Below are 461373 nucleotides of genomic sequence, written 5' to 3'. Positions count from 1 at the left end.
ATTCCTATTGATAAAACAGCGCTAAATGATAATTGAAAGCCGGGAGAAAATAATTCATTCGGATTAATCAATATAATTATAAGTGCTGCAATTGCCAGTGAGTTAAAAAGATTTGTACTTCTTCCGGTTAATTTTGCAATAATAATAACAATAGCCATAATTGAAGCGCGAACTACCGATGGCGGTGCGCCGCATATTAACGTGAATACCACCAAACCGAAAATTGTCAAAATCATCTTCGCCTTAAATCCAAATCGTGAAAAAAGGAAGACAAAAATCATTGCAATAAATCCAACATGAAGTCCAGATACTGCCAGTACATGAATTACACCTGCAGATATAAATTCATTGCGCGATTCATAACTAATTAAACTTCGGTCGGCAAGTAATAACCCACGCAATAGTGAATGGGTAGTTTTATTGTGAGAACTCTCTAATAATTGGTCAACACTTTTCCTCACTTGAAAAATAAAATGTTTGAAATTTGGAGAAGCTTTATCTAATAGTAAAATCTCCTTTGAAGAGAATGTATTGATAATCCCGGCAACATCAATTTGGTTGAGGTAAAGTTCATAATCAAACTCGCCCGGATTTCTAATATTCCTCGGACGGATTATTGTCCCGGTAATTTTTAGTTTATCCCCAATCCCCAGTTTTGAGTATAAACTTCGCAATGCTTCAGTTGAATCATATATAGCGCATCTTAACTTTGTATTGATGTTAACTGAATTATTATTATGCTTTACAGAATCAGTATCGACGAAGATTATTATTTTATTTTCCTTTTCCAGTTCAATATCGCTGATTGTACCAAAAACATTACTTTTTGCAAGTTTTTCTTTTTGGAAGGGATAGGAAACCGGATTAAACATATATGAAAAGTAAAATGCCCCCGAAATAATTAGTGTTAAGATTACAAAACAAATCTGTAATGATTCTTTTTTATAAAAAAGTAAAAATATAATTGAGAGAACAAAAAATAAAATCCAAGGGTAAAGTAATAATCCTGTTTGGAGATTAAATACCTTTTGTAAAATGATACCCAAAATAAAAAGCATAGCTACTTTTATAACTGGATAATTTTTCAAAGTATTAAGTCCATTAATGCTTCCTTAATATGTGTGAGATTCGATATTCTCTTGCTCAAATAGTCAGCTCCTGGGCCATACGCTATAGCCAACGAAGGATTTAAAGTGTGGCTCTTGATTGATAAATCTTCATAATTACCATGATCAGAACAAAGTAAAAAGGTAGTGTCATCGGGTAGGTTTTGTATAATAGATTGAAGAAATGAGTCGAGTAAAGTATGAAACTGAATAAGCATTTCACTGTTTCGGCCATGACCAATATGATCGGTATGAAAAATTTCAAATAGTGTAAAATCGTGCTCCCGGGTTAATCGAACCAATCTCCTTGCCGCTAGCTCATGCTTGATAATTGGCAGCTTATAATTTAAGCGCTCAACAAATCTTCTATTATCAATTTCAGCACTAAGGGCTTTACCTTGATATAAATCTTTTATTTTCCTTAGGTAAACGTCGGAAAGTATGCAGCTTAAAGTAGTTACACTTAGTCTTCTCCTTCCCGAATTTATATAATCGAAAAATATTTTTGGATAAGCATTGGCAAAGGCAACTGACTTACCTTTTTTTATCAGCTCGGCAAATATATTTTGCTCTCTAATTATTGGTATTAATGTAGAATATGGATAAGGTCCGAAATGTTGATTTATAAATCGGGGAGCATTAATCCCGCAAAAAATGGATGTTTGCCCTGTTCCGCTTAGTGGAATTCCTGGGATATCAAGTAGCGGATCAACCGGGAAAACTGCTCCATTAGTGATCGAAATTCTTTGATCACTAAGATGGGGTATTCTACCAAATATTTTCGTAAATGTATTAAAGCCAAATTTGAAGAATGGATTTTTTAATGGGTCATTTTCGCCGATACCAACACCATCAATAAATATCATCAGCACTCTGCTCATGATATCGTTATCCCTTCGATTCAACAATTAAAGTAACCGGGCCGGTATTGATAATTTTGACTTCCATCATGGCTCCAAATATTCCTTTTTTAACTTTTTCGTTACTTAGGTTCTTTTTCATCTGCTCAATAAATTTTTCGTAAAGCTGATTTGCGGATTCTGGTTCAGCCGCCTCCGAAAAACTGGGTCTGTTCCCCTTTCTGGTATCACCAAACAAAGTAAACTGTGAAATCACTAGCGCCTCTCCGTTTATATCTTTTAGCGATATATTCATCTTATCATTTGAATCTTCAAATATGCGGAGATTACAGCATTTGTCGGCAAGATAAATTGCGTCACCATCTGTATCCCCGATTTTTACACCGAGAAGTATTACCATCCCCTTCCCAATCTCTTCATAATGCTCTGGAGCTTCAATTTTCACTGAACCAGCTGAAACTCTTTGAATTACAGCCCTCATTCTCTGACTCCGAAAATTACTCGATCTATGTTTTGATAATCTTTAATTATCTCAATGTGGGAATATTTATTATTAGTTAAGATTTTTTTAACCGCAGCAGACTGCCCAAAACCAATCTCAAAAAATATTTTGCCACCACTTGTGAGATAATCATACATTTTATGTGCGATAGATTCGAAATAAAATAGTCCATCATGAAAATCCGTTAATGCATTTTTTGGTTCATAATACTTCACCTCATTTTGCAATGATTCATATTCTGTCAAAGATATGTATGGAGGATTTGAAACGACAATATCATATTCATGTTGAAATGAATGAGTTAGTATATCCCCGTGAACAAAATCTACTTCACCATTAAGATTATTTAGAGTGCAATTATTTTTAGCAACAATGATTGCTTCTTGCGAAGTGTCGATTGTTGTGATTGATGGTGATATAAGATTTTTGGCCAGCGCGATTGAAATATTGCCGCTCCCGGTGCCAATATCAATAATTTTTAAGTTTGGAACAGAACGGAATTGATCAACAATAGATTCAACGAGAATTTCCGTTTCTGGTCGAGGAATTAAAACATCTTTAGTCACATTTATTCTTTGGCCATAAAATTCTGTATAACCCACAATATATTGAAGAGGTTCGTACTTTCCTCTTCGAGAAATAAATTCACGATATTTCACTAATTCATCTTCAGCTAAAGGTTTATCAAAGCGCAGATAAATATCTAAACGCTTACAATTTAGTACTTCCGCAAGTAACAACTCGGCATTGAGACGTGCAGAGTCAATCCCCTTTTTTTCAAGATATTCGGTTGATTTGGTTAATACTTCTATGAGTGTGAGCATAATAATTTTTCTGTTTGTTTAAAATAAGAAAGGGGATTCATCTTCACAAAGATTAATCCCCTTAAATAAAAGTAGAGGTAATATTATTTCTTGTATGTGGTCAAAAGATATTCCGCCACTGCTTCAGCTTCATTAGGCTTTAACCCTTGACTAGGCATAGCAGGATATTCAGGATTTACTTTAACCGGATTTAAAATGTATTTAACAAGATCATCTTTTTTATCAACATATTTCGGAAGCACATCATTATACGGCGGCCCAACAATTTTTTGATCAAAGTTATGGCAGGCAATACATCTGCCATTATAAATATCTTGTCCACTAATCTGTTCAGTAAACATTCCCATTTCTTTTTTTAGATTAGTAGTAAATTCATTGTAGTTTGCCGAGAGCATCTCAAAATGCTGTTTAGTGGCAGAATCAAATGCGTATTGTTCCTTTAGAACAATAAAAAATAACAGAAATATTACCATGAAAAAAGCATTACTACTATTCCTTATTAAATTGTTCTTCAACATTTTATATGTTGAAATCACCAACAACAGGATTAAAGCAAACACAGTTATACTCGTAGCAAAAAATTCATAACTCAACGTGTTAGCAGGTTTTACGATTATCAGTAAAAGTATTAGAGCTGGAATTATTATTAATGATATTAACAGAACTATGAGCAATTTATTCTTTAATTCCCCGAATTCCCCGTCATCAATTTTCTTATCAACACTAAATATTTTATATAATAATAAGGTGGAGCTTGCAATAAATGATATTAAAAGAAATTGTAAAAATGATATCACTGAATCCAAGGAAAATATAATTCCAAGGAAATTATTCCTCTCCGACCAAGAACCAGAATCCGATGCAAATTGCGAAGCGCTGAAATAAATTAATATTGATAATGTTAATGTAACCATTCCCCATAAACCTGAAGAACTATTAAGCTTTTTTGCACCTTCCAAATAATTATTTTTTTCACCAGATATTTCATTTACAGAGGCACCTAAAATATCGGAAAGATGAAAAGTATGCTTATATGTGTAAACAAAAATTATTGAAACAAATAAAAATCCGCTCGCAATAATTATAAATCCAGCAGTTTGAACACCGCTTAGATGCAAGAGCTGAGCATAACAAAAAGCCGAACTTAACATTGGAATTATTCCCAGCCCAAAGGAGACACTTTTATTAAAAGTTACCAGATCAATAATGTACTTCGCAATTTCATTATACTTTTGAGAGTTATGTTTTTTGGCCAGTCTTTTATAATATAAAGATAAAACAAAACTACCCCACAAAGTTCCTATGTATGAATATAAAATAAGATTTGTTAGCACAAGCAAATATTTCAATAAATGCATGTGGTGAGTAGATTGTGGTAAAACCGAGTTATCTAAAAATTCCATTTGAATACCATTAAAGTTCAGTTAAAAATAACTTTTCGATTGATATAATAAATACAACGGCGAGAACAAAAAGATTAATATTCATAAACGCATTTCGTATGGCAATCCTTTCAAAATACTCGCTCAGAATTGATTTTGATTTCCAAAGAAGCCAAATCCCGGATATAAACAAACCGAGTATAGCTATATCGTTGTTAACTACCCCAAATAAGGGCAGTAATAAACAACTCGCAACTAATCCGCTGATCCAAACATAGGTTATTCTGCTTAGCTGCACATTGTTGAATATCTTTGTCAAAGTTGGGAATCCCGCTTTCTCATAATCTTTATTGTACATTAAAAGTAGTAGCCAGAAATGTGGTATTTGCCAAATAAAAAAGAATAATGCAAATGAAAGTATTTTTGGATCAGTAACTTCTCCCCCGGCTGAGGTCCACCCGATTACTGGAGGGAGAGCACCAATTACAGAGCCGGGAACAACTGCTAATGCACTTTTCATTTTTAAGGGGGTATAAACTAAATTATACCATATTAAAGCGGTTAAACCCAATATCGCGCTAATTAAATTCCCATAAAAATATAAAAGGGACATCCCAATCAATGAGAATAGTATTGCAAAGGAATATGCGTAAGTCTCAGTAATTTCTCCCGATGGTATAGGTCTTCCTTTAGTCCGGTCCATCAATAGGTCATACTTTCTCTCTTGTAGATGATTAAATCCCGATGAACCGCTGGCTAACAAAAAAATTCCTAGTACCGGCAGAATCATCAATATATCAATCGATTCCTTATATAGAATATACCCTACAGAGGAGGATATAGCTACAAAGAAAGTGATTTTGAACTTCCCTAGCTGCGAAATAATATTTATATGTTTGTTAATATTTACCACAAATTTTTTATTTAGTTTTGGTTGAATCGGTGATAGAATCCACAGTTGAATACCATGTTTTGAAACTATCAGCAGATACTACTTTAACCTGTGAATACATCATTGAATGATCTAATCCGCAATATTCAGCGCAGGCGATATCATATGTCCCCTCAACTTCAGCAGTGAAATAGAGATTAGTTGTTTTTCCTTTTATCACATCTTCTTTAATTCTGAATGCCGGAATATATAATGAATGATTTACGTCAACCGATTCCATTTGAAGATCTATACCTTTATTAATTGGTACATATAGAGTATCTGATTTTTTTCCATTCTCATACTCGAAAGAAAACTGCCACATCCTTGCTGTAACTTTCACAGCCATAGCGTCCTTTGGCTTAATTCTAATATCGCGGAAACTCGTATAACCGAAATAAAACATAGATAAGACAAGTATGGTTGGTATTGCAATCCAAATAATTTCTAATAAAACATTACCATGAATATCAACCGGTTTATGCCCTTTTTTTCTATGATACTTAAAAACAAAATATATCATGACCGCAGTAATTCCCAATAACAGAATTACTGAAATGCCCACAATATAAAGCATTACAAAATCAACAGACTCTACATGACTTGTTGGAGCTGGACTCATTTAGATCCTCATCTATAGATAAAATCGAAAAATGTTAATATAAAAATGATTAACAATGTTAAACCGCTTAGAGCAAGAAACACTTTAAAAATGGCATCTTCATACTTTATGTGCATAAAAATATTTATAACCAGCATCGATTTTATAGCGGCTATCAGCATCGCAATTATTAAGGTATAGTTGCCCAAATTAATTCCGGCAATAGTTACAGTAATTGAAGTTAACGCAAGAAGCGCGACCCACACAATAATATATGAAACATAGCCAGGATGACTTTTATGATTACTTTCCATAATAAACCTTATTGAATTAAATAGAATAATGGGAAAAGGAAAATCCAGATCAAATCAACTAAGTGCCAGTAAAGACCCGCATTTTCAAGTTTAACATAACTTTCGCTAGTGATTTTATCATTTTTAATAAAAACCATAACTACGCCAATTATTATCATCCCAATAATCACGTGTAATCCGTGTAAACCAGTCATTATATAATACAATCCATAAAACAATATTTCGCCATTATGTTTATTAAGCATCTCTTCTGAACCGGGGAAAATTCCATGAGAAATTTTTGCAGACCATTCAAAATATTTATTTATCATGAACAGAACAGCGAATACTTGCGTTGCATAAAGAAAAACTAAACTTAAAAATTTATTCCCTTTTTGCAGAGCAGTGATAGAAAGAGCAACAGTTAAACTACTCGATAAAAGAATGATAGTATTCAGAGCGCCTATTCCGGTGTTTAATTCTAATCCGGCAATTCTAAATTGGTCTGCGTATTGAAATCGATACACCGCATATATTAGGAATAATCCGCCAAAGAGAAGTACTTCCGTAAAAAGAAAAAGCCACATTCCCATTCTTGCGCCAACATCATCACGATGCACATGATGAACCGCGGCAGTATCGTGATTATGAGTCATGCTTTAACTCCTTCAATTGACTGAAATCGTACGGTTCGTGAGTAACAGTTGGAATTACATCAAAATTTTCTACTGTTGGAGGGGATTGAATATGCCATTCAAGCGTAACTCCTCCCCAAGGATTTGGTCCCGCTTTTTTCCCTTTAATTAACGCATGAACCAAATAGCCAACAATGAAAAATAATGTAGGGACTAAAATCCATGAACCGAAAGTTGATATTTTTTGCAAAGCTTCAAACTCAGGTAAATAGTCATAATATCTTCTTGGCATTCCCAAATAACCTAAAATAAATTTAGGGAAATAGAGCATGTTAAAACCGATGAAAAAAAGCGCAACAGCTATTTGAGCTAATCTTTCATTATACATTTTTCCAAACATTTTGGGGAACCAGTAATGCAGCGCCGCAAAAAATATAGTTCCTGTTCCCCCGAACATTACATAATGAAAATGAGCCACCACAAAATATGTATCATGTAGATGGATATCTGTCGAGAGAGAGCCCAGTACCAATCCAGTTAATCCTCCAATAGAAAATAGAAATATAAAATTCATCACCCACAAAAAAGGAGTTTTGGGATCAATCGACCCTTTATACATTGTAGCGACCCAATTAAATACTTTAACTCCACTAGGAAGAGCAACTATAAAAGTGAGTAGTGAAAATATCCATCTTGCAGTATCGCTCATTCCGGATGTAAACATATGATGCGCCCAAACCAGATATCCAACAAAAGCGATAGCAAGACTCGACATGGCAATAGCTTTATAGCCAAAAATCGTTCTTCGGGAAAAAGTTGGAATTATCTCCGAAACGACTCCCATTGCAGGTAAAATCATTATATACACTGCAGGATGAGAGTATATCCAAAATAAGTGTTGAAATAAAATGGGATCACCGCCTAGTGCCGGATCAAAAATACCAACTCCGAATGCTCTTTCAAGAATCACAAGTACAATTGTTATTCCAATAACTGGTGTAGCAATTATTTGGATCCAGGCTGTTGCATAAGTTGACCAAACAAAAAGTGGCATTTTAAAGAATGTCATTCCCGGAGCCCGTAAACGATGAACAGTAGTAACAAAATTAATTCCGGTCAATATTGACGAGAACCCAAGAATAAAAGCCGCAAAAATTGCTAACGATACATTTGTGCTTGTTCGAACACTATAAGGAATATAAAATGTCCATCCGGTATCAATCGCTCCGCCGGGGAGTGAAATTGCGAGAAGAGCTAAAACCGCACCCACTATATAAATGTAGTATGAGAGTAAATTTAAACGTGGAAAGGCTACATCTCTTGCACCAATTTGAATTGGCAGAAAAAAATTTCCAAATATTGCTGGAAGACCAGGTATAATGAAGAGAAAAATCATTATTACACCATGAAGTGTAAATAATTGATTATAAGTTTGGGCTTCAAATAATTGCTTACCTGGCGCAATCAATTCGAATCGCATTAGCAAACCAATTACAGCGGCGACAAGGAAGAAAAACAGAATAGTCCAGAAATACATCAAACCTATTCTTTTATGGTCTACCGTTAATAACCATGAACCAACACCATTGTACTTATTAGTACTTTGATCAAAAAAACTTTTTTCGGCAATAGCAGAATTACCATTAGCCATTTATATCAGCTCCTTCATTCATTGAATTTTTCTTTTTCTTAAATAATAACACTCCAAAAAATATACCTACGCCTAAAAGCATTACAGTTCCAATTATTCTTGTAACATTTAGGGTATACTGTCTTCCTTCAGGATCATAACTAAAACAAAATTCTAAAACTTTATTTATAGTTGGTTTAGTTTTTCCGCTGCCGGCATCAAGCAACGCCATTTTTACATCAAAAGGATTGTACTGAGTACCAAAAATATATCGTGATATTTTCCCCTCCGGAGAAATAGCAATAATTGCTCCGGCATGCGTAAACTCTTTATCATCAGGTTTGAAATAGAAACCGGCTGCTTGAGTAATCTTATTTATATTAATGCTATCAGCCGTTAAAAAAAGCCAATCGTTTGGATCAATTTTTCTTTTGATAGTAGGTATGTAGTTGTTTTTCCACCTTGCAGCTATTTCACTTTTTTCGTGGTGATCAAAGCTGAGTGATATTACTTTATAATCAACACCCGGTACCAAATCCATCTTTCCAATAATCCATGCTATTTCGGATTGAAGTGGATTGCATAAACCGGGACATTCATAATAAACAAACGCTAAAATCAATGGCTTATTTATTAATGATCCCAGTTTTACAGTATCATTATCTGATGTGACAACTATTGCATCCTTTGGTAGATAATCCCCTAATTTTTCATCAATGCCAACATTTATCTGTTGAGAAAATGTTACTGCAGTAATGAGTTTCAATAGCAAAAAGGTATTTAAGGTTTTTTTTAACATATCTATTTATAATTATGAAAGAGCTTTTTTTAAGAAATCAAAAGCTATACGTAAATCATCTTTACTCAGATGTAATACTTTAACTGTAAAACCATAACTGATGGGATTTTTTCCAATAGTTTCAACGAATGCATCCGGCGAAGCGAAATCACTATTTAATATGGTAGTGATTACTTTTTGCTCATCACTAATTAATGATTGAACTAAAACCGCAATCTGTTCTTCTGATTGATAAACTTTTTCTCTAAAACTATTAAAAGTCTCTTCTTTTATTTTAAATTCAGAAGTGAGTTTCTCCATTGCAATAGAAACTGGAATAGTGTTTGGAACAAGAGTGCCTGCCGATAATTTATATTCTGCGTCGAGAGAAGTAATTTCAGATTCTTTTATTTCAGGATATTCAGCAAATGTCCTCAAATATAAAATGATTGCAAAACGGTCTGCCGGTGAGAGATATTCGTAAGCGGCCATTCCATTTTTGATTATTCCCTCCTGCAATGTTTTGTAAAGCATATCAAAAGATCTTCCGTTAGTCCATCCCTCTTTATCATGAAAATTTCTTGGCTTTGGGTTTAGCATTGCGCCCGCTGTACCATCACCCAATCCATTTGCACCATGGCATGATTGACAATTAGCGTCATATAATTCTTTACCTTTTGAAATAAATGCTTCATCAGGTTTCATTACAAGAGCTAAATCTACAGCTGGCATTAATCCCCCCTTTTTTAGGGGAACATCAGTTTTCAAAAGTGTTGAATCAATCAAGCCTACGGGTTGATCATTTAGTGAAACGGCAGGTAATTTCTTTACGAAGTAGATCCCTAATACTAACATCAGAATAAAAAAGTAGGGGAAAAACCAGCCGAATAATCTTATTGGATTTTTTATTAATCCTTTAAAGTCTATCTCTTCTTCAATTTTTTGATTTTTGTTCATAGTAATTAATCTTATAATCTGAAATCAAGACCACGTTTAATTTTAGGATCACCAATTGGTACTAAATTATTATTCTTTGCTTTTGTTGTAAATACAAGTATAACTAAACCTACGGCTAATATTGGAAAACCAAGTTCATTCCACCCTAATGTTAAATTTCCTTTATTATAATTAGGCATCGCTAACCAATACAAATCATAATAATGAGCGAATAAAATCCATGCGCTCATAACCACTAATCTCTTTGGATTCATTTTTGAAGGTTGGCTCAGCAATCCTATATAAGGAACTGCAAATTTTACAATTATTAATCCAATTGTAATGTACTGCCATCCCCCTTCCCATCTTGCTAAAAACCAGAATGTTTCTTCGGGTAAATTAGCGTACCAAATAAGTAAATATTGGCTAAACGCGATGTAAGCCCAAAAATTTGTAAAGGCAAACATTAGCGCGCCGAGACTATAATAATGATCGTTGGTTAATCCTTTTATAAGAAGTCCCCTCTCATTTAGATAGACCACAATTATAGTAACAGAAGCTAATCCGGCAAGCATGGTACCAGAAAAATAATAGACTCCAAAAATTGTAGAGAACCAATGAGGTTCTAAACTCATTAAATAATCTATAGCGGTAAATGAAATCGTAATTGCGAAGAATGGCATAAAGACTGCCGAAAGTCTGATATTCTTTGTTGTCAAATTTTGATCTAAAGAAGTGTCCTGCTTTTTAGAATTTTTTGTAACTAAGTATTGAAACAAAATCCATATAAGAATGAACGCGACTGTACGAATTACAAAGAACTCAATATTAAGATAAGGAGCTTTAGCAGCTAATATTTTGTCATCCGGCTCAGGATGAAGCCAGTGAAAAATATGCCCAATATTAAAAAATACCGGTATCAGTAAAAGAGGAAGAATATAAATTGAATATGATAAAAATTCACTAATTCTTCTGAAAGCTGTACTCCAAACCGCACCAGAAAGATATTCAGTATAAACCAGAAATAATGAGCCAACCCCAATACTAGCGATAAAAGTGTAAAGTATTACATTATTGAACGCGGCTCTATCGGCATCTACTAAATATGAAAGAACTACTAAAACTAACCCAACTATGGATAGTATATAACCTAACCGCTGAATAGAGGCGGGCAATTCTTTTTTCACATACTCAACTTTTGAATTTGAACTCATTTTAAGTCAGACTCCTTAGCATTTAGAGCTCTTTGTAGTGCTCTTAAATAATGAATTGTAGCCCATCTTTCTTCATCGTCCAACTGAGAAGTATATGAAGGCATAATATTCTGGCCATCCATTAAAACAGCATAGATTCTTCCATCGCTCCAATTTCTTACCTTTTCAGAATGGAGACTAGGAGGATTAGGAAACTGCCCTCTCAACCGGCTATCCCCTTCACCATTATAACCATGACATGGGCTACAGAATGTATCATATTTTCTTTGTCCGAGTGTAAGTACTTTTTCAGAAAATGGAAGAGGATTAATGAGTTTTTCCCCCGCTAGATCTGGCTGACCGGCAAACTGATATGGTAAATATCCTCTCGCAATAGTTCCCTCTACAGGTTTTCTCATTCCAAATCCATCTGAAAATATTTCGGAAGAATGCTGTGGATTTAGTTTTTCCTGTTCCATCATCCAATTAAATGGAAGCATAAACATTAGTTTATTAAGTGTGAAGTATGTTATGCCTGATGTGAATAGAGCGGCAATTAATAGAAAGCCGATAAACTTTGGTTCAAAGATATTATGTTTATGATTTATCTCTTCATTATCATAATATATTGCTGTGATATGTTTAGCATGTAATTCGGTTAATAAATTTTTGATAGACGATTCATCAAATTTTGGATCATCAGCCGCAATACTAATACCGTATTTATCCGAGGAAACCATCTTCATATAATCGGTTCCTTGAAGCGGATGACTGTTATTCGGCAATTTAAAAAAGATGAATAACATTCCCAGTACCGTAGCTATTGAAGCAGATAATACAGTTACCTCGAACATTACCGGTACATAAGCCGGGAACGAGAATAAGGGCTTTCCTCCTACTATGATTGGGTAATCTACAGCTGACATCCAATACATTGTAAGTAAAGCGGCTAAGGCTCCCGATAATCCTACAGCTAAAGACAAATACCCCAACTTTGAGGGTGGAAGGTTCATTGCCTTATTCATTCCATGCAATGGATAAGGAGTGTTCACGTCGTACTTCGTGAATCCTTCTTTACTTATCTTTTCAGCCGCATGAATAATCTCATCCGGAGTATCAAATATGCCAGTGTAACTATATAATATCTTTTCACTCATTCTTAATGATCCTTATGCGTAGGTTGAGCGCCATCAACAACTGCCTTAACCTCAGCAATAGAAACTACCGGTAAGGCTTTTGTAAACAGTAAAATAAATGTGAAGAAAAATCCAAAACTTCCAATTAATATCATTCCATCGACTAGTGTTGGTGTGTAGTATGCCCAACTTGAAGGGAGATAATCACGTGACAAGGAAGTAACAATAATTACAAATCTTTCGAACCACATGCCTACATTTGTAAGAACTGCAATTACAAACATAATTGGGATATTTCTGCGTATCCGTTTTGACCAGAAGAGCTGTGGAAATACTACGTTACATGTAACCATTATCCAATAAGCCCATGCGTAAGGACCCAGCGCTCTGTTGAGAAATGCAAATTGTTCTGCTTGCACGCCACTATACCATGCTATAAAAAATTCCATTGCATAGGCGTATCCAACTAAAGAACCGGTCAATAATATTATTTTGTTCATCTTCTCTAAAGTATCTAGAGTTATAATATGTTCGTAATTGAAAATTTTTCGAACAAATATTAGTACATTTTGAACCATTGCAAATCCGGAGAAAACCGCTCCGGCTACAAAATATGGAGGAAATATTGTAGTGTGCCATCCGGGGATAATTGATACAGCGAAATCAAAACTTACTATTGTGTGTACCGAAAGAACTAACGGAGTCGCAAATCCGGCTAATATTAAATATACCATTTCGTAATGCTGCCAATGACGGTTGGAAAATCGCCAACCTAGAGAAAATACCGAATAAATTACTTTTTTGATTTTCCCATCGGTCTTTTCGCGAAGGGTGGCAAAATCGGGTATCAACCCTACATACCAAAATATTAATGAAACAGTTAAATATGTTGATACCGCAAAAACATCCCACAATAATGGTGATGTAAAATTAACCCATACCGAATGTTGATTAGGATAAGGGAATAAATAACCGGCTAACCAAGGACGCCCGACATGTATCAATGGAAATAAGCCTGCAGTCATCACGGCAAAGATTGTCATTCCTTCGGCAAATCGTGCAATACCTGTACGCCATTTTTGTCTAAATAAAAATAGAATAGCTGAAATAAGAGTTCCGGCGTGTCCAATTCCTACCCAGAAAACAAAATTAACGATGTCGAATGCCCACCCAACAGGATTATTATTTCCCCAAACACCAATACCATAATAGAAAGTTAAACCCAATCCAATTAGGAAAAGTCCAGTTAGTGAAAGTGTAATCAGTAATGCTATAAAAAACTTTTTATCAGGCTTATTCTCTAAAGGTCTTGCGATAAGCTCATCAAGTTCCCTTAACTGAACTTTGCGTTCTATTACCGATTTTTCGATAGAATAATCAATATTACTCAATTTACATCCTCCGAATGAATATTTCGAAGTTTTGCTATATAAGTTACATTCGGCTTAACGTTTAATTCTTCCAAAACGTGATAAGCTAGTTTATGATCTCTTAGTTTTGCTACAGCTGAGTTTTTATCGTTGGCGTCACCAAAAACAATTGCGTTTGTTGGGCATGCCGATTGACAAGCTGTAACTACATCTTCCCCTTTTAATGCTCTTCCCTCTTTAATTGCTATTGACCTTGCATCCATAATTCTTTGAACACAGAATGTACATTTTTCCATTACACCACGAGACCGAACGGTAACTTCCGGGTTATGAACAAGCGAGGTCAATTTATTTTCATAATATGCATCCGCAAAATTATCCCGGAAATTATAGAAATTATATCTTCTAACTTTATAAGGACAGTTATTAGAACAATATCTTGTTCCGACACAGCGGTTATATACCATTTGGTTTAATCCATCGGGGCTATGATTAGTAGCATTAACTGGACAAACATTTTCGCAAGGTGCATTATCACAATGCTGACATAACATTGGTTGATTACTAACTATCGGCTCATCAGGTGTTCCGGAATAATATCTATCAAGTCTCATCCACTGCATTTCTCTACCACGAGAAACTTGATCTTTACCTACTATGGGAATATTATTTTCAACATTACATGAAGCAATGCATGCACTGCAGTTAGTGCATTTATTTAAGTCGATCGCCATTGCCCATTTATTACCGGTATATGCATGATCCTCAGTTATACTGAAAATTTTATGTTTCTTGTGATGAAGAAATTCCGGATCGTTCTTGTATTCCTCCACTGTACCATCTTGAATAATTTTTCTTATTCTATGAAAATCCTTTACAAAAGTATCATCGAGAGAATGATGTTCTTGGGTTGAAGCAAGTTTATAAACCGAGCCAGTTTTCTTAACAGAAACATTTTCATAAATATATTTTTGATCTTTTGTTAAAAGATTGTTTGTGTTAAATCCAACTCCCTTGCCAACTTCACCAACCACGGTTCTGCCATATCCAAGTTCAACATGAATCACATCTTTAGCAACTCCCGGTTGAACAACTACTGGCAAGGATAAATTTTTACCATTCACCGAGATTTCAATTACATCGCTAAGATCAACTTCTAATTTATTAGCTAATTGTGGTGAGATAGAAGCATAATTATCCCATGCTACTTTTGAGATAGGATGAGGGATTTCTTGTAGCCATCCATTATTAGCGAATCTTCCATCTTTAATGTAATAACCAGAAGTAAGGTGAAGTGAGTAATTGTCATTTGATTTTGCAGCTTCTGAAAGAGTTATTTTTGAATTGAAATTCTTAGGAGAATCGTCTGGAATTGTTGATAGTACACCTTCATGTAAAACTGAATACCAAAATGTTTTTTCATCTGTGGCACTATTTGCTTTAGGAAATATTTCCTTCACAAATCGATCATAAATATATTTACGATATAAATCGGGGTTGTATTTCGAGCTGTTTCCTGCAATCCAATTTAGTAATATAGATTCCTTTTCCCTGGTATTAAACAAGGGCTCAATAACCGGCTGTTGTGTAGAATAAATTCCGTTTCTTGAATTAAAATCTCCCCAACTCTCAAAAGGATTATTAATTGGCAATTTATATTTGCATAAAGCAGAAGTTTCGTTATCTGCTTCTGTCAGCGAAATGGTACAATCCACTTTTTTCAGCGCTGATGAATATTCAAAGTCAGGAGATAAACTATATACCGGGTTTGTATCAAAATGAAGTACAGCGCCAACTTTCCCATTTTTCATGGAAGAGACTAATGAACTAATTTCTTCTGTCGCAGAATATTTATACGCTATTTTAAAGGTGCTTGAATAATCATACAACCTATTTGCGCCAACAATTTCATTCAATAAGTTTACAGCTATGTGAACATCTTTGTTGAGAGTATCTCCGGCATAAAATAAAGTTTTACCGAAATTCTTTTTAATATCAATCAATAGATGATTCACTTTTTCCTTCGAACTAGCATCCAAATCAATCGAAGAGTATTTTGCTAAAATTGAAGAAGCGGAAGAGTCAATTAAAACTGTCGGGAAAGTTTTCACAAGTTCATTCATTAAATAATAAACAAATGATAGTTGGTCAGCCGGTGAAACTTGAATTCTATAATCAGCTAATGAGCCGGTTAAACTCATTCTTCCTTCTGCAACATATAACCGATTAAAATCAGTCTTGGAAACAACTTCTCTTTTCTTAGAAAATAATCTGAGGTTTTCAATAAAATTTCCCTCGCTTCCTAAGAAATCGGAATCGAGAGATACAACTATCTCTGCTTCATCCAACTTTACCGCGGGATAATTGTAACTATTGTGAGTAACCAGCCAGGCTTCTCTTCTATTTTTATCATTTATTAATGAATACGTATATAATTTTGCTGAGGAATACTTTTGAATAAAATCGTCAATTACATTTTTTGTAGATGGGGACACAATAGCTTCAGAAATAATGGCAATCTCTTTTCCCAACTTAACCGCATTATTCAATTCGTCAACAATACTCGAATCAATCCTTTCCCAAGTAACTTTGCGTGAATTAATCATTGGATCAGTTAATCTATCTGGATCGTATAGATTTAGAATACTAGCTTGCGCAGTTGTACAAATTTTTCCTTGACTAATAGGATGTTCAGGATTACCGTCAATTTTAATTGGCCTTCCTTCACGAGTTTTTATCAATATACCGCATGACTGAGAGCAACCATTACATGTGGATGCATAATAATTTGCCTCCCCAGGCACAATTTCTTCGGGACGCTTATTAAAAGGGACTATCTCCCCTTTATCACGATAGTCGGAACAAGCGGTTGCTGTAAATGCGGCCGAAGCTGTTAATAGCGCCAAAAATTTTCTTCGCGATACTCCGGATAATTCAGATGGATCGAAATCATCAGTTACACCATCTTTGAACTCATTAACTTTATTTTTGAAGATTTCCGGATCGTCGTAGTATTCTCTTAAACTTTTCCAGAATGTTTTATTATTTGTAGTATCGGAAGATTGTTTCATCGTAAAACCTTATTTATTCCTTTTTATTGCAGAGTGATGAGTCTCCACTCTAATATTTTGTTTAGTATCTTTATTGATAGAGCTAAAAATGTTAGCCGGTAAATGTGCGGCAATAAAACCAAAAAGAGTTGTTTTACCTATCATACTAAAAAAATTTCTTCTACTATTTTCTGATTTCATCATTGACTCCCAAATTACCGATGACACGCCGCACAATTATCGGGCCCGATATTTACTTTTTCGAGATAAGATAATTGTTCGTGTGGATTTCTATGACAATCTAAGCATGCAGTCATTGTAAATGGTTTCACCTGTCCAACCACTTCCATTTGAGCAACATCACCATGACAGCTTGCACAATCGATACCTTTATTCACATGTACACTATGATTGAAGTAAGCATAGTCGGGTACTTTATGAATTCGTTTCCAAGGCAGAGGTTTATTTTCTTCATAATACTGAGTTAACTTAATTATCTCCGGTTTGTCTTTTCTTGCAACTGTGTGGCAATTCATACAAATATTAACCGAAGGTACTGAAGCATGTCTTCCTTTTTCAACATCTATATGGCAGTATTGGCAATCTATTGCCATCTGTCCCGCGTGAAGTTTATGCGAAAATTTAATCGGCTGTTCCGGAGAATAACCAACTCCATCCCGCTCTGGTCGTGAGACATAAAATGTTAAAATGAAAGCTAAAGCAATTACAAATAAAGTTAGTGGCAGGCGTATTTTAAGAGCATAATCCAAAACCGTTTTCTTCATTTAGAACCTGCAAAAGAATAATGATGATATTAATTAATTTGGAATTTTTTGCCTCTCAGCGTGTGCTGGAAATAAAATAGGATATCAGATACATTTTCATAATTTTCAATGGTCAAAAATAAGAAATGCAATTGAAATACCAAAAGAAGTTATTTAATTAAAATTATTTTTTTCTCTCTATTATGTAATCGGAGAGTAGTAATAGAGATCTTTTTGCCTCGGAATCTGGAAGTATAGACAAATTATTTTTGGCTCTTTTGATTATTTCGATTGCCTTTTTCTCAGCGTAATCAACTCCATGGTTATTTAAGATAAAATCGACTATCATCGAAACATTAATTTTCTTCTCTGAGCGTTTTAGTTCACTTATAATTTTTTTTGAATCCGCCTTCGGTGCAGTCCTAAGTGCATAAATTAGAGGAAGTGTGAGTTTTTTTTCTTTTATATCGCTACCCAGAGGTTTTCCGATTAGTGACTTTGACCCAACTATATCAAGTAAATCGTCACGTATCTGAAATGCCAGTCCAATATTCTCACCATACTCATGAAGAGCTTTTATTATCTCATCATTTTTGGTAGCAGCCATTGCACCTATTGAACAGCAGGTGGAAAGCAGTGATGCGGTTTTATCTGAAATGATCCTAAAATATGTTTCCTCATCATTATCAAGTTTTCGAGTTTTACTGATTTGGAGAAGTTCTCCCTCCGACATTCTCTTAACTGTATTTGTAATTACCTGAAGAAAATCATAGTCTTTGGAGTCAACAGCAAGCATCAAACCTTTAGCCAGAAGATAATCCCCCATTAATACGGCAATTTTATTTTTCCATATCGCATTGATTGAAGGGAATCCTCTTCTCGATTCAGCACCGTCAACTACATCATCATGTACTAAAGTAGCAGTGTGTAATAACTCAACTAAAATTGCACCGCGGTAAGTTCTTTCAGTAACACTCCCACAAGCCTGACTCGAAAGGAGAACAAGCAAGGGACGAATTTTTTTTCCTTTTTGCTTGAGGATGAATCTTGTAACTATATCTAGAAGGCCAACTTTGGATTTTAGTGAATTTCTGAAGAGAACTACAAATTCATCTAGTTCTTTTTCTATTGGAACCGAAATTTCTGAGAGGGATATATTTGTCAAGTCTTCTTTTGAAATATTTTTGAAACGAATATACTTACTTCATATAATAAAACCAACGGTATTGCTAAAATGACTTGAGATACTGGATCGGTTCCTGGGGTTAAAATTGCTGAAAGAATCATTATTGCAACAATTGAATGACGTCTGTACTTCCTCATAATTTTAGGAGTTAAAATACCAATCTTTGACAGAAAAAAAGAGAGCATTGGTAACTCGAATATCAGTCCTGCCCCTAATATTACACTAAGGATAATTGAGAAGTATTCATCAATTGAAAAATTATTTTCTATCGAGGCCGAGCCAAAACTTGCTGCGAATTTTAGAGTCATGGGCAGCATCAAAAAATATGCGAAAATAACTCCACTAATAAAACAGATTGAGGTAAATAGAACAATCCATTTTATATATTTTTTTTCATTGCTTTTAAGCGCGGGTGAAATAAATTTCCAAAACTGTAAAGCAACGTTTGGGAAACTGAGAATTAATCCAATAATTATTGCAACTTGGAAATAGATAAAAAGTTGTCCGAATGGTCTTAAATTTTGAAGTTTTAGATTAGCTTGTCGAGCGGGTAATAGTAAAATTTGATCAATAAAAAAATCAATAAATATCCAGGCTAAAATGGTACCAATAACAATTCCAATTAGCGAGTAAATTATTCTCCACCTTAATTCCTCAAGATGTTCGAGAAATGTCATCTCGATTTCACCGGAGGAATCAGTAGATTTATTCGCTTCCTCTTTCACCTTTAATTTAATTTTAATTCGGGGTAAAGTGGAAATTGTGAGCACAAATCGGCTACTTCAATTTTAATAGATTTTAGTTCCGATTCATTATCAACATTTTTAATTGCCCTATCAATAAATGAGGCTATTTTTTGCATTTCATTTTCTTTCATACCCCGGGTAGTAACTGCCGGAGTTCCAACTCTTATACCGCTTGTAACGAACGGGCTTTTGCTGTCAAAAGGTATCATATTTTTATTTACGGTTATACCTGCTGTGCCAATTGCGTTTTCAACTTTTTTACCACTCAACTCTTTATTTGTTAGATCAATCAGCATTAGATGATTATCAGTTCCTCCGGAAACAATCTCATAACCAAGATTAGTTAATTCGTTTGCTAGTTTTTTTGAGTTTATAATAATCTGTTTTGTGTACGCAGCAAATGAATCTGTGAGAGCTTCACCGAATGCAACGGCTTTTGCCATTATGATATGCATAAGAGGACCGCCTTGAATACCCGGCATAACCATGCTATCAAGAACCTCAGACATTAGTTTCAGTCTATCCCCTTTTAATGTTTTGATACCCAATGGATTCTCTTTATCCTTACCAACTAAAATAATACCACCTCTTGGACCTCTCAGAGTTTTATGCGTAGTAGAGGTTACAACATCACAAAAAGGTAATGGATTATCTAATAAACCTTTTGCTATTAGGCCTGCTGGGTGAGCCATATCCATCATTAACAGAGCTCCAACTTTATCAGCAATTTCTCTAAATTTTCCGTAATCCCATTCTCTCGAATATGCACTTCCTCCCATAACTATAAGTTTGGGCTTTTCTTTTTTTGCTAAATCTTCTATTAAATTATAGTCTAATAATTTTGTTTCTTTATTCAATGTATAGCCGACTGATCGGTAAATCTGCCCGGAGAAATTTACAAGTGAGCCGTGAGTTAAGTGACCACCATGATCCAGACTCAAACCAAGAATTGTGTCTCCAGGTTTTAGAAGTGCCATATAGACGGCCATATTAGCTTGAGAACCACTATGAGGTTGTACATTCACATATTCGGCGCCATAAAGAAGTTTAAGCCTATCTTTAGCGATCTCCTCGGCCATATCAACAAACTCACAGCCACCATAATACCTTTTACCTGGATAACCCTCGGCATATTTATTTGTTAATATAGAACCGGCAGCTTCCAAAACAGCAAGACTTACAAAGTTTTCGGATGCAATAAGTTCAAGATGAGATTCCTGGCGTCCTAGTTCTAGTTGAGCAACTTTGAATATTTCTGAATCATTCAATAAATGATTATACATTTTTTTCTCTTATTTAAGGCACAATAACAGATTTACCGATCCATCCATAGCAAGGACCTTCAATTTTAACTGTATCACCGCTTTTTAATTTTCTAAAGAAATAGTCTTCTTTCGTAGGAACAGAATTGGATAACGCTTTCACTCTTTCTGCGGCTGTAGATGCAAATTGACCTCCCATACTAGCTGCCTTTCTATATGAATTAACGGCAAGCAGATAAACACATTTAGTCATAAAATCGAAATCACAATTACGGGCTGATTGCTCATATAGTTGTCCCTCAATCATGTAAGGATAATCCCAATCGGGAGATGCATTCATAGCTTTTAACAGATAAGAACGAGAAACGGAAAGTTGCTCAATATTCTTATAGATAATAGCAATATTTAAATAACTATCTCTGCTCTCAGGTTGTAGCGAAATTAATTTTTGATAAGCTTTGATAGCTTTATCATTCATATTAAGTTTATCATACGCTGATGCAAGCTGCTTCCAGTAATTAATTACTTCGGGTGATTTTGCCGTTAAGAATTCGAGTGGTTCAACAGCCTTTTCATAATTTTGAGCTCTGATACACATTGAAGCATATTTCCATGCTTTCTCTAAATTATCTTTATCTAAATCCCAACTCTTTTTAGTGTACTCAATTAGTTGATCAAGATTATCGGCAAGCGCTTCAATTTTTTGAATCCAAATACTATTATTAGGTTCTGCCTCTGAAAGTTTAGAATATAAATCCAATGCCTTCATCTTATAGTCATTTTCATCAGATGCGTTTGTTGCTAAAACAAGACCTAATCTATCTTTGTAAAAATTATCAATCTGAGGATCAAGTTCTATCGCCTTTTCATATGTCGAAATAATTTCGGGCACAGGTGCTTTAAGCCATACCTCCTTGATGTATCCATTTTTTGCAGTGTATATTCCTCCTTTAGCAGGCTCATATTGAATTGCTTTAGAATAGAAGAAATCCATGGTATCTGCAATTGCTTTTTTCTGATCATCTGATATTTTGCTGCTATCATACATGTACCATAATGCTTCTTCCATCTTAGAGAATATTTTATACTTGAGGAAAGGGGTAGGATCTGACTTAATAACTTCCCATCCGTATGGAATGGCGGTTGCAAAATCTTTGTTCTTCTGATACTCATTAAACAAACTGAAATTAACCATCTGTTCTCCTTGAGCAATTGATTTAGAAGAAGAGATTAGAATTACTGCAACCAATAAATTTTTGAATAAATTTTTCAATTTATTTTCCTCTTAATTATTTATTTATCTTTCAGGCCTTAAAAACCAAATTTCTCCAATACTTAGCGACACTATAAACTTAAAAATATTTTCTTTAAGTAAAAAATTATCATTCGTTCCTCTGATACCATACTGAAGACCCAAATCTATTGAATTCTCGTATCCAATTGGTAAAGAGCAACCTGCATAAAAAGAAAATTGATTTATGTTTGTGCCTCCAAATGTTAATTGCGATTGTTCCAAACTTAAACCGCCTCTCAAAGTTAGGTGTTCCCATAAGCTTGTTGATCTGACATCCCCTTTGTGATACTCAACACCAACACCATACTTGCTATATTTTTTGAGGTTTACTGATTTTCGATTACTGAATTCGTAATTATCGAATGATTGAGTGATGTAATCGGCAACAATTGTAGTAGTTTTATTTAATGTGAGAGCAGCACCAATTCCTATTCTTGATGGGATATTTGTTTTAACAGTTCCCAATTCGCTTTCAATTAATCCAACCGATGTAGAAAGCGTATACATTGTATCGGTATTAATTTTTGCACCAGAAGAATACGTTATTCCGAAACGAAGACTTGTGATTGTGCTATTCTGTAAACTTTCAACTAAGTTATCAGACAACAAGCCTGCTGAGAATCCAACACCATTAAAACTTCTAGAATTAGTAAAAGAAGGATTATTAAAATCACTTTGGTTCGTAACTTTCAAGTTTAGAGCGTTAGATATTTTTCCATTATAATAATCTAAATTAAGTCCTAACGCAAAACCCAAAGGTAATTTATAACTTCCCCCAAAAAATATTTTTGAAATTCCCCCTTCGCCAATATATTCTACGCTGTAATCACCAACTAAATCATCATTTAAAACATTAAGTGTTTTATAATCAACATTAGAATATGGAACAAAACCAACAGCGGCAGCAATTCCATAATCCCTCTCTATTGGAATTCCAAAAATCATTCCATTGAGATTTGTGTTTGAATGAAATACTGAGTTATTATTATCGCTTAAAGAAGTACCGCTGTATGTAATACCAGTTTCAAATCGGGTAAAATTCAATCCGCTCCATGATGCTGGATTAAGATTACTGATATATTTATTCTCGGTTATAGCAATACCCAATTCACCAAATCCTAATCTTCTTGCAGAATTAGTAATTACTAAGTCACCAATTCCAAACCTCGAATAACGTGAACCTGAACCAGCAAATAATTCTATAGTTACGACAAACAAAATTAAACTTAATTTTATAAATCTCATTTTTATCTCTTTTGAGTATAAATAATTTTGAGTCTTGGTCTCAACAATTTATTCGATTCTTTACTTCCATAAAAAGATAATCGCGCGGCTGAAGTATATTCATCATATAAAGATAATCTTACCCCATGATTTGCTGATTCGCTTATCCATTTTTGTACCATCCAAGTAATATCACCACTGTAGATATTTTTATTTTTGACCAAAATTGCTGAATACAAACTATCGCTAGTTAAAGCATTAGAAATGCTATCGGCAATCATTTGAACATTAATTGAATCTGAACTAGGAATTCCATCAATTGATTTCAGAGTATCGGATGTTAATTCTAGTGTTGCCTTATTTATAATAACATCTTTTGGAAAACTAGTAAGATTAAAGTACAGATTACTATTAATTGCAAGTCCACCTTGATTATAAATATAATTTGGTTCTTGATTTAATTCACCAACGAATGTGTGTATGTCTGAATATGGAGTTGCGATTATTGTGTCAAGTAGATTTCCAGGTCTTTGAAGTTCAACATAAAGTTTAGGCTGATCGGTTTCATATGAAATAATATATGCAGGAAATCCTACAAACCTTTTCGCATTAACAGCCGGTTTAAAGAGTAAACCATAATTACTTTCACCTGAATTAGAGTATCTGGTTCTCAACCAATCATTTATTACAGAAGGATTCAAGTCGGCAGTAAAAACACTATCCTTCTCTTTCAAGTTTGATATTAAATTTTGATTATCATATTGAAGTACTTTTAGGCTATCGTTATCAAACCCAACTGGTGACCAGCCGCTTTTTATTTTATGTACCGAAAAATTTAGAGGTGATTTTTCATCACCAAGGAAATAGTAAGATCTCATTACGAACCAAGCTGACTTGAGTATCAACCGATTATCGGTAAAATATTTTTTTAACGAATCATTTAAAAAGATTTCAAAGGTAAGGAGGATATTAGATTCTATGTTATCATTTTTCCCCAGCAGAATCATATCAGCGCTGCCTAATCTTAATGGCTTCTTAAAATTATTACTGCGCTGAAAAACATTCTCTGAATTACTGTCGAATTCTTTAAATAATATTTTATCTGTACCACCAATAATATCCGCACCAATAGATGAAGGTTCTTGATTACACCCGGCAAAAATAAAAATTAAAGGAAACGTGGTCAGAAAAAACCGGAATAATTTGGACAATTAAATACCTCCGAAGGAATTTTTAATTATATAATCGCAAGCCTCATTAAAATTAGCGGCTACAAAATTGGGCTTTTTCCCTTGATTATGCAAGTTATTAATTGAGCTCTCAAATAGTTCGGATTTGAGCAAAATTGTTTTAACGTTAGCATTAATTCCAGCCTCAATATCGCTGGCCCTATCTCCAATCATATAAGAGGCTGAGAGATCAACATCATGTAATTTTGCAGCTTCGATAATCATCATTGGAGAAGGCTTACGGCAAATAGTTTTTTCCGGTGGGTCAAAATCGGGATGATAAGGGCAATAGAGATAATCGTCGATGTAAGCGCCTTCAGTATTAAGTAATTCATTAATTCTTGCATTCACCAACTCTACATCCTCTCTTGTCATCAATCCTTTAGAAATTCCGGCTTGGTTACTAATTACGATCATCTTAAAGCCGAATTGTTCTTTTAGTTTCCTAATCCCTTCTGGAACTCCAGGTAAAATTGTAATTTCATCCGGATTCTTTACGTAACCGGTATCTTCATTTATAGTACCGTCTCTATCTAAAAATAAGGCTGGTGAAGACATTAGTTCTTTTCAGTAAGCTTTTTATATAAATCAATGTAATGTTTTGTGGAACTGGTCCAACTAAAATTAGATTTCATTCCATTCTTCATTATAGTTTCCCAGGTAGATTTATCCTCAGAATAAATAGCAACCGCTTGCTTAATTGCAGACATCATTTCCTTTGCATTATATTTTTCGAAAACAAACCCATTACCAGTTTTGGTTTTGGGATTGAACTGTTGAACTGTATCTGCTAACCCACCAGTTTTACGAACTATTGGGACAGTTCCATAAACCAAGCTATACATTTGATTAAGTCCGCACGGTTCAAATTTTGAAGGCATTAAAAACATATCGGAACCCGCTTCAATTAGATGTGCTAAATCTTCATCGAAACCAATATAGCAGAAAAATTTTCCATCATATTTTGAGGCCATTGTAGAAAGTAGCCGATGATATTTCTTCTCACCGGTTCCTAGGATTATTAAACGAATATTAAGCTTCATTAAATCTTCAAAAGATTTTTCAATTAAATCAAATCCTTTATTTTCATATAAACGAGAGATCATGCTAATAGTTGGAATACTGTCATCATATTCATAATTAAAATTTTCAGCAACAGCTTTTTTGTTTTCCTTCTTATCAGCTATGTTCTTGATAGAAAACTTTTTAGCAATTTTTTTGTCAGTCTCGGGATTCCATATAGAGTCATCAATTCCATTAATTATTCCGAATAGATTGTTTTTTCTCTTCTTCAGAATATCGGTTAAACCAAAACCAAGATCTTTTTCGGTATAGAGTTCTTTAGCGTAAGTTTCGCTAACAGTATTTATCATATCGGAATAAACTAAACCTGCTTTCAAATAATTAACTTTGCCTTTGTGCAGAATTCCTTTATCTGTTAAAGCTTCTTTTGGTAATCCAGTTTTTTCGGCTGTCGATTTTGGAAATTGTCCCTGAAATGCTAGATTGTGAACTGTGTAGAGAGACTTCATATTCGTGAATGCAGGATTATCTTTATACATTGTTTTGAGGTAAGCGGGAATAAGTCCACACTGCCAATCATTGCAATGAATTAGATCCGGAGTCCAACCCAAAAGAGTGATAAGCTCAAACACCGCGCGTGAAAGAATTATGAATCTTTCATCATTATCGGGGTAATCCTCATTCGTAAGAGGATCGGTATATAAACTATGCCGGCTACCAAAATATTCGGGATTATCCAGAAAATAAATTTGCACTCGAGTTTTTGGCCCCACCAAAAAGGAAGAGCGTAATGAAAATACAACTTCTTTATCACCAATTTTTACCGGAATGTCTTTAAGTCGAACAACCTCATGAATTTTAAATTTTCTTTCATCAATTGCTCCATACTTAGGAACGATGATGCGGACTTGATGCCCCATCTCTTGTAATCTTTGGGGTAATGCGGATGATACATCTGCTAATCCACCAGTTTTAATGAAGGGTACTACCTCTGATGTCGCGAAAAGGATTTTTAATTGTTTTCCTGAAGCCATTAAGGTAAGTTCCTCGATTTTTGAATTGTAAATTTAAGAAAATGTTGAGTTTTAGACAAAAATCTTTGCAAATTAGAGCTATTCTTTTTCAACAATGCTTATTTGGCCATAAATGAAAATATTATATGATTCCCCTTCCCAGATAATTACAGTAAATGCGGGTGGTAAAAAGTATAAAAGAGGGAAAGAACTCTCAAAAGTAGATTTACTTGAAAATCATTCGATTTTTGTTGAAAATGGCAAAATCAAAGATTTGGTGCCTTCTAGTTCAACTCATAAAATTAAATATGATAAAAAAATTGATCTCTCCGGTTCTATAGTTTTACCAGGATTGGTTGAATGCCACACTCACTCTGCATTTTATGGTTCCCGCTCCAATGAATTTTTAATGAGATTAAATGGCGCTACTTATGAAGAGATTGCGGCATCTGGGGGCGGTATCATTTCTACAATGAAAAATGTACGCAATGCTTCATTCGAGGAACTTGTTAAATTTCTGGAACCCAAAATTAAATCTTTCATTTCTCAAGGGGTAACATCACTTGAAATAAAAAGCGGGTATGGATTAAGTTTTTATGATGAAATAAAACTATTGCAGGTTATAAATTATTTTAAGAATACTGCACTAATAAATATCATTCCTACTTTTTTAGGGGCACACACTTATCCCCCCGAATATAAAAATGAAAAAAATAAATATCTTGATTTGCTGACCGAAGAGCTGTTCCCTTATATTTCACAAAATAAACTTGCCAATTTTGTGGATGCATTTATTGAGAAAGGGGCTTTTTCTGTTGAGGATGTAAATTTAATTTTTGAAAGAGCGAAAAAGTATAAATTTAATTTGAGGCTTCATACAGATCAATTTTCAAGTATAGGGGGTATTCCACTTGCAATCAAACACAATTGTCTTTCGGCAGATCATCTTGAAGTAATTAACGATGATGACATTAAACTGATCTCAAAATCAAAAACAGCCGCGGTATTGCTACCTGGTGTTTCATTTTTTCTAGATCATAAATATGCACCAGCCAGAGAATTAATTGATAATAACGCGATTGTTGCTCTTTCCACTGATTACAATCCCGGATCTTCTCATATTAACAATCTACAATTAATAATGCAGCTAGCAGCTCTAAAACTAAGAATGAGCGCAGAGGAAATTATTTCTGCTGTTACAATTAATTCTGCTTATGCTTTGGGCATCAGTGAAAATACCGGAACAATTGAGCTGGGAAAAGATGCGGATTTCGCTATTTTTGAATTAAATGAATATTCAGAATTAATTTATAATATTGGAGTCAATCTTTTGAAGTATACCGTAAAAAGTGGAAATATCATTTACCAAAAAGCGGATTGAAAATGAAAATTATTGAATGTGTTCCAAACTTTAGCGAAGGAAGAAAACAACTTACATTTATTGCGATAAGAGAAGTGATTGAAAATACCCCGGGAGTAAAACTATTAGGTTTAGAACCTGACGCCGATTATAACAGAGTTGTTGTAACATTTGCAGGGGATGAAAAATCAATTCTTCAAGCTGCGATAAATGTATGCAATACAGCAGCAGCTCAAATTGATATGACAACTCATAAGGGGGAACATCCCAGACTTGGAGCAATTGATGTAGTTCCATTCATTCCGGTTTCGAATGTAACGATGGAAGAATGCATAAAAATTTCTGAACAATTCGCAGAAATTATTTCTAGTGAACTTAATGTACCCGTTTATCTTTATGAAAATTCTGCCCGCAAACCAGACCGGAGAAGCCTATCATCAATTAGACAAGGTGAATATGAGGGACTACAATCAAAATTAGAAAACCCCGATTGGTACCCCGATTTTGGCACAAATCAATTTAATCCTCAACTTGGAGCTATAGTAACCGGCGCACGTTTTTTTTTAGTGGCTTATAATGTTAATATTAAATCGAACGATGTTAAATATGCGAAAGAAATTGGAGAAGTTTTGAGAGAAAGCGGCTATTCTAAGCGAGATGAAAAAGGCGCAATAATTAAAATTGATGGAAAAACAGTAAAGGTTCCCGGCAAATTGAAAGAAGTTAAAGGTATGGGAGTTTTTCTTGAGAAATATGGAATTACACAAGTATCCATGAACCTAACAAACTATAATATTACTCCAATCCATGTTGCCTTTGAAGCAGTAAAAGTGGAAGCTGAAAGACTTGGCGTTGAAGTCACTGGAAGTGAAATAGTTGGTCTTCTTCCCCTTGAATCATTGCTTCAAGCTGGTAAATTTTATACCAGCAATAAAGAAAATAATGAACAAAAATTAATTGATGCGGCAATAGAAAATCTTGGCTTGAATGACTTGCATCAATTTAATCCCGATCAGAAAATAATTGAATTTATGATTTAATTAATGGAGAAATAATTCACCATGGAATTAACAAAGACTGTTCAAGAATATTTTGATGAGCTTTCATCCGAATCTCCAACTCCTGGCGGAGGAAATGTAGCAGCCGTATGCGGAGCTTTAGCTACAAGTTTAGGCACGATGGTTTGCAATTTAACAATCGGCAAAAAAAAATATGCTGATGTTGAAACAGAACTCATAAGAGTTAAAGAAAAACTTTTAGCCTATAGGGATTTATTCTTTAGATTATCAAAGTTAGATAATGAGGCATTTGAAGAAGTAATGAGTGCATTTAAAATGCAAAAAGAGAATGAGACGCAACAAAATATTCGCGCCGCTCAAATTGAACACGCCACACTAAACGCTGCCGAAATTCCATCGGAGGTTCTAAAAAATTGTCAGGAGATACTACCCTACCTCAGTACAATTTCGCTGAAAGGTAACAAAAATTCATTATCTGATGCAGGAGTGGCAATAGCACTTACAGAAGCATCGGCAAAGTCGGCTTATCTTAATATTTTGATTAATTGCAAATCACTAGCAAACCAAACAATTGCTGCCGAGATTCTCAAAAAAAATGAAATTTTATTAGAAGAAGTGATTTCGGAATGTAAAAAAATCAATGACAGCCTAATCAAAGAGATAAATTCTAAATGATAAAAACATTTTTCCTTTTACTGATATCCATTATTTTAACCGCCCAACCAAAAGTTAAGCTTGGTATCGATATACTCACTGAAAATAATTTTGAGATTCTTCTTGGAAAAAGAGTTGGATTAATAACTAATCATACCGGGGTAAATTCTAAACTCGTTTCTACCCTAAAAATATTCAAAGAAAATAAAGCTATAAATTTAGTTGCCGTATTTTCACCAGAACATGGTGTTAAAGGTACTATAGGCGCCGGGCAAAAATTCAGCGATTCTATCGATGCGGCAAATAATATTAAATTTTATTCTTTATATGGTAATACTCAAAAACCTACAAAAGAAATGATGGATGAAATCGATATTCTTGTTTATGATATTCAGGATATAGGTTGCCGGTCATATACCTACATTAGCACTTTAGGAAATTGTATGGAAGCCGCAGCGGAGTTTTCTAAAAAATTGATTGTACTGGATAGACCTAATCCATTAGGCGGTCTAAAAATTGAAGGGAACCTACCTGATGAGGAAATGCTAAGCTTTGTTTGCAAGTTTAAGATTCCTTATGTGTACGGATTGACTTGTGGTGAATTAGCTTTGATGTTAAATGAAGAAAGAATGTTGACAAATAGAATGAAATGTGATTTGCACGTTGTAAAAATGGATGGATGGAAAAGAAATATGATTTTTGGCGATACCGGATTACTCTGGGTACCTACTTCCCCAAATGTTCCGCATCATGAAACTCCATTTTATCTTGTAGCGTCTGGAATTCTTGGTGAACTTGTAACTGTTGGAATAGGAATCACATTTACTCTTTCATTTCAAACTTTTGCTGCCGAGTGGATTAACGAAGAATTATTAGCTGAACAGATGAATGCCTTAAATTTACCGGGAGTAATTTTTAGACCAATCTCATACAAGCCATATTACGGCGTTTGGAAGGATGTTGTTTTAAATGGGGTTCAGATTCACATTACTGATTTCGAAAAAGTTAATCTGACGGAGATGCAATTTTATTTTATGCAGGTAAACAAAAAATTGTATCCCGATAAAGACATTTTTAAACTCGCCACGAATGCTCGACTAAAAATGTTTGATATGGTATTAGGTTCAAAAAATATTAGACAAGCTTTTACCAAAAGATGGCGTGTAGCCGACATAAAAAGATACTTTGCACGAGATATAGAATCATTCAGAAATATTTCAAAGAAGTATTACTTATATAACTAAACAATTCTATTTTTTTTTCTTTAAGAGAATATCCCCTACCGGCCATCGCGCTAGCGCTTTAATTGTGTCTGGGTAGAACGTGAACTCTTCGGAGTATTTAAATGGCGTAATTGTCCCGAAATCATATTTACCATTATTATTTTTATCTTTGAAAACCCACAATATATATTTGCCCGGTAATATTTTTCCAAAATTAAATTTTTTCTGTGAAGTTACTTTTTGAGTATATAATATTTCCTTTGTATTTACATTATTGAGTATAACCATTTCATCCTCATCACCAGAATCAATTGCACCCGAAACACCGCTGTACTCCAATTCATTGCTGGTTGATATTTTATTTGTATAAACTGTATCAACCATATTACCCGCGGCATCCATGAGTAATGATGCATCCACTTTAACTGTATATTCTGAATTTTGCTTTAATCTATTTTTAATTTTAAAAAGATAATTCGTGTCATCTTTCTTGAAAGATTCAAATTCCAGTCGTGTATTCTTTTCATCAAATATATTTATCGCTTCTCTAACTGAATCGGTATTCACTCCATCATTAAATTTAATTAGGAACTGAGCGTCAATGTAATCAATCTTTTTATCAGGTAAAGTTCCGGCAATAGATTCAATTTTAATACCTAAGGTATCTGGATCGAGTTTTGGGAGGAAATCGATACTCTCCTTCTTATTAATATTGTTATTTATATCGGGGATATTCTCCGCGTGACAATAATAAGTCCTACCCCCTTCGAATGAATCAGATATCGCTAAAATATATTGGTTCTGCTTCTGATCTGACTTATAAAAGTATTTAGGAGAAATCCTTTTGTTCGATGTTGAATCATACAGATAAAAATTTTCAATATTTATTTTAGAACTATCAACAGGTTCATTAAACTCAATAAAGAGATGGTTCCTATCTTTCATAAATGCTTGAGTAATTTTTGGAGCGATTGTATCTAATTTTGTTATAAAAAAATCTACATTTTCTATTATGTTAAAAACCGTATCGAGTACTACATTCTTGAATTGAATCCCAAATTCATCAGTATCTAAATCAATCATCAGGTCCTGAAGTTTGTCCCGCACAGCCAACACTCTATAAGTATCAGCTCTTAGCCCCAGCAACTTGTAGCTACCGTCTAATCCTACCTGGGAAATATAATCCGGTTTATCATTTGAGAAATCAAATTTATTTTGAGAACCGTAAGCGTAAATCATGATATCATCCGATTTATCAGAATAGACTTTTCCACTCAATTCACCGTTATCAATTTTATCACCTGTAGAAAATGCAAATAATAGGGGCTGTATCATTTTATTCTGATTATTAACATCCGCAACACCGGTTCCAATAGTAATAGTGTAAGTTGTATTCTCTTTTAATTTTTCTTTGAAGTAAACACGCAATGTTCTTCCAGACCAATCATATTCAAATCCACGAGCGACATTGGGAGAAACAAAAATTGCTTCCTGTGCTGATCGTTTATCAACGTACTCACTGAATGAAATTTCAAAATAATCCTCAGTATAATTGACTGTTCCATTTCCTGGAGTAAATTCAATTATTCCGGGGGGAATTTTATCAATTTCACCGCCGCCGGGGGACTGCTGATTAGCGCAACTGAGTAAAAGTGCGCAGATAATTAAAATTGAGAATTTCTGATTCTTCGCCATGCTCTATATTTCTTTACATTATTTTCATGTTCTCTAATTGTCTTCGCGAATAAATGACCGCCGGTTCCATCCGCCACAAAATATAATAAGTTATGTTTTTCAGGAAATAATGCCGCGACAATCGCATCCTTCCCCGGGTTATTTATTGGTGATGGAGGCAACCCCGCGTACTTATAAGTATTGTACTTTGAATTAATTTCTAAATCTTTATATAAAATACGATTTTTTCTCTTATCTCTAATTAAATATTGAATGGTTGGATCGGCCTGTAACGGCATTTTTATTCTGAGACGATTATGATAAACTCCGGAGATAGTTTTGAATTCCTTTAAAATATTAGATTCTCCATCAATAATTGAAGCGAGTGTTAAAGTTTCATTCAACGACAACTTTAATTCTTCCATACGGTTATTTAGTTTGCCTGCTATAAATCTCTTTTGTTCAAAAACTAGTTTTTTTATTATTTCTTCAGCAGTAGAATTTGTATAAAAATAGTAGGTCTCAGGCAAAAGATAACCTTCTAGGTTTTTTATACCAGAAGGAAGTTTTAAAGAACTAATAAAATTAATATCCTTACTTAATTTCATGAAATGGGTAGAATCAATCCCCAATTTTGAACTTAACAATGAAGCTAAATCATGCTGCCAAATTCCTTCGGGAATTGTCACAAGTATCTCTGTTTGCGGGGAACCATTTATAAATAGTTCAACAAGTTGGAAATAATTCAATCCATCTGGGATAGTGTATCTGCCGGCTTTAATCTTTCTTTCAGCATTGTAAAAAAAAGCGGCCATTTTAATCCCAAACTTATTTGAAATTATTTTTTTCTGAAATAAGGAATCCACTACATGGTTAAATGTAGAACCTCTAGAAATTTCAACAACTGGGATGGTCTCTTCTTTGAATTTATTAGGTGAAAATAGGGTATAGAGAAGGACAAATAATACAATTATAAATGTAGCCCCAACTACAAGATATTCTTTTGTGCTCAAAGCAATTAGTTTTTTAAGTTCTTTCTTCAATTAGGTCTTATTAAAATGATGAAATAAAAGTATGATCTTTAAGTTTTGGGAAAGCATTAAAAGAATAATCATAACGTTTACCCGATTGATTTATCTTTCTGCCCCGGTAAGCAATCATAGCGGCATTATCTCCACAGTATTCCAGAGAAGGTACAACAAAACTTACTTTAAATCGTTTGGCGAGTATTTCCATCTCATCTTTTAGTAATTTATTTGCGGCAACTCCTCCAACAATCGAAATTGATTTAACCGGGTATTTGTTTAAGGCTCTTTTGCAATTGAGAACCAGCGCTTTAATTGCAGCATATTGAAACGATGCCGCAATTTTTTTTTGATCTTCAATAGGAATATTTTCTGAAGAATTGTACTCCTTTTGTACGAATCTCAGCACAGAGGTTTTTAGTCCGCTAAATGAAAAATCAAATTCATTTTTAGTTTGTGCAATCGGGAATTCTGTTAAGTTATGCTCTTGCCCCTCAGCGGCTTTTTGTATTAATGGTCCACCAGGATAACCAAGCCCCAGCAATTTTGAAACTTTATCGAATGCCTCTCCAGCCGCGTCATCTATTGTTGTACCAATCTTTTTTATTGCAATATCACTTTCAACCAGTAATAATAATGTGTGTCCGCCCGAGACAACTAAACATAAATATGGGAATTCCGGTTTTGGATTCACCAAAAAACCGGAGAAAATATGCCCTTCAATATGGTTAACCGGAACAAGTGGTTTATCAGTCGAATAGGCAAGTCCTTTTGCAAAAGTCAAACCAACTAGTAAAGCTCCAATTAATCCTGGACCGGCGGTGGCTGTAATTAAATCAATCTCTTTTAAATTAATATTTGTATCGGAGAGGGCCTTATTCAGTAGCGGCATTATTATTTGAAGGTGGGCTCTACTCGATAATTCCGGTACTACCCCGCCATACAAATTATGAATATCTTGCGATGAAATTAAATTTATTAATACTTCATCTTCCTTTAAAAGAGCAACCGATGTCTCATCGCAAGATGTTTCTATTCCAAGTGTAATCATTAATTATTTGTGAAAAGGCTTTTTGTAATATACCAGGCCATATTCGGATTTTCCTGTAATCTACGAATAGAGTACTTGTACCAATGCTCACCGAATGGGACATAAATTCTGATCTTGTGCCCCATCTCATTAATCCGGTCTCTCAAATTCTCCTTTACGCCGTAAAGCATCTGAAATTCATAACTATCTTTTTTGAGTCCATATTTTTCTATCAATTTTAATGAGCCTTCAATCAGATAATCATCATGCGTAGCAATACCAACATAATTTTTATCGGAGAACATCAATTCAAGAATCTCTAAAAAGTTGTCCCTTATTTTTTGTTTTTCTTTATAAGCAATATCCGGACTTTCAATATAAATACCTTTGCAAAGTCTATAATTAGTGCCCATTTTGTTTTGAGTTTGAACATCAGTTATAGTTCGTTTCATATAAGCTTGAACAACTACGCCAACTTTAGGGTACTTCTCTTTCAATTTGTTATGAAGATTAAATGTGGCACTTGTAACTGAAGAATCTTCCATGTCAATTCTTACAAAAGTATCGTAGCTTTTTGCTTTTTCGAGTATCTCGGTCAATTGCTCAAAACAAAATTGCTCATCAATACTTAAACCTAACTGCGTTGGTTTTAATGATAAATTGGCATCGAGGTTATTATTTTTAATTGCGTCCAATACTTCCAAACATTCATTCTTGGCTTCAATGGATTCTTCTTTAGAATTAACAGCTTCCCCCAATACATCAATTGTTGCGACAATTCCTTTTGAATTAAGTTTTTTAACTACATCAACAGCATCAGAAAGTTTTTTGCCGGCAATATATTTTTTGGCAAACAGATAAACCACCGGGATAGGAAGAACTTTCACAAACTCTACCAGTACTTTGTTGATTAGACTCACAGTATCACCATATTTTTTTTAGTAGTTAAAATTATCGGTAGTGGGCAACTTAGTCAAGGATTTTAATGCAGGAAGTTTATTGGCTTAATGATTTAATTATACTTAAAACAAATTTTGTTCTTTCTTCTAAGTCTGGAATTGTTGAATTATTCTCGATTACAAAATCGGCAAGTTCACTTTTTTCGTCATCAGGGAGCTGGAATTCCATTCTCCTTTTTATATCGGCAACTTTGGCTTTATCGCGCTCTTTTATTCTTTCTAGTCGAACTTTTTCATTCGATTTTACAAGAATAATAAAATCAAAATTTTCTTCGATCCCCGCTTCATAAATTAAGGCTGATTCAACAAAAACATAATTGTGATTTTTAAACAATTCCTTAGCCAAATCTTTTACTTTTTTTGTAGTCGGAGGATGGACAATAGAATTCATTAACTCTATTTTCTCAATTGAAGAAAAGATTTCCTTTCCTAAGTATTCTTTATTTAGCTTGCCATCCACGTAGGAATTATTTCCAAACGCGGCAATAATTTTATCTTTTAACTTGGAATCGGAATTCATTAACTCTTTTGCTACTAGATCTGATTTAATCACCGGATGCCCTGCACCCTCAATAGTTTGAGCAACAATAGATTTACCCGATCCAATTCCCCCTGTGATGCCAATCAGACTTTTTTTCATAAGATTACGGAGGCTGTTTCATATTTACATTTAGAAGTAAATTAATGAAGCAGCCTCTCCCCAAAATTTATTTAGCGTACGCTATTTTTCTAACTTCGCGAATTACTGTAACTTTTATTTGACCCGGATATTCCATCTCTTCCTGTATTTTTTGAGCAATCTCATAAGCGAGTCGATCAGAAAATGCGTCGTCAACTCTATCCGGTTCAACTACAACTCTCACTTCTCTTCCTGCCTGAATAGCATAAGTTTTGGCTACTCCTTCAAACGATTTTGCGAGAGTCTCCAGATTTTCTAAACGTTTAACATAACTTTCAAGGGGCTCTCTTCTAGCACCCGGGCGAGCTCCACTTATTGCATCGGCAGATTGCACTAAAGCTGAAATGGGATGTTCCATTTCAATATCTTCATGGTGACTACCAACTGCATTTACCACGATAGGATGCTCGTTATATTTTTTTGTAAGATCATATCCTAATAAAGCATGTGGTCCTTCTACATCCCGGTCGATAGTTTTACCAACGTCATGCAGCAACCCCGCGCGTTTTGCCAAATTGGTATCAAATCCAAGCTCTGCCGCCATAATTCCGGTTAGGTAAGCAACTTCAATACTATGCTGAAGTAAATTTTGACCATAGCTGGAACGGTATTTCATTCTTCCAATATGTTTCACTAACTCAGGATGAACACCATGTAAACCAAGCAGAATTAGTGTATTCTCCCCTTCTTTCTGAATTTCTTCATCAAGTTCAGTTTGAACCTTTGCGACCACTTCTTCTATTCTTGCCGGGTGAATTCTTCCGTCGGAAATCAATCTTTCTAAAGAAATTCTTGCAACCTCTCTTCTAAATTGATCGAAGGCAGATAAGATCACTGCTTCAGGGGTATCATCAACAATTACATCAACGCCTGTTGCCGCTTCGAATGCGCGAATATTTCTTCCCTCTCTTCCAATAATTCTTCCTTTCATCTCATCATTTTGAATCTGAACAACTGAGACGGTAGATTCAACACTGTGGTCAACGGCGGTTCTTTGAATTGCCTGGATAACAATTTTTTGAGATTCCTTTTTTGCTTCAAGTTTGGCTTGATCCCGAATCTCTTTTATCATTTGAGTTGCATCCGATTTAGCCTTGCTCGTCATATTTTCCATAAGCATTTTTTTAGCTTCATCGGCAGTGAGTGCCGCGGTTTTCTCTAATCTGTTATTCTGCTCAACAATTAATTTATCAAGTTCGGTATGCTTTTTTTCCAGATCTTCTTTTAGCTGGTTAATTTGTCTTTCAGAATCTTTGAGAGCTTTTTCTCTCTGATTAACCATCTCGTATTTTTTTTCTAAACTGTCTTCTCTATTCTCGAGCTGTTTTTCATGATTTTGAAGTTTCTGTTTTTTAGAGTTTACCTCATTATCATATTCTTGCTTCTTTTTCAGCCACTCATCTTTAACTTCAAGAAGCTTTTCTTTTTTAATATGCTTAGCTTCTTTTTCCGCGTCTTCAATTATCTTCTTAGCTTGTTCTTTAGCAGATGCAATGCTATTCTTTCCAATTTTTGAATTTATAAACCATCCAAATACAAACGAAAGAGCAATTAAGACAACAGACACACCAATAATTATATACACATAAAGTTCCATTTTATAACCTCCATACCAGAATAAAAATTTCCGCACATACCGGCGCCTTTAACATAAGAACTATTATACCTACCAATGCGGGAAATTGCCAGACGCTTTTTAACGTCCACTGCTCCAATAAATTGGAGTCCCGAATAAATTCGGGATGAGGCCTGTAATACACATCCTGAGTCAATAACCCTATTAGGATTTACTTTGTTAGTTCTATATAAATTAACCGGTAGTGCGGTAAAATTAAGATGGGTCGGACATAAATTTTGATTCGTTCAAAAGAAGCTTAATCTTTTTGATTTTATCTGTCGCTTGAATACTGAATTCTCTATACTTGTTTTTTTCTACAAACAAATCATATGCAATATTTAGGGCTGCAATAATTGCAATTGTATCTTTTGGCTGATCGGGCAATTCGTCTCTTGTTTCCTCAATCATTGTATTAACATATTCAGCCAGTTCTGCGGCAATTTCCTGATTATCTACAAGTAAGGAATATTCTTTATCAAATATTTTTACTTTCAGCTTCTTTTTTTCGTTCATTTTATATCTTTTTCCATCACAACATTTTTAAGAACGCAAATGATAGTCAATTTTGGCTATCAGTTCATTTATTTTATTTTTTAATGCTTCTTTCTCCTCTGAATTAAAATTTGCTCCAAACAAACTTTCAGCACCCAGTAAGTTTTTACTAAGCTTGGACTCAATCTCATTAATCTTCTTTTTTAAGTTATCATTTTCTTTTTCTAAAATCACTATTCTATTTTCTAACGCTTGATTAGCGTCAGAGAGTTCATCCCCTTTTTGAAGGAAGAAATATATTTGTTTTTCGAGAGCATTAAGTTCATCAATAAATATATCGTATTTTGATGATTCAGGCACTTAAATTCCTCTTAATTGAGCGTTTAATTGTTTTTCGACCGCTTTAATAGCGCTTCTAAAATCTTTATCTACTTCTTCTTCGGTCAAAGTTTTTGAAGAATCAAAGTACTCTAATTGAAAAGCAAGACTCTTCTTACCTATACCTAAGCTTTCGCTTTGAAAAATATCAAATAACTTTATATTATGCAACAAGTTAGAACTCGCCTTCCAAATAATTGCTTCAACCGAGCCGGCATCCAAATTGGAGTCGACCACAAAAGCTAAGTCCCTAACAACCTTCGGAAATTTCAAAAGTTCATCAAAACCATGTTTCGCCACTATATTTTCGCGAATATTCGATGTATGGGCTATAAAAACAAAAACCGGTTGGTTGATATCAAACTTCTTGAGTAACGCAGTAGAGATTACTCCACCAAATCCAATCTGTTTATCATCTGCCATTATTTCGAATTGTGATTCGAGGAACTTATAATTATCAGCGATTGAAAAGCGCAAACTCTTATTCTTTATTAACTTCGAAAGAGAACTCTCTATGTATCCTTTAAGATCATAAATATTGAATTGTATATCGGGTGAAGCCCAGCTAGTTCTTACGACGTTTCCGGTTATTGCTAGTAAAATCTGCTCTTCCTCATTAAAATCATCAAACGACTCAATTCTTTCACCGGATTTACTGAAGAATACTTTACCAATCTCAAATAATCTTAAATCTTTTTCATTTACTTTGAGATTATTTTGAATTGTACGGAGCATACCGGGGATTAACGAAGTACGAAGATGGGACATCTCACTATTCTGTGGATTCATTAACGCTATTGGTTTAGCAAATACAGAACATATTTCCTGTTCCAGTAATGAGTTAGTGACAATCTCATAAAATCCCAATGAAGTAAAAATATTTCTTAGGTTATCGCCGAAACTGGATTGATCAACTTTTTCTTCGAGTGTTATTGGTATTTTATTTATCTCGGGAATATTATTGTAACCATAGATCCTGGCTATCTCTTCAATTACATCAATCTCTCTTTCAATATCATGCCGATATGAAGGAATCTCTAGTGTGTATGATTTCTCATCACTGCCAACAAATTTAAATCCCAGCCTCAATAAAATATTTTTAATTTCTTCTTGAGGAACAGAATACCCGAGAATTTTTTCTACCCGGCTAAATCGAAATGAAGTCATTCTCACTTTTATTGGACTTGGGTAGATATCAATTTCTCCGGAGAGGATTTCACCGCCTCCCGTTTCCTGAATAAGCTGAGCAGTACGCTGAGCGGCCCAGACGCAAATATTATAATCGGCTCCTCTCTCAAAACGGTAGGACGCATCGGTAGAGAGCGCGAGATGTTTTGCGGTCTTACGTACTGAAGATGGATTGAAAAAAGCGCTTTCAATTAAAATATTTGTCGTATCAACAGTAACCTCTGAGTTTTCCCCTCCCATTACCCCCGCAATAGCCACGGCTTTTTCACCGTCACAAATCATCAAATCACTATTTTTTAATACTCTTTCTTTCGAGTCGAGAGTAATAAATTTTTCACCGTTTGCCGCACATTTAACAACAATTTTTTTTGAATTCAATTTATCAAGATCGAAGGCGTGGAGAGGCTGGCCGACTTCATGTAAAACGAAATTTGTTACATCAACAATATTGTTGATAGGACGAAGCCCAATATTCTTCAATCTAATCTTCAACCACTCTGGTGATTCTTTCACTGAAACATTCTTTACAACTTTCCCAACGTATCTCGGACATCTGTCTAAGTCGATAATCTCAATAACAGCAGCTGAATCCGATTTCTCCTTCGATTCCTCTAATTTAATTTGAGGAAGAATTAATTCTCTTTTGAAGAGAGCTGTTAAATCGCGTGCGATGCCAATATGACTTAAAGCATCGGCACGGTTGGGAGTTATCGCAACCTCAATTAATACATCATTGAATCCAAGCGCATCGGAAAGCAAAGTTCCAACTTTGAGTGATTCATCAAGTACTAATATCCCTTCATGATTATCACTAATCCCTAATTCCCTTTCAGAGCAGATCATACCAAAGGATACTTCACCACGGATTTTTGCTTTTTCAATTTTAAATTGTCCATTTGGAATTATTGCCCCAACTTTTGCGAAGGCAATTTTCTGATTGGCGGCAACATTAGGAGCACCGCACACAACATTAAAATCACTTTCACCGTCGGTTACAATGCAAACAGAAAGTTTGTCCGCATTCGGATGCTTTGTTCTTTCCTTAACAAAACCCACAATAATATTTTCGAACTGCTTGGACTGATCGATTACTTCTTCAACTTCTAAACCAGCGTAACTTAGTTTATCAACAATTTCATCGACTGATATATCATTTAAGTCGATATAATTTTTTAACCAGTTAAGAGAGAGTTTCAATTTTTCACCTTTAGAATTGAGTCAAAAATCTTTTATCGTTATCAAATAAAATTCTGATGTCATCGATACCATATTTACGCATTGCTGTTCTTTCTATTCCCATTCCAAACGCATATCCAACATATTTTTCAGGATCGATCCCAACATTTTTTAAAACATTAGGATCAACCATTCCACAACCTAAAATTTCCATCCACCGCCCGGACTTACCTTTCGGTTCCCACCAGATATCCATTTCCGCGCTTGGTTCTGTGAAAGGGAAAAAACTTGCTCTGAAACGATACTTTACATCCTGACCAAAAAATTGTTTTACAAATGCAACGAGAGTACCTTTTAATTCTGCGAATGTTACATCGCTATCAACATACAATCCTTCTACCTGATGAAACAAACAATAACTTTTAGCACTGATTGCCTCATTTCTAAAAACCTTACCCGGCATAATTGCTCTGAGAGGTGGTTTCTTTTCACTCATCAATCTAATTTGAACAGGTGAAGTATGGGTACGCAACAAAAACTTTTCGGTAACGAAGAATGTATCCTGCATATCGCGTGCTGGATGATCATCCGGAAAATTAAGCGCTTCAAAATTATAATAATCGCTTTCAAGTTCGGGTCCTTCATATACTGAAAAACCCAATCCCTTAAATATCTGTTTTATCTCATCCAGTGTTTGGGTAATTAAGTGATTACTTCCAATTTCAAAACTTTTACCGGGTAGAGTGATATCAATGTATTCTTTTGCTTTCAGCAATGATGATTCAATTTCTTCCTTTTTACTGTCAAAATTAGTCTGGGCGAAATTCTTGAGTTCATTTAGAGATTTGCCCATCAAAGGTTTTTCTTCTTTTGGAACATTTTTCAGTTCTTCAACTAAATTTTGAATTAAACCTTTTTTGCTGAGAAATTTAATACGAAGCAGTTCGAGCGATTTGATATCGTTAGTGTTGGAGAAGTCTTCTTCGAAAAGTTTTCGGGTTTCTAGTATCTTATCAATCATTGAATAATTCCCGAGAATTTAAAGAAATCCCTTCAGAATATATTAGATCTATTCTGAAGGGATAAAATTAGTTTACTGCAAATTTTACTACATCCGCAAAAGCTTGAGGATTTTCGGTAGCTAAACTAGCAAGCAATTTACGATTAATGTTAATTCCTTTTTTATTAAGAGTATCAATCAATCTTGAATAGGAAATTCCATTCTCTCTTGCAGCAGCGTTTATTCTAACGATCCATAAACTGCGGTATTCTCTCTTTTTGAGTTTTCTATCACGATAAGCGTGTTGAAGACCTTTTTCAACATGATGCTTAGCAACGGTTAATACTTTACTTCTTGCACCCCAATAGCCTTTAGCCATCGAAAGCAGTTTTTTACGGCGTCTCTTAGATGCAACTTTGTTTTGTGATCTTGGCATGACTTACTTACTCCATTATTGAATCATGATTTTCACACGTTTCGAATCGGCAGCCGAGACAAGAGTAGATTTACGCAAATTTCTTTTTCTCTTCTGTGATTTCGAAGTTAATATGTGTGCTTTGTATGCTTTGTTTCTTTTTACTTTACCGGAACCAGTTTTCCTAAAAGATTTTGAGGCTCCACGGTTACTTTTCATTTTTGGCATCAGTTCACCTATTTATTTTTTCTTTTTGCCTTTTTGCGGGGCTAAGATTGCATGAATAGCTCTTCCTTCAAATTTTGGCTCCTGTTCTACCTTTGCTACATCAGCCAGTTTTTCAAGAAATTTAACTAATAACGCTTCACCCACCTGGGTGTATGCTAATTCTCTACCCTTAAATATTACAGAAACTTTTACTTTATCGCCTTCATCTATAAAATTTGCAGCATGCCTTGCCTTAAAATCGAAATCATGAGTATCTGTATTAGGATGTAACCTAATTTCTTTTAATACGCTAACCTGTTGGTTTTTCTTTTGTAACTTTTCTCTTTTTTGCTGCTCGTATGCGAATTTTCCATAGTCAATTATTTTACACACCGGAGGAGTTGCTTGAGGGGCAATTTCAACTAAATCTAAATTAGCTTCTTCTGCTTTTTTTAACGCTTCTTTAATTGAAACGATCCCGATCTGTTCCCCTTCCGGGCCAAGTAATCGTACTTCAGGAGATTTTATTTCCTGATTTACACGGTTTTTTGCTTGAATAATGGGCTACCTCTCTAATTGTTATTTATTTTGTTTCTTATTTCTTGATTTATCGACTCGATGAAACTGTCAATTTCTACACTGCCTAAATCACCCGATTTGTGCTTACGCACAGAAACTGAATTGCTCTCTTTTTCTTTTTCTCCAACTATCAGCATATAAGGTATTTTTTGAGTTTCCCAATCGCGGATTTTATAACCAATCTTTTCATTGCGTTCATCAAGATGAGCAATTATACCATTACTACTTAATTTTTCATAGACTTGTTTTGCATAATCAATAAAGTTTTGAGATACAGGAAGAACAGCGGCCTGGACTGGAGCTAACCATGTTGGGAATGCGCCACCATAATGTTCAATTAAAATTCCCATAAATCTTTCAATAGATCCTAATAATGCTCTATGAACCATGAATGGTCTATGTTCTTTTCCATCTTCGCCGATATATTTCATATCGAAACGTTCGGGCAAATTAAAATCAAATTGAATTGTACTTAACTGCCATTCACGTTTTAATGCATCTTTAATTTTGATATCTATTTTAGGTCCGTAGAATGCGCCTCCCCCTTCATCCATTTCATAACCAACGCCCTCTTTTTCTATAGCGCGAATTAATGAAGAAGTAGCTTTTTCCCATAAACTATCATCACCAACAGCTTTTTCCGGTTTTGTTGCTATATAAAATTTTAGATCCTCAAAACCAAAAGAATTAAGCATGAATCTAGAGAATCGGAGAACCTCAATAATTTCATCCTCAATTTGTTCTTGTGCGCAAAAGATATGTGCATCATCTTGAGTAAAGCCACGTACTCTTAATAATCCGTGAAGCACACCGCTTTTTTCATATCTATAAACAGTACCAAGCTCTGCCCATCTTAATGGTAGTTCTCTGTAAGATCTCAACTTGGTTTTGTAGATTAAAATATGGAATGGGCAATTCATAGGTTTTATGAAATAGTCTTGATCATCAATGCTCATTGGAGCGTACATGTTCTCTTTATAATTAGATAAATGTCCGCTCGTTTCCCATAACCAGCTTTTTCCCATGTGAGGAGAATATAATAAATCGTAACCATGTTTGAGATGAGCATCGCGCCAGAAAGATTCAATTGTATTTCGTACTCTTGAACCTTTAGGATGCCAATATATCAAACCGGCGCCGGCTTCTTCGTGAACACTAAATAGGTCAAGCGCTTTGCCTAATTTTCTATGATCTCTCTTCTTAGCTTCTTCTAAGAATAAGAGATAATCTTCAAGCATTTTCTTTTTTGGAAAAGATATTCCATAAATTCTCTGCATCTGCTTATTTTTTTCATCTCCCCGCCAATAAGAACCGGAGACCGTAAGCAGTTTCACATATTTAATTTTTCCAACATCAGGTAAATGTGGACCGGTACATAAATCTGTGAATTCTCCTTCATCATAAATACTTATGATTTCAGAGGAATCATCCAGCTCACTCAATATTTCTAATTTATAGTTATCCCCTTTTTTCGAGAATAAATCTATTGCTGCCGATTTACTCAATTCAGTTCTCTGAAATGGATTTTTCTGAGAAGCTATTTCGAGCATTTTCTTCTCAATTTTTGCGAGATCATCTTCTGTTAAATTAGTATTGATGTCAATATCATAATAGAAGCCATTATCTATTGCGGGACCAACGCCAAATTTAGCTTCAGGAAATATTGATTGTACAGCGTGTGCCATCAAATGAGATGTTGAATGCCAATATGTATGTTTACCTTGTGGATCATCAAAAGTAAAAAACTGTATTTCAGAATCATTCATCAATTTCATGGACAGATCCGATTCCTTGCCATTTATTTTAGCAACAATAGCGTCATCGGCCAATCTATTGGAAATTGATTTTGCGATTTCAAAAGCAGTTATACCCGAATTAAATTCTCTAACAGAGTTATCGGGGAATTTTATGTTAATTGTACTCATAATCTCTTCAAAAAAAATGGGAATAATTCATTAAGGTCGATCGTGGGTTCTATAGGATTCGAACCTATGACCTTCTGCACGTCAAGCAGACGCTCTAACCAACTGAGCTAAGAACCCGGTTGAACTACCCCGTACTTCTTTATTACCATAATTTAAAAAACTCTCTTTCGAGAGTTAGAATTTGTACCGAGAGCCGGACTCGAACCGGCACGGGTGTCAACACCCACAGGATTTTAAGTCCTGTGCGTCTACCAATTCCGCCATCCCGGCAAGCAAATGGATTGCAAATATAAATCATTTCCAGTAAATATTGCAAGATTTGTTACCAACAAACTTCAAATTATTTAAATAATTTAGTGCCAAATAATGATTTAGAATAAACTTTTGCCAGATATGAGTGAAAATTTAAAAATATGCTATTTGCATTCATTTTGGTAAATGTATATTTTTGGCTTCCATTTTTGGGCCCATAGCTCAGTTGGTTAGAGCAGCTGACTCATAATCAGCGGGTCGGAGGTTCAAGTCCTTCTGGGCCCACTACTAAAAAGCTCGATTTTATAATGAAAGTCGGGCTTTTTTGTTTTCCCGGTTAAGAAAGACAAATAAGCCTATATCAAAGCGGCTATTCCACATCAATCATTTAAATAAAAACTGAAGATTATATCTAAATATGTAATTTTTATGAATTAAAGGGGGGACTCTTAAGATCGGATGATAAAAGATAAGCAGGAGTTATCGAAGTTATTAAAGATTGTTTTCTAAGAATAATAAAGTAACTAATTCTTGCGGCAATAATATGCCCAATTAGAATAAATAGATCACCTCGTTTTACCTGAAGTTCTCTCTCTCCTTTGGACTGGTTATTATCCCTTACATTAATTACATCTGATAATGTTGCAGAAGTAATTACAGTATTAGTGGATTGCTCATTGGAAATTTCATAATCACTCACAATAATTGAAGCCGTTACACAAAAGTGAAACGAAAGCAACAACATAAGAGAATTAAGTATTATAGATTTCCAGATGGAATTCGTCATTGCTTACCTACATTATTGTACTGACCACGGCAATAATAACCGCTAATCCGATAAGCAATAAAATTAATTGGATTACATCTTTGCCAAGAGAACTGTTCTTTGGCTCTGGGTTGTTTTGTGACATATTACCTCTTTTTTTGGTTAAAAAATAAAAGCCAATAAAGGCGGCACAAATTTATTAAGTTATTTTGTATTAACTAATAAGAAATTTGTCAAAAAAATAAATGACGGGTATATTATTGATTTGTTTGAGGAATTAATGACTTACATAATTAATTATTGTGAAAATCTATTTGGCTAGATTTAAAAGCCAGATATGAAAGGCTTTTTATAAAGATTAGCTAAGTTCTTACTGCCATTGCAGATTCTGATTTAGAACTTACGATTGCGGGCGCTTCATTAATAAGATTATCATTCTCAATTGCATGAACCATGAAAAGCGCAAAATCAATTCGGCGCGTAATATTGCTCTTGAGTTTAGGGTCATCAACATATTTACTCCAAACCGGTAATCCTTCACTCTCCCCCTCTTCAAGATCACTACCACGCACTACAGTCCAACGAGTTTGGCTTGAAAATATTCTGCGACAAGCTTCAACCTGGTCATTAATTTCAGCAATTCGAAAAACTCGCACCACCCAAGTGACTAATTTTAAAAATACTTTGAATGACAAGGAGTACTTATCTTTGCCATCCTTTGTAATGTGCCATCCGCATGAAAAAATAAGACGAGCATCCTTGGGAGAAAAATCCAAAACCGCTTGAGCTGTTCCCGAAGAATAATTTTGTATACCCCATGGGACCAACACAGTAAGAATTGCAGAACAACCTTCAACGGCTTTTTTAATTACTTCACGATCGTTTGTAGCCCCGGGGATTATTTTTATGTGATCTTTAAATTTTTCTAATTTACCGACACTTTGTTGCCTGCAGACCGCAACTACTTCATATCCTTTATTTAGTGCATGTTGCACCATATAACGCCCCAATTTTCCGGATGCACCGACTATACATACTTTCATCACAACTTCTCACAATAGTTAATATACTTTAGTGCAATTCATCTTTCGTACTATTGAATAATTATTTAATACAACCAACAAATAATCTGTTATTTATTCAACATAGCTTTTTCAATTCCAAATAAATCGTAAGGTTTTACCTTGAAGCTATCATTAAATACTAAACCCAAAACAATTACAAATACAACTGCTGCTAACAGGATGAATACCTGAGCGGTGGAAGTTTTTTGAATTTCTTGTTTTGATTTTACATCACATACCTCACCGGGGCAATATTGCGCTTTATCTTTATAAACCATTGAATAAAACTTACACCCTAAACAAATTCCAAATGCTGATTCGAAGAAGAGAAATACAAGACAAATTAAACAAATGATACCTGTAATAGGGCTAAAGGAATTTATCAGAACCATAAAAATGAACATTAACGCAGACAACACAATTCCAATTATCCATGAAAATCTTTTTTGGGCGGCTCCAACATATTCTGGGACTTGATTACTGACAATTAAACGTCCCATAATTAATGTGGGTGAATACTTTGGATTAATCAACACTCGTATTAGGAAGTCAACCAGAAAGATTGTTATCACGTATTTTATCAATATAAAATTTCCTTGAAACATTATTAGCATTAAAGAAATAAATACCGCCAAAAATAGAATTCCAGCAGCTGCTCTAATTTCTCTTTCATTTAAGACTGGAATATTGAACCCTTCTACGGTTTCCCCAAACTTTATAATTTGGCTCACTGTAACTCCACATAAATTATTATCTATTGTTTACTTTGTTAGTCCAAATATTATATATATACTATTCGAACTCATCGGATCTTTTGACGATTCAAATCATAGAATGACACATTAAATTAGAGGTGGATACTATTTTATTTTGTGGTCGCCCCACCCATTTTTGTTAAAACGCTATCCACAGGTTGCCACAATTCAATTTTATTCCCTTCCAAATCTAGGATATGAACAAATTTACCATATTCATATTCTTCAATTTTATCGAGTATTGTTACTCCATTTTCTTTCAATTTCTTTACCAGCCCTTCAATATTTTGCACTCTGTAATTAATCATAAATTCTTTTTTAGATGGTTCAAAGTAATCTGTGTTTTCATTGAACGCACTCCATCTTAAATAATTTATTTCATCCGGATTGTTCGCATTTCTAAATTCAAAAGGAGAACCATAATCATCAATAGCTAATCCTAAATTTTCACCATACCATTCCCTCACAGCTTTTGGATTTTTAGCTCGAAAGAATATTCCTCCGATACCGGTAACTTTTGGAATGGTATCACCGATTATATAGCCCATTTGTTCATAATTATTACCCTGGTTTGGATTTATTTTAGTTGCTCGAATTAGTGAAATAGGTAAGTAAATTATAATTATTAATAATATTACTCCTGTTATATTTCTCATTTTTTTAATCTCCTCTCAATATGATTTTTCTAAATAATAACAAACCGATATATTTTTTTAAGCGAAAAACGAATTAGGTTTTCTTAGTCAATTGATATATAATATTAAATACCAAACAGTCGCATAACTAGAAATACAATCAATCCAAGTGTGGAACCCAGGTATAGTTGCCGAATATATTTGCGTCCATCTTCGAGTTGTGACCAGAGCAATTTAATTGCTGAATAAATTATAAAACTATCCATTATCAAAATGGGGATAAGATATATTAGTGAAAACCAGCCTAGTATAAATGGTAGAGATGTGATAACGACAACGAAAGTGAAAATGAAACCGCTGATTTTGAGCGCGGTTGACTTTCCAAATTTAATAGCCAAAGATTTAGAATTTATCAAACGATCCCCTTCAATATCCATAGCATCGGCCGCAATTTCCTCGCCTAAATCTATTAAAGCGGAGATCAAACCAAAAAATAAAACCATTTTATTAAATGGCGAGTTAACTGTTAATCCCCCAAAAATAAATGTCATCCCCACAGAAAAACTCACAAGTAAATTCCCAATTAATCCATGCTTCTTAAAAATTCTATTATAGAGAAATCCAATTATCGCCAAACAAATAGAAAATATTAGCGCCTCAATTCCAATCAGATAGCTGAGTGCGAAACCAAGTATTAATAAAAATAATGAAAAGAATAACGCCTCTAAAGATGAGACCATATTTGCCGGAATTGGGCGATGAGGGGCATTAATCCGATCAGTTTCAACATCAAAATAATCATTGGATACAAGTATAGATGCTGAGATAAAGAAAACTGAGAAAAATCCGGCAAATGTAATTATCGATGATGCAAATTCCCCTATTGCTAATAATTGCCCCATCACAACACATACTCCGGCTGAAAAAGGAAGTTCAAAACGCAACAGAAGAAATAGTCCTTTAATTTTTTTCATAAAATTATTATTTCCGAATGTTATTGTTAATACTTAATAATAATTACATCTCGAATAAATTTTAAAAAGAATATAGTTAACCCATTAAAATATTCAACTCATTGTTTAGTAAATAATTTTAGAAATATTTCGTTTTCCTTTTCCAGTATTTTTACTTGTTGTGACTCTTCACTTTTATGATTTGATTTAATTATCTCTCTATAGAATTCTTCAGATTTGATGGTCTTGCATGAACACACTCTCCCATAATTCAGCAAACTGTTATCCGAAGTTACCAGCACAATTAATTTAGGATTTTTTGATCGGTCAATTTCTGAGCGGATTTGTTCATCCGCGGTTTTATTTTCTGAATAAACTACCCTCCCTTTTACTAAATTAATTGCATTATTCGGGAATCCATCAAAGTGGAGAGTAACTTTCAACTTTTTACCGGCGAAGAACTGATTTAGCATAGATACAATTTTTTCTCTGCTTGTTTGTCTATCATTCGATTGCAGTTCCATAAGTGGTTTTATCTTACCAATCAGATTATTACCGTCAATTATATAATGATTCATTTTCTCAATCTCTCATTTGAAATTCAAAAGCCGACTTTTATCTTGCTATAAAAATAATAAATATTTACCCGATGACTCGACTCATAGGTCGAGTACTTCGACAAATGAGGCGGAATAGAGATAGAATCGTTGAATATCCCTCGAATTGTTTCAGAAATATGTGGCACGATTATTTACAATGATGAGTGTATTTAATTTTAATCAATAGGTGAGAAAATGAAAAAATTTACAATTCTAATGATGCTTCTTCTTGTAACAGCTACATTCAGTACAATCTATTCTCAGAATGAAACCCCTACTCCGAAACCTGAACATGGTAAAAAATTCATCGATAAAAATGGGGATGGTTACAATGATAATGCGCCAGACCATGATGGCGACGGGATTCCAAATGGATTAGATCCTGATTTCAAAGGTGCGAAAATGCAGAAAAATAAGTTTGTCGACTTGGATGGAGATGGGATTAATGACAATGCAGGTAAAGGTAGAAAGAGTAAAAAAGGATTTGGAAATAACTCTGGTAAAGGTAAGGGATTGAAAATGCAAGATGAGACTACTGAACAAGGTACCGGTAAAAGTGGACAAAAATCAAATCGTGGTTATAGAGGTGGAAATAAATAATTTCTGATTTTAGCAGATAATTAGTTAAAGATATGCCGGGTGAGCTTATTTATATAACTACAAACCCGGCATTTTATTTTGCTCAATTAATAATTTGATTCCCTTATCCACCCAAATTAGTATTTAGTAATTATAGCTTTCTTAATCTAGTTCTTAAATGGTACATATATGAAAATCATTAAATCAATCGCGCTGCTTTTCCTCTTCACAATCACGCATAATATTGCTCAATGGAATTTTAGTATAGCTACAGATAATGAGTATAATGATAATCCATTCCATTCAATCAACGCCGAGAAAACATTTATAAATTCGTTTCAATTTGGCATTGAAAATAACCTAGATGCAATTTCTTTGGGTTATAATTTGGGTTATTATAACTTTGCTTCAATACCAGACCGGAATTTTTTAGGACATCAATTATATCTACTTGGAGATTTGGATATATTAACTTTTGGCGCTGCCTATGAAAAAAGGATTGGTAAAAGTCTTTATAGTTATTATGATTATTCCAACTTGTTTCTTTACATGAATACCGCATCTGAGTTCAATGGATTTTACTTATCACTCACACCAAATTTTTCATTTACAAATTATGACCAGATTGAGATATTGAATAATTATAAGTTGTCATTATCCTACTCATTAAATCGTGGTTTTGAAACAAACACAACGGCGATTATTGGAGGGAGTTTTAATTATAAAAAGTACACTAGCCCTTCGCAAAGCGGAACTTACATTTATCTAGATGAACAGAATAATTTAATTGAAGAAGCGTTTCAAGATCAGAATATTAGTTCAATAGCTCAAATACTCTCCTACTTCCGGCTAGCTCAGTCAATTACAGAAACCACCGGAACGGCTCTTCAATTTACCAATCGAAGTATTCTTAACGGTGTTGCAAATAATGTAAAAGAGCTAAATCTTTATTATGGTGATGAATCGGAAATTTTCGATGATCCGGTAAATTATGAAGGGAATGGTATCTCGCTAGAAGTAACAAAAGTATTCGATGAAGCTCAATTAAAAGCCTCTTTTTTTATGAATAAAAAGAACTACTTATCACAGGGTATTTACGACGAGAACTTTATATATAATACAGATATTAACAGAGCTGATACACAAAATATTTTATCGCTATCAGTTTCAAAGAGCTTTTATCTCAATGAAAATGAAAACTCGAGCATTTCACTTAAATTGGGTTTCGATAGAATTATGAATACCTCTAATAGCTATATATTCAACTATAATAACAATTCAATAAATTTGAACATCGGATTAGAGTTTTAGCCGCAGCTTTGATCTTCCTTTAACACATGTAATATTTTTTAATTATTTTATAAAGAAGATTAAGGTTATTTATAAATGAAGTACTTTAAAGAATTAATTGTCTCCCCTAAAAGTTTAGTTCTAATCTTCGTTGTCTCCGCAATAATTGTAATTTCCTCCTTCTTAATAGAATTTCATCAAAGTAAAAAAGAGATGCTCGAGCTTATGACCAAACAAAGCCATACACTGCTCGAGACTATCTTGGCTTCTTCAAATAATGTTCTTTTGTCCTTCGAAAGAAGTAACAATAGTTTAAAAGAAAGATTGCTAAACAATGCGTCAATGATCAGAATTCTCCTAGAACAGGATGACATTTCCAATAATTTATTGAATCAAATAGCAACAAATAATTCGATTTACAGGATTAGCATTTTCAATAATAAAGGGAATAAATTATACTCAAGTCATGATCAAATTAAAGATTCAGTAACATTAAATGAAATGGAAGAGTACCTTAAACCAATTTTTGACGGGATTGAGGATACATTAATTATTGGGATGAGACCCGCCAATCAAGATCTTGGAGATAGATTTGTTGTAGCTATATCGACCAAGAATAATGGCGCTATCGTTTTAAGCGTTATCGCGTCTGATATAAATAATTATCGGCGCGATACCGGTTTTGGTTTCTTATTAAAAAGTGTCACTGAAAATCAGAATTTAATTTACGCCGTTTTACAAGATGAGGATGAAATTCTAGCCGGCTCAGGGAATTTTGCATTTTTAGAATCATTACCAAACTCAGATTTTTTAAGGAATTCACTCGAAGCAAATGACTTTAGCTGGAGAGTTGCTGACTATGATTCGGTACAGGTTTTCGAAGCTGTACATCCATTTATTTATCAGGATAATCTAATCGGTTTGTTTCGTCTCGGAATTTCACTCGAACCAATAAATATTATTAACGAAAGAGTTCAGAGAAGAGTAATTTTTATTGGAGGACTTCTTCTAGTTTTCGGTTTTATAACTATCTCATTGGTGTTCGCAAAACAAAATTTTAGAGTACTGGCAGATCGTTTCAGAGTGATTGAGAAGTACTCAAATTCAATTATTGAAAATGTTAGCGAAGCAATAATAGTTATTGATTCTCACCACCAGATTGTCAAAGCTAATAACGCGGCTAAAATAATTTTTAATCTGCCTGATAAGTTAGAGCCGAAGCTTAAATTTTCATCAATCTTCTTTGATAAAACATGTTCCGATTTATTATCAATTAAAGAAAAATTATTTGAGATAAAGTGCATCATTAATGGAGAGGAGAAAACATTGCTCGTTTCAAAGAGTGAGTTTATTACTGAACAAAATGAGCTGAATTCAATTTATTTATTTAAAGATTTGACCGAGCTAGTAGCGTTACAGAAACAAATTGAGCGCAATGAAAGAATTATAGCAACAGGAGAACTTGCATCCTCTGTAGCTCACGAAATTCGCAATCCATTAAATTCAATTGGCACAATAATCCAGCAGTTGAAATTAGATTTTACTCCTACCACGGATGTAGATAATTATCATAATCTTACTTCAATAGTTTATAAAGAAGTGAAAAGAATTAATGAAACGATTGAGAATTTTTTGATATATGCTAGACCACTTCCAATCAAAAAGGAATCTTTTTTATTAGCGGATTTTCTAAAACAATTAGATAATCAGTACAAAATATTATTCGCAAAAAAGAGAATCACTTTTGAAATGGATAATAATTTTGATGGTTTCGTTATGTGGGATAAGATGCAAATGAAACAAGTGTTTATAAATCTGATTGAGAACGCTTATTATGCACTGGAACCAAATGGAAAGATTACCCTAAGCACAAAATTGACTGAAGCCAAATATGTTAAATTGGTTTTCAGTGATAATGGAGAAGGAATTGCTGAGGAGAATATTGGTAAAATATTTAATCTATATTTTACGACAAAATCAAAAGGAAATGGAATTGGCTTGAGTATTGTTCACAAAATAATCTCAGAGCATGGCGGTACCATTAACGTAACGAGCAGTTTAGGAAAAGGAACAACTTTTATCCTTACATTACCAATAAGTTAAGTGGCGGAGATATGAATAAGTTTTCTATTTTGTTGATTGACGATGAAGTATCTCAACTTCAATCTCTTAAAAGTTTTTTATCAAAGCGGAATTATGATGTATTCACTGCAGAATCCGGCGAAGAGGGTTATCAAATAGCCTCGGATAATCTCATTGATATTGTATTAACTGATTTTAATATGCCCGGTTGGGATGGTGCAAAAGTTTTATCATCAATGAAGAATCTCAATCCTCAAATTGATGTAGTGATAATGACCGCATATGGAACAATTGAGAGTGCCGTTGCCCTATTAAAATCCGGCGCATATCACTTTTTAACTAAACCAATTGATTTAGGGGAACTTGAAAATATTCTTTCGAAGATTAAAGAGAGAAAATTTTTATTGAGTGAAAACAAGAAACTAAAAGAACAGCTCGTTGATAAATTCAGATTTGAGCAGATAGTTTCTCAAAGCAGGTTAATGGAAAATGTTCTCAATACCGTGGGACGGGTAGCCGATACAAAGACAACCGTTTTAATTAGAGGAGAAAGCGGTACCGGTAAAGAATTGATTGCTAAGGCGATTCACTTTGCAAGCGGAAGAAGAGAAAAACCTTTTGTAACTGTAAATGTTGCTTCTCTTTCGGAGAATTTAATGGAAAGTGAATTATTTGGTCATGAGAAAGGATCATTCACCGGAGCTATAAATAGGAGAATTGGAAGATTCGAGGAAGCAAATGGAGGAACAATTTTTATCGATGAAGTTGGCGACATTCCCCTCCCCGTTCAAGTTAAAATATTGAGAACAATTCAATTTGGTGAATATCAAAGAATTGGAAGTAACGTAAGTGAAAAAACCGATGTAAGAATTATCGCGGCCACACACAGAAATCTTGAAGAGATGATTAAGAGTGGCGATTTCAGAGAAGATTTATATTATAGGCTAAATGTAGTTGATGTACAGCTTCCCCCACTAAGACATAGGAAGGAAGATATTCCGCTCTTATGTGATTATTTTATTCATAAACCGGCGGTAAATTCGAATAAAGAAATAAAGGGAATCACACGTCAAGCTATGGATTACTTAATGAAATATAATTTCCCCGGGAATATCAGAGAACTTGAGAATATTATAGAACGAGCGTGTGTATTAACAAGAAATGAATATATAGATATTGAGGATTTACCGGTCTATGATAATATAGGAATCGAAAAATCAAAACTTCTTGACCCTCTTAATTTTGATAATTCATATGAAGAGAAGATGAAAGCATTCGAATACACATTGATTCAAGAAGCGCTACAACTTAACAATGGGAATAAAAGTGCCGCCGCTCGCTTCCTTGGAATCGGCGAACGGCATTTGAGATCTCGTCTTGAAAGACTCAAATAATTTTTTAATTCAGAATAATATTGTTGAAGTGATCTGATTCAAGGATTTCAGGATTATATGTAACCCCTCTATTTTTAAGATTTCTTACGAATGCCCGCAAGTGGTTTTCTGAACCCTTGATTAGGTGCTCATAAACTATTTTGATGTCACTATTTTCATCAGTTAGTTTTTCTATACTTCTCACTAAATCAGCAATATCTACTTCCTCAATTAACGCTCCTACTTTCAGAGCTTCAATCTCGGATGATTTTCCTCTTTCAATTAGCTCATTAAACAATTTTTGTAATTCTGCATTTTCAAATTTACCCGGTTCATCGGATTTAACCGGATCCTCGATCATATATCTATCAAGTAGTATCTTCAATGCATTCATATGATTTTGTTCACTTTTTTGAATATTGAAGAAGACTTTTTTATTCCACACTTCGCCTAGCATTCCATAAACATCACGGGCTAATTTTTCTTCTTCCCTCATAAATATCAAATCTGCTTTTATTTCTTCAGAAGGTTCCACTAATGGAAGACTATCAATGTTAATCTGCAACTCAGCAGTTGAATTATCTTCATTTATATTTTTATTGATAGGATTTTCTGTTGCAAACTCGCCACAAGCTGTAGAAAATGTGAGAGTGAGTAAAAGAAATAATCGATATATAATTTTTGTTATTTTCATATTGACCTCATAAAAAAGAAGGCATCGGATGGATGCCTTCTCAATTTTTTAATTCGTTAATTACTATTTATTTCCTCTTCTTCCATTGGCACCTTTTGGACCTGTACCATCATGAGCACCGCTAGCAGTTGAATTTCCACCTTTTTTGCCAAAGCCGGTTCCATCTTGAGGTTTAGCCGGTTCACCGGTTCCATCCTTTTTGCCATAACCTTTACCGCTTCTATTCACGCCTTGCTTTGCTGTCCCAACGTTATCACAAATTCCATCGCCATTGAGATCGACCCAATTTACCTTTGTTCCTTTTGTAGTTGGGTTATCTGTTGTTTGAGCTACTGATGTTGAGGAAAAGAATATTACTGTAATAATTACAGTTGCGAGTATTAATGCTGCACGTTTCATTTTACATCTCCTTTTGTTTGTTGTATGATTGACAGTTGATGTCTTTATATTAATAATCATGCCAGCATGGATTTGCTATTTATAAAGTGAAAATGCTGCTTCATTAATATTTTAGGATAGAGAACAATTTTAATTGTCGAATCAATCGACGATTAGGACGAATCAGGTAATTCGCTATGATAGTATTCACAGAAACTTTAGAGGTACCGGCTAATAGAAAAAATCTTCATTGATAAAATCAAAATAAAACTTATTTTGACACTCAATTTCAGAACACAAAAGGGTACGCAATGAACATTTCTGATTCTCTAAAAAAACTGAAAACCGGTTTTACCAATACTTTCTGGGTTGCAAATGGAATGGAGCTTTTTGAAAGATTAGCTTACTATGGGCAGGCAACAATCCTAAGTGTATTTCTCAGAGACCATCTTAAATTTGATGAAGTTGAAGCTGGACAGTTATCATCAATATTTGGCGGATTAATTTATTTCTTACCAATATTTGCCGGCGCATTAGCCGATAAATTTGGTTTTAAGAAGGCATTTTCATTTGCATTTTTTGTTTTGGCAATCGGGTATTTTTTAATTGGCTCTACCGGAATGGCGATGTTTTCAGGATGGTATTCTGAGTCAAATCTATTTTTACTTCTTTCCATTATATTAATTTTTACGGCTATCGGCGGTTCCTTTATAAAACCAAGTGTTCTAGGAACAGTAGCTTTAACGACCACTTCCGAAACCAAATCATTGGGTTACGCAATATATTATTGGCTGGTAAATATTGGCGCGGCAATCGGTCCCCTTCTAGCATATTTTGTAAGAGATTCTTTCGGGATTGAATTTGTTTACATGGTTTCCGCTATAAGCTGTGCCCTAATGTTTTTAACTACACTTGTATTCTTTAAAGAACCAGAAGCTAAATTAAATGAGAAAAGAGATGATATAATTACGGTAGCTAAGAATTTAATTACGGTCGTTAAAAATGTAAAATTTATGTTTTTCTTGATGCTATTTGCACTTTACTGGATCGTATTCTGGGAATTTTTTATTGTGATCCCATTTTACGTATCAGATTATATTTCCCCGGAAGCACCCATTGAGCTTATTTTATCGGTAGGCGCATGGACAATAATACTATTCCAAATTCCGATCAACAGATTTACTAAAGATATTCCAACACCCAAAGCAATAATGATTGGATTTGTCTTTGCGGCATTGAGCTGGTTCCTTTTATACTTTGCCGCAATACTTGGTTTTACAGTTGGTATTGGATTAATAATAGCTACCATTTTTGTTTTTTCGGTGGGAGAACAAACACAGGCGCCAAGATTTTATGAATATCTTGCCGATCTTGCCCCTAAAGGACAAGCGGCACTGTTTCAAGGATTTGCGTTTTTACCGATTGCAATTGCTTGGTTAGTCGGAGGTACATTCGGCGGTTGGATTTATAAAACTTTCGCGACCGAGGCCAAACAACCAGAAATGGTATTTTTAATTATTGGATTAATTGGAGTTGTTGCCGCGATATTAATGTGGGTTTATAACAAATTTGCGCCAGTCAAAAAATAGATTCAAAAAGGTCATACTGAATTAATTAGGTATGACCTTTATTTCACAAATCACATTTCAAATACTTCTTTCAAAGTACCGGCTAAATCATTCTTAATTTTAATCACCAACACATGTCTTTTATTATTTAATAATGCTAATCTATCACCAAGAGCTTGAGATTTAATGAGAACACCAAAACTCATTGATGATTTTGAATCGCCAGGTTCATCAGGAATAGGAACATTTGTATTTGACTCATCAAGAATTTGAATGAATAATCCGTTCCCCGCATCACCTTTATGTAGTTGACCGGTAGAATGAAGAAAACGTGGACCAAACCCAATTGTGGTTGCAACTCTATATTTTTTTTGAACAACGGTTCTGATTTCTTGAAGAACCTTTTCAATTTTCTCATCCGGTTTCAGATATGCCTGAAAAGAAATGTATGCATTTAATCCAGTCTCTTTTTCTACTTGTGATATTAACGCGAAAAAATTATCCAAAATTTCATGCGAAGAATATCCCTTTAATTCGGTAACGATAGAGTAGTTTTTAGCTTCTAATTTTGATTGAAGCTCCGGCAGTTTCCCCGATTCCTTATATTCGGCAACCATTTGTCGAGCTAGAATTTTAGCTGATTCAACATTAGGCTGATCAAATGGCTGAATTTTAATCAACCAACTCATTACGGAAGTAGCGAATTCCCATCTAAAAAATTCAGCACCAAGATCATAAATATCATTCAGCTCCAAATCAATTACGGGATGACCAGCATCAATAAGCTTGTCAATATTAGTTTTTTTGTTTTTTGTAAATAATCTTACAAATACTCTATCATTAGAATAGAATTCAGGTAACTCAACTGATTCTGATTCAACCGGTAGTATTCCCTTTCCGGCTTTACCTGTACTTTCGGCAATTAACTGTTCAACCCAAACTCCAAACGATGAAAACTCTTCGGAAGTAACAAATGTAACTTTATCTCTCTTCTGTTTGGCTAATTCACCAATTGCGGTTCCAACTAAGGCGGCGCTACCAACACTTTTACATTCATCAGCCATTTTTTGAGCACGGGTGAGAAGTAGTTGAATATCAACTCCAATCAACGCTGCCGGAACTATACCGAATAATGAGAGAGCGGAAAACCTTCCGCCAATATTTGGATCATTCAAAAATATTTTTCTAAAATTTAATTGTTCTGCAACAGTCTGAAGTCCACTTCCCGGATCGGTGATTGCTAAAAAATGACTTCCAACTTTTTCTTTCCCAAGTTTATCTAACGCGAAGTTGTAGAAAAATTTCATAAATGAGAAAGTCTCTACTGTTCCTCCCGATTTTGTAGAAACGATAAATAATGTTTTTGATGGATCAATTTTTTCAGCGTATTCTTTTATTGTATCAGGATGAGTGCTGTCAATTACTGATAAATCGAGGAATCCTATTGTTGTTCCAAATGTTTTCCGGAATACTTCAGGTGCAAGACTCGAGCCCCCCATTCCCAATAATAATGCTTGGTTAATTCCATCACTTCTAACGGATGATACAAATTCTTCAATTTCAGATACTGATTTTAGAGATGACTCAGCGCTATCGAGCCAGCCTAGTCGGTTAGTAATTTCATCCGGTTTATCGCTCCAAAGCGTATAATCTTTTTGCCAAATTCTCTCAACCACATTATCTGATTTTAATTGTTCAACCGCTTTTTCAAATAAGGGCTGATATTTACCCAGAAACATATCTATTCCTTTTATTTATTTATAAACTCTGAGATGCAATCAACAACATATTTTATTTGTTCATTTGAAAGCTCGGGATAAATTGGCAGAGCCAGTGAATGTTCAGCGGCAAAATTTGATACGGGATAATCTTTATCATTATTTTCCAGATAGGAGAAGCACTCTTGACGATGGAATGGCACAGGATAATAAACCTCACAGCCAATTTCTTTTTTCTTCAAAAATTCCCAGAGTTGATCTCTTGCTTCTACTCTAATAATATACTGGTTATAGATATGATAATTTTTAACTTCGCCGCTTCTATAAACCGCGTCCGGAAGCAACACTTTATTCTTGCCATTAAAATTTGTGATTCCTTCCCTTTCAGCGAGTCCGGCTTCAATAAATAATTGTGTATAAAGCTGCGCATTATCTCTTCTCTTCTGCGACCAAGAATCAAGATGAGGTAGTTTAACTCTTAAAACCGCGGCTTGCAGAGAATCCAATCTAAAATTGCCCCCAATAATTTTATGATAATATTTCGGTTCCATTCCATGCATACGAAGCATTTTTAATTTATTGGCTAATTTATCATCGTTAGTAGTTACAATTCCGGCATCACCAAATCCGCCAAGATTTTTACTCGGGAAAAATGAGAAACATCCAATATGACCAATAGTACCGGCAAATCTTCCATCTTTATATTGAGTACCGATTGCTTGAGCCGCGTCTTCAATAACATATAATTTATGTTTCTCCGCAATCTCCATAATTTTAACCATCTCTGCACTTTGACCATAAAGATGAACCGGAATTATTGCCTTAGTTTTTGAAGTAATTTTCTTTTCAATGTCATTTGTATCCATATTAAAAGTAATAGGATCAACATCTGTAAATACCGGCTTGGCAAACATTCTAGCAACAACTCCCGCTGTAGCAAAAAATGAGTAAGTTGGCATAATTACTTCATCTTCAGGTTTCAAATCAATTGCCATTAAAGCAATTAGCAACGCATCTGTTCCGGAAGTTACTCCAATTGCTCTTTTGCAATTCAGATATGTGCAGATTTCCTTTTCTAATTCCGCAATATCGGGACCCATAATAAAATATTGAGATTCGACTACTCGCTGAACTGCTTCATCAATTTCTTTTTTTAAAATTTGATATTGAGGTTTTAAATCCAACAATGGCACTTTCATAAATTCTCCAACAATTTTTTAGATTATTTCAGTCACTTTATTATTACTTAGTAAATAGTTCTTATTCGATTTTTTACAAGAAGCAATTCCCTTTTCATCGAAATTTAATTTTACACCGGCTTCACTTACCCAGCCAATAACCCTACCGGGATTGCCGACAATTAATTCATAATCATTAACATCTTTTATTACAACTGATCCAGCACCTACGAGCGCATGTTTGCCTATGGTTACTCCGCACACAATTGTGCAATTTGCCCCTAAGGAAGCTCCCACTTTCACTAATGTCTTTGAATAAAATTCACTCCCGCGTTGAGGATATTTACATCGCGGGACAAGAATATTAGTAAAGACCATTGAAGGTCCACAAAACACATAATCTTCTAATTCAACTCCTTCATACACAGATACATTATTTTGGATTTTTACAAAATTACCGATTATGACATTATTGCCTACATTCACATTTTGCCCGAGTACACAATTTTTACCGATCGATGCACCTTTTTGAATATGTGAGAAATGCCAAATTTTTGTACCCTCGCCGATCGATACTTCATCATCAATAATTGCTGTTTCATGCTTATAAAAGTTTTGCATCAGTACCTCTTATTTATTAGCGGCTTGTCTTATCGCGTAAGTCAGCTCAATTGATGGTCGTGCGTCATCAATTCTTAATCCCTTGCCCGATAAAATATCTTTATAAACTTCTGTATGCAGATCAGTGAATCCATCAGAAAACTCTATTTCCTCCCCCTCAATAATAAGTGAGCGGTAAGTATTTTTAATAATTTTTCGAGGCAGATCATTTTTATCAATTGATAAAAGAAATGTTACATCAGCATTATCTAATTCTAATGTACCGGTGATTTTCTGTTGAGAAAATGATTTAACCGCAAACGATTTTACCGATCCGAAAATCCAGATCAATAAATCAAAAAGATGAACACCAATATTTGTCGCCAGTCCGCCCGATTTCGACTCATCCCCTTTCCACGAAAAGTGATACCATTTTCCTCTTGCGGTAATATACTTCAGATCTACGTTAACTCTCTTTTTTAAATTTTTATAATTTTCCTTCAATTCCTTTAATAAAGGATGATTCCTTAATTGCATTATTGTATAAATTTTCCGAGTCGATTTCTCTTCTAATAATTTCAGCGAATCTAAATTGTAGGGATTTATAACAAGGGGTTTTTCACAAATTACATCCATATCGAGATTAAGCGCGAGTCTGATTTGAGAATCGTGCAAATAATTGGGGGAACAAATTGACATATAATTTATTTTCTCAGAATGCGAGTTCTGAACTTTTGCCAGGTGGCGTTCAAATCTTTCGGGAGAAGTGAAAAATTCTGAATCGGGGAAATAAGTATCTATTATTCCAACAGAATCATGAAGATCGAGCGAAGCCAGCAGATTGTTTTCTGTATCCCGAATTGTTTTCAAGTGTCGGGGTGCTACAAATCCACCAACTCCGGTCATTGCAAAATTATTCATCATTGCCCAATTATACTTTTTCGTTGCACTAAATTACCATTTTTATATGAATAATTAAGAGTACGAAATTTGGATAACTAATTTCGCCGAAAAGGAATTGCTATTTTTCCGATTGAATAAAATAAGTAACAGCGTTCACCAATTTCCTTGGGAAAAAGCGGTGTGAGTTTGCAGATAACTTATTTAATAGTCCAGGAAGAATTATTGTCTTACCCCTCATCATTTCATTATAACCTACTATGGCTACCTCTTCTGCGCTCATTGGTTTTAATAATGAAAATAATTTAGATCGATCTAATTTTGCCGTTGATTGAAATTCGGTTAAAGTGGGACCCGGACAAAGGGATGAAACAGTCACACCGCTTTCTTTTAATTCATAAGCTATAGCTTCACTGAAATGCAAAACAAAAGATTTAGTCGCGTAATAAATTGACATCAATGGTCCAGGTTGAAATGACGCAACTGATGCTACATTCAATATTCTTCCCGACCTTCTATGAATCATTGAGGGCAAAAATAATTTTGTGAGTTTAACCAGTGAAGTAATATTGAGATTAATCATCTCAATTTCCCTATTCAAATCTGTAGCTTTGAACTCCCCAAACAACCCAAATCCGGCATTGTTCACTAATATGTCAATTTGAAGATTTCTACTTTTAATATTTTCAAATAGTTCGTCCGCCGCTTCAATTTTGCTCAAATCCTTTGCAACAAATTCTGCATTAATTTTAAATGAAGATGAGAGATTTGATGCGATTTCTTTTAATTTTTCTTCATTTCTGGCAACTAAAAATAAGTTATAACCATTTTTTGCAAATACTTTGGCTAGTTCCAACCCAATTCCGGTGGAAGCACCCGTTATTAAAACATTTTTCATTTTTATCCTATGGAATAGTTACCATATAAAACTGAGCATCGTCGCCGGTAAGTTCCAAATGGTCAATTATCGTCGGAAGAAATATTGAATCCCCTTTTTGAGCGTGTATCTGGTGTGTCGGTTTTTTATTTGCGATAATATTTAACTCACCTTCGGTAATTAGAATTATCACCGGTCTATTTTTAGAATTTAGTGAGGTGTAGAAATAACTATTTTTCGTGAAAAGTGTTACTTCAAATTCTTCGGCGTTAGTTGTAAATTTAATTTCATCGGTAACTTGTTCCCTATTCAATATCTCGAACTCACCAAAATCGTAATCAATAATATCAATTAGTGTTTTAACATCTTTAAATTTATTAGTCAATCCCGCTCTAACTACATTGTCTGAATTTGCCATACATTCAATAATATTTCCCTTTATATAGGCATGAGGAATTCCCGCCCCCGTATAAATAGCTTGATGTTCCTTGAGCTCGAGGTAATTGAAAAAATAAAATGACAAGAGTCCAATATCAGTTCCATATAAATTAAATTGTTCAATAAATAATTTATCCTGATTCGAAATGCGATTCTTATTCTCAATCTTATTCTTTATTGACGTGACCACCTTTTCAATTTTGGTAGATTGGGTTGAGGCGATCATCATTTCAGAATATACTTTTTTTATTAATTCCTCTTTTTCGAAAATACTTTTAGCGTTGGTAATATCCATCGAGTTGATGGTGGTAAGAGAAAGTATCTCCTCATATTCTATCAAATTATTGATTATCTCATTAACGTCAGCAAAACCCGCAATAGCTTTGAGCGAATCGATAGCGATTGCGATTTCAGGTTTATGATTGCAATCGGGATAATTAGTAGGATCTTTTTTATTCAAAAGTTCAGCTTGTGTTTTGTTTGGGTGTGCTTGAATTGACAGTGAACGAGATGATGATAAAACTTTTAGGAGGAAAGGAAATTCATTTCCAAATTTATTTATTACATAATCGCCAAGAAGCTCTTTTGGATATTGTTTTATCAAACTATTCAGTGAATACAATTTAGAATTGATCTCAATTTCGGAGGATGCTTTAGGGTGAGCGCCTATCCATAGCTCACCGTACGGTAAATCATTCTCCGGCTCAAGACCTAAAAGGTTTGGAATGAAAGCTTCCCTATTCCTAGTTCCCCACTCGTAATTCTGAATCTTGTTTATCAATTTGTAAGGGATTGGCTTCAACATTGTAGTCTTATAAATTTAAGTGTATGAAGTAATAATGATGAAATTCAAAAAAACCATTCGGTAAATAAAAAAAATTGATCGCGTTACAAAATTAATTGTCGGGATCAAATTTTAGGATAACATTTTCACGATCGCGTAATGAGACCGACTTTGATTTTTGGGTTGATTTAAATAAATCAAATAAATTTATATCCTCGCTTACTTTATCCTCAACTTTCTCTGCTGGACTAGTTTGAGGATTCTTAACCATTGACGATGATTGTTCAGGGATTCCTAAAGCCTGCTTTAACAAATCAATTATTTCTTCACGCAAATCGGTGACCTTTCTATCATCTAACTGTTTTGGAGTAGATAATTTCGGGACATGCTTTGAATTGTCTTCCGCCACATTTTTAATATTCGGCGCATCTTTTACTTTTGCTTTAAGGAACATCTTCGGTTCTTGCTGTTCATGATTCGATTCTCCTGCCATATCATCTTCATCTCTAAAATCGGGATCAAATACAAAAATTGCATCAGCAAATATTTTATCATTTTGATTTTGCGCTTCTGAAGCTTTTAAGTCAAAGTTATATACTTCAGCAAAATTAGGTTCATTCTCTCTTTTGGTAAGTGAGGTTAATCCAAGTTGTTGGATCTTGAAACGGAATCTTTCTGGCTCAAAATCAAATTGAAGATGGCGTAAATCCTTTATAGCAAATACCGGATCAAAATAGATGAGTTCCATTCTTCCATTAATCTTTACGAAATAGCCATACTTTGTTGAGTAAGCGTCGAGATTGTTTACGTTGGTCATCATCCTATAAACAATCAAGTTTTTTGGGGAAGGATCCTTAACATAATTACATACATCAAAATATGTAATCTTTTCGGGTCTTCTAATTTTTCGATTCTTAAAAACAATTTTAAAATTGTCATTAAAATTGAACATGTTCTGAGAATAAATCAGCAAATCGTTATTCCGCAAATCAAGAGTTTCTAGTAACATAGTTTCCAATAATTACAGTCATGATGAAGTATATTATTTAATTATAACAGTAAAATAAAAAATACTGATACTACATTATTAAGCCCAGCGTATTAGTCCTAGCTCAAATTGATTAATTAATAAAGTATGCTTTGGCAATATCCTCAGTGTAAAACCAAATTGACCGGTATCAGAGCAACTTATTTCACCTTTATAAATATAGTAAGTGCCAGTCTTCTTTTTAGGTTGATTTGCCATTTGCACATAATTATGCGGCTGTCCACTTCCATTATCTACCTTTCCAAAATAGATTTGTACATCAACATCATCAGGTGTTAGTTCCCCTAATTCTATCTCGGCATGAATTGAATACTTTTCGCCGACTTTTAATTCTTTACTTTTATCGTCTTCAGTAATTGAAATAAATTTAACATTAGTCCAGTTATTTTGCACCTTTGATTTCCATGAAGAAAATTCACGCACTTTGGCACATTCATTTTTCATTAAATCGGCTCTTTTCTCAAATGAATTGAAATAGAATTTTTGAGCATATTCCGAAACCATTCTATGCGAGGTAAATTTAGGGCCTAAAGTTCTCATTGAATTCTTCATCATTTGGATCCATCCACGAGGAAGTTTATCAACTCCCCTATTGTAGTATAAGGGAACTAATTCTTTTTCGATAGCCTCGTAAATCAGACGTGATTCAATTTCATCTTGAAGGTCTAAATTTTCATATTCTTCCCTATTGCCAATTCTCCATCCAACTTCAGGAGTGTATGCTTCATCCCACCATCCATCCATTACACTTAAATTAAGACCACCATTCGCAATTACTTTCATCCCAGAAGTTCCGCTCGCTTCTAATGGCCTTCTGGGGTTATTTAACCAAACATCGCAACCCTCAACCATATAGCGGGCAATATTCATATCATAATTCTCAATGAATACAATCTTTTTTCGAAGGTGAGGCTCTTTTGACAGTGCGATTATATCTTGAATTAGTTTTTTCCCCTCATCATCTTTTGGATGAGCTTTACCGGCAATTATAAATTGAACCGGGTAATCGGGATTGGAGATAATCGCCTCGAGTCTCTCAATATCTCTAAATATAAGAGTTGCTCTTTTATAAGTTGCAAATCTTCTGGCAAATCCTATCGTTAAAGCTTGAGCATCCAGAACCTCTTTTGCAAAGTTTAATTCTGTAACCGAGCCGCCGCGTGATTTAATTTGCCTAACCAAACGGTTTCGAGCAAATGCTACCAACCGTTCCCTTCTTCTTTCATGAGTACGCCATAATTCTTCGTCTGGAATTTCATCGATACCCTCCCAAATTTCAGTCTCCGCCGGGTTCTGCATAAACTTATCACCCAAATAACGGTAAAGCAATTCCTCCATATCATTTGATAGATGTGTTCTTGTGTGAACACCATTGGTTATAGCGTTAATTGGAATTTCATCAAATGGTATATCTTTGAAACCAGTTTGCCACATTTTCTTTGAAACCAAACCGTGAAGTTGACTTACTCCATTAACATAACCAGCGGTGTTCATTGCAAGATGTGCCATATTAAAATTTAGAGTTGGTTTATCTTTATGAATAGTGCCTAATCTGTAAAAATCTTTATCATTAAGCTGAAGTTCATGTCTGTAATAATATCCAAAATACTTTTCAACAAGCTCATTTGGGAAAATATCTATGCCGGCTGGTACTGGTGTATGAGTAGTAAAAACATTAGAATAAAAATTTAGATCTTTCGCCTCAGCAAATGAAAGCGAATACAATTTCATCAGAGTTCTTATTCTTTCAAGAGCGAGGAACGCAGAATGTCCTTCATTCATATGACAAACTGAGAATTTAATGCCCATAGCATGAAGGGCTCTAACCCCTCCGATTCCTAAAACGATTTCCTGCTCAATTCTTGTTTGATTATCTCCTCCATATAGGGAACGGGTAATTTTCCTATCTTCAGGATTATTTTCCAAAACATTTGTATCAAGCAAAAACAGTGGAATTCGTCCAACGGCAATTTTCCATATTTGAAATGATACTTTTCTTCCCGGAAAATCTAATTCGATTATTAAAGGAGCTTTATCCTTATTTGTAACAAGTGTCATTGGCTGATTATAAAAATCTGTAATTTCATATCGTTCTTGCTGCCAGCCATCGTTAGCCAAATACTGCTGAAAATATCCTTCTTTGTAACAAAGTCCTACACCTACTAGTGGCAATCCTAAATCTGAAGAAGATTTTAAATGATCACCTGCTAAGACACCAAGTCCACCCGAATAAATTTGCAAACATTCCGTCAACCCAAACTCTGCTGAAAAATAGGCGATCACGCTCTCTTTGCTGTATTTATAATTTCTCTGGTACCAGCTTTTTTCTTCAACATAAACATTCAATTGAACATAAACACGATTCATGTGAGATACGAAACTATCATCACCGGTTAATTCATTAAGTCTGCTTTGGCTTATTTTCCCAAGCATTAACACGGGATTATGATGCGATTCTTCCCAAAGTTTTCGATCCATTCTTCTAAAAAGTTCAATTGCGTCATGATTCCATGACCAATACAAATTCATAGCAATTTCGCGAAGTGCTTCTAATTTAGTTGGCAGGGAAGGTTCTACATTAAATCTCCCAACATAATTTATCATAAATGCTCCAATTTCTTGTTTTATTATTCCGAGAAGCAAGTTAATAATTTTTTTGGGTTCAAGAAAAAATAAATTAAGGTTAATATTTTGAAAATACGCTGAAGATGAGTTTTCAAGAATTATTCTAACCTCATCTTTTTGGGATGATGCAGTTACAGTTCTAAACTACCCCTCTCTAAAATTAGTTTTGAACTGACTTCATGATATACTTAGAAGACTAATTCCATCCGGGCAGGAACTTTTTTCTTTGAAGAATTATAAGAGAATGAGTTTTTTAATACCAGTTTAAGAATTAAATTTGGCGAAAAAGAAAAGGACAAAATGGAATTTCTCGGAAGCACACTTATCGGCTATATAATTGGCTCCTTTCCAACTGCATATATATTATTGAAAAAATTCAAGTCAATTGATATAACTCAGAATGGGTCAGGTAATGTTGGGGCATTAAATTCTCTTAAGGTATCAAAATCAAAATCAATTGGTGCCTTTGTTCTTATTATTGATTTATTGAAAGGATTATTAGCGGTTTACTTAGTTAAATTATTATTTGGAGACAATTTTATATTATCCGCATTAGCTTTAATTGCGGCAGTTTTTTCACATTGCTTTAATCCTTGGCTAAAATTTAAAGGAGGAAGAGGATTAGCAACTGCAGCCGGCGGCGCTATACTATTAAGTCCTCCTGTTCTCGGATTGTGGCTACTACTTTGGGGCATTGCTTTTATATTTAAACGTCATGTTCATTTTGCCAATTTTTCGGCCACAGTGCTCACCGCGGCATTAGCATTCTCTTCGGTAAAAGTTCTTAATTATTACTCAACACCACCAGCAAGTGAAAATTTGGAATTCAGCATTTCTATAGCTGTATTGTTATCCATAATTTTGATGAGGCATATTGAGCCAATTAAAGAGTATATAAAGAATTGGAAAAAATCTAGAGGTAACGAAAATGAAAAATCTTAAAACAATACTAATTTCATCTTTAGTAACATTAATAATTTCTGCGGCACTATTTAGTATGGTCATTCAACCTAAACTAGATGAAACAATTAACTATCATTTAATTAATAAAAGAGCCGCGTCAATTTATGAGAAAAATTTAGCAAATGATGATATTACAGCCGGCAGAAGTAATGTAATTACTAATACCGTTTCAAGAATTAAGCCGGCGGTGGTTGGAATTAATGTAACAGAGATAAGACAAGTAAGAGATATTTACAGCCAAGATCCATTTTGGCGTTATTTTTTTGGTGATAGAGTTTATAACCAACAAATAAGAGGTTTAGGATCAGGAGTGATTATCTCTAGTGATGGATATATCATAACAAATGATCACGTAGCTGGTAATGCTGTTGAAGCTAATGTAACCTTGACCGATGGAAGAATTTTCAAAGCAAAAATACTTGGAAGTGACCAAGCTTCTGACTTATGCTTATTAAAAATAGACGCTAAAAATTTGCCCTTTGTTCCTCTTGGCAACTCCGATGATATAATTATTGGAGAATGGACTATCGCTCTTGGAAATCCATTTGGACTTTTTTCTGTAAATGATCAACCAACGGTAACTGTTGGAGTTATAAGTGCCACAGGCATGAACCTTCCCCCAACAAATAATAGATATTATATTAATATGATTCAAACTGATGCTGCAATCAATAGCGGCAATAGTGGTGGACCCCTTGTAAACGCGATTGGCGAATTAGTCGGATTAAATACTTTAATTTATACTGCTCAAGGTTCTTCGGGTAATGTTGGGGTTGGGTTTGCTATTCCTGTAAATAAAATAAAAAGAGTCATTGACGAGCTCAAACAGGATGGGAAAGTAAATAGAAATTTCTGGACAGGTCTAAATATTCTAACCATTGATGAAAACCTTGCCAAAACTTATGGATTAAAATCAAATAGAGGCGTAATTATTACCCAGGTTTCACAAAACTCTCCTGCCCAAAAAGCTGGCATTCAAGTCGAAGATATTATATTAGGAATTGATAATTATAAAATTACAGATGAAAACACATTGATAAGTGTTATTAACGAATACCGTACAGATGATACCATCGAGCTGAAAATACTAAGAGGTGATTCTAACATTGTCAAAAAAATGAAATTGGAGAGGAAATAATGATTAGTCGCTATACCCGAAAAGAAATGGGTGATGTTTGGTCGGAGCAATTTAAATTTGACTCATGGTTAAAAGTTGAAATTATTGCATGTGAAGCAAGAGCTGTGATGGGGGAAATTAACTCACAGGACATGAATGAAATTAAATCTAAAGCAGCTTTTAATGTTGATCGTATTCTTGAAATTGAGGAAACCACTAAGCATGATGTGATTGCATTTTTAACTAACGTTGCAGAATATGTTGGTCCCGCTTCCCGCCATATTCATTATGGCATGACCTCTTCAGACGTTTTGGATACAGCGCTCGCCTATCAAATTAAATGTGCAGGTGAAATCTTATTAAAGGATTTGAAAGAATTGAAAGCCATTCTAAAAAGGCAAGCACTTAAAAATAAGAATGTTTACTGCATTGGTAGAAGTCATGGTATACACGCCGAACCTTACTCAATGGGATTAAAATTCGCTTTATGGTACGAAGAATGCAAAAGAAATATTGTAAGATTAGAAAGTTCTATCAATTCAGCTGCCGTTGGAAAAATTTCTGGTGCAGTTGGTACTTTCGATCACATCTCTCCTAAAGTTGAAGAATACGTTTGTGATAAATTAGGATTAAAACCTGAGCCGGTTGCCACACAAGTTGTTCAGCGTGATCGACACGCAGAATTTTTAACCACTTTAGCAATTATTGGCGCATCACTCGAGAAAATAGCAATTGAAATACGACACCTTCAAAGAACCGAAGTATTAGAAGCTGAAGAATATTTCTCAAAAGGACAAAAAGGTTCTTCAGCTATGCCACATAAACGAAATCCCATCGTCAGCGAAAGGATTACGGGACTCGCAAGGATATTACGCGGAAATGCTATGGCTGCCATAGAAAATGTAGCCCTTTGGCATGAAAGGGATATTTCTCACTCATCTGTTGAGAGAGTTATTTTACCCGACAGTTGTATTACTTTGGATTATATGCTTGGGCTCGCAATTAAATTAATGGATAATTTGATTATTTACCCAGAGAACATGTTGAAAAATTTGGAAAAAACAAGGGGATTAATTCACTCCCAAAAAGTTTTATTAAAATTAACAGAAAAAGGAATGACCCGGGAAGATGCATACGCATTCGTTCAAAAATCTGCTATGGAAGTATGGGCTGATGAAAGTAAATCATTGAAGAATGAGTTATCAAATTCCCAAGATGTTAATAAATATCTCTCAATAAGTGAGATTGAAGACTTATTTGATACCTCTAAAATGCTGGTTAATTTAGATTATATTTTTTCTCGTTCGGTTGAGTTGGATTGACTTTTTGTAATATTAACGCAGACTCATTAATAACGGAATAATTCGCAATTGTTATAATCCAAGGGTGACCTCAATATTAAATCATTGGGGTCAAGAAACACATATTCGCCTACTTTCTAAAATTATTTACACAATTATGCCATATTGCCTATGTATTTTTTGTGATGTGGTATTTTTGTCGCACTTTCATCATTTCTAAACCTAGATAAAGCATCTTTTCTTGACAAAAACCGGTTAGAATATTATATTAGCACTCGTTGTTTTAGAGTGCTAATTTATAAAAAACTTAATTATATTAAATGGAGGTTACACATGGCAGACTTCAAAATTAAACCTTTAGCTGATAGAGTTATTGTAAAAGCTAAAGAAGCTGAAGAAGTTACAAAGGGTGGGATTATTCTCCCTGATACAGTTAAAGAAAAACCCATTGAAGGGGTTGTAGTTGCCGTTGGAAGCGGAAGAGTTGACGATAATGGTAAAGCAGTACCAATGACAGTTAAAGTTGGTGATGCAGTACTTTACGGTAAATATTCGGGAACCGAAGTTAAAATTGATGGTGAAGAATATTTAATTATGCGTGAAAATGATATTTACGGTATTGTTAACTAATATAAGTTTGATAAAAAAGGAGAATAAATATGGCTTCAAAAATAGTTGAATTTGGTAGCGAAGCACGTGGCTCGCTAAAGGTAGGTGTTGATAAACTTGCTAACGCTGTTAAAGTAACTTTAGGACCAAAAGGTCGTAATGTTATTCTTGATAAAAAGTTTGGCGCTCCAACAGTTACAAAAGATGGTGTTTCTGTAGCAAAAGAAATTGAATTAGAAAATCCAATTGAAAATATGGGCGCTCAAATGGTTCGTGAAGTTGCATCTAAAACTAGTGATGTAGCTGGTGACGGAACAACAACCGCCACTGTTTTAGCTCAAGCAATTTTCCGTGAAGGTTTAAAAAATGTGACAGCAGGCGCTAACCCAATGGACCTCAAAAGAGGTATTGATTTAGCAGTAATAAAAGTTGTTGAAAGCTTAAAATCAATGAGTAAAGAAGTTGGCGGTCGTGAAGAGATTGCTCAAGTAGGTTCTATTTCAGCAAATAACGACAAAACAATTGGTAACTTAATAGCAGACGCAATGGAAAAAGTTGGTAAAGATGGCGTCATCACTGTTGAAGAAAGCAAATCAGCTGAAACAAATCTTGATGTTGTTGAAGGTATGCAATTTGACCGCGGTTACCTCTCCCCTTACTTCGTAACTAATTCTGAGTCAATGGAAGCAATTTTGGATGATCCTTATATCTTAATCCATGATAAAAAAATCTCAGCTATGAAAGATCTTTTACCCGTTCTTGAAAAAATCGCCCAAGCTGGCAAAGCATTATTGATTATCGCTGAAGATTTAGAAGGCGAAGCTTTAGCAACATTAGTAGTTAATAAATTACGCGGTACATTAAAAGTGTGCGCAGTAAAAGCACCAGGTTTTGGTGATAGAAGAAAAGCAATGTTGGAAGATATTGCAGTTTTAACTAGCGGTACAGTTGTATCTGAAGAACGCGGTTACAAATTGGAAAACGCTACAATTGAATATTTAGGTCGTGCTAAAAAAGTAGTAATTGATAAAGATAATACTACTATTGTTGAAGGCGCTGGCAAGACAGATGATATTAAAAAGAGAATTAATGAAATCAAATCTCAGATTGAAAAAACAACTTCAGATTATGACAAAGAAAAGTTGCAAGAAAGACTCGCAAAACTTTCAGGCGGTGTTGCAGTTCTAAAAATTGGAGCAGCTACGGAAATTGAAATGAAAGAAAAGAAAGCAAGAGTTGAAGATGCTCTACACGCAACCAGAGCAGCTGTTGAAGAAGGAATTATTCCTGGCGGCGGTGTTTCTTTAGTTAGAGCAATCTCTTCATTAGATAAATTATCCGGCGAAAATCTTGATCAAACAACCGGCATAAAAATAATTAAAAAAGCTCTTGAAGAACCATTAAAACAAATTGTTGCTAATGCCGGTCTTGAAGGCGCTGTAGTATTAAATAAAGTACTCGAAGGAAAAGGTGATTTTGGTTTTAATGCTGCTACTGAGACATACGAAAACTTAGTAAAATCTGGCGTTATTGATCCAACTAAGGTTACAAGAACAGCATTAGAAAACGCTGCATCAGTTTCTTCATTATTGTTAACTACAGAAGCTGTTGTTTACGAGAAAAAAGAAGAAGAAAAACCAATGCCACCAATGCCTCACGGCGGTATGGACGGAATGTACTAAGATTAATTTAACGTTTATGCTTGATAAAATGAAAGTCCCGCTTCGGCGGGACTTTTTTTGGGGATTAATGACCTTTATAAAAAAGAATTACTATTCTCCGAGTACTTCTTTTTTAAAGTATTCCATAGTAATTCTGAGTCCTTCTTCGCGTTTAATTTTCGGTTCCCAACCTAAAATTTCTTTTGCCCTTGTTATATCAGGCTGTCTAACTTTGGGATCATCTTCCGGTAATGATTGAAATACAATTTTACTTTTTGAGTTGCATAATTCTATCACTTCCTTCGCAATATCTATGAGAGCTATTTCGGCTGGATTTCCAATATTAACCGGATTTATTTCATTGGAAAAAAGCAGGCTAATTATTCCGTTTACCAAATCATCAACATAGCAGAAACTTCTGGTCTGAGATCCGTCCCCAAAAACAGTAACATCTTCCCCTTTTAATGCTTGGGAGAAGAACGCCGGCAATGCTCGCCCATCATCAACCCGCATTCTTGAGCCGTAGGTATTAAAAATTCTCACAATTCTAGTATTGACACCATGATATCTATGATAAGCCATAGTTAATGCTTCAGCGAAACGCTTGGCTTCATCATAAACACCACGAGGACCAATAGGATTTACATTACCCCAGTAATCTTCTTTTTGTGGATGAACTAATGGATCACCATATACTTCTGAAGTTGATGCCAAAAGGAAAACCGCATTTTTATCTTTGGCCAGTCCTAAAGCTTTGTGAGTACCCAATGATCCAACTTTTAATGTCTGTATAGGTAGTTTTAGATAATCGATTGGACTCGCGGGTGAAGCGAAATGTAAAATATAATCAACATTACCCGGCACATGAATAAAGTTTGTTATATCATGCTTTATGAATGTAAAATCTTCATTTATAAAAAGATGTTCAATATTACTTACTCTTCCGGTGAGGAGATTATCGATGCAAATAACTTTAAGATTTTTTTGAAGGAGATTTTCGCAGAGATGGGAGCCGAGAAATCCGGCCCCACCAGTAACAACCGCAACTTTTTTACTCATCAAGCTTTTACTTTTTTAGTTTTTGAACTGTTTGTCGGACGAGAATAGTAATAATAATATTTATAGTATGAACCATACCCGCTACGGTACGCAAAATTATTTAATACTGTTCCAATAAATGAACTGTGTTCATGCTTAAGAATTTGAACTGATTTCTCCATCAATTCCATTTCAGTATTATTTGCCGATACCACTAAGATTGTACCATCAACAATACTGGATAGTATTTCCGAATCAGTAACAGCAATAATTGGAGGAGAATCCACAATCACATAATCGTAAATCCCTTTTAATTTTTCGAGGAAGATCTGCATCTGCTCCGAACTTAAAATTTCAGATGGGTTTGGAGGGATAGTTCCAGCGGTAATAAAATCTAAATTATTTACTTCCGAGTTTCTAACTATTTCCTCAAATGTAGCCTGCCCAAAAAAGTAATCCGTAAATCCGGGATACCGTTTTGAATTAAAGACTGTATGAACCCTTGGTTTTCTTAAATCTGCATCAATTATAATTGTTTTGAAATTGGCTTGAGCAAAACTTCCGGCAAGATTTACGGATGTAGTAGTTTTACCTTCTTGAGATGCGGAAGAAGTGATTAGGATAGTCTTTAAAGATTCCTTATCAATTTTCGAAAACTTGATTCTGGTTCTTAATGCGCGATAAGCTTCACTGGCACTAGCATCCGGCTTTTTGGCAACAATAAATTCTAAATCTTTATTACCGCTCTCCATTCCTTCGATCTGGGGGATCCACGCTAGAATATTAATATTCTTGTTTTGAATATCTTCAGGAGTTTTTACCGTATTATCGAGGTAGTTGCGTACAAATGCAAATCCAACTCCCATTCCCACACCCAATACTAATCCAATAATTACAATTAATAGTCGATTAGGTTTTGCAGGTTTTGGAGGGATTCTTCCATCATCAATAATCACAACATTTCCTGGGACTGATTGTTCGCTGATAATTGCCTGCTGATACCTCTCCTCTACCTGTAGATACAATTTTTCATAAGCAGATTGCTCTCTTGTTAACCGAGCTAAATCGATAGTGCTTGTGGGAAGAGCGTTCATTTTTCTATCGTAATCGCCAACAATTTCATTTAATTTTTTGTACGAAGCTAGAATAGACTGATATTTAATTTCTTCTTCTAAAACTTTTCTAGTAATTTCTTTAATTTCATCTGGAGTTGAAGCAAGAATACCTGCCTTATAAACAGATAACTGATTATTGAGCTTTGTTCTTAAGTCCTCAATTTTTGAATCAAACTCTTTAATAATCTTGCTTGAAGCTCCGCCAGAAGAAAGTGCTCGATCTTTTTGAGTTCTCAGATCAGCAATTTGCTGCTGCAATTTTTCGATATAAGGCTGGGTCGCTAAATTTTCAATATAGTTAGAAATATCAGGATCTCTCTTTTTCAACTCACCTTTATATTCTGCTAGAATTTTTTCCGACATAGTAAGATCGATACGGGCAACATTCATCTTAGCTTGAAGATCGGACGATTGCTCAATAAGTGCTTTAGCTTGCTCGGGAAGTTGAACAATACCCTTTTGTTCTTGATAATTTTTTACAGTTTCTTCAACAAGTTGTAATTCTGAAAGTTTTTCGTCACGTTGTTTGGCAAGAAAATTTTTAATGAGTGTAAGTTGTTCTCTATTGTATGATAAGTTTAAATCTCTGTATGCTTTAGCGTAATTATTTGCTATCAGAGCGGCTTCTGTCGGTGATTCGGACTCTACCGAGATCTCCACAATATCTAATCCTCTTCTCTGATCTATTGAAACTTTAGCACCTAAGGATTTAACTATATCATCAATACTTCTTAATTTTTTATCAGTATTATATTCAAGCGATTCAAGAATTAATGAAAAGTCCTCCTTTTTATTCGAGATTCTGAAACTATCAACAAGAGCGTTAGAAACTCTTTCTCTCAATCTATAGCTTTTTAATATCTCAATTTCATTAGCTATAAATCGGTCGCTTCCAAAATCTTGAAATTCCGGAATGAGCGAGCCCTCTAAAACACTTCCACTAGGTTTTGATATTTTTAGCACAGTAGTAGATTTAAATATGTCGGGTGCATTTACAGCATAGATAATTGCCACTAATAAACCTGTTAACGCAATTAAAAATATTGGGATGAAATTCAGCTTAATTAACTGAATATAATCGCGCAGGGTATGCGCTTCCTGGTTCTGTTGAAATTGTTGCTGGTTATTCACAATTTTATCCTACTTAGCTATGTTGATTACTAAAATTGATAAAGATATAAGTACACTTATGATTGAGAGCCAAATTGACATATGATCACGAAAATAGAGACGTGGTTCCCCCGGGACAACTAATATATCCCCAGCTAATAGCGAAGGTAATTTTCTGTATTGTGTCTTTAAATTACTCTCCCATAAAAGGTCATTATAATTAAACTTCACTAAAGTCTGAGTGGAATCTTCATCAACCCGGTATATTCGCAAATCAGTTAAGTCCGATGCATCCATAGGTCCCCCCGCGTAAGAAAGCAGATCTGTAACCGTTGTGTAAATTGGAACTGTGTATCTTCCGGGATATTTAACAAATCCCCACACTGAAACTTTAATATTGACAGCTTCAGGATCTGAAAAATTGAAATATCCGCTTTGATTGGCATTGTATCGGCCAATTTCTGCGCCTAATTCAAAATCCTTGATTTGTGAATATGATGTGTTTAAAATTAGATAAAAGAATGAGAAAACAAAGAAAAGTCTCTTCATCATTAGCCCTCGATAATTTTTAGGAGATTTTGGATAACACCCTGGAAATTGTACGTGAAGATAATATACTGCCCGTTAAACCCAGCGTGATACCAATCACGAAAATAAACAGATTAAATAGATAATTCTGTTGCGCCAATTTAAGGTTAATCACCATACCAGTCAATATTATGTATATTAAATTAAAAATAATTGCAACCAGAATTGATGCAATAAATCCTACCATAAATCCATTTAGTACAATTGGAATTTTCATTGCTGATTCTTTTGTCCCAACGTATTTCATTGTTTTGTAGATATTAGATGAGTTAATAATCTGCATTTTATAATTGGCATATACTAAATAAATAGATGACGAGATTAGAAGTATTGAAATAATTATTAAAATTGGGAGATACTTGTTAAGGATGTTTAAAATTTTTAGAGCCGTAGAGTAATCGTAAAATACTTCACTTACCCCATCAATCTTCTTAATTTCACTTACATAATTGCTAATCGGTTTTTTGTTCAACTCCTCTGCTTTAAATGTTAAAACAAATGTATGAGGGAATGGATTATATTCTAAAACGTCTCTAAAATCCTCACCGGTTTCTTTGATGAACTGTTGGGCAGCTTGTTCTTTATTTAAATATTTCACAGAATTAAATGAAGTATTTGATAATAATTTATTATGCACACTTTCAATTTGGTTTGCAGTTACACTATCGTCCAAATAGACATTTACTTCAATAGAACTTTTAATCTTTTCCGATATTTTTTGCGAATAAAAAATTGATAGGAGAGAAAAAAAAGTAATAATTACAGCTAGCGCTGTAATGCTAATTAATACAAAAGTAGCCCAGAAGGAGCGGCTGAAAAGTCTAAATGTTTCTTTTAAGTAAAATAGTATCATAATCAAAAATTAGATTCATCAATCCAGTGAGTTATAGTCCATTTTTGTTTATCATCTTTCTCTAACCTCAAATTTACTCTGCCATCTAGAAAAATTATATCAGTTGGATTAAAAGTTACAGATAAATTAAAACTTCTAATAATGCTGGTTGAGTCTCCCGAAATCATAACAATATTATTCCAAATAAGATCAAGTCGTTGAGCATTTTGAAAAAGTCCATCAGTAACTTTCATTTCCTGGTCTCTCCCCCAGCTAACATCTGCACCCAAATCATAATCACGATAGCTAAAAGTAAATTTATTATTCAATAATTGACTGTAAATAAGCGTGTCTTTAAAGGTATATGCGTACTGTAAATTTTTGAATACTCCGCCAATCGATAGCTGATCACTAATAATTCCCTCTTCAGTGCCCAAATTTTGATCGAGTGAAGGAGCAAATGGATTTACACAACTGTTCATCAAAATTATGGTAAATAATATAATGAAATAGTGTTTAATAAAGCCTTCCTTTTAATTCACTCCAGTTTCGGTTATTGCCGGTTTGAATATCTTCCCAGTTTACTATTACCCACTGCCCTCTTGTATCTAAAAATATTTTGAATTGTGCTGAACCTTTATACTCACCATTTATGGTATTATCCTGAGCTGATACTGAGACCAGATAATCGAATTGGTAGAGCGCACTATCTCCCAATTGATTGTTACTTTGATTAGAAAATAAAAGTGACACAGAAGCACCCGGATTAGCCCTACCTTTCAAACTCTTGAAAAATTGGTTTTCCTCCTCAATCCCCCAATTATTTAATACAGGAAATTGTGTTGAAGTACTTGTTACCGGGATAAATCTATATTTTTTATCAAGAAAAGATGAATTAACAAATACACTGGAATAATTTTCGGGGAATTTATCCTCGAACGATTTCTTAAAATTATCAAATAGAATATCTGGAGTAGTTGCGGGGATTAAGGAATTACCCGTCGTTTTTGGTTCTTCCGGTGGCCTTGTAGTGAATAAATCACACCCAAAGACTAAGAATAATATTGCTACTATGATATAGTATTTCATTTTTGTGCAATAATTATTATTCGTGAAGATTCCACATCAGAAAATCGATTTCCATCATAATCACCAAACTCAGCATAAATTCTAAATCCGATCTCCACTAGCTTCTCTCTTAAAAATTGTACTTCATATAATTTTACTTTCTCGTTAAAATTCGAAATAGCTTCATCATCTTCTATGGTAATATTTTTGACCACAAAATTACCGACTAATTTTCTTTCTTCTAATATTTTCTTTGTTCCAATTTGTTTTTCAGAATATGGTATTAAACTCTTTTTTAGTTGAGCTATATTAAAATAATCGAGTACATAATAACCGGAAGGGACCAGATTATTAAAGGCATTTTTAACAAACTTAAAATTATCCTCATCGTCATCAAAGTAACCGAAGCTGGTAAAAAGATTCACAATGAGATCATATTTTTTTTTCAGTTCAACTGTTCTAATATCTGACCGGAAAAAATTAATTATAAGTTGTTTTTCCTCGGCGCTCTTGCTGGCATATTTGAGCAAATTTTCGCTGAGATCAAATGCTGAGACATTATAGCCCAAAGAGGCAAAATGAATAGAATGCCTTCCTGCTCCGCAAGCCGCATCAAGAACCGAAGAACCTTTTTTGAGATTTGTTGAGGCAATTATTAAATCAACTATTTTTTTTGCGTCACTTTCGTCACGGTGGGAATATACATCTAAGTATTGTTCAGAATTAAACCAATTTATAAACCAGTCTTTCATTCTAGTGATATTCTTCCTATGAATGCTCTTCCTATTGTAGCAGAGTCAGAAAAATCAAGATTTCCGCCAATTGGCAACCCGCGTGCGATTCTGGAAATTTTAATATGATATTCTTTTAATATTTTGGTGAGATAAAGAGAAGTTGCATCCCCCTCTGAATTTGGGTTCAACGCTAGAATAATTTCCTTAATCCCTGCCCCCTTCACCCTATTAATTAACTCTTTTATCTTTAATGATTCAGGTGAAATTCCGGAAAGTGGATTTAATACTCCTCCAAGCACATGATAGAGTCCGCTGTATTCATTAGTTTTTTCGATGGCAATAATATCGCTGGCTTCTTCAACAACACATATAATTGAATTATCTCTTTTAGGACTTGAGCATATATTACAGGTATCTTCCACCGAAATATTAAAACAATTCGAGCAAAACTTAATTTTATCTTTTAGGTCAAGAATAGCGTTTACAAAATTTTCAACGCTAACTTTATCTTTTTTAAGCAAATAAAGAGCTATTCGTTGAGCACTTTTATTTCCGATGGCTGGAAGTTTACTCAATTCTTCAATTGCTTTTTGGAGCGGTTCTGCGATGAGCACAATTACATTCCAGGAATATTGAAACCGGGGGGAAGCATTCCCTTAGTTAAACTTTGCATCTCATCTTCGGCCATTTTACCGGCGGTAGCAAGTGCTTTATTTACAGCGGCAACAACAAGATCTTCGAGCATCTCTTTATCTCCGCTTTTCATAATTTCTTCATCAATTACTATCGAAATAATTTCCTTTTTCCCATTTGCTGTGGCTTTTACCATTCCGCCGCCACTCTCTTCAGTTACTGTTTTACCGCCAAGTTCATTCTGAACTTTTGCCATATCAGCTTGCATTTTCTGTATTTGTTTCATCATACCGCCCATATCAAACTTCATTTATCCTCCCGGAAGATTTAGTTTTCTTAAAAAGTGAATCAAAATTAGGAAAAAAAAGAATCACAAGAAATTAAGGTCAGAAAATATTACATTTGTAAATAATTTTAGCACTAAATAAGAATAATTAATGATAACAAAATATGGCTTAAATACATTCCTTATTTGCTCTGCGTTATCCGCTCTCGCAATAATAATTTCACTTTTCATTAACAATCCTTGGGTAAAATACCCTTTGCTTATAGTGGGGGTTATATTTTTCCTCTTTGTGTTAAATTTTTTCAGAGATCCTGAACGAATTTCTCCAAAAAAGGATAATGTAATTGTTTCGCCGGCTGATGGAGAAATTGTTATAATAAAAGAAAAATTCGAAGATAGATTTTTAAATGAAGAGGCAACTCAAGTTTCAGTATTTATGTCGCCGCTGAATGTTCATGTAAACAGAATACCGATTGATGGAACCGTTGATTATCTCAAATACATCAATGGTGAATATATAATGGCGTTTTATGAAAAAGCTGATGAAAGAAATGAAAGATCTGAAATAGGAATATCTAGCAAATTTGGCAAAATGCTTTATACTCAAGTTGCGGGATTTATAGCAAGAAGAATTGTTTACGATTTATCAATCGGAGATACCGTTAATATGGGAAATAGATTTGGAATGATCAAATTTGGAAGCAGATGCGATGTCGTTGTACCAAAAAATTGGAAGTTAAAAGTTAAAATAGGTGATATAGTTAAAGCTGGCGAAACCGTTTTATTTGAGATGGAAGATAAATGAAAAACTTTATTCCAAAATCAGCAGTTGCAAATTTTGTTACATCGTTAAATATCTTTTGCGGATTCCTATCAATTGTGTTCACCTCTAATGGTGATTTTAGAATGGCATCAATTTTTATTGTTGCCGCCGCCACCTTTGATTTACTGGACGGAATTGTCGCACGATTACTTGGCACATCTAGTAAATTTGGAGTTGAACTGGATTCTCTCTCTGATGTGGTTAGTTTTGGAGCGGCTCCCTCTTTCCTTATTTATAAAGCCTATGCTTATCAATTTGGATATCTGGGAATTTTATTGAGTTCATTAATTTTAGTTTTTGGCGCATTGAGGTTGGCAAGATTCAATATTCAGGTGGAAGATTTGAACAGTAAAGGTGACTTTAAAGGCCTACCAATTCCAATGGCCGCAATGACAATTGCCATGCTTTTCTTATCCACATCATCAAATCAAAAATTATTGCCTCCATTTGATATAATAATTTTTCCTCTTATAATATTGTTGTCATTATTGATGGTCAGCAAAATTAGATACAATGCATTTCCGAATTTTAAGGAACGTAAACTGAAACAGAAACTGCTCGCGCTTGTAATCCTATTGATTGTTCTGGTTTATGCTATTTTAACACAAGGTTTAGTTTTATTTTATTTATCAATAGGAATAGTATTTTTTGGATTATTCAGACACATCTACTATTTAATCGCAACTAACGATAAAAGAAAAATTGAAAAAAATATAAAGATTGAGGAGAGTAAAATTGTTTAAGGCAACAGTAATTGTAAAAAGAAGACCTAAAATTCTTGATCCGCAAGGTAAGGCGGTTGAGCAAGGCGCAAAACATTTGGGATTTACTAATGTTAAAAAAACCAGAATAGGTAAATACATCGAATTTTTTGTTGAGACGAATGATAAAGATATCGCTGAAAAAGAAGTAAAAGAATACTCTGAGAAGTTACTTTCCAATCCTATTATGGAAGATTTTGAATATCATTTGGAAGAATTAAAATGAATCCAAAATTCGGAGTTGTTGTTTTCCCCGGTTCAAATTGTGACCACGACGCTTATTATGCGGTGAAAAAAGTCCTTGGCTATGAAGCTGAATTTCTATGGCATAAGGAAAAAGATTTGAAGAATTGTGATATAGTTATTCTTCCCGGTGGTTTTTCTTACGGCGATTATTTAAGAACCGGCGCTATCGCTCGATTTTCACCAATAATGGAATCTGTTTACAACTTTGCTGAAAATGGCGGGTATGTCTTTGGGATTTGTAATGGTTTCCAAATTTTACTCGAGATTGGTCTTCTTCCCGGTGTGATGCTTCAAAATCAATCATTGAAATTTATTTGTAAAGATATTTATTTAAAGATTGAGGATAAGAATTCACCATTCACTAACCGGATCGATAAATCAGTTATTAAGATTCCAATAAAACATGGGGAGGGAAATTATTTTGCCGATGAATCTACCGTAGCTGATCTTGAAAAGAATAATCAAGTTGTGTTCAGGTATTCAGATATTGATGGAAATATTTCTGATGATATGAATCCAAATGGTTCCATTAATAATATTGCCGGAATAACTAATACTCGAAGGAATGTCATTGGTATGATGCCGCATCCGGAAAACGCCGTTGATCCAGTTTTAAGAAAAACTGACGGCTCTCTGATATTCCAATCGATCGCGGCAAATTTTATTAAATAAATTTTTAAATGAGGTAACTATGTTTGGTAATTTAGGTGCAATGGAAATAGTTTTAATAGTTCTAGCCATTTTAATTCTTTTTGGCGCAAAAAAAATACCTGAACTTGCTCAGGGCATTGGTAAAGGTATGAGAGAATTCAAAAAGGCAGTAAACGATGTTCAAGAGGATATCAAGATTACTGATAAATCCGATACTAAAAAAGATTAACTGTTCTGAACTATCACTAACTTCAAATTATGTACAAAACCCATTCAGAAAAACTTGAACAAATTAAAAACGGTAAGTTGTCTCTTAGAGATAATGTTCAGTCGTTTTTAAAAAGAATTGATCAGCGTAAACAATTAAATGCATTTAATTTTGTATTCGACGAGTCTTTAGATTACGCAGAAATAATTGAACACAAAATTAAAACTGGTTGTCATGGTAAACTTGCCGGCATGGTAGTGGCGATAAAAGATGTTCTTGCTCTAAAAAATAAACCACTCTCCTGCTCTTCTAATATTTTAAGGGATTTTCAATCTATTTACACGGCTACTGCTGTTCAAAAATTAATTGATGAAGATGCAATAATTATCGGCAAAACCAATTGTGACGAATTCGCTATGGGTTCCTCGAATGAGAATTCGGCTTTCGGCAAAGTATTAAATCCAATTGATGAGACTAGAGTACCCGGAGGAAGCAGCGGCGGGTCTGCTGTAGCAGTTGCGGCTAATTTGTGCGACGTCTCCCTAGGTACCGATACAGGAGGCTCTATAAGGCAGCCAGCGGCTTTCTGCGGCATCTACGGGCTCAAGCCAACATACGGCCTAGTTTCAAGGTTTGGATTAACAGCATTCGCCTCTTCGTTTGATTCAATAGGTCCATTCGCAAAAAATATTGATGATTTGGCACTTGTTTTATCGGTTATTGCCGGCTATGATTCCAATGATTCAACATCTGCAAATGTATCAGTTTCAAGTTTTAATAAAGAACTTGATTCTTCAAGAAAATTTAAGATTGGTCTACCTAAAGAGTACTTCGGGAAAGGATTAAATGAGGAGATTCGTTCTGCAATTGAGAAGCAAATTGAACTGTTAAAGAGTGCTGGGCATTCAATTATTGAAATTGAACTGCCCCACACTGATTATTCTATAGCTACATACTACATTTTAACTACAGCTGAAGCCTCCTCTAATCTCGCAAGATATGATGGCGCTCGCTACGGCTTAAGATCGAATGATTCTTCTTCATTAAAAGAAATGTATTCGAATTCAAGAACAGATGGATTCGGCGCGGAAGTTAAAAGAAGAATAATGTTAGGTACCTATGTCTTATCCGCCGGATATTATGATGCCTATTGCCGCAAAGCCCAGAAAGTCCGCAGATTATTAAAAAATGATTTTGATCGAGCATTTGAAAAAGTGGATGTTTTACTGACTCCAACAACGCCAAGTACAGCTTTTAGAATTGGTGAAAAATCTAATGATCCTCTGGAAATGTACCTCGAAGATATTTACACTACTTCTGCAAACCTCGCCGGTATTCCTGGAATTAGTATCCCGATCGGAAAAGATTCATCTGGACTTCCCATAGGGATGCAGGTAATGGCGAAACATTTTGATGAAAGATCATTAATAGAGTTTGGATTTCAGATAAGTGGCCATTGAAAAATTATTAAAGCTAGGTGATCCTGTTCTTCATAAGGTTTCCGAACCATTCACCGAAAATGAAATAGATTTTGCTATCAGTACTGCTCAAGATTTAAAAGCGGTTTTGAAGGAATGCAACATTGCTTTTGGATTTGGAAGAGCTATAGCCGCTCCCCAAATTGGAGTGTTAAAGAGATTAATTTTCGCGAATATTTTTGGTAAAGAACTAATTATAATAAATCCAACTCTATCCAATTTCAGCGAAGAAACATTTGAAGTTTGGGATGACTGCCTATCTTTTCCAAATCTGCTTGTAAAAGTAATGCGATATAAAAAATGCACGCTATCTTACTATAATGAAAAATGGCAACACTGTTCAATAGATTTGCAGGATAGTGAATCTGAGCTACTTCAACATGAATATGATCATCTTGATGGAATTTTAGCTACCCAAAGGGCCATAGATTCTTTCTCTTTCAAGATAAAATGAGTCGTCAATATCCTCATTCCAACTATTTCATTTTTCTAAAGTAAGTTTGTTAATCCTTTCTTAATTTTGCCTAAACGAAATTTGAAATTAAACCGGGAAATAAAATGAGTATTCTGCTAGATAAGAAAACTAGAGTTGTTGTACAGGGTATAACCGGAAGCGAAGGCTCCTTTCATACAAAACAAATGATTGAGTATGGCACTAATGTAATTGGTGGAATTACACCTGGCAAAGGAGGTCAAAAATTCGAAGGAACTAACATACCAATATTTAATACCGTTGCAGACGCGGTTAAATCCGCGAAGGCCGAAGCATCGGCTATATTTGTTCCCCCTTCATTTGCCGCCGACGCAATTTTAGAAGCCGCTAATGCCGGTATCAAGTTAATTGTATGTATCACTGAAGGTATTCCATCTAAAGATATGATTGCCGTTTATAATGTAGTAAAATCAAAAAATGTAGTATTGATTGGACCCAACTGCCCCGGATTAATTTCTCCCGGTAAGGCAAAAATTGGTATTATGCCCGGATTTATACACAAGCAAGGGAAAGTCGGTGTTGTTAGCCGGAGCGGAACATTAACCTATGAAGCAGTTAAGCAGTTAACCGATCTTGGAATTGGACAATCAACATGTGTGGGAATTGGCGGTGATCCGGTAATAGGCTCACGATTCATTGATATTATTAAGTTTTTTAATGATGACCCGGGCACAGATGGAATTGTGATGATTGGAGAAATTGGAGGAAGCGCGGAAGAAGAAGCCGCTCTATTTATTAAAAAGAATGTTAAAAAACCGGTTGTTGGATTTATTGCGGGCAGAACAGCACCTCCAGGAAGAAGAATGGGACACGCAGGCGCTATCATTTCAGGAGGAAAAGGAACCGCATCCGAGAAAATGGCCGCTATGAAAAAAGCAGGCATAAGTGTAGTTGAAAGTCCGGCCGAAATTGGTATCACTATGAAAAAAGCTTTTGATAAAATTAAATCTGTAAAAGTAAAACCGGCAATAAAAACTAAGGCAAAAAAAATTGTTAAAGCTCCCGCTAAAAAGGCAGTTAAAAAAATTGTCAAAAAAGCAGTTATCAAGAAAAAGAAAAAGTAGACTAATAAATAATTTATAAGGAGACAAATGTTGAATAACAGAACACTTGCAATTCTAAAACCGGATTGTGTTCGTAAGAATCTTATTGGTAAAGTAATTTCTCAGATGCAAGATGCCGGATTTAAAATTATTGGATTGAAGATGGTACATCTAACAGTTGATTCGGCAAAAGGATTTTATGAAATTCATAAAGAGAGACCATTTTTTAATGAATTGATTGATTATATGACGTCGGGTCCATGCGTGCCAATCGTACTTGAAAAGGATAACGCCGTTGAAGATTTCAGAACTTTGATTGGAGCTACAGATCCCCAAAAAGCAGCAGAAGGTACAATTAGAAAACTTTACGCCGAGAGCATTCAAGAAAATATCGTTCATGGTTCCGATAGCAATGAAAACGCAGCTAAAGAAATATCTCATTTCTTTTCAAGAAAAGAATTGCTTGAAATTAACGGCTGGAAATAAATCCGGTATTTCCGGAAATCATAAATTAAAAAAGAGACTAAAATGAATTATAGTATAAGGTATTTTCTTTACGTAATCGTAGCTGTACTTATTATTTCGTGCGGTGGTGGAGAAAAGAATAATGAAAAAATTAACACCATGTTATCATCGGAAGAATCGGTTGCTAAATTAGAATCGGCTGATCTTAAAGATCAAAAAGTAAATTTGAATTATAGCTTTAACAAAGGGGATAAATTCAGTTATCGACTCACAACCACTACTTCTTCTCTTCAAGAAATTTTGGCTGATACTTCCGCCAAGTCGGAAGCCGAACAAAAAGTGGCATACATATTCGATTTTGAAGTAATTGATGTTGACCAGGATAAAATTGCAGAGATTAATACTACAATTAGTTCAATTGTTCTTAACGCAACTATTGATAATCAAAAAATTAATTATAATTCAAAGAAAGAGAACAGCACCGAGGAAAAGCAAAAATTTATTGAGTATGAATCAATAACTAATCAGCCGTTCCGAATCAGAATAAATCCTAGAGGTGAAATTATTGAAGTAAGCCGGTTAGATAAAATTGTTGAGAAATTGAATAATCTCAGTCCACAGAAACAAGAACTCACACCCGATCAAATTATTGCGTTGGCAAAAAATTTCGGTGAGTCGGCAATTCGTCCTGTAACCCAATTAATCTTTAGAGAGTTTGGTACCGAACCAATTCTTAAAAACTCAACATGGGAGAAATCGTACCCATCCCGTATAGCCGTATTCGAAACAACAAATACCGCTAAATTTTTGGTTGAAGATTTCGTAGTGGTAAATGATGAGCCAACGGCAAAAATAAAAGCTGTATTATCAACAATTTCGAAAGGTGAGAAAGAGGGTAAAGAAAATGGGATGACGTATAAATTTGATGACCCTAAAGTAACTGGCGGCGGCAATATTTTCTTTGGTATTGAGAGTGGTAGATTATTTAGAAGCGAAACTACCACTAAATTAGAACTTAATCTTGAACTGAATGCTCCAAACGCGCTTCAGAAAATGGAAAAATCTAAACGTAAAGAAGTTACAATAAATAAAAATCTTGTAGAGCTTATTTAATTAGCGGGCGGGGATTTACTCCCCGCTTTTTTTATTTCTTCACATCAACAACTACTTTTGAACCCTCAATAGCTTTCACATAAATAGAAGAATCCCGATTTATAAAATTACCTTCAGAAACAACATCGATTCGTTGACCATTTAACATCGCCGTGCCGGAAGGTCTCAAATCGGTGAATGCCGTACCTTCAACCCCAATTAAATGACTTAGATCTGGGACAGAGGCATAACCAGATTTGGCTACAATATTATCATTGAGAATCATTTTATTCCACATTTCTGTTTTAGGCAATATTTTTGAAAGAAGATAAGCGGTAATAACTGTTGCCACAAATGTTGAACCGAGTTGAATAATCGCAAAATAAATTGATTCCATCTCAAGCATTTTGAAATCCCCTAATAATCCGAGAAATAAACTGCCTATCATTAATACAATTCCCGCAATACCAAAAATCCCAAATCCGGGAATAAAGAAAAGTTCAACAAGAAGTAATGCAACGCCCACGACAAATAATATAATTTCGAGTACCGAAGCAATTTCTAAAATATATCCTGTTCCAAAAAACAGAGCTAATGCAATAACTCCGGCAGTTCCAGGCAATCCCCATCCAGGCGTTTTAATTTCGGTATATAAACCAATCAAACCAATCATAATTAATAAGGATGAAATTATTGGATTATTAATAAATCTTACTAAATCCTCTGACCAATTGGATTCGAGCGTAATCATATCAGCTTCTTCCAAATTTAAGTATTCCTGTACAGCGCTCATGGAAGTTAAAACCGTATCTGCCATACCATATTTTAATGCTTCTTCCGAAGTGAGAGTAATTAATTTAGTACTGTCGTCTTGCAAATCGGGCACAATTATTTTTTCATCAACCATACCCTGAGCAATATCAGTTCTTCTTTTATTCTTTTCAGCGGTAGCTCTCATCTCTGAGCGCATGTATGATTGGTACTTTTCAGATTGTTTCTGCCCTGCTTGATCCACCACTGTGCTGGCTCCCATAGATGCGCCGGGAACCATAACAATTTTTTCACATGAGAGAGTAATTAATGCTCCGGCTGATATTGCTCTCTTATCCACAAATGCAACAGTTGTTATTTTTGAATTTAGAATAGCGTCTTTTATTTGAGTTGCGGCATCAACTCTTCCGCCAAATGTATTAATCCGGAATATAATTGCTTGAGCAAAATTTTTCTCAGCTTCCTTAATCACTCTCCTAACATAGGGCGCTAGACCTAAATCAATATCCCCTTCAATATTTGCATAATAAATAGAATTTTGAGCATCAACTTTACAAAATGCTAGTAGAATTAATAATAAAAATATTCGTTTCAATTTACCCTCCGAAAGTTGTAACAATTACGACGATTCAAATTTAGCTTAAGTTTTAGCGAAATGCAGCGTATTTCTACAAATATGAGATGATTTTATAAATCAATTTTGAGATTAGATATGCGGAAATTTGATCAATACCACCTGAAGAATACCCTGTGAGTACAATACCGGAAATACTTTTATCCTGAATTATTATCTTTAATAAATTGAGAGTTTCATCCCAGAATAATCCTCCAGGTTCTTTTGATGAGGCAAGAACTGAAGGATCAAAAACCGATACATCAAGATAGATAAACACTTTACCTGTCAAATTATTTGCAATGAGCTGTGCCCAATTGTTTTGATACATCCCCAGCCTGATTTCTCTCGATAAAAAGAAAGTTACTTCTTCCCCACGAAGCTGCTCAAGTTCTAACTTTGAAAAATTCCTTCCTCCCACATGTAATAATTTTGCCCGGGTTTTACCTTTATTAAGTTTATCAGATAATAAAAGCGGGTTGAATTTCGAGCTTAGTACTATGCAAGAATTAGAATATTCTTTTAAAATATTTTTAGTTAACGGTAGAGATAATTCATCTGATGGTGCAATAATGATTGGAAGTTTTTTATCAACAAGTTGAGAGGAGATATTATCAATTATCTTTGTAGAATTTTTACTGGCTATTGTTTGATGTAATGTAGCAATACCAAAATCATAACAAGCTTCTCTATTCATCTCCTCATCAAATTTGGAAAGTTTATAAGATGATTTGATAATCTTTGATTCCGGTGAGCTACTTTTGGTTTTGCCCGATTCACTCAAAAAATTTAATACTACCAATGAAGTCTTGTACTCCGAATATTTCTTCTCAAGATTCAAGAAATTATGTTTTGTAAAATTTTTCATTGGTAGCTAGATTTGTTGAGATTAAATTGAAAATGAGTCTGCACTAAAACAGACTCATTTTCTCATATAAAACCGAGATATAACAGTATTAGTTTGTAGTTATTTATTCTTTTATAACAGAAGCTACAGCGGAACGGTCAAATTTTATTTTGACATTATTACCGACATCTAAAAGGACAGTTTTTTCTTCAAGACCGGCAACTGTGGCATAAATTCCACTACTGGTAATAATTTTATCCCCTTTTTGTATAGCTGATAAAAGAGCTTCTCTTTCTTTTGCTCTTTTCTTCTGGGGTCTAATAATCATAAAATAAAAAATAGCAAAGATTGAAGCGAACATTATTAATGTGCTAATCATACTTCCGCCGCCGCCGTCTCCGCCAGGTGGTGGTGCCATTGCTAACAAAATATCCATTTTACTCCTCTTTTGTTTGTACGTTTACTGATATTGTTTTAATTATTTCATTTTTCCATTCGGTAAAAGTGCCATCTAAGATTCTTTCTCTGGATTGGCGCACCAAATTTAAGTAAAAAGTTAGATTATGTATTGAAGAAAGTTCAAGGGCTAAAATTTCTTTAGAATTGAAAAGATGCCTCAAATATGCCCGGCTAAAATTCTTACACAAATAACAATCACAATTTTTGTCAACAGGGTTAAAATCGGTTTTATAAGCTGAATTTCTCATTGAAACAATGCCTTCGGAAGTAAATAAATAGGCGTTTCTAGCGTTTCTTGTAGGCATAACGCAATCGAACATATCAATTCCTCTTGAAATCGCTTCCAGTATATTTTCCGGACGACCAACTCCCATTAAATACCTTGGTTTATTTTCCGGTATAAAATCGGTAGTAAAATCAACAAGATCGTACATCAGATCGGCTGGCTCGCCAACTGCCAATCCACCGATAGAATAACCGTCGAATCCAATCTCAACTAACTCTGTTGCGGATTGCTCCCGTAAATCTTTATAAACGCTTCCTTGAATAATGCCGAATAAATGTTGATCGAACCCATATAAAGGTACGCTATTCTCAAACGCTTCTTTATTTAGTAATGCCCAATTTGTGGTTAATTCTTTTGATTTCTTCGCGTAATCATATTCACATGGGTATGGAGTGCATTCATCGAGCGGCATTAAGATATCGGAACCGATACTCCTCTGAATTTCAATAACTTTTTTTGGAGAGAAGAAATGTTTTGAACCATCGAGATGCGAGCGAAATTCAACACCATCTTTTTTGAGTTTCCTTAACTCTGAAAGACTGTAAACCTGGAAACCGCCGCTATCGGTCAAAATAGGTTTTGACCAATTCATGAAGTTATGTAGTCCCCCCGCCTTTTCTAATATATTTGTGCCGGGACGAAGATACAGATGATAAGTATTTCCTAAAATAATCTCGGCATTAATCTCATCAGATAGTTCGCGCTGCTGAACCGCTTTAACTGTACCTTGTGTTCCTACAGGCATAAATATTGGCGTTTGAACTATCCCATGAGCCGTCTCAAATTCTCCAGTTCTAGCTTTTGAAACGTTTTCGGTATGTTTTACTTTAAAATTGAGCAAAATGAATTAGCATCCTATAATTAAATTCTAATTAATAAATCTTAGTTTATCCTCATCATTAGGGAATTTACAAACAATATTTTTAGTGAAAATATATCTGTGCTTAGCGACAAAATTATAACCCGCATCGCGGATAAATTTTGGTATAAGTTTCAGAATACCGACGGTAAATTTATTGAATCCGATGACTCTTAATATTTTTATAATTGCATCGGATCGGTAATATAAAAAAGACTTGTTAATGAAGATTATTGAATTATCTTTATTTGGATTAACAGAATACCTCCTCTCAATTGATTTAACAAAGTTGGATTTAGAGGAAGTAAATCTTAGCTTTTTATTTTTATCCAGCCTCAATAAAAGGTTAACACATGAATTGCAAAATGCGCAGTCACCATCAAAGATAAGAACTGAATCTATATTGTTTAGATTGTCATCCTCGCTCAACTTCACCGTGCCAGTCAATTATTCCATTCGCTAAATTATAAAGATTCTTAAACTCCATTTTACTCATTTGTACACATGCTGTTTTACTTCTGCTGCCGCTACGACAATAAACGAAATAATTTTTATTTCTATCCAGCTCATCAATTAGCTGAAGAAAATTTGGTTTATATATATCTATCAATTTTGATTTATTTAAACGTACTTCAGAATATTCTTCTAAAGTACGAACATCCAAAAGGACAGCATCTTTTGTTTCATTTATCATTTTTTCAAAATCCTCAGATTCTAGATTTTGAAAAGGGAGATTACTCTTTTGGAAAAAGGATTTAAGTATACTCATTCTTTAATTATTCCATTTCTTGTTCTCTAATAACTTTACATAAATTAATTTTAGTTTTATCCGATTTTAATATTAGAACTGTGAGATTGTCAATCTTAAGAGTTTCCCCTTTAATTGGGATTCTTCCAATTTTGTAAGTTATATAACCGGCTATCGTCGAATAATCCCCCTCTGGGATTGAAAATTCATGTTCATCGTTCAGATAATCAATTTCAATTTTACCGCTAATAACAAATGTTTTCTTATCGATTTGCTTAACAAAAGATTCATCGGCTACATCATATTCATCTCGAATCTCGCCAAATAATTCCTCAATCAAATCTTCCATAGTTATAATTCCAGCGGTACCGCCAAATTCGTCCACCACAATTGCTAAAAAGAATTGTTTTTCTAAAAACTCATTAAGCATTTCCAAACTTTTTTTGGTTTCGGGTACAAATGATGCTTCACGAATAATTGAGGCTAAATCTTTCGGATTTTTAAATATATCTTTTGAGTAAATCCATCCTTTAATATTATCAAGATTCTCCTCATAAACCGGTAGTTTAGAATAACCCGATTCAATTAATACTTTAGTCACTTCATCCATCGTATTTGATATTTCTATGCCCACTACATCCGTCCTTGGAGTCATTGCCTCATACACGCGCTGTTCCTTAATTTCAATCACTCTAGAAATAATCTCTGATTGATCTTCATCCATCGTACCCGCTTCGGAGCTTTCATCAATTAAATTCTGCAAATCTTCCTTATCAATTAAATTCAATATCTCGCTCTGTTCTTTCTGACTAGTCCGGCTTATAATAATTGAGAGCCCTGAAGCAATTTTAACAAATGGGAAAAGCATAATTGAAACAAATCTTAATGGAATTGATGATGCTAGTAATAATCTATCAGCCAATTCTGACGCAAAATACTTTGGAATAAGTTCTCCAAATAATAGTAAAAGGACCGTTGAGATAATTAGTATTGAGATTTCTTCAAAGCCAAAATTTTTAATAAGTATAATTGAGCATAAGGATGCGAATGATATATTAACAAGATTATTTGAAATAAGAATAGTTGAAAAGAATATATCCGGATTCTTAAGAAAATATTTTGCATTCAGAGCCAAAAGATTATTATTCCTCGCCCAAAGTTCTATTTTAATTTTGTTTCCACGCAAAAAGGCAATTTCTGATGCGGAGAAAAAACCACTTAGTGCAAGTAATACTATTAATAAAATCCATTCAAAGCTCATAATCTCTGTTCCTCGTGCATTTAGAGATAAATTATATAAAATGTAACCAAAATATACGCAATAGAATTTATTAACATCTGCTTGTCGTTATAGAGCACTTCAACTACATTTTCTCCTTTATTTTCATGATAAACAACATACATATATCTGAAAATTCCAAAAACCACAAAAATTGTAGTATAAACTAGTGATTCAGAATTAAAATAGATTACAGTCTTCTCCGAAACACTGTAGAGAGAATAACATATTATTATCCCCGCCGCTGCAATCGAAGTTATCTGATCAATAAATCCTAAACTATAATACTGCAACACAGATCTTTGGTTAACAGCATTTGGAAAACTGGCTATTTCTACACGCCGTTTCATTGCCGCTAAAAATAGAGAAAGAAAAATGGTTGTTAGTATTAACCAGTTAGAGAGATACACCGAAATAATCACAGCACCCCCGAGCACTCTTAATATAAATCCAATTGAAATACACATTAAATCAATAATTACAATATTCTTTAAATAAAGTGAATAAAATAAATTAAGAACAATGTAGCCCCAAACTATCACTGAAAAGTTTATTTTTAATTGTGACGTAACTAGCATGGTAATTAGGAAGAGAGAAGTAAGAAGAATAATCGATTCACCGGATTTAATTCTCCCACTCGCCAAAGGTCTATTTTTTTTGAGCGGGTGAACCGCATCTTTTGAAGCATCAACTATATCATTAAATACGTATACAGTACTGGAGGCGAGCGAAAAAGCTATGAATCCGGCTAACACCGATGCAAAGTATTCGGGTTCAAGTATATGTTTTGAAAATACCGACGGAATGAACACAAAAATATTTTTAAGCCAGCTGTTAAATCGAAGAAGAAGCAGATAATCTTTAATTTTAGAAAACAACTGTTTCTTCATAAACTCCATAATGTACTTTTAGCTGATTAATAATTTCACCGAGTGTTACATATTTTTTTGCAGCGAGCAGAAGCGCCGGCATTATATTTTTTTCATCTCTTACGCAATTTGAGATTTCCTTTAAAGCAGTCTCAACATCAGCATTATTTCTACTTTGACGCAATTCAGCTAATCTTTTTTTCTGGATTTTTTCAACTTCAGAGGAAATAGCAAGAATCGGGATATCGATTTTTTCTCCCTCTTCAATAAATTCATTTACACCAACAATATATTTTTCCTTTTTCTCCAATTCTTTCTGGTAACGATATGCCGCATCTGAAATTGATTTCTGAAAATAACCAGCTTCAATAGCATTTATTACTCCACCAAGCGAATCTATTTCCATAAAAATCTTTTCAGCTTTTTCTTCCATTGTATTTGTGAGCGCCTCAACAAAATAACTTCCACCAAGTGGATCAACTGTATTAATTACACCAGTTTCATAAGCCAACAATTGTTGTGTCCTCAGCGCAATTTTAACAGCTTTTTCACCCGGCAATGCGAGTGTTTCATCCATCGAGTTTGTATGAAGTGACTGAGTACCACCCATTACTGCCGCCAATGCCTGAAATGCAGTTCTAATAATATTATTCTCCGGCTGAACTGCTGTAAGAGTGCATCCCGCAGTTTGAGTATGAAAACGGAGCCACCATGAACGTGGATTTTTGGCACCATATTTTTCTTTCATTCTTTTTGCATAAATTCTTCGGGCGGCTCTAAACTTTGCAACCTCCTCAAAAAAATCGAGATGAGAATTAAAAAAGAATGAAATTCTCGGAGCAAAAACATCAATGTCCATTCCCCTCTCTAAACATGATTCGATATATGCAAAACCATCTACAAGAGTAAAAGCCAATTCCTGGACTGCTGTAGAACCAGCTTCACGAATATGATATCCGCTCACAGAAACCGGATTCCACTGAGGAACTTCAGAAGCGCAAAACTCAATCATATCAGTTATAATTTTCATTGAAGGTTTGGGAGGGAATATATACTCCTTCTGAGCGATATACTCCTTTAAAATATCATTTTGTAATGTACCCCGTAATTTGCTGAATGGTATTCCCTGCTTTTCAGCAATTGCTAAATAGTAAGCAAATACAATGGCTGCAGGTGAATTTATAGTCATTGAAGTTGATACTTTATCGAGAGGAATTTGATCGAAAAGAATTTCCATATCCTGTAACGATGAAATTGATACACCGCAAATTCCAACTTCACCATCGCTCTCCGAGCTATCGGCGTCATATCCCATTAAAGTTGGTAAATCAAACGCAACTGATAATCCAGTTTGACCATGCTGTAGAAGATATTTAAATCTAGAATTAGTGTCTTCTGGCGTACCGAAACCTGCAAATTGACGCATCGTCCATACTTTGCCTCTGTAGCCGTCAGCGTGAATTCCACGGGTAAATGGATAGACGCCTGGAAATCCAATTTCATCCTCAAACTTTTTATCAAATGTATCTTCGGGAGAGTAGAGGGGTTTGATCTCTTCACCCGAAACCGTTGTATATTTGTGTCCCCCTTCATTTATTTTATATAGTTTAGATAAGTATTCCGACTTCTGTTTTGTGTACTCTTCTGAATACATTTTTTTTGCCTTTCTATTATGCTCCATAAGGTTAGATCTATTTATATTCTTCCAAATCTTTTATCAAATTCTTCCAATGGTATTTTGATCACAATTGGTCTTCCATGCGGACAAACATATGGCATTGAAGTAGCAAATAATTTATCAACCAAAATCCTCATTTCTTTTTCAGTCAAACTATCCCCCGCTTTAATAGCTGCTTTGCAAGAATATGATTTGGCCAAATTGTCCCTCGTTTCCAACTGTTTTTCAACTTCATTTTTTCTGTATTCGTGCAAGATATCTAGAAGAGTCTCAACTTCATGCTCAATCTTTACATCGGAGGGAATACCGGTAATTAAAATTGTGTTCTTTTGTTGAAACTTAATTTCAAAACCAAGATTTGTAAGGTATGGTTCAAGTTCTTTAACTAGAAGATAATCTGCCGGATCAAGTTTGACCGGCTGTGGAAAAAGAAGTTGCTGGGCAAATGGGATATTCGCATTGAATGCGTTAAGTGCTTGTTCATATAAAATTCTTTCATGAGCAACGTGTGCGTCAATAATCATCAATCCGCTTCTAATCTGCGAAAGTATATATTTATTATGAAGTAGTATTATAAAGGGTGTTTCCGGTTTTCCAGTTGATGAAACATTATTCGAATGCTCTACTTGAGTAGTAGTTTCTTCGAATGGAGATTGTACTTCCGAAGCTGCTGAGTCATTCTTTAAATCTCTGTTAATTTTTGAAAATAAAAGCTCAACATCACCATCAGAAAACGATGTTGGTTTTCTTAACTCTGACTTTAATGGACGATCAGAGAAGTCAGCTCTCAACAACTGTTTACCCTTTGAATAATTTAGGGAGGAATTTTCATATGATGATTGACTGATTGAAAATGTCGGTACAATATCATAACTGGCAATAGTTTTTTTAACTACAGCTTTTACGAAAGCGTAAACTTCTTTCTCATCTTCAAACTTAACCTCAAGTTTTGAGGGGTGAACGTTCACATCAATTTTTTTCGGATCAACGACAAGAAAGAGTACGAAAAAAGGGTAATCCCCTTTATCTAGAATATTTTCATAGGCGGTAAATACAGCGTGGTTTATTATCCGGCTTGAAACAGACCTATTATTTAAGAAAAAATATTGCTCCCCTTTATTTCTTCTCAGATAAACTGGTTTTGATACAAATCCGGTAAGACTCATATAATCTGTTAATTCTTTTACCTCAAGAACTGATTGGAGAATATTATCTCCAAATACCTCTATAAGTCTTTTAGTAATCTCACCTTTTTTAAAATCGAGAATAATTTCATCATCATTATAGAGTTGGAATGAAACTTCGGGGTTGCTCAATGCAATTTTTTTAAATGTTTCAATTATATGTTTCAGTTCTGTTTGGTTTGATTTTAGAAAATTTCTCCGCGCCGGTACATTATAAAAAAGATTTTTAACGGCAATGTTTGTTCCTTTGGGTGTTGCTCCTTTTTCTAGTATAACGCTGGAATTTTCATCAATCTTTAGAATATTACCAACTTCATCTTCTTCTCTTCTGGTACGAAGTTCAAAAATGCTCACGGCCGCAATTGATGCAAGCGCCTCACCTCTAAAACCGAATGTTGTTATATATTCCAAATCTTCAATTGAAGTAATCTTACTTGTAGCATGACGTTGAATACTCAAAACCGCATCCTCTTCATTCATTCCAGAGCCATCATCAATGACCTGAATTAAATTTTTACCGGCATTTTTAATAAACACTTCAATCTGTGAAGCTCCAGAATCCAATGAATTTTCCATTAACTCTTTCACAACAGATTCGGGGCGATTTACTACCTCACCGGCAGCAATTTTATTGGCAATATTTTCGGGCAATATTTTAATTTTTTGATTCAAACAATTTCCAATTTATTTCAATTTACTCTTCTAATATAATGATGAACTTCGAATTCGGGGAAACTTTTCACATTTTCTAATTCCCACTTACTTTTATCGAAGTTTGGGAAAAAGGTATCACCTTCATAATCCCCGTTAATTATTGATAAAATCATCTCATCGGCAATGTTTATGGTTTGAGAATACAATTCCGCCCCGCCAATGATAAATAACTTTTCAGATGTAACACTTTTTAAAGCATCTTCAAAAGAATTAAAAAATCTGACGTTTTGATTGTGTTTAAGATAACACTTATTGCGTGTTAATACGATATTTATTCTTCCAGGTAGTGGATTTTTTAGAGAGGACCAAGTCTTTCTCCCCATTATAACAGGATAACCAAGAGTTATTTCTTTAAAGTTTTGTAATTCTTGAGGTATATGCCAGGGTAATTTTCCATAATTACCAATTACATTATTTTTTGAAACAGCCGCTACTAAAATAATTTTCACAATTAAAAGTAGGTTACTTTTTAATTCCAAGGAATCTTTAAGCCAAGCCGATCAAGCTTGCCTTCAAATTCATTTCTCTCTCTATGAGCACTTAACTTTCCATCTTTTAAATTGAGCCATCCATATTCTTGGGCAAGACTTTTAGCTGAGTCTAATTTCCCAGTGACAATTTCTTTTAATAATGCTATTTCGAGAGATGATAAATTTATAGAATTAACAACATAATCTTGAAACGCTGACCAGGCCAACGGGCACCATTTGCTAACAATTTCATTTCCAATAGCATTTGCGTAAGCTCTAATTTCATACTGAGCGTGCATATCCATCCGAAGTCCTAAAAAGTGCAGCAAATTATGAAGATCAATTTTCCAATAACCTTCTGTGTATGTCGAAAGTGGCAAATCTTTTCTTGCCTGCTCTCTCGCAACTCCTAAATTTAAACGCCCTTGGTAAATTTCACGTGCAAAATTTTGGAGTTCTGTTTCTTGCTCACTTAATTTTTTCCCAATTTCTTCGGGCATAAAACCTTCGCTGCCCTGCTTATTATCTTTCGACTGAATTCTCCATTCACCAATACTTGTTTTCTGTGACGCGTCAATCGCAATTGAATATCGTGTAGAATATTCATTTACATTTGCGGTTCTGTGTCTAATCCATTGCCGCCACGCATCCATTGGAACACGCAAATGAAGCTTTAATTCGCACATTTCAAAAGGAGTAGTATGCCGGTTGCGTAAAAGATACCGGATTAATCCTCTATCCTCATTTACTTTTTTTGTCCCTTTACCATAAGATACTCGTGCGGCTTGAACAATAGCTTCATCCGAGCCCATATAATCAATAACGCGGATAAATCCATCATCCAATACTGGAATTTTCTTCCCGAGTATGGCTTCAATTTCCGGGACAATTATTTTATCTATTTTTTCAATCTCTTCCATAATCTCGCTTTTAATTATTTTCTTGTTGTTTTGCTAATGTTTTTAAAATTGCTCGAGCTATAGGTTTACAAGCTAGTTCTATTCCTTTATTAATTTTTTCAATCGACTCTTCCACAGTATCGAAATATTCGGCGAGCTCAATCACTTTGAGGAATTCATTTTTAGGCAATTCTCCCTCCGAAGTACCGCATATAAAGTAAGTTGGTATCTTATGTTCAGTGGCTTCATTTAATAAAATTACCGCTCCTTTATTTAAGAATGATTGAGCGTCAAGTTGACCCTCACCTGTAATAACAAGATCGTAAGCAGTTTCTTTAAAATTAATTCCAACAAAATCCTTTAAAAAATCTACGGCAGTAATCTCTTCAGCTTTGAAGAATAATTTTAGCGCGGCAGATAAACCACCACCTGCACCAGAAAGGTGCTTTATTTCCGACTGACTCAATTCCAATTGAGTTAATATATTCTTGAAACTTTCATCCAATTCAAAAACTTCATCAGGTGAAGCGCCCTTTTGCTGACCAAAGATAATACTGGCACCAAGCGAGCCAACCAAAGGATTTCTTACATCAATCACTGTTGTAATTTTAAATGGGCAATCAATTTCTGGAACAACAATTTTTTGTACTGACTTAAAATTTTTAGGAATTACCGGCAGCAGATTATCTTTTTCATCATAAATTTCGAGACCGAATACTTCGAGAGCTCCCAATCCTAAATCATTTGTACCGGTTCCTCCAATACCAATAAATACATGCTCGATCTCCATAATTCCATTTACTGAGGCATCATAAATTTGCAGAAGTAAATCCCCCATTCCTTTCGAGGAATTCAACATTGGCTTTCTTTTATCTTCGGCGAGTAATTTTAACCCTAGCACTTCTGCCGATTCAATAAACATGAACTTTTTTTCGGGGGAATAAGCTACCGGACAGAAGAAAAGATCATCGCTATAAGGAAATCTAATTTCGAAATGAAGAATTTCAAGATTAAAAATTCTTTCGCATACGGGTAGAAATCCATCTCCACCATCCGAAATCGGTTTTATGTCCATTTCGATGATGGGCTTAATTGTTTCGGGGATATACATTTTAAGCGATTGGTCGATCAGTTTGGCTATTTCAACTGAACTTGCACACTCTTTAAAACTGTTAGGTGCTACCAAAATATTAAATTTTTTCTTGTTCATATTATCTTCAAATTTTATTGAATTCATTAATTAATAGATTTTTTGTATAAAGTAAATCTTGCGATATAACCTTCACATTTCCAATAGTAGGCATAAAATTAGTATCTCCGTTCCATCTAGGTAATACGTGAAAGTGAATGTGCTCATCAATTCCGGCTCCTGCCGCTTTTCCTAAATTAGCACCAAAATTAAATCCTTGTGGTTTAATTACTCGCTCTAATATTTCGATTATCTTGCCGGTTAATTCCATTACTTCCATTTTCTCTTCTTGATGCAGCTCATTATATTTTGAAAGATGTCGATAAGGAATTATCAATAAATGACCACTATTGTAGGGAAATAAATTCAGCATGGTAAAACAATATTTACCTTTATGAACAATAAGGCATTCATCCGAATACATATCAGAATTTTCAGAACTGCAGAATACGCAATGTTCTCCCTCTTTTTTTTGCTTGAACGATTCAATATAAGCGGAACGCCAGGGTGACCAAAGTTTTTCCATATCAATTTCTTTTTGATGTGTATTTAAAAATAAAAAAGGCGGAAGTTAATTTCTTCCGCCTCAAGGAAATAAATATTATTCGTCATCCCCTTCTTTAGATTTCTGATATGCTTCAATAATTTTTGATTCAACTTCTTTAGGGACTTCCTCATAATGAGAAAAGGACATACTAAAATGACCGCGACCTTGAGTTAAAGATCGAAGTTGTGTTGAATACTTATGAAGTTCAGAGAGAGGAACTTTAGCTTTTATAATTTGGTATGGACTCTCAGAATCCATTCCTTGAATTTTACCTCTTCTTGACGAAATATCCCCCATTACATCGCCCATATATTCTTCAGGAATCTTGATAGTAATATCATTAATAGGTTCAAGAATAATTGGTTTTGCTTCGGTGAATCCTTTTCTAAATGCTTGTGATGCAGCTATTTTAAAAGAGACTTCATCAGAATCAACGTCGTGATAGGTACCATCAAACAGAGTAACTTTAACATCTATAACCGTGCTGCCGGTTAAAATACCTTTTGCCATTATTTCTTTTAATCCTTTTTCAACGGCTGGAACAAATCTTCCAGGTACTACACCGCCAACAATAGCGTTCACAAATTCATAACCAGAACCTCGGGGCATCGGCTCTAACTTTAAATGTACGTGTCCATATTGACCACGTCCACCAGATTGTTTTTTATGTTTATATTCTGCGTCTTCACATTTACCACGAATTGTTTCACGGTATGGAATTCTTGGTTCAACCAAATCCACTTCAACTCCATAACGATCTTTTAATAATTTTATTGCTAAATTTAATTGAAGCTCACCTTGTCCTGATATAATGGTTTGAGCTAGTTCAGGTTCAAATCTAGATTGTAATGTTGGTTCTTCTTCGTGAGCCGTATGGAGAGCAGCTGAAATTTTATCCTCATCTCCCTTAGCTTTTGGCTTTACCGCAAATCGAATCACCGGTTCAGGATAATCTATTTTGGGGAATACGATTGAGAAATTTTTTGAGCAGAGTGTATCACCGGTGTGGCTGTCTTTTAACTTAACAACTGCTCCAATATCACCGGCGTTCAATTTTGGTATCTCTGTTCTATTTCTTCCGTTCAATACAAATATTTGTCCCAATCTTTCAATTTTATCTCGAGTTGTATTCTGTAAATCTAAACCAGGAGTTAATGAGCCCGAGCAAACTTTATAAATTGAAAGTTCCCCAACATGTTTTTCTGAAAGTGATTTGAATATGAAGAGAGAAGGTTCAGCATTAACATCGCATGCAATATTAACACTATTATTGTTATCTTTCATTGAAGCTGTTAAAGCCGGTCTTTCAGCAGGAGATGGTAAATACCTTGAGATAAATTCGAGAAAACTATTAACGCCAACTGCTTTTGATGCTGAAAAAGCAAATGCAGGAATTAAACCACAATTCAATATTGCAATTTTAAGTCCGGCTGTTAATTCGGCGTCCGTTAATGAACCCTCCTCGAAAAACTTATTCATTAATTCTTCAGAAGATTCAGCAACTTTTTCGATCAATTCCTCCCTAAGTTTTTGAGCTTTTTCAAGAAGATCTGCAGGAATTTCCTCTTCTGAAATTTTCTTTGATCCAGCATCCCCATAAGATATCACTTTCATTTTTAATAGATCAACAACCGATGTGAAATTAATACCTTCCTTTGCCGGGAAATTAATCACGGTGATATCAGTGCTCAATCTTTCTTTTGCTTTAGCAATGGTTTCAAAGAATTTGGAATGTTCATTATCACATTTGTTAATGATTACAGCAGCAGGAAGTTTATATTTTTTAATGAAATCCCAGGTCGATTCTGTACCAACTTCAATACCCTCAGCACTTTTGATAACGGAAACTGCTGTATCAACAATGTGTAATGATGAAATTACCTGACCAATAAAATCGGGGAAACCTGGTGTATCGAGGATATTGATTTTCGTGTTTTGCCACTCAACATGTAACGGGGATGCGGCTATAGAAATTTTTCTTTCAATTTCATTTGAATTAAAATCGGAAATAGTATTACCTTCATCTACCTTACCTATACGATTAATCTGTCCCCCTGTAAAAAGCATTACTTCCGATATTGAGGTTTTACCGCTTCCTCCATGACCGATAAATGCTATATTTCTAATAGCATCTGCATTGTACTCTTTCAAGATTAGTTCTCCTTGTATGAAACTAGAAATTTACCTGTTTTTAAGTGCGTCCCAAAAGGAAACCAATCCTCGGGAAATAGCTCTTAAATTTCTAATAAAATCAGAAACCGAATTTTCGGATGTAGTTGTTTTATTGAAGGATGTTAAATTAGAAACTTTATGCTTTAGATTATTAATACTATTCTCTAAATCTTCCCAATAACCTTCAACTTCTGATACAATTTTATTTGCTTTATCAGCTGCCACGTCAAGTTTTTCAAAGATAGGTACAGTCTTTTCAACAAGTTGATGTATATCTTTTCTCATTTCATCAACTTGAATGAGTAATCTTTTTAAGTAAAATATTAGGTAAACACATAACGCAGTAGCTGAAAGAATTAATAATACCAATACAATCTGGATTAAAATGCTCATAATATTTTAAGATTCCTTTTCAGTTTTATATGCATCCATTCCAGCTTTAAAAGCAGTCTTTAATCTGTCACCTTCTCTTTCCAACTTTTCTTTACTACCACTTACTGCCGCACCTGCCTTTTCTTTTGCATCTACCAAAATTTTTTCAGCCTCATTTAATAATTGGTCCACCTTAACTTTTGCGTCGGAGACCAATTTTTCAGATTTTTTTTTCCCATCATTAATCAATTGTGAGGCTTTATCCTTTGCATTTTCAAGGTAATTTTCGGCGTCTTCCATAAAATCTTGAGATTTTTCTTTTATATCCTGCCTTAATTCTTTACCCGATTTTGGGGCATAAAGAAGAGCAATTACAGCACCAACCGCAGCACCAGTTAAGAAACCGACTAATAATCCTTTTCCAATTCCATTATCTTCTGCCATCTTGTCCTCCATTTATTGTTAGTATTAGAAAAATAACAACAGCGTGCCCTAAAATCAAGAATAACTGACACAAAGAGCCTATTTAATTAAATAAAAAGGCTTCCATAAGAAGCCTTTTCTTCAAATCTCATAAAATACAGCGTCATAAATTAATAATTCATTTTTCAATTACAGAAAAATTACATCCCATCAATAATTTTATTAAAAATGCTACTTGGTCGCATAACAGCAAACGCTTTTTTATCTACAGGGAAGAAGTAACCACCTAGATCAACAGGCTGACCCTGAACTGATAAAAGTTCTTTCTCAATTTTACTATCATTAGCTTCAATTTCTTTGGCAATTTTAGTAAACCGATCTCTTAAATCTGTATCAGCATTTTGATTGGCTAGAGCCTGAGCCCAATAATAAGCTAGGTAAAATGAGCTTCCTCTATTATCAATTTCATTTACTTTTCGTGATGGGGATTTCGAATTCTCTAGATAATTTCCAATTGCTACATCAAGTGTTTCTGCCAATACCTTTGCTTTCTTATTACCTGTTTTATCGAAAATCATTTCAAAACAGGGAACCAATGCAGAGTACTCACCTAGTGAATCCCATCTCAGGTGATTTTCTTTCAATAACTGCTGAACATGCTTTGGAGCAGACCCACCAGCACCAGTTTCGAATAATCCGCCACCATTTAATAATGGAATTATTGAGAGCATTTTTGCACTAGTGCCAAGCTCAAGTATTGGGAATAAGTCGGTTAAATAATCGCGGAGAACATTACCTGTGACCGAAATTGTATCTAATCCTTTGCGGGATCTTTCAAGAGTATATTTCATTGCGTCAACCGGTTTTAGAATTTTTATTTCAAGTCCGGCTATATCAAACTCAGTTAAATACTTTTTAACTTTAGCAATGATTTCATTATCATGACCTCTATTTTCATCAAGCCAAAAAATTGCAGGAGAGCCAGTTGCCTTAGCTCTATTAACAGCTAATTTAACCCAGTCTTTAATAGCTTCATTCTTGGTTTGGCACATCCTAAAAATATCACCCTTCTCAACTTGCTGTTCAAGTAAAATTTCATTTTTTGAATTAATAACCCTTACAATACCATTATTTTTGACTTCAAAAGTTTTGTCATGCGAACCATATTCTTCGGCTTTCTGTGCCATTAATCCAACGTTTGAGACTGCGCCCATTGTTGCTGGATCGAATTGTCCTTTAGTTTTAGCATCTTCGATTATTTCTTGATACATAGTTGCATAACATCGATCAGGGATCATTGCAATACAATCTTGCAACTCATCATTACGGTTCCACATCTTTCCCCCGTCACGAACAACATTTGGCATGGATGCATCAACTATAACATCATTAGGAACATGTAAATTTGTTTTTCCACTCCTTGTATCAACTATGGCAAGAGGAGCACTCGTTTCTAGAATTTTATTAATATCATTTTCAATAACAGTTCTTTTTTCATCCGGTAATTTTTTGATTTTTTCGAGGATATCCATCAAACCATTATTAACATTAGCCCCAACCTCTTTCAAGCTATCTGCGTGTTTATCAAGCGCATCTTTAAAATAGACATATACCGCATGTCCAAACATTATCGGGTCAGAAATTTTCATCATAGTAGCTTTGAGATGGAGTGAAAGCAGTAAATTATCTTTCTTTGCCGCTTCGATCTGTTCGGCATAGAATTTTCTCAACTCATTTACATTCATAACAGAGGCGTCAATCACCTCACCAGTAATTAATTTCATTTTTTCTTTAAGAATTGAAACATTACCAGTTAAATCAACAAATTCTATAGAAGCAATATCATCATTTTTCATTGTCAAAGATTTTTCAGTTCCATAAAAATCCTTGTCCACCATGTGAGCGACTTTTGATTTAGAACCTGATTGAGGCCAAGGTTTCATCATTTTATGAGGATATTTCTGAGCAAATTTCTTAACCGATACAGAAGCTCTCCGATCAGAATTACCTTCTCTTAAAACTGGATTTACAGCCGAACCTAAAACCTTAGCATATCTATTCTTAATTTTTTTCTCTTCTTCCGTTTTAGGCTCTTCGGGATAATCGGGTATATTATAACCTTTGGCCTGTAATTCTTTAATCGCTTCCTGAAGCTGTGGAATTGAAGCACTAATATTAGGGAGCTTAATAATAATTGTTTCAGGCAACTTTACACTTTCTCCCAGTTCGGATAAATAATCCGGGATTTTTTGTTCTTCATTTAAATGATCAGGAAAGTTCGCAAGAATTCTTCCTGCTAAAGAAATATCTTTCTCTTCAACCTCTATTCCAGTTTCTTTAACAAATGATTTTAGTATAGGAAGAAAACAGAAAGAAGCTAGTGCGGGAGCTTCATCAATTTTGGTCCAAATTATTTTTATTGACATTTAATATTTCCGTTTATGTTGTATTATTAATTGATTTATAGAATTTCGATTAGTGATTTGTAAAGTTTAGCGAGCGGTAAACCAACCACGTTGTAGTAACACCCATTAATCTTTTCAACGAACACCGCTCCAAAGTCATCCTGGATTCCATAAGCCCCGGCTTTATCCATCGGACTTCCCCCTTTTACATACTCATCTATTTCTGTATTAGTTATTTTCCTAAATTTTACATTTGTTCTTACATACTGAGTAATTGTATGTTCTTTATATGAACTAAATATCGTAAATCCAGTAAACACGGTATGAGTTTTCCCACTAAGTTTCTTTAAAAATAAAACTGCTTCTTTTGAGTCTCTGGGTTTTCCAATTATCTCTTTATCTAAAACAACAATTGTATCTGCGGTAATTATTACTCCCGACTTAATGCGTTTCTTTGCTTCTTCCATTTTTTGAAGGGATAATCTTTTAACGGTTTTAATTGGATGTTCTCCATCCAATATCTCTTCATCAAGATCTACGGAAAAAGATTTGAATTTTATACCTAACTGTTTTAATAGTTTTCTTCTTCTTGGTGATTTTGAGGCAAGATAAATTTTATTTGTGGTGGAAATCATTTATGGCAGTACGATGGTATTGCTACCTGAAGAGGGCTTTAATACTTCCCCAGGTACGTTTTACACTTGATACATTATGAGGAACAGCAACATCCCATGAATAGGATGATGTGCCATCATTATCAACAATCTTAAGTCTATAAATATAAAGTTGATCTGAAGATTTAAAAGCAGATTTGTCAACAAATTCGTAATTCTTGTCTGTTCTTGTTTCTATTGAACCAATTGCGATATAGGAACCATTCACAGTTTTTCTTTCAACCACATATTCTTTAACGTTTGTTTCTGTGGAAGTTTGCCAGTTCACAACAACGTTTCCGCCGCTACTTCTAGCACCGAACTTTAATAGATCTGCACCAGCAAAAATAGTGAGTGCTGATAGAAGGAAAATCGATATAAGTAGTTTGTTTTTCATTTTTCTGAGGTAAATATATTTCTAGCCATCAAGAATGTCAAGTATTAATTTTTTATACATTTTTATATTTAGTCCAGTCCCCTCTCATGAATTTTGCATATATAAGCAGAGCAAAAATAATCACATAAAATGGTAAAGCCCACCAGGCGCCAATTAATCCGAATTCTAAATAAACCCCCATGAAATATGCTAAAGGAACAAAGATGAACCAATTAACCAATACCTCCGCAAGCATTACATACATGGTTTTTCCAACGGCTTGTAAACCATTAGCTAAAACAACACCGATCGCGTAAAATATTTGTCCCACTGCAGCAACTCTTAATGCAGGTATTGCAGTATCAATAACATTCCTATCGGTAGTTGTGAGAAGCAGCACCAATTGAGGTAAAATTAAGAAGAATGCTCCAATAAAGACTGTATATACTAATGCTATGATCATCGTATGAAAGCCATACTGTTTTGCCTTTTTAATATCACCGCTCCCGAGGCTATTCCCCACTAAAGTTTGTACAGCAATTCCAAATCCGAAGCAGGGCATCAATGAAATTAATAGGGCTGAAAAAATAGCGGTACTCGCCGCCTGCTCAACAGTACCAATTAAACCGCTTATCGAGATAAAACTTAAAAAACCAATTAAAATAAATATATTTTGTAAGGATACAGGGAGGGAGATTTTTATAATAGAATTAGATATACTTTTTATAAATGAAAACTTTTTAAAATAATTAAATTTATTTCTATAACCGGGAGTGCTCGATACAATGATGTAGAACAATGCGTCACATATTGTTGCGAGTGTTGATCCTAACCCGGCACCGGCTAATTTCATTCCTTCAATCCCAAAACCGCCATAAATAAAAATGTAGTTGAATATTATATTTAAGAAGTTGACGAGAATTCCTGAAAACATGAAAATCTTAGTTTTGCCAATTCCAAAATAAAATCCTCTGTATGAAACTGTAATTAGAAAAAAAGGAAGTCCCATAAATCGGTAATACAGGTAATCTCCCGCATAGAGGGACACTCTATCGTCAACTGCAAAAAAACCGGCAATATCTTGTGAAAAACCAACAACAATTAAGCTTATCACCACCCCAGTCCCAGCTGATAAGATAAGAGAAGTATTTAAAACTCTGCCACAATCATCAAAATTTTTCTCCCCAAATCTTCTGGCAATTAAAACATGGGTTCCGGTTGCGAGACTAGAAAATAAGCTTACAACAGCCCAAGTAGCAAAAACGCCAATTCCCATTGCCGCTAAATAGTAATGGGCATCTTCCAATCTGCCCACCATTGCTGTATCTACCAATGATACGATCATTTGTGTGGATAAACCGGCAATTGCTGGGAGTGCAATTCGGAGGATATAGCGATAATTCTTTGCCAATTCTGTTAAATTCATACATGGTAAAGATATTGATTTGAATTTTGTTACAAAAATTTTTTTAGATTTAGTCATGCCCAATTTTGATTGAGATAAATTAGATGTTAAATGTATTTATTTAGTATTTTTTAATATATTAACTATATATCAAGAAAAGCGGTTGAGATTTTATGACGAAGCAAGACGAAATTAAGTATCTTCTGCACACTCTCGGAATCAAATTAAGCATGATTGCTGAAAGACTTGATATGAAAATTCAAACTCTCTCCTATCTTTTATACGATAGTCATCAATTTGATGATGAACTATATAGTCAGATAAAACAAATAATAGATGATTACCAATTTGAATTGAATCTTTTTGAAGATGAACGCAACGAAAACCTTGATCTATTTAATGATGATCATATTAATTTCGGTATTGGTGAGAGAATTCGCTTATTCGCTAAAAGAAAATATGGCACACTAAAAAAACTTGCAGAAGCTATGACTATCTCCCCTCAACAACTCCAGCAATATATTAGTGGGAAAAGAGAACCGGGTGCTCGTATACTCGTTAAACTTGTACGTTTAGGTTGTGATATCAATTGGCTTTTAGGAGGACGTGAATCTATTGAGTCCTATAAAATTTATAAATTGGAAAGTGAGTTGAGGAGATTACAACATAACTTCTCACAGATTGCTTCTCTTGTTCAAAAAACTGAAGTTGGACACTGAAAAAATGCTGGATGAAATTGAGATCCTTTTTCTGGGACATTTTGTGGGTCAATAAAAGACTTAAAGAATGATTTAAAGTAAAAAAACCTTATTTCGAATTGAAATAAGGCTTTTTTTTGTGGAGCTAAGCGGGATCGAACCGCTGACCTCCCCGATTTCATCGGGGCGCTCTCCCAGAAATTATCCCACATAAATAATCTTTACTCTTCATTTTTTTCAATTTCATTTCTAATTGGACTGCTTCGCTTCTAGTATTAAATTCTTGATGATAAACTAACTCCCATGGGACTCCATGTTTTGTCGATTTTGAATATCCGGAATTATGTTAATGAATTCTTCGTTCCAAAGAATCGGTATGGCCGATGTAATATTTTTTGGTCTTAAGACTTTGAAGGATATAAACCGAGTACATTTTTTGGATGGGTTGTTTTAAGTGGAGCTAAGCGGGATCGAACCGCTGACCTCTTGAATGCCATTCAAGCGCTCTCCCAGCTGAGCTATAGCCCCGTAATAGTTAAGAACGAAGAGTGATGAGTATTGAGTTAATACATTCTAATTTAACTGCGCCAAATCTAAAAAACTTATTATGAAGTGACAATCCCTAAATTCTATTTTAAAGTTACTTTTTAATTTTTAATTCATTTTCATTAATGGAATAACTCCACATTTTCTCCCCTTTCCAATTATAACAATTCCAAGTAATTACTCTATTTTTTCTTTCCCCGGATACCAATACTTGTGCAAAATTTCTATCCAGTACCATAGTTGATTCCAAACGCCAATCATTAGGATATTCACGGGAAGGACCCGCAGTTAATGGGGAGATTGTAAAATCATAAAGTGGATAATTATTTTCTCGGTTAAATTTTGTGATTTCTGAACGATGAACATCGCCTGTTAAAAATATTACTCCATCAATTTTTTCATCTTCAATTAATTTTAATATTTTTTGCCTCTCTTCTGGATAGGTTGAATAGTTTTCACCACCGGCATTTGGATTTAGAAATTGCCCACCTAAAGCAATAATCTTAAATGCTGCTCGACTCGACACAAGATTATCAATTAACCATTCAATCTGAGCATCACCCAACAATGTACGTTTTCCAGTTTTCCGAAAATTTGGAGTTTTAAATGTTCTATCATCTAATAGGAAAAAATCAACATCACCCCATTGAAAAAAAGTAGTAACCGATTTATTTCCATCAAAGCCAAAGGAAGGATTTGGCCAAAATAATTTAAATGCTTCATAAGTTTTATCTTTATTCCAGAATCCTCTGTCACTGTCGTTAGGACCAAAGTCATGATCATCCCAGGTAGCGTAATGATGCATAGAACCCCAAATAGGCTGTAGTTCCCTAAGAGATCGGGTATGTGTAATCCTTTTAATTATTCCGCTCCATGAATCCCAATCGGCTTCCCGTAAATAATAATTATCCCCCAGCCAAAGCATAAAATCTGCTTTCTTACTTTGTATATGGTTAAAAATTTCATAGTTAGCGCCATAAGGAGTTCCAGGTCTATCATACTCCGTTTCATTAATATAGGCACAGCTTCCAGTTATAAAGGAGAAATCAGGTGCGTTTTTTCTCCATTGCCATAATTCCTGTGTTTGGAAATTCAATTCATAATTTAGTTTTTGTTTTTTTCCATTTATATAAAGGGCATATTTATATTTCTGCCCCGGCTCCAGCTTATCGCAAATCAGTTTGGCGGTAAAGCCCTCCTTCTTTTCCGTAAGTAATTCGTCAGTAAATTCAATCTTCTTTGGTGATTCAATATTCCAGTAAGAAAATTTTACTTTAGCCTCAGATTTAGTTTGAACCCACAACATTACCTCTCTCATCGCTGAATAACCAACAAGTGGGCCGGATTGAAGCAAATCCTGAGCTACATTCAAATTGTGGCCAAGGAAGAATACAATTAACAGTAATAATAATTTCATTTTCTTCATATTTCCCTCAGTGAATGTAAAAATTGTTCCATGGTTAAAATTAAATTGAATAAATTAGTGAGTACGAATATCTTTACGAAAAAAATATAAGACTAAGATGAATAAAAACATAATTAATATTCTTTTAAGTTTCTCATTTATTTTTATAGTGCTCCTATCAGCATGTGATGATACACTAACTGGTATCGATAGTATACTAATTCCAACCACTGATATTAGTTATAATAAACATTTGCAACCAGTGTTTAATGCAAAGTGCACCAACTCCGGATGCCATGATGATGCATCTCGCTCCGGTGGATTAAGTTTGACAAGTCACACTAACACCACTTTAGATTTTTTAGTAGTTGCTCCCGGTTTGCCGCAAAACAGTAAATTAATTTGGGCAATTGAAGGAACCGGCGTTAATATAATGCCCCCATTCGGTTATCCCGCATTAACCAAAAATCAAATTGAGGGTATTAAAACTTGGGTGAAAGAGGGTGCAAAAAATAATTGATATAAAAAGTGGTATTTACCTTCTTGAGATAAATGCATTATCCAATTTTAATGTTGATATTAAAAAATTTGACGGGATCATTTTTGAGAAAGGTTATTATTATTACTCCGGAAGCGCTCAAAAAAATTTTAATTCACGTATAACCAGACATTTACGAAACGAGAAGAATATTTATTGGCACATTGATTATCTCACAACTTCAAAATATTGCGAAGTAAAAACATTATTCTTGTTTGAGAATGGAGAAAAATCTTTAGAGTGTGAATTAGTGAGGACAATGCAAGCCAATTTTCCTGAAATAATGCTGATAAAAGGTTTTGGTAATGGTGATTGCGATAAATGTGAATCCCATCTACTATATTCAAAACGAAAAATTAATCACAACCATTTTTCTGCTTTATACCAATCTGCAGTTCTAATCATCGCTTCTTCAATCGAAATCGACTGAGAATATCCCAGCTCTTTTTTGGCTTTTGAAACATCGCAAGTCCACGCACTTTGCACAAAATCTCTTGCTTTTTCAATATTAAAAGTGGCGGCCTTTGAACTAAATATTGCAAAAAATTGAGCAATTGCCGCAACAGTATAAACTATAAAATGAGGCAAGTGAAGATTAATTGCTTTCTTTCCAAGTGCCTTCTCCAGAAATCCGCTAACCTGAATCCAGTTATTAATTTCTTCAGCGGCGACAAAATATGTCTGCCCAGCTGATTGATTACTAATCGAAGCTAAATAAATTCCATTTACTAAATCATCAACATAAACCAAACTTAGTTCCTTTTTATCGAATCCTATTAAAGTCATCAACCCAGCTTTATATGTTTTAAACACTAAAAATATTTCTGTATCGCGAGGACCGAATACTGCCGGAGGGCGGACGATAGATATCGGAAGTTTACCCATAAATGATTTAGCTAATTTTTCTTGTTCCAACTTACTTCTTCCGTACCTTGTAAGTGGATGTTCAATGGTTTCCTCTGTCGAAGTAACTCCATTAGTTGATGGACCACATGCAGTAAGACTGCTCACAATAACTACCTTTTTAATTTTCGGATTAACCTCCACTAAAGTTTCAAGAAGTGCGCGTGTTGTCTCTACGTTACCATTTAAATAATCTTGATAATGTTTTGCTTTTACAACTCCGGCTACATGAAATAAGTAATCGGCATCACATAAAATTGTTTTTAATTTTTCTTTATCGAATAATCCCGAGTCGATGATTTCTACAGGTTTTCCATCAAGCCATTTACGTGAACTCGATTTACGCAATATACATTTTACATGATGTCCTTCACTGATTAATTTATCTACTAAATGACTGCCAACAAAGCCGGAAGCTCCTGTTACCACTGAAATTATTTTCTGACTCATAATATTAATTTTCTGTTAAATTTATTTATATTCACAAACGAAAAATCTTTAAACCATTTAATTGGCTTCAAAAATATAAAATTCAAGAACGAAATAATAATCCGGAGGTATTTTGGATTTATTCAAAAAATGTTACGACTTCACACGAGCTGATGATATTAAAGCTCTGGGTGTATATCCTTATTTCCGAGCTATTGAGGAAAATGAGGGACCTGTAGTACAAATTGAGGGGCGAAAAATTGTGATGGCCGGTTCTAATAACTATTTAGGGCTTACGGCACATCCTAAAGTTAAAGAAGCAGCACTTAAAGCTGTTGAAAAGTATGGCACAGGTTGTTCTGGATCGCGCTACTTAACCGGGACACTTGATCTTCATATGGAATTAGAAGAAAGGCTTGCTAAATTCTTCGGCACAGAATCAGTATTACTTTTTTCAACCGGTTACCAAACAGCTCAAGGAATTATTCCAACTTTAGTGCAAGGTAGAAACGAATATGTAGTTTCCGACAAAGATAACCATGCTTGTATTGTAGCTGGACAAATGATGGCAAGAGGGATTACGGCAAATCTCGAACGCTACAAACATAATGATATGGATGATTTGGAAAGAGTTCTTTCTAAAATACCAATCGACTCACCGAAACTATTAGTGAGTGACGGTGTATTCAGTACAGGCGGTGAAATTGTTGACCTACCAAAATTAATTGAGCTTGCTAAAAAATACAACGCTAGAACCTTAATTGACGATGCTCATTCAGTAGGGGTAATTGGTAAAGGTGGACGAGGTACCGCGAGCGAATTTAATCTCGAAGAAGAAGTTGATTTAACAATGGGTACGTTCAGTAAAACTTTTGCTTCTTTAGGCGGATTTGTTGCAGGTAAAGAGAGAGTATTAAATTATCTCAAACATCATTCCTCCGCTCTAATATTTAGTGCTTCCCCCACTCCTGCATCTGTTGCTGCAGCTTTAGCGGCTCTCGATATTTTAGAAGCTGAACCGGAAAGAGTTACAAAATTAATAGCAAACGCCGATAAGATGAGAAAGGGATTAATTGAAGCTGGTTTTACTGTAATTGAGGGAAGAACCGCAATTGTTCCGGTTATAGTTGGTGATGATCCTTTAGCATTTGCAATGTGGCGCAAACTTTATGATTCGGGTGTTTTTGTTAATGTGTTCATTTCACCCGGCGTACCTCAAGGAAGACAGATGATGCGAACAAGCTATATGTCTTCTCATGAAGATGAACATTTAGATTTTATATTAGAGACTTTTAAAAAAGTTGGTAAAGAAATTGGCTTAATCTAAAATTTCTAAATTTTTAAAAGCATACTTAATTAAGTATGCTTTTTTTTTATCAAATGTGGAGAGAGAATGAACGAGATTTTGGTAAAAGAAATAAATTCTAAAAGTGATATCAAAAGATTTCTCAAATTTGCTTGGGAAGTTTATAAGGATTACCCTTATTGGGTTCCCCCACTCCTTTTTGATAAAATGAAAATTCTTGATAAAAAGAAAAATCCGTTTTATAAACATGCAGATTCTCAACTATTTATTGCGGAAGTAGATGGAAAAATAGTTGGAAGAATTGCCGCCATTAAAAATGATCTTCATAATCAAGTTCACAATGATAAAGTTGGCTTCTTCGGTTTTTTTGAATCTATTAATGATCAAAACGTTGCAAACAAACTTTTTGATGCGGCAAAGAAATGGCTGCAAAATAAAGGGTGCGATACTATGCGCGGGCCGGCAAATCCATCTTCAAACGACGAATACGCCATGCTAATTGAAGGATTTGATGATGAGCCAAGAATTCTTATGCCCTATAATCCAAAATATTATCTTGAATTGTGTGATAATTATGGATTTAAAAAGGCCAAGGATTTGTATGCCTATTCTATAGATAATCCAGATATGGTAAAATCTGATAAAGTCAGAAGAGTTGCAGAACTGGCACAGAAAAGATCACGACTTGTAATTAAACAGCTTGATATAAAAAACTTTGCTTCGGAATTGGAAAAAGTTAAATACGTTTATAATAAGGCGTGGGCGCCAAATTGGGGTTTTGTACCGATGACAGATGAAGAAATTGATGCGATGGCAAAAGATTTAAAACCATTAGTAGAGCCTTCATTAGTTTTATTTGGGGAGATCGATGATCAGTTGGTAGGTTTTGCCCTTGTAATGCTGGATTATAATCAAATCTTCAAATCAATGAATGGAAGATTGCTCCCATTTAATTTCATTAAACTTTTCACACAAAAGAAAAAGATCACATGGAGCCGGGTTATAACTCTGGGCATCATCCCCGAATTTCAAAAACGTGGTTTGGATGCGGTGCTATATTGGGATATAATGCAGCGAGCTGAAAAAATTGGAATTTTAAGAGGTGAAGCAAGTTGGATATTAGAAGATAATGATATGATGAATCGTGGTGCGGAGGTTATGAAAGGGAAAATTTACAAGAAATACCGAATCTACGATATATCGATTTGATAGGAAAAGCCCTCTATCTGAGGGCTTCATCATATTTAGCGGCGTGTGCCGGGTCAATTCTTTTTAAAGATGTAAATATTGATTGATCCTCATAATTTTTAAGATATGTTGCGAACTCTCCAGCTTTTGCATCAAAGAATACTTTCATCAAAACGCTTCGCCAGTCAATTTGACCTTTTTTGCTTTCTAAATTTTTAACCAGTTTTACAATATTTCTTACGCCTATTTCTCTATCTTTAGAGTAAAACAAATCTATTCCATTATAGTGGTAATCAAAATAATCCTGGCGAAATTGCTGATATTTGGCATTAAGTAAGTTTTCAACTAAAGCCTGCCGATTAAATACTGTACTTTCAAACTGCCAGCCTTTTGGAAACCTACTTCCTCCCCCTTTCATTGCAATATCCATTGCTTTACGAAAATAATCTGTACCACCCAGAGAATAGAAGGAATCAAAATCAAAACCAAGAATTATATAAGCATAGTAATCAAGCATACTTGTTAAAGGATCGAAATCACTCTGATTAAAATATAATCCCTGCCCTTTTTCATATTTAAAACTCCAAGCATTATCCATAATACTCAACATTAACGAGCTTATTTGTGATCCTTCAACCGGGCGCTGACTAGAGACGACCAACTGAGCGCTATAGCTTGTTTCGTCCGGTGCGCCCAAAAAGAATATCGTAAACGAACATTTTATTCTTTCCCCTTCCCATGTACCACTTGTATATTTATTATTATTCAGGTAATCTTGTACCACGGTTTCAAAATTTATTAGTCTATCTCTAGCTGGGTTTGGCAACTGCTCAACATTCATAGTGACTGTTGCATCTAGTTCTTGCGATTGAATTATAATGGGGTAAAGCTGTAAAAGTAACATTAACAAAACTATTTTTTTCATCACACTTCCCAATCATTGATATAATATTTATTTCAAAATAGATATTTATAGATTATTAAACAATGACATAACTTAAACTTTTAGAACATGAAACCATCAGTGTTAATTTTGGCGATTGTACTATTAGCCTGGAATCATAGTTTCCCACAATCTAAGCCCGGGGCGCGACAAGTTGCGCTGGCTCACTCAAATATATCTTTCGATAATGATGCCTTTTCTCTCTTCAATAATTCTTCCGGATTATCTCTGGTCGGTAGCCGAGAAATCGGGTTTTATTTTTCACCATCTCCATTCGGAATAAAAGAATTATCGAATGCATATGGAGTTTATTGCGAGCCAACTAAGTTCGGTTCATTGGGTGCCGGTTTTTCGACTTATGGATTTGAACTATACAGAGAAACTAGTATTATAATTGGATACGCAAAAAAAATCAGCAACATTTTTTCGGCTGGCGGTTCTCTTTTATATAAGAATATCTCTATTAAGAATTATGGAAATAGTTCTGCGTTTATTTTAAATGCTGGTGCGATTCTAAGTATTAGTAATGAGATTGGATTTGGTGCTTCGTTACAAAATTTGGCTCAGTCTTCGATCGGAAATGAATCCGACATGCTACCTACAATAATTAGTGCGGGTTTTCACTTACAACTAGTAGAAGAACTGCTATTTACCCTAGGTATAGAAAAAGAAACTAGATTTAAACCTTCACTGCGCTTTGGAACAGAATACACCCCAATTGAATATTTTTCTCTTCGTATTGGTACTTCTAATGAACCAAATACATTCTCATTGGGTATTGGTATACACTATAATTATTTTCATTTTGATTACGCACGCACGAACAATGCCGATCTTGGAAATAGTCACCAATTTGCCATCTTAATTCGCTTTCAAAATGATTAGCAAATTTTTAACCGCAGTCATCTTAATAATATTTCTGCAGATCGATTTGATCGGTCAGAGCGACACTACCAATATTTATAATCTCTTCGACAATTTTTTAGAAGAATTGATTATGGATAATGAGATAAATGATTATTATGATCAACTTGAATACTTGATTCAGAACCCGATAAGATTAAATGAGGCATCTATAAATGAACTTCTCGCAATTCCTTTTTTAACACGACAAGAAGCAACAGCTATCATCCGCCACAGAAACTTGCTTGGCGGAATATATGAATCATCACAATTAGTAAATATTGCTGGGGTGAGTAACGAATTAATTATTAAGATATTACCCTTTTTTCAACTCGGTAAATATAATGAGTCATCCCCTTTTAGTTCTATTGGGAAATATTTCTCTAACATTAAATTATCCCTCAGAACAAGAATACAACAAGATATGCAAACAGAAAGAGGATTCCGAAATGGCGCCTACTCAGGAAGTAAATTAAAAGTTATTAACCGTTTGATCATTAATAAGGGAAATAATTTGAGATTAGGGCTACTAACTGAGAAAGATGCCGGAGAAAGTTCTCTCACTGATCTAGCTTTATTTAACCTATCGATGAAGGGTACAGATAATACTTATACTTTTGTGATTGGGGATTATATAACTGAATTTGGTCAAGGGCTGGCGATATGGAATAGATATGGAGTTTCAAAAGGAAGCGAAGCCGTAAATGTTTTGCCTAGAAAAGCTCAAAGAGTAAAAACATTTTTAAGTGCTGAAGAAAATTTATTTATGAGAGGAATCGCGGGTACAATAAAATTATGCAATTTCTCATTCACATCTTTCTTTTCATTTAAATATCTTGACGCAAATATTGATACCTTTTCAAATCAGATAACCTCCTTTCCATTAGATGGCATGCATCGCACTAATTCAGAATTAAGTAAAAAAGATATGGTTAAAGAAACAATATTTGGAATAGCAACAGAGTATGAATTTGATGATTGGGGCTCAATTGGTTTTTTATTTTACAAAACCAATTTCAACCTTCCATATCAAAATCCTAAGACACAATCGCACCCACAAAAAAGTTTTCCAATTTTCTCATGGTGCTATAATACGAATTATGGAACTTTTAGTTTTACAGGCGAAACCAGTCTTGCCAATTCATCCGTTGCATCAATAAATAATTTTGAGTTTGCAGCTTCAAAAAATTTTAAGCTAATGTTTTCCATTAGAAATTATGCAACCGAGTATAAAAGTTTTCGATCCTCTGGTTTTGGTGAAGCCGACAATACTAGTAATGAAATTGGATTCTATTCCGGTTTCCGTTATCATTCATCAGTTGGGACATTTGATTTTTATTATGATCAATATAAATTTCCTGTAGCTGATAGCAAATACAATTTCAGCACAAAGGGAAATGATTTCCTATTGCACTATACATATAAACCCTCCCGTTCAATTGAACTTAGGCTAAGGTATAAAAATGAGATTAAAGAGGATATTAAACCAATAGTGTATATCTATACTGTTAGTACAAAGAAATATGAGAGTCTGCGAGGTGAAATATTATTCAAGTCAGAAAAATCATTTCAACTAAGAACTCGAGGTGAATTTGTAACAACAATTGAAACGAATAAGAGAGAAACCGGATTTTTAATCTATCAGGATATTAAGCTGATCCCCGTTAAAAACTTAGATTTAAATGCGCGAATAATTTTTTTTAAAACCGATTCCTATAATACAAGAGTATATCAATTTGAAAATGATTTAGCGGGCGTTCTTTCCAATCCACCATTATACGGAGAAGGAATAAGATGGTACATTTATTTTGGTTACAAAACAGTCTTTGGAATTTCCTTTTCAGTAAAGTACTCTGAATTAAAAAAACCAAATAACAAAGAATTTGGGAGTGGCAATTCTCAGTTCCCCGGTGATTTGGATAACCGATTAAGTTTTCAAATCGATTATAATTTCTGATTTGATTTGTTGCCAATTTAAGTTTGAACCTCTAAGTTTCACATACAACTTTCTAATAATAAGGATGACAAATGAGAACTATAGTTGCATTACCGGGTGACGGTATTGGAAAAGTAGTATTGCCGGAATCAATAAGATTACTTGATGCCGCTGGCTTTAAGGCTAATTACATTTATGGCGATATTGGCTGGGACTTTTGGTGCAAAGAAGGTAACGCGCTGCCGCAAAGAACTGTCGATTTAATTTCGGAGCATAAGATTGCATTATTTGGAGCAATTACATCAAAACCTAAAGATGCCGCTGATCAAGAACTTGAGCCCGAATTAAGAGGAAAAGGATTTGTTTATTTTTCACCTATTGTTAGTTTACGACAAATATTTAATCTCGACATATGTATTCGTCCTTGCATTTCATTTAAAGGCAATCCACTCAATTTTATTAGAAAAGGAGGCGGTAATTTAATTGAGGAACCGGAAGTAAATGCTGTAATTTTTAGGCAGAATACTGAAGGATTGTATGCGGGTGTAGAATGGACGAATCCTCCTAAAAATGTTCGTGATGCTTTTGAAACACATTCAAAAATGAAATCATTCGCTAATGTTCCAAGTGAAGAGATGGCAATTTCTACTAGAATCGTCACTAAAAAAGCAAGTGAGAGAATAATTCGTGCCGCTTTTGAGTATGCAAATAAATTTGGCTATAAAAATCTAACTTTATGCGAGAAACCAAATGTGTTGAGAGAAACTTCCGGTATGATGTTTAAAATTGCAAAACAAATCGCTAAAGAATATCCACATATTTCATTGTGGGATACGAATATTGATGCACAAATGATGTGGCTTACTAAAAATCCAGAAGATTATGGAGTGATTGTTGCCGAGAATATGTTCGGAGATATTATTAGTGATGGATTTGCCGGATTGATTGGAGGATTGGGATTTGCGTGCAGTGCAAATCTTGGAGATGAATATGCTGTATTTGAACCGACACATGGCAGCGCTCCAAAATATGAAAAATTAAATCCTTCAATTGTTAACCCAATCGCAATGTTTATGAGTGCAGTAATGATGCTTGAGCATATTGGAGAATACGAAATTGCGCTTAAAATTAGAAAAGCAATTACCTCGGTAATTGAGGAGGGAAAAATTAGAAGTTACGATATGATGAAATTGCGAGGAGGCGCTGATGTTTTCGAGAAAGGTGCATGCACTACTCAGCAAATGACCGATGCAATAATTGCTAGATTGAATTAGTCGTTTATATTTTTCCTAATTAACTCGATAGGTATAGAATGAGTGGAGTTGCTTTAGCTGTTTTTGCGCTAATGCTTTTTATTACTGCATACAAGTATTATGGGATGTTCATCTCAACCAAATTGAAAATTGATGATGAGAATGAAACACCGTCACATAAAATGAATGATGGAGTTGATTATGTTCCGGCAAAATCCCCAGTTTTGTTAGGGCACCATTTTGCTTCTATAGCAGGAGCTGGTCCTATTGTTGGACCCATTATCGCTGCAAGTTTCGGGTGGATTCCTGTTTATTTGTGGGTTTTAGTAGGATCAATATTTATTGGCGGGGTTCACGATTACTTATCAATTGTTGCATCAATACGTCACCGTGGGAAATCTATAGGTCAGATTATAGAAAACTATATTGGACTTAGTGGGAAAAAATTATTTTTAATTTTTACCTGGGCAACTCTCATTTTAGTAATTGCTGTCTTCACGGTTATAGTTTCAGATACATTTTACGCTATACCTAGCGCGGGGACTTCATCATTATTATTTATCATTCTGGCGGTTGGATTCGGATTGACAGTCTACCGCTTAAAAATTTCATTATGGATTTCTTCAATTATCGGCGTTGCGCTTCTCTTTTTAGCTATTTACGCCGGGCATTTATTTCCATTTTCATTAAGTAAGGAATTATGGATCTGGATTTTGCTCGCATATATTTTTGTCGCGTCGGTCACTCCGGTGTGGATTCTGCTTCAACCCCGTGATTATTTGAATTCCTATTTTTTATACGCAATAATGCTTGGCGGTATTGTAGGGCTATTCTTTACAATGCCTGAAGTACATCTTGCATCTTTTACAAATTTTCACATTGAAAAATTAGGGTATTTATTCCCTGTATTATTTGTAACTGTAGCTTGCGGAGCTATAAGCGGCTTTCACTCAATTGTTGGAAGTGGTACAACGGCAAAACAACTTAATAAAGAGAGTGACGCAAGGATTATTGGCTATGGAGGTATGCTTATAGAAGGATTACTCGCTGTGCTTTCCCTGCTTTCAGTTGCTTCTTTAGATCAAGAGCATTTCCTCGAACTACTCACAACAAAAGGTCCGGTTACTGCATTTGCTACCGGTGTTGCTAATTTTATGCACAATATTCCTTATTTAAACATTTCGGTAGAAGTTGGGACAAGTTTTGCGGCATTGGCTGTCTCAGCTTTTGCACTTACTTCACTTGATACTGCCACACGGCTAGCAAGATATTCCTTCCAGGAATTTTTTGAGAGTGAGGATAAAGCAAATAAAAATATTTTATCATCAAATCGATATGTTGCAACAGCAATAACTGTTCTATTTGGAGCGGTATTAACACTTAGCGGTCAATCTATGGCAATTTGGCCGGTATTCGGAAGCGCAAATCAACTACTCGCGGCAATTGCATTATTGGCATTAACTGTATGGGTGGCTAAACTTGGCTTAAATTATTTATTCACTCTCATACCGATGATATTTATGTTTTTAGTTACATTAACCGCATTAGCAACTTTAACTTATGGTAATATCTTGAAGCAGAATTTTGTGTTAGTTGTAATTTCAATTTTACTTTTCATTCTTGCTATAGTACTAATTTATCAAGCTTATCAAGTATTAAGCTCAAGTAATAAAAATGAACTGAAATAAAATAATTAAAGGTATAGTATGATTTCAGAGCAAGTGAAGAATATTTGGCCAGAAATAGAATTGATTTCTGATCCGATAATTCGTGAAAAAGTTTTAAACTGCTGGATATACGCAATTGAGAATTCAGTTCTTTCGGTTGATGATTTAGACACAATCCCCTTCTCTCTTCTCATTAAAAATTGTAAAGTTTCATTTATGAATCATAAAAGAACTTGCGTTCAATTAGCTGTTGAGATGGCGAATATCATGAAAAATAATTTTGGCGATGAGATTAAAATAAATATGGATTACTTAATTGCCGGCGCTATTTTAATAGATGTGGGTAAATTAATTGAATATGATAAAGTGGATGGAAAAATTGTAACAAGTAAAGCCGGTGAATTGGTAAGGCACCCTTTCAGCGGTCAGGCTATTGCGGCAAGATTCGATTTACCATATGAAATCCAACATATAATAGCTACACATTCTAAAGAAGGGGATCTAGGTAAAAGAACTGTCGAATCTATAATTGTTCATCATGCCGATTTTGTTTCGTTTGAGCCATTCAAAGCGTGAAAGGTTAAAGGCAAGAGGCAAGAGGGGATGCTTAATCTGAGTCATAAAAAATTAGATGTATGGAAATTCAGTTTAGAGATGGTTGTTAAAATATATTCTTTAACTAAAATGTTCCCAAAAGAAGAACTGTTTGGTTTAAGTAGTCAATTGAAACGAGCATCAGTTTCTGTAACTTCAAATATAGCAGAAGGTTTGTCCAGAATATCTACGAATGAAAAATTTAGATTTTTAGAAATTGCAAGGTCATCACTTGTAGAAATTGATACTCAAATTGAGATTTCAATAAAATTAAATTATTGTGATAAAGAGGATATTAAGGAAATCGATCAACTCATGAATAGCGTATTTGCAATGATTACATCATTAATGAAGAAAATTGATAACAAAATTTGAAAACTTCTAGCTTCTTACCTCTTACTTCTCGCTAGAAATTCCCGGAGATAAAAATGCCCCAAACATTTATTGAAAAAATTGCCCAAAAATTTGCCGTCGGATTACCCAACGATTATATCGTCAAATCCGGTGATTACATTTCTATTCGTCCAGCTTATATTATGACTCATGACAATACAGGTGCAGTAATTCCAAAATTTACAAGTATAGGCGCTATTAAACTTGCCGACCCACGACAGGTAGTAAACACTCTGGATCATGATATACAGAATAAAGATGTAAAAAATTTAGCGAAATACAAGAAGATTGAAGATTTCGCAAAAACAATGGGTGCCGATTTCTATCCCGCCGGGAGAGGAATTGGTCATCAAATTATGATTGAGGAAGGTTACGCATGGCCGGCAACTATGGTAGTGGCTTCAGATAGTCATTCAAATATGTATGGTGGAATTGGATGTTTGGGAACTCCGATCGTCCGTACCGACGCAGCCGCAATATGGGCCACAGGTAGAACATGGTGGCAGGTACCTCCAATTGCTTCGGTTGAGCTGACCGGTGAATTAAATTTAGGAGTTACAGGAAAAGATGTAATTATTGTGCTTTGCGGATTATTTAATAAAGATGAAGTATTGAATCACGCAATTGAATTTACCGGTGATGGGATCAAATATTTAAGTATTGATGAGAGATTATCCATAGCCAACATGACTACAGAATGGGGAGCGCTTGCCGGTGTATTCCCTATCGATGAAGTTACAATTAATTGGCTTAACGCTAGATCAAAATTTGTAGCAGAAAGGGGTTTAGAAGGAGTAGCTTCAGATATTGATGGAAACGGTATTCATCCCCGAATGAATAAAAATAGAATTGAGCATTTAATAAAACATAAAAATTCTTTTACTGCAGACCCTGATGCATTTTATACTAAAAAGATTGTATTGGATTTAGCGACTATTGAGCCGCATATCTCTGGACCGAATACAGTAAAAGTGATGTCCCCGGTTACGGAAGCCGCGAAGAAGAAAATAAAAATTAATAAAGCATATCTCGTTTCATGTGTTAATTCTCGAGTGGATGACATTTCCGAAGCCGCAAAAATTTTACGAGGCAACAAAATTGCTGAGGGAGTTAGTTTCTATATTGCCGCGGCTTCGAGCGAAATTCAAGCTGAAGCTGAAAAGAGAGGTGATTGGAAAGCTATAATCGATGCGGGCGGAATTCCTCTTCCCCCCGGATGTGGACCCTGTATTGGTCTGGGAACCGGATTATTGGAAGATGGCGAAGTGGGAATTTCAGCCACGAATAGAAATTTTAAAGGGAGAATGGGTTCCCCAAATGCACAAGCTTATCTTGCTTCTCCGGCTGTAGTAGCATCATCTGCTTTAGCAGGTTTTATTACTTATGATTCTCTAAATCATAATTTAAAAATTAAATGGGATTTAATAACAAATCAAAAACCGGTAAACAACCAGGTAGCGGTAAAAATTATCGATGGATTCCACTCAATAATTTCGGGGGAGCTGATTTTTTGCAATCAAGATAATCTTAATACAGATGGAATCTATCCCGGTAAATACACATACAACGATGATATGACTCCCGAGCAGCAAGCAGAAGTAGTGATGGAGAATTATGATCCGGAATTTTCGAATATCGTAAATAAAGGTGATATTCTTGTTGGTGGTTATAATTTTGGAACCGGAAGTTCACGCGAACAGGCGGCTACCGCTTTAAAGTATAAAGGTATTTCTTTGGTAATTGCCGGCTCGTTTAATGAAACTTATAAGCGTAACGCGCTCAACAATGGATTTCTAATAATAGAATGTCCGGGTTTAGTTAATGATCTTAAAAATGAGTTTGGTTCGAAAAAGTTAACAGTAAAAACTTCTTACATCGCCGAAATCAATTTTCAAAACTCTAAAATTTTGGTAAATGATAAAATATATACTTTTGATCCCGTTGGAGTGGCCGCTCAAGAATTAATCGTGAATGGTGGGTTGGAAGAATGGGTGAAGAAGAACCTAGAGTGAAGAACTAAGAATAAGTTTTTAGTATAGTTATGATTATAATAGATTCTTTTTCTTGCTTTCTTAATTTTTATCAAATATTTTTCATTTGATACTAATCTAATAAATTTATAATGCCAATAAATAAAACATACATATCAAAAAACTACTTCCCATTTCTCAACTTCCCCAAAATTTTCGAAACCAACTGGCAAAATATTTAGAATTAATTCTATTCAATCTTATTTTACTAACAATAATAAGGAATAGAATTATGGAGAAATCCATTTCAAGGATTATTTCAGAATTTGCAATTAATTTGAAATATGAAGATCTGCCTGAAAATGTAATCAATGCAGCAAAAAGATTTTTATATGATTCGATAGGCTGCGCGTTTGGTGCTTATAAAACAAAGGATGTAAATATTATTCGTGATATTTATAATGATTTAGGGGGTAAAGAAGAGGCAACAGTAATAGCATTCGGTGATAGAATTCCGGCTGTGAATGCGGCATTCGTTAATTCACAAATGATTCGTTCACTCGATTTCAATGATATATATTGGAAAGATGATCCTTCGCATCCATCAGATATTATACCTGCCCCGCTTGCCATAGGAGAATTAAAAAATTTATCGATGAAAGAAGTAATTACATCAATAGTTCTTGCATATGAATTCGAACAAAGGTTATGCGAATTTGCCAAACCTGGAATTAGAGAACGTAAATGGCATCATGCAACTTTAACACAATTTGTATCACCAATTGTGGCTGGCAAGTTATTAGGATTAAATGTTGACCAGATGGTTAATGCAATTGGAATCAGCGGTTCGCATAATCATACAATCGGCTGCCCTACCGCCGGGAAATTAACAATGATGAAAAATACAGTTGACCCTATGGCTGTTCAAAGCGGAGTAATGGCCGCTTTAATGGCACTAAAAGGATTTACTGGTACAGAAAAAGTTTTTGAAGGTAAAGAAGGTTTTATGGATTGCTTCGGAGGGTGGGATTCTAAAAAAGAAGAAATTTCTCCTATTGTTTTTAAAGGGCGTGAATCAGAAACCGAGTGGAGCTGGGATTTAGAAGCGTTAATTGGAAACTTGGGGAAAGATTGGAAAATTCTTGATTGTAGCATGAAAGCATTTCCGACTGAAGCCCTCACTCACACCCATATTTCAGCTACATTAAAAACGATAATAAATAATGATATAAAATATGATCAGATAGATTCTGTAACAGTTACAACAATTGCCCGTGCATGCGACATACTTTTTGACTCACAAAAATATAAGCCGGAATCGCGAGAAACTGCCGATCATTCTCTTCCCTACTGTATTGCCGCCGCTATAGTAGATCGAAAGGTCACAACCAATTCATTTGATCAAGAAAAAATTAATGACCCAAAAATACGCGAGGTAATTCAAAAGATTAAAGGGGAAGCTTCTATCGAATTTGAAAAGATGTTTCCTCAGAAACAACCCTCGAAAGTTGTAATTAAAACAGTTGACGGAAAGGAATTCACAGAGTATTTGGAATACCCCAAAGGAAATCCCCGCGAACCAATGAGTATGATTGATCTCGAAGATAAATTTAATTCTCTTTCTGGCGATTTATTGCATCCGGAAAAACAAAGAGAAGTTAAAGAAATGGTATTTAATTGTGAGAAGTTTGACACAAAAAGTTTTATGAGCAAGCTGGTTTTATAAAGTCATGAAGATCATAATTCTATTCTTTATTGTTCAAGTTATATTAGACACAATTGAATAATAGTACCAGATAATATTAAGTTGCATTAATAGTAATGAGAAAAAAAATGAATAGTATTTCTAAAATTGCCAGCGCAGGTAAACGGGGTGATAAAGTCCGTTCAGATTGTTTTATTCAGATGGAATTAAAAAAAAGAGGCGGACTAAAATCATCGATAATTAGCAAAGTAAATGTTATGTATGGCGAAACGATAAATGATCTTTTACTGGAGATGTGTGATCATTTTGGAATTGAGAATGCTGAAATATTTATTGAAGATTATGGAGCGCTTCCCTTCACTATTGCGGCCAGATTTGAATCCGCGTATAAAAAATTGATGAGTCAAGATACGCGAGAATTTCTGCTTCCTTTTAGCAAATCAAATAAACAATCTACCACTAAGGATAGATTAAGGAGAAGCCGTTTATATTTACCGGGAAACGAGCCAAAGTTTTATCCGAATGCCGGACTTCATAAACCCGATGGGATGATACTCGATTTGGAAGATAGTGTTCACCCTTCCGAAAAAGAAAACGCAAGGTATTTAGTGCGTAACGCTCTTCGGTCAGTAAACTTCTATAAAGCGGAACGAATGGTACGTATTAATCAATTGCCAATGGGTTTGATTGATTTGCGATTTGTGGTGCCGCACCATGTTAATGTTATACTAATTCCAAAAGTTGAATCAGCCGAAACAGTAAAAATTGTTGATGAAGAAATTCAGAAAATTAGAGATGCTTATAAAATTAAATACCCTATCTATTTAATGCCGATTATTGAAAGCGCGCTTGGAATTATAAATGCTTATGAGATTGCATCCGCGTCACATAATATTTGCGCTCTAACAATCGGTCTCGAAGATTACACAGCCGATATCGGTGTTGAAAGAACGAATGAGGGAATCGAAAGTTTGTTCGCAAGATGCCAGGTCATAAACGCGGCCAAAGCCGCTGGTGTGCAGGCAATCGATTCTGTTTTTTCAGATTTTGAAAATCTTGACGCCTTGCGCTTAAATACATTGCAGGCAAAATCAATTGGTTTTGAGGGTAAGGGATGTATTCATCCCCGGCAAATCAATGTTGTGCATGAAGTTTTTGCATCCACCCAAAGTGAAATTGAAAAAGCACTAAAAATAGTAGATGCTTTTGAGACAGCGAATAAACAAGGACTTGGTGTTGTAGCGCTTGGAAATAAAATGATTGACGCACCCGTTGTAAAAAGAGCATTGCGCATCCTGGAATTGAGTAATAAGAAGTAATTTAAGATTCACGAAATTCTTTAGTGACGACTATCAGTATTGTATTCGTCAAGAAAAATAAAATGGTAGAGTTATATGAAATTTATTAAAAATACCGCGAACAGGTTAGTACCGTTACAAGTAAATGGACAAAAGCTTACACCATTTAAAGGAGTTGGTAATTATATTCCTAAAGGGAAAACAGCTTCTGCCAAAATCAGTTCATGCACAAATTTCGATCCCGGTGGTAATAAATTAGTTAAATCGCTAAAGGATGCTTTAATTAAAGCTGGCATAAAGGATGGGATGACAATCTCTACACATCATCATTTACGGAACGGAGATATAGTTACCAACTTGTTGTTTGATATTATAAAAGGAATGGGGATTAAAAATATCAGGTGGTTCCCGAGTGCCTCTTTCCCCTGCCATTCCCATTTAATAAAATATTTAGAGGATGGTACAATTCATCACATCGAAGGAAGTATGAATGGACCTCTCGGGAAATTTACGAGCTTGGGTAAAATGAAAGGTGTGGGTGTGCTTCGTTCTCATGGCGGTAGATATCAAGCAATACAGGATGGCGATGTTCATATTGATATAGCTGTGATTGCCGCGCCGAGTTCCGACCATTTTGGAAATGCAAATGGTGTGAATGGTAAATCGGCTTGTGGTGGCTTAGGATTCGCGTTAGCCGATTCAGAATATGCAGATAAAGTAATTGTTGTTACCGATAATCTTGTTCCCTTTCCTTGTGTACCGTGGCAAATACAGGGGAATAATGTTGATTATGTTGTTCAAGTTGATTCACTCGGAGATTCCTCAAAAATTGTGAGTGGAACTACCGAGATTACTAAAAGTCCCGACAGAATTTTAATTGCCGAATATATTGCCGAGTTTATGGAAGCGGTCGGGATAATAAAAGATGGCTTTTCTTTTCAAGCCGGAGCCGGCGGTACTTCGTTGGCTTTCATTCCCTTCATTAAAGAAAAAATGAAGGCGAAAAATGTAAAAGCAAGTTTTGTTCGTGGAGGATCAAGTAAATATTTAGTGGAATTGTTAGAAGAAGGATTAACAAATTATATTCTTGATGGACAGACATTTGATCTCGATGGAGTTCGATCAATGAGGGATAATCCCAATCATGTAATGACTTCACCATTTACGAGTTATAATTATCATGGTAAAGGTAATTTCGCTTCAATAATTGATGCGGCAATATTGGGAGCCACCGAGGTTGATCTAAATTTTAACGCTAATGTGGTAACTCATTCAGATGGTTATTTGCTGCATGGAATTGGCGGCTGGCAAAATTGTTTATTCTCAAAATGTACAATTCTTGCTATTCCCTCTTTTCGTGACCGCATACCTGTTATTGTAGATAATGTTACAACTTTATGCGGACCGGGAGAACTGATCGATGTAGTGATTACAGAAAGAGGAATCGCTATTAATCCAAGAAGAAAAGATTTAATCTCTGCCGTTAATAATTCCTCGCTTCCTATTAGAACTTTAAAGGAGATACAACAAGAAGTTTATGAAATTTGTGGCGGGGTACCAATGAAACCAATTCTTGATAAGAAAAGTGTTGTTGCAATTGTCAAATGGGTCGATGGTACCGTCCTGGATTCAATTTATAAAGTACTGGGCTAATCTACTCAGGATGAGAGGAATTAGAAATTAATTGCGAGGATTGGTATGCATCAAAATAATATTGATGGATTCACAAAAAGAATAAAAAATAATATTACCATCTCGGCGATATTAGCTCTGATTGTATTTTGCTGGCTTATTGTAGATTATTATATAGTTAGAACATTGATTCTTCAATATAATATCACATTGGGATTTGAGATTATTCTATTAAGTATTAGTCTAATTATAGTTTTTGCTTTTACTATTACAGTTGGTTACACACTATTTAAGTTTTGGCGGTATGTATCCAAAGTTGAAAAATTCAAAAATGAGGAGAAGATACAATAATCAAGGATGTAAAATATCTGTACCAGTTTCTTCGTTCTGAACTCTTAGTTCTAACTTCATCAAAAGTTTCCCTTTTTAAATTTCGCAATTCCATTATCAAAAGTGCCGACCCAAATATTTCCTTCAGTATCAAAGGTGGTGGAGAGAGATTTGATTAAATTCACTTTAGTATTTCCAAATTGATATTTATAGTAGTAATCATTTTTATAAATAAATAACCCGCCTTGAGTAGCAAAAATAATTTCATTCCCGTTACTCGATATCTCATACACTCTACTTTGCACGTATGGTCTTAAATCGATCCACTTCCCCTCATCATATCTCAAAAGATATCCTGTATTACGCTCCGCATCGGTAAGAGCAACAAGCATCTTCCCACCAAAAGTTTTAAATATTGTTTGAACATAATTAGGCAAATATCTAACTGTAATGTTGGAACTGTTAAAATATTCCCAGTTCGTTCCATCATAAATTGAGATGCCATTAAATAAACCTCCAATCCAAATTTTTCCCAAATCATCCACTTCAATGGCGGTTATATAATCATCTTTGAGACCGGAATTATTAGTAGTAAATATTTGATTCCCAGAACTAGATATTTTAAGCAATCCTTTTCTGGTTCCTATCCATATAACATCTTTATTTATTTTTATTGCTGTAACACCTTCAGCCGGTAATAAATTAGAATAATCTATAAAACTATTATCTTTATAAGTATATAAACCAAGTTCGGTACCTATCCATAATCTATCTTGCTCATCCATTTTCAAAACATTTATAACACCACTTTTGAGTATTGAATTTGAGGGAGTATAGGTATTCCATTTTTTACCATCAAACATCTGAAGTGAAATGCTGGAACCAATCCATATTTCTCCCTTTTTACCAGCGGTAATATTTTTCAAATAATTACTGCTAATATCAGAATTAGTAGTCAAATAACTCACCCATTTAGTGGTATCTTCTAAAGTTAGATTTACGTTAGAAATTTGACTGCTCTGGACTAATACATTTGTACTATCATCTCTGTGTCCAGCATATTTCAATTTAACTTTATGAATTCCTGGGGTAAGTTGAGATAAAAGTGCAGGAGTTTTTTTATTTGTTAATGAATCATCCAGAATTACTTCTGCACTTATTGGAGGAGAGGTGCAATAAATTTTACCATAATTTTTTGAATTCAATAAAAAATCGATATAAATCTTAGGGGGATAAATTTCACTAAAGTAAACAGTGAAAGTAGTATCTATATATTTTTCTTTCTTCAAGGTTATACTCTGAGCACCCTCCTTAACCCAATACAAAGTTGAGGGTGTTAAATATCCTGTATTTTTCCCACCAAGAAAAATAGAGGCACCTTGAGGATTGCTGTCAATAAATCCTCTCCCTCTATCAATAACAACTTCTTCCTCATATTCAATAAAGACGTCCTTCTCACAAGAATAGAGGGAAATTATTAATAACGAACCCAAAAATATTTTTATGAAGTTCTTCATATATGTGAATGGATCGAATGCAAAAGTAAGAATTCGAGTAGTACATTATTTCCAATTCATAATATTATTGGATTATAAAAGCCAGTATTAGAAGTTTCTAAAAACCCCGAAATTACAACGTGTCAAATTTCACTCTGACTGAAATTAAAGCATTCTAGATCATCATTGTAAATTTTCAATTTAATCCGTAATTCCCTTTTTTTACTTTAACGAACCCGCCACCGAAAGTAGTAATCCATAAATTATCGCTAAGGTCTATTGTTACAGATGTAACATAATTCACAGGTAATCGAGTATAGATATTATTCATTACGACAATATTGTTAAGTTGATCAAACAGAGCAATCCCATTTTTACCGCAAATCCATTTGATGTTATTTTTATCAACTTTCATTGAGTTTATTTGATTAGTGAGATATCCTCTAAGGTTAACCACGGACCATTTATTTCCATCAAATTGAGTCAACCCACCCACATCACCATTTTTCAAATCCTCAACATGCCCGGCCCAAACTTTTCCATCTTTATCCACCATCAGACTTTTAATTCCATTCCCGACATTAATATTCAAGCCCATGTTATTCATGTTATAAGCTTTCCACTGAGTTCCATCAAAACTTGAAATCCCGGCGAATGAAGATCCAATCCAAATTTTTCCATTTTGATCAGACTCTAAACAAGTTACAATATTTGAAGCAAGACCGGAATTGGATGTTGTAAAAGTTTTCCATGACGTGCCATCAAATTTTACAAGTCCGCCCAAAGTACCAATCCACATATTGTTCTTAATATCTTTATGGATGGCTGTTACTCCTGTACTCGGAATATCAGAGTTGTAATTAATCCAAATAGAACCGTCATATACCATTAAACCGTTTGATGTACCAATCCATAATTTATTCTGAGAATCCACCGCTAACGCATTAATCACATTATTTATCAATCCGCTATTATTTGTATTTATCAATTCAAAACTTTTACCGTCTGAACGGACTATCCCATTTTCCGTTGTCCCAATCCATTTAATCCCATTATTATCAACAGCAATTGTGGAAAAGAAATCAGTAACAAGTTTTGAATTTTTGGCATTATAAATAACCCATTTTGAAGTATCATCAAGAGCAATAAATGCACTAGCGAGTTCACCACCCCTTACTGGAACAAATATACTATCATCACGATGTTGGGGATATCTCATCATAATTTTATAAGTTCCGGGAAACATACCGGTTAACAATAAAGGAGTTTTCTGCTGCTGTTTCACATTGTCTAGAAATAGTTCAGCGTTTGAAGGACTTGAGTAGCAATTAATCTTGCCATAATTTCCGGGATTCTTGAAATAGTCGATACTCAATTTTATTCTTTCATCGTCAGCAATTGTAATCGTAAAAACTGAATCCTTTAGTAGATTTCTTTTCAAAGTTATTTTATGAGTTCCGGCAGCCAGGTTGGTTAAACTATCCGGAGTTTTGACCCCCATATTCCTTCCATTTAAATATATTTGGAAATCGGGCGGTTGGCTCTCTATTACTATTACCGATTTATCAATTTTAACTTCCGGTTCAACACCGGTATAAACTTCTTTCTCACAAGAAATTGTGAAGGTAAAAAGTATTGCAATAATTGGATATAAAATTTTTCTTTTCATAATTCTCTTAAATTGGATCAGATAATCCCGGTGTATAACCGAATGAACGAATATATGCGTGTTTAAACCTCGCAACCCATTTGGCACTTGTATATACTCCAAAGACACCGTATCCGCCCTTAATATTAGTGAAATCGGTTTCATCTAATTTTACAGAATATACATCACGTTCACGAGATGAGGCATTGTAAAATGAACTTAAATCGGGATCTAGTGAAATAACCTCAAGGATACAGCTCAATATTATATAACGTGCTTTATTATTATCATTCCCGGAAATTAATTCCATCGCTTTATTTAAAGTTTCCGCGTCAACCGAGTAGGCATAATCATTGGATGGTTTAGGATAATTTGGTATATACTCATTTCCAAATTTTTGATAATTAAGAGGAACAATAGCAGTTCCCTTTTTCCTTCCATCGGGATCATCACGAAAGTAGTGAATAATTAATTTTGGAATGAATACAGGATCTCTCTGCCCCGACTGCCAAACAAATTTTAGAAAACTCTTTTTCCCATCAATTATATCGTCACTATTAAGTTTAGACATTGTAACCGAAGCGGGTACATTGGCGCTTGATGTAAGTTTTCTGCCATCGGGTAAAATTGCCTCAATTTCCAATAAAGATGCTGGCTCAGGTGAAAAATTGTTGCTGTAATAAACTCGATAGGGCTTGCTATACTGGTCACCATCTGGCCGGGTTACACTAGAATCTCTCAACAATGTAACTTTATCTTTATTCCAAATTCTTATTTTAGCGTTTGTAATCGCGTTATCATCATTATAATCATAAGGGTTAATCCCAATCGGCTGATAACTTTTTGACAGTGTAGCTGTTTGAAATGTGGTATCAGCCCTAATAATACAATTTAGGACAAATCTTTCTTTTAACTCACCGTATGGATTTAGTGAATCATCGCACGAAAGAGTAAATAATATTGTTAGGGTCAAAAATAATTGAATAAGTTTTTTCATAATTCAACCTTTAAAGTAGCGGTTGGAAGAATAGGCAGCATGTTTACCCGCTCACCAGTATCTCTTCTGAAATAAAAAATATTTTTTCGGTCATAAATATTAATAATGCTAAAATCGAAGTTGAGAGCTAATGGATCAATAACAAATCGTTTTGAGATAGTGAAATCAAGTCTGTGGTAATCGGGCAATCTTCCCAAATTTTGTGTACCTAGAATTGAGAAAGGTCTCCGAGGATCATATTCATCCCATGGAGCAAAAATATTATCGAAATAATGTTTATCATAAAAACCAAGAAGTTTTGTGTAAGGCAATCCGCTGTTATATACCCAAACTACATTTGTAGTCCATCCGGCGCCTAAATTAAACTCAAGAGCAAGATTTAGAGTATGCCTAACATCATATCTTGGATAGTATCTTTTTTCATCAATAACTTTATAAGCCAGCGCATAAGTATAAGAAGCAGTAAAATTGATTGGATTTGGATTTATTTGAGTAAATAATTCTAAGCCATAAGATTCACCTGTTCCCGAAATAAAATCAAAATCGGAATAGCTTATTTTTTTTTCATTCAAGAAGGGAAGATTTTTCAAATCTTTGTAATATCCCTCAACTGTAAACTGAAAATTACTTACAGGTGTAAATTCTAAACCACCTATATAATGAATTGCCTTTGCCGGGGTCAAATAATCGGGGGAAATAATCCAAGGTTCAAAAATATTTATTACTTCATTTTCGTCTGTTAGAGTAGTTAATTCTTGTTGATAAACCCCAACGGCTCCTTTCAAAGCGAGCCAATCGAATAATCTAATATTTAGATTCATTCTAGGTTCAACAAAAGAAGTATTAGCGTTTTTGGAAAGATTAGTAAGATTGAGGCGTGTTCCAATATCCAGTCCTACAAAATCGAACTGCATTAATTTATATTTAGCATATAAAGTAATATTAGCACCGGATGCACCAAGGTTGCTTTTAATACTTCTCGCGTTCTCAATAAATAAATCGGTTTGAATTTGTCTAACGTGAAAACCAATTCCTATTTCATCTTTATTTTCAAACATATAAGTGAAATCCATCTGCAAACCAACATCATTAACCTTATTCTCAGTCTCTCTGGCATTACTTAACTTTGGGTCAATCTTTCCCTCAAAACGGCTAACTGAAACTCCCAATTCATAAAATAAAGGACTATCACCAACCTGGAACCATTTAAAACCGAGGACATTATTCGACCAATTGTAATCTTCGATTCGGGGATCGGAGTGAAGAATATTATCATTACTCGAAAATCCATTTAAAGTAAACTTACTGCCTTCAATAAAATCGGGGTTTGCATAATTAACTTTGAATGAGAAATCACTAAAATCAATTGGCACACTTTGTTCATTCAAGAATTTTTTTAGGATTTGATTAGAATAACTTTTTCTTCCGGTTAGTATGAATGAGCCGCTGGGAATTGGACCTTCTAACAATAATTTACCGGTCAAAAAACTTGCAGTTGCCTTTCCGCTGAATCTATTCTTGTTTCCATCTTTTGAAATAATTTTCATTACCGACGATAATCTTCCGCCAAATTCCGATGAAAAACCACCTTTGTAAAATTCAATATTATTGACCATGTCGGGATCGATAACGCCAAACATTCCTAATGCGTGAAAGGGATTGTAAATTGGGATTCCATCAATCAAAATTAAATTTTGATTACTTGCTCCCCCTCTAACATAATACCTCGCTGAAACATCACCGGTTGACTGCACACCAGGTAAATATTTAATTGTTCTAAACACGTCTGTTTCAACACCTTTTGGAGCTTGCTCAAGTTGTTTTGCAGAAAGCCGTTCTATACTTATTTTAGTTTCGTTCGGCTCTATTACTTTTTCACCAATCATTTCAATGGTTTGAAGCTGAACAGATGACTGAACAAGCTTAATATCATACTGAGTAACTTTTCCAGGCTGTAATCTTATTGAAATCTGTTTTGTATTGTATCCAATATAAGATACAATTAATGTAAGATTTCGATTTGCCGGAACTGCAGGAATTAAAAAATATCCGCGTGTATCGGTCGATGCGCCAATATTCAATTCTTTTATAAAAGCATTACCAAAGGCTAGTGCTTCTGAGGAAGTGGAATCTGTTACTAATCCTCTCAACGTTCCATTTTGCTGGGCTAAAACAGTTGAGCATAAAAAGAATATCAGGAAAATTCGTGTTAGGGAATTTTGCATTTGCAGTAAAAATGAAGTGGTCAAAATATCACCGATAAGTTATCTTTAATTTTGACCACTAAAATAAGTTATTACACAAAAAAAACTATGATATTTTTTTACTCCTCTAGTGTAGAAAGATTTCCGGGATCAACTCCCATAGCGCGCGCTTTTAAAACACGCCTCATAATTTTACCTGATCTTGTTTTGGGAAGCTGTTCAACAATTTCAATATGCTCAGGTTTTGCAATTGGTCCAACTTCATGAGAAACATGCTGCCGCAGTTCTTCAATCAAAGTTGTGCTCATTTCAAATCCCTTTTTCAAAATCACATAAGCATGAATAGCATTACCTTTAACCTCATGCGGCAAACCAATCGCAGCAGCTTCGGCGACTGCGGCATGACTTACAAGTGCACTCTCAATCTCAGCGGTACCCAATCTATAACCCGATACTTTAATAACATCATCGACTCTCCCTATTACCCAGATATAGCCATCATCATCTCTACGTGCGCTATCTCCTGTTAAATATACACCCGGGTATTTACTCCAATATTGATTCACAAACCGCTCATCATCATTCCAAATTGTTCTTATCATTGCTGGCCAGGGAGTTTTAATGACTAAAAATCCCTCATCATTATTTTTTACCGATTTCCCCTCTTCATTTAAAATATCCATTTCTATTCCCGGGAATGGACGCGTGCCGCTTCCCGGTTTTAATGGAACGCAGGGCATTGGTGTTATCATAAACATTCCTGTCTCAGTTTGCCACCAGGTATCCATAATTGGGCATCTATCTCTTCCCACAACACGATGGTACCATTTCCAGGCTTCAGGATTAATAGGTTCCCCTACAGAGCCGAGTAATCTTAAAGAAGATAAATCATGTCTATTCACCCATGATTCTCCAAAACGCATCAGTCCCCGAATAGCTGTAGGAGCTGTGTAGATGATTGTGATTCCATACTTCTCAATCATTTGCCACCAACGATTGGGATATGGGAAATTAGGCGCGCCTTCATACATAAATGAAGTAGCTCCATTTAGCAGCGGTGCATAAACAATATAACTATGACCTGTTATCCAACCTGGATCGGCCGCACACCAATATCTATCCTCCTCCTTAATATCAAAAACATATTTTAAAGTTGTGTATGTACCAACCATATAACCGCCATGAGTATGAAGAATCGCTTTTGGTTTTCCGGTTGTTCCGGAAGTGTAGAGAATGAAAAGCGGGTCTTCCGAATCCATTTGTTCTAAAGCGCACTCTTTAGTAGCAATTGGTAGGTTCATCAATTCGTGATACCACATATCACGACCGAATTCCATAGTTATTTCCTGCCCTGTTCTTTTAATTACAAGAACATGTTCAACTGTACCGCATCTTTGCAAAGCCTCATCTGCAATTTGTTTTAAGGGTACAATTTTTCCTCTTTGATATGCTCCATCAGAAACAATCAATACTTTTGAATTACTATCTTCTATTCTTTCACTTAATGATTCAACAGAAAATCCGCCGTAAACAACCGAATGAATTGCACCAATTCTAGCGCATGCTAACATGGCAATCATTATTTCGGGGGTTCTTCCCATATATATTGTAACCCGATCCCCTTTTTTAACGCCAAGACTTTTAAGAATATTCGCGAACTTGCAAGTCTCTCTATGTAATGCATAATAAGAAAATGTTCTGCTCTCCCCATTTTCTCCCTCCCAAATTAAAGCTAACTTATTTTTTCTATGGGTTTTAACGTGAACATCTAAACAGTTATACGCTATATTAGTTTTTGCGCCGGTAAACCATTTATAAAATGGTTTATTGCTATCATCCAAAATTTTTTCCCAGGGAGTAAACCAATGCAGTTCCTTAGCCTGTTCTTCCCAAAATTCTAGATTATTTGCTGACGCTCTATTATTTAATTCATCCCAATTTTTTATGTGAGAATTATCTACAATTTCTTTTGAAGGAAAATAAACTTCTCCTGAAGGTTTGTTGTTACTCATTAGTGCTCCCTAATTGATTTTGCCCTTTTGCAGATTCAAATTAAGGGATGATTACTCCAAAATCAATCTAAGATTTGATATCCACTTAAAATTTGGTTTTATTTGTAACGTAAGTTTTAGAGACAAATGAGCATTTTTAGAAAAACATATAGCCCACTTCTTCTGCTCGGTTTATATTTATTTATAAACTTTGGAACCGTATTACATACTCATGAGACAGCCACTTTTAGTAAAAATTTAGAATCTATCGGTTCCAGATCTGAAAACCATGACCCCTTCGTAGATGGTAATGTATGCCGATTGTACAGTTTTTCCAGCACTAATTATATTAATACTAGTAATGATTTAATTGTACTGGAATCAGACTACTTTATTAAAAAGTATCAGGAAAAAGAATCCGAAATTACACTTCAATATATTGGTTTTTCAAAATCATTAAGAGCTCCCCCCTCAGCATAACAAATTCCATCTTTCATTACTCTATTTTCCTCAACCATTACTCAATCTTTTTATTAAAGGAGCTAGTTATGTTTAAACGTAGAAATAAATTTTTAGCAGTATTTATTATATCATTAGTAGTATTGCAGTTTAATGGATGTCAAAAAGATGATAATCCCCTTGCTCCAGAAGAAGATCATTTTGAAGCAATTGGAATGTTAATTTATGATGCCTCAGGTAAACAAGTAGTTAAGATTTTACGAGGAGTAACTACCGATACACTTCATGCCGAATCGGGTAAAATCAGCGATCATTTTACTGTCAAGTTCTATAATGATGAAGAAAAAATAGTCAGTCCCCCGGAAAGTGAGCATTTAAAATTCAACGGCAAAATTGATAATGAAACTATTGCAAAGTTTTGGCAGCATCCCGGGGAAGAAGGAGAATTTGAATTTCATATTGATGGAAAGATTAAAGGGAAAACACTAATTGAATTTTTTATTGAGCATGAGGGGCACGCAGATTATAGAACCGGTAAGATTCCCCTTCAAATAAATTGATACGGGAAAAATGGAATTAACTGTTTTATGTAAAAAAGTGAACTTTTTCTTTGTGGCGGCTTTTCTTTTCCTTGCTGCCACAAATTTATATTCATTTAACAATAGATCAATCGCTGGGTTTTTAATAGATATAGAGAACAATAAGCCAGTTCAGCTTGCCAGCATTGAAATTATCGGTACAAATTATAAAACTATTTCAAACAATGAAGGTAAGTTTCAGTTTACAGATGTTGGGTTGAATAAAATTATTATAAAAATATTGCACATCGCTTATCAAGAAAAACTAATTGAGTTAGATTTTCAAAAAGTAGAAAAGCAGAATTTCATCATATATCTTGTTCCTAAGACTATAGAGATCTCAGCAATCACTATTTCAGATCAATATTCTATTTCTAGTTTTGAAGATTTGCAAGAATTGAGCAGTGTTCTAAAGGGAAGAGAACTTCAAAAAGATTTGGGTTTAACACTTGCGGCAACGTTAAAAAATGAAACCGGTTTGGCATTGAGATCTATGGGTCCTGCCCCAGCCCGTCCTGTAATTCGTGGGCTCGGCGGCGACAGAGTACTATTAACGGAAGATGGGTTGAAATCAACAGATTTATCCTCTACATCACCAGACCATGCTGTAACTATCGAACCATTCTCAAGTAATAGAATTGAAGTTTTGCGAGGACCTAAAGTATTAACAAAATCATCTGTTACAATTGGCGGTATCGTTAATGTAATTAAGGAGGAAATACCATCTCAAATTCATGATGAAATTTATGGAACCGCTGGTATTTATTCAGAGACAGCAAACAAGGGACTTCTTGGAGCATTATCGGCAGAAATTCCAATTAATCCATTCACAACAAAATTTGAAATCTCACACCGTAAATCAAGTGATCTTCACTCCCCTGAAGGAATACTTAAAAACTCCAGCTCAAATAATTTTAATTATAGCGTCGGATCATCATTCTTCACTTCATTTGGGCACATAGGTGGTTCATTTAGAAATTTCGAATTGGATTATGGAGTACCGGGAGGGTTTGTTGGGGCCCATCCTTTTGGAGTGGATATAAATTTGTACCGCCAACAGTTTAATCTGAAGTCGGTGATTAACATTGATTCTCCAATATTTAATAAAATCAATATAAATTTTGCAAGCTCATATTACCGTCATAAAGAATTTGAAAAGAGTGGAAGAATTGGTTCGGAATTTAGAATTAAAACAATGCTGGGATCTGTTGAATTGAATCAAGAAAATTTATGGATTTTTGATAATGGCATATTAGGAGTAAATTTTGAAAATCGTGATTTTGATATCGGAGGATTTGTATTTACTGTCCCGTCAATCTCAAATAATATTTCTGCATTTCTCTTCGAATCTTTTAAATCAGGCAAACTAACTTTTGAAGGTGCCGCCCGCATTAACTTTGATAAAATTACTCCATCAACTGAAAAACCAAACTCAAAAATTGGACATATCAGAGTAAGAAATTTCAACACTTATTCTCTGTCCCTCTCTTTGCTATATCCTCTAACAAAAATTGTTCATATTGGAGGTAATATTAGTAAATCATCACGTATTCCAACTATTGAAGAGTTGTATTCTGAAGGTCCACATTTAGCCGCATATTCGTATGAGGTAGGAAATCCAGATTTAAATGCCGAAGAAGGATTAGGAACAGAAATTTTTGTTTATCACAAGTTTAATCGGCTTTACTATAATATTAATATTTTTTGGAACCGGCTGAATAATTATATCATTCCAAGAAATAGCGGATTGATTAATTACGCCACATTTCTTCCCATTTATGCAACGTCGAGCGCAATGGTTGATTTATATGGTTTTGAATTCCAGTCCGATTGGAATTTTTATAATAATCTATATTTAAATACATCTTTAAGCTATACTCGTGGCATATTTCGTGAGGATGCTTCTTCTCTTCCTCAAATTCCTCCATTGAAAGGAATTACTGAGATAATAGTAAAAGAAAATGAGTGGAGTGCTGGAATTTCGACCGAGTTTACATTTGCTCAAAAACAAGTTGATAAATTTGAATTACCGACCGCGGGTTATATTATATTTAATTTGTTTGGACAATATAGTTTTAATACTTGGGGACAGATACATACAATAAGCGCAAATGCGGAAAATATATTCAATAAAGTATATAGGAATCATCTTTCGAGAGTTAAGTCAATATTACCTGAAACGGGCATCAATTTACGTTTAACGTACAAACTCTATTTTCATATTTAAATTTTGAGGATACTTTTATATTCCTTCAAAACTGATTATATTCACGGGCAATTTTTTAATGACTTAGTCAGCACGGAGAGATGGGTGAGTGGCTGCCATCGCCTCCGGCGAGGTCCCGCCAAAGGCGGGAAAACCATAAAATAAGATGTTAGAAGATTCAGCATGGAGAGATGGGTGAGTGGCTGAAACCAACGGTTTGCTAAACCGTCGTAGGGATTATACTCTACCGCGAGTTCGAATCTCGCTCTCTCCGCAAAAGCTCAATCAAAAAAGGTTGAGCTTTTTTTATGATGTCGGAAGTGAAAATATAAATTTACTTCCTTTTCCCTCTTCACTTTCAACCCAAATCTTACCCCCATGCTTCTCAACAAATTCTTTGCAGAGCATTAATCCTAACCCGGTACTTTGCTCACCATCAGTTCCCTTTCTGCCAACTTTTTCTTCAATTTTAAAAAGTTTTTCCCGCATCTCGGATGACATACCAATACCGGTATCAGAGACAAATATCTCTATCATATTATTTTCGTGCTTAATTATACCCACAAATACCTTTCCTTTTCTTGCGGTAAACTTAATTGCGTTTGTGAGTAAGTTTCTGAGAATTGAATTTAACATATTCTCATCGGCAAATACAGAAATAGCTGGGTTAACGTTAGATTCGAGAAGTATCTCTTTCTGCTTAATATTATACTCAAGAAGGTTTGAATTGAGCTTTACTACTTCAGCCAAATTGAGTTTTTGAGGATTGAAATCCACAATGCCCTTTTGCATTTGAGACCACTCGAGTAGATTTTGCAAGAGTTTAAATAAATTTTTAGCAGAGGAATGAATTTCGCCATTCATTCTATACAGTTCCTCCTTTGTAAAACTTTCTGGATCGCTCGCTACTATTTCGGTTAAACCGATCAGTCCTACAAATGGGGATTTCAAATCGTGTGCAATAATTGAGAAGAATTTATCCTTTTCAGAATTTATCATGCTCAGTTTTTCGTTTGCTGATGTTATTTCTTCTATAAATGAATTCCTTTCTTGCAAATTATCTTCAATTACACTTTTGGTGAGCATTAATTCTTCATTTAATTTTTGCATTTCCTCTTCATACAAATATCTTCGAGTTATATATATAATAAACTTCTTTTTGACCATCGAAATCCCAATGAATCCAATAAACCACAAAATCCCATAACCTATAAAAACTTTTGTTGATTGAGATATAATAGATTTATTATAATTCTCCCAGGGTACTGTAGAACTAATCCCACCTCTGATATCCCCGATTTTGTAACCCTGGTCAGCGTGGCATTTTAAACAGCCTTTTGTAGTAAAAAGAGGTGCCATAAAACGAAAATGTTTTTCACCATTGATGTAATCAAATCCGGAATACTCCTCGGCACCTTTCTCAAATTCATTTAGTGCTTTAGTTTCCCACTGATCTGCTTTGTTCTCTTTTCGAATTGGCTGCAAACTTGTAATGTGCCCCTTAATCCCAATTTTCTCAAATGATAATTCGTGAACCTGACGTGTAATATATGCAGGATTCATAAGTGTAAGCTTTTTATTTGTGGTGGTTGTGATATCTCTCTCAGAAATATTAGAAAGATAAGGATTGGGCTGTGTTTCTTCAGTAATTGGAACATACACACCGCCATGCTTTGTTGCCCATTCTCGAAACATTACATCCTTTTCGTATCCCTTATATGCCTCCCGGTGTGCTAATACAAGTGTCTCAGAATAAATGCTTTTATGAGTCCAAATCGAAATTCCAAGGATGATGATCGTCCAACCTACTAAAAGTAAATTTAGAGAAACACTCATCGGATAATTTGGGACTTTTCTTAAAAAATTCTTGATTTTCATAAAGTCTTGCCAACTTTTTTAGTCTATATACCATAATCGAGGAAATACGAAATAATTTAATAGTCACAAGCCAGCAGTAATAACACTTTTTTTGTTCTTGAACGGACAAGTATTTATTTAGATTCACAAAAAAAACTTCGTAATTTTTAATTACATAATTCAAACATTGGAGAAGCAATCAATTGAAACCAAGAACCATACCTGTACTATTTGAGGAAAGCGTTTCAAAATTTCAAAATAACCCCATGATGTGGGAGAAGAAAACAGATAAGTATGAAGCATCCACTTACGGCCAAATTCATAAATTAGTGCAAAAATTTGCCGCGGGATTGTTGCAATACGGAATTAAATTTGGCGACAGGTTAGGATTGATATCGGAGGGAAGAAATTACTGGGTAATTAGCGAATTGGGGATCCTTTATTGCGGCGCAATCAACGTTCCAATTTCTACCAAAATAGATGAGTTGACCGATCTCAAATTCCGGTTGGCACATTCTGGATGCAGAATGGTGGTTGTTTCGAAAAATCAGTTGGAAAAAATAAGAATAGTGAAAAATGATCTCCCCGATCTTGAAAAAATTATTGTATTAGATGAATTAGATAAATATGATGATGATGAAATCTTCGTGGAAAAAATTATTGAAGATGGAAAAAATTTTTTAATTAATTCCCCTTCAGAGTTCGCCAACAGATGGCAATCTATAAAAGAAAATGACTATGCCAATATTTGCTATACATCGGGAACAACAGCCGATCCAAAAGGAATTGTACTAACTCATCGAAATTATACCTCAAATGTCGAACAGGCTTCAAGCTTGCTTCAGGTACCGGAAAGTTATGTCTCGCTATTGCTTCTTCCATGGGATCATGCATTTGCACATACTGCAGGTGTATATACTTTAATGAGTAATGGCGCTAGTATGGCTTCTGTTCAACAGGGTAAATCAATAATGGAAACTCTGAAAAATGTACCTATAAATATTAAGGAAACACGCCCCACATTTCTTTTGAGTGTTCCAGCTCTTGCTAAAAATTTCAGAAAGAATATTGAAAATGGAATTCGCACAAAAGGGAAATTGGTTGAAAAAATGTTTAATAAGGCTTTAAAAATTGCTTATGAGTATAATGGCATTGGCTGGGATAAAGGTAAAGGAAGGAAAAAACTATTAAAACCATTATATGCTTTTTATGACAAAATATTATTTTCGAAAATAAGAGAAAACTTTGGAGGTAGGTTAGAATTTTTTATTGGAGGTGGCGCTCTATTAGATATTGAATTACAACATTTCTTCTATGCAATTGGAATTCCAATGTTTCAAGGATACGGACTTACTGAAGCTGCACCGATTATTTCCGCTAATGTGCCATTAAAACACAAATTAGGTTCATCCGGTTTTATTGTTGAAAATCTTCAAATTAAAATTTGTGATGCCGATGGAAAAGAATTGACCTTACTTCAAAAGGGAGAAATTGTAGTTAAGGGTGAAAATGTGATGGCTGGCTATTGGAAAAATGAGAGTGCTACAAAGGAATCGATAAAAGATGGTTGGCTTTATACCGGAGATATGGGCTACCTTGATAATGATGGATTTCTTTATGTATTAGGAAGATTTAAAAGTTTATTGATTGGCAGCGACGGTGAAAAGTATAGCCCAGAAGGTATTGAAGAAGCAATTACAGAACACTCCCCTTACATCGATCAGATGATGCTATTTAATAATCAATCATTGTACACTGTAGCGTTGATAGTGCCAAATAAAGAAAGAATAATAAATTGGGTTAAAGAAAATAGATTAGATATACATAAGCAGGATAGTCAAAAATCAATTTTGAAATTGATCGAAAGTGAACTCGATAAGTTTAGGGGAAATGGTATTTTTTCCGGACAATTTCCTGAACGATGGCTGCCGACAACTTTTGCAGTTCTCGGCGAATCATTCACAGAACAGAATAAATTTTTGAATAGTACATTGAAAATGGTTCGTGGAAAAATCACCGAATTCTATCAAAACAGAATCGATTATATGTTTACCGCAGAGGGGAAAGATGTCTGCAATCATCAAAATATAACAATCATCAACAGGATGAGAGAGAATTAAGAATTGAGAATTATGAACTAAGAACTAAGAACTAAGAATTGAGAATTATGCATTATCAATTAAATGTTTTTTAACTCATTACTCTTTGCTCGAAACTCTTCACTACTTGCTAAAATTTCCGCTAAAATTAGCTCCGATCAGAATGGTTCTTCCAGGCATTGGGTAACCTGATAATATCTCATATTTTTTATTTAATAGATTATCACCCTTTATGAATATTCTCAAATCTTTAAAGATACTATAGGTTATATCAAAATTTAAAAGCGCGTAGTTCTCTTTTAATTCGGGCAGAGAATTGGTTGCGATTCGCTTATAAAGATTTCCAACTGACTTAATATTAATTGTGGTTTGAAATTTATTATAGTTAAATATTGATTCAGCATATAGTTGTGATTCGGGCACTCCGATAATCTTAGTTTTCATGTCAATGCGGCTAAACCCGAAATTAAAAAACAAATTATTTGCCGGCTGATAGTTAGCTGATAACTCAATACCTACATTTTTAATTGATCCAATATTTTGGTTTTTCCTATTTGGAGGAATTCCCACTCCTGCTATTAAATCTTTGCCCTCTATTAAATATGCAGATGCGTTTAACAATAAATTCTTTAAAATCGGATTACCCTTAAATCCTATTTCATAATTCCATGAGTATTCAGGTTTAAGATTTATATTTGCTGCAAACATAAATAATTCGGCAATTGTAGGACTTCGAAACCCTTCCGAGATTCCTGCGAAAAAAGTTATTGTATTCAATGAGTAATTAACACTAGCCTGCGGAAGTAACTTAGAACCATAAACAGAATGATTCGCCAACCTCAATGCTCCGCTAAATGTTAGTTGGTTAATTATCTTTTGAGATACCATTAAATAAGTACCCGCTTCGCTGATAGTTGTATCAACTATCGGGTTTCTATTTCGGGCAGTTCCCCCATAATTTTTAAAATCACCACCAAATGAAATAACTGTATTATTGTTAAGAATATATCCTTGATTTAGAACTACTCCAATCATTTGATCAGTGGAATGAAATCCATCAAATACATCATGAACACCACTGTTGAAGTAGATTAAACTGTTTCCTTCTACTTTTTCAAATTTATTTTTGAGATTAAATGAAAGTCCTGCACGACTCACATCATACCAAACAGAATTATTTAAGAATGGATTTGTAACTGTTCCCGGATCGTGTGATTTCATTCTAGCTAATGAAGAATTGAATGACAAATCCCAATTATCACTAAACTTGTAGTTCGCGTTTATGCTTGCTGATCGGGAATTATAACTTGCGAATTGGCGCTCATTGTCGGAGTTATCATTATTAAGGAACAGTCGAGCTGAAAATCTTTCCTTTTTATATGTTATAGACCCATGAATGTTAAAAGTATTAAATGAGCCATATTTTGTACCAATATTAAAACTGGTCCCATCAAGTTCAGGATATTTAGTTTTAATATTAATTACTCCACCCATCGCATTACCACCATAAATAACAGATGCTGATCCGGGGATAATTTCAACAGATGAAACTGAACTATTTGTGTATAAATCGGAAATCGGATGCCCAAACAATCCGGCATATTCCGGTCTGCCATCAATTATAACTAATACCTGCTGTATTCCATTCAATCCGCGGATAGATATTCTTCCGGCGGGATTACTGATTCCAAAACCAGCGAATCCCTTTTCAGTTATAAATATACCCGGTATTTTGCTACTCAGCGTGCTCATTAAGGAATTATTTGAAGATGCCCCACTGTTTTGCATCACTATATTTTTAGAGGCGGGGGATAAATTTTTCAATGCCGTTTCAATCCTTGAAGAAGTTACAGTTACTGGATTTAATTCATAAGACTTGATTGAATCCACTTGTGCATTAACTTTTGTAGAACTGAAGATAAGTAACAATAACAGAATATATTTTTTCATTTAATCATCCTAATTAAAAAAATGCCGGTAAAGCATTTTGCCTTACCGGCTAAAAGTTGAGAAAATTACATTTGTTTATGATATGTTTTTCACCGAAACATACCAATCGCTTGATTTTTCAAGTAATTCATTCATACGTTTAATTAATTGATGTGGATCTTCAAGAGAACCTTCCTGAAGTAGAGCAGAGTCAAATAATTGTGCGGTAATAGATTCAATATACTCATCATTGGAATCTTTTTGAAATACCTTAACCATATTTCGAACTAATTTATGATCGGGATTTACTTCCATCAATTTTTTCTGCTCACCGCCAAATCCTTGATTAGCCAGTTTCATCATCTTAAGCATAGAAGCTGATAGCCCCTCATCTTTAGAAACCAAACAAACTGGACTTCCAACTAAACGTTTTGATTCAGCTACATCTTCTACTTTATCACCTAAAATACTTTTCATCTTGGAAAGGAGGCTGAAAAAGTGTTTTTTCTCATCACCGCTAAGTTCACCGAGATCATTTTTCTTTTCCTCAACATCTTGAATATCATTTAGAGTTTTTAGGTCAGCAGTATCAACCGACTTGAATTCAAACTCTTTATATTTTCTCAATGAATTTATAACAAATTCATCAACAGGATCGGTAAGATAAAGAACTTCAATTCCTTTTCGTTTAAAGATTTCAATATGCGGATCGAGCTCAAATGCTTCACGACTCTGCCCCGTAATATAGAATATCTCTTTTTGCTTTTCCTTGAAACGGGCAGCGTAATCACCCAGCGAAACAAGTTCATTTTTGTCTTTGCATGAAGAAGAATTGAATCTCAGCAAATCCAATATTTTATCATGATTAACGAAATCACTGTAGCCGAGTTTAAATATTCTCCCATGCTGTTTCCAAAACTCATTGTAAGCTTCGGCATCATTTTTAGCTTTATCCAGCAAATAATTCAAAATTGTTGCGGTTACGCTCGACGCTATTTTTGAGAATACAACATTCTCTTGCAGAGTTTCGCGAGAAATGTTTAGTGGTAAATCCTCACTATCAACAACACCTTTCACAAAACTTAAATATTCAGGGAGTAGATCTTTGTTTTTATGCTGGATTAATACTCGCCGAACATAAAGGTCTAACCCGTAATTATCTCGATCCATCCAGAAAAATTCGTTGCTTTTCTTTGGAATAAATACCAGTACGTTGAATTGAATTGGTGCATCAACAGTTTTATGTATTGTTTCCATTGGTGCTTCTGAATCATAACTTAAAAATTTATAAAACTCTTCGTATTGTTCTTTACTAATATTTGATTTTGGCTCACGCCAAATAGCCGCTACAGTATTAATTTTTTCAGATTCAACAAAAATTGGGTATGAAATAAAATTGGAATGTTTTTTAATCGCGCTTTCAACTTTATATTTCTGGGAGAATTCTTTTGCGTCTTCTTTTAGATGAATCTCGATTTGTGTCCCGCGTTTAATATTTTCATCCGGTGTACTAATTTCATAATCGCCTAGTCCATCAGAAGTCCACTCAACAGCAGGTTCTTCTTTTTTAAATGATTTAGTTTTAATAATAACTTTCTGGGCAGCCATAAAAACTGAATAAAAGCCCACTCCAAATTTTCCAATGAGATTATTCGCGTCAGCTTTCGCATCGGCAATCATTTTCACAAATTCTTCGGTGCCCGATTTAGCTATTGTACCAATATTTGCAATGAGATCATCGTGAGTCATTCCAACCCCGGTATCGATGATTCTTATTATATTATTTTTTTCATCTAATTCAATTTTAATTTCGAGAGCTAAATCTTTGTCCTGAATATCGGTACCTTTATTCGACTCGAATCTAAGTTTATCTAATGCATCTGAGGCATTCGAAATCAATTCACGGAGAAATATTTCACGGCTTGTGTATAGTGAGTGTACTAAAATATCAAGTAGTTTTTTGACTTCAGCTTTAAATTCATATTTTTTGGAATGAGCAGAACTCATAATTCCCTCCCTAATATATTATTGGAATTATTAATTAAATTTGCGACGCAAAAATAGTAATTAGAGAAATATTCTTCAATTTAAGAATTGTTATTCGGAAGGAGCATTTATTTCTTGTTTTCTTCCTCTTCTTTTTCTCCCTTTAACCCTTTTTTGAACTGCTTTACTCCATCCCCTATTCCTCTCATCAATTCCGGAATTTTTTTACCACCAAAAAGTAGAATTAATATAAAAACAATAATTATTATTTCTGTTGCCCCAATATTTCCCATCGCATAACCCTTAAAATTTATGTGCTAATATAATCACAAACCACTTAAAAAATAACATTTATAAGGAGGATAAAAACTTACCTATTATTTTATTTAATTGATCAAACTCAATTAAAAAAGCATCATGCCCATGTTTCGATTTAATTTCTGCGTACTTTGCATTGGGAATAGATTCAGCAATTTCACTCTGTTCTTTTGCCGGATATAGTAAATCAGTATCGATTCCAATGCAGAGAGTTTTTGCTTTAATTTGAGAAAGTGCTTTTTTCAACCCGCCTCTTTCGAAACCGACATCATGCGAATCCATTGCCCAGGTTATATATAAATATGAATTTGCGTCGAATCGCTCTACAAGTTTTTTCCCTTGATATGTTAAATAACTTTGAACTTGATAGTGATTATCGAGATCAAAGGGGGCATTTCCATTAATCTGATCCCTTCCAAATTTTTCTTGAAATGAGGGCATCGATCTGAAGCTTATCATAGTTGCTTCACGAGCTAAAGCCAATCCGTTTATCGGTTGTTCAGAATAATTCCCATTGTTCCAAATTGGATCATTCATAATAGCTTTACGAGCAATTTCATTCCACGAAATACCCCATGCTGAATGAGCGGACGACGTTGCAATTGGTATTATTGATTCCACCATCTCTGGATACATATATGCCCATTCAAGTGCCTGCATTCCACCAAGTGAACCGCCGCTGATTGTTTTAATTTTTCTTATACCGAGATAATCTGCCAACTTTTTCTGAACGCGAATCATATCACGTACATGAACAAATGGAAATGAGAGATTATATTTTTGGTTAGTTAGAGGATTTATTTCTGCCGGCCCACTTGTTCCATAACAGCTTCCTAAAAAATTACTGCAGAGAATAAAATACCGGTCGGTATCAAATAATTTTCCAGGGCCAATTAATGAATCCCACCATCCGGGTTTGCCAAAATTCATTTTATTATACTTTTCAAGAAATTCATTGCCAATGCAATTTTGGACTTCTTCTTCATCAACAATGCCCGCGGCATGTGCCAATCCGGTTAAGGCATGGCAGATAATAATTGCATTATCACCATTCGGATTTAATTCACCATAAGTCTGATACGCAACTTTAACTCTTGAAAGAGTTCTACCACATTCCAAAGTTAACGGAGAAGCTTCGCTGAAGAATTCAACGAAGCTCGTCCTTGCTTTTACGCAACAATCAGTTTCCATAATTTATTTACGCTGCTTTTTGTTTATTCACAATTTTTAATTGACCGGACACTTCCGTTTTATTAGCAATAATATCCAATACCGGGCAATGATTTTCTACGATAGCCGCCAATTCAAATAATTTATTTTCATCGGTAGAACTGGTGATTATAGTTTCATACTCCACTTTTTGAAAACCGGGGCGTATCGTTTTATCTAAACCAAATAATCCTTTTAAATCTAGTGTTCCCTTTACTTTCACTTGAACATTTTCGAGTTCAATACCTAAAAAAGAGGCATAGGCAGAATACAAAATTTCTTGACATGCACCAAGTGACGCCAAAACATATTCAACAGGATTTGGGGCGGAATCAGAACCTCCTAATTCATGCGGCTCATCAATATTAAATGAGAAATTTCTGATTCTTGCATTTGTAAGAACACCTTTTACCAAATGAGTGTCAGCTGAAAAAGTAGCTACACTATTTTTTGAACCGCTCTGAATTGCTTCAACGGCGGAACCTAATTTATTTTTTAATTCAACTTGTGACATATATTTCCTTTCAACTATTGGTTTCGTTTTTGGTTTATATGTCCTTGCAAGAACTTTAAATCAAGAGTGGCCAGCTCCCAATTCTTATAACTTATTTCAATCTCTTTTCAATTTATCTAAACTTTGTAGTACTGTTATTATAAAGAAACAATTTAGACAGATAATTTTAATGCTTGATCAAAATCCTCAATTATATCATCAATATGTTCTAATCCTACTGATACACGAATTAGATCTGGTGTGACTCCACTTTCCAATTGTTCTTTCTCGTCCAACTGTTGATGAGTAGTTGAATTTGGATGAATAACCAAAGTTTTCGCGTCACCCACATTTGCCAATAAGCTGGCAAGTTTTACATTACTAATAAATTTCTTTCCAGCTTCCGCTCCGCCTTTAATTCCGAAGGTTATTATAGATCCAAATAAACCATTGCGGAAATATTTTTTCGCGTTGGCGTTTGAGGGACTTGTTTCTAAGCCGGGATAATTAACCCATGTAACTTGAGGTTGATTTGACAACCATTTTGCAAGGGCCAAACTATTCTGTCCATGTCTCTCAATTCGTAATGATAAAGTTTCCAAACCTTGCAATAATAAAAATGAATTAAATGGGCTTAAGCATGGGCCCAGATCACGCAGTCCTTCAACTCTTGCACGAATGATAAATGCAATATTTCCGAAAGGTCCACCCGATCCAAAAATATCCCAGAATTTAATTCCATGATAACCCGGGCTCGGTTCTGTGAAAATTGGGAATTTACCATTGCCCCAATTAAATTTTCCCGAATCTACTATTACACCACCTATTGATGTACCATGCCCACCAATCCATTTTGTTGCCGAGGCAACAACTATATCCGCACCATGATCTATTGGTCTTGCTAAATATCCAGCCGCGCCAAAAGTATTATCAACAATAAGTGGGATGTTATGCTTATGGGCTACTTCTGCGAGCTTATCTATTTGAGGAACATTTAACTTTGGATTACCGATTGTTTCGATATACAACGCTTTGGTTTTATCATCAATTAATTTTTCGAAATCGGTTGGATCATCACCATCAACAAATTTAACATTAATGCCTAATCTTGGGAATGTTACTTTGAATTGATTGTAAGTTCCGCCGTATAGCAAACTTGTCGAAACAATATTTTCGCCCGCTTGAGCAATAGTTGTAATTGCTAATAATTGAGCCGCTTGTCCCGATGAAGTAGCAAGTGCCGCAACGCCCCCTTCAAGTGCCGCGATCCTCTGTTCGAATACATCAGTAGTCGGGTTCATTATTCTGGTATAAATATTTCCAAATTTTTGAAGGGCAAATAAATCTGCGGCATGCTGAGCGTCATCAAACACGTAAGATGTTGTTTGATAAATTGGGACCGCTCGTGAGTTAGTTGATTTATCCGGCGATTGGCCAGCGTGAAGCTGTAATGTTTCGAAACGATATTTATTGCTCATTTTGCATCCTTTCTTACTTTGTTTTGAAATAAAAAAACCTCTTCGCGGAAAAGTGATTTACGAAGAGGTTTTTTTCAAAACATCTTCTCTCATCTTTCCCTTTTTTTAAAAACTTTACTCGGGCAGGAAGTAGCACCATGACTCCCGAAAAACGGGACGGTTGCTAAGGTTTCATTGGGCCTGTTCCCTCAACCTTTCTCGATAAGAGCCATAATAAAAAAAGAACAAAAACTAAAAAGCCCTTCGAGCTTGTGAGCGGAAGGGCTTTTTGAAACTTCATTTATAAAGTTACAATGCTTCCTTCCTGTAATAACAGGGCATCATACACATACACATAATTAGAATTCTGCTTTCGATATTTATTTTTTTGTTATTCATAATCTGGGCGCAAAGATAATTGCATAAATATGCTTTGTCAAGCAAAAAATTACATTATGTCTTATCTGCATAAATTTTTGCCGCCTTCTCCGCAGAAGTAACTATTCCTTTAATCATTGCGGAACTAAAGCCATGATGTTCCATTTGATTTAATCCACTTATAGTAATACCTCTTGGTGTTGTTACTTTATCAACTTCATTTTCAGGATGATTTTTATTTTCAAGAAGTAGAGAAGCTGCTCCTTTCGCGGTTTGAGCAGCCATTAATATTGCCTCTTCAGCATGAAAGCCAATTTCAATTCCACCTTGAGACGCAGCTCGTATAGCTCGAAGGAAAAATGCTATCCCGCAAGCGCACAACGCAGTTGCGGGACCCATTAATTCTTCCTTTATCACTAATGATATACCAAGTGTATTAAAAATCTTTTCCGCACTTTCGAGAGCATCCTTATCATCAGAACTTAGACATGTCATCGATTCTTGTATCGCGATTGCTGTATTTGGCATAGCACGAACAATGCTCACTTTTTTGTTAATCACATTTTGAATAGCAGAAATTGTTGCGCCCGATACAACAGACATGATTATATGTTTTTTTTCAACCAGTACATCTTTTATTTCTTCAAGAAGATCATTCATTTGTTGTGGCTGTACAGCAATAATAATTATTTCAGAATTAGATACTGCTTTGATATTATCACTTAGTACTATATAGCCATTTTGTTCATATTCACTTAATGGAGCAATATTTCTTCTTGTGAGTATTATTTCATTCCTCTTATAAAGTTTAGAGTGAACTAAACCATTTGCGATCGAAAGCCCGATGTTGCCCCCACCAATTATTGCAACTCTTTTCTCACTCATATTTATCCTAATAATCCTTTTGATTTCATTAACTCGGCAATTAAAATTGTACCGCCAGCAGCCCCGCGCACTGTATTGTGAGAAAGAACAACAAATTTGAAATCGAATAATGAATCTTCACGCAATCTACCAACAGCAACTCCCATTCCTTTTTCTAAATTGCGATGAAGCTTAGGCTGTGGATATTTGCTCTCATAATAATATTGAACTGGAAATTTTGGCGCGCTGGGCAAATTTAACTCTTGAGGTACTGATTTAAAATTATTCCATGCTGAGATAATATCTTCAATACTGGCTTTCTTTTTCAACTTAATTTGTACACACTCGGTATGTCCATCAATTACAGGAACACGATTGCATTGGGCACTAATTTTAATATCAGAAAAGTCAATTTTTGAATTGCTGAGTTTACCAAGAATTTTTTTCGGTTCACTCTCCATCTTTCCCTCTTCGCCATCAATAAAAGGAATGACGTTATCATAAATATCAAGACTTGGCACTCCTGGATATCCGGCGCCGGAAACTGCCTGCATAGTAACAACATTCACCGATTCAATTTCAAATTGATCATGAATTGGTTTTAATGCTGTAACTAATCCTATTGTAGAGCAATTTGGGTTTGTAACAATACATCCTTTCCAATCAGATTGCGTTTTTACAAGTTCGAGATGATCCGGATTAACTTCGGGAATCATTAATGGAACATTTTCAAAAAAGCGGTGATTCTTGGCGTTTGAAATTACAACGTACCCGGCGTTGGCGAATTCACTTTCAATTTGGCCGGCTACATTAGAATCAAGTCCAGAAAAAACTACTTTAGCATTTAGATTAGGGAGGCATTCTTTCACAATCATATTTTTAAATTTTTCCGTTAGAGGCGTTTGCATAAACCAATTAACTGCTTCACCATAAGTTTTGCCAGCAGATTTTGATGATGCCGCTAATTCAGTTACTTCAAACCATGGATGATCTGCCAGCAATTCAACGAATTTTTGGCCAACACTTCCTGTTGCGCCAAGAATTGCTACATTAATCTTACTCATACTTGCCTCTTCTATTTTTTGGGTGAATTAAAAATTGAATCGTGTAAAACATTAAGCGCCTTTTTTAACTGTGCTTTTTTAATAACCATTGTAATATTTAATTGTGAAGAACCCTGTGCTATTGCAACAATATTAATTTCATTATTACCAAGCGCAGAAAATACTTTACCTGATATTCCGGGTGTATCAATCATATCCTCACCAACAACAGCAATCATAGATAAATCATGAATGACTTCAACCTTTTTTAATTGTCCTTCAAATATCTCGAGTTTTAATTCACTCTCGATTGCTTTCTTTGCGATAACGCTGCTTGAAGGAACAACAGCCAAACAAATTGTTGCGCCGGATGATCCTTGCGTAATCATTAACACATTAACTTTTGCTTTTGCAAGAGCACCAAATATTCTTGAGGTAATTCCCTCAATGCCGAGCATTCCGCTTCCTTCTATCTGAAGGAAGTGAATCTCATCAATTGAAGAAATTCCTTTTACGCTAAATTGTATCTGCGGCTCTCTCTCAAGAATTACAGTTCCCTTGAAGGAAGGATTAAAAGTATTCTTAATTCTAATTTTTATTTTATTCTGTAGCGCGGGGAGCATTGTTGGAGGATAAATAACTTTTGCGCCAAAATGTGAAAGCTCAATTGCCTCTTGATAAGTGACTGCTTTTAAGGTAAAAGCATTTTCCACTTTTCTCGGATCTGCTGTCATAATCCCATCAACATCAGTCCATATTTCAATTTCATTTACATCGAGAGCCGCACCAATAACTGAAGCGGTATAATCGCTACCTCCTCTTCCGAGTGTGGTAGTTTCATTATTTTCAGTTGAAGAAATAAAACCGGTTACAATTTGAAGATTTTTATTTTTCGAGAAATATTCTTTAATCAGCTGATTTGTAATTTCAAAATTAACTTTAGCGTAGCCAAATGAATCATCTGTTTTAATTACTGATCTTGTGTCTAAGAATCCGCAGTCAATTCCGCGTGATTGAATTGTTCGACTAATAATCCAGCAAGAAAGATACTCACCAAAACTTTGAACATAATCTAATGAACGAGGGGTAAGTTCCCTAATCTTATTAATGCTGTGTAAAAATTCATCTAGATCTGATAATATTGAGGATACTTCCTTCTTTATATCTTTTTTATACTTAGTACTAACCAGTTGATTAACCGTATCGATATGACGTTTTTTAATTTCATCGAATGACTCCTTATAAGATCCGTCCCCTTCTGAAGCTTGCTTTGCACTATATATTAACTTATCGGTAATTTTAGTCATTGCAGAGCAAACTACTGCTATGCGTTCACTCCGCTTTAAATAATCTTCGATTATATTAATTACACCATTTATTTTGCCGGCATCACCAACCGATGTGCCGCCAAATTTGAGTACTTTCATAAATTTTATATAGAATGTTAAAAAGTTGCGCAAGGATAAGATTGTGAAAGCAAAAAAACAAGTGGTACGATATAATTATATCATTTTTATTTAAATGTATAATTATGCAAAACAATTTTTTTGAGGATATAGCAATCGCAGTGACCATCTGTGAAACTATATTCAATTAATTTTAAGTGTAGGTATAATATCGGGAGAATATTTCTTGGCTTCCATCAACATTTGGATGGCTCTTCTAGTATCTCCATTTTTCTGATAAATATTTTTTAAATATATCCTTGATATTGAATTCGTAGAATCCGTAGTCGATGCTTCTTCCAAGAAAGATTGAGCATTTTTGTAATCTCTTAAATGATAATAGGCCATTCCTTTTAGTGTTAAAGCTTCATTAGTTCTATCGGGACAAAAATAAATCACAGAATCAATTTTAGAGAATAATTCAGGTAATGAACTCGAATTCGGATTACTTGTTAAATTTAGGAAATCATTCGTAGCTTCAATATAATATTTCAAGTAGTCAACTTTGCATTCACTTTTTGATAATTGCCGAACATTTTCCATCTTTGTAAATATTGGGAGAAGCTGCTTTAGTTCATCTGAATAAAATAATTGAGTATAATAATTTTCATAAAATTCTGGCTGAATATAAACCGCGCATTCGGCAAAGGCACTTGGTTTTGCACCAGCGGGAAATATAATGTAATCGGGCCTTCTCAACATAACATATTTTGCGTTGTATCTTCTTTCTTTCCATAGTACCGGAAGATGATTGTCAATCCCCTCCTCTTCAAGTGGATTGTGAGCCGTATATTTATCGGTTAGTCCAACTAAGTCAATAATTTCAGAATTAGAGTAGAATGAAAAAGCACCAATTGTTGACATCGCAATCACCGGTTTAACATCATCTACTCTGGGACGGTCATTAATCCATCTTGCATAAATTTTCATCTTTTTAACCAGACCGGTTTCATAACTTCTCACTTCATGCATCTTCATTTTTTCGCTGTCCTGTATATAAATAAAGACCGGTATAAGTATCACAACAATTAGAATTAGTGTGAACCAAGAATTTAATTTACTCAAGACTGCAATTAATTCTGTAATCTTTATCAAGACTACCACAAACAACAAATATATTAGGGGTAGCACCGGAAGAAAGAAACGGTTAATGGGAAGAACATCCCCGCCAATAAGTATAATTGAAATAATCCAAATAAAAATGAAACTATATAAGAGTGATAGTAACAATCTCATATACTTATATCTGAAAAGGTAAACCGGCAATATCAAAATAATTCCGTATCCTAAGTAGTGTCTAGCAAAATTGATGAAATATTCAATTCCTCTATTCAAATATTCCGCATTAAAACTCGTCTTTGCATAAAATGTGTTGGGCAAAGGATAGCCATAATAGAGAGTCTTGGCTAAGTAATATATCCCAACAATCATTATGTAGAATAAAATTTCACGCAACAATCTGCTTCTCAGAAAAAAAAGCAAGCGATGTTTTATATTTTTTCTTTTTTCAATTATTAGAGATATGGATGTATAGAAAAAAAATATTGCCGCTACAAGTAAACCTTCTGGACGGGTGAGCGAGACAAGTATCGAGAATATTACAAAAATATTACCTGCGCTATTATTATTTTTTCTTTTAATGATGAGTAAAATCATCATCATAATTAAAAAGAGAAATAGGGATGTTTCCATTCCGCTGATTCCCCAATAAATAAATGCAGGAGAAACGCTAAATAGTATTAGAGGTAATGCTGATATAATAATATTCTGCGCTTCTGATTTATTTATTACAATTTTCATTACTATTTTATTAAGGTTGTATACAGCAATTATAGTAAGAATTGAAAATAATATTGAGAGCATTTGGAGAGCCGTTTCAATATCACTCGCGAAAGCAAGAATTGGTACATTTAATAAAACCCAGGTAAAGTTAGTGTAGCCTTCCACTTTTTCATTTATATTAAAGACGAGTCCATTCCCTTCAATTAGATTCTTGGCATAAGTAAGTGAAGTAAAAGCATCATCCTGAATAAATCTTACTGAGTAAGCATTCCACACAAAAACAGTAATTATTATCGATAATATCGATACTTCGAGAACTCTATTTAATAACTTTGTTTCCATTTATTCCTTCTAAAAGAGATTGGAAATTTAATAAATGTTACCGGCAATCCTTATCTTTGCGCAATTAAATTTCAAAATATGAATTTAAAAGAACACATATCGGATACACTAAAACTTGCGATTCCAATATCAACGGGTCAATTAGGCCATGTTATGCTTGGTGTGGTTGATAGTTTAATGGTTGGTAAATTGGGGGCAGTTCCACTTGCAGCAGCTAGTTTGGTTAATGGATTATTTTTTTTGATAATAGTAATTGGTATTGGAATGACAATGGCAGCTTCTCCATTAATTGCGATGGCAAAAGGGAGAGGCAGAAATAAGGAATGCGGGCAAATATTAAATCACTCTCTACTCATTAATATTATTTTTGCGTTCGTATTAATTTTTCTGATGTATGGTTTATCATTTCTATTACCTTATATGAATCAGCCTGATGAAGTGGTAAATGAAGCAATTCCATATCTGCGAACACTTATCGCATCAATAATTCCATTCATAATTTTTCAATGCTACAGACAATTTTTGGAAGGATTAAGTGAACCGATTCCTCCGATGATAATATCACTATCAGCCAACATACTGAATGCGTTCCTAAATTGGATTTTCATATTCGGGAACTTGGGATCACCGAAATTAGGATTATTGGGTGCGGGAATTGCAACTACCGGAACAAGATGGACAATGGCGATTGCATTAATGGTTGTCACACTCAATTATAAAAAAGTAATAAATTTTAATCCTTCATTCACTTTAAAGATTATTGACCGCGCATTACTGAAAAAATTATTTTCGATAGGATTGCCGAGCGGACTCCAATATTTCTTGGAGGTTGGATGTTTTGTTTGCGCCGCGGTTATGATTGGTTGGATTGGTGCTGTCCCCCTTGCCGCTCATCAAATCGCAATTAATCTAGCTTCAATTACTTATATGATTATACTTGGAATTTCTTCTGCCGGCATGATTCGAGTGGGTTTATCTGTTGGAAGAGGAAATAAAGATGATTTACGAAAATCGGGATTTACATCAATTGGTTTATCTGCGGCATTAATGCTAACTTTTGGAGTGATTTTTATCATAATGAAAGATCTACTTCCTCAATTTTATATTGATGATGTTAAAGTGATTGAGTTAGCCTCACAGTTGATAATTGTAGCTGCGTTGTTTCAATTGTTTGACGGGCTTCAGGCATCGGGCATTTCAGTCTTAAGAGGACTAACCGATGTAAAAGTTCCTCTATTCATTTCTTTTGGTTCCTACTGGCTAATTGGAATTCCTGTTGCTTATTTATTAGGATTTACTTTTCAATTAGGCACTGTAGGAATTTGGATCGGGCTATTAATTGGGTTAATTGTTTTAGGCAGTTTGTGTGTGTTACGTTTTAACAAAAAATCAAAAGAAGAAATAATACTAACCGAAGAAGATCAAAAGACTTTAATAGGATGATTCATGAATAAATTTGCTCCTATATTTATTATTGTTGCGGCCTCACTCTGGGGATTTGATGGGGTAGTTCTTCGGCCCTCTCTTTATAATTTGCCAGTATCATTGGTTGTTTTTATTGAAAGTTTGATTGTTGTTGCTTTATTATCCCCTATTTTGTTTAAAAAATTTGATGTAATAAAAAATTTGAATCGAAATGACTGGATAGCATTTTTAGGTGTTGGAGTTTTTGGAGGCGCACTTGGAACTATGGCAATAACTCAAGCACTTTTCTTTGTAAATTATGTTAATCTTTCTGCAGTAATATTAATTCAAAAATTGCAGCCGGTATTTGCTTTAGCATTCGCCGCAATCTTGTTAAAAGAAAAACTTGAAAATAATTTTTTTATCTGGTCTGGGCTCGCGATTCTAGGCACCTATTTGATGACATTCGGTGTAACTCTTCCAAATTTTAATACGGGTGAAAAAACAATTATAGCTGCATCGCTTTCATTAATTGCGGCAATTAGTTTTGCTTCTTCAACAGTACTAAGTAAAAGAGCATTAAAAAATGTGAGCTTTGAAGTCGGTACATACTTAAGATTTTTGATAGCAGCAATCGCAATGTCTATTATAGTCCTATTTTCATCAAGTTATGAATCAGCTGTAACAATCTCATCAGCTCAATGGTTAATATTTCTTTTGATAGCTTTTACAACCGGTGGCGCGGCAATTTTTTTATACTATTTTGGTTTAAAAAGAATTTCTGCATCGGTGGCTACAATTTGCGAATTGGCATTTCCGTTAACTGCGTTAATTCTAGAATATTTATTACGCGATAACTACTTAGATATTTATCAGTGGGTTGGAGTACTAATTTTAATTGTTAGCATATTAAAAGTGAGTGGGAACACCTTGTTCGCAAATAAAAACAAAAAGCTAATTTGATTTTATAGGAGTTGTTAAATCCAAAAGAAGTTTCCACACTTCGTTTTGTTTTATCCATACATGAAAGAAAGTGTATTTGTTCCTTTCAGAATTTTCATGAACTTCCGCCAAGCCAAAAGTAAAGCCAAAATCATTTGCCTTTGATATTTTACCAGCTACCGGATTGAGTTCATAATTTAGGTTCTCATTTTTATAATAAGTTGAAGTTTCTTTTACCCCAACGATTGGTAAACTATTTTCTCTAAGGATTCTGGAACCATTAAATAAGTAAGGCTCAATTAAAGCAGAATATGATTTTTCTTTAATTGAATTAGTTATTCGTTTCTCTATCTCGATTAATTCATTGTCTTGCGAAAATTCTATGAAATCACTTAAAGGAACAATTTCAGATATATTTTTATGATCTATAATTTTGAACTCAAGAGGCGGTTCAGAATGACTTACTCCTTTATCAATTGCGAACTTCCAGCGCCCATCTTTCTGTTTTTGCCAGACTGTAGCAAAAGTACCATTTGCTAATGCGGTAGTATCACTCTCCTTTGATCTAATATTCCAGTACCCTGTTGAAAAAGCTAGATCACCAGAGTGTGAACAAATTACATAAATTGGAGCCCAATTAAGCAATGCATGACTTTCTTTTCTTTCAGAGTAATATTTTTTTGCGTTTGAAGGATATGGAGTGAAAAGTATTCCATCTTCAGCGGCATATTTAATAAAAGATTTGTTTATTCCAATTACCTTGGCCGCATTAATGAACTCATATTCTGAAGCTACAACATCATTGTAATCTTTCATAGATTGACAAAACACAAAATTTGTTGTCAATAGCAACATTATAAAAAGTTTACTGGCAGCCATAGAGTTCGACCAATAGAAATGAAAAATTTTATTACCATAATATTATTTTTCAACCGATTTTTTTTCAAATTCAATAGATACGGAGTTTATGCAATACCGTAAGCCGGTTGGATTTGGTCCATCATTAAATACATGCCCAAGATGACCGCCGCACTTTGAACACAATACTTCAATTCTAACCATAAAATGACTTGTATCAACATTTTCATCGATAACTTTATTATCTACCGGCTTATAGAAACTTGGCCATCCGCATCCTGCGTCAAATTTTGTTTGGGATTCGAATAAAATTTCACCACATCCAGCACATTTATATTTTCCTTCTTCAGTATGATCCCAATACTTGCCAGTAAACGCACGTTCCGTACCTTTTTCTCTCAATACTCTATATTGTTCTTCAGTTAATACTTTTTTCCATTCTTCTTCCGATTTAATAATTTTTTCTGGCATATCACTACCTTCATATTTTTTATTTGTGTGAATACATCCGGATAATACTTGAATTGAGAATATCGCGAGGAGTAGAATTTTCATTTGGCTTTCCTTTATAAGTAAAAGCTAAACAAATATATTATTTGATTTGTTTCATATAAGATTCAGTTGCTTCAATAGATGTAAAAAAACCGATTCTTACTCTGTACCAAGTACCGCCTCTATTTGGGAGGTCTGCTTGAACTAAAAAAGCATTATGTCCACGTCGTTTTAACTTCTGAACTTCCGATTCAGCTTTACGCTTATTTCTCCAAGCTGAAATTTGAAATGAATATTCCTTTCCATTGTAAAAAATCATGTCCTTAACATTAACATCTGTCTGAGAACTTGGTTGAGGAACTATCCCGGTATTTTTATTCTGATTTGATGAAGAAGTTTTCAACTCCTCACTTTTATCAACTTTTGATTCGGAGATATTACTAATTACAAGTTTCTCCGGGGCTTTAACAATTTCTGATTCTTTTTTATCACTATTAACTGGGGTAACAATTTTTATTTCGCTCTTTCCTTTTCCGTTAATCGTATCGGGTAAAGTTCTTGACTTAGGTTGTTGATCAATCTTTGCTACGGGTTGCGTTGTATTAATTTTTTCTTGTTCAGGAGTTATTCCCAAATAAGATGTTGCCCAATTAAAAATTTCAGTAACAGTTTTATTGCTTTCAATACTTTCAGCAAATTGAGTAGTGCTCGTGCTTAATCCTGGTCGTGATGCTTCTCCAAGTATTTTAAATTTATTGTCGTAAAAAAGTGTCCCAACCATTGTAAACTTCTTTGTTGTAACATTACATAATATTTGAGTTTTGATCTGAGAAATATTTTCGATATTTCTAAGCGTGATTGGGATTTTATAATTGGTAATACTTAGAAGCGAGATCTGGTTCTCAAATTGCTTCAAAGAACTTGTATCAACTAAAATTGATTGAGTAGAGTCTTCAAATATTTTTATCCATTTCTGATTTGAACTTTGGCTAAATAAAATTGCTGGAGCTAAAATCAATATTATTATTAGTGAACGCACTTTAGATTTATTTTTTTAATTTGAGGTTAAAGTTAGTTAAAAAATCATTTATGAAAAATATCAGAACTTTTAATCAGATTTCTTGACAATAAATCGATGATATGCTAATTTTTGCAAAACTAATTTTGAGTATGATGCTTACTGAATTCGGAAAAATTCTTATCTTTTTGATTTTGTCTATCGTATTTGTAATAATCACCTTATTTATATCCAAAATTATTAGACCGAATAGACCCACCCGTGAGAAATATCTTACCTATGAATGCGGTGAAAATCCCGAAGGTTCTCCCTGGGTCAAATTTAATATACGGTTTTATGTTGTGGCTTTAATCTTCCTAATCTTTGATGTAGAAGTTGTTCTTCTATTTCCATGGGCATTAGTATATAAAGAATATGGAATATTTGGTTTCTTAGCCGGCATCATCTTTTTAGTGGTATTAGGTGTGGGAATGGCTTACGAATGGAGGAAAGGAGATTTAGATTGGGCACGCCCAAATCCAAAAGCTCCAAAATTAGATGATATGCTTAAAAAAGTTGAAGTTAAAAAGGATTAGTAATGGGTTATCTGGATCAAGAATTTTCTGATGGAAATATAGTTGTTGCTAAAGTTGATGACCTAATGAACTGGGCTAGACTTTCTTCAATTTGGCAGCTTGGTTTTGGATTAGCCTGCTGCGCAATAGAGATGATGGCTACTTCTGCCTCACATTACGATTTTGATCGTTTCGGTGTAATTCCTAGAAATACTCCCCGGCAAGCTGATGCGATAATTATTTCTGGTACAGTAACTTTAAAAATGGCCATTAGAATAAAAAGATTATATGAGCAGATGCCAGATCCAAAATATATTATATCAATGGGTAGTTGTTCAAATTGCGGGGGACCATATTGGGAGCACGGATATCATGTATTAAAAGGTGTTGATCGGGTAATTCCAGTAGATGTTTATGTACCCGGGTGCCCCCCAAGACCGGAAGCTCTTCTTGAAGGATTGCTTAAACTTCAGGAAAAAATTAGAAATGAATCAACCAGAAAAAAATCTGCTTAATTATAAATGAAAGAACCCAAAGAAATATTTGAAAAACTAAAATCTGAATTTGGCGATTCCATTATATCTATCGATGAATCAACCCCGACTGAACCAATCATATTGATTGCTCCCGATAAAGTAACCACAGTTTGCCATTTTTTACGAACAAATGAAGATTTTCAATTTGATAGTTTAATGAACCTTTCGGGAGTAGATGAGGTGAATGGAACTAAGTTAAAAAATGAAGATGGGTCAGAGACGATAAGTGGTGGTAATTTAAGCATTTACTATCATCTATATTCCACCTCTCTTAAACATAAAATTACAATTAAAGCGTTAGTCGATCGAGATGATCCCAAGGTTGAATCAGTTTATTATGTTTGGCGATGCGCAGATTGGCATGAGCGTGAAGCATTTGATATGTATGGAATTGTATTTTTAAACCATCCTGATCTTAGAAGAATATTAATGCCTTACGACTGGGAAGCCGGTTATCCACTAAGAAAAGATTATAAAAATCCCGAATTTTATCAAGGAATGAAGGTCCCATACTAATATGAGTTTGAAAACCGAATCTATGATATTGAATATGGGACCCCAGCACCCATCTACTCACGGGGTTTTAAGACTTGAATTAGAACTCGAAGGCGAATTGATTTTAAATGTACGCCCACATATAGGATATCTGCACCGTTGTTTTGAGAAACACGCTGAAGCTTTAACTTATCCGCAAATTATTCCCTATACTGATAGAATGGATTACCTTGCTTCCATGTATAATAATTTCGGGTATGTCATTGCCGTTGAGAAACTACTGGGAATTCAGGTACCGGAGCGTGTTGAATATATTCGCGTCATAATGGGAGAATTGCAGCGTATTGCTTCTCACTTAGTGGCGGTTGGAACTTTCGGATTGGATATTGGCGCATTCACCCCCTTCCTCTATTTATTTAGAGATCGTGAAAAGATACTTAGCTTATTTGAAATGACTTGCGGTGCTCGACTTCTGTATAATTATATGTGGGTTGGCGGTTTATCGCATGATATTCACCCCGATTTTGTAAGACATACTAAAGAGTTTCTCAATTACTTCAAAGGCACAATTGTAGAATTAAACAACCTCCTTTCTTATAATAAAATATTTATTGAAAGAACAGCTAATATTGGTGTGCTCCCAGTTGATACTGCAATTAATTTTGGAGCAAGCGGACCAGTTCTTCGTGGTAGCGGTTTAGCATTTGACTTGCGACGAGAAGACCCCTACTCAATTTATGATAGATTCGATTTCGATATTCCGGTTGGTAAAGGATTGATGGGAACCGTAGGTGATTGCTGGGATCGATATTGGGTAAGAGTGCTTGAAATGGAACAAAGCATTCGCATCATTGAACAGGCAATAGATAGTATCCCGGAAGGCGATGTTCAATCTGCGATTCCTAAAAGAATAAAACCACCAAAAGGAACAGTCTATACACGAGTTGAAAATCCCCGTGGAGAATTAGGCTACTTTATAATAAGTGATGGGAATTTAACTCCTTTCAGAGTAAAAGTTAGAGCTCCCTCTTTTGTTAATCTTGAAGTCCTTGGCGAATTATGCAAAGGACATTTAGTTGCTGATGTTATTGCAATTCTTGGTAGTATAGATATTGTATTAGGAGAAGTTGACAGATAATGTACCAATTTATTTATGACATATCGGAAAGCTTAATTATTGCCACATTGTTCACAGCGGCAGTACCTTTAGTGTGGGTTCTCTTACATGCATTAATAGGTGTTTGGTTGGAAAGAAAAGTTTCGGCACATATGCAAGATAGAGTCGGACCAATGCGCACCGGCTGGCATGGTACATTTCAGACAATTGCTGACTTTATAAAGATGATACAAAAAGAAGATATTATTGCTTCAGATGCGGATAAAAAGCTTTATAACATTGCGCCAGTTCTAGTTTTTACAGGTAGTTTTGCGGCTTACGCGGCAATCCCTTTTTCAAGCGGACTGATCGGAAGTGAGATTGAAGTTGGTTTATTTTATATTCTAGCCATATCAAGTTTAGTAGTTGCTGGAATTTTAATGGCCGGATGGTCCTCCAATAATAAATATTCACTGCTTGGCGCAATGCGTTCAGCAGCCCAAATTGTTAGCTATGAAATCCCGACTGTATTAGTGGTTTTATCAATGGTTATGCTCACCGGAACACTCAGCCTGGAAAAAATTAGCGATCAACAAACTGCTTATTTTTGGAATTGGAATATTTTTGGCGGTGCAGAGTTTGGACTCACAAAATTTTTGCTCATTCCATTTATGTTTATTGGATTTACAATTTTATATATAAGTACACTAGCCGAAGTAAATAGAACTCCATTTGATATTCCCGAAGCCGAATCTGAATTAGTTGCCGGATATTTTACTGAGTATTGCGGTATGAAATGGGGCATCTTTATGCTTTCGGAATATGCCAATATGTTTGCAGTTTCAGCAATTATTTCTATTTTATTTTTTGGCGGATATCAATCACCCTTCGGATATCTTGGAAATAGTTTGGGAATTGAATGGTTGGTTCCTTTTGAACAAGGATTTTGGTTTTTGGCAAAAGGACTCTTTTTTGTGTTTGTTCAAATGTGGTTGAGATGGACTCTTCCCCGTTTACGTGTAGATCAACTAATGACTGTGTGCTGGAAATATTTAATTCCTTACGCATTTGTTAATCTAATTATCATTGGAATAATTTCTTTATTATAAAGTTTTTATGAGAGAATACTTTAGAAATACCTGGGATGGAATTTGGACTGTACTTGTTGGTATGAAAATTACCTTCAAGCATTTGTTTACACCTTCTGTCACAATTCAATATCCTGATGTGAAAGTAAAACTTCCGGAACGGGTTAGAAATAGATTATATGTAAATATGGATGATTGCATTGGCTGCGATCAATGTTCTCGAGCATGCCCAGTTAGTTGTATCGAAATTGAAACTGTTAAAAGTACACCAGGTGAAGATTTGGGTGTAACTTCAAATGGGAAAAAGAAAGCTCTCTGGGTTACTAAATTTAATATTGATATTGCCAAGTGTTGTTATTGTCAATTGTGTGTTTTTCCCTGCCCGACTGAATGCATTTATATGACTGATGTTTATGAGTTTGCTGAGTTTGAGAGGGAAAACTTAATTTATAAATTCGCAACATTGACCGATGCCGAAGCATTAGTTAAAAAAGAGAATTACGAAAAATTCCAGGCAGAAAAGGAAGCTCAAAAAGCCGCCGCCGCTGCCAAACCAAAAGAAACTCCAAAAGATTCACCGGCAGAAAATAAAACTGAATAGAGATTATTATAATGAGTTTTTACGATATCATATTTTATTTGTTCGCACTTATTACTCTTGTTTCGGCAGGATTTGTAGTCACAACTCGTAATATTGTTTATGCAGCTTTCAATCTACTACTCACTTTTTTTGGAGTTGCCGGCATTTATGTTTTACTCGCCGCGGATTTCCTTGCCATAGTTCAAATTATGGTTTATGTAGGTGGTATTCTTATTTTATTACTGTTCGGTGTGATGCTTACAAACAAAATTACTACTGTAGATATTCGTTCCGGTACCCTTCATCTTCTACCAGCATCTATTGGCATCGGACTTTTTATGGGAGCTGTAATTTCAGTAATGGTTTGGACAGATTGGAAATCTTTTCCCTCAGAAATTCCGATTACTACTACCAAAGACCTTGGAAGACTATTAATCACTGAATATATATTGATTTTTGAATTACTCGGCATCCTGCTGTTAATTGCTTTAATTGGCGCCGCATCAATTGCAAGAAGAGATAAGGAGTAAAATTTGTTAGAAGTAGGATTAACACATTTTTTAGTTGTAAGCGCAATACTTTTCTCCTTCGGGATTTATGGTGTTGTTACCAGAAAAAATGCTGTGATGGTTTTAATGGGAATAGAGTTAATTCTCAATTCAGCCAACATTAATTTTATTGCGTTTGCGAGGTATGGTAACTTCGGATATAGCGGTCAAGCCATCGCCCTTTTTGTAATAATACTTGCCGCGGCTGAAGCTGCAATTGCTCTGGCGATAGTTCTAAATTTATATAAGACATTTGCAAATGTTAACGTTGATGAAATCGATAATCTAAAAGAATAGCTTATGAATGAAAGTTTACTGATAAATATTTCGCTGGTAATTTTATTTCTTCCACTACTGGGATTTGCGACTGTTATAATCTTCGGGAAGAGAATCCCCAAATTATACCTTTTTGAAGTTTTCATAATTTCAATTGCATTATTGTTATCTATCCTTATGGTATATGTTAAGTTTGCTTACTATCTCAACAAAGATATTATCGCCGAATTCACATGGATTACAATGGGAGGCGCCCCCTCTTCTGATTTAGTTAAAATTGATTTGGGAATAAAGATAGATAACCTCACCGTTTTGATGCTATTTGTGGTTAATTTGATTAGCGCACTCGTTCATTATTTCTCTATCGAATATATGCACGGTGATAAAAAATATACCAGATATTTCGCCTATTTAGGAGTTTTTACTTTTTCCATGTTGGGCATTGTACTCACTCATAATTTATTAATGATGTACATCTTCTGGGAATTGGTTGGTCTATCTTCATTTTTACTAATTGGTTTTTGGTTCGAGAAAAAATCAGCATCCGATGCCGCAAAAAAAGCATTCATTGTAAATAGAATTGGTGATATCGGAATGTTTCTTGGAATACTGATAATCTTTTTAACCTATGGGACATTTACTTTCGATACAATTTTTGAGCAAATTAAAAATGGTGTAATCCCATTTAATAGCGGTTTCTGGCTAACCGTAACCGGCATTTTAGTTTTTATGGGAGCTGTTGGAAAATCAGCTCAATTTCCCCTTCATGTTTGGTTACCCGATGCAATGGAAGGTCCTACTCCGGTTTCTGCATTAATTCATGCCGCTACAATGGTTGCAGCAGGTGTATTTCTAGTAACGAGAATTTTTGTTATGCTGACTGCAGACGCAATGTTATTTATTGCTGTCGTTGGCGCATTCACTTCCCTTTTAGCCGCTACTATCGCAATAACTCAAAATGATATTAAAAAAGTTTTAGCATACTCCACAGTTTCTCAGCTTGGCTATATGGTTATGTCACTTGGTGTTGGCGCATACGCATTCGCGTTTTTCCATCTGGTTACTCACGCATTCTTCAAAGCTTGTTTGTTTCTCGGCTCCGGTTCAGTAATTCATGCTATGCATCATGAGCAGGATATTCAGAACATGGGTGGATTGAGAAAGAAAATGCCAATCACTTATCTAACATTTTTAATTTCAACACTAGCTATTTCCGGTGTGCCGCTCACTTCAGGTTTTTTAAGTAAAGATGGAATTCTTGCCGGTACACTTGCATTCGGACAATTAACAGGTCATTGGTTAATTCCAACAATCGGATTTACAGTTGCCGCTCTAACTGCATTCTATATGTTCAGATTAGTTATTCTAACTTTTCATGGTGAGCCAAGAGATCATCATAAATATGATCATGCGCATGAATCCCCTAGATTGATGGCAATTCCCCTGATTGTATTGGCGACTTTATCAATTTTTATTTGGTACACTCCAAATCCAATTTCATCCGATGCCGGATGGTTTTTAAGCAGCTGGGTTAAAACACCCGAAACTGTTACTCCGGAATTTACACGGTTTAATTTTATGAAAGAGGGTGTAGCAAATGAGCAATCTCGTACTCATGGCGAAATTACTCACTCACCTCTTTATACAGAAAGTATGCATTGGGCTCATTACCCAGCAATGTTCGCTTCCCTTTTAGTTGCCGGATTAGGAATATTATTTGCGTTCCTCTTCTATCAATGGAAAAAATTGGATGCAGAGAAATTATCTCAAAAAATTAGACCTCTTTATAAATTTTCTTTGAATAAGTGGTTCATTGATGAATTGTATGATGTGACAGCGGTATTAGGAACTCTAAAATTAGGGAATATTCTTTCCTGGTTTGATCAAAAAATAGTTGATGGAATTGTGAATGGCTCAGCAACAGTTACCCGCTTTACTTCCAGAATTTCAGGATGGTTCGATACTTTCATCGTTGATGGGTTAGTAAACTTTACGGCATTGTTCAGTGGATTTGTTGGTTTTTCATTTAAGAAATTGCAGACCGGTAAAGTACAAACATACATTGTGTTCGTAGTTTTTTCCGTGATCATTCTTCTGTTGTTATTTAAGCCGTTTTAATAATTGAAAAATAAGTGACCAGTTTTTGGTTAACATAAAATTAAAAATAGGTATGTAATTATGATTGGATTTCCAATTTTATCATTAATAACATTTCTCCCGGTTATAGGCATGCTCATCATTCTCTTTATGCCTAAGGAGCAATCATCAAAAATAAAATATCTCACTCTAATCATAACTTCTCTACAGGTTGTTCTCGCTGTTATTTTGTTGGCAAATTATAATTACAATGCCGCCGGAATTTATGAGGAGAAATCTTTTCAATTCGTTGAAAAATTCAGATGGATCGATATAACCGGCATTTCCTGGCTTGGTAATTTGAAAGTTGATTATTTCCTTGGTGTTGATGGTTTAAGCATGCCTATGATTTTACTTACAGCTATTGTTTCCTTGATTGCTACTATCTCCTCTTTCACTATCGAAAAATCGGTTAAAGGTTACTTCGCTCTATTCTTATTATTGGATACCGGAATGATGGGCGTGTTTGTTGCGTTAGATTTTTTCCTTTTCTACATCTTCTGGGAATTAATGCTGCTGCCTATGTATTTCCTCATAGGAATTTGGGGAGGACCAAGAAAAGAATATGCAGCAATTAAGTTTTTTATCTACACATTATTAGGCAGTGTATTTATTCTCCTTGTAATGATTGGCCTATACTTCAGCGCGACTGAAACATTAGCCGATGGGTCCAAAGTATTTACTTTTAATATGCTCGCTATGATGGATCAGAACAATTACACGGCTGATGGAATTTTATCTGCGTTAAATCCGCACAACTTGAGATTTATAGCCTATCTTGCTCTGTTTGCCGGGTTTGCTATCAAAATACCAATGTTCCCTTTCCATACATGGTTGCCCGACGCACACGTTGAAGCGCCAACTCCAATATCTGTTATTCTTGCCGGCGTACTTTTGAAAATGGGCACTTATGGAATTTTAAGAATCAGCTATCCAATCTTCCCCGATATAACAAAAGATTTAATGTGGTGGATTGCTCTATTTGGAATGATAAATATTATTTATGGCGCTCTAGTTGCTTTAGCTCAAAAGGATTTCAAGAAATTAATTGCCTACTCCTCTGTTTCGCATATGGGTTATGTTTTATTAGGAATGGCTTCACTATCAACCACAGGAATAAACGGTGCCATTTTCCAAATGTTTAATCATGGTACAATTACAGCAATGCTCTTCTTAATTGTTGGTGTGTTGTACGATAGAGCTCACACAAGAGGATTATATGACTTTGGCGGAATGGCAACACAAATGCCGGTTTATACAGGATTTGTAACTGTTGCATTTTTTGCGGCAATTGGTCTCCCAAGTATGAGCGGATTTGTTTCGGAAGCGCTGGTTTTTGTCGGTGCGTTTGGAGTTGCTTCAATTCGAGTAATTACCGCAATTTCAACTTTGGGTATTTTACTTGGAGCTGGCTATATGTTATGGACCCTTCAAAGAGTTTTCTTCGGTCCTCTCAATGAAAAATGGTCATCGTTACAAGATATTGACAAAAGAGAAATGGCAATGTTCATTCCATTAACTATTATTATCATCTTCTTGGGTGTCTATCCTTCTGCAATGCTGGATATGATGAATACTTCGGTTAACACGCTTGTTAATCTTATGCATGGAAATATTCCAACAATTTTAAGCGGGATAAAATAAACGCAATGACAGGAAACGGTATATATAATTCATTATCATTAATCAGCCCCGAAATTGTTTTATCGGCAGCAATGCTCGTGCTTGTTATTGCCGATCTTATTTTCCATAAAGATAAAAAGATTATCCCCTACATTGCATTAGCTGGATTAGCATTAACCGGCGCATTTTTGATAGCGAATATTGGAGTCAGCGGATTTGCCTTCACCTCAAATGATGACTTATCTAGTATTTATGGTTTGTTAGCAGTCGATTCCTTTGGCAATTTTTTCAAGTTTATTATTTTGATTTCATCTGTAATTGTACTCGGATTTTCACTTTTCTCCGATGAGATAAAAAAAGTTACCGATCGTATCGGTGAATATTATGCGCTTATTTATGGAATGATTTTAGGCATGTTCTTTATGGTTTCCGCTACCGATTTTATTTTGATTTACGTATCAATGGAACTGTTATCTTTATCATCTTATGTATTAGCCGGATTTACAAAATTACAATCTAGAAATAGTGAAGCCTCTCTCAAGTATCTCCTTTATGGCGCGCTTTCCTCCGGTTTAATGCTTTTCGGAATCTCAATAATTTATGGTTTAACAGGAAGCACCAACCTTTATACTATTAACTCATTAATTCAGAATCCGGAATTAAATCTTTTCACATTTTCATTCGCTGTTATCCTGGTATTTACCGGAATCGGTTATAAAATATCCGCCGCTCCATTTCATTTTTGGACTCCTGATGTATACGAAGGATCCCCTTTAACTATTACCGCGTTTCTTTCTGTTGCTAGTAAAGCTGCCGGATTTGCCCTCTTAATTCGTTTCTTGAAAACTACATTTGTCACTTTTGTTGATGCTGATGGAACCTGGCAATTAATAAATGTTTTCGATTGGCAGTCAATGTTAATCGTAATTTCAATTTTAACAATGACTCTCGGAAACTTTAGCGCTCTTTGGCAAAATAATTTAAAGAGAATGTTAGCCTATTCCTCAATTGCGCATGCGGGATACTTATTACTCGGTATAGCAGTTTTTTCAAATTTAGGTCTGCTTGCAATTTTGGTTTATTTTGCAATTTACATGCTCATGAATTTAGGAGCATTTCTTGTTGTTATGATTATTGCAAATAAAATTGGTTCCGAAGATATTCATGAATATGATGGTATTGGTTTTACATCCCCATTTTTAGCGATATCGTTAGCGATTTTTTTAGTATCTCTTACTGGGCTCCCACCAACGGCGGGATTCATTGCGAAGTTGTATCTTTTTATTGCTCTTGTTGATGCTAATATGATTACTGTTGCCATAATTGCACTTCTTAATTCTGTGGTATCTCTTTATTATTATGTACGTGTATTAAAGCACATGTTCTTATCTAAACCTGAGAAAGAACCATATTCAATCCCCTCTTCTTTAGCTATAAAACTTTTTGTATTAATTTTGGTTATTCCCGTGTTGGTATTTGGAGTTTATTTTGGACCATTGTTGGATATTGCCAAATCATGCCTAATTCTTTTGGGAATTTAACTTCAAATTCGCTAACCTTGAAGTTATTGCAGTATCTTCTTAGTTTTTTGCCCATAATTCGATAATTTATTTTATAATATTAATATTGAGGTTTGCATGAATCATCTATCAGATCTGCTTCAAAACAAGAATATGTTTTTCCATTTTATGAGAGAAAAATACCCGGTTTTTTATAATTCAAATATTTTCTTCCGTGATGTTCAGTTTGCAATTCAAAGATATTATGAACAAAAGGGAGAAAAAATGCGCTATTCTGATTGGGAAAAATTGGCATCTTCATTCTTGAACGAGCTTACCAATCAGAATGAAATTGTCTCCAATGGAAAAAATTGTTGGAAAGTGAATTTTTTGCTCGAGAATCCTGTTACAAATATTGTAAGTACAACAAGTGAAGTTTGAAAGGAAAATAATGAGTCAGAATGAAGTAATCCAAAATGAAATTGACATTACAGAAAAAGCCATTAAACAGGTTCAAAGGATTAAAGAGGAGAATTCTATCCCCGTTGAGCATGGTTTGCGGATAGGCGTTAAAGGAGGCGGTTGTTCGGGTTTAACCTATAATATGGGTTTCGACGGTACAATTAATGAAAATGATACTGTTATCGAAAAAGATGGAATAAAACTCATTATAGATGGGAAAAGTCTCTTTTATTTATCTGGTACAATACTCGATTTCAGCGACGGACTAAATGGGAAAGGTTTTATTTTTCAAAATCCTAACGCAACCAAAACATGCGGCTGCGGTGAATCATTCGGGGTGTAGATGGAAAGACGATCATTTCTCTCGGCAATTGGATTATTAGCAGCTTCTGGCATAGTTTCGAAACTTGAAGCTTCTACAAATATTTTTAACACGAAATCAAATTGGAGCAATAAAATGAGTAAATTTGAATTATCCGCACTTCCCTATGCATTTAATGCATTGGAGCCTCACATAGATGCTAAAACAATGGAGATACATCATGGTAAACATCACGCAGCTTATGTAAATAATTTAAATAACGCGGTTGCTGGTACAGAACTCGAAGGGAAAAGTTTGGAAGACCTATTCAATAATATTTCTAAATTGCCGGCAGCAGTAAGGAATAATGGTGGCGGGCACTATAATCACACGCTATTCTGGAACATAATGGGTCCAAATAAAGGTGGAGAACCAACCGGTGCATTAGCAGATGCAATAAATGGTACATTCGGTTCAATTGCAAAATTGAAAGAATTGGTAAATGCAGCTGGAGCAACTCGCTTCGGATCTGGGTGGGCTTGGCTCTCAGTGAGCGAAGGAAAATTGGTTGTTTCTTCTACTCCAAATCAAGATAATCCATTGATGGATGTTGCCGAAGTAAAAGGTTTCCCCATTCTTGGTGTTGATGTTTGGGAACATGCATATTACCTTCATTATCAGAACAGACGACCAGACTACCTTAACGCATGGTGGAATGTTGTAAACTGGGATGAAGTAGCAAAGAGATTTTCAGAAGCAAAATAAATTCATATTTAATATTAAAGCTGTACCGAGTAAATATGATTAATTCATATTGGTTGGTGCAGCTTTTTTAATTATCCCCCCAAGTCTCCACTCTAAAAAAAATTTAAAATTACTCGATAATATCTAAAGATTAAATTATCTAGAATCGCCATACATTAAATTGAGAGTACAGAGATGTCAAAAATTAATAACTTCTTTAGAAATCATGTACCATTCATGTTGTTTTTATTATTATGTGTCAGTTTAACACTTATATATTTTGGATATACGGAGATCAATGAAAAGCTAGCGTCATCGAATGAAAATTTTAATTTAATTTCACCTTATCTATCGTGGGGAATCGGTATTGGAATTCTTTTTGCCTTGCTGATAATCATCTACTTGAATTTTTATTTAGTATCCCCTATTTCGAGGTTATCGGATAATGTGAAAAATCTGGCTGAGAAGGATGTAAAATCTGTGTCTAGAGCTATATCGGAACTGGCACAAGGTAATTTAACCGCAAATATTAGATTAATAGAAAATGATATTAAACCAAGTCTTGATGGCAACGTTAATTCTTTGGTTGATGGCTTAAATTCTATCATCGAAAGTTTGCGTAGTACGGCAAAGGAATTTAATAGTACTACGAGTGTACCATGTAAAAGATTATTTTATGTAGGTGCTGATTCTTATCTTGAAGGAAGAAAGGCCGCCGAAACATTAGCTAAAATTCTAAAAGGAGAAGGAAAAGTTGTAATAGCCATTAGAGCTTATAATAATCTTAGTCAAGATTTAAGAAGAAAAGGCTTTTTAAACTTCCTTGAAGAGAATTATAAAAAAGTAATAATTAAAGAAATTTATGAAACTACTTTCGACGAAAGTAAATCCTACACTTTAGCTAAGGGTATTATAAAAAAGCATAATGATATAGATGCAATTTATGTAACACACTCGGGTGGTGCTTCAATAGCAAAAGCAGTTAATGAACTTGGATTATCAAGTAAAATAAAAATTGTGACTCATGATTTGACAAGTGAAACTATGAAGCATGTTAAATCGGGCACAATAACAGCAACAATTTCTCAGGACGGCTATGGTCAAGGTTATGAGACAGTGATTCACCTATTCAATCATATTGTTGCACGGTGGAAGCCTGTATCTCCCCGAATTCTTACCCGGCTGGATTTAGTTGATAAAAACAACTTTGATCAATATTGGAAACCTGGAGTTGGAGTATTTGAATCCGAGGAATCAAAAGCTAGAAGATCAAAACCAATTAAAGAATCATCTAAACCAATTAAAATTATTTTTATTGGTAGAGATGGAAACGAATTTTTTGATTCTGTAAAACTTGGTGTTGACGCTGCAGCAAATCTACTAAGAAAATTTAATGCAACGGTCGAATGGCATGTTCCGAAGGGATACAGAACAGCAAAGGGATTTGATGCATCAGCTAATGTATTTGGACCGGCAATCGATGATTATGTAAAGAAAAACTATGATGGAATTTGTACCGGTATTTTTGATGACGCTCTGATAAATTATATTAATAAAGCCATTGATAAGAGAATTCCGGTTGCTACATACAACAGTGAACCGATTAGTCTACGTGGATTGTTTAAAACATTTTTTGAGAAAACTAAAGAATTATCTGAATTGAGCCATATCTTGAATCAAGCTGCTGAAAAAACAGTTGAGCAAGCCGATTATAACGCTAACTCAATAAATTATATGGTTAAGTGTCTAAATGATGAAACTGAGTCTGTAAACTCAGCAAACACTCATATTGAACAAATTTCATCTGCTATCGAAAGCATAGCAAAAGATGCTCATATTCAAAAAACGGCCGCTGATCAAGTAGCATCATCGGCTAATGATATATCAAAAGCGATAGAGAGCGCGAATACTCATGCAAACGAAGCAGTGCAAGCATCCGAAGAGGCGATTAAAATAGCAGTTCAAGGTTCGGAAAGTGTTATGCTAAATTTGGAGCACATGAAGGATATTGAAAATATTATAAATGAATTTGCAAACCGAATTGAAGCTACCGCGCTTCAATCTGAAAAAATTGAGGAGATAATTAATACAATACAGGATATTGCTGAACAAACTAATTTGTTAGCGCTTAATGCGGCTATTGAAGCGGCAAGAGCCGGCGAATTAGGTAGAGGTTTTGCTGTAGTTGCTGATGAAGTTAGAAACCTTGCCGAGCGATCTGCAAATGCAACCAAACAAACTTCCACACTTATCAGCCGTGTACAAAGAGACATTTCAGAATCTGGTAATGCTGTAAAATTGATTGTTGAGAAAGTGAAAGAAGGAACCAGCATCGCAAATTTGTCGGGTGATTCTATCCAAAAACTACTTACCTCATCTCAAAATGTGAATAACCAAATTCACTTCATGGCAAACTCAAATAACAAAGTGGCAAAATCCATGAGTGAACTTCTAGAAGCGATAGAAAAAATTTCCTTCGTAATTGATCAAAATATGAGTTCAACGGAAGAATTGAGTTCCAGTGTGAAAAATACTGTCGAAATGATAAGTAATATCGCTACAATCAGCGATTTTAATTCAAATACAATTAGTGAAATAAATGATAAAACACAATCGGCGAAAGTACAGGCGTTAAATCTCGAAAAGGTAGCTAAAGATCTTAATGATATGGCCGATGAACTTACCGGCGCAACTATTCAGTTTACGATTGATTAATGAATATATTTGGACATGATAAAAATTTACGGTTGAAGTTGTGATTCCGAATTTATTTCGGAATCACATAATTAATTTTACCGATTTATGAAATTGTGTTAGGTTGGATGAAGAATTAATTTTCTACAAATTTTATTCTGTTAAGAGCTCTCTGCAAAGCTAATTCTGCACGACTTAAATCAACATCGCTTTTATGTGAAGAGATTCTTTCCTTCGCTCTGTTAAAAGCTTCTCTTGCTCTCTCAATATCAATATCATCTTTGTTTTCGGCACTATCAACAACTATCAAAACATGATTATTATTTACTTCAACAGTGCCGCCGCTAGTAGCAAATTCAATAGACTTATCATTCATATCAACAATTTTAATTTTACCTATATCAAGCGAGCTTAAAATTGGAGCGTGATTAAAAAGTATTTGAAAATTACCTAAACTTCCCGGCACAGAAACCGATTTAGCCGTTCCTTTAAAAACTGTACTTGAAGGAGTAATTATTTCAACAGATAATTCTTTCATAAAATTTTACGATTCCAGGTTATTGCATTGTCTTAGCTTTTTCTACAGCTTCTTCTATCGTACCTACATACATAAATGCTTGCTCAGGTAACTCATCATGCTTACCGTCAAGAATTTCTTTGAAACTTCTTATTGTATCAGCCAATTTTACATATTTTCCAGGGAATCCAGTAAACTGTTCAGCAACATGGAAGGGCTGACTTAAAAATCTCTCAATTCTTCTTGCTCTACGGACCGTAATTTTATCTTCTTCAGATAATTCTTCCATACCCAAAATATTGATAATATCCTGTAAATCTTTGTACGCTTGTAAAATTTCTTTTACCTGTTTAGCTACATTATAATGGTCTTGTCCAACTATATCCGGCTGAAGTATTCTTGAAGTTGAATCAAGCGGGTCAACGGCAGGATAAATACCAAGTTCAGAAATTCTTCGGCTCAATACTGTGGTAGCATCAAGGTGAGAGAATGCAGTAGCTGGAGCTGGATCTGTTAAGTCATCAGCAGGTACATAAATAGCTTGAACTGATGTAATTGATCCTTTAGCGGTTGAAGTGATTCTTTCCTGCAATTCACCCATTTCAGTAGCTAAGTTAGGTTGATAGCCTACTGCAGATGGCATACGTCCAAGTAAGGCAGATACTTCAGAACCAGCTTGTGTAAATCGGAAAATATTGTCGATAAATAATAGTACGTCTCTTCCCTCTTCATCTCTGAAATATTCAGCAATAGTTAATCCGGTTAATCCAACTCTCAAACGCGCTCCTGGTGGTTCATTCATTTGACCAAACACCAATGCGGTTTTAGGAAGAACTCCCGACTCCTTCATTTCAAGCCACAAGTCATTTCCTTCTCTAGTTCTTTCCCCTACTCCTGTAAATACAGAGTAACCACCATGCTGTTTAGCGATATTGTGAATCAATTCTTGAATAATAACAGTTTTACCGACACCGGCACCGCCAAACAATCCTGTTTTTCCACCGCGTGTATATGGTTCAAGAAGGTCAATAACTTTAATTCCGGTTTCAAACATTTCTTGTTTAGTTGTAAGATTTTCAAACTTTGGAGCATGTCTATGAATAGCATATTTCTTTTCCGATTTAATTTCGCCTAAACCATCAATTCCTTCACCAATCACATTTATTAATCTGCCCAATGTCTCAGGACCAACAGGTACCGAGATTGGAGCTCCGGTATCAATTGCTTTCATTCCACGGACTAATCCATCAGTAGAATCCATAGCAACCGTTCTAACACGGTTTTCACCAAGGTGCTGTTGAACCTCTACTGTAAGCTCCTCTTCAACCCCTTCAACGCTTGTTCTGGGGATTTTAATCGAATTATAAATTGTTGGGAGATAACCATCTTGGAAATCAATGTCCACTACCGGACCAATAACTTGAACAATTAATCCTTCATTTGATGCCATTTTTTAACCTTCTTTTTCAAAAATAAGTGCGTAAAATTAGGAAAATAGGGGTAGAATTCAAAATAACATTTGATGTTTGAGACAAATTATTATGCAGTAGAGACGGGATATATCCCGTCTCTACGACGATATTTCCCATTTTACAGGATTTCAATAATGGACTTGCGAGTGTTTAACAATTCTCTTTCATTTCTGATTATTCTATCAAAGAACCTTTGTTGCCATGAAAATGATTCACATGAATATGAATTTGCCCACCGTGTAACCGCTGCTTTGAATTTCCCAATAATTTCGCCCAATGGTAGAGACGGGATATATCCCGTCTCTACGCATGGATTGATAATAATAATTCCATGAATATGATTCGGCATAATTACATAATAATCCAATTCAACATTTTTAAAATGTTGTGAAATTTCATTCCAACATCTCTCTGTAATAATTCCGAATTCATTCAGAACTATCTCACCTTGGAATACGTCTCCAAAATATTTGATCTGATTTTTTGTATTGATGGTCACAAAATACCAACCCGGATTGGAATAATCCCAACTTGCTAATCTGGTTGATTCAATTCGAAATGTATTCTTGAATTTTGACATTTCCACCCCATTTGCGAAATGTTATTTTTGATATTGTAGAGACGCCATATTTGGCGTCTCTACGAAAGCAAAAAAATTACACCGAAGTCTCAACTTTATTGGCGAGAGTCATTCCTATTTCCATTGCTTGCTTATTCAATGGAATAAGATTATGATATCTTTCAGGCAATACTTTTTTTAGCCCTGCAACAATATTTTCGAAAGCGATGATCGGTTTCTTCTTCAAGAAGGCACCGAGAATTATCATATTCATTACTTTTGTGTTTTTGAGCTTAGTTGCTTCATTTGCGGCTTCAATTGGTACAACTTCAATATCTGTTCTAGTTGGGGGATTTAAGATTGTACTTGCTTCGTAAATTAATAACCCACCCGGTTTAACAGCTTTCTCAAATTTATCGAGTGAAGGTTGATTCAATGCAATTACAGTATCAAATTTTGTAAGAATAGGAGAACTAATTTTCTCATCACTAATAATTGCTATACAGTTAGCTGTTCCACCCCGCATTTCAGGTCCGTATGAAGGCATCCAGCTAACTTCTTTATCTTCAATTACACCGGAGTAGCAGAGTATTTGCCCCATAGTTAATACTCCTTGACCTCCGAATCCGGCGATTACAATTTCTTCTGTCATTTTTTTCTCCAATCAATTTTAAGGTTTCTTTAATTCGCCGAGTGGATAATAAGGAATCATATTTTCTTCCAACCATTTATTAGATTGAAGAGGAGTCATTTTCCAATTTGAAGGACAATTAGATACGATCTCGACAAAACAAAGTCCTTTGTTCAATTTTTGGTATTCAAAACTCTTTTTAATTGCGGCTTTTGCTTTTCTAACATTCACGGGCGTATTTACAGCGGTACGGGCAACATAATAGGTACCAGGAAGTGTGGCAACAATATCGGTAATCTTTAATGGATTTCCCATAGTTTCAATATCACGACCAAATGGTGAGGTTGTGGATTTCATACCGGGTAATGTAGTTGGAGCCATTTGTCCGCCGGTCATTCCATAAATACCATTATTAATGAAAACTATAAGAATATTTTCACCACGATTGCAAGTATGAATTGTTTCGCCGGTACCAATTGCCGCAAGATCACCATCACCTTGATATGAGAAAACATATTTTTCGGGTAAAACTCTTTTGATGCCTGTAGCAACAGCGGAAGCTCTTCCATGGGCGGCTTCACTCATATCAAAATTAAAATAATTATAAGCGAGAACAGAACAGCCAACTGGCGCTACACCAATTACTTCTTCCTGGATTCCAAGTTCGGAGATAACCTCAGCAATAATTCTATGAGCTACACCATGCCCACAGCCGGGACAGTAATGCATCACATTATCTGTTAATGTTTCTGGTTTTTCATAAACTAAATTATCATTATTGCAGATATTCTCTTCGGCTATAATCTGCTCAAAATGTTTTTCTTCTTCTAACATAGTTTTTTCATTCATGCCAGAACTCCCACTAATTTTTGTTCTAATTTCTCAAGAATTTCTTCTGGAGATGGTACAATCCCTCCCATCCTTCCATGAAATTCAACCGGTTTTTTACCATTAACCGCTAATCGAACATCTTCTACCATTTGACCGGAACTCATTTCGACAGTCATAAATGATTGAACTTTATCAGCCAATTCATTCAAAGGTTTATATGGATAAGGGAATAATGAGATTGGTCTGAATACTCCAACTTTTATTCCCTTTTCCCTTGCCAAATGAGCGGCCTTTTGACAAATTCTAGCTACGAGTCCATAAGCAACCAAAACAAAATCTGCATCTTCACAGTCGGTCATCTCAAAACGAACTTCCTCTTTTTCAATTCTTCTATACTTTTCTTGTAAATGATTATTAATATTTTCCATTACATCAGGTTGAAGTGAGAGAGAGGTAATTATATTTCTTTCTCTCCCCTTTAATTTGCCTGTCGTTCCCCATGGCTCAAATTCTGTTTTTCTTGGTTTTTGAGGAGGGAGCAATACTTTCTCCATCATCTGCCCTAGAGCTCCATCTGTAAGAAGTAATACTGGATTACGATGCTTGAAGGCGAGATCAAATCCAAGCCCCACAAAATCCACCATTTCCTGAACAGTTGAAGGCGCAAGTACTATCAATCTGTAATCACCATGACCTCCCCCCTTAACCGATTGAAAATAGTCTGCTTGACCTGGTTGTATTGTTCCAAGTCCTGGTCCACCTCGCTGAACGTTAATAAGCAAGCATGGTAATTCGGCGCATGCGATGTAGGATATTCCTTCTTGCATAAGACTCATGCCTGGAGAGGATGATGACGTCATTACTTTTTTGCCGGTTCCTGCAGCGCCATAAACCATATTAATTGAAGCGATTTCACTCTCGGCCTGGAGAACTACCATTCCTGTTCGATTAGTAGCTTCATTGCTTAAATATTCAAGGACTTCCGATTGAGGAGTTATAGGATAACCAAAATAAGCATCACAGCCGGCTAATATTGATGCCTCTGCCAATGCTTCATTTCCTTTCATTAATTTCATTTCTTTGTTCATGAGTTCACCGTCACTGTTATATCCCCGGTTACATTTGCTATAGTTGCTACTTGCTCTTTCTTTTTTTCAGTTTTGCGATAGACTTTAATTATTCCGTCTGGGCAAACAAGAGCGCAATTAGTGCAGCCGGTGCAATTATCCTCAATTTTAACAATGTAATGATATCCCTTAGAGTTAATTTTTCGGGAGAGTTCCAGTGACTCTTGTGGGCAGGCTGCCGCGCAAAGTTCACACCCTTTACATTTTTCGATATCAATTAAGATATCCCCTTTTACTTTTGCCATAGTGCCTCACTATTATTTAAAACGAAAAAGGTTATAGTTTTGCTATAACCCTTGTTTTAGTTTTTCAAAAATTATTACTATTTCGAGAAGGTTTTGTCTCATCCTAACCTGTAAATCTTTTTAATTAATAAGAAAGTTACGTGCCAACAAACCATTGAATTATTTACAGATTCTGTTTCTAAAATAAGGATTATTTGATAAAAACCAAGAATGTTTTTATCCCTAAACCTGAATCATTTGTGAAGTTTTCAAAAGTGAGAAACCATCGTTTCTAATGAGAAAGGGGTAATAATCAAATAAAAATTTTTTATAATTAAACTAATTCCGCGTGTTTATCCGCATGGTATGAACTACGGACTAATGGAGAGCTCTCAACAGCTTTTAAACCGATTGATAAGCCATAATCTTTGTATTCTTTAAACTCATCCAATGTAACATAACGATGAACCGGTAGATGAGTTTTTGTGGGTTGAAGATATTGACCAATCGTCATAATATCGCATCCGCTATTTTTCAGATCAGAAATTAATGCCAATACTTCTTCTTTGGTCTCCCCAATTCCAACCATTATACCGCTTTTTGTTCGCAGACCATGATTTTTGAACCAGTGAATTACTTCCAAACTCCGCTCATATTTTGCTTGGGGGCGAACTCCATGATATAGCCTTTTCACCGTCTCTAAATTATGATTTAAAATATCTGGGGGATTATTCATTATAATTTGAAATGCCTCTTCTTCACCTTTAAAGTCGGGGATAAGAATTTCGATTGTAGTATCGGGCATCTTTTCTCTAATTAATCTAACAGACTCAGAAAATATTGAAGCGCCCCCGTCTTTTAGTTCATCACGATTTACAGAAGTGATAACAACATGTCTTAGTCCTAGTGCTTCAACAGATTCAGCAACACGGCGTGGTTCATCTAAATCGAGCTCGCTTGGCATCCCCAATTTTACATTACAAAATCCACAACTGCGTGTGCAGGTATCACCAAGAATCATAAATGTAGCGGTTTTTCTATTCCAGCATTCGGCAAGATTAGGGCATTTTGCTTCTTCGCAAACTGTATTGAGTTTACTTTTTCTCATTAACTCATAAACTTCTTTATAATTACTTCCGGTGGGCAAACGGACTTTTAGCCAATCGGGTCTTTTGCCTAATTCGGTTCTATCATTTTCTAAAACTTCTGCAAATTTTTTCTGATGCTGATTAATTTTCATTTATAACTCCAAACTTCCCATATATTATCCAATTTATCTGTAAGCGCTCTTAGATTATTGATGTATCAAAATTTTCTATTTTTTCTTTTATTGATTTCAGGAATAAACCTCCGAGCATTCCGTCAACTAACCGGTGGTCATGACTCAATGATAAATACATCATTGGTTTTATGGCGATACTCTCAACACCATCATTCTCAACAACAACCGGTTTTTTCTGTACAGCGCCTACTCCCAAAATGGCAACTTCAGGCTGATTAATTATTGGAGTACCAAATAGTGAACCGAACACACCATAATTTGTTATTGAAAATGTTCCATCCATTATATCATCGGGGACTAATTTTTTGGTACGCGAACGGGAGCCTAAATCTGCAATTGATTTTGCTAAACCTCGAATACTCTTTTCATCGGCATTTTTAATATTTGGTACAATTAATCCATTCGGCTCAACTGCAACGGCAATTCCAAGATTAATATAATTTTTCATTATAATATTATTTGAATCAATTGTTGCATTTATCAATGGGTACTCTTTAATAGCTTTAATAACTGCCCAGGAGATGAATGGCATATATGTAAGTTTCACACCTTCACGCTGATAGAATGTTTCTCTATTCTTCTCTATATAATTATGAATCTTCGACATATCAATTTCTATCACAGCTGTAACATGCACAGAAGTATCGCGGCTATTTACCATATGATACATTATTCTTTGACGAATATTATCCATCGGAATAATTTTTACCCGCTCACCAGGTGCAAATTTTGACGGCGCGGGTTTTTGCTTCTCATCTTTGTTTGCAACTTTTACAGCCTCTGCATTCCTATTCTGATTTCTATTTTCTAGATAAGCGAGCACATCATTTTTTGTAATTCTTCCATTAATCCCGCTGCCGTAAATAGTTTCCAATTCAGAGATGGAAATATTTTCCTTACGTGCAATATTCAAGACAAGTGGTGAGAAAAATTTATTTGACTGATGATGCATACTCTCAAGGGTTGCACTATTAGCGCTTTCTTTTTTTGGGGATACTACTGCGGTTATCGGTTGATTTTTAACAGCTTGTTGTTCTTCTAGTTTAATCAATCCACCGGTTGAGGATAATTTAGCCACAACTGTATTTACTTCTACGGTAGTGTTTTCTTCGAAGAGTATTTCCGTTACAATTCCATCTTCGGGAGAAGGTACTTCGGTATCAACTTTGTCCGTACTTATTTCAAAAATAATTTCATCTTTTTTAACCGGGTCACCAACCTTCTTATGCCACTTTATTATTGTTCCCTCCATAATTGATTCTCCCATTTTCGGCATAGGGATATCAATAATTCTACCTCCAACTTGAGTAGTTGATGGAACATCTTTAAAATTTTTATTCGCTTCAACTTTTAATGGTTCTTTAGAAATTTCCGCGGCTTCATTAGTTTCGATAATTGCAACAACGGTCCCAACTTCAACAGTCTCCTGCTCAAATACCTTAACATCAGAAAGAACTCCATCAGCAGGACTTGGAATTTCAGTATCTACTTTATCGGTGCTAATTTCAAAAATTATTTCATCCTTTTTTACTTGCTCCCCTTTTTGCTTATGCCATTTAATAATTGTGCCTTCATTAATGCTTTCACCCATTTTAGGCATAACCACATCAATTTTCATTTTATCTCCAAATTTTACTTTCAGTATTCAAGTAATACTTTTAATTCATCATAAATTTTTTGTCGTGTAGGAAGAACGGCATATTCAAGATTTGGATGAAAAGGAATTGGTGTATCTTTAGCAGCAATTCTTTTAACCGGACCATCAAGAGATTCAAAACAGTTTTCAGAAATAAGCGCGGCGATCTCAGCACCAAATCCGGCAGTTAGCGTATCCTCATGAGCCACCACAACTTTACCCGTTTTTCTAACTGATTTATAAATAGTATCAACGTCAAGTGGAACAATAGTTCTTATATCAATCAACTCAACCGAGTAGCCCTCTTCCTCTAATTTTTTAATCGCAAAATTAGTTTCATGAACAATGGCGCCATATGTAACAACTGTTAAATCATCTCCCTCATTCACAATTTTAGCTTTCCCAAATGGTAGAAGATAATCTGCATCCGGCTCGGGAGAGGTGGCATAACTTTGACGGTACAATCCCTTGTGTTCAAGAAATAACACCGGATCATTTAATCGAAGAGAAGTTTTTAATAATCCTTTTGCGTCAGCCGCGTTTGATGGATACGCAATTAAAATACCGGGCATATGAGAAAAGAATGCCTCAATATTCTGGCTGTGATATAAACCGCCATGAATATATCCACCAACAGCCACTCTGGTTACAACGGGGGCTTCAAATAAATTATTTGAGCGGTAACGGAACATTGAAAGCTCATCTCGCATTTGCATAAATGCGGGCCATATATAATCGCCAAACTGAATTTCCGCGCAAGGCTTTAATCCGGTAAGCGCCATCCCAATAGCTACTCCCATAATACTTGCTTCAGCTAATGGAGAATTGAAAACTCTATCGTACCCAAATTTAGTGGATAATCCTTTTGTGGCAGTGAATACTCCACCTTTACCATCAGCCACATCTTCACCAAAAACATAAATTTTATCATTTCTCTCCATCTCTTCACGAAGAGCATGATTTATAGCATCGACCATAACAACAGGATTGCCCTGCTTTGTTAACTTTTCATATTCGAGTGATTCTCGTTTTCCCGATTCATCCAAAACAAAACGGGTGGCAGATTCGGCGGTCGGATCAGATTGTTTTAATGCCCAGTCGGCGGCATCATTAACATGATTTGTAATTTCTTTTTTAAATTCTTCGTGAGAAAGTTCGGTAAGAATTTCTTTTTTGATTAAATATTTTGAAAAAATCTCAATTGGATCTTTTTGAAGATCTTCATGGAGTGATTCATTTGAACGATATTTTTTTTGATCATCGGAAGACGAGTGAGAGAATAACCTTACAACATGAGCTTCAACTAATGCCGGTCCCTTTCCCATTCTTGCATGTTTAAATGCGGATTGAGCGATAGCGTGCGACTGCAGAAAATCGGTTCCATCAACTTCCAATCGTAGTAAATTATCATAACCACTCATCATTTCAAGTATTGAATTATTTTTACCGCCGGTTTGCCCTTGAACAGGGACCGAGATTGCCCATTTATTATTTTGGATTACGAACACTACAGGCAATTTTTCTCTCGCTGCCCAATTGACTGCTTCATGAAACTCACCTTGCGAAGTTGTACCTTCACCACTGCTTACATAAACAACACCATTTATTCCTCTTCTTCTTAGAGATATGGCGGCTCCAACAGCTTGTAAAAATTGAGTACCGGTCGGACTCGATTGAGTTGGCACATTAGCTTCTTTAGTTGCCCAATGACAGGGCATTTGTCTGCCCCCGGTCATAGGATCATCAGCTTTTCCAAGAAATCCTAAAAATATTTCTTCCGGCTTTACACCCAATGAAATAGTAAAACACATATCGCGGTAATATGGGAATCCCCAATCAATTCCTTTTTTCATTGAGAGAGCAAACGCAACTTGTACCGCCTCATGCCCAGCACCGGCAATATGGAAAAACGCTTTTCCCTGCTTTAGCAAATTCATTACTTTATGATCGATAGTGCGTGAAAGAGTCATCAAGCGTAATGCGTTCATTAGCTCATCTTTGGTCATTCCGCCGAATGATCCATTTTTTCCGGTAGGACCTTCAACTATTTTATTTTCGATTACTATTTCTTTTGTTTCTTTAGCCATCAATTTCCCTTTGTTATTTCTTTGTGTCTTAACGTTCTCTATAGAGGAAGCGAAGCCGCCAAGTTACAAAGGTATGGTTAAAAAATTATCTGAATAAATCTTTCTATCATTCAATTTATAGGAGGTATAACCAAAATATTTTTGAAAGTTTTGGAGAAGTATTCCTTTAACTTCTTGAATATCTAGTTGTCGATTCAATTCTCTACTCAATGAAGTTACATCTTTATCCTTAATTCCGCATGGGATAATTCCCCCGAAATAATTGAGATCAGTATTAACATTAAAAGCGAAACCATGCATTGTAATCCATCTGCTCACTTTAATACCAATAGCGGCAATTTTTTTATTACCAATCCAAACACCGGTATATTTTGAATTTCTCTCAGAACTAATACCGTAATGAGCGCAAGTCTGAATCATTATCTCTTCCAGTCCTCTAAGATACTCATGCGTATCTTCCTTCCAATCTTTTAGGTTAATAATTGGGTAACCAACAATTTGTCCGGGACCATGATAAGTTATATCCCCACCCCGGTCAATATTATAAACTTTAATTCCCAATTCTTTTAATTGTTCTTCATTGGTTATTAAATTTTCTTTCTCAGCAACTTTTCCTAAAGTGTAAGTATGAGGATGCTCGAGCATAAAAAATGTATCTGGAATTTCGCCGCTCAATCTTTTATTAAAAACAATCTTCTGGAGATCCCAGGCTTCCTTATAATCAATAAAACCAAGATCGCAGTAATCAAATATTTTAGATGTGGATTGATTCGCCATACGCGTTAGCCGCCGCTTCCATTATTGATTCTGATAAAGTTGGATGAGCATGAATTGTTTTTATAATTGTTTCATATGTCGCTTCAACAGAACGGGCTAAAACTAATTCTGCGATTAATTCGGTTGCCTCGGGACCAATAATATGAGCACCGAGAAGTTCTCCATATTTCGCATCAAAGATTAGTTTAACAAAACCGTCTCTATCTCCGGCGGCAAAGGCTTTTCCGCTCGCCATAAATGGGAACTTACCAATTTTTAATTCATAACCAGATTCTTTGGCTTTTGCTTCAGTCATTCCAACACTTGCTACTTGCGGATTACAATAAGTGCAACCGGGAATATTTTCATAATCAACCGGCACAGTGTGAAGTCCCTTAATATTCTCGATACACGCTATTCCTTCCGCGGAAGCAACATGCGCGAGCCAAGGCGGACCAATTACATCACCAATTGCGTAAATATTAGGAATATTTGTTTGATAATTTTTCTTATCAACTTTAATATGATTTTTATAAAGTTCAATCCCTAATTCTTCTAATCCAAATCCTTCAATATTTCCGGTAACGCCTATAGCGCTCAGAACTTTTTCGGCTTTGAGTTCAACTTTTTTTCCGACTTTATCGATTGTTACAATTACCTCACCATTATTTACGACTGCACTTTCAACTTTGGCTGATGTGTGAATTTCAATTCCCCTTTTCTTGAAATTCTTCGCAAGTGTTTCAGAAACTTCTTTATCCTCTATAGGAAGAATATTATCCATCATCTCAATAATCGTAACTTTAGTACCGAGTACAGAATAGAAATATGCGAACTCAATCCCGATTGCTCCCGCACCAATTATGATTAATGATTTTGGCTGTTCGGGTAAATTCATAGCTTCGGTTGAAGTGATTATATTTTTTCGATCCACCGGAATATTAGGCAATATTTTGGGGCGGGCACCTGTAGCAATTATTATTTTGTCTGCGGAAACAGATTCTATCACTTTTCCATCATTATCATGCACACTAATATCATTCTTTGATACCAACTTTGCGAAACCTCTAATTCTATCAACCTTATTTTTTTTAACAAGAAGTTCAATATTTTTTGTAATCTTTTCTGAAATATCGCGGCTTCGCTTTATTATCTTAGAAAAATCGAAACTTACCCCTTCTACTTTAATTCCAAAATCATTTGAATGATTTTTAATTGTATCAAAAACCTCAGCATTTTTTAATAATGATTTTGTAGGAATGCATCCCCAATTCAAACAAATTCCGCCTAAATTATCTTTATCAATTACTACGGTTTTAAAACCAAGTTGTGCCGCTCGAATTGCCGCAACATATCCTCCCGGTCCACCGCCGATGATAGCAATATCATACTCTTTTGTCATTTATTAACCCTATTAGGTAAGAAAATCTAAACAAATATAATTAAGCAAACTCTTAAAACAAACATAAGCTCTTATTTGTAGATTATAACGTATTTTGAGTCAGGATTGTTCATTTTACCCAAAATGGAGGAGCAGAATTCAATGACCGGCGAAAATTATTGCATCGACTGTCGAGAGCGATTTCTCAACAGACAAGGCTATAACCAATTCAATTGTTAGTTTTAGATTCCGGATTCCACTGTAAAAAGAGACGAACTGGCAAGTCCGGTATGAAAGAATTGCTGTAGAGAACTATTTCTCAACAGCTAGGAAATCAATTATTTCATTAAAACAAACTTTTTTGTCTGCACAAAACTGCCCGATTGCAATTTGTACAAATAAACACCGCTTGCAAGATTAGAACCGTCAAATTTAATTTCATAATTACCGGCTGACTGTCTTTCGTTCACAAGAACCGCTACTTCTTTACCTAATATGTCATATATACGTAAAGAGGTCATAACTTGTCCCGATTTTTCGGGATATGAGGTCTCTACATCAGATGGAATCGAGTATTTTATTGTTGTAACCGGATTAAATGGATTGGGATAATTTTGATGCAAGCTAAATTGTGTTGGGGCTTCAACATTTACTTCAATAATATTACTGTATTCATACATGCCGTTAAAATCTATTTGCTTTAATCTATATTGTACTTTGCCACTTGGTGGATTCAAATCTACAAATGAATAATTTTTTGGTGAATTGCTGTTTCCATGCCCTTGAACAAATCCAATCTTCTCCCATGTCTCGCTTCTAGCCTCTTGCTTCTTGCATCTTTCTATTTCAAATCCGTAATTATTCACCTCTGTTGCTGTTTGCCATTTCAACTCTGCACTCAGCACTCTGCACTCTGCACTAAAAGAAGTCAGTTCAACCGGCAAAGCTCCACCTGTCATATTGTATCTCTCAGCGAGGTAATGCTCAACAGCGCTTCTATCCGGCGCGTTTAAATTCGTGTTATAAATTATTACTTCCGCAAGATCTCCGTTCAAATAGTAAGTTCCATCACTTCTTACACCAAGAAGTAGATTAGCCGAATTAGATGAAAGAATATTATCGCTTGAGGTTCCACCATCAATTCCATCTATTCTAACAGCACCGCCAGATGATGATGCTCTTGCTGAAAAAACATGTGCTTGTCCGTTTGTGTAATTTGTTGCTGTTCCTATATCCAGATAATTTGAAGTAAGAGGAATGAATCTGGCACCTGCCGCTCCATTTAGGTGATATTCAAATTGTTCATTAACGCCACCGGCAATTAAGAACTGAACATTGCCTGAACTCGATTTTGCCACAATAAAAATTTCATATGGATTGTCTTGAATTCCTAGACTTGAAGAAGTAGGCAGCAGCATAGTCGAATTAGATCCATTGAAACGTATAACGGGTAAACCGTTCATAGAATTTTGAACATAGGCTGGCTGGTTAACAACGGTATTTTGATAAGCATTATTTCCATTACCGGATTGGTCATTCCAGTTTGTTACTGCAGTTCCGTTAGTTAGTACTCCTTCATCAGAAACAAGATGCAGCTTTAGATTCACAGTTGGCAATGAATATTGTGTTACAACAATGTATCTGGAATTGTATCCATCGCTAAGAGTAATTGTATCTCTCCTCGTGTTACCGGTGTTATTTAACTCAATTGCAACAAGAAGAGTATCGTTACCGGAGCCCGATGTTTTGTTTAAAGACATCCATGATTGTCTTTTTGTTAACGTCCAGGATACATTTGATGAAATCTTAACTGGCTTTGTGTACTGCTTTCCATCAATTGTAAAAACATTTGGAGCTGCAGTTAAAACTGACATGCCCGGTACTAATGTGCCGCCATACGGCAATTCTGTATAACGTGAATTGATTTGCACATTGCTAATAGCGCCGTCAGTAATATACATTTCATAATCTCTGTGCGGGAAAGAACCAACCACATTTAAATATTTCGTAAAAACCACTTGATTAGGAGAAATACTTCCATTATTTAAGAATACTTGTTCACCCACTCCGGGTGTTTCAGGGGAACTTGAAAGAATAATCTTATTGTTTTGAAAAGAGAACCTAACAGTGGTTCCATCAGTGTATAAAGGCGTTGCAGTTACATATGCAGTATTATAATCTCTAAAAAGTGCCGGAGGAAACGAAGCTACAATAATATTATTATAATAAAAATCTACTGCTGAGTATGGAAGACGTAAATAAATATTACTGTTTTGAGGAATAATTTTAATGCTCTGATGTTCTCCCGCTGAATACATTATGTTAACATCTCTATCATTATTATTAATTATTTGATATACTATACTCTCTTTGTTACCATTGTACCCCCTAAGCATTTGGATTACAATTTGGTTTATAGGATCTAAAACATCATTGCAAGTGAGGTTGTTAGTTGGCATCTGCCGAAACAAATGCGAATAAGTAGTAGTACCTGCCGGGTTTGTGTAGTTATAATAAAAGCTTACCGTACTATTTTTGTTGCATACAAAACTGTAGTAACTTGATGGAGTAATTGTTTGTGTTGTAGTATTGCTTCCATCCGTCATTGTAAGTGAAACATCAAAATTATTGTTATTGATAACATCTATCGTAGTTGTATTTAGATCATCAGAACATCGGGGTGTGAATCTGATTTTAAATGTCGGATCAATCCCCGGTACAAAAGTGTTGTTTTGACCGCAATAAGAGCCGTTTGGCGTAAATACCTTTACACGGTAATGGTATAAATCACCGCAATTATAAAGAACCAATGCAGCAGATACCGGGACATTATCTGTGCCGCTTAGGTTAGTTGCGGCTAAAATAAGTTTGCCATATTCGGTAGTGGGTCCATATTCAAAATATACATTACAGTTTAAGCCGTTGGGATTGACAACACCATTAAAAGTAACATTTGCTCCAAACCTCACGGTTGAGAGACTATCATATACATAGGTATTATTAATATCTGGCGCTTGGGTTTGCAATGTTGGTGTTTGAGCAAAAAGAGAAAAAGTAAACAAAATGTAAAATCCAACTGCAAAAAACAGTACCCCTTTCATATATAGTTCCAAAACGATTGTTGTTGCATTCAATATTTACCGTTTTGTGTAACCGATAAATATTTGCGTACTCCCATTAACCGCTATTAATTGTAATACTTATCAATTAAGTAAAATCACTTAAGTAGAATCATTCTTCGGCTCTGTAAAAAACGCACGCATGTAATATATAAAAATAAACACCACTCTCAAGTTGGCTGGCAACAAAATGTGCTTCATAATTACCAGCTGGTTGTAACTCATTTACTAATGTGGCTACTTCACTGCCTAAAACATCATACACACGTAGAGACGTCATAACTTGTCCCGACTCTGCAGGATATGACGTTTCTACATACGATGCAATTGAATATTTCATTGCATCGCCTGCGGTGAACCATGACTCGACAGCTATGGATATCAATTATTTCATCAATACAAACTTTTTTGTCTGCACAAAACTGCCCACCTGCAATTTGTACAAATAAACACCGCTTGCCATGCTTGGACCATGCTCAGCATTACGGGCATCAAACTTCACTTCGTAATTGCCCGCCGGTTGTGGCTCATTTACTAATGTGGCTACTTCGTTGCCTAATATGTCATAAACCTTTAATACGGACAGGGAGAACCCTGTCCCTACATTCGGAATTGAATATTTTATTGTTGTAACCGGATTAAATGGATTTGGATAATTCTGCTCCAATGCAAAATTTGTTGGCGAATCAATTGTTGCTTCAATTATTTCACTGTATTCAAACTGTCCGTCATAATCAATCTGTTTTAATCGGTACTGAACTTTTCCGCTTGGAGGGTTTGAATCCGTAAAGGAATAATTCTTTGGTGAATTGCTGTTTCCATGACCTTGAACAAATCCAATCTTCTCCCATGTCTCGCTTCTAGCCTCTTGCTTCTTGCATCTTTCTATCTCAAATCCGTAATTATTTACTTCCGTTGCTGTTTGCCAATTTAGCAAAACTTTTCCATTTGTGTTACTTGCAGTAAAGCTTGTTAGCTCAACAGGTAAAGCGCCGCTTGTTATTCCATACCTGTTTGCAAGATATTGTTCAACCGTATTTCTATCTGCACTGCTTAGATTGGCACTATATATTATCACTTCGGCAATACTTCCGTTAAAGTAATACGATCCATCACTTCTAACGCCAAGTAAAAGATTTCCGCTGTTTGAAGAAAGTAAATTACCTGTCGATGAAAAGCCATCTACACCATCAACACGAATGGTTCCACCGCCCGAACTTGCCCTGCCGGAAAATACATGAGCATTGCCGTCTATATAATCTCCAGCCGTTCCTTTATCAAGATACAAAGAAGTAACCGGAATAAACCTCGCACCTACCACACCATTCAGATGATATTCAAACTGTTCATTCGCACCACCGGCTATTAAAAATTGTATATCACTTGAACTTGACTTTGCCACGATAAACATTTCATACGGAGTGCTTTGTAGTCCCAAGCTGGTTGATGTTGGCAACGTTAATTTGCTGGTCGATCCATTAAAGGCCAGCGCTGGTTTTGCATTGATTGCACTCTCGGCAACGGTTGGTTGATTGCCGCTTGTGCCTTGCGACGCATCGTTGTTCCAGCCTGAAACATCTCCCCACGCTGAAACGGCTGAACTTGCCGATGTGATAGCCATATCGGCACGCAGCCACAGTTTAAGATTGCTTGTTGGGATAGGATTGCTTAGGAATATCTTGCCGGGTGCGCTTCGGTTTCCCACGGCAACAAGCTTGTAATAATAGAGCGTTCCATTGGTTAACCCGGTAATTGTTGTGCTCACGTTCAAACTTCCCGATGCAGGCACCGTTCCGTATTGCGTTGCCGTATTCTGGTTTAAGTTGTTCGGGTCTGTTCCGTAGGCACAGTAATAGCCCGCGCTATTTTTGGCTTCTGACGAGGAATTGGTAATTGTTCCGTTTATTGTTATTGATGTGGAAGATGCTATGGAAGCCGATACAACCGAACTGGCCAAATCGGGGTCAACTATTTCGTTAATGGTGGCAAACTGCTTCCAACCGGCTACAGCCATATAGAGGTTTTTTGACTCAGAAGGCACTTCAAGAACACATGCCGGGTTAATATAATAGAATACATCATCTTTGTAATCCAAAGAAGGTGGCGTAAGGGTGAATATCCGCACCGTTGTTAAGGCGGTGCAATTGGAAAACGCATTTCCTTCAAGTCCCCAATACGTTATGCCGTTGCCTATGGTAACGGTAGTAAGGGCGGTGCAGTATCGAAAAGCATCAACTCCAATACTTGTTACGCTGTTGGGGATAGTTACGGAAGTAAGTTTTATACAATTCTGAAATGTATACTGCTCAATTGAGGTTACGCTGCCGGGGATAGTGAACGAAGTAAACCCGGTATTATTAAAAGCAGTAGCTCTAATGCTTGTAATGTTGCCAAGAAAAGTAATCGAAGCAAGATTGGAGCAATTGGAAAAAACACCATTTTCAATTCTTGTTATGCCGGCGGGGATAGTAACCGAAGTAATCGCCGTGTTTTGAAAAGCGTAGAATCCTATACTTGTTACGCCTGCGGGGATAGTAACGGAAGCAAGCGCTCTACAATTCGAAAAAGCGTCCCTTCCAATCCTTGTAACACTACTGGGAATGCTAACCTGTGTAAGAGCTGCATAACAGGGGAGAAAGTAGTCTGCAAAAGCAAAATCGCCGATAGAAGTAACCCCCTCCTCTATCACTACCGTCTTTATGGAGGCCCGGTAAGCATACCATGGAGAATAAGGGCTATTAGGATAATTAGTATAAACCGGCATATCCCCCTTTCCGCTAATGACAAGCGTTCCATCGGAAGTTAATATCCAGCTCAGGGGACCTGTAGTGCCGGAATATTCTACTTCGGAAATATTGGTAAAACCCTGCCAATAAGCGGCTGCCTGGTAAGCAGCTTTTGCGCCTGAAGGCACAATGAGTTTGCAGCTTGCCCGATCAAGCAAATTAAATGCAAGGTTGCCGGCAGCAGGCGGCGCAGCGGAAAGTACCCGTATAGTTGCTAAAGCGCTGCAACGCTGAAAGGCAAAATTTCCAACGGTTACTACACCTTCGGGCAGTGTAATAGAAGCTAATTTGCTGCAATCGGCAAAGGTACCGAATCCAATGTTGGTGATGTTAGGGGGAATGTTCAGCGAAACCAGCTGGCTGCAATGGTCAAAAGCCCCATCCCCAATGGTTAGTAAACCTTCTGGCAGTGTAATTGAAGGAAGACTGATACAATAGCTAAAAGCCCACATTCCAATACTTGTTACGCTTTCGGGCAGTGTAACGGAAGTGAGGTTTAGGCAATAGATAAAAGCCTCTGCGCCAACGGAGGTAACGCCTTCCCCTATCACAACCGTTTTTATTTGATCTATCCATTCGTATTCTCTCCAGGGACTCACTGTATAATCGTAATTAGGCATCGGGCCGCTGCCGCTGATAGTAAGCACTCCGTTATCAAAGCTATAGTTTAGGCTGCCCATGGTGCCGCTGTATTGGGCTTGCACGTTTGTAACGCTTAAAAGCAAAGCGGCAAATATTAACAATGTAGTTAAGCTGGTTTTAAAAAAATTATTTCCTTTAACAGTTGGCTTAACACAAAGAGAAGCGCTTAAAAATAAGCAGGCAAAAAAGTTTTTTCCTTTCATTTTATATTTTATTTTGGTTTGTAATCAAGATGTAATAAACACAACGCAAACTATTTAGCGGCAGCGGCTAATACAATAGCCCATTTGTGTAAGTGTGATCGCCGTAGTCATTCCCAAATATTTTCCTTTTTGTCATACCCGAACGTTTTCCTTTTTGTCATTCCCGAATGCCTTTAGCGGGTATCTATTTATCTTTTTTATGGATGCCCTAAAAAAGCACTAGGGCATGACAATCTAAAATTAGGTTTTTAGATACTTTACAACAGCTTCGGTACGTGAATGAACTTGAAGCTTCTCGTAAATCTTACGAATATGATTGTGTACTGTGTCGGCACTTATAGAAAGTTCTGAGGCAATTTCTTTGTATAAAAATCCTTTTGCCAAAAGTTTGAGAACTTGCTCTTCTCTTGAGGTTAAGGAATTTTTACTATTATCCGGCTTCTTTTTTTCGTCTTGAAATGATTGAACTACTTTCCTCGCAATAATTGCAGACATAGGTGAGCCCCCTTCCAAAACTTCTTTGAGCGCACTTAAGATTTCATTGGGCTTTGTAAGTTTTAATAAATAACCAACAGCGCCAGCCTTAAGAGCTTGAAATATTTTTCCGGTATCTTCATAAACCGTAAGCATAACAACAAGCAAATCCGGCATAGTCTCTTTTAATTTGAAAGTGCATCCGATTCCATCAATACCGGGGAGGTTTATATCCATCAGAACGATTTCGGGTGATTTGATTGGAATATCATCAAGGGCTGTCTCCGCATCGGGATAAGCGCCTACACATCTGAAATCTTTTGATTGCTCAAGAAGAATTATAAGATTATTCCGGTTCTTTTCATCATCCTCAACAATTGCTACTCGTATCATAATATTCCTAAAGTTTCTCCTCTATATTAATTTTAATAAACCGGATAAGAAATGACCTATTCTGGCTATAACTATTTTAAAAGATTTATTGGTATAATAATTTTAATAGATGTACCTCTATCAATCTTGCTGTCTATAAAAATTGTTGCGCCGATGCTTTCGATTCTCGACCTCATATTTTGTAGTCCGTTTCCTAATTTTCTTGTGTCATTGATATTGAATCCAACACCATCATCCTTCAGTTCAAAAAATAATTGAGTTTCATCAATCACCAAATTAATTTCAACAATTGAGGCGCCGGAATGTTTTACAATATTATTCAATACCTCCTTGACTGTAGAAATTATGTTGTGCCTTATTTCGGATGTTACCATGTAATTAGGCAATGTCTCCGGCAATTCGAGTCTGCATCGTATATCTGCCTTGCTTAAAAAACCGGTTGATTGCATACTTATAAAAGAAATTAATTCTTCGAGAGAATCATTTTTAGGATTAAGTGACCAAACTATTTCTCCAAAAGTGGAGGATACATTTTCCGATGCAATTGAGAGTTCTTTAAGTTTTTGTTTTATCTCAGACTCGTGTAAATCCTTTTCTCCCACCATCTCGCTAATCATCCTAAGTTCAGTTAATCTGGAACCTATTTCATCATGAAGATCGCGTGTAATTCTCAATCGTTCCCGCTCCATAGCCGCTTCATGTTCCGATTTCATAATTCTTTCTCTTACTCGTCGGTAAATAACATAACGGACTATTGAAGCAACAATTAGTGAAACAAGCAGAAATAGCGCAGTCTTAAACCACCAGGTCATATAGTATGGTGGAAGTATAATTATCTTAATTGATGCCTCTGTGGTTCCCCAGATTCCATCACTGTTTGCACCTTTTACACGGAATGTATATTCACCGGGGTCAAGATTGGTGAAAGTTGCTTCTCCTGTACTGGCGGAATAAACCCATTCATGATTAAATCCCTCAAGCATATATTTGTATGTGTTAAGAGTGGGAGATGAGTATTCAAGTGCCGCGAACTCAAACGTAATTACATTCTGAAAATAATCTAGTAAGATTTCAGTAGTAGTTTCGATTGATTCTTTAAGCGGAGAACCAGTTTCTTTGAAAGAAATCTTTTTGTTGAACAGTTTGAAAGCGGTAATAACTATTTGAGGACCAATACTATTTATTTTTATGTTTCCCGGGTAAAAAGAATTATACCCATGAATACCACCGAAATATAATTTCCCATCGGGACTACGATAATACTCTCTCCGGTTGAATTCATTGCTCTGTAAGCCCGATTCTACATCATAGTTTTTAAATACTTTACTTACCGGGTTGAAACGGCTGATCCCTTTATTTGTGCTGAGCCAAAGATTACCATCACTTCCATGTAAAATCCCGTAAACAACGTTATTGGGTAGTCCTTTTTCTGTTGTATAGCAAGTACAATTACCTGTTGTTTTTTCAAAATGAATTAGTCCACCCCCTTCTGTGCCTATCCATAAATATTTACCGGGATTCAATTCATCCTTAGCGATGGATAGGATATGATCGTTATTTATTGATTCCCTCCCCCCATCTTCAGAGGAAAAGTACTTGATGGAATTGTTCTTATTGTCATACCTTATTAATCCTCTATCCGGCGTACCGAGCCAAAAAATATTATCATCATCCACGAATGTAACTGTTATATCCGAATATCCTGCCGCACCCGATTTGTTGATGTATTCGGCAGATATTTTTTTATTATCATATAAACGATGATGGGTAAAAGTTTTTTTGATAGGATCGTACTTGCTAACTCCTCCCACCGTAGCAATCCAAATATTGTTCTCTTTATCTTCGAATACATCATTCACAGCCCAAACTGGTACCGGGGAAACATTGCTTGGATTGCTGTTTATCTTTTGAAATGATTTACCTGTGCTGTCGATTATTAATAAACCCATTCGAGGTGTTGCAACAAGATATTCTCCTTTACTATTTTTTCGTATAGGCAGAAATTCAGTTCCTCTTCCTTCGAGCAATTGTTTCGATATATTCCCAAAATATTTTTTAAGTACCGAGGTAGCGGCAGGATATACTTCAGGTAAAAACGTCCCTTTTTTTGAATTAAAGCGGTTTGCTTCTGGGTTAAATTTTGCCGTTCCCCAACCGCCTGTACCTAACCAAAGGATCCCCGATTTATCAAAACAAGCGGCATTTGTAAACCACTCCGTTGAAGTTTCAGTAAGTATTGAATATTTTTCTGTTTGTTTATCAAACACGGCAATAGTGTGGAATGAGCTTAAATAAAGTTTACCGTTTCTTTCTAAAATGTTATTAATCAAGCATGGATAGCCATCAGAATCATTAATTGGAAATCTTTTTAATGATTCGCTTTTAGGATTATAAAGATTCAATCCCGAAGCCGAGCCAAACCAGATTAGTCCACTTTTATCAACCAGTATTGAAGTAGCATCGTTCATAAATCTCAACTCTTTCCCTTTTCTGTCGTTCGGAAGAATATGTGTGAATTGATTGTTTACAGGATCATATCGATTCAAACCTCCGTTGGCGGTAGCTATCCAGATAATGCTATCATCCGACTCGCCGAAACCGGAGATGAAATTGGAACTGATGCTATTAGGATCGTCGGGATTATGTTTAAATTGTGTAATAATACCCGTTGCCGGGTCAAGCCTGTTAAGTCCACCGTCGTTTGTTCCCACCCAGATAAACCCGTTACTACATTCGAATATGCAAGAAATAAAGTTACTGCTAATGGTTTTAGAGTTCTGTCCAGCAATATAATGTTTGAATGCAAGTGATGATGGATTGAATAGATTTAATCCACCGCCATTCGTGCCTACCCATAAGCGGTGTTTTGAATCTTTATAAATGGTTGAAACGCTGTTCCCAGACAGCGAAGAAGAATCAAAAGGATCGTGCCGATAACAAATGAAGCGTTTTCCGTCGAAGCGATTAAGTCCGTCCTTTGTCCCTATCCAGATAAATCCTTTTGAATCCTGGCAAATGCTGAAAATATAATTTTGTGAAAGTCCCTGGTCAATTGTTAAATACTCCATTGATGGCTGAGCAATAGGAGACGATTTGGAGAGAAAAAAAACGGTGAGAATTAAAGTTAAAAATCGCATTTATAGTTTCTTTTTATTTTTAAATCAAGGATGTATCTTCGTTAAAGTAAACAGATCCTTTCTTTGATAGATTATCATAACTATCTTACTAAACGGCAAATAGTATTTTTCACGGCTAATGTTTTGATGTAAATGCTTTATTACTTGTATCACTTCATAAGTACAAATTTTTTAACAGAAGAGAATCCGCTTGTTAGAAGTTTGTACAAATAAACACCGCTTGCCATACTTCGACCATGCTCTGCATAACTGGCATTAAACTTCACTTCGTAATTGCCCGCAGGTTGTGGCTCATTTACTAATGTGGCTACTTCGTTGCCTAAAACATCATACACACGTACAGACGTCATATATGACGTCTCTACACCAGATGGAATTGAATATTTTATTGTTGTCTCCGGATTAAATGGATTTGCATAATTTTGATGCAATCAAATTTTGTTGGTGATTCTACATTTACTTCTACAAAATCACTGTATTTAAATGCTCCATCAAAATCTATCTGCTTTAATCTGTATTCTACTTTTCCACTTTTTGGTTCGAAATCCGCGAATAAATAATCCTGTGGAGAGTTGCGCTTAAATGTCTCTAATATAATCAATTCTATAACGACGAATTACCTAATGACTATGAATGACTACCAAATGACTATGAATTACTTAATGACCACCAAATGACTATTAATAACTTAAAGACTTTGAATGACCTACCTATCCCCAATCCAGGTTAATTTATGCCAAATAATTTCCAGCGGACCTTGATTATATTTTCCAATCCACCAGTAACTAAAAAACCCTTGAATAACTGCCAGCACCATCCCAATCATTAAACAATATGTAGCTCCAGTATATTGGTATAAACCCAAACCGAAACCATAATAAATTACTGATCCGATAATTGACTGAATTATATAGTTTGATAAACTCATTCTACCGAAGGAAGAGAATATGTTTAGTATTCTATAAAATAGTCCAATTTGAAAAAGAAGAATAAAACCTGAAACCAAAACAAGCATAAATGCCATATTGGACCATGACGAAATTATTGTTGCAAAGGGTCGGTTAATTGCATCACTGTTTATCCAGTTAATATGATAGAATTTAATTAAAAAGAGTGGAATAAAAGCAACTGAAGCAAATACAAGTGTCTTTTTCCAAAATATTAAATTTTCATCGGAGACAACAAACAAGGATCTCCTTCCGGCTAACATTCCAAACATAAATAATGATGCCGTCTGAAACACGCGTCCATTTTCCCAATTCCAAAGAAGAACTGCTGTCTTGCCAGTTGTTAAATTGCCAATCAACGTTTCTGTTAATGAATTGCCAGTTATGTATTCACCAGTTTTAGCAAAATAGGACCATGAAACCGGATCTAATATTTTCATTGTTGGATTTTGAATCGCGAAAAATAGATTATACAACTCGTAAGGTTGGATCATAAGAATCATGGCGATTGCAAACACAACTTTATCGCTAAGTCTAGCAATTGGAATTAATACAAAACCAATCACCGCATAAATTAAAAGAATATCCCCTTGATAGAATGATGAATTTAGCAATCCAAATCCAAATAATAGAATTAATCGCCAAGCAAATCTTGCTCTAAAATCTTTTCCCTTATTCTCTTGATTTTTTGATTGAATAAAAAATGTTAATCCAAATAATAGAGCAAATATGGCATATGATTTACCGCCAAACATAAAAAACATACTATCCCAGATCCATTTATCAAGAATAATCATCCATTCCGGCAGATTAGGAGGTGTAAAATAATAATCAAAATGCTCAATATTATGTAACAGCATAATTGATACGATTGCAAAACCACGTAAAGCGTCAACCACATGTAATCTTGAGACTTTCGAGTTCATATTATATTCCGCTATTGTATTTGCGTTTTAAATTTACTCAAATTCAATTATAATTTTCAGAACTTACTATTCAATATTATCCAGCAACATGAAATCCTTCTTTTTACCTAATTCTTTCTTTTCAAAATTCTTTAAATCATATTGGCAAATTTTTATTAAAGGACAGACACCGCAGATCGGATTATTTGGTTTGCATATCTCTCTTCCAAGTCTAATTAGGTTGGTATGAAACTCATGCGCAATTCTATTTGGGAAATTGTTATTTAAAGATGTGAAAGTTTTATCGGGTGTTTTTTCTTTTACTATTCCAATTCGATTAGTCGTTCTATGAACATGTGTATCAACGGGACAAACATTTTTATCGAGTGCAAATAAAAGCACACAACTAGCGGTTTTTAATCCAACCCCCTTCATTGAGGTAAGGTAATCAATAGCTTCCTCCTCACTAAATTCCTTAATAAAATCAAGTTTTACTTTTGAGTTCCTTTGAGAAATTTCAGAAACAACATTTTTAATTGCGGCAGCTTTTTGTTTTGCCAATCCAGCAACTTTAATCTGTTTCTCTAATTTCAAAGTTGGAACCGATAGTAACTCATCCCAATTCGTATAGTTATCTTTTAATTTTTGATATGCCTTATAAGAATTTTGATCATTTGTATTTTGAGAAAGAATAGTAGCAATCAACATGTCGAGAGGATCAGGTAATGGGATTTGTCTTTTTGGTACTCCATAAAATTCAACGAGTAATCTATTTATTTTGGTTATTTCTGCCCTCATTCTCACCAATTTTTGATATGAAGTTATTAACTTTGAACTGTTTATAAAAATAATATTCAAAATAAGTAATTTTAACTTTATGAGGGAATTATGGGCACCTTGATGGTTAGTGTATCCGGTATTAGAGGAATTGTTGGCAATGGACTTGATCCACATGTAATTGTGAAATATGCTTCAGCGTATGCCGATTTTTGTGGAAAAGGGAAAATAGTTTTGGGCAGTGATGGGAGGATTACTGGACAAATGGTGAGTGAGCTGGTAAAAGGTACTTTATTAGCTAAAGGTAATGATGTTATTGATATCGGCATCTGCCCTACTCCAACTGTATTGTTTAATGTGAAAAATTTGAAGGCTGTCGGTGGAATACAAATTTCTGCTAGTCATAATCCAAATGAATGGAATGCTCTCAAACTTCTGAATAAAGATGGAGAGTTTATGACACCCGAAGAAAATAAAAAGATGTTAGCTCAACTCGAGTCCTCTAATTCAAATTATTGCACTTGGAATAAATTAGGTAAACTTTCCTCTTATTCAAAAGGATTGGAAGATCATATTGATGCCGTACTAAAGATTGATGTTTTGAATCTTGCGAAAATCAGAAAAAGAAAATTCAGAGTTCTCCTCGATTGTGTTAATGGAGCCGGTTCTTATTCGATGCCGCAATTACTCAAAAAATTAGGTTGTGAAGTAATAGAAATTAATTGTGAGAAAAGCGGAATCTTCCCCCGATTACCCGAACCAATCCCCGAAAATCTAGTAGGTACAATGAAAGCTGTAAAAAAATATGGAGCTGATATTGGGATTGTTGTAGATCCCGATGTTGACCGTTTAGTTTTAATTACCGAAAAAGGTGAGCCATTTAGTGAAGAAAATACTATTACCCAAGCAGTTAAATTTATTCTTTCCAAAAAGAAGGGAAATGTAGTTGTTAATCTTTCAACCACCCGCGCGGTTGAAGATGTGGCATCACAATATAATTGCAAAGTGTTCTATTCTCCTGTTGGTGAAGCAAATGTTGTAAAGAAAATGAAAGAAGTAAAAGCGTTAATTGGCGGAGAAGGTAGCGGAGGAGTAATTTACCCAAAAGCAGTTTTTGGAAGAGACGCGTTAACCGGAACCGCGATTGCTCTTCAGCATTTATTAGAATTTGGCGGAACAATGAGTGAGTTGAAAAATTCTTTACCAAATTATTTTATCGCGAAAAATAAATTAGAGCTTGATTCGCAAAATCCAGATAAAATTCTAAGATCTTTGAAAGTAAAATTCTCTAAAGAAAAAATTAATAATGAGGATGGAATAAAAATAGATTTTGCTGATCACTGGGTTCATTTCAGAAAATCAAATACTGAACCGATGATCAGGACAATAGTGGAGGCAAAAAATAAAAAAACAGCCCAAAAATATGCTGATGATTATTTGGTCATAATTAAGGAAAAGTTGAAATGATTAAATTCAGATTAGAGTTTGAGCCACTCTAATCTGAATTGTAAATTTATACTTCAACAAGATTCTTTTTATAATTATTGACATACTCCGAGGAACTGAGAGCGGCAATTGTGCCATCGGCAACAGCGGTCGTAACTTGTCTGTACCTCTTTGCGATTGAATCCCCCGCAGCGTAAACTCCAGGAATATTTGTGCTCATATTTTTATCAACGATAATTTCTTGCCATTCATTTAAGTTGACAACACCATTTAGTTTCTCGGTGTTTGGAACATAGCCAATAAAAATAAATACACCATCAATTTTAATTTCTGTAATCTCGTTTGTTCTCTGGTTTTGGATTTTCACTCTTTCAAGTTTTTCATTTCCAATAAACTCTATTACTTTCGATTCCATAATAAAATCTATTTTTTCATTAGCCTTTGCCTCATCAATATAATGCTCTAATGCCTGAAAGTGATCGAATTGATGAACCACAGTTACTTTGGACGCATATTTTGTTAAAGAAACGGCTTCCTCAAGTGCAGAATTCCCACCACCAACAACAATTATTTCTTTGTCCTGGAAAAAATCTCCATCACAAGTTGCGCAGTAAGATATTCCTTTACCCTTAAAATTTTCTTCACCGACTGCGCCAATGGTTCTAGATTTTCCACCGGTTGCAATTATTACAGCAAATGAGGAATATTCAATTTTATCATTCACAGTTATGAATTTGATTTCGCCACCAAGATCCATCTTTGTAATCTTCAAATTACTTTTAATAACGCAGCCAAAATTCTGTGCTTGGGCCTTCATCTTTCGGGCTAGTTCATAGCCGCTGATACTTTCTATTCCCGGGTAATTAGCAATTTCGTGAGTAAGTACCATCTGTCCACCTACCGCTCCTTCATTTAGGATAAGTGTTTTCATTTTCGCTCTTGAGAGGTAAATCCCCGCTGTTAAACCTGCAGCTCCTCCCCCAATCACAATTACATCAAAATGATTGTTTGTTTCCATTTAATTTTTACCGAATTGTTCATCCAAAATTTCCGTTATCTGATCTTTCGATTGAATTGAAGAAGTGGCTTTTACAACTTTACCATTTTTATAATATACAACAAATGGAAGTCCTTGAAAACTTCTGCATTCGGGTAAATTTCTAATAACACTTGCATCCGCCGAATCAAACTCCATATCTGCAAATTTAATATTGCTGTATTCCCCTTCTAATTCTTCCATTGACTCATAAACCGGAATACACATTGGGCCCATTCTGCCGCAGCAAATCATTACATTATCATTTTCCTGCAATAGTTTTGAGTGGTCTTCTTTAGAAAGTACATGAGTTAAATTTGTGTGTAACATCTTTTCTCCATTTTTTTGTTTTCAGGTTTGATGACAAGATGGAGAAAAAGATTCACATGTTGAGGTTGTGATTCTTCTAACTAAATAATTGATGAGGATGAAATACTCAGTACCCTTGATTTTTTAATTGCTGGGCTATTTTTGTTCCAATCTGATTTAAAGTCAATTTATTATTAAGTAAGCCCCAATTAGCCTCAAGAGTAATTCTCTCATATAAAACCAAACTTCTTTTCTTTCTATCATATACCTTTATAAGAACAGGACGTGTATGTTTTGTTGTTGTACTGAGCGTTCCGCTCCGGGTGGTACTAAAATCACTATTAAAACCAAAAATAACTAAATCCGCTCCGCTAATTAGAGCTATAGTATCTGCTTGATTAGTGGATAGATTGGTAAACTCATAATCCTTTTCCAGTACAATTTCCCAACTTTCGGGATCAAGTACTGGATTAAAATTCTTTTCCAACAATCCCGTTATTAAAGATTCACGCAGCATATCATTATAAAATGGATAGTTGATGTATTGATCAAAAGGCATTACAAGGACTGTGGATTTTGGTGTAGTGGCTTCTTGGGAGAAATTGAGATTTATAAATATTACTAACAAGAAGAAAGGTATGAAATGAAATCCTTTCATTGCCGATCCTTCCTAAAATTTAGGGTAGAATCTCACGAAAATGGATCTTAAAATCAATGTAATTTTATTACAATAATTCTTTACGTGAATTTTTACTCCGAAATCGGGAGTTCAAATGCAAAGATAGAACCTTTTCCAAGTTGGCTCTTTACCCATACTCTGCCATCATGTTCTTCAATAATTCTTTTAACTATCCACAATCCCAAACCGGAGCTTTGCTCGAAACCAGTCGGCTTCGATGATAATATTACACCCTTTTGAAACGACTTTTTAATATCATCTTCGCTTAAACCTACACCATTATCCTCCACCTCAACAACAACATATTTTTTACTTTCATCCTTTATCGAAGAACGAACTTCTACTTTAGTTTCTGGCGGGGCATATTTAATAGCATTGTTAATAAAATTATCCAAGGCTTCGGAGATTTTTTCTGTGTCCATATTTACTGCAGGTAAATTATTTTGAGTATTGTTAATGAGTTTTACAGTTTTTGCTTTTGCGTAAGTCGCATTCTGAGCACAAACAGAATCAATAACACTCTTTATAGATGAAGCTGAGAATTTTAATTTTGGTTCCGGCATAGCTTTGGCAATTAATGTACACATATCTTGAGAAAGTTTTATTACCTCTTCAGAGGAAGCAACCAAAGATACCATGATATCCTGCTGCTCCTGAGCGTTTAAATCGTAAGAGTTAAGTAATTCTATGTATCCCCTTATTGCTGAGGCTGGATTTTTGATATCATGAATCGCCATAGCAAAAAGTTCTTCTTTTTGTATCTGCAATAATTCCAATTTATGCTTGCTTTCTGTGAGCCTTTCTTTTTGTTCAACCAATTGGATATTAGTATTTTCTAAATTTTGGATAGATGAATCAAGATCCTTTATATTTTTTCTAAGAATTTCATTTTCCTCTTTAGATTGTTCAAGTTCTAATTTTATTTTATGCAGTTCTTCTTTTATCAAATTTATTTCATTTTGATTCGATTGCTGCTTTGGCATTTCTTTTTGAACTTGTACAACAGTTTTTACTTCAGATTTCCGAGAAGATTTTCGGCGGATAAATAAAATTATTATAACCACAAATTGGAGGGCTAATATACCAATCAAGATAAATACAGTTAATGGATTAGAAAGTAAATTATTATAATTTGTGATTTTAGGTTCATCAACGGCTTTGTTTTCAGTTGAGGTAACATCTTCAACTTTAAAAGCAAAAGTCAAACTGCTTCCTTCGATTCCACCGGATGTGTATGGAACAATTTTTAATATATGATTTCCCGGATTATTATTTTCAATCGAAAAATAATTATCAAGGAGTCGTGGATAGATAATTATTCCGTCAAGAAATACACGGTAAAATAATTGCTCTTTCGTATTTCCGATTGTATTAAAGCTTACATAAATTGGAACTCCGTTAGGGATTGTGAGATTGCTCCATTCAGATTCACTCAATATTTTATTCCCTACTTGAATACCGCTTAAACTTAATTGAAATGATTCCTGACCATATTGGCTTTGAACCATAACAAGCATTAATATCCCAATTACTAATAATTTTTTCACTTATTTTCTCAAATCCTTTTTTTACTCTAGTATTATCGGTTTATTGGAGGGGATTTTCAGTAGTTATCTGAAAATATTTCAAATTTTTGGAGTATTAATTCAATTTGGTTCTTTTAGTGAAAAAGTTCATGAGGGCTTTTTCAAATGGTTCATCTGTGGTAATTAAATGATAATCAATTCCATAATTTAGACATGAAGATTTAATTCTCCCGATATACTCTTCCATCGCGCTCTGATAAGCTCTTCTTATATGATAAGGTTGAGTAGTTATTTGTTCATCCGATTCTAAATCCACAAAAATCGAATCGGAATCGAATCCAAAATTAATCTCTACCGGATCCAAAACATGAAAAACTATTACCTCATTATTCTTATGATGAAACTGTTTAAATGCCGAAATGACTGATTCCGGGTTATCAAAAAAATCTGAAATTAGAACTGTTAAACCTCGTTTACGAACAAGGAGTGCTGAGGATTTTAAACATTCGGCTGTTTCAGTTGCTCCATCAGGTTCAACTTTCGCAAGAGTTGAAAGAATAGTTTTAAGATAAATCCTTGTTGCCTTTGGGGGGAGATAAGCATGAATCTTATCTGAATAAATAGTTAATCCAACGGAATCCTGCTGATTGATTAACAAATAACTAATTGCCGCGGCGAGCGTAATTGAATAATCGAGTTTTGAAGCAGTACCAGATTTATGAAACTTCATTGAGCGGCTCGAATCGAGATAGATATTGGCAATTAGATTGGTTTCTTCTTCATATTGTTTTATAAAATATTTTTCACTTTTAGCAAAAACTTTCCAATCTACATCCTTGAGAGAATCCCCCTGCATATATTGTCGGTGCTGGCTGAATTCCACACTAAATCCGTGGTATGGACTTTTATGCAAACCAACCATAAAACCTTCAACAACTTTTTTCGCCCTCAACTCTAAATTTTTAATTTTCAGTAGGACTGAAGGGTCAATAAACTTTCTAATTTCGTTCGATTTTACCGGCATTACTTAATTGAGCCAATTCGTTTTTCTAGTATTTGTTCGGGTGTTAAACCAATATTTTCATATTCTAATTTAACGGAGTTGACCAATTCACTTTTGGGATAATTTTTAAGAAATTCCTCATAGGTCAGTTTTGCCGAATCTACGTTATTCAGTTCATTAGCATAAATGAATCCTATCATCATTAAAGCGTTTTCAGCATCTTTATTTTCTGGATAGCCATCAACACTTTTTCGATAATATTTTATTGCCATATTAAAAGACTCTTCACGGGGTACATCGGGAACAAGCAAACTATGATATATTTTACCCACTGTATAGTTTCCTTTTAAAGTAAAATCTCCCTTCGGAAATTCTGCAGCGAGTTCATCGAATGCTTTTATAGCTTCAATGTATTTTTCCTCAGATGCAAGTTTATCGGCTGTATCAAACATCAATTTTTCATCTTTGGATGAACAACCAGCTATAATCAATAGAATGAACAAGATCGGTAATAATTTTGATAAGAAATTCATAATTAACCTAATATTGTGAATATGGGGTGATAATATACAATCAATAGTTTTATGAGAAAATAGAATAATTTTTCAGATAAGGAAATCGGAAGGGGGAATTGTTCTAAATAATTTCCATTCTTACAGATGATTGATTTGTCAATTTTTCGATCCTTTTCTGCAGATCGAGTAAACAATCAACAGGAGAATTATTGCTTTCAATCTTTGATGAGTAGTACTGATAATTAGTTCTGTATGGAAATGGAGTGAGGTCGGTAAATACGATGTTTGCTCCCGAAACCAATCCCCTTTCAACAACGCCTATCTCAGAGGAATCGATAGAATTCACTGAGGAAATATGTGCACTTTTTTGTATTAATCTAGCAATGGATGTAACTTTTAGAGTAGAAATTAAATTTCCAGCATCATGGTTTGCAAATGGAGTATTTTCAGAAGGCACGAAAGGAGCATAAACAACTAAATCGAGTCCTAGTTCATTACTTAATAAAAGATCATCAGCTAAATCTTCAGTGTTTTGATTTGGTAATCCAACAATACTGCCTGATCCAAGTTTATAACCCAAGTTGGATAAAAATCGAAGATGCTTCAGCCGTTCATCCAATTTTTGATTATGATGCAGTGCCGCATATAATTTTTCGTTTGAAGTTTCATATTTAAGTAAATATTTATCGGCACCCGCAATTTTCCATGTTCTATATTCATCATAGCCACGCTCCCCCAAACTCAAACAAATTTCTACATCAGTTTTTTGCTTTATCGAATAAATTATAAAAGAAATTAGGTCAGAATCATAATGAAAATCCTCCCCCGATTGGAGAGTAATTGTCGAAATTCCAAGTTTACTAATCTTCCATGCTGTGTCAATAATTTCATCCGGACTCATTCTATAGCGGGATAATTTGAAATTGTCCTCCCGTAATCCGCAGTAAAAACAATTTTGCGTGCAATAGTTTGAAAATTCTATTAATCCATTCAAATAAATTGAATCTCCAGTAAAACTGTGCCTAACAATATCAGCTCGCTTGAAAAGCAAATTCAAATCCTTTTCCTCTCTTAAATTTAGAAGGAAAATGATTTCATCCCTTGTAAATGTGTCATTACAGAGCAGCTTTTCGAGTATCATCCCTAAATCCTGTAAAGATTAAATGGATTAAATAATCTATGCTCGAGCTCGTAAATAAAAAATCTGGCTTTATCTATTCTACTTTTTAACAATCATCCTCTCATTTTTTGATAAAGAACATCATATCAGGACGATATAATTGTTTTGCACAGGTGTTAAAAACAATAAACATACCAAGATTTATTGAAGCCAAATAGGGAAAAAATTAATGAAATTATGGGTTTTTTCTTAAAATAGAGAAAGGATTTTAGAAAGAAATATTCAAGTTTGATAAAATCGGGGACTCGATAAACTAGATTACTGCTGCTTCTTTAATTTCCATAGTCTTTTTTGTCGAATTAATATGGACATTTAATCCTATTGGCAGCGTTAAATTCTCTTTAACATGACCGTGTCTCACATTATAAAGAATTGGGATTTTTGCCGTACCGAAATAATGAGCAATTACCTCGTTTATACTAAATGTACTTTTCGAAGTGTCGGTCTCGATGCAGTCTAAAAATCTACCTAATACAACTCCTTTAATTTTCTTTAGCACACCCATCATTTTTAATTGATTAATCATCCTGTCAATTCTGTATGGTGCTTCACCTATTTCTTCGAGTAATAAGATAGAATTTTTGAATTCGGGGAAAAAAGCTGTCCCGGCAAGTGAAGTTAAAACGCATAAATTACCGCCGAGTAAAGTTCCGTCTGCAATTCCGGACGTCAATGAATAAAAGTGTTCATTATTTGGATTTGTAAATTTTTGCGGAGACTTTGTTGAAGTGAGAATCCGCCAAAAATACTCCTCAGCATAGGGATTTATTTCATCATAAAAATCAACCGCGGGCATTGGTCCGGCAAAAGTGACCAGCTTGGTTTTTACGAAAAAAGCCAATTGAATTGCGGTGATATCGCTATACCCAACAAATATTTTAGGATTTTTTTTAATGATATTATAATCTATCGAGTTAAGTAGTCTAGCGGCGCCGTAACCGCCTCTGGCACAAAAAATTGCGTTAATTTTTTTATTGCTAAAAAATTTATGCAGTTCATCAATCCTTTCATCATCAGTGCCGGCAAGATAACCATTTCCCTTTGTTACGGTTTTCGACACCTCAACATTATATCCAAGAGATTCAAAATATTTAACGCTCTTTTCAATACGTGTTGCGTCGGCAACATGAGATGCCGGGGTTATTATACCAATAGTATCGCCTCTAACCAACTTTTTAGGTTTTATCACTTTCATTCTTCACACTAATTAATTTTGAATTGAATATAATGAAGGGGAAATTTTATTGCAATGAGCTTAAATATTTTAGAAGTAATTAATTAGGAAATTTACTCCAAATCCTTTTTTTTGATTCTGCGGGTATGTGTCATTAATCTAGCTTCAAGCGAAAATATAACATTTTCGGCAATATTTGTTGTATGATCGGCTAATCTCTCTATCTGCCTGGCAAGTACTACTAAATGTGTCCCTGGAATTATCAAATCTGTGTCTGTTTTCATCTTTTCAGTAGAATACTTAAAAATCGATTTATTAAACTTATCTACTTCAACATCTTTTTCAAGCACTTCATAAGCTATAGCGGAATTCGAATGGATAAAAGAATCGATAGCTAATACTAACATACCTTTAGCCTTTGCTGCCATTTCAAGTATTTTTGATTCTGAAACAAGATTGTTATTAACTCCTATTTTTTTTAATCGTCGGGCAATATTTACAGTAATGTCACCGCACCTTTCAAGTTGATTATTAATCATCATAGCCGAGATCATAAAACGAAGATCGGAGGCAAATGGCTGAAATATGGCTAGTATATTTTCGCATTGTGTTTGAATGAGATTATCATAGGCATCAACCTCTAAATCTTTAGCTTTAAGAAGTTTTGAGATTTCAGGTGTGCCAATCTCGGCAGAGCTGATTGCTCTTTCAAACATTTCATCAACAATAGAAGCCATTTTGATAATGTTGGTTCTTAGACTTTCAATTTCTTGTGTAAAATGTTGCTGCATAAAATTTTCTCTTTATTTATTATCCAAATCTTCCACGAATATAATCTTCCGTTTGTTTATTTGCCGGAGTGGTAAACATCATCTTGGTATCATTAAACTCAACTAACTTCCCAAGATAGAAAAAAGCTGTTTCGTCACTTACTCTAGCGGCTTGCTGTAAATTATGTGTAACTATGATTATAGTATAGTTTTGTTTAAGCTGATAAATTAAATCTTCAATTTTTGTAGTAGCAATTGGGTCTAGCGCGCTCGCCGGCTCATCCATTAACAATATTTCGGGATCTACCGCCAAAGCCCTCGCGATACATAATCGTTGCTGCTGCCCACCGCTCAATGAAAGCCCATTTTTATTGAGTTCATCTTTCACCTCATCCCAAAGCGCGGCACGCCTCAGACTATTTTCAACAATTTCATCAAGTGTAGATTTGTTCTTCACTCCATTTATTTTTGGTCCGAAGGCAACATTTTCATACACCGATTTAGGGAAAGGATTAGATTTCTGGAATATCATCCCAACTCGTTTTCGTAGCTGAACTACATCGATATCATTCTCATAAATATTTTTTCCATCAATATTAATTTTACCGCTTGTTTTAGAGTTGGTTATTAAATCATTCATTCTATTTAATGATCTCAAAAATGTAGATTTGCCGCATCCTGAGGGACCGATTAACGCGGTGACCATATTTCCTTTAATATTGATGGAGATATCTTCTAATGCTATTTTTTTTCCATAAGAAACGGAAAGATTCTCAATCGCGATTTTAGTTTTGGAGCGCATTAATTAATCCTTGAGTTGTTTTCGAAATCGATACCGAATCATAACCGCGGTAAAGGAAAGAGCAAACGTACAAATAAGTAAAACAAAAGCTGTAGCGTATTGAATTCCTTTAGTAGCTTCTACATCAGTGGATTGAGTAGCCATTACATAAATATGATAACCCATGTTCATAAATTGATCGGTTAATTTAGTTGGGAGATTCGGAAGAAAATATGCGACTCCGGTAAATAGAATTGGCGCGACTTCTCCGGCTCCTCTTCCAATCGCTAGTATTGAGCCGGTTAAAATACCCGAGATAGAATTTGGAATTACTATTTTCCATATAGTCTGCCATTTCGAGGCGCCAAGAGCCAATGATGCCGCACGAAGCTCACTTGGCACATTTTTCAATGACTCTTCAACTGAAACAATTACTACAGGAATAGTAAGAAAAGCCATCGTCATACTCGCCCATAAAATATTCGGCTGCCCCCAGCGAATCAATCCCTGTTCTCCACTTAGGTTATCAACCCCCCCTCCAACAAATTGAATAAAAAATCCCAAACCAAATAAACCAAATACAATTGCCGGAACTCCCGCTAATGTATTAACTGCAAACCGTACCGTTTTTGTAAAGATTGAATTCCGCTTGGCATATTCATTTAAGTAAAGTGCTGTTATAGTTCCAACCGGCACACAAAGAAGCGACATGGTTAGAACCAGAAGAACTGTCCCAACAATTGCCGGAAAAATTCCCCCGGCTCTCATTCCATCACGTGGTGCTTGCGTTAAAAATTCCCATGTAAGCAAATCCTGCCCATTGATATAAATTTCCAAAAACATATAAACGATACATGTTATTATTAACATAACTGCGAATAGTGAAAAAGCAATAATTCCATTTCCTACAATTTTATTATTCATCATATTCTTTCCCGAAACGCCTAAATAATCTTTTGCGTACATAAAATTCGGCGATCGCATTAATTATAAAAGTAACGATGAATAACAATGAGCCGATTAAAAACAAGACTGTATAGTGAGTATCGCCGAAAACCACCTCAGCCATTTCTGCACCTATTGTGGCAGAGAAAGTTCTTACCGGTTCCAAAATATTGGCTGTTGATAAAGGAGCATTTCCGGTTGCCATTAATACAATCATGGTTTCTCCGAATGCCCTTCCAAAACCTAATAGTAGAGCCGCAAATAATCCGGGCGCAGATGCCGGGATAGAAACAAAAATTGCGGTCTGCCATTTATTCGCGCCCAAAGCTAAACTAGCTTCAATCATATGTTTTGGTACAGCGTTTAATGAATCTTCGGTAATAGTATATATTATTGGGATAACTGCCAGAGCCATGGCAAATCCGCCAACAAACGCGTTCAACCTATATTGATAATGGAATAGATCCTGAAATAATGTTGCGAGAGTAGTTAGCGCAAAAAACCCAATTACAACAGAGGGAAATCCAGCAAGTAGCTCAATGATAGGTTTTATAAATTCTCTAATTCTTTTTGATGCAAAAACCGCAGTATAAATAGCCGCAAAAATCGCAAGCGGCGCACCAAAGAGTAGCGCTATTATCGTAACTTTTAAACTCCCAATAAACAGTGGCAATAACCCATATTTTGGTTTACTTCCCACCGGCTGCCAATCCTTCCCAGTTAAATTTTTTAGATCTGCTCTATCATAGTATTCAGGGCTGATCGATTTAATCTCATTCTCAATTTGAAATTGTTGATCATTTTCCAAACCGTAAGTTTCCGATTGCAGATATTCTTCATTTTGAATTGTGGTTTCCTGAGATGAAAATATGGGAAGCGATTCCTTGAAGATGAAAATGAAAATTAAGATTATAACAGCAAGACAAATAAATGCAACCGATTTAATTATATATTCAGCTAAAAAATCGGTGAGTGGGAATTTCTTTTTTTGCCAGCCTTTATTTTTTTGATTGGTCATGTCAATTTATCGAATTGGGAAATAACCAACTTCAGATACTACTTTTTGTCCTTCATTGCTCAACATCCAGTCAATAAACTTTTTCAGTTCACCGGTAGGTTTATTTCTCACATATAAATAGAGTAACCTGGAAATTGGGTACAATCCTTTTTTAATATTCTCATCGGTTGGGATATAGGCTTTTGCGCGGGGATTAGCTTTTACGGCAATATCCCTAACCCCAACAGCATATGCGGCACCGCCGAAACCAATGGCGTTTTTATCTTTTGATACAGCATTAACAACCGCGGCTGTTCCAGGTAAACTTTGCATTGATGATGTATAGTCTTCCCCGTTTAGCACTTCTTCCTTAAAGTGAACATATGTACCGGAACTGTTTTCTCTGCCGTAAATAATTATAGGTGAATTATTACCCCCGACTTCCTTCCAATTTTTAGTTCGTCCAAGGAAAATATTTTTGATCTGCTCTTTGGTGAGTACTTTAACCGGATTATCATTATTTACATACAATGCCAAACCATCTCTAGCTACTCTAATTTCAACTCCAACAGAATTATAACGCTGTTTCAATTTTTCTCTTTCGGAAGGTTTCATTGGGCGGGATGAGTTACAAATATCTGTTGTTCCATTAATGAGAGCTGCAATACCGGTTCCGGTTCCCCCTCCATTTACTTGAATAACTAAATTAGAATTGTTATCCATATATTTTTCAGCCCATCTCTGGGCTAGAATTACCATTGTGTCGGAACCCTTCATGGTAATTGTATTTGGCTGATAAAAAAGCGCCATCGAAAAAAATGCGAATAGTATTATTAATATAATTTTTCTCATTTGTTTCTATCTTTAAATAGTATTGTAAATAATTGATTTCACAATTTGCATTTCAAATATATGAGAAAAGCGGATTTCATTAGAGCAAAAAGTCGTGTAATTAAAAATTAACAAAAACTTAATATTGACAAAGTGGTACTCTCAGTTCGGTTTTCGTAGGGAAAAAGTTAGAATGCTAATTATTTTTGAACTTGAAATGGGTAAAGCGAGAATAATAAAAACCCCAGCTTGTGACCGGAGTTCATCTGAAAGCTGATATCTGACGGCTAGCACTTTTAAAGCTTGAGGGGGCATCTGAGAAAGGAGAATTGAGGGTGTTCAGAAAGTCTAACTCATCTGCCCCGAGTACCAGCCAGGCAACTCTATCTCTCAAGCATAACTTGTATTGAGCTTAGAATCAGAATAATGAGAAGAATCGCGATCGATAAAAAAAAGAATATTCGTAATTTCATAAAACCACCTATGTTCTTGGAACTATTGACTCTTTACTTAATACAGTTACGTTTCGTGTTAACCGTCTATATCAGAGTTATAGTAACGATTAATAACGACTTTAAATTAGCTGGTGGGGATGATGATTTGAATGATAGGAATTATGATATTTATGTCACATGAAATGTGACAAGTTAATTTTGAGGAGTTCTTCGAATGCCGCAAAAAAATTAAATCACTCAACAAAGAATATTACAAAGTGATACATTTACTTAAGTATAATCATCTTCTTCACTGAAAAGTGACTACCAGCCTGAAGCCGATAAAAATAAACTCCATTTACCAGTTGTGAGGCATCAAACTTCACTTCATAGTTGCCCGCGGATTGTTTTTGATTTACAAGCAGAGCCACTTCTCTTCCTAAAACATCATACACGTGTAGAGACGTCATATATGACGTCTCTACACCCGATGGTATAGAATATTGTATTGTGGTTATTGGATTAAAAGGATTTGGGTAATTCTGATATAAAATAAACTCGCTGGGTAATCCATTTTCTAATTCATCAACTTTGGTATAAACATCATTTATGTAGCCGGGGGTACCATGAAGTTTAGACGCAGTCCAGCTCTCTGCCTTAGAATTATCCAATTGATAATTGATCAATGATAATGTTGGACCTTTTCCATTTGGTAATGAATTCCAAAATCCATCTACTTCATAAGCAACTTCATCAATAGTAACATTTGTGGCATCTATCAAATAGATATGATCTTTATCATTATTGAGACCAAACTTAAAATTGCCAATTATATTTTTCTTATAAGGATATAGCTTCCTAAAACTTATCGTATCTCTGCATATAACTAAATATTCATGTGCTCGGATTGAAGTACTCTGCCCAAAAATAAATTGATTAGAAATATCATTATCTCGGAATTTCCATCCTGAAAGATCAACTGATTCATTTGAAGGATTAAAAATTTCTATCCAGTCTTCGGTATCAAAAACCGGGGAGGATTTATAATTTATTTCATTAATTACGATTGAATTATTTGAGTTGTGAACCAACTCAAATATCGCGCTCAAGCTGGTATTTGAAGTGAGTACAATGGAAATTTCGGGAGAATCTGAATTTGAGACCCCCTCCCACTTTACAAATCTATAGCCGGGAAGCGCAACAGCTTTTATTCTGAGAGGAATCTCCTTGAAAAAAATATTTCTGAAACCATTTTTTTTCATCTCAACCGAATTAACATATACTTTTCCCCACTCAGGATTATTTCTACTAATTATTAATGAATTTGAAGTACTTATTCCAAACTTAGCATAAATATGACTTCGAACACTTGATCCTCTTGCAGTCGCAAAGTTTCTCATTATATCTACAAGTGCTTTCCAGTTTGATGCGTATGAAATCGATTGAGGCCATCTTTGTTTATGTCTTGGAATTTCGCTCTCAATATCCCTTGCAAGACTATCAATCACCGCGAGCACATGACTAGCTTCAAATGTAGTATTCATATGTGCGGCAAATCTTTGAATGAACTCATTCTTGAACTCAACATTCTCGAGAAGCTTTCGAAACATTAAAGTTGACCATGCTGGATTTGGCCATGCTTGTCCGTCTGTTGATGTAGCTTGTTCTAAAGTATTAGTATTATACATTCCTTGAGCATTACCGCCAAATGTAAAATCAAGATCGTAAACCATCCATCTCCATTTTCCCCCTTGCTTTCTCTCGCGCCACAATTTCATATTGGAACCGGGCCAATCACCATTTGCGCTGTATATTTGGGCAATCTGATAATCAATATATTCATCAATATCCACGATTGATTTAATGTAGTTGTAATTCTGAGGATCAGCCATATTGTTGTTGGTAAAAAAATTCATCATTTCATTGTAAGCGTTTATATCACCATTTAGAGCAGAACCACTTTTACTTATTTGAATTAAATCAATATTATCTTTATCGGCTCCATGATGATAATAGGTGTAATGCTCATTCAGCTTCTCTCTAATATTATGAATTCCCCAATACTTACCATTAATAAATAAAACAGCCGGACGGTAATTTTGGTCATCGATATTCATCCCCTGCTCAATCAAAGTTTGCACCATACCATCCCGGAACATCGTACGCCACCAATCTTGGCCTGAGCTTCGAAGAATAAAATTATTGAATTCATTAATCGGCATGTCGTCAAATAGATTGTAGCGGAGTTTATCAACCCCATACTCTCTACGAAAATAAAATGCCAGAGATTTTTGTGCGTATAAGCGTGTGCATCCACCATAAATTTTCACTCCGGTATTAACTCTAAAAGCAAGCAGTCTATCTTTTTCGAAGAATTCTAAACTTACCGGTCTTTCCCAATCTTGATTCCAATTTCTTGGTTCTTTGCTGCAATGCCCCAAAATTCCATTTGTGCCGGCAACATAAATTCCTTTTGTGTCAGAGAATAAATTTGCGGGATCGGTAACAAGAGAAAATATTGGAAGCTCCGAATTCTCATTAATAAAATAACTTCTTGTCTCAGTCGTGCTTGGAGTAAATCCCTCTTTGAATGCTCGAAATCTTAAAACTGCGGTTTCACTTAATTGAATTGGTGAATTATAAAGCTGACTTGATTTTTCTGGTGTAGATCCGTCATAAGTATAGCGTATTTCAACCCCAGATAGATTATGTGAAACGGAGATAAGAATTGGAGCCGAATAAAATCCGCTCTCAGCATTTACTATTGGCGCATTAATTAGATTTAGTATATCAAGTTCAGCGTTAGCCACTCCCGGTGATGCGGTAGCAAAACTAAACCAATTATTAGAGCCGTTTGGGAATCTTCCTCTAGAAATGTCAGTCTGCTGTTCACCAAAACTGCATGAGTCGATCAGTTGACTATCCACATTAAATATGGCAATAATTTCTCCGGATGCGCTCAATTTAAAATTTGTATGGTGACCTGTATTTTGTTCATCGCACCAAATTATTTTATACCCATTTGGTTCAATAATAAAATCATTCTTGAACTGAAATTTTTTTGGTTGGGTAAGATTATCAGTGATGAAAAAATTTTTCATGTTAATAGTATCGGCGGTTGAATTATATATTTCGATCCAATCAGAATAGCTATTGTAATCTTTATCCAATATAGAATTTGAATTTGATGCCATGAATTCATTTATAAAAAGAGTTTGTGCGGAGATATTTGTTTGAAGCAGTATTGCTAGAAGAATTAGAGACATGAGCACTATTCGGCAAAATATTTTCATAATAAAACCCGCTATTTGTATTGAAGTACCGAAAACCCTATCACATCAAATTGTATTTCAGAGAATATTCTCAAAACAACAATGGATTTAATATTCACTTTCCGGTAGAATATTTATTGAGCATAATCTAACATTTTAATATGGTAAAAATATGTCAATCCTAAATACACAAACGGGTAGTTGAGATATAATTCTTTTCTATACATTTTCGCACTTCAATTTTGTAAGTTACAACCAGATGAAAGAAATAATTTATACCCGCGGTAATAACTTCCAGCCCGATTTTTTTAACCTGGCTAAAGTTTTGGAGAATAAAATCCCGAGCAGACCAACCTTATTTGAATTTGCTATTAATGATAAATTGGCTGGCAAACTTTCCGGAATTGAAAATATTGATATTAATGATCGCATTGCCCCATTTGCCAGACTAATCACAGCATTTCAGAACGCCGGTTACGATTATACCACAATCTCGGGTTGGCGAACAAATACTTTGAACTTCCCGAAAAGTGACACATCAAGACTTGAAAGTATTTCATTGAATGCGCGAAATATGATTACAGACCGGAATAGTTTTGAGTTGTATCCATGGCCTGTTCCGGAGATTGGAGATTATGAAATTTATTATGATCTAAAAAAATACTTACCTGATGGGATGAAGTTAATTGCCAGTGGGAATGGTGGCTTACTTGAAAATGTAATTGATATTACCGGATTCGATAATTTATGCATTATGTGTTTAACAGATGAAGAGCTAATCAAAAACATTTTTGATGAGGTAGGAAAAAGATTACTTCGGTTCTATGAAATAGTTGCCTCAGTTGAAACTGTTGGGGCTTGTATTGTTAATGATGACTGGGGTTTCAAAAATCAAACAATGTTATCCCCCGAGATGTTGAGAAAATGGGTTTTCCCCTGGCATAAAAAAATGGTTGAAGCAATTCACAATGCAAACAAGTATGCAATATTGCATTCATGCGGTAACTTAAAATCTGTTATGGATGATGTGATTATAGATATGGGGTATAACGCAAAGCATTCATTTGAGGATTTAATTACACCGATAGAGGATGCGATAGATTTATGGGGGGATAAAATTGCTTTACTTGGTGGAGTAGATATGGATTTTCTCGCGAGAGGCAATGTTGCTGAGATATCAAAACGTTCTCAATCATTAATAGAAAAAGGAATGAACTGTGGCGGGTACGCACTGGGATCCGGGAACAGCATTCCGGAATATATCCCCGATGAAAATTTTATAGCAATGATTTCAACCGTAAAACTATTTTGAGTTTGTTTTTAATTAATCAAGTATTAAAAAGATATTTTGAAGAAAAATCGGGGTCACATGTTACATAAACTCCCAATTTTCTAAGTCCCGCTTCATCGCCGCGAGTTGGAATGTGCGTTATATGCGCCTCACATTTGTTCAACTCTTTAAGTTTCTCCAGTGCCATCTGTGCCGCCGGATTAGAGATTGCGCTGATGCTGAGTGCTATTAAAGTTTCTTCAAGGTCAAGACTCACTCCTTTCCCTTTGAATATTTCTTTCTTCAGATAGTTTAATGAGTACATAATATTTGGAGGAAGTAACTGTAGATTATCGGGGAGTCCGGCCAAATGTTTTGAGGCATTAAGAATCATACTTGAAACAGCGTGCATCAACGATGAATTTTTTCCTGTAATAATTGTGCCGTCATTTAACTCAATTGCGGCACCAACAAAAAATCCTTCATTGCCCTTTCCATTTTTTTCGGCCGACAAGGCAGATTCGCGAGCATAGCTTACTACTTTTCTATCTTCTGTTTTAGCCCCAATATTTTTCATAATCATTTCCGATCTCTGAACTGTTTCAGAATCAACGTACCCTAAAGCATACTCAGTAGCGCATCTAAAATAACGCCTAATAATTTCCTGATGTGCCGCGGACTGAACCACTTCGTCATTAATAATTCCAAATCCCGCTCTATTTACACCCATATCGGTTGGTGATTTATAGAACGATTCTCCACCAGTAATCTTTTCAATAATTCTTTTCAACAGAGGAAATGCTTCAATATCACGATTATAGTTAACGGTTTTCTCATTGTACGCTTCAAGATGATGATGGTCGATAAGATTAACATCTTTTAAATCAACAGTGGCAGCCTCGTATGCGATGTTCACTTTATGATTAAGCGGTAAATTCCAGATTGGGAAAGTTTCAAACTTAGCGTAGCCAGCTTTTATATTTCTTTTATAATCATGATATAGTTGGCTAAGACATGTTGCGAGTTTACCGCTTCCCGGACCGGGTCCGCTAACAATTACAATAGGTTTATGAGTTTCTATATAATCATTAGCTCCATAGCCATCGTCGCTAACAATTAAATCAACATCAAGAGGATATCCTTTCGTAGATCTGTGAGTGTGAACTTTAACTCCGCGCCTCTCAAGTTTATTTTTAAAAGCTTTTGCTGAAGGTTGTTCTTCGTATCTTGTTATAACAACTGCATTTATTTTTATTCCCCACTCCTCAAAATCATCTATAGTTTTTAAAGTATCTGTATCATAAGTAATTCCAAAATCGGCACGGACTTTTTTTCGTTCGATATCACCCGCATAGATGCAAAGAATTACCTCAATATTATCTTTTAGATTCTTTAGGAGACGCATCTTCACATTTGGGTCAAATCCAGGTAACACTCTTGCGGCGTGATAATCAAATAATAATTTTCCTCCGAATTCGAGATAAAGTTTACTATTAAATCTTTCCACTCTTTTTAATATTTCCGCCGCCTGCTCTTTTAAATATTTCTCATTATCGAAACCGTTACTGGCATGCATTTAAAAACCTCTTGGTGTATTTTTTAAGGAACTGGTATGTTAAAATAGTAAGAATTCTGATTTTGTTACTAAGTACAATTTTTTTTATTTAATATTTATGGGTAAGATATTTTTAAAATAAGGTTTGTAATATTGAGTAATTAAAAACTCTCTGCTCCTTTTATCCCCTACTACAATATTTATCATTTTACTAGAATCATCTTTTTTGAATCAGAATATTGTCCTGCATTTAATTTATAGAAGTACACTCCACTCGGAAATTTAGAACCATCAAAATTGATTTCATAACGGCCGGCTGTTTTTTTTTGATTTACAAGAACTGCCACTTCTCTTCCCAAAACATCATACACACGCAGAGACGTTGCATGCAATTTCTCTACATTGCCTGGAATTGAATATTTTATTGTGGTTATTGGATTAAAAGGATTTGGAAAATTCTGTGAAAGTATCTCATACTTTTTTTCATCATCATAATTATTGACAGAAACTATATTATCAACATTAATATCGAACTTAAATAATCTATAACTGTAAACATCCGCTGGGAATTCCATTTGAAAAACTATTTCGTTGTTGGAATTTACTTCCGTTGCGGCAATTTTATTAAAACCCCAAGCGATAAATGTATTTCCATTAGCAAGCCGCTGAGCATTTCCCCAAAAGTTGCTAATTATACTTGGTTGGTTTTTGTATAACCAAACAACAGTAGCAGTTTTATTTTCTTCATCAAGCATATATTCAACAGCTCGCGCATTCTGCGGGACAAGCTCAAGCCCATTATCATATAACAGCATATTTCCATTTTTTAATTTTACTGCCGAATGCTGAGCTGAAAACTTTAGGGTATCATTAACAAACTTAAACTGATTATTTTTCCCTCCGAATCTCCAAATAATATTTCCGGTTTTACGATCTATTTTTGTAATCTCATTAAGGTTTCTAGCCGAGACAATTAGATTTTCATCGACATCAATATCAATTGAGTTAATGTGTGAATGAACAAAAGATAAATCTAATAGATTAACCCGATCAGCCGCATCTGTGTATTTATAATGCTCATCTGATTTCCACTCAAACACAACATTTTTTTGGGGAGTAATTTCTTGAATTACATTCACTACTACTCTCGCGCTTCTGCTTCCCCCATTTACATATTTACTCATATCAACCGTTTTAATATCTAGACCGATCAATAAGACATTTCCATTATTCATGAATTTTATGTCGTGCTCATCTGTGGTAAAACCATTCTGCACCCAAAAACTATCAACTACATTCATCAGCGTATCCATAGCATAATATTTTTTGGAATCATAGTCGAAGTAGGTTAGAAGTTTATTCTCATGTAATTTAAAGTCGGTGCATAATGATTTTGTTTTCTTAAAAAATACTGGTTTGCCTTGGCTATTATAAATTACAATATAATGGTTCCCGCTTCCCCAATAAGGTACACTTGCAAAGATGTACCCACTTGAAGGATTATTTGATTTAGTAATTATTGGGATTGGCATATCGGTCGGGATAGAGTCGAGTTTTTGGTTGAAAAATGTTGATTGTGCAAAAGCTGAGCTAAATAAACAAAATAATAAAATTAGGATATATTGTTTCATCGATGTTACTTGAGAAGTATTAACTTTTTTGTAATTGAGTTCAGTCCCGAAATTAATTTATAGTAGTAGACTCCTGAAGTTTGATTAGTGGCATTCCATTTAATGAAATATTTACCTCTTCTCAATACTTCATTTACTAAATTCGCTATTTCTTCTCCGAGTGAATTAAATATTTTGAGAGATGTAAAACGATCTTCGGTGAGTGAAAAGCTGATTATCGTTTCTGAATTAAATGGATTTGGATAATTTTGTGATAAAGTAAATTCGTCCGGGAGTCGGTCATCAATACTTATGCTCGTTACAGTGTCAATAATTGAAAACGAATTATCGCTAATATCGTAAAGTGTACTATCAGTAATGCTAGCAATTTTGATTTTATAATCATTTGCAGGTTGGGCAGTTAAATCAATTTCCCAAGGATAAAATGTATTTGTTGTGCTATTGATGTTCTTAATCGGAGTATCATTCTTTATCAGTGTAACAGTCACTGCCTCATTAATATTATCCTCCCATTCTAAAAAGTATTCCAGACCGATATGCCACCTTTCGCCCCCATTCGGTTTCTTTATTCTAATGAATGGAAGAATCGTCTCAAAAGTTTGAGTGTTGCACCAATCACTTTCACCAGCATCATTGAGTGTTTTTACACGCCAATAATATTTTGTGTTTGATGATAGTAAACCCAGATTATATTTGGCATTGGGTAGTGACTCTTCATCAACGATAAGGTTTGTAAAGTCCTCATTCATAGATACTTGCAATGAATAGTTGAGAGCAAAACCCACAGGACTCCAAGTCAAGATAACGGGTAGTTTAAAGTTAACTGAAGATTGATTAGCTGGAGAGTTTGGGATCGGGGCTAATAGTAGTGATGATAAATCCGGACTAGCAACAATATATTCTCCGAATGAGCTAATACTCGCGGTCAATTTTCCGGTAACAAAATTGTATGTGGTAGCAAGTGGAACAAACATTCCATTGTTTTGATTTTTACGGTAATAAATAATTGTACTTTCAGGATTTACTATTCCCCAATTATTAATATCAATTCGCAAATCCGCCTTGATGCTCGAAATACCAAAGCTTGAAATAAATATTTTTCTTGGAATTACTAGCGGAGCTTTACCCTCAAATTGAGGAGCTAAAGGAGCAAAGGAATAATTTTTAACAGTAATTAAATTATAACCAAAACTTTCCATCTCATTTATTTTAATTGCGATACCGGTATTGTTAAAATCATCTTTTTTAAATTCATAAGTATTGAGAGCAAGAAGTTGATCTCTCGTTACTTCAATACTTGGCTCCCCTTCATCTAATTCAAAACGGAATGCTCTGTAACTTTCGAGTTCGGTACCTTCAAAAAAAAGTTCGAATACTTTTTCCCCATTTTGCGTTACTTCGGTCATTATTGGGATTTGCACATTTCCCTCATTAGGAGGACCGCCCCAGCAAATAACAGTATTGCCATTTGAAAGACGTTGTGCGCTTCCTGCATGCCAACCAGGTATAATCTGTTCCGGTTTATATTTCCATACAAGTTCAGCTTTTTTATTTATTTCATCAATAGAATACTCTGCAACTTCAGAAGAAATTTGACCGTAACCTGGCTGCCAAGGAAACGGTGAATTATCAAACACAAGTATATTTCCATTTTCTAATCGATGCAGTGTGTGTCCGCCAAAATCTCCCACAGCTTCTTGATGAGCAACATTTGAAAAGGTAAACTGGTTTAGTATTCCTCCAATAATCCATAATATTTTTCCGGTTTGCCGGCTGACCTTTAATCCCATTCCCGGTGTTCCTAATAAAAGATTCCCATCATTATCTTGACTTACAGAGTTGAGATGAAAAACATTTATTATTTGCTGAGTATTACCGGGCACCATATTCCAGGGAATAACACTTGGGCTTATATAATCCCATGTTCGCCATTGAAACACAACATTTTTATCTGCATCAAGTACTTGAATCACTGCTCCATCAATAAATGCATTTGGATGACTGCCAGGAACAATTGACCTAATATCTATAGGCACTAAATAATAAGCCATCAATAATGCATGACCATTTGGAAGAAGTTGAAAATCATGAGTCTCGGCTGTGTATCCATTCCCCATCTGAAAACTATCAACCACAGCAAATGATTTATCCATAACCATATGTATTACTTCAGCGCCGCCGGTCCATTGGTAATTTTTTAGAACCTTTGGATAACTCATTAATCCGTTGGGATGCATTTTGAAATCAGTTAATCCAGCTCCTTTATTAGAACCAATATCTTTCGAATAAAAAATTGAGCCATCATTATTTGCAATTAGCAATGAAGAATTTATTGCAGGGTTACTTTGAAAAGTCTGGTTAATTACTCCATATGCTGATAAAAATATTTTACCTTCTCCAATTGCTGATTCGTTGAGTATGCTGGTTCTAATCTTAGGGACTTCAGTAAAGTGATTTTCTGAACTTAATTTATTTCTAACTTGTGGTTCGAGACTTGTACGAAAAAGTGTATAGATCTGCTCATTAATTTTAGGTTCAATGGAAAACTCAAAATTGTAGGGAGGAACTGACATCCCATCAATAGTTTTGATTCCTTCATTTATGAACACTTCAACCATTTCCCCTGGTAAGAAATGTTCATCCGGTTTGAAGATAATTGTCTGTTTATCATCAGCTAATAATATTTTGCCAGTATGCTTCCCCGATTCTGAACCGATAACAAAAATAATATTTTCGTAAAGACTTGATTCAATTATCTGATTTGAACATTTAATGATTACAGTAGATGCTGAAGGATTGAATGTTGAGCCGGGTGCAGGAGATAAATAGATTATCTCCTGTCCGGCAATTGGCAAAACTACTCCACTTATAAAAAGAGCAATTATTAATAATTTCCTCATTATCAACTCAACAAGACAATGTCGAATGTGTAAAAATCATCATTTAAGTAACAACAGTTTTTTTGTCTGAGTAAAATTATTTGTTTCTAATCTATAAAAATAAATTCCGCTAGATATACTCTGTGCATACCATAATGTTTTATAATTTCCGGCATTTAATTCCTCATTAACTAAAGTAACAACTTCTTGTCCTAAGACATTATAAATTTTCAATGAAACATTTCCTGTTACCGGAATAGAGAACACTATTGTAGTTGATGGATTAAAAGGATTAGGGAAATTTTGTTCGAGTGAATATTTTACCGGAATAGTATCATCGAACGGCTTAACTGATGTTGTTCCGCTCGCCATAACAACTTCAGGCATAGTTGCCTCAACATTTCCTACATTATCTTTTGATAATCCATAGAATGAATAAGTATGCGTTCCACTCACCATTTTTACGAACAATGAATCATTGCTAGAACTTCCGGCGAAAGTATAAGGACCATTATCAACCGACATAAAAACAGTCGTTGATTCAATCCCGGACCCATCTACCCCATCATCACTGTTCCAAAGCACTAAAATTTCATCCTTTGAGCCAATATTAACAGCAGGAAGCATTGTAGTTTTCGGTGCGGTAAAATCGAGTTTGTTTACATATTCATTTGTAACAATAGGTTTATTTATATCAAAAGTGATTGTCGCTTTATTTTTTATTTCAGTGCCCGATGGCAAATTTTCTTTTGTGTTCACCGTAAATGTAACATATCCTTCACCTTCAGGCGGAGTTACGTTTGGCGGCAGTTCAATACCTTCTATTTCCCATTTAAGAATATTTCCTTCACGAGTGATAATCCAATTATATAAATCACCTTCATGACTTGTTTTTCCAAAAACAACACTCTCAGGATCATAAATTGAATTCAACGTATCTATAATAACAATTTTATAAGCCGGTGCTGTAGCTTCCTTTTTATTTTCAAATAGAATTTGATAGTTCATTTTACCGGCAGTTGTTATAAATTTTTTATCGCCAAACCCGGTAGGACCAATTTTCTCATTCGGGTCCCATGAAGTTACACGTTGTGTTGTTTTCGTATTTACACCAGAAATGTCTGTTTTATAAGTATTCCCATCAATAGTTTCCTCCTTGGGAACTTCAAGATCACTTTGAATAGCTGAGAAAATCTTTCGTCTCAAATTATCCTTAAGATTCCAAATATTTCTTCCGACAGCTCTAACAAGATCAACACCTCCACCAACTATTCCCATCCCTTTTTCAATTATTTTTGTTCCAACTTTTTTTGCTGCCCATTCTTTTTTTGTCTCTTTCGTTTTTAATTCCTCTGGTATTTTACCAATATCCTGTTCCCATGCTTTTTTCTGTTGAGGAGTTAACTCCAAGGATTCCTTAGCTTTAGTTCCAACATAATCAATAGTTTTAACAGCAACATAAACTGCAGCGGCTTTGGCGGCCCAAACAGCAACAGTTGCAACCGTTATACTTGCCGGGTCTATGAACATTGCACTATTCGCCTTTGATAATCCAACATTATCTGCTGTTGCGATAATATCAAATGTTCTCTCCTCGCGTGGTGCTAATCCAGCAACATAAAAGACAAGAGTAGTGTCCTCTTTTTCATAGAATAAACTGTCAGCCGGAATAATTTCAACACTACCATCTGCTCTAGGATGTTCTGATTTCAAAATATGAACACGGCTTCCTGTATTAATCGCTAAAAGAAAATCATCGGCAGGAACATCACTATTATTAACATAATAAATTGTATATCGATTCGGCGGTCCAACACGTATTTGAGATCTTCCAATTATTGATACAACAATAGATGGAATGACAGTTAATGGATTTGCTGATGAAGAGAGTACAAAATCCCCCGATATTGGAGCGTTGTTTATTCTTACCCAATTATTAGCCGGATCGCGTGTAATACTAATTGGTGTCGAAATTTGTTTCCATGTCTGCGCTCCATCTGAAGAATGAAAAACTTGTAATGTAGATTCATCATTATTTCCAACTTGGATATCATCATAATAGAGGGTCAATTGATCAATTGTAAGTGTAGAATTAGCGGGGTGCGGAATTAATTTCCAATATGCTTTAAGCGCATTCGCAAATGAAGAGTGAACCTGATTACCATATTGTTCTACCCTTAAAGAATCAAGCGCGGTTATGGCCGCAAGTCTAACAGTAGTTTTATAATATGAATGATCTCCAGTAGTTACTATATTTTTTGATTTAACAATTCTGCCTTTATTGATAAGAATACCTGAAACCCCATCTTTTAGGTATAAAATACCATCTCCTGAAATCTCACAATTTGTTCCGGCAGTTACTGAGAGATATGGAAGATAATTTACACCACTTAATTGCACATTAGTACCATTAGCTGAAATAGTGCCCGCATATCCGGTAAGATCAACAGTTCTTTTCCCATCTCCAGAAAGCTGCACACGTTTATTTAATGGATTTTTGTTGCGAATAATATTTCCGGTTACATCCAAAACAAAACCGTTACTTCCTCCATCTCGTACTAATCCATTGTTAGTAAAAGAGCCGACTATTTTTAATACCTTTTCTGGATGAGCATAACCTGTTGAATTTTGAATTGTGTCAATTACAGTAATATTTCCACGCAGTGTTACCGTCCAATTGAAACGGAGTAATCCCTTAAGATTTATGTTTCCGTCATAAATAATATTTTCAACAACCGGGTAGAGCCCATTAATATGCACTCCAATTAAATCCTTAGCATTTATCACAGTACCATTAGTAACATATGAGCCATCACCTTTTAATGTAAGTGAATAGTTCCCCATATCAAATACTGTTTTGTTTAAATCAAACGTACGTGTAACGATTAGATTCGATCCGGCTTTTACTAATCCGGTTGAGTCCTTAACAACAAAATAGGAATCAAATGATTTGCCTGCTGTTAGATTTAATACTTGGTCTAAGTTTCCACTTAGCTCAGTTCTTTTTTGAACCCATTGACCGCTGTTGGTCAGATTGCCGGTTAAATTTACTACAAACCCATTACTTCCACCATCTCTTACTAATCCCTTATTATCAAAATTTCCAACTACCTTTAATATTTTTTCGGGATGAGCATAACCCGTTGAATTTTCAAGAGTATCATTATTTGTGATATTACCCTTAAATGTTACCCCATAATCTACTCTCAGCAAACCCCGTAAGTTAATTATACCATCATAAATAACATCGTAAACAACAGGATATAAACCACTAAGTTTGGTCCCCATAATATCTCTTACATTTATTGCAGTACCATTCGTAATTGATGCTGATGAACCAATCAAAAAAAGATTGTGATTATTCATGTCAAGAGTAGATTTACTAAGATTCACACTCGAGGTAAAAGTCAGATCAGAGCCGGCAATCAATTTTGATTTTGCTGTTGCATCAACTAAAATATAGTTTTCAAATTTCTTACCGCTGGCGAGTGTAAGTGTCTGATTTGTTCCAATTAATTCTATTCTCTTGAAGGTCCACGTTCCATTATTTGTAATGTTTCCTTTGACTTTAATCGCTAATCCGTTTCCCCCCTCATTCCTAATTATCCCATTATTAATAATATTACCATTAACAGTTATAACTTGTTCAGGCCAAGCATAACCAACACCATTGTATAAAGAGCCAGCAGAATTAATAGTTAAATTATTGCATGTGTTTCCAGTGTAACATACTACCGGCCCGTTAATAACAACATCGGCACCCACTAATGGAACAGCACCGCCAACCCAAGTGGCTGTGGCGGTCCATGGACCTCCGGTAGTTGTAGAAGTGATGGTCTGGGATTTTGTTACGTTAAGAAATAATAGTGATGAAATAATTGTGATAAGAATTAGGTGAGGCTTTTTTGGTGACATATTGTCCTCCAGGTGTAAGGAGCCATGCGGTAATGGCTTAACACATAATTTGTTATTTAGATACTCTTCCTTTCTTTAAAGCTTTCTTGAATGTTTAATTATTGTTACAATTTTTAGTAATAGAAATGAGGATACGATTTTCGGATTTGGCATATTACAAACAATTTCATTATCACTTTGTTCAGCTTCTATGTAGCTTATTTGAATTATCATGATTCAGATTTTGATATTTATTTTTATAATCTGCTCATCAATTCTACGGAATACAAATTAATGAATGGAATTTGAGTAAGCAATTAAAATTAATTTTAAAGGGATACTTTTTGAGGTGAATCACCACAGTTCTATGTGATGAATTTATATGACCAAGATTTTATTTATAAAAAGCTGTAACATCAATTGGGTATTCAATTGGTTGATCAACATTATATAAAATTTAATGTAGCGCGAATCAGAGAATCTTTAATGGATTTTTCGTTAAATGACCTAATTGATGAGACAAAGCAGTAAAAAAGTGTTACAGTTTGTGTTACACTTTTTTCAGGTTAATTTCCATATAACAAAAAAGCCCGAACTTTCAACAAATTCGGGCTTTTTAGAGTGGGAGTTAATGGATTCGAACCAATGACCCTCTGCTTGTAAGGCAGATGCTCTGAACCAGCTGAGCTAAACTCCCAAAGTAATTTTTTAACTTTAGAACAATTGTGGAAAAAAGTCATTCACCTGAACTCCCGCGTTGCGGAACAGGCACCTGAGCTAAACTCCCATTAACATAATTTCAAAATTTTGCGACCCAATTATAGAATTTTTACTCTAGAATTCCAAACGACTTGTATTTTTTTTTGAGCGGGCGACGGGATTCGGACCCGCGACCCTTAGCTTGGGAAGCTAATGCTCTACCAGCTGAGCTACGCCCGCACGCCCCTAAAATAATAATCATACCTCTTATTAATCAAGTTTTTTATTTATTTTTGGCTCACTTTTTATGACAATCACAAATAAAAATAAGAAATATATCGAAGCAGGCTTGTTAGTACTACTAACATTTGTTGCCCTTCTCTTCTGGGATTCTTCCATAATTTATCCAGTAAAATTATTCACAGTGATGCTTCATGAACTGAGCCACGCATTAATGGCAATCGCCACTTTGGGCGAGGTAAAATCAATCAAAATCTTTTTTGATTTGGGAGGAGTCTCCGAGATTGAGGGAGGAAATGAGTTATTGATTGCATCATCCGGCTACATTGGGAGTTTTCTTTTTGGTGCGCTCATTTTTTATTCCGGAATGAATAAAAAAGCAGCAAAATATATTTTGCCGGTGGTGTCACTTATTCTTTTTATTTCCGCTATTATTTTTTTCGATTTAATTTTTTCTGTTTCAGCTATAGTGGCTGCGGTAATTTTTATGATTCTAATCTATTCAATCAATTCGTCGATATCTGAATTTATTGTAAAGTACCTTGGCTTATTGAGTCTATTTTATGTTTTATTTGATCTGAGAACTGATATTTTTTCTAATAGAACTCACATTAGCGATGCTACTCATCTTTCAATAATATTAGATATCCCCGAGTATATAATTGGAATTGGATGGATTTTACTGGCTTGCCTAATTTTATTGATTCTGCTTAAACTTTATTTAAAGAAATTTTAGAAGTGTGCTGCTCTTTACCATCATTAACAAAGAATAAAATTATAAAACCGACAATAAAGAATAAATTTATTGTTAGAATCGCAATCCTTTGAGTACCTGTTAAATAACTCACCAGCCCAAAAACCAATGGCCCAAGAATAGCGGAGCTCTTTCCAAATAGTGAATAAAATCCAAAAAATTCTGTTTTTCTTTCGGGAGGAGTAAGTTTGGACATTAGACTTCTACTTGTAGATTGCGTAGCTCCCATTACCGTCCCGGCTAATAAACCAACGAAATAAAACGCGAAGATGTTTGCTTGTTCAACCGACAAGTCAAATTGCTGACGAATATAGTTCATTAAAAAAGTGTCAGTTTTTCCGGTGTAGTAAGCTACCACGATTGTAAACATCCAAATAATTAATGAAATATTTAATGATTTTTTTTGACCGATTTTATCGGAGAGTACACCAAAGATTAGTGATCCAAAAATAGCTGTCGTTTGAACAATTATAAAAAACACAATTAAGTCCTGCATAGTAAATCCCAAAGATGTACTAGCATAATTCCCCGCGAAATAAATTACAGTGTTAACTCCCTCGATATAAAAGAAGAAAGCCACCAAAAATAGAGTTAGATTTTTATACTCTTTGATATGTGTAATTGTATTCATTACTCTTTCGAAACCAACTTTTAAATATGATTTCTGCGAAATCCTGTCCTTGCGGTTATCTTTGAGGTAGATAAATAATGGAGCGGCAAATAAGAGAAAAATGAGTGCGGAAATGGGGAAAGTTTCACTAATTAACTCTGCTTGAATAAATGGGAATACTACAGCCAACGTTGTCAATGAGCCCAAATAGCCCATTGCAAATCCATAGCCACTTACTCGCCCATAATTTTTAGGCGCTGTTATTTCGGGAAGGAATGAATCATAAAAGACCAGTCCGGCTTCAAATCCAACATTAGCCAAAATAAAGAGTAGCAGTCCCATTAATACGTTGCCGGCACTTACAAAATAGAGAAGTGATGTGGAAACTATACACAATGCAGTAAAAAAAAGTAGAAACCTCTTTTTGCCGGCGGAATAATCAGCAATAGCTCCTAAAATTGGTGAGATAAATGCGGTGATTATCATAGAAGTACTGGTGCCAATACTCCAGTAAAAATCCCCTATCGGTTCACCGTTGCTAACGACCTTCTTAAAATATACCGCATATAGAAAAGTAACTACAATAATTGAGTATGAAGTGTTTGCAAAATCGAATAGTGTCCAAATAAAGATGTTAAATCTTTCAGAGCGGTTTTTATTGTTTTTCTTTTTTAGGGATGGATTGTTCAACAAGACCTCTTCCGCTTTTGTTTAATTTGCCTTCATTTTTAAGATCATTAAGGAGCGCGTCGAGAATACCATTGATAAATTTGCCGCTGTTGGAGGTCGAATAATTTTTAGCAATTTCTATTACTTCATTTATTGATACTTTTGGGGGAATATCGGGGAAATATAATAATTCAGTAATGCCCACACGTAGAAGAATCCGGTCAATGGTTGCAATTCTTTCCATTTCCCAATTAGCAACCCGTTTTTTTATCTCTTCGTCGAGTTGAATTCTATTTGCAGTTACCACATTTATGAGTGACCGCGCAAATTGTAAATCGGTTTCGGAAGTAACGTCGGATAAAACTCCGTTCGTTAAATTAGTTAACCCTTCTCCATTAAACTCGTAAGCATAAAGAACTTGAAGAACTTTTTCTCGTAATTCTCTTCTATTTGATTTTTTCATATTCACAGAAACAATTAAAGTAAAAAATAACCGTGCAAAAGTATAAAATTAACTTAGCTTAATGAAAAAATTGTTCACTTTTTTTTCATAGAACAGGTGTTTTTTATTACTACTGGTTGTAAATCTTCTTAATTCTGCCAATGTTCGTTAATCTGTCTTCAGCAATCTTAGCTGAGGCAATACTTGTAGGTACTTTTTCATCTTGAGAAACCATAAATACTTGCTGAAGTACAGAATAGATGCCTTCAGCCTGCTTCATGGCTCTATCCTGACGGTATCCATCAATTTCATTAGCCACATTTATTAAACCACCGGCGTTTATAACATAATCGGGGGCGTATAAAATTCCTCTCTCGAAAAGCAGCTTGCCATCCGATTCATCATGTTTTAATTGATTATTAGCACCGCCGGCAACAATCGAGGCTTTCAATTTCGGAATTGTATCTGAGTTGAGCACAGCGCCAAGGGCATTAGGAGAAAAAATATCGACATCTAATTCATAAATCTCTTCCGGAGATACGACATGACCTTTCACAGTTTCCAATACCCTTTTAATCTTTAGATCATTAATATCGGTAATATAAAGTTCTGCTCCCTCGCTGTATAAATGTTCACATAAAAAGCGGGCTACTTGTCCTGCGCCCTGAACAGCAATTTTTCTTCCGCGAAGCGAATCATTGCCCCACTTATTATTAGCGCATGCTTTCATACCAATATAAACGCCATAAGCGGTAACAGGAGAAGGATGCCCCGAGCCGCCAAGTGCTTTGGAAATGCCGGTAACATACTTTGTCTCCATCTTAACATATTCCATATCTTTAACATCAGTACCAACATCCTCTGCTGTTATATATCTTCCGCCGAGTCCATTTACAAATTTTCCGAAAGTTCTAAATAATAATTCATTTTTTTGAGTAGAAGAATCACCAATAATTACCGCCTTTCCACCTCCAAGATTTAATCCCGATATAGCGGCTTTATATGTCATTCCGCGAGACAATCGAAGCGCATCGTGCAAAGCGTCATCAAAAGAAGCATAATTAAGCATTCTAACACCGCCAATTGCGGGTCCTAGCGTTGTATCATGAATTGCGATAATTGCTCTTAACCCCGATTCTTTATTAGAACAGTAGACAACCTGCTCATGACCATATTTTTCTAATACTTCAAAATTGTTCATTAATTCTCCCAACATATTTGCTAATAACGGTTACTAAATTGCGAAAAACCAAAACAAAAGCAAAGCGATAGCTTCGCGAGTACGATAAAAGAGAGCTTTATTAAATGACATTTGATACTTTGAGGCTACCCCTATTGATTTTACCTGATAATATTTGGCTATCTGGGTAATTCGTGATAGGTGGAATCCATCAGAAATAAAAATTACAGATGAATCTTTTTTATCGGGGAAGAGCCGCAGGCGTATAAATTTTACTTGTTCTGAGGTTGTTGAGGTATTTCTTTCCAAAAGTATAGATTTTCTTGGTACTCCCATATTCTGCAAATATACCATTGCCGCTTCTGCTTCCGTTATTTCACCGGGTGCGTTTCCGCCTGTTACAATAATATTTTCGATTATACCATTTTTAATTAGTTGTAGTGCTTTTTTTATTCTCGCTTCAAACAGTGGAGAAGGTTTATTATTCTTCCAAACAGCAGCGCCGGGTATTAGTCCATATTCACATTTCTTTTCTAATTTTGTCTGAGAGTAGGTATTAACATTCCAAACATAAAAGAGAGTCAACACAAAAAATATTAGCATTACTATAATACTATGAAGCAATGCCCGTAGTTCGTGAAAGCGGTCAACTTCAAATAATAATCCCCAAATATATACCATTGAGTAAATTTGTATGAATAAGTTTATCATAAGAATTACACCGAGATAAACTTTACGCGCCGAGATTCCTATTATAAAAGTGCTCTCATCAATAAAGGAAAGTCTTGAAGTAGCGATTATAAATAAAGGAAGGATAAGTGAGAGCCCCAATAATGAGGCAACAAAAATTATTCTTTTTGAACTTAAGATTTTTTTTGAGAGAAGCATGGAAATCGATGCTATTATTATACCGGCGAGTATTACTAAATTTAGAACATTACCCAGATAATCAAACTTGAATTCTCTAATTGATAATCCATTAATGTTATATTTTAGAAATGAAATTAGGATAAAATTTATGAGCGCAAAAAAAATGATAACCACTGCTTGTACATATTTTGAATTACCCTTCTTCATACGTTGACGCTAAAATTTTATCTGAGGATTAATTAAAACATTCATTGCATTCCCGTCCTTCCCTTCCAGCACAGCGGTTTCAATATGAAATACTTTTTTTATATTCTCGACAGTTAGAATTTCATTTTTATTTCCGTTACCCACAATTTTGCCTTCATCCATAAATACAATACTTTTACTATAAATTGCAACCAAATTGATATCGTGTGAAACGAGCACAAGTGTAATTTGGTTATCTTGATTCAATTTATTTAACAGATCAAAAATTAGTAATTGGTGTTTTAGATCGAGATGAGCGTTTGGCTCGTCGAGTAAAATAACTTCCGATTTTTGGGCTAATGCCCTTGCAATAAAAACTCGTTGCGCTTCTCCGCCAGAGAGTTCATTAATTCCTTTCTTTCTCAACTGATACACATCCATCAAATTCATTGATTCAGCGGCAATTTCGACATCTTCTTTATTTTCAAAACCAAAAAAGTTTAGAAATGGAAATCTACCCATCAAAACAATTTCGGAAACAGAAAAAGGAAAATGTGAGAGAGTATTTTGAGGAACGTAAGCAACTTTCTTTGCGAGTTCTTTTCTTGTATATGAGCTAAGCATTTTACCATCAAGTGAAATATTCCCAATGGAAGGCTCAATCAATCCGGCAATTATTCTCAATAGTGTTGATTTCCCGCTTCCATTTGGTCCAAGAAATGAAACAAAATCCCCTTTATTTAATTTCCATTCCAAAATTTCCAGATGAAATTCATCTTTGTTTGAGCTGTATCTGTGGCTAAGATTACTAATTTCTATTAAACTCATAAAAGTAGTTGCATGAAAAGTAAGTTTGTGATTACACTGTGAATTTTAATTAATCGTGTGAATAATATAAAAAATATCCAACTTATATTTTGCACGAATTCGAGAGAGCTGTAAAAAGAGGCGCCCATAGCGCCTCAATATTTCACTGAAGTGTGAACTGGATTGGAATTGAAATCTTAACTTTTACAGGTTTACCTCGTTGCTTACCAGGTTTAAATTTAGTTTGCATGATTGCTTTAATAGCTTCCTCATCACATCCGGCGCCAATACCTTTGAGAATTTCTGTCTTCTTAACCTCACCGTTTTCATCGACATAAGCTGTTATAAATACCTTTCCATGTACATTTGCTCTTTTAGCGAATTCAGGATAGACTATTTTTTTCTTGATTGCTTCCATACCTCCAATCGGTTCGGGAATTTCCTCAACAACAACAAAGAAGTCCTCATATTCAATTGTATTTTCAATCTCCTCAACAGGGGGTTTGGTTGGAAGTTCTTTTGATAAATCAATTTCAGTATTACTAAATACGATGTCATCTAATTCCTCAATTGATGGGGCTTCTACCGGGATTACCGGTTTAGGAGGAATTGGTTGTGATTTCTCTAGTTTAGTTTGCACAATATCTTCAACATCAATTAATTCTGGCGGAGGTTCAAATACTCTCTTTGGTTGAGAGTAGCGCGGGAAATACACAAAAGCTACTATTAAAAAACTGAGGCTTATGATCAGGCTAATTTCAAAAACCTTTTTGTAACCGCTCTTTATATCCATCTTACTTTTTTCGGACGGTGCCATTTTTCCCTCCCTTATTTGTCTTGATAAGAACATAATTCATAGGTTAAGATTTCGCAATGTAGAATTAAAAGCATGCAACAAATTTGGGATGATGCAAACAACTTATCCCGTATCCGGATTTGCTGGTGATTGGAATTTTAAAGTGTAGATCAAATTTGAAATTTAGTGGAGGACAAAAAAAGAGGCGCTTGGAGCGCCTCACAAAATTATTGCAATTTGAAAATGATTGGGATAGAGACTTGAACTTTAACCGGTTTGCCTCTTTGCTTACCGGGTTTAAATGGTGTTTGCATTACTGCCTGAACTGCAGCTTCATCGCAACCCGCACCAATACCCTTTAAAACTTCAGCTCTTCTAACAACGCCATTTTCATCAACGAAAGCTTTAATAAATACTCTTCCCTGAACACCGGCTCTTTTAGCAATCTCCGGATAAACTATTTTTTTCTGAATTGCTTCGATACCGCCAATTGGTTCAGGTGTTTCCTCCACTGCTACGAAGAAAACAGCTTCTTCCTCTTCAACTTTTTCTTCCTTTGGAGGTGGTGGCGGAGCTGCCATTTGCTCACTCATGTCTATTTCAGTCTCTCCAATCTCAATATCATCCAAAACGTTATCTGATGGTGCTTCTATCGGAATTGCCGGTTTTGGAGGAGGAGGAGGAGCTGTTTCTTGTTTTGTTTGAACTACATCTTCAACATTTACCAACTCTTGTGTAGATTCAAGTGAGGCTTCCGCTGTTTTAAACTCGGGGAAGTACTTGAATGCGAAAATCAAGACTGATAATGCTATTATAAAACTGGTTTCAAGAACTCTTTTATAGTGTTTCTTCAAATCAGCTTTTGGATTTTTTTTGAGTGCCATTTTTTCTCCAAAGATACATTTAATCGGTGACTAACTTAAAAAATGCCGAATGTAATGTCAATTCAGAAGCTTCTACATTATTAAAAAAATTGTTGTTTCTTGTTAGTTAAGTAAAAATTTATGCACTACCTAATCTTTTTTTAATAAATATTTGATAATGAGAATCCCTATTACTCCTCCAATAACATCAGCTATCCAATCAAAAAAATCACAATAACGACCTGGAATTAACAACTGGTGTAATTCATCTATGCCGGCATAAATGAGAACTATTAAAAAACTGGATAAAACAAAATTTCTTTTAATTGCATAAATATGATTCTGAATAGCCAAGGAGAGTGCCAGTAAAACTCCAAAAATAAAATATGCGGCTAAATGCTCAAGCTTGTCTTGGGCATCAAACATTCGTGGCATCGGTATCGTTGGTATCGAGGTGGCAGTAAACAAAAATATCCAATATGCTCCCAGAGGAAAATATAAATACCCTTGGGGATTACTTTTAATTTTCTCAAGAAAACGATCGAAGAATGAGTTTAATCGCAGAGGGGATTTCATCAATTAAAAGCTCCGGTGTTAGGCAATATTCAGTTAATTTTTCTTCCAAAATGTCAGCCGCTAAACTATGTAAATACAACGCACTAATAGAACTGTCTAAAATATTTTTCTCATAAATTGATTGAGCTAAGAATGCTGATATCATCCCGCTTAAAACATCTCCTGTGCCAAATTTGGCCATTCCAGGATTACCCACCGAGTTAATATAGGAATTACCCTCATTATCAAAAACAATTGAAGGAGCACCCTTCAGGACTAGGGTGCATCCGGTATTTTTTGCGAATTTGCTCCCTTGCTCCAATAATGACATTTCTAATTCTTGAACACTAATACCAATAAGATCAGCAAATTCTTTGTGGTGAGGTGTTAGTACCTTATCCTTTAGGTTTAATTTTGTATATTCATCCATTGAAAGCGCATATAGAGCATCAGCGTCAATCAGCATACATTTATTTTTATTGGACTTAATTATTTCTCTGACAGCCTGTAATGTATCCTCGTGGCGCCCAAGCCCAGGACCTAAGCAAATAACATCCGCCCACTCTGTTAATTCTTCGATTTCATTTAAGTTTTCCTCTCTCAAGAAACCAGTTTCATTATCATTATAAGATTTAACTACAGCCGATGAAAGACGACCAAGTACAACAGAAGAAACAGAAGAAGGCACTGCCAAAAAACATGCCCCTATGCCTGCTTTTAACGCGGAGTTGGCAGTATAAACTGATGCCCCAGGGTAAAGATGTGACCCAGCTACTACAAGTAACTTACCAGCGGAATATTTATGCATATCTCGCTTTCTTAGCGGCAGTCCATCATAAGCATCCTCCGGTTCCATAAGAAATGAATTGGTTGGAGTGTTTTCAAACAACTCATTGCCAATTCCTATCGAACCTTTTACGATCTTCCCTGAATTAACGTAGCCCTTTCCAAAATATAAACCGGTTTTTAATTGGGCAAGAGTAACTGTTAAATCTGCTTCGAATATTGTTTCGGCTGTTGAATTATCTAAATCTAATCCTGATGGAATATCCACAGCAACTTTTATGGAGGAGTTGAGATTTAGTTTTTCAACGATTGATTTGTATGGTTCATTTAATTCGCCTCGATAGCCAGTACCAAGCAATGCGTCGATTATAATTTGGCAATTTTCGAAACCAGAAAAATCCTTAGTTGAATTAAATACTACCAATTTTGATTCGGGATAATTTTTAAGAAGCTTACTGAGAATAGAGAAATTAATTAACGCATCCCCTTTAAGTTCTTCTTCCCCACCGAGTGAAACTACGTGAACATTAATACCGTTAGTTAAAAAGTGTCGTGCGATTGCAAATCCATCCCCACCATTATTACCTTTACCGCAAACAATTCCCACCCTCTCAATTATTAAATTGTGTTCAGCGAAGTTTAATATTTCTTCGAAAATACTTCTGGCGGCATTCTCCATAAGAATTATGCTGGGGAAACCATATTCATTAATGGCTAACGCATCTGCATTGCGAACCTGCTGGGCTGAAAATAGCGGTATCATAATGTACCGAGATTTGTTGAAATTTAATTACTTAACAAAAGGCGTGATGATTTTCATGATGGAGTCGGGGAAAAATCCAAAAAGAAGTACGAGGAATGCGGAAATCACCACCGAGATTAATCCTGCAATCGAATAATCAATTTTTGATTTATCGGGAGATTCCTTAAAATAAATGAGTACAACAATTCTTAAATAAAAATATACACTTATAACACTTGATAAAACTCCAAGTATAGCAAGCCAGGTTAAATTAGCTTTTATTGCTCCAATAAAAACATAATACTTCCCAAAAAATCCGGCCATTGGTGGAATTCCCGCTAATCCAAACATGAATAACGACATTAGTGCTGCTAAGATTGGACTTCTGTTCCCCAAACCGGTGTAATCATTGATTTCAGTACCCAAATCATTTTCTCTCTCAATCATAGAAATAATTCCGAAAGCACCAAGATTCATAAAAGTATAAGCGGTTAGATAAAAGATGATTCCTGATATCCCCAAAATATTTCCTGCCGCTAAGCCAACTATCATATAACCTGCATGAGCTATCGAGGAATATGCTAGCATTCGTTTGATATTATTCTGTGAAAGAGCAACAATACTTCCTACAAACATTGAGAGTACCGCTATAGCTGAAAAGTATGGTGCGAAGACATTCTTTAACTCGAGGGAATAAATGGCAGTGAGTAATATTATTAACACGCTGAACGCAGCAGTCTTACCGGTGGTTGACATTAATCCTGTAACTGTAGTTGCAGAGCCTTGATAAACATCGGGAACCCACATGTGAAAAGGAACAGCGGCAATCTTAAAACTAAATCCTATTAATACTAATATTGAACCGAGTATAAATAAAATATTAGTGGAATAGGTTAGAAAATTTTGTGAAATGTTTTGCAAACTTGTAGAACCGGTAGTCCCATAAATCAAAGCAATACCGTAAACAATAAATCCGGTGGCGAATGCGCCGAGTAAAAAATATTTCATTGATGCTTCATTTGAGGAATTCTTTTTTCGGTTAATCCCAGCCAATACATAAAAACAAATTGACATCAACTCTAGCCCCATGAATACCAGCAATATATCGCGAGCACTTGCCATTACCATCATCCCTAATACCGATGATTGAATAAGAATATAATACTCGTTAAAGTTTGCGCCATATTTTTTCAAATAATCAATGGAATTGAGTACAACTAACGAGGCTCCAATATTAAATATCGCATTAAATATTGCCGATTTCCCACCAACTTCCATCATCCCCGAAAAAAGTATAAAGTTATCATTAATGTTTATAATTGAAAGCAGAGCTACAACAAAAAATAATAGTATCGAAAACCAGGGCAACAATTCTTTCCCCTTTTTCGAAAATATCTCAAAGAGAACGGAAAACACAATTCCACTTGCGAGTATGATCTCAGGTAATATTAAAATCCAATCATTGTTTGTTGTAGGCATAACTTTATAAAATTTATTTTAGAAGATTAATTGAATAACTGCTCACCTGCTGCAAAATACTTTGTGAAGCAATCTCTGTTAGATTGAGAAAAGTACTCGGATAAATTCCAATCCAAACAATAAAAATGAAAATCGGGGCAAGTACAATCCATTCACGTAAATTCACATCGGTTAACTCTTCATACAATTTTTCATTTTTAACCGTACCGAAGACCACTCTCTGATACATCCACAATAAATAAACTGCGGCAAAAATTACTCCTGTTGCAGCGAATATCGTGAACCACCAATTATTCAGAACACTAGACTTAAATGAGCCAAGCAATATCAAAAACTCACCCACGAAACCGTTAAGTCCTGGTAAACCAACCGATGATAATGATGCAATTAATAACAATGCTGAGTAAACCGGGACAATTTTAGCTATTCCGCCATAATATGAAATTTCTCTTTTGTGAGTGCGTTCATAGGCTATACCAACTAAAAGAAATAACGCTCCGGTTGATAAACCATGATTAACCATCTGGATTACCGCACCTTGAATGCTTTCCATAGTAAACGCGAAGATTCCGAGGACAACAAAGCCAAGGTGAGAAACCGACGAATAAGCCACCAGTTTCTTCATGTCAGTTTGAACCATCGCTACAAGAGCACCATAAATAATTCCGATAACCGCTAGTACTGATATTACAGGCGCAAAACTAATTGCTGACTGAGGAAAGAGTGGTAGGCAGAAACGGATAATTCCATAAGTTCCCATCTTCAATAAAACTCCTGCAAGTATAACCGAACCTGCTGTGGGAGCTTCAACGTGAGCATCCGGTAACCATGTATGTAAAGGGAATAATGGGACTTTAATCGCGAAGCTCAAAAAGAACGCTCCAAACATCCAGGCTTGAATTTGCTGTGGAATAGTGGGACCTATTGAATACAGCTCTAATAAATTTGTTGTGAATTTTCCGGTAAGATTTGAAGCATAAACGGCAAGCCATATTATGGCAACAAGCATCAGTAAACTACCGAACATTGTAAAAATGAAAAACTTTACGGAGGCATAAATTCTTCTTTCACCGCCCCAAATACCAATAATAAAATACATTGGTATTAACATCGCTTCCCAAAAAATATAAAACAGGAAAATATCTAACGAAATAAAAACGCCTAACATTCCGGCTTCCAATAGAAGCATCGAGAAAGTAAACATTTTAATATTCTTTTTTATTGAGTTCCAACTAGATAGTAATGTAAGAGGAGTTAAAAATGTAGTGAGTAAAACAAGCAGAATTGATATACCATCAGCACCGACATTATAACTAATATTAAGGCTCTCAATCCATAATACTTGGTGAACAAATTGAAAATGTGGTATTGTAGAATCAAAACTAAAATACACCAATAAACTAATTAAAAACGCGAGTAGTGAAATCCCTAACCCGAAAGCTTGTACGAGAACTTTATTTTCCTCTTTTAAAAAGAGAATAAAGATCGAACCAATAATAGGGATTAGCAATAAATATGTAAGATATAAGTTTTGTTCCATATCGTTATAAACTCAATATTATCCATAACAAAGCCAGGGCAACACCAATCATCATATAAATTGCATATGATTGAGCAACTCCGTTTTGTATTTTTCTTAAAATAGAAGAAAATGAAGTAATTACTTTTGCAGTTCCGTTCACCGCGCCATCAATTATTGCGTTATCCGCAAATTTCCATAGAATTTTTTCAGAACCTTTTTTGATTGGATTTACCACTGCCGCATCGTAGGCTTCATCCACGAAATATTTATTGAGGAGCAGTTTATAAATTCCGCTGAAAATCTGAGATGTTTTTTCTGCGACTTCTTTTCTTTCAGTGTAGATTTTATAAGCAAAATAAATTGATGTTAAAGCCAATGCAGTAGATATAGTCATCAATAAAATCTCTTCAAGATGAGAATGACTTCCATATAATGCTAACTTTTGCATTGCCGGTTTATATATTGGCTCGAGCCAGACTTCGAATAAATTTCCATGCTCGCCAACAAATACTTTTGGCATTCCGATATAACCACCCACTATAGATAACCCAGCTAATATCATTAATGGGATTGTCATAACTGCGGGAGATTCATGCGGATGAACATGATGATGATCGAATCTTTCTTTCCCATAAAAAGTAAGAGATAATAATCTAAACATATAGAACGCGGTCATCATTGCGGTTAGCACTCCAATAAGCCAAAAAATGAATCCACCATTAGAATATGAATACCATAGAATTTCATCTTTACTGAAAAAGCCGGCTAAGCCTGGAACTCCCGCAATAGCTAGAGTCGCAATAAAAAATGTGATATATGTTTTGGGCATATATTTTTTTAAGCCGCCATATTTTTGAATATTTTGCTCCTCATGCATTCCATGAATAACGGCACCTGCACCAAGGAATAATAAGGCTTTAAAGAAAGCGTGGGTCATAACATGAAAAATTGACGCGCTGAATGCCCCAACACCGGCGGCTAAAAACATATATCCAAGTTGGCTTACAGTAGAATACGCTAATACTTTTTTAATATCATTTTGTACTAATCCAATTGTAGCGGCAAAAAATGCGGTTAACAATCCAACAACTGCTACCACCATCATTACGGTTGGGGCTGATACGAAAATAATAGCCGCGCGCGAAACCATGTAAACACCGGCTGTAACCATTGTAGCGGCATGTATTAAAGCCGATACGGGAGTTGGACCTGCCATAGCATCCGGCAACCATACAAATAAAGGAATTTGTGCTGATTTGCCCGTCGCACCGATAAATAAAAATATCGCAATTAATCCAAATGTTGATTCGGGAATTGGAAATGAGACAGCTTTAGTAAAAACTTCTGAAAAATTTAGAGAATCAAAAGTCATATAAATTAAAAACATGCCTAATAGAAATCCGAAATCCCCTATTCTATTAACAACAAATGCCTTTTTAGCCGCATCCGCGGTTGTACCTTTTTCAAATTTTCGGTCGTACCAAAAACCAATTAAAAGATAAGAACAAAGGCCAACGCCTTCCCAACCTAAAAAGAGAACAACAAAATTATCACCGAGTACTAAATTCATCATCGCGAAAATAAAAAGGTTGAGATATGCGAAGAATCTCCAAAAACCTTTATCGCCATGCATATAACCAATTGAATAAACGTGTATGAGGAAACCAACACCAGTAACAATTAGTGACATTGTAAGTGAGAGTTGATCAACTAAATAACCAAATTTAATATCGAGACCTGCAACACTTAACCATGTAAAAAGTTCTACTGTGTTAGATCTTTTTTCGACCGGAAGGCCGAGTGTTTCAATAAATGCAAGAAGAACAACAATGAATGATAAACCCACAGCGGAACTGCCGATTATACCAATAATTTTTTCATTCTTAATTTTTCGCCCGAGGAGTCCGTTAATCAAGAAACCAAGCAGCGGAAGAAGTACCGTTAGATATATTAGATTTATCATCACCACTTAAATATATTTATCTCGTCAATGTTTACAGTTAGTTTATTTCTAAAAATCGCAATTATAATTGCTAATCCAATTGCGGCTTCCGCTGCAGCAACAGTCATTACAAAAAATACAAATACTTGTCCAATCGGATTTCCTAGATATGAGGAGAATGTTACAAGGGCTAGGTTAGCTGAATTCAGCATCAACTCTATACTCATGAATACGACTATTGCGTTTCTGCGAATAAGTACACCGGCTACTCCCACTACAAACATAAATGCCGATAATACTAAAAAATACTCCATTGGAATTGAAGCCATAATATCCTACTCGAATTTCTTTTTTGCTAAAACTAATGCACCGATAGAAGTAGCCAGCAATAAAAATCCGGCAACCTCAAATGGAATTATATAATTTGTGTACAGTTCTCTTCCTATTGTTTCTATTGTCCCAGAATTAATACTTAGGGCCTCATTAGGGGTAAGATTTCGGGAAGGTTTACCCCAAAAAATAATATAAGCTAGTTGAATAAATACAAATACCGCAATAAATATCGCAAACCATTTAATAGGCTTTTTATCATGCATTATTGCAGAATCGGGACTTGTATTGAGAAGCATCAATACAAATAAAAATAATACCATTATTGCTCCGGCGTACACAATAACCTGAACAACCGCAATAAATTGGGCGTTGAGGAGAAGGTATAACCCGGCTAGAGCGAAGAAATTAAGGACTAGAAAAACCGCGCTTATTACAGGATTTTTTCTCGTTATCATCACCACTGATGATACTACTGCTACTAATCCAAGTATAATAAACAATACAATTTCTATATTCATAATTAAGGTGTATTCCTATAAATCATTCTTGGAAATGGGATTGCTTCCCTTAAATGTTCCAAACCGCAAATCCAACTAACTGTACGTTCGAGTCCTAACCCAAAACCTGAATGTGGGACCGATCCATATCTTCTCAAATCCAGATACCATTCAAAAAAGGACTGTGGCAAGTTATGTTCTTTTATTCTTTCAAGCAAAAGATCAAGATTATCTTCTCTCTGGCTACCACCAATAATTTCACCGTAACCCTCGGGAGCAATCACATCGACAGCCAAAGCAACTTTTGGATTTTCTGGATCCCGCTTCATATAAAATGCTTTCACTTCAGAAGGATATCTATGAATCATTACTGGGCGGTCATATTTTTCGCCAATAATTGTTTCATCAGCGCCGCCGAGATCATTTCCCCATTCAAAATCAACTCCATTTGCCCGTAAAATTTCTACAGCTTCATCGTACGAGATTCTGGGGAATGGTCTTTTGATACTTTCTAGTTTTGTAATATCCCTTTCAACTTCTTTTAATTCCTCTTTCATATCGGTGAGAACTGTTTGTACGATATATTCAATAAATTCTTCGGCTAAATCCATATCATCATTTAAATCATAAAAAGCCATTTCAGGTTCAACCATCCAAAATTCAGTTAAATGTCTTCTTGTTTTAGATTTTTCTGCTCTGAATGTTGGACCAAAAGTATAAATTTTACCGAGAGCCATTGCGCCGCTTTCAGCGTAAAGCTGTCCCGATTGAGTTAAATAGGCTTTACCAAGATCAAAATAATCCATTTCAAATAGAGTGCTTGTTCCCTCACACGCGTTTGGAGTAATTATCGGAGGATCAAATAGTGTAAAGCCGCGGGAATCAAAAAAGTCACGAATAGCTTTTACAATTCTGTGTCTAATTTTTAAGATTGCGACCTGTTTTTTTGATCTCACCCAGAGATGGCGATGGTCAATCAAAAATTCAATACCATGATCTTTTGGAGTAATTGGATAATCTACCGAGGGAGAGATTAGTTTAAGATCTGTAACATCTAGTTCAAAACCGCCAACAGAACGAGCTTCTGCCCTTACCGTTCCGGTTATCTCAAATGAAGCTTCTTGTGTTAATTGATCGGCAAGTTCAAATAGTTCGGGAGAAACATTTCCTTTAAATACTACGCACTGAACATATCCAGTTCCATCTCTTAAAATTAAAAACTTTAATTTACCGCTTGAGCGTTTATTGTAGAGCCAACCTTTAAGTGTTACCGAAGCGCCTTCATATCTGGATAAATCTTTAATGTAAGTTTCAGGTTTCATTATAATTTTTTATTTAATTGGTTATCAAATATAATTACCAATGCTTAAAAAAAGCAAAATATGAGTCGAATTATCTTTTTAGAAATATATAAAAATAGTTGGCTTCAATTGCGATTTAGTTTTATCTTATCCACAAACGAAAACTAATTCAACCGCACATATATTAATTCGAGTTTTTATGAAATCCAAATTAAGCGCTATTGGTTTCATTATAATTTCTTTTACTCTGTTTAATTCAAATCATTATCCACAATCAATTCCATTAAAAACCTACACAATAGAAGATGGAATTTCTAGCAATACCGTTTATGATATTCTTCAGGATCATAGTGGAAGAATGTATTTTGCTACAGATAAGGGACTTTCGATTTATGATGGGAAATCATGGCATAATTTGGGTAAAACTAATCAGCTTAACCAGGAGAGAATTCTATTTATCAGACTGGCGCAGGATAGTTCTATTTGGCTTTACTCTTCCGAACATCAAGGACGATTTGCTCTTTATAAGAATCATAAATTTGTAACCGATTCAAGAATCAACAATATTAAAAGCAAGAAGGAACTTATTGGATTTGATGTAACTTATTACAACAACCAATACATAATAGCTGCGGCTTTTAAAGATGAAATTCAATTTTATAAAAATGGGAAATGGCAAAAGGTAGTAATCCCAAATTTCGATAGTCAATCAAAAATATTCGCAATTAGAAAAGATAAATACAATTTTATCATAGGTTCCTCTCAAGGGCTTTATCAGTTGAATCCGTTTGATCATTCGATAAAATTGATTTTGAATTCAATACCCGATGAACTATCGAAACAAATCTTGGCAATTCATATAGAAGAAAACTCGAAGAATGATGAAAGCTCTATATGGGTATTAAGCAACGGATGGATAGGAGAAGTTAGAAAAAACGAAATCCACTTTTTACATAAAACTCAAAAATTAAAATCTATTCCTTCATTGAACTCTTTTTTTATTCTCTATAATAGTGATAATAAAGTTTACTACGGCTCGATGCTCGAAAAATTTAAGTTGAATCTGCAAACAAATAAACTGCTAGAATTAAATCCAAAATTAGGATTTATAAATACCGGAGCATATTGTGCCTTTAAGGATTTCGAAAATAATATTTGGTTTGGGAGTTTTCGAGGGATAGAGAAGCTTTCAAATTACAAAGTACAGAATTATTATAAAGATTTTGGGTTACTCGAAAATGAATCCACCGCGATTATTGAGTTAAGAAAAAACAAATTTTTAGTTGGGCATAATCTCGGTTATTCAATTTTAGACGAAACCGGTGCCAAATCTTTCTCGATTGAAAATTTAATTACTAAAGATTTTTTTAATGGACGTTTTTTAAGATTTGTAAAGGATTCCTTAAATCAGATTTGGATAGCCGGCAATTATTTAGGACTAGGGAAATTAAACCCAGACTATTCAATAAAATGGATTCTCCCGGTAAAGAAATCTCCTGTGAGCGTTGTTTCTAAAAACAATAAAGGTGAGTTATTTGCTGCATCAAGTAATACAATATATAAAGTTGTTGATCACAAACTAATTGTCTATAATTCAAAGACACCCGAGGACGTTTCAATCATCCGAGATATATTATTTGATGAACACAATACACTTTATGCGGCGACGAGTCATGGATTATTAATTATAGATTCAAAAAAAAATTTCAAGCATTATACTTCCGATGATTTCAAAGTAAATAATCAATTCTCACTACTTAGAGTAAACGAGAGAGAAATATTAATAGCTACTAATGGTGGATTGGCGAAATTTGCTGATAACAAAATAACTTTGCTCAAACTAAACAACTATGTGAATGATCGTCCAACATATTCTATATTAAAAGATCGTTCCAATAATATCTGGATTGGTTCATCTGATGGTGTAATTAAATGGAAAGGAGAACATACTTTAAAGATAAGTATGGAAGCGGGTTTATCCGCAAGGGAAACAAACCGTGGTGGAATGTTTATCGATTCTCATAATCGATTATGGGTAGGTACTGAAGGAGGATTATCATGCATCGATCTTGAACAATTCGAAAGTGTATCAAATGTAAAACTTGAGCTTGGTTATGTTGAACTAAGCAATGGAACAATTTTTAATCTTAATAATCCACTAAAAATACCTTTCAATCATAATTCACTCATTTTTTCATTTCAAGGGATTTCATTTGTTAATGAAAAAAATATTGAGTACCAGGTTTTTCTATCCGGCTTCGATGAATCATGGGTTGATCTAGGAAGACAAAGCAGCATTAGGTACACGAATATTCCTCCTGGTGATTATCAACTGCTTGTTAAATCCAGGAATCCATCTGAGGAATGGAGTAATGTATTGAAATCCGGTATAATAACTATTAAAGCCCCTTTCTATTCACAGTGGTGGTTTTTTGTGATAGTAAGTTTAGGCTTATTAACTTTAGCATTTTTGTTATTTAAATATTTTTCACAGAAAAGATACAGTACGCTTCTCGAATCAGAAGTAGAAAGCAGAACTCATTTGCTCAAAGAATCCGAGGGACGGCTTACTACAATCATTTCCAACACCCCAAGTGTTATAATTAGTTTCAATAGAAAAGGAGAAATCCAGTTTCAAAGTAAAATTCAAGAAAAGTTAAATATTAATTACAAGAACCAGTTAAATATTCGTGAAGTGTTTCCTGATCTTAACATAAAAATAGACAGAATTATAAAACTGGTTTTTGATGAGAGACAAAGTGTTACAGAAGAAATAATTTTTGGTTCTAAGGATACTAAATATTACGAATTAACCTTTAGTCCAGTAATCCGGGTTGGCTCACCAGTAGAAGCGATTATGATGACAAATGACATAACCGTCAGAAAAAAATATGAGATAAGGCTTAAAAAGTTAAATGAGTGTTTGATCAGTTTTGGAGTTGATCCTGTTTCCAATATGAATAAATTAGTTAAACTCTTAGGGGAGGAATTAAATGCCGATGCCACAATTTATGATTGTATTAAAGATAAAAAATTGGTTACTGTAGCTTCATGGAACCTACCAGATAATTTTTTGATGATTGATGAGCCCGATGGTCATATTTGCACAGACCTTATTAACCTTAACTCAAATGAAATTGTTTACTATGAAGATTTGTCTCTTACAAGATACGCCTCAACAGATAGAAATGTTGTTAATTATGATCTGGTTACATTTATAGGAATACCTGTAGCATTTGGCGGTTCTAAAAGAGGATCATTAGGAGCCGTATTTAAAACCAAAAAGAAACTAACTGAAGAAGATTCTAAACTATTAAGTATAGTTGCTTCTGCATTAGCGGTTGAAGAAGAAAGAAGAATTGCAGAATCACTATTGAAGGATTCAATAGCCGAGAAAGAAGTACTGCTTAAGGAAATACACCATCGTGTAAAAAATAATTTACAAATCATCACTTCCCTTTTATCTCTGCAAGCATCTCAATCGGATGATGAAATGATTAAACGATCGCTCACCGAAAGTTTTAATCGAATTAGGACAATGTCATTAATCCATGAAAGGATTTATAGATCGACTGATTTATCGCATCTCGATTTCAATATATACGTAAGAGAATTAACTGGTTTTCTCATCGATAATTTTAGTTTTTCTAATGACATTAATATGGAAATTGATATTAGAAATGTATTTTTAGATTTAGATAGAGCAATACCCTGCGGTCTTCTTTTAAATGAGTTGACTACGAACGCATTAAAATATGCATTCCCAAAATCTGCGGAAATTGAACATCCGATCATTAAGATTTCATGTCTGATTAAACAAAATAATTATGAATTAATTTTTGATGATAATGGAATTGGTATACCAGAAAACATTAATTTTGAGCAAGAACAATTAACATTAGGGCTCAATCTTATAAAAATGTTAGTTTATCAGATTGAGGGAACAATTAAAATTGAAAGAGAGAAGGGTACGAGATATATAATTGAGTTTCCTTCTAAGTAAAATGATAAATGAATAACGCAAAAGTTCTTTTAGTAGAGGATGAGCAGATAATTTCAATGGAAATTGCTCATCGATTAAAAAGAAGCGGTTACGATGTAGTTGGAACGGCCACCTCTGGATGGGAAGCCTACGAAAAAGCGGTTTCGCTTAGACCTGATTTAATAATTATGGATATAAATCTGAGTGGCGATTTAGATGGTATTAAAACCACTGAAGCAATCAGATCTAAAGTTGATATCCCGGTTATTTATTTAACCGCGTTTGGCGATCATACCACCGTATCACGAGCTAAACATACCGAACCTTACGGCTATCTGGTGAAACCATTTGAAACACGAGAGCTAGAAAGCACAATTGTAGTTGCGCTCAACCGTAGAAAAATGGAGGCCAAACTTAAGGAGAGTGAACGATGGCTTAACGCAACTCTTCGCAGCATCGGGGATGCAATTCTCGCTACAAATTCTGATGGAATAATTAAATATTCTAATAAACAGGCTGAACAAATTTTGGGTCTCGACTCAGATACTCTGAAGGGCAAGCGAATTGATCATGTTTTTCATTTGGTCGATCCCCAAACTTATAATCCAATAGAAAACCCCGTTATAACAATTCTAAATAATCCATATCCTCAGAAAAATTATAATGAAGCCTTTCTGCTAAAACGCAATGCCGAATTAATGATGATTGAGGAGCACACAACTCTTATCCGTGACGAAGCTGGCACCCTCACCGGAGTTGTTCTTATTTTTAGAGATATCACAGAGAGAAAGCAATCTGAATTAGGTTTAATTGCCAGTGAAACAAAATACCGTAACCTTTTTGAATCGATGAGCCAGGGTGTTCTCTATAACGATATTAATGGAGATATACTTTCATTTAATTCAGCAGTTTGTAAAATTTTTGATATAAAAGAGGAGGAACTTTCTCAGATAAATATCTTTGATTCGAGATTTAAATTCTTTTTTGAGGATGGGACAGAAGTACCACGCGAGAAACTACCCCCATACGTAGCCCTCAAAACCGGCAAAGAAGTTAAAGATATACTTCTAAGGATACGTTTTTCCAAAACTGGAAATGAAAAATGGCTGACATTATCTTCTACCCCCGAGTATTCCGCGGGCAACAGTAAACCATTTAGAATATTTACAATAATTAGTGATATAACACATATCAAAAATTATGAAGCAGAATTGAAAGAATTAAATAAATCGAAAGATGATTTCTTTTCAATAATAGCTCACGATCTTAAAAGTCCATTTCAAGGTTTACTTGGATTCACCGGATTACTAAAAGATGAATTCCCCAATTTATCTGAAGAAGAAAAAAATGACTTCATAGATAGAATTCATTCCACAACGAGAAATATTTTCCAATTTATAGAACAATTGTTGGAATGGTCCAGGCTTCAAACCGGTCGCGTTGAATACCGAAAAGAGAAGATAGATATAGAAAAAGTTGTAAATACTATATCTCAGCTTCACAAACCGAACGCAGACAACAAACATATTTCGATTGAAAATCGAATAGCCGCTGAGACTTTTGGTTATGGCGATATTAGAATGTTCGAAGCGGTAATAGATAATTTGCTCTCCAATGCAATAAAGTTTACACCCGATAAAGGAATTATTAAGATAAGCGCCGATATTTTAGATCAATTCCTTCAAGTTACTGTTGAGGATTCTGGAGTGGGCATTGCGCAAAATAAAATATCAAAACTTTTTAAAATCGATTCTCATATTTCCACTAAAGGTACATCGGGAGAAACTGGCACCGGGCTTGGCTTAATTTTATGCGCTGAAATTGTTAATAAATTGCAGGGAAAAATCTGGGTAGAAAGTATTGAAGGAAATGGTACAAAATTTATTTTTACTATTCCTAAGTATCAATAATTAATATTTCCTTTCACTCTGCGAATCTCGAATTACATCAATTAAATTAACTACATCCTCAGTTGTAATATCATTCACAAAATCGGATTTTCTTAAAAAAAATTTATTCTTACCAATAGGTGCCCAATTAAATGGATTTGTAGGGCCAAATAATGAAATCTGGGCAACATCAGTTGCCCCGGCAACATGCATTACTCCGGTATCATTTGTAATAAATATGTCAGTCAGAGAAATAACTGCCGCCAATTGAGCTATCGTTTTGTTAATAAAATATCCTGTGGTTTCTCCAAACTTATTTTTCATGAATAGTATTTGTTCCCTATCGGCACTGCTTCCTGTAAAATAAAATGAAGCGCTGTATTTCTGCTGCAGAAATTTTATTAACTCAGTAAAGTTTTCTAAATCCCATCTGTTTTGAGGCTTCCCTGCTCCAACATGTAATCCAATTATTAAATTACCTTTTCTTAAAGTACTAATAAATTTTTCCGCCATTTCTTTATCATATCTGTCGAAGTTAATTGATGATAGATAATTTTTTGTACTAATTCCAAATGGGCGAACAATATCTAATATAAATTCAGAAACATGAGCGTCGGGATAATTTTTCCAATCCAACTTAATTTTAAAATTGAATACTGGAGCCAGCGGATTACCAATTCCTCCTAATGATAAGGGTCCAAACTTAATAGTTGATCTACTTAAAGCCGCAAGAATACAACTAGTATTTGAGATTGCAACTGTTGCGGGGACAATTGCAAAATCATATCCCCTTCTCAGGGTTTTCCAAAATTTTGCAATATATAATGGATTTTTAAGATTTTTCTTGTCAAAAACAACAAGTTCATCTATTAAATTATTTTTCTCAATGGCGAAATAGTTTTCGGGACTTGCAATAATGGTAAGCGATACATTTGGATATGTCTCTTTAACCGCTCTAAAGAGTGACACACTGGCAAGCATATCTCCAAATTGATTATGCTGCCTAATTATTAGTACTCTTTTAAATTTATTTGGTTGTCCAAAAGGAGTGTCTTTGGCTGCTAGTAGTATTTGAATAAGCTTTGTTATTATTTTTTTGTGAGGTTTCGAATTAGACATTTTTAACAGCTAATTTTTGTCTTTATCGTTTTGAGGAATCTCTTCAAACTCAGCTTCAATTATATCTTTCTTATTAATTCCGGCTTCTGTTTTCTTCTCATTTCTATTTTTATAAAAATTATTATTCGAGTTTGGTATTATAGCCTTCATCAAAACTTTTATTGCTTTATAAATGAAATAAAAAACAACTCCCCATACTAATAATCTGAACATTATTTTCCTTTAACTTCAGGGTTAAAATACTCTATAAATGCCCTGTCTTCTCTAAATATTTGTTTAAAAAGTTCATCAAAATCATCGTCGTCATTCACAAAATCTATTTCCGAAGTATTTACAATTAACAATGGGGTATTGTTATACTTGAAGAAAAAATTATTATATGCTTCTGATAATTCTGTTAAGTAAGAGCGGGTAAGATTTTTCTCAAAATTTCTTCCCCTTAATTTTACATTTGAAACAAGACGATCAATACTCGACTGAAGGAATATCACCAAATCGGGTTTTGGTATCTCTCTTTCGAGCAGTGGGAATAAACTTTCATAAAGTTTTAATTCCTCACCATTGAGATTCATGTACGCAAATATTCTATCCTTGTCAAAAATATAGTCGGTTACAATATGTTTGGCAAATAATTCCTGCTGATTCATCTGCTGCTGCTGTTTATATCTATTGATCAAGAAGAACATCTGTGTCTGAAAAGCAAATCGCTTTCTATCATCATAAAATTTTTCTAAGAATGGATTCTCTTCAAACTCTTCAAGAATTAAAATTGCGCTTAACCTTTCAGAAAGTTTTTGAGCTAAAGAAGTTTTACCTGCTCCAATTACTCCCTCAATTGCAATATATCTTATATCATTCACTTTTTATATTAATTTATTATCAAGTTTTCTGATTACATTTTGTTCTAATGAAGAAATATCAATTTTATTCAGAGGTTCAGTTGAAACTGGGTGATAGAAATCGCCGCAAATTTCAATTAGTGGAATCAGTACAAAATCTCTTTTCAATATTTCTTTATGTGGAACAGTTAGAATATCGCTGGTATAAATTAAGTTATTATAATAAAGAATATCAATATCTATTTCACGCGGGCCCCAATGAATTTTTTGATCAGTGCGGCCGAGAATTTTTTCAGCGCTCTTAATAAAAGTAAAAATCTGTTCTAAATTGTAACTCGTTTTAACAAAAATAACCGCGTTATAAAAGTTACTTTGTTCCATAAACCCGTATGGTTTTGATTCATATACAGATGAAGTTTTAATTATAGAACAATTTTCATCCGCCTCAATAATTTCACAAGCATCCATTAATTTTTGCATTGGGTTACCAATATTCGCCCCAAGCGCCAAATATACTTTATTCACCATTTTCTTTGATCACTTCAGCTTCAACATAATCTAGAACACCACCAACGGGCACACTATGTTTTCGTACACGTACTGCAATTTTTTGAATGGATGGATATTTTTTCAAGAGTTCATCAGCTATAATTGTAGCCAGAGTCTCTATTAAATACAATTTCCTTTCATGCACAATTTTATTGATAAATTTATAAACATCGGTGTAATCGATTGTTAAACTTAAGTTGTCACTTTTAGCAGCCTCTGAGAAATTAGTGAATATATCTACGTCGGCTTCAAATTTTCCACCAATATTTTGCTCCTCCTTTAAAGCGCCGTGATAAGCGTAAAAAGAGGCATTCTTTATTTTAATTATGTTGAGCATGAAGTAATTCCGGGTAACGAATTTTTGAAAATTTTACAGTTAATTAAAAGCTGCTGATTTCCCACAGTAGAATTTAATAATTACTGTTTTGTGAATTCCAATTTTGCTTGAACTTCGCCAAATGCCGCAATTTCCATTACCGTTTCAATTGTTAATTTATTTCCATTAACTGTATATGGAATTTCTTCGCTGGAGCCATCATTAGTTTTCATAGTTATTTTTCCGTTAGCAACACTCCATGTTCCGGTTTCTGTAGATGTTCCTTCTGAATCTGTAGTTGTGGCCGTAAAAGTTCTGTCACTTCTAATGATTATTGTAGCACTAGTCCCAATTGTAGCTGGTGAAATTTCTAGATTTCCCCCCGAAACTATTGTAATTTTTGTTAACACCCATGTGCCAACCAAATTATCTCCGTTGGATTCGGTGGGATTGTCATCTTTACCGCATGCAGTAACTATCAACAAACTAATTAGGAGTATATAAATAAAATTATACTTTTTCATTTTTCCCTCTTTCTTGTTCGAAAAACTGTTTTGTATAAAATCGCTTTAACTTTTTATAAGCTGAATATATTCGGCTTTCTATTTACAAATAAGACTAACTATCCGCAACAATAGGTTTCAACTTCTTTTTTCAAAAATATACTTTTTTATTGAATATAAATTATTAGAAACCACCCCTATTAACACTAACACACTGCCGGCAATAGCTTGGCTTGATAATTCTTCACCGAGTATAATAACGCCAAGCATTACGGCAATAATAGGAGTTATTAATGTGATAAGTGAAAGTAGTATTACATTAATTCTTTTTATAAGCCAATAATAAACTGAAAACGCAATAACGGTTCCGAATAAAGCCAAATAAACAACCGATCCAATTCCAGCCAAATTAAATTTCCATGATGCCGGGGATTCGAAAATAAAAGCCGCTATTAACATGGTTAAGCCAGCAATTATTAATGGAAATAAATTCATCCCCAAAGGATGATACCGCTCTCCTTTAATTTTTACATATACCGAAATTGCACCCTGTATTGCTGAACTGAGTAATACTGCTGCTATGCCTAAAACAGAATTTGACAATTCAAATTTTAGACTATCCGAAAATATTAATATGATGCCTAAAAATCCGATCAAGATTCCCATTATTTGTGATAAATAAATCGTTTGCCCTTTAATAAATATTTTGCTGAAAATAATTACAAAAAAAGGGAATACAGCAAATACAATTGATGTTAGCCCTGAGGAAATATGCTGTTCCCCCCAATAAACCAGAGCAAATGGAACTGCTAAAGAAAAGAAACCCATTATTGTATAGAACTTGATTGACTCCTTTGTGAGTTTTATTTCAATTTTTTTGTATTGAACTAATATGAAAACAAATATTGCAGCTAGTGAAAATCTAAGTCCTGCCGAAATAAATGGTTGAAATGAATCCAGGCCAAGACGGATTGCGAGCCAAGTTGAACCCCAAATAAAACAACAAATTATATAGCCGCTGCTAATTTTTACATTATCACTAATAAGCATCGTCTCTCCAGTAAATAAGTCCCAAAGCACGTCCTGAAATCGCACCATCCCGCCGGTAAGAATGAAGGAGTTCTGATTCCTCAAATGTACACAAGTTTGAATACTCAATTTGGGTCACAGGTATATTCGATTCCACGAGCATATCATAATTATTTTTAGATACATCGAGATAATACTTACCGTTTGATTCTTTTACATATTTATTATCAAATAATCGAGCAACCTCAAGGCCAACCTCATAATTCTTCTTCGAAATTGATGGACCAATAAACACAAATAAATTCTCTGGTTTAGAATTAAATTCACCAAATAATTTATTCAGAGTTTTTAAAGTTATTTTTTGTTGAGTGCCCCGCCATCCGGAATGAATTGCGGCTACAATTTTATTCAATGAATCGTAAATGAAAACTGGAGTGCAGTCGGCACTTGAAATTGTTAAAGCTAAGTTTGGTTTATCAGTGATTAGAGCGTCTGAATCACCACAGTTTCCCCTTCGATCAACATAGGTTATAATGTCAGAGTGAATCTGTTTCTGAAAACAAACCTCTTCTTTATTTACATTTAGTTCCTTAAAGAAAGCTTCTCTATTTTCTGCAACAATAAAATTGTCATCCCCAACGTTAAATGACATGTTAAAATAATAGGGAGAATTTCTATTCAATCCAATTTTGGTTGAAAATCCAAAAATAACTTCTGTAAATTTTGCGAGAATGGAACTCTTAATTATCTTCATCAAAAAATTAAATGAGCTTAAGAGCTTCTTCAAGATCCATGATTATATCATTCACGTTTTCAAGCCCAAGTGCAAGTCTAATTCCGCCTGCATCAATCGCGTGTTCAGCTAATTTCTCTGGAGGAATGACTGAATGAGTCATGGAGGCTGGATGTTCAATTAAAGTTCTTGTATGTCCAAGGCTCACAGCTAAAGTCATAGTATAAGCTGAATTAGCAATATAATCCATAAACTTGCCCCCCTTCTCCTTACTTTCGGCAGGGGAATCTCCTTTCAACACAAAGTAGATCAAACTTCCCGGAGCAAAATTTCCTTCAAAATCCACCATTTGTTTTTTTGCCGTCTCATAAAACTTGAATGACTTAAGGCCGGGATAATTAACAAATTCAACTTTTGGATGCTGTTCTAAAAACTCGGCTATCATTAATGAGGATTGAATTTGCTGTTTTTGTCGGATTGGCAAAGTTGGTAATCCATAAGTTAATATTGCCCATGCACTTTTTGTGTTTAGAACTGCACCAAAATCTTTACGATAGAGTAACAAAATATCCCGCCACTTTTTCTTACCTATTACCACACCTCCCATGTCAGTACCAAAACCCCCAATTCCTTTCGTTAAAGAATGAACGACAAAGTCGACTCCAAACTCTAATGGACGCTGACAAAATGGGGTTGAAAATGTATTATCAACAACAATATGAATTTTCGATTTCTCATCTCTCTTTTCATTAACAGATTTTACTGCCGCAACTAAAGCTTGTAAATCAATTATCTCTAGATTAGGGTTTGCAGGTGTTTCTAAATAAACAACACGAGTCTGCTCCGTAACAGAACTGAAAAAATTATTAATGTTTGTTAAATCAACCACCGGAGTGTTTATTTTGTATTTTGGATACCAATTGTTGAACAGGCTTATTGTACATCCATATAGAGTAGAATGGCGTATTATTTCATCACCAGCGGAGGTTAAGCATCCAAGCACAGCAGAAATGGCAGCCATCCCGCTTGAAAAACTTACCGCGGTTTCTCCTTTTTCTACATGTGCCAAATTCTCCTCTAGAATATCTTTATTTGGTTCACCTAGACGGTCATAAATAAGAATTGGGGCGTTATCTCCTAATAATTCGGTATTGGCAAATTGCATAAATCCTTGCGCGCCCCTTTCAACCGAGTCAAGTCTAAATGTTGTTGATGAGGAAATCGGCGCAGTAACATGATGAGAATAATCCCATTTATCTGTTATCGACTTTCCATAAATCAATCTCGTTTCCAGAGAATATTTTTCCTCGGCTGCACCTAATTCCTTTTTATTTTTTTTATTGTCAGACATCCTTGCCTCATTTTTTATTGATTCAAAATTAGTGAAACTGAGTTTCTGATTCTAACAAAATATTAACTCCATTATTTAATATTCAACATAATCACAGTTATTGATTAAACTTAAACAAGATAATTTCATCTTGGGAAATTGAATCAAACTTTATAACTTTACCACCTTAAAAATTGGAATTAGACCCGTTCATATAAATTTTTTAGAAAATAAACTGGATGCAATGTGTGGTTCAAAAATAAGATCGTAGATTTTATTAGTCGTGTTAAAAAGGCAGTAACAGGTGGAGGCGAGCAAGCTCTCCAAAAACAGATTCAAATGGGTAAACTAACTGCACGGCAGCGGGTAGAAACATTATTGGATGAAGGTTCATTTCATGAATACGATTTATTTGTTGAGCATAAATGCACCGATTTTAATATGGAGAAAAAAACACTTAATGCTGATGGAGTTGTAACCGGCACCGGAACAATTGGAGGTCATCCAGTTTGTATTTTTGCGCAGGATTTTACTGTCGCCGGCGGATCTCTCGGTTTAGCGCACGCTAGAAAAATTACTAAGGTAATGGATCACGCAATTAAAATGGGGATGCCCTTAATAGGGATAAATGACTCAGGGGGAGCTAGAATCCAAGAAGGAGTAAATTCGTTAGCTGGCTACGGTGAAATTTTTTATAGAAATACATTGGCTTCAGGGGTTATTCCACAAATATCTGTTATACTTGGACCTTGTGCGGGTGGAGCAGTTTACTCCCCTGCCCTTACCGATTTTGTGTTTGTAGTTGATAAAATTTCGAAAATGTTCATTACCGGCCCCGAAGTAATTAAAACTGTTCTTGGTGAAGAAATTTCGATGGAAGATTTAGGGGGGGCTAGAGTTCAGACAGAAATAACCGGTAATGCTCATTTCTTTGCAACCACTGAACAAGAATGTTTTGAACAGATCAAACAATTATTCACTTTTATTCCGTGGAATAATAGAAAGAAAGCTGTGGTATATCCTCCAAAACCACCTAGAGCAAAATTTGATATCGAAAAAATAATACCGGCAGAGGCTAATAAACCATACGATGTAAGAGACATTATTAAGTCTTTTATTGATGATTCTATTTTTTTTGAAATTCAAGCTGATTGGGCATCGAATATTGTTATAGGTCTTGCTAGAATTAGTGGGGAAACGATTGGGATAGTCGGCAACCAGCCATTAGTACTTGCAGGGGTTCTGGATGTAGATTCATCAGATAAAGCCGCCAGATTTATAAGATACTGTGATGCGTTCAATATTCCCCTAGTAACTTTGGTTGATTTACCCGGATATCTGCCAGGTGTTGATCAGGAGTATGCAGGAGTAATACGACACGGGGCAAAAATTCTTTACGCATATAGTGAAGCCACTGTTCCAAAAATCACAGTTATTTTGAGAAAAGCTTATGGCGGTGGATATATTGCAATGTGTTCGAGACATCTCGGTGCCGATTTTGTTTTTGCATGGCCAACAGCAGAAATTGCAGTAATGGGACCAGAAGGAGCCGCAAATATTATATTTAAAAAAGAAATTTCGGAAGCCGAAAATCCTGATGATATGAGAAAATTAAAAGTAGCGGAGTATACTGAAAAATTTGCTAATCCCTATGTAGCCGCAGCAAATGGACACGTTGATTCGGTGATTGAACCGGATAAAACAAGAGATGCAATTATTCATTCATTAAAAGTTGCAGCTAATAAACATGAAGTTCGACCATTCAAAAAACATGGAATTCCACCCAATTAATATGGAAGAGTTTAACGAAAAATTAGTTATAGATACTACTGTATATGAAACTAAACTGACAAAAAAGTATCTCAACAGAAAAGTCTTTACTAAAAAAGACCCGAAAAAAATTACGGCTTTTATTCCGGGGACAATTAGAGAGATATACGTAAAAAAGGGGTCGAAAGTAAAAATGAGTGACCCTCTATTTGTTCTCGAAGCTATGAAAATGAGAAATACTGTATTCGCACACGATGATGGAAAAATAAAAGAGTGCTTTGTTAGCAGCGAACAAAGGGTTGCCAAGGGAGAATTAATTTTAGAATTCGAATAGCAATTTTTTTTACTTCATTTGATTAGTCGTTAACCAGTCATCATTGTAGATACTAGAAAAATACTTGTAACCTGAATCGCAAATAATTGTAACAATATTGGCTTCCCGGTCAATTTCTTTAGCAAGTTTAACAGCTCCATAAATATTTGCGCCACTCGATCCGCCACTCAATATCCCCTCTTCATAAGCTAGTTTTTTTGTCCACCCAATTGCTTTCTTATCTTCAACTTTATACATATCATCTAAATATTCAAATTGGGCAGTGGGAATAATAAATTCATCTCCCATCCCTTCTATTAAGTATTTGTGGGGTTTTACTAAAACTTTGTTTTTGTACCAATCATAAAATACTGAACCATATGGATCAAGCCCAATAATTTTAATTTTGGGATTTTTTTCTTTTAGATATTTTCCCGCACCGGTGATTGTGCCTCCTGTACCCACAGCTCCAATTAAATAATCAACCTCCCCCTCCATCTGTTCCCAGATTTCAGGACCGGTGGTAGCATAATGAGTTTCGTTATTATCAAGATTATTGTGTTGGTCTATATAATAGAGGTTGGGATCATGCATCGCTAAATTTGAAGCGTAATTGTTATATGATTCTGGATGCTCGGGAGGAAGGCTTGCGTCTACCTTAATTACGTCAACTCCAAGAACTTCTAGCATTTTTATTTTTTCACGACTGGTAGTATTTCTAATTACAATTTTTAAATTATATCCTTTATGCCTACATACGATAGCGAGACCCATTGCAGTATTTCCCGATGAGTTTTCGATTATTGTATCTCCCGGTTTAATTTTACCTTCTCTCTCCGCTTTCTCAATCATGTATTTTGAGATTCTATCTTTAATGCTTCCGCCAGGATTCATAAATTCGAGCTTCGCATATATGGTAGCTTTTAATCCTTTTGAAATATTGCCCAATTTTACAATCGGAGTTCTACCGATTGTATCAATTAAATTTTCGTACTTACAGTTTCTCATTCTTTACCTATCTCTATAATGAATATCCTCTTAGAAAATCTGTGACTTTCATCCTTCTCCTCCCTTCAGGTTGAATATCCAGAATTTGGAGAATACCATTTTTATTTTTAATAAAAATTTCACTTTTTGAATGTATGAGTTCACATTCAAATTCATTAATTAAAATTTTTTTAATCTCAGCACCCCCGATAATTTTCATCTGCACAAATTCATCACAATTCATTTCAATATAAGTAGAACCATATATCTTATAGTTTTTGCCATTTAAGGTGAAAAGAGCTCCTGGGTATGGTGCAAGTCCCCTAATCAAGTTGTGAATATTACGAACTGAATCAGCAAAGTTTATTTTACATAATTCTTTTGTGATTTTTGGCGCACTAGATGCTTTGGTATTATCCTGAATTTCTAATGAATAATTACCTGCCTCAATCATTTGGATAGTATCCATAACAGCATCAGCCCCAATGACCATCATTTTATCATGCAAAGATCCGAAATTATCTTCTGGTAATATTTCTACTTCCCTCTTTAATATTACGTTGCCCGTATCAACTTTATCTTCCAAAAAAAATATTGTAACACCAGTCTTAGTTTCTCCTTTTATTAAGGACCATTGTATTGGCGCCGCACCGCGATATTTGGGAAGCAGTGAACCATGAAGATTAAATGTTCCTAATCTTGGAATTCTATAAACTTCTCTAGGGAGAATTCTAAAAGCAACCACAACAATGAGGTCAGGTTTAATTTCGATCAGTTCTGAAATAAATTTAGAATCATTTAATTGTTCTGGAGTAAACACTTTAAGATTATTATTAACGGCATATTCTTTTATTGGTGTTGATGAAATTAGTTTACCTCTCCCCCTTTCTTTATCGGGGGCAGTCACAACCGCTTCCAAGGTATGCTTACTTTCATTAATTTTTTTTAATGATGGGAGGGCAAAATCGGGAGTACCCATAAAAACTATTTTCATAAATCACTGCCTCTGCTTCGTAATGCTCTGGCCCAGTTCTGTTATGGGATAGTCGGTTTCCACTTCACGATTTTGAATTTTAATCAAATCACCTTTTAATGATTCTCTCAAAGATTCTTCGACACGATCTGGAATCATCTTACCTAACAGATGATCATACTCATGCAAAATAACACGCGCGAACAGTTCATCTGCTTCAATCAATTGCTCATTTTCATCCGTATCCAAATATTTTATCTGGATAATTTTTGGTCTGTTAACCTCTGCGCGGATTGAGGGAAGACTTAAACAACCTTCTTCCATAACAATTTTTTCATCCGATTCTTCCACCACTACAGGATTAATCATAACAATAGGTTTAAATTTTTCATAGCCTTCACACCCCTTTAAATCGACCACAAAAATAGATTCATTATATCCTACTTGATTTGCGGCTAATCCGATTCCGCTTGCATTCCTCATAGAATCGAACATATTCTTTATTTTAACTATTATATCATCATCAACAGCCATAACCTTCTTCGCTTTTTGACGAAGGATTTTATCACCGAATACTGTGATTGGTATTATCGACATCTTAATCTTCCTAATTTTTTTAAAAACAAATTCCACTAAAATTTGCGCTAAAATAATAAAAAAGGCAATTAATAGATGCGGTTAGCTAAAATAATTTAAGGATATTTATCCACCTTTTTCAATTTCGGCATTTACAAATTTAGCGTCGAGATCTTTAAATATTGAAACTGAGGTTGAAAAGAAAAACATCCTTATAAACAGTCTAAAGATTATGAGCATCTGTTGCAATATTATTGAAATGATTAAATAGTAAGAAGGAGTTCGAGGAATTAGTTTCCCAAGCACATTGTAAATAATAACCCCAAGTGCCCCAAGCAGTGATATTAATAAAAAGACGACAAACACTTTGGAAAAATTTCGATAAATAAACTTTATTGAATCAATTATGGTTACGAGAACATTGGTTTTATCATGAACAGCCATATTAACTTTAGAATAGTCGGAGATCATGATTACCACACCTATAAAAAATATTAGCATTATATAACGGATCAATTTTAGTATAAAATCACCAGTTACATTTTCAGATTCACTATAGATTAATGAAATTAATTCTCCAAGGTAATAATTTATTTCAAATGCAATAAAAAGAAGAAGTACACAAATAACCAACACTTTGGCGAACCTCCAAAAATATTTAACCCCTCCGTAAAAAAAGTCGACCATGTGATTCTTTTCGGGCAAATGAAAGATTGATATCAAACCGCCCACAAAAAATGTTTGGATAAAAGTATAAATTGCTGTAACAGCATAAATGCTTGTAGTTAACTGATCAAAATGAATTGAATATAAATTTCTTAGCTGTGCATACCATAAAAGATCAAATTGTTCGATTAGGTTTTTGCTCATTAAGGATGTGCCAAGATTATCAAACAGCATATTATAAATTGGGACCGCCAAAATTAACGCCGATGCCAGATTAAAAGTCCATAATAAAAGGACAAACTTCCCATTATGAAAAATTGTTCTCATTCCATGCAGAAGTATTGAATTAATATGTTTAATCATCCCACACTTCCCATTATCATCAAAGCATTTTGAATCCAAAAAAATAACCGCATTGATAAAGAAAGAGATGCAGCAATTTGGATATCAACAGTTTTTGAATTATTGGAAAAATTAATATCCAGCAAATTTTTTCTATGCGGATCAATTGAAGCCGCAATCACCTCATTTTTTGTTTTAAAGTAAAATGCTTTCCAAGATTCATCACTATCCCAGTGCTTAACCAAAGTATCCTTTTCAGTAATTAATACAACTTCTGTTTGAAATATCCCCGAATTATCTCTGACGGCAATTACTTCCCATTCTTCATTGTTTATTTTTCTCAATGATTGAATTTTGTCATCAAAAGTATTAGAGCTCTTTAAAAATTGATTGAAGAACCAGCCCATATCTTCATTAACATTATTTTGTACAATGCCAAAAAAGTCAGCCGCTTTTGGATGCTTAAATTTGTAATTGAGATAATAATCTTTCAAAATTTTCATCATCGCATCTTTGCCAATATAATTTTCCAAAGTATGAAGAACCAATTCCGGTTTACTATAGGAGTTAATTACATATGCACTTCGAGAAAGATGCTTGTGAGAGGAATCAAGAACGCTACCAATTTTTGTATTGCGGTAATAGGAAACTGCACTTTGAAACCCGGCCGGTTTTTGAATATCGACCAGAGTGTATATTATAGGAATACCTTGGTAAGAAAAAAAATTGATCCCGAATACGGGAATATGATCTGCAATTTTAAAGTACTCAAATACATTAGGGTAGTATTTACCCATTATTTTTGTTGCCGCGTATGAAGCAAAACCTTCATCAAGCCATGCTTCAGCTACTTCATTGTTGGCTAATATTCCTTGAAAATATTGGTGAGCAAATTCATGAGCAACTAAAAATTCTGGCCAACCAGTGTTCAATGGTGAAAATAATTCAGCACTCACAGTGAATAGAGTTGGATATTCCATTCCTCCTGAATTGCTTGTCCTCGGCACATCAACTAATGTTATTGTTTGATAAGGATAAACCCCAACATTATCTTCAAAGTAAGTCAAACAATTTTTTACTGACTCAAAATATCTATCAAAGTAATTTTCTCTTTCTGGCTGAACAAAACATTTTATTTCAATTAATGAATTGTCTTTCCGTCTGTAAAAATTACTTTTTGCCATTATTTCATTGGACGCCATCCATACAAAATCGTGAACGCCTGATTGCTCAATTTTTACATTTTTTTTACCACCACTTATTACAACTTCCCCTTGATTTCCAGCTGAAGCAATTTCAAAATCCTTTGGTAGAGAAATATTAACTGAATAATCGGCGAAGTTTGAATAAAAATTTAAGTAGGGTAAATAAGGATTACACACCCATTTCCCCTCTTCAAATACTCCTAATTTTGGAAACCATTGAGAGATGAAATAAAATTCTCTTCCGGCGGCATATCCTAATCTTTTAACACACTTGGGAATTTTTAATTTGTAATTAACTTGAATAGATACCGAGTCTCCTGGATGCAGAATCTCTTGCAAATCAACTCTTGCGACAGTGCTGTCACCATCTATACCGTTGATTTTGTCGGGGAATGTTAGTGTGGCATTAGCATTATTAATTTTAAAATCTAAAACTTCAATCTCAGTTTTTTCATCTTCTGATTTTAGACCATAACCTTTTGAGAATTGTGTTCTTTCGCTTTTATACGCATTAGCGTAAAAATGGAAATAAAGTTCTTTTGTGGAATGTTGAGTATTATTCTTCCAGCCAATTACTTCATTAACTGAAATTAATTTTTGCGCAGGGTCGAAGTCAACATATAAGTCATATTTATGCGAATGATCAATTTTCTCTTTTTCTTGTAACAACAATCCCTTGGAATAGCCTGCAGAACTTATTTGAGGAGCAATTTTTGATTCATTTTGGGTATCAGCATATTGCAGAATTAATCCAAATGAAATTAGAAGAAAAAATACTATCAGTGTTTGTTTCATATTTAAACTTAATAACATCAATTCTTTGATGCAATTTTAAACACTGGTTGGCTCATATTAGCAACAAAAAAAAGGGTGAGCATGTGCTCACCCAATAAAAGATTTTATTTGATTGTTATAGTTTTAGGCTTAGCTCTTTCATGTTTTGGAAGCCTAATTTTTAGTATTCCATTCTCCATGTTGGCGTCAATTTTCTGATCATCAATACTTTCAGAAATTTTAAATCTTCTATAAAAATTTCCGGTCTCAGTTTCTTTTAAAACATATTTTCTATCGGAAGCTGAGTTGTAGTCAATTCTACCCATTAAAATAAGATGACCATCTTCCAGTTTAATTTTTACATCTTCTTTATTAACACCCGGCATTTGAGAAACAAGGAAAAAATCATCTTGTGTTTCATAAATATCTGCCAAGGGGGCAAGCCAAGCTTCTTTCTCAAGAGCTTCTTCCCATGATCTTTTTTGTGTTACCTGCATTACTTCTTTATTTTCTGACATATTTTCCTCCATTATTTTAATCTACAACTTCATATGAAGCGTCCTGCACTTCATTATCTTTCTTTTTTTCATCTTGTTTATCGTTACTTTGCTGTCCTGTTGGTCCCGCATTCGCACCTGGTTGTCCTTGAGGATTTTGAGGTCCTTGCTGTTGATACAAGACCTGTGAAATTTCTTGCCAAACTTTTGTGAGGCTTTCTGTTGCCGCTTTAATTTGGTTCGAATCATTTGTCTTTAATGCATCCTCAATTTTGGCAATTTCAGCTTCAAGTCTACTCTTTTGTTCGCTGGTAATTTTGTCCTTCATTTCCTCAATTTGTTTTTTGGTTTGAAAAACCAGATTATCAGCTTGATTTCTAATCTCAACCGCTTCTTTTTTCAATTTATCTTCGGCAGCGTGTTCCTTTGCAACATTTTTCATTTTATCTATTTCATCTTTGGATAATCCACTTGATGAAGTTATGCGAATACTTTGTTCTTTACTAGTTGCTTTATCTTTTGCCGCAACATGTAGAATACCATTGGCATCAATATCGAATTTAACCTCAATTTGAGGAACACCTCGTGGTGCCGGTGGAATTCCATCAAGGTGAAATCTTCCAAGAGTTCTATTATCAGCAGCCATTGGTCTCTCACCCTGCAATATGTGAATTTCTACTGAAGGTTGGCTATCTGCAGCAGTTGAGAATACTTCACTCTTTGTAGTTGGTATAGTAGTATTTGCTTGTATCAGTACAGTCATCACACCACCAAGTGTTTCAATACCCAATGAAAGTGGAGTAACATCCAGTAAAAGAACATCTTTTACATCTCCGGCTAAAACACCACCTTGAATAGCTGCTCCAATTGCTACAACTTCATCAGGATTTACACCTTTATGAGGTTCTCTACCAAATAATTTTTTAACTAGTTCTTGAACTTTTGGAACACGTGTTGAGCCTCCAACCAAAATTACTTCATCAATTTGAGATGCGCTTAATCCAGCATCTTTTATCGCATTCTCGCAAGGACCGGCAGTACGTTGAATCAAATCATCAATTAATTGTTCGAACTTCGAACGAGTAATAGTAAGATTCAAGTGCTTTGGTCCATCTTGCGATGCAGTTATAAAAGGTAAGTTTACATCTGTCTGCATCGATGATGAAAGTTCAATCTTAGCTTTTTCAGCAGCTTCCTTTAATCTCTGTAAAGCCATCGGATCTTTTCGTAGATCAATTCCTTCCTGTTTAAGAAATTCATCGGCAAGAAAATCGATCACCCTCTGATCAAAATCATCACCACCAAGATGAGTATCACCGTTAGTTGATTTCACTTCAAATACGCCATCTCCTAATTGAAGAACTGACACATCGAATGTACCACCACCTAAGTCGTATACAGCAACAATTTGATCTTTATTCTTTTTATCCAAGCCATAAGCTAATGCGGCGGCTGTAGGCTCATTAATGATTCTTCGCACATGTAAACCGGCAATTTCTCCTGCATCTTTTGTTGCTTGTCTTTGAGCATCATTAAAATATGCTGGAACAGTAATAACAGCTTCTGTTACTTCCTGTCCAAGATAATCTTCAGCCGTTTTTTTCATTTTCTGAAGAATCATTGCACTTATTTCTGGTGGCGAGTATAATCTATCAGCTATCTTCACTCTTGCTGATCCACCGTCGCCCGATACAACTTCATAAGGAACTTCTGTGGTTTCGGTGTTTACCTCATCTCTTCTTCTTCCCATAAATCTCTTAATGGAAAAAATTGTGTTTTTGGGATTTGTAACAGCTTGTCTTTTCGCAGGCTGACCAATTAATCTTTCACCAGTTTTCGTAAACGCTACTACTGAAGGAGTAGTTCTACCACCCTCCGAGTTTGGAATTACAACCGGCTCATTCCCTTCCATAACCGAAACACATGAATTTGTTGTTCCAAGATCAATTCCAATTATTTTTCCCATTATTCAATTCCTTAAATTAAATTATAAAATGAGCTGAAGATATTACTTCAGCTCTATTGTTTTTTCTGTTTTGGCTTTAGGTAGTATTTTTGAAAGCTCAACCACTAAAGTTCCATCCTCAAATTTGGCTGATACATTTTCTGAATCAACTTCCACAGGTAATGTGAAGGATCTTCCGAACATTCCAAAATTTCTTTCAGCCCTATAATAGTTGATGTCTTTATTTTCAGTTTCTTTTTTCTTTTCACCCTGAATGGTTAAAATATTATCTTGCAGGGTAATTTTAAGATCATTTTTTTTAACGCCTGGAATTTCGGCAGTCACCAATAATTTATCATTAGTCTCCGAGATATCAATTCTTGGTGAAAATGAATCTTGTGTATTGAATCCTAATGTTGGAAAATCTTCCAAGTATCTTTGTAATCTGTTATGTAAGGATTCAAATTCACGAATGGGTTCAAATTTAATAAGTGTCATTTTATCCTCCTTTTTTATGTTTGCTATTGTTATAACAAGGATAATGCCAAAAATAAAATAATCAATAAATCATTTATTTATAAGAACTTACAAGAATTTTTGATTCAACTTGGGCTTTGGCAAAATTGACAGGCTGTGAGACAATTCCGATATAAGATGAGGCATTATGTCGCATCTTGCACATATTTGACAATATTTAGGAGTGTTCATGTTTAACATAGAAGAATTTGATATAAAGCTCGATACTGATTTTATTGGTAGGAATTTTATTTATACGGAAGAGGTAGATTCAACTAATTCAGTTTTACTTGCAAATAGTGATTTTGACATTCACGGGACAGTTTTACTTTCTGAGTATCAAACTAAGGGAAGAGGTAGAAAAGAGCGAGTTTGGGAAAGCTTGAGCGGAGTTAACTTAACATTTTCAATTTTAATTAAAGATAATTTACCTGAAAGGAAAATTAATCTAATCACTTTTGTTGCGGCTATAGCTGTGGCTCAATCATTAGAAAATTTATATCAATTAGATGTATCGTTAAAGTGGCCAAATGATGTTTTAGTAGATTCAAAAAAAATTGCAGGAATCATGATCGAATCATCCTCAAAAGGGAATAAGATTTCAAAAATTGTTGTAGGCATAGGTGTAAATGTTAATCAGCCCAACTTCCCCGGAAAATTTGAAATACCACCAACATCTGTCCGAAAAGAATTTCATGATAATGTTAGTAGAGAGAGACTATTATGTGACATTCTAAATAATTTTGAAAATTCATTTAATTCACTAGCAAAAAATCCTAAAAAAATATTAGATGACTGGCGAGATAGATGCAAGATGATTGGAGAAAAAATTAAGATTGTGGAGGATGAGAAAATTAGAACTGGTGTATTTGAGGATATTAATGATGATGGCTTTATAATTCTAAAAACTGGTGATAAAAGAGAATTAATTCATTTTGGCGATGTTAGTTTAAGATAATGAGTTCGAAAAAGGTATATTTTGATAATGCCGCAACAACTAAGATTCATCCACAAGTTGTTGAAAAAATGATCCCCTACCTTACCCACTATTATGGAAACCCCTCCTCAATTCATAGCTTCGGGAGAAAAGGAAGAATTGCGATTGAGGAAGCGAGGGAAATTGCGGCGGCTTCAATAAATGCACACCCATCCGAAATTTATTTTTTAAGTGGCGGAACTGAAGCTAATAATTTTTCTGTTCGTGGTATTGCTTCGGCAAATAAAAATGATACTGGAAGAAATAAAATAGTTTCATCAACAGCGGAACATCATTGTGTTTTAGATTCATGTGTCGAACTTGAGAAAGAAGGATTCGAATTAATTCGATCTTCATTAAATAAAGATTTTTCACTTAACTATGAAGAGCTTAATAATTGGATTGATGATAAAACCTCCGTAGTTTCAATTATGCATGTTAATAATGAAGTGGGTTCAATCAATAATATAGAAGATATTGGTAATTATCTGATTTCAGAGAACACTTATTTTCATACAGATGCGGTGCAATCATACTGCAAATTAAGTATCGATGTAAAGAAGTTAAACGTTCATTCACTATCTGTCTCATCTCATAAAATAAATGGTCCAAAAGGAATTGGATTCTCATATGTAAAAAGTGGTACGCCGATAATTCCAATCTTGTATGGTGGAAGTCAAGAGAGAAACAGAAGAGGCGGTACCGAAAATGTTGCCGCAATTGTTGGATTTGCCGAATCAATTAAAATTACCAGCATAAATATTGAATCGAATTATAAAACGGTTGAAAAAATTAGAGAGGCATTGATAAATGGGATCAATTCAATCGATTTGGATGGAATTAAAATTAACAATTCACCAAATCAGTTGCCCCATATTTTATCAATCACATTGAATCCCTTTTATTATAAAAATGACTCTGAAGCGATGCTAATGTATTTGGATATCAATGGAATTGCGGTTTCGAATGGAGCAGCGTGTAGTTCCGGTACACTAAAACCATCTCACGTTATTCTAAGCGGTGGTTATACTAAAGAAGAGGCAGAAGGAACAATCCGTTTTTCATTCAGTCCAGAAAATACTTTAGATGAAGTTAGCTATTGCCTCGAAGTGCTGGCTCGATTTGCAAAAAAGTTTAAGAAATAGGTTTTAGCCCACTTAACTAAAATAATTTAAAAGATTAAATACTTTTTCTTTAAGCTCCTTCCTCGTAACTATAGCATCAAGAAAACCATTTTCAAGTAAAAATTCAGAACGTTGAAAACCTTCAGGTAAATCTCTTCCAATAGTTTGTTTTATTACACGAGGACCTGCAAAACCGATTAATGCTTTTGGTTCTGCAATTATCACATCTCCGAGCATTGAAAAACTTGCAGTAACACCACCAGTAGTAGGATCTGTTAATATAGAAATAAAAGGAAGTTTTGCCTCTGCTAAACGGGCAAGTTTGGCGCTTGTCTTGGCCATTTGCATTAAAGAGTATGCACCCTCCATCATCCTAGCGCCACCACTTTGGCTTATTATTATCAATGGGATTTTTTCATCGTAAGCATGGTCGATTGCTCTAGCAATTTTTTCACCAACCACAGAACCCATACTACCACCTATAAATGCGAAATCCATACATGCTAAAACAGTTTTCTTACCATTAATTTTTCCTATCCCGGTTTTTACCGCATCATTTAATCCACTTTTTTTTATTGTGGAGTTAATTCTATCAGAGTACTTCTTATTATCCTCAAAATTTAGGGGATCACCGCTCCTCATCTTTTTGTCGTATTCCTTAAAACTGCCCTTATCGAATAAGATAGAGATATATTGCTCGCTACCAATTCTGAAATGTGATGAGCACTTTGGACAGCACCATAAATTTACTTCAAGCTGTTTATTGTGAATAATTTCGCCGCAATCTGTGCACTTTGACCATTGCCCATCCGGGAGGTCATTTTTTACAGAATCTTTAGAAATTTTATCTGTTTTTCTCTTAAACCAACCCATTATTATTTTCTCTTTAAAATATTTACAAATAGCGTTATTGATTGTGAAGGCTGTGCGGGATCATTTGAAATTATGGTAACTGTTCGTGTTAGCTTACCTTCTCTATTTGCAGTATCTAAATCAATTTTTAGATTTCCAGCCTCCCCAGGTTTAATAGTTTTATTACTTAATAGTGCAGCTGTACAACCACAGGTAGTTTTAACATTATCTATTTTTAATAGATCGTTGCCAGTATTCTTTAAATCAATTTTTACAGATACAACTTTACCCTCTTCAACATTTCCAAAATCATGACTTGATTTTGAAATTATCAGCTTAGGTATTTTATTATTGAACTGAGCTTGAGTCATTTTATCCACAACCACACAACTGAAACTCAATCTAAGATTAGGGTTCTCCTTATCATTAGAAAAAACATACACATATTTATCTTGTGGACCCATGCGTGATTTTGAGTTAAATTCAACTCTAATTGTAGTTTTTTCTCCAGGCATCAATTTATTTTTAACTGGATTAGCGGCAGTGCATCCGCAAGTGGCAGATACTTTTTGAATTTCCAGCTCAGCTTTACCATTATTAACAATTTCAAAATCGTGAGATACTATCGCCCCTTCTAATATGGTACCGAAATCATGATCTGGGTTGGGAGAAAATATTTTGGGTAAGTTTTGAGCATTCATAAAATTGGTTAAAAGAAGCGTCATTAAAAGGAATTTTATTTTCATTTCTTTTCCCTTACAATAAAATTTTTAAAATAATTAGGCTCTAGATTATCGTAGTCTAAAGTTAACAAATCCTCCCCAAATAAATAAGCCCACTTCGCAATCATTGATGCTCGGGGTGCTTCAATGTAGGACAAGTGTGTATCTTTTAACTGGGTGCTATAAACATTTTGTGGATTTGAAGTAATAGTTTTTTTTTGTGAAAGTTGAAGAGGGACAACTTGTTTTAAGAATTCTCCTTCTACAGAATACCCTGCATAGTAGCATTCATCATTATTTGCGCTTACAGCAATTTTAAAATTGTGAAGAAATTTATTTTCTTCATAAATCTGCAGTGCAACAGCATCAAATGTTGGGACTGGGATAATGGGTATTTGTAATCCAAACGCAATTCCCTTTACCGCAGCAAGCCCTATTCTCAGCCCTGTAAAGGAACCTGGGCCAATGGAAATAGCAATAGTTTTTATTTCACTTTTCTCAACTTTTGAAACACTTAGAACCTCGCCAATCATCGGTATTAATTGTTTTGAATGAGCTTGTGGTTCACTAATATTTTTTTCTGATATTAAACTTGAATCCTTTAGAACCGCAACGCTACATAAATCACCTGAGGTTTCAACAGCAAGTATCGGGAATAAGCTATTCATTATTAAAAACCTTTATTTGTCTTTCTTCTTGTTCATCTTTGGTTATAATAATATTAATTCTTTTATTTGGTAAAACCTCCGGGAATAACTCTCCCCACTCAATAAATATAACTGCACTTTCATCATTAAAATAATCCTCAATTCCAAGATCGTATAATTCCTCACTTTTCTTGATTCTATAAAAATCCAAATGGAATACCTTTCGACTTCCGACATATTCATGAATAAGGGAAAATGTGGGGCTCGAGGCATCTTCAATTTCCCATGATGAACAAATAGCTTTAATTAAAAATGTTTTTCCCGCACCAAGATTGCCATTAATTACAACAACATCACCGGATACTAAAATTTTAGATAATTGTTCGGCAATTTCTAAAGTTTCAGTTTCGCTACTAATTTTTTTTTGAAAAGGTATTTCCAATTAAACTTTGCTCTCCATTGTGACAACGGGTAAAATCATTTCTTCCATCGAGATTCCGCCATGCTGAAAACTATCCTTATAATAGCTCAGGTATTTATGATAGTCAGTTGGATAAACAAAATAGTAATCTTCCTTAGCAATAATATAACTTATCGAAACACCTCTGTCTGGTAGTTTATACTCTGAAGGTTTTTTAATAAATAGAGCATGTTTATCTTCTACTTTAAGATTTCGCCCAAACTTAAAACGTAAATTTGATGAAGCTTCTCTATCTCCCAATACTTTGGACCCACGGAGCGCTCTTATACTGCCATGATCTGTTGTAACCACAATTTTGGCTTTTGGTATAGTAGCTATTGCTTTAAATGTATTTAATAATGATGAATGCTGAAACCAGCTGTTAGTTAATGAACGGTATGCCGATTCATCCGGTGCAATCTCTTTGAGAATTGATGAATCTGATCTGCCATGGGCAATCATATCAAGAAAATTTACCACGACAGCCATAAAATTTGTTTTTTTGTGTGATAAAACATTCTGCTCAAAACCTCTTCCCACTTCAGGGTCAATAATTTTTATATACTTTAACTCATTTCTAAGAGTAATTTTTTTTCTGTTCAATAAAAATTGGAGCAGTTCTTTTTCATACCTGTTCATACTATTCTCATCATCTTTCATGCTGTCCCAAAGATCGGGATAATGCTTCTCAATTTCTGATGGAAATAATCCCGCGAATAAAGCGTTTCTTGAATATGGTGTTGCTGTTGGAAGAATAGAATAATAATAATCTTTTTTTATTGTAAAAAGGTCGCGCAAATGCTTTTCCATAACCAACCATTGATCTAACCTTAAGCAATCGATTACAAAGTAAAATACAGGCGCATCGGTCTGAGAAAGTAACGGCAGAACAAATTTCTCCGTAATTTTTGGAGTAAGCATAGGAGAATTGTCATCTTCAGCATCAATCCAATGTTTATATTTTTTTTCAACAAACTTGCTGAACTCTTGATTACACTCTTTTTTCTGTTCGAAAAGGGTTTGCTTTAATCCAATTTCTGGATGACGATCTAATTCCAAATCCCAATTAACGAGTTTAAGATAAATATCTATCCAATCTTCATGATCGGGGTTTCCCAGTAATCGCTGTGAAATTTCATTGAAATCATGTAAATAATCCTTCGCTGCATATTCGCCCGATATTTTTTTGCTTTCCAAAACTTTTTTGCAGACCATTAATATTTGCGAAGGCAGTACAGGTTTAATTAAATAATCTCTAATCTTACTTCCGATTGCATCGTTCATTAATGATTCTTCTTCACTCTTTGTAACCATCACAACAGGAATATTAGCGTTAATCTCTTTAATCTGAGATAGAGTTTCGAGCCCCCCCATCCCAGCCATCATTTCATCAAGAAAGATTAAATCAAATTGTTTATTTCGCACTTCGGATACAGCATCGGCACCATTAGTAACAGTTTCAACTTCGTACCCTTTTTCATTCAAGAAGATGATATGTGAACGGAGCATTTCAATTTCATCATCAACCCATAAAATTCTATTCTTTTTCATACTATCCTTATTGTATTGAAATTCTTACATCAACGCCTGCTTCATTAGTTTTTGTTGGAGGGATTCTGGATGCACCTTCTGGTTGTATAGTGGATCTTCTATAAAATATAGAAAGTGTAACTCGTGAACTCATCACATATCTGATTTTAGGCTCAATTGTAGTATTTGTTTTTCCTTCGAGTGGTTTTCCCTTTTCATCAAATCTATCCATTTCGTAGAGAACACTTGAATTTTTTCCGCTAGTGTAAGAAAAGGAAACTTCAATATCATTTTTAAGAGAAATACCAAATAGTGGAAGTTCAAATCCCGATTTTGAATAACTTGCCGTTAAGCTTATATCATTCGAAAATGATTCTGTAATATTTCTAGTTGACACTCCTAAACTGTAGCTGCTTCTGGTATTATAACGGAATGACCCTTGAAAATTTCCACCATAAAAATTATTCATCGTTATTGATACGCCAATCAACGGTGAAAATGAAAAATCAACTTTTTGCGATTGAATTTCAGTGACATCTATCTGGCGATCTTTATCCGGTATAACTTTCCATCCTTCGCTGTATGTAGAGGTGTAAGCGTGGCTTAGTGTAATTCTTTGTGCAAAACTTAGGAAACTAAATTTTTCTAAACCACTCCACGAAAATGACCAGTTTGGGCGAGGAATATATTTCATTATATCTTTAAGAATCGGAATTTTACCTAAAATAGATATTGCCTCAAAACCGGAACGGAATGATTCTGATAAATTATCATTTGGATTAAGAGCATCTCTGTCATATAATTCACTTACTTTTTTAATTCCGGTACCTAAAAATGAAAAGAGCGATGTTGAGGGGAAACTCAAGAATGATCTATCTAATTGTCCAGTGGAGGTCAAACTATTAACCGATACATTTCCGAGTGAATCTGTTTGCAGAGTAGTTGCTTTATTAAATCCCCATCCCACTTTCCAATTCAAATCAATTTGGGCTCCTTCCCATAATGGTCGGGAGGTTTTGAAGTCCAGATCATTTTTATGAGTATAATTATCGCTTAAGTTTCCAAGCGGCGCTCTTCTTCCAATGTTATTCGATAATCCGAGCATAAATAATCGTGAAGGACCATTTTCATCGGATTGAGAAAATCCCCAGAAATTAGCAAACCCTGTTCCTGTTCCTAATAATCCACCACCGCTTAAAGAACTACTTTGTGAAAAATTAACTGAGATTTGATCATAATCGAACAATATAGTTTTTGCAACCAACTTTAAAGCATTTAATGATTTGGAGAAAATTGATTCTGTTGGTACTGCAAGTGTATCTTCATCCATAACGTTTGATGAATCCCCTCTCACGCGATCAAAAACAGAGGCTGTCTTTGAACTATCCATTAAACTTCTTGCAATACCCAATGAATCAGATAATGGTTGACGAGTTGAATCGGCTATTACTGGTTGAACTGGCGTAGGAGCTTGAGTCTCGCGGACACCACTTCTTCTTCCACCGGCTCGAGTTGGAACTTGCCGCGGTTGTGGTTTAGTTTGTTGAGCTGGTGTTTGCACTGCCGATTCAAATAATGGCGCGAATATAGATTTAAGCCTTATAGTTAGACTTGAGCTAATTCTGTTTGTGTAACCAGCTGCTCTTCCTAAATTTTCTTGTTGAAAATTATTTTGCCAACTATATGAAGAGGAATAACTAGCATTAAAAGTTAAATATCTATTAAGCTCAAATATCGTTGGCATTTTTGGCGTTAATCTGAAATCAAGCGATTGTTTGTAGCTAAAATCTCTTCCAAAGAATGAACCTTTAATAATATCGTTCCAAATTTCTTTTTCACTTCTGTCCTGCTCAGTCTGCGATAAAAGATGTGCGTAGGTTGATTGAACATCAAAGTTATAATTTGTTGCGATATTAAAAAATCCACCTTCGGTAAAAATCCAATTAAACCCTGCGCCACGTGATGAAGTAAAATCGCGCTGAATACTAGGCTTTGCGGATGCTCCAAAATTTAAGCTGTAGGACCTCTTTCTACTTGCAGTAATATTTGTATTAAAAGTCTGCGGGAAAAAATAAACTTTTACATCTTTATAATCGGTAAATATTTTTACAACTTCTCCAAACAATGGGATATCTGCCGGCAGAAAATAAAAATCGCGGCTCAAGTTTAACGCGTAACCTGCATTTGCATTCCAGTTCCATGCATTGTTTTCAATAACAGTAGGACTGTAACCAGAGCTTTTACTAAAGTTAAATCCAAATGTTAAATTATTAATGAGATATGTTGCATACCATGAATTTGAGGGAAGTTTAATTCGAACGTTTGCTAAATTCCATTGTTCCGAACGGTTGAACGATTCGGATTGTCTTTTAAATGCCGCAACTTGCTGAGCTATTTCTTCTTCAGGTACACCTTCTTCAGCAAGGGATTGAGCCAAGGCTTCCTGAGCCGCAACTAACTGAACATCGGTACCGGGTAAATATTGGGGAGCTGTCATAGATTCTGTAACCGAGTATGAAATTCTCATGTTACTACCGGAGAGGTTAAATGGAATTAGTTTTATTAAATCTAAATCAGCAGATACTCCCCATCCGGATCGGTCATCCCTTGTACCAAACCGATCAGCTAATTTATGGAAATATGGATCAGTCTTAGTATAATTTGCATTTACCCGAAGTAGATCAGCAAACATCAATGAAGCGTTACCGCTCATTGCCCAGCCGGGAGTATTATCTGCATCGAGAACTCTTAACTCGTTCAACCAAATTGAACCAGAGACCGATCTGCCTCTTTCTCCTTTATTCGCCGGATTAGAAATTCCTATTAAGAAATAAGAAACCCGGGTTAAGGTTGGATTTCCCCTAACTCCAAAAAAATGTCCAATTTTATCAGCAACGGCTTGCTGTACTAACACTTTTATGGAATCGCCGCTTCTTTTCTGTTTAATTGAAGTAAGTTCTGAAAATAACATCGAAACTTCATTCCAGCCGGCTCTAACAGGTTGCCGGTATTCATAAAAATTAGTTGAATCGGATCCGAATCGCAGATAAACCTCAGAGCCATAATTACTCGGATCTCCAGGATCAAAATAAGATACTGAACCCGGCGCATCCTGTAATTCACCATGAACAAAAAATTTCATTTCTTTATAATTAAAAAGATCTACTGATTTGTAGAGGTATCTAACCACCTCTCGAATTTTCCCATCATCAAGATCTTTTAAAATTAATTCCAGAGACTGCTCATTCTTGAAAATTTGGTAATCGGGTTTAGAACGATCACGCTCCCTAATTACACCTGGAGGTGAATAATAATCGGGGTTATCTTCCACGTTAATTGTTGATAATGTTAAAACTTCGTCATCAACTGTCACTTCAGAATTGAGAACTTTTTGCCATTGGTTCCCCACCAAATTCATTTCCGCGAATCTTAAATGAACAGTTTGCTCCGTACCGGTTACCCAAAATCTTATAAACTCAACAATTGAAAAACTGGGATCGCGCACCTTGTCTGTAAAATCTTTTAGTGGAATTCGATATAAATACCAGCCGGCATTATCACCTCCACCTTGAATGAAGGGATTCGTGAATTTATTGGAGTCGAGTGGAATTTCATATCTGAAATAACTATCCACTCTATCAAGCGTTCGGTTTCCATTCAAATCTTCCGAATCAGGAAATCTTCCCAAATCAATAGATACTGCATTTCCTTCAGTGCCATTGATGTTGGAATAGTCGGGGTTTTGAGTTAAAGTAAAACGATAATTATCATTAGATGGATCAGGATTCAGAGCTGAGTCGTAACCAGGTTCTCCAACATCTCTAACACCATCAATACCTGTATCTTCTCCATCATCCACAAGTGTATTATCATTTTTATCTTCGGTGTCAAGCACTCCATTAGGAATTACATCTTCACTTATTTGTCCGAGATCAATCACTAATTTAAGATCAGTAGGTGCCTCAACTATGTTGACCCAAAACTCAATAAATTCAATATTTTCCTCAATTAAATTATTGGCTGATGAGGAGAGTACTTTCATCATACCGCCCCAGTTAACTTTCTTATTAGCCAGGTTAGGTGTATAATTATAGAAACCTCGTCTTGAAGGATCAAATACCATATCGAGAGCGGTAATTTGTTGTTGATCCGGAGCGGCATTTTTTCTTTCACCATAAATAGCTTTGATGGTTACATCCGATGGTGTTCTGTTAAACCAAAAAGTCTTTCCTTTATAATCCATCTTACGCAAAGCAGTAAGTCCATCAATAGAGGGAGCTAATTTTTGTGGGACACTTATATCTTTCCAAGAACCATAAGCCATACCCAAAGGAATTGTTCTTTTAGCGCCTTCAAAATCATCAACAAAAGCAATACTCTTTCCACCGTCACTTTCAATTGTACTTTTCTTGGTATTAGGATCGGGATCCATGTAGGCGGCTTCTGCGTTAATTGTTAGTGAAGATGGGGCACTTGTGGAAATTAAATTATCTATCGCTTTGGTTAAGAATGGAAGCGGCAGTGTGGTTTTAAAGTCGGCTCCCCAAATAGAGTTATTCAATGGTTCTTCACCAATTCTAACTTTATCACTCAATGTTTGTTGATTAAGATTCAAAAATGAAAATCCAAGAGTAGTATTCCTATTAAACTCATAAAGTCCACGTAGTCCAATCATTGTTTTTGAAGCCAGTGAGATCAAATCATTTTGTTCATATGAAATTTTTAAATCGGCACCCGGAACAAGCGCATTATCATTTCGAATTATAATTTGCCCCACATTATAATCAACCGTATAATCTTGCCCCTCAGAAAGTTGATTTCCATTCAATAATACTTTTACTGATTTTTCAACAACGTTAAAACCTATTTGGAATACAGAGGTTACTTCGGCAGAATATTCACCACTGAGAACAAATTTATCTTTTGTTCGATCCTGCCTTGCAAAAGTTTTGGTTGTATCATAAACCAATTGGAATTTCAGAGAATCGGGTAATTCAATCGGGAAATCTCTTCCGAAGGGTTCCAGTACAGGGAAAATTACTTCTCCGGTTTTTGGTATAATTGTTCTACCGGTGAAATAATCGAATGCCCCATCGGGCTGAGTTGCGGTTTTACTTTTATCGGTTTTATCCAATCCAAATGTTTCAAGTAGTTTTATTCCTTGATAATTATTTTGAGGTTCTTGCCCCTCAACACGATACATTACATCAAAGATAAAACCCTCCTCCTTAACATTACGTCCTCCAATTGGATAAATATTCCGCAACTGTAATTTCCAGGCCTTTTTATGTTGAGGTTGAAGATTAGCCGGTTTAATAAGTTTAAGTACGAGTCTTGTTTCCGGCGTTTGATTTAGATCTTTAATAAATTCACCATAATAAACGTCATCTGCATCGGCACCGGTTCTTCCTTCAATACGAACCGCTATAGCAACGGCATCCTGTTCTTGTATTGATGTAATAAAAGAAATAAACCCTGTTTCTTTATGGATGGTATAATCTACACCTTCAGTTAAAAGAATAAAACGTGAATTACCTACAATGTTGCCAGGATCTGTTTGAACAGTGCTATCTCTTAATTGCGAAGAATATGGAGCCGTACCAATTTTACGGGGTAAATCAATGTAAGCATTTACTTTTCTTTCATTCGGATTAAATAAACCGGTTGTAGATTTCCAAACTTCTATATCCTTAACACGAACAGAATCCCTTATGAAAGGGGTTGGATTAGAAAAATAATTGTTAAATATATTCAGGTTTCTATCGGCATAAATTTGATCAATGAAGTAATGATTTGTAGAATAGTCGTAAGCTCTTACCTCAAATTTTTGAGCTTTCGCTCCTCCGCTTAATGCTACCTCCGTAACCTCACTTTTCTTTTGTGAAGCAAGTGCAGTTAATGTAAAAGGGCCCATTTTAAATAGTGCTTTCACTCCAAATAGAGCTTCACTTCCACCAACTAAAGGTGATGCCTGAAGTGATACGTTCCCGGCTTCAATGCTTTGAATAATCTCATCTTCGTAACCTTTGTATTGAATCTTTAACTGATTCTCATATTGAAATTGCCGCTCGGTATTCCAATCTGCGGAGAGTGTTAATTTATCACCTATAGTTCCAGCAAGATTTATTTGAACTTGTTGTTTAAAATCGGGTTCATTTCTTGTGTTGCCAAGTGCCGATGAAGTTATACCTTCGGTAGTTTCATTTCGCCACGCGCCCCTAATATCTACTGCACCGCTAATTCTAAGATTAATCTTGGGAGGTCCGAATATGCTTAGTAAAGGTGAACTGGGGAGTGGAATATCAATATTTGTTAAATCTGTTATTAATTGAGAAAGATCTTTAGTTGAAGATTTTAGTTCGTACTGATATGCAAGAGCTTCCCACGAATCCCGGTTAAGTGCGGCCATTCTAAGCTGAATATATTCCTCGAGTGGTAATACAAGATCCGGACGAATAGATTTGCCATTCATTATCTCGGTGATAATTACTTTAGTTCCGGTGGAATCAAGTTTAGTACTTCTTTGAATAAAACTTTTGTAGGGATCTACGAAAAGAGGATGGACCCTACCTCTCCTGATAGGAATATTGGCGGTTGATTTTGGTGATGCGGTAAATTGCTGAACTCGAGCCAGTGAATCTCGTGATAATGAATCTACATATCTTATTGAATCTTCCCGCGCCGCAATTTTTAGTAGTTCTGCTTTTGAAAGGACTGCTTTCACAGTATCCTTTTGATCAATTACTAATGAATCAGTTTTCTGAGCTGCTATGGAATCGGGGGAGAATTGTAATAAATCAAATAAGTTAACTGTGTTTGGAAAATTTTCAGAGTTATTAATTTCTTTTTTGGTAAAATTTACAGAAGGATATAAATCAGAGAAATAAAACTGAGGATTGATTGTAACAATCTCTTTATGGTTTGTGAAACCAAGAGACGCAATCAAAGAAGCAATGATAAATGGGCTTAAAAAGATTGAAAAACCCAAACCGGAATTTTTAGCTTTCACAGAGAATAAACCATCTACTAATTAGTGATCGTAAAAAGAATCTAATATGCCTCCTTGAATGACTGTCCAAAATTATTAAAAAAGAATGAATAAATTCAAATTTAACCAAGTGCTAAAATTTTTATATAATATCATTCAAATTTGTCTTTACATCAATAGTCTCAATAATCTTACTTTGATGAACTATAATGGCACTAAGTTTATTCCCAACACATGCGCCGGTATCTATATAAACTGCATTCGAATCCTCGATGAGAGTTATACTTTGCTGTTTGGTATGCCCCACGACTTGTAATTTACCCAAATTAAGAAGTTGATCGCGTGTCCACAAAATGCCTCTATCTGTTCTTAAATCATTATGAACAAGATGATCTAAAAGTTCAAGATTTAGTTGATAATCATTGGGTAAAAAGTTAGCATATTCCGATGAGATTCCCGCATGAGATATAAAACAATCCATAGTATCATAATAAAGAGGAGCTGTTCTAATTATTTCAATGTGTCTAAACATTTCTTTTTCGCGGTTTTCGTATGATTCTAATGTTGTTTCGTTGCCATTAAAAAACCATGAACGCGCGAATACACTTTGAGGTTCTTTAAAAAAATGATAAAACATATAATCATGATTACCGGGAGTAAAGATTATTCTATTCTCTATAATAAATTCTAAAGTTTCATAGCTGTGGTTTCCCCTGTCAACCATATCTCCCACTGTATAGATTTCAATATTGGGATAGCTTTTACGGATTTTTTCATATAATTCTGCTAATGTATAATAACAACCATGTATGTCGCCAATAACCGCAACCATAAATCCTCATTAAATGTGATAATTTGATTTTGCGAATTCAAAAAGTTGATCTCGAAATTCTGGGTGCGCAATTTCAATTAAGGCGCGAGCCCTTTCTTTTATTGTTTTACCAAAAAGATGTGCAATTCCATACTCAGTTACAACATAATGTACATCACCTCGTGAAGTTACAACTCCAGCCCCCGGTTTTAAAGTCGAAACGATTCTCGAATACTTTAAATCTTTTGTGGCTGAAGGAAGCGCAATAATTGGTTTACCCCCATCGGAGTTAGCGGCACCGCGAACAAAATCTACTTGTCCACCAATCCCACTATAGAAACGGGTACCAATCGAATCGGAGCAAACCTGTCCGGTTAAATCAATCTCAATTGCGGAGTTAATAGCAATCATCTTTGTATTCTGAGCAATAACAAAGGGATTATTAACATATTCTTGAGGATGAAATTCAAAAATTGGATTGTTATCGATAAAATCAAACGCTTTCCTAGTTCCAAGTACAAATCCGGCTATTAATTTCCCTTGATGTAGTGTTTTTCTTTCTCCGTTAACTACACCTTCTTCAATAAGACTTATCAATCCATCAGAGAACATTTCTGTATGAATGCCCAAATCATTTTTATTGTGTAGATACTTTAATACCGCATCGGGGATTGCGCCAATTCCCATTTGAAGAGTTGAACCATCTTCAATCATTCCGGCAATATGATTTCCAATATTATCATATATACTCAACATTTCGGAAGTAGCATCGGGATCTACCTGGGGCAGTTCTTTAAGAGGTTCATCTACTTCAACTATATAATCAATTTTGTTGATATGAATAAAACTATTACCCAAACCTCGGGGCATTTGTTTATTAACTTGAGCAATAACACATTTCGATTTTTCGGCTGGAGTTTTAATATTACCCACATCTATTCCATAACTACAAAATCCATGTTCATCCGGGGGTGAAACATGAATGAGAGCAATGTCCGGAACAATTACACCTCGTTTAAATAGCATCGTAACTTCGGATAGAAATATTGGGATAAAATCGGCTCGCCCCTCATTTACCGCAAGTCTAGAATTTGTGCCAATAAAAAAAGCTTTGTGTCTAAAATGAGCTTCCATTCCTGGCTTGGTATAAGGAATATCTCCAACAACCAAAATATGGTATATCTCCACATCAAATAATTCATCTTTCCTTTGCACCATCGCATTAATTAATTTCAAAGGTGCAGCACATCCTGGCTGAACAATTATTTTATCTTTCGACTTAATAATTTTTACAGCATCCTCTGCAGATACCAATCTTGAATTATATCTTTTGAGCCAGGGGGCGTTGCTAGGTTTAGTTATTTTTATTTCTTCAATTGTCATTTCAGATTCTCTTAATTTTTAGAAAAAAGGTGAAGTCTTCTGTACTCAAGATTAAATGCATCCGCTATATGTTCATTTGTACAAAATCCATTATGAGTACACACACCCTTTGCTAATCCGGTATCTCCCAAAAGTGCGTTTACTAAACCATTATCGGCAATTGCCTGAATATATTCAATTGTAGAATTTGTTAGCCCATAAGTTGCTGTTCTTGATACTAGTGCTGTCATATTTGGAACGCAATAGTGAATTACATCGTAAAGATTAAATACTGGATCAGAAATAGTTGTGGGTCGGCTGGTCTCAATACAACCTCCTTGATCAATAGAGACATCAATTATGACCGATCCTTTTTTCATGGATTTTACCATTTCCTCACTAACAATACTGGGAGTTTTTTCTGCTTTAATTTGGACTGCACCAATCAATAAATCGGCAAATTTAACACCACGAGCTATAGTGTATTCATTAGCGGCAACTGTAGTAATATTTTTTGAAATTTCAGATTGAATTCTTCTCAACCTTCTTAAATCTTTATCTAACACAATTATATGGGCTCCCCTATTGTGAGCGGCGCGTGCGGCATTAAATCCAACAACACCGGCACCAATTATAACTACTGCAGCTGGTGCTACACCTGCAATTCCACCCATTAATATTCCACGACTTTTAGGGAAATCACTTCCCAAATATCTTTCTCCAATCTGAACGGCTAGCTGTCCAGCAATTTCGCTCATCGAATGAAGAACCGGCAATTGTTCATCTTTTTCAATTAACTCGAATGCGATACCTGTAATTCTTTTTTTAATCAATTTATCGATCACATTTTTTTTACTGACGGCAAGATGAAGGAACGAAAAAATCGTCTGTTCATCCTGAAGAAAATCAACTTCTTCCTCGGTAATAGTATCTATTTTTGTGATTAGTTCTGAGCGCTGAAAAACTTCTTCAGCAGAATAAACTATATTTGCGCCCACTCTACGGTAATCTTCATCGGGGAAGTGGCTGTCTAATCCGGCATTCGATTCAATAAAAACAGTATGCCCGGCCTGAACTAAAGTATGAACACCAGCCGGAGCCAGGGCAACCCTTTTCTCTTCGCGGTGTTTTTCTCTTGGTATTCCAATTCTCATATTATTCTAATGTTTTTGTGAAAAAATAGTAATAATAACAGCACATTCAAACTGGTAAAGCCCAAATTATCCAAAAATAATTCTAACGATAAATAGTGCGGCTAATATTCCAGCTATATCGGCTAGTACTCCTGCTGCGACCGCATGTCTTGTTTTTTTGATATTTACCGCTCCGAAATAAAGTGCCAATACATAAAATGTTGTTTCGGTACTTCCCATAATTGTTGAAGTTAAAAGTCCAATAAATGAATCGGGGCCATAGGCATTTAGTGTTTCCGACATTATACCAAGTGCGCCGCTCCCAGAGAGTGGTCTCATTAAAGCCATAGGCAATGCTTCGGCGGGAAATCCAATCAATCCGGTTATGGGAGAAAGCGCCCAAATTAGATAATCCATTGCTCCGCCGGTTCTAAATATTCCAATTGCCACAAGCATTGCAACTAAGAATGGAATAATTCTAATTGCTATGTTGAAACCTTCTTTAGCACCATCCACAAATGTTTCATAAATCTTTACTTTTTTAACTGCGCCATAAATAACAAATGATAAAATTATTACTGGTATTGCCGCCGATGAAAACACTTGAATTACGGAACGAATCACTTCAACATTAATTACGGTAAATAATTTAAGTGTAATTGCCGCTATAATAACACTCATAAACACTAATATTGCCAGGATGAATTTTGTATTGCTTTTCATCCAGTGCAAAAAATTGAAATTATTTATTGAAAATTTTTCCAAAATTTTTGCCGCTGTTATTCCGGTAATTGTTGCGCATAGCGCTCCAAAAAATGAGGTACCAATAATTATTGCCGGATCACTACTCCCCGAGGCGGCTCTAATAGCAATTGCTGTTGCAGGAATTAATGTTAATCCCGCAGTATTGATTATTAAGAAAGTACACATTGCATTGGTTGCAGTTCCTTTGTTTTCATTTAGAGAATCTAACTCCTCCATCGCTTTTAATCCGAAAGGGGTCGCGGCGTTGCCAAGTCCCAGCATATTCGCAGAGATATTCATAATTATTGAACCGACTGCGGGATGATCCTGCGGTACATCGGGGAATAAAAACTTTGTTACCGGTTTAATTGATTTGGCAATTTTTGAAATCAAACCAGCACTCTCTCCTATCTTCATGATACCCAACCATAAAGCCATAATACCGATTAGTCCGAGTGCAATATTTACTGCAGTTGATGCGTAATCAATTGCGGCGTTTGTAACCTCTTTCATTTTAATAAAAGATATTTTTTCAAGCACTAATACAGCTTTATAAGAATTTGAATCAATCTTACTGATAATTTTTAAAGTGCCGGAGAGGTCCTCCTCTTTCCCATTTGCGCGTGCCATATCTTTCCAGGTGGCTGGAAATTTATTTGTACTTGATACAAAAAAGGAATACTCTTTTGAAGCTGACTTTTGAGAAATCTTCGCTTTGAAGTTAAAATCCTCAATTGCTTTTACAGAATAAAAATTATTGAATTCAATGCCATCAACATAAACATCAGCTTCTTCATTATGTTCAAAATATTCCACTGTAACTGGAAACTCTTTCCCATTTTTATATTTGTCGTTAATACTATCTTTTAAATCAAGAGTTACCGCCGCGGAGATGCCCAAAAATATTAAAGCTAACCAAATATAATTTAACATAAGTGTGCTCAATTTTTTATGGTGTAAATCTAAACTAAAATAGAGAGAGCGGAAAGCAAATTTCTTTTCTTTATTTTTCAATTGAAGAATTATTGGAGTTTGTATGAAAGTAGGATTATTTCAATACTCCCCAATATGGGAGGCACCCGAAAAAAATATAGAATTAATTGAAAAGTTAATTACTAAAAACACCTCTCAGTTTGACCTGATTATCTTTCCCGAATTAACCCTAACCGGCTTTACTATGAATTCCCAAAAGTTTGCAGAAGATTTAGCCGGAATTTCACACACTTATTTTATGAAATTGGCCTCAAAGCTCAAAACAAATATTTTTGCCGGGTTAATTGAATACGACGATAATAAAATTTTTAATTCGTTAGTTCATTTCGATGAATTTGGATTAGTACACGCTAGGTACAGAAAAGTGCACCCATTTAGTATGGCCAATGAAACCAGATTCTATAATGCCGGTAATGAATTAGTGATTACCGAGATTAACAAAACTAAAATTGGTTTAAGTGTTTGCTATGATCTGAGATTTCCGGAATTGTACCGTTTATATGCTAAAGAAAAAGTTGATTTAATGATTAACATAGCTAACTGGCCCATTCCAAGAATTGAGCATTGGAAATCATTACTAAAAGCCAGAGCAATAGAAAATCAATTTTATATGATAGGAGTTAACAGAACGGGAGATGACCCAAAATATAATTATTGCGGGGCGAGCGCAGTTTTTGATCCAATGGGTACTCCAGCTTTTATTGCTGACGAAAATGTAAACATTTTTGAAGTCGATCTAAATTTGGAAGAAGTTTTGAAAGTCCGCAATGATCTACCGTTTTTAAATGATATGAAATTAATTTAATTGTGATAAATTTTTGTTAGTGATCAAGCGTATTCCATTTCTATGGCTTATATAAAACCATATCCATTCGGCTAAGACTTTATATCTATTGCGAAAGCCGATAAGATAGAGGATATGAATAAATACCCAAGCTAGCCAGGCTAAAAATCCCGAAATCTTAATTTTTCCTAACTGCATGACTGCACGCGCTCTACCAATAGTAGCCATGCTGCCTTTATCAAAATATTTAAATGCTTTTCTTTTTTCGACTGGAATTTCCCTACTTATTAATTTAGCAACATAATTTCCTTGCTGAATTGCAACGGGGCAGACACCGGGTAATGGTTTTTGATTTTCATCAAGCACTAACGCAGCATCTCCAATTACAAATACATCCGAATTATTTGGAATTGATAAATCATCTTGAACTATTACTCTTCCCGCGTTATCAGTTTTTGCATCGAGAGTTTTAATTACACTAGGGATTTCATTACCAGCCGCCCAAATAATATTTTCTGTTTCGATGAACTGATCATCTATAATAACCCCTCTACTGTTAATTTCATTCACTTTACGGTTGGTTAAAACAGTTACTCCCATTTCTTCAAGAGCTTTTTTTGCATTTTGACTAAGTGTGGGATCATAAGCTGATAAAATATAATTACCGGCTTCTACAAGAATAATTTTAGTTTTTGAAGGATCAATATTCCTAAAATCCTTTAACATAGTTTTTTTGGCAATTTCGGCAAGCGCGCCGGCAATCTCTACTCCGGTAGGGCCTCCCCCCACAATTACGAATGTTGTATATTTTTCAATAACTGAAGGTGATGTTGCTCGTTCTGCTTTTTCAAAAGAAATTAAAACTCGTTCCCTAATTGAAAGCGCATCCGATATAGTTTTTAATCCCGGGGCATAGTTTTCCCACTCAATTTTTCCGAAATATGAATGTTGAGATCCAATTGATACTACTAAATAGTCGAACTCAATTTCACTTTCACCCATGTGGACTTTTTTCAAATTTACATCTATCCGGGTTACTTCCCCCATAACAACTTTTGTATATTTTTGATTTCTTAAAATCGATCGTAAGGGTGCGGCAATATCTGCGGGAGAAAGTGCGGCCGTAGCAACCTGGTACAACAGTGGTTGAAACAAGTGATGGTTGGTCTTATCAATAAGAATTACTTCATGGTCACTCTTGCCAAGTTTTTTTGCGGTAGTTAAACCGCCAAATCCACCACCAATTATTACTACTTTCTTTTTCATGTTACATTTTTTAATTAATAACATATATAAATATGTAAAAGTTTAATACAAACAACTGTTTTTTGTAATAGCATTGAGGGTTAAACGAAGAGAACGCCAAGTCCACAGAGTTATTTTATCTGCGTCCTGAGAAGAGTCCGCCCGATTTTGTTACTTTAATATCTTGAAGTTCAGGTGCTTTCATTCTAATTTCGAAACGGTAACCACGGTAGAAACCGGAAGGATTCCAGGTAAAATTCATTTCCCAACAATGAAGATCTCGGAAGATTGTGATTTGTGGTGCGGTCACTTCTTTGCGGTCGAAATCATATCCGGCACGAACCGTAAATTTCCAATTTTTTGTGAGAGAAAAACTTAAATCTGTACTAACATTAGAATATTTATTTACAACACTTGGATCGTACTTCGAGATATTGTAATTATAACTTAATGATAGATTCCAGGGGATGGAAAAGTCTGCCGATTTTTTTTCATCGTATATTGAATTAAAATTCTTTCTTTCAAAACTAATGACATCATTCGATTCATTTACTTTAGTTTCTTTTTCATTTTCAGATTTAAGTTTATCTCCGCTCAAAGTTGTTGAAATTGAAAAACCAAAATTTGTTAATCTAAAAAGTCCTCTTCCCTCAGAAACTAAATACCGGTTGAAGCGCTTCCCATTTTCAACATGGTAAAAAGTATATGATGATGAGCCGCTAAAATTTACCCAATCACCAATTTGAGTTCTGTAACTCAAACTTAAGTCGCTTAGTTTTACACTATCTTTAGCAAAATTATAAGAAGTGCTCAAACTAAAATTGAGCAAGCGAACCTTTGTTTGTTCTCTTGTAGTATCTCCTGCGGCTTTTGCCATTTTCATTTCAAAATCATTACCAACGGAGAGGCTGATATTCTGGCTTTCATAATCATTTACACCGCCAAAAATTTCACCGGAATATTTATCATAGCGTATCTCCTTCCATTCAGCATCCTTAAAAGTTTCATAATATCCCCAGACCTCGTCTGAGAAATTCGGATTATAATTATATGAGATGGATGGGATTAACGTATGTCTGAATGCTTCTACTCCAAATAAATTGGGCTGCATAACCCCGTACAATTTTGTGGAAGCAGAAATGCTCAAATCAAATGTACGCACAAAATTTAATTCATTAATTGTTTTTGCAACTGTTGAATCGTACGAGGTTATTTGACCGGTTTCTCTATTTACTTTAGTAAAAGTCTGATTTTCCAGTTTAGTTCTTTTGTTATACCATTTTTCATTATAATTTATAGATGGAGAGACACTGAAATATCCAACTTTTGGAGAAGCGCTCACAGAAAGATTGTGTTGAAACCCGCCTCTAATTTTTAATTGTCCCTTCTCCTTATTTCTCTGGTTCGTGAACTGTCCATTATATGAATAATTAATATATTCGTACCATTTTTGATCGCTCAACGACTCAACATCATCTCTTTTGAATGGATAAGTGATTGATTTTGAAAAGCTGATATTTGGGAGCGATTCATAAATATCTCCAGTTTGCAATTTTTGAGTGCGGCTATAATTTAAAGAAAGACTTGTACCAGACTGTTCCCAATATTTACTATAAGATGCATTCGAAATAATGTCTTGAGATAATAGGTCATTAAAATTTATGCTGTTATTTGAATAAAAGTTTGATGAAACAAATTGAAGATTAGCATCAAGCCGCGAGCTTGGGTCTATTTGCTGATTATGATACCAGGAAACATTCCAATCAGTCTGTTCCCTTCTTTCAGTATCGTTCGGTTCGCCAATCAATATTTTTGAATAACCTGCATTTAATTGTCCTGAAAAACTATATCTTTTCGCATAGCGAACCCTATTACGCGCACCCCACCCACCTTTTGTATAATAATCTCCTGTGAGTGCTAGATCAAAATAATCGCTAAGTGCAAAAAAGTATCCAAAGTTTGTGAAATACTGTCCCCGCAGAGCCGATTGACCGTAACCGGGGATTATTATGCCTGAGCGTCTTCCGGTTTCATTTGGGAATACAGCGAATGGAAGTGGGATTGGGACGGGAACTCCTCCGATATGCATAAAAATCCATCGCGCAATAATTTTATCCTTTTGAATGATTTTCATTTTATCTGCTGAAAAGTAGGTATGTGGAGTATCATTCTCGCAAGTGGTAAAAATTCCATCATCAATAAAGAATGTATTTTTATCTACTTTTTTTACTTTTGCGCCTTCGTAGCGTTGCTCATCTTTTTTGTTTTTTGCAAGCGATATAAAGCCACGCTGATTCTTAAAATTATAAAGTATCCTTGATCCTTCATAATTATCATTTCCTTCAACTAATAATGGTGTTTGCTCAACTCGTACAGAATCGGTACCCGGGTTTACTTCAAAACCAAGAGCCTCTAATTCATTTGTATTATAATCAACTACTATTTTTCCGCTTTTTAATTCTGTGGTTTTATACTTTAATTCCCCCTTCCCATGAACATACATCATTTTATTCTTAACATTGAAGATCAGAGAATCGGAAGCTGAAGCAAAAACTATTGCATCTATATCACTTTTTTTCGATTTAATAGTATCAGCAACTTGAATAGAATCACTTGAAATATTTTTCTCATTTTTGGAGAAAAGAGTATCACTCTGCTGAGCAGATAAAAATATTGGGAAAAGAAAAAACAGATAAAAATTTTTTTTCATATTTGAATTTGAACGCTAGCAGTATTGTCTAATTAAAAGTCTTATCAACTACAGTAATTTCTGAAGGATATCCAATATTACCAACCGGTGTTCCGAGAACAGGTTGTATTTTCAATTTTAGATTGGAAGTAGAACCATCTACTCCACCAACATTTAATAATAAATTAAATACATCTTCCAAACTTCTATCCTTTAAAGATTTCAGGATATCGAATTCAATCTTTATAGGAATTAACATCGATTCTCCTTTGCCCGGTACAAATATCGGTTCGCTGATATTTCCAGCCACTAACTGATTATCATTAACAAATAATTTCCAGGGTAACGAAGTTATGCTAATATCAGTTCTTGGTGAACCCGATGCGCCATCATTAGGATTTTTTGCTTCAATATTGAGAGTAAAAACCAAAGGCATACTCCCTTTTGCGACTGCACTTGTCAATTTTAACATTTCCAAGGCAGAAAAATCTTTTAAGGATTTTTTGTTTAAGGGATTAATTCCGCTAATCTGGTAATCTGAGGCAGAATGAATCTTGTACTTTAGTCTCGCAATATTTTCAAAAGTCTGTAATACTGAACACCCGGAAATAATGATCAGTATTGATATACTAAATAAAAAACTTCTTCGCATTTTCAATTGACTCCTGAATTTTTTTGATAATCATTTCCGCAACCTTTAACGCCTTCAGTCCATCGTGACCGCTTACAACTGGTACTTTATTTTCAAGGATTGCTTCAATAAATAATTCCAATTCAAATTTAAGCGCGTTTACTTCTTTATGTTCCGGCTGTTCATATATTACCGCTTTCTTTTTGTCCCCTACACCAATTTCTCCAAATGAAATAAATCCTCCATTAGCGGGAAGTTCAACCGGATCAACTAATCTAAAAACTTCTGAAGCACCGGAAGTAAAATCGAGCGAGATATAAGTATCACGCTGAAACATTCTCATCTTTCTCATTTTCTTTTGGGAAATTCGAGATGCCGTAACATTAGCTATAGCTCCATTTTCAAATTCAATTCTCGCGTTGGCAATATCAATTGTTTCAGAAACTACCGGCACCCCGCTAGCACTAACATTCTTTACTTCACTTTTAACAAGACTTAAAATTATATCAATATCATGAATCATTAAATCTAGCACGACTGCAACATCGGTTCCGCGTGGATTAAATTGTGCAAGTCTATCGGTTTGAATAAACATCGGATTGAGTTTATATTTTTCTAAAGAAATTAGTGCTGGATTAAACCTTTCGATGTGTCCAACTTGAAAAGTCAGTTTTTTTTCATCTGCAATTTTAACAAGTTCTTCCGCCTCCCATATTTGAGCTGTAATTGGTTTTTCTACAAATACATGTTTACCGGCCTCAAACGCTTTTTTCACTAAATCATAATGAGCGCTGGTGGTAGCCACAATATCTACCGCATCAACATTATTCAAAAGTTCTGGATAATCTTCAAAGTATTTCAATCCGAATTCCTCTGCGACATTTTTCGCTCTTTCTAAATCGACATCATAAATCCCAAACAATTCGCAATTTTCTACATCTTTAAAAAGTTTTGTGTGAATTTTTCCGAGGTGCCCGGTTCCAACAACCGCGGTTTTAATTTTTTTCATAATGCTCCACCAATAATTTTTGAGTATCCAATAATTTTATCGTAATTACCTTTGTCCTGCTCTTCGTAATAAAGAAAAATATGATATTCATTTACAGTTTCATAAAAATTACCCTCAAGGATATTCCAATCTATATTTTCTACCCGCCCATTTCTTAAATCTGCTGTTACATACTGATATTCGTAATAACCCCTTTTTAATTCAACCGATATATTGAGCAATCCATTATCATCAAACATTTCATACTCAGGAAGGACTTTCCAATTATTGAATGAGCCAACAAGAAATATAGGTTTCGTAATCTCCTCTGGAGGCCTCATTCTAAACTGAACTTCCAAATAATCTGCATTCTCATTTCTATGGTTCAAAAGAAAAGAACCTCCGTTGTAGTCTCTTCTTCTCTTAGAGAAAAAATCTGATGTTTCTATTTCACCAAATTTTGCATGAACGAGAGAACTATTATACACATTGTAATCGCGGGTATCTGTTGAACGATACTCATTCATTGGATAAATATTTCTTGCGAGAAAAGAAAAACGATTTGATGCGTTCCACTCAAAAAACTGGTCGGGTGTGTTAGCGAACTTTTCAATTATTATAGGATAATCCATTTTACGGTTTACAAATATTTCAACTCTTTTAAGATGAACATGAAAAAGTGAATCGGGCAAGATAAAGGAGGTTTGCAACGCCACAGTTCTATTCATTATGGATGATTCATCAAACCGGTTCTGAAGCGTTTCCCTAAACAGTTTTGTATTTATTCTTATTTCGGGATTAACAACGAAAAACTTTCCCTCAGCAAATATTTTTCTCCGGTCAAATTGATCGACAATAAAATACTTCCACTTCCCAGAGAATGGGAATGTTACGTTTTGATTTGGGAATGTTCCTTTGTAATGATATTGCGCGCCTCGAATATTTAGCGGTAGTCTTTCGAGATAAATATTGTTCTCTGTATTATAAATTGGATTTAGCAGAAAGACGTTATCGTAAGGCTGCCAATTAGAATCACAAAACCGGAAATGTATTGCAAGATTAGGGTATTGAACTGCTTGCATGTCGAAATCAATTGTTATTGAACTCTGATCCCCATCTTTTGAAATTATTGGGAATGATGTTTCATCCACCGACGAATAGCAACGAAGAGACTTAATAATGATTCCTTGAGCGACAATAATCCCGGATAGATTAACCAGCAGAAATATTAATACAAGTTTTAACATACTTCTGACTAAAAAATTTCAACGCATTTTATGGATTGGAAGTTAACAAATACTTTATAAGGTTTTTGCTCACGTACAGCTTCAATCAATAATCCCTCATCATAAGCGGCAACTAATTTGCCGGTTTTAAATACAATTTCATAAAACGTTGGTGAGTCATTTTCTCTAGCTCCATAAACAACTCCATAATTTTCATTCATCGTTATGTTGAGTGTCGATCCAACATAAGAATTCCAGTCCATTTTCATAATTACCTCTAAATTAATTTCTGATTCGCATTAACTGTTCAAAAAGTAGTTAAAATTGAAGTGAATTCCAATGTAGTAAAATGAGAAGGGTGTAATTTTTGCAGCTCAAATATGGGTTGGGAGGAAAAATGAGAGGTAATTCCATGTCTATTGACATTATCGAAAATAGACACAGAATTACCTAAAAATTCGTAAACTATTATTCTAAAGTTATATTTCCACCGGAAGTTTCAAGATTCACCGATTGACCGCCACCATTCAACTGTCCTCTGAACTCACTCCTCTTCTTAACATCCACTGAGGATGTTTTGATGTTAACATTAACTGATCCTCCTGATGTATCGAGATAGGCATTAGCGGCAAAATCGGATGGTACTTTAACTCTAATATCGCCCCCCGATGTTTCAGCTTTGATTCCTTTATTTTGTCCACTATAGGTAATATCAATATCTCCACCGGAAGTTTCTGCGAATATTTGTCCATCTTTTAATTTTATTAAAATATCACCACCTGAAGTTTCGGCACGCAAATTACCAGTGCTTTCAAATACTTCAATGTCTCCCCCCGAAGTTTCAAGAATGGTTGCTCCTGAATGGTTAGTGAGTCTAATATCGCCGCCGGAAGTTCCGCAATCAACTTTTCCGCTGGTATTTTCAAGAATAATATCTCCACCGGAAGTTTCTAATTTTTGAGATCCCGATATGTTGCTTAGCATAATATCTCCGCCGGATGTCTCCAATTTGGCATTAAATTTTTTCGGTACCATAATCTCAATTTTCAATCTTAAATTAGTAAACCAAGAAAAAAATGAATTCTTCTTTTTAGCGTAAACATGAACTTCGTCTCCACTCTGTTCAATTTTGAAACGCATTTTCTCTTCAGCTTTATCGTTTCCCGTAATTTTAATATAGGCTTCATCCTTATCCCATCCTTGAATATTGATATTAGCGGCACTTGCGTCAACAATTATTTTCGAATTAGATTTAACTGAAAAACTTTTTTCATGAAGTGTTCTAAGGTCATCTGCGAAAATTTTCGAGTTCAAAAACAGTATAACCGAAAATAATATCGTATTTTTAATCAGCGTTTTCATTGATCATTCTCCTATTAATTAAGTTTTCTGGCAGATTAGACTCTTTAGAACAAACTTTGGTTACAATAATTAGAAAAGAAATTTTAAATGATTACAAAAATTATAATAGTCTTCGGCGGTGCTGGTATTGGAGGAGTGTTGAGATACTGGTTCTCAGCGATAATTCAAAAACACTTTTCACCATATTTCCCATACGGGACTTTATTTGTAAATATTCTGGGAAGTTTTTTGCTCGGCTTTTTAATATTTGGACTCGATGAAAAGGAACTAGTCAGTCCGTCTCTTAAGTTATTTCTGGGGATTGGTATTTGTGGTGGATTTACCACATTCTCTACATTTTCTCTTGAAACTTTTTATCTATTGAGGAATGCGGAATTCTTTTTTGCCACGTTAAATATAATTTTAAGTGTCCTTGCATCTATTTTAGGTGTTTATTTAGCCTACTTAATTACGAGGTAAAGATGAAGATCGAAGGAAATGCAAAGTTGTTGAGAATATTCATCGGTGAAACAGATAAGATTAATCATATCCCCGTCTATGAAAAAATAGTTAATGAGGCGCGTATTCAAAACTTAGCCGGAGCTACAGTTTATAAAGGAATTATGGGATTTGGAGGAAACAGCAGAGTGATTCACTCAGCAAAAATATTACGGCTCTCCGAAGATTTGCCTCTTGTAATTGAAATTGTGGATACTGAATCAAAGATTCAAAATTTTATTCCTACAATAGATCAAATATTTGAAGAAGCAAAGTGTGGCGGATTAATCACCACCGAGCGAGCTGAAATTATTAAATATTCATTCAATGAAGAGAAGCAGTAAATGAGGAGTTTATTTTTCACATTATTCACGTTTCTCTTTCTTGTAAATTTAACACATGCTCAAAATAAATTAAATTTTCGTCAGTTCGGTGAGGAAAGTAAAAAATTCGTCTCTGTTCCAGGAAAGTGGAATGGAGAGGACTTGCTAAAATTAAGTTTAATTGGAGCCGGTTCAATATTAATTATGCAGATGGATGAACCTGTTAGAATTCAATTACAAAAGAATAATGAACATGCGTACAGTTTACCAATTGAACTAGGAAGAATGTATGGCGATCCGGTGAGTCCCTTAGTGTTAGCATCAGCATTTGGATTATATGGAGCCATTCAAAATAATTACACGTCAAAAAAAATTAGCTTTGAGGTTATTCAATCGAGTATTTATTCAACAACACTTACAATATTGTTAAAGATGGCGCTGGGAAGAGCCCGCCCTTATACAAATATAGGCGCAAGTTCATTTTTTAACGGTAAATATTCTGATGATTCATTTTTATCATTTCCTTCAGGACACACAACCATAGCATTTTCGATCTCAACCGTACTTTCAAGAAATACAAATAATAGTTTATTAAAAGGATTGGCATTTATTCCGGCTATTGCTACCGGATTCAGCAGAATGTATCAAGATAAACATTGGGCAAGCGATGTTTTTTTAGGCGCTGTTATTGGTTATTTTACCGCGGCGTGGGTTGTTGATCAGCATGAGACAAATGACCTAATTAACCAGCCGAATGAATTAATTAGTTTTGTTATTCCCCTTTAAAAAAGAAAACCACAGAAAAGAAAAATATCAATACGCAGAATACTTTACATTTTCTGTGGTTAATAGTTTTATACGTTTTTCAATTCATGAACAAGTTTATTAACTGCTTCTTTAGCATCGCCAAAATACATTAAAGCATTTGGATAGAAGAATAATTCATTATCAATTCCGGCATATCCCGCATTCATAGAACGTTTATTAATTATTACTGTTTTGGAATAATCAACATTTAGAATCGGCATTCCGTAAATAGGACTGTTCTTATCGTGTCGAGCGGCCGGATTAACAACATCATTAGCGCCAATAATTAACGCAATATCATTATTGTTGAAATCGTCATTAATATCTTCCATCGATAACATTTTATCATATGAGATTTGAGCCTCGGCTAAAAGAACATTCATGTGTCCGGGCATTCTACCGGCAACGGGGTGAATTGCAAACCGAACTTGCTTACCTTTTGCTTCAAGATTGTTTACTAAATCTCTAACTGCATGCTGTGCTTGAGCCACAGCCATTCCATATCCTGGAACAATAATTATGTTTTGGGCAGCGTCAAAGAGCATTGCAAGTTCTTCAGAATCTATTGACTTAACATTCCCTTTTGGTGATTCGGTAGAAGCCGCCGGACCGGAAGCACCGGCATTTTCCCATCCTCCCATCACTACATTCATTAAGGATCGATTCATTCCACGGCACATAATTAAGGTAAGAATTATTCCTGAAGCGCCAACTAAAGCTCCGGCTATAATTAATTCATTGTTCTTTAATACAAATCCAGTCATTGAAGCAGCCAAACCGGAATAGGAATTTAATAATGATATTGCCACCGGCATATCGGCACCACCAATAGGAAGCACAAGTAGTACTCCTAAAAGTAACGAAATACCAGCAATAGTAAGAATCATCCATTCCAACTCGGGGGAAATAACAAACCAAACTCCAAGTGTAAAAGTTAGAATTAAAAGTAATAGATTTAGAGGATGTTGAAGTGGATATCTTACGACTTTTCCTGTTACAATCCCTTGCAATTTTCCGAACGCTATTAATGATCCTGTTAAAGTTACAGCACCTATTATAACGCTCAAAAACAAGGTTGTATTACTTTCTACATTAAAGCTCCAATTTGTAAAATTTTTCATTTTGTAATACTCGGAAATGGCGACTAAGAGAGATGCGCCTCCGCCAAATCCATTAAGTAATCCTACCATTTGGGGCATACCTGTCATTGGTGTTTTGAGAGCCATTAAAACTCCAATCACGCCGCCGATCAATATTCCAATTATTATCCATTCATATGTAAGCACGTGTTGATCGAATAGTGTTACAACTATTGCAATGAACATACCAATTGCCGCAAGCATGTTTCCCTGTCGGGCAGTTTTAGGAGAAGCGAGACGCTTGATTCCAAATACAAAAAGTATTGATGAGACGAGATAACTAATTTCAATTATTATATGCATAATTCACTCACTTCTTCTTAAACATTTTGAGCATTCTATCGGTTACTAAAAATCCGCCAACTACATTGATCGTGGCAAATATTACAGCAACCAATCCTAATATTGTGCTAATTGTAAATTCGTGCAATCCAGCACTTATGATTGCCCCGACAATTGTAATTCCAGAAATCGCATTCGAGCCCGACATCAAAGGGGTATGAAGAGTAGGGGGTACTTTTGTGATAAGTTCGAACCCGACAAATATTGCCAGTACAAAAACATACACCAGCATTATTATTCCAATTCCATCCATTTATTTTATTCCTTATTATATTCTAAATTATTTTAATAGCTCTGCAACTCTACTGTTTACAACTGCTCCATCATAGGCAATCATTCCACCTTTAATAATTTCATCTTCCATATTTATAACAAACTTTCCTTCCTTTGTTGTCATATGATCAAGCAGAGCGAGTATATTTTTTGCATACATATCGCTGGCATGATAAGGCACTAGACTAGGTAAATTAGGTTCGCCAATTATTGTTGTGCCATATTTTTTAACTGTCTTACCATTCTCACTTATTTCGCAATTACCGCCAAACTCCACAGCCATATCTAGAACCACAGAGCCAGGTTTCATATTTTTCACCATTTCTTCAGTAATCAATACCGGAGCTTTTCTTCCCGGAATAAGAGCTGTTGTTATAACAATATCAGCTTCAGTCACATGTTTAAATATTAATTCTTTTTGTTTTTTTAAGAATTCTTCCGACTGTTCTTTGGCGTAACCGCCAGCGTCCTGCATTGATGCATCGGTGGGTACTTCAATAAATTTTCCACCCAAACTTTGAACCTCTTCTTTAACTTGGGGACGTACATCAGATACCTCCACAACAGCGCCAAGTCTTTTTGCTGTGCCTAATGCTTGTAGACCGGCAACTCCAGCTCCCATTATAACTACTCTTGCCGGAGAAATTGTACCGGCGGCAGTCATCAATAATGGGAAAATTTTACCCAAATGATTTGCCGCTAATATCACACTTTTATATCCTGCGATATTTGCCTGCGAACTCAGAGCATCCATTTTTTGAGCTAAAGTTGTTCTTGGGATCATCTCCATCGAAATGACATTTACGCCAAGTTCAGCAGATTTTTTAACAAGTTCGGGATAATGCAGAACATACATAAATGCCACTAAAAGCGAACCCTTTTTCAATAATTCTAATTCGTGTTTACCCAATAATTCGTTTTTGATTGGTCGCTGTACTTTGCAGATAATTTCGGCAGAATTAAAAACTTCGAGTGCATCGCCGGCAATTTTTGCTCCCGCATCCAAATATTTTGAATCGGGAAAACCAGCGTTATCACCTGCTCCCTTTTCAACTATAACTTCATACCCCTTTTTCTTCAATTTTGAAACAACATCCGGAACCAATGCAACTCGGTTTTCCCCTGGAAGTATTTCTTTTGGAACTCCAATTAACACAATGAGTCTCCTATATTTAGTTTATTCTGATTGAAAAATTAAGAATAAGTTGGGCATATCCAAAGCAAATTCTCTTAAACGTTTACTATTTTGGAGCCGACTCGGCAAAAAAGTCTTTTTTATCATTTTTTTCTTTGAATTTGCTGGTGTTTTTGACTTAAAGCTTCCAAAATTTACTGTAACACGAAATATTAGATTAGCCCAGTTTTGGTTTATTTATCTTTTGGAAACTGATTTAATAAAACCAAATTACCACTCATTTCAATAATATTTAGCAATACTAGAATGAATTTCTTTGAATAAAAAATATTGCAATAATAAACCAGACCTAAATGATTAACGGATTAATCTTGATCTTTATTTATTAGGCAGATTGTACTCTCCAGTTTGTCCAATTTGTATTCCGATTGTCTAGAGGCATCAATTAATTTTTCTAAACATTTTATTGAATTCTCTATTTTCAGTTTTTTAGCTTCGAGAAAGTCAATACTTTCAGATTCATCATGCTGAATTATATCAAGGACGTTCAGAGTTAATATCCAGTCGAGCAATTCCTCAAATTGTTCTTTACTATAGTACACAACATTCTCATATTCGTTTACTCCGAGAAATGTTCTTACACCACTATCGTTTATAAGATTTAGTAACACGCACTCCTTGAGGCTATCATCAATTAATTTTGAAGCAGAAATTTTTAGTGGTGTGAAAACTTTTACTAACTCAGAATCATGCTCCAGTAATAATTTCAGAAGTATTAACTCTTTTTCGACATCATTAGTGCCTCTTCCTAACCTTTCAAGAATTTTTCTTACAGGAGTATCAAGGAGTAAAACATCAAAATAATTTTCCTTATTTATTTTCCCTTTTTCCTCAAATATTTCTTTGGTAGAAGAAAGTATAAACCACAATAAAAAGATTATTGAATTATCGTGATAATTTGTTTGGCGGGAAATAATGATAGAATGCCTTATAATTTTTGCGAGTATTCCCGATTTCAAATCATACTCATGTTCGACTAGTCTATTTATTTTTCGAACCGCCACAATCTTTTCTTCAAACTTTTCGCCCAGTTCTTCACCTTTAATTGATATTTCAAAATGATCTGCAACAGCGCTCAAGAAATTAAGATAAGTCTCTTCAATATATTGTATGCTTTCTTTCTCGGCTTCATCTTCATCGAGCACACACTTTTTAATAAATCCGGTTAAAGATTTGTCATCAAATAATTTTAAAAATGCAGAATGGATTTCTTCTAATTGCGCTTCGTAAAAAGCTCTTACGATATTTGGTGAGCCGTTGCCGCTTAGTTTATTATATAATTTTTCCCATTCACCGGTAGTATCTTGAACCTCACGCCAATCTAGAAATACAGCTGATTTAAAGGCTCCTAACTCGATATAGAAACCATCATTAATAATTTCACCGCTTCTTCTTATATATTCCAAATTAGTCAAATAATTACGGTAGATACTGTATGAGTTTGGGTCTCCCGATAAATTGAGCGCTTGACTTATTGTAATATTTCTTAAATGTTTAGATGAACCTTCACCAACCAATTTTGAGGAGGATATGTAAATTTTACCATGAGCATCTTCATATTTATTATTATAAAATACCAGCGCTCGCTCGCCATAGTGACTGTTTGTATAAGCAAAAACATTTTCGTTAATGTTGCCATAATTATTTATAAAATCGAAAAGCCAGAAATTTGTAACCTGGCTGAATAAATATCTTTTCTTCATTAGTGGAAATATTTCATTGATATGCCTATCAACCAGCCACTGATTTGGTGTTTCATTATAATAAGCCCGTTGGTATTCCATACCATATTTCTCGGTATATCCCTCTATTTGTCCATGAGCAAACATTGGCAATCCCGGCAGTGTAATCATCACCAAACAAACTCCAATATATTTGTCATCGGCTCCAAACTGTTTTATAGCAGTCTCCTCATCGGGGTTGCTCATAAAATTCACGTATCGTTTTAATATTTCCGGTTCAAACTCAAGAGTATTGGAGATAGCATCTCGGTATTTTTCATTCTCCTCTTTCATCATCATATGCATAAAAGCGGAATTATAAACACGGTGCATTCCAAGGGATCTTACAAAATATCCCTCCATTAACCAGAAAGCTTCAGCTAATAAAAGTGTTTGAGGCATCTCAGTATTAATTCTATCAACAACTTCGCGCCAAAATTCTATTGGGAAATGATGATCGAATTCTTCCTTAGTCATTGAATAATCTGCTCTCGAAGGAATATCGCCGCCTCTTCCCGGTTCAGGGAACCACAACCGAGAGAAATGTCTCTTTGCCAAAGTCATTGCCGCATCAAAACGGATAATTGAAAATCTACGCGCCACATCAAATATTTTTTGAATTACTGCCTCCCTTACCTCTTTGATCAGCATATTTAATTGTGCGGTATCGTTCCATGGCATATTTGTACCATCGTTACCATGATAGATATATCGAGTGTCACCCGTCCGATTATCAATTCTTCTGAATACAACCGCGGCATCATTTTTACTCCAATATCCATCTTCTATTTTAATTTGAACTGTCGAGTCTTCAGATAAATCGGGACCATTAAAACTATAATTAGGGAATGGTGGATAATGTGATTGAATAAAATAATTTGGATTTTCGATAACCCATTTAGAGTAGATACCCGTATGATTAGGAACCATATCGCTAGCGAGGCGAATACCAAATTTTCTAGCACGCTCGTTCAAATTTTGATATGCCAATTCACCGCCGAGATCGTGGGCAATTTCGTAATCGTATAATGAGTAAGCTGAAGAGACAGCGTCAATATTACCCATAACATGTTTAATTTTTTTTGACGCGCTGCTTCTCTCCCATATTCCGATCAACCACAAACCATTAAAATTCCAGTTTGCAAGCTGGGCTAATTCTTCATCGGGAATTTGATCAAGAGTTTTTATAGAGCGGCTATATTTCTTTGATAATTGATCGAGCCAGACATAAGTATTCTTTGCTATTATAACTACTCTTGGCATCCAGTCGGTATCTGGTGTAAAATTCTCCGGTTCATGATAATCTTTCCAAGAATCTAGGGCATACTTATAACCGGATTTACCCAATGAAAGAAAATCAGAATCATCCATTTTTGACTGATATTTTGGTGCAACAGTTGGGGCTCCTCCGCCACCTCCGGAAGTATCAAAACGGAAATCTTCTTTTATTAAATCTTTGAATGTTAGAAGCCTCTTTAGAAATTTATCCTCGAGCAATATCCCCCATTTTTCTTTTATAAATTCCAATTGAGCTTCAATATTCTCCGGGTTATTTAATATTGGGGTTTTTAGCAGGGTAAATATGTCCTGCTTGTCCGGTCCAAATTTTTCTTCGTTAAGAAAAAAATTGTCGAGATTAGCAATAAACTTTGCGTAAAGTGTTTTATCAGCCAAATAATTTTCATCAAACAATTCTTTAAGCTTTTTGTTGGCTGGATTAAAATTAGCGAAGTAGAGAAGAATAATTTCTTCTATAGTTATTTCAATATTAGAGCGCTCTTCGCTAAATGAATTAAGATAATCAAAAGTGCTAACTTTTCCCTTGTAAACATCAACTGGCGGAAACAAAGAAATAAAATCATAAAGTAGTTTTCTCGTTTCATCTTCACCCAAATTTTGATTCAGGTAATTATAAGCTTTTTTGAAAACTCCCTTGTTAATTTCTAATTCATACAATCTAAAAATGAAATGGTAAATTTCATCTAATAATCCAGCGGCATTTACTTGCCCGGCATATACATGATTTTCCGGCTCTCTTCTTTCATTTACCTTTTGCACAAATAAACGGACTGAACGAAAATCCGTTAGTATTACATTGCCATTCAGTGAAAACAATTCCTCACCAAATCCATATTTGTCACGGATTTTTTTAGCGATGTGAAATTCAAACTTGGAAGAATTAAGATTGGCGAAATCAGTATTCGAACTCAGCAGCCGGGAACTGATATTAATATTTATTTTCATTTTTGAACTGGATTAGTTTTGGATTACAATATAAAGAAATATGAGGAATGGTTAAATTATTTATTTTGAAGCGAGGATTGGCAAGTAAATCTCATTTATAAAAATATTCACTCGAAGAATGTTAAATTGACTACACATTTAGAGCACAAACAAAGCAAAACCAATTTTTATAAGTCAATTAACACTGACCGGGTTTTCGATTCAACCATTAATTGCTATAAACCACCATTTAAGCTATATTTTTGACCCAAATTTAAAAGCTAAGTTATGTCAGCCACTCCATTAATGGTGCAATACGCAAAAGTGAAAGCAGAATATCCCGACACAATATTACTTTTTCGTGTTGGTGATTTTTTTGAGACTTTTGAGGAAGATGCTAAAACCGCATCAAAAGTGCTTGGCATAACTTTAACAAAAAGAGCAAATGGAGCCGCCGGAGCAGTTCCACTTGCGGGATTTCCACATCACGCACTCGATACCTACCTGCCAAAATTGGTTCGCGCAGGTTTAAGGGTTGCTGTTTGCGAACAGATGGAAAATCCAAAGTTTGTAAAAGGAATCGTAAAACGAGATGTTGTTGAGGTAGTAACTCCAGGTGTTGCGTTCTCCGATAAATTATTGGATCATAAAAAAAATAATTATCTGCTCGCGTTTTATAGTAATAACGATAGTGCAGGAATTTCATTTTGTGATATCTCAACCGGCGAATTTTCAGCATTCCAAGTCCCAATTAGCGAATTAATTCAGCAGATATCCGCCGTTAATCCCGCGGAAATTTTAATCCCAAAAAAGTTTAAAAATGAATTTGAACCACTACTTCAGAGAAATCTACCTCATTCAAGAATAACAAAAGTTGATGACTGGATATTCAATCTTGATTATTCATCTGATATTCTCATGAGTCATTTCGAAACGAAAACATTAAAAGGTTTTGGGATTGAAAATCTTGATGACGCAATAATTTCGGCAGGGGCTGTTTTACACTATCTGCGCGAGACTCAAAAAAACAATTTATCTCACTTGAATAAAATTTCAAGATATAATCCTTCTGATTATATGTTTCTCGATTACTCCACCAAGCGAAATCTCGAAATAGTCTTTACTATGCAGGATGGTGAACGGGAAGGTTCATTAATTTCAATACTCGATAAAACTGAAACTCCGATGGGTGGGCGCCTACTAAAAAAATGGATTACTGCCCCTCTGAGAAAACTTGAACAAATTCAAAAGAGACAAGAATCGGTAGAAGCTTTTTTCACCAATAAACAGCTTAGAATTAATATTCAAAATGAGTTGAGAGAAATTGGGGATCTTGAAAGATTAACATCAAAAATATGTACCGGGAGAGTTAACCCAAGAGAACTCATTCACTTAAAATCTTCTTTAAAGAAAATCCCCCTCATTAAACAATTACTCGATCAGACAAGCGCGGAAACTATAACTCAAATAAATAACCAATTAAATAACCTTTCTGAAGTTGTCTCGAAAATTGAGGAAGCAATTGCTGATAATCCTCCCTTATCCTTAAATGATGGAGGAATAATAAGACAAGGTTATAACAGTGAACTAGATGAACTGCGCGATTTATCACTAAACGCAAAAGAATGGATATCAAATTTTCAAAAACTGGAAAGAGAAAGATCAAAAATTTCATCTCTCAAAGTAAGTTATAACAAAGTATTTGGTTATTACATAGAAATTAGCAACGCTAATAAAGATAAAGTTCCGGACGACTACATTCGTAAACAAACATTGGTTAATGGTGAACGTTACATCACTCCCGAATTAAAAGAGTATGAAGATAAAATTTTAAATGCCGAAGAAAAGATTTCTACAATTGAGTTTAAATTATTTGATGAGGTTAGACAATTCACTTCAACCTATGCCGAGAAGATACAAGAGAACGCACGTTTAATTTCAATGCTGGATTGCTTTCAAAGTTTTGCCGAATGCGCCGATGCGAATAATTATATCCGCCCAATTTTGAACAATTCCGATTCAATAGAAATTAATGAGGGGCGCCATCCGGTTGTTGAAAATATTCTTCCTCCCGGTGAAAAATTTACTCCGAATAACTGTCACCTCTCATCATTAGATAATCAAATAATAATATTAACCGGACCAAATATGGCGGGTAAGTCTGTATTTCTCCGGCAGATTGGGTTAATAGTTTTGATGGCCCAAATAGGCTCGTATGTGCCCGCATCATCGGCAAAGATTGGGCTTGTTGATAGGATTTTTACGAGAGTGGGAGCAAGCGATAACATTTCCGCGGGTGAATCTACATTTCTTGTAGAAATGCAGGAAGCGGCAAATATTTTAAATAACGCATCAAGTAAAAGTTTAATATTACTTGATGAGATTGGACGAGGAACCAGTACCTTTGATGGCATCTCGATTGCGTGGGCTATAACCGAATATCTACATGAAAATCCAAATCTCACCGCAAAGACTTTATTCGCTACTCATTATCATGAATTAAATGAGATGGCCTCCCTTTTTCCGCGAATCAAAAATTTTAAAGTCGAAGTTAGAGAGTATGGTGATAAAGTAATCTTTCTTCATAAAGTAACTGAAGGGGGCGCTGATCATAGTTATGGAATCCAAGTAGCACAGATGGCGGGACTGCCAGGGTTTGTTACTTCCCGAGCAAAAGAAATATTGGCAAATCTTGAAAGTAAAGAACTAACTCCTCATGAAATAAAGAAGGCCAAACTAGCTAAACTCAAAAATGATGAAATCCAGATTAGTCTTTTTGAAGTAAAAGATGATAAGCTTCGCCAGGAAATTTCCGATATTTCGATAGATAATATCACACCAATGGAAGCTTTACATAAATTAAGCGAACTAAAGAAGAAGATAGATGAAAGTAAATCTTAACAATTTGATGAAGGAGTTTGAGAACCGAAAAAGTTTTTGGATCGGTTCCATAGTTGGAGTTATCATTATTGTAATAATAGCAGTATTAATTTATAGTGCTGCTAATAACAAATACTCAGCCGAACAACTTGAATACATAAAAAAAGTAGAAGAATCGCGTGCATCAAAGAATGATTGGATGAAAAATGACCCGGCTTCCCCATTCAACGCTAAAGGGAAAGTCGAATTTCATAATCTTCAATATTTTCCCGTTGAACCGGAATGGGTATTTGAAAGCAATTTAAATGAGTTTGAACAAAAGGATGAAATATTTATTTATGGTACAAAAGGTGAAATTAGAAAAACTATAAGGTATGGTTATATTACATTCAGTAAAAATGAAATTGTTTATAAATTAAATGTTTATCAAAGCCAAACACCAAGTGGTAAAAAATATTATTCAATTTGGTTTACTGATAAAACAACAAACAATGAAAGTTACGGAGTTGGAAGATATATCGACTTTGAGATAAATGAGGATCCAAATCATATTTATACCATAGATTTTAATTTGGCATATAATCCATATTGTGCGTACAGTCCAGATTATTCATGCGCAATGCCTACAAAAGAAGATTATCTTCCTCTGGAAATTAAAGCGGGCGAAAAAAAATTTCATGATTAAAAAAGGAGTATAAATTGGTAGTTATTCTTGAAAGTAATGCTACAGATATTCAAATAGATAATGTAGTTAAACATTTAGAAGATTTCGGATTTCAAGTGCATCGATCATCTGGTGTTGAAAGAACAATATTGGGCGCTATTGGAGTTCAGCCCGATTTTGATACGCGCAAAATTAAAATACTTGACGCGGTTGCCGACGTATATCGTGTTACAACTCCATATAAATTGGCGAGCAGAAGTTTTCATGCCGGTGATTCCATAATAAAAATTAAAGATGTAGAAATAGGTGGTGAAAATATTGCTTTAATGGCGGGACCCTGCTCAGTTGAAAGTGAAGAGCAAATTTTTAGATTAGCCGAGGTAGTGGCAAAATCGGGTGCCAAAATTTTACGAGGCGGAGCTTTCAAACCACGCACTTCCCCCTACTCATTCCAGGGGATGGGTGAAGAAGGTTTAAAAATAATGAGACAAGCCGCTGACCAATTTGGACTTCTTGTAATTACAGAAGTAATGCAGATTGAACAAATTGATTTGATTTACAAATATGCCGATATATATCAAGTTGGTGCTCGTAACATGCAAAACTTCGCGTTGATTAAAGAGCTGGGTAGAAATGATAAACCAATTATGCTCAAAAGAGGAATTGCCGCAACTATTGAAGAATGGTTGATGTCTGCCGAATATATTATGGCGAACGGCAATAAAGGTGTAATTTTCTGCGAAAGAGGTATTCGTACATTTGAAACCTACACCCGCAATACTTTTGATATCTCGGCAATTCCGGTAATTCATAAAAAAAGTCATTTGCCAATTATAGCCGATCCTTCCCACGCAACCGGATATCGGGATCAGGTTCCACCAATGGCTCGTGCTGCTGTTGCCGCTGGCGCAGATGGTATAATGATTGAGATTCATCATGACCCGGATAAAGCATTTTCTGATGGCCCGCAAGCGCTAATCCCCGATGTTTACTTAAAACTAGTTGAAGAATTAAGAGTTATAGCAAAGGCAATCGGCAGAACAATTTGATGAGTATTAAAAAGATTTCGATAATTGGATTAGGTTTGTTAGGCGGGTCAATCGCAAAAGCTCTGAAAAATTCGAATGCGGATTTTCATATCTCCGCATTCGATAAACCGCAAACTTTAGAACATGCTATTAGAGAAAAAGTAATTGACCATGAATTAAAAATTATTGATGACGCGCTTGATGCTGATGTTATCTTTATATGTCTGCCTGTTAATTACTCGATAGAAATATTTGAAAAACTCGCCGACAAATTAAAGCCCAATCAAATATTGACTGATGTTTGCAGTGTAAAAAATCCTTTATACGATATTTGGAATAAGAAACAGCGAACGGGATTTTACATTGGCGGGCATCCAATGACGGGGAAAGAAAAAGGAGGTTATGAAAATTCTGATCCTCTTCTATTTGAAAATTGCGTTTACATACTTACCGATAACGCAAAACAACTTCCTGTTATTGATAGTTTTACTCAATTAATCCATTTACTCGGTGCAAAAATTACATACCTCAATCCAAAAGTACACGATATTATTGTTGCCTCGGTGAGTCATTTACCTCAGATTGTTTCAGTGTCATTGATCAATTCGGCAAGTTTAAAAGATAGTGATCTTAATTTTTTTGATTACGCCGCCGGTGGTTTTAGAGATATGACCAGAATTGCGGCAAGTGATTTTAGAATTTGGGAACCTATCATAAGGAATAACGGAGCTAATATTGTTCAAGCGATAGATAATTTCATTTTGGATTTAGAGAAGATGAAGAGGGCAATCGCTAAAGAGGAATATGAGAAGATTGCCGATAAATTTGAGATTGCCAGAGTAAAAAGAGATGAAATTCCAAAATCGAACAAAGGTTTTATAAATCAAATTTTTGATTTATTTGTATTCGTTAAAGATCAGCCCGGCGTGCTGAGCAAAATTACAACAGCCCTCTTTGAAGGCAATATCAATATAAAAGATATTGAGCTTTTAAAGATTAGAGTAGGTACCGGGGGGACTTTTAGACTCGCGTTCGAATCTGAAAGTGATGTTGAACTGGCGAGGGAAATTATTATTAAAGCGGGTTTTTCAATTTACAATTAGAACTTAATTCAAATTATAATTCTATACGTCACATCGACTTACAAAAAGTGACTTATTAAAAATTCATTTTGCTGCGCTCCCATATTTTATATTAATAAACTTGCTAACTCCCTCAGCGCATTTTTCTCCGTCAATGGCCGCAGAGACAATTCCACCGGCATAACCGGCACCCTCTCCGCATGGGAATAATCCGCCGCATTCAACATGCATATAAGTTTCTTTATCTCGGGGGATTTTTATTGGTGAGCTTGTTCTAGTTTCTGCCGCTAAAATTTGCGCTTCTTCAGTAAAATATCCTTTCATTTTTTTATCAAATTGAACCAATGCTTTTTGTAAGCCATTTACAATATTATTAGGCATAATTTCGTGTAACGGTGAACTTATTGTTCCCGGTATATATGATGAATTAGGAAGAGTGCTCGATAATTTATTATTTACAAAATCTGTGATTCTCTGAGCTGGCGCGCGCTGAGTTCTTCCGCCGGCAACCCATGCCATATTTTCAATTTCTTTTTGATATTCCAATCCGGCAAAAACTCCAAATTCATTTTTATGTTTCCAATCCTTTTCATCAATCGAAACAACAAATCCAGAATTCGCAAATGGTGAATCACGTCGCGAAACACTCATTCCATTTAGTACTAATTCTTCTTGAGAAGTTGATGCCGGGATAATAATTCCCCCCGGACACATGCAGAATGAGTAAACTCCATGATCATCAACTTGACAAGCTAAATTGTAACTCGAAGCGGGTAAATTTGGATTTCTATTTTTCGAATGATACTGAATTTCATCAATTAAAGATTGAGGATGCTCAATACGTACGCCCATCGCAAAAGGTTTTGATTCGAGCTTTATATTTTTTTGATGAAGGAGATAATAAATATCTCGGGCAGAATGACCGGTTGCTAAAATTACAGCTTTGCCAAGTACCTCAACTTCATCGTTATAGATTACTCCTCTGGTCTCATAATTCTCCACAATCAAATCAGTTACTTTAGCTCCAAAAATAATTTCCCCGCCATATTTTAAAATAGTTTCTCGAATGTTTGCGACTATTTTAGGCAATTTATTTGAACCGATATGAGGATGGGCATCAATTAAAATTTCTTGATGAGCGCCCTGCTGCACGAGTAAATTTAATATTCTATTTACATCTCCTCTTTTTGTTGAGCGGGTATAAAGTTTTCCATCGCTATAAGTACCGGCTCCCCCTTCACCAAAACAATAATTTGAATTTGGGTCAACAGTTCCAACTTGCTGTATCGCTTTTAAATCTCTTCGCCTTGTTTGTACATCCTTACCCCGTTCTAAAATTATTGGTTTGATGCCAAGTTCGATCAATCTTAATGCGGCAAATAATCCGCCGGGTCCCGAGCCAATTATTACTACTCGTTTATTTTCATCAACTTTTTGAAAATCAATTTGCTGAAAGTCTTCTTGCGGAGATTCATTTATATATGCGAATGTTTGAAGTCTGAATACTGGATTTTTACTTCTTGCGTCAACCGATCTTTTTAATATTCTCAGTGCGGTTATATCCGCTTTGTCAATTTTTAATCTTGAAGATACGATTGATCTCTGATATTCGGAATCATTAACAAATTCTGGTGGAACAGCTATTTCAATTTCAAATTTCATTCAATACTCTAAAAAAAAAATGAAGTGAAGAGTGATGAGTGATGAGTGCAGAAAAACCTTTTAAATATCCTACTCTTCACTCTATACTCTCTACTCGCAGTTCTTCCTAATACGTTGATTTAATTACGCCGCCATCTACTGCAATAGTCGATCCTGTAATATAACCCGCGTGATCTGAGGCGAGGAAAGCAATTAAGGAGGCGACTTCATCCGGTCTGGCAAGTCGTTTCATTGGAACATCTGCCGCCATTGAAGCGAGTACATGTTCATGAGATTCACCGCTTGCCTTAGCCCTCGCGACTGCGAGTTCATACAATCTTGCTGTTAATGTATATCCCGGAGCTACACTATTTATCGTGATGTTATATTTCCCAACTTGCGAACTTAAAGTCTTTGAAAACGCAGTTAAACCATTTCTCAATGAATTTGATAATATTAAATTATCTACCGGCTGTTTAACTGCCAATGAGGTAATGTTAATTATTCTTCCCCATTTTTTTTCTTTCATTGCAGGAAGAACCAACCGGGTGAATCTAATTGCGCTCATCAATACTTGTTCAAATGCTGATTGCCAAGTTTCATCACTTAAATCTTCAAAGTACCCTGCTTTTGGTCCGCCGCAATTATTAACTAAAATATCAATATCGCCAAATTCATTTTTTACTATTTTATAATAGTTTTCAACATCGGTAATTTTATTGATATCGCACACTCCCCAAAATGGATCAATATTATACTGCTCCTTAATTTCATTAACAGTTTTTATGAGATTATCCTTATTAGATGAGCAGATAGCAACTTTACAGCCTTCTTTGATAAACATCTCTGCTGTAGCTCTCCCAATTCCCGAACTTGACGCAGTTACAAGAACTGTTTTACCCTCTAAATTTAGATCCATCACTTCCTCAAAAAATTTATTCTAAATTAAAAATTTCTTCACTCATAACCACTTTAAAATAATAAATCCCGCGCATGGCGGGATTTATCTTCACCCTTTCAAACTAACCAAAAAAGGATTTTATTTTTGATTTAGTTGTTCATTTACAATTTGTTCTGTGTCGAGCGCTATTACAAGCTCTTCGTTAGTTGGAATCCTAAGAATCCTCACTTTTGAAGTTGGAGTAGAAAGATCAGCTTCTCCCTTTGGATTTTTATTCAATTCGGTATCAAGCTCAATTCCCAAAAACTTCATATTATCGCAAACCTCATTTCGAACCAAGTCGGAGTTTTCACCAATTCCACCGGTGAATACTAGCGCATCCAATCCACCCATAGCAGCTGCATAAGCACCAACATATTTTTTAATTCTATAATTGAAAACATCAAAGGCATTTTTTGCTTTTTTATTTCCATCGGCAACTGCATTTTCGATTTCGCGCATATCACTGCTTTCACCGCTAATGCCAATTAAGCCGCTATGTTTATTTAATAATGTATTAGCTTCCGATAGATTGAGTTCCTCTTTAGCCATAATATATAATATTACAGAAGTATCGATATCACCACTTCTTGTGCCCATTAACAAACCTTCGAGCGGAGTAAATCCCATAGTAGTATCAACGGATCTTCCTCCGTCAATAGCAGCCATGGAACATCCATTACCCAAATGTGCAGTAATTATTTTTAATTCTTCAATAGGCTTGCCGAGCATAGCCGCGGCTCTCTCCGATACAAATCTATGTGAGGTTCCATGAAATCCATATCTTCTGATTTTATATTTCTTATATAATTCAAAAGGTATTCCATAAAGAAATGCACGCGGCGGCATCTTAATATGAAATGAAGTATCAAACACTCCAACTTGAGGAGTATTAGTTAAATGCTGTTTAGTTGCCTGAATACCTTTAATATTCGGCGGATTATGGAGAGGAGCCAATTCAATATTATCTTTTAAAGCTTTCATCACTTGATCAGTAATTAACACTGAACCGGAGAAAGTTTCACCGCCATGCACAACTCTGTGTCCAACCGCATCAATTTCTTTTTTATCTTTGATTACACCATGATTAGGGCTCAGCAAAACCGCGATAACATATTCAATAGCAATAGTATGATCTAAAATTTCACCGACAATTTTAATTTTTTCTTTTTGATGAGGTTGATGAGTAAGTACGGCGCTCGACATCCCAATCCGCTCAACTTGTCCTTTTGCCAAAGCAATTTTTTCGGAAGTATCAATAAATTGATATTTTATCGATGAACTTCCGCAATTTAATACAAGAACTTTCATATCTGTTTCCTTAAAAATTTAGTGGATTATTTTTCCATCTGCATCGTACTTAAAAAATCCTTCGCCGGTTTTTTTACCAAGTTTTCTTTCTCTAACTAATTTTCTGATTAACGGGCATGGTCTGTATCTTGGTTCGCCTAATGTATTCCATAATGTTTCCATCCATGCGAGCACTTCATCCAATCCCATTGTGTCCGCCATTTCGAGGGGACCGGTATTGAAATTGTATCCCAATTTCATGGCGGTATCAATATCTTTTGCGCTTGCTAAGCCTTCAAGAAGAATGTGCATGGCCTCATTGAGCAAAGGTACAATTGCGCGTGTGGTTACAAACCCGGGATATTCATAAACTTCAACCGGAGTCTTCCCAATTTTAGCGGCAAATTTTTTAATTATCTCAATTGTTTTGTCCGATGTTTCAAGAGCTTTAACTAATTCAACTAGAGGAACTTTCGGAACAGGGTTAAGAAAATGCATCCCCATAATTTTATCTTTTCGATTAGTCACTTCTGCAATTTTAGTTAAGCTTAGAGTAGAAGTATTAGAGATAAAAATTGTGTTAGGTTTTGCAATTTTATCAATTTCACTAAATATGTTTCTCTTCAAATCATAGCTTTCATCAACAGCTTCAATAACTAAATCACATTCTGGGATCTCTGAAAAATCAGTAACCCATTTAATTCTGCTCATAATAGCTTTGAGTTCGCTCTGAGTCATTGCCCAGCGTGCGATTTCTCTTTCCATAGAAGCACTTAGACTTTCTTGAGCTTTCTTAAGTTGTTCCTCACCCTTCTCAACTAAGAGTACATCGAGTCCGGCAGATGAAATAGTTTGGGCAATCCCCTGCCCCATTATACCCCCTCCAATTATAGCTACATAGTCGATGCGGTCCAATTCATCGAGTTTGTGAACATCGCCTAAAAGATCTTCCAATTTTAATTTGTCGTCTGCCATAAGATTCGTCTTTTTATTAATAAATCACAATTAGTTACAAAACCTATTATTTAAGCAATTAATGTACCATGATTTTTATTCCAATTATAATTTAAAAAACACCTTTTCTTTTATAGATTTATTAAAAATAAAAAGGATTATCCAAATATGAGAAATAGCAATTACTTTTAATTTATACTATTTGTACATGTTATTTGAGACAACTGGAATATGGATGAGTGTCCAAAAACCTTTTTAGTTGGTATACTTCTTCAAAGTAAGAATTAACTGTTCAGCATGATGAAATTTCTATTTATATTTTGGTCAGTTAATGTTAGAAAATCAACTAAACTTAATAAGACCTAGATTGAACCAACCTTTAGAAATACTGAATAACTTTTTTGGCTACACTTCATTTAAGCCCGGGCAGGCAGAGATAATAGAACACATTCTGGCGGGGAAAAATGTATTAGCCGTGCTACCAACCGGAGCTGGCAAATCAATTTGCTACCAAGTACCGGCAATCCGATCTTCGCGGTTTTCAATTGTAGTATCACCACTCATTGCGTTAATGAAAGACCAGGTAGATGCCCTCAATAGAAATGAAAAAGTTGCATCATTCATTAATAGCTCAATGGATTATTATGAAACCGAAAAAGTCTTTTCCGATTTGGCGCAGAACAAAATTAAACTGTTATACGTTTCCCCCGAAAGGCTTTCCAATACTTCATTTGCCAACAGAATTGCGGAGTTAAAACCTGAATATTTATTTATTGATGAGGCTCATTGTATCAGCGAATGGGGACATAGTTTTAGACCCAGTTACAGAAAAATTTTGGATTTTATAAACATAAGTAAAATAGAGAAGTATTCGGCCTTTACAGCAACAGCAACCAAAGAAGTAAGAGATGATATATTACTTCAACTTGGGATGAAGAATCCTGAGATTATTGTTCGGGGGTTTGAGAGGGATAATTTATCCCTAAATATTTTTATATCAAATTCAAAAAAGGAAAAAGTTCTTGAACTCTTGCAGAGCCGTTCAGGACCCACAATAATTTATTCGTCTACCAGAAAATCAACCGAAGAACTTACCGAGTATTGCAGAGCAAGAGGAATTAACTGTGCATTTTACCATGCGGGACTTACTACCGATCTTCGCAGAATGATTCAAGATGATTTTGTTAATGACCGCATCAACTGTATAATAACTACAAATGCATTTGGAATGGGCATTGATAAAAGCAATATTAGAACAATAATACATTATAACCTTCCCTCTTCAATTGAAAATTACTACCAGGAAATTGGGAGAGCCGGCCGTGATGGAAATCCCGCAAAAGTTTATCTCTTATTTCAAGATGGCGATAGAAACATTCAAGAATATTTAATTAATCTTTCACGTCCCGATCTTCAGAACATCCGTGATGTTTACGATATAATTTTAGATTCTCACTCAATTACTTTGGGAAGCGGACAAAATGCTATCCTAAATATTGATACTAATCTTAAAAAGTATATTGAGAGTAAAAACATACCTGGGTCATCACTAGAGTCAATTTTAAGAATTTTAGAACAATCGGGTTATTTAAAAAATAACGGATCAAAAGGATACAAGTGCAGAATACTTTTGGCTCCGGATCATCTTAAAAAAATAATAACTCAGATACCAGAGGAGATAATTCGAGAATTACTTTTGAATCTGCTTCGTGATCATGGAGTTTCGATTTTTAAGAATCCTTGCAATCTGAACATTTCTGAGATGGCAAATAAAAGCGGTATCTCATTTATGGAGACTCTCAATTTAATGAAGCAATTAAGTATGTCCGGGATAATTGAGTTTTCCGCTCCAAATAATTTTATTAGTTACACACTGGCAGGTTCACGAGTTCAATCCAAAGACTTGGCAATAGATTTTAGGAATATCCTTGATGTACACCGCAATAATTTAAAAAAACTACAAGAGATGATTGATTATGTTTTTACTGAGAATTGCCGTTTCAAGTATATATTGAATTACTTTGGCGAATCATTGCCAAATTATAAATGCGGCAATTGCGATATCTGTACCGGCGGAGTATCATTATCTGCAGTTCAATTGGGGTACATCGAAGACAAAATTCTTATTACTCTTCACGAATCAACAACACCAATTAAACAAAAAAATATTGTTCAAATTCTTTCCGGCAAAACCAATAATCAATCACTCAAAAAATTTTCCTCATTTGAATCGTGTGTACATTTTAAAGGAGATGAAATAATTAATACTCTGCACAAACTAAATTCATCGCAAATGATTATATCGTCAAATGATTCTTATACACTCTCCGACAAGGGAGTGAAATATTTTGTGGAAATTTCACCAGAAGGGAATAATGCACTCCCAACCGATTATGAAAATGACATTTTGCTTTTTAATAAGTTAAAGAACGCTAGAAAAGAAGTTGCATATAAGTTTAATCAGCCCGAACATTTAATTTGCAGTGATGAACTTTTAAGGGAGATAGTTCGGAAAAAACCTCAAGGGACTTCCGAGTTGCTATCGGTGGATGGTTTTTCAATAAAAAAATTAAATAAAATCGGGAATGAGTTTATTGAGCTGATAAAAGAGCATTCGAATCAATTTGAATTTAGTGAATCTGTAAGGAGTTTTGAAAGTAAGGAACAACTGATACAAATTAATGATCTGCTTATAAAAAAATATTCTCTCGAAGATATTTCAAAACTATGTAAGCTTCCTGAATCATTGGTATCAAAAGAAATTGAGACTATAATACAAATGAATAAGCAAATTGAAGTCGCTCATCTTTTTGAGAAAAAGGAACTCACGCTAATAAATGAATTAATTCAAGGAGGAATAAGAGATTTGAAAACTCTTTATGAGAGGGCAAATAAGAAAATCAGTTACTCAAAGCTTAGGATTGCGCTGGCAAAATATAATTCTAATTAACTACCCCACCCTGCTTAAGCTCATATAAATACTGTCGTGATTTTTTAAAGAACCTATCCCACATCTCAATATCATCAGCGTATTTTTTTAATTCTTCGGTATAGATTTTTTGGGAGGTCCTATATTTGGAAAAAACCGCTAAAATATTTTTCTTAAGAGAATCTGGATGGTTGCCACTAGTCTCCGAGGCAATCGATACCTCTACATAAATCTTTACAAGGGTGTCCTCATCAAACCTACTAGAATTACATGCAGTTGCAACAATGACTGCCATAATAATGAATAAGGCCGGGAGACTACTTTTTCTTGCTGGCTTCAAAAAGCACTTTCTTTTCACGTTCACTTAAATTCTGATAACCGCTTTTGCTAATTTTATCTAGTATTGCATCTATTTCCGCTTGTGTTACTTCAATTTTTTCTTCTTTTCTTATATCATAAAAAGTCGCTTCTTGTACATCTTCATCAGTTTTATAATAAGTAGGATTTCTAAATGTATTTCTGTTTGCGGGTCTTTTAAATGAATCAAAAAGCCGATTTATATTGAACTCATTCTTTCGGTCTATCATAATAAATAAAAAGCCAGTTAGAGCTCCACCAATGTGAGCGAGATGAGCTATAAAACTTGCCTCTGTAACAGACATGAATTCAAACACCATCAGGATGGCAACCAGGTATTTAACTTTTATTGGGATCAGAAAATAAACGAAGACATACCTCTCAGGGAAGAACATAGCAAAAGCAATCATTACTCCATACACAGCTCCCGATGCGCCAATTGTAGGAGCGGGAATTCCTCCTATAAAAGGTGAAAGGAACATGTGCAATAATCCAGCGCCAACACCGCATGTTAAATAAAAGATTAAAAACTTTTTAGAACCCAGCAAATTCTCTAACTCCATTCCAAAAAAATAGAGAATGAGCATATTAAACAGGATGTGCATAAAGTCGGCATGCATAAATTGATAACTTATCAACTGCCAAGGATAAAAAGTAAAATCGCCTACAATTGGCATTAATGCAAAATATTTTTCAATCAAATAATCGTACCCAACCGGTCGCCCGTAGCTAGTATAGGCATAAATAAACAAAGCGGTAATTTTTTGGATAAAAAATACTATTACGTTTATGATTAATAAATTTTTTAAAACCGGTGGAAAGAGTGAAAACCTACCAAAGCCGGAAGGTCGATAGTAATCTCTTGAATCATATCCCATTATTTAACCAGATTTATTGTATGAAATATATCTTTTTATTCTTTAACACAAAACGCATAAATATTGTTCAACAGAAAAAGTCAAGATTGAATGACAGTAAAATTGATCAACTATTATTCAGCTAAATTGCAAATAAGTAAGTAAAATGCCGGGCTATAAACCCGGCATTCAATATAACTTTTCGATGTTTCAGTAGCTAAGAATTAATTAGCATCATTTAAAGCGGCAACGCCGGGGAGCACTTTCCCTTCTAAAAATTCCAGCGAAGCACCACCACCAGTAGAAACGTGACTTACCTTTTCATCGAGTCCAGCTTTTTTAATTGCAGCCGCGGAATCTCCGCCGCCAATGACTGTTACAGCACCAGATTCTGTTGCGCTCACGAGCGCAAGTGCAATTGCATCGGTTCCTTTTGCAAAATTATCAAATTCAAACACACCCATTGGACCATTCCAAATAACAGTTTTGCTTTCAAGAATTACTTTTTTGAATTCCTCGATAGTTTTTGGGCCGATATCTAACCCCATCTTATCAGCCGGAATTGCATCTGAAGAAACAACTTGTGAAGGAGATTCATTATTAAATTCAGAAGCGACAACATTATCGACAGGTAATAGAACTTTAGCTCGCGAAGTTTTGAATTTTTCGAGCATCTCTTTGGCCAATTCAATCTTTTCAGCCTCCAGCAATGATGTTCCAATTTCATTACCCATAGCTTTGTAAAAAGTATAAGCCATCCCTCCACCAATCAATAAATAATCAACTTTTGGTAAAAGATTTTCAATAACATCAATTTTGCCTGAAATTTTTGAACCACCCAGAATAGCGGTAAATGGACGAGCAGGTTCTGTAACAGCAACTCCCAAATAATCTAATTCTTTTTGCATCAAGTAACCGGATGCACACACTTTTATAAATTTGGTAACACCTTCAGTTGATGAATGCGCGCGATGAGCACTACCAAATGCATCATTTACATAAACATCTCCTAACTCAGCAAGTTGTTGAGAAAATTCGGGGACATTTTTTTCTTCCTCTGAATGAAATCTAAGATTTTCGAGAAGCAGCACTTCACCATTTTTAAGATTATTCACAATAGCTTTAACTTGGTCGCCAACACAATCTGGAGCAAATTTAACTTCTGCTTCTAAAAGTTCTCCTAATCTAACAGCCGCGGGTTTTAAACTATATTTTGGATTCGGAGCCCCTTTTGGTCTTCCAAGGTGACTCATCAAAATACATTTTCCCCCCTCGGCAATTATCTTTTTAATTGTCGGAAGAGCGGAGGTAATTCTTATATCGTCTGTAATCTGCATATTTTCATCCAAAGGCACATTAAAATCAACTCTTACTAAAACTCTTTTACCTTTTAATTCGACATTATCAATACTAAGTTTTTTCATTTTTAACTCCCGTTAAAAAATCTTATAAAAAAAGACGCCCCCAACTGGCGGACGTCTTGGTTTTCATTATCAATTAAATTATTTCGCCATTTTCATTAATAAATCGATAACACGGCATGAATAACCCCATTCGTTATCATACCATGAAACTATTTTAAAGAATCTCTTCTCACCCTTCAAATTATTTTGAAGAGTAGCAAGTGAATCATAAATAGAGGATCTCTCATCATGAATAAAGTCTGTTGAAACTACTTCCTCATTAGAATAACCAAGAATTCCTTTTAAGTATGTTTCTGAGGCTTTCTTTAGTAACTCATCAATTTCTTGAATTGAAGTATCTTTCTCGGAACGGAAAGTTAGATCGATTACAGATACGTTCGGAGTTGGAACTCTGAATGACATTCCGGTCAATTTACCTTTAGTTTTAGGTAATACTTCGCCAACAGCTTTTGCAGCGCCGGTACTTGAAGGAATAATATTAATTGCTGCAGCTCTACCACCTCTCCAATCTTTTTTTGAAGGACCATCAACTGTTTTTTGAGTAGCAGTATATGAGTGGATTGTGGTCATTAAACCAGTTTCAATTCCAATACCTTCTTTTAACAATACATGAACTACAGGAGCCAAACAGTTTGTTGTACATGAAGCATTCGAAACTATGTTGTGCACTGCAGGATCATATTCTTCATCATTAACGCCAATCACAATTGTTTTAACATCGCCCTTACCTGGAGCAGAGATTAATACTTTTTTTGCTCCAGCGGCAATGTGTCCTTTTGCTTTTTCTGAATCAGTGAATAAACCTGTTGATTCAATTACAATATCAACACCAAGTTTTCCCCAAGGTAGCTGAGAGGGTTCTTTTTGTGCAAGAATACACTGAATTTTACTTCCATTCACAACTAATATATCATCAGCTTCAACAGATTCGCCGCTCTTTTCACTAGATACTGTTCCTTTAAAATGTCCGTGAACCGAATCATATTTTAATTGATAGGCAAAATATTTTGCATCGGTGCTCACATCAACAACTGCCACAACGTCAACTTCTTTTCCCAACAACCCTTTTTCTACCAAAACTCCAATTATTTGTCTGCCAATTCTACCAAAACCATTAATACCGACTTTTAAAGCCATGTTTTCCTCCATTCATTTTATGTGTTATTTTATCGACCGCAAATATATGGAAGAACGCTTGAAGATTCAATTAAGATTTGCATGACTTTTTTTACCCAAAGTGCAAATAATTCAGTTCTAAGAGAATTTTCTACACATTAAACCATTTAGTAAAAATTTGATTGTCGATTTGGCTTTAATCGTTTATTTTAGCAAAGTAATTAGAAATCCTCACAATTAATGGGCAATCAAATGGCTTCAACTGAGTTTTTATCATTTGTACCAATCTTTTCTGATTTACCTGAGGAAACTCTCCAAAAAATTGAACAGATAGGATCACGTAAAAATTACCAAAAGAATGAAGTTGTTTTGATGGAAGAAGACGCCGGTACTGCTCTTTTTGTTATTGTTAATGGGAAGGTAAAGGTTTCCAGAGCAAGCAACGACGGTCGTGAAGTAATATTGACAATTCTTTCGGAATCCGATTTCTTTGGTGAAATGGCTATATTGGATGGACTCACGAGATCCGCAACTTGCACTGCAATTGATGTGTCTGAGTTGTTTCTCATTCAAAGAAACGACTTTTTAAATCTGCTTCGTGAATACCCAGAAATTTCCATTTCCCTTCTTCAGGAGTTGACCAGCCGTTTAAGAGTTGCCGATATGAAAATTAAAGCTCTATCGCTAAAAGATGCCGAAGGAAAAGTTGCCACAGTTGTACTTCAATTAGCCGATGATATTGGCAAAATTAAACAGGGAAAAGTAGAGATTGAGAAACTTCCACTTCAACAGGATTTAGCTAATATGGCCGGTACTTCTCGAGAAACTATTTCAAGAACACTGCACGCGTTCGCTAAAAAAGGACTAATAGAACTTGAAGGTTCTAAATTGAGAATCCTCGATTACGAAAAATTCAAAGAAACGTTCAGTTAAGATGCCTCTCAAAATAGATCTTCACATGCACACCAATTATTCGGATGGGTCCCTATCCACGAACGATTTATTGACCCGTGCCTCAAATGCTGGGCTTAATATCATAAGCATCACCGATCATGATAATATGAATGCTCTTAGTGAAGCTACGATGATAGGTAAAGAATTGGGAGTGGAAGTAATTCCGGGGCTTGAATTGAGCACTGATTTGGATGATAAAGAGATTCATCTACTTGCTTATTTTGTTGATCCTAATAACGAAGAACTTCAAAAGTACTTAAGTTTTTTTAGGCAGGAGCGATTTCATAGGGCAAGACGTATTGTTCAAAAATTGAGAAATCTGGGGATGAATATTTCGATTGACGATGTTATGGAGAAGGCTAAAAGTTCATCGGTGGGGCGACCTCACATAGCCTATGCAATGGTTGATTTAGGACTTACAAAGAATTATCAAGAAGCATTCGATAAATACATTGGAGATTACGGCCCGGCTTTCGAGAGAAAAATACATGTTTCACCACATAGTGCTTTAAAATTAATTTCGGACGCTGGCGGGCTTTCTTTTATTGCGCATCCCGGAAATATGAAAGAGAATATTATTTCTAGTTTAATTAAAGCAGGTATTGATGGCATTGAGATAATTCATCCGAGTCACAGCGAATCCCAAACCCGTTTTTATAAAGGGATTGTTGACCAATATTGTTTGCTTGCATGTGGAGGTTCCGATTTTCATGGTGGGAAAAAGAATGACGATTATAATTTCGGTAAATATACAATAGATCAGAGTTACTTTGACGCTATGAAGAAAATGCTTCAAAGAAAAAATAATTAACTCACCGATTTTCCGGCTTTTTTTTTGTACTTTTTAGGCAACTCAAAAAGATTAGTTTTACATAACCAATATTATAAATGAGGTTTGAATGCGTAACATATTTTATCTGTTAATTGTGTTTTTATTAGCAGAAAAATCAATCGCACAAAATTTTAATGTATGGAATGTGCATGCCGATCTGAAAAATGTGAATGCATTATTGCCCGCGGAGAATGGGTTTGCGGGAGCCGCAAGTGGAGGAGTTTTCTTCTATAATAAAGCGGAAGATGCCTATAAAAATCTTTCGAAAGCTAGTGGACTGAGCAGTCAAAATTATACCGCTGGAAATATCGATTCTCAAGGCCGTTACTGGTTTGGATCTACAGATGGCTTTATTAATATTTATAATCCCAAAGATGGCTCAATTCAGCGGATAATCGATATCGCAAAAACTGATAAAAATCAAAAACAAATTAACCACATTTTTATTAAAGGGGATACAGTATTAGTTAGTTCTTCTTTTGGACTTTCGTTAATCAATGCGAAATCATTGGTATTTATGGATACATTTTTAAAACTAGGAAGTTTTTCAGCTGAAGGAAGCGTTTATAATTCTTACAAATCCACACTAATTTATGTGGTAACTGAAAATGGGATTGCGGTTCAAAAACCGGGGGCAACAAATCTTTCGGCACCAGAATCATGGGGCAACTTTCGACTGAACTCTGATATAGCAGCAAACTCAGTAAAAAAAGTTTTTGAATATAAATCGAAAATGTATGCCGTAACTTCTAATGGGATCTTCGTATTGACTGATAACCGTTGGCAAAAGTTTTTATTTGATACAAGAGATTTAATTGATGCTGTAGTTCAAGGGGAAAATATTTATGCTATTACGTCAAATATTCTGTTCAAATATGATGGTTCTACCTCATCAGTACTTTATGAAAATTATGCATTAGCTTTCAATACATTAGCAATAATTGAAAATCAAGTTCACTTAGGTACCACAAATGGAATATTGAAATTGACCGGAAGTCAGCCAGTTTTTTATAAACCAAACTCCCCCGCCACAAATTCATTTCTGAATATGTCAATATCACCGGAGGGTAAATTGTATGCCGCCACCGGAAAGGATGCGCGTGGCGTTGGTGTTCTGGAATTTGATGGAGACACCTGGAGCGTATATGATATTTCAAATACTCCTCAATTTATTACGAATGATTTTTATAATGTTTATGCCGCAAAAGACAGTTCAGTAATTATGACAAATTGGGGACAAGGGTTCGCCATACTAAAAAATGGTAAAGTTGAGAATTATACATGGAATAATTCTGGAATGGTTGGAATTCCAAAAGATCAAAAGTTTATTGTAATAACTGACGCAAAAAAAGATTCAAAAGGAAATCTCTGGGTTACAAATCTGCAAAGTGGCGCCCAAAGACCTTTAACAATGATGACAAAAGATAAACAGTTTTTCCATTTTGGATTTTCCGCTCCGCTAATCAATGAATTTGATTTAGTTGATAAATTGGTTATCGATAATAACGATACAAAATGGTTTACAGTTACTGTTGGAGACGCGGGACTTTATTATTTTAATGAGAATAATACCCCCTCAAATTTAAATGATGATACTAGAGGGTACATTAGTCGTAATGATGGTTTGGCAAGTGATGTTCCAACTAGCTTGGCAATAGATCGAAGAGGATATTTATGGGTTGGAACAAGCGCAGGAATAAATATAATCTTCGACACAAAAAGACCAAACCTTAAAACCCCCGGAAGTACTGTATTATCAATGAGAAATCAATCTGTTACATGCATTGCAGTTGATCCTGTTGATCAAAAATGGGTTGGGACAAAAGATGGACTTTTTCTATTATCATCAGATGGAACCCAGGTATTAAAATCTTTTAATTCATCTAACAGTCCAATCCCAAACAATGAAATAAAAAGTTTAGCTATCAATCCTGCAAACGGACTTGTTTATATCGGTACAGATTATGGTGTTGCCCTCCTCTCAACAACTTTTATTGAACCCAAGGAGAGTTTTGGTGAAATTAATGTTTACCCTAATCCATTCATGATTAATGGATCGAATTCAATTATAACAATCGATGGATTAATTAGAGATTCAGAAATAAAAGTACTTGATGTCACCGGAAAATTAATTCGAAGTCTCTTAACGCCCGGCGGACGAGTAGCGACTTGGGATGTGAAAGACAATGATGGCAATTATGTAAATACAGGTATATATATTTTCGTCATCCATGATAAAGAAGCAAATAGTGTGGCAACCGCTAAAGTTGCAGTAATTCGAAAATAGTGATGCTGATAAATGATTGATATAAAAAACTTGTCGGTACAATTCACCGGAGATAATTTATTTGAGAATGTAAATTTAAGAATCTCAAAGCATGACAAGATTTCATTAGTTGGTTCTAATGGTACGGGCAAATCCACTTTTCTTAAAATATTAACAAAACTTGAACAGCGGGAAACCGGCGAAATAAATACTCAACGTGGAATTCGCATCGGTTATCTCCCCCAGGAACTGATCGCATTTAAGGGTAAAACTCTTTTCGATGAAGTTAAACAATCGCTGCCCGATATCACCGTTTTAATAGAAACTGAAAAAGTAATTCTTAATTCCCTTGAGGCCCCACAATTAAATGATGCCGATAGAGATGAATTGCTTGAAAAACTTGGTGAAATTCATGAGAAGAAAGAGGCTGTTGATTTTTATTCGACTGATTTTAAGATTGAAAAAGTGCTAGAAGGATTAGGATTTAGAGAAAAAGATTTTAATAGGTTGACCGAAGAATTTTCGGGCGGCTGGCAAATGAGGATTCAACTAGCCAAGATTCTATTAGCCGAAAATGATTTAATTATTATGGATGAACCTACAAATCACCTCGATATTGATACATTAAGATGGCTTGAGAATTATTTAGTGAACTTTAAAGGCGCTTTAATTATCGTATCGCACGATCGGCATTTTATAAACGCGATTACTAATAAAACTTTAGAAATATTTGATAAATCAATCAACTTCTTTCCCGGTAATTATGATGCTTATTTAAAATATAAAGAAGAAAGAGATACTCAACTCAGAGCACTTCAAAAAAATCTAGATAAAAAAAGAAAAGAAACCGAACGTTTCATTGAAAGATTTCGCTATAAATCCTCAAAAGCAAAGCAGGTTCAAAGCAGAGTTAAACAAATTGAAAAGATGGAATCGGTGGAAATTGCCGACGAAGAGAAAAGAATTGAAATAAAATTTCCAGACCCACCAAAAAGCGGAATAGTACCAGTTGAACTGAAAAATGTGTCGAAGTATTATGGAGATTTAAAGGTATTCGAAAACATTGATCTCACTTTTGAGCGAGGGGATAAAGTCGCAATCGTAGGGCCCAATGGGGCTGGTAAAACAACATTGGCAAAAATAATTGCGGGTAAAATAAATCAATCATCTGGAGAAATAATTGTATCGCCAAACACGGTTCTTTCCTATTTTGAACAGGAAGTTATTGAGTCGTTAAATCCCGAAGATGATTTGCTAGATTCGCTTGACTCTGTAGGTGCCGATTTAAGCATTGGACAAATTCGAACAATACTCGGTTCATTTCTTTTTTCAGGAGATGATGTATTTAAAAAGATTAAAGTACTTTCTGGAGGTGAAAAAAGTAGAGTTGCGCTTTCAAGATTACTAATCACTAAAAGTAATTTTATAATATTAGATGAGCCCACCAATCACCTGGATTATTATTCAAAGGAAATTTTACAGCACGCGCTTATAGAATTCTCTGGAACATTACTTATTGTTTCGCATGATATTGATTTTTTGAAACCGATTATCTCAAAAGTACTGGAGATAAGAGATAATAGAGCCAAATTATTTATCGGTGGAATTGATTATTATCTTTTCAAAAGAGAAGAAACTGATTCATTGGATGCAGTTCAAAAAAGTGATAATGATCCGGAGAAAATTAACCGTAAAGAATTAAAGAGAACTGAAGCGGAATTACGGCAAAAGCGATATAACCTGACGAAAGGATTAAAAAAGGATTTGGAAATTATTGAAGGAAAAATTAAAGAATTAGAATTGCGAATTACACAGTTAGAGGTAGAGCTTGCCGATCCTAAAACTTTTACTTCACCTCAACTAGCAAAAGATAAAAATTTCGAATATGATACTTGTAAAAAAGAACTTGAACTCAAGTACGATAAATGGAGTGAGATCAGTTTAAAAATTGAAGAAGCAGAGCAATCAGTTATTTAAACCAAAAACTCATCAGCTAAAGCAATACCGCCATAAAGTGCAGCATCATCACCTAATTTAGTGGCAATTATCTTCACATCTTTTCCCGGTTCAGGCAGAACAGATTCATTATATGCTTCCGTAATTCTTGGTACCATAAACTTTTCCATAGCTTCTATTACTCCCCCGCCTAAAACAATTGTATCGATGTTTAAAAGAGTTGTTATGCTACCAAGCACTGTACCTATTGTTCGTGCAGCTTTACCGATATGTTTTACTGCGAGAGGGTCTTTCTTCTCGATTGCCTCAGAAAGTGCTCTACTCTTTAAAGCCTTATTTGGAGAACTGTATTCATTTAAAATACTAGGTTTATCCTTTGCCAAATCCTTTTTAATTTTTCTTACAATTGCAGTTCTGCTGGCAGCATTTTCGAATGTAGAACTTTTTTTCTTTTTAAGAAATCCTCCATTGGAGTCCACTAGCATGTGTCCAATTTCTCCCGCAAAAAAGGAGGAACCTCTATATAATTTTCCGTCAAAAAATAAAGCGCTGCCAATACCAGTACCAATAAATACAACAATCATATTCTTTACATCTTTTTCCATTTCAAATTTTTGGATTCCTAACCCTGCAAGATTCACATCATTTTCAATCAGTACCGGAGCAGTGAAATGCCTTTTTAATGCATCTTTAATATTATAATTGCTAATCCCCAAATTTGGTGCGTTACCTATTAGTCCGGTGAAGGGATTTACTGTACCCGGAACTCCCATACTTACGGCTCTAATATCATTCTCCTTAATACTATTTTCTTGAATAAGCTGACGTACAGATTCACCAATATTATCAACTAAAAAATCGGCTCCACGCTTGATATCGGTAGCAATTTTAACCCGCCCTACTATTTCATTTTGAGAATTTAATAAAGCAGAAAGAACTTTAGTACCGCCAAGGTCAATTGTAACTGTGAATTTGTTATTCATGGTAATTTTCCGTTCAGGTTGTTCAAAATTTAATTGAGAAACTAATTTTTACTAAATTGAGTATAGTTAATATATGATATTTGCGCCGATTCTTGCATCGGTAAAATAATAATTTTAATACAAATGGAATAACCAATGTATATAAACTTTTCAGATTTGCCGGCACATGAAAATTTATTTCTCGACTACTTACATGAGTATGAAAACGTTGAACGATATTATTCGGGTAATTTTAGAAATCCCGATATTTATCCCCAACTTTTTAATAATCTAGCCGCCCGACCAATTAGCAATAGAACTACATTAATTGATATATTGAAATTACAGTACAAAAATTTGAACATTTCTTCAATTACAATTGACAATATAAATTCATTAGCTGATCCAAATACTATTACAGTGGTTACCGGTCAACAGCTTGGATTATTTGGAGGTCCGCTCTATACTTTCTATAAAACCATTACTGCAATAAAATTGTGCAGCCAGTTAAAAGATAGTTATCCGAATTACAATTTTGTACCTGTATTTTGGCTCGAGGGGGATGACCATGATTTTGAAGAAGTAAAGTCATTAAATATTTTGAATAATGAAAATAACCTTGTAAAACTTAGCTACGAAGATGGGCTGGAAGAAGAAATAAATAGAGGGTCCATTGCTGCTCTAAAGTTCAATGATAATCTTATAAAAGTTTTTGAATCACTTAAAAATGAACTCCGAGGTACTGAATTTAAACAACAGATTATTGAACTTCTTGAAGACTTTTATAAACCTGGTAAAACATTTTTAGAATCATTCAGAGATTTATTAATCTACTTTTTTGATAAACACGGGCTTGTGGTTTGTAATCCAAACGATCCATTAGTTAAAGAATTATTAAAGCCAATTTTTAAAGACGAACTAATAAATTTTGATGACAACTCTAAAACACTGGTTGAGCGCAGTGCAGAGCTTGAAGAAATTTATCATGCACAGGTTAAAGTAAAGGCAATTAATCTATTTTATCTCTTAAATAATGAAAGAATTTCTCTTGAACCAGGGGAGGACGATTTTAAGCTAAAAGGAAAGAGAAAAAGATTTTCAAAAGAGGAATTATTTGCAGTTCTCGAATCCAATCCAGAAAATTTCAGCCCCAATGTTTTACTACGCCCTGTTTGCCAAGATTATTTATTCAATACAGCATTTTATATTGCCGGGCCTGGGGAGATTAGTTATTTTGCTCAAGTTTCCCCTCTTTACAAATATTATGATATTCAGATGCCTATTATCTATCCACGAGCATCGGCAACAATAGTAGAGAGAGGCGTGCAAGGTATTTTGGAAAAATTTGATCTATCATTTACAGATATAATTCTTGATGAGAATGAGCTCATCAATAAAATATTAGCATCGAATTCAGACCAGAATATTTCTGAATTGTTCAATGTGAGCAGAGCAAAGATTTCTGAAACATTCGAGGAATTAGGCACAAAATTGATTAGAACTGAGAAAACTCTAATCGATTTGGTTGAAAAGACGAAACAAAAAATTGATCAATCGGTTGATATGCTTGAGCAAAAATCGCTTGACGCACATAAAAGAAAATATGAAACAACTTTACGTCAACTCAGCAAGGTTAGAAATGTGTTGTTCCCGAATGGAATACTGCAAGAGAGGGAGTTAAATTTTATTTATTTCTGCAATAAATATGGGTTGGATTTTGTAAAACTAATTTTCGAAAAATTAGAGATTAACATCTTCGAACATCAAATAATAAACCTGGAATAAATTTAAGCAGTTAGTTCAGCAATTTGCTTAACAAAATTTGGATTAGAAATAGCGGCACATTCAAAATTATTTACTAATCCCCCTTCTTTGTGAAGCATACTGAATACAGCGAAAGACATTGCAATCCGGTGGTCTCCGAAACTTTCAAAAGTATTAACTGAATTATTAGGCTCCCCGCTAATTTCAAAACCATCCTCAAATTCATTAACACTCAAGCCTGCAATTTTAAAATTATGACATAGAGCAGTTATACGGTCTGATTCCTTCACCCTTAATTCTTTTGCACCTTGAATTTTAAAATCACCTTTCGCGAATAGTCCAGCAATGGATAAAATAGGTATCTCATCGATAATATTTGCAATAATGCTAATAGGTATTTCTGTGTTAACCAAATTACTAGACCTAACTATTAGATCCCCATAAGTTTCCCCCAATTCTGTTTTTGAATTCTGAATAGTGATATCTCCATTCATTTTTTTGAGAATATCAATTATTCCGGTTCTTGTTTCGTTCAATGAAACATTTTTTATTGTCACTACAGATTCTTTACTTAAAAGGGCAAGGACAATAAAAAAAGAGGCACTCGAAATATCGGAAGGAACGGTTAATTCGAACTTTTGCGGATAATTCTTTCTCGAGAAAAATAATTTAGTAGAATCCCCCGTTTTTTCCGTCACTATACTTAAAAGTTTTTCAGTATGGTTTCTGGTTATTTCGTGCTCAATAATTGTTGATACCTCATTTAGGTGAATACCCGCAAGTATGATAGCACTCTTAACCTGGGCACTTGCGACACTCATTTCATAATTAATTGGGATTAATGAATCGACGGGTAAAATTTCTAATGGAAGAGTTCCAACCTCAGATGGTCTAAACTTCGCTCCTAATTTTGAAAGTGGTTCAATCACTCTCTTCATTGGTCTTTTTGATAAAGATTCATCACCAATCAAAGTTGTTTCAAAATTTTGCGCACACAATATTCCACTAATCAATCTTGCGGTTGTGCCGGAATTGCCGCAATCCAAGGGGTGTGACGGTGATTTAAAACCTTTAAATCCCCTGCCGATTATTTTTAGTTGATTCGTGTCGCCATCAATCTTACAACCAAGCGATCGGAAGCATGAAACAGTTGACCAGACATCTAAAGAAGATGAACAATTAAGAATTGTTGATTCTCCCTCAGCCATTGACGCAAACATAACTGCGCGGTGAGAAATTGATTTATCACCGCCTAAATTAAGAGCTCCCTTAATTTTTTCGATTCTCTTGAAATGTTGACTCATTTACTGCACCATTTATCGATTAGTAAATTTAGTTCATCCTCATCCAATTGAGATTGATTGTACATCCCTTTTTGAAATCGTTGACGATAAGCTTCATATAATGTAACAGCAGCTGCTACCGAAACATTTAGGCTCTGAATCATTCCTTTCATTGGGATATAGTAAGTGCTATCGGCCAATTTTGCAACTTCCTCTGAAACCCCTCGGTGTTCATTCCCCAAGATGATTGCTATTTTTTTAGTAAAATCGATGTCATATAGATCAACTGAATTTTTATCGAGCATACTTGCGAATACAGTATATCCATCCTGCTTAAGGTTCTGGATGCAATTTGCTGTATTATCAAATTTTTCCACATCAACCCATTTATTTGCAGAGGCTGAAGAGATACGATTAATTTTTGGAAATTTTTCGAAAGTATATAAAAGAGAGACTAATGGGACTCCCACGGCATCACAACTTCTGAATATCGCGCTAACATTGTGAAGATCATGAATGTTTTCAAGAACAACTTTTAGTGAAAATTGTCTTGCGATTGCCGCATCAGTTATTTTTTTTAATCTTGCTTCGGTTTTAAATTTTCTCATCTTACTTGTCGAATATGAGCTTAAATATTTTTTTATTATCGATTCTTCGGGCAATATCAACGTTAACTTTATTAGAATCAGGTAATTTTAAATAATACTTTACAAGTTCAACAGCTTTAACAATTGCCTCATCCTCATTATTAGCCCAGCATTCACAACCTTTAATTGAGGGGACTTCCGCGTTAAATCCATCATCATCTTTAATAATATTTAAGTCCAGTACCATTTTTGTTTTTAATAATGATAAGAATAAGAATCTGAGATTCGGCTGCTTTTAATAACCCGAGCCTGATGCAGCTTGATTTGTAACAATTTTAACGCTTGCACTTGCTCCAATACGATCGGCGCCACTTTCAATCATAAGTTTTACATCTTCCGCGGTTCTAATTCCGCCCGATGCCTTAACTCCAACACTAGAGCCCACAACATACCTCATGAGGGCAACATCCCCGGCAGTTGCACCCCCTTTGCTAAAACCGGTGGAGGTTTTAACGAAATCGGCTTTGGCTTCTTTACTCAACACGCAAGCTTTAACTTTTTCTTCATCACTCAATAATGCTGTTTCAATTATTACTTTACAGATTGCTTTAAATCTTTTAGCGGCAAGAACCACTTGATTTATATCATTAAACACATATTCATAATTTTTGCTTTTAAGCATTCCAACATTAATTACCATATCAATTTCCTGGGCGCCATTTTTAAGAGCCAGTTCCGCTTCTGCCCTTTTTATTTCAGTAGTATTAGCTCCAAGAGGAAATCCAATTACCGTACATACCTTAACCGGTGTATTCTTTAAAAGTTCATAACACAAATTAACGTGGGTAGGATTTACACATACAGATGCAAAATTATACTCCTTAGCCTCACTACATAATGTTTTAATTTCATCAATAGTAGCATCAGGTTTAAGCAGAGTGTGGTCAATCATTCTAGCTACAGTTTTATCTGCTAGTTCTTTCCCTACTCCAATCCCCGCTGCAATTCTATCTGCCCCATTATTAATTATAGTCTTCACTGCGTGAGGTTGATCGACTATATTTCTTTCCCAACCTGCGCAAGTTCCACCGTGGCAATAAAAATCCTGGAGTGATTTTTCAATTAAAACTTGAGATACTACTTTTTCAATTAATGAGGAATCCATTTTATACCATTTTTTGATTTGTAATTTTAAGATAAGCCAAAAAAGTATTTTGCAAAAGCATTGCAATCGTCATTGGTCCAACACCGCCCGGAACCGGAGTTATAAAGGAGGATTTTTCAGCAACACTATCGAAATCTACATCACCAACAATTTTATATCCCTTTGGTGAACTTGAGTCATCAATTCTATTGATTCCGACATCAATTATTACGGCTCCCTCTTTAATCATATCAGCGGTAATAAAATTTGCCTTACCAATTGCTGCTATCAATATATCAGCTTGTTTAGTAAAGTGAGACAAATCCGGTGCGGCAGAATGACAAATAGTAACAACCGCATTAGCTCCTTCTTTTTTTTGAACAAGCATATTTGCCACAGGTTTACCAACAATATTACTTCTTCCTACAACCACAACATGCTTACCGCTTGTTGGGATTTTATACTTCTTCAATAACTCCACAATCCCATTGGGTGTGCAGGGGAAAAAAGTACTTTTTCCAATCATCAAATTCCCAACATTGAGGGGATGGAATCCATCTACATCTTTTTTAGGGGAGATTTGCTGGATTACTTTTTCTTCATCAATATGTTTTGGGAGTGGCAATTGAACTAAAATTCCATGAAAATTATCATCATCATTATATTGTTGGATAAGATCAAGTAACACTTTTTCATCAATCGATTCTGGTAACTTTTCAATTTTCGAGTTCATCCCAATTTCGTTACATGCTTTTCCCTTTGATGAAACATATACTTGAGATGCCGGATTTTCACCAACTATAATTACAACCAATCCTGGGACAGGTAATGCCATAGTTTTAAGCCAGTTTACCTTTTCTTTTAATTCACTTCTAATTTCTGAAGAGCATTTTTTGCCATCAATTAAAACCATCTATCACCTTTAACTTGTTACTCATAATAATAATAATTTATGCTGAGGTTTCACTCTCAACTTTTTTATCAAATTCCGGTAAAAATATTCTCTCTATTTCAATGGTCTTCCCAGTGTCTCCATCTATCTTCAAAAACAGAGCAGTTAGATGCACATTATCAGTCGCCGTCTGATATTTTTGGGGAGTTTGATATAAGAACCGGTTGATTGCCGCGTCTGTCTTCATTCCTATAACCGAATCGTAAGGACCTGTCATTCCACAATCAGTGATATAACCGGTCCCGTTGGCAAAAATTCTTTCATCAGCCGTTTGAATATGAGTGTGAGTACCAATTACCGCCGAGACTTTCCCATCCAAAAAATTTGCGAGTGCAAGTTTTTCAGCAGTTGCTTCAGCATGAAAATCTATAATAATATTTTTAGTTTCCTGTCTAATTTTGGCTAATACCCACTCAGCCGATCTGAAAGGACAATCGATCGGGCTCATAAATGATCTTCCCTGCAAATTGAGAACAGCCACTTTTCCTTTAGGAGAATTCACAATAAAATAGCCGTTGCCATGTGTTCCTTTCGGGTAGTTCAGTGGTCTTATTACTCGAGTATCTTTTTTCAATAGATCCTGAGACTGATGTTTATCCCATGTATGATTTCCACCAGTAATTACGTTGACCCCCAGATCGAATAAAGCCTTCGATTCCTTTTCAGTACAACCTTTGCCGTCGGAAGCATTTTCACCATTGGCAATTATTACATCGGTACGGTATTTTTTTTGAAGATTGGGGAGCCACATGCTTACAATATTCATCCCGGGTTCACCAACAATATCCCCAACAAACAGTATGTTTATATTCATTTTTATTTTCCTTTCCCGAAATATATTAAATTCGGGGGAATATCGAAGATTTGCCTAAACTAAATTGAGGAAATAAGTATTTTTCCTACACAGAAATGATGGTTTATGAACTATAATTTGAAAGAAATAAATTTTGAAGATGCCGAATACTCTGTATTTGATTTTGAGACTACCGGTACCTCTGCCTACTCTGAGCGAGTAATTGAAATCGGAATAGCCAAAATTAAAAAAGGAAAAATAAAAGAAACTTTCAGTTCATACATTAACCCGGGACGCCCAATACCCTATTTTATAACCAAGCTTACCGGAATAACAAATCATGACGTTGAAAACGCACCCTATTTTGAAGAAATATTTCCAAAAATCAATGAGTTTGTTGGTGACTCGGTATTAGCCGCTCATAATCTTAATTTTGATCTTGGCTTTTTAAAGCAAGAATGTTTGAGAATTGAAACCGAAATGCCTAGAAATCCTTCTATCTGCACACTTAAAATTGCCAGAAGAATATACCCGGAACTTGGAAGCAAATCATTGGGGAATTTGAGTAAATATTTAAAGATTAGGCATAGAAATGTGCATACCGGCTTGGGAGACGCATCGGCTACTGCAAAAATACTGCTGAAAATGTTTCCACTTATTCGGGAAAAGTTTGACGTTGAAACTGTCACCGATTTGATTGCATTTCAAAATGCCCCTTCTAATAAAAACCCTTTTGTTGTAATAAAGAAAAATTTGCTAAAAGATATTGTTGAGTTACCGGCAAGTCCCGGCGTATATTTCTTTAAGGATTCCAAGAACAACATAATATATGTTGGTAAAGCAAAATCATTAAAGGAAAGGGTAAAAAACTACTTTTCGAGCAATGCGATAAGAAAAGCAAAAGATATTGTTAGGAAATCTTCCTCATTTTCATTTCAAAAAACTAAAAGTGAATTATCGGCTCTTTTGTTGGAAACTGAGTTGATAAAAGTTCATGACCCGAAACAAAACTCATTACAAAAAAAATATCCTCGTAATTATTTTATAAAGATTCCATTTGACGATCCTTACCCCAAACCAATTGTAGTTTCAAATATTGAGTTTGATGGTAGCAACTTTTTTGGACCATACCCCAATAGAGAAATAGCCGCAAAAATAAAAGATATAATCGACAGAACATTTTTATTGAGAGAATGCAGCGATAAAGAATTATCAAAAAAACGTAAATGTTATCTCGCCGATATTAATAGATGCTACGCACCCTGTATCGAAATTCCTAAATTGATTTACATGGAGGAATTGGAGAGAGTTAATGAATTTTTAAGCGGGAAAAATCAATCGGCGGTGAACAGATTATTGGATCATATGAAAGCACTTAGTGAGCAAAAAAAATATGAAGAAGCCGCTCAGATTAGAGATATTGTTCAGGATATATTGAATCAACTGCATAAATCGTCTATACTATCCGAACCTGTAAACAACGCGAAAGCGCTAGTTGAAATTCAATCATCAACAACGAAGGATTTCTTCTTGTTAATTAATGGAAAAGTATTAATTAAAGAGGATTGGGACAAGCAAGGATTGAGTTTCGAACAAGCACTCAATGATTACTTCGATGGGAATATTCAAAACAAAATTGAATTGAGTGAAAAAGATTTGGAGCGTCTTAAAATTACTTTAAGCTGGCTAGTTAAAAACAAGGGAAAATTTAAGATTACTTATTTATCGGAGCTTGAGAATAGAATTACATTCGAATAACCAACCAATTATTACCCTACAAATCGCACAAGCACAATTCTAATAATATAAGCCGCCAACAGCGCCAGAAATAAATAAAAAATCAAAGTTTTTAGAGAAGCTTTTGTAAAAATTAGATATGACATTGACCCGCGCCAGCCGCATTTGGTACATCTGTAATATTTGAAGAAGGATATTTTTTTAATAATCTGCTCAAACATTGATTTAGCTCTGGATCTCTGGAGCGTCCCAAATTCTTTACAACTGGGGCATGTTGTCATTTTTGGATTTCGATATACAATAACTTTGAGGTTTTTAATCATAAGTCGGCACTGGATTATTATTTATTTTGAAGTAACTGTTTATGTAAATTATTATTTAAAATTGAAACCGCAGTTAAAAATTGCCGGTCTGTTTTTAATGATTCACTCAACCTTCCTATTCTTCCATTTGTTCTTGCTTTTAACTCTGAGCGCAATTCACCTATAAACTCAATTTTATATTTTTCAATTTCCTTATTAATATTAGCTGAACTATTACCCTTCTGCTTTTTAAGAAGCTCAACTAATTTTTCATCTAATGGTTCCTCTTTTGAATTCTCAATTAACTGAGTAATCAGTTTGTCACTTTTGCTTGAATAATCAAAACCCTTTTGTTCAAGAAAAGTAACAAATTGTTTTAGTAGTACATCATCTTTAATCTTATCAAAATTATTACCCGGATTCGAATTATAAAAGTTAGTAGCATACTTAAAAAACATTCCTTGAGCCAATAATTGATCCATCAAAGGGGAATCAGTTCGAAATACAACAACAGAATCGGGAGTAACTCCTCCTGCAGAGAATACTACCCTTTTATTGTCCGTAAGAAAATTTGCTTTGTTAATTGATGCACCGACTTCTAAAACTTTACTTTTAGAATAATCAATTTTCTGAATCGATCTTCCGCTCGGTGTGAAATAACGCGCAGTAGTAATCTTTAGTGAAGTATTATGTGAAAGAGGAATTACAGTCTGTACCAACCCTTTTCCAAATGAATTCTCCCCAATAATTAGTGCCCTATCGTGATCTTGCAGTGCGCCGCTAACAATTTCCGATGCGCTTGCGGTACCGCCATCAATTAATACAATAACAGGTATATTATTAATTAATGGCTCTTCTGCCGCAAAGTAATTTTTTTTAGATAAAGAATCTCTTCCCATCACACTTACAACTAATTCCCCCTTTTCAAGAAATTTTTCACTAACATCAATTGCCGCATCGAGCAGTCCGCCCGGATTTCCACGAAGATCGAGTATGAAATTTTTTATTTCTTTTTGTTTTCTAAGTTCAATTATGGCATTTTTTAATTCATCGCCGGCACTCCTCGTAAAACTGCTTAATTTAACATAAGCCGTATTACCTTCATGGGGTATGAAACCATAAAAGGTAATATTTTTTATTTCTACTTCTTCACGAACCAATTCAAATTTCAGTTTATCATCGACTTGTGCCCGTTTGACTAATAACTTAACCGAAGTACCAGGGTCCCCTTTCAAAAATTCGCTCAATCTATCATAATTATCTTTATTCACTTCAACACTATCAATTTTCTCAATTACATCTCCAATCCGCAATCCTTGTCGTTGTGCAGAATAGCCCTCAATAAGATCAACGATTGTAATTTCATTTTCTCTCAATCCAACAGTTGCGCCAATTCCTCCATACTTTCCTTTTGTAACAATATCAATATCCTTCTGTTCATAAGCATCAATAAAATTTGTATAGGGGTCTAAAGATGAGAGCATTCCTTCTATTCCGGAAATCATAAAATCCTGCGGATTAACCTGGTCAACATAATTTAACGCCACCTCTTTATAAACACGCCCGAATATGTCGATGCCTTTATTAATTTCAAAATAGAGATCATTATCACGGGTGAGGAAAGCTGAAAATAGTAGGAATGATAATCCCAATGTTAAAATTTTTATTCTTCTATTCATTTTAGCCTTTCTTGGCAGACTTAATTTCATTTACTATTAATGAATGTATTTCTTCAATCGGTAAAGTACCATCAATCTTTCGAAAGCGGTTGTGTTTCTCTGAGAGATACAAATAACCTTCTCGCACCTTTTTATAAAAATCATTTTCCGAAGATTCAATTCGGTCAATCTGTTTAAAAGCTTTCTTCCTTAATAACATTTCTTCAACAGTAATGTCAAGGTAGAAAGTAATATCCGGGATTGCTTTACCTATCACAAAATTTTGCAGATTAACCACAAAATCGAGATCAATACCTCTCCCAAATGCTTGATAAGCAATCGATGAATCGTGGAATCGGTCTGATATAACGAATATATCTTTATTCAAAGCCGGAAGAATTACTTGATTAACAAGTTGAGATCGGCTAGCGGCAAATAAAATTAGTTCTGTCTCTATCGTCATCTCGGAGTTTTTTTTATCAAGTAAAATATCTCTAACTTTTTCCGAAATTGACGTGCCTCCCGGTTCTCTAATTAGTTTTAGCTGAATATTATTTTCATTCAAATAGTTCTCAAGCAATTTTACTTGAGTGGATTTGCCGCAAAAATCTAAACCTTCAAAAGTTATGAACATATCAGTATTGTTTAATTATCAATTCTATGTATTTAGGTTCAACGTTAAGTATAGAAGTATATTTTGGAATTTCAATTTTGGGTTTAACCGATTTACCATCGTCATTAATAACATCCCAATAATTAATGTAAGCACGAATACTATCTCTAGTAATTTTCCCAAGTCTTTGAATTCCTCCCCTTAACGTTACCGATATTTTATTAGGGTAAAAATCCATTTCTTTTAACTGCGGAACATTTAGTGATTCGATTACAATATTATTAATCATCGTCTCAACAATTTTTTGTACTTCGAACTGAAGCTCGCATGTTCTTCTATTAATTTCAATTCCTTGGGGTACAACAAGGTTTAATTCATCCCTAATATTTTCCGAAATATTTTGAAGCTGAAGAGGCTCGGTAACAATGCTGTCAATATTTTTAAGCAAAGTTCCAGGTCCATAAATTTCAACAGAGTCGGGACTTATTTTTAAATTGGAAACAAGTCCAAATCCATCCTTATAATTCAAATTTAGTATAGGAGCAATTTTTACTTTTTTGGATAATATTTTGCCCACAGAAAATTCAATTGAAGGTGGAGAAATTTCTATCACCTGAAATGATGAAGTAATCCATTGATTGGCTTCAACATAACTTCGGAGTTGTTCGCGATGCTTACCAAGTTTTCTTCTGGCTGATATCGAAAATTCTTCCGGAGTACCAAGAAATATTTTTGCTAAATTCCATCCATTACCTTTTAACTGAATAAATACTTCATCGGCGGAAATATTACTAACACCATTATTTATTGGTAAATCGGTAACTTTAATCGGAGCTTTGATTGTAACAATAAAATTTTCCGATAAGGAAACTGATATCCATAGAAAGATAGAGAATAGTATAATAAATGATAGTGTTACGACTTTTGATTTCATACACAAATATAAAAAAACTCCACAATTGTGGAGTTCCTAAAATTAGACTAATGTTAATACTATTTTAATTTCTCAAAATACGCTAAAAGTTCATCTCTATTAGCTCTCGATATTTGTCGTCCCTTTATCGGAAATCCGGCAAATCCCCTCGCTAAATGTCTAAGTTGATGAACATTCATTGTTTTCATTTCTTCAAGCTCTAGTTCACTTGAGATGTTTTTATCTGCATAATCTGTTATTTCACTAAGAGCTTCTTTTTTGAGTTGTTCCAAATGATTATAAATTGGAGTTTGCTTCTCTTCTTCCTGCTCAACTTCAGGAAGAATTTCAATCTCGGCATTCTCTGGTGAAGTCTCTAAAACTTCTTCGATAGTTTCTTCCTTAACAACATTAAATAAATTTTCTTCCTCCTTGATGCCAATTTGCGGTGTTGGTTTGGAAGTAGTTTTTACTTTTTGTTGTTTTGGTATTTTTTTCTCCTCATCAATAAGGGGAGCATCTAAAATAAAACTATCAATTTGTTCATGAGGTCTAGGGATAACATGAACCGCGACTAGTTGTCCAACTCTTTGAGCGGCAGCTGCTCCAGCATCCACAGCAGATTTAACAGCGGCAACTTCACCAACAATTTTAATCGTCACTAAAGCGGCAGTTATTTTTTCTTTACTAACTAATTTGACGTTAGCGGCTTTTAGCATTGCGTCTGCGGCTTCAATAGCACCTATTAAACCCTTAGTTTCAATTAATCCTAATGCTAATTGCATAAAATATTATTATTTAGCTCTTTTAGGAAGAATCAATTCAACATCGGTATGAGGTCTTGGAATTACATGAACTGAAACAAGTTCACCAACTCGCTGAGCTGCGGCTGCGCCTGCATCGGTAGCTGCTTTAACAGCACCAACATCACCACGAACCATAACAGTAACATAACCGCCACCAATTGTTTCTTTACCAATTAGTTCAACTTTAGCGGCTTTAACCATTGCATCTGCAGCTTCAATGGCTCCCACTAACCCTTTTGTTTCAATCATTCCAAGTGCATCAAGTGTCATAAGATTGCTCCCATTATTGATTTAATTTTGTGAACAAAATAGCTCATATAGTAAAAAATGTCAATTTCAAAACTTCCTTTTTTGGCTTATTTTGGCAACAAATTTAGCTTATTTTGAAATTGAGCCAATGGTCTTTATTTCCGAAAATCATAGTAGATCCTATAATTTCATTTTCTAATACATGATTTTCCTCTTCCTGCCTCATTAAATACCCTTTAAATAATTTTTCTTTTTCGGGATATTTTGTCATCAATTCATTGCAACGATCATTAATTTTTTTGTACATATCCTCATCAATACCTTTTATTTCATCAGTGCCGCTAATTATTTCATCGAGTAAAACTAATCCGGTAGATGTAGCTTGTTCCATTAACATATGCCGCTTTAGCACATTTGGGTTTGGAATACTGGATTCATCATTTAAATAACCATCATCAAGTATTAATAGCCCATTCGGTTGTAAGCATTTACTCACTGCACTCAATGTGGAGGAGTAACTTCCAAAGATTGGTCCGACTGCACCTAATATTACAAAATCAAAATTTTTATAATTTACGATAGAATTTCGGATATCGCCCAATTCAAAACTGCATAATTCAGAAACCTTGTGCTCCTTTGCTTTTTCTTTAGCCTCATTAATAAATTCATTCATTCCATCAACGCCAGTACAATTAGCTCCAAACTTCTTGGCAGATTTAATAGAAACAACACCCTTGCCACAACCCAGATCAAGTATTTTTAGCTTTCCAGTAAAATACTTTTGATACCTTTCAATTAGCGTATGAATGTTATTTACCGATGCTCCCATCTCCCATAAATCTTGCAGTATATAAGGAAGGTAGGGAAAAATATCCTTGTTATCGTTTCCATCCAATGAATGGACAATAGAATCTTCTAATGAATTCATTATATAATTATTTTAGTGACTTCTTAACCAATCTTCGAGAATTACAGCGGCGGCATTTTTATCCAGCAATGATTTATCTCTTCTCTTTTTTTTAGATACCACCGATTCAATAATTCTATCTTTTGCAATAGAAGAGGAATATCGCTCATCCACCAGTTCAATATCAATATTGAATTCCATTTCAACATCCAATTTAAAATTCATCACTTTTCTAGAAATTACAGTTTCCGATCCATCCTCGCGAAGAGGGATTCCCAGAATAATTTTAGTGACACTATATTTATTAATTATCTCCTTTAGGGCATCCATTAATTTAGAATCATTATTAAGTGTAGTTAATGGGTAAGCAAAAATTTTTAGAGGATCGGTTATTGCAATACCAATACGTTTTTCTCCAAAATCAATTGCAAGAATTCTTTCTTCAATCACAATTGTTCTGCCCTGATGGCTTCGGCATCGAATCTCTCCACAGAATAAATTCCCCTATTTTTCTTAAGCCGGTCAATTAACTTTTGCAGATGATCAAGATCTTTTACATAAACGGCTATTGTTCCTTTAAACATCGATTCACTCGAAGAGATATTTACTGATTTGATATTAGTATTTGCGAATGAGGTAATTGAGTTTGAGATATCTTTCAAGATACCCGGCATATCCTCTCCCTTAATAATCAAACCCGCAATAAAATAAGCCCCGTTATCTCTAGGCCAGCTGACGGGCACAAGCCTACTCTCCCCTTTTTTTACCAAGCTAATAAGATTTACACAATCTTTACGGTGAATTTTTATCCCCTCACCAATTGTTACATAACCTACAATTTGATCACCAGGAATTGGATTGCAGCATTTAGCATAAGTATATGCAAATCCCTTATGATCCCCTTCGATTACAAGATCGCCTAGAGTGGTACGGGCAATATTTGCAAATTTATCGAACCCGATATCATCTTTATTTTTATCCTCAGTCTCGACCTCGGGATTTAGTAATTCTTCCACATTTATTTTATCGAGAGCAATAGCGGTATAAAATTGGCGCAGATTATCAAATTTGAGTTTGCGCGCTAATTTGGTAATCTCTTCAGAATTAAAACTTAGTTTGTGTTTTTTTATTTTTTTATCCCAAATATCTTTACCGGATTCAATGAGTTTTTCCTCTTCCCGGTTTATATATTTTCTGATATTGCTCTTAGCTTTGTGAGTAGTTACAAATTGAAGCCAGCTTTTATTTGGATGCTGGTTTTTAGAGGTTATAATTTCAACTTGATCTCCACTATGTAATACAGTATTTAAAGGCATAATTTTGCCATTCACTTTTGCGCCTATGCAGTGTGAACCGACATTGGAGTGTACTTCAAATGCAAAATCAACCGGAGTGGAATTGATTGGTAATCTTTTCAATTCTCCTTTAGGTGTAAAAACATAAATTTCATCCTGATACAAATTGAGTTTAAAACTTGCAAGTATCTCTTTGGTAGCTTCATCTTTAGTAGAATTTTCAAAAACATCTCTAATCCAGTTAACCCAATCCTCCAAATCCGCGTCACTTGTGGTTGCGTGCTCTTTATACTTCCAGTGCGCGGCAACACCCCGCTCAGCAATTTCATGCATTTTTCTAGTTCTAATCTGTACTTCAAATAATTTACCTTGAGGCCCAATTACCGTAGTATGTATTGACTGGTAATTGTTCTTTTTAGGAATGGAAATAAAATCTTTAAATCTTTCTTGTATTGGTTTATAAAGATTAGTTACAACTCCCAATACATAATAACATGAATTCGGGTCATCATTATCTATTATAATTCTTATCGCTAATAAATCGTAAATATCTTCAAAGGGACGGTTTTGAACAACCATTTTTCTATAAACACTATAAAGATGCTTTGGTCTTCCCCCAAGTTCATACTTAATTATATACTCATTAAGTTTATCCTTAATAGGCTTAGAAAATTTATTTAGATATGATTCCCTATCCTTTCTTGTTTCATTTATTCTTTTTTTTATATCGTCGTAGGCTTCTTTATTTAGGTACTTGAAAGCTAAATCTTCAAGTTCCCACTTAATTGCACCTAATCCAAATCGATGAGCAAATGGGGCATAAATTTCTAACGTTTCTTTTGCAATGCGCCTTTGTTTCTGCGGATGAACAAATTCGAGTGTACGCATATTGTGTAATCTATCGGCAAACTTAACGAGTATTACACGCACATCTTTAATCATCGAAAGCAATAACTTACGGTAATTTTCGGCTTGAGTAATTTCTTGACCTTTAAATACTCCCTCAATTTTTGTTACGCCGTCAACAATTTCTGCCGTTTCTTTACCGAATTCTTTATTAAGAAAAGCCAGACTAATATCGCTATCCTCAACCACATCGTGCAGAAGTGCGGCTACAACAGAAATATCATCAAGAGGAATTTCGCGGGCAACAACCATCGCAACTTCGAATGGATGATTAAAATATGGCTCCCCAGAAGCCCTAAAATCATTCTTATGAGATTCGCTGCTGAAATGGAATGCTTTTTTTAATAATTCTTCATTCACAGTCGGCAAATTGGCTCTGCACGCTTCTAAAAGCATTTCTAGCATTTTAGCGTGTTTTATGGTTATCGCGGTATCCATCACTTTTTCATTGCCTTAACAACGATTGTATTTTAGATTGTTCCAAAAGTTCTATCACCGGCATCACCTAAACCGGGCAATATATAACCGTTATGATTTAATTCCCGGTCAACAGCAGCTGTATAGATTGGAATATCTGGATGATAAAGATTCATTTTTTCAATTCCTTCTGGAGCCGCTATTAAACAAGCGAGAATTAAATCGTTGGCTCCTTTTTCTTTTAATGAATTAAAGGAGGCAACTGCACTTCCACCCGTGGCCAGCATAGGGTCTAATAGTATTGTTGTTGATTTATTTAACAAAGCCGGAGCTTTGTAATAATAATCAATTGGACGTAAAGTTTTTTCATCTCTTTGCAAACCGATATGTCCAACTTTCGCTTCGGGAATCATCTCAATAAATGAATCAACTAAACTTAATCCTGCTCTCAATATTGGGACTAAAACAATTTGCTTGTCGATATAATATCCATCAGTCAATTCAAGAGGAGTATGTACCTCCATCTTTTTGACTGTAAAACTTTTTGAAATTTCAATAGCGAGTGAAAAAGCAATTCTTTTCAATGCCTCTCTAAATTGTGCTGATTCGGTTCTTTTGTTTCTCAAGATAGTAATATCACGTTTAACCAATGGGTTATCAACTAATATAAAACTGTTCATTCTAATTCCTTATTAATTTTTTTACCGAGTATTGTTAAGATGTTTATAAACGGAGAAATTGGCGGTGTATAATTAAAATTTACGTTTGCCAATTCCTTAGCCGGAATTTTAAACTTTATAAATGAAGATATCAAATCGGAGTAGCCGCTAATTTCATTTCCGCCAAAAAAATTTGCTCCAAGAATAAGTTTTGAATTGCGATCAACAATAACCTTACCAAAAACGATTTGAGAATTCTTCATTACTTTAACCAGATTTGGGGCAGTTGCAGATACTGTGAGGAATCTAAAATTATTTCTCTGTGCGGAATTTGAGCATATACCAACAAAAGAATAAACCCTCCCCAAGAAAGATACTGCCAAGTTGGGCACTACGGGTGAACTAAACGAATTTCCACCTCCCGCGTTTGTGCCCGCAATATGTCCATTTGCGTAAGCATTGGTGGCAATTGGTAAATACTGATTTTTATTGGTGATGTAATTGGTCACTTCTACACAATCCCCTGCAGCGTAAATAGCCGGATCAGAGGTTTGCATTTTCCTATTTACTTTTATCGCACCTCCATTAGTAAGCTCAAGTTTCGAGGCAGCGGCTAGCTCTGAGTTTGGTACAAATCCGGTGCATATAAAAATCGCATCATACTCAATATTATAGCCATCAATCTTAACCGATACAATTTTATTATTAATCTCTGAATATTTCTGAATCGAAGTTGAACTATAGAAGTTAATATTTTTACTATGCAGTAATTCCTTCACCATTAATCTGATTTCTGGCTCTGCTTTCGGAAGTGGATTATCTTCAATCTCTGCGATATCAACTGAGATATTCTTATTAATTAGCGCATCAGCAACTTCAAGACCAATATAACCGGAGCCAATTATTAAAACTCTTTTAACATCATTGTTCTTAAAGTATTTCTGAATCAAGATTAGATCATTTACTGATTTTAGCTTAAATACATTTTCATAAGTAGAGGTAATTGCCGGAATAGATTTGGCGCGCGAACCGGTGCAAAGGATTAATGAATCGTATGGGAATTCGAGATACTTCTGATTTTTAGAATCTAATACTTTTATAATTTTCCTTTTTCGGTCAATTAATTCAACTTTATGTGAGAGATATACTTTTACATTTTTTTGAGCTTCGAATGACTCTGCGGTAAAAAAAACTATTTTACTATAATCTGCAATCTCACCCGAAATAACATAGGGGAATTCACAAGTTCCGGTTGAAATAAATTCGGAAGCCTCAAACATAATTACATTGGCATCGGGGGCAGTTCTTTTTGCCTGTGCGGCGGCGGCGGGACCCGCAGCGTTTCCACCAACTATTATTATGTTTTTAGGTTTGTACATTGGCTACAATGTTAAATTTGCAGCTAAATATATCAAATTTTGAAGTGATAGTGGAGAGCTTAAATTAATATTAATGCAACAACTATTTTTCCTTGAATGAGATTGTCATGGGTACACCTTCAAATCCAAAATTCTTTCTAATTAAACGCTCCAAAAATCTACGGTATTGATCTGATATAAAACGGTGCTCATTCGCAAAAAATAGAAAGATTGGATAATGATCGCCCACCTGGGTAACATATTTGATCTTAACTTCTTTTCCGGTTGGTGTAGCTGGCGGGGGTGTATTTGCAATTTCTGGTAATAGTACATCGTTTAGTTCACTTGTTGGTATTTTTTTATGGCGTTCTTCGTGAACTTTTTTTGCAAGTTCAATCAGCTTAAAAATTCTTTGTTTAGTTAGAGCGGAAATAAAAATGAAGGGGATGTAATCAAGGGTACCAATCTGCATTTTCACATTGTCTTCATATTCTTTAGCGGTATTTGTTTCCTTTTCCAATAAATCCCATTTATTTACGGCTATTATCAATCCTTTTCTTCTCCGGACCGCTTCTTGAATTATTTTTTGATCTTGATTTTCCAGGCCAAGATTTGCATCGAGCAGCAGAACAGCTACATCCGAATTCCACAATGCGCGGTAGGTTCTCACATTCGAAAAGAATTCAATATTCTCTTTAACTTTAGTTTTCCGTCGAAGTCCTGCTGTATCAACTAAAATAATTTCTTCACCATAATACTTTAGAATGCTGTCAATACTATCGCGGGTGGTACCGGGAATATTTGTAACTATGCTTCTATCGTACCCTAAAAGAGCATTTACCAATGATGATTTTCCAACATTTGGTTTGCCTATAATCGATAAATGCAGCCGTGCATCTGGAATTTCATTTTCATCCGGGAATTTAAGTGCCGAATTAAGATCATCGAGCAGATCGCCAAGATTTCTACCATTGAGAGCAGAAACATCAAAAACTTTTTTAATTCCAAGTGAATAGAATTCCGATTTAAACATCTCAAATTCGGGGGTATCAGATTTGTTGACTAGCAGATAGGATATTTTATTAGCTTTACGTAAAATATCTGCAATTTCTCTATCTATAGGGGTAAGCCCATCACGGCTATCAACAACAAATAAAATTGCGTCACATTCGTCCAGCGCAAGTTCAATTTGTTCTCTTATCGCTATTTCAAATTGGTCTAGAGTATCGGGTACATACCCGCCAGTATCAATTACTCTAAAATACTTACCGCTCCATTCAACATCGCCATAATTTCTATCGCGTGTAACTCCGCTAACATCATCAACTATCGCATCGCTGCTTTTTGTTAAACGGTTAAATAATGTAGATTTCCCAACGTTGGGTCTTCCTACAATTAAAACTAAAGGTGTTGGCATAATTAATTTCTAAAAATTGTACTGCAAATTTAAGTGAGGAATGTATTCTGTCCTAAACCCAATTTGATTTTTTTTAAGTTCAGCGGATACTTTTAATGAATTATTATAACTTGCGGCTCCCCAGGCAGCTTCAAGTGCGCTGGCTATATGATTAATCATAACCACTAATACCGCTTTAGAGGCAACATTGTAATAATCATTAGCTTTGCCTCTTTCATTGGCATAGTAATAAAAACGGGCAGTTAAGTTTTTCCTCTCCACATCGTACTCAAATGGAGTATTTTCATCACCGAAGTCATCCCAGCCCATTACAAATTGAGGATATTTGCCAATTAATTCATAATACTGCTGATCGCCATATTTTGGCAATCGATGCGAATAGTAATTACTGATGTCGTTCTCAAGTCTGTTTAACTCTGCCCAGTTAACTGAATTATTAGAATTTATTACTGCATATTTTGATGGATCGACAGCCGGATTAATTTTGGAGGCATTAGTCACTGTCCATTTCGCATATCGTAGGGGTGACCAATGTTGATCGGCGTAATTTTGGAAAAAGATGGTTTGGTCATCCCCCTTTTTATCATACATCAATCCGACTGAAATAGCAGTTACTTCTGCGGCAATAAAAAGAATAGATTTGAGATAATTTTTGGTATAAAATTGTCCGCTACCTGGTATTACAGCTGATAGCGCCGCTGCAATGATTGGAGATTTCCTGTCGGAAGTATCCTGATTTGAATTACTTAGAGAAGCAACATAAGTCTTTTCAAAACTGAGTTTGGAATCTAAAGTTAGGTTCCCAGATAAGTCAGATTTGCTCTGCGCGTTAACAATGAAATTTGTTAATAATATTATGAATAAAAGTCTTTTCATCACTAGCCTAAAAATTTAGAAGTTAAAGTCGAATAAAATGCCGCCATAAAAACTCCACTCTTTTCCATAATTCACAGTTTCGTTGGAAATAACTCTGCTGATTTTATCAAATGAGTATGCGGCATTAAAAAATAAACTTGTTGGGAAAAGATAAAATGAATTCATCTTAATTCTAATCTCGGCTCCGGCTCCCTTTTTAAAATTATTTATTGAGGGAATTTTTCCATTCCACGCGTTTCCGAAATCGCCATAAACAGATAAATAAACTTTATCTATGTATAGATGTCCCAATCTTGTATCAATATTCTTTATTAAAGGGAAACGATACGTTAAATTCAACCATCCCAATTCATTACCGCTGACTGAATAAAATGGATAACTTTTCATACCGATGAGTCCGCCAAGATAAAAATCAAAAAAGTCGGGAACAGTCGGACCCAATATAGAAGCGGCTCTAAACTGTGCGGTTAATGTTTGGTCTTTAAACACTTCAATATATTCTTTCCAATTAAACTCTAGCTTATGATAATTGAACTTGGAATATACCGGTAACAAATACCCATCTTTTATTTCGTAAGTGCCTTCGTTATTGTAACGGTTCATTTCATAATTGTACTGAAACTCAACTTTTCTGCCGACCGGATTTATATCCGAATCGATTGTTGGAATAATTTCCTCGTGAGATAATTTAAGTTGAAGATTGCTTCCGATCAGATAGGTGTCTTTTGTCGTGGGATATAAAATTGTAGTATTCGGAAAAATAAATGAACCGAGTGTTGCAGTGTAACTGCTATAGATATAACGCGCCTCAAGGTATGTATCCTCTGATACAATTTTATGCTTTCCAATAATATCAAACTCAAAAAGATCATAGGTAACATCTGTTGCGGTGTTTTGTGAAGGATCGAGCGGATCGAACTCAAGTGGAGTATTGGCTTTTCGGCTAATGCTGTAAAGTTCAACCGACATTTCAGGTCGCAGACCTAAATTATAAAGTAGCGGCACTCTTTCTCTATACTCAAAATTAAAAAAGAGATCGCGTTCAAATCTTTTATTTATAGAACCGCCGGCAAATAAACTATATCTGTTTAAAAAATCACTCGAGAGAACATAAACACCCGGCTTTATTTTGTCGAATCCGGAATTAGATGTATTATAATTATCATATCTAACAAAAGGTATGAGGCTTAACCGTGAGAAGAATCCGGTATATTTTGTAGATGAATATTCAGGTAATGTGGAATCGTTATAATTTCTTAAGTAATTAATATCATATTTAGCCATATCTCCTTTAAATTTATCTTCACCTAAAGGATAATTTTGTGACGGTATATATCGTTTGCTATCATCTACTTTTTTAGTTTCTTCAGCATCTAATAAAAATAATTTGAATCCATCTACGGTATAGCCGCTGTAAACTATCGATCCATTTGCATTACTCTGCGGCTGAAATGCGCCGCCTAAAACATTCGATATTCTTCTTTTCTCTTTTGTATTTACATCCATCGAATAAATATTGAAGATCCCAGTTTCATCTGATGAGTAGATCAAATTACCATTGATATCAAAAAAGGGGTCACGGTTATCAAAGCCATTCTTAACTAAAAAACTAATTTGAGAGTCTGATATGTTCACTTTCATTATTTCGCGGGAATTCGCGATAGAAAATCCATATACTATGAAATCATTTTTGGGTGAAAATTTTGGATTATAAACCTGCTCACCGGCACTATAAAAAGTTAACTGCTTCAAATTCTTTCCGTCGATATCAACTATTCCAATATTTGAAGTGCCATCTTTCTGAAAGAGAAACACTATATTCTTACCATCGCTGGAAACCGAGGGATTATTAGCTCTCAATCCGAAAGTTAATCTATCCTCTTTCTTGGTATCAATATCATAAACATACAAATCATGAATATTAACCATCCCCGGATTTTCATGACCTATTTTAGCGTAAACTATTTTATTAGTATTGGGGATAAATGAAATGCTTGAACGTATCAAGGATTTGATTTGCTTCTCTTCTTTGGTCTGAGTATCATAAAGATAAATTGAAGAAAGGCCAAAATAATCGGCTCCTTTGTTTGAGACGTACGCAATATATCTTCCATCAGAAGAAAATGTTGGATAAAAATTCCCAAAACCTTTTTCGGCAACCATTTTTCCTTGTACAAGATTTTCTTCCACATCCTTAATTCTTTGCTTATAATCATTTTTTAGAAAAGTGCTCCATTCATCATAAACCTTGTCACCGTCAATACCTAGAACATCTTTGAATGCCGCGTCAATAGTGAAGTTGGTTATCTTTCCCAATTTTTTTGTGATTTCTCTTAACTTATCTTCCCCATATTTTTGCGCGATATATAATGTTAAAGCATAACCGGAATTGTAAACCGATTCATTACCTAAACTTGTTTTATTAAATACTCCCATTTGGTTCCAGGTAAGTAATTTATTTTCGAGCGTGTAGCTTCTCAAAATCATATCCCGGTGCGAATCCCAGTTATCGTAATCAAATTCCTTTCTCATATATTGTGCGGTACCTTCTGCGAACCAAGCAGGCATGTTTATAGTCGCGATGGGATAAGAAGCAATAAAATTTGGAAACCCATATAAAATATCGGGACGCCTTTTATCTTCATAATTTAGCATTTGTAAGTAGATAGCCGGAATTGAGCGGCTCAATTTCATTGATGCTTGAATCTGCACCATGTGAGTAAATTCATGTGAAATAACATTACGAAGCCAATTATGAGAACCGCGCAAATCAAAATCTAGAGCACTTGCCCAAATCTCAATTTTGTTATCAAAGAAATAGGTAGCTCCGTTGGAATAATCATCAATATCCTTAATTACATAATGAACCGGGTCAGGTTGATACTCATACAATGAACAGATTGGATCCCAAACTTCATCTGCAATCTTAGCAACAATTTTAGCTGTTCTCTCCGCTTCAGGATGATAATGAACAAAAATATTTTTCCCTTTAATGGTCAGCCATTCATACTCTGGATGAAATTCATTAAACTGAGAAAAAATTGTGAAAGGCAATAAAAGTATGAATAAAAGAATTTTGCGCATGCTTATCTCAAAAATTATTTAATGACTGCAATCTTAATTATTTTATTTGCTGATTTTCCCGTTCCGGAAGCGGCTTCAATATTCGCATAATAAACGCCGCTCTGAATATTGGTGATATCCCAAGCCACTTCATTATCAAATCCTCCTTTAGCTTCAAGCGATAATTCACCGGCTAAATCCCCTGCTAAATCAAAAATTCTAATTTTTACATTTGAGTCTTCAGAGACGAAGAAGCGAATATTTGTCACTCCCCCATAAACCGGATTTGGCCAATTGTAAATTTTAGAATTAGGGAAATATTCTTGATCGGCATCTGTTTGTTGAGAATAATTTAAAGATGAATTATTGTAGGAATTTTTTAAACCATTCACCCAAACAAAATTATCATTAGTTAGACCGATAACCCAGTTATGCAGTGTACCTTTAGTATCAATTACAGCTAATGCTTGTAGTGCTGTTGGACCCATCGATTGATAAGGAGTGTGCCTGTAAATTACCGGAGATAATTTTACATCTTGCCCGACGCTAACAGGAAATGGTTTTACAATCTTTGCGGTCAAGCCGTCAAACGCATAAATTTTTCCATTTACTGTTGACGCAATAATTTCGGTAATAAGATCACCATTCAAATCACTAGCTAAAACCGAATTTCCAAACAACTCATTATTTGATGAATAAATTGGGAAATTATCGGCCATCGCTCCGGAGAGATAGAAGGCTTCAATCATTGATCCGCTGCTTACTAAAAACACCGGGTTCCCACTCGCAGAATTAATTGAAACCGAAAATGAATTAACATTACCACCTGCACCAACTTTAATATCTTTAACAATCTGCCCATTTTGAACAACACTTATTTTATTATCCGAGGTTAGTACAATACTGCTCGCACTGTTCGTTTTAGTATTATTTACTATTGCTGATTGTATAACTGCCGCCGGGAAGACTATTTTATTTTGCTTATTATCGTACAATGAATTTTCAGTTATGACAAATACATTATCAGAATCTACTGCGTTTACTTGAATAATTTTGCTATCGGCAATCTTTGAATACGTCACGGCGTTTATTCCAGTGAGTTCATAATTTTTCATAGATAATTTGAAAATGAATCCATCTGCCGTGCCAGCCATTAAAAAAGCATCCTGTGATTCTTCGACATAAATTAATGGCGAAGTATTCTGTTTGGTGAGATTCAATTGGCTATGCTTGGAATTTCCGATTTCACCTTCAATAATATTAAAACGATTATTTTCTGCTGATGCAATATATTTTTTGTTATTGAATACAAATGTTATTGGGCGAACAATTCCAAAATTGTTTGATTCCTCATATGCAGAACCATCGAGGGGAAATCTCTTTAATTTTTTATCATCAACAACAATAAACTCATTTAATGCGTTTTGTGGGATGTAGAGGAATTTGGGATCGATAGTATTCAGATTCAGCTTGGAAGCCAATCGAACATTTTCATTACCAAATACAATATTGAACGACATTTTATTAGCCGGAGCTGAAAATCTTTCTAAAGCGATTAAACTGCTGGAGCCATCATTTGCGTTTGAATTTGGCTTGGTATCTGATCCAAATTTATTTTTATAAAGTCTAGCGGTATTGCCAGTGTACCATAAATCTTCTTCGGTTGCTCTTCCATATTCCTCACCAAATATGGTTTGAAATTTTTCACCAATATCTTGAGTGCCATCCGCTTCCTCAATATCAACACCTCTATTTTGAGGATCGGAATTAATTTCATTTGAGCTCAACTTTTGATTAATAATTTTTTCATCAATATGCCATATTACAATTCCATTACCCGGGACCGCCCAATCAATGTCATCAATATCGGTAACAACGCCCGCTAATGTATCAACCAAATACCACTGAAATTTTCCTCTATCTTTATCCACATAAAACTTTTTTGTTTCGCCGCCGATTTTGTAAGTGAGATTCAATCCATCTTTTTTAGAATCACGTGATCGGTTCTCAATTAAATAATATTCGGAAGAATTAATTGGTACTTTAATGATTGTTGTATCATTATTCAATTTAGATGTGAAAGAAGTAATATTGAGTTTTGCGTCTTCTAGTTTTACCTCTATCGGGGAATCCCATCCAAGAAAAATTCTCTCCCATGCCGATAACCCTGCCGGAAATATCCCACTGTAGGCAAATATTGATTCTCCATCCATTAATCCAAATCGGCCAATAGCAGTAATACCATTCGAGGTATTGAATAAATCGGGCAATCCCAAATGACTAGCAATACTCGATACGAGCAATCCATTTGTAGTAAGCTGAACCAATACTTTTTCACCGGTACTACTAACCTCTCTTGAATTAGTGGCGGGTAAAATCATACTATTTTTAATTGCATAATTCCCGCTGTTTACCGGAAATCCGTTAAAACTATTTCCAAATATTTTTTTGAGTGAGTTAAAACCAAGATACACTGAAGGAATATCTCTCTCATTTCCCAAACTGCCGGGAGGTGAAAATTCTCTTCCAACTCCGGCGTGAAAGATTGTGAATAAATCATATTGAGAAAAATCTTCTGTCGCAAATTGAGCTGATGCTAATTGCCACACTTCCTGAGCAAATCTACCAACGCTATCCAATGATGATTCTCGTGGAGCCGGGGCATAATTTCTTATAGTCTTTGAAACTGTAATAACACTTGGAAGTACTTTGTACTCTACACTCAATTTACCATTTGAAGCTTTTTTAAAATAATTTTTAGCAAACTCAAGATGATCTGAAAAATATTGAGCGTTATGTGGCAAAGGATCAAGAATTGTTAAACCATATTCTTTTGTATAAATAGATCCAAATTTTCCATTACCGGCAGTAGTTTGATCATTATCTTCTTTAAATTCTACCATTACAGCCAAGATTTTTAACGAATTAAAATTATTCAACTCATTAATTGAAGATGCTGAGTGGCGATTAAAATTTTGGGCAGATAAACTGCCCAAGTTAATCAAGACTGAGAGTATAAAAAGAAATCTCTTCATTAATTAAATTCCTCGTGGAAATCCTTTTGTGGTTGATGTGGTACTACCCCATCCCATTGAAACTGTAAATCTTAATGTGTTAGATAGTGGATGATTTTCACTTCCTTTAAACAAATCGGTAGTTATATAACTGAAATCAAATCCGTACATGTCATATCTAATACCTGCGCCCATAGTTACAAATTTTCTATTTCCATACTCCGGATCCTCATAAAAGAAACCGGCTCGGAGAGCGAACATAAAATCTTGCGGCTGTCCATACCAATATTCAACACCCATAGAAGTTACGAGATCTCTCAACTCATTTTTAATTGATTGATCAGCCCATGCGCTAAATATAGCCTCATAAAAATCGGGTCTCTTACCGCTGCTATCAGCAACGCCAACTAAGAGTTTATTCACATCCAATGTATAAGTTAATGAATTGAAGTCATCTTCAAATATTCTTGCGGCCAAACCGAGTCGGAAATTTGTTGGGATCGGATCAGCTTGAGCTTGATCTATATAATATATTTTTGGGCCGAGATTGCTGAGATTAGCACCAATACTAAAACTTCCGCCAATATCACCAATAAGAGGAATTTCAAAAACAGATGGTCGCCACATTGCGGCAATATCAAATGACACAGAAGTAGCCACACCCGAACCTTGTTCCTGCTCTGTTGGTTTGTCGGCTAATCTACTGTGAATTAATCTGAAATTAAAACCCATTCCCCAATCGCTACTTAACTTTGTAGCATAGCCTAAAGTTAATGCCGCGTCAAATGAGCGAAATGTTCCAATTGGGTCTGGAGATTGTGAAGATGTTCTCACAAATTCACCAAAATTCATGAATGTTACACTGGCCGTTATACTGCCATTGAGATCCTCTATATATTGGCGGTAAGTTGCATAATCATAATAAAGATCGAGATTGAATTGGGGGAGCCAGTTACTATGTGTTAAACTCACTTCCGATCCAGTTAAGAATGCAATACCTGCCGGGTTCCAATAGATTGCCGCTGAATTATCTGCCAATCCCGAACCTGATTCGCCAATACCGCCAGCTCTTGAATCGGGGGCTAATATTAAAAATGGAACAGCGGAATTTCCCTGAGCAAATTGCTTTTCATTCATAATAAACATGGCTGTAAACATTATTAGAATAACCATCATTTTTTTCATCACTTATATTCCTCCAATAAAAAGATTTATAAAACTTTATCTTATAATAGCGGCTTTACCAATCGCAGTTTCTTTCAGTGATCTGTCCCCAGATTCTAAAATCACTTTATAGATGTATGTTCCATTAGCAACCATATTTCCATCAGCGTCTCTTCCATCCCAATCAACTTTAACAAATTTATCAATTAGATTATTCGCTTCAAGAGTTTGGATCAATCTTCCGGCAACAGTATAAATTTTGACTATTGCATTTACTTCACTAGAATGATTATGCTGAAAAGTAAATGTAGTATTAGAAGAAAATGGATTAGGATAGTTAACTACATCTCTAATTACTAGTCCCGCATCGGCATTTACAACTGTAAAATTTACATCGGCTAATGATGAATTGTTAAATACATCCCAAGCTTTAATTTTGATATTATAATCTCCGGGTGCAAAATTAGTAAATCGGTATTTAATAATTCCTGATTTGCCGGCAGAATTCAGATCGCCAACAAAACTATTAGTAAGATCAATTGCGTTTGTTTCATCATCATTTAAAATTGCTTCTAATTTGTGCCCGATACCAGTACCGGTTGTATTTAATCCGGTTTGATCTGAAATTTTTGCTAAAAGATAAAAATCGGGATTTACCAGATATGAACTTGAAAAATTAAAATCATCAAAAAATATTTCAACAACCGGACCTTTACCGTCATTTACAGCATCGGGGTTTGTTCCCCCAACAATAATATTATTCGAATATCCTACACCATCGGTCAAACTATTAAATGCGTATGCTGAAATTTTTCCATTTTTATTTTCATAGGAAATATCTTTTGGTACAACAAACTCAGATTTGAATCTTCCATTTACTACATTCGATCTCCCTCTGAAAATTAATCCTCCTTGAAGATTCATCGAATAATTCATCTCTTTTAATTCTAAAGTTCTCCCCGAATCAAATACACTAACAATCACATCACCATTAAAGTCGGAAGCAGAACCATTTTGATTTCTAACAGTGCCATTAATAGTTACATTATCTAAAGCCCTAATTTGGGATACCTGACTTGATATTTTTCCATTAACAGAGTCGATCGACATTGATAATAATGGCTGTGCCAATCGCAGAGCGGGATCACTGAATAAATGGAACTTTTCATCATTAAATCCGAATAAAAATTGTTTTGTTAGAAAATATGCACGACCAATTGAATTCTGTGATTTGTCGAAAGGATTTTTCCGGAAAAGATTGGTATAAAATGAATCATTAATAACGGCATTTGATGATGCATACACTACTCTTGCGGCTGTGAAAGCCCCAATCATCCCGGCATCTCTCATATTAATCATGATTTCGGTTGAGCTTTGTTCTGCCGGATCGTCGTACTTGCCAAAATCGCAAGTAGCCGCAGTTAAGAAAAAGTAATTTTGGTTTTTAAGCTGAGGTATTGTGCTTGCTTTTTCAAATACATATTCGTGAGCCCATGTGGCCGGATTTCCATGCCCGATGTAATTAAGGATTAACGTACCATTATTTACAGCATCAATAATAGCTCTATTAACTGATGGCTTCCTTCTTCCTAAGCCTGTAACAACCGTTGGATAAGTAGCGAGATAAATTTTCTTTTGGTCGAAATATTTTGGGATACGGAACTGTGAAAGATTTTCTGATTGATAAGTATGTAAACTACCATCATCTTCCCCGGTTGCGGCCGGACCATCATCGGCAATAAGAGTAATTAAATTACGCCATAATCCCTTTTCTAATTCTTTTTCATATTTAACGATTTTATCTATCAGTATATCAGCTTCTTGTGGAGTTTGAAAATTTAATCTACCAATCGCAAGATCGATTCTGCCATCATCCCCCGATACACGCGCGAAATAATCATCTGAAGTATAACTGTGAATTTGATCGAGTGACTCAACTGTTTGATATGTAGGTACAAAATTTCTATTCAGCTTTTCATTATTAAAGTAATCGTAATCCCCATCGCCAAAGAAGAGAACATAAAATGGTTTTACCTGCCAATTGGCATAAGCGTATTTCAAGAAATCCCGGATTGCCATTGGGTCCATCATTCCGCTCGAGAACTCATTTAAAATTTCATCAACATAAAAAATAGAAACAGTATGTTTATAAGGAGATTGAGAATTTCTATATGAAGCGTAACGCTCGGCTTGCGATTTGAACTCCTTTGCGGTAATTAAAATCATTTCGGTACCGGGAGATGCGCTTCTAACATTACTGTTTGCGACCTTTGTTCCATTCACCGGAGTTTTGAAAGCAGAACTGTTTACAACAAAATACTTGCTTACATTTCTTGTAATTTCATTTGCCTTAAAATTTATTTGTCCACCGCTGACTGCCGCTCCAGTAATAATTTTTACATTTGCGAAATCTGTAATATCGAATGCTTGTATTGAACTGCCTGAAAAATTCATTATAGTATAATCTATTGTGGCAGTTGTATCCTTAGAAAAAAGAATAAATTGATCGGAAGCCGCTCTTAAATATGACTGGTAAGCTAGATTCAAATAATCAACATAAACTTTTGCGGTTGACGAAGTTGTATTTATTGCGAAACGAACATTACTTCGATCTTCGTTGTATTGACCGGCAAACTCCACATTAGGATTATCCTCTCTCCCAAAAATATATGAAGCGATACCGCTAAGATTTGAGGAATAAATCCGAGATTCCCCCTCCTCAAGAGTAAATGGAATCGCTGATTCGGAAGTATTTACAACTCGGGCGTTATAGCGAACTTTTGTATTGGGGATTAAATTATTTAGAGTGTTTAAGTATCTTCTGCTGCGAACATTTGCGTCGAGAATATCGCCAAAATAATCGCGCCCCGATTTACCGATATTTATACTATCTTTTTCAACAAATCTAAATGCCCAGGTGGAGGATTGAGTAAATGCATTTTGAGTCTGCACCGAAGGTTTGGCGCTCATTCTTTTTCCGGTACTACCCCCAAATGTCAACCAATAAAAATTCTTTTTTGAGAATGAATGCTTTTTTCTAACAATATTGCTTCTTGTTTTATCATACTCCCAAAAATTTGTAGGTCGGGCATAAAACAAAATATAGTCCTGTTGATCAAAACGTCCATCATTTTCCCCTTCGACCAAAATCGCGTTTTCAACCAGCTGATCATTTTTAAAAGTACTTACTCGTTCGGGAAGATTAGTAGCGCCATGATTAAATATTTTCAAAGTTCTCGGGTCAAGATTATCAACATTTACACCGAGAGCTGTAAGTGTTGCTCTATCAATTTTATAAATTCCTTCGTCAATTGCTTCAAACCGAAACCAGTCACCAGTAGAAAATTGCACAGATGAAATTTTATTCAGTTTGGATTCAGCGATTCCCCAGTTTTTTGCTACATCAAAATTAATTATTGCCGGTTCCAGAAATGATTCAACTGCTGATCTTGCTGATGAAACTCCATTTCCAAAATTCATTTTGAATACTATTTTAGAGTAAACTTTTACGCTGTTATCTTGGGGATTAAATTGTACTGGATAAACATTTACCGTTTGAACGGGCAAATTTCGTAGCAAACCAAATTCACCGAAAGAAACTAATTCTTTACTAAAAGGTTTGTTGTATTCATCCCCTTCAATATAAACTTCGGAAAAGCCAAGCGAATCCTTAATCAATGAAGGAACAGGCAAATATTTACCAGAAATAGTGGAATATTCTGAGGAAATAATCTGTATTGAATTTCCTAATTCTGAAGGGACACCGATATTAAATGGTCTGAAAGGAATTTGATACCCACCTCTAGAACCTAAATTTTCGAGCTGAGCGCCTTTAAAATTAATCTTGAAAAAAGGGCCTGAATTGCCGCTAATAAATAATGTATCGGAATAAACCGGTGTGTACTCTATGATAATTTGCTGGGAAGTGGAGGTGAGGACTTTAAAGTCCTGCCCAAATAAAATTCCGCATATAAAAAAAGCAGCTAAAATAGAGAATTTCTTACTTATCACAGTGCAACTCGATTAATGTTTTAAATATTTCTGTGAACCAATAATACGGTATAAATTCTCTATATACTACTTTCTCCAAATTTGCTGGCAAAAGTTAGGCAAGATGGCCACTAATTGTCAAGTGATTTCATCTTTAAAAGTACCTGCAATAATTTTCCCACTTTCAAGTAAAATGCAGAGAATTTTTCATCCGAATGAATGATTTTGCGGTCGATGCCAATTATTACAATTTTCCTTTTAGCATTTCCAAAAATTGTTAACGCTTCAAACATTTTGCACACTTTTCCCTCTTCGTCAGAGAGGATCGGAAAATTAAATTTATACTTATTCCAAAATTTTTTGTGCGATTCCACCGAATCTGTATTTATTGCCACCACCTTAATACCTAATGAGTTAAAAGAAGATAATTCATTATTATACTCACATAATTGACTGGAACAAATTCGCGAATTATCCTTTGGATAGAAAACCAGCACGATTGGAGAATTTAGGTTTTTGTACAAATTGAACTCCTCCCCATTCTGGTCTTTTAAAGTAAAGTCGGGGGTAATCGAACCAACCATTATTAAAGCCCCAATTCCAATTTATTTTTTTTCATTGCCTCAATACAAAAGTTAATATGTTCTTCTAATGGAATGCCAATAAGTTCAGCTCCATTTTTTATGTCATCTCTATTTACCGCACGGGCAAATGCTTTATCCTTCATCTTTTTTTGCACTGATTTAACATCAACCTCATCAATTGAACGGGAAGGACGAACATAGGTAACCGCAGTTATAAATCCGGCTAATTCATCGCAAGCAAATAATGTTTTCTGCAGTAGAGTCTCTCTTGGAATATTAGTATACTCTGCATGGGAAAGAATCGTATTAATTGCTTCTTCTCCAAATCCTTTTTCCCTCAAAATTTCAGCACCTTTAAATGGGTGTTCATTTGGGTACATCTCGTAATCAAAATCATGAAGCAGAGCGATATTTCCCCAATAAATTTCATCTTCGTTATATTTCTTCGCATATTCTTTAAGGCAGCATTCAACGGCGAATGAATGTTTTAGAAGACTTTCGTTTTTTGTGTATTCTTTTAGAATTTCTAAACATTCATTTCTATTTAACTCAACGCTATTTTTTTCCATTACTCACCTTTTTATTTGAATTTGGATTAAAGGAAGGACACAGTTCAGCAATGCAGCAATTGTGACATTGCGGTCTTCGAGCAAAACAAACATTTCTCCCATGAGTAGCCAGCCAATGAGATGAATTTATCCAATAATTTTCCGGCAAAAGTTCTTTCAATTTTAATTCTATTTTCTCGGGATCGTCTGATTCAATGAATCCTAATAAATTTGATAATCTTTTAACATGAGTATCAACCGCTATTGCCGGGATGCCGAATGCGTTTCCAGCTATAACGGATGCGGTTTTACGTCCCACTCCCGCCAATTTTGTTAATTGATCAAAATCGTTTGGTACTTTTCCACCAAATTCTTCAATTAATTGTTCACAGCATTTTTTAATACTTTTTGCTTTCTGCCGGTAAAATCCAGTTGAGAAAATATCTTTTTCCAATTCCTCGTTACTCACCGATACAAAATCTTTTGCATGTTTATATTTTTTGAAGAGTTGCTTTGTAACAATATTTACTCTTTCATCTGTGCATTGGGCCGAAAGTATTGTAGCAATCAATAGCTGAAATGGTGATTTATATTCTAATGCCGGTTTTACATCGGGGTATTGTTTTGCCAAACTGTTGAAAATTTCAAGGGCTCTTTCTCGAGCGGTCACATCAGCCATTAAATTTCTTTTCTTTTATCATTAATCTTTCGACCGGTTTATTATTGAGGATGTGAGACTGAATTATTTCCTCAACATCATCTTTACAAACACCACCGTACCAAACTTGTTCTGGATATACTAATACAACAGGACCAAATTCACAGGCATCCAAACAACCGGAGCCATTAGCCCTCACTTTGTGAGAGAGCCCCAATTCCTTCAATCTTTTTTGGAATATAGGTTTGAGATCTGTGCTTCCTTTTTGAAAACATGATCCTCTGGGATTATCCTCTTCCCTTTTATTTTCACAAATAAAAATATGTTTTTCGAACCGGGGCATAATTAACTCAGTTTTATTATTGGAAAAACGATATGATTAAAGAAAGTTCCATAAGGATAAGAAAGAATTTGTAGCGCGTACGGGATTCGAACCCGTGATCTCCGCCTTGAGAGGGCGGCGTCCTAAACCGCTAGACGAACGCGCCATAATTTCATCCGAAAGTTACAGTATCGTACAACAAATAATCAATTTTATTTTTTTGTGATAGTAAATTCAACTCTTCTATTCTGCTCTCGCCCTAATTCGGTTGTATTGATTGCGATTGGTTTCGATTTACCATATCCTTTAGAAGTAATTCGTGAGCCAGCAATTCCTTTTGATACTAAATAAGTTTTTACAGCCGCAGCCCTCTTATCCGATAAATTGAGATTATAGCTGTCGGAGCCAATATTATCGGTATGACCTGATACTTCAATTTCAACTGTGGTATTATCTTTTAAGAATTTCACAACACCATCCAATTCTTCATATGAAGCTGGCAATAGGTCCCATTTATTAAACGCGAAGTACACATTATTTAGTTGGAAGGTTTCACCAACTTTAATTTCCTCTTTTTTGATTTCTAATTTTTCGGCATGAGCAAACCACATTCCTCCAATACCGCTTATTTGTGTATCGCCCCATGTACTTATCTTAACCACAAATCCATCGCGAGAAACCCCTTTTGGTTCTACGGCATACCTAACTTGAGTTTTGGCATACGCATCGAGAAGAGAAACTGTAACAAATATTTGTGGTTTTGTTTCGAATGGTACCGGAAAATTTATTTCCCTTTCTACAAAGCGCATTCCGCTATTTTTGTCAAGAGTATATCCCGGGGTTGATTTATCAAAGAAAAAATCTCCGCTTCTTGTTTGAGCCGTAACCGAAGCTACAAGAATCAAAGCTAATAATAAACTAAATAATTTTTTCATACTGTTCTCCAATCTCTAATTAATTTGACAAAATATATTCTACACAATTACAAAATATTACTATAGTCCTAGCTCAACCATAAATTCATTAAGTAGATTTAGCTCTTCATTACTTAGATTTAGTTCAGCGCCAAAAATATTTTGTTCTGCTTGAGCTTTTGTTCTAGCTCCAACAATTGCAGAAGTAACTGCTTTATTGGATAGTACCCAAGCTACGGCAATATGCCCTACAGTCTTATTATACTTCTCAGCTAAAGGTCTAATTTTTTCAACAAGAGCCAAACCTTTTGATAAAGATTCTTCACTAAACATAGGATTATTTTGGCGCCAATCGTCTTTAGCTATTTTAGATTTATCAAATTTCCCGGTTAACATTCCCCCGCCCATTGGACTGTAAGCCACAACTCCGATTTCATTTTCTAAACAGAATGGCAATATTTCATCTTGTACTCCTTTCTTCACCATACTATAAGGGGGTTGTAAGGATTGTATCTGATCGATTGCCATACATCTTTTTAATTGATCTACATTAAAATTACTTACCCCAATAAATCTAGCTTTCCCCTCTTTTTTAATTTTGGAGAGTTCACTCCAGGCTTCTTCAATTTGTTCTGCGGGATTTGGCCAATGAATTTGGTAAAGATCAACATAGTCGGTTTCCAAATTTCTCAAACTATTTTCCAATTCTTTTCTCACACTGGAAGCTGACAAATTAAAACCGGCATTTCCTCCCCCGGCGTCAATCATTCCACATTTAGTTGCAATAAAAACTTCTTTGCGAATACCTTTAACAGCGTGCGCAACAATTTTTTCTGAATGTCCGAAGCCATATACGGCGGCTGTATCTATCCAGTTTATACCTCCATCCAAAGCCGCGTGAATAGCTTTCACAGATTCGTCATCATCAACTTTACCCCAACCCCATTGCCAGGGTCCACCAATTGCCCAAGCGCCAAATCCAATTTCAGTTAGTTCAGGTCCATTTTTGCCGAGTATCCGCTTCTTCATAAAACCTCTTCATATATTAATTTTTGTAGAATATTTTTAGTAGCCGATCAAAATATAATTAATTTAAAAATTTGTTATCGATAAATGTAGGTTGGCTGATCTATAAAACCCCGAGAGAATTACTATCCCATCGGGGTTTAAATTTACTACACTAATAGCTGGTTATTATTCGCCGCTGATTTGTTTTATTGATTTAGCAATAATTTTTACAGCTTCATGTATTTGCTCTTCATTAATAACAAGTGGAGGAGCAAAACGAATTATGTGCCCGTGTGTCGGTTTTGCTAATAATCCATTCTCCTTCATCTGCATACAAACATCCCATGCCTCTTTTCCATTTTTGGGCTTGATTACAATTGCATTAAGCAATCCTTTACCGCGGACAACTTCAATCATATCAGATTTTATTTTTCTAAGTTCATCTCGGAATATTTGCCCCAGACGTTCAGCGTTTTCGGCAAGTTTTTCTTCTTTTAAAACTTCAAGCGCTGTTACAGCAACACGTGAGGCGAGCGGATTACCCCCAAATGTGGAGCCGTGCTCTCCCGGTTTTATGACTAGCATAATTTCATCATCAGCTAGAACAGCAGAAATTGGCATTACCCCGCCGCTGAGAGCTTTTCCTAAAATTAAAATATCTGGCTTAACATTTTCATGATCGCAAGCTAATAGTTTACCTGTACGGCATAACCCAGTTTGAACCTCATCAGCAATGAATAGTACATTTTTAGATTTACACAATTCATAAGCTTTTTTAACATATCCCTCTTGCGGGACAAATACTCCCGCTTCACCTTGAATTGGTTCTACTAAAAATCCGGCAACATTCGGATCTTCCAAAGCTTGAGATAATGCATCCAAATCATTGTAAGGAATTTTAACGAAACCTGGAGTATAAGGACCGAATCCTTTGAATGAATCGGGGTCGGTTGACATCGAGACTATTGTAATAGTTCTACCATGAAAATTTCCGTCGCATACTATAATTTTAGCTTCATTTTCGGGAATCCCTTTTTTATCATAAGCCCATCTTCTGCACAATTTTAGAGCAGTTTCATCGGCTTCAGCGCCCGAATTCATCGGTAAAACTTTATCAAAACCAAAATACTCTGTTATATACTTTTCATATGGACCAAGGCAATTGTTATAAAACGCGCGTGAAGTTAGTGTTAATGTTTTTGCTTGTTCAACTAGTGTATTAATTATTTTGGGGTGACAATGTCCTTGGTTAACTGCCGAATATGCTGAGAGAAAATCGTAATATTTTTTCCCTTCAACATCCCATAGAAATATTCCTTCCCCTTTTTCTAGAACAACTGGAAGCGGATGGTAATTATGCGCTCCATACTTTTCTTCTAACTCGATATAATCGTGTGTAAGCATTTTAATCCTCTGTAATATTTAAGATTTTTTGATGAGCTATAATAGTAAACTTTTTACTTCTCTACACGAAGAACCGGTAAAAATTGATTTAGTTGTGATTGATTTATTACGATATAGAAACTGGAGGAGAGTGAGGGATTCTCTTCTACATCAAAAATGCTTTGTTTTTAGTTCAAATACGAGGTTTTTAAAAATGTTGTGACTAAAAAGTGACCGAGACGTTTCCAAATCTACCGTCTACAAAGACTCGGCAGAACCTCCTCATTCTTTCGATAGCCACTCTACTCTGTTCTAATAATTCTATATTTCATTTTATAATTCGATGAAGTTCTGATAGCGACAATTCGGGAAGATCTAAAGTTGCTGTTACCAACAGTCTGCTTAACTATTACTTAAGAAACTCTGCGCAGTAATTCTCGAATAATTCCTTCTGCCAATATCATTATTGATCGATGAAATCCACTTTACTTGCAATTTAAATCTATGCGGTAATCAATATTTTGCAATCATACACGATCATAACAACCAATGTTTTCAATTTCGATAGCTAAAACCCAGCTCGATTTTCAATTCAATCGAGCAATTTTTATTACGTTTTGAATAATGCATAGAGACAAATAGCATTAACTTCATTCATATCTCATTACTTCAATTGGATTTTTTGTAGAAGCTTTATAGATTTGTGTTGCCATAGCTAAAGATGACCATAAATAAATAACGAATGAAGTTATTATAAATAGTTTAAAATCAATATCTGTTCTATACGCAAAATTACTCAACCATTTGTTTATCAATAAATAGGCTATAGGCGCAGCAATCAAGCTGGATATTACAATTAACTTTATCATATTGTAAAATAATTTGTACGCAATTTGCCATGAATTTGCTCCAACTACCTTCCTTATACCAATTTCCTTTTGTCTCGCTTCAGTAACAAAAGAAACTAGTCCATATATTCCCATCGAAGCTATAAATATGGAAAAAAAAGAGAACCAATTTAAAATAGAATCAAGAATTTTTTCTGATTTATAAGAGACATCAATAATATCATCAAAAAATTCGTACTTAAACGGTAAATCTTGTTGAAGCAAATGAAATTTATTTTTTATAAAAGGAAGGATCTCTTGAAAACTATCCGGATATATTTTTATGGAACAATAATACATCGTAGCGCTTGTATCAATTGCAAGATAAAAGGGCCTTATATTTTCATATAGTGAATACATATGGAAATCCTTTACAACACCAATAACTTGTCTATTTATATCGTCTTGTTTGATAGTCGTTCCGAGCAGCTCTTTATTTCCAAGCTTTTTTGCAGCATTTTCATTTAAAATAATGCCCACCGATTGATCAGTTTGATATTCCTTTGAAAAATTTCTACCCTCAACAAGTTTTATTCCATATAAGTCTATAAAATCATAATCCACAAGATTGTAATTAATGTCCATGCTCGTACTTAGGTTTTTACCCTCCCAAGAAATATTTGTTTTACAAACTGACGAATTTGGCAAATTAACTGAAAAAGCTATTTTATCAATTAACGGATTTTGTAAGAGTGAATTTTTAAATGTTTGTAACCCTCCATTATTCAGCTTTGAGTAAATATTGAGGATAATAATATTGCTTCTATTGTATCCTAAATTTTTGCTGGTTATGTAACTTAGTTGTTTTTTTATCATTGACGAATTGAAAACTAGAACAATAGATAAAACAAATTGAAATATTACTAAGGTGTCTCGTAAATTTTTATTTGAAGAAAAGTTTCCTTTTTTAAATATGTTAAGTGGTTTAACTGATAAAACACTGAGTGCGGGATAGATACCGGAACAAAAACTTATAACGACGAGCAATATGATTGCAGCAATAATAACATTATGATTGAATAAGATAGATAGAGGTATGTCTCTATCAATTAAGTAATTAATTTTCGGAACAGCTATAATTGTTATTACTATACTAATTAAAAAAGAAAGAAAGGTGATAATCGCTGATTCAGTCATTATTTGAATAAAAAGTTGATTTGTATCGGCTCCGATAATCCTTCTCATTGCTATTTCTTTGGACCGCTTTACTAATCTTGCAGTTGTTAAATTAATATAATTAACAATCGCTATTATGAGAATAATTACTGATATAAGAATGAATAGATATACAGTTTTAATGTTACCATTCTTCGACAATTCAGTTTGAAGATTCGAATAAAGGTGAATATCTTTTAGAGGTTGAAAATATAATTTAGACCTGTTAAAAAATTCATTTGATGAATTTTCCCTCAATAATTTCGGCATTTTTAATAACAACGAATTTACGTCTGTATTGGGTAAAACCATGAAATAAGTAAAATACATTGAATATCCCCAGGAATTTTCATCGCTAAATCCTGCGCCTTGTTCTCTGGTAATTAGGCTTTTGGGAACAATAAAATTTGCATGAAAATGTGAATTTTCAGGAAGATCTTCAAACACTCCTTTTATTATCATTTGCTGATAATTCCCGAGTTGCAAAACCTTATTAATTGGATCCTCATTTCCAAAGTATTTGAGAGCAACTGATTTATTCAACAAAATCGAATTTGGAGAACTTAGCGAGGTTAAAATATCTCCCTTAAGAAGTTTAATAGAAAATAATTTTAGAATATCCGGATCGGCATAACATACATCCTTTTCAAAAAATTTATTGTTGTTTATGGTAATCATTTCTGGGAAGTTTCTTAACTGGACACAAAACCTAATCTCGGGAAATTCTCTTTTCATTACTGAAGCCAGAGCGTTAGGCATGATTGGAGAACTAACAGTATTATCTCCCAATTTATTGTCGACAACTAATCTATAAATGTATTCATAATTATCATTAAATTTATCATAGCTAAATTCATAGGATATAAATAAAACCGCATAAATAGCCGGGACTAATGCTAAAGAAAGTCCAAGAATATTTATTATTGAATATCCTTTGTATTTTAATATAAACCTTAATGTATAACGGAAATAATTTAGAAGCATATGCATTTGACCTGCCCCCCGATTTTTGTACTAATGATAAATTAGTTTTTTCCCATTATCAAGTACCTGCCTACCGAAGACAGGTTGGCCACCTGATTAGGGACAAATGTTTCTGGTGCTGGTGGTTGAAACTCCACCCTCCTGTAAAAACAGGATAATACCGATAATTTTTTGTGCCAATTTATTGCCAAGTACACATCTTTTTAGGCCATTTATGCAGTATAAGTAGACCCCTTACAAAATAAAAAACCTCAAAAACAGCGTTTAATCGCTATAATCGAGGTTTTGTTTTTCTATGAGGAGAGAGAGGGATTCGAACCCTCGGTACCCTTGCAGGTACACTTCCTTTCCAGGGAAGCCAGATCAACCACTCCTGCACCTCTCCATTTCAAAGTTAGGGCTCAAATATATTAATTATAGTTTTTTTTACCAACTTTTGCTTCAAATTTCATTTTCCCCGCCCCATTTCTTTAAAATATTTTTATATGAGAGTGTACTGATATAATCAACATTGATTATCTTGCAGCACAAAAATTTGTTCTTTGGAAAGGTGGCAGAGTGGTTGAATGCGGCGGTCTCGAAAACCGTTGTCCGGCATTGTCGGACCGGGGGTTCGAATCCCCCCCTTTCCGCATCTTATCAATTAGATACATTCCACTAAATCAATCTCTTCAGTCTAAACCACACGCACAGCTTTTCTATTAATTTATTTTTCATTATAACTAATTTAAATAGGATAGGCGGAAGTTTGTTTATACAATACTATTGTTCAGAGCTACTCAAGTAATTGATAAAATTTCTTCCTCTTATAACAAAAAATGAAAAGATTTAATATAGTTTTTGCAGTATTAATATTTTTATCTATTAATGATATTTGGCCTCAAGAAATAAAAGAGAACTGGCTTCCCGTATTGATTAATGATGAAAAATCAATTTACATTAATGTTACCGGGCTATTCAGCAACGATGGGGAGGAAATTGACGTCTGGACACTTCAAGAATTAAACTCCTCTATAAATATTGAAGAGATTACCGGAGATATTTCACAAATAAAGATTAATTATTTAATCAGCAAATCCTTATACCGATATTCAATCAAAGAGATGATTTTCTATGATGAAAAGAAGAATGTTTTAAAAAGTTACAGGTATAAAAATTCGATTGGTGAGGCAGAATACAAGTACAATTACCCGATTTTGGAGAAAAGCGAATTGGAGAGTATCTATAATAAGTGTATTGAGATTTTGAGTAAAAAGGAAAATTAGTAGAGATTTTCTTTAATAAATTTATTCCCGCCCAACTGATTCATCTGCTGAACTATTTGTGCCTTTCTCCTGATCATATATCCACTTGGTCTGCTTAAATTTCTAACTGAAGGTTTGGGCAAAACAGAAGCCATTAATGCGGCTTGGGAAAAATTAATTCGAGCAGGCTCTCTCTTAAAATATTTATTTGATGCCGCACCTACTCCGTATGTATTCTTCCCCATTTCGGCAACGTTAAGGTAAACTTCCAAGATTCTTTTCTTCCCCCAAAGTAATTCTAAAAGTAGAGTATAATAGGATTCCAACCCCTTTCTAAATAAGTTTTTGCTGGGAGAGAGGAAAAGATTTTTTGCTACCTGCATGGAAATTGTACTTGCACCTCTAATTCTTTTTCTTCTTTTATTTTCTTTCAGAGCTTTTTCAATTTGATTAAAATCAAATCCGAAATGTTCAAAGAAGGCTTGATCCTCTGATGCGATGACAGCTAGAGGAAGTGCCGAGGACATCTTATTAATCGATACGAACTTATAATCAATGTCATTTATAATTAATCCCTCCGGGAACTCACTGGCTGAGTTCATAAATGAGGAGTGGGATATATCAATAAACCGGAAAAATAAAATTATAATAATGCTGACTGCTGTATAAATCCCCAAAACCATAAGCATTTTGGTGATAAAATTATAAATGGTTCTCATATAATTGAAAAAATTTCTTTTCTTTAATGAACTGATAAAATCAAAATAGAACAAATAAATACTGAACTAAATTATGATATTTCCCGTTTAATAGTAATAAGTTTGAATAAGAATCAATAAATAGATATTTTCGTACAAACAATAATTAATTAGCGAGGATAATATGCTTACTAAAAAGATGGAAAAAGCTTTAAATGATCAAATTAATGCCGAACTATATTCATCATATCTTTATTTGTCAATGTCTGCTTTTTTTGAAAGTCAGAATTGGCTTGGATTCGCAAAGTGGATGGAGCTACAAGCCGCAGAAGAGTACGCGCATGGCATGAAATTTTACAAACATATTAATGAAATGGGTGGAAGAGTAGAACTCCAAGCAATCGAAAAACCAAAAGCGGAGTGGACTTCTTTACAAGAAGTTTTTGAAGAAGCTCACAAACATGAATTATACATAACAGAAAGAATTCACAACCTTGTTGAGATTGCCTCAGCTGAAAAAGATCATGCTACCGGCATTTTCCTGCAATGGTTTGTGACCGAGCAGGTTGAGGAAGTAGCAGGTGTATCTCAGATTGTAAGTGATTTCCATAAAATTGGTGATTCTAAGGGCAGTTTGTATATGTTGGATCGTCAACTCGGAAAAAGACAATAATTTATTTCTGTAATTTGTTGTTAATTAAACTTCATTTTTAGACGGGATTCCAATTATTTCTGTCGGGAATCCCGCATCTTAATCTACTTTTCAAACAAACTTATTTTAATTCTTTATTTAGGACCAATAATAGCGTCATTCACTCAAAAATCATTAATGATTTCCAATATTTTTTTTGGAATAATCTGGTTTTTTCCTATTTTTGGAGCTCGAAAAAAGAATAAGAGGAATTTATGGCGAGAAGGTGTCAAGTATCTGGAGTTGGTCCAGTAGCCGGTAGCAGCATATCACATGCTCATAATAAAACCAAGAGAAGATTCTTACCAAACTTACAGAAGAAAAGATTGTGGGTTAAAGAATTGAATAAATTTGTTACAGTTAAAATTTCTGCTAGCGCATTAAGAACTGTGGCAAAGAATGGTACATCTGAAATTGCAAAATTAGTGACTGAAAAAAAGATTAAAGCCAGATAAGAAGATTTCAAAAAAACCCCGCAACTGCGGGGTTTTTTATTACTTATCAGTTTCAAACCCTATTTAGAATATTTTCCTTTAAGAACAAATAGAACAAAAAATCGTATCACCCAAAAGAATACCCCCATTTCAACAAATAAAAAATCCTCATAACTTATTAAATTACAAGGATTTATATGCTGCCCCGTCAGGGGTCGAACCTGAACTCTTCTGATCCAGAGTCACAGGGATTCTTCGTTTTTGGCTTGTTTTCGAAGTTTTGTGCTAAAAAGTACATACAAAAGTACATACACTACGGCAAGGAGAGAGACCATGTTCGTAGTAAAAGTTCCAAAATCAAGATTCTACCAAATAGTTTATTTCGTCGATGGCAAACGAAAAACACACTCAACAAAAAAGACGACGGCAAAGGAAGCTTGGAAATATTTAGATGAATTTCAAAATTCTCTTCTCAACCAGAGAAGTAAAGAAATATCCGACCAAGACGAGAAAAAAAATTTCCCAACCATAGCTCAGTTTAAGAATGAATATCTCGATTATGTTAGACTGACGAAATCAAAAAACTATATTAATTCTATTGACTTATCTTTTAAAATGTTTGAGTCATGCTGCGGAGAAATTTCTTTAAGAGACATTGATACAAGAATTATCGACAAATTTATTACAACTACATTCGCAAGAACTCAAAGAGGCGCCCATCAATATTACCGCACGCTGAAAGCAGCATTCAATAAAGCATTAGAATGGAATTACCTGGAAACGAATGCATTTAATAAAGTGAAATTTCCGAAGCTGAATAAAACATTCCCTGCTTTTATTACTGAGGATGAATTACAATTAATTTTATTGAATACACCCTATCAGCATCTACGAGATATATTTACCACGGCGTTCTACACCGGATTGCGACTTGGAGAACTGATTAATATGGAATGGAACTGGATAGATTTTTTACAAAATCAGATCACAATTAAGTGTACGAAAGTTTTTTCTACAAAGAGCAAGAAAGAAAGGATTGTTCCCATGAGCTCAAAGGTTAAGGAGTTTCTTAGCCAGAGATATAAATTAGTCAATCCACTCTCCAATGATTTTGTTTTTTGCCGTATTAAAGGGATTAAGCTTCATGATGAAACAATTAGCAAACAATTTAAAACTATAGCTCGGAAGTTGAAACTAAATGAGAAAGTACATTTTCATTCTTTAAGACATAGCTTTGCTTCTCTGCTGGCTCAAAAAGGTGTATCACTTTACATCATTAAAGAATTACTAGGACACGAGGATTTGGCTACCACACAAATTTATAGTCATCTTCAGCAGCAAAACTTAAAAGATGCGGTTAATTTGTTATAAAAAAATCCATGTTAGTGATGGAAATATTTTGAGAAAATTATTCAAAGATTATTTTCTTTATACAACAATCAGCGAGCAGATATTGGGTTCGAGAAAGATTCACCGGAATTGAGGTCAGTTCATTTTGATGCTCATAGATTGAGCAATGTTTTGCCGATCGCTTCTATGAGATCATTATTGACAGAAACCCTTTCGGCATATATTCTCCAGTTGGAAACAGTCTTAGCAATCTGGTCAATTATACGTTCAGCTTTTTTTATATTCATATTTTTTGCAACAGAAATAAGGTCATGACGAGTGATATCTTTTCGTTTACCGTTAATACTTAAGGAATTCTGACTTACCCATCTACTATCAGGACGATAGGAGTGACAGACATCAAATGCCGGAGTAAGTCTCCATTGCCCTGTTTTATCCATAATAAATGCAAAGTTTTTAGTATGGTCATCACAATTTCTGGCTATTACGTTAAAGACCATTCTTCGGTACAACTGTTCGGCCTGGTCATAAGGCATTAGCAAGCTCCGCATGGTTTCAAATATTTGTTCGTAGCTATAGCTGGTAATATCATTGAAATCGTAGTGGGCCATAGCGCAAAAACTCTGCACATGAAGCTTCCCTTTTCCATGTTCTCTGTCAAACCTACGGGTCATAAAATGTGCCCGTCCGTTTTCTTCAAGCAGCCGGCATTCTGTCATCTGAATACCTGAATCTATTGCCATCATGTGGTATGCCATTTCCACTCTACCGTAACCATATGAGGTACCTAATTCCAAGTCGGTTACACCGTCAAATTTTAATATCCAATGGGAAAATCCTTTAGGTGCATCCGTTTGGCCGGAACGAACTTCTTTTGTCATTGGATTATATGCAATGAGCGCTTTGGCTCTTGCACCACCGGCCGATGATCCGATTTTTAAAATATCAATTAGTGCCTTTTCTTCATTAGCGCTCAGACTGGAAGTAAAGTCCTCTCTTCCTGAGAGAATTTCTTGCGCGATATGAATAAGGCTGTCGATTTCAATTTTAGTCGTACTGTTTGATGTCTTAGGTTCAACCGGTTCAAATTCCAATGCCCCCATTCCTCTTTTACCGATAAAACACAATAGCTCGACTGGATTTAAGCTATTAGCCGACCGGCCATTTCTGGCAAGCCAGACATTTATCAATGCGTTACCATATTTATCAGGCAAAGCATCAGCCAATAGGCCGGGTAGTCCTTTAAATGTTTGGGTATCTCTTAATTCAGCAAATGAGAATACTCTTCCGGCCACTGCTTCTATGGGCATTTTTAGAGGGGATATATCCCATTTATTGGATAGAAAAGAGGGGGCAAATTCAAACAATCCAACTCTTCTATCAATATCCCAAACAACCGCACCAACCCGTTTATTCCACAAATTTATGTAAGCTGTTGTAATCATTACCAGGCACTTTTTGGTTTATTGTTTTGGGAGATATCCTTACTGGCCCTACGTCTTTTTTTCATTTCTATTTCCGCCAATTGTAAAGGACTCAATTCCTGCTTTATCTCAAAAATTTCAAATAAGTGCAGCTGCCCTAATGCCCTTAAAATCTGAATAAGAGAAAGCAAAGTCCCCCCTTTCCCTTTCTCTAATTGTACCAGTGTTGACCTGTTGATACCCGCGGCCTCAGAGAGGGCCTGCTGTGTCCGGTTCTGGTTTAATCGGGTTTTCTTAACAAAGTTTCCCATGACCTCTATAATCGCCGGGTCACTCATCCCATACCAGTATTTTGAATTCATGTCCATTTGTTTAAATCTTATTGTTGATTATTTCCATCATAAAGATATATAATTAACCTCAATGTTGCAAATAACCGACTATAGAAAGGTTAAGTAATGTGGATTTTTATCATCACTAAATATGTATTTAGGCTTTAATGGTGGGATTTTTCATCATATTATGAGGCATTTTGATTTGCTACGCATTCCGAGGTAGTCAATGTTTGAATTGGCAGCAGCTTTTTAATGAAATGCCACATGAGTAATCCTTCCCTACATCCTTCTGATTGATGCTTATCGCGCTATCAACATTTTTAATAATCATTTTTACCACATATTTCAAGTAAATAATCGGGTGGTTTCAATTGGAATCCTTCAATTCTGTTATATAAATCAATTCAAATCTTAAGTTGATGTAGTATTTAAGCTGCAAACTGAATGAAAGATAGGGACAGATTCCCTGCCAAGCAACCAAGGCGGAAAGATGAACACAGAAAACCACCGCTGCCGCACTTGCCAGGTAGCTGATGTTTCATTTCAGCCCACTGCTTGTAGTTGTTGTCAATTAATTAAATTAAAAAAATCTAGCAATAATTTCTGTATTCTGTCACGGTTATAGGAAAAATTTACGTAACGAGGATGGTAAAAACAGTTATTCTCGAACTTAGAGTCATATATAGGAGTTATATTCTGGTCGTATTTCGTAAATATTTCTATCGCAATTGGTTTTAAATAGCCAGATTTCCCTTCGTCTCCCCAACCAAAATAAACAGGTTTATCTATGAAGAATTGAGATTCATTGAAATTAATATCCAATTCTACATTATAGTTTTTAATTGCCTCTCCAAGATTATGATTTTTTAAATAAAAACAATTGAATAATTGAATTACTCCATTGAGTTCGAAAAATTTTCCTAAATACCAACCATTGAATATTTTCTCAAGTTGTCCCATTGTTGAGTCTGGAGAAAATGTCTTCCAAATATTCGTATCTATACTTTTTATGTGATGATTTTCATAATAAAATGAATTAATAAATTCTGCATTAGGCTCTCCATTAGGCTTTGCACTTCCAGGATTTATCAGAACTGCACTACCTATTAGGTTCGTGCTTTTACCGAAATGTAATAATGTCTTTTTCCGATACTCATTACCGTTATCGCTTGTAAAATATTCTGCATAAACTCTCATATGTTTCCTTTATAAAAATATACTCTGGCATTGTGCTCAATCAGAAAATGATCGATACAGCGATTAGCATTAGCTGCAAAGTTTTACGGCTTAATGATGCGGTGAATTTTTAGCAACGCGAAAGCTTCGGGATTAAATAGAATTTCTAATCTTGAACCTTGTACAAATTTTTAATTGAAGCACTTCTATCGCCAAATTGCCAAACCGACTTAAGCTGTTCACCCATCTGTTAGTATTTTTTTACTTTCTATTCTAATTTATTGATTTCAGTGTTTGAGTCTCTATTTGTATCAACTTTCTTTTCATAATATTTTGTTTCCCGATAATAAAAACTTTGCTATACGATTTAAAATAACTATACTGAGCTAAATACGCTACTTTTATTAATATTTATAGGAAGTCATCATCTTCCACTTGATAGAGTTTGTGAAAACATATTTTGTTAAGAATTTCAATTGTTTTCACGCTTTCAGGATTATTTATAAATTATAAACCTGATATTATGATCAAATTTATATAAAAAATCATTAGATGAAATTCTCTTCCGGAAGAATCGAGGGATTAAAGATCAAACAATATTCTTAAAGAATAATTTGAATTAAGGTTTTCCTATGTTTTTGCTTGCAGTCATTGCAGTATTTCTAGAAGAATCTGCCTTTGCCTGATATTTATTTGCAGTTTTTTCGTTTCCTTTAATTTTGGCTTTATCAGCTTGTATTTGTGCACGATCAGCTTTTTGGTTAAAAGTTATAGATGCAGCCGCTCTTTTTTGATCTAATGTTGACATGGCAAACTCCTTTTAGAAAGTGAAATAAAAAATATAATTGATATAAGCTAGCTTATTTTAAAATGACAAAGAGAGAGCTCATAATCAATTAGTTAACAACGACTTTTACAAAGTAAAATTTAGTTGAAATTAGGACTTCATGATTTATTATTTCAGAAGATCTTTTTAATTTTGCTCAAATCTTTTCAACAATCAGAACAAATAAATTCCCATGCTATATATTGTTATAATCCCTGATTATAAATTATTAACTTATGAAGAGCCCTAGTGCATGCAACATAATATAGAAATTTTTCTTGGTCAGAAAACTTATTATTTTCATCTGTATATATAATAACACCATCAAACTCTAATCCTTTCGACATATAAGCTGGTAAAACTGTTGTCTTTTTAGAATATTTATCAGTCTGCGTCGTTATTAAGATAACATCAAATATTTTTGAAATATTATCATGGATATATTTAGCTTCTATTGCGGTTTTTGTAATAATTGCGATCGTATTAATATTATCTTTTTTGAAATCGTTTAAATCATGCTGGATGCTATTAATTAAACAACTTTTCTCAACATCTTTCATTATGATGGGATAGCTAGTTAAATTTCTAATTGCATGTACATTATTTATTCCGATAATTATATTTGTAAAATTTACAATTGCCTCGGTTGATCTGTAAGTTTTATTAAGTTCAATATACTTCCATTTGTTTATAAATACTTTACGAATATCTTCTAACGAAGAGTATCTGTAGAATGGATTTATAGTTTGATTTTTATCTCCCAATATTGTGAAATAAGCATCTGGGAAAAGTTTTTTTAGAAGCTCTAATTGTATTATTGTATAATCCTGAGCTTCATCAATTACAACGTGTCTTATGTTTTTGTCTTGGGGAATTTTCAAAAGCTTTGATTTTAGATACAATAATCCAAGACTATCTTCATAACTAATAATTTTTTTCCCGATTTTAATCTTTTGTCGTGTTTGAAGTGTTTCAGAAAATGAATACTCTTCATCTGAATTAATTATATCCTCATATAAGCTCTCAATGTTGACATCTATACTTGTACTCGAAAATAATAATTGTCGTGTCTGTTTAATTTTCCTATTACCTCTACTATGGCTTAACTCACAGAGATACTCAGCTATGACATTTAACCTATCGAATATTTGAAATCCACTAAATCGAGAGTGAAATAACTCAGTCAAATACTGAGCATTAAAATCTTTATCTCCTACATTAATACCTTTTTTAAAGTAAAGTTCCCGATCTATATTCAAAACATATTCATCAATTCGTTTTTTAAACTTATCTGATAATTTATATTGTATATTTTTGAACTCGCTTGAATCGGATGGAATATTAAAACCTCTTTCTAAGAAGCTTGAAAAAGATTCAATTTTTCTATCCAGATAGGTAAAAGCAAAATCACTGAAGGTTGTTTGTAAAGTATTTTCTTCTCCTAAATCGGGTAACACATCGGAAATATATTCAGTAAATATTGCATTTGGTGAAAAAATCAAAATATTAGAGGACTTGATGTTTTTTTCTTTATATAACAGATAAGCAATCCTATGAAGAGCAACTGTTGTTTTGCCGCTCCCAGCAACTCCTTGAACTATGATAACTCTGTCGTCCACATTTCTTATAATTTGATTCTGCTCTTGTTGAATTGAATGAACAATATTTTTTAATTTAGTTGAAGTTGCTTGTGCTAAAACTTCTTGTAAATATTCGTCTCTAATATTTATTTCACTATCAAAAAATCTTGATAAGTATCCTTTAATAATTTTGTATTGACGTCTTAAAGTAATCACACCTTCAATTTTTCCCTTAGGAACAATATAATATGCATCCCCAATCTCAAAATCATAGAACATATTTGAAATTGGTGCACGCCAATCGTATACAAAATATTGGTAGTCTTCTACAATTGAAGTGAGGCCTACATATATCATTCTCTTCTGTTCAGCTTTCCTTATAAAATCAATTCTACCAAAGTAGGGGGATTCAAGAGATTTTTTTAAAAACTGTATTCTTTTTATAAATCTATTAGTACTGCCTACTTCGTTATTTATACCCTGCATATTAGTAGCTAATTCAGCATTGTCCATTTCAGCACGACTATCCCAAACGTATTTTTTAAATTCGTCTATATAATCCACTCTATCTGTAATCGTTATATTAAGATCTTTCATCTCTTTCTTCACAAGTTCAAGCACTTTATGTAAATATTCGTTTTCTTGGATAATATCTTTTTTTGAATGATTCATTTTAAAAATCCGTATTTATTCAAAGGTATCAATTCAAAACTCTGATAAAATTTCGCTAATTGTTTTTGGGGATGCATTGCTGCTACTATATTGATATTTTTTTGACTTCCTAAAATCGTCATTTCTTCATCCGATAAATCAATTTCATCCATTACTATCATTGTGCGATTTAGAATTTGTATAGAATCTAAATAAAGTAAAGCACTTACAACTAACCAACTCAACTTTCTATATATATTGCGATAATACCAAAAATCCTTTTCCCTTTTTGATTTCTCATATACGTCGTACCCTTTTTCTAAATAAAAAGACAAATCAAAACAAATAATTTTTTTATCAGGTATAATAATTTCACCTAATGAGTAATAATCAAAAAAAATTTTGGTGTCTAGTTTATTCTGCATGCAAAAGAGATCTTCTACATCACAAAAATCCTTCACTTCAACATGCTTATAATCATGAAGGATTTTCATAATCAAGGATTTTTCTTTGTGTTGTGTTGCAGAGTCTAACACTATTACAGAATTATTATTTTCAATTTGATACTTAACATAGGATAGTAAAAAGGTAGTTTTTCCACTATTCTTAGATCCAACTATTAACTGATTCTTTTCCATGTTTCAATTACAAAGTGTGTTATTACTAATCCATTTTTTCATCAAATACACAAATATTTCTTTCCTATCTGAGCAGTGAGGATCTTCACGATAAACATTTCCGAATTTACCATAAGCGGAATAACTACACGAACAACACATTGCTCGGAAAAGACATTCTTTGCACTTTTCTATAGTATCCGAGGTTCTATTCCTCAATTTAACTACTTCATCTTTCACTAACATATCAAGTATACTTTCCTTTAATACATTACCCATTATAAAATCCTTCTCATTTTTAAATCCATCACAAGGAATTACATCTCCATTTGGATTTACAGAAATCAATTCTCTTGCGGCACCACATGGATATCTTAAACATATGTAGTCTCTAATCGGTGTATACACATTTTCTTCGAAAATATGATTTGAAAAATTTTCAATATCATAATTCTCTGACAACTCACTCATTCTTTGAAAACATTTTGCCCATTCTCCAGGTTTAGTAGTAAGATTACTTTCCTTTTCTCGTCCGAGTATATTTACTGGGCGGGGTTTGAAACTTATTTTCATATCATTAAAGAATTCCAACAGAAGTTCGGGATATTTAACATTATGCTGACCGATAGTGCAAACAGCTCCATCAATAAACACCCCTTCGTTTCTAAGTTTTTGAATCCCTTTCATTATGTTTTCAAACGAACCTTCATCATTAATTCCTACTCTGCAAGAATCGTTCATATCTTTGGGACCATCTAAACTAATTCCAAAATTTATATTGTATTTTTTTATTAGTTCAATAATTTCGTCAGTAATGGCTACACAATTAGATTCCATTCTGTACTTAATAGTTTTATTAAATTCTTTTTTCCTTTCTTCAGCAATTTCAATAAAATTTTTCATCCCAGAAATATTTAAGGTTGCTTCCCCACCTTGAAATTCAAAGGTAATATTTTTTATGTCTGGCATTTGGAGCATATCATCTATAATTCGTTTCATAACTTCTTCACTCATATGTAATCCTTCCATAGGTGAACAATCCGCAAAACAATACCGACATCTTAGATTACAATAACTCGTAATGTTTACGACTACTACACTTGGATAATTTGCCGGCTCCATCAATTCGAGTTCTAATTCTTCTCCATTTATATCTTCAGCAAGTTTTCTATAAAAAAGAGATTCCCACTCAATTTCATTAAATTTATTATTAATATATCTTTCATATTCTGATTCATTTAGAGCTATCCAAGAACCATAATTGGGATTTATAAGGATTATGTATTTGGTCTCGCCCACCTGCGTAGAAAATGATTTTACATCACTTGATATTCTGTATTCTCTTTTTAACCAAGGACTTCTCATAGCACCATACCCTTAAAATTTTAATAAATTATTCAATTGTGGTTAGTTTTCAAAATTATTATAGTGGAATCAAAATTTTGTTGGTCGGAATAATAGTTAAACAATACCCCCTCACTTTCGAAGTGTCCCAAGGTAGATTTCAGAGCAAAGAATCAACCAAAGAATTGATTAACCAAGAAAATATGTTTTTCTCAACTCCATAAGATATCAGCTATAAATATTGAGTATTTTTCATAAATTAATCTTTGTGAGTATGTGTCCCACATCCGTCATACCCCATACCAATTTTGTTTTTTAGTGTCACTTTGATTTTCTTGAAACTGACTTTGGTTTTTAATTTTTCGACTACATCATTTTTAATTTTCTTTTTCATAAGAGGCCTCAATGATGCTAATTAATATTTTAGTTTTATATTATTATACATATAGCATAATATCCAAATCAATTTGTTTACTTTTTTAACTCACCCTAGTGTAGTGAACATGTATGAAAATTATTTTGAACATCGTAAAAAACTATCTTACTTTCACCGACAGACCTGAACCACTTCTACATCTGAACGCATTCTTTTATTCAGATCTTTCGTAGTTGAATAGCAAGTTTTCAATGAATTACAAAAACGTTCATTGCGTTAATATTTGATAATTTTTCTGCGATTCCTTTCTATAATCCTCTAAAAACATCAAATATTAATTAAAACTTATTAAAATATTTAACAAAATGAAATGACATTAAAAAATATATTTCTGGTATAAGTTTGTAAGACAGACATACACTGCCTTTCTTGTAGAAACATAATAAAATTATAAATAATAAAAGGAGGCCTTAAATGGAAAGTAATTTCATCGATTGACCAGCCCCCAATAGAAGATCCAGTTTAAAGTTAGTAAATTAGGATCATTGTAGTGCTCCCCATATAGGTTCAATAGCTTTCCCTACCTAATAATGTTATTTAGCGTTTTGATCAATTGGACTTAGTTCCTTCATTTATAAATTCTTATAACAGTCTATTATAATACTCAAGCTCCTAAATAAATTATTATCATTTAATGATACGATTAATAATTCCTCACAAAATAATTTGCAGTTAAAATTGGAGAATATATGCTTGAAGAAATTCACGTTTCTGAAGTGTTATTACACATAATTCAGACTTACTTATTCCGTCTATACTATGGTGTAATTAATAATTCAGAATTAAAAGTTAAAAATATATATGCCGTTTGTAATAGCCGCGGTAATATAATTTATCCTGAAATGCATGATTATGGGTTCACTGAAAAAAGTGATTTTCTATTCGACATTTATAATTTTATTATAGATTATAATGGGATTGAGTATATAGTAACAACTAGAGCTTATCAAATTGATACCAATACAACCGAACACATAAATTATAGATATGAAGTGATGGTTTCTTCTTCAGTACAAACCGATTATATAAAAATATTTAATGAAATCTCTTCTTTTGCAAAATCTAATTCTTTTTTATTAAATAATGTAGTATTGCTTAAAGATACGGGCAGAGCAGATCGACTTCTTGAGTCAATTGAAATAGTTGAACACAAAAAAACTTCATTAGACGAAATATTCATTCCCGCTAATAAGAAAGACCAAGTGCTTAGATTTATTTCTGCAATAAAGAATTTTGGAAGAGATAGGATAAATCTTAGATATTTATTAAATGGAAAACCAGGTACTGCTAAAACACAATTGATTAACGCTATTATGAATGAATTGAGCGGGCAAACCACATTTGTAATCCTTGAAAATAAATCACTCATATTCAGTGAGGTGATTGAATTTTGCAATGTCTTTCCATCATGCGTGCTTGTAATCGACGATTTCGACTTGCTTGCAGAAACGAGGCAATACAATAGAAATCGGGATAATCTTCACTCAATTCTTACATATCTTGATGGATTTCAGTCAAACAAGATATTTCTTCTTGCTACTACTAATGATAAAAAGCTTGTAGATATTGCAGCTTCACGACCGGGCAGATTTGACTTGATTCTTGATATTGATGAGATAGATAAGAATAATTATATGGATCTGATCTTCAGAGAAACTGATGATGAAGAAATACTTTACTGCTTTGACAATGATTTTCTTAATTCTTTAATTCAGAAGAAACTTACCGGGGCTTTTATTGTTAGTTTTATCAAACAATTGAAGAGCTTGAAACTGTTCAAAGGGGGTATAAATAAAGATGATGCGTACGAACAGCTCGAAATGATTTATGGCGGATTTTATAAATCAAATTCCGAGTATCAGCTAAAATCATTGGGCTTTTCAAATGAATTGAAAAACTCATAATTCATATTAAGTCCCATGTATTTTAGCTTAACAGAAACAATAATTACTTTGAAACGAAGCACTTATGACATATAAAAAACTGATTGAAAGACTTAATAAAGAATGCAGAGGGGCTAACATATTTAAGTTTGATCACCTTACTTATTCGTATCTAATTCTTGGATACCCGAATCTACGAGCTTTCATATCAGTAAAAGAACATGATTTCTGGCTAGAGATTGAGCCGGTTGTAAATGTTCACGATCGCGAAATTGATTTTCCATATAATATTGATGAAGTAACCTATGTAAGTGCTAACCCAGATGTTGAGAAAAAGAAGATCAAAAGTAGAGAAGTAATAAAATCAGAGGTTCATAAGAAGCTTGAAGACGAGTTCTTTCAAACATTCCCTCCGGATGTGCTAAAATATGTGGTTCAATTCTCCGACAGTCATTGGGAGTTACTGAAGGCTATCACTTATTACGACAAATATTTTATCGATTTCATTGTATCAAATCAAGCGATAGCTTATATATTGGTAAATTTGGATAAATTTAACTATTCATATTCCTTATTTAACAGCATGAACTTTTTGGATGTAGCTATTGGCAATAAACAAAAAGAAATTCTTAAGCGTGCCCTTTTTCCGGACACTCAGCGAATGGTTAAAATACTTTCAAAGTTTGATCCAGCATTTCTCACTGTTAAAGAACTTATTTCATTTCGGAATTCTTTTGCCTCTAATCCGGATTTTATGGATAGAGTTCAGAATATATTATCACATATTACAGTTATAAATAAGAATCTTATAAGGATTTTATCCGATGAGCCTAACATTCCAAATATTTTAACTGTTAATACGCTTCGAAAGCTCATTGAACCCGGAGAGTTCGACAAGTATTTCCCTATTGTAAAAGAAATATTTTCAGAGGCTATGAAGTGGAAAATCAAATTACCGGAGATAACAGATATTAGCCATATAGAAAAGGTTAAGATTAATCTTAGCAATGCTATTAAAAAGAAGCAAGACAGACTAATTAAATTCCCAATTCCTCCAATACCGGGTAATGAGTTTATAATTCCAGTACTTAATCATGTTGAGCTTATTGCATGGGGAAAGAGACAGCATAATTGTATTTCCACTTATTCAAATAAGATACAAGCTGGCGACTGCTATATTTATAAGGTTATTGAGGGCAAAAAAGAAGCTACATTAGAAATTAAAAACTCAAAGGGCAAAATTCGTAGAGGAAGTTTTCTTGGTCCGGATAATACAAAAGTCTCAGAAAAACTTAAATTAATAGTTCATCAATGGTGGAAAGTCTTTAAAAAAAATCAAAAAGAAATTTTACTTCAGAATAATTAGAGCTTATAATTATTTTTGTTTTTATTAATCCGTCACTAAACTATTATTGTTCTGTAAATAATAAAGGTTACATGATAAGTAAACTTAAAATCTTACTCGATATTGACGATACCGCCAGAATATCAAAAGATAAAGGGCGGACATATTCTGATCATCCGAAATTAAAAGAGCTAATACAAGACTATTCTGTTTATCTATATTCCGGGAATCCGGACATTGCCGAATTTGCCCATCTTTGGAAAACAAGTGGGTATATTCCCAAGGGAAACGATAGTTATCCAAAAGCAGATGTTTTAATAGATAACGATTCAGATCTTTGGATTAATTCAGTAGATGTAAAAACAAGCTATAAATCAATTAATGCGTTTCTTAGAGCGCAGAGCAAAACAACTAAATAATAATTCCTATCATAACTGCAATTAGCAAATAGAAAACCAGTCTCCAGCAGCCTATAAGACATCCCCTCATACTTTTAGGAAGAAAATACACTACTATTAATATTATTATTAAGGCTTCCATCTGATAGGTAAATAAAATATTTTACTTCTCAAGATTCTTATCACTAAATGATAATATTATGGTTCACTCCCAAGACTTTTTAAGACAAATAGAAATTCTTTCATCTGTTCTTAATGGTGAAATGAAATCAAAAGCTGATTATGCAGAATTGTATAGTGTTACCGAGATTACTATTAATAGGGATATCAGTGCTTTGAGGAAGTTAGGCATACAAATTAATAGTAAGAAGAAATGTTTAGTGTTGTTTGCTACCCCTCCAGTCGATACACTTGTATCGCTTTGTTCCGATTATCTGCCGTTAAAACTAAATTCATCTTCTTTTAAAGATCAGATCGAATTGATTTCTAAGATTAATCAAGACATGTTTTTTCAAAACTTAACGCTAGTATGTAAATCAGTATCAGATAGTCTTTATCTCAAAATAGATTACAAGAAAAGGGATGGAGAAATAAATAGTTACTTGCTGAAGCCAATTCGTTTGCTACTAAAGGATAAGAACTGGCAATTGTTTGCGGTAAAAGAAGGTGAGACGGTAATCAAAACTTTTTTATTAACTAGAATTCAATCAATTAAGCAGTTAGATAAGAAATTCGAAATACTAGTTAATAAATCAGATTCGAAAAATGATGTAGATATTATGCTAGAGTTTAATCCTTCCGTTGAACATGAGATTTATGATAAAATCTGGTTTGATAATTATACTCTCGATAAGGCAAAGAATGGAAAAATCATATTAAAAACAAAACAGCCGATTACAAGTTCTTTAGCCGGCTGGTGTATTTCATGGTGGGATACAATGAAAATAGTTAAGCCAGTCGCCCTAAAAATATATTGTGAAGAAATGATTACAGAATACTTAAAAACAAATCGATAAATTAAGTATTATTTCGTACCGACAGTAAGCTAACCGAGCATGAACTATTCAATATTTTTAATGCGCGACTATTAAAGCGAAATATTTTATTATGATTTATTAACAAATTATTGAGCTTAGGTTTAAAAAAGTGAGTCCGCTTATGACAGCGGACTCTGTACAATTTAGGATGGGGGGAAACCTAACTTGTACTGTTTCAACTTTGCATTTTTTTTAATAATAGTCAAGTATATTATAATGAATGAGAGGGATTTAGAGTAATAATACGTCATTACGTCTCAATTAACAGAGCCAACTTGTAATAATATTCGCTTATTTATATTTGATCATGGAATGAAGTTATATCAAAATAAAATTTATAGATATAACAATTAAAGACACGTATAGTTATAATATCATACCTTTTGTTTTGATTGGAAACAATCTCCTCAGTAAAAACCTCGAAGGAAAGACCGGTACCAGTGAAGATATTTAATATATATTCAAATTCGGCGGCAATCCCCTCTTCCGGCTCGGAAGAATTGATAATAATAGCATCGTCAAAGGAGAGCCCTCTGCCGCCGGTAATAATATTTTTATTAATTGACATAATTTGTATCCGAGAAGAATAAAATGAGGTATAAAAATATGATATGGATATTTTCTTATAGTATCATTTAAAGATACTATTAAGAGAGTTTGTGAGGGATTCCATTTTTAAGTTGAATAATGGTAGAATTAAATAGTGTAGAATAATCGTCAGGTTGATCAGTATGAATCGGGATTATGAGTTTGAGGTTAATAGAGACAATTCACTGACCAGCCTCCAACAGAATATCCATTTAGTTAGAAAGTTGGGATCATTACTCTGCTCCCCGTTTTGTGCCAATGATAAATTAGTTTTTCCCCATTATCAAGAACTGGCATCAGGGAAAATACTTGGGAAAATGTTTTATCTGGTTTCATACTCCAGATAATGAGTAAATTAATAATTAAATGAAGATTTTAATTGTTCAACCATATCTAACTTTTCCCAAGTAAAAATATCCCTTCCAAAATGACCGTAAGTCGAAGTCGATTGGTAAACAGGTTTATAAAGATCCAAAGTATCGATTATACCTTTCGGAGTTAAATCAAATATCTGCGAAAGTTGTTTTTCAACTATTGATTCTTCTATTAAACCGGTTCTATGAAAATCTAAATAAATAGATAATGGTTCGGGAACCCCTATTGAATATGATAATTGAATCGTACATTTTTTTGCTATATCTGCTGCAACAATATTTTTTGCAACATAACGCGCCATGTAAGCTGCCGATCTGTCTACTTTACTCGGATCTTTTCCCGAGAATGCGCCGCCTCCATGAGGGCAAGCTCCTCCATATGTATCGACTATAATTTTTCGACCCGTTAATCCTGTATCAGCCTGAGGTCCACCTTCAACAAATCTGCCAGTTGGATTTATGAAATATTCAATTTTATCCGAAATAAGATTTTTTGGGATAACTCTTGCAATAACCTCGCTAATTATAAAATCTTTGATCTCCGAATGTTTTATAGAATCTGAATGCTGTGTTGAGACAACAATTCTTTCAACAGAAATTGGTCTATTTTCTTCATAACGAACAGTTACTTGTGATTTTGAATCCGGACGCAGCCAATCAACTTTTTTATTCTTTCTATGGCGTGCAAGCTCTTCCAAAATTTTATGAGCAAATATAATGGGTAACGGCATTAACTCTTCGGTTTCATTAGTAGCATAACCGAACATTATTCCTTGATCCCCAGCTCCGATCTTATCGCCAAGAGCAACTCCTTGATTAATATCTCCTGACTGTTCACTTATGCTTTTTACTATTTTACATTCATCTAAATTAAATCCGCTTGAGACATCAGTATAACCAATCTCAGAAATTACTTTTTTTGCTATCAAAGAATAATCTACATTCTTGCTAGATGTAATTTCTCCAGCTATTACGATTAAATTTTTGGCCACTAAAGTTTCACAGGCAACTTTTGACTTGGGATCCAGGCTCAAATGAGCATCCAGGATTGCGTCCGATATCTGGTCTGCCACTTTATCGGGATGTCCTTCCGATACCGATTCTGATGTAAAAAGATAATCTCTCATTCTATTTTCCCTTTATTTTAATGTTATATATGGACGGGCCGATGGACTTGGATATAAAATTAAATCTTTAATTATATCTACAATTATTTTACCGTCAACATCATACTCAACCACACTATCGAAAGAGTATTGATAGTAATATCCTGTAATTTTACCGAAAAAGCGGCAAAGACCACCGTTTGCTCTGTAATCCTCTTTAATGAACCGGCTCACAAATTCCTTTTGATCTTCAAAGCTTTTATCCATAAAATCCTCTCGAAGGGTATTGAATTTCATTGCCCCACCGCATAGTGCCACCATGGTTATGCTCGTGGGTCTGGAATATTCCGTTTTCCTGTATATGAAGGGAATGAATTTTTGTCTCATAAGAATCTCCTTTCTCAGAACGTCATTTTCATCTCGAAGTTTACAAATTCTTTTATCGTTATTGATTTGTTCTTGTGTGATGAATTCAGAATACCGTTCAATGTTTTCTTCCAATTGAATTATTTTTTTCATTTTTTTAATCAACTGCTCATCGTAATGTTCGCCTCTAAAAAATAGAGTTATTTTCTGAACTCCTTTCATAATATTGGTATATCCCATCCTGGCCGCTAATTCATGTTTTGAGATGTTCATTTGTTCGAACTTGTCTTTCAGCGCAATGGTAATAGCATACATGTTTTGTCTTCTCCCGTTTAAAGCCGAAAAACCCACTAAATAGTGGGTCTTTAACTATTTAGCAATTTATTTTAAGTCGCTGCAATTCGAATTAAATCACGACTTTGTTACAAACTTATAGCTTTAATCTGCATTTGTCAATAATCAGAAGTGACGTTCTATTGTTAGATGTCTTCTCATTAGCGGTCACATTATAAATAGCAATTTTTAAACAGCATAGTTCCTCATTCGAATATTCTCTTTTTACAGTAGTCATATTTAATTTTTCCATAAAATATTATTCAGTTTTGTTAAACCATCCTTCAAGAATCATCACCATCGCCATTGTGTCAAGTTCGCAATATCTTAATAAACCATTTTTTAATCTCTCTCTTTGATCATCCGGGACGTATGAAAATTGTAAATAATTATATGCAGTCATTGCCGCTCCTCCATCTGCAACTTCCTTAAATTCACCTATTGATTCAGAAAGTTTATCTAATTCTTCAATTGAATAATCGTCAAACAATTTTGGAAGAGTTTTATAAGGATCATAATTTTTAAAGGGATCAATCCAAATGTGTTCATCAAAATTCAAGCTGTGCACCAATTTGTTTCTGCCGTAAATGGGCTTAGAATATTTGTCTTTTAGAAAATCAGATTCAGATATGATAGCCGGGAGTATGGCTTTTATTGAATTACTTCCCTTTGCATTTGGAGAATAATAGAATCTTAGTACCAAATCCCAAAGATCAACCATATTTCTTGGACCAATTTCTTTTTCTTTATTATTAATTGTACTTGTTGTTATTCTTTTTATAAATCCACAAAGTGAATCTCTATCGTGCGGAGGATTAGGGTCTGCTTGAAGCTGATTATAAATGATATTTAAATATGTGTTTTCATGATTATGATAACGGAATATAGTGCCATGATCATTTTCTAGTTGTAATTTTAATTCACGAACGAACTCATAATTAGGGAAAACTCCTCTCTCAAAAGATAAATATTGACCAGCATGGCGGATTACTCCGTTTTCTTCCATTAAATGATGCGAGAACTGGAATGCAATTCCTTCATATGGGTGCATATCTTTATGAAATGGAAGTGCGGGCATTGAGGTCTCAAAATCAATCATGTGTAATGGATATTTCCAAGTTCGTTTTACTTCTTCAAATCTTTTTTTATCAAAATAACTTTCTTTTGTATTTCTTTTCACTCTGTTTATTTGCTGCATTCTTCTTTCAAAAGGACTAAGTCCGTGATAACTTTTGTCATTTGATTTTGGAATTACATCATTTTCGTTTAAATCCGCTATTAAATATTTCCCATTATCAATTAACTCTTGAACAATACTTCTACTTCCCATTAACCCACCCCATAAATCAATCACTAGACTATCATTGTATAATCTATCACCTAAATTAGTTTTGTTCTGCCAACACTCATGGAATCCGCTTTTCTTAGATGGATTATTTGTTGAATCGCTATTAATAAATTGGCAGGCTCTGCATTTGCTGCCTAGTGGAGCATAAAGCAATTTGTCATTAGTATATATTTTTTCACACATTTGAATAAATTCTTCAAAACCTAATTTTTTATAATCTGACGGAACCGGGAATTCATTCCAAATCTTATCAATCTCATCATCAATATTTTGTATTTTTAATATTGAGTCTCCTAATTCGGATTTATTCATGTTGGGTTCAATTTCAACTCTTGAGCGATTGTTCATTTTAATAATTTTAAATTTTTGATTTAAGCCATCAACTGTAGTTACCTTACTCTTATCCACCAGTACGAGATTTGCTCTTACGATTATGTTTTTACTCGCGAGAGATTTAGCAATTACATATTTCTGAAATGCAACATCATATAAATAAGGAGCCCATTTCGAAGTAATTCCGCCTTCTTTTTTCTTTGAAACAAAATCAATATCACCACCATCCGAAGATTTCGCTTTTACTTCATACAGATGGATGATATTTCCACGTTTAACGATGATATCAGCCCTAATGAATAATGAATTGAAGGAGAATGCGGCTTCAGCAATTACTACATCCTTTTGATGAAGTCTTTTGGCGGTTTCGGAAAGAGACTCTTGATAGTCTAAAGTATCAATAGTAATATTTTCCTTTGTAGGATTATCAGAAAACAAATATTTTACAAGTTCTCCAACTTGGAATCCACCTTCAGCTAAGGCTAATAAAAAAGGATCATCTAAGCTTTCATCTGCGTAATCATTCTTTTTTGTGTAATAGAGTTTGGTAATACATTCTAATGCCAGCCGAAAGCGGGATTTAGTTAAGTAGCGCATAATTGCCTCATTCATTAAATTATAAATTTATTAGATCACTTTGAATATTTTTCAAAATTGTCACTAATCTTATTACATTCTCTGGTGCTTCATCATTAAACAAATTATCAGTTTTGTAATCGAGGTAATCATGCTCATATTCATTCTTCATTTGATAAATGGTTAGATCAATTACTTCATTTGTCCCCGGATTAATGAAATAATAATGTGGGTCATCTTTTTGCCTACAAATTTTGTAGCCAAAAGGTATTTTATTTAAGATTTTTAAAGCTCTGGTGACTCCGCCGCACCAACCCGCCGATGGATTATTTAAACACCATTCTTTAGCATACTTTTCTATCGGTGGCCCAACATTTATTAATACATCAAGCCATTTGAGTTCTGTCAAGCGAAAATGATCACTTAAGTATTTTTTGTTTCGGAGCTTGATATTTATTTTTAGATTATAGTGATTGCTCTGCATTTATGTTTTTAACAATGATAGTATTATCTACTTTATATAATTCGTAATCAAGAATTTCATATATATGAGATAACCTGCCGTTTATATCACGAGATTTTATTTGATTATAAATTTCTTCGATATTAAAACATTGCATTGTGGAACATTTAGAATAAGTATCTTTAAAGTTATTTAATAATCCTTCTTTTACTACTTCATAGTAAAATCTCCTTTGAATGAGCTCATCAAAATTTTTAATGTAATTTGTAATAGTAATAGTTAGGCTTTTTTTTTCGTAAGAGGATAGACCTTTTTTATAATTTGGATTATCCCAATTATTTAAAACTGAATCCCAATCTTTACCAATAATAGTCAATTCTTTTTCGTTATTATCATGTTTTGGAAAGTTAATGTATTTTTTAGCAATCTTAATCAGTGCAATGGGGATATTATTGTTTTTGCTTCTATTACAACTCGCCTGAATCGGTAAAACATTTTGAATAAACCGACCTGGTCCACCTAGACTACTAGGAACAAAGTGATCGTTATCTATCTTTATTTTTGGGGATGTTGATCCAAAGAATGTTTTATTATTACCATATAAACTAATGATATCTAATTTAACTGCATCATTTATTGTTGAATATTCTCGATTATTATACTTTATCAAATCTGGGAGTATTTTACGATCAAATAATTCAAAATATTTGTTTTTCTTCTCTTCATCTAATTCAATATAACCGTCATCTGGAAAATATTGCTCAACTGGGAATGGCTTTTCTAATATTTCTATCGTCTCGGTATCGATCAGAGTTATATGTACATATTTTTTGTTTGGCTTTATTTTCGGATTACTTAATCTTGTATTTATTCTATTTATTTCTCTATCCCAATACTTTTCGTCAATTTTTAACGAATCAATTGTTGAATTTCTAAGTTTTATAACATCAGCTTCGTTTTCTATTCTAACATCATTTCGTTGTATTACTTTTTCTTTAGTAAAAACGCCGATTTCTTTTACACACATCCAACAGATCTCACCAACTTTAAATTTATATCTTTTTTCTGTTCCACCACCATATGGGAATGTGGCTTGTCCAATATCACCGATTTTTTTATCAATATATCTGTATGAAAAAGCTTCCTGGTCTGCCAATTTTAAATCCCTTATTATCAAATAATCCATATTTACTCCTTAGCTTATTATATGAAATACTAATAGTAGTTACATTTAATTAATTATTTATTTTAATATTACTTAACATGACTAATTTATTTTCGCCATAAATAAGCGTTTCGCAAAAGTCTATAGGGTAATCTAACACATGCTTATTAATTAACAAACTATTTTCCCAGTATAAAAGGACCTCATCAAAAGGATATGGCAGATATTCATTTTTATTTTTTTCAAACATTTCATTTAATATTTTTTTTACATGTTCATCCAAATCGGAAGCCGATTTCGTCGTTAAAGCAGACATCATATCTCCATGTGAAAAACCTAAAAAAGTCAAAAGCTCAAATTCAAGTTCATCGTTTTCGAGCCATTGTTTAATCTCAGAATTCATTCCCTCATAATCAACATTTTCATAATCTACTTCAGATGTAATTAAGATATCTGATTTTACTGACGGAAGCACCAAATAAATTTTTTCGGATTCTTCATACTCTTTTTGTTTTACACATCCAAGATTACCAATCAACGATTCTAATCTACTGGGATATATAGGAAAACTCAGATTTCGTTGAATTTCCAAAAGTCCTGCAAACAGAGAATAATCAGTAATTCTGAACTCTGATTTATCATTATACGTAATATTTAAATTAGTTGATGGATTTTCAGATGCAATGAAAATGGGTTTAATATTACCGGAAGCATCTCTTAGATTTTTGAATTTATCAGTTTCATATTGCAGAAACTCGTTACCTGAACCATTATAGACTAATAAATCAATATCGATGGGTTTAAGATTGTATTTATAGAATTCACATTTCATAATATACCTCGTAAAGTTAAAGGCTCTAGCAGAGCCAGAGCCCAATTATTCATTTTAATTATTATTAAAACCGACAGCTTTAGAGTATTCGCATGCATTGTCGGAATAAAAGCCTTTATGAGTAAGTGAAAGAATTTCTCTAAATTTTTCAGTACTCAATTGCTCGTTATTTGATTTAGTGTTCTTAAGTTGTTTTACTAAACTAACAATATATGCGCCTGTAACTTTTTTCAAACGAAGTTCTTCTAAAATCGACGAATCAAAAAATGAAATGATTTGCTCATCGGATGTCTCTCTTATTACTAAGGACAGATAATTAGTAGGTTCTATTTCATTTATATCTAATATTAGATCGAACCGGCCAGGTCTGCTGGCGGCAGAATCAATCAGTTTTTTATCATTAGTTGAACCGAGCAGGAAAACATGATTTGGAACGAAACCGTCAAGAGTTTGCAGAAGTACATTGAGCATGCCTCTGTCATAACTTGTTTCTCTGTCTGCAGCAATAAAATCAATGTCATCTATTATAAGAAGCGCTTTGTCAAATACAGAACAGAAATCAAGAAGTCTTCTAAACGGAATAAAGTCACTATTTACTATTACTATTGTTGCTTTTTCTTTCAATGCAGTCGCTATAGCTTGAATTATCTTTGTCTTACCTGTTCCGGGCATGCCTGAAAATAAAAATCTTAGATTAGTATGAGTTTTTTCAAAGTTTTCAATTGTAGAAACAAATCTTTTTATTTGTTCTATTTTGGGTTTGGGAATAAAAATTGAATCTAACATTATAGGAGGAAAATCGATTATCTTGAGGCAACTAGTGAATCTGCCTTTTTGAAATGAATACATTATCGTCTTTTTGTTAAATGTAGAGTTTTTTATTGATTCCTTTGATAATAAATCGAATAAAAGATGAGCTTGATCTGAATTAGAAGAAATAGGATTAATGTATATATATCTGTCTACTCTTAATGTAACGTCATAACCTTCTTCAGTTCTGCTGAATGTAATTTTATATACTTTTTTATTGAATATAAAAGTCAGTAAATGAATTTGATCATAAAATTGATAGTTCTGCATATGTTCTTGAAAAAGCGCAGTCGGAGCTTTTGGCGAGGGTGACGATACATTCTTTATCGCTAAGAACTCAATTACTTTCATCTTGGGGTGTTTAATTTCTTTTTTATGCAGACGATATAGATAATTCAAAAGAAGTAGTTCTTCATCAGAGTTGATTAGATAGTCAAATGTTGTTTGTTCGGTATAATTACTATTATTTAATTTTATACTTCGATTCATATACACCTCGCTTTAATAATTTATCAGTTGGAAATACTTTTATTCTTTCTTTAGTAAAGACAAAAGCCTTTTTGATCTCAAGCGGTATATTTTTATGAATAATACAATAAATCTTCAAATGAACTAAATTCTGTAAAATGAGGCTCACTCAAAATGTCAGAAACTGAATAAGATTTATTGAGAACAGACAGATTTCTGTATAGTTTAATTAATTCCAAAAAAACAGAAAGTGCAGAGATTCTGTTCGAGTTGTCAAATAGATCAATCAATAGATATATGTTATGTGATGAAGAAAGAAATAGTCGAAATCGATATTCTTCTTTGTCTTCTCTGATTATTTTATTACAACTATAATTAATGATAGTAATATCAGAGTAATTCATTAATAGACTCATTTCGTTTACAGAGATTAAGTTTCCGTAAATTCCTTGATCAGTTAGTAATATCGAACAATTTATTTTTTCATAAATATTTACTTTTGGGATGAACCAAGAAATTACATTTTGAGTTATATCATATCTTATTGATAAGATATCTTTCATGAATTGAAAATGAGGAATGATTCGTTGAGTTTTGATAATATTTGATATTTGTTTTAATTCTTTTTTTTTGAAATCATAATACAATTCATCAAACTCTTTGATCGGTGGAAGATCGTGATCAGTTACTAATTCTGAATATTTAAGAAGATCTGAATATACTCGCGATAAGTTTTTTAGATTCTCAGGTTTTAGAGAATAGTTAGTAGTATTCATATATAACCTCTTTTTTTTGATAGTTATTTTTATGAATCAACTTGTTGTTATTTTACATAGTAATCCCTAAACAAAACATTTTGTTTTGAAAAAGAAGGCAGTTCTCTTACGAAATAATTCGATTAACTATTTTCTATAGATGTCTTCAGAAAGGAAATTGATTCACATCTGACACGATGAAGCGATCTCTAATCAGATGTTCTGGCTAAGGATATTAGTCATTTTGACAGTTTTTTAACAACAAAAACAGGAAAAGTTGTTTACAAATATTATTCTTAATTATGTTGTAAATAAAATACAAAATGCCTCGCATGTCAAGTTGAAATCAAAGAAAAATGAGATAATAATAGATTTTTTTTTGAAATTTATTTTTAGGAAAGTAATGACAACAAATATTCTGTCGTATAAATATAGCGTATTCCAACACTTACTCAGATTAATATTTCCTTTTAGTGCTAATTTAGCTTTTAATTTATTTAACTACGGTTCTTTGAGTTATATTCTTCTTAATATTTCCTTTTTACAATCTTCTCCCCACCTCCTAATAATTAATTACCAACCCGAAGAGTGGCGATAATAGAAAAAAGGATGAAGAATATTTTGCAGACTATAAATTTCATGCATAATCCTATTAGAGTTGGGGCTCACTTGGTATGATTCTATTATTGAGATTTTGTTGAATAGATGGAATTATATTAAATTAATACAGTAATTAATTTCAAGTGGCACCCGATGTTAAGTCGGCGGATAAGCTCTTGGATTAATTATCTGTACAGTTAGGTAAGTTGATTTGAGCCCGATGTTTAGTTCCCGGATACTCTTTGATACTTACCTTTCTTATTTATTTCTAAAAGTCTTCAATATTTTGGGAGAAAGGATTCTCCCCTTCTTATTTATTGAAATTTTAATTTAGAACGGTAAATCAGTGTCATCTTCAACGGGTGGTTGAATTGAACCGGAATTTTCATTTGTGCGAAGCCGATCATATTCGCTGACTGCCATTCTATTTAATTCATCTCTAAGTTCTTTAGGAATTACGACTGATTCACGCCATTTGCCATCTTTGCCTTTTTCACTTGGAGCGCCGACAAATAATCCGGTGGGACCATGAATCAGTTTAAACCCCTTTATTATTATACCTTCATCTGTTGTAATATCAATGAAGGCGCGTGTATTCCCTTCTGATTTCGTGAGTATAAAGAGCCTTGAAACGGTCATTTGTAATTCCTTATTATTAATAATATAAAATATTTCCGCAGAATTTTGATTTATGTTTTTAGAATTTGTTCAGGACACATTATTAGTCCTATTATAGATCATCTTTCTCGTCTTCATTAAAATAATACTCAACAATTTCCATAATATAACAAAATACGCCAAGTGGAAATAAAGTGCCTAGTGCAAAGTGCCATATACTTTTAGTAAAACACAACCAATAAATCAGATTGAACATAGTTTTTACCACCTATTTATTTGATGAAATATAATTTTACTAAACTTAGATTAATTCATTGAGTACTATCGGAAAGACAATCCCCAGCATAATATTCAACTACCTAAATGGTACCTCAGAAGGATTATTATATTTTCTTCTCAGGGCCCCATAGATATATGAGCCCAAGAAATGGTGGGCCATTGAAATCACATTTTTAATTGTAACAAGGATATCAATTTCCCCCAGCCAATATTTGCGAATTAGAGCAGAGCTGTAATTATTTATAATACTATTTAACGCGAAGGCAGCGAATGTGATATCATCCAGAAAACCAATCGGACCAAGAAAAGCTTCCGGCATCAAATCGATAGGAAGGATAAAATAAGAGATAGCGCTTACAAGTTTTATTTTCTCAATAGGTTTTATCTGAGGCTCAAGCATTAGTTTATAGAGGAGATAAAAAAAGTCAGGAGCTAGTAGGACATATTCCATCCATTTAGATGTTTTGCCATTTTTTGATTCTGCCCAATCAATAACTATTGATCTAAGCTTTGTATAAAAATTCTGATTTGTCATATAGTCACCCTTTAATGATGAAGTAAATTTTTAGTATTATTTTGGAGAGCTATACTTCACTTTTTTCGTAAAAGTAAAAATATATTAAGAATTACTGAACCCACAGCTGCAGCAGCTAAAGCCACATTCAAACCTTCATAAGAAATGTGAAGTTTATCCGCTCCCTTTTCAAGAACATCAACTGTTTTATCAAATACTTTTCTAGATACTTTAGATGGACTGTTAGTCATATTAACTCCTATGTTGTTTGCTTTTATTAATAGTAGAGCTCATATTATTTTCATAATTATTTCTAGAATAATTTAAGATCAGTGAAATAATGATGAGACAATAATAGTGAGAGTTGTATAAAATGTAGTATCATTTAATGATACTACTACCATACTCTTGTTGGGATCCCATTTTTAAATTGATAGACCAAAGGACATATCTAGAGGATGAAGCAGAATATCATTCATATACAACGAGATTATACGAATGAAAAATTAATACGAATTTTGCTGGGCACATAAATTACATCTTCTACTTTTATTTTTACATTTGATAACTTATTTAATTCATTTATATCAACAGAAATAAGAGCCCCTTGAATTGAGACACCGTTTGGAAGAATTGATTGTACTTTTTCTTGGAAATTAGTTAAAAAGAACTTGAAAGCTTGCGGTAAGAGAAGCGAATTACTGTTTAGTTCAATTTTTAATTTTACAATTTGTTTATTTCTATCTAACTCATGAAAAACAATTTTGATTGGGATTGCTATCTTCTTAGACATAAATTCAACAGCTACGTTAAAAAGAATTTCATTTGATTCAATTTTTAATTCACTTATTTCGTGGGGTGAATAATTATTGATAAGTTTATTCAACTCGGCAGCATTAATTTCAAGATTTGCCATTATTCCTCCATATTTTAATTTAATGAAAACTCTTTTAGCTCATTTGGACTTTCATCCATCATTTCTTCCTTTGAAAGGTTCATTACACCAGTTACTCCATTTCTTTCAAAAAAGATTATTCCCTCTATGTATATTGGAGGATTATCAAAAATGCAATCTGTATTAAAGTCTAAATTCTGATTTAGAGAAACTAAGCCCCATTTCCCTTCTTGTTTTACTGGAAGCATATTGAATTCTATATTGCCTACATCTTCATATTCGTAATCAGTAATTTGGTTCTCGTCAATATCGATAAATTTATAAACGCCATCTCTTTTAGCAAGAAATAAATCTTTAAAAATAATTTTAATATTATCATAGTGTGAATTAAAAAGGATATCACCGTCTTTCGAGATTAGAGAATATTTATCGCTACGTCTGACTACCGCATTATTATTGAAGAACTTAGAAATGTAATCATATTCGAACGGGATAATTGTTTTACCATTTATATCAGTACAGCCAAACATTTCATCATGTTGAAATCTTATTAGCCCACATGAGTATATATCGTCATCATAAAAATATTCGATATCGCTGATTTGCGATTTGTACCTCATTGGTATCACAAATTCACCATTCGTATTTATCAAACCTTCTGTTTTGACACTTCCATTTAATTCTATAGAAGCAACTTTTGCATAACCGTTATAGAATTGTGATGAAATTAGTATATCGTCAAATATCTTTTTTTCACGTCCAGATGTGTCAATTATATAAGTATTTTTTTGATCCGAAGTTATTGAAAATCCATCACCAAAATCATTTCCCCTAAAATATTTAACATCCACAATTACACTTCCATTTCTATCAATAAAGCCAAATTTAAGACCATTAAACACTTTTGCTAAGCCGTTATTAAATGACCCAATAAAGTATTCCGGGAAAAGATTTACAAAACCGTACTTATTAAGTAACCCGGGTGTTAGACTATCATTATACTTTGTAAATAACCTAGCACTTCCATCAATAAAATTACCATAAATTATTTTGGGACTGGTGTTCATACTTCCTCCTATTAAATTTCCAATGCGAAATTAAGCTAAGACATAGAAATGAAGGTATCATTTAATGATACTTTTATCAGACTCTATATGGGTCAGTTGGAAGACTGGAGAATTAAAATATGAAGCTTATTTCGATGGTTTGTTAATATGAATTGGGATAATGAGTTTAGGGTTAATAAAGGGGACATACTTTTTGAGTGTTGTAATAGCAACAGGTTTCGTAGGTTCATTGCTAATTGATTATATAATTATTAATTAACTTTATTTAACTACGGTTTTGGTTTTACAATAAATATTCACACTTAGTTTCATCCTCCACTAACTCAAACTTGTCCGAGATTACTTTTTAGAAAATGCTGATTCTTTTTTCGCAATCAAGCTAAATATTTACATGAATAAATTACAATAGGTTCGAACTGCGTTTAATAGGGGATTATGTCCCCTATTAAGTTAATTTTTATTTTCTTTTAAGCCCAGTTTAATCAGCCTACTATTTATAGCGCTTGGTTGCCGAGATAATTTTATTGCTATTTCACCTTCAGATATTTTTGCATTAAATAATCTTATCATTTCTTTCTCTTCTTCAACATTCCACTTTTCATATGCACGCTTATAGGTATTCTTTATTTCATATATACGATTTTTACCCTTGCCCTCAATGATATTTTGCATTTTATTAATTTGATCAACATCTGTTTTGTTAAGAGTAACTGATGCCGCTAATTCTCCAGAGATAAATTGTTTTAACAATACTCTTAGTGAATCATTTGATATTGTTATTTCAGTTCTTATTTCATCCGCAGCCGTTTGCATAATTTCATCGTTTTCACTTTCTTCCTCAAGTTCTTCTAAAATCCTATTGTTATACTCATAATCATCATTGCAACACGAGATGGGGTGGCCACAACAACCACAGCAAGGTTGAGTATCATTATCTTCATCATAGTACATTTTGCAATGTGGACACCATGCCATATATTTTCCTCCTATTAACGTTTAGAAATTATTACGTAATTATTATTTTTACTGATAAATTTTCCATAGAAGATTTTATACGATTCATAATTAAAACATTCACATATCTTAATAATAAATTCTCCTTGTTCATTATCTTTATTAAAGATAGCTGTCACAAAAACATTTTTATCACTTTGAATTGCTATCTCAATCTCCTCTCTATTAATAATTAGACCATTAGGGATATTAACTTAAATATTTCTCCGTAAGTTTTTTGTAATTCAATAATTGTTACTTCTTCTATAATCTTTTTCATTTTTGATATGCCATTATTAACAAAGATTTAGCTCTTGTCATACCAACATATAAACTATTTCTGAATTTTATTGACATATCTCCTTTGGGTTTATCAATATCAGCTAAGATTATTATGTTATTTTCCAAACCTTTAAAATTTTTAATTTCTGCAAAACTAATATCAGAAATAGGTAAATGTCTCATTGAATATTCATCAAGTTCTTTGATTTTTTTTAAAGTTGTAGTTGGTAAAAGTTTATAAATCGCTGATTCTCTAAAAGTGTTTGGAGAAAGAATTGTAATTTCGTTTTTTTCAGCTCCACTATCTAACAAATCTTTAATTACATTATTTAATTCCGCACCGTCCTTGAAATATAATTCTTTTACCTCTGGGCCATGAATGTCAGATTTTTCTATTGATGGAAAATTCAAAATGTCTTTAACTCTACTAACAATTTGCTTCGTATTTCTTAAATTTTTATTCAGATTAATATTGTTACTACGAAAACTAAGTAAGAATTCAACACCAGTATCATTGTCGTCTATAAAGACAAGTGACTGGTTTTGCTTATCAAGAAAAGCATACCATATACCCTTTTCTAGTCCATTTAATAGAGAATTTTCAAGAACATCAATATCACTAATCTGGAGATCTTGTGCTTCATCAATAATCATCACATCATAAAACTCAATATTATTTGTCAACATATCCAACTTTAGACTATCAAAGGTAGAAACAAATACATTTTTTAATGAAATATCACTACTAAGAGAATGCCTAAGCCAATTAGACTTACAAATTAGAGACACTTTTTTGTTAGACATTGCAAATCTACGAGCTAATTCAATTGCAAGGATTGTTTTTCCAGTACCGGCTCCTCCTTCAACACAAATACGTGGTATCTGCATGGCAATGTCAAGATAATTAAATTGTTTTTCAGTTAATACAAGACGTTGTTCTTCCAATAAAGTCAACTTATTCCTCATGTCCAATGCAAAATCAAAATTTGGTCTCAACTTATTTTTAATCTCTTCAATTTCTTTTTCTATTAAATATTTGTCAGAATTATTTGAATAATGTGATAGAAAATTTTTAAGCCAAATGCCAAAAACCATTAAATCGTTTTTGTCACAAATTGTATCACGATTAAATTCAATTGAAGTAATTCGATTATTCCAAATAGTATCAGGAAATACTACACCATAGGCAGTTGGGGAATAGAATCCTAAATTTATGTCTCGAATAATGCTAAAAAGATTTTCTTCCGCTTGGTGGAAAGGGGGTTCCTTTAGTTGGTGACGTTGATTATTTCTATCAGTTGAATACCACTTCCCATCACTAACACTAATCCCGCCACCTTTTACTTCAAGAATGAATAGACCATATTTACTAAGAAAAAGAAAATCTGATTCACCAACAAACTTATATCTGTTAATATGATTTGGAATTAATATAGAATGAAAAGCATAACTTGGTCCTTCTATAAAATCTATTTCCTTCAACGCCTTAAAGACTTTCATTTCAGCTTCTTTATGGGAACTATAATTGTAGAAAATATTTGGAATCATTTTCATAATACATTTTCCTTATTCAGAAATCAAAGTATTGTAGATTTTTACATACTTTTCCAAATCAAATGGTAGTACCTTCAATGAGTTTTGAATTTCTAGGTCCTTAAAGAAAACCTCTCTATACTTTATCTCCTCCTCTGTAATAAAGTAAGTTGATTTATCTACTTGAATCTCAGTGGGATTTGGGAGCACATATTTATATTTGACATAATTACCACTAATAAGTTTATTATATTTTTGTTTTACAAGCTCATTATTTTCCATACAGACAAGAAGATCAAACAGTGTTCTCATTTGTTTTAAATGACTATAATCATTTTTCGCATAGGAAACCATTACATCGGAAATGAAATTTTGCAAACCGTTAAAACTCTTTATCTCACTTGGTATCCTAAAATATTTATCTTTTATCCCCAATAAAAATGCGATTATCACAATATCTTCTCCTGATAAGAGTTCATAATAAGCTGGTCGTGTTTGTAAAAAATCATTAAGATTCTCTTTATTAAAGAGAACTATCAAACATTTTTCAAGGTGAGATTTCGATCTCTTAATGTACTCTGATACAGTAAATTCTTTTTTTTGTATAAAGTTCAATAGAGAATCTGCTATTTCTTTAGCTCTTTTCCCTTTATCGGAAGATTCCGAATTACCATATTCTTCTAGATAATTTATTATATCAGATTTGAAATCTTTTGAATTAATTAATATGCTGATAATTTTATGCTTGATGTTACTTGACGTGCTTTCAAAAAATAGCTTTAAAAAATCTATATTTGTTGCTTCTTCAAAATTAATATCTAACTCTTGCTTAGCTAATTTTTGAAAAGCCTCATTAGCAGTGGCACTAATGCACGTAAAATTAAATAATGATGCAATACCACCTCCAAAACTATATATTTTTGTATAATCAAGACTAACGTTTATATTTTCAAAAGGTTCTAGAAGGAAATTTTTGTCTAAACTAAATAATTTTTTATCTGTTTTAATTTTTATATCACCAATATTAATACTAGATAGAACCGAACTTTGGCTTAAAAAATCATTTTTAGATTTATTGTCAGGGAAAATTATTGATTTAATGTTAGACAACGATATTGGCGGGGTGATTAAGAAATAATCATAATTATCATATTTTTCATCAATTGAAAATATTTCTTGGCTTATTTGGGGGGAAATATTTCCATTTTCACATTCAGCAGAATCAAAGATTTCATTATTTATATTAGTTTGGTTCTTTGTTCTGCCAATACCCCATAGCCCTAAACACACTATTTCTACTAATACTATGAGAATAGAAGAGTCTTTGCCATTTTTTTTATTTATAATGTTTATTGGTATTTTATCTTTAACTAGAGGAATATAACCAGGGAAAAGTCTTAATGAATCTTCATAATACTTTTTATAACCATTTATGTCGGGGATAATTCCAACGGTTAAAATATTTTTAAGATTTTCGCTATTTGTTACATAATATAATGTGTTGTTTTTCATTATTAACCTATCTAGTTAAATTTCTATTCTTTTTAAAAGATTTTCATCATTAGGCAATATATTAACAATATCCGAATTGATTAAACCGTTTTTAACTATAAATAAGCTCTGTCTAGCTCTGGAAATCATAACATAAAATCTTTTTTTTTTTGACTCATCTATGGTTAGATAATAAGGAAATTGATCAATATCAACGATAAAAACTGAATCAAACTCAGTTCCTTTTACTGATTTGTCATTTAGCAGAACTATACCACTTTCAGTGAAATCTATTTCTACATTTGCGCCGTTTTTATTGTTTATATAATAGCTGACTTTGGGGGGTGGGTTATCAAACTGATTAGTATTTGGGCTTATAAGTGCATCACGGTATTTAAATAGAATTTGTGAATTGGGACAAAATACTCCTATCAAATAATTGGGGTTACTGTCATATTCTCTTAATATTCTCTCAATAATGTTATTAAAATTTTTATAATTGAGTAACAGTGGGACATGGGCCGACTTTTTATTATGTGAGGGTAAATTTGGTTTTGGAGTAGTTGGATCGGTAAAAAAATGATGTGATAATCGTGCAATATCAAAAGTATTGCGAAAGTTTTCATCCAATTCAATTGGTTCTGTAGCCAGCTCCTCCTTTAATTCTCTAATTGAGGAATTTTCTTCTGTAATTTGCTGATTTTGGTCGGCAACAACAAAGAAATTTTCAAAACCATCTTCAATTAGTGTTCTATAAAATAATGGATTCATATCCTGTCCTTCATCTATAACAATTGAAGTAGTTGAAGGAATTATTTTTTCTCCTTTTCCCTCTCTTTTTTTTCTATCATTTTGAATAAAGGCAATTATTGTATTGTAATCTGGCTTTTGCTTTTGTCTCTCAGGTATATTTTGCCCTCCCATTCGCATGTAATATAAACTATAAAACCAACTTAAGTATGTTTTTGAATTTATTTTCTGATTAGCTAATTGTTTTGTTGCTGAATTTAACACATGATTATAAACTAGGAATATATAGTCCGGACTTTCCTTCGCCATTCTAAGAACTCTCATGAGTGCAACAACAGATTTACCCGTTCCTGGTCCACCGGTTATTAGATGCTGCCCAGTTAATGGAAGTCTATTGACCTCATCTTGTTTTTTTGTTAAATCTGCAAAATTGGGTAAACTAAACTTTCTTTCTGCCATTAAAATACTCCTTAATAAATTCTAGAAATTGAGGTATTCCCTTTTGCTTGTCGCCCTTGATATAAACTCTGTCAAGAAAAATGTTATTATAGTCGCAAGCCGTTTCAGGTATATATAGGCAAGAGTTGCAAGCTGCTCTATTTAGGTTTGCCGGACCGTGTCCTTCGCTTTCAGCGCAAATAGGATCATTGGAACACCATTCAGCTTTATTAAATATATTTATAAGAATTGACAGAAATTCTTCCGGTTCACCTTTCTCAATAATTCCTCCCAAAGTACCAACAATATCAGGAACAGCTACATAAATTAACACTCCAGCCAAATTAGATGAACTACTTGAAAAAATTCTTTCCTTCAAGGATGCAGCAGGATATCCAGCAGAATTTTCTAGCTCCTTTATTAAGAGATGAGCAAAAGTATGTAGAAAAATAAATCTTGAAGAAAGATTCAAATCCTTGAATGAAGAATCTTCAAGATCCTTAACTCTCAATGATATTTCATTAGTCCTTTTTACAATACCGTCAAGTGATTCCCAAGCTCTTAATATTCCTTCAGGGAAGGAAATAAATATTCCTTCACCATACAGTTCAATTGCAGGTAACCAATTTTCGGAGTCATCAATATCAGGTTTAACCATTTTATGAGGTTCTTGTTGTTTGATTCTAAAAAATCCTTTGAATATTTCTATGACACGCAATCTTTGTGCAATTACTAATTTGTCAATTATATTTATATAAAGGGAAAAATCAGAATCACTTAATTTGTTGGGCAAATTTTTCCATTCACTTGTTTTATGCGATGTAATAAAATCTTCAGTTTCATCGAAATCAATTATTTCTGTAGTGAACGCTTTATACTCATCATCTGAAAGATCCGGTAGATTACAATCTTCCATAACTTCATTTATTTCTTTTATTTCATGGTAAGCTCTCAGCAATTGTTCTTCAGTACAATTAAACTTTTTAGTGTATTTACAAATTATAGATTCCCTTCTTAATGGCGGAGCGGTTTCAATTCTAGCCAGTTCACTAAAACATTCAGTTTCATTTAGAATTTTTTCTTTTAATCCACTTTTATTATTTCTTGATTCTGGGGGAATTACTATTGCTCGTTGTTTTACCGGAGAATAAATTCTTGGATCGCTAACACTTACAATATATGTTTCGAAGTCTTCCCTTGTTGCAGGATAAAAATCCGATTCCCATGGCTGGAATTTTATTTTATTCACATCAATTGGTTTCTTATTAAGTATATTCTTTTCTGCATTACATTTTTGGCACTTAATTATTGTCTTACCATTTACAGATTCACTTATGATAAGATAATTGTTCTCTAACTCTTGACGACACTGATTGTTATCATGCGCAATGAAATGCCATGGAACTTCACTAAGATGGCCGTAGTTACTTATTAAAACCCATGATACTTGTTGCAAACGACCGTTACATTTTGGATTTTTGCACTTTAAAATCTCCACATCTTCTTGATTTTTCCATGGATTATAATGCAAAAGTTTACATTTATTACATTTTGTCCATTTGGGGAAAATAACAGCGGATAAAGTTTTACCAATTAAAACTTCTTTACCATCATTTATTTCGATCCTCGCATCCGGTGGTTTTAATAATTGTTTGTGAGGAATACCGAGATAGCATTTTACCCTATTTACATTTTTAATTGAATATTTTATTCTTTCATATTCTGATAAATCCCATTTTCTAATATCAGGAATTGTAACTAGGTTGTCGTAAACATCTCTTAAAAGAGAGCCGGTCCCTGAAAACGATGTGAGATGTGAAAACCGAATTTGAGAATAAATATCTTTCATAATTATATTTCTAATTTTGTTATTATTATCGAATTATTTTCTACATTACGCATTGAATTCAAAGTGGGCCAAGGCCAGCTGTCTGCAGTTAAATTAAATTCAGTAGTAAGTAAAAAATTAGGCCCATTATCTTTCCTGTCCTTTTGACAATAGTTTAGATTTGCCCCTCGATCTTTATTGTTATTTATTAGTATTATTTTTTCCCAATCGTCTAAAATATTATCAATGTGTTGGTCTATTTTATGTTGTAGTAAATCTTGTTCTGGTAACGCTTGTTTAATACGACTTTTTAATAATTCGATGGCTTTTAATATATTATTATCTTTTCTAACAAAATGGCGAGAAGATGTATTCATTAACATTTTGGGAACACCATGGCGTATTACATTAACTATAGCAGCATGTAAAGCTCTTTTTCTGGCTTGATAAGTAAATGGAGTTAGACTTGTGGGTTCAACAAATCTATAAAATGATTCATGGTATGGGCGAAAATTTTCATAATATGCTAAGCTACGAGTTTGTGTTTTAAAGTAATTAACAAATACTATGCCTGGTACACGACCTCGACCAACTCTACTTGTACTTTGTATATACTCTGCTGTGGTAAGAGGCTGACCACTTACAACCATTAAAGCCAATCTTTTCTTGTCCAATCCGGTTGCAATAATATTTGTAGCGAGTAAAGATTCAATGCAATTATCTTCATTTCTCTCAATCTCTAACTCTTTGAATAATTTGTTGTTATTTTCTGAGCTTCTAGAACTACTTAATACTTCAGGAGTAAGATTTCTTAAAGGAAAAAATTTCCTCTTAATTCCTTCTGAGAATTCAAGGTCTTCTTGAGATTTTAGATTTTTCTTTTTAATAAAATCATCAAAATCTGAAATATTTTTAAATTTATCCAAATTGACATTTGGGAAACTTTCACGTACAAAATTGAGAATACTCATATATCTTATTCTTTCATATTCCTTGATAATTTCTGTATAAAATAGATTTTGAGTATTCTGGAGTCCTTTAATACTTCCATGGTAAATAATTTGAGTCCACCAAGCATCAAGCAATTCCTCCTGATTATAATTGAACAGAGTTTGTGGAGTTGCTAATATATTTGCAATTAAAGGAACAATTGATTCAGATTTTGTTTTATTATGTGTTAGAAATCCAAGGTATAACCGCCCAGGTTTACTCTGAATAGGAATAGTCTTTGAAAAATATGAATCATCGAAGTTTAAGCCTATTGGGGGAAATATTTCTGCCTTTCTTCCATATAGAAGTGTTGTTTGATCGTTTGCGTTTTTAATTGTAGCAGTGGAAGCTATATATTTAGCAGTAACTCCCCGTAATTGTATGATTGTGTCAAAACTGACTTCATATAATCCTACAATTGACCCTAGAGACCCAGAGATTAAGTGAAGTTCGTCTTGGATTATTAATTCAGGTGGTCTACTATTGTTATAATTGAAAAATCTATGTGTGTTTTCATTAAATGTAACTTGTGCAAATTTATCAACAGTTCCAATTAATAATGAAGGTGGTAGTTCATAAAGTTCTTCATCAACGACGTTCACAGGTAATTCTTCAAAATTATTTAGATTAGTATCGCAAGTAGGATTCAAGCACTTGAAGAAAAATTTATTAGTTAATACATAACTTTCATTTTTAAATTCATGATTACACCAAGGACAATGCGTAAGTACTAACTTAGAATTCTGGTTACCAAGCTTTAAAATTTTACCAACTTGTTCACGAGTGTTTGGGGAAGACGATCCACCAACCCATAATCCAATTGTAAATTTTTCATTACCAAGAAGGCTTAAATTCTTTAAACGAATAAGCTCAAGTGCAATTATGATTTTACTGGCTCGAATAAACTGGTCGGTTGAAAGTAATCTTAAAGTATATCTCATAATTACTGCTGTACCCGAACAACTACTCGAGTATTTTAATCTTCTGTATAATAACAAAATAGCCGTAAGCCCAAGATATGCTTCTGTTTTACCGCCTCCAGTAGGGAACCAAATTAAATCTAGTGTAAGTTTATCAGGGCTGCTGTCTATTAATGTTGACTCCAATGATGTTAAAATAAATGCGAGTTGGAAAGGATGCCAAATAAAATCTTTATTGTCTGTTTTATTTTGGCTGTTATTTTGTAGAAATATAGCTTCATTAGCCAAAGCAAAAGCAAGTCTTGCATGGTAATTATCAGAAAGAAGTTGAATACTTTTTCTCATTTTTTGATTAGCAATATTCTGCTTCTTAATAATATTTGAGGCTATGCTTTTTTCGTTTTCATCAAAATCTATCAACATCGTTTCTTGTTCTGAAATCCATGAATTGTAACCATTAACAAATTGAGTTAATTCAGCAATAAGTTTGTTGTTATCCTTTTGCATTAAATATTTTGTACTTAATATCGAATTACTATCATCTTTAACAACATCGACTTGAGGTACTTCAACTTTAGGAATAAAATCAATCCAAATTTCGGGGGCTTTATTTCTCTTTATGTCCCAATCGACTGCTACTCCATGCCCAATTGCATACATTTTTACATTCCGATATCTAAATTCATTTTCTCTTTCTTCCTGAGAAAGCCGAAAGTAATTAGTTCGGGGATAGTCTCCAACCTTACCTTTATGAACAATGCATTTTAATTCTAAATTGAAAATGGTCTTTTCATTAATTTCTTCTTTTTCATAATGCTGATATTTCTGTGTATTTGCCAAAGATATGGTTACTATGTAGCCTATATGATGTTTTCTCCATTTAGCAGCAATTTTCGCTTTTGTAAGCCCATCTTTCCCTTTGAAAATTGCATATTCTGTAACACCAGTAGGATAAAAATTAAGTGATTCAGTCTCTCGATGAAAATATTCTCGACCCCATTTTTGTTCTAAAAATTTAGCTTCTTCATTTCTTCTTAAGGTTCTACCCTGACTACTTTTTTCTCCCTCTTTTACAAAATAAGATGCATTAAAAATGACCTCTATTTCTATTTCTTCTCCAATTACATAAAAAGACAACCCAGCTGAAGAAGGAGGGAGGTAAGTTCTATTTTTCTTTAAATATTTTGTTTTTTTCTTAGAGCCATCTTCTAGATCTTCAAACTCAATATTATCGTCATCATCCTCAAAATTTAACTCTTCATTTTCTTGGTTATCTTGTGAAGAGGGATACAAGAAACCAGAATAAATTATGTCTAAAGGAGCTGATCCAATTATTATATTGTAATTATCACCTTTCCCATTTAATTCAGAAATAATATAGTTTACAAATTCTAATCTTACTTTGCTATAATCCATTTTTTTGCCAATTTTTTATTGTGCGAGTTATTTAACTTTTTTGCTAATAAAGTTTTTCAAAAAAATTAAAATCTTATTGAGTCATTAATTAATCTCTGCATTACTTAAAAACCATTATCTATTATATTTTTACTTCGAATTATTTGAAGCATTTTAGGAGTTTTCCCGAGTATTTCTAGCATAATATTTTATCCAAAATATTCCAAAGAGTAAGGTAAAAATTCCACTGAAAATTCCATGAGCTGTTCTGGTAAAAAACATGATGATTGTTATTATTATTAGATACATACCAAATATTCTTAACTTTCTCTGTTTATAAAGGTTCTTTAGAATGAGATAATGTACAATGATTGTAATTACTGCTGGAACAATAAAACAAAATGCACCCAATGCATCTACCCTCCCTTTGATAAGTTTTTTATACTTAAAATTTTTATTTTATCTAAGATATAAAAAATAATAAAAAGATGTAATTGTCTTATTCTAGTTCCAATCGCTCTATCACTCAATGAGATTTTCTATTTGTAAAAAAAATGCTTTTCCTCTCGACAAACTCTGACCTGCCCCAATAAGTTGTACCAGTAATTAAGTTATTATCTATCATCAAGCACTGGAAAATTGATGAGGGATTAATACCTCCGGTACCGGAGGTCGAAAATTTAAAGAGCTATGTGGTCGTTTTTTGTTGTAATGATTCCTCCATTGCTCAGTTATTACTCTTACCACTAAAAAAATATCAAATATTTCGCCGTTCAACAACTCATATCTCAATTTTCCGTTAAACGAATCGGTGTATCCATTCTCCTACTTTGGAGTACCTCGGCTTCACGCAATTTGCGAATAATCTGTTCTGCTGTAAATCTTTTTTGCTCATGACTTTCCTCCTTCACTACAAATTTAATAATTATATTTCTTTTTGGGGGGCAGGTCAGGGACAAGTCATATTTTATTAGCTATCTCAGTATACTCCTAATTCTTTTATATATTCTATGTCTTCCGCTGAATTCATATCTAACGTATTCATGTTTATAACTTCAACTGAGTGTTCGACTTCCAAGATATCGCCTTCCAATTTTTTGTTGTTGATAGTACTAGGTTTTAAGGCGATTTCTACGGCTTCTTTTAGCGAGTTTGCTTCGACCTTGATTTCGGTTCTGCAAACCCATTGTACTGGTATAGTATAGGTTTTCAATTTAACTCCCATTTATAAAAAAATAAATTATATTTAATTTTCGATACTTTTTTTCAATTGTTTAATTGAATTTTATGTAATAGAAGAGAACAATAAGGTATCAGATAACCAATCCTGAAATTTGTAAACGTAATTAAAATGATATTAATCTTGAGAGTCTAGCAAAATTGTGAGAATCGATTCGGCTATTTGAATTTAAAAAGAGATCCTAGAGCACGTTACTCTAAGATCTCCCACAATCACAAGTTATGCACAAGGAGTTGTATCATAACAAGCTGAACGAAATTAACAGAATTTAATAATAAAACCAAGGCTACTTATAAAGTAGAATATCAATTAAAGAATAGTCCCTTTTCTACTCCCTCTCTCATTTTTTCAGCAAATTAAGACATTCTACTATTGCAAAAACTATTGCAAAAATTATAACCCCTTGTTTTATAACACTTTACACAAACATGAAACTTCCTTGTAACGGGTCCGAGTCCCATCGCCAGCTCAAAAACCCCGAATATCGCAAGAATTCGGGGTTTTGTTTTATAAAGCATGACTCCAAAAACTAAAATTAACCCAAATCAACCCCATTTTACCCCCAATAATCACAAATACTATTACAAAACTATTACAAAAACTATGAGAATTTTTGATAGATATATGAATGAATTGCTCGAAATTTTCCTTGAAAATGTTTGATTATAGTGGAGTGAAATTCGACTGTTTTTCACGCAGGAGGTCGCGAGTTCAGGTCTCGTCGGCCTAGCTAAAATGTCCTACAATTCTATGAGTTACAGCACCTTTTCTTGCTAATCAAATAACTGATGTATGTGGAAAATGGCAAGTTTTATTGAACTATTTTTTTAGATTTATAGTATTAATTATGAGTGAAAAATGGATTTTAACAAAATAAAAATCGCATTAGCTGAAGACGAAATGAATTCAGGACTTGGAATTATTGTCCATGAATTAGAAAATGAAGGTTATACAGTTGAGGTTAACGGACAGAAAGTTACGTCAGATGGAATATTTGAAGGTAACTTTGAGGAATTAGAAAAAGAAAATGAGCTGATTTTTGTACTTTTTCAGTCTAATGAATTGGTAGAAAAATATAAAATCGATTTCATTGATTTTTACGAAATAGAATTCAAAGAATTAACTTTTTAGAATTATAATCCTTATCTATAAGTTCAATAATAAATTTGCCTATCTTCTCTGCTAGTAAAGGTGGGACTGCATTCCCGATCATCCTATCAATTTTTTCTCTATTGAGATTAGCTGCAAAAATGAAATCCCCCTTGTTTGAAGAATAGCAACCCCCAACACTAAGACACAGCATTGATCTGCTTTCAGCAATTTATTTTTTGATCCTCATTTCAATTTTCTTCAATAATTTTTCCTAACTGGACAAACAACTTTCATCAATTCTTTTAATGATACCGCGAATGGTAGAGCCGATGCTCTTCCTCTTGAATAATAATCCAGTCTGCTGATATCCCACTTCAGATTTCTGAATTCTTCACGATCCGGTTTTTCAATTTCATAAACCAGGTAATTATCATGTCCCGGATCGGGATATGAAAGCATCAGCAAATCATGCTTAGACATAACAATGCAGCTATTCTTATTTACGCGCCATATATCGCCGGTTAATATTTCCCCCGATGAATGAAGCAGAATAAAATCAGGACTGGAAATTTCTGAATTAATATTAAGTGAGCCACGGCCTCCAGAAATTCTGGCATTATATTTTTTCTTCTCTGTAATCCAATTGTAATGCAACACATTTTTGCAGTAGCCAACGAGCACGAAAGTATCTGCGGGCGGTTTAACACGGCTGTTATTGAAAGTTTCCGGAAGCACTTCGGAAATAGTAAAATCATTCGGCTTTTTATGGATACAAAATGTATAATAGGAATGTCTCTCATGCTGTGTAGCTCTGTCGCATAAATGCAGTGTAACATTTTTGATGAAAGATTTTAATTCTTCAGTCCCGTTATCATCAGCAACTGGGCGCACTGCGAAGGCGCCCAGACCTGGAATAATTTCATGAAAGCCCTTCATACGAGCCGTTTGATCACTGCCTGGATATAAAACATACGCACCCGCAGTTCTTCTAATTGCATCTTTGTAAGCGTGCATTTTCAGAAGGTCAGCATGTTTATAAGTTCCTTCTATCTGCTGTTTTTTTTCATAGCTTAATTCATCCTCGCTTTCTTCCGCACCGCCAATAATTTCTTTGATATTATCAATCCTGTATTTTGCATCGAAATGAATATGCGTAATCAGTTCTTCCTTTTCCGCATGATCTTTATTTGTAAAAGTAGAAGGCCAAATTGAAAGTGTGTAATCGGGCCTCATAGAACGTGACCAGCTTCCTGCTTCTGGATAATCTCTTCCTCCTAAGAATGTTCTATTATAGCTGAACTGTACACAAAGTTTTCTGCCATGTGTGCTGAAAGTACCGTAAAGAGCAATGTATTTTCCGGAACGCAATTTCAGTCCCAGCCCATCATCAGTTTTTTCAATAAGTTTATCGATAGATTCATGATCAATCGAATAAATTTCGCTTAAAATTTTCAATAGTTTAAAAAATACCCAATACTCGTATAGTACGGCTACATCTCTTTTACCAGCAGCATAAACATCTTCTCCACCGCGCCATACAAGCTTAGCGGCCAGATCAAACATCAACCAAGTCCTTAGCAATTCCCGGTATCCTTCCCTTCTTTGAAGCACAGGACTATTAAGAGGAATAGAAACCGGATCGGAAATATCCCTGAACATTCCATGATTCAATATACTGTTCAGCTTTTCCTCAAGCTGCAAAGCCTCTCGATATATGCGATGAATTTTGTTGTCCTTCTTTTTAGATTTTATTCTTACTTGGGAACAGAATCCTCTGAATACTTTCAATGCATACTTGACGAATCTGTTTTCATGGGTGTCTGAAGTTTCAATTTTTTTTTGAACACTGATAGAAGAAGGTATGGTCTGAAATTTATAACTAAGGATATGGTCTTCAGGAACTTGAAGGCGATTTGAACGGAAAGCAAGTTGCTTAATCTGTGAATTTCCAATTCTTCTTGTTCTTCTGATATTGGTTTCTTCTACCGAATGCTTCCATGCTGTAACCGGGGAAGATAAAATTTTCATGATGGATTCATTAAACTCCTGTGAGTCTAAAACGGATTTAATGAACGCAAATCGCTGATAAAGAGTGCTTGAATCAATTCCATAATCTGCTGTGAAATTATGAATGGCTGGGGAGCTGTGCTGCATGAGCAGGTCAGTACAACTTCCCGTAATTTCTTCGAGCATTAATCTGTAGTCCTGACGGTAGTTTGATTTTACTGTACGGACTTCAAGATAAAGAACTGCAGAATCATTGGAATCCACAACTGACTTAATTATTAAAGGCAGTGTACCGACAAACATTCCAGGAAATATACGACCTGTTGAGTCTGTCAGCTTAGAAGGAATTATTAAACCTGGAGATTCATCAAACCGGAATTCAGCGGTTTTAATTTTATATTCATATGAGTATCCCTCCTTAAGCTGAACCCGGGCCTCGCAGTTTTCAGAAGCCTCCAGATCATCAATTTCTATTAAAGCAGTTTCATCATCAGATTCGGCAACCAAAATAATATCGACTGTATTCCTGTTGTCTGTGATTAATTGTATTTCAATTTCCCTAATCATCAGAAATGTCAAGCCTCGGCAAAACTTGTGAATCCATCCTGTACAACCCTTTTTTTCATTCTTAATATTTTTTCCAGCGAAATTGGATAAAGAACTTTGGTTCTGTCTTGGTAATTAATATTCTCAGGTTTGTCAATCAAATTTGCATTATCATCAGATTCAGTTAAACAGAGTAAGGCTAAAGTTTTTAATACGGGTTCTAGTTTGCTTCTTGAGCCGTGGATTTTAGGAAGCAGTTTCTGCATCACTGCTGCATCAATAATATCGTTCAATCTCCATTTATTCCCACTTCGTTCAGTTAGATAAGTAAGCTGGGCTGTGAAACGGAAAATGTCCGATGCTGTTCTGTAACCGAATTCCGCACCTATTTTTTTAAGTTCACCAAAAAATTTCAGAAACGTTTCTTTAATTTCCTGCTGACTATCAAAAACCGTTATCTCCTTTCGGGAAATTTTTAGGAAATCCTCCGCCATACAATTGCCAAGCCCGGCGATAGGGGAAAGATCAGTCTTAACCGGTTTATTAAGGAAGTCATCCATCTCTTCGGCGGTTACTTTAAATTCTAAAACATTCGCCCGGTCCAAAACTTTAGGACTAAACATATATGTGGTTTCGTCAATATTTACTGTACCAATAAAAAACACATTGTCAGGCATCATTATCTTGGCTGGTGTTTCATCCTTCCATTCAGTATCATCATTATGAAGAGAGACTGGTTCGCCAGATTCCATAGCACTTAAAAAATCTGCAAAATAACGTTCAACATGACTTAGATTCATTTCATCAAGAATGATGAAGTATGGAAGATGTTTGTTTTCATCACTGGTCGCTTCAATTAGCAGATCGATAATGCTATGCTCGGGTTTTACATATTTACCTAATTCTAGTGCATTGGGGTATCCTAAAAGTGGTTCACGATTTGTCCAATCGGAACCGACTGAAATGAATTTGTACCTGGGCTTAATAATCCCCGTCTCTTCATCTTTATCAATTAAATTAAACGCTGCTGTACTTAAATGCGAATCAAAAGAATTTAGGTAAGGCGAATAATTTGTCTGTACTAAATCGCGAATAGTTTTAATTGGCGTCTCTCTTGTAAAGTTCCTTTCCTTGATGACCTTTATCCATTCAAAAATTAATTCATATGGCAAATTTACCTTGGTGCCGCTATCTATTTGTTCGAAGGTAACTGAAATAGTATCAGTTGCAATTACCCTATAAGTAAGACGGCTACTATTAATTTCTTCACCAACCACAAATTTTTTTAACTTGGAATGTGCTTTGTTCTCGTTAAGCCATGCCGCCAATGCCAGACCCAACTTCGATTTACCTGATCCCGATAATCCCGTGAGAATCACGAATGGTTTAGTAAGTAAGGCTGAAATAAATCTGATTAATAGGTTGTCTGATATTCTTAGGTTAATATTAGATAAAGCTTCACTGAATATTTTTGGATCGAATCGCTTCTGAATTTCACTTTTTTCTTTTCTAGAATTTATATTTTTTTTATCAGGGATATACTTTAATATTTCTGTATCGTCTTCTATTAATGATTTCAAATTATTAAGTACAAATGTATCGTTGCAAATATCAACGATAGCTTTAATAATATCTTTACCAACTTTTTCCTCAATTATTCTTATTGCTTGATTAGGCGGGTTCTTTGTTTCGGGCCCTATATTTGGTGCATCTTTCAGGGAAGGATAAAGATAAAAATCATTTTTAGTTAATGATTTTGACAGGGTTAAGAAGATTTCTACCTTTAATGAATAATGAGTTCCATCTTCTTCTTTCTTTGGTAATTTTTTAACTCTTCCAATTGCCCTAAGACCATTATCATATTCGTGTAATTTTTTGGCACTATCTCCACTTACAACGATAAAAATAATATCACCGATAAGTATATCATCTTTATGCCAAGATAGTGTTCCAAAAGTCATTTCCTTGTCATTATTTAGAATTTTCCCAATACTAGTTTGATCATTCGTCCTAATTGAAAAATAATTCATTTTTAACTCCTCATCTTCTAACGGAATTGAGATATTAAAAAAACTAATAGCTGCAGTATTTTATAAAAAATACTTTGCTTTAAATACTCTAATAATTTCATCCGCAATTCTTTTTACAACAGGTACAACCACTGAATTACCAGCTTGTTTATAACAATGTGAAAGTGCAAGATCTTCGGGGAAGTTATAATCTTCAGGAAATCCTTGAAAATTTAGACATTCTTTAGGAGTTAGCTTTCGAATTCCAAAGTTGTCTATAATTAAAGGGACATTGTGTCCGCCAGTCCCCATGTTAGCAGTAAGTGTAGGACAAATATTGTTTTTATTCTCTCTTACATATACCCTTCTCCACTGATAAACAGTATTTTTATTATTTATTTCACGTTTGAGCTGATTATAATAAATATGTTTTTCTTGATAATAAAAGTTCTCCGGAACGGAATCATGCTGAATTAAATCATGAATCTTTTTTGTAAGTTTTATAGGATCAGGTATTTGAAAATTCCAAGTGCAAATCTTGTTGTTATCATAGTCTCTATTTAGATCATCAATCTCATATTCTGATTCATTTCTAAAACCGACTATATATATTCGTTCTCTTGTTTGCGGAATATTTCCGTAATCTTTTGAATTTAATATGAATGGAATAAAGGAATACTTTAGATCTTTTTTAAGTGTGTCTCGTATTATTTTTAGTGTGCGCCCAGAATCGTGGCCTGCTAAATTTTTTACATTTTCCAAAAAATATGCTTTGGGTTTTAACTTCTCGATAAGTTTTGCAACGTCAAAAAAAAGATTTCCCCGGCCTTTTTTGTCTTTAAATCCTTCCCTATAACCAGCAATAGAAAAAGCCTGACAAGGAAAACCTGCAGTAATAATATCAATTTTTTTAAGTTTCTTTGAATGCAGATTGACTACATCCTCTTCAAAGAGATTTGTATCTGGAAAATTTTCCCTATATGTTGCACAAGCCTTGGAATCATACTCGTTCGCCCAGCTAATCTGTGCCCCTGCCTGCTTAAAAGCTAGACATATTCCGCCGATTCCTGCGAAAAGACTTCCAACAGTAAATTTATCTTTCATTCGTAATTTTCCTCAGCTTTGCTTCCATCCTATTTTTTTTAATTTCACATTCCCAAATAACAATAATTTCCCAGCCGTTTTTTTTAAGTAATTTTATATTTTCTTTGTCCCGATAAACATTATTCACAAGTTTTGGAACCCAGTAAATATTATTTGATTTAGGAATGTTTGATCTTTTGCATCCTTTATGCTGATGCCAGAAACAGCCATGTACAAATATAATTACTTTATATTTTGAAAGGACAATATCAGGTTTTCCCGGCAAATCATTCCTATGAATTCTGAATCTAAAACCCTGAGCGTGTAGATATTTCCGCACAATAATTTCAGGCTTTGTATTCTTCGCTTTTATCGCAGCCATGTTGTGGCTGCGTTTTTCTTTTGATATAGTATCCATCTTATAGGCACATAATTATGGTAATCTTATAAGAAGCAATTTAAATCACGATTACAGACTTATTTCATGAACTACAAAATACAATTGACAATCCGTAATTCTCATTTAGGTATATCCTATAAGCATGAATTGACTGTTAATTAAGCATGTATATTGTTTTTTTGTTTAATCAAATATTTATTTCTTGGAAAAAATATTATTCCGAAATTTAATTCGCCTTATGCAACATGATTTAGTTTTATGATATAGTTTGAGTTTATGTAGTGAAATTCCCGTCCAAATTTTTTCCATATAATATCTTAAGAGTATATTTTGATCTGCTCAACATATTCATTCTCTTCAAGAAATACCCTCTGCATGAATTTGTGATATTCTTTTCTTCATTTACTTCTTAATATTGTTATTAAATATTCAGTATTTCGTTTATAGGTCTAGCGATAATTTCAAAATTAAAAACAGCACAAAATGATATTAAGGCAAATCAACTTATGGATTTTGGAATATTAAAGATCAACTCCTTCAGTTTTTGCAGCTTCTAACAGCTTATATAATACGGCTGATTGTTTCTCTGAAGGTAAGCTCAATAGGCCTTGGGACATTTTTTTGAGGATGTCCATTTGCATGGAGGACAGATTATGGTCTTTTTCATACTTAAGATAGTAATCATATATGCTTTTCCATGTATTTCGGGAAGTATTGATAACTTTTATCTGGGTTTCAATTCCAGAATCTATTTTTTTGTTTTCCCTGTCATCCCTTTCAACATATTTTTTATCCTCCTTATCCATTAATAAACTTCGGTCTATGGTTAGCTGCAATTCCATACTTTTTATATCTTCCCAACACTTAGCAGTTTTGGCCCATTGGGCAATATTTGCGTATCCAGAAATTGGATTAGTAAGTTTCAAATAAACGTTTGCCGATATAACCTTGATCAAATTACATAACTGATTTGGTAATTCTTGTGCTTCCCAAATAATATTAAAGTTTAAGTGTCTCCTCATTTTTTGTATAATGAAAGATAAATAGGAAACAGTGTATGCGACGGTTTGTGCACGATATCCCCCATCATACCAATCAGACATTGAAACAATTTTCTCTGTAGCTCTAAACAGTATAACATGAACTACAGCTTCCTTAAAATAATTCTCTGTAATAGCTTGATTATCCTGCTCTAATTTGTTTGTAATACCTTCGGCGAACGCTACAAAACTATATTGAGCTCCCTTTGACACGACATGGGGACACTGTAGCCACGCGATTTCGCTTTTTGAAAGGAATGTTTTATCAATCACTTGATTCTTAGGATTTTCTATCTGGAACTGTCTTTTTTGAGCAACCGTCAGATAGGCTTGTTCATTTAAATACTCGCCCCTTACTCTTTCATAAAACCAATGAGTCCTCTTCTGGGAGCCTCCGACCGCTGAAACCCAAATCCTAGTTGAATAATTTTTCATATCTTTATGAAATGAACTATTTGAGAAAAAATCAGATTTATTTACCTTGTTTTGAGTATTGGCGTATTCTGATACTTTGGAGACAAAATTACTTTGAGTTTCTCTTACCTTTACAACCGATAACTTCATCTGAACTGCAACTTTTGATATATCTAATTTTGATGTTTTTTTTGCCGCATAAATAGCGGAAGTCGTCTGACCGCCATTTACGATTTGGAAATTTTTAATTCTTTTTATTTTACCTTGACTTATCTGAACTTCAGAACCTACTGCAGTAATACCGTTATTGTAAGCAAAAAACATCTCCGGTTTATATTCAATCGTGTTCCTTATTCCTTTATTGACGTTTCCCTTAAACTGTAAAAATGTCCTGACATTTTGTTCTAAAAGCTTCTGGCCATATTTGTCATATATTTCGTATAAAAAATCACCTGGAATGACGACAAGATATGATTGATATTCGTCCATGCCTGTATCAGCTTCCAAAAACGGCAGGTCAACATCCACATAGAAGTCACCATCTATATGCTGAGATAAATAAATTTTATAAATATATTCAATATCCACTACTAGATGCTCTGCCTTAATTCCTCCAATGATTTCAGAGGCAAGTTCTGACAAATTTCGTGTAGCTTTTCCATCAGTTAGTATTATCAGTCTTATCTTATTTATTTTCCCTTGTTCATAATAACGGTATATATGATAAGCCATCGAATATGCCTCAGATGTTTCCTCCATTTCATCATATATTCCTTTGAAACATTTTCCCAGAAAAGATTTTAGACGATTATATTTTGACGTAATAATACTCTGTGTTAATGTTTGTATCTCATCTTCTTGGAAGAACTGATGAACTAAAAGAGACAATACACCACGTTCCTCATCATAGTCATATCCATAAACTTCCATACCACGTTTAGTATATTCAGCAGAAGTATAATTATTTGTAAGATCTCCGATATTTGTAAGTTCTTCACAGACATTTTCAAAAAATGACTGTGGCTTCATTAATCCTCTGCTCTCTGCATCAGAAAATATAGACTGCAGAAAATCCTGATGAAATTCTTCTAAAGATATCATAGTCACGATTATTTATGAAAAAATATTGCTTACTTCAACTTCATATTCACTGCATTTTGATAAATCTATTGAATATTTTAATGTTACGATTTGGCTCTTAATAAGATCTAGCGGAATTTTCGGGAAATCGGGTGTTACAGTATAAATTCTTCTGAAATCCACAAGAAATCTGCTCAGCGGTTCATTGATAAATTCAGGCGTATATCCATAATCAGACAACTTTGCTTCAAACAGTTCCACTGATTCAATAGCATCTTCTTCTAAGTTCAGCCGTATACTTGTAGCAATATCCTCAACCGTTAATCCATTTTCAACTTGAGTCAGTCCATACGAAATCAGATAAAGCGGGATCTTCTCGCAACTTAATTGATTAGGGGATGAGATATGGGCTATTGGGCCTTTTGAAGTCCGGTGAGATTTTACTTCAATAGCAGCATCTTCCAGTAAGAAATCTTGTTTATCACCCTCAGGACCAACCCAAGACAGGACGGCATTCTTCATACCGTATTTTTTTGCGACAATATCTCTTAGCGTTAAAAGTTCAGTGAATAACCCCATCTGTAATTCAACAGTCAGCTCTTTTTCACGATTTTTCTTCAATAATTCCTGCCAGCGCTGCAGTCTTACTTCTACTGCGCTTATCATTTTTTCATCATTTTCAAATCTATGTGCAACCGCAATAAGATCCTCGCAAAGTGTATTAAAGATCTGCCAATCCTCTTTCCTATTGAGAATTAAGAATAATTCACCTCGATTAGTCGAATTCTTTTTAATAATATTAATCCCTTTCAGGGTTCCCAAAGCAGTAGAATTAGAAAACAATTTGTCTGTATAAAGGCAAAATCCATATTTGCCATACATATCCGTTATCCAGAAGATATTGTGTTTAGTTTCAGAATCCACCCTTCTCCTTGTAGAATCGGTCATATTTTCCCATGGATTTCTTGTTTTATCAGTCATCTGAATCCTCGTCTTCAACAAGTAAATTTTGATAATAAACTGTATTTATTGTAAGATTAATTGTTTCATCTTCACTTAAAACATTTCCTGGAAAACTGACCCCGAATGCCGCCAAATTTTTATCTGGTTCCGTCTCAAGTACATGCAACATTAATAGAGGGTTTTTTAATTCCTTTCTGATTTCATTTCTATTGCTTCCTAATTTTTTGCGCAATTCAGGGTCAAGAGCAATCGATTCAGAATTTCCTGAAGACACCTGCCTGTTTTTAATTTCATAATATCCAGCACGACACTCTAACTGTCTCTGCTCCTTCTTTATTCTTATACCGGGTATTTCATTAAATTCATCCCCAGATCCGCTAAATAAAGCGACATCCCATTCTGCGTCTCTCTTTTGCGCATATTTTTTTACGAATTCGATTGGCATTTTTGCCGTAATCCCCAGCCGATCATTTTGAAATAACTGAAAGCTATCTAAAAATTTAAGAATAATATTTTTATCAACTCTACGCCACAGGATACTCTTCTCAATATCACTTCCTTTATTTACGCCTAATTCTGTCACAACATTCTTGATTGCCTGAATATTCGCTTCTCTGCTTTCTATACCTTCAGGAAGCCAGCTGGTCTCTTTAGCTTTCCCGTCAAGTTTCATACTAAATACAAATGTCTGCACATTTTTTTGCTTATTTCTAGCAGTAACCTGCAAAATACTATCTGGATGCTGTTTAACAGCTAACCCGAAATCATTCGGTGTTCGTTTAGCTTCAGCCATGATCTTAAAGTCTTTAATCAAATCTTCCGTTGCATCAATGATATAACCAAAATTATCAATCATTGTTGGAGGTAAATAGACTCGGCATAAATCTTCATATCCATCTCTATAACCAAACCAACGCCCCATCTGCATAAGAGTATCGTAAAAAACTGTATTACGTAGAAAGTAACTTACATTTAGGCCTTCAAGTGTAAAACCTCTTGATAGGCTTGTACCCCCAATAACAATTGCATTAGTAGGTACATCTTTTCTGTATTCAAGAGGTATTTTAGAACTTTGGTGTACTTCTCTAACAACAAGTGTGTCTGCCAACAAGCATATACTATTGATGATTTCAGTCCACGAGAATTCAATATCCGGGTGATGGGTTTCAAGTGTGTTTTTTAAATCAACAATATGTCGGCTATGTTTTTCTGAATTTTGGAGTTTTCCATAAGCTATTATATTTTTTTTGATCCGCGACAAGTAAGACTCTACATGCATTGCTGTCTTTATATGCACACTTGTGAAACGTGTGATATGGATCAGCATGCTATTATGCTTGTTTTGCTGTCCTCTCAGTGCCCGGATTCCCACGTTTAAAATGAATAATCTTACTGCATCATATAAACTTCCAGGAAGCGATTGCAGTTGAAAATCCTTTTTATGATTGCTAGGGATATTATCTAGATGGTCTTCAATAGCAACAAGATGCCGGCTTTCATTGTCTAAAAATATTTTCCGGGCCCCGAAATAATTAGACGGAGCATCTAATGCGTAAATAAAATCTTTGGGGAAAAGATCTCTTCCGATATCGCCAGTTCCTGCTTCATGATCTATAAATATATTGGCATAGGGAGTTGCTGTGTAAGCTACATATGCACTTTTATTAAATAAGTTTAAGAGTATTCTTATTTTTCTATTTATAATAGATGGATCATCCTCTTCTCTTGTATTGATAGAAGCATAATCTGATTCATCATCAATCAAAAGCATAGCATGATTAATTCTGTTACTATACTGATTTTCAAGCCAAGAAATAACATTTCCGAGCGTTTTTGTATTCTTTTTAATAACGAGCAAAATCGGGACATTTATATTGTCAAAGTTCAAGCCTTGAGAATTCCTGTCAGCATCACTTTTGTTGAAATCTCTTTCCACTGTTGTCAGACTTATTGGGAGTCTTTCCCTGCTAGAATTACCTACTCCTGCTCCAACCTGCCGGCCCTTATTAATCCCTACAAAAGATTCTATGAGTCTCTCCTGAGTCTGATTTCTAAGATTATTAATGCCGCCTGCAATTACAACTATAAATTTGTATCCTGAATCGACCGCTTTACAAACCAGCCCTGAATAATTTGCTGTTTTACCCGCCTGCACATGTCCGACAACCATTCCATATCGAGAAAAAGTTTCTATTTGCGGGTTTTCAATATTATTCATAACTACATCAGTATCTGTATCAATTACTTTAACAACTTCGGGTGGAAATGAATTATACATAAATTTTTTATATCGTTCCCAATAATAGTTCTCACACCTCTGCTTCTGTACACCAGTCCACCAAGTTGTATCTCTTTGCTGTTGCTCCGCACCTTGTATCAAACTTCCAAAATCCATTTTCACATCAAAATGAGTTTCCAGTTCTCTTTTAATTCGAGTCCAATCTTCTTCGCCCTCCAAAAAGACATTCCAGCCGAAAACCAGCTGAGCGACGGATTGAATACTTATAAGTTTTTTCAGAGCAACAATTTCATTTAAAATATCATCTGATTCTAAAAAACCTTTTTGCTGCTGTATTTTTGACAACTTGCTAAATACATACTCCTTTAAAACCTGATAGCTATTCATCAATTAGGAGCTCCTGATTATTCTTAAAAATTTCTGTTTTTAATAGGCTTTCGATGTAATCTTGACCAAAACCTGCCGATTTTAATTTTAAAACAAGATTTTCAAGATCCTGCTTGGTTAAAATTGTTTCCTGCTTTATCTGATGAGGGTTCTGCTGAAGCTGAGCCTGTATAGCTTCAAGTGGAAGATAAGCCTGCAAACCTTTTAAGTATATTTCCAGCTTTTCTAAATTATCCTGAGATAATCCGGAAATCAGCCTGTCATATAAAGGATGCGCAAGATTTAATATGAAGCGGAAATCACCATTAAAAGGAATCAAGTGCCAGAATCTATTTACAGCATTATCTTTTATTTTTTTCCCACGTCCAGTAAAAGGTCTTGAGCCTTTTTCTGTAATCAGTTTAATAATTCTTTTCAGATCATTTCTAATTTCATTTACTGGTACTGCTGCAGATTTTTTAATATCAATTCCCCATAAATGATCATTACTGTTAGGTATATCTATCTTTACTCTGACTAATTTATGAGCATCAACAGCTTTATGCATGCCCCACCAGGTTCCATAAATAAGCAAACGATTTGCCCGATAAAGATAAAATCCTTGAGACTTTGTATAACCTTCTTCAGTTGAATATTGTTCATATTCCTGTTGCGATATTTTTGAATGATGTGGGAGAATAAAAGGGACAACAGTTACTTCCGAATCAAATAGCTTGATTTTCTCTTCTGCAAGACATTGAGTCGCTGGATGTTCACTATTAAAAGGATTGAAAGGTTTTACTGGATTATCATTTATTAGAAGCTCTAACCTTTTAAATACCGCCGACCCATCCAAAAATCTGTGGAACACAAGTGCTAAGTGTTTCCGTAATCTATCAATGTTATCAGAATAGTTCTGTTTTTGAAACCGATCTAAATTCTCCCATACAACTAGTGTTCCATTTGATTGGGTTTTCAATTCATCATACAATGGCAAATACTCAAAATTATTTATTGAAATTAGAAGCCATTCATTCCTCTTAGAAATGAAATCAATATCCCATTGTTTAGCTGATATTTTGTTTTCTTTCTTAGATATCACCGTGAGTCTTTTACATTGCGAAAATGATGCAGTCTTCAAACCGATCCCAAATCTTCCTAAATCATTTTTTTCTCTCTTGTCTTCAGGGTTTTTAGTCGCTAATCGCATCGCTTCAACAAGCTCCGTATTTGTCATTCCCAAACCATTATCAAGTATTGCAAGAATAATCTCTGGTTCAGCAACAGTATAAATTTTAACTTTTGATGCTGATGCACTTATACAATTATCAATAATATCTGCAACCGCAATCTCAAATGAATAACCTACATCTCTAAGAGATTTGATGAAGTTACCAATGTTTGGAACTACTTTTTCAGTCTGCACCTTATTCTCCCGCCAAGTAAGACTCATTTTTTCCTATATTATTTTTCGTATAATATTTCACTAACAATTCATTTAAATCAATGACTTTTCAATATCTGACAATTTGTCTAATATTTTACACATTGCAATAGTATCCATCTTGCAGTATACTAACAACGATTTCCTTACCCGGCTAATTCTTTCTTGATCAATTTCATAATACAGCCTTTCGAATTCTCGGGAGACGATTCCTCCTTCACTAATCTCCAAATCATTGTAATTTAATTCTGGGACAAGTGCAGGTAAAACTTTTTTAATTGAATATGAGCCTTTCATTTCGGGGCTATAATAACTCTTAATCTGGAAAGGTTTCATTAAGTCGAGGATTCTAGGAATAAACTTTTGGATAGCTTGATCATACTCGGGAAAATCCCTTGCTGTTTCTGTTAAGCGAGTAATTTCGAATGATTGATTGTAAACAATAATTGTCTCCGCACCGGTTAGATCTTTAACTAGATTTTCAATAAAACCAATTCTAGGATCAATTTTAAGATCAGCTTCTGCTAAGTACTCTTTATGAATTAACGGGCTATTTTTTTTAAACTGAATGTGAATTGAATACTGAAACGGAATCTGCTGATATGGTCTTGAGCAATCAAACAAAGGAACAGCCGGCATAATTGTTTCAAAATCCATGAATGCGACCGGGTACTTTATTTTGGAGAGAAAATCTTTAATAGCAGGTTTATCAATTATTGTTTTTTTACTTATCTCACACTCCACTTGAATTCTTTGGCTACTACTTAAAGGATAATCATTGGGAACATCTTTTATTTTAATAATACCATTTCTATATAGTTCAAATTTTTTATCTGATTTGAGATTTGCGATATCAAAGACAGAGTAATCAGGTATATTTTTCCAGCAGTGTCCTAAAAATGGACAAGGATAAGGATCGTTACAATGGGGACCAATATCAATCTTGGGTTCAACTCTTTTTTTAAGAATACCTTTTAATCGATCGATATTATCTATAACAAAATATTCTTTCTCAGCTGTAAATTCTGTTACATCTTCAATGGCGAAAAGTTTTTTAATATCAATTACGCCTTTTCTTACATATTGATTATTAATATACACAATCGAGATTTTTTTCAAACTAGGCAAGGAGTTCTTAACAACATAAAATTGAACCGAAGCATCATCTAGGTAAACTTCAGAAATCGAAGTACTGCTCTTTACTTCATATATGTGCCAGGAACCTTTTTCCTTGACCAGAATGTCGCAGATTACCATAACCTCGTCATAAATAAAACCGGCTTCATAAATTATCTTCGCTCCATTCGCAAGAGCCTCTTTTGTATTATTTATGCAAATCTGATATTGCAGATGTGAAGGTGGTTTGCAATCAACTCCATTGGGAAACAATCCTTGAGCCAAGACACCAATATCAGTTCCTCTATCAAAGATTGCCTGCTGCGATTCAGAGACTTCATCCATTAAATCATAGTGATATTTGTATAAGTAAAGACTCTTCTCGCACTGGAGACCTCGGATAAAAGTTGATTTACTTAACTTATGCGTATGCTGAGTATTGCTAAAGTTCATTATTAATTCTTATCTAATTCAGTTAGATATTTTTGAATGATTTTCCATTCATCTGAATATTGATGATTAATATCTATCGGTAAATCAGAAAAGGACCATAATAAATCAATTTCGTTTGATTTTGGTTTTTTAATCCCATTTTTAGGTTCTCCTGGGACTAAATAAATAACTAATGTTTTATTTATATGAGCAAGAGCGGAACTGAACTTCTCAATCTTTGTCATTATATAATCATATTTTTTTGGTTTAGAACTATTATTTTTAATAACTAAAAGATCATTCAATAATAAAGCGGCAGTTGCCTCATTAATTCGCTTCTTATAATCTAAATAGATTTGAAGCTGCTCGTTATTATTGGAAGAAGAATCTGTTTTTAATTCTAGAAATATCAGAATACCTTTCTCTTTATTCAGAAGAAGAAAATCAATATTTGTGGATTGGTTATTATTATCTTTTTTTAATGGGAATTCTCTAGAAATTAATTGATAATTACCGGAGTATTCATCATTCATTTTTAACTTTTCACAAAGCAGCTCCTCAATGAATATTCCTAAAATAAATCCAACTTCTCTTTCAACCTGAACTTTAGGAATTTTTGTGCCCTCTAGTATATTTTCCATTAAGCAGTTTATAAATGAATTATTCAAAACATTACTCCTTTTATTATAAACCAAACTATTATTTGCATTATATAAGTCTTTAAGGGTTGGTATTGGCTTTCCAATTGAATTATAGAAAGCTTTTATTCGTTCTGAAGATTCCTTATCATACTTACCAGTTAATTGATATTCATTTTCAAACATTCTAGCTTGTTGCTCATCCTGAAGTTCTCTATCTATCATAATAATCCAATTTATAATCTAAAAACTAGTGGTATTATTATGGTGAATAGTATCATTAAATGATATTATTTCGAGTAATTCTTAAGCACGTCTTTTGCTGTATTGATAACAATATTTTTTAAGCTTTCAGGTTCCAGCACAACAACTCCTTCCCCTCTACTTACGATCCAAGCCGAAATTTCATTTAATGAGTTCACAACAGTCTCATAAATTATTGAGCCATCTGCTTCTTCTGTAATCTTCTCCATTCCCATTAACTGTTTTGGTTTCATTCTGTCTGGCCATGGCGGAAGAAATTTAAGCCTGACAGTATATCTTTCATTTCCAAGCCAGCACTTAAAAGAAGTACCAAATATTTCATCAATCTTTTTCTGTGATATCGGTTTGAATTTCTTTTCCAGCCGTTCTATTGATTTTATATTGTTCAAGAGGAATTGTTTTACTGAACCATTATGACTCGCAAGAAGTCGCCAGTGTTTATCTCCTTGGAATATGCAGTATGGATCAAGGTTTCTTTCATCTATAACTTTTGCTTCCGGTTTTTGGTATGAAATCTTGATTGAAATGCTTTGGTCAATGCACATCTGTAATTGAGTTAAAACTGAGACTGAATTGGCTCCCAATTTACTTATAAAAAGATTTGTAGCTTGATCGTATGAGTTTCGGTTTACGGCAATACCGATATATTGGGGAATAATACCGCGGAGGATTTCATTTGATACTTTTGAAAAAACTGATATTCCTTTTTTACCTTCTGAATGAATATCAATTCCCATTGAACGCAGTTCTTGGAGATCCCTTTTAATGGTGAGATCATTAACTCCATACATTTCTTCAAGATCATACAATTGATATTTACCAGGATTTGCTAGGACTAACCCCAGAATTTCAGTCTGTCTTTTAACCTTAACTTTTAAGTCTTTCATAAAAGGGAAATTTATCACCCATCAATTTTTAAGTTTAAAATACATTTAAGTCCTTAAAAGAGCAAGACAACCGAAGACAATTAGGTGTTTCCCGAAAAGATTTGTTTTAGCACCATGTTAACAAACTCCTGGCTATCATCCTCTTTTACGAAACAGGGCTCTAGAAGAATTCCGTGAGACATCCAGCAGTCGGAAAGTTCAGTCGCGATATCATGGTTGTTGACACAGATAATGTTTGGTCCGGCTGATCCGTCTTGTCCACAGCATCCACAAAACCTATTTTCATCGTAGTGACGTTTTGAATTAATCATATCATTTTTATTGATAATAATTCTTGTAGTAAATGAGGCGCTAAAATAGGTCCCGTCACAAATCATGAAATAACCGGAAGGTATTAAATCTTCGCCATCTACAACTGAAATCAAGTTCTTATCAGTGAGTAATTTCAGCTCTTTAGTAATTATCGTACCGCAGCTTGAACACTTGTAACGCACTCTGTACCTCCTATGTTGTTTACTAAAAATAAAAACGAAACTCTCTTCTATCGATATCATTTAATGATACATTTTTCTCATTCGAAGCTCACACCAATCCATTAGTATCATTTAATGATACCGAGAACCGCCGGAGTAAAAATTATTTTTGTATCGAAATTAAGCGGAGGAGAAAATGGATGTGAAGATTGTTTCAGTGGAAAATCACAATAACCTAGCTGTGGTACAATTTGCATCATCATTTATTGACACATTTGATTATATCTCATTAAGCGAGGCGATGGCCGATAAGCTTATTGAAATTAACGAGATCGATGAGAGCGGGAACGTTAATAAAGTAAGAGTGATGAATCACTCGACAAAGCATGTATTTATGATGGATGGAGATATAATAACTGGGGCAAAGCAAAATAGAGTTGTTAACAGTTCGATACTGGTACCACCGATGAATAAAATTTTTATTGATGTAAGCTGTGTGGAAGAGGGACGGTGGAGTAAAACAAGCACAAAGTTTAAGGATGAAGTTTTTTGCGCTCCGCCATCAATAAGATCTAAAAAGAGTAAAAGTGTGCTAAAAAATCTAAAAGAAGAAAAGGGGCATTTATCGGATCAGAGCATGATATGGGAAAGTGTTGAGAGGGCCTTTCATGCATTTGATTTGAGTTCAAAAACTTCTTCTCTGACAAGCATACATGATGTAAAAGGGAAGGATTTTGAAATTGAGGCTGACAAATTTACACTTGATACGAGAGCGAACGGAATCGGTTTATTTCATTACAATAAATTTATCGGATTAGATTTATTCAACAGCTCAAAAGTTTATGCCGAATATTTTGAAAAACTAGTTAAAGGAGCAGTATGGGAAATAGAGAGTAAAACGGAAAAAGGAGATCCGACAACAGAAGCCGAGGTAAAATATAGGACGCTAGAGTTACTTGATAATATTGACAACTATGAGAAGGAAGAATTTCCGGGAATCGGTGTCGGGACAGAAAAGAGATTTCAAAATGAGGAGGTAACGGGATTTGAATTGAGTCTTGAGGAAAAAACAATTCACTTAACGGTATTAACTAGTGAGAGATCAGATGAAAATATAAATTATAATAAATACGAGGCATTCTAATGGAAAGGATGGAATTTCCAACCGGCAAATCGGAATCATTTCGAGATGGAGCCGATGCAATTGACTTTCTGAGATGGAATAACACCGAAAATATAATAGCGGCGCCAGAGAGCTTAGCAATTAAACATGATAACCGTTCTCTATACTTGACCGTTTTCGAGAATAATAAGATCAGAGAGTTTCCGATCAGAAGAGCATTTTTAGAAAAGCTGCTAAAATGGTACTCCTTCCCTATTCGTCAATTAGACTATTTTGATATTGAGACGGTAGCAATGATATGTAACGACTACTTGATGAATATGAAATCGAATACAGTAGCTATAAAAATAGAATGGGGTGATGCTCTGACAATTAAGAGCGATAAATATGTTGAGGTGAGTGATCTTGAATTAATTAGCAACTTGAAACGATTGAATATTGAAAGTGTGTTAATTGACGATTATACGACGACAATCAAGGTTGAAGAAATGAAAAAGATAAAACCGTTTCCGGGGGATGAATTTGGAATGGGGCTATCTGTCCAGAATTCGGAGACCGGATTCAGCGCGGTGAGGATAAAGGATTTTCTGCTGAGATATGTCTGCACTAACGGAGCGTATGTTGCTAATCCGAATAGTGAGCATCGGTTTTATCACTACAATCTATTTGTGCAAGATATATATGACAGAATAGATATCATGATCAATGAAATTGGGTGGAGAGCCGAAAAGCTTGAAAGAAGAATTCAAAAAATGGAAACACCGGTCCACGAGCAGACAGTTGCAAAGATAAACAAGGATATTTTTCACCGGACCGCTATAAAGCTGTTAAATGATGTGATAAGCACAGATCGTACACTAACCTTCTATGAGTTATTTAACTTAATTACAGAAAGAGCAAAGGAGTTTGACTATACAAAGAGGAGGCTTATTGAAGAGGTTGCGGGAAGAATGATAGTGGAGAAAAGCTATGAGATTGACGGTTGAAAACGGGCGAAGTTGGAGTAATAGGAAGATGGGCATTGGGTCATTTATAGTTATTGGGTCATTAATGGTCATTCATTGGCATTAGGTTATTAGTAGTCATTCGTTGGCATTAGGTCATTGGTAGTAATTTGTTGTTGAAGGAATTAGGTTTCAAATGTATGCGAGTTATGAATTTGAAGAACAACGGAGTGTGTATTGAAAGAGTTAAAATTCATTCACGGTGAGTATATTGACGGAACATCTGTAGTTTATGAAAAAACCGGGTATGGTATTTTAAAATCTTTATTATTTGAAGATGGATCATCTTACAGTCTGCACCGTTATTCATGTGTAGGTAATTTTAGAGACGGTCTTGCTTGGTATGAACTTAATGGGTGGATGGGTTATATCAACAGGAAAGGATTAGAGATTATCGAAGCAAAATATGATCTGGCAAACGATTTTAGCGAAGGGAGAGCTTTTATTACTTATGCAAAAAAGGGAATGCTGATTGACGATAACGGGGTACAACTTTCTTATTTACCAAGTGTTGAATTTAATTCAGAGTTTAACGAGGGATTGGCAAGAGTGGGAATATTCAGTGAAGATTTTAATTCCAGAATTGATGGTTTCGTGGGAAGATACGGAGAGATTGTAATTCCGATGAAATATAGCAAAAGAATTTTCAGTCCCTTGGACTTAATTGACGAGAATGATTATTTCAATGAGGGTTTAGCCAGAATTGCAATAGAAGGTAAGTATGGATTCATCGATAAAACGGGCGCAATTATAATTGACTGTATATATGATTGGGTTTCGAAATTTGATTTTGGAATGGCAGTCGCAATAAAAAGCGGGAAAGCAGGAATTATTAATCAAAGAGGTGAACCAATTATTGATTTTGATTTCATGGATGTTAAAATTATTGCCGAGGATAAATTATATGCAAAAAATGAATTTGGGTGGTATCTATTAGATTTCATGAATGAACAGAATAGTGATACAACACAATACTATCAGGATGTAAAAAAGATTAATGAGAATTTGACCGCTATAAAGAAAAATAATAAATGGGGAGTTATTGATAGAAACGGAAAGCTCCTTCTCCCCCATTTATCTGTGACTACTCCCAATTTCGAGGAGGGATTATTAAAATATAAAACTAGGAGGGAGTTTATAATTAGGAACCGGGAGGGAAAAGAATTACGATGGAAGCCGGAGCTACATGGAGGTGATTTTTTTAATATTACTAATTTTTAAAAGGGGAATAAATGAACGCTTATACAACAATAGGATGTGTACTTATAGTTTATTCTATATCGGAAGCGATGCAAATCTTAAAGAATAATAAAATTGTTGAATACAGAATCCAATACATGAGAAGTAATTCTGATGAGGCTAATAATCAGACCGCTGTATACGGAGAGATAGTAACACACATGATCAATGTAATTAATCACTTGGCATTTTTCTGTTTAATAATATTACTGTGGAATCCGGTCCGCTGGTATGTTATTTCACTTCTATTAATGACAATTTTAAATGAATTACTAATTTTTTGGAAATATGGAGATAGCTATGTGGTGCGGGAGAGGACATTGATGATACTTAGTTATGCTGAAAGAATATTCGGCTTTATAATAGGAATGAGGATAAGCTATATAATAATGTTAGGGAGTTAATATGATTTTTTATTTTATAACAAGTTTTGATGCTAAAAAGTATGGGGTGTCAATGTCACCCGAGAATATGGTTATGACAATAGATGAAGTAAATGTGGAGATTGATGATAAGATAATTACCTATGAAGTAAAGTATGATAATGAGGACAAACCCTATATACTAAGAAGCGTAATGCTCTGGGAGACTATTGATGAATTGTTCGAACATTATTCACATCGAACATATTCGGGAATACTGGAAGCTACATTGGATAATCTTGATGAAGCTCTCTCCTATTTAGATAGTTCAAGATGGATGGAATGGGAAAAAGATGTAGAGGAAATAGGGATACATTTATTTAAAAAGAAGTTAAAGGAATTACCGAAAATTGTTGATGAGGATGTAGATTTAGAAGAATGTTAATTTAATTAAGCAATAAAACTTCTCATTATCACATACTGAAGTGAGAAAAACAGAATCAGAGAATTATATTTTCCAATAAGGCATTAAATGAGAAGAGATAGTAGATATTCCGGAGGATGGGGTCAATCGTTTGAAGATGCGATTTATATCAACTGCGACAATACAGAGGATGGAATAGCCGCTGAGTATGAATACATTGAAAATATGTTTGAAGAATTAGAAATTAGTTATACAGTTAGGCGGCAAGAGTTGAACCATTTGGAAGACGGTAGAAGTTTTGATGTAATTACCTTGGAGTTGATAGATAAAACAGAAGTTAATATATATTTCGAAGTAAGTAATTTTTATGGTCGGTAGTATAATTTAATATTCTATTTATTATGTTTAAATACAAACTATTTAACAACAACTATTATTGAGGTGTTATGGAATTTCTTGAATCTAAGTACTATTTGCTTGATAATGCATTTAATCTATCAGAATACGCTGACAGTAAAAAGGCATTAAGTGATTGGAAGAAAACAAATAAAAAAAAGAGAGTAGTTGAAGAAAACTTAGAAACCATCATGCATCTGTACTTTTCCGAATTGACAGGCATTAAGAACCCAATTTATATTTCAAGAGCCACATTTGTCCGTGGCGGTGGTGAGGATATACGTGCTGTTGATCAGTTTAAAAGAATACATTCGATCGAAATAAAAAACAAAAAACTTACAATAAAATGTTTTGAACAATTGATGAGATATATGCAGGATAAAAATTATGTTGATGCGGATAAATACATTAAAAATAGACTTAAAGAAAATAATGATTTATCAGTTGAAGATTTAGTTTTACTTTTTGCCGGGGTCATTACCAATAAGAGAATTGACAATATTGGGATTGGCGTAATTAATAATGCTCTTAAAAAAAATATAGCCGGGATAAAAGAGGTAGTAGGATTTGAAAAAATCGGGAGGTCTAGATATACTAAACTAGGAAGTAAAAAAAAGGCTTTATTAGCAAAAATTTTATTGAATAATGATTTAGAATATGAAAGAATAAAAGCGATTGCTAATTTTTGGTACAATAAATTTAATGAACCGAAAAGTACTGAATACAAATATGCTGCAGTGAAAAAAGGTGTTTTTTGGTTAATAGGATCAGAGGTTGATAAAAAAGTACAAAAAGTACAAGATGAAATTTTGCGATTGAGGGGTACAGGCGAGGACTTTCGTATTATTTTAATAGACATGAGATATACCCAAAAAGGGAAAAGTTGGATACTCAAAGTAGAGTATGAAAATTTTACTGAAAGAGAACAAATTGAAAACGACTTACTTAATAATGCGGAATCAATTACAAAGGGAGAAGTGGCTCCGACTATAACACTAAATTTTTATGAGCACAATTCCGCATCAACGGTTAATAAAAACGGTGGAAAGAATCTTAAAGAACCATTTGCCTTTATTAAAGTGGGTAAGAAAACTGAACGCTTCCCAAGGAAGAAATAGTATATTTAACTACCATCTCCAAGATTCCTAAAAATGGGAGTCTTGGAGGCTGTAAACTAATTCGTTTTAATCTCATAGCGCTTTAATAAACTATTGTATTTTATTTTGCCAGTTTTTCTTCCATAAGAATCATAAATATCATATTGGTCAATAATCTGATTGTATTTTGTTTTTCCATTTTTACGTCCAGTATGATCATAATGTTCATATTGTTTAAGAAGACCATTGTATTTCGTAGAAGAATTTTTTCTACCAGAAGCATCATAGGTGGTGTATCCCTTATTTAAACCATTATACTTAGTTGAACCTTCCTTCTTACCGCGTGAATCATAATGGTCAATTCTTTTGAGTAGATCATTATATTTCGAAGTACCAAGTTTTTTACCATTTCCATCATAATAATCGTATCGATTAAAAAGCTTATTATATTTTATTATGGTTTTATATTGTGCGGATAATAATATTGCGAAAAAAAGTAAAAACAGAAAACTGCGAATTATGATTTTCATTTGAAATATTCACGCGCTAATTATAATTGAAATTAAGGCATTGCGACCAACCAGTAGCATGTCCATCAGCTGTTAGACAATTATGACGTTTACGTGGTTTATTTAAATAACAATTTGATTTCTTCTTTCATCATAATTCTAATTGTAAGCAAAAACCATGTTGATAGAACAATTGACCAGATATAAGAGAACAATAATTTTGTATCGGCAAAATTGTGAAATCTTATTTTATCAATATTATAATAGTTAATTTGCGGTGAAAGCGAATAAAATATTATAGCTACAACTAATATAATTATGAGTCTTTTTCTCCATTTGTTTTGATATTTCAGCAGAAATGTGGAGAAGAGAAAAACTGTAACATATAGTAGGAACTCAAAACCAGCTTGAATAAAATAAAGAGTAAAATTGATTTCGACAGGTGGTATAAAATTTTTTGTTGCTTGCTGAAAATTAATCATTGATGAGATGCTGTTAAGAAAAACAATATTACGAAGCAAAAGAAAGACTGAAATAATGAGTAATCCCCATGCTAAAACAAGAACGATATTCTGCATTTCTTTGCGTAGTTTTAATGAATTCATTGTGCCCCCGCATATTTAATAAATTTTTGAAAATGGTCGTGGCTGTTAAGGCGCAGCCCAGAAGATGATTTTTACTTAGAACACAAATCTGAAGGTGAAATCACTGACTATTTGATCAACTGTTATACTTTCTTGTGAAATAATTAGAATAAATAAACCTTTATAACATAAGAAGTTTGTTTAATTTTTTGAATGTGTCTATACTCTTATAATCAATTTCTTTTAGCAATTTTGAATAATTCTTTTCGAAAATATGATTTCCCTGATCCGTTAGCATTGCCGAGTTAATTGAAAAATCTGAATCAATGCCTAAGGCATAAATTTCTTTGCCTTCTTTACTAAGAAAATCATTCTCATCCAACCATTTCATAACTGACTCAAAATGATTTTTCGCGGCATCAATATTTGGACAATTATTGCCTTCTGGAAAATGCCAGGTTAATTTATCATAAACTTTTATTTTAGACATTATTTGTATCTCCTTATTTCTGTGGTAACATTTTTAGGCAACTCAATTAACTTGCCAGTATCTCTATCTAAGATAAAATTGCCACCGTTTTGTCTTATCCTTTCTTCTTTTGCAATCTGTAATTCCTTCGGCGCGGTTTCTGAAGTAATTTCATAGCTCTTACAAATTATGCCATCTTTTTCCACCATAATGTCAACCCTTCTAGCTTCACCAGTTAAACTATCTTTAACAATATCTCCTTGTTCGTTTCTTAAGTATGCCTCTTGATGATACTTGAAGCCATCAGTTTCGGGAAATTCTTTTTGAAAATCGGTTAGAGCATTTTCTTCTCTTAGTGCACCATTCTCTCGATTAAGTTCTATCTGGCTAATTTTTGCCTCTTTAATTGAGTTTAGCTCTTCTTCATTTTGGGTTTTCAAAGTTTCCAAAGAACTATTTTCAATTTCTGGTAAAACATCCTTTATCAGCGTTTCCTTGAGTGCTGTTTCCCCAGATTCTTTAAAAGATTCTGCCAATACTTCCTTGGTGCTAACTACTGTTTCTGAAGTTTTAGTTGCTATAGCACTGATTGGTTCAACCATTTATATCTCCAGTTTTCTTCACAATGTTTTGAGAAATTTCTTCAGTTATCTTTTGACTGTTTATTACAAAAAAAGATGCTACAATTGAATTTACTTTTTCTGCTGTAAAGTCGTTTTTCTTTTTTAACAATATCTTCAAGGATAATTCTTGAACAATTTCCATTATAAATAGCTTTGGTTCTACTCCCCATATATTTTTTAATTCTTTTATTAATGACTTATAACTTGATTTATCAGAACTTTCAATTGCCGAGAATAAATTATCTTTAAATCCATTCGGAAGTTTGAGAGATATTGAATATAAGCCTCTGTTCAAAAACTCATGAATCTTTAACGTAATAAAATCGGAATAAATTGATACTAAGAATTGTCTTTGAAGATTTTTTTGAATCAAGACCTTATTAAATTCTTTTTTACATTCTACATTTAGAGCATTAAGGTGATTGGAATCTAATGCGCAAAATGAATTTAAATACTTAACAGCTAATTCATTCCCATCTTTGCCTAGAAGAAGAGATAAACTGTAAGTTTCAAATGGATGTAATGTTTCAATATTTTCTTCGTTCATAATTTCGCATATTTTTCTATCACTCTTTGCTTTACTTAAAACATCATTGATTACAACGCATTCAACCGGTCTTTCCATTCCTTCTTTGTGACATAAGATGTGACCCGTTTTTAATCTGGTTAAATAAAGAGCATCTTCATCAGAAATACCCAATGAACCCGCCAGGAGCGATTGGTCATCTGAAGAAACTAATCGATGGACTATTTTAGTGTTTGAGTTTTTTATAACATCGGGTGATATTTTTGTCGGAATTTGTTCAACTACTGCAACGCCTTGTCCTAATGCTCTCATTTCAGAAATTACATTACAGAAAACTTCGACTGCTTTACCTTTCGGATTGCCCATCATTTCACTTGTTCGCTCTGTAGTTACATTTTTAAGTAATCGATGAGCTTCTTCTATCACCAGTAGATGTTGTAATCCTTTATTTGCTCTGCCAGGATTAATAGCTGGATTATCTTTTTGACGATATTCACTCAAAAGAACGAGTATTAATCCCACAAAAAATGCTTTATCATCGTCGTCAGCTAAATTTTCCATTTCAAAAATGGTGCTTTTATTCAATAATTTTTCCATTGGATAAAAGTCGTATGTATTAAACATCAATCCCTTTGCCCCTACACAAAGACTTTCTAATCTTGCAACAATAGCTGTGCGGATGTTGTCTCTGAGTTCACCTTTGTATTCAAGTTCTTCTTTCACATAATTGTTAACCTCTTCCTTCAAATCTGAAAGAGTAGGAAAACAATAAAAATGTTCTGGAAAGTTATATCGTTCATCATCATATTCATTTTTTGATTTGATAAAATTGGGGTGCATTCCGGTTGTTAAGTTCCAGCCCTTTTTAATATAAATATTGTGCAGACATTTTTCGATTATATGAGGCATCGGACCATAAAGCGAAAAGCTGGCATTAAAAATCGCTTTTAAGTAATCAATATGAACAGAGGGATGTACACCCGCTTGAATGTAAAATGGATTAAAACGAATAGGACTGACAGTGGCATCTCCGATGGTAAAAACATTCAACTTCCCTTTAAATATTTCATCCCCAAGCAATTGTCTGTAGTCTCTTTTTGCTGATTCCAAAACTAAAAATGGAATGTGGTGTTTTTCTGTTAAACTTTTTAGAATATGCTTAACTGTTGTCGTTTTACCGCTTCCGGTTAAGCCGCATACAAATAGGTGTTTGTTAAGATCTTCCTTGGAAAGATTGATATTGCAATCCAATGTATTTCCATAATCTGCAATAGAGCCGAGAGTTATATCACCTTCCCCTTTAATATCTGTCAAGGCAAGCGGCGGCATTTTTTTAATTTCATAGCCAGGTAGCGATTCTTTTGGTGGTGCGCTGATTTGTGAAAGTTCTACACTTGTTAAATATGAAGAAAGACTTTTGGGAAAAATAGGGTTGTTTGAATCTGTTAAAGGTAAAAATATTTTCTTTGATTCAAGATCACCAGTGTATAATCGAGGAGGAAATAGTTTATCGCTAGGTTTTGAAAGTTCGCCAATAAAACTTCCACCTAAAATATCACAAGATACCTTGTCAGCGGCGGCAAAAGTAACCGTGGTTTCCCAAAAACCGGTGTTAAAACCTTGCATAATCCTTTCAATAAAGTGATCAGAAATTTTTTCAAGTTCAAGTGCCAAACCGTTTTGTCTTTCTATCGTGAGTGACAAAGAGTTTTGCTCTGATGTTGTCTCTATTGTTCCGGTTGTTTTGCTTTCGGTTTCTGTCTTTGACCAGTTATGAGAATAACTTAATCCACCTCCAAAAATTACTGGTCCAATTGGGATACCACCGCCAATACCGACACCGACACTATGCCCTTTTGTCGATGAAATACCTTTGGTATTCTGTTCATTTTGAGAAACTGATTTTCCGGTTCCTTTTTCTTCTCCCACGGAAACTTTTACAAGTTCGTGGCATTGATCTCTAAAACTTAAAAGTTGCACCAACCTATTCTGCATTTCTTGTTGACTTACCGGTTTTGAAAGAATAACCAGTAAATACTCTCTGCCATACATACTTCTTATGACTGAAGACAATTTGAATTGCTGTTTTTCATCTTCAATTTTTAAGGAAGGAATTCCGGTAACGATACCTCCACTTGGGAGATTTACAACCAACGAAGCAAGATTTATATTGTCTTCATATTTTATTTTTTCACCGGGTAATACTCCATTTATGATCGATTCAAAGTATTTGGGGTCATTAGTAACGCCGTCTTCTGCTATAAAACCCAAATAAACCTCTATTTTACCCCTTTCTCCTTTAATAATAGTCGCGATCGACAAGCCGGCAGAATATATTGCCGAAAGAATGGTCTGATATCTTTCATTAATAAATTCTGCTATGTTCTCAACGGTGTTATTAATTGTTATTTCTGCTAAGGGAAATAAATATACTCTGTTCAAATATCCTTCAACTTCCGATAAAGTTTTCTTTTCTAAAGGGTATTGAATATTTAAAGCACCCCACCAAGGCAGGAGTGTCCGATATGCTTCTTCAAGTTTCTTTTGGTTCGCTTCGATTTTTTTTCTTTCTTCTTCACTCATTATATTTTACCGTTAATATTAATACTTCGTGAATTGCAGAAATTGTTAAATTCTTCACTGAATACTTTTGTAACTGTTTTCAGCCAATCAGTTATTTGCTGCTCAGCATTATTGATAAATATTTCGACATCAGACTTTATAATTGATCTTGCCTTCGGCTCAGCTTTTTCAAAAGCTTTTTTGAATAAATAGGCTGAAGCAATTATTGTTACTAAACCAGATACAATAGCCCAAACAATTTTTGTTGGATCAAAGACAAAAATTGTAACCGCAGTGCCTATAATAAAAGCTGTTCCGCCATTAATTGCGCCTTGCCTCCATCTTGGATCAGCTGAAAACACCACTTCGGGCGTTGTTAATTCTAATTGGTTCTCTGTTTGTTCTACCCATTCTCGTACTTTGTTTCTAAAATCTTGATTGAAGAAGTCATTTTGTATCTCAACATCTAACTTATCTAATTCTTTGATTGCTGTTTCCATCAGATAGTTTAATAAAGTGTCTAAAAGTATCTCAGACTTGACTATAATTTCGGTGGGAATATGGTTTTTTAGAAAGTCCTTTTGAGTGTTTATATTGAAATCATCTTGCAGATTATTGCCAATACTTTTTTTTAGTTCACTAAATTCTTGTTCTATATCGTATTTGATTTTATCTTGTATCATTTTAAGTCCTCCATAATTTCCTCTGCTCTTTTTAACACTGGTTGGATTGACTTTTTTTTTATTTCTAATTCATTAATTTCTCTAATTAATTCGTCATTTGATTGCTTCTTCTTTATCTCTTTTTCTAATGCATTCTTTCTTTCGTCAATAACATCTTTAATATTTTTCTCGAAATTAGACAGATAACTTTGCAACACTTCTTTAGATTTATTTGGCAAATCATTTACTATTTTATAAAACTCATCAATTAGACTCGATTTCAAATTTCCCACGTATAAATCATCATCAAATACATCTCTTTCCCCGGTCTTAACTCGTTCAGTATAATAAACCGTGTGTTTGTAAAGCCATAGAGTGTACCATCTTCGCTCTTCATAAGATTTAGTTTGCTCTTCTATAACGTCCTCTTTCTTATAAGCAGTTTTACTTGCTTCGTTTTCAATTGCATCAAGGTCAACTTTGGGGATGGTGATTTTATGCTCTTCTTGAAACTTCTTGCCGGATTCTTGAAGTTTTAAATTCAGTTCTTTTGTAATTGATTTTGAAAATTTTTCAATAGTTTTATCAACTTCATTAAAGGCATCAGCAAAATGCTTTCTTATATTTTCAGCAGACGTACCAGAATTTATTAGTTCCGGGTATTTTAGTTTAAGCTCTTTTATTTTTGCATTCCAGTTTGAATGTCTTCCAGTGTAGCTTTGTTCAAACTCTTCCTTTGTTTTATGTGTGAGATTCTCATATTTATTAAGTGCACTTTTTATCCGTTCTATTTCTTCCTCAAATACTTGTGGGTTAATCTTTTTCTTCTTTTTTAGATTAACTTCATCGGCTAACTGCTCTTCTTGATTGTTATATCCTTCTTTAATCTTTTCCATTATTTCGATTAGTTGCAAACTTGGTGCTTGTAAAGAAAATCTATCGATAGTGTCAAACAATTCTTCAAAATGTGAATTCTGAAGCAGAATATTTTCTAAGGTGCTGTTCTGTTTCTCGGCTTTCCTTTGGAATTTTGGAAGAATATCTGCTTTGATAGGAGAAGATTCTTCGATTTGTTCTACGCTTATATTATTTCTTATGTCGTTATAGATCAACTTCAGTATGCTATCTACGACTAATATTTTTTCTTCCGATATATCATTTTTATAAAGCCGTTTAGCCTCTGTTTGTAATCGGATAACATCTTCATCTGTTTTTAAACCAGCGTGCGTTAAAACTAAAAATAATGTTTCTTTGCTTCTTTCTGTTATTACTGAATTAACGAAATCCCGAAAAGACTTAGATTCTATGGGATCTATTCTGTTAATAAAAATGATTGCGTTTGCCTCTTCAAAATATTCAAATGAAATGTCTTGAACTCCGCCTACAGCATTAACGCCAGGGCTGTCAACTATTCTTAGCTGATCAAAATCCCATTTTAATGGGAATCCTATTTGTATTTCAATTGGGATATCATCCTTAGACCGCTTTTCAATGTACTCCTTAAGAAGTTCTTGCTTGTCGGATAAATACAATTGTGAATTTTGCTCTAAAATATTAATTAACTTATCGGTTACTTCTATCTTGTTATTACTTTTAATTATATAGTTATCTATTAAGGTTGTAGGTAAATCTCTATGCTTATCATTAATGCTGCATACTTCTTTAATTTTTCTTTGAAAAATATCTCCATCCGAAGCCATTTCACCATGATTCAGGATTATTTCATTACCAGCAGCATACTGAACTTTCAAATACGGTTCATTCGATTTGCAAATTTCAACAATAGCAGAAGAAGATTGAAGTACATCAGATGGAAGTAATTCAACACCTAAAAGTGCATTAATAAAAGTAGACTTTCCGGCATTAACTTCACCAGCGACAGCAAGAGTATACTTCCCATTTATTAAAGCATTAACTCTACTCTCCAAAAACTCTAAATTTATTCCATCATTGTCTTTTCCTCTAATTCGTTTATAACCATCGTATAAATCAATTACATTGTCTTTTTGATTTTTAAAAGCACTACCTATCATAAATTCTCCTTGAATTGTATTAAGAATTGTATAGCAAAATGTTAATTAACCAACTAAAAGTCTTGATATTGATCCGGGTGAGAAAATATCATGACAATAGGTTAATTTTTGAACTATACATTAATTAATAGATTGGGATGAAAATCAGAAGAGTATTATAAAGCACATGTACCCCACATAATCCCTATTATCCCTAATTATTTTAACTCAAATTAGTTTAATGAGATATTTAAGTCAAGTTATTTTAGTGATTATTAATAGAATTTTTAAGCTTATGCTGTTGGAAGTCAATAGGCTGGTACTCAATGTGAAAATGGGTAACTTCATCAACGATATCATAATGAGCACCAAGTGAGATTTTGATTTCTTCAAGGATTTTATTTCTGGTTAGTTGATCGGGAATGTTGGAGGTGCGGAGTTCCGCTGCGTTGCCGGAATAATGGAGGGATTTTTGAGAGTGCTTTGAATCGAGTAAAGAGGATATTACCATTTCGACATTATATTTTTTGCATATGTCAGTAAAGATAACTTGGCCGAGGAGCAACTCGCTTGTGATGCCGGTGAGTTTTACGGAGGGCTTAAGTTGCATTTGGGGTTTCCTTAAAAAATATTTTGCTAAAAACTTGTAATCATACTTTTCTTGGCCCCGTAAAAATGCGGGGTAAACTCCAGAAAAGTATGCAAAAGAACATACGCTGCAATAAAATAGCTAAGAATTTCGATAATTCGATTACAGAAATTGAATTCAGATTGAGATAGCTACTCTACAATTTCTGATTAACATCGAATCACTCATTCTTTTAAGGCCATTTTATTGAGGCGCAGAATTCTTAAAAAACATTTTAGAACCCTCCAATAAATGGCGGACATGGTAGAAACGATTCGGCGATCAAGAAATGGTGCTTGACCGCCGAAGAAAAATTTTGCAACAAAGAAAGGGTAAGTTTATACATAATTTTAATTTTCGCGAATTTTTAAAGATAAAAGTACATTGCCAATTTCATTATATGAAAAGCTTATTGTACCGTTATAAAAAGAAACAAATAAATTCCAATCATTATTGAAGTACACATCCGTTGAACCATCATAATGAATAAACTCAACTTCACCAGTTATGGTTTTCTTGTCATGTAAAATTGAGACAAGTTCCTCCGAAGTGGGAGACACATACTTAATACGCGTCTTATAGATTAATGGTTTATGCTCAATTTCATATTTGATCTTATCACTAAGATTTAATTGGCCAATGAATTCATAATTAAAAGATTTTGAATTAATTCCCTCAGCATATTTTTTGATTTCATTAATCCGTTCAGGGGAATCGGTTATAACTGAACTTCCCTTTTCAACCGGAGTAATTTTTTTTGTTGGGTGGATAATAGAAGCGATGACACCATTAATAGCTTTATCTTTAGAATATTCATAATAAAATTTGTATTCAGGAATCTCTTTTATAGAATCATACTTATTTACGATACCCCACTCTTTGAAAAGCGATTGTGCTTCTTCTTTATTCTTCTGATTATTATGTTTTTCATATTTTTCATTTTTTTCATTTTTTTCATATTGTTTAATTTTTTGTTTTACCCATCTCTCTTTACTCAACTTAATTAAATCTTCTTCATTATTTTCATTTTTATAAATTGATTCATAAAAGTTAAGTGCATCAATAATTTTCCCAAATTTTTCAAAAGCAATTAAAACCGTATAAAAATCATACTTGGGATCCCATTCTTTAGTTTTATCATGAGAAATATAATTTGAGCAAAGATATTTAGATATTTCCTCATAGGTAAATTTGTCTAGCGGAATTGTATCATGATTCACCTTTTTAAGGTATTCAAGAGTTATACAATTAAAAATATAAGAATACTCTTCTTTACGATCATTATTGTGTAGTAAAAGATTATTAACAAAAAGGATCATATCTTTTATAGAGTCCTTCTGAATTATCTTTTGATATAGGGCAAGATTAATAATTAAGTACTTCTGAGGGTCCTTTTTACGTAACGATTTAAGGTTAATATTTAACTGAGTTTCGGTAAAATTATCGGCTAGATAAGATGCGATTAATTCGTAATTATCATAATCCAAAGCAACATCTAGTAGGAAATCTAATGTTAGGAAAGATGACTTAACTTTATTAATACCAACTTTTTGAAGAATAAATAGGAAATCTTCTTTCATATTATTTTGTACTATTACCTTAATAATAATACTAATCAAGTCTTCAGTGAGGTCATCGATTTCGTTTTTATGTTCACCATAGGTGAATAATATGGCATCTGAATTATTCAATTTATCCAACCAGTTGAGCTTTTCGGGATACGATGTTACTTCCGATTTAGCTATGTAGTATTCTTTTGGATATTTATTGTTCTCGTTCGATTCCCACTGAAGAATAGCTTCTTGTTTATAATCGTCATAATATTTAATTAAGGCAATATCATTGCTGGAATCTTTACCAAGAAGATTTTCAATCGAGTTGGATAATCGGTAATTGATATTTCTTGAAAGTGTTTCGTTGTTTTCGCTAACACAAAACTTACTAAGATTGGTTACTAGGACTTTTAAAACATGTGGCCATGTTGAAGAATTACATATCTGAAAAGTTAGATCTTGTTTAGTGCTTCTGTTCTGGAAATGGTCATAAATCTGGTTAAGAAATTTCTGAGCTTTATCATAATCAGAAGGTTCAAGCATATATTCTGCTGCATTTGCTTGAGGACGATAAATTAAATTCACTTTAAGTTTGGTAAGTTCTTGAATTTTCGCGTAAATTTTACCATCCCAATAGGATCCTAATGCCTCATCATACAACCCCAAAGATTTGTATAAATCACCAGAATCTTCGAATGATTTTGACCAGTATAGTCTAAGTGCTTTTACTCGTTTCTCTTCATTGTAATTTTTAGCTCTATTATAATTCTGTTCTGCAAGCTTTAAATCATCAATATTTTTTGTTTGCACACCTTGTTTTTCGAATGAACGTGCTAAGAGTAAGGGTTCATCTTTATGTTCTCCCCAAGCAATTGAAGAACCTTCTTCAAATATGGTAACATAATCTTCAGACCAAATATCCAATGTTGAAAAATTAGAACTATAGTGCTCCAAAAGATCCAAGTAATTGTTTCTGAGAGTCCCCCAAAAAAACTCATAACCTTTCCGTGAGTCGACAATTAGAAGACTATATTTAGGCCTGCTCGCTCCAACATATAGGTTATTTATAAAAAATTCGAAGCGAAGTTGTTCTTCTGGCTTATTCAAAATTGCTTTATCGTCCTCGTATAAGAAGCTTTCTAGGTTAAAGTCGCCATAGTCGATGGCAGCTTGGTTTCCAAAGTTATAGAGTACAACTCTATTAAATTCCAGACCTTTGGCACGCATCGGACTTAGAATATTTCGACTTATGTTTCCATCATCACCAATAGCAAAATCTCTTAGTAATGGATCAGATTTAATCCAATTAAGTTCTTCACCAGATTGACATGGGATTATTATAACAATCTCTTCTTGACCCTTGATTTCTTCTTCAATCGTATGTGTATTATTATAAAAAAACTGGGGCGGTTGATTGTAAATACTATACCATGTTTTTTGCGGGACCAAATTTTTAATATTGAAAAGAACACCTCTCAGAAGTTGAATAACATTACTAAATCCAACAATCGGTTTTGTTGAACGATAGTTTTCCTCAAGTTCAAAATAGTTGAGCTGCAATTTTGGGCGAGAAGATTTATCCAATTCTTTAATAATCTTTTCATGAAAGTTTGCTTTAACTGATTCCCAATTGAAACCAGTAGGATTTAGGGTTTGGAAAGGATCACCAGCAAAAGCAAAAGGAATATTTTTAATTAATTCAGAAGGGATAGTTCTTTTTTTAAAGTATGAAAGGTTAATAATTATTTCAAGTTCTATCTTGGTAAAATCTTGTGCCTCATCGCAGAAAACAGCAGAATAGTTAGCCAATTCTTTATGAGAATCAATGATATATCTAGCTAAATCCTGGTCATCCCAAAAGCTATTCTGAGTTAAAAGCGGCTTATACCATCCCTTCCAAACCTTTTCATAGATATTTTTGAAAAGTTCATCTGATATTGTTTTTTGATCCCGGGCTAATTCGCTTCGATAGGCTTCATCATCGAAATCATTTTCTCTGCTAAATGACATTCCTTTTATATAAGTTCTAATCACGTGCCAAGCAGTTTCAGGATTTAGCTTCTTACGCATGTAAGGATCAGGATTTCTAGGAATATCCTTAAACCAAAATTCTTTGAATCTTGAAAAGTCAACGTATTTTTCATTCGAAAATTTTGAGAGTTCATTTTCATTCAAAAAACTTAGAAGTAAATTCTGAAAAGTTTGAAAACATTTCTCAAAGTTTTCTATGAATAGTAGGGTATTAAGATCGATAGTTTTCGTACTAACTTTATCGGCGTTACATTTTAATATTATTTTAATTGTTTTTTTTGCAACATTCAGTAGATTGTCGTTATATGTTAGATAAAGGGGGAAAAAAGTAATTTGTTTGTTTTCGAGTAAATGAGAAAAAACATGGTGGATTATATCTGAAAATAGGTATTGTAAGATAGTAGATTTACCACTACCGGGACGACCATTTATAAAGATAGGATACCTAGGGGACTCGTGATTATTTTTTCTAATTTTTTCTAGTATGGCGTTTTCTTCAGGAGAAAGAGCAAGATTACCTTCTTTATGTTTTTGGATATTAAACCAAATATCTTGATCAATTAAAATGTATGAAGGATAAGATTTACGACCAAGCTGTATAAGCTGTTTAATAGAATTAACGTCCGCAAGTTCATTACATGCCTTTTCAATTAATAACTTATTTTGATCGTCATTTTTGTTGAGTAAACGTGGAGCAATTAAGAAATACTTATTAAAATCTGGATAATATTTATAATTAACAGCGACACTCTTTTTTATATCAGTTATTTCTTGTAATTCACAAGTTGCAGGTTTGATTTGAACTACTTCATATAATAGTTCTAAAATTTGTAGTTTATAATATTCAAAATCTTTTTCATTAATAGTTTCCACCCAATAGTTTGATTCAATTATTATTTCATCAGAATCGGCTGATTCAGGATGGATCGTCATCAAAAACTCATATTCACTATCATCAAGATTTTTCAATGAGGGGATGTTAGTTTTCTGAAGGTTAGTAATTTCTTTCATTAGTTCTGAATCTGATGGAATTTGATCATTGAATAAATCTAAGTTATTAAGCCAGTCTTTATACTCCTTACTCCCTCTCGGAAGAATTTTTAGGAAGCAGATAAAATTATTATCATCAATTAATTTTTCGGAAGCAATCAACCTAAAATTCGATCCTACATATTTTCTGATAAATGGTGATGGTAAATAGCGTTCAAATGTACCTATACTTTGTTCTTTTTCAACTTTTTCCTTTAATTTTTTAATCTCATTCAAGCAATTGTACTTTTCAGCAAGAGCCAAAAATGCTGGAGTCTCATAAACGATATACTTCATATCCCTCCCGTTTTTCTAGAGTGTATTTAATTAATTAATTAGCATCTAAGTAATTAGTTTTTAATATATACCAAAAGGTCTTTTTAATCAAATTTAAGAACTTATTTTAAATAGATTTTCGAATTATTCTCAAAAAATTTCTGCAAATCTGCGAAAGGTGAATAGCATAATTTGGTGTTTCGTATAGACAGTGATAAGCTACCTCAAGAAAATATTGAATATCGTGGTTCGAAAAATGGATTTTAAATGGAGAATAAGTATAACGATTAGACTCAAATCATAAATCACACATAATAATTACAATCAATAGCCTAATTTTGAATCTGATATGTAAATACAAAAGCCACCAAACCCTTAACTAAATCCGGGAACGAATCACCGGGAAGAAAACAACTCATTAGCTTTGACTACAAAATAAAATGATACGTTAATTACCTAAGAAGAATTTATTAAACCTAATTCCTTAAGAAAAGATAAATCCAACTGTAGGAATTCTAAAGGCTTTAAAATAATTTCCATAAATGGATTTCATAATTAGAGTTGAGATAAGTCGAAAACGTTCGCAGTTTTAATATGATTCTTCAATCTCCTATTGATCAGAGTCGAATTTACCCCCATATTATTAATGTGTTGCTGCACACCGGAAGCTGAGAATTGCAAAAATAACGAAGTGAAAAATGTTATCCATGTAGATTGACTTTTTTAGCATGATTTTTCGTCAAATGCATTCTTTAAGAGATCTTTGAAAATTGCCAGAAGTTCCGTTAATGAAGATTTAACAGTATCAAAATCATTTGTAACGGCCTTACCTCGATGAATCGCATTAGAACGAATTTGGTAATAATATCGTATTGATTTTTCCGGGTCATTGGGATCTAATACATATTTTTCCAAGTCTGTTGCGCTAAATACTTCTCGCACTTTTTTGACATTCTTTTTTAGACTATCTTTAAAACATTCTTCAAGTGCAATTTTATAGACTTTTTCATTAGCTCTCTTACCAAGATGGTATTTCAATCCGGCATATCTTTCAATTGCTGACCATAAAAGCAGATAACCCATTTGCAAACGAAATAACTTCTTGTAATCCCATGTGAAACTCGAATTATTGTTAAGAATTGCCTCAACTTCTTCGACTCCTTGTAAAAATAGAGGGTCATTCTTTCCATCCCATTCATCAATATTCTCAATATCCGAGCTACCTCTTTGTTCTCTCTTACCTAATAAGGCGTTAGCTGATATTGCTTGGTTCACGGTAACCTCCTCCCATCGATAAACTTCGTCGGGTTCAATATCAATTATTCGATAATAGGCCTCAGCTTCTTTACCGCTATTAAAATAAATTAGATAACCGTTTATTTTTGAGTGATCGCTTTTTATTAAGAGGGGTATTCCATCTCGCTCTTTAAGATACCCATTAACGTAACCCTTGGTGCATTTAACCACGAGGTCTTCTATACGTGGGTAGCACAATTGTCCGGGTTTGAATAGCCCATATGCAAAAAACGGCTTCGTTAGATTTGTTGGGAGATTCACTTATTAACAAATTCCTTGGATTTATTCAATACTGCTAATAGTAGCTCTTTGATATTCTCACTTTCCTTATTCTTACTCAGATATTCTATGGCTGATTGGGCTAAAGAACCATAGAACTCATACTTTGATACATAATCAATTCTCGAAGAAAATATTTTTTTTAATTGGTAGAAAAGCCAGCTCAACTCTTTCGAATATTCGGTAATTACCACTTGCCGAGTAGTTTCAGTTTTCTGAAAACTAAATACGGTAGATTGGTCTTCAATCCATGCCTTTGTGTCCTCATCCAATCTTTTTTCAATTATTACATCTGCGCCTCCCCACTCTTTTATTCCAGCAAGGTGGTTCTTATAATCCTCAGCATGGATCTGTTGCTCAAGAAATAAAATATCAGATAATATATTACTTTCCATATGGTTCTCAATTTAATTTGATGCTTGCTAAGTTGTTTTAATTCGCCGCATTATGCAGCTTTTAATAGCAAACGAAAATGATTTATTAATTAATACGTGTACTCGACTATTCCTAAAGAGCAACTAATTTTTACAGCACTACTTAACTATAACACAAATGCCGAATACTTAAACGGCGTCCACCTTGATTGGCTGTTTAGCTTCGTTTTGAGAATTAACCATTTCCCATCAATATTCATAAATTTATTTACTCTTATCAGAAAGTTCTGCAAACATATTTGTCATAGTGGGGTTCCCACTAGTTAATTTTTTTATGGTAAGATCCTCCGCTTTATTGTTAGCCAATCGTAAATTATTTTCTGAAGATAACAATGCATCTTTCGTTTTTTGAAGATGATCAATAGTTTTATCAATTTCGTCAATCGCAGTTTTAAATTTTCGGCTTGCTAATTCATAGTTTCTTGCAAATCCCTCTTTAAACGAGTTTATATTATCTTCGAAATTAGTAATGTCAATATTCTGATTTTTCACCAATGCTAATTCGGCTTTATACTTTAATGAATTCATTGCAGCATTGCGTAGGAGCGTGATAATTGGTATAAAAAATTGGGGTCGAACAACATACATTTTGTTATACCTGTAAGACACATCAACAATTCCGGAATTATATAAATCGTTTTCGGCTTCTAAAAGAGAAACAAGAACTGCGTATTCACAATTCTTTTCTGTTCGGTCTTTGTCCAATTCTTTGAAAAAATCTTCATTTCTTTTTTTTGTTGCAGTCTCATCTCCCTCATTTTTCATTTCAAACATAATTGAGATGATTTCATTCCCGGCTTCATCGCTTTCCTTATAAATAAAATCACCTTTACTTCCAGATTTAGAATCGTTGTCTTTCTCAAAATAAGCTTTTTGAAAAGCGGTTGCGCGTAACTTGTTGAATTCGTTCTCGCAATGTTGTTCAAGTGTTTCGCCAATCATTTTAGTCGAAAGTTTTAGCTTCATATCTTTACGTAGAGAAATTTCATCATCTTTCATCTTGATGATATCATCCTTTGTCTTGAGTTCAGCGGAATATTTTTCTTTTAATGATTTTTCGAGTAATTGCTTTTCTGTTTCTTTGTTCTTTAGGTTATTGGCGAGCTCGTCACGTTCTTTTTCGATTTTTTGAATAGCCTCTGTAACTGTAAGTTTTTTGTCGATCTCCGCATTCTCTATTTTTGATTTCATTTCTGCTATCTCAGAATCTTTCATTGATAATTTTTCAGCAATTTCGCTTTCGTTTTTAGCTTTTAGTTCAATTAATTCTTTTTCCTTTTTTGATAACTCATCTTGCAATGAATTTTTTAGATTTGCTTCAGCAAGCTTAACAGCATTTTCCTTTTCCTTTTCAGCAAGGTCTAACCTCTTTTGCATTTCTTCTTCAAATTGATGATCTCGAACTTGCTTTAGGATCTCAGCGAAACCAGATTCATCTATTTTAAAAGCTTTTTTACAATTTGGACAAATTATTTCGTTCATAGTGATACCGTTGTTTTTATTTGATTTTATAAATTTGGTCCATTTTTAACAAAATCGCTCATGGTAATGCGCTTAGCCCGCCGTGGCCCAGAACAGAAATGATGAATAAAAAGTTACTGCCTATATTCTTAACAAATTTATTTATTAGAACAATGTTACAAACAATGCTAATATTTTTTTATCAAGCTATAAGACTGAACCACTGCCGTAATGAAAATTCGGTCTGGTGGGAAAGCTGGTTAGGTGCTAATATAATTATTCGTCTTTTTCTGCATACCAACCCGTTGTAATATTTTTAGACACACATTCTTCAATCATTTTTCGCGATTTTATAAGTGCACCAATAGCTATTTGAACATCTTCTTTGGAACGAATATAAATGCGACCCCACTTGTAGCCATATTCGCCCGAAAACGATTCTACGCCTTTAATTTTCTTGCCATTAGTAAAAAGATGAATATTAATAAAATCCTTTCGTAAAGCTACAGCAGCAAAAACACGTTTTGGAGAATAATACATAAGACGATACTTGGCAACTTTATAATAAATGGAATCATCTGTTTTTTTAATAGCAATGTCAATCTTTTTAAATATTTCTTTTACAAAAGCATTTGATCGAGAAAAATGTGATTCAAGCGAATATTCACTTTCGGGAGTAATTTGATCTGGAGGAGCGAGTGGAAAGTTTTCCAATTTTTTAATTTCCTCATGGAGCTCAATAACTTCAATATGCTTTGGACAATTTGACCAATCGTGTGACCAACAAATAATAATATCGCACTCTTCTTTGGAATGCTTGTGAGTTTCAAAATGGCTGCTTTTAAATTCAAATTCTATTCTAACTTCTTGCCATCGACCTTTCCCAATATATCTTTTTGCAATGCAATCAGGATAGCCTGGACGAACTACTTCAACATACATTCCTAACTCGTGCGCTATTTTCCCAAATAGAAAAACAACACCTTGTTCATTGACAGGTGCCCAAACCATACCGCGAAAATTAATCAACTCACCTACTATTGTTTTTCGTTTCATACAATTCCTTAACTATTTTTGAATACTCGCTTAACGGCGTGGCAACTAGCCGGCGCCCAACACAGGGATGCCGATTAAAAAGACTACGCCAAAGTTTATGCAACCGGTTTGTAAATTGCTCGATACAAGCCAGTTGCGACAGTTTAATTTATATGTACAATGCTTAACAGCAATGTTGGTTTAGGCCACTAAACTTAAGAACTACTCAAATGCCACATTGAAAACGGCGTCCGGCTAAGTTGCTTGTTAGTTGCCTCTCGCAATTTTTCTACATTTGTCTTTATCATCTCTCAATTCTACTAAAGCCAGAGGATTGTGAGAATCGTTTAACAAAGGACAATACTTTTGAATCAATTGTTGTTCAACAGAAAAATCATAGTCGAAATTGATATAGCTTATTTCCAAGTTCTCATTTATCCAATCAATTATTTTCTTTTTATCATCTTTAGAAAATTTATAATTATTCTGATTCTTTTTACCTTTTAACGAACCGAGTGGTGGAAGGAAACCTAATACTGCACCGATGCTTCTGAAAAAAGTTCCAGGACCAGTTGCTCGTAATTCTTGCTGTAATCTATCAAATAAAGATTGACCTTCTGCTTTACCAATATAAATTATATTATGAGAACGTTCGCTGAGAATATTTTGATATTTTTCCGGAAGTGCGGAACTTGATGCTAAACGAATTGAATACAATCCGGTTTTATCTTTCGGTAGTTCTGAGTCGATATTTTCTGCCATATAATACTGACCTTCTTTTATCAATTTTAATTCAACTTCGGTGATGTTAACTGATCCAACTAGTTCTGTTTTTTCAACTGCTATTTTAGTATTTGATAAAGGTAAATTCTTTATTTCAGACTTACTAATTTCAGTAGCAACGTCATTGCTATTGGCTGATTTAATCATTTGGATTTGCCGAGAATGTATTAAATTTTCGAAATCATCAACTGTATACCCCTTTTTGCTAGAAAAATCCGAGAAATAAAATCCAATCGATCGGATCTCATCTCTAATTCTTTTCTGATCATATTTAGAAGCTTTAACCTTTCTGTTTATCAATAATTTGATTTTTTCAGCTTCGGAGTATGTAAATAATTTTTTACCTTTCATAAAATTCTCTTGGCAACTAACTATTAATTAACCTGCCATAACACTTGATACGAGTCATTTTGGAATCATATCAAGAAAAGGTTTTGATTTAGTTTAAATAACAGCGTTTTAATTAAATGATATGAACTCAAGAGAATAAAATGCCCGGACTGTACCCCAAACTAACCCTCAAGCCCTCATTATTTTAACTCAAATTAGTTTAATGAGATACTTAAGTCAAGTTATTTTAGTGATTATTAATGGAATTTTTAAGTTTATGCTGTTGAAAGTCAATTGGCTGGTACTTAATGTGAAAATGGGTTGTATCGTCAACAATATCATAATGAGCGCTGAGTGAGGTCTTAATTTCTTCGGGGAGTTTTTTTCTGGTTAGCTGATCGGGAATGTTTGAGGTGCTGAGGTCTGCCGCTTTGCCGGAATAATGAAGGGATTTTGGAGAGTGCTTGTGAGAAAAATCGAAATCAAAAGAACTCAAATATTGTTGCTGTAGTATTGTTTCTCTGTCGATTTATGTCATTGCTGGTAACGCTTGGCGATATGCCTAGTAAGGGATTGCCGGTGATTCCTTATCAAATTGTAAGAAAAGTTAAAGAGGACTACAACCCCGACTCATCAATTAAAACCTTGTGGTGTAGATCATGTACCGCCAACTTGTTCTTTATGTTCAATCAAATATATCAATTCCCTTTTAAGCCGCTTAAATTGATATTTTTCTTCTTCCTTAAATCTCAGAATAACTAGCTTCAATAACTCTGATGATTCAGAATCAAGTTTGCAAATATTGTTTAACTCACTGTAATAATAATAGACTGGGCGTATTTTATCATTAAGAATCTTTTCCATTAGTTCTTTTGAAGTCAGGTTTTTCAATGAATCACGATATTCCCGCTCTGATTCTATTTTTTTCTTATGATCCTCAGTTTTCCTGACAACCTTTTGTTTT

General features: G+C 34.4%; 397 protein-coding genes, 10 tRNA genes, 1 pseudogene and 2 riboswitches (2 of these 410 running past the window's edge). Of the genes and pseudogenes, 104 read left to right on the top strand and 304 right to left on the bottom strand.

Translation table 11 applies throughout. The features are described from left to right. The 26 genes from KF816_08295 to glgA all read right to left on the bottom strand — a co-directional run. A protein-coding gene (locus tag KF816_08295; protein ID MBX3008011.1) for a DNA internalization-related competence protein ComEC/Rec2 crosses the window boundary here: on the bottom strand, window positions 1-1088 show its 5' portion. Its footprint begins 1300 nt before the window's first position; only the first 1088 of its 2388 coding nucleotides appear in the window; it begins with the start codon at window positions 1086-1088; its stop codon lies off the left edge, out of view. Next, complete coding sequence (locus KF816_08290) at window positions 1085-1987, bottom strand: alkaline phosphatase family protein (protein MBX3008010.1); 903 nt, start codon at window positions 1985-1987, stop codon at window positions 1085-1087. Before KF816_08290 ends, KF816_08295 begins: the two co-directional genes overlap by 4 nt. 7 nt (window positions 1988-1994) lie before the next feature. Continuing rightward, on the bottom strand, window positions 1995-2447 hold the full coding sequence (dtd, locus tag KF816_08285; protein ID MBX3008009.1) for a D-tyrosyl-tRNA(Tyr) deacylase: 453 nt from the start codon (window positions 2445-2447) through the stop codon (window positions 1995-1997). After that, window positions 2444-3292, bottom strand: a complete 849-nt coding sequence (gene prmC / locus KF816_08280) for a peptide chain release factor N(5)-glutamine methyltransferase (GenBank protein ID MBX3008008.1) — start codon at window positions 3290-3292, stop codon at window positions 2444-2446. The genes dtd and prmC overlap by 4 nt, the downstream gene beginning before the upstream one ends. Window positions 3293-3375: 83 nt before the next feature. Next, window positions 3376-4695 (bottom strand): cytochrome c, encoded by a 1320-nt coding sequence (locus tag KF816_08275; protein ID MBX3008007.1) that lies wholly within the window; start codon window positions 4693-4695, stop codon window positions 3376-3378. A gap of 10 nt (window positions 4696-4705) precedes the next feature. Further along, a complete protein-coding gene (locus tag KF816_08270) occupies window positions 4706-5587 on the bottom strand; it encodes a protoheme IX farnesyltransferase (protein MBX3008006.1) in 882 nt (293 codons plus the stop codon). 7 nt (window positions 5588-5594) lie between these two features. Further along, the gene (gene coxB / locus KF816_08265) at window positions 5595-6227 is read right to left on the bottom strand and encodes a cytochrome c oxidase subunit II (protein ID MBX3008005.1); all 633 of its coding nucleotides are present in this window, start codon (window positions 6225-6227) and stop codon (window positions 5595-5597) included. A gap of 8 nt (window positions 6228-6235) precedes the next feature. Next, window positions 6236-6520 carry a cytochrome C oxidase subunit IV family protein gene (locus KF816_08260; GenBank protein ID MBX3008004.1) on the bottom strand — a complete coding sequence of 95 codons (285 nt, stop codon included), beginning with the start codon at window positions 6518-6520 and terminating at the stop codon, window positions 6236-6238. A gap of 8 nt (window positions 6521-6528) precedes the next feature. Beyond that, window positions 6529-7155, bottom strand: coding sequence for a cytochrome c oxidase subunit 3 (locus KF816_08255; GenBank protein MBX3008003.1), 627 nt, complete (start codon window positions 7153-7155; stop codon window positions 6529-6531). Further along, window positions 7145-8785 carry a cytochrome c oxidase subunit I gene (ctaD, locus tag KF816_08250; protein MBX3008002.1) on the bottom strand — a complete coding sequence of 547 codons (1641 nt, stop codon included), beginning with the start codon at window positions 8783-8785 and terminating at the stop codon, window positions 7145-7147. Before ctaD ends, KF816_08255 begins: the two co-directional genes overlap by 11 nt. Continuing rightward, the gene (locus KF816_08245; GenBank protein ID MBX3008001.1) at window positions 8778-9563 is read right to left on the bottom strand and encodes an SCO family protein; all 786 of its coding nucleotides are present in this window, start codon (window positions 9561-9563) and stop codon (window positions 8778-8780) included. The genes ctaD and KF816_08245 overlap by 8 nt, the downstream gene beginning before the upstream one ends. Window positions 9564-9575: 12 nt before the next feature. Further along, window positions 9576-10499: a cytochrome c gene (locus tag KF816_08240; GenBank protein ID MBX3008000.1), complete on the bottom strand. Its 924-nt coding sequence runs from the start codon at window positions 10497-10499 to the stop codon at window positions 9576-9578. A gap of 11 nt (window positions 10500-10510) precedes the next feature. Then, window positions 10511-11614 carry a quinol:cytochrome C oxidoreductase gene (locus KF816_08235; GenBank protein MBX3007999.1) on the bottom strand — a complete coding sequence of 368 codons (1104 nt, stop codon included), beginning with the start codon at window positions 11612-11614 and terminating at the stop codon, window positions 10511-10513. A gap of 74 nt (window positions 11615-11688) precedes the next feature. Then, the gene (locus tag KF816_08230) at window positions 11689-12828 is read right to left on the bottom strand and encodes a DUF3341 domain-containing protein (GenBank protein MBX3007998.1); all 1140 of its coding nucleotides are present in this window, start codon (window positions 12826-12828) and stop codon (window positions 11689-11691) included. A 2-nt stretch (window positions 12829-12830) separates the two neighbouring features. Further along, window positions 12831-14198: a polysulfide reductase NrfD gene (nrfD, locus tag KF816_08225; GenBank protein ID MBX3007997.1), complete on the bottom strand. Its 1368-nt coding sequence runs from the start codon at window positions 14196-14198 to the stop codon at window positions 12831-12833. Then, window positions 14195-17248: a TAT-variant-translocated molybdopterin oxidoreductase gene (locus tag KF816_08220; protein ID MBX3007996.1), complete on the bottom strand. Its 3054-nt coding sequence runs from the start codon at window positions 17246-17248 to the stop codon at window positions 14195-14197. Before KF816_08220 ends, nrfD begins: the two co-directional genes overlap by 4 nt. A gap of 9 nt (window positions 17249-17257) precedes the next feature. Next, entirely contained in the window at window positions 17258-17428 is a 171-nt protein-coding gene (locus KF816_08215; protein MBX3007995.1) for a hypothetical protein, read from the bottom strand. A gap of 14 nt (window positions 17429-17442) precedes the next feature. Then, entirely contained in the window at window positions 17443-18012 is a 570-nt protein-coding gene (locus KF816_08210) for a cytochrome c3 family protein (GenBank protein ID MBX3007994.1), read from the bottom strand. 163 nt (window positions 18013-18175) lie between these two features. Next, entirely contained in the window at window positions 18176-19156 is a 981-nt protein-coding gene (locus tag KF816_08205; protein MBX3007993.1) for a polyprenyl synthetase family protein, read from the bottom strand. Continuing rightward, entirely contained in the window at window positions 19153-19854 is a 702-nt protein-coding gene (tatC, locus tag KF816_08200; GenBank protein ID MBX3007992.1) for a twin-arginine translocase subunit TatC, read from the bottom strand. The genes KF816_08205 and tatC overlap by 4 nt, the downstream gene beginning before the upstream one ends. A gap of 50 nt (window positions 19855-19904) precedes the next feature. Further along, window positions 19905-21206: a serine hydroxymethyltransferase gene (locus KF816_08195; GenBank protein MBX3007991.1), complete on the bottom strand. Its 1302-nt coding sequence runs from the start codon at window positions 21204-21206 to the stop codon at window positions 19905-19907. 13 nt (window positions 21207-21219) lie between these two features. Beyond that, entirely contained in the window at window positions 21220-22458 is a 1239-nt protein-coding gene (locus tag KF816_08190) for a hypothetical protein (GenBank protein MBX3007990.1), read from the bottom strand. 24 nt (window positions 22459-22482) lie between these two features. Next, a complete protein-coding gene (locus KF816_08185) occupies window positions 22483-23724 on the bottom strand; it encodes a hypothetical protein (GenBank protein ID MBX3007989.1) in 1242 nt (413 codons plus the stop codon). 2 nt (window positions 23725-23726) lie between these two features. Continuing rightward, window positions 23727-24914, bottom strand: coding sequence for a DNRLRE domain-containing protein (locus KF816_08180; GenBank protein MBX3007988.1), 1188 nt, complete (start codon window positions 24912-24914; stop codon window positions 23727-23729). Further along, entirely contained in the window at window positions 24915-25490 is a 576-nt protein-coding gene (locus KF816_08175; GenBank protein ID MBX3007987.1) for an HAD family hydrolase, read from the bottom strand. Further along, entirely contained in the window at window positions 25490-26989 is a 1500-nt protein-coding gene (glgA, locus tag KF816_08170; GenBank protein MBX3007986.1) for a glycogen synthase GlgA, read from the bottom strand. The genes KF816_08175 and glgA overlap by 1 nt, the downstream gene beginning before the upstream one ends. A gap of 112 nt (window positions 26990-27101) precedes the next feature. On the opposite strand from glgA, the gene hutI reads away from it, so the two are divergent. From hutI to KF816_08150, 4 genes are read left to right on the top strand one after another with little or no spacing between them, the layout of a single operon-like run. Then, on the top strand, window positions 27102-28349 hold the full coding sequence (gene hutI, locus KF816_08165; GenBank protein MBX3007985.1) for an imidazolonepropionase: 1248 nt from the start codon (window positions 27102-27104) through the stop codon (window positions 28347-28349). A 2-nt stretch (window positions 28350-28351) separates the two neighbouring features. Beyond that, on the top strand, window positions 28352-29368 hold the full coding sequence (gene ftcD / locus KF816_08160) for a glutamate formimidoyltransferase (GenBank protein MBX3007984.1): 1017 nt from the start codon (window positions 28352-28354) through the stop codon (window positions 29366-29368). A 21-nt stretch (window positions 29369-29389) separates the two neighbouring features. Beyond that, the gene (locus tag KF816_08155; protein ID MBX3007983.1) at window positions 29390-30022 is read left to right on the top strand and encodes a cyclodeaminase/cyclohydrolase family protein; all 633 of its coding nucleotides are present in this window, start codon (window positions 29390-29392) and stop codon (window positions 30020-30022) included. Further along, window positions 30019-31245 carry a DUF1343 domain-containing protein gene (locus KF816_08150; protein MBX3007982.1) on the top strand — a complete coding sequence of 409 codons (1227 nt, stop codon included), beginning with the start codon at window positions 30019-30021 and terminating at the stop codon, window positions 31243-31245. The genes KF816_08155 and KF816_08150 overlap by 4 nt, the downstream gene beginning before the upstream one ends. A gap of 6 nt (window positions 31246-31251) precedes the next feature. On the opposite strand, the gene KF816_08145 is transcribed toward KF816_08150, so the two are convergent. The 16 genes from KF816_08145 to KF816_08070 all read right to left on the bottom strand — a co-directional run bounded on the left by KF816_08145 (window position 31252) and on the right by KF816_08070 (window position 45839). Continuing rightward, the gene (locus KF816_08145) at window positions 31252-32919 is read right to left on the bottom strand and encodes an Ig-like domain-containing protein (protein ID MBX3007981.1); all 1668 of its coding nucleotides are present in this window, start codon (window positions 32917-32919) and stop codon (window positions 31252-31254) included. Further along, a complete protein-coding gene (gene mltG, locus KF816_08140) occupies window positions 32889-33941 on the bottom strand; it encodes an endolytic transglycosylase MltG (protein MBX3007980.1) in 1053 nt (350 codons plus the stop codon). Before mltG ends, KF816_08145 begins: the two co-directional genes overlap by 31 nt. Window positions 33942-33951: 10 nt before the next feature. Next, on the bottom strand, window positions 33952-34974 hold the full coding sequence (gene tsaD, locus KF816_08135; protein ID MBX3007979.1) for a tRNA (adenosine(37)-N6)-threonylcarbamoyltransferase complex transferase subunit TsaD: 1023 nt from the start codon (window positions 34972-34974) through the stop codon (window positions 33952-33954). Further along, window positions 34974-35873, bottom strand: coding sequence for a proline dehydrogenase family protein (locus KF816_08130; GenBank protein MBX3007978.1), 900 nt, complete (start codon window positions 35871-35873; stop codon window positions 34974-34976). The genes tsaD and KF816_08130 overlap by 1 nt, the downstream gene beginning before the upstream one ends. A 76-nt stretch (window positions 35874-35949) precedes the next feature. Next, complete coding sequence (coaE, locus tag KF816_08125) at window positions 35950-36552, bottom strand: dephospho-CoA kinase (GenBank protein MBX3007977.1); 603 nt, start codon at window positions 36550-36552, stop codon at window positions 35950-35952. 67 nt (window positions 36553-36619) lie between these two features. Beyond that, window positions 36620-38188, bottom strand: a complete 1569-nt coding sequence (rny, locus tag KF816_08120; GenBank protein ID MBX3007976.1) for a ribonuclease Y — start codon at window positions 38186-38188, stop codon at window positions 36620-36622. Between the two features lie 234 nt (window positions 38189-38422). Next, entirely contained in the window at window positions 38423-38722 is a 300-nt protein-coding gene (zapA, locus tag KF816_08115) for a cell division protein ZapA (protein ID MBX3007975.1), read from the bottom strand. A 27-nt stretch (window positions 38723-38749) separates the two neighbouring features. Continuing rightward, window positions 38750-39061, bottom strand: a complete 312-nt coding sequence (locus KF816_08110) for a hypothetical protein (GenBank protein MBX3007974.1) — start codon at window positions 39059-39061, stop codon at window positions 38750-38752. Continuing rightward, complete coding sequence (pheT, locus tag KF816_08105; GenBank protein MBX3007973.1) at window positions 39062-41464, bottom strand: phenylalanine--tRNA ligase subunit beta; 2403 nt, start codon at window positions 41462-41464, stop codon at window positions 39062-39064. It lies immediately after the preceding gene. 10 nt (window positions 41465-41474) lie between these two features. Continuing rightward, entirely contained in the window at window positions 41475-42464 is a 990-nt protein-coding gene (pheS, locus tag KF816_08100; GenBank protein MBX3007972.1) for a phenylalanine--tRNA ligase subunit alpha, read from the bottom strand. Between the two features lie 67 nt (window positions 42465-42531). After that, the gene (gene rplT / locus KF816_08095) at window positions 42532-42879 is read right to left on the bottom strand and encodes a 50S ribosomal protein L20 (GenBank protein ID MBX3007971.1); all 348 of its coding nucleotides are present in this window, start codon (window positions 42877-42879) and stop codon (window positions 42532-42534) included. Between the two features lie 15 nt (window positions 42880-42894). Next, the gene (gene rpmI / locus KF816_08090) at window positions 42895-43086 is read right to left on the bottom strand and encodes a 50S ribosomal protein L35 (GenBank protein ID MBX3007970.1); all 192 of its coding nucleotides are present in this window, start codon (window positions 43084-43086) and stop codon (window positions 42895-42897) included. A gap of 12 nt (window positions 43087-43098) precedes the next feature. Then, on the bottom strand, window positions 43099-43623 hold the full coding sequence (infC, locus tag KF816_08085; GenBank protein MBX3007969.1) for a translation initiation factor IF-3: 525 nt from the start codon (window positions 43621-43623) through the stop codon (window positions 43099-43101). Window positions 43624-43637: 14 nt separating this feature from the next. Beyond that, window positions 43638-45569 carry a threonine--tRNA ligase gene (gene thrS, locus KF816_08080; protein ID MBX3007968.1) on the bottom strand — a complete coding sequence of 644 codons (1932 nt, stop codon included), beginning with the start codon at window positions 45567-45569 and terminating at the stop codon, window positions 43638-43640. 43 nt (window positions 45570-45612) lie between these two features. Beyond that, window positions 45613-45686, bottom strand: a tRNA-Val gene (locus KF816_08075). 67 nt (window positions 45687-45753) lie between these two features. After that, window positions 45754-45839: transfer RNA gene (locus tag KF816_08070), tRNA-Leu, on the bottom strand. Window positions 45840-46032: 193 nt separating this feature from the next. Here KF816_08070 and KF816_08065 point away from each other — a divergent pair. Continuing rightward, window positions 46033-46106, top strand: a tRNA-Ile gene (locus KF816_08065). 142 nt (window positions 46107-46248) lie between these two features. On the opposite strand, the gene KF816_08060 is transcribed toward KF816_08065, so the two are convergent. The 6 genes from KF816_08060 to KF816_08035 form a co-directional block, all read right to left on the bottom strand. Then, window positions 46249-46608, bottom strand: a complete 360-nt coding sequence (locus tag KF816_08060; GenBank protein ID MBX3007967.1) for a hypothetical protein — start codon at window positions 46606-46608, stop codon at window positions 46249-46251. A gap of 341 nt (window positions 46609-46949) precedes the next feature. After that, on the bottom strand, window positions 46950-47630 hold the full coding sequence (locus KF816_08055; protein ID MBX3007966.1) for an NAD(P)H-binding protein: 681 nt from the start codon (window positions 47628-47630) through the stop codon (window positions 46950-46952). 89 nt (window positions 47631-47719) lie between these two features. Then, the gene (locus tag KF816_08050) at window positions 47720-48382 is read right to left on the bottom strand and encodes a DUF4395 domain-containing protein (protein ID MBX3007965.1); all 663 of its coding nucleotides are present in this window, start codon (window positions 48380-48382) and stop codon (window positions 47720-47722) included. Window positions 48383-48516: 134 nt separating this feature from the next. Then, window positions 48517-49062 carry a hypothetical protein gene (locus KF816_08045; protein MBX3007964.1) on the bottom strand — a complete coding sequence of 182 codons (546 nt, stop codon included), beginning with the start codon at window positions 49060-49062 and terminating at the stop codon, window positions 48517-48519. 104 nt (window positions 49063-49166) lie between these two features. After that, window positions 49167-50015: a UbiA family prenyltransferase gene (locus KF816_08040; protein ID MBX3007963.1), complete on the bottom strand. Its 849-nt coding sequence runs from the start codon at window positions 50013-50015 to the stop codon at window positions 49167-49169. A 98-nt stretch (window positions 50016-50113) separates the two neighbouring features. Continuing rightward, window positions 50114-50572, bottom strand: a complete 459-nt coding sequence (locus tag KF816_08035; protein ID MBX3007962.1) for an NYN domain-containing protein — start codon at window positions 50570-50572, stop codon at window positions 50114-50116. A 216-nt stretch (window positions 50573-50788) separates the two neighbouring features. Here KF816_08035 and KF816_08030 point away from each other — a divergent pair, with 216 nt between their 5' ends. From KF816_08030 to KF816_08015, 4 genes are all read left to right on the top strand, one after another. Further along, the gene (locus KF816_08030) at window positions 50789-51193 is read left to right on the top strand and encodes a hypothetical protein (protein ID MBX3007961.1); all 405 of its coding nucleotides are present in this window, start codon (window positions 50789-50791) and stop codon (window positions 51191-51193) included. A gap of 168 nt (window positions 51194-51361) precedes the next feature. Beyond that, on the top strand, window positions 51362-52483 hold the full coding sequence (locus KF816_08025; protein ID MBX3007960.1) for a hypothetical protein: 1122 nt from the start codon (window positions 51362-51364) through the stop codon (window positions 52481-52483). A gap of 75 nt (window positions 52484-52558) precedes the next feature. Beyond that, window positions 52559-54565, top strand: coding sequence for a hypothetical protein (locus KF816_08020; GenBank protein MBX3007959.1), 2007 nt, complete (start codon window positions 52559-52561; stop codon window positions 54563-54565). Window positions 54566-54576: 11 nt separating this feature from the next. Beyond that, window positions 54577-55938, top strand: a complete 1362-nt coding sequence (locus tag KF816_08015) for a sigma-54-dependent Fis family transcriptional regulator (protein MBX3007958.1) — start codon at window positions 54577-54579, stop codon at window positions 55936-55938. Between the two features lie 4 nt (window positions 55939-55942). Here the strand turns inward: KF816_08015 and KF816_08010 are convergent, their stop codons facing one another. Together KF816_08010 and KF816_08005 are read right to left on the bottom strand one after the other, a co-directional pair. Then, window positions 55943-56611, bottom strand: a complete 669-nt coding sequence (locus KF816_08010; GenBank protein MBX3007957.1) for a DUF2202 domain-containing protein — start codon at window positions 56609-56611, stop codon at window positions 55943-55945. A 63-nt stretch (window positions 56612-56674) separates the two neighbouring features. Then, the gene (locus KF816_08005) at window positions 56675-57010 is read right to left on the bottom strand and encodes a hypothetical protein (protein ID MBX3007956.1); all 336 of its coding nucleotides are present in this window, start codon (window positions 57008-57010) and stop codon (window positions 56675-56677) included. Window positions 57011-57300: 290 nt separating this feature from the next. Between KF816_08005 and KF816_08000 the strand changes: the two genes are divergently transcribed. Beyond that, on the top strand, window positions 57301-58578 hold the full coding sequence (locus KF816_08000) for an MFS transporter (protein MBX3007955.1): 1278 nt from the start codon (window positions 57301-57303) through the stop codon (window positions 58576-58578). Window positions 58579-58628: 50 nt separating this feature from the next. Here KF816_08000 and KF816_07995 read toward each other — a convergent pair whose 3' ends face one another. The 8 genes from KF816_07995 to glgP form a co-directional block, all read right to left on the bottom strand. Then, complete coding sequence (locus KF816_07995) at window positions 58629-60296, bottom strand: hypothetical protein (protein MBX3007954.1); 1668 nt, start codon at window positions 60294-60296, stop codon at window positions 58629-58631. Window positions 60297-60307: 11 nt separating this feature from the next. Beyond that, window positions 60308-61474, bottom strand: coding sequence for a DegT/DnrJ/EryC1/StrS family aminotransferase (locus KF816_07990; protein ID MBX3007953.1), 1167 nt, complete (start codon window positions 61472-61474; stop codon window positions 60308-60310). 18 nt (window positions 61475-61492) lie between these two features. Then, window positions 61493-62074 carry an N-acetyltransferase gene (locus KF816_07985; protein ID MBX3007952.1) on the bottom strand — a complete coding sequence of 194 codons (582 nt, stop codon included), beginning with the start codon at window positions 62072-62074 and terminating at the stop codon, window positions 61493-61495. Window positions 62075-62083: 9 nt separating this feature from the next. Beyond that, complete coding sequence (locus KF816_07980; protein ID MBX3007951.1) at window positions 62084-62974, bottom strand: Gfo/Idh/MocA family oxidoreductase; 891 nt, start codon at window positions 62972-62974, stop codon at window positions 62084-62086. A 100-nt stretch (window positions 62975-63074) separates the two neighbouring features. Beyond that, window positions 63075-63851 carry an SDR family oxidoreductase gene (locus KF816_07975; protein ID MBX3007950.1) on the bottom strand — a complete coding sequence of 259 codons (777 nt, stop codon included), beginning with the start codon at window positions 63849-63851 and terminating at the stop codon, window positions 63075-63077. Between the two features lie 7 nt (window positions 63852-63858). Continuing rightward, window positions 63859-65073 carry a mannose-6-phosphate isomerase, class I gene (gene manA / locus KF816_07970; GenBank protein MBX3007949.1) on the bottom strand — a complete coding sequence of 405 codons (1215 nt, stop codon included), beginning with the start codon at window positions 65071-65073 and terminating at the stop codon, window positions 63859-63861. 91 nt (window positions 65074-65164) lie between these two features. Next, window positions 65165-66061 carry a hypothetical protein gene (locus tag KF816_07965; GenBank protein ID MBX3007948.1) on the bottom strand — a complete coding sequence of 299 codons (897 nt, stop codon included), beginning with the start codon at window positions 66059-66061 and terminating at the stop codon, window positions 65165-65167. 78 nt (window positions 66062-66139) lie between these two features. After that, window positions 66140-68704 carry an alpha-glucan family phosphorylase gene (gene glgP, locus KF816_07960; GenBank protein MBX3007947.1) on the bottom strand — a complete coding sequence of 855 codons (2565 nt, stop codon included), beginning with the start codon at window positions 68702-68704 and terminating at the stop codon, window positions 66140-66142. Between the two features lie 321 nt (window positions 68705-69025). Here glgP and KF816_07955 point away from each other — a divergent pair, with 321 nt between their 5' ends. From KF816_07955 to groL, 5 genes are all read left to right on the top strand, one after another. Further along, window positions 69026-69667, top strand: coding sequence for a glycerol-3-phosphate acyltransferase (locus KF816_07955; GenBank protein MBX3007946.1), 642 nt, complete (start codon window positions 69026-69028; stop codon window positions 69665-69667). Further along, window positions 69654-70826 carry a trypsin-like peptidase domain-containing protein gene (locus KF816_07950; protein MBX3007945.1) on the top strand — a complete coding sequence of 391 codons (1173 nt, stop codon included), beginning with the start codon at window positions 69654-69656 and terminating at the stop codon, window positions 70824-70826. Before KF816_07955 ends, KF816_07950 begins: the two co-directional genes overlap by 14 nt. Beyond that, on the top strand, window positions 70826-72127 hold the full coding sequence (locus tag KF816_07945) for an adenylosuccinate lyase (GenBank protein MBX3007944.1): 1302 nt from the start codon (window positions 70826-70828) through the stop codon (window positions 72125-72127). The genes KF816_07950 and KF816_07945 overlap by 1 nt, the downstream gene beginning before the upstream one ends. Before the next feature lie 312 nt (window positions 72128-72439). After that, on the top strand, window positions 72440-72736 hold the full coding sequence (groES, locus tag KF816_07940; protein MBX3007943.1) for a co-chaperone GroES: 297 nt from the start codon (window positions 72440-72442) through the stop codon (window positions 72734-72736). 29 nt (window positions 72737-72765) lie between these two features. Continuing rightward, on the top strand, window positions 72766-74397 hold the full coding sequence (groL, locus tag KF816_07935) for a chaperonin GroEL (GenBank protein ID MBX3007942.1): 1632 nt from the start codon (window positions 72766-72768) through the stop codon (window positions 74395-74397). 90 nt (window positions 74398-74487) lie between these two features. Here groL and KF816_07930 read toward each other — a convergent pair whose 3' ends face one another. The 9 genes from KF816_07930 to KF816_07890 are packed head-to-tail and all read right to left on the bottom strand — an operon-like array spanning window position 74488 to window position 81804. Next, window positions 74488-75438 (bottom strand): SDR family oxidoreductase, encoded by a 951-nt coding sequence (locus KF816_07930; protein ID MBX3007941.1) that lies wholly within the window; start codon window positions 75436-75438, stop codon window positions 74488-74490. Further along, entirely contained in the window at window positions 75435-77660 is a 2226-nt protein-coding gene (locus KF816_07925; protein MBX3007940.1) for a polysaccharide biosynthesis tyrosine autokinase, read from the bottom strand. The genes KF816_07930 and KF816_07925 overlap by 4 nt, the downstream gene beginning before the upstream one ends. 9 nt (window positions 77661-77669) lie before the next feature. Next, a complete protein-coding gene (locus KF816_07920; protein MBX3007939.1) occupies window positions 77670-78191 on the bottom strand; it encodes an SLBB domain-containing protein in 522 nt (173 codons plus the stop codon). A gap of 16 nt (window positions 78192-78207) precedes the next feature. Beyond that, window positions 78208-79080 carry a permease-like cell division protein FtsX gene (locus KF816_07915; GenBank protein ID MBX3007938.1) on the bottom strand — a complete coding sequence of 291 codons (873 nt, stop codon included), beginning with the start codon at window positions 79078-79080 and terminating at the stop codon, window positions 78208-78210. A 2-nt stretch (window positions 79081-79082) separates the two neighbouring features. Then, window positions 79083-79541, bottom strand: a complete 459-nt coding sequence (locus KF816_07910; protein MBX3007937.1) for a hypothetical protein — start codon at window positions 79539-79541, stop codon at window positions 79083-79085. A gap of 34 nt (window positions 79542-79575) precedes the next feature. After that, on the bottom strand, window positions 79576-80148 hold the full coding sequence (locus tag KF816_07905; GenBank protein MBX3007936.1) for a hypothetical protein: 573 nt from the start codon (window positions 80146-80148) through the stop codon (window positions 79576-79578). After that, window positions 80145-80879 carry a class I SAM-dependent methyltransferase gene (locus tag KF816_07900; GenBank protein ID MBX3007935.1) on the bottom strand — a complete coding sequence of 245 codons (735 nt, stop codon included), beginning with the start codon at window positions 80877-80879 and terminating at the stop codon, window positions 80145-80147. The genes KF816_07905 and KF816_07900 overlap by 4 nt, the downstream gene beginning before the upstream one ends. Continuing rightward, the gene (gene recR / locus KF816_07895) at window positions 80876-81475 is read right to left on the bottom strand and encodes a recombination mediator RecR (GenBank protein MBX3007934.1); all 600 of its coding nucleotides are present in this window, start codon (window positions 81473-81475) and stop codon (window positions 80876-80878) included. The genes KF816_07900 and recR overlap by 4 nt, the downstream gene beginning before the upstream one ends. Before the next feature lie 2 nt (window positions 81476-81477). Then, window positions 81478-81804, bottom strand: a complete 327-nt coding sequence (locus KF816_07890) for a YbaB/EbfC family nucleoid-associated protein (GenBank protein MBX3007933.1) — start codon at window positions 81802-81804, stop codon at window positions 81478-81480. A 127-nt stretch (window positions 81805-81931) separates the two neighbouring features. On the opposite strand from KF816_07890, the gene KF816_07885 reads away from it, so the two are divergent. From KF816_07885 to KF816_07840, 10 genes are all read left to right on the top strand, one after another. Next, window positions 81932-82585: a phosphatidylserine decarboxylase family protein gene (locus tag KF816_07885; GenBank protein ID MBX3007932.1), complete on the top strand. Its 654-nt coding sequence runs from the start codon at window positions 81932-81934 to the stop codon at window positions 82583-82585. Beyond that, complete coding sequence (pssA, locus tag KF816_07880; GenBank protein ID MBX3007931.1) at window positions 82582-83346, top strand: CDP-diacylglycerol--serine O-phosphatidyltransferase; 765 nt, start codon at window positions 82582-82584, stop codon at window positions 83344-83346. The genes KF816_07885 and pssA overlap by 4 nt, the downstream gene beginning before the upstream one ends. After that, window positions 83339-83590: a phosphoribosylformylglycinamidine synthase subunit PurS gene (purS, locus tag KF816_07875; protein MBX3007930.1), complete on the top strand. Its 252-nt coding sequence runs from the start codon at window positions 83339-83341 to the stop codon at window positions 83588-83590. The genes pssA and purS overlap by 8 nt, the downstream gene beginning before the upstream one ends. After that, window positions 83587-84282, top strand: coding sequence for a phosphoribosylformylglycinamidine synthase subunit PurQ (gene purQ / locus KF816_07870; GenBank protein MBX3007929.1), 696 nt, complete (start codon window positions 83587-83589; stop codon window positions 84280-84282). Before purS ends, purQ begins: the two co-directional genes overlap by 4 nt. 19 nt (window positions 84283-84301) lie before the next feature. After that, on the top strand, window positions 84302-84490 hold the full coding sequence (gene tatA / locus KF816_07865) for a twin-arginine translocase TatA/TatE family subunit (protein MBX3007928.1): 189 nt from the start codon (window positions 84302-84304) through the stop codon (window positions 84488-84490). 26 nt (window positions 84491-84516) lie between these two features. Beyond that, complete coding sequence (gene gatA / locus KF816_07860; protein MBX3007927.1) at window positions 84517-85929, top strand: Asp-tRNA(Asn)/Glu-tRNA(Gln) amidotransferase subunit GatA; 1413 nt, start codon at window positions 84517-84519, stop codon at window positions 85927-85929. Next, on the top strand, window positions 85919-86401 hold the full coding sequence (locus tag KF816_07855) for a peptide deformylase (GenBank protein MBX3007926.1): 483 nt from the start codon (window positions 85919-85921) through the stop codon (window positions 86399-86401). The genes gatA and KF816_07855 overlap by 11 nt, the downstream gene beginning before the upstream one ends. Before the next feature lie 104 nt (window positions 86402-86505). Next, window positions 86506-87504: a succinate--CoA ligase subunit alpha gene (gene sucD, locus KF816_07850; GenBank protein ID MBX3007925.1), complete on the top strand. Its 999-nt coding sequence runs from the start codon at window positions 86506-86508 to the stop codon at window positions 87502-87504. Window positions 87505-87531: 27 nt separating this feature from the next. Further along, entirely contained in the window at window positions 87532-87969 is a 438-nt protein-coding gene (gene ndk / locus KF816_07845; GenBank protein MBX3007924.1) for a nucleoside-diphosphate kinase, read from the top strand. A 42-nt stretch (window positions 87970-88011) separates the two neighbouring features. Continuing rightward, entirely contained in the window at window positions 88012-89061 is a 1050-nt protein-coding gene (locus KF816_07840; protein MBX3007923.1) for a hypothetical protein, read from the top strand. A gap of 31 nt (window positions 89062-89092) precedes the next feature. Here the strand turns inward: KF816_07840 and KF816_07835 are convergent, their stop codons facing one another. From KF816_07835 to KF816_07735, 21 genes are all read right to left on the bottom strand, one after another. Continuing rightward, window positions 89093-90406, bottom strand: coding sequence for a nodulation protein NfeD (locus tag KF816_07835; GenBank protein ID MBX3007922.1), 1314 nt, complete (start codon window positions 90404-90406; stop codon window positions 89093-89095). Window positions 90407-90479: 73 nt separating this feature from the next. Then, complete coding sequence (locus tag KF816_07830) at window positions 90480-91292, bottom strand: arginase family protein (protein ID MBX3007921.1); 813 nt, start codon at window positions 91290-91292, stop codon at window positions 90480-90482. Window positions 91293-91395: 103 nt separating this feature from the next. After that, complete coding sequence (yajC, locus tag KF816_07825; GenBank protein MBX3007920.1) at window positions 91396-91707, bottom strand: preprotein translocase subunit YajC; 312 nt, start codon at window positions 91705-91707, stop codon at window positions 91396-91398. A gap of 1 nt (window position 91708) precedes the next feature. Further along, window positions 91709-92857, bottom strand: coding sequence for a tRNA guanosine(34) transglycosylase Tgt (gene tgt, locus KF816_07820; GenBank protein ID MBX3007919.1), 1149 nt, complete (start codon window positions 92855-92857; stop codon window positions 91709-91711). A gap of 27 nt (window positions 92858-92884) precedes the next feature. Then, window positions 92885-93310: a DUF393 domain-containing protein gene (locus KF816_07815; GenBank protein MBX3007918.1), complete on the bottom strand. Its 426-nt coding sequence runs from the start codon at window positions 93308-93310 to the stop codon at window positions 92885-92887. Beyond that, entirely contained in the window at window positions 93291-93644 is a 354-nt protein-coding gene (locus KF816_07810; GenBank protein MBX3007917.1) for a rhodanese-like domain-containing protein, read from the bottom strand. The genes KF816_07815 and KF816_07810 overlap by 20 nt, the downstream gene beginning before the upstream one ends. A 7-nt stretch (window positions 93645-93651) precedes the next feature. Further along, a complete protein-coding gene (locus KF816_07805) occupies window positions 93652-94884 on the bottom strand; it encodes an HlyC/CorC family transporter (GenBank protein ID MBX3007916.1) in 1233 nt (410 codons plus the stop codon). Window positions 94885-94904: 20 nt separating this feature from the next. After that, the gene (locus KF816_07800) at window positions 94905-95792 is read right to left on the bottom strand and encodes a decaprenyl-phosphate phosphoribosyltransferase (protein ID MBX3007915.1); all 888 of its coding nucleotides are present in this window, start codon (window positions 95790-95792) and stop codon (window positions 94905-94907) included. Then, window positions 95770-97425, bottom strand: a complete 1656-nt coding sequence (locus KF816_07795) for a methylmalonyl-CoA mutase family protein (GenBank protein MBX3007914.1) — start codon at window positions 97423-97425, stop codon at window positions 95770-95772. Before KF816_07795 ends, KF816_07800 begins: the two co-directional genes overlap by 23 nt. 41 nt (window positions 97426-97466) lie before the next feature. Then, a complete protein-coding gene (gene mutL, locus KF816_07790) occupies window positions 97467-99305 on the bottom strand; it encodes a DNA mismatch repair endonuclease MutL (protein ID MBX3007913.1) in 1839 nt (612 codons plus the stop codon). Between the two features lie 17 nt (window positions 99306-99322). Continuing rightward, on the bottom strand, window positions 99323-99796 hold the full coding sequence (locus KF816_07785) for a dihydrofolate reductase (protein MBX3007912.1): 474 nt from the start codon (window positions 99794-99796) through the stop codon (window positions 99323-99325). 20 nt (window positions 99797-99816) lie between these two features. Then, window positions 99817-100740 (bottom strand): FAD-dependent thymidylate synthase, encoded by a 924-nt coding sequence (locus tag KF816_07780; GenBank protein MBX3007911.1) that lies wholly within the window; start codon window positions 100738-100740, stop codon window positions 99817-99819. A 7-nt stretch (window positions 100741-100747) separates the two neighbouring features. Then, window positions 100748-101926, bottom strand: coding sequence for a glycerate kinase (locus KF816_07775; GenBank protein ID MBX3007910.1), 1179 nt, complete (start codon window positions 101924-101926; stop codon window positions 100748-100750). A gap of 7 nt (window positions 101927-101933) precedes the next feature. Continuing rightward, window positions 101934-102431, bottom strand: coding sequence for an HIT domain-containing protein (locus KF816_07770; protein ID MBX3007909.1), 498 nt, complete (start codon window positions 102429-102431; stop codon window positions 101934-101936). Window positions 102432-102506: 75 nt separating this feature from the next. After that, complete coding sequence (gene fusA / locus KF816_07765) at window positions 102507-104603, bottom strand: elongation factor G (GenBank protein MBX3007908.1); 2097 nt, start codon at window positions 104601-104603, stop codon at window positions 102507-102509. A 30-nt stretch (window positions 104604-104633) separates the two neighbouring features. Then, entirely contained in the window at window positions 104634-105017 is a 384-nt protein-coding gene (locus KF816_07760; GenBank protein MBX3007907.1) for a hypothetical protein, read from the bottom strand. Between the two features lie 6 nt (window positions 105018-105023). Continuing rightward, the gene (locus KF816_07755; protein MBX3007906.1) at window positions 105024-105440 is read right to left on the bottom strand and encodes a YtxH domain-containing protein; all 417 of its coding nucleotides are present in this window, start codon (window positions 105438-105440) and stop codon (window positions 105024-105026) included. Window positions 105441-105619: 179 nt separating this feature from the next. Further along, entirely contained in the window at window positions 105620-107845 is a 2226-nt protein-coding gene (locus tag KF816_07750) for an NADP-dependent isocitrate dehydrogenase (GenBank protein MBX3007905.1), read from the bottom strand. A gap of 35 nt (window positions 107846-107880) precedes the next feature. Then, complete coding sequence (maf, locus tag KF816_07745) at window positions 107881-108459, bottom strand: septum formation protein Maf (GenBank protein MBX3007904.1); 579 nt, start codon at window positions 108457-108459, stop codon at window positions 107881-107883. A 22-nt stretch (window positions 108460-108481) separates the two neighbouring features. Beyond that, on the bottom strand, window positions 108482-108874 hold the full coding sequence (locus tag KF816_07740; protein MBX3007903.1) for a hypothetical protein: 393 nt from the start codon (window positions 108872-108874) through the stop codon (window positions 108482-108484). A 52-nt stretch (window positions 108875-108926) separates the two neighbouring features. Further along, complete coding sequence (locus KF816_07735; GenBank protein ID MBX3007902.1) at window positions 108927-110279, bottom strand: MATE family efflux transporter; 1353 nt, start codon at window positions 110277-110279, stop codon at window positions 108927-108929. 152 nt (window positions 110280-110431) lie between these two features. Between KF816_07735 and KF816_07730 the strand changes: the two genes are divergently transcribed. Next, complete coding sequence (locus tag KF816_07730) at window positions 110432-110977, top strand: helix-turn-helix transcriptional regulator (GenBank protein MBX3007901.1); 546 nt, start codon at window positions 110432-110434, stop codon at window positions 110975-110977. 157 nt (window positions 110978-111134) lie between these two features. Here the strand turns inward: KF816_07730 and KF816_07725 are convergent. The 3 genes and pseudogenes from KF816_07725 to KF816_07715 form a co-directional block, all read right to left on the bottom strand. Then, window positions 111135-111389 (bottom strand): annotated as a pseudogene (locus KF816_07725) (GIY-YIG nuclease family protein). 22 nt (window positions 111390-111411) lie between these two features. Further along, window positions 111412-111484: transfer RNA gene (locus tag KF816_07720), tRNA-Ala, on the bottom strand. A gap of 112 nt (window positions 111485-111596) precedes the next feature. Further along, window positions 111597-112928 (bottom strand): alkaline phosphatase family protein, encoded by a 1332-nt coding sequence (locus KF816_07715; GenBank protein ID MBX3007900.1) that lies wholly within the window; start codon window positions 112926-112928, stop codon window positions 111597-111599. Window positions 112929-113025: 97 nt separating this feature from the next. Here KF816_07715 and KF816_07710 point away from each other — a divergent pair, with 97 nt between their 5' ends. Both KF816_07710 and KF816_07705 read left to right on the top strand, forming a co-directional pair. Further along, entirely contained in the window at window positions 113026-113427 is a 402-nt protein-coding gene (locus KF816_07710; protein ID MBX3007899.1) for a hypothetical protein, read from the top strand. Next, on the top strand, window positions 113411-113875 hold the full coding sequence (locus KF816_07705) for a GIY-YIG nuclease family protein (protein MBX3007898.1): 465 nt from the start codon (window positions 113411-113413) through the stop codon (window positions 113873-113875). The genes KF816_07710 and KF816_07705 overlap by 17 nt, the downstream gene beginning before the upstream one ends. Here KF816_07705 and KF816_07700 read toward each other — a convergent pair. Beyond that, window positions 113806-114798 (bottom strand): NAD-dependent epimerase/dehydratase family protein, encoded by a 993-nt coding sequence (locus tag KF816_07700; GenBank protein MBX3007897.1) that lies wholly within the window; start codon window positions 114796-114798, stop codon window positions 113806-113808. The genes KF816_07705 and KF816_07700 overlap by 70 nt on opposite strands. A 109-nt stretch (window positions 114799-114907) precedes the next feature. Between KF816_07700 and KF816_07695 the strand changes: the two genes are divergently transcribed. Beyond that, on the top strand, window positions 114908-116104 hold the full coding sequence (locus tag KF816_07695) for an aminotransferase class I/II-fold pyridoxal phosphate-dependent enzyme (GenBank protein MBX3007896.1): 1197 nt from the start codon (window positions 114908-114910) through the stop codon (window positions 116102-116104). A 66-nt stretch (window positions 116105-116170) separates the two neighbouring features. Continuing rightward, window positions 116171-117292: a hypothetical protein gene (locus KF816_07690; GenBank protein ID MBX3007895.1), complete on the top strand. Its 1122-nt coding sequence runs from the start codon at window positions 116171-116173 to the stop codon at window positions 117290-117292. 13 nt (window positions 117293-117305) lie between these two features. On the opposite strand, the gene KF816_07685 is transcribed toward KF816_07690, so the two are convergent. Continuing rightward, entirely contained in the window at window positions 117306-118196 is an 891-nt protein-coding gene (locus tag KF816_07685) for a DUF4835 family protein (protein MBX3007894.1), read from the bottom strand. Window positions 118197-118283: 87 nt separating this feature from the next. Between KF816_07685 and KF816_07680 the strand changes: the two genes are divergently transcribed. The 11 genes from KF816_07680 (at window position 118284) to KF816_07630 (ending at window position 131916) form a co-directional block, all read left to right on the top strand. Then, window positions 118284-119099 carry a hypothetical protein gene (locus tag KF816_07680; GenBank protein MBX3007893.1) on the top strand — a complete coding sequence of 272 codons (816 nt, stop codon included), beginning with the start codon at window positions 118284-118286 and terminating at the stop codon, window positions 119097-119099. Continuing rightward, complete coding sequence (locus KF816_07675) at window positions 119092-121074, top strand: helix-hairpin-helix domain-containing protein (protein ID MBX3007892.1); 1983 nt, start codon at window positions 119092-119094, stop codon at window positions 121072-121074. Before KF816_07680 ends, KF816_07675 begins: the two co-directional genes overlap by 8 nt. 71 nt (window positions 121075-121145) lie before the next feature. Beyond that, the gene (locus tag KF816_07670; GenBank protein MBX3007891.1) at window positions 121146-122327 is read left to right on the top strand and encodes an isocitrate/isopropylmalate dehydrogenase family protein; all 1182 of its coding nucleotides are present in this window, start codon (window positions 121146-121148) and stop codon (window positions 122325-122327) included. 38 nt (window positions 122328-122365) lie between these two features. After that, on the top strand, window positions 122366-123994 hold the full coding sequence (locus KF816_07665) for a carbon starvation protein A (GenBank protein ID MBX3007890.1): 1629 nt from the start codon (window positions 122366-122368) through the stop codon (window positions 123992-123994). An 18-nt stretch (window positions 123995-124012) separates the two neighbouring features. Continuing rightward, on the top strand, window positions 124013-124549 hold the full coding sequence (locus tag KF816_07660) for an HD domain-containing protein (protein ID MBX3007889.1): 537 nt from the start codon (window positions 124013-124015) through the stop codon (window positions 124547-124549). A 27-nt stretch (window positions 124550-124576) separates the two neighbouring features. Then, window positions 124577-124942: a four helix bundle protein gene (locus tag KF816_07655; protein MBX3007888.1), complete on the top strand. Its 366-nt coding sequence runs from the start codon at window positions 124577-124579 to the stop codon at window positions 124940-124942. Window positions 124943-124995: 53 nt separating this feature from the next. Further along, a complete protein-coding gene (gene lysF / locus KF816_07650) occupies window positions 124996-126972 on the top strand; it encodes a homoaconitase (GenBank protein MBX3007887.1) in 1977 nt (658 codons plus the stop codon). A gap of 250 nt (window positions 126973-127222) precedes the next feature. After that, complete coding sequence (locus tag KF816_07645; GenBank protein ID MBX3007886.1) at window positions 127223-128656, top strand: MmgE/PrpD family protein; 1434 nt, start codon at window positions 127223-127225, stop codon at window positions 128654-128656. Window positions 128657-128751: 95 nt separating this feature from the next. Beyond that, window positions 128752-129954 carry an HpcH/HpaI aldolase/citrate lyase family protein gene (locus tag KF816_07640; protein ID MBX3007885.1) on the top strand — a complete coding sequence of 401 codons (1203 nt, stop codon included), beginning with the start codon at window positions 128752-128754 and terminating at the stop codon, window positions 129952-129954. 75 nt (window positions 129955-130029) lie between these two features. Beyond that, window positions 130030-131586, top strand: coding sequence for a citrate lyase subunit alpha (gene citF / locus KF816_07635; protein MBX3007884.1), 1557 nt, complete (start codon window positions 130030-130032; stop codon window positions 131584-131586). Between the two features lie 45 nt (window positions 131587-131631). After that, entirely contained in the window at window positions 131632-131916 is a 285-nt protein-coding gene (locus tag KF816_07630; GenBank protein MBX3007883.1) for a hypothetical protein, read from the top strand. A 59-nt stretch (window positions 131917-131975) separates the two neighbouring features. Here the strand turns inward: KF816_07630 and KF816_07625 are convergent, their stop codons facing one another. The 5 genes from KF816_07625 to acs all read right to left on the bottom strand — a co-directional run bounded on the left by KF816_07625 (window position 131976) and on the right by acs (window position 140252). Further along, window positions 131976-133412 (bottom strand): PEGA domain-containing protein, encoded by a 1437-nt coding sequence (locus tag KF816_07625; protein MBX3007882.1) that lies wholly within the window; start codon window positions 133410-133412, stop codon window positions 131976-131978. A 175-nt stretch (window positions 133413-133587) separates the two neighbouring features. After that, window positions 133588-135060, bottom strand: a complete 1473-nt coding sequence (locus KF816_07620) for a PEGA domain-containing protein (GenBank protein ID MBX3007881.1) — start codon at window positions 135058-135060, stop codon at window positions 133588-133590. A gap of 7 nt (window positions 135061-135067) precedes the next feature. Then, entirely contained in the window at window positions 135068-136036 is a 969-nt protein-coding gene (locus KF816_07615) for a DUF4249 family protein (protein MBX3007880.1), read from the bottom strand. Further along, complete coding sequence (locus KF816_07610; protein MBX3007879.1) at window positions 136033-138261, bottom strand: TonB-dependent receptor; 2229 nt, start codon at window positions 138259-138261, stop codon at window positions 136033-136035. The genes KF816_07615 and KF816_07610 overlap by 4 nt, the downstream gene beginning before the upstream one ends. Window positions 138262-138359: 98 nt before the next feature. Continuing rightward, window positions 138360-140252 carry an acetate--CoA ligase gene (gene acs, locus KF816_07605; GenBank protein MBX3007878.1) on the bottom strand — a complete coding sequence of 631 codons (1893 nt, stop codon included), beginning with the start codon at window positions 140250-140252 and terminating at the stop codon, window positions 138360-138362. Between the two features lie 126 nt (window positions 140253-140378). Between acs and KF816_07600 the strand changes: the two genes are divergently transcribed. The 4 genes from KF816_07600 (at window position 140379) to KF816_07585 (ending at window position 143748) form a co-directional block, all read left to right on the top strand. Then, window positions 140379-140711 carry a hypothetical protein gene (locus KF816_07600; GenBank protein ID MBX3007877.1) on the top strand — a complete coding sequence of 111 codons (333 nt, stop codon included), beginning with the start codon at window positions 140379-140381 and terminating at the stop codon, window positions 140709-140711. Window positions 140712-140779: 68 nt separating this feature from the next. Beyond that, on the top strand, window positions 140780-141250 hold the full coding sequence (locus KF816_07595) for a hypothetical protein (protein MBX3007876.1): 471 nt from the start codon (window positions 140780-140782) through the stop codon (window positions 141248-141250). A 10-nt stretch (window positions 141251-141260) separates the two neighbouring features. Continuing rightward, window positions 141261-143495 (top strand): TonB-dependent receptor, encoded by a 2235-nt coding sequence (locus tag KF816_07590; GenBank protein ID MBX3007875.1) that lies wholly within the window; start codon window positions 141261-141263, stop codon window positions 143493-143495. A gap of 164 nt (window positions 143496-143659) precedes the next feature. Next, window positions 143660-143748 (top strand) — tRNA-Ser (locus KF816_07585). Window positions 143749-143780: 32 nt separating this feature from the next. On the opposite strand, the gene KF816_07580 is transcribed toward KF816_07585, so the two are convergent. Next, window positions 143781-145352: a DUF3365 domain-containing protein gene (locus KF816_07580; protein MBX3007874.1), complete on the bottom strand. Its 1572-nt coding sequence runs from the start codon at window positions 145350-145352 to the stop codon at window positions 143781-143783. Between the two features lie 245 nt (window positions 145353-145597). Here KF816_07580 and KF816_07575 point away from each other — a divergent pair, with 245 nt between their 5' ends. Beyond that, complete coding sequence (locus KF816_07575; protein ID MBX3007873.1) at window positions 145598-147451, top strand: AMP-binding protein; 1854 nt, start codon at window positions 145598-145600, stop codon at window positions 147449-147451. A gap of 102 nt (window positions 147452-147553) precedes the next feature. Here KF816_07575 and KF816_07570 read toward each other — a convergent pair whose 3' ends face one another. The 10 genes from KF816_07570 to KF816_07525 all read right to left on the bottom strand — a co-directional run bounded on the left by KF816_07570 (window position 147554) and on the right by KF816_07525 (window position 160676). Then, complete coding sequence (locus tag KF816_07570) at window positions 147554-149380, bottom strand: TonB-dependent receptor (protein ID MBX3007872.1); 1827 nt, start codon at window positions 149378-149380, stop codon at window positions 147554-147556. Window positions 149381-149455: 75 nt separating this feature from the next. After that, window positions 149456-151366 carry a molecular chaperone HtpG gene (gene htpG, locus KF816_07565; GenBank protein MBX3007871.1) on the bottom strand — a complete coding sequence of 637 codons (1911 nt, stop codon included), beginning with the start codon at window positions 151364-151366 and terminating at the stop codon, window positions 149456-149458. A 107-nt stretch (window positions 151367-151473) separates the two neighbouring features. Further along, a complete protein-coding gene (tatA, locus tag KF816_07560; protein ID MBX3007870.1) occupies window positions 151474-151638 on the bottom strand; it encodes a twin-arginine translocase TatA/TatE family subunit in 165 nt (54 codons plus the stop codon). Between the two features lie 58 nt (window positions 151639-151696). Beyond that, window positions 151697-152854, bottom strand: a complete 1158-nt coding sequence (metX, locus tag KF816_07555) for a homoserine O-acetyltransferase (GenBank protein MBX3007869.1) — start codon at window positions 152852-152854, stop codon at window positions 151697-151699. A 7-nt stretch (window positions 152855-152861) separates the two neighbouring features. Further along, entirely contained in the window at window positions 152862-153386 is a 525-nt protein-coding gene (locus tag KF816_07550; protein MBX3007868.1) for an OsmC family protein, read from the bottom strand. Between the two features lie 152 nt (window positions 153387-153538). Further along, window positions 153539-154843, bottom strand: a complete 1305-nt coding sequence (locus KF816_07545; GenBank protein ID MBX3007867.1) for an O-acetylhomoserine aminocarboxypropyltransferase/cysteine synthase — start codon at window positions 154841-154843, stop codon at window positions 153539-153541. A gap of 86 nt (window positions 154844-154929) precedes the next feature. Further along, window positions 154930-155051: riboswitch (SAM riboswitch) on the bottom strand. A gap of 224 nt (window positions 155052-155275) precedes the next feature. Further along, window positions 155276-156085: a pyrroline-5-carboxylate reductase gene (gene proC / locus KF816_07540; GenBank protein MBX3007866.1), complete on the bottom strand. Its 810-nt coding sequence runs from the start codon at window positions 156083-156085 to the stop codon at window positions 155276-155278. A gap of 2 nt (window positions 156086-156087) precedes the next feature. Continuing rightward, window positions 156088-157128 carry an aspartate-semialdehyde dehydrogenase gene (asd, locus tag KF816_07535; GenBank protein ID MBX3007865.1) on the bottom strand — a complete coding sequence of 347 codons (1041 nt, stop codon included), beginning with the start codon at window positions 157126-157128 and terminating at the stop codon, window positions 156088-156090. Between the two features lie 11 nt (window positions 157129-157139). Beyond that, entirely contained in the window at window positions 157140-158534 is a 1395-nt protein-coding gene (locus tag KF816_07530) for an aspartate kinase (GenBank protein MBX3007864.1), read from the bottom strand. 162 nt (window positions 158535-158696) lie between these two features. Beyond that, complete coding sequence (locus KF816_07525) at window positions 158697-160676, bottom strand: hypothetical protein (GenBank protein ID MBX3007863.1); 1980 nt, start codon at window positions 160674-160676, stop codon at window positions 158697-158699. 78 nt (window positions 160677-160754) lie between these two features. On the opposite strand from KF816_07525, the gene KF816_07520 reads away from it, so the two are divergent. Continuing rightward, on the top strand, window positions 160755-162119 hold the full coding sequence (locus KF816_07520; GenBank protein MBX3007862.1) for an MATE family efflux transporter: 1365 nt from the start codon (window positions 160755-160757) through the stop codon (window positions 162117-162119). A 3-nt stretch (window positions 162120-162122) separates the two neighbouring features. Next, window positions 162123-163043: a DMT family transporter gene (locus tag KF816_07515; GenBank protein MBX3007861.1), complete on the top strand. Its 921-nt coding sequence runs from the start codon at window positions 162123-162125 to the stop codon at window positions 163041-163043. Here KF816_07515 and KF816_07510 read toward each other — a convergent pair. From KF816_07510 to KF816_07500, 3 genes are all read right to left on the bottom strand, one after another. Next, window positions 163035-163838: a hypothetical protein gene (locus KF816_07510; protein ID MBX3007860.1), complete on the bottom strand. Its 804-nt coding sequence runs from the start codon at window positions 163836-163838 to the stop codon at window positions 163035-163037. The two genes, KF816_07515 and KF816_07510, sit on opposite strands and share 9 nt — an antisense overlap. A gap of 105 nt (window positions 163839-163943) precedes the next feature. Then, complete coding sequence (gene msrB, locus KF816_07505) at window positions 163944-164351, bottom strand: peptide-methionine (R)-S-oxide reductase MsrB (protein MBX3007859.1); 408 nt, start codon at window positions 164349-164351, stop codon at window positions 163944-163946. Window positions 164352-164472: 121 nt separating this feature from the next. Further along, window positions 164473-165411 carry an SPOR domain-containing protein gene (locus KF816_07500; GenBank protein MBX3007858.1) on the bottom strand — a complete coding sequence of 313 codons (939 nt, stop codon included), beginning with the start codon at window positions 165409-165411 and terminating at the stop codon, window positions 164473-164475. 134 nt (window positions 165412-165545) lie between these two features. Between KF816_07500 and KF816_07495 the strand changes: the two genes are divergently transcribed. The 15 genes from KF816_07495 (at window position 165546) to KF816_07425 (ending at window position 180043) form a co-directional block, all read left to right on the top strand. Beyond that, window positions 165546-165965 (top strand): NADH-quinone oxidoreductase subunit A, encoded by a 420-nt coding sequence (locus KF816_07495; GenBank protein MBX3007857.1) that lies wholly within the window; start codon window positions 165546-165548, stop codon window positions 165963-165965. 2 nt (window positions 165966-165967) lie between these two features. After that, window positions 165968-166459, top strand: a complete 492-nt coding sequence (nuoB, locus tag KF816_07490) for an NADH-quinone oxidoreductase subunit NuoB (GenBank protein MBX3007856.1) — start codon at window positions 165968-165970, stop codon at window positions 166457-166459. 6 nt (window positions 166460-166465) lie between these two features. After that, a complete protein-coding gene (locus tag KF816_07485) occupies window positions 166466-166996 on the top strand; it encodes an NADH-quinone oxidoreductase subunit C (protein MBX3007855.1) in 531 nt (176 codons plus the stop codon). A gap of 1 nt (window position 166997) precedes the next feature. After that, window positions 166998-168113 (top strand): NADH-quinone oxidoreductase subunit D, encoded by a 1116-nt coding sequence (locus tag KF816_07480; GenBank protein MBX3007854.1) that lies wholly within the window; start codon window positions 166998-167000, stop codon window positions 168111-168113. Further along, complete coding sequence (gene nuoH / locus KF816_07475; protein MBX3007853.1) at window positions 168113-169180, top strand: NADH-quinone oxidoreductase subunit NuoH; 1068 nt, start codon at window positions 168113-168115, stop codon at window positions 169178-169180. Before KF816_07480 ends, nuoH begins: the two co-directional genes overlap by 1 nt. A gap of 7 nt (window positions 169181-169187) precedes the next feature. Further along, window positions 169188-169760 carry an NADH-quinone oxidoreductase subunit I gene (locus KF816_07470; GenBank protein ID MBX3007852.1) on the top strand — a complete coding sequence of 191 codons (573 nt, stop codon included), beginning with the start codon at window positions 169188-169190 and terminating at the stop codon, window positions 169758-169760. Window positions 169761-169771: 11 nt separating this feature from the next. Beyond that, entirely contained in the window at window positions 169772-170269 is a 498-nt protein-coding gene (locus KF816_07465) for an NADH-quinone oxidoreductase subunit J (protein MBX3007851.1), read from the top strand. 3 nt (window positions 170270-170272) lie between these two features. Beyond that, the gene (gene nuoK / locus KF816_07460; protein ID MBX3007850.1) at window positions 170273-170584 is read left to right on the top strand and encodes an NADH-quinone oxidoreductase subunit NuoK; all 312 of its coding nucleotides are present in this window, start codon (window positions 170273-170275) and stop codon (window positions 170582-170584) included. Between the two features lie 3 nt (window positions 170585-170587). Beyond that, window positions 170588-172681: an NADH-quinone oxidoreductase subunit L gene (gene nuoL, locus KF816_07455; GenBank protein ID MBX3007849.1), complete on the top strand. Its 2094-nt coding sequence runs from the start codon at window positions 170588-170590 to the stop codon at window positions 172679-172681. Between the two features lie 60 nt (window positions 172682-172741). Next, window positions 172742-174343, top strand: coding sequence for an NADH-quinone oxidoreductase subunit M (locus KF816_07450; GenBank protein MBX3007848.1), 1602 nt, complete (start codon window positions 172742-172744; stop codon window positions 174341-174343). 5 nt (window positions 174344-174348) lie between these two features. After that, complete coding sequence (locus KF816_07445; protein MBX3007847.1) at window positions 174349-175863, top strand: NADH-quinone oxidoreductase subunit N; 1515 nt, start codon at window positions 174349-174351, stop codon at window positions 175861-175863. 96 nt (window positions 175864-175959) lie between these two features. Continuing rightward, window positions 175960-176262, top strand: coding sequence for a hypothetical protein (locus tag KF816_07440; GenBank protein ID MBX3007846.1), 303 nt, complete (start codon window positions 175960-175962; stop codon window positions 176260-176262). Between the two features lie 10 nt (window positions 176263-176272). Next, on the top strand, window positions 176273-176626 hold the full coding sequence (gene erpA, locus KF816_07435; GenBank protein MBX3007845.1) for an iron-sulfur cluster insertion protein ErpA: 354 nt from the start codon (window positions 176273-176275) through the stop codon (window positions 176624-176626). Window positions 176627-176740: 114 nt separating this feature from the next. Further along, window positions 176741-177349: a superoxide dismutase gene (locus KF816_07430; protein ID MBX3007844.1), complete on the top strand. Its 609-nt coding sequence runs from the start codon at window positions 176741-176743 to the stop codon at window positions 177347-177349. A gap of 174 nt (window positions 177350-177523) precedes the next feature. Continuing rightward, window positions 177524-180043: a substrate-binding domain-containing protein gene (locus tag KF816_07425; GenBank protein MBX3007843.1), complete on the top strand. Its 2520-nt coding sequence runs from the start codon at window positions 177524-177526 to the stop codon at window positions 180041-180043. A gap of 115 nt (window positions 180044-180158) precedes the next feature. On the opposite strand, the gene KF816_07420 is transcribed toward KF816_07425, so the two are convergent. The 20 genes from KF816_07420 to KF816_07325 form a co-directional block, all read right to left on the bottom strand. After that, entirely contained in the window at window positions 180159-180560 is a 402-nt protein-coding gene (locus tag KF816_07420; protein ID MBX3007842.1) for a F0F1 ATP synthase subunit epsilon, read from the bottom strand. Between the two features lie 19 nt (window positions 180561-180579). Continuing rightward, the gene (gene atpD / locus KF816_07415) at window positions 180580-181989 is read right to left on the bottom strand and encodes a F0F1 ATP synthase subunit beta (GenBank protein MBX3007841.1); all 1410 of its coding nucleotides are present in this window, start codon (window positions 181987-181989) and stop codon (window positions 180580-180582) included. A 140-nt stretch (window positions 181990-182129) separates the two neighbouring features. Further along, the gene (locus tag KF816_07410) at window positions 182130-182591 is read right to left on the bottom strand and encodes a transposase (GenBank protein MBX3007840.1); all 462 of its coding nucleotides are present in this window, start codon (window positions 182589-182591) and stop codon (window positions 182130-182132) included. Between the two features lie 76 nt (window positions 182592-182667). Further along, on the bottom strand, window positions 182668-183222 hold the full coding sequence (locus KF816_07405) for a 2-oxoacid:acceptor oxidoreductase family protein (protein MBX3007839.1): 555 nt from the start codon (window positions 183220-183222) through the stop codon (window positions 182668-182670). Between the two features lie 18 nt (window positions 183223-183240). Beyond that, window positions 183241-184005, bottom strand: a complete 765-nt coding sequence (locus tag KF816_07400) for a 2-oxoglutarate oxidoreductase (GenBank protein MBX3007838.1) — start codon at window positions 184003-184005, stop codon at window positions 183241-183243. A gap of 41 nt (window positions 184006-184046) precedes the next feature. Then, window positions 184047-185120, bottom strand: coding sequence for a 3-methyl-2-oxobutanoate dehydrogenase subunit VorB (locus tag KF816_07395; protein MBX3007837.1), 1074 nt, complete (start codon window positions 185118-185120; stop codon window positions 184047-184049). Further along, entirely contained in the window at window positions 185117-185404 is a 288-nt protein-coding gene (locus KF816_07390; protein ID MBX3007836.1) for a ferredoxin family protein, read from the bottom strand. Before KF816_07390 ends, KF816_07395 begins: the two co-directional genes overlap by 4 nt. 313 nt (window positions 185405-185717) lie before the next feature. Then, a complete protein-coding gene (lipA, locus tag KF816_07385; protein ID MBX3007835.1) occupies window positions 185718-186623 on the bottom strand; it encodes a lipoyl synthase in 906 nt (301 codons plus the stop codon). Window positions 186624-186672: 49 nt separating this feature from the next. Further along, a complete protein-coding gene (sucB, locus tag KF816_07380; GenBank protein ID MBX3007834.1) occupies window positions 186673-188283 on the bottom strand; it encodes a 2-oxoglutarate dehydrogenase, E2 component, dihydrolipoamide succinyltransferase in 1611 nt (536 codons plus the stop codon). Between the two features lie 20 nt (window positions 188284-188303). After that, on the bottom strand, window positions 188304-190388 hold the full coding sequence (locus KF816_07375; protein ID MBX3007833.1) for a dehydrogenase E1 component subunit alpha/beta: 2085 nt from the start codon (window positions 190386-190388) through the stop codon (window positions 188304-188306). A 63-nt stretch (window positions 190389-190451) separates the two neighbouring features. Beyond that, window positions 190452-191165, bottom strand: coding sequence for a lipoyl(octanoyl) transferase LipB (lipB, locus tag KF816_07370; GenBank protein ID MBX3007832.1), 714 nt, complete (start codon window positions 191163-191165; stop codon window positions 190452-190454). Next, a complete protein-coding gene (gene lpdA / locus KF816_07365; GenBank protein ID MBX3007831.1) occupies window positions 191143-192546 on the bottom strand; it encodes a dihydrolipoyl dehydrogenase in 1404 nt (467 codons plus the stop codon). Before lpdA ends, lipB begins: the two co-directional genes overlap by 23 nt. 317 nt (window positions 192547-192863) lie before the next feature. Further along, complete coding sequence (locus KF816_07360) at window positions 192864-194486, bottom strand: T9SS type A sorting domain-containing protein (protein MBX3007830.1); 1623 nt, start codon at window positions 194484-194486, stop codon at window positions 192864-192866. 1270 nt (window positions 194487-195756) lie between these two features. Beyond that, window positions 195757-195984: a hypothetical protein gene (locus tag KF816_07355; protein ID MBX3007829.1), complete on the bottom strand. Its 228-nt coding sequence runs from the start codon at window positions 195982-195984 to the stop codon at window positions 195757-195759. 45 nt (window positions 195985-196029) lie between these two features. Further along, complete coding sequence (locus tag KF816_07350) at window positions 196030-199275, bottom strand: leucine-rich repeat protein (protein ID MBX3007828.1); 3246 nt, start codon at window positions 199273-199275, stop codon at window positions 196030-196032. A gap of 240 nt (window positions 199276-199515) precedes the next feature. After that, window positions 199516-200142: a response regulator transcription factor gene (locus KF816_07345; protein ID MBX3007827.1), complete on the bottom strand. Its 627-nt coding sequence runs from the start codon at window positions 200140-200142 to the stop codon at window positions 199516-199518. A 71-nt stretch (window positions 200143-200213) separates the two neighbouring features. Continuing rightward, entirely contained in the window at window positions 200214-203210 is a 2997-nt protein-coding gene (locus tag KF816_07340; GenBank protein ID MBX3007826.1) for a hypothetical protein, read from the bottom strand. A 218-nt stretch (window positions 203211-203428) separates the two neighbouring features. After that, window positions 203429-203710 carry a T9SS type A sorting domain-containing protein gene (locus KF816_07335; GenBank protein ID MBX3007825.1) on the bottom strand — a complete coding sequence of 94 codons (282 nt, stop codon included), beginning with the start codon at window positions 203708-203710 and terminating at the stop codon, window positions 203429-203431. A 275-nt stretch (window positions 203711-203985) separates the two neighbouring features. Further along, window positions 203986-205152, bottom strand: a complete 1167-nt coding sequence (locus KF816_07330) for a DUF418 domain-containing protein (GenBank protein ID MBX3007824.1) — start codon at window positions 205150-205152, stop codon at window positions 203986-203988. 66 nt (window positions 205153-205218) lie between these two features. After that, window positions 205219-205929, bottom strand: coding sequence for an endonuclease III (locus KF816_07325; GenBank protein ID MBX3007823.1), 711 nt, complete (start codon window positions 205927-205929; stop codon window positions 205219-205221). Window positions 205930-206019: 90 nt separating this feature from the next. Here KF816_07325 and glmM point away from each other — a divergent pair, with 90 nt between their 5' ends. Beyond that, the gene (gene glmM / locus KF816_07320) at window positions 206020-207375 is read left to right on the top strand and encodes a phosphoglucosamine mutase (protein ID MBX3007822.1); all 1356 of its coding nucleotides are present in this window, start codon (window positions 206020-206022) and stop codon (window positions 207373-207375) included. A gap of 46 nt (window positions 207376-207421) precedes the next feature. Here the strand turns inward: glmM and KF816_07315 are convergent, their stop codons facing one another. From KF816_07315 to KF816_07250, 14 genes are all read right to left on the bottom strand, one after another. Then, a complete protein-coding gene (locus tag KF816_07315; protein ID MBX3007821.1) occupies window positions 207422-208372 on the bottom strand; it encodes an FAD-dependent oxidoreductase in 951 nt (316 codons plus the stop codon). Continuing rightward, on the bottom strand, window positions 208373-208720 hold the full coding sequence (locus tag KF816_07310; protein ID MBX3007820.1) for a thioredoxin family protein: 348 nt from the start codon (window positions 208718-208720) through the stop codon (window positions 208373-208375). Between the two features lie 106 nt (window positions 208721-208826). Continuing rightward, a complete protein-coding gene (locus KF816_07305) occupies window positions 208827-209357 on the bottom strand; it encodes a hypothetical protein (protein MBX3007819.1) in 531 nt (176 codons plus the stop codon). A gap of 92 nt (window positions 209358-209449) precedes the next feature. After that, window positions 209450-210925 (bottom strand): hypothetical protein, encoded by a 1476-nt coding sequence (locus tag KF816_07300; protein MBX3007818.1) that lies wholly within the window; start codon window positions 210923-210925, stop codon window positions 209450-209452. A gap of 94 nt (window positions 210926-211019) precedes the next feature. Beyond that, complete coding sequence (locus KF816_07295; protein ID MBX3007817.1) at window positions 211020-211928, bottom strand: DUF58 domain-containing protein; 909 nt, start codon at window positions 211926-211928, stop codon at window positions 211020-211022. After that, window positions 211928-212440, bottom strand: a complete 513-nt coding sequence (locus tag KF816_07290; GenBank protein MBX3007816.1) for a tetratricopeptide repeat protein — start codon at window positions 212438-212440, stop codon at window positions 211928-211930. The genes KF816_07295 and KF816_07290 overlap by 1 nt, the downstream gene beginning before the upstream one ends. Window positions 212441-212543: 103 nt before the next feature. Beyond that, window positions 212544-213563, bottom strand: coding sequence for a [FeFe] hydrogenase H-cluster radical SAM maturase HydE (gene hydE, locus KF816_07285; GenBank protein ID MBX3007815.1), 1020 nt, complete (start codon window positions 213561-213563; stop codon window positions 212544-212546). 292 nt (window positions 213564-213855) lie between these two features. Further along, window positions 213856-214797: an LD-carboxypeptidase gene (locus tag KF816_07280; GenBank protein ID MBX3007814.1), complete on the bottom strand. Its 942-nt coding sequence runs from the start codon at window positions 214795-214797 to the stop codon at window positions 213856-213858. A gap of 92 nt (window positions 214798-214889) precedes the next feature. Next, complete coding sequence (phoU, locus tag KF816_07275) at window positions 214890-215567, bottom strand: phosphate signaling complex protein PhoU (protein MBX3007813.1); 678 nt, start codon at window positions 215565-215567, stop codon at window positions 214890-214892. A gap of 19 nt (window positions 215568-215586) precedes the next feature. Further along, window positions 215587-216348, bottom strand: coding sequence for a phosphate ABC transporter ATP-binding protein (locus KF816_07270; protein MBX3007812.1), 762 nt, complete (start codon window positions 216346-216348; stop codon window positions 215587-215589). Between the two features lie 3 nt (window positions 216349-216351). Beyond that, complete coding sequence (gene pstA, locus KF816_07265; GenBank protein MBX3007811.1) at window positions 216352-217254, bottom strand: phosphate ABC transporter permease PstA; 903 nt, start codon at window positions 217252-217254, stop codon at window positions 216352-216354. Continuing rightward, window positions 217244-218290 carry a phosphate ABC transporter permease subunit PstC gene (pstC, locus tag KF816_07260; GenBank protein MBX3007810.1) on the bottom strand — a complete coding sequence of 349 codons (1047 nt, stop codon included), beginning with the start codon at window positions 218288-218290 and terminating at the stop codon, window positions 217244-217246. Before pstC ends, pstA begins: the two co-directional genes overlap by 11 nt. A 6-nt stretch (window positions 218291-218296) precedes the next feature. Continuing rightward, window positions 218297-219121, bottom strand: coding sequence for a phosphate ABC transporter substrate-binding protein (locus tag KF816_07255; GenBank protein MBX3007809.1), 825 nt, complete (start codon window positions 219119-219121; stop codon window positions 218297-218299). Between the two features lie 700 nt (window positions 219122-219821). Then, window positions 219822-222800, bottom strand: a complete 2979-nt coding sequence (locus KF816_07250; GenBank protein ID MBX3007808.1) for a CotH kinase family protein — start codon at window positions 222798-222800, stop codon at window positions 219822-219824. 265 nt (window positions 222801-223065) lie between these two features. Here KF816_07250 and KF816_07245 point away from each other — a divergent pair, with 265 nt between their 5' ends. After that, window positions 223066-224118 carry a hypothetical protein gene (locus tag KF816_07245; protein ID MBX3007807.1) on the top strand — a complete coding sequence of 351 codons (1053 nt, stop codon included), beginning with the start codon at window positions 223066-223068 and terminating at the stop codon, window positions 224116-224118. A gap of 16 nt (window positions 224119-224134) precedes the next feature. Here the strand turns inward: KF816_07245 and KF816_07240 are convergent, their stop codons facing one another. From KF816_07240 to KF816_07215, 6 genes are all read right to left on the bottom strand, one after another. Next, window positions 224135-225652, bottom strand: a complete 1518-nt coding sequence (locus KF816_07240; GenBank protein MBX3007806.1) for a DUF1846 domain-containing protein — start codon at window positions 225650-225652, stop codon at window positions 224135-224137. 182 nt (window positions 225653-225834) lie between these two features. Then, window positions 225835-227262 (bottom strand): aryl-sulfate sulfotransferase, encoded by a 1428-nt coding sequence (locus tag KF816_07235; GenBank protein MBX3007805.1) that lies wholly within the window; start codon window positions 227260-227262, stop codon window positions 225835-225837. A gap of 5 nt (window positions 227263-227267) precedes the next feature. Then, the gene (locus tag KF816_07230; GenBank protein MBX3007804.1) at window positions 227268-230162 is read right to left on the bottom strand and encodes an aryl-sulfate sulfotransferase; all 2895 of its coding nucleotides are present in this window, start codon (window positions 230160-230162) and stop codon (window positions 227268-227270) included. Window positions 230163-230201: 39 nt separating this feature from the next. Beyond that, entirely contained in the window at window positions 230202-234056 is a 3855-nt protein-coding gene (locus tag KF816_07225) for a T9SS type A sorting domain-containing protein (GenBank protein MBX3007803.1), read from the bottom strand. A gap of 601 nt (window positions 234057-234657) precedes the next feature. Then, window positions 234658-234732 (bottom strand) — tRNA-Val (locus KF816_07220). 169 nt (window positions 234733-234901) lie between these two features. Beyond that, window positions 234902-234974 (bottom strand) — tRNA-Gly (locus KF816_07215). Window positions 234975-235041: 67 nt separating this feature from the next. On the opposite strand from KF816_07215, the gene KF816_07210 reads away from it, so the two are divergent. After that, a complete protein-coding gene (locus KF816_07210) occupies window positions 235042-235710 on the top strand; it encodes a M50 family metallopeptidase (protein ID MBX3007802.1) in 669 nt (222 codons plus the stop codon). On the opposite strand, the gene KF816_07205 is transcribed toward KF816_07210, so the two are convergent. From KF816_07205 to asnS, 15 genes are all read right to left on the bottom strand, one after another. After that, complete coding sequence (locus tag KF816_07205; protein ID MBX3007801.1) at window positions 235685-237028, bottom strand: MFS transporter; 1344 nt, start codon at window positions 237026-237028, stop codon at window positions 235685-235687. The genes KF816_07210 and KF816_07205 overlap by 26 nt on opposite strands. After that, window positions 236994-237470, bottom strand: coding sequence for a transcription antitermination factor NusB (nusB, locus tag KF816_07200; protein ID MBX3007800.1), 477 nt, complete (start codon window positions 237468-237470; stop codon window positions 236994-236996). The genes KF816_07205 and nusB overlap by 35 nt, the downstream gene beginning before the upstream one ends. Window positions 237471-237579: 109 nt before the next feature. Further along, on the bottom strand, window positions 237580-238650 hold the full coding sequence (locus KF816_07195) for a Glu/Leu/Phe/Val dehydrogenase (protein MBX3007799.1): 1071 nt from the start codon (window positions 238648-238650) through the stop codon (window positions 237580-237582). Between the two features lie 33 nt (window positions 238651-238683). Next, window positions 238684-239706 (bottom strand): YdcF family protein, encoded by a 1023-nt coding sequence (locus tag KF816_07190; GenBank protein MBX3007798.1) that lies wholly within the window; start codon window positions 239704-239706, stop codon window positions 238684-238686. A gap of 9 nt (window positions 239707-239715) precedes the next feature. After that, a complete protein-coding gene (locus KF816_07185) occupies window positions 239716-240513 on the bottom strand; it encodes an ABC transporter ATP-binding protein (protein ID MBX3007797.1) in 798 nt (265 codons plus the stop codon). 142 nt (window positions 240514-240655) lie between these two features. Beyond that, on the bottom strand, window positions 240656-241309 hold the full coding sequence (locus KF816_07180; GenBank protein ID MBX3007796.1) for an energy transducer TonB: 654 nt from the start codon (window positions 241307-241309) through the stop codon (window positions 240656-240658). A gap of 206 nt (window positions 241310-241515) precedes the next feature. After that, window positions 241516-242172 (bottom strand): energy transducer TonB, encoded by a 657-nt coding sequence (locus KF816_07175; protein MBX3007795.1) that lies wholly within the window; start codon window positions 242170-242172, stop codon window positions 241516-241518. A gap of 129 nt (window positions 242173-242301) precedes the next feature. Then, on the bottom strand, window positions 242302-242727 hold the full coding sequence (locus KF816_07170) for a VanZ family protein (protein MBX3007794.1): 426 nt from the start codon (window positions 242725-242727) through the stop codon (window positions 242302-242304). Further along, the gene (locus KF816_07165) at window positions 242681-244255 is read right to left on the bottom strand and encodes an NAD(P)H-hydrate dehydratase (protein MBX3007793.1); all 1575 of its coding nucleotides are present in this window, start codon (window positions 244253-244255) and stop codon (window positions 242681-242683) included. Before KF816_07165 ends, KF816_07170 begins: the two co-directional genes overlap by 47 nt. A gap of 27 nt (window positions 244256-244282) precedes the next feature. Continuing rightward, window positions 244283-245713, bottom strand: a complete 1431-nt coding sequence (locus KF816_07160) for an NADH-quinone oxidoreductase subunit N (protein ID MBX3007792.1) — start codon at window positions 245711-245713, stop codon at window positions 244283-244285. A gap of 13 nt (window positions 245714-245726) precedes the next feature. Continuing rightward, entirely contained in the window at window positions 245727-247253 is a 1527-nt protein-coding gene (locus KF816_07155; GenBank protein MBX3007791.1) for an NADH-quinone oxidoreductase subunit M, read from the bottom strand. 4 nt (window positions 247254-247257) lie between these two features. Then, window positions 247258-249198 (bottom strand): NADH-quinone oxidoreductase subunit L, encoded by a 1941-nt coding sequence (gene nuoL, locus KF816_07150; GenBank protein MBX3007790.1) that lies wholly within the window; start codon window positions 249196-249198, stop codon window positions 247258-247260. Continuing rightward, window positions 249198-249506, bottom strand: a complete 309-nt coding sequence (gene nuoK / locus KF816_07145) for an NADH-quinone oxidoreductase subunit NuoK (GenBank protein ID MBX3007789.1) — start codon at window positions 249504-249506, stop codon at window positions 249198-249200. Before nuoK (KF816_07145) ends, nuoL (KF816_07150) begins: the two co-directional genes overlap by 1 nt. Window positions 249507-249512: 6 nt before the next feature. Then, complete coding sequence (locus tag KF816_07140; GenBank protein ID MBX3007788.1) at window positions 249513-250022, bottom strand: NADH-quinone oxidoreductase subunit J; 510 nt, start codon at window positions 250020-250022, stop codon at window positions 249513-249515. Between the two features lie 8 nt (window positions 250023-250030). Beyond that, the gene (gene asnS / locus KF816_07135; GenBank protein MBX3007787.1) at window positions 250031-251329 is read right to left on the bottom strand and encodes an asparagine--tRNA ligase; all 1299 of its coding nucleotides are present in this window, start codon (window positions 251327-251329) and stop codon (window positions 250031-250033) included. A 178-nt stretch (window positions 251330-251507) separates the two neighbouring features. Here asnS and KF816_07130 point away from each other — a divergent pair, with 178 nt between their 5' ends. Together KF816_07130 and KF816_07125 are read left to right on the top strand one after the other, a co-directional pair. Further along, entirely contained in the window at window positions 251508-255311 is a 3804-nt protein-coding gene (locus KF816_07130; protein ID MBX3007786.1) for a hypothetical protein, read from the top strand. Window positions 255312-255319: 8 nt separating this feature from the next. Beyond that, a complete protein-coding gene (locus tag KF816_07125; protein MBX3007785.1) occupies window positions 255320-257200 on the top strand; it encodes a PAS domain S-box protein in 1881 nt (626 codons plus the stop codon). Here the strand turns inward: KF816_07125 and KF816_07120 are convergent, their stop codons facing one another. From KF816_07120 to KF816_07080, 9 genes are all read right to left on the bottom strand, one after another. Next, entirely contained in the window at window positions 257201-258298 is a 1098-nt protein-coding gene (locus KF816_07120) for a glycosyltransferase family 9 protein (GenBank protein ID MBX3007784.1), read from the bottom strand. 9 nt (window positions 258299-258307) lie between these two features. After that, window positions 258308-258511, bottom strand: a complete 204-nt coding sequence (locus KF816_07115) for a hypothetical protein (GenBank protein ID MBX3007783.1) — start codon at window positions 258509-258511, stop codon at window positions 258308-258310. Beyond that, complete coding sequence (locus tag KF816_07110) at window positions 258511-259158, bottom strand: deoxynucleoside kinase (GenBank protein MBX3007782.1); 648 nt, start codon at window positions 259156-259158, stop codon at window positions 258511-258513. The genes KF816_07115 and KF816_07110 overlap by 1 nt, the downstream gene beginning before the upstream one ends. A 3-nt stretch (window positions 259159-259161) precedes the next feature. Then, window positions 259162-259665, bottom strand: a complete 504-nt coding sequence (gene folK / locus KF816_07105) for a 2-amino-4-hydroxy-6-hydroxymethyldihydropteridine diphosphokinase (GenBank protein MBX3007781.1) — start codon at window positions 259663-259665, stop codon at window positions 259162-259164. Then, on the bottom strand, window positions 259655-260023 hold the full coding sequence (gene folB, locus KF816_07100; protein MBX3007780.1) for a dihydroneopterin aldolase: 369 nt from the start codon (window positions 260021-260023) through the stop codon (window positions 259655-259657). The genes folK and folB overlap by 11 nt, the downstream gene beginning before the upstream one ends. Window positions 260024-260103: 80 nt before the next feature. Further along, the gene (locus KF816_07095) at window positions 260104-260526 is read right to left on the bottom strand and encodes a lipocalin family protein (protein ID MBX3007779.1); all 423 of its coding nucleotides are present in this window, start codon (window positions 260524-260526) and stop codon (window positions 260104-260106) included. Between the two features lie 117 nt (window positions 260527-260643). Then, window positions 260644-261555, bottom strand: coding sequence for an EamA family transporter (locus KF816_07090; GenBank protein ID MBX3007778.1), 912 nt, complete (start codon window positions 261553-261555; stop codon window positions 260644-260646). Beyond that, window positions 261545-262288, bottom strand: a complete 744-nt coding sequence (gene pgeF / locus KF816_07085; protein MBX3007777.1) for a peptidoglycan editing factor PgeF — start codon at window positions 262286-262288, stop codon at window positions 261545-261547. Before pgeF ends, KF816_07090 begins: the two co-directional genes overlap by 11 nt. Before the next feature lie 7 nt (window positions 262289-262295). Continuing rightward, on the bottom strand, window positions 262296-263618 hold the full coding sequence (locus KF816_07080; protein ID MBX3007776.1) for a PLP-dependent transferase: 1323 nt from the start codon (window positions 263616-263618) through the stop codon (window positions 262296-262298). 318 nt (window positions 263619-263936) lie between these two features. On the opposite strand from KF816_07080, the gene KF816_07075 reads away from it, so the two are divergent. Continuing rightward, entirely contained in the window at window positions 263937-265388 is a 1452-nt protein-coding gene (locus tag KF816_07075) for an acyl-CoA carboxylase subunit beta (GenBank protein ID MBX3007775.1), read from the top strand. Between the two features lies 1 nt (window position 265389). Then, window positions 265390-265701, top strand: coding sequence for a hypothetical protein (locus KF816_07070; GenBank protein ID MBX3007774.1), 312 nt, complete (start codon window positions 265390-265392; stop codon window positions 265699-265701). Window positions 265702-265710: 9 nt separating this feature from the next. Here the strand turns inward: KF816_07070 and KF816_07065 are convergent, their stop codons facing one another. From KF816_07065 to KF816_07030, 8 genes are all read right to left on the bottom strand, one after another. Continuing rightward, the gene (locus KF816_07065) at window positions 265711-266688 is read right to left on the bottom strand and encodes a cysteine synthase family protein (GenBank protein ID MBX3007773.1); all 978 of its coding nucleotides are present in this window, start codon (window positions 266686-266688) and stop codon (window positions 265711-265713) included. 13 nt (window positions 266689-266701) lie between these two features. Next, window positions 266702-267661 carry a methionyl-tRNA formyltransferase gene (fmt, locus tag KF816_07060; protein ID MBX3007772.1) on the bottom strand — a complete coding sequence of 320 codons (960 nt, stop codon included), beginning with the start codon at window positions 267659-267661 and terminating at the stop codon, window positions 266702-266704. A gap of 3 nt (window positions 267662-267664) precedes the next feature. Then, entirely contained in the window at window positions 267665-268237 is a 573-nt protein-coding gene (def, locus tag KF816_07055) for a peptide deformylase (GenBank protein ID MBX3007771.1), read from the bottom strand. A gap of 105 nt (window positions 268238-268342) precedes the next feature. Continuing rightward, on the bottom strand, window positions 268343-269245 hold the full coding sequence (locus tag KF816_07050; GenBank protein ID MBX3007770.1) for a hypothetical protein: 903 nt from the start codon (window positions 269243-269245) through the stop codon (window positions 268343-268345). Beyond that, window positions 269242-271224, bottom strand: a complete 1983-nt coding sequence (locus tag KF816_07045; GenBank protein ID MBX3007769.1) for a M1 family metallopeptidase — start codon at window positions 271222-271224, stop codon at window positions 269242-269244. The genes KF816_07050 and KF816_07045 overlap by 4 nt, the downstream gene beginning before the upstream one ends. A gap of 104 nt (window positions 271225-271328) precedes the next feature. Further along, a complete protein-coding gene (locus tag KF816_07040) occupies window positions 271329-271721 on the bottom strand; it encodes an Hsp20/alpha crystallin family protein (GenBank protein ID MBX3007768.1) in 393 nt (130 codons plus the stop codon). A 16-nt stretch (window positions 271722-271737) separates the two neighbouring features. Continuing rightward, window positions 271738-273666 carry a molecular chaperone DnaK gene (gene dnaK / locus KF816_07035; GenBank protein MBX3007767.1) on the bottom strand — a complete coding sequence of 643 codons (1929 nt, stop codon included), beginning with the start codon at window positions 273664-273666 and terminating at the stop codon, window positions 271738-271740. 42 nt (window positions 273667-273708) lie between these two features. Continuing rightward, window positions 273709-274143: an Hsp20/alpha crystallin family protein gene (locus tag KF816_07030; GenBank protein ID MBX3007766.1), complete on the bottom strand. Its 435-nt coding sequence runs from the start codon at window positions 274141-274143 to the stop codon at window positions 273709-273711. A 208-nt stretch (window positions 274144-274351) separates the two neighbouring features. Between KF816_07030 and KF816_07025 the strand changes: the two genes are divergently transcribed. After that, on the top strand, window positions 274352-275119 hold the full coding sequence (locus KF816_07025) for a biotin--[acetyl-CoA-carboxylase] ligase (GenBank protein MBX3007765.1): 768 nt from the start codon (window positions 274352-274354) through the stop codon (window positions 275117-275119). Further along, window positions 275119-276282 carry a cysteine desulfurase gene (locus KF816_07020; protein ID MBX3007764.1) on the top strand — a complete coding sequence of 388 codons (1164 nt, stop codon included), beginning with the start codon at window positions 275119-275121 and terminating at the stop codon, window positions 276280-276282. The genes KF816_07025 and KF816_07020 overlap by 1 nt, the downstream gene beginning before the upstream one ends. A 12-nt stretch (window positions 276283-276294) precedes the next feature. On the opposite strand, the gene accD is transcribed toward KF816_07020, so the two are convergent. The 10 genes from accD to KF816_06970 all read right to left on the bottom strand — a co-directional run bounded on the left by accD (window position 276295) and on the right by KF816_06970 (window position 292443). Then, window positions 276295-277134 carry an acetyl-CoA carboxylase, carboxyltransferase subunit beta gene (gene accD, locus KF816_07015; GenBank protein MBX3007763.1) on the bottom strand — a complete coding sequence of 280 codons (840 nt, stop codon included), beginning with the start codon at window positions 277132-277134 and terminating at the stop codon, window positions 276295-276297. Between the two features lie 2 nt (window positions 277135-277136). After that, window positions 277137-277859 carry a DUF1573 domain-containing protein gene (locus KF816_07010; protein ID MBX3007762.1) on the bottom strand — a complete coding sequence of 241 codons (723 nt, stop codon included), beginning with the start codon at window positions 277857-277859 and terminating at the stop codon, window positions 277137-277139. Further along, window positions 277856-278503, bottom strand: a complete 648-nt coding sequence (tsaB, locus tag KF816_07005) for a tRNA (adenosine(37)-N6)-threonylcarbamoyltransferase complex dimerization subunit type 1 TsaB (GenBank protein ID MBX3007761.1) — start codon at window positions 278501-278503, stop codon at window positions 277856-277858. The genes KF816_07010 and tsaB overlap by 4 nt, the downstream gene beginning before the upstream one ends. Beyond that, window positions 278496-278924, bottom strand: a complete 429-nt coding sequence (gene tsaE / locus KF816_07000; protein MBX3007760.1) for a tRNA (adenosine(37)-N6)-threonylcarbamoyltransferase complex ATPase subunit type 1 TsaE — start codon at window positions 278922-278924, stop codon at window positions 278496-278498. Before tsaE ends, tsaB begins: the two co-directional genes overlap by 8 nt. Next, window positions 278925-280493 (bottom strand): bifunctional response regulator/alkaline phosphatase family protein, encoded by a 1569-nt coding sequence (locus KF816_06995; protein ID MBX3007759.1) that lies wholly within the window; start codon window positions 280491-280493, stop codon window positions 278925-278927. Window positions 280494-280500: 7 nt separating this feature from the next. Continuing rightward, window positions 280501-287418 (bottom strand): cell surface protein SprA, encoded by a 6918-nt coding sequence (sprA, locus tag KF816_06990; protein ID MBX3007758.1) that lies wholly within the window; start codon window positions 287416-287418, stop codon window positions 280501-280503. A 184-nt stretch (window positions 287419-287602) separates the two neighbouring features. Then, entirely contained in the window at window positions 287603-288292 is a 690-nt protein-coding gene (locus KF816_06985; protein MBX3007757.1) for a metallophosphoesterase, read from the bottom strand. A 9-nt stretch (window positions 288293-288301) separates the two neighbouring features. Then, on the bottom strand, window positions 288302-289654 hold the full coding sequence (locus KF816_06980) for an acetyl-CoA hydrolase/transferase family protein (protein MBX3007756.1): 1353 nt from the start codon (window positions 289652-289654) through the stop codon (window positions 288302-288304). Between the two features lie 11 nt (window positions 289655-289665). Beyond that, window positions 289666-290787, bottom strand: a complete 1122-nt coding sequence (locus KF816_06975; GenBank protein ID MBX3007755.1) for an alanine dehydrogenase — start codon at window positions 290785-290787, stop codon at window positions 289666-289668. Window positions 290788-290853: 66 nt separating this feature from the next. Then, entirely contained in the window at window positions 290854-292443 is a 1590-nt protein-coding gene (locus KF816_06970) for a spore maturation protein (GenBank protein MBX3007754.1), read from the bottom strand. 103 nt (window positions 292444-292546) lie between these two features. Between KF816_06970 and KF816_06965 the strand changes: the two genes are divergently transcribed. After that, entirely contained in the window at window positions 292547-293308 is a 762-nt protein-coding gene (locus tag KF816_06965; GenBank protein ID MBX3007753.1) for a hypothetical protein, read from the top strand. On the opposite strand, the gene KF816_06960 is transcribed toward KF816_06965, so the two are convergent. The 7 genes from KF816_06960 to KF816_06930 form a co-directional block, all read right to left on the bottom strand. Beyond that, on the bottom strand, window positions 293300-294553 hold the full coding sequence (locus KF816_06960; GenBank protein ID MBX3007752.1) for an NAD(P)/FAD-dependent oxidoreductase: 1254 nt from the start codon (window positions 294551-294553) through the stop codon (window positions 293300-293302). The two genes, KF816_06965 and KF816_06960, sit on opposite strands and share 9 nt — an antisense overlap. 115 nt (window positions 294554-294668) lie before the next feature. Beyond that, complete coding sequence (locus KF816_06955) at window positions 294669-297242, bottom strand: LPS-assembly protein LptD (GenBank protein MBX3007751.1); 2574 nt, start codon at window positions 297240-297242, stop codon at window positions 294669-294671. A 28-nt stretch (window positions 297243-297270) separates the two neighbouring features. After that, window positions 297271-297873: an LEA type 2 family protein gene (locus KF816_06950; GenBank protein MBX3007750.1), complete on the bottom strand. Its 603-nt coding sequence runs from the start codon at window positions 297871-297873 to the stop codon at window positions 297271-297273. Beyond that, window positions 297851-298861: a Gfo/Idh/MocA family oxidoreductase gene (locus KF816_06945; protein ID MBX3007749.1), complete on the bottom strand. Its 1011-nt coding sequence runs from the start codon at window positions 298859-298861 to the stop codon at window positions 297851-297853. The genes KF816_06950 and KF816_06945 overlap by 23 nt, the downstream gene beginning before the upstream one ends. Next, window positions 298858-300087, bottom strand: coding sequence for a DUF5103 domain-containing protein (locus KF816_06940; protein MBX3007748.1), 1230 nt, complete (start codon window positions 300085-300087; stop codon window positions 298858-298860). The genes KF816_06945 and KF816_06940 overlap by 4 nt, the downstream gene beginning before the upstream one ends. 8 nt (window positions 300088-300095) lie before the next feature. Then, window positions 300096-300335 (bottom strand): hypothetical protein, encoded by a 240-nt coding sequence (locus KF816_06935; protein MBX3007747.1) that lies wholly within the window; start codon window positions 300333-300335, stop codon window positions 300096-300098. 199 nt (window positions 300336-300534) lie between these two features. Further along, complete coding sequence (locus tag KF816_06930; GenBank protein MBX3007746.1) at window positions 300535-301428, bottom strand: DUF4097 family beta strand repeat protein; 894 nt, start codon at window positions 301426-301428, stop codon at window positions 300535-300537. Window positions 301429-301518: 90 nt separating this feature from the next. Here KF816_06930 and crcB point away from each other — a divergent pair, with 90 nt between their 5' ends. From crcB to KF816_06915, 3 genes are read left to right on the top strand one after another with little or no spacing between them, the layout of a single operon-like run. Then, a complete protein-coding gene (gene crcB, locus KF816_06925) occupies window positions 301519-301887 on the top strand; it encodes a fluoride efflux transporter CrcB (GenBank protein ID MBX3007745.1) in 369 nt (122 codons plus the stop codon). 2 nt (window positions 301888-301889) lie between these two features. Continuing rightward, entirely contained in the window at window positions 301890-302249 is a 360-nt protein-coding gene (locus KF816_06920) for a DUF190 domain-containing protein (protein ID MBX3007744.1), read from the top strand. Beyond that, window positions 302250-303014: a phosphatase PAP2 family protein gene (locus KF816_06915; GenBank protein ID MBX3007743.1), complete on the top strand. Its 765-nt coding sequence runs from the start codon at window positions 302250-302252 to the stop codon at window positions 303012-303014. A gap of 68 nt (window positions 303015-303082) precedes the next feature. Here the strand turns inward: KF816_06915 and KF816_06910 are convergent, their stop codons facing one another. The 4 genes from KF816_06910 to KF816_06895 all read right to left on the bottom strand — a co-directional run bounded on the left by KF816_06910 (window position 303083) and on the right by KF816_06895 (window position 309949). Then, a complete protein-coding gene (locus KF816_06910; GenBank protein ID MBX3007742.1) occupies window positions 303083-304477 on the bottom strand; it encodes an NAD(P)(+) transhydrogenase (Re/Si-specific) subunit beta in 1395 nt (464 codons plus the stop codon). Between the two features lie 7 nt (window positions 304478-304484). After that, window positions 304485-304769, bottom strand: a complete 285-nt coding sequence (locus tag KF816_06905; GenBank protein ID MBX3007741.1) for an NAD(P) transhydrogenase subunit alpha — start codon at window positions 304767-304769, stop codon at window positions 304485-304487. A gap of 27 nt (window positions 304770-304796) precedes the next feature. Further along, window positions 304797-305945, bottom strand: coding sequence for a Re/Si-specific NAD(P)(+) transhydrogenase subunit alpha (locus tag KF816_06900; GenBank protein ID MBX3007740.1), 1149 nt, complete (start codon window positions 305943-305945; stop codon window positions 304797-304799). Window positions 305946-306289: 344 nt separating this feature from the next. Beyond that, a complete protein-coding gene (locus KF816_06895; GenBank protein ID MBX3007739.1) occupies window positions 306290-309949 on the bottom strand; it encodes a hypothetical protein in 3660 nt (1219 codons plus the stop codon). Between the two features lie 267 nt (window positions 309950-310216). Here KF816_06895 and mutS point away from each other — a divergent pair, with 267 nt between their 5' ends. The 4 genes from mutS to KF816_06875 are packed head-to-tail and all read left to right on the top strand — an operon-like array spanning window position 310217 to window position 315603. Continuing rightward, window positions 310217-312829, top strand: a complete 2613-nt coding sequence (mutS, locus tag KF816_06890; GenBank protein ID MBX3007738.1) for a DNA mismatch repair protein MutS — start codon at window positions 310217-310219, stop codon at window positions 312827-312829. Further along, window positions 312813-313493 (top strand): DUF1684 domain-containing protein, encoded by a 681-nt coding sequence (locus tag KF816_06885; protein ID MBX3007737.1) that lies wholly within the window; start codon window positions 312813-312815, stop codon window positions 313491-313493. Before mutS ends, KF816_06885 begins: the two co-directional genes overlap by 17 nt. A 14-nt stretch (window positions 313494-313507) precedes the next feature. Beyond that, the gene (gene aroF, locus KF816_06880; GenBank protein MBX3007736.1) at window positions 313508-314521 is read left to right on the top strand and encodes a 3-deoxy-7-phosphoheptulonate synthase; all 1014 of its coding nucleotides are present in this window, start codon (window positions 313508-313510) and stop codon (window positions 314519-314521) included. Continuing rightward, entirely contained in the window at window positions 314521-315603 is a 1083-nt protein-coding gene (locus tag KF816_06875) for a prephenate dehydrogenase/arogenate dehydrogenase family protein (protein ID MBX3007735.1), read from the top strand. The genes aroF and KF816_06875 overlap by 1 nt, the downstream gene beginning before the upstream one ends. Window positions 315604-315666: 63 nt before the next feature. Here the strand turns inward: KF816_06875 and KF816_06870 are convergent, their stop codons facing one another. From KF816_06870 to KF816_06855, 4 genes are all read right to left on the bottom strand, one after another. After that, window positions 315667-317244: an FAD-dependent oxidoreductase gene (locus tag KF816_06870; GenBank protein MBX3007734.1), complete on the bottom strand. Its 1578-nt coding sequence runs from the start codon at window positions 317242-317244 to the stop codon at window positions 315667-315669. A gap of 106 nt (window positions 317245-317350) precedes the next feature. Further along, window positions 317351-318142, bottom strand: a complete 792-nt coding sequence (locus KF816_06865; protein ID MBX3007733.1) for an SDR family oxidoreductase — start codon at window positions 318140-318142, stop codon at window positions 317351-317353. A 120-nt stretch (window positions 318143-318262) separates the two neighbouring features. Continuing rightward, a complete protein-coding gene (locus KF816_06860) occupies window positions 318263-319474 on the bottom strand; it encodes an acetate kinase (protein ID MBX3007732.1) in 1212 nt (403 codons plus the stop codon). 18 nt (window positions 319475-319492) lie between these two features. Next, on the bottom strand, window positions 319493-320428 hold the full coding sequence (locus tag KF816_06855; GenBank protein MBX3007731.1) for an NAD(P)-binding domain-containing protein: 936 nt from the start codon (window positions 320426-320428) through the stop codon (window positions 319493-319495). 310 nt (window positions 320429-320738) lie between these two features. On the opposite strand from KF816_06855, the gene KF816_06850 reads away from it, so the two are divergent. After that, window positions 320739-323357 (top strand): RecQ family ATP-dependent DNA helicase, encoded by a 2619-nt coding sequence (locus KF816_06850; protein MBX3007730.1) that lies wholly within the window; start codon window positions 320739-320741, stop codon window positions 323355-323357. On the opposite strand, the gene KF816_06845 is transcribed toward KF816_06850, so the two are convergent. From KF816_06845 to gap, 4 genes are all read right to left on the bottom strand, one after another. Next, the gene (locus KF816_06845) at window positions 323350-323631 is read right to left on the bottom strand and encodes a hypothetical protein (GenBank protein ID MBX3007729.1); all 282 of its coding nucleotides are present in this window, start codon (window positions 323629-323631) and stop codon (window positions 323350-323352) included. The genes KF816_06850 and KF816_06845 overlap by 8 nt on opposite strands. Window positions 323632-323653: 22 nt before the next feature. Beyond that, the gene (locus tag KF816_06840) at window positions 323654-324571 is read right to left on the bottom strand and encodes a rhomboid family intramembrane serine protease (GenBank protein MBX3007728.1); all 918 of its coding nucleotides are present in this window, start codon (window positions 324569-324571) and stop codon (window positions 323654-323656) included. A gap of 203 nt (window positions 324572-324774) precedes the next feature. Continuing rightward, window positions 324775-325974: a phosphoglycerate kinase gene (locus tag KF816_06835; GenBank protein ID MBX3007727.1), complete on the bottom strand. Its 1200-nt coding sequence runs from the start codon at window positions 325972-325974 to the stop codon at window positions 324775-324777. Window positions 325975-326052: 78 nt separating this feature from the next. Then, on the bottom strand, window positions 326053-327111 hold the full coding sequence (gap, locus tag KF816_06830) for a type I glyceraldehyde-3-phosphate dehydrogenase (GenBank protein ID MBX3007726.1): 1059 nt from the start codon (window positions 327109-327111) through the stop codon (window positions 326053-326055). A gap of 231 nt (window positions 327112-327342) precedes the next feature. Here gap and KF816_06825 point away from each other — a divergent pair, with 231 nt between their 5' ends. The 4 genes from KF816_06825 (at window position 327343) to KF816_06810 (ending at window position 333119) form a co-directional block, all read left to right on the top strand. Then, window positions 327343-328023, top strand: coding sequence for a Crp/Fnr family transcriptional regulator (locus KF816_06825; GenBank protein MBX3007725.1), 681 nt, complete (start codon window positions 327343-327345; stop codon window positions 328021-328023). A 1-nt stretch (window position 328024) separates the two neighbouring features. Beyond that, entirely contained in the window at window positions 328025-328855 is an 831-nt protein-coding gene (locus KF816_06820; protein MBX3007724.1) for a PHP domain-containing protein, read from the top strand. A gap of 88 nt (window positions 328856-328943) precedes the next feature. Continuing rightward, entirely contained in the window at window positions 328944-331163 is a 2220-nt protein-coding gene (locus KF816_06815; GenBank protein MBX3007723.1) for a T9SS type A sorting domain-containing protein, read from the top strand. A 12-nt stretch (window positions 331164-331175) separates the two neighbouring features. Further along, window positions 331176-333119 (top strand): ATP-binding cassette domain-containing protein, encoded by a 1944-nt coding sequence (locus KF816_06810; protein MBX3007722.1) that lies wholly within the window; start codon window positions 331176-331178, stop codon window positions 333117-333119. Here the strand turns inward: KF816_06810 and KF816_06805 are convergent. Continuing rightward, a complete protein-coding gene (locus KF816_06805) occupies window positions 333116-334081 on the bottom strand; it encodes an ROK family protein (GenBank protein ID MBX3007721.1) in 966 nt (321 codons plus the stop codon). The genes KF816_06810 and KF816_06805 overlap by 4 nt on opposite strands. A 135-nt stretch (window positions 334082-334216) precedes the next feature. Here KF816_06805 and bshC point away from each other — a divergent pair, with 135 nt between their 5' ends. After that, window positions 334217-335845, top strand: coding sequence for a bacillithiol biosynthesis cysteine-adding enzyme BshC (gene bshC / locus KF816_06800; protein MBX3007720.1), 1629 nt, complete (start codon window positions 334217-334219; stop codon window positions 335843-335845). Window positions 335846-335847: 2 nt separating this feature from the next. Here the strand turns inward: bshC and aroA are convergent, their stop codons facing one another. Genes aroA through KF816_06770 form a run of 6 tightly spaced genes read right to left on the bottom strand, consistent with a single transcriptional unit; the run spans window position 335848 to window position 340604 of the window. Further along, window positions 335848-337128, bottom strand: a complete 1281-nt coding sequence (gene aroA, locus KF816_06795) for a 3-phosphoshikimate 1-carboxyvinyltransferase (protein ID MBX3007719.1) — start codon at window positions 337126-337128, stop codon at window positions 335848-335850. After that, window positions 337125-337715: an RNA methyltransferase gene (locus KF816_06790; protein ID MBX3007718.1), complete on the bottom strand. Its 591-nt coding sequence runs from the start codon at window positions 337713-337715 to the stop codon at window positions 337125-337127. Before KF816_06790 ends, aroA begins: the two co-directional genes overlap by 4 nt. Window position 337716: 1 nt before the next feature. Further along, window positions 337717-337941: a hypothetical protein gene (locus KF816_06785; GenBank protein ID MBX3007717.1), complete on the bottom strand. Its 225-nt coding sequence runs from the start codon at window positions 337939-337941 to the stop codon at window positions 337717-337719. Window positions 337942-337989: 48 nt separating this feature from the next. After that, window positions 337990-338859, bottom strand: coding sequence for a deoxyribose-phosphate aldolase (deoC, locus tag KF816_06780; GenBank protein MBX3007716.1), 870 nt, complete (start codon window positions 338857-338859; stop codon window positions 337990-337992). 1 nt (window position 338860) lies between these two features. After that, on the bottom strand, window positions 338861-339751 hold the full coding sequence (gene folD / locus KF816_06775) for a bifunctional methylenetetrahydrofolate dehydrogenase/methenyltetrahydrofolate cyclohydrolase FolD (GenBank protein ID MBX3007715.1): 891 nt from the start codon (window positions 339749-339751) through the stop codon (window positions 338861-338863). Window positions 339752-339788: 37 nt separating this feature from the next. Beyond that, window positions 339789-340604, bottom strand: a complete 816-nt coding sequence (locus KF816_06770) for a TIGR00282 family metallophosphoesterase (protein ID MBX3007714.1) — start codon at window positions 340602-340604, stop codon at window positions 339789-339791. Window positions 340605-340709: 105 nt separating this feature from the next. Here KF816_06770 and KF816_06765 point away from each other — a divergent pair, with 105 nt between their 5' ends. Then, complete coding sequence (locus KF816_06765; GenBank protein MBX3007713.1) at window positions 340710-342341, top strand: GIY-YIG nuclease family protein; 1632 nt, start codon at window positions 340710-340712, stop codon at window positions 342339-342341. Between the two features lie 319 nt (window positions 342342-342660). Here the strand turns inward: KF816_06765 and KF816_06760 are convergent, their stop codons facing one another. From KF816_06760 to KF816_06635, 26 genes are all read right to left on the bottom strand, one after another. Further along, window positions 342661-344301, bottom strand: a complete 1641-nt coding sequence (locus KF816_06760) for a S41 family peptidase (GenBank protein MBX3007712.1) — start codon at window positions 344299-344301, stop codon at window positions 342661-342663. 1 nt (window position 344302) lies between these two features. Further along, window positions 344303-344914 (bottom strand): dTMP kinase, encoded by a 612-nt coding sequence (tmk, locus tag KF816_06755; GenBank protein ID MBX3007711.1) that lies wholly within the window; start codon window positions 344912-344914, stop codon window positions 344303-344305. Between the two features lies 1 nt (window position 344915). Then, on the bottom strand, window positions 344916-345827 hold the full coding sequence (locus KF816_06750) for a YbbR-like domain-containing protein (protein MBX3007710.1): 912 nt from the start codon (window positions 345825-345827) through the stop codon (window positions 344916-344918). 59 nt (window positions 345828-345886) lie between these two features. After that, the gene (locus KF816_06745; GenBank protein ID MBX3007709.1) at window positions 345887-346591 is read right to left on the bottom strand and encodes a BMC domain-containing protein; all 705 of its coding nucleotides are present in this window, start codon (window positions 346589-346591) and stop codon (window positions 345887-345889) included. A gap of 9 nt (window positions 346592-346600) precedes the next feature. Further along, complete coding sequence (gene eutM / locus KF816_06740) at window positions 346601-346882, bottom strand: ethanolamine utilization microcompartment protein EutM (protein ID MBX3007708.1); 282 nt, start codon at window positions 346880-346882, stop codon at window positions 346601-346603. A gap of 103 nt (window positions 346883-346985) precedes the next feature. Further along, window positions 346986-347789: a class I SAM-dependent methyltransferase gene (locus KF816_06735; GenBank protein ID MBX3007707.1), complete on the bottom strand. Its 804-nt coding sequence runs from the start codon at window positions 347787-347789 to the stop codon at window positions 346986-346988. A 12-nt stretch (window positions 347790-347801) separates the two neighbouring features. After that, window positions 347802-348218 carry a Holliday junction resolvase RuvX gene (ruvX, locus tag KF816_06730; GenBank protein MBX3007706.1) on the bottom strand — a complete coding sequence of 139 codons (417 nt, stop codon included), beginning with the start codon at window positions 348216-348218 and terminating at the stop codon, window positions 347802-347804. After that, window positions 348215-350407, bottom strand: coding sequence for a bifunctional (p)ppGpp synthetase/guanosine-3',5'-bis(diphosphate) 3'-pyrophosphohydrolase (locus tag KF816_06725; GenBank protein ID MBX3007705.1), 2193 nt, complete (start codon window positions 350405-350407; stop codon window positions 348215-348217). Before KF816_06725 ends, ruvX begins: the two co-directional genes overlap by 4 nt. A 32-nt stretch (window positions 350408-350439) precedes the next feature. Next, complete coding sequence (gene upp / locus KF816_06720; protein MBX3007704.1) at window positions 350440-351066, bottom strand: uracil phosphoribosyltransferase; 627 nt, start codon at window positions 351064-351066, stop codon at window positions 350440-350442. Then, complete coding sequence (locus KF816_06715) at window positions 351063-352424, bottom strand: FAD-dependent oxidoreductase (protein ID MBX3007703.1); 1362 nt, start codon at window positions 352422-352424, stop codon at window positions 351063-351065. The genes upp and KF816_06715 overlap by 4 nt, the downstream gene beginning before the upstream one ends. A gap of 82 nt (window positions 352425-352506) precedes the next feature. After that, entirely contained in the window at window positions 352507-353820 is a 1314-nt protein-coding gene (gene der / locus KF816_06710; GenBank protein MBX3007702.1) for a ribosome biogenesis GTPase Der, read from the bottom strand. A gap of 9 nt (window positions 353821-353829) precedes the next feature. Next, window positions 353830-354696, bottom strand: a complete 867-nt coding sequence (locus KF816_06705) for a hypothetical protein (GenBank protein ID MBX3007701.1) — start codon at window positions 354694-354696, stop codon at window positions 353830-353832. 15 nt (window positions 354697-354711) lie between these two features. After that, window positions 354712-357780, bottom strand: coding sequence for a PD40 domain-containing protein (locus KF816_06700; GenBank protein MBX3007700.1), 3069 nt, complete (start codon window positions 357778-357780; stop codon window positions 354712-354714). Between the two features lie 14 nt (window positions 357781-357794). Next, complete coding sequence (locus tag KF816_06695; protein ID MBX3007699.1) at window positions 357795-360794, bottom strand: T9SS type A sorting domain-containing protein; 3000 nt, start codon at window positions 360792-360794, stop codon at window positions 357795-357797. Window positions 360795-360797: 3 nt separating this feature from the next. Next, on the bottom strand, window positions 360798-361958 hold the full coding sequence (gene porV / locus KF816_06690) for a type IX secretion system outer membrane channel protein PorV (GenBank protein MBX3007698.1): 1161 nt from the start codon (window positions 361956-361958) through the stop codon (window positions 360798-360800). 36 nt (window positions 361959-361994) lie between these two features. Further along, the gene (gene porU / locus KF816_06685) at window positions 361995-365948 is read right to left on the bottom strand and encodes a type IX secretion system sortase PorU (GenBank protein ID MBX3007697.1); all 3954 of its coding nucleotides are present in this window, start codon (window positions 365946-365948) and stop codon (window positions 361995-361997) included. Window positions 365949-366058: 110 nt separating this feature from the next. Then, window positions 366059-366511: a peroxiredoxin gene (locus KF816_06680; protein ID MBX3007696.1), complete on the bottom strand. Its 453-nt coding sequence runs from the start codon at window positions 366509-366511 to the stop codon at window positions 366059-366061. 2 nt (window positions 366512-366513) lie between these two features. Further along, window positions 366514-367080: an HDIG domain-containing protein gene (locus KF816_06675; GenBank protein MBX3007695.1), complete on the bottom strand. Its 567-nt coding sequence runs from the start codon at window positions 367078-367080 to the stop codon at window positions 366514-366516. Next, a complete protein-coding gene (gene nth, locus KF816_06670) occupies window positions 367067-367738 on the bottom strand; it encodes an endonuclease III (GenBank protein ID MBX3007694.1) in 672 nt (223 codons plus the stop codon). The genes KF816_06675 and nth overlap by 14 nt, the downstream gene beginning before the upstream one ends. Beyond that, entirely contained in the window at window positions 367731-368060 is a 330-nt protein-coding gene (locus KF816_06665; GenBank protein MBX3007693.1) for a (2Fe-2S) ferredoxin domain-containing protein, read from the bottom strand. The genes nth and KF816_06665 overlap by 8 nt, the downstream gene beginning before the upstream one ends. 71 nt (window positions 368061-368131) lie before the next feature. Next, window positions 368132-368205, bottom strand: a tRNA-Glu gene (locus KF816_06660). Between the two features lie 46 nt (window positions 368206-368251). Then, the gene (locus KF816_06655) at window positions 368252-368974 is read right to left on the bottom strand and encodes an OmpA family protein (GenBank protein ID MBX3007692.1); all 723 of its coding nucleotides are present in this window, start codon (window positions 368972-368974) and stop codon (window positions 368252-368254) included. Between the two features lie 60 nt (window positions 368975-369034). Beyond that, window positions 369035-369982: an aldo/keto reductase gene (locus KF816_06650; protein MBX3007691.1), complete on the bottom strand. Its 948-nt coding sequence runs from the start codon at window positions 369980-369982 to the stop codon at window positions 369035-369037. Window positions 369983-370147: 165 nt separating this feature from the next. Continuing rightward, window positions 370148-371365, bottom strand: coding sequence for an ornithine--oxo-acid transaminase (gene rocD, locus KF816_06645; protein MBX3007690.1), 1218 nt, complete (start codon window positions 371363-371365; stop codon window positions 370148-370150). Between the two features lie 629 nt (window positions 371366-371994). Next, complete coding sequence (locus tag KF816_06640; protein ID MBX3007689.1) at window positions 371995-374376, bottom strand: FtsX-like permease family protein; 2382 nt, start codon at window positions 374374-374376, stop codon at window positions 371995-371997. Window positions 374377-374668: 292 nt separating this feature from the next. Further along, a tRNA-Ser gene (locus KF816_06635) sits at window positions 374669-374755 on the bottom strand. A 159-nt stretch (window positions 374756-374914) separates the two neighbouring features. Between KF816_06635 and KF816_06630 the strand changes: the two genes are divergently transcribed. Both KF816_06630 and KF816_06625 read left to right on the top strand, forming a co-directional pair. Beyond that, window positions 374915-375002, top strand: a tRNA-Ser gene (locus KF816_06630). Between the two features lie 186 nt (window positions 375003-375188). Continuing rightward, the gene (locus tag KF816_06625; GenBank protein MBX3007688.1) at window positions 375189-375635 is read left to right on the top strand and encodes a hypothetical protein; all 447 of its coding nucleotides are present in this window, start codon (window positions 375189-375191) and stop codon (window positions 375633-375635) included. Here KF816_06625 and mtgA read toward each other — a convergent pair. Beyond that, window positions 375632-376303 carry a monofunctional biosynthetic peptidoglycan transglycosylase gene (gene mtgA / locus KF816_06620; protein ID MBX3007687.1) on the bottom strand — a complete coding sequence of 224 codons (672 nt, stop codon included), beginning with the start codon at window positions 376301-376303 and terminating at the stop codon, window positions 375632-375634. The two genes, KF816_06625 and mtgA, sit on opposite strands and share 4 nt — an antisense overlap. A gap of 193 nt (window positions 376304-376496) precedes the next feature. Between mtgA and KF816_06615 the strand changes: the two genes are divergently transcribed. The 3 genes from KF816_06615 (at window position 376497) to KF816_06605 (ending at window position 378808) form a co-directional block, all read left to right on the top strand. After that, window positions 376497-376985 carry a ferritin gene (locus tag KF816_06615; GenBank protein MBX3007686.1) on the top strand — a complete coding sequence of 163 codons (489 nt, stop codon included), beginning with the start codon at window positions 376497-376499 and terminating at the stop codon, window positions 376983-376985. 233 nt (window positions 376986-377218) lie between these two features. Then, entirely contained in the window at window positions 377219-377458 is a 240-nt protein-coding gene (gene rpmB / locus KF816_06610; GenBank protein ID MBX3007685.1) for a 50S ribosomal protein L28, read from the top strand. Window positions 377459-377770: 312 nt separating this feature from the next. Further along, window positions 377771-378808 (top strand): tyrosine-type recombinase/integrase, encoded by a 1038-nt coding sequence (locus KF816_06605; protein MBX3007684.1) that lies wholly within the window; start codon window positions 377771-377773, stop codon window positions 378806-378808. Window positions 378809-378939: 131 nt separating this feature from the next. Here KF816_06605 and KF816_06600 read toward each other — a convergent pair whose 3' ends face one another. From KF816_06600 to KF816_06570, 7 genes are all read right to left on the bottom strand, one after another. Then, on the bottom strand, window positions 378940-380232 hold the full coding sequence (locus tag KF816_06600; protein ID MBX3007683.1) for a type II toxin-antitoxin system HipA family toxin: 1293 nt from the start codon (window positions 380230-380232) through the stop codon (window positions 378940-378942). Continuing rightward, a complete protein-coding gene (locus KF816_06595; GenBank protein ID MBX3007682.1) occupies window positions 380232-380573 on the bottom strand; it encodes a helix-turn-helix domain-containing protein in 342 nt (113 codons plus the stop codon). Before KF816_06595 ends, KF816_06600 begins: the two co-directional genes overlap by 1 nt. A gap of 540 nt (window positions 380574-381113) precedes the next feature. Then, complete coding sequence (locus tag KF816_06590; GenBank protein ID MBX3007681.1) at window positions 381114-381743, bottom strand: hypothetical protein; 630 nt, start codon at window positions 381741-381743, stop codon at window positions 381114-381116. A 598-nt stretch (window positions 381744-382341) separates the two neighbouring features. After that, entirely contained in the window at window positions 382342-382530 is a 189-nt protein-coding gene (locus KF816_06585) for a hypothetical protein (protein ID MBX3007680.1), read from the bottom strand. A 224-nt stretch (window positions 382531-382754) separates the two neighbouring features. Continuing rightward, complete coding sequence (locus tag KF816_06580; GenBank protein MBX3007679.1) at window positions 382755-384800, bottom strand: AAA family ATPase; 2046 nt, start codon at window positions 384798-384800, stop codon at window positions 382755-382757. Continuing rightward, the gene (locus tag KF816_06575) at window positions 384797-385417 is read right to left on the bottom strand and encodes a hypothetical protein (GenBank protein MBX3007678.1); all 621 of its coding nucleotides are present in this window, start codon (window positions 385415-385417) and stop codon (window positions 384797-384799) included. Before KF816_06575 ends, KF816_06580 begins: the two co-directional genes overlap by 4 nt. A 3-nt stretch (window positions 385418-385420) precedes the next feature. Beyond that, entirely contained in the window at window positions 385421-386761 is a 1341-nt protein-coding gene (locus tag KF816_06570; GenBank protein MBX3007677.1) for a radical SAM protein, read from the bottom strand. Window positions 386762-387865: 1104 nt separating this feature from the next. On the opposite strand from KF816_06570, the gene KF816_06565 reads away from it, so the two are divergent. From KF816_06565 to KF816_06550, 4 genes are all read left to right on the top strand, one after another. After that, window positions 387866-389080: an AAA family ATPase gene (locus KF816_06565; protein ID MBX3007676.1), complete on the top strand. Its 1215-nt coding sequence runs from the start codon at window positions 387866-387868 to the stop codon at window positions 389078-389080. Between the two features lie 64 nt (window positions 389081-389144). After that, entirely contained in the window at window positions 389145-390425 is a 1281-nt protein-coding gene (locus KF816_06560; GenBank protein ID MBX3007675.1) for a PcfJ domain-containing protein, read from the top strand. A 71-nt stretch (window positions 390426-390496) separates the two neighbouring features. Continuing rightward, window positions 390497-390823 (top strand): hypothetical protein, encoded by a 327-nt coding sequence (locus tag KF816_06555; GenBank protein ID MBX3007674.1) that lies wholly within the window; start codon window positions 390497-390499, stop codon window positions 390821-390823. A 179-nt stretch (window positions 390824-391002) separates the two neighbouring features. Next, the gene (locus KF816_06550; protein MBX3007673.1) at window positions 391003-391818 is read left to right on the top strand and encodes a WYL domain-containing protein; all 816 of its coding nucleotides are present in this window, start codon (window positions 391003-391005) and stop codon (window positions 391816-391818) included. A 316-nt stretch (window positions 391819-392134) separates the two neighbouring features. On the opposite strand, the gene KF816_06545 is transcribed toward KF816_06550, so the two are convergent. The 22 genes from KF816_06545 to KF816_06440 form a co-directional block, all read right to left on the bottom strand. After that, the gene (locus KF816_06545) at window positions 392135-392407 is read right to left on the bottom strand and encodes a hypothetical protein (protein ID MBX3007672.1); all 273 of its coding nucleotides are present in this window, start codon (window positions 392405-392407) and stop codon (window positions 392135-392137) included. A gap of 375 nt (window positions 392408-392782) precedes the next feature. Beyond that, window positions 392783-393928, bottom strand: coding sequence for a methionine adenosyltransferase (metK, locus tag KF816_06540; protein ID MBX3007671.1), 1146 nt, complete (start codon window positions 393926-393928; stop codon window positions 392783-392785). Window positions 393929-393940: 12 nt separating this feature from the next. Continuing rightward, on the bottom strand, window positions 393941-394588 hold the full coding sequence (locus KF816_06535) for a hypothetical protein (protein ID MBX3007670.1): 648 nt from the start codon (window positions 394586-394588) through the stop codon (window positions 393941-393943). Window positions 394589-394625: 37 nt separating this feature from the next. Beyond that, window positions 394626-394701: riboswitch (SAM riboswitch) on the bottom strand. A gap of 164 nt (window positions 394702-394865) precedes the next feature. Next, on the bottom strand, window positions 394866-396884 hold the full coding sequence (locus tag KF816_06530; GenBank protein MBX3007669.1) for a DUF2779 domain-containing protein: 2019 nt from the start codon (window positions 396882-396884) through the stop codon (window positions 394866-394868). A 19-nt stretch (window positions 396885-396903) separates the two neighbouring features. Then, complete coding sequence (locus KF816_06525) at window positions 396904-397272, bottom strand: hypothetical protein (GenBank protein ID MBX3007668.1); 369 nt, start codon at window positions 397270-397272, stop codon at window positions 396904-396906. Between the two features lie 55 nt (window positions 397273-397327). Then, entirely contained in the window at window positions 397328-398512 is a 1185-nt protein-coding gene (locus KF816_06520; GenBank protein ID MBX3007667.1) for a hypothetical protein, read from the bottom strand. Between the two features lie 49 nt (window positions 398513-398561). Beyond that, a complete protein-coding gene (locus KF816_06515; GenBank protein MBX3007666.1) occupies window positions 398562-399323 on the bottom strand; it encodes a hypothetical protein in 762 nt (253 codons plus the stop codon). A gap of 54 nt (window positions 399324-399377) precedes the next feature. Then, entirely contained in the window at window positions 399378-400622 is a 1245-nt protein-coding gene (locus tag KF816_06510) for an AAA family ATPase (protein MBX3007665.1), read from the bottom strand. A gap of 92 nt (window positions 400623-400714) precedes the next feature. Next, the gene (locus KF816_06505) at window positions 400715-401377 is read right to left on the bottom strand and encodes a hypothetical protein (protein ID MBX3007664.1); all 663 of its coding nucleotides are present in this window, start codon (window positions 401375-401377) and stop codon (window positions 400715-400717) included. Window positions 401378-402286: 909 nt separating this feature from the next. After that, the gene (locus tag KF816_06500; protein ID MBX3007663.1) at window positions 402287-402595 is read right to left on the bottom strand and encodes a septation protein SpoVG family protein; all 309 of its coding nucleotides are present in this window, start codon (window positions 402593-402595) and stop codon (window positions 402287-402289) included. 334 nt (window positions 402596-402929) lie between these two features. Further along, on the bottom strand, window positions 402930-403388 hold the full coding sequence (locus KF816_06495; protein MBX3007662.1) for a DUF1232 domain-containing protein: 459 nt from the start codon (window positions 403386-403388) through the stop codon (window positions 402930-402932). 56 nt (window positions 403389-403444) lie between these two features. Then, window positions 403445-403618, bottom strand: coding sequence for a hypothetical protein (locus KF816_06490; protein MBX3007661.1), 174 nt, complete (start codon window positions 403616-403618; stop codon window positions 403445-403447). A gap of 239 nt (window positions 403619-403857) precedes the next feature. Beyond that, window positions 403858-404283 (bottom strand): hypothetical protein, encoded by a 426-nt coding sequence (locus KF816_06485; protein MBX3007660.1) that lies wholly within the window; start codon window positions 404281-404283, stop codon window positions 403858-403860. A 14-nt stretch (window positions 404284-404297) separates the two neighbouring features. After that, complete coding sequence (locus tag KF816_06480; GenBank protein MBX3007659.1) at window positions 404298-405329, bottom strand: WG repeat-containing protein; 1032 nt, start codon at window positions 405327-405329, stop codon at window positions 404298-404300. Window positions 405330-405779: 450 nt separating this feature from the next. Further along, the gene (locus tag KF816_06475; protein ID MBX3007658.1) at window positions 405780-406304 is read right to left on the bottom strand and encodes a hypothetical protein; all 525 of its coding nucleotides are present in this window, start codon (window positions 406302-406304) and stop codon (window positions 405780-405782) included. Window positions 406305-406598: 294 nt separating this feature from the next. Next, a complete protein-coding gene (locus KF816_06470) occupies window positions 406599-408158 on the bottom strand; it encodes an NERD domain-containing protein (protein ID MBX3007657.1) in 1560 nt (519 codons plus the stop codon). Between the two features lie 12 nt (window positions 408159-408170). Continuing rightward, the gene (locus tag KF816_06465; protein ID MBX3007656.1) at window positions 408171-409649 is read right to left on the bottom strand and encodes a hypothetical protein; all 1479 of its coding nucleotides are present in this window, start codon (window positions 409647-409649) and stop codon (window positions 408171-408173) included. Between the two features lie 15 nt (window positions 409650-409664). Next, window positions 409665-410837 carry an AAA family ATPase gene (locus tag KF816_06460; protein MBX3007655.1) on the bottom strand — a complete coding sequence of 391 codons (1173 nt, stop codon included), beginning with the start codon at window positions 410835-410837 and terminating at the stop codon, window positions 409665-409667. Next, on the bottom strand, window positions 410818-412665 hold the full coding sequence (locus KF816_06455) for a DUF1998 domain-containing protein (GenBank protein ID MBX3007654.1): 1848 nt from the start codon (window positions 412663-412665) through the stop codon (window positions 410818-410820). Before KF816_06455 ends, KF816_06460 begins: the two co-directional genes overlap by 20 nt. Before the next feature lie 2 nt (window positions 412666-412667). Further along, a complete protein-coding gene (locus tag KF816_06450; GenBank protein MBX3007653.1) occupies window positions 412668-415970 on the bottom strand; it encodes a hypothetical protein in 3303 nt (1100 codons plus the stop codon). Between the two features lie 603 nt (window positions 415971-416573). Next, window positions 416574-416741 (bottom strand): integrase core domain-containing protein, encoded by a 168-nt coding sequence (locus tag KF816_06445; GenBank protein MBX3007652.1) that lies wholly within the window; start codon window positions 416739-416741, stop codon window positions 416574-416576. A gap of 187 nt (window positions 416742-416928) precedes the next feature. Further along, window positions 416929-417162 carry a hypothetical protein gene (locus KF816_06440; protein ID MBX3007651.1) on the bottom strand — a complete coding sequence of 78 codons (234 nt, stop codon included), beginning with the start codon at window positions 417160-417162 and terminating at the stop codon, window positions 416929-416931. 885 nt (window positions 417163-418047) lie between these two features. Here KF816_06440 and KF816_06435 point away from each other — a divergent pair. Continuing rightward, window positions 418048-418320 carry a hypothetical protein gene (locus tag KF816_06435; GenBank protein MBX3007650.1) on the top strand — a complete coding sequence of 91 codons (273 nt, stop codon included), beginning with the start codon at window positions 418048-418050 and terminating at the stop codon, window positions 418318-418320. 219 nt (window positions 418321-418539) lie between these two features. Here KF816_06435 and KF816_06430 read toward each other — a convergent pair whose 3' ends face one another. From KF816_06430 to KF816_06375, 12 genes are all read right to left on the bottom strand, one after another. Beyond that, entirely contained in the window at window positions 418540-420855 is a 2316-nt protein-coding gene (locus KF816_06430; GenBank protein MBX3007649.1) for a DUF2357 domain-containing protein, read from the bottom strand. 8 nt (window positions 420856-420863) lie between these two features. Then, complete coding sequence (locus KF816_06425; protein ID MBX3007648.1) at window positions 420864-422864, bottom strand: hypothetical protein; 2001 nt, start codon at window positions 422862-422864, stop codon at window positions 420864-420866. A 60-nt stretch (window positions 422865-422924) separates the two neighbouring features. After that, window positions 422925-423947, bottom strand: a complete 1023-nt coding sequence (gene dcm, locus KF816_06420) for a DNA (cytosine-5-)-methyltransferase (GenBank protein ID MBX3007647.1) — start codon at window positions 423945-423947, stop codon at window positions 422925-422927. Then, a complete protein-coding gene (gene vsr / locus KF816_06415) occupies window positions 423937-424344 on the bottom strand; it encodes a DNA mismatch endonuclease Vsr (protein MBX3007646.1) in 408 nt (135 codons plus the stop codon). Before vsr ends, dcm begins: the two co-directional genes overlap by 11 nt. 503 nt (window positions 424345-424847) lie before the next feature. Beyond that, the gene (locus tag KF816_06410; GenBank protein MBX3007645.1) at window positions 424848-426809 is read right to left on the bottom strand and encodes an AIPR family protein; all 1962 of its coding nucleotides are present in this window, start codon (window positions 426807-426809) and stop codon (window positions 424848-424850) included. A gap of 84 nt (window positions 426810-426893) precedes the next feature. Beyond that, window positions 426894-427841, bottom strand: coding sequence for a PD-(D/E)XK motif protein (locus tag KF816_06405; protein MBX3007644.1), 948 nt, complete (start codon window positions 427839-427841; stop codon window positions 426894-426896). After that, window positions 427834-430452, bottom strand: a complete 2619-nt coding sequence (locus KF816_06400) for a Z1 domain-containing protein (protein ID MBX3007643.1) — start codon at window positions 430450-430452, stop codon at window positions 427834-427836. The genes KF816_06405 and KF816_06400 overlap by 8 nt, the downstream gene beginning before the upstream one ends. Then, on the bottom strand, window positions 430442-431854 hold the full coding sequence (locus KF816_06395) for an ATP-binding protein (GenBank protein ID MBX3007642.1): 1413 nt from the start codon (window positions 431852-431854) through the stop codon (window positions 430442-430444). Before KF816_06395 ends, KF816_06400 begins: the two co-directional genes overlap by 11 nt. Window positions 431855-431926: 72 nt before the next feature. Continuing rightward, window positions 431927-433441 carry a DUF2779 domain-containing protein gene (locus KF816_06390; protein ID MBX3007641.1) on the bottom strand — a complete coding sequence of 505 codons (1515 nt, stop codon included), beginning with the start codon at window positions 433439-433441 and terminating at the stop codon, window positions 431927-431929. Window positions 433442-433443: 2 nt separating this feature from the next. Beyond that, window positions 433444-434283, bottom strand: a complete 840-nt coding sequence (locus KF816_06385) for a hypothetical protein (GenBank protein MBX3007640.1) — start codon at window positions 434281-434283, stop codon at window positions 433444-433446. Between the two features lie 65 nt (window positions 434284-434348). Further along, entirely contained in the window at window positions 434349-435209 is an 861-nt protein-coding gene (locus KF816_06380) for a WYL domain-containing transcriptional regulator (protein MBX3007639.1), read from the bottom strand. A gap of 80 nt (window positions 435210-435289) precedes the next feature. Beyond that, window positions 435290-435703, bottom strand: coding sequence for a hypothetical protein (locus tag KF816_06375; protein MBX3007638.1), 414 nt, complete (start codon window positions 435701-435703; stop codon window positions 435290-435292). Between the two features lie 175 nt (window positions 435704-435878). Between KF816_06375 and KF816_06370 the strand changes: the two genes are divergently transcribed. From KF816_06370 to KF816_06340, 7 genes are all read left to right on the top strand, one after another. Then, window positions 435879-436826 (top strand): hypothetical protein, encoded by a 948-nt coding sequence (locus tag KF816_06370; protein ID MBX3007637.1) that lies wholly within the window; start codon window positions 435879-435881, stop codon window positions 436824-436826. After that, a complete protein-coding gene (locus KF816_06365; GenBank protein ID MBX3007636.1) occupies window positions 436826-437791 on the top strand; it encodes a DUF932 domain-containing protein in 966 nt (321 codons plus the stop codon). The genes KF816_06370 and KF816_06365 overlap by 1 nt, the downstream gene beginning before the upstream one ends. Before the next feature lie 195 nt (window positions 437792-437986). Beyond that, complete coding sequence (locus KF816_06360) at window positions 437987-439030, top strand: WG repeat-containing protein (GenBank protein ID MBX3007635.1); 1044 nt, start codon at window positions 437987-437989, stop codon at window positions 439028-439030. 11 nt (window positions 439031-439041) lie between these two features. Next, window positions 439042-439452, top strand: coding sequence for a hypothetical protein (locus tag KF816_06355; protein MBX3007634.1), 411 nt, complete (start codon window positions 439042-439044; stop codon window positions 439450-439452). 1 nt (window position 439453) lies between these two features. Further along, window positions 439454-439855 carry a hypothetical protein gene (locus KF816_06350; protein MBX3007633.1) on the top strand — a complete coding sequence of 134 codons (402 nt, stop codon included), beginning with the start codon at window positions 439454-439456 and terminating at the stop codon, window positions 439853-439855. 87 nt (window positions 439856-439942) lie between these two features. Continuing rightward, entirely contained in the window at window positions 439943-440212 is a 270-nt protein-coding gene (locus KF816_06345; protein ID MBX3007632.1) for a hypothetical protein, read from the top strand. A gap of 68 nt (window positions 440213-440280) precedes the next feature. Next, window positions 440281-441348 carry a hypothetical protein gene (locus tag KF816_06340; protein ID MBX3007631.1) on the top strand — a complete coding sequence of 356 codons (1068 nt, stop codon included), beginning with the start codon at window positions 440281-440283 and terminating at the stop codon, window positions 441346-441348. Window positions 441349-441404: 56 nt separating this feature from the next. On the opposite strand, the gene KF816_06335 is transcribed toward KF816_06340, so the two are convergent. From KF816_06335 to KF816_06260, 16 genes are all read right to left on the bottom strand, one after another. After that, the gene (locus KF816_06335) at window positions 441405-441857 is read right to left on the bottom strand and encodes a hypothetical protein (GenBank protein ID MBX3007630.1); all 453 of its coding nucleotides are present in this window, start codon (window positions 441855-441857) and stop codon (window positions 441405-441407) included. A 98-nt stretch (window positions 441858-441955) separates the two neighbouring features. Beyond that, complete coding sequence (locus KF816_06330; GenBank protein MBX3007629.1) at window positions 441956-442441, bottom strand: hypothetical protein; 486 nt, start codon at window positions 442439-442441, stop codon at window positions 441956-441958. A 160-nt stretch (window positions 442442-442601) separates the two neighbouring features. Beyond that, complete coding sequence (locus KF816_06325; GenBank protein ID MBX3007628.1) at window positions 442602-442910, bottom strand: hypothetical protein; 309 nt, start codon at window positions 442908-442910, stop codon at window positions 442602-442604. Beyond that, window positions 442910-443491: a hypothetical protein gene (locus KF816_06320; GenBank protein ID MBX3007627.1), complete on the bottom strand. Its 582-nt coding sequence runs from the start codon at window positions 443489-443491 to the stop codon at window positions 442910-442912. Before KF816_06320 ends, KF816_06325 begins: the two co-directional genes overlap by 1 nt. Next, on the bottom strand, window positions 443484-446621 hold the full coding sequence (locus KF816_06315; GenBank protein ID MBX3007626.1) for an ATP-binding protein: 3138 nt from the start codon (window positions 446619-446621) through the stop codon (window positions 443484-443486). Before KF816_06315 ends, KF816_06320 begins: the two co-directional genes overlap by 8 nt. Further along, on the bottom strand, window positions 446621-447283 hold the full coding sequence (locus KF816_06310; GenBank protein MBX3007625.1) for a hypothetical protein: 663 nt from the start codon (window positions 447281-447283) through the stop codon (window positions 446621-446623). The genes KF816_06315 and KF816_06310 overlap by 1 nt, the downstream gene beginning before the upstream one ends. Beyond that, window positions 447280-449295 (bottom strand): dynamin family protein, encoded by a 2016-nt coding sequence (locus KF816_06305; GenBank protein ID MBX3007624.1) that lies wholly within the window; start codon window positions 449293-449295, stop codon window positions 447280-447282. The genes KF816_06310 and KF816_06305 overlap by 4 nt, the downstream gene beginning before the upstream one ends. A gap of 244 nt (window positions 449296-449539) precedes the next feature. Then, a complete protein-coding gene (locus KF816_06300) occupies window positions 449540-449884 on the bottom strand; it encodes a hypothetical protein (GenBank protein ID MBX3007623.1) in 345 nt (114 codons plus the stop codon). Between the two features lie 368 nt (window positions 449885-450252). Then, on the bottom strand, window positions 450253-454812 hold the full coding sequence (locus KF816_06295) for a hypothetical protein (protein MBX3007622.1): 4560 nt from the start codon (window positions 454810-454812) through the stop codon (window positions 450253-450255). Window positions 454813-455514: 702 nt separating this feature from the next. After that, window positions 455515-456258: a hypothetical protein gene (locus tag KF816_06290; protein ID MBX3007621.1), complete on the bottom strand. Its 744-nt coding sequence runs from the start codon at window positions 456256-456258 to the stop codon at window positions 455515-455517. Window positions 456259-456344: 86 nt separating this feature from the next. After that, window positions 456345-456761, bottom strand: a complete 417-nt coding sequence (locus KF816_06285) for a hypothetical protein (GenBank protein MBX3007620.1) — start codon at window positions 456759-456761, stop codon at window positions 456345-456347. Between the two features lie 243 nt (window positions 456762-457004). Then, window positions 457005-458282 carry a DUF2130 domain-containing protein gene (locus tag KF816_06280; protein ID MBX3007619.1) on the bottom strand — a complete coding sequence of 426 codons (1278 nt, stop codon included), beginning with the start codon at window positions 458280-458282 and terminating at the stop codon, window positions 457005-457007. Window positions 458283-458537: 255 nt separating this feature from the next. Next, a complete protein-coding gene (locus KF816_06275; GenBank protein ID MBX3007618.1) occupies window positions 458538-459317 on the bottom strand; it encodes a hypothetical protein in 780 nt (259 codons plus the stop codon). A gap of 246 nt (window positions 459318-459563) precedes the next feature. Continuing rightward, a complete protein-coding gene (locus KF816_06270) occupies window positions 459564-460430 on the bottom strand; it encodes a hypothetical protein (GenBank protein MBX3007617.1) in 867 nt (288 codons plus the stop codon). Window positions 460431-460656: 226 nt separating this feature from the next. Continuing rightward, window positions 460657-460905, bottom strand: a complete 249-nt coding sequence (locus KF816_06265; GenBank protein ID MBX3007616.1) for a hypothetical protein — start codon at window positions 460903-460905, stop codon at window positions 460657-460659. A 161-nt stretch (window positions 460906-461066) separates the two neighbouring features. Continuing rightward, window positions 461067-461373, bottom strand: partial view of a hypothetical protein gene (locus tag KF816_06260; GenBank protein ID MBX3007615.1) — the final stretch only. It continues 590 nt past the right edge of the window; 307 of the gene's 897 nt are visible here — the last part of the coding sequence; the start codon falls outside the window, past its right edge; the stop codon is at window positions 461067-461069.

The organism is Melioribacteraceae bacterium, assembly GCA_019638015.1.
Classification (GTDB): Bacteria; Bacteroidota; Ignavibacteria; order Ignavibacteriales; family Melioribacteraceae; genus JAHBUP01.
This window is presented reverse-complemented; position numbering and strand designations above follow the sequence as displayed.

What these genes read in the sequence shown, in the direction of transcription:
- KF816_08290 (MBX3008010.1), bottom strand. Translation starts at nt 1,987, where the DNA reads ATGAGCAGAGTGCTGATGATATTTATTGATGGTGTTGGTATCGGCGAA.
- dtd (MBX3008009.1), bottom strand. Translation starts at nt 2,447, where the DNA reads ATGAGGGCTGTAATTCAAAGAGTTTCAGCTGGTTCAGTGAAAATTGAA.
- prmC (MBX3008008.1), bottom strand. Translation starts at nt 3,292, where the DNA reads ATGCTCACACTCATAGAAGTATTAACCAAATCAACCGAATATCTTGAA.
- KF816_08275 (MBX3008007.1), bottom strand. Translation starts at nt 4,695, where the DNA reads ATGGAATTTTTAGATAACTCGGTTTTACCACAATCTACTCACCACATG.
- coxB (MBX3008005.1), bottom strand. Translation starts at nt 6,227, where the DNA reads ATGAGTCCAGCTCCAACAAGTCATGTAGAGTCTGTTGATTTTGTAATG.
- KF816_08260 (MBX3008004.1), bottom strand. Translation starts at nt 6,520, where the DNA reads ATGGAAAGTAATCATAAAAGTCATCCTGGCTATGTTTCATATATTATT.
- KF816_08255 (MBX3008003.1), bottom strand. Translation starts at nt 7,155, where the DNA reads ATGACTCATAATCACGATACTGCCGCGGTTCATCATGTGCATCGTGAT.
- ctaD (MBX3008002.1), bottom strand. Translation starts at nt 8,785, where the DNA reads ATGGCTAATGGTAATTCTGCTATTGCCGAAAAAAGTTTTTTTGATCAA.
- KF816_08245 (MBX3008001.1), bottom strand. Translation starts at nt 9,563, where the DNA reads ATGTTAAAAAAAACCTTAAATACCTTTTTGCTATTGAAACTCATTACT.
- KF816_08240 (MBX3008000.1), bottom strand. Translation starts at nt 10,499, where the DNA reads ATGAACAAAAATCAAAAAATTGAAGAAGAGATAGACTTTAAAGGATTA.
- KF816_08230 (MBX3007998.1), bottom strand. Translation starts at nt 12,828, where the DNA reads ATGAGTGAAAAGATATTATATAGTTACACTGGCATATTTGATACTCCG.
- KF816_08220 (MBX3007996.1), bottom strand. Translation starts at nt 17,248, where the DNA reads ATGAAACAATCTTCCGATACTACAAATAATAAAACATTCTGGAAAAGT.
- KF816_08215 (MBX3007995.1), bottom strand. Translation starts at nt 17,428, where the DNA reads ATGAAATCAGAAAATAGTAGAAGAAATTTTTTTAGTATGATAGGTAAA.
- KF816_08210 (MBX3007994.1), bottom strand. Translation starts at nt 18,012, where the DNA reads ATGAAGAAAACGGTTTTGGATTATGCTCTTAAAATACGCCTGCCACTA.
- tatC (MBX3007992.1), bottom strand. Translation starts at nt 19,854, where the DNA reads ATGACATTTCTCGAACATCTTGAGGAATTAAGGTGGAGAATAATTTAC.
- KF816_08195 (MBX3007991.1), bottom strand. Translation starts at nt 21,206, where the DNA reads ATGTATAATCATTTATTGAATGATTCAGAAATATTCAAAGTTGCTCAA.
- KF816_08185 (MBX3007989.1), bottom strand. Translation starts at nt 23,724, where the DNA reads ATGAGATTTATAAAATTAAGTTTAATTTTGTTTGTCGTAACTATAGAA.
- KF816_08175 (MBX3007987.1), bottom strand. Translation starts at nt 25,490, where the DNA reads ATGTCTTCACCAGCCTTATTTTTAGATAGAGACGGTACTATAAATGAA.
- glgA (MBX3007986.1), bottom strand. Translation starts at nt 26,989, where the DNA reads ATGGCTTCAGGAAAACAATTAAAAATCCTTTTCGCGACATCAGAGGTA.
- hutI (MBX3007985.1), top strand. Translation starts at nt 27,102, where the DNA reads ATGAAAATATTATATGATTCCCCTTCCCAGATAATTACAGTAAATGCG.
- ftcD (MBX3007984.1), top strand. Translation starts at nt 28,352, where the DNA reads ATGAAAATTATTGAATGTGTTCCAAACTTTAGCGAAGGAAGAAAACAA.
- KF816_08155 (MBX3007983.1), top strand. Translation starts at nt 29,390, where the DNA reads ATGGAATTAACAAAGACTGTTCAAGAATATTTTGATGAGCTTTCATCC.
- KF816_08150 (MBX3007982.1), top strand. Translation starts at nt 30,019, where the DNA reads ATGATAAAAACATTTTTCCTTTTACTGATATCCATTATTTTAACCGCC.
- KF816_08145 (MBX3007981.1), bottom strand. Translation starts at nt 32,919, where the DNA reads ATGGCGAAGAATCAGAAATTCTCAATTTTAATTATCTGCGCACTTTTA.
- tsaD (MBX3007979.1), bottom strand. Translation starts at nt 34,974, where the DNA reads ATGATTACACTTGGAATAGAAACATCTTGCGATGAGACATCGGTTGCT.
- coaE (MBX3007977.1), bottom strand. Translation starts at nt 36,552, where the DNA reads ATGAAAAAAAGTCTGATTGGCATCACAGGGGGAATTGGATCGGGTAAA.
- rny (MBX3007976.1), bottom strand. Translation starts at nt 38,188, where the DNA reads ATGGAACTTTATGTGTATATAATTATTGGTGTGTCTGTTGTCTTAATT.
- zapA (MBX3007975.1), bottom strand. Translation starts at nt 38,722, where the DNA reads ATGAACGAAAAAAAGAAGCTGAAAGTAAAAATATTTGATAAAGAATAT.
- pheS (MBX3007972.1), bottom strand. Translation starts at nt 42,464, where the DNA reads ATGATTGATAAGATACTAGAAACCCGAAAACTTTTCGAAGAAGACTTC.
- rplT (MBX3007971.1), bottom strand. Translation starts at nt 42,879, where the DNA reads ATGCCAAGATCACAAAACAAAGTTGCATCTAAGAGACGCCGTAAAAAA.
- rpmI (MBX3007970.1), bottom strand. Translation starts at nt 43,086, where the DNA reads ATGCCAAAAATGAAAAGTAACCGTGGAGCCTCAAAATCTTTTAGGAAA.
- thrS (MBX3007968.1), bottom strand. Translation starts at nt 45,569, where the DNA reads ATGAGTACAATTAACATAAAATTCCCCGATAACTCTGTTAGAGAATTT.
- KF816_08060 (MBX3007967.1), bottom strand. Translation starts at nt 46,608, where the DNA reads ATGACGAATTCCATCTGGAAATCTATAATACTTAATTCTCTTATGTTG.
- KF816_08055 (MBX3007966.1), bottom strand. Translation starts at nt 47,630, where the DNA reads ATGAAAGTATGTATAGTCGGTGCATCCGGAAAATTGGGGCGTTATATG.
- KF816_08045 (MBX3007964.1), bottom strand. Translation starts at nt 49,062, where the DNA reads ATGAGAAATATAACAGGAGTAATATTATTAATAATTATAATTTACTTA.
- KF816_08040 (MBX3007963.1), bottom strand. Translation starts at nt 50,015, where the DNA reads ATGAAAAAAATTAAAGGACTATTTCTTCTGTTGCGTTTTGAACTTCCT.
- KF816_08035 (MBX3007962.1), bottom strand. Translation starts at nt 50,572, where the DNA reads ATGAATCATTATATAATTGACGGTAATAATCTGATTGGTAAGATAAAA.
- KF816_08030 (MBX3007961.1), top strand. Translation starts at nt 50,789, where the DNA reads ATGAAAAAATTTACAATTCTAATGATGCTTCTTCTTGTAACAGCTACA.
- KF816_08025 (MBX3007960.1), top strand. Translation starts at nt 51,362, where the DNA reads ATGAAAATCATTAAATCAATCGCGCTGCTTTTCCTCTTCACAATCACG.
- KF816_08020 (MBX3007959.1), top strand. Translation starts at nt 52,559, where the DNA reads ATGAAGTACTTTAAAGAATTAATTGTCTCCCCTAAAAGTTTAGTTCTA.
- KF816_08015 (MBX3007958.1), top strand. Translation starts at nt 54,577, where the DNA reads ATGAATAAGTTTTCTATTTTGTTGATTGACGATGAAGTATCTCAACTT.
- KF816_08010 (MBX3007957.1), bottom strand. Translation starts at nt 56,611, where the DNA reads ATGAAAATAACAAAAATTATATATCGATTATTTCTTTTACTCACTCTC.
- KF816_08005 (MBX3007956.1), bottom strand. Translation starts at nt 57,010, where the DNA reads ATGAAACGTGCAGCATTAATACTCGCAACTGTAATTATTACAGTAATA.
- KF816_08000 (MBX3007955.1), top strand. Translation starts at nt 57,301, where the DNA reads ATGAACATTTCTGATTCTCTAAAAAAACTGAAAACCGGTTTTACCAAT.
- KF816_07995 (MBX3007954.1), bottom strand. Translation starts at nt 60,296, where the DNA reads ATGTTTCTGGGTAAATATCAGCCCTTATTTGAAAAAGCGGTTGAACAA.
- KF816_07990 (MBX3007953.1), bottom strand. Translation starts at nt 61,474, where the DNA reads ATGAAAGTGCCATTGTTGGATTTAAAACCTCAATATCAAATTTTAAAA.
- KF816_07985 (MBX3007952.1), bottom strand. Translation starts at nt 62,074, where the DNA reads ATGCAAAACTTTTATAAGCATGAAACAGCAATTATTGATGATGAAGTA.
- KF816_07980 (MBX3007951.1), bottom strand. Translation starts at nt 62,974, where the DNA reads ATGAATAATTTTGCAATGACCGGAGTTGGTGGATTTGTAGCACCCCGA.
- KF816_07975 (MBX3007950.1), bottom strand. Translation starts at nt 63,851, where the DNA reads ATGAAAAATGTTTTAATAACGGGTGCTTCCACCGGAATTGGGTTGGAA.
- manA (MBX3007949.1), bottom strand. Translation starts at nt 65,073, where the DNA reads ATGTTGAAGCCAATCCCTTACAAATTGATAAACAAGATTCAGAATTAC.
- KF816_07965 (MBX3007948.1), bottom strand. Translation starts at nt 66,061, where the DNA reads ATGTTACTAGAAACTCTTGATTTGCGGAATAACGATTTGCTGATTTAT.
- glgP (MBX3007947.1), bottom strand. Translation starts at nt 68,704, where the DNA reads ATGATAAATTATGTTGGGAGATTTAATGTAGAACCTTCCCTGCCAACT.
- KF816_07955 (MBX3007946.1), top strand. Translation starts at nt 69,026, where the DNA reads ATGGAATTTCTCGGAAGCACACTTATCGGCTATATAATTGGCTCCTTT.
- KF816_07950 (MBX3007945.1), top strand. Translation starts at nt 69,654, where the DNA reads ATGAAAAATCTTAAAACAATACTAATTTCATCTTTAGTAACATTAATA.
- KF816_07945 (MBX3007944.1), top strand. Translation starts at nt 70,826, where the DNA reads ATGATTAGTCGCTATACCCGAAAAGAAATGGGTGATGTTTGGTCGGAG.
- groES (MBX3007943.1), top strand. Translation starts at nt 72,440, where the DNA reads ATGGCAGACTTCAAAATTAAACCTTTAGCTGATAGAGTTATTGTAAAA.
- groL (MBX3007942.1), top strand. Translation starts at nt 72,766, where the DNA reads ATGGCTTCAAAAATAGTTGAATTTGGTAGCGAAGCACGTGGCTCGCTA.
- KF816_07920 (MBX3007939.1), bottom strand. Translation starts at nt 78,191, where the DNA reads ATGATGAAGAGACTTTTCTTTGTTTTCTCATTCTTTTATCTAATTTTA.
- KF816_07915 (MBX3007938.1), bottom strand. Translation starts at nt 79,080, where the DNA reads ATGATACTATTTTACTTAAAAGAAACATTTAGACTTTTCAGCCGCTCC.
- KF816_07910 (MBX3007937.1), bottom strand. Translation starts at nt 79,541, where the DNA reads ATGAACAGTTGTGTAAATCCATTTGCTCCTTCACTCGATCAAAATTTG.
- KF816_07905 (MBX3007936.1), bottom strand. Translation starts at nt 80,148, where the DNA reads ATGAAATACTATATCATAGTAGCAATATTATTCTTAGTCTTTGGGTGT.
- KF816_07900 (MBX3007935.1), bottom strand. Translation starts at nt 80,879, where the DNA reads ATGAAAGACTGGTTTATAAATTGGTTTAATTCTGAACAATACTTAGAT.
- KF816_07890 (MBX3007933.1), bottom strand. Translation starts at nt 81,804, where the DNA reads ATGAAGTTTGATATGGGCGGTATGATGAAACAAATACAGAAAATGCAA.
- KF816_07885 (MBX3007932.1), top strand. Translation starts at nt 81,932, where the DNA reads ATGATAACAAAATATGGCTTAAATACATTCCTTATTTGCTCTGCGTTA.
- pssA (MBX3007931.1), top strand. Translation starts at nt 82,582, where the DNA reads ATGAAAAACTTTATTCCAAAATCAGCAGTTGCAAATTTTGTTACATCG.
- purQ (MBX3007929.1), top strand. Translation starts at nt 83,587, where the DNA reads ATGAATCCAAAATTCGGAGTTGTTGTTTTCCCCGGTTCAAATTGTGAC.
- tatA (MBX3007928.1), top strand. Translation starts at nt 84,302, where the DNA reads ATGTTTGGTAATTTAGGTGCAATGGAAATAGTTTTAATAGTTCTAGCC.
- sucD (MBX3007925.1), top strand. Translation starts at nt 86,506, where the DNA reads ATGAGTATTCTGCTAGATAAGAAAACTAGAGTTGTTGTACAGGGTATA.
- ndk (MBX3007924.1), top strand. Translation starts at nt 87,532, where the DNA reads ATGTTGAATAACAGAACACTTGCAATTCTAAAACCGGATTGTGTTCGT.
- KF816_07840 (MBX3007923.1), top strand. Translation starts at nt 88,012, where the DNA reads ATGAATTATAGTATAAGGTATTTTCTTTACGTAATCGTAGCTGTACTT.
- KF816_07830 (MBX3007921.1), bottom strand. Translation starts at nt 91,292, where the DNA reads ATGAAAAATTTTACAAAACATAATTTCTTGAATCTTGAGAAGAAATAT.
- yajC (MBX3007920.1), bottom strand. Translation starts at nt 91,707, where the DNA reads ATGGATATTTTGTTAGCAATGGCACCACCACCTGGCGGAGACGGCGGC.
- KF816_07810 (MBX3007917.1), bottom strand. Translation starts at nt 93,644, where the DNA reads ATGAGTATACTTAAATCCTTTTTCCAAAAGAGTAATCTCCCTTTTCAA.
- KF816_07805 (MBX3007916.1), bottom strand. Translation starts at nt 94,884, where the DNA reads ATGAGCTTTGAATGGATTTTATTAATAGTATTACTTGCACTAAGTGGT.
- KF816_07800 (MBX3007915.1), bottom strand. Translation starts at nt 95,792, where the DNA reads ATGAAGAAACAGTTGTTTTCTAAAATTAAAGATTATCTGCTTCTTCTT.
- KF816_07795 (MBX3007914.1), bottom strand. Translation starts at nt 97,425, where the DNA reads ATGTATTCAGAAGAGTACACAAAACAGAAGTCGGAATACTTATCTAAA.
- KF816_07775 (MBX3007910.1), bottom strand. Translation starts at nt 101,926, where the DNA reads ATGAACAAGAAAAAATTTAATATTTTGGTAGCACCTAACAGTTTTAAA.
- KF816_07770 (MBX3007909.1), bottom strand. Translation starts at nt 102,431, where the DNA reads ATGGAAAAACTTTGGTCACCCTGGCGTTCCGCTTATATTGAATCGTTC.
- KF816_07760 (MBX3007907.1), bottom strand. Translation starts at nt 105,017, where the DNA reads ATGAGCATTTTAATCCAGATTGTATTGGTATTATTAATTCTTTCAGCT.
- KF816_07755 (MBX3007906.1), bottom strand. Translation starts at nt 105,440, where the DNA reads ATGGCAGAAGATAATGGAATTGGAAAAGGATTATTAGTCGGTTTCTTA.
- KF816_07750 (MBX3007905.1), bottom strand. Translation starts at nt 107,845, where the DNA reads ATGTCAATAAAAATAATTTGGACCAAAATTGATGAAGCTCCCGCACTA.
- maf (MBX3007904.1), bottom strand. Translation starts at nt 108,459, where the DNA reads ATGATTTCCACCACAAATAAAATTTATCTTGCCTCAAAATCACCAAGA.
- KF816_07740 (MBX3007903.1), bottom strand. Translation starts at nt 108,874, where the DNA reads ATGAAAAACAAACTACTTATATCGATTTTCCTTCTATCAGCACTCACT.
- KF816_07735 (MBX3007902.1), bottom strand. Translation starts at nt 110,279, where the DNA reads ATGAATTTAACAGAATTGGCAAAGAATTATCGCTATATCCTCCGAATT.
- KF816_07730 (MBX3007901.1), top strand. Translation starts at nt 110,432, where the DNA reads ATGACGAAGCAAGACGAAATTAAGTATCTTCTGCACACTCTCGGAATC.
- KF816_07715 (MBX3007900.1), bottom strand. Translation starts at nt 112,928, where the DNA reads ATGAAGAAAATGAAATTATTATTACTGTTAATTGTATTCTTCCTTGGC.
- KF816_07710 (MBX3007899.1), top strand. Translation starts at nt 113,026, where the DNA reads ATGAATAAAAACATAATTAATATTCTTTTAAGTTTCTCATTTATTTTT.
- KF816_07700 (MBX3007897.1), bottom strand. Translation starts at nt 114,798, where the DNA reads ATGAGTCAGAAAATAATTTCAGTGGTAACAGGAGCTTCCGGCTTTGTT.
- KF816_07690 (MBX3007895.1), top strand. Translation starts at nt 116,171, where the DNA reads ATGAACGAGATTTTGGTAAAAGAAATAAATTCTAAAAGTGATATCAAA.
- KF816_07685 (MBX3007894.1), bottom strand. Translation starts at nt 118,196, where the DNA reads ATGAAAAAAATAGTTTTGTTAATGTTACTTTTACAGCTTTACCCCATT.
- KF816_07680 (MBX3007893.1), top strand. Translation starts at nt 118,284, where the DNA reads ATGAAACCATCAGTGTTAATTTTGGCGATTGTACTATTAGCCTGGAAT.
- KF816_07675 (MBX3007892.1), top strand. Translation starts at nt 119,092, where the DNA reads ATGATTAGCAAATTTTTAACCGCAGTCATCTTAATAATATTTCTGCAG.
- KF816_07670 (MBX3007891.1), top strand. Translation starts at nt 121,146, where the DNA reads ATGAGAACTATAGTTGCATTACCGGGTGACGGTATTGGAAAAGTAGTA.
- KF816_07665 (MBX3007890.1), top strand. Translation starts at nt 122,366, where the DNA reads ATGAGTGGAGTTGCTTTAGCTGTTTTTGCGCTAATGCTTTTTATTACT.
- KF816_07660 (MBX3007889.1), top strand. Translation starts at nt 124,013, where the DNA reads ATGATTTCAGAGCAAGTGAAGAATATTTGGCCAGAAATAGAATTGATT.
- KF816_07655 (MBX3007888.1), top strand. Translation starts at nt 124,577, where the DNA reads ATGCTTAATCTGAGTCATAAAAAATTAGATGTATGGAAATTCAGTTTA.
- lysF (MBX3007887.1), top strand. Translation starts at nt 124,996, where the DNA reads ATGCCCCAAACATTTATTGAAAAAATTGCCCAAAAATTTGCCGTCGGA.
- KF816_07645 (MBX3007886.1), top strand. Translation starts at nt 127,223, where the DNA reads ATGGAGAAATCCATTTCAAGGATTATTTCAGAATTTGCAATTAATTTG.
- KF816_07640 (MBX3007885.1), top strand. Translation starts at nt 128,752, where the DNA reads ATGAGAAAAAAAATGAATAGTATTTCTAAAATTGCCAGCGCAGGTAAA.
- citF (MBX3007884.1), top strand. Translation starts at nt 130,030, where the DNA reads ATGAAATTTATTAAAAATACCGCGAACAGGTTAGTACCGTTACAAGTA.
- KF816_07630 (MBX3007883.1), top strand. Translation starts at nt 131,632, where the DNA reads ATGCATCAAAATAATATTGATGGATTCACAAAAAGAATAAAAAATAAT.
- KF816_07625 (MBX3007882.1), bottom strand. Translation starts at nt 133,412, where the DNA reads ATGAAGAACTTCATAAAAATATTTTTGGGTTCGTTATTAATAATTTCC.
- KF816_07620 (MBX3007881.1), bottom strand. Translation starts at nt 135,060, where the DNA reads ATGAAAAGAAAAATTTTATATCCAATTATTGCAATACTTTTTACCTTC.
- KF816_07615 (MBX3007880.1), bottom strand. Translation starts at nt 136,036, where the DNA reads ATGAAAAAACTTATTCAATTATTTTTGACCCTAACAATATTATTTACT.
- KF816_07610 (MBX3007879.1), bottom strand. Translation starts at nt 138,261, where the DNA reads ATGCAAAATTCCCTAACACGAATTTTCCTGATATTCTTTTTATGCTCA.
- acs (MBX3007878.1), bottom strand. Translation starts at nt 140,252, where the DNA reads ATGAGTAACAACAAACCTTCAGGAGAAGTTTATTTTCCTTCAAAAGAA.
- KF816_07600 (MBX3007877.1), top strand. Translation starts at nt 140,379, where the DNA reads ATGAGCATTTTTAGAAAAACATATAGCCCACTTCTTCTGCTCGGTTTA.
- KF816_07595 (MBX3007876.1), top strand. Translation starts at nt 140,780, where the DNA reads ATGTTTAAACGTAGAAATAAATTTTTAGCAGTATTTATTATATCATTA.
- KF816_07590 (MBX3007875.1), top strand. Translation starts at nt 141,261, where the DNA reads ATGGAATTAACTGTTTTATGTAAAAAAGTGAACTTTTTCTTTGTGGCG.
- KF816_07580 (MBX3007874.1), bottom strand. Translation starts at nt 145,352, where the DNA reads ATGAAAATCAAGAATTTTTTAAGAAAAGTCCCAAATTATCCGATGAGT.
- KF816_07575 (MBX3007873.1), top strand. Translation starts at nt 145,598, where the DNA reads ATGATGTGGGAGAAGAAAACAGATAAGTATGAAGCATCCACTTACGGC.
- KF816_07570 (MBX3007872.1), bottom strand. Translation starts at nt 149,380, where the DNA reads ATGAAAAAATATATTCTGTTATTGTTACTTATCTTCAGTTCTACAAAA.
- htpG (MBX3007871.1), bottom strand. Translation starts at nt 151,366, where the DNA reads ATGAGTTCTGCTCATTCCAAAAAATATGAATTTAAAGCTGAAGTCAAA.
- tatA (MBX3007870.1), bottom strand. Translation starts at nt 151,638, where the DNA reads ATGGGAAATATTGGGGCAACAGAAATAATAATTATTGTTTTTATATTA.
- metX (MBX3007869.1), bottom strand. Translation starts at nt 152,854, where the DNA reads ATGGAAACTGATTGTTGCGTAAAAGCAAGGACGAGCTTCGTTGAATTC.
- KF816_07550 (MBX3007868.1), bottom strand. Translation starts at nt 153,386, where the DNA reads ATGTCACAAGTTGAATTAAAAAATAAATTAGGTTCCGCCGTTGAAGCA.
- KF816_07545 (MBX3007867.1), bottom strand. Translation starts at nt 154,843, where the DNA reads ATGAGCAATAAATATCGTTTCGAAACATTACAGCTTCACGCTGGCCAA.
- proC (MBX3007866.1), bottom strand. Translation starts at nt 156,085, where the DNA reads ATGAGTGAGAAAAGAGTTGCAATAATTGGTGGGGGCAACATCGGGCTT.
- asd (MBX3007865.1), bottom strand. Translation starts at nt 157,128, where the DNA reads ATGAGTAAGATTAATGTAGCAATTCTTGGCGCAACAGGAAGTGTTGGC.
- KF816_07530 (MBX3007864.1), bottom strand. Translation starts at nt 158,534, where the DNA reads ATGAAAGTACTCAAATTTGGCGGCACATCGGTTGGTGATGCCGGCAAA.
- KF816_07525 (MBX3007863.1), bottom strand. Translation starts at nt 160,676, where the DNA reads ATGGAAACAAAGTTATTAAATAGAGTTCTCGAAGTATCGATATTATCG.
- KF816_07520 (MBX3007862.1), top strand. Translation starts at nt 160,755, where the DNA reads ATGAATTTAAAAGAACACATATCGGATACACTAAAACTTGCGATTCCA.
- KF816_07515 (MBX3007861.1), top strand. Translation starts at nt 162,123, where the DNA reads ATGAATAAATTTGCTCCTATATTTATTATTGTTGCGGCCTCACTCTGG.
- KF816_07510 (MBX3007860.1), bottom strand. Translation starts at nt 163,838, where the DNA reads ATGAAAGATTACAATGATGTTGTAGCTTCAGAATATGAGTTCATTAAT.
- msrB (MBX3007859.1), bottom strand. Translation starts at nt 164,351, where the DNA reads ATGCCAGAAAAAATTATTAAATCGGAAGAAGAATGGAAAAAAGTATTA.
- KF816_07495 (MBX3007857.1), top strand. Translation starts at nt 165,546, where the DNA reads ATGCTTACTGAATTCGGAAAAATTCTTATCTTTTTGATTTTGTCTATC.
- nuoB (MBX3007856.1), top strand. Translation starts at nt 165,968, where the DNA reads ATGGGTTATCTGGATCAAGAATTTTCTGATGGAAATATAGTTGTTGCT.
- KF816_07485 (MBX3007855.1), top strand. Translation starts at nt 166,466, where the DNA reads ATGAAAGAACCCAAAGAAATATTTGAAAAACTAAAATCTGAATTTGGC.
- KF816_07480 (MBX3007854.1), top strand. Translation starts at nt 166,998, where the DNA reads ATGAGTTTGAAAACCGAATCTATGATATTGAATATGGGACCCCAGCAC.
- nuoH (MBX3007853.1), top strand. Translation starts at nt 168,113, where the DNA reads ATGTACCAATTTATTTATGACATATCGGAAAGCTTAATTATTGCCACA.
- KF816_07470 (MBX3007852.1), top strand. Translation starts at nt 169,188, where the DNA reads ATGAGAGAATACTTTAGAAATACCTGGGATGGAATTTGGACTGTACTT.
- KF816_07465 (MBX3007851.1), top strand. Translation starts at nt 169,772, where the DNA reads ATGAGTTTTTACGATATCATATTTTATTTGTTCGCACTTATTACTCTT.
- nuoL (MBX3007849.1), top strand. Translation starts at nt 170,588, where the DNA reads ATGAATGAAAGTTTACTGATAAATATTTCGCTGGTAATTTTATTTCTT.
- KF816_07450 (MBX3007848.1), top strand. Translation starts at nt 172,742, where the DNA reads ATGATTGGATTTCCAATTTTATCATTAATAACATTTCTCCCGGTTATA.
- KF816_07445 (MBX3007847.1), top strand. Translation starts at nt 174,349, where the DNA reads ATGACAGGAAACGGTATATATAATTCATTATCATTAATCAGCCCCGAA.
- KF816_07440 (MBX3007846.1), top strand. Translation starts at nt 175,960, where the DNA reads ATGAATCATCTATCAGATCTGCTTCAAAACAAGAATATGTTTTTCCAT.
- erpA (MBX3007845.1), top strand. Translation starts at nt 176,273, where the DNA reads ATGAGTCAGAATGAAGTAATCCAAAATGAAATTGACATTACAGAAAAA.
- KF816_07430 (MBX3007844.1), top strand. Translation starts at nt 176,741, where the DNA reads ATGAGTAAATTTGAATTATCCGCACTTCCCTATGCATTTAATGCATTG.
- KF816_07425 (MBX3007843.1), top strand. Translation starts at nt 177,524, where the DNA reads ATGTCAAAAATTAATAACTTCTTTAGAAATCATGTACCATTCATGTTG.
- KF816_07420 (MBX3007842.1), bottom strand. Translation starts at nt 180,560, where the DNA reads ATGAAAGAATTATCTGTTGAAATAATTACTCCTTCAAGTACAGTTTTT.
- atpD (MBX3007841.1), bottom strand. Translation starts at nt 181,989, where the DNA reads ATGGCATCAAATGAAGGATTAATTGTTCAAGTTATTGGTCCGGTAGTG.
- KF816_07410 (MBX3007840.1), bottom strand. Translation starts at nt 182,591, where the DNA reads ATGTCAAAATTCAAGAATACATTTCGAATTGAATCAACCAGATTAGCA.
- KF816_07405 (MBX3007839.1), bottom strand. Translation starts at nt 183,222, where the DNA reads ATGACAGAAGAAATTGTAATCGCCGGATTCGGAGGTCAAGGAGTATTA.
- KF816_07395 (MBX3007837.1), bottom strand. Translation starts at nt 185,120, where the DNA reads ATGAACAAAGAAATGAAATTAATGAAAGGAAATGAAGCATTGGCAGAG.
- KF816_07390 (MBX3007836.1), bottom strand. Translation starts at nt 185,404, where the DNA reads ATGGCAAAAGTAAAAGGGGATATCTTAATTGATATCGAAAAATGTAAA.
- lipA (MBX3007835.1), bottom strand. Translation starts at nt 186,623, where the DNA reads ATGAAAATTAATCAGCATCAGAAAAAATTTGCAGAAGTTTTAGAAAAT.
- sucB (MBX3007834.1), bottom strand. Translation starts at nt 188,283, where the DNA reads ATGAAAATTGATGTGGTTATGCCTAAAATGGGTGAAAGCATTAATGAA.
- KF816_07375 (MBX3007833.1), bottom strand. Translation starts at nt 190,388, where the DNA reads ATGGCTAAAGAAACAAAAGAAATAGTAATCGAAAATAAAATAGTTGAA.
- lipB (MBX3007832.1), bottom strand. Translation starts at nt 191,165, where the DNA reads ATGGCGAATCAATCCACATCTAAAATATTTGATTACTGCGATCTTGGT.
- lpdA (MBX3007831.1), bottom strand. Translation starts at nt 192,546, where the DNA reads ATGACAAAAGAGTATGATATTGCTATCATCGGCGGTGGACCGGGAGGA.
- KF816_07360 (MBX3007830.1), bottom strand. Translation starts at nt 194,486, where the DNA reads ATGTATATTACTGACGGCGCTATTAGCAATGTGCAAATCAATTCACGT.
- KF816_07355 (MBX3007829.1), bottom strand. Translation starts at nt 195,984, where the DNA reads ATGAAATATTCAATTGCATCGTATGTAGAAACGTCATATCCTGCAGAG.
- KF816_07350 (MBX3007828.1), bottom strand. Translation starts at nt 199,275, where the DNA reads ATGAAAGGAAAAAACTTTTTTGCCTGCTTATTTTTAAGCGCTTCTCTT.
- KF816_07345 (MBX3007827.1), bottom strand. Translation starts at nt 200,142, where the DNA reads ATGATACGAGTAGCAATTGTTGAGGATGATGAAAAGAACCGGAATAAT.
- KF816_07340 (MBX3007826.1), bottom strand. Translation starts at nt 203,210, where the DNA reads ATGGAGTATTTAACAATTGACCAGGGACTTTCACAAAATTATATTTTC.
- KF816_07330 (MBX3007824.1), bottom strand. Translation starts at nt 205,152, where the DNA reads ATGAACTCGAAAGTCTCAAGATTACATGTGGTTGACGCTTTACGTGGT.
- KF816_07325 (MBX3007823.1), bottom strand. Translation starts at nt 205,929, where the DNA reads ATGAGGGCAGAAATAACCAAAATAAATAGATTACTCGTTGAATTTTAT.
- glmM (MBX3007822.1), top strand. Translation starts at nt 206,020, where the DNA reads ATGGGCACCTTGATGGTTAGTGTATCCGGTATTAGAGGAATTGTTGGC.
- KF816_07315 (MBX3007821.1), bottom strand. Translation starts at nt 208,372, where the DNA reads ATGGAAACAAACAATCATTTTGATGTAATTGTGATTGGGGGAGGAGCT.
- KF816_07310 (MBX3007820.1), bottom strand. Translation starts at nt 208,720, where the DNA reads ATGTTACACACAAATTTAACTCATGTACTTTCTAAAGAAGACCACTCA.
- KF816_07305 (MBX3007819.1), bottom strand. Translation starts at nt 209,357, where the DNA reads ATGAAAGGATTTCATTTCATACCTTTCTTCTTGTTAGTAATATTTATA.
- KF816_07295 (MBX3007817.1), bottom strand. Translation starts at nt 211,928, where the DNA reads ATGCCGGTAAAATCGAACGAAATTAGAAAGTTTATTGACCCTTCAGTC.
- KF816_07290 (MBX3007816.1), bottom strand. Translation starts at nt 212,440, where the DNA reads ATGAATTTCTTATCAAAATTATTACCGATCTTGTTCATTCTATTGATT.
- hydE (MBX3007815.1), bottom strand. Translation starts at nt 213,563, where the DNA reads ATGATACTCGAAAAGCTGCTCTGTAATGACACATTTACAAGGGATGAA.
- KF816_07280 (MBX3007814.1), bottom strand. Translation starts at nt 214,797, where the DNA reads ATGAAAGTGATAAAACCTAAAAAGTTGGTTAGAGGCGATACTATTGGT.
- phoU (MBX3007813.1), bottom strand. Translation starts at nt 215,567, where the DNA reads ATGCAGCAACATTTTACACAAGAAATTGAAAGTCTAAGAACCAACATT.
- KF816_07270 (MBX3007812.1), bottom strand. Translation starts at nt 216,348, where the DNA reads ATGCGCTCCAAAACTAAAATCGCGATTGAGAATCTTTCCGTTTCTTAT.
- pstA (MBX3007811.1), bottom strand. Translation starts at nt 217,254, where the DNA reads ATGATGAATAATAAAATTGTAGGAAATGGAATTATTGCTTTTTCACTA.
- pstC (MBX3007810.1), bottom strand. Translation starts at nt 218,290, where the DNA reads ATGACCAATCAAAAAAATAAAGGCTGGCAAAAAAAGAAATTCCCACTC.
- KF816_07255 (MBX3007809.1), bottom strand. Translation starts at nt 219,121, where the DNA reads ATGAGAAAAATTATATTAATAATACTATTCGCATTTTTTTCGATGGCG.
- KF816_07250 (MBX3007808.1), bottom strand. Translation starts at nt 222,800, where the DNA reads ATGTCTCTAATTCTTCTAGCAATACTGCTTCAAACAAATATCTCCGCA.
- KF816_07245 (MBX3007807.1), top strand. Translation starts at nt 223,066, where the DNA reads ATGAAAGAAATAATTTATACCCGCGGTAATAACTTCCAGCCCGATTTT.
- KF816_07240 (MBX3007806.1), bottom strand. Translation starts at nt 225,652, where the DNA reads ATGCATGCCAGTAACGGTTTCGATAATGAGAAATATTTAAAAGAGCAG.
- KF816_07235 (MBX3007805.1), bottom strand. Translation starts at nt 227,262, where the DNA reads ATGAAACAATATATCCTAATTTTATTATTTTGTTTATTTAGCTCAGCT.
- KF816_07230 (MBX3007804.1), bottom strand. Translation starts at nt 230,162, where the DNA reads ATGAGGAAATTATTAATAATTGCTCTTTTTATAAGTGGAGTAGTTTTG.
- KF816_07225 (MBX3007803.1), bottom strand. Translation starts at nt 234,056, where the DNA reads ATGTCACCAAAAAAGCCTCACCTAATTCTTATCACAATTATTTCATCA.
- KF816_07210 (MBX3007802.1), top strand. Translation starts at nt 235,042, where the DNA reads ATGACAATCACAAATAAAAATAAGAAATATATCGAAGCAGGCTTGTTA.
- nusB (MBX3007800.1), bottom strand. Translation starts at nt 237,470, where the DNA reads ATGAAAAAATCAAATAGAAGAGAATTACGAGAAAAAGTTCTTCAAGTT.
- KF816_07195 (MBX3007799.1), bottom strand. Translation starts at nt 238,650, where the DNA reads ATGAACAATTTTGAAGTATTAGAAAAATATGGTCATGAGCAGGTTGTC.
- KF816_07190 (MBX3007798.1), bottom strand. Translation starts at nt 239,706, where the DNA reads ATGAAGAAGGGTAATTCAAAATATGTACAAGCAGTGGTTATCATTTTT.
- KF816_07185 (MBX3007797.1), bottom strand. Translation starts at nt 240,513, where the DNA reads ATGAGTTTAATAGAAATTAGTAATCTTAGCCACAGATACAGCTCAAAC.
- KF816_07180 (MBX3007796.1), bottom strand. Translation starts at nt 241,309, where the DNA reads ATGGCACCGTCCGAAAAAAGTAAGATGGATATAAAGAGCGGTTACAAA.
- KF816_07175 (MBX3007795.1), bottom strand. Translation starts at nt 242,172, where the DNA reads ATGGCACTCAAAAAAAATCCAAAAGCTGATTTGAAGAAACACTATAAA.
- KF816_07170 (MBX3007794.1), bottom strand. Translation starts at nt 242,727, where the DNA reads ATGAAATCCCCTCTGCGATTAAACTCATTCTTCGATCGTTTTCTTGAG.
- KF816_07165 (MBX3007793.1), bottom strand. Translation starts at nt 244,255, where the DNA reads ATGATACCGCTATTTTCAGCCCAGCAGGTTCGCAATGCAGATGCGTTA.
- KF816_07160 (MBX3007792.1), bottom strand. Translation starts at nt 245,713, where the DNA reads ATGCCTACAACAAACAATGATTGGATTTTAATATTACCTGAGATCATA.
- KF816_07155 (MBX3007791.1), bottom strand. Translation starts at nt 247,253, where the DNA reads ATGGAACAAAACTTATATCTTACATATTTATTGCTAATCCCTATTATT.
- nuoL (MBX3007790.1), bottom strand. Translation starts at nt 249,198, where the DNA reads ATGATAAATCTAATATATCTAACGGTACTTCTTCCGCTGCTTGGTTTC.
- nuoK (MBX3007789.1), bottom strand. Translation starts at nt 249,506, where the DNA reads ATGGCTTCAATTCCAATGGAGTATTTTTTAGTATTATCGGCATTTATG.
- asnS (MBX3007787.1), bottom strand. Translation starts at nt 251,329, where the DNA reads ATGAAACCTGAAACTTACATTAAAGATTTATCCAGATATGAAGGCGCT.
- KF816_07130 (MBX3007786.1), top strand. Translation starts at nt 251,508, where the DNA reads ATGAAATCCAAATTAAGCGCTATTGGTTTCATTATAATTTCTTTTACT.
- KF816_07125 (MBX3007785.1), top strand. Translation starts at nt 255,320, where the DNA reads ATGAATAACGCAAAAGTTCTTTTAGTAGAGGATGAGCAGATAATTTCA.
- KF816_07120 (MBX3007784.1), bottom strand. Translation starts at nt 258,298, where the DNA reads ATGTCTAATTCGAAACCTCACAAAAAAATAATAACAAAGCTTATTCAA.
- KF816_07115 (MBX3007783.1), bottom strand. Translation starts at nt 258,511, where the DNA reads ATGTTCAGATTATTAGTATGGGGAGTTGTTTTTTATTTCATTTATAAA.
- folK (MBX3007781.1), bottom strand. Translation starts at nt 259,665, where the DNA reads ATGGTGAATAAAGTATATTTGGCGCTTGGGGCGAATATTGGTAACCCA.
- folB (MBX3007780.1), bottom strand. Translation starts at nt 260,023, where the DNA reads ATGCTCAACATAATTAAAATAAAGAATGCCTCTTTTTACGCTTATCAC.
- KF816_07095 (MBX3007779.1), bottom strand. Translation starts at nt 260,526, where the DNA reads ATGAAAAAGTATAATTTTATTTATATACTCCTAATTAGTTTGTTGATA.
- KF816_07090 (MBX3007778.1), bottom strand. Translation starts at nt 261,555, where the DNA reads ATGCTTATTAGTGATAATGTAAAAATTAGCAGCGGCTATATAATTTGT.
- pgeF (MBX3007777.1), bottom strand. Translation starts at nt 262,288, where the DNA reads ATGAAGATAATTAAGAGTTCCATTCTCGCAAAATTTACAGAAGTTATT.
- KF816_07080 (MBX3007776.1), bottom strand. Translation starts at nt 263,618, where the DNA reads ATGTCTGACAATAAAAAAAATAAAAAGGAATTAGGTGCAGCCGAGGAA.
- KF816_07075 (MBX3007775.1), top strand. Translation starts at nt 263,937, where the DNA reads ATGGGTAAACTAACTGCACGGCAGCGGGTAGAAACATTATTGGATGAA.
- KF816_07070 (MBX3007774.1), top strand. Translation starts at nt 265,390, where the DNA reads ATGGAAGAGTTTAACGAAAAATTAGTTATAGATACTACTGTATATGAA.
- KF816_07065 (MBX3007773.1), bottom strand. Translation starts at nt 266,688, where the DNA reads ATGAGAAACTGTAAGTACGAAAATTTAATTGATACAATCGGTAGAACT.
- fmt (MBX3007772.1), bottom strand. Translation starts at nt 267,661, where the DNA reads ATGAAAATAGTTTTTATGGGTACTCCCGATTTTGCCCTCCCATCATTA.
- def (MBX3007771.1), bottom strand. Translation starts at nt 268,237, where the DNA reads ATGTCGATAATACCAATCACAGTATTCGGTGATAAAATCCTTCGTCAA.
- KF816_07050 (MBX3007770.1), bottom strand. Translation starts at nt 269,245, where the DNA reads ATGATTAAACATATTAATTCAATACTTCTGCATGGAATGAGAACAATT.
- KF816_07045 (MBX3007769.1), bottom strand. Translation starts at nt 271,224, where the DNA reads ATGAAACAAACACTGATAGTATTTTTTCTTCTAATTTCATTTGGATTA.
- KF816_07040 (MBX3007768.1), bottom strand. Translation starts at nt 271,721, where the DNA reads ATGTCAGAAAATAAAGAAGTAATGCAGGTAACACAAAAAAGATCATGG.
- dnaK (MBX3007767.1), bottom strand. Translation starts at nt 273,666, where the DNA reads ATGGGAAAAATAATTGGAATTGATCTTGGAACAACAAATTCATGTGTT.
- KF816_07030 (MBX3007766.1), bottom strand. Translation starts at nt 274,143, where the DNA reads ATGACACTTATTAAATTTGAACCCATTCGTGAATTTGAATCCTTACAT.
- KF816_07025 (MBX3007765.1), top strand. Translation starts at nt 274,352, where the DNA reads ATGTTTAACATAGAAGAATTTGATATAAAGCTCGATACTGATTTTATT.
- KF816_07020 (MBX3007764.1), top strand. Translation starts at nt 275,119, where the DNA reads ATGAGTTCGAAAAAGGTATATTTTGATAATGCCGCAACAACTAAGATT.
- accD (MBX3007763.1), bottom strand. Translation starts at nt 277,134, where the DNA reads ATGGGTTGGTTTAAGAGAAAAACAGATAAAATTTCTAAAGATTCTGTA.
- KF816_07010 (MBX3007762.1), bottom strand. Translation starts at nt 277,859, where the DNA reads ATGAAAATAAAATTCCTTTTAATGACGCTTCTTTTAACCAATTTTATG.
- tsaB (MBX3007761.1), bottom strand. Translation starts at nt 278,503, where the DNA reads ATGAATAGCTTATTCCCGATACTTGCTGTTGAAACCTCAGGTGATTTA.
- KF816_06995 (MBX3007759.1), bottom strand. Translation starts at nt 280,493, where the DNA reads ATGAAAAAGAATAGAATTTTATGGGTTGATGATGAAATTGAAATGCTC.
- KF816_06985 (MBX3007757.1), bottom strand. Translation starts at nt 288,292, where the DNA reads ATGGTTGCGGTTATTGGCGACATACATGGTTGTTATTATACATTAGCA.
- KF816_06980 (MBX3007756.1), bottom strand. Translation starts at nt 289,654, where the DNA reads ATGACAATTGAAGAAATAAAAATAACTAAACCTAGCAACGCCCCCTGG.
- KF816_06975 (MBX3007755.1), bottom strand. Translation starts at nt 290,787, where the DNA reads ATGAGAATTGGAATACCAAGAGAAAAACACCGCGAAGAGAAAAGGGTT.
- KF816_06970 (MBX3007754.1), bottom strand. Translation starts at nt 292,443, where the DNA reads ATGTTAAATTATATTTGGTTAGCTTTAATATTTTTGGGCATCTCCGCG.
- KF816_06965 (MBX3007753.1), top strand. Translation starts at nt 292,547, where the DNA reads ATGAAAGTAGGATTATTTCAATACTCCCCAATATGGGAGGCACCCGAA.
- KF816_06960 (MBX3007752.1), bottom strand. Translation starts at nt 294,553, where the DNA reads ATGAAAAAGAAAGTAGTAATAATTGGTGGTGGATTTGGCGGTTTAACT.
- KF816_06955 (MBX3007751.1), bottom strand. Translation starts at nt 297,242, where the DNA reads ATGAAAAAAAATTTTTATCTGTTTTTTCTTTTCCCAATATTTTTATCT.
- KF816_06950 (MBX3007750.1), bottom strand. Translation starts at nt 297,873, where the DNA reads ATGCGAAGAAGTTTTTTATTTAGTATATCAATACTGATCATTATTTCC.
- KF816_06945 (MBX3007749.1), bottom strand. Translation starts at nt 298,861, where the DNA reads ATGAAAAAAATTAAAACCGCGGTTGTTGGAACCGGGCACCTCGGAAAA.
- KF816_06940 (MBX3007748.1), bottom strand. Translation starts at nt 300,087, where the DNA reads ATGTTAAAACTTGTATTAATATTTCTGCTGGTTAATCTATCCGGGATT.
- KF816_06935 (MBX3007747.1), bottom strand. Translation starts at nt 300,335, where the DNA reads ATGAAAATGGACTGGAATTCTTATGTTGGATCGACACTCAACATAACG.
- KF816_06930 (MBX3007746.1), bottom strand. Translation starts at nt 301,428, where the DNA reads ATGAAAACGCTGATTAAAAATACGATATTATTTTCGGTTATACTGTTT.
- KF816_06920 (MBX3007744.1), top strand. Translation starts at nt 301,890, where the DNA reads ATGAAGATCGAAGGAAATGCAAAGTTGTTGAGAATATTCATCGGTGAA.
- KF816_06915 (MBX3007743.1), top strand. Translation starts at nt 302,250, where the DNA reads ATGAGGAGTTTATTTTTCACATTATTCACGTTTCTCTTTCTTGTAAAT.
- KF816_06910 (MBX3007742.1), bottom strand. Translation starts at nt 304,477, where the DNA reads ATGCATATAATAATTGAAATTAGTTATCTCGTCTCATCAATACTTTTT.
- KF816_06905 (MBX3007741.1), bottom strand. Translation starts at nt 304,769, where the DNA reads ATGGATGGAATTGGAATAATAATGCTGGTGTATGTTTTTGTACTGGCA.
- KF816_06895 (MBX3007739.1), bottom strand. Translation starts at nt 309,949, where the DNA reads ATGAAAATAAATATTAATATCAGTTCCCGGCTGCTGAGTTCGAATACT.
- mutS (MBX3007738.1), top strand. Translation starts at nt 310,217, where the DNA reads ATGTCAGCCACTCCATTAATGGTGCAATACGCAAAAGTGAAAGCAGAA.
- KF816_06885 (MBX3007737.1), top strand. Translation starts at nt 312,813, where the DNA reads ATGAAAGTAAATCTTAACAATTTGATGAAGGAGTTTGAGAACCGAAAA.
- KF816_06875 (MBX3007735.1), top strand. Translation starts at nt 314,521, where the DNA reads ATGAGTATTAAAAAGATTTCGATAATTGGATTAGGTTTGTTAGGCGGG.
- KF816_06870 (MBX3007734.1), bottom strand. Translation starts at nt 317,244, where the DNA reads ATGAAATTTGAAATTGAAATAGCTGTTCCACCAGAATTTGTTAATGAT.
- KF816_06865 (MBX3007733.1), bottom strand. Translation starts at nt 318,142, where the DNA reads ATGGATCTAAATTTAGAGGGTAAAACAGTTCTTGTAACTGCGTCAAGT.
- KF816_06860 (MBX3007732.1), bottom strand. Translation starts at nt 319,474, where the DNA reads ATGAAAGTTCTTGTATTAAATTGCGGAAGTTCATCGATAAAATATCAA.
- KF816_06855 (MBX3007731.1), bottom strand. Translation starts at nt 320,428, where the DNA reads ATGGCAGACGACAAATTAAAATTGGAAGATCTTTTAGGCGATGTTCAC.
- KF816_06850 (MBX3007730.1), top strand. Translation starts at nt 320,739, where the DNA reads ATGTTAGAAAATCAACTAAACTTAATAAGACCTAGATTGAACCAACCT.
- KF816_06845 (MBX3007729.1), bottom strand. Translation starts at nt 323,631, where the DNA reads ATGGCAGTCATTGTTGCAACTGCATGTAATTCTAGTAGGTTTGATGAG.
- KF816_06840 (MBX3007728.1), bottom strand. Translation starts at nt 324,571, where the DNA reads ATGGGATATGATTCAAGAGATTACTATCGACCTTCCGGCTTTGGTAGG.
- KF816_06835 (MBX3007727.1), bottom strand. Translation starts at nt 325,974, where the DNA reads ATGAAAAAACTTAGTATTGATAATGTCGAATTAAAAGGTAAAAGAGTT.
- gap (MBX3007726.1), bottom strand. Translation starts at nt 327,111, where the DNA reads ATGGCTTTAAAAGTCGGTATTAATGGTTTTGGTAGAATTGGCAGACAA.
- KF816_06825 (MBX3007725.1), top strand. Translation starts at nt 327,343, where the DNA reads ATGGCTTCAACTGAGTTTTTATCATTTGTACCAATCTTTTCTGATTTA.
- KF816_06820 (MBX3007724.1), top strand. Translation starts at nt 328,025, where the DNA reads ATGCCTCTCAAAATAGATCTTCACATGCACACCAATTATTCGGATGGG.
- KF816_06815 (MBX3007723.1), top strand. Translation starts at nt 328,944, where the DNA reads ATGCGTAACATATTTTATCTGTTAATTGTGTTTTTATTAGCAGAAAAA.
- KF816_06810 (MBX3007722.1), top strand. Translation starts at nt 331,176, where the DNA reads ATGATTGATATAAAAAACTTGTCGGTACAATTCACCGGAGATAATTTA.
- KF816_06805 (MBX3007721.1), bottom strand. Translation starts at nt 334,081, where the DNA reads ATGAATAACAAATTCACAGTTACAATTGACCTTGGCGGTACTAAAGTT.
- bshC (MBX3007720.1), top strand. Translation starts at nt 334,217, where the DNA reads ATGTATATAAACTTTTCAGATTTGCCGGCACATGAAAATTTATTTCTC.
- aroA (MBX3007719.1), bottom strand. Translation starts at nt 337,128, where the DNA reads ATGAGTCAACATTTCAAGAGAATCGAAAAAATTAAGGGAGCTCTTAAT.
- KF816_06790 (MBX3007718.1), bottom strand. Translation starts at nt 337,715, where the DNA reads ATGAGAAAATTTAAAACCGAAGCAAGATTAAAAAAAATAACTGATGCG.
- KF816_06785 (MBX3007717.1), bottom strand. Translation starts at nt 337,941, where the DNA reads ATGGTACTGGACTTAAATATTATTAAAGATGATGATGGATTTAACGCG.
- deoC (MBX3007716.1), bottom strand. Translation starts at nt 338,859, where the DNA reads ATGGATTCCTCATTAATTGAAAAAGTAGTATCTCAAGTTTTAATTGAA.
- folD (MBX3007715.1), bottom strand. Translation starts at nt 339,751, where the DNA reads ATGGTTTTAATTGATGGCAAAAAATGCTCTTCAGAAATTAGAAGTGAA.
- KF816_06770 (MBX3007714.1), bottom strand. Translation starts at nt 340,604, where the DNA reads ATGAATATAAACATACTGTTTGTTGGGGATATTGTTGGTGAACCCGGG.
- KF816_06765 (MBX3007713.1), top strand. Translation starts at nt 340,710, where the DNA reads ATGAACTATAATTTGAAAGAAATAAATTTTGAAGATGCCGAATACTCT.
- KF816_06760 (MBX3007712.1), bottom strand. Translation starts at nt 344,301, where the DNA reads ATGAATAGAAGAATAAAAATTTTAACATTGGGATTATCATTCCTACTA.
- tmk (MBX3007711.1), bottom strand. Translation starts at nt 344,914, where the DNA reads ATGTTCATAACTTTTGAAGGTTTAGATTTTTGCGGCAAATCCACTCAA.
- KF816_06750 (MBX3007710.1), bottom strand. Translation starts at nt 345,827, where the DNA reads ATGAAATCAAAAGTCGTAACACTATCATTTATTATACTATTCTCTATC.
- KF816_06745 (MBX3007709.1), bottom strand. Translation starts at nt 346,591, where the DNA reads ATGCAATTAGCATTAGGATTAATTGAAACTAAGGGTTTAATAGGTGCT.
- eutM (MBX3007708.1), bottom strand. Translation starts at nt 346,882, where the DNA reads ATGACACTTGATGCACTTGGAATGATTGAAACAAAAGGGTTAGTGGGA.
- KF816_06735 (MBX3007707.1), bottom strand. Translation starts at nt 347,789, where the DNA reads ATGAATTCATTAGAAGATTCTATTGTCCATTCATTGGATGGAAACGAT.
- KF816_06725 (MBX3007705.1), bottom strand. Translation starts at nt 350,407, where the DNA reads ATGGATACCGCGATAACCATAAAACACGCTAAAATGCTAGAAATGCTT.
- upp (MBX3007704.1), bottom strand. Translation starts at nt 351,066, where the DNA reads ATGAACAGTTTTATATTAGTTGATAACCCATTGGTTAAACGTGATATT.
- KF816_06715 (MBX3007703.1), bottom strand. Translation starts at nt 352,424, where the DNA reads ATGTACAAACCTAAAAACATAATAATAGTTGGTGGAAACGCTGCGGGT.
- der (MBX3007702.1), bottom strand. Translation starts at nt 353,820, where the DNA reads ATGCCAACACCTTTAGTTTTAATTGTAGGAAGACCCAACGTTGGGAAA.
- KF816_06705 (MBX3007701.1), bottom strand. Translation starts at nt 354,696, where the DNA reads ATGAAAAGACTTTTATTCATAATATTATTAACAAATTTCATTGTTAAC.
- KF816_06700 (MBX3007700.1), bottom strand. Translation starts at nt 357,780, where the DNA reads ATGCGCAAAATTCTTTTATTCATACTTTTATTGCCTTTCACAATTTTT.
- KF816_06695 (MBX3007699.1), bottom strand. Translation starts at nt 360,794, where the DNA reads ATGAAGAGATTTCTTTTTATACTCTCAGTCTTGATTAACTTGGGCAGT.
- porV (MBX3007698.1), bottom strand. Translation starts at nt 361,958, where the DNA reads ATGAAAAAAATGATGGTTATTCTAATAATGTTTACAGCCATGTTTATT.
- KF816_06680 (MBX3007696.1), bottom strand. Translation starts at nt 366,511, where the DNA reads ATGGTTGGTTCGATTACCCCCGACTTTACTTTAAAAGACCAGAATGGG.
- KF816_06675 (MBX3007695.1), bottom strand. Translation starts at nt 367,080, where the DNA reads ATGGAAAAAAATAGCGTTGAGTTAAATAGAAATGAATGTTTAGAAATT.
- nth (MBX3007694.1), bottom strand. Translation starts at nt 367,738, where the DNA reads ATGGCTGATGTGACCGCTCGAGAAAGAGCCCTTGAAATTTTCAACAGT.
- KF816_06665 (MBX3007693.1), bottom strand. Translation starts at nt 368,060, where the DNA reads ATGCCCCGGTTCGAAAAACATATTTTTATTTGTGAAAATAAAAGGGAA.
- KF816_06655 (MBX3007692.1), bottom strand. Translation starts at nt 368,974, where the DNA reads ATGAAAAAATTATTTAGTTTATTATTAGCTTTGATTCTTGTAGCTTCG.
- KF816_06650 (MBX3007691.1), bottom strand. Translation starts at nt 369,982, where the DNA reads ATGAAGAAGCGGATACTCGGCAAAAATGGACCTGAACTAACTGAAATT.
- rocD (MBX3007690.1), bottom strand. Translation starts at nt 371,365, where the DNA reads ATGCTTACACACGATTATATCGAGTTAGAAGAAAAGTATGGAGCGCAT.
- KF816_06640 (MBX3007689.1), bottom strand. Translation starts at nt 374,376, where the DNA reads ATGCATATGCTTCTAAATTATTTCCGTTATACATTAAGGTTTATATTA.
- KF816_06625 (MBX3007688.1), top strand. Translation starts at nt 375,189, where the DNA reads ATGAAAAGATTTAATATAGTTTTTGCAGTATTAATATTTTTATCTATT.
- mtgA (MBX3007687.1), bottom strand. Translation starts at nt 376,303, where the DNA reads ATGCTTATGGTTTTGGGGATTTATACAGCAGTCAGCATTATTATAATT.
- KF816_06615 (MBX3007686.1), top strand. Translation starts at nt 376,497, where the DNA reads ATGCTTACTAAAAAGATGGAAAAAGCTTTAAATGATCAAATTAATGCC.
- rpmB (MBX3007685.1), top strand. Translation starts at nt 377,219, where the DNA reads ATGGCGAGAAGGTGTCAAGTATCTGGAGTTGGTCCAGTAGCCGGTAGC.
- KF816_06605 (MBX3007684.1), top strand. Translation starts at nt 377,771, where the DNA reads ATGTTCGTAGTAAAAGTTCCAAAATCAAGATTCTACCAAATAGTTTAT.
- KF816_06600 (MBX3007683.1), bottom strand. Translation starts at nt 380,232, where the DNA reads ATGATTACAACAGCTTACATAAATTTGTGGAATAAACGGGTTGGTGCG.
- KF816_06595 (MBX3007682.1), bottom strand. Translation starts at nt 380,573, where the DNA reads ATGAATTCAAAATACTGGTATGGGATGAGTGACCCGGCGATTATAGAG.
- KF816_06590 (MBX3007681.1), bottom strand. Translation starts at nt 381,743, where the DNA reads ATGAGAGTTTATGCAGAATATTTTACAAGCGATAACGGTAATGAGTAT.
- KF816_06585 (MBX3007680.1), bottom strand. Translation starts at nt 382,530, where the DNA reads ATGTCAACATTAGATCAAAAAAGAGCGGCTGCATCTATAACTTTTAAC.
- KF816_06580 (MBX3007679.1), bottom strand. Translation starts at nt 384,800, where the DNA reads ATGAATCATTCAAAAAAAGATATTATCCAAGAAAACGAATATTTACAT.
- KF816_06575 (MBX3007678.1), bottom strand. Translation starts at nt 385,417, where the DNA reads ATGGAAAAGAATCAGTTAATAGTTGGATCTAAGAATAGTGGAAAAACT.
- KF816_06570 (MBX3007677.1), bottom strand. Translation starts at nt 386,761, where the DNA reads ATGAGAAGTCCTTGGTTAAAAAGAGAATACAGAATATCAAGTGATGTA.
- KF816_06565 (MBX3007676.1), top strand. Translation starts at nt 387,866, where the DNA reads ATGCTTGAAGAAATTCACGTTTCTGAAGTGTTATTACACATAATTCAG.
- KF816_06560 (MBX3007675.1), top strand. Translation starts at nt 389,145, where the DNA reads ATGACATATAAAAAACTGATTGAAAGACTTAATAAAGAATGCAGAGGG.
- KF816_06555 (MBX3007674.1), top strand. Translation starts at nt 390,497, where the DNA reads ATGATAAGTAAACTTAAAATCTTACTCGATATTGACGATACCGCCAGA.
- KF816_06550 (MBX3007673.1), top strand. Translation starts at nt 391,003, where the DNA reads ATGGTTCACTCCCAAGACTTTTTAAGACAAATAGAAATTCTTTCATCT.
- KF816_06545 (MBX3007672.1), bottom strand. Translation starts at nt 392,407, where the DNA reads ATGTCAATTAATAAAAATATTATTACCGGCGGCAGAGGGCTCTCCTTT.
- metK (MBX3007671.1), bottom strand. Translation starts at nt 393,928, where the DNA reads ATGAGAGATTATCTTTTTACATCAGAATCGGTATCGGAAGGACATCCC.
- KF816_06535 (MBX3007670.1), bottom strand. Translation starts at nt 394,588, where the DNA reads ATGTATGCTATTACCATTGCGCTGAAAGACAAGTTCGAACAAATGAAC.
- KF816_06530 (MBX3007669.1), bottom strand. Translation starts at nt 396,884, where the DNA reads ATGCGCTACTTAACTAAATCCCGCTTTCGGCTGGCATTAGAATGTATT.
- KF816_06520 (MBX3007667.1), bottom strand. Translation starts at nt 398,512, where the DNA reads ATGGATTATTTGATAATAAGGGATTTAAAATTGGCAGACCAGGAAGCT.
- KF816_06515 (MBX3007666.1), bottom strand. Translation starts at nt 399,323, where the DNA reads ATGAAATGTGAATTCTATAAATACAATCTTAAACCCATCGATATTGAT.
- KF816_06510 (MBX3007665.1), bottom strand. Translation starts at nt 400,622, where the DNA reads ATGAATCGAAGTATAAAATTAAATAATAGTAATTATACCGAACAAACA.
- KF816_06505 (MBX3007664.1), bottom strand. Translation starts at nt 401,377, where the DNA reads ATGAATACTACTAACTATTCTCTAAAACCTGAGAATCTAAAAAACTTA.
- KF816_06500 (MBX3007663.1), bottom strand. Translation starts at nt 402,595, where the DNA reads ATGACCGTTTCAAGGCTCTTTATACTCACGAAATCAGAAGGGAATACA.
- KF816_06495 (MBX3007662.1), bottom strand. Translation starts at nt 403,388, where the DNA reads ATGACAAATCAGAATTTTTATACAAAGCTTAGATCAATAGTTATTGAT.
- KF816_06490 (MBX3007661.1), bottom strand. Translation starts at nt 403,618, where the DNA reads ATGACTAACAGTCCATCTAAAGTATCTAGAAAAGTATTTGATAAAACA.
- KF816_06485 (MBX3007660.1), bottom strand. Translation starts at nt 404,283, where the DNA reads ATGGCAAATCTTGAAATTAATGCTGCCGAGTTGAATAAACTTATCAAT.
- KF816_06480 (MBX3007659.1), bottom strand. Translation starts at nt 405,329, where the DNA reads ATGAACACCAGTCCCAAAATAATTTATGGTAATTTTATTGATGGAAGT.
- KF816_06475 (MBX3007658.1), bottom strand. Translation starts at nt 406,304, where the DNA reads ATGGCATGGTGTCCACATTGCAAAATGTACTATGATGAAGATAATGAT.
- KF816_06470 (MBX3007657.1), bottom strand. Translation starts at nt 408,158, where the DNA reads ATGAAAATGATTCCAAATATTTTCTACAATTATAGTTCCCATAAAGAA.
- KF816_06465 (MBX3007656.1), bottom strand. Translation starts at nt 409,649, where the DNA reads ATGAAAAACAACACATTATATTATGTAACAAATAGCGAAAATCTTAAA.
- KF816_06460 (MBX3007655.1), bottom strand. Translation starts at nt 410,837, where the DNA reads ATGGCAGAAAGAAAGTTTAGTTTACCCAATTTTGCAGATTTAACAAAA.
- KF816_06455 (MBX3007654.1), bottom strand. Translation starts at nt 412,665, where the DNA reads ATGAAAGATATTTATTCTCAAATTCGGTTTTCACATCTCACATCGTTT.
- KF816_06450 (MBX3007653.1), bottom strand. Translation starts at nt 415,970, where the DNA reads ATGGATTATAGCAAAGTAAGATTAGAATTTGTAAACTATATTATTTCT.
- KF816_06435 (MBX3007650.1), top strand. Translation starts at nt 418,048, where the DNA reads ATGGATTTTAACAAAATAAAAATCGCATTAGCTGAAGACGAAATGAAT.
- KF816_06430 (MBX3007649.1), bottom strand. Translation starts at nt 420,855, where the DNA reads ATGATTAGGGAAATTGAAATACAATTAATCACAGACAACAGGAATACA.
- KF816_06425 (MBX3007648.1), bottom strand. Translation starts at nt 422,864, where the DNA reads ATGAATTATTTTTCAATTAGGACGAATGATCAAACTAGTATTGGGAAA.
- dcm (MBX3007647.1), bottom strand. Translation starts at nt 423,947, where the DNA reads ATGAAAGATAAATTTACTGTTGGAAGTCTTTTCGCAGGAATCGGCGGA.
- vsr (MBX3007646.1), bottom strand. Translation starts at nt 424,344, where the DNA reads ATGGATACTATATCAAAAGAAAAACGCAGCCACAACATGGCTGCGATA.
- KF816_06410 (MBX3007645.1), bottom strand. Translation starts at nt 426,809, where the DNA reads ATGAAGCCACAGTCATTTTTTGAAAATGTCTGTGAAGAACTTACAAAT.
- KF816_06405 (MBX3007644.1), bottom strand. Translation starts at nt 427,841, where the DNA reads ATGACTGATAAAACAAGAAATCCATGGGAAAATATGACCGATTCTACA.
- KF816_06390 (MBX3007641.1), bottom strand. Translation starts at nt 433,441, where the DNA reads ATGAACTTTAGCAATACTCAGCATACGCATAAGTTAAGTAAATCAACT.
- KF816_06385 (MBX3007640.1), bottom strand. Translation starts at nt 434,283, where the DNA reads ATGATAGATAGAGAACTTCAGGATGAGCAACAAGCTAGAATGTTTGAA.
- KF816_06380 (MBX3007639.1), bottom strand. Translation starts at nt 435,209, where the DNA reads ATGAAAGACTTAAAAGTTAAGGTTAAAAGACAGACTGAAATTCTGGGG.
- KF816_06370 (MBX3007637.1), top strand. Translation starts at nt 435,879, where the DNA reads ATGGATGTGAAGATTGTTTCAGTGGAAAATCACAATAACCTAGCTGTG.
- KF816_06365 (MBX3007636.1), top strand. Translation starts at nt 436,826, where the DNA reads ATGGAAAGGATGGAATTTCCAACCGGCAAATCGGAATCATTTCGAGAT.
- KF816_06355 (MBX3007634.1), top strand. Translation starts at nt 439,042, where the DNA reads ATGAACGCTTATACAACAATAGGATGTGTACTTATAGTTTATTCTATA.
- KF816_06350 (MBX3007633.1), top strand. Translation starts at nt 439,454, where the DNA reads ATGATTTTTTATTTTATAACAAGTTTTGATGCTAAAAAGTATGGGGTG.
- KF816_06345 (MBX3007632.1), top strand. Translation starts at nt 439,943, where the DNA reads ATGAGAAGAGATAGTAGATATTCCGGAGGATGGGGTCAATCGTTTGAA.
- KF816_06340 (MBX3007631.1), top strand. Translation starts at nt 440,281, where the DNA reads ATGGAATTTCTTGAATCTAAGTACTATTTGCTTGATAATGCATTTAAT.
- KF816_06335 (MBX3007630.1), bottom strand. Translation starts at nt 441,857, where the DNA reads ATGAAAATCATAATTCGCAGTTTTCTGTTTTTACTTTTTTTCGCAATA.
- KF816_06330 (MBX3007629.1), bottom strand. Translation starts at nt 442,441, where the DNA reads ATGAATTCATTAAAACTACGCAAAGAAATGCAGAATATCGTTCTTGTT.
- KF816_06325 (MBX3007628.1), bottom strand. Translation starts at nt 442,910, where the DNA reads ATGTCTAAAATAAAAGTTTATGATAAATTAACCTGGCATTTTCCAGAA.
- KF816_06320 (MBX3007627.1), bottom strand. Translation starts at nt 443,491, where the DNA reads ATGGTTGAACCAATCAGTGCTATAGCAACTAAAACTTCAGAAACAGTA.
- KF816_06315 (MBX3007626.1), bottom strand. Translation starts at nt 446,621, where the DNA reads ATGAGTGAAGAAGAAAGAAAAAAAATCGAAGCGAACCAAAAGAAACTT.
- KF816_06310 (MBX3007625.1), bottom strand. Translation starts at nt 447,283, where the DNA reads ATGATACAAGATAAAATCAAATACGATATAGAACAAGAATTTAGTGAA.
- KF816_06305 (MBX3007624.1), bottom strand. Translation starts at nt 449,295, where the DNA reads ATGATAGGTAGTGCTTTTAAAAATCAAAAAGACAATGTAATTGATTTA.
- KF816_06300 (MBX3007623.1), bottom strand. Translation starts at nt 449,884, where the DNA reads ATGCAACTTAAGCCCTCCGTAAAACTCACCGGCATCACAAGCGAGTTG.
- KF816_06295 (MBX3007622.1), bottom strand. Translation starts at nt 454,812, where the DNA reads ATGAAGTATATCGTTTATGAGACTCCAGCATTTTTGGCTCTTGCTGAA.
- KF816_06285 (MBX3007620.1), bottom strand. Translation starts at nt 456,761, where the DNA reads ATGGAAAGTAATATATTATCTGATATTTTATTTCTTGAGCAACAGATC.
- KF816_06280 (MBX3007619.1), bottom strand. Translation starts at nt 458,282, where the DNA reads ATGAACGAAATAATTTGTCCAAATTGTAAAAAAGCTTTTAAAATAGAT.
- KF816_06275 (MBX3007618.1), bottom strand. Translation starts at nt 459,317, where the DNA reads ATGAAACGAAAAACAATAGTAGGTGAGTTGATTAATTTTCGCGGTATG.
- KF816_06270 (MBX3007617.1), bottom strand. Translation starts at nt 460,430, where the DNA reads ATGAAAGGTAAAAAATTATTTACATACTCCGAAGCTGAAAAAATCAAA.